Annotated in this window: 385 protein-coding genes, 12 tRNA genes and 5 pseudogenes (2 of these 402 running past the window's edge); 197 read left to right on the plus strand and 205 right to left on the minus strand. The window is 48.5% G+C overall.

The window, feature by feature from the left end; all coding sequences use genetic code 11:
• From dusC to D0Y50_RS06285, 3 genes are all read left to right on the plus strand, one after another.
• On the plus strand, positions 1 to 326 hold the 3' portion of the coding sequence (gene dusC / locus D0Y50_RS06275; protein WP_108568535.1) for a tRNA dihydrouridine(16) synthase DusC. 625 nt of this gene lie to the left of the window's left edge; the window shows 326 of its 951 coding nt (coding positions 626-951); the start codon falls outside the window, past its left edge; it ends in the stop codon at positions 324 to 326.
• Between the two features lie 128 nt (positions 327 to 454).
• A complete protein-coding gene (locus D0Y50_RS06280; protein WP_108568534.1) occupies positions 455 to 1,879 on the plus strand; it encodes an amidohydrolase in 1,425 nt (474 codons plus the stop codon).
• Positions 1,876 to 3,156 (plus strand): amidohydrolase family protein, encoded by a 1,281-nt coding sequence (locus D0Y50_RS06285; protein ID WP_117316002.1) that lies wholly within the window; start codon positions 1,876 to 1,878, stop codon positions 3,154 to 3,156. The genes D0Y50_RS06280 and D0Y50_RS06285 overlap by 4 nt, the downstream gene beginning before the upstream one ends.
• 76 nt (positions 3,157 to 3,232) lie before the next feature.
• Here D0Y50_RS06285 and D0Y50_RS06290 read toward each other — a convergent pair whose 3' ends face one another.
• Positions 3,233 to 3,907, minus strand: a complete 675-nt coding sequence (locus D0Y50_RS06290) for an arylesterase (protein WP_108568532.1) — start codon at positions 3,905 to 3,907, stop codon at positions 3,233 to 3,235.
• A gap of 17 nt (positions 3,908 to 3,924) precedes the next feature.
• On the opposite strand from D0Y50_RS06290, the gene D0Y50_RS06295 reads away from it, so the two are divergent.
• Both D0Y50_RS06295 and D0Y50_RS06300 read left to right on the plus strand, forming a co-directional pair.
• Positions 3,925 to 4,647: an ABC transporter ATP-binding protein gene (locus D0Y50_RS06295; protein WP_108568531.1), complete on the plus strand. Its 723-nt coding sequence runs from the start codon at positions 3,925 to 3,927 to the stop codon at positions 4,645 to 4,647.
• Positions 4,640 to 7,159: an ABC transporter permease gene (locus D0Y50_RS06300; RefSeq protein ID WP_117316004.1), complete on the plus strand. Its 2,520-nt coding sequence runs from the start codon at positions 4,640 to 4,642 to the stop codon at positions 7,157 to 7,159. Before D0Y50_RS06295 ends, D0Y50_RS06300 begins: the two co-directional genes overlap by 8 nt.
• A gap of 240 nt (positions 7,160 to 7,399) precedes the next feature.
• Here the strand turns inward: D0Y50_RS06300 and D0Y50_RS06305 are convergent, their stop codons facing one another.
• On the minus strand, positions 7,400 to 9,955 hold the full coding sequence (locus D0Y50_RS06305; RefSeq protein WP_117316006.1) for a right-handed parallel beta-helix repeat-containing protein: 2,556 nt from the start codon (positions 9,953 to 9,955) through the stop codon (positions 7,400 to 7,402).
• Positions 9,956 to 11,279: 1,324 nt separating this feature from the next.
• Between D0Y50_RS06305 and D0Y50_RS06310 the strand changes: the two genes are divergently transcribed.
• The 5 genes from D0Y50_RS06310 to D0Y50_RS06335 all read left to right on the plus strand — a co-directional run bounded on the left by D0Y50_RS06310 (position 11,280) and on the right by D0Y50_RS06335 (position 14,670).
• A complete protein-coding gene (locus D0Y50_RS06310) occupies positions 11,280 to 11,642 on the plus strand; it encodes a hypothetical protein (RefSeq protein WP_117316008.1) in 363 nt (120 codons plus the stop codon).
• A 237-nt stretch (positions 11,643 to 11,879) separates the two neighbouring features.
• Positions 11,880 to 12,482, plus strand: coding sequence for a class I SAM-dependent methyltransferase (locus tag D0Y50_RS06315; protein ID WP_117316010.1), 603 nt, complete (start codon positions 11,880 to 11,882; stop codon positions 12,480 to 12,482).
• Between the two features lie 53 nt (positions 12,483 to 12,535).
• Positions 12,536 to 13,051, plus strand: coding sequence for a flavodoxin family protein (locus tag D0Y50_RS06320; protein WP_170145455.1), 516 nt, complete (start codon positions 12,536 to 12,538; stop codon positions 13,049 to 13,051).
• Between the two features lie 589 nt (positions 13,052 to 13,640).
• Entirely contained in the window at positions 13,641 to 13,979 is a 339-nt protein-coding gene (locus D0Y50_RS19715; protein WP_232366468.1) for a GNAT family N-acetyltransferase, read from the plus strand.
• 271 nt (positions 13,980 to 14,250) lie between these two features.
• Entirely contained in the window at positions 14,251 to 14,670 is a 420-nt protein-coding gene (locus D0Y50_RS06335; protein ID WP_117318646.1) for a GNAT family N-acetyltransferase, read from the plus strand.
• Between the two features lie 382 nt (positions 14,671 to 15,052).
• Here D0Y50_RS06335 and map read toward each other — a convergent pair whose 3' ends face one another.
• Both map and D0Y50_RS06345 read right to left on the minus strand, forming a co-directional pair.
• Positions 15,053 to 15,784: a type I methionyl aminopeptidase gene (map, locus tag D0Y50_RS06340; protein ID WP_408640693.1), complete on the minus strand. Its 732-nt coding sequence runs from the start codon at positions 15,782 to 15,784 to the stop codon at positions 15,053 to 15,055.
• Positions 15,785 to 15,815: 31 nt separating this feature from the next.
• Positions 15,816 to 16,022: a ParD-like family protein gene (locus tag D0Y50_RS06345; protein WP_108568522.1), complete on the minus strand. Its 207-nt coding sequence runs from the start codon at positions 16,020 to 16,022 to the stop codon at positions 15,816 to 15,818.
• Positions 16,023 to 16,494: 472 nt separating this feature from the next.
• Here D0Y50_RS06345 and D0Y50_RS06350 point away from each other — a divergent pair, with 472 nt between their 5' ends.
• On the plus strand, positions 16,495 to 17,043 hold the full coding sequence (locus D0Y50_RS06350; protein WP_117316016.1) for a YaeQ family protein: 549 nt from the start codon (positions 16,495 to 16,497) through the stop codon (positions 17,041 to 17,043).
• 440 nt (positions 17,044 to 17,483) lie between these two features.
• Here D0Y50_RS06350 and D0Y50_RS06355 read toward each other — a convergent pair whose 3' ends face one another.
• The 3 genes from D0Y50_RS06355 to folX all read right to left on the minus strand — a co-directional run bounded on the left by D0Y50_RS06355 (position 17,484) and on the right by folX (position 19,711).
• Entirely contained in the window at positions 17,484 to 17,894 is a 411-nt protein-coding gene (locus D0Y50_RS06355) for a hypothetical protein (protein WP_117316018.1), read from the minus strand.
• A 540-nt stretch (positions 17,895 to 18,434) separates the two neighbouring features.
• The gene (locus D0Y50_RS06365; RefSeq protein WP_117316023.1) at positions 18,435 to 19,328 is read right to left on the minus strand and encodes a TIGR01777 family oxidoreductase; all 894 of its coding nucleotides are present in this window, start codon (positions 19,326 to 19,328) and stop codon (positions 18,435 to 18,437) included.
• Between the two features lie 17 nt (positions 19,329 to 19,345).
• Positions 19,346 to 19,711: a dihydroneopterin triphosphate 2'-epimerase gene (gene folX, locus D0Y50_RS06370; protein WP_117316026.1), complete on the minus strand. Its 366-nt coding sequence runs from the start codon at positions 19,709 to 19,711 to the stop codon at positions 19,346 to 19,348.
• Positions 19,712 to 19,817: 106 nt separating this feature from the next.
• Here folX and D0Y50_RS06375 point away from each other — a divergent pair, with 106 nt between their 5' ends.
• Entirely contained in the window at positions 19,818 to 20,855 is a 1,038-nt protein-coding gene (locus tag D0Y50_RS06375; RefSeq protein ID WP_108568549.1) for an AI-2E family transporter, read from the plus strand.
• On the opposite strand, the gene D0Y50_RS06380 is transcribed toward D0Y50_RS06375, so the two are convergent.
• The 3 genes from D0Y50_RS06380 to D0Y50_RS06390 are packed head-to-tail and all read right to left on the minus strand — an operon-like array spanning position 20,852 to position 23,144.
• On the minus strand, positions 20,852 to 22,189 hold the full coding sequence (locus D0Y50_RS06380; protein WP_117316028.1) for an ATP-binding protein: 1,338 nt from the start codon (positions 22,187 to 22,189) through the stop codon (positions 20,852 to 20,854). The two genes, D0Y50_RS06375 and D0Y50_RS06380, sit on opposite strands and share 4 nt — an antisense overlap.
• Positions 22,186 to 22,860 (minus strand): response regulator transcription factor, encoded by a 675-nt coding sequence (locus tag D0Y50_RS06385; RefSeq protein WP_108568516.1) that lies wholly within the window; start codon positions 22,858 to 22,860, stop codon positions 22,186 to 22,188. Before D0Y50_RS06385 ends, D0Y50_RS06380 begins: the two co-directional genes overlap by 4 nt.
• The gene (locus D0Y50_RS06390) at positions 22,860 to 23,144 is read right to left on the minus strand and encodes a PepSY domain-containing protein (RefSeq protein WP_408640678.1); all 285 of its coding nucleotides are present in this window, start codon (positions 23,142 to 23,144) and stop codon (positions 22,860 to 22,862) included. The genes D0Y50_RS06385 and D0Y50_RS06390 overlap by 1 nt, the downstream gene beginning before the upstream one ends.
• Positions 23,145 to 23,506: 362 nt before the next feature.
• Here D0Y50_RS06390 and D0Y50_RS06395 point away from each other — a divergent pair, with 362 nt between their 5' ends.
• Positions 23,507 to 23,971 (plus strand): pyridoxamine 5'-phosphate oxidase family protein, encoded by a 465-nt coding sequence (locus D0Y50_RS06395; RefSeq protein WP_108568515.1) that lies wholly within the window; start codon positions 23,507 to 23,509, stop codon positions 23,969 to 23,971.
• A gap of 134 nt (positions 23,972 to 24,105) precedes the next feature.
• On the opposite strand, the gene D0Y50_RS06400 is transcribed toward D0Y50_RS06395, so the two are convergent.
• Genes D0Y50_RS06400 through D0Y50_RS06430 form a run of 7 tightly spaced genes read right to left on the minus strand, consistent with a single transcriptional unit; the run spans position 24,106 to position 31,118 of the window.
• Positions 24,106 to 24,405, minus strand: a complete 300-nt coding sequence (locus tag D0Y50_RS06400; protein WP_108568514.1) for a YciI family protein — start codon at positions 24,403 to 24,405, stop codon at positions 24,106 to 24,108.
• A gap of 3 nt (positions 24,406 to 24,408) precedes the next feature.
• Entirely contained in the window at positions 24,409 to 25,218 is an 810-nt protein-coding gene (gene trpA / locus D0Y50_RS06405) for a tryptophan synthase subunit alpha (protein ID WP_117316030.1), read from the minus strand.
• Positions 25,211 to 26,398 carry a tryptophan synthase subunit beta gene (trpB, locus tag D0Y50_RS06410; protein WP_117316032.1) on the minus strand — a complete coding sequence of 396 codons (1,188 nt, stop codon included), beginning with the start codon at positions 26,396 to 26,398 and terminating at the stop codon, positions 25,211 to 25,213. The genes trpA and trpB overlap by 8 nt, the downstream gene beginning before the upstream one ends.
• A gap of 20 nt (positions 26,399 to 26,418) precedes the next feature.
• The gene (trpCF, locus tag D0Y50_RS06415) at positions 26,419 to 27,891 is read right to left on the minus strand and encodes a bifunctional indole-3-glycerol-phosphate synthase TrpC/phosphoribosylanthranilate isomerase TrpF (RefSeq protein ID WP_108568511.1); all 1,473 of its coding nucleotides are present in this window, start codon (positions 27,889 to 27,891) and stop codon (positions 26,419 to 26,421) included.
• Entirely contained in the window at positions 27,884 to 28,912 is a 1,029-nt protein-coding gene (trpD, locus tag D0Y50_RS06420; RefSeq protein WP_108568510.1) for an anthranilate phosphoribosyltransferase, read from the minus strand. Before trpD ends, trpCF begins: the two co-directional genes overlap by 8 nt.
• Positions 28,905 to 29,519, minus strand: a complete 615-nt coding sequence (locus D0Y50_RS06425) for an aminodeoxychorismate/anthranilate synthase component II (RefSeq protein ID WP_108568509.1) — start codon at positions 29,517 to 29,519, stop codon at positions 28,905 to 28,907. The genes trpD and D0Y50_RS06425 overlap by 8 nt, the downstream gene beginning before the upstream one ends.
• Complete coding sequence (locus D0Y50_RS06430; RefSeq protein ID WP_117316035.1) at positions 29,520 to 31,118, minus strand: anthranilate synthase component 1; 1,599 nt, start codon at positions 31,116 to 31,118, stop codon at positions 29,520 to 29,522.
• Positions 31,119 to 31,413: 295 nt separating this feature from the next.
• Between D0Y50_RS06430 and D0Y50_RS06435 the strand changes: the two genes are divergently transcribed.
• The 7 genes from D0Y50_RS06435 (at position 31,414) to D0Y50_RS06465 (ending at position 37,724) form a co-directional block, all read left to right on the plus strand.
• The gene (locus D0Y50_RS06435) at positions 31,414 to 32,262 is read left to right on the plus strand and encodes a PHP domain-containing protein (protein WP_108568507.1); all 849 of its coding nucleotides are present in this window, start codon (positions 31,414 to 31,416) and stop codon (positions 32,260 to 32,262) included.
• A 9-nt stretch (positions 32,263 to 32,271) separates the two neighbouring features.
• Positions 32,272 to 32,892, plus strand: a complete 621-nt coding sequence (locus tag D0Y50_RS06440) for an L-threonylcarbamoyladenylate synthase (RefSeq protein WP_108568506.1) — start codon at positions 32,272 to 32,274, stop codon at positions 32,890 to 32,892.
• A gap of 18 nt (positions 32,893 to 32,910) precedes the next feature.
• Positions 32,911 to 33,735, plus strand: coding sequence for a segregation and condensation protein A (locus tag D0Y50_RS06445; RefSeq protein WP_117316037.1), 825 nt, complete (start codon positions 32,911 to 32,913; stop codon positions 33,733 to 33,735).
• Positions 33,722 to 34,363, plus strand: coding sequence for an SMC-Scp complex subunit ScpB (scpB, locus tag D0Y50_RS06450; RefSeq protein ID WP_117316039.1), 642 nt, complete (start codon positions 33,722 to 33,724; stop codon positions 34,361 to 34,363). The genes D0Y50_RS06445 and scpB overlap by 14 nt, the downstream gene beginning before the upstream one ends.
• Positions 34,356 to 35,219: a 23S rRNA pseudouridine(2605) synthase RluB gene (gene rluB, locus D0Y50_RS06455; RefSeq protein ID WP_117316042.1), complete on the plus strand. Its 864-nt coding sequence runs from the start codon at positions 34,356 to 34,358 to the stop codon at positions 35,217 to 35,219. The genes scpB and rluB overlap by 8 nt, the downstream gene beginning before the upstream one ends.
• Before the next feature lie 254 nt (positions 35,220 to 35,473).
• Positions 35,474 to 36,277: a 2,5-didehydrogluconate reductase DkgB gene (dkgB, locus tag D0Y50_RS06460; RefSeq protein WP_108568502.1), complete on the plus strand. Its 804-nt coding sequence runs from the start codon at positions 35,474 to 35,476 to the stop codon at positions 36,275 to 36,277.
• Positions 36,278 to 36,428: 151 nt separating this feature from the next.
• The gene (locus tag D0Y50_RS06465; RefSeq protein WP_117316044.1) at positions 36,429 to 37,724 is read left to right on the plus strand and encodes a DUF445 domain-containing protein; all 1,296 of its coding nucleotides are present in this window, start codon (positions 36,429 to 36,431) and stop codon (positions 37,722 to 37,724) included.
• Here the strand turns inward: D0Y50_RS06465 and D0Y50_RS06470 are convergent.
• The 3 genes from D0Y50_RS06470 to D0Y50_RS06480 form a co-directional block, all read right to left on the minus strand.
• Entirely contained in the window at positions 37,721 to 38,320 is a 600-nt protein-coding gene (locus tag D0Y50_RS06470; protein ID WP_117316045.1) for an acyl carrier protein phosphodiesterase, read from the minus strand. The two genes, D0Y50_RS06465 and D0Y50_RS06470, sit on opposite strands and share 4 nt — an antisense overlap.
• A gap of 6 nt (positions 38,321 to 38,326) precedes the next feature.
• Positions 38,327 to 39,139 carry a TM2 domain-containing protein gene (locus D0Y50_RS06475; RefSeq protein ID WP_117316046.1) on the minus strand — a complete coding sequence of 271 codons (813 nt, stop codon included), beginning with the start codon at positions 39,137 to 39,139 and terminating at the stop codon, positions 38,327 to 38,329.
• An 84-nt stretch (positions 39,140 to 39,223) separates the two neighbouring features.
• Positions 39,224 to 40,108: a LysR family transcriptional regulator gene (locus tag D0Y50_RS06480; protein ID WP_117316047.1), complete on the minus strand. Its 885-nt coding sequence runs from the start codon at positions 40,106 to 40,108 to the stop codon at positions 39,224 to 39,226.
• 114 nt (positions 40,109 to 40,222) lie between these two features.
• Here D0Y50_RS06480 and D0Y50_RS06485 point away from each other — a divergent pair, with 114 nt between their 5' ends.
• The 3 genes from D0Y50_RS06485 to D0Y50_RS19470 all read left to right on the plus strand — a co-directional run bounded on the left by D0Y50_RS06485 (position 40,223) and on the right by D0Y50_RS19470 (position 43,765).
• Positions 40,223 to 41,368 carry an S-(hydroxymethyl)glutathione dehydrogenase/class III alcohol dehydrogenase gene (locus tag D0Y50_RS06485; protein ID WP_117316048.1) on the plus strand — a complete coding sequence of 382 codons (1,146 nt, stop codon included), beginning with the start codon at positions 40,223 to 40,225 and terminating at the stop codon, positions 41,366 to 41,368.
• A gap of 205 nt (positions 41,369 to 41,573) precedes the next feature.
• Entirely contained in the window at positions 41,574 to 42,803 is a 1,230-nt protein-coding gene (locus D0Y50_RS06490; protein WP_170145456.1) for a porin, read from the plus strand.
• 788 nt (positions 42,804 to 43,591) lie between these two features.
• A complete protein-coding gene (locus D0Y50_RS19470) occupies positions 43,592 to 43,765 on the plus strand; it encodes a hypothetical protein (RefSeq protein ID WP_170145457.1) in 174 nt (57 codons plus the stop codon).
• Positions 43,766 to 44,524: 759 nt separating this feature from the next.
• Here the strand turns inward: D0Y50_RS19470 and D0Y50_RS19475 are convergent.
• From D0Y50_RS19475 to recN, 3 genes are all read right to left on the minus strand, one after another.
• Complete coding sequence (locus tag D0Y50_RS19475; RefSeq protein WP_170145458.1) at positions 44,525 to 44,680, minus strand: hypothetical protein; 156 nt, start codon at positions 44,678 to 44,680, stop codon at positions 44,525 to 44,527.
• A 360-nt stretch (positions 44,681 to 45,040) separates the two neighbouring features.
• A complete protein-coding gene (locus D0Y50_RS06495) occupies positions 45,041 to 45,397 on the minus strand; it encodes an outer membrane protein assembly factor BamE (RefSeq protein ID WP_108568495.1) in 357 nt (118 codons plus the stop codon).
• A 125-nt stretch (positions 45,398 to 45,522) separates the two neighbouring features.
• Positions 45,523 to 47,208, minus strand: coding sequence for a DNA repair protein RecN (gene recN / locus D0Y50_RS06500; protein ID WP_117316050.1), 1,686 nt, complete (start codon positions 47,206 to 47,208; stop codon positions 45,523 to 45,525).
• 599 nt (positions 47,209 to 47,807) lie between these two features.
• Between recN and D0Y50_RS06505 the strand changes: the two genes are divergently transcribed.
• Together D0Y50_RS06505 and D0Y50_RS06510 are read left to right on the plus strand one after the other, a co-directional pair.
• Complete coding sequence (locus D0Y50_RS06505; RefSeq protein WP_108568493.1) at positions 47,808 to 48,782, plus strand: DUF1852 domain-containing protein; 975 nt, start codon at positions 47,808 to 47,810, stop codon at positions 48,780 to 48,782.
• A 31-nt stretch (positions 48,783 to 48,813) separates the two neighbouring features.
• Positions 48,814 to 49,842: a methionine synthase gene (locus D0Y50_RS06510; protein ID WP_176582449.1), complete on the plus strand. Its 1,029-nt coding sequence runs from the start codon at positions 48,814 to 48,816 to the stop codon at positions 49,840 to 49,842.
• 302 nt (positions 49,843 to 50,144) lie between these two features.
• Here the strand turns inward: D0Y50_RS06510 and D0Y50_RS06515 are convergent, their stop codons facing one another.
• Complete coding sequence (locus D0Y50_RS06515) at positions 50,145 to 51,041, minus strand: LysR family transcriptional regulator (RefSeq protein WP_117316051.1); 897 nt, start codon at positions 51,039 to 51,041, stop codon at positions 50,145 to 50,147.
• A 114-nt stretch (positions 51,042 to 51,155) separates the two neighbouring features.
• Between D0Y50_RS06515 and D0Y50_RS06520 the strand changes: the two genes are divergently transcribed.
• Positions 51,156 to 52,088, plus strand: coding sequence for an aromatic alcohol reductase (locus tag D0Y50_RS06520; RefSeq protein WP_117316052.1), 933 nt, complete (start codon positions 51,156 to 51,158; stop codon positions 52,086 to 52,088).
• Between the two features lie 914 nt (positions 52,089 to 53,002).
• On the opposite strand, the gene D0Y50_RS06530 is transcribed toward D0Y50_RS06520, so the two are convergent.
• The 3 genes from D0Y50_RS06530 to D0Y50_RS06540 all read right to left on the minus strand — a co-directional run bounded on the left by D0Y50_RS06530 (position 53,003) and on the right by D0Y50_RS06540 (position 55,969).
• Positions 53,003 to 53,560: a DUF6470 family protein gene (locus tag D0Y50_RS06530; protein WP_117316054.1), complete on the minus strand. Its 558-nt coding sequence runs from the start codon at positions 53,558 to 53,560 to the stop codon at positions 53,003 to 53,005.
• Between the two features lie 52 nt (positions 53,561 to 53,612).
• A complete protein-coding gene (locus D0Y50_RS06535; RefSeq protein WP_117316055.1) occupies positions 53,613 to 54,386 on the minus strand; it encodes a PRC-barrel domain-containing protein in 774 nt (257 codons plus the stop codon).
• Between the two features lie 1,067 nt (positions 54,387 to 55,453).
• Entirely contained in the window at positions 55,454 to 55,969 is a 516-nt protein-coding gene (locus tag D0Y50_RS06540) for a nuclear transport factor 2 family protein (RefSeq protein WP_108568487.1), read from the minus strand.
• Positions 55,970 to 56,458: 489 nt separating this feature from the next.
• On the opposite strand from D0Y50_RS06540, the gene D0Y50_RS06545 reads away from it, so the two are divergent.
• Positions 56,459 to 57,553, plus strand: coding sequence for an acyltransferase family protein (locus D0Y50_RS06545; protein WP_117316056.1), 1,095 nt, complete (start codon positions 56,459 to 56,461; stop codon positions 57,551 to 57,553).
• A 110-nt stretch (positions 57,554 to 57,663) separates the two neighbouring features.
• Positions 57,664 to 58,572 (plus strand): glutaminase B, encoded by a 909-nt coding sequence (glsB, locus tag D0Y50_RS06550; protein ID WP_117318650.1) that lies wholly within the window; start codon positions 57,664 to 57,666, stop codon positions 58,570 to 58,572.
• On the opposite strand, the gene D0Y50_RS06555 is transcribed toward glsB, so the two are convergent.
• The 4 genes from D0Y50_RS06555 to D0Y50_RS19480 all read right to left on the minus strand — a co-directional run bounded on the left by D0Y50_RS06555 (position 58,566) and on the right by D0Y50_RS19480 (position 63,615).
• Positions 58,566 to 59,654: a lipocalin-like domain-containing protein gene (locus D0Y50_RS06555; protein WP_117316059.1), complete on the minus strand. Its 1,089-nt coding sequence runs from the start codon at positions 59,652 to 59,654 to the stop codon at positions 58,566 to 58,568. The two genes, glsB and D0Y50_RS06555, sit on opposite strands and share 7 nt — an antisense overlap.
• On the minus strand, positions 59,651 to 62,161 hold the full coding sequence (locus D0Y50_RS06560) for an FtsX-like permease family protein (protein ID WP_117316060.1): 2,511 nt from the start codon (positions 62,159 to 62,161) through the stop codon (positions 59,651 to 59,653). Before D0Y50_RS06560 ends, D0Y50_RS06555 begins: the two co-directional genes overlap by 4 nt.
• Entirely contained in the window at positions 62,161 to 62,832 is a 672-nt protein-coding gene (locus tag D0Y50_RS06565) for an ABC transporter ATP-binding protein (protein ID WP_117316062.1), read from the minus strand. Before D0Y50_RS06565 ends, D0Y50_RS06560 begins: the two co-directional genes overlap by 1 nt.
• A 621-nt stretch (positions 62,833 to 63,453) precedes the next feature.
• Positions 63,454 to 63,615, minus strand: coding sequence for a hypothetical protein (locus tag D0Y50_RS19480; RefSeq protein ID WP_170145459.1), 162 nt, complete (start codon positions 63,613 to 63,615; stop codon positions 63,454 to 63,456).
• A gap of 801 nt (positions 63,616 to 64,416) precedes the next feature.
• Between D0Y50_RS19480 and D0Y50_RS06575 the strand changes: the two genes are divergently transcribed.
• Complete coding sequence (locus D0Y50_RS06575; protein WP_108568545.1) at positions 64,417 to 64,860, plus strand: GNAT family N-acetyltransferase; 444 nt, start codon at positions 64,417 to 64,419, stop codon at positions 64,858 to 64,860.
• A 168-nt stretch (positions 64,861 to 65,028) separates the two neighbouring features.
• Here D0Y50_RS06575 and nadK read toward each other — a convergent pair whose 3' ends face one another.
• From nadK to D0Y50_RS06600, 5 genes are all read right to left on the minus strand, one after another.
• Entirely contained in the window at positions 65,029 to 65,904 is an 876-nt protein-coding gene (nadK, locus tag D0Y50_RS06580) for an NAD(+) kinase (RefSeq protein ID WP_108568481.1), read from the minus strand.
• Positions 65,905 to 65,972: 68 nt separating this feature from the next.
• On the minus strand, positions 65,973 to 66,740 hold the full coding sequence (locus tag D0Y50_RS06585; RefSeq protein ID WP_108568480.1) for a 3-hydroxybutyrate dehydrogenase: 768 nt from the start codon (positions 66,738 to 66,740) through the stop codon (positions 65,973 to 65,975).
• Positions 66,737 to 67,729: an extracellular catalytic domain type 2 short-chain-length polyhydroxyalkanoate depolymerase gene (locus tag D0Y50_RS06590; RefSeq protein ID WP_108568479.1), complete on the minus strand. Its 993-nt coding sequence runs from the start codon at positions 67,727 to 67,729 to the stop codon at positions 66,737 to 66,739. The genes D0Y50_RS06585 and D0Y50_RS06590 overlap by 4 nt, the downstream gene beginning before the upstream one ends.
• 12 nt (positions 67,730 to 67,741) lie before the next feature.
• The gene (locus D0Y50_RS06595; RefSeq protein ID WP_117316066.1) at positions 67,742 to 68,929 is read right to left on the minus strand and encodes an E22 family MetX-like putative esterase; all 1,188 of its coding nucleotides are present in this window, start codon (positions 68,927 to 68,929) and stop codon (positions 67,742 to 67,744) included.
• Positions 68,930 to 68,939: 10 nt separating this feature from the next.
• A complete protein-coding gene (locus D0Y50_RS06600) occupies positions 68,940 to 70,235 on the minus strand; it encodes a GntP family permease (RefSeq protein ID WP_117316068.1) in 1,296 nt (431 codons plus the stop codon).
• Positions 70,236 to 70,457: 222 nt separating this feature from the next.
• Here D0Y50_RS06600 and D0Y50_RS06605 point away from each other — a divergent pair, with 222 nt between their 5' ends.
• Together D0Y50_RS06605 and D0Y50_RS06610 are read left to right on the plus strand one after the other, a co-directional pair.
• The gene (locus tag D0Y50_RS06605; protein ID WP_117316070.1) at positions 70,458 to 72,788 is read left to right on the plus strand and encodes a TonB-dependent receptor; all 2,331 of its coding nucleotides are present in this window, start codon (positions 70,458 to 70,460) and stop codon (positions 72,786 to 72,788) included.
• 128 nt (positions 72,789 to 72,916) lie between these two features.
• Complete coding sequence (locus tag D0Y50_RS06610) at positions 72,917 to 73,576, plus strand: response regulator (protein WP_108568475.1); 660 nt, start codon at positions 72,917 to 72,919, stop codon at positions 73,574 to 73,576.
• Here the strand turns inward: D0Y50_RS06610 and D0Y50_RS06615 are convergent.
• The gene (locus D0Y50_RS06615; protein ID WP_117318652.1) at positions 73,527 to 76,907 is read right to left on the minus strand and encodes a PAS domain-containing hybrid sensor histidine kinase/response regulator; all 3,381 of its coding nucleotides are present in this window, start codon (positions 76,905 to 76,907) and stop codon (positions 73,527 to 73,529) included. The genes D0Y50_RS06610 and D0Y50_RS06615 overlap by 50 nt on opposite strands.
• A gap of 295 nt (positions 76,908 to 77,202) precedes the next feature.
• On the opposite strand from D0Y50_RS06615, the gene D0Y50_RS06620 reads away from it, so the two are divergent.
• From D0Y50_RS06620 to D0Y50_RS06645, 6 genes are all read left to right on the plus strand, one after another.
• Positions 77,203 to 79,539, plus strand: coding sequence for a TonB-dependent receptor (locus D0Y50_RS06620; RefSeq protein ID WP_117316072.1), 2,337 nt, complete (start codon positions 77,203 to 77,205; stop codon positions 79,537 to 79,539).
• 462 nt (positions 79,540 to 80,001) lie between these two features.
• Entirely contained in the window at positions 80,002 to 80,646 is a 645-nt protein-coding gene (grpE, locus tag D0Y50_RS06625; protein ID WP_108568473.1) for a nucleotide exchange factor GrpE, read from the plus strand.
• A gap of 100 nt (positions 80,647 to 80,746) precedes the next feature.
• On the plus strand, positions 80,747 to 82,675 hold the full coding sequence (gene dnaK / locus D0Y50_RS06630; RefSeq protein ID WP_108568472.1) for a molecular chaperone DnaK: 1,929 nt from the start codon (positions 80,747 to 80,749) through the stop codon (positions 82,673 to 82,675).
• Positions 82,676 to 82,855: 180 nt separating this feature from the next.
• Positions 82,856 to 83,986 (plus strand): molecular chaperone DnaJ, encoded by a 1,131-nt coding sequence (gene dnaJ / locus D0Y50_RS06635; protein ID WP_108568471.1) that lies wholly within the window; start codon positions 82,856 to 82,858, stop codon positions 83,984 to 83,986.
• Between the two features lie 203 nt (positions 83,987 to 84,189).
• On the plus strand, positions 84,190 to 84,669 hold the full coding sequence (locus D0Y50_RS06640) for a c-type cytochrome (RefSeq protein WP_117316074.1): 480 nt from the start codon (positions 84,190 to 84,192) through the stop codon (positions 84,667 to 84,669).
• Positions 84,670 to 85,055: 386 nt separating this feature from the next.
• A complete protein-coding gene (locus D0Y50_RS06645) occupies positions 85,056 to 87,596 on the plus strand; it encodes a sensor domain-containing protein (RefSeq protein ID WP_117316076.1) in 2,541 nt (846 codons plus the stop codon).
• Between the two features lie 417 nt (positions 87,597 to 88,013).
• Here the strand turns inward: D0Y50_RS06645 and D0Y50_RS06650 are convergent.
• The 3 genes and pseudogenes from D0Y50_RS06650 to D0Y50_RS06660 all read right to left on the minus strand — a co-directional run.
• Positions 88,014 to 88,779: pseudogene (locus D0Y50_RS06650) on the minus strand (integron integrase); the annotation flags it as partial.
• Positions 88,780 to 88,860: 81 nt separating this feature from the next.
• A pseudogene (locus D0Y50_RS06655) lies at positions 88,861 to 89,124 on the minus strand (transposase); the annotation flags it as partial.
• A 219-nt stretch (positions 89,125 to 89,343) separates the two neighbouring features.
• Positions 89,344 to 91,893 (minus strand): DUF4132 domain-containing protein, encoded by a 2,550-nt coding sequence (locus D0Y50_RS06660; RefSeq protein ID WP_117316078.1) that lies wholly within the window; start codon positions 91,891 to 91,893, stop codon positions 89,344 to 89,346.
• 60 nt (positions 91,894 to 91,953) lie between these two features.
• Here D0Y50_RS06660 and D0Y50_RS19720 point away from each other — a divergent pair, with 60 nt between their 5' ends.
• From D0Y50_RS19720 to D0Y50_RS06670, 3 genes and pseudogenes are all read left to right on the plus strand, one after another.
• Positions 91,954 to 92,178: a hypothetical protein gene (locus D0Y50_RS19720; protein ID WP_232366469.1), complete on the plus strand. Its 225-nt coding sequence runs from the start codon at positions 91,954 to 91,956 to the stop codon at positions 92,176 to 92,178.
• A 19-nt stretch (positions 92,179 to 92,197) separates the two neighbouring features.
• Positions 92,198 to 92,305 (plus strand): annotated as a pseudogene (locus tag D0Y50_RS19725) (transposase); the annotation flags it as partial.
• 723 nt (positions 92,306 to 93,028) lie between these two features.
• A complete protein-coding gene (locus D0Y50_RS06670) occupies positions 93,029 to 93,595 on the plus strand; it encodes a FaeA/PapI family transcriptional regulator (RefSeq protein ID WP_117316080.1) in 567 nt (188 codons plus the stop codon).
• 814 nt (positions 93,596 to 94,409) lie between these two features.
• On the opposite strand, the gene D0Y50_RS06680 is transcribed toward D0Y50_RS06670, so the two are convergent.
• The gene (locus tag D0Y50_RS06680; protein ID WP_117316082.1) at positions 94,410 to 95,090 is read right to left on the minus strand and encodes a cytochrome b/b6 domain-containing protein; all 681 of its coding nucleotides are present in this window, start codon (positions 95,088 to 95,090) and stop codon (positions 94,410 to 94,412) included.
• A 947-nt stretch (positions 95,091 to 96,037) separates the two neighbouring features.
• Between D0Y50_RS06680 and dapB the strand changes: the two genes are divergently transcribed.
• From dapB to D0Y50_RS06715, 7 genes are all read left to right on the plus strand, one after another.
• Positions 96,038 to 96,841, plus strand: coding sequence for a 4-hydroxy-tetrahydrodipicolinate reductase (gene dapB / locus D0Y50_RS06685; protein WP_117316084.1), 804 nt, complete (start codon positions 96,038 to 96,040; stop codon positions 96,839 to 96,841).
• Positions 96,842 to 97,125: 284 nt separating this feature from the next.
• Positions 97,126 to 98,259, plus strand: a complete 1,134-nt coding sequence (carA, locus tag D0Y50_RS06690) for a glutamine-hydrolyzing carbamoyl-phosphate synthase small subunit (protein ID WP_108566394.1) — start codon at positions 97,126 to 97,128, stop codon at positions 98,257 to 98,259.
• A gap of 13 nt (positions 98,260 to 98,272) precedes the next feature.
• Positions 98,273 to 101,494 carry a carbamoyl-phosphate synthase large subunit gene (gene carB / locus D0Y50_RS06695; protein ID WP_108566367.1) on the plus strand — a complete coding sequence of 1,074 codons (3,222 nt, stop codon included), beginning with the start codon at positions 98,273 to 98,275 and terminating at the stop codon, positions 101,492 to 101,494.
• Between the two features lie 121 nt (positions 101,495 to 101,615).
• Complete coding sequence (gene greA / locus D0Y50_RS06700) at positions 101,616 to 102,092, plus strand: transcription elongation factor GreA (RefSeq protein WP_108566366.1); 477 nt, start codon at positions 101,616 to 101,618, stop codon at positions 102,090 to 102,092.
• A 50-nt stretch (positions 102,093 to 102,142) separates the two neighbouring features.
• Positions 102,143 to 103,204, plus strand: coding sequence for an alpha/beta hydrolase (locus D0Y50_RS06705; RefSeq protein WP_117316087.1), 1,062 nt, complete (start codon positions 102,143 to 102,145; stop codon positions 103,202 to 103,204).
• Positions 103,205 to 103,229: 25 nt separating this feature from the next.
• Complete coding sequence (locus tag D0Y50_RS06710) at positions 103,230 to 103,787, plus strand: NUDIX domain-containing protein (protein WP_117316089.1); 558 nt, start codon at positions 103,230 to 103,232, stop codon at positions 103,785 to 103,787.
• 2 nt (positions 103,788 to 103,789) lie between these two features.
• The gene (locus D0Y50_RS06715; protein WP_108566363.1) at positions 103,790 to 104,233 is read left to right on the plus strand and encodes an RDD family protein; all 444 of its coding nucleotides are present in this window, start codon (positions 103,790 to 103,792) and stop codon (positions 104,231 to 104,233) included.
• Here the strand turns inward: D0Y50_RS06715 and D0Y50_RS06720 are convergent.
• Positions 104,230 to 104,682: an Hsp20 family protein gene (locus D0Y50_RS06720; RefSeq protein ID WP_108566362.1), complete on the minus strand. Its 453-nt coding sequence runs from the start codon at positions 104,680 to 104,682 to the stop codon at positions 104,230 to 104,232. The genes D0Y50_RS06715 and D0Y50_RS06720 overlap by 4 nt on opposite strands.
• Before the next feature lie 119 nt (positions 104,683 to 104,801).
• Complete coding sequence (locus D0Y50_RS06725) at positions 104,802 to 106,076, minus strand: Xaa-Pro dipeptidase (protein ID WP_117316092.1); 1,275 nt, start codon at positions 106,074 to 106,076, stop codon at positions 104,802 to 104,804.
• A gap of 2,055 nt (positions 106,077 to 108,131) precedes the next feature.
• On the opposite strand from D0Y50_RS06725, the gene D0Y50_RS06730 reads away from it, so the two are divergent.
• Complete coding sequence (locus tag D0Y50_RS06730) at positions 108,132 to 110,072, plus strand: aminotransferase class I/II-fold pyridoxal phosphate-dependent enzyme (protein ID WP_117316094.1); 1,941 nt, start codon at positions 108,132 to 108,134, stop codon at positions 110,070 to 110,072.
• Between the two features lie 57 nt (positions 110,073 to 110,129).
• On the opposite strand, the gene lnt is transcribed toward D0Y50_RS06730, so the two are convergent.
• The 5 genes from lnt to miaB are packed head-to-tail and all read right to left on the minus strand — an operon-like array spanning position 110,130 to position 115,527.
• Positions 110,130 to 111,644 (minus strand): apolipoprotein N-acyltransferase, encoded by a 1,515-nt coding sequence (gene lnt, locus D0Y50_RS06735; protein WP_408640694.1) that lies wholly within the window; start codon positions 111,642 to 111,644, stop codon positions 110,130 to 110,132.
• Positions 111,645 to 111,649: 5 nt separating this feature from the next.
• Positions 111,650 to 112,507 carry a CNNM family magnesium/cobalt transport protein CorC gene (corC, locus tag D0Y50_RS06740; RefSeq protein WP_108566358.1) on the minus strand — a complete coding sequence of 286 codons (858 nt, stop codon included), beginning with the start codon at positions 112,505 to 112,507 and terminating at the stop codon, positions 111,650 to 111,652.
• A gap of 33 nt (positions 112,508 to 112,540) precedes the next feature.
• Positions 112,541 to 113,014 (minus strand): rRNA maturation RNase YbeY, encoded by a 474-nt coding sequence (gene ybeY, locus D0Y50_RS06745; RefSeq protein WP_117316098.1) that lies wholly within the window; start codon positions 113,012 to 113,014, stop codon positions 112,541 to 112,543.
• Positions 113,011 to 114,072 (minus strand): PhoH family protein, encoded by a 1,062-nt coding sequence (locus D0Y50_RS06750; protein WP_108566356.1) that lies wholly within the window; start codon positions 114,070 to 114,072, stop codon positions 113,011 to 113,013. Before D0Y50_RS06750 ends, ybeY begins: the two co-directional genes overlap by 4 nt.
• Positions 114,073 to 114,090: 18 nt before the next feature.
• Positions 114,091 to 115,527, minus strand: a complete 1,437-nt coding sequence (miaB, locus tag D0Y50_RS06755) for a tRNA (N6-isopentenyl adenosine(37)-C2)-methylthiotransferase MiaB (RefSeq protein WP_117318656.1) — start codon at positions 115,525 to 115,527, stop codon at positions 114,091 to 114,093.
• A gap of 271 nt (positions 115,528 to 115,798) precedes the next feature.
• On the opposite strand from miaB, the gene D0Y50_RS06760 reads away from it, so the two are divergent.
• The gene (locus tag D0Y50_RS06760; protein WP_117318658.1) at positions 115,799 to 116,998 is read left to right on the plus strand and encodes an FAD-dependent monooxygenase; all 1,200 of its coding nucleotides are present in this window, start codon (positions 115,799 to 115,801) and stop codon (positions 116,996 to 116,998) included.
• A gap of 3 nt (positions 116,999 to 117,001) precedes the next feature.
• Positions 117,002 to 117,178 carry a hypothetical protein gene (locus tag D0Y50_RS19485; RefSeq protein ID WP_170145460.1) on the plus strand — a complete coding sequence of 59 codons (177 nt, stop codon included), beginning with the start codon at positions 117,002 to 117,004 and terminating at the stop codon, positions 117,176 to 117,178.
• Positions 117,179 to 117,193: 15 nt separating this feature from the next.
• Here the strand turns inward: D0Y50_RS19485 and D0Y50_RS06765 are convergent, their stop codons facing one another.
• Complete coding sequence (locus D0Y50_RS06765; protein ID WP_117316100.1) at positions 117,194 to 117,775, minus strand: TetR/AcrR family transcriptional regulator; 582 nt, start codon at positions 117,773 to 117,775, stop codon at positions 117,194 to 117,196.
• Between the two features lie 112 nt (positions 117,776 to 117,887).
• Here D0Y50_RS06765 and D0Y50_RS06770 point away from each other — a divergent pair, with 112 nt between their 5' ends.
• Positions 117,888 to 118,439: a carboxymuconolactone decarboxylase family protein gene (locus tag D0Y50_RS06770; protein WP_117316102.1), complete on the plus strand. Its 552-nt coding sequence runs from the start codon at positions 117,888 to 117,890 to the stop codon at positions 118,437 to 118,439.
• Positions 118,440 to 118,509: 70 nt separating this feature from the next.
• Here D0Y50_RS06770 and D0Y50_RS06775 read toward each other — a convergent pair whose 3' ends face one another.
• The 13 genes from D0Y50_RS06775 to D0Y50_RS06835 all read right to left on the minus strand — a co-directional run bounded on the left by D0Y50_RS06775 (position 118,510) and on the right by D0Y50_RS06835 (position 129,814).
• Positions 118,510 to 119,778, minus strand: coding sequence for a sensor histidine kinase (locus D0Y50_RS06775; protein WP_117316104.1), 1,269 nt, complete (start codon positions 119,776 to 119,778; stop codon positions 118,510 to 118,512).
• Entirely contained in the window at positions 119,771 to 120,451 is a 681-nt protein-coding gene (locus D0Y50_RS06780; protein WP_108566352.1) for a response regulator transcription factor, read from the minus strand. The genes D0Y50_RS06775 and D0Y50_RS06780 overlap by 8 nt, the downstream gene beginning before the upstream one ends.
• Positions 120,429 to 123,590, minus strand: coding sequence for an efflux RND transporter permease subunit (locus tag D0Y50_RS06785; protein WP_117316106.1), 3,162 nt, complete (start codon positions 123,588 to 123,590; stop codon positions 120,429 to 120,431). Before D0Y50_RS06785 ends, D0Y50_RS06780 begins: the two co-directional genes overlap by 23 nt.
• On the minus strand, positions 123,580 to 124,935 hold the full coding sequence (locus D0Y50_RS06790; RefSeq protein WP_117316108.1) for an efflux RND transporter periplasmic adaptor subunit: 1,356 nt from the start codon (positions 124,933 to 124,935) through the stop codon (positions 123,580 to 123,582). The genes D0Y50_RS06785 and D0Y50_RS06790 overlap by 11 nt, the downstream gene beginning before the upstream one ends.
• Positions 124,932 to 126,293 (minus strand): TolC family protein, encoded by a 1,362-nt coding sequence (locus tag D0Y50_RS06795; RefSeq protein WP_117316110.1) that lies wholly within the window; start codon positions 126,291 to 126,293, stop codon positions 124,932 to 124,934. Before D0Y50_RS06795 ends, D0Y50_RS06790 begins: the two co-directional genes overlap by 4 nt.
• 166 nt (positions 126,294 to 126,459) lie before the next feature.
• The gene (locus tag D0Y50_RS06800; RefSeq protein WP_108566348.1) at positions 126,460 to 127,920 is read right to left on the minus strand and encodes an alanine/glycine:cation symporter family protein; all 1,461 of its coding nucleotides are present in this window, start codon (positions 127,918 to 127,920) and stop codon (positions 126,460 to 126,462) included.
• Positions 127,921 to 128,095: 175 nt separating this feature from the next.
• Positions 128,096 to 128,171, minus strand: a tRNA-Gln gene (locus tag D0Y50_RS06805).
• A 49-nt stretch (positions 128,172 to 128,220) separates the two neighbouring features.
• Positions 128,221 to 128,297 (minus strand) — tRNA-Met (locus D0Y50_RS06810).
• 50 nt (positions 128,298 to 128,347) lie between these two features.
• A tRNA-Gln gene (locus tag D0Y50_RS06815) sits at positions 128,348 to 128,423 on the minus strand.
• 40 nt (positions 128,424 to 128,463) lie between these two features.
• Positions 128,464 to 128,539 (minus strand) — tRNA-Gln (locus D0Y50_RS06820).
• 3 nt (positions 128,540 to 128,542) lie between these two features.
• Positions 128,543 to 128,627 (minus strand) — tRNA-Leu (locus D0Y50_RS06825).
• Positions 128,628 to 128,661: 34 nt separating this feature from the next.
• Positions 128,662 to 128,738 (minus strand) — tRNA-Met (locus D0Y50_RS06830).
• 206 nt (positions 128,739 to 128,944) lie between these two features.
• Positions 128,945 to 129,814, minus strand: a complete 870-nt coding sequence (locus D0Y50_RS06835) for a peptidylprolyl isomerase (protein WP_117316112.1) — start codon at positions 129,812 to 129,814, stop codon at positions 128,945 to 128,947.
• Between the two features lie 989 nt (positions 129,815 to 130,803).
• Between D0Y50_RS06835 and D0Y50_RS06840 the strand changes: the two genes are divergently transcribed.
• The 4 genes from D0Y50_RS06840 to D0Y50_RS19490 all read left to right on the plus strand — a co-directional run bounded on the left by D0Y50_RS06840 (position 130,804) and on the right by D0Y50_RS19490 (position 135,987).
• Complete coding sequence (locus tag D0Y50_RS06840; RefSeq protein ID WP_147318228.1) at positions 130,804 to 131,484, plus strand: hypothetical protein; 681 nt, start codon at positions 130,804 to 130,806, stop codon at positions 131,482 to 131,484.
• The gene (locus D0Y50_RS06845; RefSeq protein WP_117316117.1) at positions 131,481 to 134,633 is read left to right on the plus strand and encodes an endo-1,4-beta-xylanase; all 3,153 of its coding nucleotides are present in this window, start codon (positions 131,481 to 131,483) and stop codon (positions 134,631 to 134,633) included. The genes D0Y50_RS06840 and D0Y50_RS06845 overlap by 4 nt, the downstream gene beginning before the upstream one ends.
• Before the next feature lie 143 nt (positions 134,634 to 134,776).
• Complete coding sequence (locus D0Y50_RS19410) at positions 134,777 to 135,703, plus strand: transposase (protein WP_147318229.1); 927 nt, start codon at positions 134,777 to 134,779, stop codon at positions 135,701 to 135,703.
• Positions 135,704 to 135,819: 116 nt separating this feature from the next.
• A complete protein-coding gene (locus D0Y50_RS19490) occupies positions 135,820 to 135,987 on the plus strand; it encodes a hypothetical protein (RefSeq protein WP_170145461.1) in 168 nt (55 codons plus the stop codon).
• Positions 135,988 to 136,243: 256 nt separating this feature from the next.
• Here the strand turns inward: D0Y50_RS19490 and D0Y50_RS06860 are convergent, their stop codons facing one another.
• The 4 genes from D0Y50_RS06860 to D0Y50_RS06875 all read right to left on the minus strand — a co-directional run bounded on the left by D0Y50_RS06860 (position 136,244) and on the right by D0Y50_RS06875 (position 140,766).
• The gene (locus D0Y50_RS06860; RefSeq protein ID WP_117316124.1) at positions 136,244 to 136,924 is read right to left on the minus strand and encodes a Fe2+-dependent dioxygenase; all 681 of its coding nucleotides are present in this window, start codon (positions 136,922 to 136,924) and stop codon (positions 136,244 to 136,246) included.
• Between the two features lie 33 nt (positions 136,925 to 136,957).
• Positions 136,958 to 139,261 carry a TonB-dependent receptor gene (locus D0Y50_RS06865; RefSeq protein WP_117316126.1) on the minus strand — a complete coding sequence of 768 codons (2,304 nt, stop codon included), beginning with the start codon at positions 139,259 to 139,261 and terminating at the stop codon, positions 136,958 to 136,960.
• Positions 139,262 to 139,868: 607 nt separating this feature from the next.
• Positions 139,869 to 140,321, minus strand: coding sequence for a DMT family transporter (locus D0Y50_RS06870; protein ID WP_108566340.1), 453 nt, complete (start codon positions 140,319 to 140,321; stop codon positions 139,869 to 139,871).
• A 10-nt stretch (positions 140,322 to 140,331) separates the two neighbouring features.
• Positions 140,332 to 140,766, minus strand: coding sequence for a DMT family transporter (locus D0Y50_RS06875; protein ID WP_108566339.1), 435 nt, complete (start codon positions 140,764 to 140,766; stop codon positions 140,332 to 140,334).
• Positions 140,767 to 140,833: 67 nt separating this feature from the next.
• Between D0Y50_RS06875 and D0Y50_RS06880 the strand changes: the two genes are divergently transcribed.
• Positions 140,834 to 141,799 carry a LysR family transcriptional regulator gene (locus D0Y50_RS06880; RefSeq protein WP_232366471.1) on the plus strand — a complete coding sequence of 322 codons (966 nt, stop codon included), beginning with the start codon at positions 140,834 to 140,836 and terminating at the stop codon, positions 141,797 to 141,799.
• 42 nt (positions 141,800 to 141,841) lie between these two features.
• Here the strand turns inward: D0Y50_RS06880 and ychF are convergent, their stop codons facing one another.
• The 8 genes from ychF to lolB all read right to left on the minus strand — a co-directional run bounded on the left by ychF (position 141,842) and on the right by lolB (position 148,004).
• Complete coding sequence (ychF, locus tag D0Y50_RS06885; RefSeq protein WP_117316128.1) at positions 141,842 to 142,933, minus strand: redox-regulated ATPase YchF; 1,092 nt, start codon at positions 142,931 to 142,933, stop codon at positions 141,842 to 141,844.
• A 23-nt stretch (positions 142,934 to 142,956) separates the two neighbouring features.
• Positions 142,957 to 143,547: an aminoacyl-tRNA hydrolase gene (gene pth, locus D0Y50_RS06890; RefSeq protein ID WP_108566337.1), complete on the minus strand. Its 591-nt coding sequence runs from the start codon at positions 143,545 to 143,547 to the stop codon at positions 142,957 to 142,959.
• A 5-nt stretch (positions 143,548 to 143,552) separates the two neighbouring features.
• Positions 143,553 to 144,197, minus strand: a complete 645-nt coding sequence (locus tag D0Y50_RS06895; RefSeq protein ID WP_108566336.1) for a 50S ribosomal protein L25/general stress protein Ctc — start codon at positions 144,195 to 144,197, stop codon at positions 143,553 to 143,555.
• A 150-nt stretch (positions 144,198 to 144,347) separates the two neighbouring features.
• The gene (locus tag D0Y50_RS06900; protein WP_108566335.1) at positions 144,348 to 144,776 is read right to left on the minus strand and encodes a hypothetical protein; all 429 of its coding nucleotides are present in this window, start codon (positions 144,774 to 144,776) and stop codon (positions 144,348 to 144,350) included.
• Between the two features lie 682 nt (positions 144,777 to 145,458).
• Entirely contained in the window at positions 145,459 to 146,397 is a 939-nt protein-coding gene (locus D0Y50_RS06905) for a ribose-phosphate pyrophosphokinase (protein WP_232366507.1), read from the minus strand.
• Between the two features lie 40 nt (positions 146,398 to 146,437).
• Positions 146,438 to 146,513, minus strand: a tRNA-Gln gene (locus D0Y50_RS06910).
• A gap of 7 nt (positions 146,514 to 146,520) precedes the next feature.
• A complete protein-coding gene (gene ispE / locus D0Y50_RS06915; protein WP_232366472.1) occupies positions 146,521 to 147,396 on the minus strand; it encodes a 4-(cytidine 5'-diphospho)-2-C-methyl-D-erythritol kinase in 876 nt (291 codons plus the stop codon).
• Positions 147,396 to 148,004: a lipoprotein insertase outer membrane protein LolB gene (gene lolB, locus D0Y50_RS06920; protein WP_170145462.1), complete on the minus strand. Its 609-nt coding sequence runs from the start codon at positions 148,002 to 148,004 to the stop codon at positions 147,396 to 147,398. Before lolB ends, ispE begins: the two co-directional genes overlap by 1 nt.
• A gap of 118 nt (positions 148,005 to 148,122) precedes the next feature.
• On the opposite strand from lolB, the gene hemA reads away from it, so the two are divergent.
• From hemA to kdsA, 5 genes are all read left to right on the plus strand, one after another.
• Positions 148,123 to 149,397: a glutamyl-tRNA reductase gene (gene hemA / locus D0Y50_RS06925; protein WP_108566331.1), complete on the plus strand. Its 1,275-nt coding sequence runs from the start codon at positions 148,123 to 148,125 to the stop codon at positions 149,395 to 149,397.
• A gap of 15 nt (positions 149,398 to 149,412) precedes the next feature.
• Positions 149,413 to 150,498, plus strand: a complete 1,086-nt coding sequence (gene prfA, locus D0Y50_RS06930; RefSeq protein ID WP_108566330.1) for a peptide chain release factor 1 — start codon at positions 149,413 to 149,415, stop codon at positions 150,496 to 150,498.
• Between the two features lie 3 nt (positions 150,499 to 150,501).
• Positions 150,502 to 151,392, plus strand: a complete 891-nt coding sequence (gene prmC, locus D0Y50_RS06935; RefSeq protein WP_232366473.1) for a peptide chain release factor N(5)-glutamine methyltransferase — start codon at positions 150,502 to 150,504, stop codon at positions 151,390 to 151,392.
• 134 nt (positions 151,393 to 151,526) lie between these two features.
• A complete protein-coding gene (locus D0Y50_RS06940; RefSeq protein WP_108566329.1) occupies positions 151,527 to 151,901 on the plus strand; it encodes a SirB2 family protein in 375 nt (124 codons plus the stop codon).
• A gap of 15 nt (positions 151,902 to 151,916) precedes the next feature.
• On the plus strand, positions 151,917 to 152,771 hold the full coding sequence (gene kdsA / locus D0Y50_RS06945) for a 3-deoxy-8-phosphooctulonate synthase (protein WP_108566389.1): 855 nt from the start codon (positions 151,917 to 151,919) through the stop codon (positions 152,769 to 152,771).
• A 104-nt stretch (positions 152,772 to 152,875) separates the two neighbouring features.
• Here the strand turns inward: kdsA and D0Y50_RS06950 are convergent, their stop codons facing one another.
• Positions 152,876 to 153,148: a hypothetical protein gene (locus D0Y50_RS06950; protein WP_108566328.1), complete on the minus strand. Its 273-nt coding sequence runs from the start codon at positions 153,146 to 153,148 to the stop codon at positions 152,876 to 152,878.
• Positions 153,149 to 153,362: 214 nt separating this feature from the next.
• Between D0Y50_RS06950 and D0Y50_RS06955 the strand changes: the two genes are divergently transcribed.
• The 6 genes from D0Y50_RS06955 (at position 153,363) to D0Y50_RS06980 (ending at position 159,163) form a co-directional block, all read left to right on the plus strand.
• Complete coding sequence (locus tag D0Y50_RS06955; RefSeq protein WP_108566327.1) at positions 153,363 to 154,262, plus strand: transcriptional regulator GcvA; 900 nt, start codon at positions 153,363 to 153,365, stop codon at positions 154,260 to 154,262.
• Entirely contained in the window at positions 154,252 to 154,899 is a 648-nt protein-coding gene (locus tag D0Y50_RS06960; RefSeq protein WP_108566326.1) for an alpha/beta family hydrolase, read from the plus strand. The genes D0Y50_RS06955 and D0Y50_RS06960 overlap by 11 nt, the downstream gene beginning before the upstream one ends.
• Entirely contained in the window at positions 154,896 to 155,267 is a 372-nt protein-coding gene (locus D0Y50_RS06965; RefSeq protein ID WP_108566325.1) for a DUF423 domain-containing protein, read from the plus strand. Before D0Y50_RS06960 ends, D0Y50_RS06965 begins: the two co-directional genes overlap by 4 nt.
• The gene (rlmM, locus tag D0Y50_RS06970; RefSeq protein ID WP_108566324.1) at positions 155,260 to 156,336 is read left to right on the plus strand and encodes a 23S rRNA (cytidine(2498)-2'-O)-methyltransferase RlmM; all 1,077 of its coding nucleotides are present in this window, start codon (positions 155,260 to 155,262) and stop codon (positions 156,334 to 156,336) included. Before D0Y50_RS06965 ends, rlmM begins: the two co-directional genes overlap by 8 nt.
• 171 nt (positions 156,337 to 156,507) lie before the next feature.
• Positions 156,508 to 158,592: an elongation factor G gene (gene fusA, locus D0Y50_RS06975; protein WP_108566323.1), complete on the plus strand. Its 2,085-nt coding sequence runs from the start codon at positions 156,508 to 156,510 to the stop codon at positions 158,590 to 158,592.
• Positions 158,593 to 158,764: 172 nt separating this feature from the next.
• The gene (locus D0Y50_RS06980; RefSeq protein WP_108566322.1) at positions 158,765 to 159,163 is read left to right on the plus strand and encodes a hypothetical protein; all 399 of its coding nucleotides are present in this window, start codon (positions 158,765 to 158,767) and stop codon (positions 159,161 to 159,163) included.
• Here the strand turns inward: D0Y50_RS06980 and D0Y50_RS06985 are convergent.
• Genes D0Y50_RS06985 through D0Y50_RS06995 form a run of 3 tightly spaced genes read right to left on the minus strand, consistent with a single transcriptional unit; the run spans position 159,125 to position 163,070 of the window.
• Positions 159,125 to 161,182 (minus strand): transglutaminase family protein, encoded by a 2,058-nt coding sequence (locus D0Y50_RS06985; protein ID WP_117316132.1) that lies wholly within the window; start codon positions 161,180 to 161,182, stop codon positions 159,125 to 159,127. The two genes, D0Y50_RS06980 and D0Y50_RS06985, sit on opposite strands and share 39 nt — an antisense overlap.
• Entirely contained in the window at positions 161,172 to 162,143 is a 972-nt protein-coding gene (locus tag D0Y50_RS06990; protein ID WP_108566320.1) for a DUF58 domain-containing protein, read from the minus strand. Before D0Y50_RS06990 ends, D0Y50_RS06985 begins: the two co-directional genes overlap by 11 nt.
• 3 nt (positions 162,144 to 162,146) lie before the next feature.
• Positions 162,147 to 163,070, minus strand: coding sequence for an AAA family ATPase (locus D0Y50_RS06995; protein WP_117316134.1), 924 nt, complete (start codon positions 163,068 to 163,070; stop codon positions 162,147 to 162,149).
• Between the two features lie 204 nt (positions 163,071 to 163,274).
• Between D0Y50_RS06995 and seqA the strand changes: the two genes are divergently transcribed.
• The 6 genes from seqA to D0Y50_RS07025 all read left to right on the plus strand — a co-directional run bounded on the left by seqA (position 163,275) and on the right by D0Y50_RS07025 (position 172,419).
• Positions 163,275 to 163,925: a replication initiation negative regulator SeqA gene (seqA, locus tag D0Y50_RS07000; protein ID WP_117316137.1), complete on the plus strand. Its 651-nt coding sequence runs from the start codon at positions 163,275 to 163,277 to the stop codon at positions 163,923 to 163,925.
• A gap of 50 nt (positions 163,926 to 163,975) precedes the next feature.
• Positions 163,976 to 165,628: a phosphoglucomutase (alpha-D-glucose-1,6-bisphosphate-dependent) gene (gene pgm, locus D0Y50_RS07005; RefSeq protein WP_117316138.1), complete on the plus strand. Its 1,653-nt coding sequence runs from the start codon at positions 163,976 to 163,978 to the stop codon at positions 165,626 to 165,628.
• A gap of 243 nt (positions 165,629 to 165,871) precedes the next feature.
• A complete protein-coding gene (locus D0Y50_RS07010) occupies positions 165,872 to 168,364 on the plus strand; it encodes a glycogen/starch/alpha-glucan phosphorylase (protein ID WP_117316140.1) in 2,493 nt (830 codons plus the stop codon).
• Positions 168,365 to 168,552: 188 nt separating this feature from the next.
• Positions 168,553 to 169,038: a hypothetical protein gene (locus D0Y50_RS07015; RefSeq protein WP_108566315.1), complete on the plus strand. Its 486-nt coding sequence runs from the start codon at positions 168,553 to 168,555 to the stop codon at positions 169,036 to 169,038.
• 278 nt (positions 169,039 to 169,316) lie between these two features.
• Positions 169,317 to 171,776: a vitamin K epoxide reductase family protein gene (locus D0Y50_RS07020; protein ID WP_117316142.1), complete on the plus strand. Its 2,460-nt coding sequence runs from the start codon at positions 169,317 to 169,319 to the stop codon at positions 171,774 to 171,776.
• Positions 171,777 to 171,990: 214 nt separating this feature from the next.
• Complete coding sequence (locus D0Y50_RS07025; protein ID WP_108566313.1) at positions 171,991 to 172,419, plus strand: DUF2383 domain-containing protein; 429 nt, start codon at positions 171,991 to 171,993, stop codon at positions 172,417 to 172,419.
• Between the two features lie 223 nt (positions 172,420 to 172,642).
• Here D0Y50_RS07025 and D0Y50_RS07030 read toward each other — a convergent pair whose 3' ends face one another.
• The gene (locus D0Y50_RS07030; protein ID WP_108566312.1) at positions 172,643 to 173,587 is read right to left on the minus strand and encodes an SDR family oxidoreductase; all 945 of its coding nucleotides are present in this window, start codon (positions 173,585 to 173,587) and stop codon (positions 172,643 to 172,645) included.
• 182 nt (positions 173,588 to 173,769) lie between these two features.
• On the opposite strand from D0Y50_RS07030, the gene D0Y50_RS07035 reads away from it, so the two are divergent.
• The 3 genes from D0Y50_RS07035 (at position 173,770) to D0Y50_RS07045 (ending at position 176,650) form a co-directional block, all read left to right on the plus strand.
• Complete coding sequence (locus tag D0Y50_RS07035) at positions 173,770 to 174,663, plus strand: AraC family transcriptional regulator (RefSeq protein ID WP_108566311.1); 894 nt, start codon at positions 173,770 to 173,772, stop codon at positions 174,661 to 174,663.
• A gap of 358 nt (positions 174,664 to 175,021) precedes the next feature.
• Positions 175,022 to 176,215 carry an MFS transporter gene (locus D0Y50_RS07040; RefSeq protein ID WP_232366475.1) on the plus strand — a complete coding sequence of 398 codons (1,194 nt, stop codon included), beginning with the start codon at positions 175,022 to 175,024 and terminating at the stop codon, positions 176,213 to 176,215.
• A 168-nt stretch (positions 176,216 to 176,383) separates the two neighbouring features.
• On the plus strand, positions 176,384 to 176,650 hold the full coding sequence (locus D0Y50_RS07045; protein ID WP_108566310.1) for a DksA/TraR family C4-type zinc finger protein: 267 nt from the start codon (positions 176,384 to 176,386) through the stop codon (positions 176,648 to 176,650).
• 445 nt (positions 176,651 to 177,095) lie between these two features.
• On the opposite strand, the gene gloA is transcribed toward D0Y50_RS07045, so the two are convergent.
• The 8 genes from gloA to betB all read right to left on the minus strand — a co-directional run bounded on the left by gloA (position 177,096) and on the right by betB (position 185,159).
• Complete coding sequence (gene gloA, locus D0Y50_RS07050; protein ID WP_108566309.1) at positions 177,096 to 177,644, minus strand: lactoylglutathione lyase; 549 nt, start codon at positions 177,642 to 177,644, stop codon at positions 177,096 to 177,098.
• Between the two features lie 195 nt (positions 177,645 to 177,839).
• Positions 177,840 to 178,007: a hypothetical protein gene (locus D0Y50_RS19495; protein ID WP_170145463.1), complete on the minus strand. Its 168-nt coding sequence runs from the start codon at positions 178,005 to 178,007 to the stop codon at positions 177,840 to 177,842.
• Between the two features lie 194 nt (positions 178,008 to 178,201).
• Positions 178,202 to 179,077 (minus strand): DMT family transporter, encoded by an 876-nt coding sequence (locus D0Y50_RS07055; RefSeq protein WP_117316144.1) that lies wholly within the window; start codon positions 179,075 to 179,077, stop codon positions 178,202 to 178,204.
• Positions 179,078 to 179,140: 63 nt separating this feature from the next.
• Positions 179,141 to 179,887 carry an AraC family transcriptional regulator gene (locus D0Y50_RS07060; RefSeq protein ID WP_108566307.1) on the minus strand — a complete coding sequence of 249 codons (747 nt, stop codon included), beginning with the start codon at positions 179,885 to 179,887 and terminating at the stop codon, positions 179,141 to 179,143.
• 108 nt (positions 179,888 to 179,995) lie between these two features.
• The gene (locus D0Y50_RS07065) at positions 179,996 to 180,694 is read right to left on the minus strand and encodes a TorF family putative porin (protein WP_117316146.1); all 699 of its coding nucleotides are present in this window, start codon (positions 180,692 to 180,694) and stop codon (positions 179,996 to 179,998) included.
• Positions 180,695 to 180,706: 12 nt separating this feature from the next.
• Positions 180,707 to 181,924, minus strand: a complete 1,218-nt coding sequence (locus D0Y50_RS07070) for a BCCT family transporter (RefSeq protein WP_117316147.1) — start codon at positions 181,922 to 181,924, stop codon at positions 180,707 to 180,709.
• Between the two features lie 85 nt (positions 181,925 to 182,009).
• A complete protein-coding gene (gene betA, locus D0Y50_RS07075) occupies positions 182,010 to 183,686 on the minus strand; it encodes a choline dehydrogenase (protein ID WP_117316150.1) in 1,677 nt (558 codons plus the stop codon).
• 9 nt (positions 183,687 to 183,695) lie between these two features.
• Positions 183,696 to 185,159 carry a betaine-aldehyde dehydrogenase gene (gene betB, locus D0Y50_RS07080; RefSeq protein ID WP_117316152.1) on the minus strand — a complete coding sequence of 488 codons (1,464 nt, stop codon included), beginning with the start codon at positions 185,157 to 185,159 and terminating at the stop codon, positions 183,696 to 183,698.
• A 508-nt stretch (positions 185,160 to 185,667) separates the two neighbouring features.
• Here betB and D0Y50_RS07085 point away from each other — a divergent pair.
• From D0Y50_RS07085 to D0Y50_RS07100, 4 genes are all read left to right on the plus strand, one after another.
• Positions 185,668 to 186,978, plus strand: coding sequence for a putative bifunctional diguanylate cyclase/phosphodiesterase (locus D0Y50_RS07085; RefSeq protein WP_117316154.1), 1,311 nt, complete (start codon positions 185,668 to 185,670; stop codon positions 186,976 to 186,978).
• A gap of 61 nt (positions 186,979 to 187,039) precedes the next feature.
• On the plus strand, positions 187,040 to 188,062 hold the full coding sequence (gene astE / locus D0Y50_RS07090; RefSeq protein WP_117316156.1) for a succinylglutamate desuccinylase: 1,023 nt from the start codon (positions 187,040 to 187,042) through the stop codon (positions 188,060 to 188,062).
• A gap of 2 nt (positions 188,063 to 188,064) precedes the next feature.
• On the plus strand, positions 188,065 to 188,484 hold the full coding sequence (locus D0Y50_RS07095) for an HIT domain-containing protein (protein ID WP_117316158.1): 420 nt from the start codon (positions 188,065 to 188,067) through the stop codon (positions 188,482 to 188,484).
• Positions 188,481 to 188,807 (plus strand): heavy metal-binding domain-containing protein, encoded by a 327-nt coding sequence (locus D0Y50_RS07100; protein WP_108566299.1) that lies wholly within the window; start codon positions 188,481 to 188,483, stop codon positions 188,805 to 188,807. Before D0Y50_RS07095 ends, D0Y50_RS07100 begins: the two co-directional genes overlap by 4 nt.
• Positions 188,808 to 188,960: 153 nt before the next feature.
• Here D0Y50_RS07100 and D0Y50_RS07105 read toward each other — a convergent pair whose 3' ends face one another.
• From D0Y50_RS07105 to D0Y50_RS07120, 4 genes are read right to left on the minus strand one after another with little or no spacing between them, the layout of a single operon-like run.
• On the minus strand, positions 188,961 to 189,110 hold the full coding sequence (locus D0Y50_RS07105) for a DUF2897 family protein (protein ID WP_108566298.1): 150 nt from the start codon (positions 189,108 to 189,110) through the stop codon (positions 188,961 to 188,963).
• 3 nt (positions 189,111 to 189,113) lie between these two features.
• Positions 189,114 to 189,782, minus strand: a complete 669-nt coding sequence (locus D0Y50_RS07110; RefSeq protein ID WP_117316160.1) for a M15 family metallopeptidase — start codon at positions 189,780 to 189,782, stop codon at positions 189,114 to 189,116.
• Positions 189,779 to 190,906, minus strand: a complete 1,128-nt coding sequence (gene dapE / locus D0Y50_RS07115) for a succinyl-diaminopimelate desuccinylase (RefSeq protein WP_108566296.1) — start codon at positions 190,904 to 190,906, stop codon at positions 189,779 to 189,781. The genes D0Y50_RS07110 and dapE overlap by 4 nt, the downstream gene beginning before the upstream one ends.
• Positions 190,899 to 191,252, minus strand: coding sequence for an ArsC family reductase (locus D0Y50_RS07120; protein WP_108566295.1), 354 nt, complete (start codon positions 191,250 to 191,252; stop codon positions 190,899 to 190,901). The genes dapE and D0Y50_RS07120 overlap by 8 nt, the downstream gene beginning before the upstream one ends.
• A 260-nt stretch (positions 191,253 to 191,512) precedes the next feature.
• On the opposite strand from D0Y50_RS07120, the gene D0Y50_RS07125 reads away from it, so the two are divergent.
• Complete coding sequence (locus D0Y50_RS07125) at positions 191,513 to 191,944, plus strand: OsmC family protein (protein ID WP_108566294.1); 432 nt, start codon at positions 191,513 to 191,515, stop codon at positions 191,942 to 191,944.
• A 4-nt stretch (positions 191,945 to 191,948) separates the two neighbouring features.
• Here the strand turns inward: D0Y50_RS07125 and D0Y50_RS07130 are convergent, their stop codons facing one another.
• Together D0Y50_RS07130 and D0Y50_RS07135 are read right to left on the minus strand one after the other, a co-directional pair.
• Positions 191,949 to 192,437, minus strand: coding sequence for a PTS sugar transporter subunit IIA (locus tag D0Y50_RS07130; protein WP_117316162.1), 489 nt, complete (start codon positions 192,435 to 192,437; stop codon positions 191,949 to 191,951).
• A complete protein-coding gene (locus D0Y50_RS07135; protein WP_117316165.1) occupies positions 192,437 to 192,823 on the minus strand; it encodes an ACT domain-containing protein in 387 nt (128 codons plus the stop codon). The genes D0Y50_RS07130 and D0Y50_RS07135 overlap by 1 nt, the downstream gene beginning before the upstream one ends.
• Before the next feature lie 481 nt (positions 192,824 to 193,304).
• Here D0Y50_RS07135 and D0Y50_RS07140 point away from each other — a divergent pair, with 481 nt between their 5' ends.
• The 5 genes from D0Y50_RS07140 to D0Y50_RS07170 all read left to right on the plus strand — a co-directional run bounded on the left by D0Y50_RS07140 (position 193,305) and on the right by D0Y50_RS07170 (position 201,758).
• Complete coding sequence (locus D0Y50_RS07140) at positions 193,305 to 194,381, plus strand: patatin-like phospholipase family protein (protein WP_117316167.1); 1,077 nt, start codon at positions 193,305 to 193,307, stop codon at positions 194,379 to 194,381.
• A gap of 269 nt (positions 194,382 to 194,650) precedes the next feature.
• Positions 194,651 to 195,268 (plus strand): FMN-binding negative transcriptional regulator, encoded by a 618-nt coding sequence (locus D0Y50_RS07145; RefSeq protein WP_117316169.1) that lies wholly within the window; start codon positions 194,651 to 194,653, stop codon positions 195,266 to 195,268.
• Between the two features lie 1,305 nt (positions 195,269 to 196,573).
• A tRNA-Val gene (locus D0Y50_RS07160) sits at positions 196,574 to 196,650 on the plus strand.
• 1,517 nt (positions 196,651 to 198,167) lie between these two features.
• Positions 198,168 to 199,811 carry a glycoside hydrolase family 68 protein gene (locus D0Y50_RS07165; RefSeq protein WP_232366476.1) on the plus strand — a complete coding sequence of 548 codons (1,644 nt, stop codon included), beginning with the start codon at positions 198,168 to 198,170 and terminating at the stop codon, positions 199,809 to 199,811.
• Positions 199,812 to 200,105: 294 nt separating this feature from the next.
• Positions 200,106 to 201,758, plus strand: coding sequence for a glycoside hydrolase family 32 protein (locus D0Y50_RS07170; protein WP_218023563.1), 1,653 nt, complete (start codon positions 200,106 to 200,108; stop codon positions 201,756 to 201,758).
• Positions 201,759 to 202,648: 890 nt separating this feature from the next.
• Here the strand turns inward: D0Y50_RS07170 and D0Y50_RS07175 are convergent.
• The 7 genes from D0Y50_RS07175 to xdhA are packed head-to-tail and all read right to left on the minus strand — an operon-like array spanning position 202,649 to position 210,626.
• Entirely contained in the window at positions 202,649 to 203,869 is a 1,221-nt protein-coding gene (locus D0Y50_RS07175; protein WP_117316176.1) for a urate hydroxylase PuuD, read from the minus strand.
• Positions 203,869 to 205,176, minus strand: a complete 1,308-nt coding sequence (gene guaD / locus D0Y50_RS07180; RefSeq protein WP_117316178.1) for a guanine deaminase — start codon at positions 205,174 to 205,176, stop codon at positions 203,869 to 203,871. Before guaD ends, D0Y50_RS07175 begins: the two co-directional genes overlap by 1 nt.
• Positions 205,176 to 205,499, minus strand: a complete 324-nt coding sequence (gene uraH / locus D0Y50_RS07185; protein ID WP_108566282.1) for a hydroxyisourate hydrolase — start codon at positions 205,497 to 205,499, stop codon at positions 205,176 to 205,178. Before uraH ends, guaD begins: the two co-directional genes overlap by 1 nt.
• A complete protein-coding gene (gene uraD / locus D0Y50_RS07190) occupies positions 205,496 to 206,026 on the minus strand; it encodes a 2-oxo-4-hydroxy-4-carboxy-5-ureidoimidazoline decarboxylase (RefSeq protein WP_108566281.1) in 531 nt (176 codons plus the stop codon). The genes uraH and uraD overlap by 4 nt, the downstream gene beginning before the upstream one ends.
• Positions 206,016 to 206,855, minus strand: a complete 840-nt coding sequence (gene xdhC / locus D0Y50_RS07195) for a xanthine dehydrogenase accessory protein XdhC (RefSeq protein WP_117316180.1) — start codon at positions 206,853 to 206,855, stop codon at positions 206,016 to 206,018. Before xdhC ends, uraD begins: the two co-directional genes overlap by 11 nt.
• The gene (gene xdhB / locus D0Y50_RS07200) at positions 206,852 to 209,182 is read right to left on the minus strand and encodes a xanthine dehydrogenase molybdopterin binding subunit (protein ID WP_117316182.1); all 2,331 of its coding nucleotides are present in this window, start codon (positions 209,180 to 209,182) and stop codon (positions 206,852 to 206,854) included. Before xdhB ends, xdhC begins: the two co-directional genes overlap by 4 nt.
• Complete coding sequence (gene xdhA, locus D0Y50_RS07205) at positions 209,175 to 210,626, minus strand: xanthine dehydrogenase small subunit (protein ID WP_108566278.1); 1,452 nt, start codon at positions 210,624 to 210,626, stop codon at positions 209,175 to 209,177. The genes xdhB and xdhA overlap by 8 nt, the downstream gene beginning before the upstream one ends.
• A gap of 380 nt (positions 210,627 to 211,006) precedes the next feature.
• Between xdhA and D0Y50_RS07210 the strand changes: the two genes are divergently transcribed.
• Genes D0Y50_RS07210 through D0Y50_RS07220 form a run of 3 tightly spaced genes read left to right on the plus strand, consistent with a single transcriptional unit; the run spans position 211,007 to position 212,872 of the window.
• Positions 211,007 to 211,672 (plus strand): TetR family transcriptional regulator C-terminal domain-containing protein, encoded by a 666-nt coding sequence (locus D0Y50_RS07210; RefSeq protein ID WP_108566277.1) that lies wholly within the window; start codon positions 211,007 to 211,009, stop codon positions 211,670 to 211,672.
• Positions 211,656 to 212,570 carry an allantoinase PuuE gene (puuE, locus tag D0Y50_RS07215; RefSeq protein WP_117316184.1) on the plus strand — a complete coding sequence of 305 codons (915 nt, stop codon included), beginning with the start codon at positions 211,656 to 211,658 and terminating at the stop codon, positions 212,568 to 212,570. Before D0Y50_RS07210 ends, puuE begins: the two co-directional genes overlap by 17 nt.
• Before the next feature lie 47 nt (positions 212,571 to 212,617).
• The gene (locus tag D0Y50_RS07220) at positions 212,618 to 212,872 is read left to right on the plus strand and encodes a DUF3862 domain-containing protein (RefSeq protein WP_170145464.1); all 255 of its coding nucleotides are present in this window, start codon (positions 212,618 to 212,620) and stop codon (positions 212,870 to 212,872) included.
• A gap of 56 nt (positions 212,873 to 212,928) precedes the next feature.
• On the opposite strand, the gene tpx is transcribed toward D0Y50_RS07220, so the two are convergent.
• Complete coding sequence (tpx, locus tag D0Y50_RS07225) at positions 212,929 to 213,423, minus strand: thiol peroxidase (protein WP_108566275.1); 495 nt, start codon at positions 213,421 to 213,423, stop codon at positions 212,929 to 212,931.
• Between the two features lie 152 nt (positions 213,424 to 213,575).
• Positions 213,576 to 214,907, minus strand: coding sequence for an NCS2 family permease (locus D0Y50_RS07230; protein WP_108566274.1), 1,332 nt, complete (start codon positions 214,905 to 214,907; stop codon positions 213,576 to 213,578).
• A gap of 344 nt (positions 214,908 to 215,251) precedes the next feature.
• Here D0Y50_RS07230 and D0Y50_RS07240 point away from each other — a divergent pair, with 344 nt between their 5' ends.
• A complete protein-coding gene (locus D0Y50_RS07240; protein ID WP_108566272.1) occupies positions 215,252 to 216,250 on the plus strand; it encodes an adenosine deaminase in 999 nt (332 codons plus the stop codon).
• 754 nt (positions 216,251 to 217,004) lie between these two features.
• Here the strand turns inward: D0Y50_RS07240 and D0Y50_RS07245 are convergent.
• From D0Y50_RS07245 to D0Y50_RS19500, 8 genes are all read right to left on the minus strand, one after another.
• Entirely contained in the window at positions 217,005 to 217,580 is a 576-nt protein-coding gene (locus D0Y50_RS07245) for a DUF1989 domain-containing protein (protein WP_108566271.1), read from the minus strand.
• Positions 217,573 to 218,253, minus strand: a complete 681-nt coding sequence (gntA, locus tag D0Y50_RS07250; RefSeq protein WP_117316186.1) for a guanitoxin biosynthesis heme-dependent pre-guanitoxin N-hydroxylase GntA — start codon at positions 218,251 to 218,253, stop codon at positions 217,573 to 217,575. The genes D0Y50_RS07245 and gntA overlap by 8 nt, the downstream gene beginning before the upstream one ends.
• Before the next feature lie 1,016 nt (positions 218,254 to 219,269).
• Entirely contained in the window at positions 219,270 to 220,106 is an 837-nt protein-coding gene (locus D0Y50_RS07255; RefSeq protein WP_117316188.1) for a glycosyltransferase family 2 protein, read from the minus strand.
• Positions 220,088 to 221,125, minus strand: coding sequence for a glycosyltransferase (locus D0Y50_RS07260; protein ID WP_117316190.1), 1,038 nt, complete (start codon positions 221,123 to 221,125; stop codon positions 220,088 to 220,090). The genes D0Y50_RS07255 and D0Y50_RS07260 overlap by 19 nt, the downstream gene beginning before the upstream one ends.
• Entirely contained in the window at positions 221,109 to 222,146 is a 1,038-nt protein-coding gene (locus tag D0Y50_RS07265; RefSeq protein WP_117316192.1) for a glycosyltransferase, read from the minus strand. The genes D0Y50_RS07260 and D0Y50_RS07265 overlap by 17 nt, the downstream gene beginning before the upstream one ends.
• Positions 222,143 to 223,162 (minus strand): glycosyltransferase, encoded by a 1,020-nt coding sequence (locus tag D0Y50_RS07270; RefSeq protein WP_108566266.1) that lies wholly within the window; start codon positions 223,160 to 223,162, stop codon positions 222,143 to 222,145. Before D0Y50_RS07270 ends, D0Y50_RS07265 begins: the two co-directional genes overlap by 4 nt.
• Positions 223,163 to 223,729, minus strand: a complete 567-nt coding sequence (locus D0Y50_RS07275) for a glycosyltransferase family 2 protein (RefSeq protein WP_108566265.1) — start codon at positions 223,727 to 223,729, stop codon at positions 223,163 to 223,165.
• 8 nt (positions 223,730 to 223,737) lie between these two features.
• Positions 223,738 to 223,881: a hypothetical protein gene (locus tag D0Y50_RS19500; RefSeq protein ID WP_170145465.1), complete on the minus strand. Its 144-nt coding sequence runs from the start codon at positions 223,879 to 223,881 to the stop codon at positions 223,738 to 223,740.
• A gap of 319 nt (positions 223,882 to 224,200) precedes the next feature.
• Here D0Y50_RS19500 and D0Y50_RS07280 point away from each other — a divergent pair, with 319 nt between their 5' ends.
• The gene (locus D0Y50_RS07280) at positions 224,201 to 224,758 is read left to right on the plus strand and encodes a DUF421 domain-containing protein (RefSeq protein ID WP_117316194.1); all 558 of its coding nucleotides are present in this window, start codon (positions 224,201 to 224,203) and stop codon (positions 224,756 to 224,758) included.
• Between the two features lie 569 nt (positions 224,759 to 225,327).
• On the opposite strand, the gene D0Y50_RS07285 is transcribed toward D0Y50_RS07280, so the two are convergent.
• The 12 genes from D0Y50_RS07285 to D0Y50_RS07340 form a co-directional block, all read right to left on the minus strand.
• Positions 225,328 to 226,416, minus strand: coding sequence for a purine nucleoside permease (locus D0Y50_RS07285; protein WP_232366477.1), 1,089 nt, complete (start codon positions 226,414 to 226,416; stop codon positions 225,328 to 225,330).
• A 122-nt stretch (positions 226,417 to 226,538) separates the two neighbouring features.
• Positions 226,539 to 228,983 (minus strand): TonB-dependent siderophore receptor, encoded by a 2,445-nt coding sequence (locus D0Y50_RS07290; RefSeq protein ID WP_108566262.1) that lies wholly within the window; start codon positions 228,981 to 228,983, stop codon positions 226,539 to 226,541.
• Between the two features lie 277 nt (positions 228,984 to 229,260).
• The gene (locus D0Y50_RS07295; RefSeq protein ID WP_117316198.1) at positions 229,261 to 230,643 is read right to left on the minus strand and encodes a uracil-xanthine permease family protein; all 1,383 of its coding nucleotides are present in this window, start codon (positions 230,641 to 230,643) and stop codon (positions 229,261 to 229,263) included.
• Positions 230,636 to 232,093 carry an adenosine deaminase family protein gene (locus D0Y50_RS07300; protein ID WP_232366478.1) on the minus strand — a complete coding sequence of 486 codons (1,458 nt, stop codon included), beginning with the start codon at positions 232,091 to 232,093 and terminating at the stop codon, positions 230,636 to 230,638. The genes D0Y50_RS07295 and D0Y50_RS07300 overlap by 8 nt, the downstream gene beginning before the upstream one ends.
• Positions 232,094 to 232,450: 357 nt before the next feature.
• Positions 232,451 to 232,831 carry a cupin domain-containing protein gene (locus D0Y50_RS07305; RefSeq protein WP_108566260.1) on the minus strand — a complete coding sequence of 127 codons (381 nt, stop codon included), beginning with the start codon at positions 232,829 to 232,831 and terminating at the stop codon, positions 232,451 to 232,453.
• Positions 232,828 to 234,084: an allantoate amidohydrolase gene (locus D0Y50_RS07310; RefSeq protein ID WP_108566259.1), complete on the minus strand. Its 1,257-nt coding sequence runs from the start codon at positions 234,082 to 234,084 to the stop codon at positions 232,828 to 232,830. The genes D0Y50_RS07305 and D0Y50_RS07310 overlap by 4 nt, the downstream gene beginning before the upstream one ends.
• Positions 234,081 to 235,310, minus strand: coding sequence for a pyridoxal-phosphate-dependent aminotransferase family protein (locus tag D0Y50_RS07315; RefSeq protein ID WP_108566258.1), 1,230 nt, complete (start codon positions 235,308 to 235,310; stop codon positions 234,081 to 234,083). Before D0Y50_RS07315 ends, D0Y50_RS07310 begins: the two co-directional genes overlap by 4 nt.
• Positions 235,311 to 235,319: 9 nt before the next feature.
• On the minus strand, positions 235,320 to 236,138 hold the full coding sequence (locus D0Y50_RS07320) for a sulfite exporter TauE/SafE family protein (RefSeq protein WP_108566257.1): 819 nt from the start codon (positions 236,136 to 236,138) through the stop codon (positions 235,320 to 235,322).
• A gap of 23 nt (positions 236,139 to 236,161) precedes the next feature.
• Complete coding sequence (locus tag D0Y50_RS07325) at positions 236,162 to 237,742, minus strand: gamma-glutamyltransferase family protein (RefSeq protein ID WP_117316200.1); 1,581 nt, start codon at positions 237,740 to 237,742, stop codon at positions 236,162 to 236,164.
• 4 nt (positions 237,743 to 237,746) lie between these two features.
• Complete coding sequence (locus D0Y50_RS07330) at positions 237,747 to 238,937, minus strand: amidase (RefSeq protein WP_108566255.1); 1,191 nt, start codon at positions 238,935 to 238,937, stop codon at positions 237,747 to 237,749.
• A gap of 251 nt (positions 238,938 to 239,188) precedes the next feature.
• A complete protein-coding gene (locus D0Y50_RS07335) occupies positions 239,189 to 239,755 on the minus strand; it encodes a DUF924 family protein (protein WP_108566254.1) in 567 nt (188 codons plus the stop codon).
• Between the two features lie 146 nt (positions 239,756 to 239,901).
• The gene (locus D0Y50_RS07340; protein WP_117316202.1) at positions 239,902 to 240,723 is read right to left on the minus strand and encodes a MurR/RpiR family transcriptional regulator; all 822 of its coding nucleotides are present in this window, start codon (positions 240,721 to 240,723) and stop codon (positions 239,902 to 239,904) included.
• A gap of 768 nt (positions 240,724 to 241,491) precedes the next feature.
• Between D0Y50_RS07340 and D0Y50_RS07345 the strand changes: the two genes are divergently transcribed.
• Positions 241,492 to 242,103, plus strand: a complete 612-nt coding sequence (locus tag D0Y50_RS07345) for a CPBP family intramembrane glutamic endopeptidase (protein ID WP_117318666.1) — start codon at positions 241,492 to 241,494, stop codon at positions 242,101 to 242,103.
• A gap of 188 nt (positions 242,104 to 242,291) precedes the next feature.
• On the plus strand, positions 242,292 to 243,458 hold the full coding sequence (locus D0Y50_RS07350) for a mechanosensitive ion channel domain-containing protein (protein ID WP_117316204.1): 1,167 nt from the start codon (positions 242,292 to 242,294) through the stop codon (positions 243,456 to 243,458).
• A 102-nt stretch (positions 243,459 to 243,560) separates the two neighbouring features.
• On the opposite strand, the gene D0Y50_RS07355 is transcribed toward D0Y50_RS07350, so the two are convergent.
• Genes D0Y50_RS07355 through D0Y50_RS07365 form a run of 3 tightly spaced genes read right to left on the minus strand, consistent with a single transcriptional unit; the run spans position 243,561 to position 246,309 of the window.
• Entirely contained in the window at positions 243,561 to 244,640 is a 1,080-nt protein-coding gene (locus tag D0Y50_RS07355) for a DUF3080 family protein (protein WP_218023565.1), read from the minus strand.
• Positions 244,618 to 245,364, minus strand: a complete 747-nt coding sequence (locus D0Y50_RS07360) for a pteridine reductase (RefSeq protein WP_117316208.1) — start codon at positions 245,362 to 245,364, stop codon at positions 244,618 to 244,620. Before D0Y50_RS07360 ends, D0Y50_RS07355 begins: the two co-directional genes overlap by 23 nt.
• 39 nt (positions 245,365 to 245,403) lie before the next feature.
• Positions 245,404 to 246,309 (minus strand): fructosamine kinase family protein, encoded by a 906-nt coding sequence (locus tag D0Y50_RS07365; RefSeq protein ID WP_232366479.1) that lies wholly within the window; start codon positions 246,307 to 246,309, stop codon positions 245,404 to 245,406.
• Positions 246,310 to 246,626: 317 nt separating this feature from the next.
• On the opposite strand from D0Y50_RS07365, the gene thrS reads away from it, so the two are divergent.
• The 8 genes from thrS to D0Y50_RS07405 all read left to right on the plus strand — a co-directional run bounded on the left by thrS (position 246,627) and on the right by D0Y50_RS07405 (position 254,655).
• A complete protein-coding gene (gene thrS, locus D0Y50_RS07370; protein ID WP_108566249.1) occupies positions 246,627 to 248,543 on the plus strand; it encodes a threonine--tRNA ligase in 1,917 nt (638 codons plus the stop codon).
• Positions 248,544 to 248,625: 82 nt separating this feature from the next.
• Complete coding sequence (gene infC, locus D0Y50_RS07375) at positions 248,626 to 249,168, plus strand: translation initiation factor IF-3 (RefSeq protein WP_108566248.1); 543 nt, start codon at positions 248,626 to 248,628, stop codon at positions 249,166 to 249,168.
• A 114-nt stretch (positions 249,169 to 249,282) separates the two neighbouring features.
• Entirely contained in the window at positions 249,283 to 249,480 is a 198-nt protein-coding gene (rpmI, locus tag D0Y50_RS07380; RefSeq protein WP_108566247.1) for a 50S ribosomal protein L35, read from the plus strand.
• Between the two features lie 18 nt (positions 249,481 to 249,498).
• A complete protein-coding gene (gene rplT / locus D0Y50_RS07385) occupies positions 249,499 to 249,855 on the plus strand; it encodes a 50S ribosomal protein L20 (RefSeq protein ID WP_108566246.1) in 357 nt (118 codons plus the stop codon).
• Positions 249,856 to 250,222: 367 nt separating this feature from the next.
• Entirely contained in the window at positions 250,223 to 251,203 is a 981-nt protein-coding gene (gene pheS / locus D0Y50_RS07390) for a phenylalanine--tRNA ligase subunit alpha (RefSeq protein WP_108566245.1), read from the plus strand.
• 17 nt (positions 251,204 to 251,220) lie between these two features.
• Positions 251,221 to 253,608 (plus strand): phenylalanine--tRNA ligase subunit beta, encoded by a 2,388-nt coding sequence (gene pheT / locus D0Y50_RS07395; protein WP_108566244.1) that lies wholly within the window; start codon positions 251,221 to 251,223, stop codon positions 253,606 to 253,608.
• A gap of 3 nt (positions 253,609 to 253,611) precedes the next feature.
• Complete coding sequence (ihfA, locus tag D0Y50_RS07400; RefSeq protein ID WP_108566243.1) at positions 253,612 to 253,911, plus strand: integration host factor subunit alpha; 300 nt, start codon at positions 253,612 to 253,614, stop codon at positions 253,909 to 253,911.
• Positions 253,912 to 254,085: 174 nt separating this feature from the next.
• The gene (locus D0Y50_RS07405) at positions 254,086 to 254,655 is read left to right on the plus strand and encodes a hypothetical protein (protein ID WP_117316210.1); all 570 of its coding nucleotides are present in this window, start codon (positions 254,086 to 254,088) and stop codon (positions 254,653 to 254,655) included.
• Positions 254,656 to 254,771: 116 nt separating this feature from the next.
• Here the strand turns inward: D0Y50_RS07405 and arsC are convergent, their stop codons facing one another.
• Complete coding sequence (gene arsC, locus D0Y50_RS07410) at positions 254,772 to 255,224, minus strand: arsenate reductase (glutaredoxin) (protein WP_117316212.1); 453 nt, start codon at positions 255,222 to 255,224, stop codon at positions 254,772 to 254,774.
• Between the two features lie 334 nt (positions 255,225 to 255,558).
• Here arsC and arsH point away from each other — a divergent pair, with 334 nt between their 5' ends.
• On the plus strand, positions 255,559 to 256,218 hold the full coding sequence (arsH, locus tag D0Y50_RS07415; protein WP_232366508.1) for an arsenical resistance protein ArsH: 660 nt from the start codon (positions 255,559 to 255,561) through the stop codon (positions 256,216 to 256,218).
• Positions 256,219 to 256,391: 173 nt separating this feature from the next.
• On the opposite strand, the gene D0Y50_RS07420 is transcribed toward arsH, so the two are convergent.
• From D0Y50_RS07420 to D0Y50_RS07435, 4 genes are read right to left on the minus strand one after another with little or no spacing between them, the layout of a single operon-like run.
• Positions 256,392 to 256,706 carry an ArsR/SmtB family transcription factor gene (locus D0Y50_RS07420; protein WP_117316216.1) on the minus strand — a complete coding sequence of 105 codons (315 nt, stop codon included), beginning with the start codon at positions 256,704 to 256,706 and terminating at the stop codon, positions 256,392 to 256,394.
• A 14-nt stretch (positions 256,707 to 256,720) separates the two neighbouring features.
• Positions 256,721 to 257,137: a YeeE/YedE family protein gene (locus D0Y50_RS07425; protein WP_108566238.1), complete on the minus strand. Its 417-nt coding sequence runs from the start codon at positions 257,135 to 257,137 to the stop codon at positions 256,721 to 256,723.
• A gap of 9 nt (positions 257,138 to 257,146) precedes the next feature.
• Positions 257,147 to 257,560 (minus strand): YeeE/YedE family protein, encoded by a 414-nt coding sequence (locus D0Y50_RS07430; RefSeq protein WP_456300104.1) that lies wholly within the window; start codon positions 257,558 to 257,560, stop codon positions 257,147 to 257,149.
• Positions 257,547 to 258,425: an MBL fold metallo-hydrolase gene (locus tag D0Y50_RS07435; protein ID WP_108566237.1), complete on the minus strand. Its 879-nt coding sequence runs from the start codon at positions 258,423 to 258,425 to the stop codon at positions 257,547 to 257,549. The genes D0Y50_RS07430 and D0Y50_RS07435 overlap by 14 nt, the downstream gene beginning before the upstream one ends.
• Before the next feature lie 84 nt (positions 258,426 to 258,509).
• Here D0Y50_RS07435 and D0Y50_RS07440 point away from each other — a divergent pair, with 84 nt between their 5' ends.
• Positions 258,510 to 259,265 (plus strand): sulfite exporter TauE/SafE family protein, encoded by a 756-nt coding sequence (locus D0Y50_RS07440; RefSeq protein WP_117316218.1) that lies wholly within the window; start codon positions 258,510 to 258,512, stop codon positions 259,263 to 259,265.
• A gap of 10 nt (positions 259,266 to 259,275) precedes the next feature.
• Positions 259,276 to 259,719 (plus strand): rhodanese-like domain-containing protein, encoded by a 444-nt coding sequence (locus D0Y50_RS07445; protein ID WP_117316221.1) that lies wholly within the window; start codon positions 259,276 to 259,278, stop codon positions 259,717 to 259,719.
• Positions 259,720 to 259,738: 19 nt separating this feature from the next.
• Here D0Y50_RS07445 and ybaK read toward each other — a convergent pair whose 3' ends face one another.
• Entirely contained in the window at positions 259,739 to 260,209 is a 471-nt protein-coding gene (gene ybaK, locus D0Y50_RS07450) for a Cys-tRNA(Pro) deacylase (protein WP_117316222.1), read from the minus strand.
• Positions 260,206 to 262,512: a penicillin acylase family protein gene (locus D0Y50_RS07455; RefSeq protein ID WP_176582450.1), complete on the minus strand. Its 2,307-nt coding sequence runs from the start codon at positions 262,510 to 262,512 to the stop codon at positions 260,206 to 260,208. Before D0Y50_RS07455 ends, ybaK begins: the two co-directional genes overlap by 4 nt.
• 75 nt (positions 262,513 to 262,587) lie before the next feature.
• On the opposite strand from D0Y50_RS07455, the gene nagZ reads away from it, so the two are divergent.
• Both nagZ and D0Y50_RS07465 read left to right on the plus strand, forming a co-directional pair.
• Entirely contained in the window at positions 262,588 to 263,643 is a 1,056-nt protein-coding gene (gene nagZ / locus D0Y50_RS07460; RefSeq protein WP_117316226.1) for a beta-N-acetylhexosaminidase, read from the plus strand.
• Positions 263,627 to 264,997: an SLC13 family permease gene (locus D0Y50_RS07465; protein ID WP_117316228.1), complete on the plus strand. Its 1,371-nt coding sequence runs from the start codon at positions 263,627 to 263,629 to the stop codon at positions 264,995 to 264,997. Before nagZ ends, D0Y50_RS07465 begins: the two co-directional genes overlap by 17 nt.
• Positions 264,998 to 265,019: 22 nt before the next feature.
• Here the strand turns inward: D0Y50_RS07465 and D0Y50_RS07470 are convergent, their stop codons facing one another.
• The 4 genes from D0Y50_RS07470 to D0Y50_RS07485 are packed head-to-tail and all read right to left on the minus strand — an operon-like array spanning position 265,020 to position 271,024.
• The gene (locus D0Y50_RS07470) at positions 265,020 to 265,544 is read right to left on the minus strand and encodes a cob(I)yrinic acid a,c-diamide adenosyltransferase (protein WP_108566231.1); all 525 of its coding nucleotides are present in this window, start codon (positions 265,542 to 265,544) and stop codon (positions 265,020 to 265,022) included.
• A 1-nt stretch (position 265,545) separates the two neighbouring features.
• Positions 265,546 to 266,880 carry a CsiV family protein gene (locus tag D0Y50_RS07475; RefSeq protein WP_117316230.1) on the minus strand — a complete coding sequence of 445 codons (1,335 nt, stop codon included), beginning with the start codon at positions 266,878 to 266,880 and terminating at the stop codon, positions 265,546 to 265,548.
• Complete coding sequence (gene mfd, locus D0Y50_RS07480) at positions 266,881 to 270,372, minus strand: transcription-repair coupling factor (RefSeq protein ID WP_117316232.1); 3,492 nt, start codon at positions 270,370 to 270,372, stop codon at positions 266,881 to 266,883.
• Between the two features lie 52 nt (positions 270,373 to 270,424).
• Complete coding sequence (locus D0Y50_RS07485) at positions 270,425 to 271,024, minus strand: PilZ domain-containing protein (RefSeq protein ID WP_108566380.1); 600 nt, start codon at positions 271,022 to 271,024, stop codon at positions 270,425 to 270,427.
• Positions 271,025 to 271,209: 185 nt separating this feature from the next.
• Here D0Y50_RS07485 and D0Y50_RS07490 point away from each other — a divergent pair, with 185 nt between their 5' ends.
• Complete coding sequence (locus D0Y50_RS07490; RefSeq protein ID WP_117316234.1) at positions 271,210 to 272,418, plus strand: lipoprotein-releasing ABC transporter permease subunit; 1,209 nt, start codon at positions 271,210 to 271,212, stop codon at positions 272,416 to 272,418.
• A 157-nt stretch (positions 272,419 to 272,575) separates the two neighbouring features.
• Complete coding sequence (locus D0Y50_RS07495) at positions 272,576 to 273,136, plus strand: phosphoribosyltransferase (protein ID WP_108566227.1); 561 nt, start codon at positions 272,576 to 272,578, stop codon at positions 273,134 to 273,136.
• 246 nt (positions 273,137 to 273,382) lie between these two features.
• On the opposite strand, the gene D0Y50_RS07500 is transcribed toward D0Y50_RS07495, so the two are convergent.
• Genes D0Y50_RS07500 through D0Y50_RS07510 form a run of 3 tightly spaced genes read right to left on the minus strand, consistent with a single transcriptional unit; the run spans position 273,383 to position 275,499 of the window.
• Positions 273,383 to 274,039 carry an energy-coupling factor ABC transporter permease gene (locus D0Y50_RS07500; protein WP_108566225.1) on the minus strand — a complete coding sequence of 219 codons (657 nt, stop codon included), beginning with the start codon at positions 274,037 to 274,039 and terminating at the stop codon, positions 273,383 to 273,385.
• 18 nt (positions 274,040 to 274,057) lie between these two features.
• Complete coding sequence (gene xthA, locus D0Y50_RS07505; RefSeq protein ID WP_108566224.1) at positions 274,058 to 274,867, minus strand: exodeoxyribonuclease III; 810 nt, start codon at positions 274,865 to 274,867, stop codon at positions 274,058 to 274,060.
• Between the two features lie 35 nt (positions 274,868 to 274,902).
• The gene (locus tag D0Y50_RS07510) at positions 274,903 to 275,499 is read right to left on the minus strand and encodes a biliverdin-producing heme oxygenase (RefSeq protein ID WP_117316236.1); all 597 of its coding nucleotides are present in this window, start codon (positions 275,497 to 275,499) and stop codon (positions 274,903 to 274,905) included.
• 78 nt (positions 275,500 to 275,577) lie between these two features.
• Between D0Y50_RS07510 and D0Y50_RS07515 the strand changes: the two genes are divergently transcribed.
• Together D0Y50_RS07515 and D0Y50_RS07520 are read left to right on the plus strand one after the other, a co-directional pair.
• Positions 275,578 to 278,166: an HWE histidine kinase domain-containing protein gene (locus D0Y50_RS07515; protein ID WP_117316238.1), complete on the plus strand. Its 2,589-nt coding sequence runs from the start codon at positions 275,578 to 275,580 to the stop codon at positions 278,164 to 278,166.
• 3 nt (positions 278,167 to 278,169) lie between these two features.
• Positions 278,170 to 280,539: a GGDEF domain-containing response regulator gene (locus tag D0Y50_RS07520; protein WP_117316240.1), complete on the plus strand. Its 2,370-nt coding sequence runs from the start codon at positions 278,170 to 278,172 to the stop codon at positions 280,537 to 280,539.
• An 8-nt stretch (positions 280,540 to 280,547) separates the two neighbouring features.
• Here the strand turns inward: D0Y50_RS07520 and D0Y50_RS07525 are convergent, their stop codons facing one another.
• Both D0Y50_RS07525 and D0Y50_RS07530 read right to left on the minus strand, forming a co-directional pair.
• A complete protein-coding gene (locus tag D0Y50_RS07525; RefSeq protein ID WP_108566220.1) occupies positions 280,548 to 281,000 on the minus strand; it encodes a hypothetical protein in 453 nt (150 codons plus the stop codon).
• Positions 281,000 to 281,860 carry a hypothetical protein gene (locus D0Y50_RS07530; protein ID WP_117316242.1) on the minus strand — a complete coding sequence of 287 codons (861 nt, stop codon included), beginning with the start codon at positions 281,858 to 281,860 and terminating at the stop codon, positions 281,000 to 281,002. The genes D0Y50_RS07525 and D0Y50_RS07530 overlap by 1 nt, the downstream gene beginning before the upstream one ends.
• A 196-nt stretch (positions 281,861 to 282,056) precedes the next feature.
• Between D0Y50_RS07530 and D0Y50_RS07535 the strand changes: the two genes are divergently transcribed.
• Positions 282,057 to 282,479, plus strand: a complete 423-nt coding sequence (locus D0Y50_RS07535; protein WP_108566218.1) for a DUF2750 domain-containing protein — start codon at positions 282,057 to 282,059, stop codon at positions 282,477 to 282,479.
• A 1-nt stretch (position 282,480) separates the two neighbouring features.
• Positions 282,481 to 282,888 (plus strand): SufE family protein, encoded by a 408-nt coding sequence (locus D0Y50_RS07540; RefSeq protein ID WP_232366480.1) that lies wholly within the window; start codon positions 282,481 to 282,483, stop codon positions 282,886 to 282,888.
• Between the two features lie 115 nt (positions 282,889 to 283,003).
• On the opposite strand, the gene D0Y50_RS07545 is transcribed toward D0Y50_RS07540, so the two are convergent.
• Complete coding sequence (locus D0Y50_RS07545; protein ID WP_117316244.1) at positions 283,004 to 283,447, minus strand: hypothetical protein; 444 nt, start codon at positions 283,445 to 283,447, stop codon at positions 283,004 to 283,006.
• 57 nt (positions 283,448 to 283,504) lie between these two features.
• A complete protein-coding gene (locus D0Y50_RS07550; RefSeq protein WP_117318670.1) occupies positions 283,505 to 284,743 on the minus strand; it encodes a glycosyltransferase in 1,239 nt (412 codons plus the stop codon).
• Positions 284,744 to 284,999: 256 nt separating this feature from the next.
• Between D0Y50_RS07550 and D0Y50_RS07555 the strand changes: the two genes are divergently transcribed.
• The gene (locus tag D0Y50_RS07555; RefSeq protein ID WP_108566216.1) at positions 285,000 to 285,839 is read left to right on the plus strand and encodes an HDOD domain-containing protein; all 840 of its coding nucleotides are present in this window, start codon (positions 285,000 to 285,002) and stop codon (positions 285,837 to 285,839) included.
• Here the strand turns inward: D0Y50_RS07555 and D0Y50_RS07560 are convergent.
• The gene (locus D0Y50_RS07560; protein WP_117316247.1) at positions 285,836 to 286,651 is read right to left on the minus strand and encodes an acyl-CoA thioesterase; all 816 of its coding nucleotides are present in this window, start codon (positions 286,649 to 286,651) and stop codon (positions 285,836 to 285,838) included. The two genes, D0Y50_RS07555 and D0Y50_RS07560, sit on opposite strands and share 4 nt — an antisense overlap.
• Before the next feature lie 86 nt (positions 286,652 to 286,737).
• Here D0Y50_RS07560 and D0Y50_RS07565 point away from each other — a divergent pair, with 86 nt between their 5' ends.
• Complete coding sequence (locus D0Y50_RS07565) at positions 286,738 to 287,544, plus strand: alpha/beta fold hydrolase (protein ID WP_117316249.1); 807 nt, start codon at positions 286,738 to 286,740, stop codon at positions 287,542 to 287,544.
• Here D0Y50_RS07565 and glgC read toward each other — a convergent pair.
• On the minus strand, positions 287,541 to 288,818 hold the full coding sequence (gene glgC, locus D0Y50_RS07570; RefSeq protein ID WP_108566213.1) for a glucose-1-phosphate adenylyltransferase: 1,278 nt from the start codon (positions 288,816 to 288,818) through the stop codon (positions 287,541 to 287,543). The genes D0Y50_RS07565 and glgC overlap by 4 nt on opposite strands.
• A 140-nt stretch (positions 288,819 to 288,958) precedes the next feature.
• Between glgC and D0Y50_RS07575 the strand changes: the two genes are divergently transcribed.
• The 3 genes from D0Y50_RS07575 (at position 288,959) to D0Y50_RS07585 (ending at position 291,923) form a co-directional block, all read left to right on the plus strand.
• Positions 288,959 to 289,948: a nucleoside hydrolase gene (locus D0Y50_RS07575; protein WP_108566212.1), complete on the plus strand. Its 990-nt coding sequence runs from the start codon at positions 288,959 to 288,961 to the stop codon at positions 289,946 to 289,948.
• Positions 289,949 to 289,981: 33 nt separating this feature from the next.
• Positions 289,982 to 290,515, plus strand: a complete 534-nt coding sequence (locus D0Y50_RS07580) for an SRPBCC family protein (protein WP_108566211.1) — start codon at positions 289,982 to 289,984, stop codon at positions 290,513 to 290,515.
• Positions 290,516 to 290,744: 229 nt separating this feature from the next.
• Positions 290,745 to 291,923, plus strand: a complete 1,179-nt coding sequence (locus D0Y50_RS07585; protein WP_232366481.1) for an MFS transporter — start codon at positions 290,745 to 290,747, stop codon at positions 291,921 to 291,923.
• A gap of 13 nt (positions 291,924 to 291,936) precedes the next feature.
• Here D0Y50_RS07585 and D0Y50_RS07590 read toward each other — a convergent pair whose 3' ends face one another.
• The 13 genes from D0Y50_RS07590 to D0Y50_RS07650 form a co-directional block, all read right to left on the minus strand.
• Complete coding sequence (locus tag D0Y50_RS07590) at positions 291,937 to 292,434, minus strand: GNAT family N-acetyltransferase (protein ID WP_218023566.1); 498 nt, start codon at positions 292,432 to 292,434, stop codon at positions 291,937 to 291,939.
• Positions 292,435 to 292,556: 122 nt separating this feature from the next.
• Complete coding sequence (locus D0Y50_RS07595; protein WP_117316255.1) at positions 292,557 to 292,949, minus strand: VOC family protein; 393 nt, start codon at positions 292,947 to 292,949, stop codon at positions 292,557 to 292,559.
• Between the two features lie 1,054 nt (positions 292,950 to 294,003).
• Complete coding sequence (locus D0Y50_RS07600) at positions 294,004 to 294,399, minus strand: carboxymuconolactone decarboxylase family protein (RefSeq protein WP_108566377.1); 396 nt, start codon at positions 294,397 to 294,399, stop codon at positions 294,004 to 294,006.
• Positions 294,400 to 294,592: 193 nt separating this feature from the next.
• Positions 294,593 to 294,964: a MerR family transcriptional regulator gene (locus D0Y50_RS07605; protein WP_117316258.1), complete on the minus strand. Its 372-nt coding sequence runs from the start codon at positions 294,962 to 294,964 to the stop codon at positions 294,593 to 294,595.
• A gap of 85 nt (positions 294,965 to 295,049) precedes the next feature.
• The gene (locus D0Y50_RS07610) at positions 295,050 to 295,523 is read right to left on the minus strand and encodes a GNAT family N-acetyltransferase (protein WP_117316261.1); all 474 of its coding nucleotides are present in this window, start codon (positions 295,521 to 295,523) and stop codon (positions 295,050 to 295,052) included.
• A gap of 230 nt (positions 295,524 to 295,753) precedes the next feature.
• Positions 295,754 to 297,637, minus strand: coding sequence for a DUF885 domain-containing protein (locus tag D0Y50_RS07615; protein WP_232366482.1), 1,884 nt, complete (start codon positions 297,635 to 297,637; stop codon positions 295,754 to 295,756).
• A 160-nt stretch (positions 297,638 to 297,797) separates the two neighbouring features.
• On the minus strand, positions 297,798 to 300,038 hold the full coding sequence (locus tag D0Y50_RS07620) for a bifunctional diguanylate cyclase/phosphodiesterase (protein WP_232366483.1): 2,241 nt from the start codon (positions 300,036 to 300,038) through the stop codon (positions 297,798 to 297,800).
• A gap of 1,034 nt (positions 300,039 to 301,072) precedes the next feature.
• The gene (locus tag D0Y50_RS07625) at positions 301,073 to 301,972 is read right to left on the minus strand and encodes a hydroxymethylglutaryl-CoA lyase (protein ID WP_117316263.1); all 900 of its coding nucleotides are present in this window, start codon (positions 301,970 to 301,972) and stop codon (positions 301,073 to 301,075) included.
• Positions 301,965 to 303,962 carry an acetyl-CoA carboxylase biotin carboxylase subunit gene (locus D0Y50_RS07630; RefSeq protein WP_108566203.1) on the minus strand — a complete coding sequence of 666 codons (1,998 nt, stop codon included), beginning with the start codon at positions 303,960 to 303,962 and terminating at the stop codon, positions 301,965 to 301,967. Before D0Y50_RS07630 ends, D0Y50_RS07625 begins: the two co-directional genes overlap by 8 nt.
• On the minus strand, positions 303,962 to 304,816 hold the full coding sequence (locus D0Y50_RS07635; protein WP_117316266.1) for an enoyl-CoA hydratase/isomerase family protein: 855 nt from the start codon (positions 304,814 to 304,816) through the stop codon (positions 303,962 to 303,964). The genes D0Y50_RS07630 and D0Y50_RS07635 overlap by 1 nt, the downstream gene beginning before the upstream one ends.
• Before the next feature lie 14 nt (positions 304,817 to 304,830).
• Positions 304,831 to 306,438 carry a carboxyl transferase domain-containing protein gene (locus D0Y50_RS07640; RefSeq protein WP_108566201.1) on the minus strand — a complete coding sequence of 536 codons (1,608 nt, stop codon included), beginning with the start codon at positions 306,436 to 306,438 and terminating at the stop codon, positions 304,831 to 304,833.
• 64 nt (positions 306,439 to 306,502) lie between these two features.
• Positions 306,503 to 307,672 carry an isovaleryl-CoA dehydrogenase gene (locus tag D0Y50_RS07645; RefSeq protein ID WP_108566200.1) on the minus strand — a complete coding sequence of 390 codons (1,170 nt, stop codon included), beginning with the start codon at positions 307,670 to 307,672 and terminating at the stop codon, positions 306,503 to 306,505.
• Positions 307,669 to 308,076, minus strand: coding sequence for a MerR family transcriptional regulator (locus tag D0Y50_RS07650; RefSeq protein ID WP_108566199.1), 408 nt, complete (start codon positions 308,074 to 308,076; stop codon positions 307,669 to 307,671). The genes D0Y50_RS07645 and D0Y50_RS07650 overlap by 4 nt, the downstream gene beginning before the upstream one ends.
• Positions 308,077 to 308,341: 265 nt before the next feature.
• Between D0Y50_RS07650 and D0Y50_RS07655 the strand changes: the two genes are divergently transcribed.
• From D0Y50_RS07655 to D0Y50_RS07670, 4 genes are all read left to right on the plus strand, one after another.
• Positions 308,342 to 309,517: a thiolase family protein gene (locus tag D0Y50_RS07655; RefSeq protein ID WP_108566198.1), complete on the plus strand. Its 1,176-nt coding sequence runs from the start codon at positions 308,342 to 308,344 to the stop codon at positions 309,515 to 309,517.
• 399 nt (positions 309,518 to 309,916) lie between these two features.
• Complete coding sequence (locus D0Y50_RS19880; RefSeq protein ID WP_117316268.1) at positions 309,917 to 313,066, plus strand: S8 family serine peptidase; 3,150 nt, start codon at positions 309,917 to 309,919, stop codon at positions 313,064 to 313,066.
• Positions 313,067 to 313,127: 61 nt separating this feature from the next.
• Positions 313,128 to 313,670 (plus strand): PEP-CTERM sorting domain-containing protein, encoded by a 543-nt coding sequence (locus D0Y50_RS07665; protein ID WP_108566196.1) that lies wholly within the window; start codon positions 313,128 to 313,130, stop codon positions 313,668 to 313,670.
• A gap of 239 nt (positions 313,671 to 313,909) precedes the next feature.
• Positions 313,910 to 315,265, plus strand: coding sequence for a transporter substrate-binding domain-containing diguanylate cyclase (locus D0Y50_RS07670; protein ID WP_108566195.1), 1,356 nt, complete (start codon positions 313,910 to 313,912; stop codon positions 315,263 to 315,265).
• Positions 315,266 to 315,312: 47 nt separating this feature from the next.
• Here the strand turns inward: D0Y50_RS07670 and D0Y50_RS07675 are convergent, their stop codons facing one another.
• Positions 315,313 to 317,214: a M1 family metallopeptidase gene (locus D0Y50_RS07675; RefSeq protein WP_108566194.1), complete on the minus strand. Its 1,902-nt coding sequence runs from the start codon at positions 317,212 to 317,214 to the stop codon at positions 315,313 to 315,315.
• A gap of 302 nt (positions 317,215 to 317,516) precedes the next feature.
• Entirely contained in the window at positions 317,517 to 317,933 is a 417-nt protein-coding gene (locus D0Y50_RS07680; protein WP_108566193.1) for a hypothetical protein, read from the minus strand.
• 155 nt (positions 317,934 to 318,088) lie between these two features.
• On the opposite strand from D0Y50_RS07680, the gene D0Y50_RS07685 reads away from it, so the two are divergent.
• The 8 genes from D0Y50_RS07685 to D0Y50_RS07720 all read left to right on the plus strand — a co-directional run bounded on the left by D0Y50_RS07685 (position 318,089) and on the right by D0Y50_RS07720 (position 328,476).
• Positions 318,089 to 320,437, plus strand: a complete 2,349-nt coding sequence (locus tag D0Y50_RS07685) for a TonB-dependent receptor (RefSeq protein WP_117316270.1) — start codon at positions 318,089 to 318,091, stop codon at positions 320,435 to 320,437.
• A gap of 20 nt (positions 320,438 to 320,457) precedes the next feature.
• Positions 320,458 to 322,611 (plus strand): FAD-dependent oxidoreductase, encoded by a 2,154-nt coding sequence (locus tag D0Y50_RS07690; RefSeq protein ID WP_117316272.1) that lies wholly within the window; start codon positions 320,458 to 320,460, stop codon positions 322,609 to 322,611.
• A complete protein-coding gene (locus D0Y50_RS07695) occupies positions 322,596 to 323,510 on the plus strand; it encodes a DUF547 domain-containing protein (protein ID WP_117316274.1) in 915 nt (304 codons plus the stop codon). The genes D0Y50_RS07690 and D0Y50_RS07695 overlap by 16 nt, the downstream gene beginning before the upstream one ends.
• 88 nt (positions 323,511 to 323,598) lie before the next feature.
• Entirely contained in the window at positions 323,599 to 324,693 is a 1,095-nt protein-coding gene (locus D0Y50_RS07700) for an ABC transporter substrate-binding protein (protein ID WP_232366484.1), read from the plus strand.
• Positions 324,694 to 326,412 (plus strand): ABC transporter permease, encoded by a 1,719-nt coding sequence (locus D0Y50_RS07705; protein ID WP_117316278.1) that lies wholly within the window; start codon positions 324,694 to 324,696, stop codon positions 326,410 to 326,412.
• Complete coding sequence (locus D0Y50_RS07710) at positions 326,409 to 327,047, plus strand: ATP-binding cassette domain-containing protein (protein WP_117316280.1); 639 nt, start codon at positions 326,409 to 326,411, stop codon at positions 327,045 to 327,047. The genes D0Y50_RS07705 and D0Y50_RS07710 overlap by 4 nt, the downstream gene beginning before the upstream one ends.
• The gene (locus D0Y50_RS07715) at positions 327,041 to 327,679 is read left to right on the plus strand and encodes a CDP-alcohol phosphatidyltransferase family protein (protein ID WP_117316282.1); all 639 of its coding nucleotides are present in this window, start codon (positions 327,041 to 327,043) and stop codon (positions 327,677 to 327,679) included. Before D0Y50_RS07710 ends, D0Y50_RS07715 begins: the two co-directional genes overlap by 7 nt.
• Positions 327,679 to 328,476, plus strand: coding sequence for a sterol desaturase family protein (locus D0Y50_RS07720; RefSeq protein WP_108566185.1), 798 nt, complete (start codon positions 327,679 to 327,681; stop codon positions 328,474 to 328,476). The genes D0Y50_RS07715 and D0Y50_RS07720 overlap by 1 nt, the downstream gene beginning before the upstream one ends.
• A gap of 7 nt (positions 328,477 to 328,483) precedes the next feature.
• Here D0Y50_RS07720 and D0Y50_RS07725 read toward each other — a convergent pair whose 3' ends face one another.
• Both D0Y50_RS07725 and sbcB read right to left on the minus strand, forming a co-directional pair.
• Positions 328,484 to 330,139, minus strand: a complete 1,656-nt coding sequence (locus D0Y50_RS07725) for a DUF342 domain-containing protein (protein WP_108566184.1) — start codon at positions 330,137 to 330,139, stop codon at positions 328,484 to 328,486.
• 91 nt (positions 330,140 to 330,230) lie between these two features.
• Complete coding sequence (gene sbcB, locus D0Y50_RS07730) at positions 330,231 to 331,661, minus strand: exodeoxyribonuclease I (protein WP_117316285.1); 1,431 nt, start codon at positions 331,659 to 331,661, stop codon at positions 330,231 to 330,233.
• Positions 331,662 to 331,820: 159 nt separating this feature from the next.
• Between sbcB and D0Y50_RS07735 the strand changes: the two genes are divergently transcribed.
• A complete protein-coding gene (locus D0Y50_RS07735; RefSeq protein WP_117316287.1) occupies positions 331,821 to 332,846 on the plus strand; it encodes an isoaspartyl peptidase/L-asparaginase family protein in 1,026 nt (341 codons plus the stop codon).
• Between the two features lie 161 nt (positions 332,847 to 333,007).
• On the plus strand, positions 333,008 to 333,427 hold the full coding sequence (locus D0Y50_RS07740) for a CBS domain-containing protein (RefSeq protein ID WP_108566181.1): 420 nt from the start codon (positions 333,008 to 333,010) through the stop codon (positions 333,425 to 333,427).
• A gap of 49 nt (positions 333,428 to 333,476) precedes the next feature.
• Here the strand turns inward: D0Y50_RS07740 and D0Y50_RS07745 are convergent, their stop codons facing one another.
• Complete coding sequence (locus D0Y50_RS07745) at positions 333,477 to 335,414, minus strand: phytase (protein WP_117316289.1); 1,938 nt, start codon at positions 335,412 to 335,414, stop codon at positions 333,477 to 333,479.
• Between the two features lie 123 nt (positions 335,415 to 335,537).
• On the minus strand, positions 335,538 to 338,267 hold the full coding sequence (locus D0Y50_RS07750) for a TonB-dependent receptor (RefSeq protein ID WP_117316291.1): 2,730 nt from the start codon (positions 338,265 to 338,267) through the stop codon (positions 335,538 to 335,540).
• Between the two features lie 419 nt (positions 338,268 to 338,686).
• Between D0Y50_RS07750 and D0Y50_RS07755 the strand changes: the two genes are divergently transcribed.
• The 4 genes and pseudogenes from D0Y50_RS07755 to D0Y50_RS07770 all read left to right on the plus strand — a co-directional run bounded on the left by D0Y50_RS07755 (position 338,687) and on the right by D0Y50_RS07770 (position 345,124).
• A complete protein-coding gene (locus tag D0Y50_RS07755; RefSeq protein ID WP_117316293.1) occupies positions 338,687 to 339,586 on the plus strand; it encodes a GGDEF domain-containing protein in 900 nt (299 codons plus the stop codon).
• 6 nt (positions 339,587 to 339,592) lie between these two features.
• Positions 339,593 to 340,651 carry a helix-turn-helix domain-containing protein gene (locus D0Y50_RS07760; RefSeq protein WP_117316295.1) on the plus strand — a complete coding sequence of 353 codons (1,059 nt, stop codon included), beginning with the start codon at positions 339,593 to 339,595 and terminating at the stop codon, positions 340,649 to 340,651.
• Positions 340,652 to 340,823: 172 nt separating this feature from the next.
• Positions 340,824 to 344,650: pseudogene (gene hrpA, locus D0Y50_RS07765) on the plus strand (ATP-dependent RNA helicase HrpA).
• 171 nt (positions 344,651 to 344,821) lie between these two features.
• Positions 344,822 to 345,124 carry a PilZ domain-containing protein gene (locus tag D0Y50_RS07770; RefSeq protein ID WP_108566176.1) on the plus strand — a complete coding sequence of 101 codons (303 nt, stop codon included), beginning with the start codon at positions 344,822 to 344,824 and terminating at the stop codon, positions 345,122 to 345,124.
• Between the two features lie 59 nt (positions 345,125 to 345,183).
• On the opposite strand, the gene D0Y50_RS07775 is transcribed toward D0Y50_RS07770, so the two are convergent.
• Positions 345,184 to 346,374 carry a class I SAM-dependent rRNA methyltransferase gene (locus D0Y50_RS07775; protein WP_117318674.1) on the minus strand — a complete coding sequence of 397 codons (1,191 nt, stop codon included), beginning with the start codon at positions 346,372 to 346,374 and terminating at the stop codon, positions 345,184 to 345,186.
• A 111-nt stretch (positions 346,375 to 346,485) separates the two neighbouring features.
• Here D0Y50_RS07775 and D0Y50_RS07780 point away from each other — a divergent pair, with 111 nt between their 5' ends.
• Positions 346,486 to 347,463 (plus strand): NAD(P)H-quinone oxidoreductase, encoded by a 978-nt coding sequence (locus D0Y50_RS07780; protein ID WP_117316298.1) that lies wholly within the window; start codon positions 346,486 to 346,488, stop codon positions 347,461 to 347,463.
• Between the two features lie 335 nt (positions 347,464 to 347,798).
• Positions 347,799 to 348,770, plus strand: a complete 972-nt coding sequence (locus D0Y50_RS07785; protein ID WP_170145467.1) for an AraC family transcriptional regulator — start codon at positions 347,799 to 347,801, stop codon at positions 348,768 to 348,770.
• On the opposite strand, the gene rnhA is transcribed toward D0Y50_RS07785, so the two are convergent.
• The gene (gene rnhA, locus D0Y50_RS07790; protein ID WP_117316302.1) at positions 348,671 to 349,141 is read right to left on the minus strand and encodes a ribonuclease HI; all 471 of its coding nucleotides are present in this window, start codon (positions 349,139 to 349,141) and stop codon (positions 348,671 to 348,673) included. The two genes, D0Y50_RS07785 and rnhA, sit on opposite strands and share 100 nt — an antisense overlap.
• An 87-nt stretch (positions 349,142 to 349,228) precedes the next feature.
• On the opposite strand from rnhA, the gene dnaQ reads away from it, so the two are divergent.
• The 8 genes from dnaQ to D0Y50_RS07830 all read left to right on the plus strand — a co-directional run bounded on the left by dnaQ (position 349,229) and on the right by D0Y50_RS07830 (position 354,136).
• On the plus strand, positions 349,229 to 349,948 hold the full coding sequence (dnaQ, locus tag D0Y50_RS07795; RefSeq protein ID WP_117316303.1) for a DNA polymerase III subunit epsilon: 720 nt from the start codon (positions 349,229 to 349,231) through the stop codon (positions 349,946 to 349,948).
• 56 nt (positions 349,949 to 350,004) lie between these two features.
• Positions 350,005 to 351,372: a TIGR03503 family protein gene (locus D0Y50_RS07800; protein ID WP_232366485.1), complete on the plus strand. Its 1,368-nt coding sequence runs from the start codon at positions 350,005 to 350,007 to the stop codon at positions 351,370 to 351,372.
• A gap of 334 nt (positions 351,373 to 351,706) precedes the next feature.
• Positions 351,707 to 351,783 (plus strand) — tRNA-Asp (locus D0Y50_RS07805).
• A 27-nt stretch (positions 351,784 to 351,810) separates the two neighbouring features.
• Positions 351,811 to 351,887 (plus strand) — tRNA-Asp (locus D0Y50_RS07810).
• A 30-nt stretch (positions 351,888 to 351,917) separates the two neighbouring features.
• A tRNA-Asp gene (locus tag D0Y50_RS07815) sits at positions 351,918 to 351,994 on the plus strand.
• A gap of 32 nt (positions 351,995 to 352,026) precedes the next feature.
• Positions 352,027 to 352,103: transfer RNA gene (locus tag D0Y50_RS07820), tRNA-Asp, on the plus strand.
• Positions 352,104 to 352,208: 105 nt separating this feature from the next.
• A complete protein-coding gene (gene lolD / locus D0Y50_RS07825) occupies positions 352,209 to 352,904 on the plus strand; it encodes a lipoprotein-releasing ABC transporter ATP-binding protein LolD (protein ID WP_117318676.1) in 696 nt (231 codons plus the stop codon).
• Positions 352,901 to 354,136, plus strand: a complete 1,236-nt coding sequence (locus D0Y50_RS07830) for a lipoprotein-releasing ABC transporter permease subunit (RefSeq protein WP_117316308.1) — start codon at positions 352,901 to 352,903, stop codon at positions 354,134 to 354,136. The genes lolD and D0Y50_RS07830 overlap by 4 nt, the downstream gene beginning before the upstream one ends.
• A gap of 14 nt (positions 354,137 to 354,150) precedes the next feature.
• Here the strand turns inward: D0Y50_RS07830 and D0Y50_RS07835 are convergent, their stop codons facing one another.
• The gene (locus D0Y50_RS07835) at positions 354,151 to 355,497 is read right to left on the minus strand and encodes a dicarboxylate/amino acid:cation symporter (protein WP_117316310.1); all 1,347 of its coding nucleotides are present in this window, start codon (positions 355,495 to 355,497) and stop codon (positions 354,151 to 354,153) included.
• A gap of 120 nt (positions 355,498 to 355,617) precedes the next feature.
• Here D0Y50_RS07835 and D0Y50_RS07840 point away from each other — a divergent pair, with 120 nt between their 5' ends.
• A complete protein-coding gene (locus tag D0Y50_RS07840; RefSeq protein ID WP_108566168.1) occupies positions 355,618 to 357,861 on the plus strand; it encodes an Ig-like domain-containing protein in 2,244 nt (747 codons plus the stop codon).
• A gap of 156 nt (positions 357,862 to 358,017) precedes the next feature.
• On the opposite strand, the gene astB is transcribed toward D0Y50_RS07840, so the two are convergent.
• Positions 358,018 to 359,358, minus strand: a complete 1,341-nt coding sequence (gene astB / locus D0Y50_RS07845; RefSeq protein ID WP_108566167.1) for an N-succinylarginine dihydrolase — start codon at positions 359,356 to 359,358, stop codon at positions 358,018 to 358,020.
• Between the two features lie 358 nt (positions 359,359 to 359,716).
• Between astB and topA the strand changes: the two genes are divergently transcribed.
• Positions 359,717 to 362,356: a type I DNA topoisomerase gene (topA, locus tag D0Y50_RS07850; protein WP_117316312.1), complete on the plus strand. Its 2,640-nt coding sequence runs from the start codon at positions 359,717 to 359,719 to the stop codon at positions 362,354 to 362,356.
• 10 nt (positions 362,357 to 362,366) lie between these two features.
• Complete coding sequence (locus tag D0Y50_RS07855) at positions 362,367 to 362,912, plus strand: DUF2058 domain-containing protein (RefSeq protein ID WP_117316315.1); 546 nt, start codon at positions 362,367 to 362,369, stop codon at positions 362,910 to 362,912.
• Between the two features lie 39 nt (positions 362,913 to 362,951).
• Here D0Y50_RS07855 and D0Y50_RS07860 read toward each other — a convergent pair whose 3' ends face one another.
• On the minus strand, positions 362,952 to 363,230 hold the full coding sequence (locus D0Y50_RS07860) for a hypothetical protein (RefSeq protein WP_108566164.1): 279 nt from the start codon (positions 363,228 to 363,230) through the stop codon (positions 362,952 to 362,954).
• A gap of 497 nt (positions 363,231 to 363,727) precedes the next feature.
• Between D0Y50_RS07860 and D0Y50_RS07865 the strand changes: the two genes are divergently transcribed.
• Both D0Y50_RS07865 and D0Y50_RS07870 read left to right on the plus strand, forming a co-directional pair.
• Positions 363,728 to 364,861, plus strand: coding sequence for a porin family protein (locus D0Y50_RS07865; protein WP_108566163.1), 1,134 nt, complete (start codon positions 363,728 to 363,730; stop codon positions 364,859 to 364,861).
• A gap of 12 nt (positions 364,862 to 364,873) precedes the next feature.
• Entirely contained in the window at positions 364,874 to 365,671 is a 798-nt protein-coding gene (locus tag D0Y50_RS07870; protein ID WP_108566162.1) for a substrate-binding periplasmic protein, read from the plus strand.
• 134 nt (positions 365,672 to 365,805) lie between these two features.
• On the opposite strand, the gene D0Y50_RS07875 is transcribed toward D0Y50_RS07870, so the two are convergent.
• From D0Y50_RS07875 to D0Y50_RS07885, 3 genes are all read right to left on the minus strand, one after another.
• Positions 365,806 to 366,252, minus strand: coding sequence for a YaiI/YqxD family protein (locus D0Y50_RS07875; protein WP_108566161.1), 447 nt, complete (start codon positions 366,250 to 366,252; stop codon positions 365,806 to 365,808).
• A gap of 100 nt (positions 366,253 to 366,352) precedes the next feature.
• Entirely contained in the window at positions 366,353 to 367,237 is an 885-nt protein-coding gene (locus tag D0Y50_RS07880) for a bile acid:sodium symporter family protein (protein ID WP_170145468.1), read from the minus strand.
• A gap of 15 nt (positions 367,238 to 367,252) precedes the next feature.
• Positions 367,253 to 368,068, minus strand: a complete 816-nt coding sequence (locus D0Y50_RS07885) for a class II aldolase/adducin family protein (RefSeq protein ID WP_117316319.1) — start codon at positions 368,066 to 368,068, stop codon at positions 367,253 to 367,255.
• Between the two features lie 88 nt (positions 368,069 to 368,156).
• Here D0Y50_RS07885 and D0Y50_RS07890 point away from each other — a divergent pair, with 88 nt between their 5' ends.
• Positions 368,157 to 369,059, plus strand: coding sequence for a LysR family transcriptional regulator (locus D0Y50_RS07890; RefSeq protein ID WP_117316321.1), 903 nt, complete (start codon positions 368,157 to 368,159; stop codon positions 369,057 to 369,059).
• A 28-nt stretch (positions 369,060 to 369,087) separates the two neighbouring features.
• Here D0Y50_RS07890 and D0Y50_RS07895 read toward each other — a convergent pair whose 3' ends face one another.
• Positions 369,088 to 370,056: a phosphotransferase gene (locus tag D0Y50_RS07895; protein WP_117316323.1), complete on the minus strand. Its 969-nt coding sequence runs from the start codon at positions 370,054 to 370,056 to the stop codon at positions 369,088 to 369,090.
• Positions 370,057 to 370,101: 45 nt separating this feature from the next.
• A complete protein-coding gene (gene rne, locus D0Y50_RS07900; protein ID WP_117316325.1) occupies positions 370,102 to 373,614 on the minus strand; it encodes a ribonuclease E in 3,513 nt (1,170 codons plus the stop codon).
• A 668-nt stretch (positions 373,615 to 374,282) separates the two neighbouring features.
• On the opposite strand from rne, the gene rluC reads away from it, so the two are divergent.
• The gene (gene rluC, locus D0Y50_RS07905) at positions 374,283 to 375,227 is read left to right on the plus strand and encodes a 23S rRNA pseudouridine(955/2504/2580) synthase RluC (RefSeq protein ID WP_108566155.1); all 945 of its coding nucleotides are present in this window, start codon (positions 374,283 to 374,285) and stop codon (positions 375,225 to 375,227) included.
• On the plus strand, positions 375,224 to 375,874 hold the full coding sequence (locus D0Y50_RS07910; RefSeq protein ID WP_117316327.1) for an HAD family hydrolase: 651 nt from the start codon (positions 375,224 to 375,226) through the stop codon (positions 375,872 to 375,874). Before rluC ends, D0Y50_RS07910 begins: the two co-directional genes overlap by 4 nt.
• Here the strand turns inward: D0Y50_RS07910 and D0Y50_RS07915 are convergent.
• The gene (locus D0Y50_RS07915; RefSeq protein ID WP_117316329.1) at positions 375,863 to 376,498 is read right to left on the minus strand and encodes a Maf family protein; all 636 of its coding nucleotides are present in this window, start codon (positions 376,496 to 376,498) and stop codon (positions 375,863 to 375,865) included. The genes D0Y50_RS07910 and D0Y50_RS07915 overlap by 12 nt on opposite strands.
• Positions 376,499 to 376,666: 168 nt before the next feature.
• Here D0Y50_RS07915 and yceD point away from each other — a divergent pair, with 168 nt between their 5' ends.
• From yceD to D0Y50_RS07985, 14 genes are all read left to right on the plus strand, one after another.
• Positions 376,667 to 377,194, plus strand: a complete 528-nt coding sequence (yceD, locus tag D0Y50_RS07920) for a 23S rRNA accumulation protein YceD (RefSeq protein ID WP_108566152.1) — start codon at positions 376,667 to 376,669, stop codon at positions 377,192 to 377,194.
• A gap of 3 nt (positions 377,195 to 377,197) precedes the next feature.
• A complete protein-coding gene (gene rpmF / locus D0Y50_RS07925; RefSeq protein WP_108566151.1) occupies positions 377,198 to 377,368 on the plus strand; it encodes a 50S ribosomal protein L32 in 171 nt (56 codons plus the stop codon).
• A gap of 20 nt (positions 377,369 to 377,388) precedes the next feature.
• Positions 377,389 to 378,414: a phosphate acyltransferase PlsX gene (plsX, locus tag D0Y50_RS07930; RefSeq protein WP_117316331.1), complete on the plus strand. Its 1,026-nt coding sequence runs from the start codon at positions 377,389 to 377,391 to the stop codon at positions 378,412 to 378,414.
• The gene (locus tag D0Y50_RS07935) at positions 378,411 to 379,376 is read left to right on the plus strand and encodes a beta-ketoacyl-ACP synthase III (protein WP_108566149.1); all 966 of its coding nucleotides are present in this window, start codon (positions 378,411 to 378,413) and stop codon (positions 379,374 to 379,376) included. The genes plsX and D0Y50_RS07935 overlap by 4 nt, the downstream gene beginning before the upstream one ends.
• 44 nt (positions 379,377 to 379,420) lie before the next feature.
• The gene (fabD, locus tag D0Y50_RS07940; RefSeq protein WP_108566148.1) at positions 379,421 to 380,344 is read left to right on the plus strand and encodes an ACP S-malonyltransferase; all 924 of its coding nucleotides are present in this window, start codon (positions 379,421 to 379,423) and stop codon (positions 380,342 to 380,344) included.
• Positions 380,345 to 380,364: 20 nt separating this feature from the next.
• Positions 380,365 to 381,105, plus strand: a complete 741-nt coding sequence (gene fabG / locus D0Y50_RS07945; RefSeq protein ID WP_108566147.1) for a 3-oxoacyl-ACP reductase FabG — start codon at positions 380,365 to 380,367, stop codon at positions 381,103 to 381,105.
• Between the two features lie 197 nt (positions 381,106 to 381,302).
• Positions 381,303 to 381,542, plus strand: coding sequence for an acyl carrier protein (gene acpP, locus D0Y50_RS07950; RefSeq protein WP_108566146.1), 240 nt, complete (start codon positions 381,303 to 381,305; stop codon positions 381,540 to 381,542).
• A 77-nt stretch (positions 381,543 to 381,619) separates the two neighbouring features.
• The gene (gene fabF, locus D0Y50_RS07955) at positions 381,620 to 382,858 is read left to right on the plus strand and encodes a beta-ketoacyl-ACP synthase II (protein WP_108566372.1); all 1,239 of its coding nucleotides are present in this window, start codon (positions 381,620 to 381,622) and stop codon (positions 382,856 to 382,858) included.
• Positions 382,859 to 382,998: 140 nt separating this feature from the next.
• Positions 382,999 to 383,808: an aminodeoxychorismate lyase gene (gene pabC, locus D0Y50_RS07960; RefSeq protein WP_170145469.1), complete on the plus strand. Its 810-nt coding sequence runs from the start codon at positions 382,999 to 383,001 to the stop codon at positions 383,806 to 383,808.
• Positions 383,795 to 384,805 (plus strand): endolytic transglycosylase MltG, encoded by a 1,011-nt coding sequence (mltG, locus tag D0Y50_RS07965; RefSeq protein ID WP_108566371.1) that lies wholly within the window; start codon positions 383,795 to 383,797, stop codon positions 384,803 to 384,805. The genes pabC and mltG overlap by 14 nt, the downstream gene beginning before the upstream one ends.
• Positions 384,806 to 384,820: 15 nt before the next feature.
• Complete coding sequence (gene tmk, locus D0Y50_RS07970) at positions 384,821 to 385,444, plus strand: dTMP kinase (RefSeq protein WP_108566144.1); 624 nt, start codon at positions 384,821 to 384,823, stop codon at positions 385,442 to 385,444.
• A complete protein-coding gene (gene holB / locus D0Y50_RS07975; protein WP_108566143.1) occupies positions 385,435 to 386,322 on the plus strand; it encodes a DNA polymerase III subunit delta' in 888 nt (295 codons plus the stop codon). Before tmk ends, holB begins: the two co-directional genes overlap by 10 nt.
• 37 nt (positions 386,323 to 386,359) lie before the next feature.
• Positions 386,360 to 387,142, plus strand: coding sequence for a TatD family hydrolase (locus D0Y50_RS07980; RefSeq protein WP_108566142.1), 783 nt, complete (start codon positions 386,360 to 386,362; stop codon positions 387,140 to 387,142).
• Between the two features lie 4 nt (positions 387,143 to 387,146).
• Entirely contained in the window at positions 387,147 to 387,707 is a 561-nt protein-coding gene (locus D0Y50_RS07985; RefSeq protein WP_108566141.1) for a pyridoxamine 5'-phosphate oxidase family protein, read from the plus strand.
• 821 nt (positions 387,708 to 388,528) lie between these two features.
• On the opposite strand, the gene D0Y50_RS19505 is transcribed toward D0Y50_RS07985, so the two are convergent.
• Positions 388,529 to 388,684 (minus strand): hypothetical protein, encoded by a 156-nt coding sequence (locus D0Y50_RS19505; RefSeq protein ID WP_170145470.1) that lies wholly within the window; start codon positions 388,682 to 388,684, stop codon positions 388,529 to 388,531.
• An 811-nt stretch (positions 388,685 to 389,495) separates the two neighbouring features.
• On the opposite strand from D0Y50_RS19505, the gene D0Y50_RS07995 reads away from it, so the two are divergent.
• Together D0Y50_RS07995 and D0Y50_RS08000 are read left to right on the plus strand one after the other, a co-directional pair.
• Positions 389,496 to 390,197 carry a hypothetical protein gene (locus tag D0Y50_RS07995; RefSeq protein ID WP_117316335.1) on the plus strand — a complete coding sequence of 234 codons (702 nt, stop codon included), beginning with the start codon at positions 389,496 to 389,498 and terminating at the stop codon, positions 390,195 to 390,197.
• A 640-nt stretch (positions 390,198 to 390,837) separates the two neighbouring features.
• Positions 390,838 to 391,320, plus strand: a complete 483-nt coding sequence (locus D0Y50_RS08000; protein ID WP_232366486.1) for a GNAT family N-acetyltransferase — start codon at positions 390,838 to 390,840, stop codon at positions 391,318 to 391,320.
• 1,686 nt (positions 391,321 to 393,006) lie between these two features.
• Here D0Y50_RS08000 and D0Y50_RS08005 read toward each other — a convergent pair.
• Positions 393,007 to 393,642, minus strand: a complete 636-nt coding sequence (locus tag D0Y50_RS08005; protein WP_117316339.1) for an SDR family oxidoreductase — start codon at positions 393,640 to 393,642, stop codon at positions 393,007 to 393,009.
• 516 nt (positions 393,643 to 394,158) lie between these two features.
• Here D0Y50_RS08005 and D0Y50_RS08010 point away from each other — a divergent pair.
• Both D0Y50_RS08010 and D0Y50_RS08015 read left to right on the plus strand, forming a co-directional pair.
• A complete protein-coding gene (locus tag D0Y50_RS08010) occupies positions 394,159 to 394,410 on the plus strand; it encodes a hypothetical protein (protein ID WP_108566860.1) in 252 nt (83 codons plus the stop codon).
• Positions 394,411 to 394,520: 110 nt separating this feature from the next.
• Positions 394,521 to 396,590, plus strand: coding sequence for a catalase (locus tag D0Y50_RS08015; protein ID WP_108566861.1), 2,070 nt, complete (start codon positions 394,521 to 394,523; stop codon positions 396,588 to 396,590).
• Between the two features lie 799 nt (positions 396,591 to 397,389).
• On the opposite strand, the gene D0Y50_RS08020 is transcribed toward D0Y50_RS08015, so the two are convergent.
• On the minus strand, positions 397,390 to 397,755 hold the full coding sequence (locus D0Y50_RS08020; RefSeq protein WP_232366487.1) for a YchJ family protein: 366 nt from the start codon (positions 397,753 to 397,755) through the stop codon (positions 397,390 to 397,392).
• Positions 397,756 to 397,899: 144 nt separating this feature from the next.
• Positions 397,900 to 398,250 carry a deoxyguanosinetriphosphate triphosphohydrolase gene (locus D0Y50_RS08025; RefSeq protein WP_117316343.1) on the minus strand — a complete coding sequence of 117 codons (351 nt, stop codon included), beginning with the start codon at positions 398,248 to 398,250 and terminating at the stop codon, positions 397,900 to 397,902.
• A gap of 543 nt (positions 398,251 to 398,793) precedes the next feature.
• On the opposite strand from D0Y50_RS08025, the gene D0Y50_RS08035 reads away from it, so the two are divergent.
• From D0Y50_RS08035 to D0Y50_RS08045, 3 genes are all read left to right on the plus strand, one after another.
• The gene (locus tag D0Y50_RS08035) at positions 398,794 to 400,575 is read left to right on the plus strand and encodes an ABCB family ABC transporter ATP-binding protein/permease (RefSeq protein ID WP_117316347.1); all 1,782 of its coding nucleotides are present in this window, start codon (positions 398,794 to 398,796) and stop codon (positions 400,573 to 400,575) included.
• 324 nt (positions 400,576 to 400,899) lie between these two features.
• Positions 400,900 to 401,589 (plus strand): response regulator transcription factor, encoded by a 690-nt coding sequence (locus D0Y50_RS08040; RefSeq protein WP_108566865.1) that lies wholly within the window; start codon positions 400,900 to 400,902, stop codon positions 401,587 to 401,589.
• Positions 401,586 to 403,022, plus strand: coding sequence for a sensor histidine kinase (locus D0Y50_RS08045; RefSeq protein WP_117316349.1), 1,437 nt, complete (start codon positions 401,586 to 401,588; stop codon positions 403,020 to 403,022). The genes D0Y50_RS08040 and D0Y50_RS08045 overlap by 4 nt, the downstream gene beginning before the upstream one ends.
• A gap of 29 nt (positions 403,023 to 403,051) precedes the next feature.
• On the opposite strand, the gene D0Y50_RS08050 is transcribed toward D0Y50_RS08045, so the two are convergent.
• The 6 genes from D0Y50_RS08050 to D0Y50_RS08075 form a co-directional block, all read right to left on the minus strand.
• Positions 403,052 to 404,188 carry a PepSY-associated TM helix domain-containing protein gene (locus D0Y50_RS08050; protein WP_117316351.1) on the minus strand — a complete coding sequence of 379 codons (1,137 nt, stop codon included), beginning with the start codon at positions 404,186 to 404,188 and terminating at the stop codon, positions 403,052 to 403,054.
• 20 nt (positions 404,189 to 404,208) lie between these two features.
• A complete protein-coding gene (locus D0Y50_RS08055; protein WP_108566868.1) occupies positions 404,209 to 406,248 on the minus strand; it encodes a TonB-dependent receptor plug domain-containing protein in 2,040 nt (679 codons plus the stop codon).
• Positions 406,249 to 406,555: 307 nt separating this feature from the next.
• Complete coding sequence (gene kynU / locus D0Y50_RS08060) at positions 406,556 to 407,788, minus strand: kynureninase (RefSeq protein ID WP_108566869.1); 1,233 nt, start codon at positions 407,786 to 407,788, stop codon at positions 406,556 to 406,558.
• A 7-nt stretch (positions 407,789 to 407,795) separates the two neighbouring features.
• Positions 407,796 to 408,683, minus strand: a complete 888-nt coding sequence (locus D0Y50_RS08065) for an alpha/beta hydrolase family protein (RefSeq protein ID WP_117316353.1) — start codon at positions 408,681 to 408,683, stop codon at positions 407,796 to 407,798.
• A 456-nt stretch (positions 408,684 to 409,139) separates the two neighbouring features.
• On the minus strand, positions 409,140 to 409,523 hold the full coding sequence (locus D0Y50_RS08070) for a hypothetical protein (RefSeq protein WP_117316355.1): 384 nt from the start codon (positions 409,521 to 409,523) through the stop codon (positions 409,140 to 409,142).
• Between the two features lie 136 nt (positions 409,524 to 409,659).
• Complete coding sequence (locus D0Y50_RS08075; RefSeq protein WP_117316357.1) at positions 409,660 to 410,163, minus strand: hypothetical protein; 504 nt, start codon at positions 410,161 to 410,163, stop codon at positions 409,660 to 409,662.
• Between the two features lie 929 nt (positions 410,164 to 411,092).
• On the opposite strand from D0Y50_RS08075, the gene nhaC reads away from it, so the two are divergent.
• The 5 genes from nhaC to D0Y50_RS08100 all read left to right on the plus strand — a co-directional run bounded on the left by nhaC (position 411,093) and on the right by D0Y50_RS08100 (position 416,953).
• On the plus strand, positions 411,093 to 412,601 hold the full coding sequence (nhaC, locus tag D0Y50_RS08080; protein WP_117316359.1) for a Na+/H+ antiporter NhaC: 1,509 nt from the start codon (positions 411,093 to 411,095) through the stop codon (positions 412,599 to 412,601).
• A 1,054-nt stretch (positions 412,602 to 413,655) separates the two neighbouring features.
• Positions 413,656 to 414,108, plus strand: coding sequence for a DUF3010 family protein (locus D0Y50_RS08085; protein ID WP_108566876.1), 453 nt, complete (start codon positions 413,656 to 413,658; stop codon positions 414,106 to 414,108).
• 511 nt (positions 414,109 to 414,619) lie between these two features.
• Entirely contained in the window at positions 414,620 to 415,201 is a 582-nt protein-coding gene (locus D0Y50_RS08090) for a hypothetical protein (RefSeq protein ID WP_147318230.1), read from the plus strand.
• Positions 415,202 to 415,237: 36 nt separating this feature from the next.
• Entirely contained in the window at positions 415,238 to 415,921 is a 684-nt protein-coding gene (locus tag D0Y50_RS08095) for a hypothetical protein (RefSeq protein ID WP_147318231.1), read from the plus strand.
• Positions 415,922 to 416,419: 498 nt separating this feature from the next.
• A complete protein-coding gene (locus tag D0Y50_RS08100) occupies positions 416,420 to 416,953 on the plus strand; it encodes a hypothetical protein (protein ID WP_117316365.1) in 534 nt (177 codons plus the stop codon).
• A gap of 383 nt (positions 416,954 to 417,336) precedes the next feature.
• Here D0Y50_RS08100 and D0Y50_RS08105 read toward each other — a convergent pair whose 3' ends face one another.
• The 6 genes from D0Y50_RS08105 to D0Y50_RS08125 all read right to left on the minus strand — a co-directional run bounded on the left by D0Y50_RS08105 (position 417,337) and on the right by D0Y50_RS08125 (position 421,110).
• Entirely contained in the window at positions 417,337 to 418,377 is a 1,041-nt protein-coding gene (locus tag D0Y50_RS08105) for an IS481 family transposase (RefSeq protein WP_117316367.1), read from the minus strand.
• A gap of 105 nt (positions 418,378 to 418,482) precedes the next feature.
• Positions 418,483 to 419,115: a hypothetical protein gene (locus D0Y50_RS08110; RefSeq protein ID WP_117316369.1), complete on the minus strand. Its 633-nt coding sequence runs from the start codon at positions 419,113 to 419,115 to the stop codon at positions 418,483 to 418,485.
• 526 nt (positions 419,116 to 419,641) lie between these two features.
• Positions 419,642 to 420,016: a hypothetical protein gene (locus D0Y50_RS08115; RefSeq protein ID WP_117316371.1), complete on the minus strand. Its 375-nt coding sequence runs from the start codon at positions 420,014 to 420,016 to the stop codon at positions 419,642 to 419,644.
• A 37-nt stretch (positions 420,017 to 420,053) separates the two neighbouring features.
• Positions 420,054 to 420,269 (minus strand): hypothetical protein, encoded by a 216-nt coding sequence (locus tag D0Y50_RS08120; RefSeq protein ID WP_108566881.1) that lies wholly within the window; start codon positions 420,267 to 420,269, stop codon positions 420,054 to 420,056.
• Positions 420,270 to 420,350: 81 nt separating this feature from the next.
• Positions 420,351 to 420,485: a hypothetical protein gene (locus tag D0Y50_RS19885; RefSeq protein WP_269748319.1), complete on the minus strand. Its 135-nt coding sequence runs from the start codon at positions 420,483 to 420,485 to the stop codon at positions 420,351 to 420,353.
• Positions 420,486 to 420,930: 445 nt separating this feature from the next.
• Positions 420,931 to 421,110 (minus strand): transposase, encoded by a 180-nt coding sequence (locus tag D0Y50_RS08125; RefSeq protein ID WP_117316374.1) that lies wholly within the window; start codon positions 421,108 to 421,110, stop codon positions 420,931 to 420,933.
• A 352-nt stretch (positions 421,111 to 421,462) separates the two neighbouring features.
• Between D0Y50_RS08125 and D0Y50_RS08130 the strand changes: the two genes are divergently transcribed.
• Positions 421,463 to 422,227, plus strand: a complete 765-nt coding sequence (locus tag D0Y50_RS08130; protein WP_117316376.1) for a 3-keto-disaccharide hydrolase — start codon at positions 421,463 to 421,465, stop codon at positions 422,225 to 422,227.
• A gap of 1,168 nt (positions 422,228 to 423,395) precedes the next feature.
• On the opposite strand, the gene D0Y50_RS08140 is transcribed toward D0Y50_RS08130, so the two are convergent.
• Complete coding sequence (locus tag D0Y50_RS08140; RefSeq protein ID WP_108566884.1) at positions 423,396 to 424,538, minus strand: N(5)-(carboxyethyl)ornithine synthase; 1,143 nt, start codon at positions 424,536 to 424,538, stop codon at positions 423,396 to 423,398.
• A gap of 650 nt (positions 424,539 to 425,188) precedes the next feature.
• The gene (locus D0Y50_RS19635; RefSeq protein ID WP_218023567.1) at positions 425,189 to 425,365 is read right to left on the minus strand and encodes a hypothetical protein; all 177 of its coding nucleotides are present in this window, start codon (positions 425,363 to 425,365) and stop codon (positions 425,189 to 425,191) included.
• Positions 425,366 to 425,439: 74 nt separating this feature from the next.
• Between D0Y50_RS19635 and D0Y50_RS08145 the strand changes: the two genes are divergently transcribed.
• A complete protein-coding gene (locus D0Y50_RS08145; RefSeq protein WP_117316379.1) occupies positions 425,440 to 425,625 on the plus strand; it encodes a hypothetical protein in 186 nt (61 codons plus the stop codon).
• 50 nt (positions 425,626 to 425,675) lie between these two features.
• Positions 425,676 to 426,182, plus strand: coding sequence for a hypothetical protein (locus D0Y50_RS08150; protein ID WP_117316381.1), 507 nt, complete (start codon positions 425,676 to 425,678; stop codon positions 426,180 to 426,182).
• Positions 426,183 to 426,825: 643 nt separating this feature from the next.
• Here the strand turns inward: D0Y50_RS08150 and D0Y50_RS08155 are convergent.
• Positions 426,826 to 428,631: a polysaccharide lyase family 7 protein gene (locus D0Y50_RS08155; RefSeq protein WP_117316384.1), complete on the minus strand. Its 1,806-nt coding sequence runs from the start codon at positions 428,629 to 428,631 to the stop codon at positions 426,826 to 426,828.
• A 1,245-nt stretch (positions 428,632 to 429,876) separates the two neighbouring features.
• Here D0Y50_RS08155 and D0Y50_RS08165 point away from each other — a divergent pair.
• The 5 genes from D0Y50_RS08165 (at position 429,877) to D0Y50_RS08185 (ending at position 439,302) form a co-directional block, all read left to right on the plus strand.
• The gene (locus D0Y50_RS08165; protein ID WP_117316389.1) at positions 429,877 to 432,840 is read left to right on the plus strand and encodes a SusC/RagA family TonB-linked outer membrane protein; all 2,964 of its coding nucleotides are present in this window, start codon (positions 429,877 to 429,879) and stop codon (positions 432,838 to 432,840) included.
• Positions 432,841 to 432,866: 26 nt separating this feature from the next.
• Entirely contained in the window at positions 432,867 to 434,582 is a 1,716-nt protein-coding gene (locus D0Y50_RS08170) for a RagB/SusD family nutrient uptake outer membrane protein (RefSeq protein WP_108566889.1), read from the plus strand.
• Between the two features lie 53 nt (positions 434,583 to 434,635).
• A complete protein-coding gene (locus D0Y50_RS08175; protein WP_117316391.1) occupies positions 434,636 to 435,955 on the plus strand; it encodes a sugar porter family MFS transporter in 1,320 nt (439 codons plus the stop codon).
• A 160-nt stretch (positions 435,956 to 436,115) separates the two neighbouring features.
• Positions 436,116 to 438,041 (plus strand): glycoside hydrolase family 32 protein, encoded by a 1,926-nt coding sequence (locus D0Y50_RS08180; protein ID WP_332308382.1) that lies wholly within the window; start codon positions 436,116 to 436,118, stop codon positions 438,039 to 438,041.
• Positions 438,034 to 439,302, plus strand: a complete 1,269-nt coding sequence (locus D0Y50_RS08185; RefSeq protein ID WP_117316396.1) for an oligosaccharide MFS transporter — start codon at positions 438,034 to 438,036, stop codon at positions 439,300 to 439,302. The genes D0Y50_RS08180 and D0Y50_RS08185 overlap by 8 nt, the downstream gene beginning before the upstream one ends.
• Here the strand turns inward: D0Y50_RS08185 and D0Y50_RS08190 are convergent.
• Both D0Y50_RS08190 and D0Y50_RS08195 read right to left on the minus strand, forming a co-directional pair.
• Complete coding sequence (locus D0Y50_RS08190) at positions 439,283 to 440,275, minus strand: LacI family DNA-binding transcriptional regulator (protein ID WP_108566893.1); 993 nt, start codon at positions 440,273 to 440,275, stop codon at positions 439,283 to 439,285. The two genes, D0Y50_RS08185 and D0Y50_RS08190, sit on opposite strands and share 20 nt — an antisense overlap.
• Positions 440,276 to 440,383: 108 nt before the next feature.
• Positions 440,384 to 442,564, minus strand: a complete 2,181-nt coding sequence (locus D0Y50_RS08195) for a putative bifunctional diguanylate cyclase/phosphodiesterase (protein WP_117316398.1) — start codon at positions 442,562 to 442,564, stop codon at positions 440,384 to 440,386.
• 204 nt (positions 442,565 to 442,768) lie between these two features.
• On the opposite strand from D0Y50_RS08195, the gene D0Y50_RS08200 reads away from it, so the two are divergent.
• Positions 442,769 to 443,371, plus strand: a complete 603-nt coding sequence (locus D0Y50_RS08200) for a phosphatase PAP2 family protein (protein ID WP_108566896.1) — start codon at positions 442,769 to 442,771, stop codon at positions 443,369 to 443,371.
• A gap of 95 nt (positions 443,372 to 443,466) precedes the next feature.
• Here the strand turns inward: D0Y50_RS08200 and D0Y50_RS08205 are convergent, their stop codons facing one another.
• A complete protein-coding gene (locus tag D0Y50_RS08205) occupies positions 443,467 to 445,383 on the minus strand; it encodes an extracellular catalytic domain type 1 short-chain-length polyhydroxyalkanoate depolymerase (protein WP_108566897.1) in 1,917 nt (638 codons plus the stop codon).
• 451 nt (positions 445,384 to 445,834) lie between these two features.
• Between D0Y50_RS08205 and D0Y50_RS08210 the strand changes: the two genes are divergently transcribed.
• Positions 445,835 to 446,140, plus strand: coding sequence for a hypothetical protein (locus tag D0Y50_RS08210; RefSeq protein ID WP_108566898.1), 306 nt, complete (start codon positions 445,835 to 445,837; stop codon positions 446,138 to 446,140).
• Positions 446,141 to 446,293: 153 nt separating this feature from the next.
• Positions 446,294 to 446,626, plus strand: a complete 333-nt coding sequence (locus D0Y50_RS08215) for a hypothetical protein (RefSeq protein ID WP_108566899.1) — start codon at positions 446,294 to 446,296, stop codon at positions 446,624 to 446,626.
• 45 nt (positions 446,627 to 446,671) lie between these two features.
• Here the strand turns inward: D0Y50_RS08215 and D0Y50_RS08220 are convergent, their stop codons facing one another.
• The gene (locus D0Y50_RS08220) at positions 446,672 to 448,276 is read right to left on the minus strand and encodes an NAD(P)/FAD-dependent oxidoreductase (protein ID WP_117316400.1); all 1,605 of its coding nucleotides are present in this window, start codon (positions 448,274 to 448,276) and stop codon (positions 446,672 to 446,674) included.
• A 186-nt stretch (positions 448,277 to 448,462) separates the two neighbouring features.
• Between D0Y50_RS08220 and fdxA the strand changes: the two genes are divergently transcribed.
• The 6 genes from fdxA (at position 448,463) to D0Y50_RS19750 (ending at position 452,393) form a co-directional block, all read left to right on the plus strand.
• The gene (fdxA, locus tag D0Y50_RS08225; protein WP_108566901.1) at positions 448,463 to 448,786 is read left to right on the plus strand and encodes a ferredoxin FdxA; all 324 of its coding nucleotides are present in this window, start codon (positions 448,463 to 448,465) and stop codon (positions 448,784 to 448,786) included.
• A 181-nt stretch (positions 448,787 to 448,967) separates the two neighbouring features.
• Positions 448,968 to 449,705, plus strand: coding sequence for a TrmH family RNA methyltransferase (locus D0Y50_RS08230; protein ID WP_108566902.1), 738 nt, complete (start codon positions 448,968 to 448,970; stop codon positions 449,703 to 449,705).
• 96 nt (positions 449,706 to 449,801) lie between these two features.
• On the plus strand, positions 449,802 to 450,800 hold the full coding sequence (gene ylqF / locus D0Y50_RS08235) for a ribosome biogenesis GTPase YlqF (RefSeq protein WP_108566903.1): 999 nt from the start codon (positions 449,802 to 449,804) through the stop codon (positions 450,798 to 450,800).
• A gap of 473 nt (positions 450,801 to 451,273) precedes the next feature.
• Positions 451,274 to 451,555, plus strand: coding sequence for a hypothetical protein (locus tag D0Y50_RS08240; protein WP_108566904.1), 282 nt, complete (start codon positions 451,274 to 451,276; stop codon positions 451,553 to 451,555).
• Positions 451,552 to 451,839, plus strand: coding sequence for a hypothetical protein (locus D0Y50_RS08245; RefSeq protein WP_117316403.1), 288 nt, complete (start codon positions 451,552 to 451,554; stop codon positions 451,837 to 451,839). The genes D0Y50_RS08240 and D0Y50_RS08245 overlap by 4 nt, the downstream gene beginning before the upstream one ends.
• Positions 451,840 to 452,141: 302 nt before the next feature.
• Positions 452,142 to 452,393, plus strand: coding sequence for a hypothetical protein (locus D0Y50_RS19750; RefSeq protein ID WP_108566906.1), 252 nt, complete (start codon positions 452,142 to 452,144; stop codon positions 452,391 to 452,393).
• A gap of 187 nt (positions 452,394 to 452,580) precedes the next feature.
• Here the strand turns inward: D0Y50_RS19750 and D0Y50_RS08255 are convergent, their stop codons facing one another.
• From D0Y50_RS08255 to D0Y50_RS08265, 3 genes and pseudogenes are all read right to left on the minus strand, one after another.
• Positions 452,581 to 452,994 carry an alpha/beta fold hydrolase gene (locus D0Y50_RS08255; protein WP_232366489.1) on the minus strand — a complete coding sequence of 138 codons (414 nt, stop codon included), beginning with the start codon at positions 452,992 to 452,994 and terminating at the stop codon, positions 452,581 to 452,583.
• A gap of 32 nt (positions 452,995 to 453,026) precedes the next feature.
• A complete protein-coding gene (locus D0Y50_RS08260) occupies positions 453,027 to 454,187 on the minus strand; it encodes an IS30 family transposase (protein ID WP_117315147.1) in 1,161 nt (386 codons plus the stop codon).
• 73 nt (positions 454,188 to 454,260) lie between these two features.
• Positions 454,261 to 454,776, minus strand: a pseudogene (locus D0Y50_RS08265) (alpha/beta fold hydrolase); the annotation flags it as partial.
• Positions 454,777 to 455,665: 889 nt separating this feature from the next.
• Between D0Y50_RS08265 and D0Y50_RS08270 the strand changes: the two are divergent.
• A complete protein-coding gene (locus D0Y50_RS08270) occupies positions 455,666 to 456,742 on the plus strand; it encodes a GGDEF domain-containing protein (RefSeq protein WP_117316406.1) in 1,077 nt (358 codons plus the stop codon).
• A 121-nt stretch (positions 456,743 to 456,863) separates the two neighbouring features.
• On the opposite strand, the gene D0Y50_RS08275 is transcribed toward D0Y50_RS08270, so the two are convergent.
• The 4 genes from D0Y50_RS08275 to D0Y50_RS08290 all read right to left on the minus strand — a co-directional run.
• Positions 456,864 to 458,090: an MFS transporter gene (locus D0Y50_RS08275; RefSeq protein ID WP_117316408.1), complete on the minus strand. Its 1,227-nt coding sequence runs from the start codon at positions 458,088 to 458,090 to the stop codon at positions 456,864 to 456,866.
• A gap of 242 nt (positions 458,091 to 458,332) precedes the next feature.
• Positions 458,333 to 458,962: a protein-methionine-sulfoxide reductase heme-binding subunit MsrQ gene (locus D0Y50_RS08280; protein WP_117318680.1), complete on the minus strand. Its 630-nt coding sequence runs from the start codon at positions 458,960 to 458,962 to the stop codon at positions 458,333 to 458,335.
• An 8-nt stretch (positions 458,963 to 458,970) separates the two neighbouring features.
• Positions 458,971 to 459,972: a protein-methionine-sulfoxide reductase catalytic subunit MsrP gene (gene msrP / locus D0Y50_RS08285; protein ID WP_108566909.1), complete on the minus strand. Its 1,002-nt coding sequence runs from the start codon at positions 459,970 to 459,972 to the stop codon at positions 458,971 to 458,973.
• A gap of 256 nt (positions 459,973 to 460,228) precedes the next feature.
• Positions 460,229 to 461,373, minus strand: partial view of an anti-phage deoxyguanosine triphosphatase gene (locus D0Y50_RS08290; protein ID WP_408640686.1) — the 3' portion only. It continues 184 nt past the right edge of the window; 1,145 of the gene's 1,329 nt are visible here — the last part of the coding sequence; its start codon lies beyond the right edge, outside the window; the stop codon is at positions 460,229 to 460,231.

A 461,373-nucleotide genomic window follows, 5' to 3' on the forward strand; every position in this document is an offset into this window, starting at 1 on the left:
AACGCTGTCGACAGGAATCTGCCTGTGAAGACCTGATGTTGGGGCGCGGGGCATTGGCATTGCCAAACCTGGCGTTGTGTATTAAACACCACCAAGCGCCTATGGCGTGGCCAGAATTAGCCCGTTTGCTGATCAAATATTCTGGCTATGAAATTTACGGCGATAAAGGCCGTTATTATCCCAATCGTATAAAACAATGGTGTGGCTATTTAAAGCGGCAGTACCCACAGGCCGAGTTGTTATTTAACGATATCAGACGATTAAACCACGCTGATGACATTGTGAAGGTACTGCGCCGCCAGTCCTCGCAGGAGTACGTAGCTTAGTCTCAAGTTAGCTTCATTTTGTGAAATGCTTAAAGTAGCGTTAATCTTGTGTAAACGTATGCGTTGTACACCGCACAATAACAATACGAATAAATCGTTATTCACAACATTAAGGCTACGGAAAACCTATGGCACTCACTCGTTCACGCGTCAGCCTGGCGCTGGCTTGTTTGCTTCCGCTAGTGGTATCTGGTTGTCAGACAACCCAGAATACCACCTCGAAAGACAGCAAGTCAGGCAAGGTCAGTATTAACCCCAACCCCTATCCCAGTACTTATCAGGCCATTGCAGGCACGCCCACCGTTATCACCAATGTGACTATTTTAGATGGAGCAGGTAAACGCATTGAAAACGGCATGGTGTATTTCGCAGAAGGTAAAATTCAGGCCGTCGGCCAGAACATTGATTACCCGACAAATGCCACTGTCATCGATGGCCAGGGCAAATGGGTAACCCCTGGTATTATTGATAATCATAGTCACCTTGGGGTGTATCCATCACCCTCCATAGGGTCACTGTCAGACGGCAACGAAATGGTCAAACCGGTGACTCCCGGCGTGTGGGCGGAACATTCAGTCTGGCCGCAGGATGCCGGTTTTGGCCGCGCGTTGGCGGGTGGCGTGACGACGTTGCAGATTCTGCCCGGCTCAGGCAACCTGGTTGGCGGGCGCTCCATTGTATTGAAAAACGTACCTAACCGCTCTATGCAGGATATGAAATTTCCCGACGCCCCGTATGGTATGAAGATGGCGTGTGGCGAAAACCCGAAACGGGTGTACGGCCAGAAAGGTGGCCCAATGACACGTATGGGGAACGTTCGTGGCTACCGTCAGGCTTTTTCCGATGCGCAGGAATATCAAGCCAAGTGGCAAAAATACAGCGACGATTTTGACGCTGGTAAAAACCCCACTGCGCCTAAACGTGACCTGGATTTAGAAACCCTGGCCGGTGTACTTGACGGTGACATTATGGTGCATATGCATTGCTACCGGGCTGATGAAATGGTCACCATGATGGATATGATGAAAGAGTTTGATTACCAAATTAGCTCATTTCACCATGCGGTAGAGTCTTATAAAATTGCCGATAAACTTAAGCAAAACAATGTTTGCTCTGCAATGTGGGCAGACTGGTGGGGCTTTAAAATGGAAGCCTACGATGGTATTCGTGAAAATATACCTATGGTAGATGCTGCGGGCGCATGCGCAATAGTACATTCTGATAGTGAATTGGGAATCCAACGGCTCAACCAGGAGGCCGCTAAAGCCTGGTCCGATGGTAAACGCGCTGGTATCGACTCTTCTATGGCCCACGCCTGGACCTGGTTGTCGGCTAACCCGGCGAAGTCGTTAGGTATCTACGATAAAACCGGTTCACTTGAAGAAGGTAAAAATGCCGACGTTGTACTATGGAGCGGTAACCCATTTTCAACCTATACCCAGGCTGAGAAAGTCTATATAGACGGGGGCCTGGCGTTTGATCTGAGTAATGCGCAGCACCAACCAGTGAGCGACTTTGAAGTAGGCCAGCAAGCCACAGGAGAGGCACAATGAAACAGGTACTTATTGCAGCGCTCGCTTCTGTCACATTAAGCACACCTGCCTTAGCGCAAAAACTAGCCATTGTCGGTGGTCAGGTCTACACCCAGACGGACCAGGGCGTAATCGACAATGCTACGGTATTAATTAACGACGGCAAAATTGAAAAAATAATCACTGGCACGCAGGTTCCTGGTGGTTACGAACAGTTTGATGCTAAAGGCAAGGTGGTCACGCCAGGGTTGTTTGGTGCCATGACCTCTTTAGGTCTGGTAGAGGTTGAGTCCTGGGCCGGTACGGTGGATGCCTCGGTCGACAATGCTCGTATTTCAAAAACCGGTGCGGCTTTTGATGTCAGTTATGCACTAAACCCTGATTCCACATTGATGGATGTATCACGTATTGAAGGGGTAACCGCTGCGGCCACGACAATCTCCTATACCGATTATTTATTTCACGGGCAAGGCAGTATCATTTCGGTTGGGGCGGACGAGCCCTTAGTAAAACGGCGGGCGTTCATTGTCCTGGATGTCAGTGCCAGTGCGGCTGAAGCGTCTGGCGGTTCGCGGGCAGCTTTATGGGTAACCCTGGAACAATTGTTTAACGAAGCCAGTGTGTTAAGCAGTGTGCCAACGGCAGATAAACCTTGGCACGGGCTTAACAGCCGCGCTGACTTACCCGTGCTGAAAAAGATTCTGGCAGGCGATATGCCCTTGGTTATGCATGCCAGTCGTAAGTCAGATATTCTTCAGGTCCTGGCATTTAAACAGCGCTATCCAGACATTAACGTGATTTTGATGGGGGCCGACCAGGCTTGGCGCGTTGCTGACAAACTCGCCCAAGCTAATGTACCAGTGATTGTAAATCCGCAAATGAACCTGCCCGAAAGCTTTGATGCCATCGGAGCAACCATGCAAAATGCGGCTATTTTAGACGCCGCGGGCGTAGTGGTGGCAATTGGTATGGAAACCCACAATATCCGCCTGGCTACCCAGCACGCTGGTAATGCCGTGGCCAATGGTTTACCCCACACCAGTGCCATCGCCAGCTTAACCAGCAATCCGGCGGCGATGTTTGGTGTTTCAGACCGGGTGGGCAGTCTCACCGTGGGGGCTCAGGCTGATGTGGTGGTCTGGAGCGGTGACCCGCTTGAAGTGACCGAATATGCTGAACAAGTCTTTATGGCGGGTGAAGCTATCGATATGACCAGCCGACAAACCCAGCTTCGAGACCGCTACATGAAGCTACACCAGTCAGATGGTGCTACACCGGTTCAATATATCAAACCGTAAGCTAACGTAGTTATCGTCAAAAAAAGCCTGTAGTGATACAGGCTTTTTTATTGATGAGCGTGTTCGTCCAGCCAGTTTAGTGCGGAGAATTCTTTATCAATGGGCTGAGCTTCGTATCCATGTATTCTGCAATCATAGTTTGCGCTTCTTTGTTGGGATGGATGCCGTCCTTTTGCATTAAATCTTTGTTAAGTGCGATGGATTCCAGGAAAAACGGAACGAGGGGGATATCGTTCTGTTTAGCGACTTCATCGAAGGTATTGGCAAACATTTTAGTGTAACGCTGGCCGTAATTAGGCGGAATTTCCATGTCTTGTAAGATTACAGTAGCGCCTGATTGCTGGGCCAGTTTTACCATTTCGTCCAGGTTGTTTTTAAGTTTATTTACCGGATGGCCCTGAAGGCCATCATTACCACCCAACTCAATAAATACGTGGGTTGGAGAATGTTGCTTAAGCAAGCGCGGCAAGCGGGCTAAACCACCATCTGAGGTCTCGCCACTTATCGCAGCATTTATCACGTCAATCCGATGTACCTCGTCGGCCCACAAGTTTTGTAACAAACTGACCCAACCTTCATGCTGTTGCAAACCATAACCAGCGCTTAAACTATCGCCTACTATTAGCAGCGTTTTTGCTTGGCCAGCTGAAGAGGATTCCTCGGCAATAGATTGATCTGCAAACAGTATCAAGGGTAAAAATACAACAACGGCGAATGTTTGCCGACAATAACGAGATAATTTAATGAACACGACTGCGGTGACTCCTTATGATTAAAACCAGCAATATAACCAAAAAGGTTACTACGAACGAAGGTCTGCTGGAGATTCTCAAACCCATCTCTTTTGAAGTCAAGTCAGGGGAGTCTGTTGCTATTGTCGGTGCGTCAGGTTCCGGTAAATCCACGTTATTAGGCTTATTAGCCGGCCTTGATGAGGTTTCTGAAGGTGAAATATTTCTAGATGATGAACCCCTGCATAAAATGGATGAAGAACAGCGGGCACAGCTGCGCGGCGCTAAAGTAGGCTTTATCTTCCAAAGTTTCATGTTGGTTCAAAGTTTAAGCGCATTGGAAAATGTAATGCTGCCTGCCCAAATTGCTGGTATGGACGATGCCCGGCGTCAGGCACTGACGATATTAGAGCAGGTTGGCCTTGGCCACCGCGCTTCACACTATCCGAATCAACTTTCCGGGGGGGAACAGCAACGGGTAGCAATCGCTCGCGCGTTTATTGGCCAACCAAAAATTCTTTTTGCCGATGAACCTACCGGAAATCTGGATGCGGCGAATAGCGAAAAAATTGAAAAACTACTCTTTACGTTGAACCGCGAGCTGGGTACCACACTTATTTTGGTTACCCATGATGAAGAACTGGCCAGCCGCTGCGACCGGCAGCTTATGATGCAGGCCGGGCAGTTGACCGAGGCCACCACAGTCCAGCCTGATTCAACACCTCACGCTTCCACCACGGCGGCGGTTCGTCATGGGTAAAGTGTTCAGCCTGGCATGGCGGCTGTTCCGACATGAAGCGCGCCGCGGCGAATTAACCATTATTCTTGCCGCTATTATCTTATCGGTGGCGGCGGTGCTCTCATTGTCGCTGTTCAGTGAACGGTTGCAGGGGGCATTAACCGAGCGTTCGGCTTCTTTTTTAGCCGCAGACCGCCAGCTTCAGGCTCGTCAGCCCCTGGATGATAACTGGATGGCGGCAGCGCGCTCGCAATCTTTGGCTACCGCAGCGCAGGTTCAAACTCGCTCCATGGTGTTTAGCAAAGGTAAGATGTCACTTACCGACCTGCGTGCCATCAATGGCGACTATCCGTTGAAAGGCGCTATCACGGTAGCCGACAAACCTTTTGGCACAGCAGCGCCAACCACGGAGGTTCCGGAGCCCGGCCAGGCATGGATCGATTCGCGGCTGTTTCAGTTACTGGATATTAAGCTAGGTGACAGCATCGAAATTGGCGATGCTTCATTTACTGTCAGCCGGGTGCTTGGACAAATACCTGATGCCGGATTTTCGTTATTTAGCACCGACCCGTTAGTTCTTATACGGCAAACTGACTTAGCCAAAGCAAACATCACCGGGCCTGGTAGCAGGGTAACTTACAAGGCTTATTTTGCCGGGGATAACACCAGCCTTGAACAATATTACGAATGGTTAAGGCCGCAGTTAGATGATGAAATTCATCGCTGGCAATCGGTTGAAGACGATACCTCGGCCATCGGCAAATCGGTTGCCCGGGCGGGGCAGTATTTCTTACTGGCTAGTTTGCTGGCTATTGTGCTGGCCGCCGTCTCGATTGCCGTGGCAGCGCAGCGTTACTCTCAACGGCATTTTGATCCTGTGGCCATTATGAAGACGTTAGGCGCCACCCAAAGCATGATACGCCAAGTCTATACGCTACAAATTTTCTTTATCTCCGCCTTGGGAATTATAATTGGTATTGCAGCTGGGGTGGCTATTCAACAAGCCGTAGTGAGTGCCTTGGCCGATAAAGTTGAGGTAAGCCTTGCGGTCTGGCATTGGCGGCCGGTAATTATAGCGGTGTTTACGGGGGTCATTTGCGCCGTACTGTTTTCCATGTACCCGCTACTCAGGTTATTTTCCATCCCTCCGCTGCGGGTATTACGCCGCGATATGGACGCAACATTAAGCTCAAAAACATTACAGTTTGCCGTCTCGGGCCTGGCAGTATTCCTGTTGATGTGGGCGTATAGTCAAAACCTGAAAATCAGCGCCATTTTGTTCGCCTCTGGGGTGGTACTGGTGGCGGGGCTAATCGCCGTCACCTACGGGCTGATTTTTATCGGACGTAAACTTGGTTCGTCAAAAATGGGCCCCTGGCAGCTGGCCTGGGCCAGAATTCACCGGCGGGCAATGGATAATAGTGTTCAGCTGATCAGTTTTTCCATCACCATTATGCTGTTACTGATTGTATTGGTGATGCGCAACGACATGGTTGCGCAATGGCAAGCTCAATTACCTACCGGCACGCCAAATTACTTCCTTATTAATATTACAGAAGAACAAAAGCCAGACCTTAACGCCCATTTCGCCGAAAATGACGTACGTATTGAGCAATTTTATCCTGTGGTACGCGGCCGCTTTGTGGCCGTAAATGAGCAAAGGGTTAGTACCGAGGTTACCAAAGAGGATGATCCGCAAGATGACAATGGCCGTGATGGTTTAGGCCGTGAAGCGAATCTTACCTGGAGCAATACCCTGCAGCATGAAAATAAAATTGTTGCCGGTAGCTGGCATGGTGATGCTACTGCCAGTCAGGACGGTTATGCGGTGTCCGTAGAAAGTGATGTTGCTGATCGGCTGGAAATAGCGTTAGGCGATACACTTACCTTTAATGTGGGATCAGAAGTGGTGAAAGCCAGGGTAACCAGCTTTCGTGAAGTTAACTGGCAAACCATGCAACCTAACTTTTTCTTTGTGCTGTCACCAGCAGCCATGCGTGATTACACCCCTACCTACATCACCAGCTTCTATTTACCTACAGAGCGTAAAGCCGGGTTGACTGAATTGCTCAAGCCGTTCCCATCGATAACTTTATTCGATGTGGATGCCCGTATTAATCAGCTCAGGGGAATTGTTGAACAGGTATCGTTGGCAGTAGAGTTTATTCTGGTGCTGGTGCTTATTGCTGGTTCACTGGTATTAATTGCGCAGGTGCAGGCCAGTATGGATGAGCGCCAACAAGAACTGGCTATATTACGTACCTTAGGGGCTAAAGGGCGACTCATTCGCGCCAGCGTCATTTATGAGTTTGTCATTATCGGCGTGGTTGCCGGGTTTATGGCGGCACTCGCGAATGAGCTGAGCTTGTATTTGCTGCAAACTCAGCTATTCAATATGACGCCTTCCGTACACCCTGAATATTGGCTTATTGCCCCGGTAACTGGTGCGCTTGTGGTAGGAACATTAGGTGCTATTGGCTGTTGGCGGTTGCTCACCCTGAACACCAGTGATTTACTGCGAAAAATAATGTAGCGATAAGTCGCTAAAGGGTAATACGCCTTAATGTACGATACGCCGATAAAGCGCGATAGGGCAGGGCAAGCCGGCGCGCGTGGTAGTAACATAAGACGGCGGTTAACCAGTCATCTAATACAATATCAAAAGGCCTGCTAACTTTAGCAGGCCTTTGGTTTATGGCTGGGGTCGCTAGGCCACACGCTTATCGACCGTGCGAGCACAGTCCAGACAAGGGGCCATTACTGCGCCCTTATCTTATGGTCGTTCTACCAATGCGACATTTTTAAATATTACCTTTCCCTGATCTGGCGCGGCATCGTTATCAGCTGCAAAAGTAAGGTATGGGTAATCGCCAGACTCAAATAACTGACCAACGGGTACGACAATGCGCTGCCATCCGTCCTGCGCTCCAAACTGGGCGTGCACCATACCGTACGTTTGCAGGCCACCGAATGATACAACTTCGGTACTGCTGACAAAATTGTCCTGGTCAAAGCCAATAGCGGCGACTTCCGGGTTCCCCTCAATTTTGACATGGGCCACCAGGTAGGTATTTTCGGTCAGGGTAAAGTTACCGGTAATACGCTTCCAGGCATTTCCTTCCAGGGTCAGGCTTCGGCCATCGGCGCTGGTATACGCTTGGCTAAATGCAATGTCGTCCTGTCCTTCATCATAGCTTTGCAGCGCGTATTGTGAGAAATCTAAAGCGTCGTACATCATTACATTACTGAATGTAAGCTGCGGTTGAATACCGGCTGTTGGCTTATCGTTATCCAGTATGAACAAAAATTGCGAGTAGCTGCCAGTACTAAAATAGTCCGCCAGATTCAGGCTAAACCTTGTTTGATGGTTGCCCGGGCGGTATTGGCCGATGGCGCTACCATAATTTTGCGAGCCATATAAAAACAATACATCCTGCTGTGCAGCGCGATTGTTATTATCCAGCCCTAGCCCGGCAATTTCTGCGCTGTGCTTACCGAAGACGGTAAAATCCAATACGGTATTGGGGGTAACTTCAAACGCGCCTTTTGCGTAAGCCCAGGTATTCCCTTCTAGCGTCAGGCTGTGGGGGGCGCGGGAGGAAAATAGGTGATCTTTATCCTGGGACGTATAACGCTGTACATTATTGCCGTCTAATGCCATCGCTAAAGGTTGGGCATCTTCCAGCCAATGGGCCACACCCACCTGCGTTGTGGTCATCCCCACCACCACATCTTGTTCCTGCATACGGGTGAAATTGGCAATACGGTAATGCGCATCAATGGCCAGAGTTTTGGGCGTCGGTTGATTCTGGATTGCTCGGGCTGTTTCAGTATTAAGCATATCCGGCTGGGCAAAAGGTTCACTGATATTGGCTTCGTTACGCGGCTGTGCGGATTTAAAATTAAATGAATAATTATTGATATATTCGCTTTGCGGCGCTTTCTGCAAATCGTAAATTCCATAACCTACTGACGAATTCGCTTGTTCGGTGATCATCACATTGTTGATAGCGTTAGCCCAAAACGCATTGTCGCCATCTACATTGGCCGCCGTGATGCCGTTGCGGTACACATCGATGTAGTTGTAAAAAATGTTTACCTGGCCGGCTGGGCGTGAATACAAACCACCAAGTTTTATAGATGCCCACATCTTGCCACGTTCATCGCCCATATCGTGAATAGTGTTATTAAATAGGTAGCTGGGGCCGCGCATGTTGGGTGCTACGCTGATACCGGCATAACCATGAGAAAAATCATTGTTGTAAACCAGTACATTTTGCTGCCCGCCGTCTAGTTCTATTAAGTCGTCATTGGCATAGGCAAATGTGTTGTTGTAAATAGCCGAATCACGGATAAACCCGCCGTAGGTTTCTCCGTTAAAACGGCTTTCCACTACATCGTTAAAACGGACCTGCGGCGAACCGGTGAAAGTATTGTTACGCAATATTATCTGGCCCTCGAAAGCAGGGTCCGGATGATTAGCATAAGCGAAGAAGGCGTTCGGGCCCTGGGGGTGCCCAGACCCCCAGTGGTTAGCCGACAGAACGGGGTCGTGCACCAAGCAGTTTTCAATGGTAACAACACCGGTTTGCTGCAGAAAAAACGCTGAATCATAGTTGATGGGGGTATCGTCAGTATCATAAGCAATACCCTCTTCGATGTAGGCAGGCGAGCGCCCCCAGTTCGCTACATCGCATCCATTAACCCAGATGTGATGGGCCTGACTGGAGTGGAAACCCTGCACACCGCCTTTTTCAATCACAATGTTTTCAAAATAAATATAGCTTTGCGCGCCAATCCATACCGCTGAACCTGCTCCCTCTTCGGCCACAATCGGGGTATCGGGGCTACCTACAATTTTTGCCCACGCACCGGGTTTTCCAGCAATGTTCAGGGCTTCCAGATCCAGTGTGCCGCCGGTATAAATCTCGGCCAATTGATACACCTTTTGCGGATCGATTGGTGGCGTATCTGGCCGGGTGGTGAAAGTGGCGGTATAGGTTTGGAGCCCAACTGAAACAGTATCCACACTCACGTTAACCTCATAGGTGGTAGCCGGTGTTAAATACACCAGCACCCCCGCCAGAGAATCAGTAGTAGGGTCAAAGTATAAGGGGTTACCAGCTTGCCATTGGCTGCTACCAGCTTCTCGAAAGCGAATTGTATTGGTTTGGTTGGCTTGTTGCTGGCTTATAACAATACCCACGGATTCAATCAGTGGAGTAATAATAAGATTATCGGGTTCTTCACTTTCAGCACTACAGGCGAGCAGCCCGGTAGCAATAAACAGAAAAACAGCGGTGGATAAACGATGTAAAAGTGACTTCATAACACTTCCTGTAGGTGGCTATACCTCAAACGGGAGGCATGTACTAAAGTCTAAGCCGGTGAGAATATTCAGCAAGGGTGGGGAGGGCATGTAATCTTTGAAAATAGAATATTAAAAACAATAAAAATCAATGGTTTCTACATTTAAAAGTATGCGTGCAGCGAAGTGTGTGTGGGAGTATATAAGGATACACACGCTACAAATTGCGCGCTAAACCGCACGTTTTGAAGAAGATCACCATGTCTGTGCCGGTTTGGTATGGCCTTATAGGGAGTCACTATAAGGAACGTTGGCGCAGGCGGGAACCGATAAATAGGCTATATGGAGCCCCTTATAATATGTGATGGCTACACTATTTAGCCACTAACCATGCTGTTTACTGCCGCCACGATGCGCTTCAGCCTAGTTAAGCCTGCTGGCCCCCTGTGAAATATCGACCTCCTACGATTACCCGGCAACGAGGCATAAACAAGGCATTGAAAATAATGAGAAGAGAGTCTTCAACAGGTTAATTGTATGGGCTGATTGACGTTGCCCGGAGAAAGCGCTGCAACCAGGGCTAAAAGGTTTTTTAAACACCGGTAACATTGCCAAAAGCAAGTCTGAGATCATCGCCCGAGAAGATTGGCCGCTATGGTAGGGCTGCCTAAAGTACATCTGCAGAGCTTACTCTGCGCAATGAGCTGTTACCGCTGATAAGTGCAGTTACAGTCATAAATGCAGGTATGGTCATAAAGTGCACAGATGAGTGTTTACTGGTGGTTCAGCATTATCAATCGTAACGTATTGCATAAGACGTTTTGCATAAGATGTTGCTGCACGGGCGGGTAGCAATAATCGGCTATGTTTCCCAGGAGTGTTCGATATCGAAATAGCTTTTAACCGGGCAAGGATTGTGGCAATAGAAAATGCTTGGAAGGCGCGTCGATGCGCTAGCACACCGGCCTTGTGTATCTCGATTGAGGAAACCATTCAGGCTAAGACTATTTTGCTATGGATCAGGAATTTACCCGCCCAGCGTAAAGTTGTGTTAATTTAAAAATGTACCCTGCAATAGATTAATGTCTGTTAGGGTTGGTGGCTTACGTAGCAATTATATTTTCTGCAGTCTATCTTATCAGCTCTGGCGTACCTTAAAAAGCACCGGCGGCAAAAACACCGGCGGCAAAAGCATAGTGCGGTAAAGCATATGCGTTTGAAGGGCATTCGGTTCGGGGCACTATAACGTTGTTAACTAAAGTTAGCGAAAAACACTTGTTACTATACTAGTACTACTGGCTATCAGCCCGCGTTAATTAACACCGTTTTACGTAAAAGGATTTACATGAAAAATTGGGAAAATCTATCGTTTGTGCAAAAGATATTCGTTGGCCTGACTCTACTTGCTATGGCCGGATTGGCTCCTGAAATTGCGTTATTGCTGCAGTTCGGCGGTATGGAAGTCGCTTTTGCTTTTCTCTTATTTACCTTAAAGCCTATATTCACTTGGTGGCAGCATTCCTTTGGCACGCTAAAGAAGGCTATTTCACTTGCTGTTATTTTGCTGCGGCACAGCGCATCTGCCAAGCCAGCCGTATTCACATTACAGGCCTCGTTCTGTTTGCTTGCGGTTGTGCTAACCGGTTCCACTGTCTTTGCGTTCAGTTTTTTTATGCCAGGTTTGATGATGAATAGTGTATTGGTGTAACCCCACATAGCAAAAAAAGGCGGGTACTCACGACCGGTTAGGTAGCCAATACGAAAAGTATTTCGCCGTATGACTTTCTATTACCTAACATTTTTTACCTGCTTTAAGTTAAAAAAATGCAGGCCTTAGCATAACCTGTGCGCAAGCAGGAGTGAGTCTTTACATGGTGCGTAAGTAAGCGCTGAGCGGTGTTTAATAACGAATGAGTAATTGTTCGAGCAGGGGGAAAGCATTCACATGAAGCCTACAGAACAAGCAGCGAATTACGACAAAATTGCAGCGCATTGGAACAGTAACCGGTTTAATCGGGAAAATGGTATTTCCCAGCATAAAAGAGCATTGAACTACGCCCCTGAAGGCGGCAAGGCTATTGATATAGGCTGTGGCAGTAGCGGCCGTATAATCGAATTATTACTTAAGCACGGGTACCAGGTTGAAGGCCTCGATTTATCTTCCGAAATGCTAAAACTGGCCCGGATAAGACATCCAAATGTGACTTTCCATCATGTTGACATTGACCAGTGGGTGTCGCCCGTAAAATATGCCTTTATATCAGCGTGGGATAGTATTTGGCACGTTCCCTTAGCGCGTCAGGCCGGCGTAATTAGTAATCTGCTTGCTCACTTAGAAAATAATGGTGTGATAATTTTTACAAGTGGCGCGGTGGACGAGAAAGGTGAAGGGAGTAACCTATTTCTGGGACAGCAGTTGTATCACGCGGCGCTTGGCATACCTGCGATACTATCGTTACTGGAAAAACACCACTGTGTATGTAGACACTTAGAAAATAATGACTGGCCCAATAAGCACCTCTATGTGATTGCGCAAAAACGTGGCTGATCATGCCTTATCGCCTTGCTTTTGATGCCAGGGGGCGTTTCTGCGGACAAAAGGTGAAGAATATAAATATGAACTTTATCGTGGTTTTAGCCAGCTCCCGAACAAACGGTAATACGGGTAATCTGGCTCAAGCGGTAGCAGGTAGGCTTCAAGCTGAAATTATCGATTTGAGTAGGTTTTCTATCGCGTATTTTGATTATGAACATCACAATGCAGGGGATGATTTTCTACCTTTAATCGACAGGCTAACATCATTTGACTGCATTATTTTCGCCACGCCCGTTTATTGGTATTCGATGTCAGCGCAACTTAAAACATTTTTTGACAGGCTTACCGATGTGCTAACCATCAATCAAACGCTCGGTCGCAAACTACAGGGCACCTCGGTATCGGTTATCGCTACTGGCTCGCAATCCGCGCTGCCCGCAAGTTTTACCCAGCAGTTTGAATTAATTTGCGCCTATCTTGGCTTACCGTTCACGCCACCCCTATATTGTAGCTGCCCCAGTGGTTTTAATCTTCAGCAACATCACCAGGCAATACAGGCCTATGTTAGCAATATCCTATAGCGCCGCGGTTATTGTCAGTGCTATGTTTTATACTGCCCTTTGAGCAGAGGTAGCCATGCAGGTCACCCTACCGCAACGCATCTCACGTTTGGTAAAATTTGAATATGGGTTGCCATAGCTGCGTGCAAATGAGGCTTGAAATAATAACGACTTACTGTGCTGATAGGTGTGGCGCGGCGATAAAAAAGGAAGTAGGGGACAATGAACCATATTATTGCAGAAATGGGGAAGTTTTTGCTCAGGGGCCTGGCTTATTGGTTAGCGGATATTTTATTCTGGACTATTTGTTACTGGCTGGGATGGTTTATCTGTAAAGTTATTACGTTTGGCCGGTATCCAGATAAACGCCACCAGGCTCATCAGAACCCACCAAAAAAGGCCGGTTTCTGGCTTGCGCTAATCGGGTTTTTTAGCCTCGTTTTTATCATAGTGATCCTTTGGAGTGGGTTAAATTGATGGCGTATCGGAATATATCGAAGGTGAGCTGAGCCGTTATTAACACTATACGCTTATCCTGCTACGGCAATACCGGGGGGAGCTTTTACCGCCGCCAAAAAGGCAGAAGAGCGCTAATGCTTTAGGAATATTTATGCTAATTACCCCAACGATACGCTATGAAGACAGTTACCACGAGTACATTAAGGAATTGGGCACGGAAACACGTTATCCATACCCGCTTGATCTGGACCATCGCGATTTTCCCCATTTGGTTGAAAAGCTAAACGGGTATGCTCATGGTGTGAATTTGCCCGATCACCTGGTACCAAACACCACCTTCTGGCTTGTTGAAGGTGACGACATCGTGGGGTGTTCCCACCTTAGGCATAGGCTTAATGACGCTTTAAGAACAGCCGGAGGACATATTGGCTTGGGCATTCGACCATCCAGGCGGGGCCTGGGCTATGGCACTCAACTCCTTAACTTATAACCTTGGAAAAAGCCACATTAATGGGCATTACCGAGGTTCACATACACTGTTATGAAAGTAACAAAGTTTGTGCGTCGTTGATATTATCGGTCGGGGCTAAACTGGCTTCAACGCTAAACGTTGAGGACCAAAATAACGAAAACCACCAAAGCGAAAAAATACTTCGGTTTATTTATTCGCCGCGCGTCCCCCACCACAATGTTTAGCTTCTTAGCTGTGGGCACACGGTAATATGCCTCGCTATTATTCGATAAACTCAGAGAACATCGCCATGCCCGTACCCCCGTTCATATTAAAAGAAGTGCCCCCTGATGTGGTGACTTTTGCCTCCATCAGAAATACGGTGGGTTGGTCCAATCCCGAATTAGACGTTTTGCAAAACAGTATTGATTCATCTTTATTCTGGGTTTCTGCCTATGACAAAAGCGAGCTGGTGGGATGCGGGCGGGTAATCGGGGATGGTGCTATGTACTTTTATATTCAGGATGTGCTGGTGCACCCGCTTTATCAAAATCGAGGTTTAGGTTCACAAATCATGCATTCCATAAACCAATACATCACCCTTAACGGCCCTATAGGTGCAACCGTAGGTCTGCTGGCTGCCCACGGTAAAGAAGCATTTTATCAACAATATGGGTTTGCCCCGCGCGATGGTCAGCAGCTTGGGCTGGGTATGTGTAAGTTTGTGTAGCACTGGTCTGAAAGCCGCGCTGAAAAATCATTGATACGGGCGGGGCCATACTGACAGTCTGCGCAGCGGGCATGTTGGTAACCTTGGGGGGCCAGCCGGCCCGCAAGGTTATATGTAAATAGCTTGACCGCGCCAGACCAGCTAAGCGAGGGCGTGGGTAGACGCTGCCCCGAAAGGCCTGTGCACTTTATCAGGCCAGCGGGTTGCCCCTCAGTGTGTGCAAACAGTTTCTACTGCGTCTAAACGAGTAACAGTGCTGTACGGTAGCGGACCTTATTTTCCCGTATCCCCGCCTGCTCAGCGCCCTCCCTTTAGCAAGACAAAGCAGGCTAGGTAGTAGCGTCACAACACAACACAGCACAACAAGGGCGGCCCCTCCGGTTTATCTGGTCTCTTCCGGCCTTAGCGTTAGCACATCCACACCTGAAGCGGTGACCAACACGGTGTGCTCCCATTGCGCGGATAGCTTTTTATCTCGGGTAACCACGGTCCAGCCGTCTTTTTTTAATTTTGTTTTATAGGTTCCCTGATTAATCATGGGTTCAATAGTGAAGGTCATTCCCTCTTGCAATACAAGCCCGCTCCCCGCATTGCCGAAGTGCAGGATTTGCGGATCTTCGTGCATTTCCTGGCCTATGCCATGCCCACAGTATTCGCGCACCACACTGTATCCATGCTTTTTCGCATGCTGTTCAATAGCGAAGCCGATATCGCCAAGGGTGGAGCCATGCTTTACCGAGTTAATTCCTTTCCACATGGCCTCATAAGTGACATCGACAAGTTTTTTCGCCAGAGGGGGAACAGTACCGATACCATACATCTTGCTGCTATCGGCGATATACCCGTTTTTTTCCAGGGTAATGTCGATATTAATGATATCGCCATTTTTAAGCCTTTTGGCACTGTTTGGTACGCCATGGCATACCACTTCATTTATCGAGCTATTCAAAACAAACTGATAGCCATATTGGCCTTTACTGGCGGGCCTGGCATTAAGAACATCAACGATGTAACCTTCTACAAAGTCATTTATCTCCAACGTCGTCACGCCTGCCTCAATATAGTCGTCCAGCTCGCCAAATACGCTTGCCAATAACCTACCGGATTCGCGCATCAAAGCAATTTCGTTCGGTGTTTTAATCAGGCTATTCACTGGCTAACCTTACTGTAAAGACATTCTGTGAGCGCATTTCCCGCTCTATAATTTGTTCATAGGTTAATGTGGGGTTTTGCTCTGCCAGGCGGCCAATCTTTAACCAAAACTCGGCTTGCGCGTTGATCGAGCGCTCCATTACCGTGCTTGTTTTGCGGACTTCTTCATGAAGTTGGTCAGATATTTTAACGATGCCCATCGTGTTTCCTCCTAATATACGTATTGCTATATAATGTAGCATTGTGGATGTTTTGTCTAATCGCTTGTCCGTAGCCAGCGCCGTTGTCCGCCAACGCACATTTCCAACATAGCTAACTGAATATGCGTTATGGTGGCGGGCATAAATGCCGCGAGCCCGAATATAAAAGGGTGGGCTAAAGGAATACCGCCAAGCCGGTTTGCTACTTAATCAGCCTTTACTTACTGGCTAACCAGATTGTTAACGGTTGCGTAACGGCGCTTTCATAAAGAGATTTGGCAAGAGGGGAGTCTGCCAAAGATGAATCGGGGCAAAATACCGCTGACCGCGCTACACAGGGGGAGGTTTGAAGGCGCAATGCACGTTTAACTGTTACCATACCGTGCAAAACAGCAATGTCTTTCATTGCTCCCGGTCAATGCCAGTACCCCTCGTATTATCGTTGATTCTGGCATACACATTCAGGAACCATATGGCACTTAAAGCAACCATATTTAAAGCGGATATATCGATAACCGATATGGATCGTAATTATTATAACGAGCACAATTTAACTATTGCCCGCCACCCTTCTGAAAATAACGAACGCATGATGCTTAGGGTTGTGGCTTTTATCGTGAATGCTCATGAACAGTTGCAGTTCACAAAAGGTTTGTCAGATGATGAAGTACCAGATCTGTGGCAAAAAAGCTTTAGTGACGAAATTGCGCTGTGGATTGAGTTAGGGCAGCCTTCCGAGCAGCGTATCAAAAAAGGCTGCAACCAAAGTCAGCATATGAAAATTTATGCCTATGCAGATAACAGCTTTGATAGTTGGTGGAAAAAAGAACAGGATAAATTAAAAACCAAGAAAAATTTATCGGTGTTCACCTTGCCCGAAGCGCTTGCTACCACGCTTGCTAACGCGGTAGAGCGCTCCATGCAGCTTCAGGTTACTATTCAAGATGGTCAGTTTTGGTTAACCATTGAAGGGGCTGAAGCCAGCGGTTACGTAGAAGTTGAAATTCAGCAGCATCTATAACAGGTTGCCCACGCCTGCTATGGGGCGGGCCCATAGGTGCTTCCTCACCCGTTTAGCTAAGCGACGCTGGGCTGGCGATGTTGGCGGTTAACTAAGCCATGGGGGGTGTGCGACATCAGGGGATAGGTTTATAGGGTGGGGACCGGATGACCCGGCCACCTTACGCGAGTGTTGGCAGGAATACAGCGTAGCGAAAACACAACTTACCCTTCGATTGTGTTGCTGGACCTCGCTAGAATGAAAGGGGCCCTGCTATCGAAAATACTGCTCAGCAGTAAGGGTAGCTTACTGCTAATTGCGAATATCCCGTCGTCCGCAGCAAAGGATTTAAGCGCTATGCTGGTCGCCTGCACCTGCACTTTCACCTGCCCCGGGCTGTAGTTACCAACCGGGGTGTATTATCCGTTTTGCTAATAACCCATTTTCTACTACTGCCCCCGTCAGGAGAAAATAGCGGTCGCTAGCATAATGGCAATGAGTACGACATGTGGAAAGGCGACTGTAGGGCGGACCGCCTGTTTAGCATATTCCTGAATTTTTGACAGGCCTTTGGTTTCTACTAATAGGTAGTCGGTATTAAATTGAAACGGGCAGGATTGCGCTTTTTCCTGAATACTTTTCTCAATACGTAATAGTCGGGGCTCTATTCGAGATTGAAACGTTTTTAAAATCGCATCCTGTATCCACAATACTCCTAAAATGAAACAAGTGGGTATAGCAGCCAAGCCAAAAGACAGCGCCAAGAATAACCCCAAAATGCTACTTAATTTTATATACAGTGAATGCTTTTCATAGCTCTCAAACTGATTTTGAAGCAAACACCATTCTGCTTCATACCGCTGTGTTTCCATGTTATTTCCGTCCAAGCTTGTATAAGCCTAATGAAGTGAGTACGAGATAAAGGTTAAGCTTCACAGCAAAGCGCGGAGCTTAAACTATACCGATTATAATGGCATCAATTGGCGGCTGAAACCGGCCGCTCAGGTTTTAACGTTACGTGAGCGTATAGACCTATAGCCTATTAAATAGGGGGACGGCCGCCATAGAGCCCGCCCGCAGCCAGTGTTTTAGTTGGTCCGCAAATACACTTGGGTTGCAGGCGAGGTACAGTTGGCTGTCTTATCAGCCATAGCGCTGAGTGGCGAGCAGCTAGCGGGCACTAAAGCCATTAAAGTAAAAATCCCACAGCTGTGTGCGATATTGTATTTATTGGGGGATTATTACTTGCAATTGTATTTCTTACGCCCGTGCTAAGACGGCAGTACGTAAAGCCAATAATGCTTTTTTCGGTATTCGACTTTATCACCCCCAGCGGTAACTGTAACCCCCTGGCAAAGCACCGGCTGTCCACGCGTTTGCTAAGTCGCCACGCCAGTTTATGCGTCGGAGCGCTATGCAAATTCATGCTCCAGGGCGCTACGCAGGGTAGCAAAGTTAAATGCAAAACCGTTCTCGCTAAGCTTAGCCGGTAATACTTGTTGGCCGGTAAGCAACATATCTGCGGCATCGCCCATCGCGGTTTTCAGGACGAAAGCAGGAACAGTAAACCAAGCAGGACGGTGTAGGCTTGCCGCCAGGGTGGCGGTGAAAACTTTATTCGTCACCGGTTCAGGCGCAGTCATATTAAAGGGGCCTTCGCAGCTGTCATTTTCAAGTAAAAAAATAATTCCGCGTACCATATCGTCAATATGAATCCATGAGAAATATTGTTCACCGTCGCCCATTTTGCCACCCAAGCCCAATTTGAAAGGCAATGCCATCTTGGCTAACGCACCTTCTCCCTTAGCCAGTACTACACCTGTTCGCAGCAAACAAACGCGACTATATTCACTTGCCTCCAAGGCTATTTGTTCCCATTTATGACACACCTGATGCGTAAACTCGTGGTGCACCTGATGATGTTGTTCAGTCACTGCCTGTTGTCCCTGACGACCATAATAGCCAATCGCTGAGCCAGAAATAAAAACCGCTGGTGGGGTAGCGCACTGACGTATCCGGGCTACCAGTTCGCGGGTAATATCCCAGCGGCTGTCGCAAATGCGTTTACGCTGTAAAGCGGTCCAGCGTTTGTCTGCAATGGGCTCGCCCGCCAAATTGATAATAGCATCCAATTTATCAAAGTGAGCGACTTCAGTTAACGATTTGACCAAAGATACTGCGCCCGGTAACAGCTTGGTCGCCCGTTCCGGATCGCGGGTCAGGACCACAAAGTCGTGCTTATTTGCCAGGGTTTCGATCAGATGACGGCCTACAAAGCCCGTACCACCGGTTATGAGTATCTTCAAAGCTATTCCTTACCAGATTAAGGTTTAATGCACGATAATGTTAACGATACCGAGTCGGAAAAACGTAAGGCATGTGGTTTATCCACCTCTACTTCAGCATAGGTTACCCAATGATGTTCTGCTGCAATTCCCAGTACATCGGCGGTGAGTTTCTCCAGTAATGAAAATCGGTTGTCTTCCACCAGTTTGATGATAGCCTTGGTGACAGTTTTGTAATTCAGGGCATCGCCCATGTCGTCGGTATCTGTAGCGCGGTGCGCATCGTAATGGATCTTCACATTGACCACGACATCCTGTTTGTTATTTACCTCAGCTTCATTAATGCCAATATAGGTACGCAACCGCAGGTTTTTAATTTTTATTGTTGCCTGATTTAACGTCATGAAAATTCTCTTATTTATTATCATTGTGTAGAATAACAGGCACCCACATTCGCTATCTTAACGGAGCGGTATCCTTTGTACTTGCTAATTCAACTATTTGTTTATTATGGAACTTAAATCTCCCACTGCCAAAGCGTTAATTGTGCTTGCCTGTTTGGTAGTGGTACTGGCCGGAATTAAAGCGGCCTCGGCGATTATGGTGCCCTTTTTTCTCTCAGGTTTTATCGCTATAGCCTGTAGCCCCCTTATAAACTGGGCCTCCAGAAGAAAAATACCTAAATGGTTATCGGTCTCCCTGGTGATCAGCCTTATTGTCATATTTGGTTTTTTACTGGCCGGCCTGGTGGGCCAATCGTTAACCGAATTTAAGGAAAATCTGCCGGATTATCGAAGCAAGCTAGATACCGAATTTGCGTGGGTTATTGACCAACTGGCTATTTTCAATATCCATGTTAACCGTGAACTTATCGCCTCACATCTTGATCCGGGTATGGCCATGTCGCTCGCCACTAACTTTATCAGTGGAATGGGCGGGGTGTTATCAAATCTGTTTTTAATTTTGCTCACCGTTATTTTTATGCTGTTTGAAGCAGACAGTATTCCGTCTCGCTTGCATGTGGCGCTTGCCGACCCCGATATGAAAATGCAGCACATTGATAAGTTTATTCGTTCGGTTAACAGTTATCTGGCAATAAAAACGGTAGTAAGCCTGGCTACTGGCCTCATTATCGGCGTGTGGCTATATGTAATGGAAATAGACCACTTTTTGTTATGGGCGGTCTTGGCTTTTATGCTTAATTACATACCCAATATAGGCTCTATTATCGCTGCGTTACCGGCCGTATTGATCGCCTTCGTTCAGTTTGGGTTTGCTTCTGCCGGACTGGTGGCATTGGCCTTTGTGCTGGTTAACACCATTATGGGTAACCTGATTGAACCACGCTTAATGGGGCGGGGCATGGGGTTGTCTACGCTGGTGGTGTTTTTATCCTTGATTTTCTGGGGTTGGCTACTAGGAACCGTCGGTATGTTGCTGTCAGTACCGCTAACGATGGTGGTTAAAATTGCTCTGGAATCTCGCCCCGAAAGCGAGTGGCTGGCTGTTTTGCTATCCAGTGGAGATGGTAAAAAAGCCCAGTCTTAAGAGCTTGCGGGCAGGGCAAAGCGAATCTGCACCCCTGCGCCGCCCAACTCACTATCATACACTTCCAATTGGCCCTGATAAATATCGACCAGGTCGCTTACCACCGCCATACCTATACCCTGACCTTCTGTGTAGGTGTCTAAACGGGCGCCTCGCTCTAGCAATGTCTGGCGTAAGTGGGCGGCGATGCCTGGACCATCGTCTTCAATTTTTATCACCAGATACCGAGCCTGATGTTCACAGGTGATACGAACCTGCTTAGCTGCAGCTTTACACGCGTTATCAAGCAGATTACCCAGCATTTCAAATAAATCGGTTTCGTCCCCAAGAAATTGCGCTGTGGGGCCTATATCGAGGCTAATGTTAAGCGCCTTATCGCGATAAACTTTCGCCATCGCCCCGCTAATACGTTCCACCAGCGGGCCAACCGGCACCGGCGCCTGCCAGCCCTTTTGCCCTGCCGTAGCACGTTTTAACTGGCGTTGAATTAGCTGGTCTATTTGCAATAGCGCATCGCTAGCCTCGGGGGGCAAGGCTGGGGTGCCCAGGGCTACCGCCAAGGGGGTTTTCAAACTGTGGGCTAAATCACCTAAACTGTTCTTATACCGTTTTCGCTGCTGCGCCTCGGTTTGCAGTAAACGGTTAATACTGCGTTTCAATCCGGCAAATTCTGCCGGATAACTATGGTTTAACGCAGCCTGACGGCCTTCACTGGTTTTTTTTATTTCAGCAATCAGGCTTCGAACCGGTGCCAGGATGATACTTATCCCGCCTAACAGCAGCAGAAGTAACACCACGCCCAGCGCCAGTAAATTACGCCATACAGTGGCTAAAAACGTTTCCCGTTCCCGGTCGAACTCACTGCGGTTATTTAAAATGTAAAATTGCACTGGCTCAAACTGGCGAGGGCCGGCAAATTCAGCTGTAAAGCCATAGGTGAAATAGTGAGCATCAGAATCGAAATGAGGCCGGGTATCCTGGATAAAGCGTTCTTCTCCCACACCGGGCGAGGCAGGGGGTTGCTGGATATCAAAATGCAATGCAGAGGCCGACTGCCAGACCACTTTATTGCGAAACACCACAATGCCAATATACCCTGAATCAGGTAAATTAAGTTGTTCTTCATAAAGCAGTTCTGGCATCACGGCGTTGCCATCATCCAGCTCAAATGCCGAAACCAGCGCCAGGTTCATAAGCTTTAGTTCATTTAATTTGGCCTGGCCCAAGCTGCGCGTATAGGCATTGTCCAGAATCAGCACCGTTACCGGGATAAACAGGCCTAACGCCAGTAATGCAGCAAGCACACTGCGCAGTTTAAGCGACAGTCGCTTCATAGGTCACGGTTTAGCCGATAACCACGTCCACGCAGTGTTTCAATGGGTTTTAGCTGAGCTTGTGGGTCCAATTTTTTACGTAATCGACCAATAAATACCTCTATGACATTACTATCTAAATCGAAGTCCTGATCGTAAATATGTTCGGTTAACTCGGTTTTGGATACCACTTTTTGCGGGTTCATCATCAGGTATTCCATTACCTTGTACTCATACGCCGTTAATTCGAGCCGGCGTTCGTTAATACGTAATTCCTGGGTTACTGTATCGAGTGACATAGGACCATGCGCAATAACCGGATTGGCTTGGCCTGAGGCGCGCCGTATTAGTGCTTTAACCCGGGCCAGCAATTCCTCATTATGAAAGGGTTTAGTCAGATAATCATCTGCGCCGGCATCCAGTCCTTCCACTTTTTCCTGCCATCGATCGCGGGCGGTGAGGATCAGGATAGGGCAACGAACTTCTTGCTGACGTGCTTTGCGGATGACTTCAAAACCATCCAGGCGGGGCAGACCAATGTCAATTAGCGCCAGGTCATAGGGGTGTTCATTAATCAAATACAGGGCGCTTTCACCATTGTCAGCTAAATCTACACTGTAACCGTGTTGCTGCAATAACCCGTCTAGCTGGGTAAGTAGCCGACTATCATCTTCGGCAATCAAAATGCGCATCAGCGTTCACTTTCCTTATTTTGCGTTTGCCTGACCTGTCCGGAACGCTTATCGACATCTACCGATACTACCCGTCCCGATTTCTTCAACACTTTAACCCGGTACTTGTTGCCGGCCTGATCTACCCGAAGTACCCGGCCTTTAACCTGCTGCTGCGCCCGGGCCGCCGCCTGTGTGCGGTCAAGGGTATCTTGCTGACGTTCATTTTGCTGCGCCATTAGCGGACCACTGCTGACCGCTAGCAGCGTCACTATTCCCATCATCTGCAATGTCCGCATATTCATTTTCGCTCAGACCCTGTAACAGCCAACCACATAAGCCTAATTTACTGTTTTTACCTACTAATTACCATACAACGGATAGCTGAACCCGGCCTGAATAATTTTCTTGCCGGCACAGCAGATGTTACCTGGTCGCCAGGGTTAGTGTTTTTGAGTTTTTCATAAGTTACTGATATATATGCTTTTATTGGGTCATCTGCGAGTGGCATAAGCCATGCAACGTGTTATGCAGGTAATCAATGTTAGTCACTGTATTTTTCCTGGGCTAACAAGGTAAATGCGTTTTTTACTTTATTTACCTGTTTGATAATAATCATTTATGACAGCGTCACGAGTTCCCGTTGTCGGAAAAGAAGGAGCAATTAATGTCTTCAGATATTCGTACAAAAATGTGGAAAGCCATGGCCGACAGCCCAAATGTTATGGTTTCTTTAGTAGGAAAAGACCAACACGCCGAACCAATGCGGGCGCAATTAGACAAAGAAGCGAATAGCGAATTCTGGTTTTATACTACCAAAACAAACCGTATTGCCGAAGGTGGCAAGGCGATGGTACATTTTTCCAGTAAAGGACATGATGTTTTTGCCTGTATCCGCGGTACCCTGGTTACAGAGACGCGCCAGGAAATCATTGATAAATACTGGTCTAACCCAGTAGAAGCCTGGTATGACAAGGGTAAAGACGACCCATCATTACTAATGCTACGTTTAGAATTGGACGATGCTGAGATTTGGCAAGCCGACCCAGGCTTCAAGGGTATGTTCAAAATGATGACGGGCAAAACAATTGAGCCTGATGAAATGGGCGATCACGACCGGGTTAATCTGTAATAATCGAGCCAATATTTTATTAGAAAAGCCCGCGCTATGCGGGCTTTTTTTATCGTGTGGGAACCAAACCTGAGTCCCGCCTGAATAAGGTGTTATGGCTTACCTAAATGAGGTGTCGGTGGTTTGACCTTGCCCTAGGGTAAAACCTTTTTGTAAGGCTTTACTACTACCTGAGCATACACGCCAGCGCCTACATAGGGATCTGCATCTGCCCACTCCTGGGCTTGCGCAAGGCTATCAAACTTCGCCACCACTAAGGAACCGGTAAACCCTGCCGGGCCTGGATCCGGTGAATCGATGGCCGGAAATGGTCCGGCCATAATTAAGCGCCCATCATCTTTTAAAGATTCAAGCCGCGCCAAGTGGTCAGGGCGTGCGGCTAATCTGGCTTCCAGTGAATTAGCATGGTCGGTGGCACAAATCATGTAAAGCATGGGTTATCCTCGCGCCGTAGCGGCTTTCATGCTACCTACAAATTTATCTAACGCGTTTAGCATGGCTTCAGTGTTACCCAGATTTTGCGCAATAATATTTACGGTAGCAGAACCACTTATTGCCCCGGCAGCACCTGCTTCAATTGCTGATTTAACCTGTTCCGGCTTAGAAATGCCAAAACCTAACAAAGGCGGCGCACATTGATAGTGGCTCAGTTTAGCCACCAACTCTGCGGCCGGAATTTCAGCTGCGGTTTCGGCGCCAGTCACCCCGGCTCGACCCAGCAGATAAGTATAGCCGGAAGAATGTTCGCCAATCAGCGCCATCGTTTCATCAGAAGCATTAGGCGGTGCGATCAGAATTTGCTTTATACCTGAAGCCGTGGCGGCAGCCAGAAAAGGTTTTGCTTCACGCAGCGGCACATCGGCTATTAGTATGGAGTCCACGCCAGCGTCACTGGCTTTTTGATAAAATTGGGTAACGCCACTGGCCATCACCAGGTTGCTGTACAACAGCAGACCAATAGGGATGTTCGGGTATTTTTCCCGTACCCGCGCTAACAGCGCAAAACAATCTGCGGTACTAACCTTACTCTGGCGGGCACGGATGCTGGCAGCCTGAATAGTTGGACCATCGGCAATCGGGTCAGAATACGGCAGGCCCAACTCTAACGCGTCGGCGCCGCTGTCAATTAGCTGACCAATGATGCGCTCTGAGGTCGCTAGGTCCGGGTCGCCCACGGTGACAAACGGCACGAATGCGCCGGCATTGTCATTTTGCAGCCGGCTAAACATGTCACTATATCTATCCATTAAATTCTTCTCCCAAAATTTTGGTTACTACACCAATGTCCTTGTCACCCCGTCCGGACAGGTTAACCACAATAATGGTGCCATCTTCTGCTTCATCGGCCATATTCAATGCATGCGCCAAGGCGTGCGCTGATTCAAGCGCGGGAATAATGCCTTCTTTGCGGGCCAGCAACTTAAATGCATTTAACGCTTCATCATCTGTCACCGACACATATTCCGCCCGGCCAATATCCGCCAAATAGGCGTGCTGCGGGCCTACGGCAGGATAATCAAGCCCAGCGGATACCGAGTAGCTTTCTTCAATCTGCCCTTCCTGATCCTGCATTATGTAGGTATAAGAGCCATGCAATATCCCTTTGGAACCGGTGCAAATAGTGGCACCGTGCTCTTTCGTATGCAGCCCTTTACCGGCTGGTTCGACCCCAATTAACCGCACATCGGGTTCGTCAATAAAATCAGCAAACATACCAATCGCATTTGAACCGCCGCCCACGCAGGCCACCACTGAGTCCGGTAAACGGCCTTCTTTTTCCATAATTTGAGCGCGGGTTTCTTCACCTATCATACGGTGAAACTCGCGAACAATATGGGGGAAAGGATGCGGCCCAGCGGCTGTACCTAATAAATAGTGGGCGTTATCGTAGTTAGCCGACCAGTCACGCATAGCTTCGTTAACAGCATCTTTCAGCGTACCTGAACCAGCGTTTACCGGAATAACTTCAGCCCCCATCAGCCGCATTCTAAATACATTAGGCGCCTGCCGTTCGACATCCTTAGCACCCATGTAAATGCGCGCCTTAAGGCCTAACAATGCACATGCCAGTGCCGTTGCCGTACCGTGCTGACCTGCACCGGTTTCGGCAATAACTTCGGTTTTGCCCATGCGTTTGGTGAGTAACGCCTGACCCAGTACCTGATTGGTTTTGTGCGCCCCGCCGTGCAGTAAATCTTCCCGCTTCAAATAGAGTTTTACATTAGGATTACTTACCAGGTTGCGGGTAAGGGTCATCGCGGTAGGACGCCCTGCGTAGTCTTTCAACAAGGATAAAAATTCTTCCTGAAACGCCGGGTCATCTTTAGCATCTATGAAGGCAGCTTCAAGCTGATCAAGTGCAGGAATAAGCAACTCGGGCACATACATGCCTCCGAAATCGCCAAATTTTGCTTCTAACTGATTCATGAGTGATCCTGTACGTTCAATTAATATTGTCTTGCGCGCGCAAATAACGCGCTAAGTAAAGCCGCTGACTTTTGGCCGGGGGCCTCTTCAACACCTGAGTTCACGTCAACCAGACTTGCTCCGGTACGCTGGGCCTGCAACAGGGTGTCTATTGTAATCCCTCCGGCAAGCGCAATCTGTGATTTATCTGTAATGTTATCGAGCAACGACCAGTCGAACTGCTGCCCGGTGCCGCCGGTTTGTTTGCCTACCTGGCAATCCAATAGCACCTTATCTATCTGGTTGTCTGTTAACAGCGCATCCAGGTTAGCGGGCAACGCTTCGCGCACGCCCACCGCTTGCCATAACTGGCAACCTGCGGGTAACTGGGCACGCAATGCTTGCCGGTAAGGGCTATCTTCGTTGCCATGTAGCTGTACCGCCGCCAAACTCAACTGGTGCGCCAGCGCAGCGACTTGCTCCACAGGGGCATCAACAAATACCCCTACATAACGTCCTGGTGTCTGGCTAACAATTCCCTGCGCTTCTTCGCTATTTACGACTCGCGCAGACTTAGGTGCAAATATCAGCCCGCAATAGGATGCGCCCGCGTCAAAGGCTTGTGCGGCCATCGCCGCGTCGGTCATCCCGCATACTTTAATATCACCCAGAACCAAGCCCTTGACCGCACTGGGTAAATCTTGCTGGGCCATAAGTGCACTGCCCACCAAAAAACCATTACACAGGGGGGAAAGTCTAAGTACATCCGCATGGGTATAAATACCTGACTCCGAGATAACCACGTACTCGTGAGTAGCTTGCGCTAACATCGGTACCAACCGCTCAGTCGTGGCCAAATCAGTGCTTAAATCGCGTAAGTCGCGGTTATTTATGCCAATAATATTCGCCTGTAAGGCTATCGCCCGACGCATTTCCTGTTCATTGCTGACTTCGGTTAAAATATCCAGTTTTAGCGACTGTGCAACCTGGGCTAATGCCTGATATTGTTCATCACTTAGCACACTCAACATCAATAGTACCGCATCGGCCTGATGGAATCTGGCCAGATATATCTGGTATTCATCAATGAAAAAATCTTTATTCAATACGGGTTGCGACACCCGGGCGGTGACATAACTTAAATATTCAAAGCGTCCCTGAAAATACTTTTCATCTGTAAGCACTGACAACGCCGCAGCGTAAGGCGTATAAGCAGCCAGAATCTCATCCAGATCGAATTTTTCGCGAATAAGCCCTTTGGAGGGCGAGGCTTTTTTACATTCCAGAATATAACCTGCTTCGGGCTTATTTAGCGCCTGAAATAAGCTCTTCTGGGAAGGTGTTACTGCCTGCTTGATTTTTTCCAGCGGCAGGGCCTGCTTTCTGGCAGCCAGTTCCTGCGCTTTATCGGTTACTATTTTTTGCAGCACATTGGGCTGACTAGCACTGGCTTCTACTGCGCTGGTTTCCAGTACCGCAGAGGCTTCCGAGTGGTTTTGACGCGTATCAGTCATGCGGTTTCTCCTGACTCAACTGAGCCACTTTGTTGAGTACATTAAGCGGTTCGCCGGCAGCCATACTTGCCATGGCCATTTCCGCCCCTTGTTTAAATGTGTCGACGGTGCCGGTCACTTTCAACAGGGCGCCGCAATTCATTGCAATTGCGGCGCGATGCGCTTCTTCGCCCTGGCCTCCCAGCGCCGCTTCAATCATTGCCCGGTTTGCATCGGGTGCGCCGCCTTCAATGGCGCTGAGCGGATACTCCGGTAAGCCAAAATCTTCGGGAGTTACGGTATAGCGGCGAATATCGCCATGTTCAAGGTCAAAAATATGGGACTCACCATGTAACGCCAGTTCATCTAAACCATTACCATGAACAATTAAGGCGCGGTGCTGACCCAGTAACATTAAGGTTTGCGCATAGGGCTCGAGCAACTCGGGGGAATATACCCCAAAAACACCATGGGTGGGGCTGGCTGGATTGGCCAGCGGCCCCAAAATATTGAATAACGTTCGGGTTTTCAATTCAGCGCGTACCGGCGCCGCGTGGCGCATTCCCGCGTGATACACCGGGGCGTATAAGAAGCAAAAATTAGCATCGTCCAGACAATGTCGAGCGGTTTCTGCGCTAATTTCCAGCTGAATACCAAATTGTTGAAACAAATCGGCTGAACCTGACCGTGAAGATACGCTACGGTTACCATGTTTGGCTACCTTAACTCCACATGCTGCTGCCACTACACCCGCCGAGCTACTGATATTAATAGTATTGTGGCCGTCGCCACCGGTGCCAACAATATCGGCAAACGGATAGGCAGGGGTGGGAAACGGCAAGGCATTAGATACCATGGCACTGGCGGCGCCGGCGATTTCCTGTGGCGATTCGTGTTTAATTTTCAGCGCGGTCAGCACTGCGGCTATGATTGCCGGCGACTGCTCGCCGTGCATAATACTGTTAAACAGCCCAAACGCCTGGGTTTGCGACAGCGAGTTGCCCGCATACAGTGTGTCTAAAACACTGTGAGTATCAAACATGTTCAGGTCCTTGTTCGGTTAAAAAGGCTATGCTTTGAGCCAGTAGCTGGCTACCCTGAGCGGTCAAAATAGACTCAGGATGAAACTGAAAACCCAACATCCGGTCAGTCTCATGGTATACCGCCATGGTGGTTTCGCCACACGCAGCAATGCCGGTTAAACATGCCGGTAACGAGGTCGCAATAAGCGAATGGTAACGAGCTACCTGAAGCGGTTGCGGCAAACCATCGAATAAGGCCGCGCCGTTGTGGTGAATAAGCGATGACTTTCCATGCATTACCTGCTCTGCGCGGCCGACGTCGCCACCATAGTGCGCCACGATGGCCTGATGGCCCAAACAAATACCCAATACCGGGTAGCGGCCGGCTACCGCCTCTAGCAATTCAGGCATACAACCGGCATCCTTGGGGGCACCGGGCCCTGGCGAGAGCATCAGCAGCACATTGGCCTGCTCAGCTTCCTGGGCCATCCGTTTCAGTAACGTGGAGGCCGCCACGGTATTACGGTAAACAATGATGGTTAAGTTCATTGTACGCAATTCATCTACCAGGTTGTAAGTGAATGAATCGATGTTATCAAGCAAAAAAACCGTTACAGGTTGCTTCATTTATACCCCCTCCTGATTAGGCAGCGCTGACTTTACCGCATTGATTACCGCCTGGGCTTTGGTACGGGTTTCGTTTGCCTCGCTAAGCGGATCTGAGTCATACACCACCCCGGCACCCGCCTGAATATACGCGGTATTATTCTTAACAAACGCTGAGCGAATGACGATACAGGTATCCATGTCGCCATTGCCATTAATATAGCCTACCGCACCGCCATAACTGCCCCGGCGCTTCTGTTCAACTTTGCGAATCAGGTTGGCAGCGCTGACTTTGGGGGCTCCTACTAAGGTGCCCATATTCATGCAGGCCTGATATGCATGTAAGGCGTCCAAATCGTCGCGTAGCTGGCCTACCACCCGGGAAACCAAATGCATAACATGGGAATAGCGGTCGACCTTTAGTAGATCTTTAACATAGCGGGTGCCCGGCCGACTGACCTTGGCTACATCGTTACGCGCCAGGTCTACCAGCATAATATGTTCAGATTTTTCTTTATTGTCTTCGCGTAAATTCAGCTCTATACGGCTGTCCAAGTCAGCATCGATAGTACCGTCCTGCCGCTTGCCCCGTGGACGGGTGCCGGCAATAGGATAAATTTCTACCTGATTGGTCTGGGTTTCGTATTTCAAGGCTGATTCAGGCGAGGCGCCAAAAATAGTAAAGTCGGCATCCTGCATGTAAAACATATACGGGCTGGGATTTTGTTTTTTGAGCTGCGCATAGGCATTTAGCGGTGACGGGCAGGGCAGTGAAAAGGTCCGCGAGGGCACCACCTGGAAAATATCCCCAGAAAGGATATGCGTTTTCAGGTAGTTTACATCCTCCATGAACTGCTCATCCGACTTATCCACCGCAATGTCCATGGCGTCGCTGGCTGGGCGCTGGCGGGGCGAGGAAGCCGCCGTGGGCACTTGCGTCAAGGTTTGCTGCAGCTGTTCAAGGCGCTGCGCCACGGCAAAATAGCTTTGGGCTACCTGGGGGCCAGAAAAGACACTGCCGATAAGTTCGGACGTTTTACTTTTATGGTCAATCGCTAACAGCGTTTCGGCCAGGTAAAATACATAATCTGCACAGTCATTTTGGCCCTCAACCACCGCCGGTAAATGTTCAAAGGTTGCCAGGAGATCATAGGCAAAAACACCGCCCAAAAATACCGCATTAGGGTGCGCCCTTAACGGCGTAATCTGCTGACGTAACAACCGCAACGCATCAAATACACTGGCGGCTTTTAACCGGGCATCTTCATCCAGCCCCTCATCCGGTGAGGCACAGGTTAGTATGACTGTTTTACCGTCTTGTTGATGGCTGATGCCTGACGGGCAGTGGCTGGCAAACAACGGCATAACCGACTCACCATTGGCCGTTAACGCCGTCACTGTTATCTGATTGCCCCGACATTCCAACCGCAGCGCCGCATCTACCATCAGCAGGCTTTGCAAATCATCTTTGCTGTCAATTTCAGCTGATTCCAGCAGCAGCGCGTTGGGTTTATCTTTACAGATGTGGGTAAACGCGGCGAGTGGATCGGCCAGGTACTCGCCTGTTTGCTGTATTGTTTCTACTTTTCCCGGGATATCTCCCAGTTCTGCTAAACTCATGTTCGCAAATCTCCAGCTGCGATTAAAAAAAAAGGCCCGTATAAACGGGCCTTTCTTAGTGTATTTGACACGCACCAACGCGCACACCGCCCATTAAGTCAGGGAGTGCCACCACCAGATAACGCTATTCAGCGATGTTTGAAAAATGGTCGTTTGCATTGATCTCTACTTGGTATCAGTAAATCTAACGTGATTTGTTTAAAACTTCGATAAGCATCAAAGCGTAAAAACTGTATAATATGCCCTATAGAAGAAAACAAATTCATGCGTGTGTCAACCGGAAATCCAAAAATCAGTGAAAATCGACCTTCATAGCCATACTTACTTTTCAGACGGCCAACTGTCTCCTACCGAGCTGGTGCAACGCGCCCATAATATGCAGGTAGATGTATTGGCCATCACCGACCACGATACCATCGCCGGCCTGCGTGAGGCGCATGATTACCAGCAAACTCAGAAGCGCGCGTTGACCATAATCAATGGCGTGGAAATTTCGACGGAATGGCACGGTTTTGATATTCATGTGGTAGGACTGAATGTAGATTGCGAAGCGCCGGCTTTTACTGCCTTTTTAGCGGCGCAGGCCGCGCGTCGCCGCCACCGGGCCGAAAAAATCGCCGAGAAGTTAACCAAATGCGGGTTTGCGGGCGTATTGGAAAGAGCTATTCGTTTAGCCGGTCCAGGCCAGTTAACCCGTGCCCACTTTGCCCGGGTATTAGTGAATAACTATGGGGTTAACTCAATGGACAGCGCGTTTAAAAAGTATTTAGGTAAAGGCAAGCGTGCTGCTGTAAAAGCAGTATGGCCAGCCATGAGTGAAGCCATTGACGTCATTACTCAGGCGGGCGGCCAGGCAGTGCTGGCACATCCGGCCCATTATGATATGACAGCAAAATGGTTACGCCGTTTGGTGGATGATTTTGCCCAGGCCGGAGGCCATGCTATAGAGGCGGCGTGCCCGGGGATGGCCGCACAAAAACGAGAGCTGGTGTACGAATTAGTCAAAGATCATCAATTAACCGCGTCAGCAGGGTCAGATTTTCATTTTCCCTCTCGCTGGACCGAGTTGGGCCGTAATCTTGGGTTGGCAGACGGGTTAACGCCGGTCTGGCACGACTGGACAATGCTCCATTCTCATCGTTAAGGAGTTTTTATGAGTCAATTTTTTTATATCCATCCTGACAACCCGCAACCCCGTTTGTTAAAACAAGCGGTGGAGCTTATTCGCCAAGGTGAAGTCGTGGTGTATCCAACCGACTCTGGCTACGCCATAGGCTGTCAAATGGACGATAAGCGAGCCCTGGACAAGCTTTGTCAGGTCCGCAATATCGACAAAGACCATAACTTTACGCTGATGTGCCGCGATATGTCAGAGTTGTCTATTTATGCCAAGGTGGATAACGTCGCATTTCGGCAAATAAAAAATAATACACCGGGGCCATACACGTTTATTTTGAAGGCCACCAGAGAAGTCCCCCGGCGTTTACAAAACCCGAAGCGTAAAACCATCGGTATTCGGGTGCCCAATAACATTATTGCATTGAAGCTGCTGGAAGAACTGAACGAACCCTTGATGTCGACCTCGCTTATTTTACCCGGCGCGCAAATGGCAGAGTCTGATCCGGATGATATCCGCGATAAACTGGAAAAGCGGGTAGGCCTGATTATCCATGGCGGTACACTGGGCGAGCACCCTACCACTATTGTTGATTTATCAGATGGTCCGGTAGATATTCTGCGCCATGGTAGCGGCGATCCTAGTCCGTTTGAATAATACCGCAGCAGGGCAGCGATGACTGACACCCGTGCAGATCAGCCCCCGGTTCAGCAGCCTTTACCGCTGGCATTTATTCATGGCGAAGCGCTGCTTGAAAAACCACAGGATTTGTATATACCGCCAGAAGCCTTAGAAGTGATTCTGGAAAGTTTTGAAGGGCCACTCGACTTACTACTGTATTTAATTAAGCGTCAGAAGTTTGATATTACCACGCTGCCGGTGGCCCAGATTACCGCGCAATATATGGAATACGTTGAAGTGATGAAGTCGCTCAGATTAGAGCTTGCCGCAGAATATCTGCTTATGGCTGCGCTGTTGGCTGAAATTAAATCGCGACTTTTGTTACCCAGGCCCGTGGCGACAGAAGAAGACGAAGAAGACCCGCGGGCTGAGCTTATCCGGCGATTAAAAGAGTATGAAGTGGTAAAACAGGCTGCAGCGGATTTAGATCTTCAGCCACGCCTTGAGCGCGATGTATTTACGGTTAATGTGAAAGTAAGCGATACGGTTGAACCTGTTCGGTTGGAGCCAGAGGTGTCAATGGAAGAGCTGGTGTCAGCATTTAGTCAGGCCATGCAGCGAGCCGCGGCTTTTGAACACCATACTATTGCCAGGGAAGCGCTGAGTACCCGCGAGCGCATGAGCCTGATTTTGTCGCTGGTTAATGAGCATGAATATACCCCGCTGGAAAACCTGTTTACTCAGGCGGAAGGACGGGCTGGCTGTGTGGTGAGTTTTCTGGCGGTACTGGAGCTGGTGAAAGAGCAGTTGTTAATCTGTGTGCAGGCTGGGCCGTTTGCCAGAATATATGTGAAATCGGGGCGGCATGAAAAAGATTAATCCAGAGCAGCTGAAACAACTGGTTGAAGCTACCTTGTTTGTAGCGGATAAACCCGTCAGCAAAGCGCATTTAAAAGCAACAGTATTGGCTGATTTTATCGTCTCGGACAAAGCGTTGGATGACATCCTGGCGACATTGGTACTGGATTATCAGCCCCGGGGCGTGCAACTGGTGAAAGTGGCTACCGGCTATCGGTTTCAGTCACTGGATAGTCTGGCCCCGTGGTTAGGCGTATTGTGGCAGGAATCGGCACCACGCTATTCCCGAGCTATGCTGGAAACACTGGCGCTCATTGCATATCGGCAACCCATTACCCGTGGAGAAATAGAACAGGTTCGGGGCGTGGCGGTAAGCAGTAACATTATAAAAACACTAACCGAACGCGAATGGATAAAAGTGGTCGGTTATAAAGAGGTGGCCGGTAAGCCGGCGTTATACGCCACCACCGGCGCATTTCTTGACTATTTTTCGTTAACCTCACTGTCGCAGTTACCTAGTGCAGACGCTTTTGTGGCGCTGGCCAACGAGGCAACTGACAAGTCAGGTGAGAAAAAAGAGGTACCGTCTGTTCAACCAGACCGTACGAACGATAATACTGAACCAAAGGGCATTAGCACCCATGAGTGAAAAATTACAAAAAGTACTGGCCAATCAGGGCCTGGGCTCTCGCCGCGAAATGGAGCGGTGGATTGAACAAGGCCGGGTCTCGGTAGATGGCACTATCGCCACCTTAGGCGATCGGGTTGAGCCGGAGGGACAAATTCGGGTCGATGGCCACTTACTGTCTCGCCAGACTGAAAAGCCAGTGTGCCGGGTATTGATGTACAACAAGCCCGAAGGCGAGTTATGCAGCAGATCAGACCCGGAAGGCCGGCCAACGGTATTTGAACGCCTGCCGGCGATACGGCTGGGGCGTTGGATAGCGGTGGGGCGACTGGATATCAATACCAGTGGCTTGCTGTTGTTTACCAACGACGGCGAGCTGGCCAACCGGCTGATGCATCCAAAATGTGAAGTAGAGCGCGAATATGCGGTGCGGGTGTTTGGTGAAGTCTCTCCTAAGACCCTGGCGGTATTACGTAAAGGCGTAGAACTAGACGATGGCGTGGCTAAGTTCACCAGTATTAAAGCCCGTTCCAACGATGATGAAAGCATGAACCAGTGGTACAACGTAACGCTACAGGAAGGCCGTAACCGCGAAGTACGGCGCCTGTGGGAGTCACAAGAGGTACAGGTGAGCCGTTTGTTGCGCGTACGTTATGGGCCGATTGAACTGCAAAAGCGTTTGCCTCTGGGCGCTTGGGTGGAACTGCCATTGGAAGATGTCAACCAGTTACGTAAACTGGTTCAGCTTGCTCCAGAAGAAACCAGTCTGATTGATAATCGCCAGACAAAGCTGGATCATGCCCGTTTGAGCCGCATGCGACGGTCCGTGAAAAAGCATCGTACCCGTAAAACCGGGGCTCCGGCCAAGCGCCGGTAAGCGCAATTACCATCTTGTTTAACTCAAAGCGAAGCCCTATAAGGCTTCGTTTTTTTTTGGCTAGGTTAACTAAAGGCCAAAAGTGGCATATAAGCTCACCTTGCAGGTGTTGGTCTACGCTGACCGGGCGCTGGTCCTTGAAATCGATCTGTTCGTTATTACCTTGCGTAGGGAAACTGGTACGACGCGCTGGGTAAGCTTTATGATTTTTTATTGCTGGCAGCGCGACAATTTATCAATATGCAGGAGTGAACATGGAAAACATGCCACAAACAGGTATCGGTACCTTTAGACTTGAAGATGACACCGCTCGCCAATCTGTGTTGGATGCCTTAGAAATTGGCTTTCGACACATCGACACTGCGCAGATTTATGGTAACGAAGAGCAAGTAGGCGATGCTATCCAAACTAATGGTATCGCCCGTGAGGATTTCTTTTTAACCACCAAAGTATGGTACGAACGTTTTGGTAATGACAGCTTCATTCCCAGTGTACATGAAAGCCTGGCGAAACTGAAAACTGACCACGTAGACTTGTTACTTATTCACTGGCCTTCACCGGACGACAAAGTACCGATGGAGCAGTATCTCAAAAGCCTGGCGCAAGCCAAAGCAGATGGGCTGACCCGCCATATCGGGGTATCTAACTTTACCATTGAACAAATGGAAAAAGCGGTAGAAATTCTGGGCGAGGGTGAAATTTACACCAACCAGATTGAATTGCACCCGTTTATGCAAAACCGCAAGGTAGCAGAACGCGCAGAAGAGCTTGGCATGAAAGTGACGGCTTATATGCCATTTGCCGTAGGCAAAGTGATGAAAAGTGAAACGCTCGATACCATTGCCCAACAACACGGTGCTTCAGCAGCACAGGTGACATTGGCGTGGATTAAGGAAAAAGGTTACTACACCATACCTTCTTCAACCAATGCAGAGCACCTTAAAGATAACTTTGAATTCGATAAGGTTAAGTTAACCGCAGAAGATTTGGAGCTTATTGATAATCTGGATAATGGCGATCGGATTGTCGACCCCGACTTCGGCCCGAAGTGGGACTAAAAACAGCATAATGTTGTTTTCCGATAGCAAGATGCCACCTCTAAGTGGACAAATTTGCTAACAAAAAGGCCTGCTAATGCAGGTCTTTTTTATTGGTGATAGTGTACTTTAGTAAAGCGTTTGCAATGTATTGCTATAGGTGGAGAGAGTATTGAAAGCACAACAACTGGCTCGGGCTAAACAACAGGCGCTATGGTGCCTCCTGATAGCGGCAGCATTGTTTATTGCCACCACGGTATTGGAGTATGTGTTTCCTTATGCCTCGTGGTCCAGCATGAATGCTTTTTTCAAAATGGTTAGCGAGGCGGCGCTGGTTGGCGGCCTGGCTGATTGGTTTGCCGTTACCGCGCTATTTAAGCCTATTCCGGCCCGTTACCCCATTGCGCATACTAATATTGTGGCCGCCAATAAACAGCGTATAGCGGCCAACCTGGCAGACTTTGTCAAAGAGAAGTTTTTCAACCCGCCCGCGATTAAAGCGCTGGTACAGCAGAGCCATCCGGCAGAGCATTTATCGCAGTGGCTTCAACAGCCTGCAAATGCAGCACGTAGCGCTAAATTTATCAGCGATGCCGGCGCCGGGGCGCTAAACATGGTGAGCGATGCTACGGTGCAGGACGTATTAACCGCAAGCGCAAAGAAACTATTGGCCAAGTTAGATATGCGACCCTTTGCGGGCGGAACGCTACGAGTGCTGACAAAAGAAGGCCGACACCAGCAGATACTTGACCAGTTGATAGCACAGGCTGCCACCCTATTAGAGCGTCCGGCGAGTCAGGCATTTATGGCGGAAAAACTGCATCAGTGGTTGCGCACAGAATATCGCCGGTTGGAAAAAATCCTGCCAACTCAATGGATAAGCGAACAAGGCGCCCAGGTAGCTACCAAGGCGATAGTCAGTACTATTGCTGATATTAACGCTGATCCGCAGCATCCTTTGCGCCAGTCTTTCGACCGTTACATTCAGCGCCTTATTCACCAAATAGAACACGATGAAGATACCGGGCGCAAGTTGTCTCAGTGGCAGCACGCCATGCTGGAAAATCAACCGTTACATGAGTATATGGGCCATATTCTTAAAGATGTGCGCGTGTTTTTACAGCAGGATCTAGCCAAGCCAGATAGTCATGCCCGTCACCATATCCAAACTATGTTAAAGGACTTTGGTCAGGCTATTGCCCAGCGGCCCGAACTTACCCGTACTATCAATACAGCAATTGAAAACAGTGCTGCCTATTTAGGTCCGCAGGTCAGTGACTTTTTAACCCGGCATATTAAAACCACTATTGAGAATTGGGATGACCAGGAAATGGCTGAGCAAATCGAGCTCAATATAGGCAAAGATCTACAGAAAGTGCGGATTAACGGCACGCTGGTTGGGGGGCTGATTGGCGGTATTTTGTTTGGGCTGGAGGGGGTCATTGACGTAGTGGTCAGTGCCAGCTAACCAGCGCTTACCGATATTTCGAGATTCTGATGGGCAACGGTACGGGCCAGGTCCGGGAAAAATGCCAGAAAAGCGCTTTCTAACGTAGTGTAATGCTGTAAAACTTCATCAATGCTACCGGCAAATTGATGGCGAAAGCGGATCCGCGCCGCGGTATTATCCAGCGCCCGGCTCACACCATCTAGCTGGCCGTAAACTTTTAGCCATTCATGTTCTACCATGCCGGTTACGGTGCGCTGCATAGACGCAGGCATAGCGGGTATTTGCTGTTGTAATAGTGTATAGCGCTGTTGGCAAAATGCGTCAAACGGCACAGCGCTAAATTGGCTCCAGTGCCGGATTAGAAAATGATCAAACACAATATCGACGATAATCCCGGCAAATCGCCGCCGGGTGGGGCTAAATAATGCTTTACAGGCCAGCACCTGGGTATGGGCGTCAGTCTCCCGGTCGACAAGCCGATGGTTAGCCAGCCCCTGGCGTACCGGCGGTGAAAAATCCTGGGGGCGCACGCCGCGCATGAAGTCTCCCAGCAAGTTACCAAAACAGGACTCCGCTGTAGGTTGGGCTAAAAACAAGTGTGCCAGATAATTCATTTGGGTTTATCGACACTGGCTGGGCAGCGCGTAGCCGACCAGTGTGGAACCTGAACAGTCCCACAGTACTTCACCGTTCATCAACACCGGCACCATGATAATTTGACCGCCATTAGGGCCCGGCAATGTTGCAGATAGTTCCGTTCGGCTGAGCTGAATAGACTGCCCGTAGTCATCCATCATTTGTTTATCTAAGCGTAGCTGACTAAGATTTTGCGGATGTCTGCCATGCGCTTGAACAAATTGTTGGGTCGCCGTAGCAACCTGTTCGGTAGCGGCCACAATGGCACGCTGCTGTTGGTGCGCCTCAAAGGCGTTTGACGCAGCCTGAAAGGGCAGCCAACTTAATAATGATAATGTGCCGGCGAATATTGCTAAGCCTAAAATCATAAATAAGCCCAATACTTTCCCACTTTCGCGGCCGGTACTAATACCCTGATTGTATTTGGCGTTCCAGGCGGTTTGCGAAGACGACAAAAATACAATGCATTCAACAATGCCAGCTAACCAGGGCAGTGGTGTCCAACAAAAAGCAAGATATAATAACGCGCGCCATTGTTTTAGGTAAAAACGGTGCAAACCAAATAGCCCGCCGAATAAGGCAAGGGCTGCCGCCGCTACCCGGCTACGATAAACAAAACTATCAGCTATGGCGCCACAAGCGCCGCATTGGGGGCCGGTAGTATTACATGGCTCTGCGCAGCGCGCGCATACTGGTTGGTCCTGACGACTTGCATCTGCCTCGCCACTGGCGGGCCGGTTAGCCGAGTTTTCGCGGTCAGAAGCACGGCTTTTTGGAGATATTATTGGGCTGGCCATACATACGCTTTTATAAATAAAATCAACTCTTAGTGTGCCATATTTCAGTGCGTGCTGCTGACTTTTGTGGTTCAGGCGAACCGCTTATACCGGGTGCGAGGCGTGCAAATGCTGATGCAAAAATGTAATCAACAACCGTACTTTGCGGCTCATCTTTTTATGTTCGGTAAATACTGCCCAGATCCCTTCAGGCGCATCGCGATAATTTATCAGTACCTCTTGTAACCGACCAGCCTGTAGGTCTGCCTTTACGTAATAATCCGGCAATTGCACGAGCCCAAGCCCTGTCTTAGCACTTTGTAATAGCGCCAGGCCAGAATTGCAGCGCAGGCGACCGCTAACGGGTAAGCGGTAACTTTTTTGCTTGTCACTAAACCGCCATTGATCGGTAGACCCCAACAGACACTGATGTTTAACCAGGTCGCCCGGCGTTTGGGGAATGCCATATTGGTTTAAATAGCTGGCGCTGGCGCATACATGCATTTGTCTGCTGGCCAATCGACGGGCGACCAGGCTGGAATCTTTCAATTGGCCCAGCCGTACAGCCACATCAATTCCCGCATCCAGCAAATCTAACTGCCGGTTAGTCAGGGTAAGAGTAATCTGCAGCTCGGGGTAGGTTTGCAAAAATTGGTTTATTAAGGGCGCAATATAGGCATCGCCATAGGTGGCGGGGGCGGTAATATGAAGCTTACCTTTTAATGTATGCTGAATGGCGGTGACCGCTTGTTCTGCCACCTCTAAGCCGTCTACCAATTGCTGGCAATGGTCGTAAAACAAGCTACCAGCCTCGGTAACCGATACCTTGCGGGTGGTGCGATTTAACAGTTTTACACCCAGCCGGTCTTCCAGTGCGGCAATCCGCCGACTGACATTTACCACACTAATGCCCAAGCGCCGGGCGGCGCCGGTAAAACTTTGGCTTTGTACAACCTGTACAAACTCTGTGATGCCTATCCACTGGGACATACTATTATTTCATATATGAAATGATGAATTGCATTTTACACATATTATTTCTTCTGGCAAAAGCCAGTACACTACGTGTATCAAAATTAGTCACTATCTTCTTAGGAGTAACCAATGCCATTATCTATTAGTGAAGGGCAAACCTCGATCAAAGCAAAAGCAGCCGTTGCGTGGGGGCCGGGAGAGCCACTTAAAATGGAAGAAGTGGATGTCCAGTTACCAAAAGCAGGTGAAGTATTAGTAAAAATTGTGGCCACGGGAGTTTGTCATACTGACGCGTTTACGCTATCGGGGGAAGATCCTGAAGGACTCTTTCCGGTTATCTTAGGTCATGAAGGTGGCGGTATTGTTGAGATAGTCGGTGAAGGGGTCACCAGTGTAGAGGTTGGCGATCATGTTATTCCTTTATACACCGCAGAATGTGGAGAATGTAAGTTTTGTCGCTCTGGCAAAACTAACCTTTGCCAAGCTGTACGTGAAACACAAGGGAAAGGCCTGATGCCTGATGGCACCAGCCGATTTTCTATAGATGGGCAACCCGTGCATCACTATATGGGCTGTTCCACTTTTTCTGAATACACCGTACTGCCGGAAATATCGTTAGCAAAAGTTAATAAGGCAGCCCCCCTAGACGAAGTTTGTTTGTTAGGGTGTGGTGTTACCACAGGGATGGGTGCAGTTCTCAATACGGCCAAGGTGGAGCAGGGCGATACGGTTGCTATTTTCGGGCTGGGGGGCATTGGTTTATCGGCCATTATTGGTGCACGTATGGCTGGCGCCAGTAAAATTATCGGTATTGATATAAACGAAAGTAAATTTGAGCTGGCACGCCAGCTGGGCGCTACCGATGTGGTGAACCCTACACATCACGATAAACCCATTCAGGATGTGATTGTTGAAATGACCGATGGCGGTGTGGACTATTCATTTGAATGCATTGGCAACGTTAACGTGATGCGCCAGGCGTTAGAATGCTGTCATAAAGGTTGGGGTGAATCGGTTATTATTGGGGTGGCTGGCGCAGGGCAGGAAATCTCTACGCGGCCGTTTCAGCTGGTCACCGGCCGGGTATGGCGCGGCTCGGCTTTTGGTGGCGTAAAAGGTCGCTCCGAGCTGCCCGGTATTGTAGAGCAATATTTAAATGGCGAATTTGGGTTACAAGAATTTATTACCCATCGGATGCCACTACAGCAAATCAACGATGCTTTCGATCTGATGCATGAAGGACGAAGCATCAGAACGGTTATTGAAATGAGCTAGTCGTTTATTGAGGCCCGTATATATGCGGGCCTAAGTCTTTTTACCGGTCAAACACCCCAACTTTATCATTAGTAATTCTGGTACAAATTTCGTCGAAAAGTTCATAAATGACACTTTTGTGTCATATTTATGACAAACCGCTTGACACCAAATACGTTCGCTTTAGACTGCGCGGCTCGATGCAATACCACTTCCGGAATCTGTTTTGATAAATCTTCGACAATGTCAGCGAGCCGCCGTTTTTATTGCGTGTATAACGGCGCCCATCGCCATCACAACTCGTTTTGCTCAAGCTGCTGAAGCGCATTCATTAACCCCAACCGGAACAGGGTTCAGTATTGGTGATGATAGTTCGATAGCGTCGGCAACCATCAATACACGTGCGCAAATTCGCTATACTTCCCAGTATGTTGATGATCCCCGTGAAACTGACGACTTTTTCGCCGACTCAGACAGCAAGCTTAATATCAATCGCGCCCGGTTGAAAATAGAAGGGCATATTTACCAGCCGTGGATACGATACTTTTCTCAGTTTGAGCTGGCTGATGGCTACTTTATAGATTATGGCCTGGCGATTGAAAAATATGCACAGCTGAACGTGAAGATTGGGCAGTGGAAGATGGAATATTCACGAGAGCGCAGTGTCAGTAGTGGCGAGCAGCAACTTATCGACCGTTCCATTATTAATCGTATGTTTACGATAGATAGACACAATGCAATATCTGTTTATGGCCGGCTCAATCCTGACACCCTTGCCGATGTCAATTACTGGGTAGGTATCGGTGCTGGTACGGGGCGCGGTAACAGTTTGTCGAGTCCCGGCAAGCCGTTGTACTTTGCGCGCGTGCAATGGAATCCGTTAGGCGGTGGCGTAGACTTTACCACAGCCGACTTAGCCACCCATACTACCCCTGCATTATCAATTGGCTATGCCCACGCGTGGAACGAAGGTCAATATAGCCGATTTTCCTCATCAGGTGGTGGCCAGTTAGGCCTATGGAAAGAAGTGCAAGAAGCAATCGATGCCACGCCCCTGCCACATCCATTGACCAAAATAAACCAATACAATGTAGATATGGCGTTGATGTATAAAGGCTTTAGTGCGCAAGCAGAATACCATGAGAAAGAGGTAAGTGCACAAAACCAGAATGATCTATCGCTAGATGGCTATTATATTCAAGCAGGTTACTTATTGAATAGCGTATGGCAGTGGTGGCCGAAGCCGTTGGAGGTCGTCGGCCGATATGCTACCTACACATCACAACAGGCGGAAGAAGATCGCAAAAATGAAGAGCACAGTGTTGGTCTTAATTGGTACTTTGCAGGGCATAACAATAAGCTGTCGGTAGATTTTACGCGATTTGATTTACACGCTTTGAATACCGAACAGTTTTCTGATAACCGCTTTAGAGTGCAATGGGATTTCACGTTTTAAAGGGCGGTAACACGAGGGTGCAGAGGGATAGTATGTGAAACGGCCAAGGCAGGTTCGTTACAAACTACCTGGTTTATAGATGCCAAAAATTAACCCCGTTGCCAGGCAACGGGGTTATTTACGTACACAAAAAATGCCTGAGTTAAAGCTTATAATAGCTTCAAATACTGCCGCTGGGGGCACTTAACCATGAGGTGTTTCGCTTTTATCGGGTAGGGCCTGACCAACAAGTTGGTAGAGGTCTTACTTACTTTCCGTTAAAAGTTAAAGCTGCGAGCAGTGTGCTCACGGTAAGTTAAATCAACAGGTAACCCTGTTTGATTCATGTTGTTGCCAGTTACTCGGCAGTAAACAATTCCGACTTCTTCTTGATTTTGCAATCGAAGATTTTCTGTGTGTTTTTTCTTCCAATATAAAACGCCACTGTGTATGGATGTTTACGCTGAAAGAACTTGGTAAATGATTTAATCATACATCCTCCTGTTCTTTTTTGACCTACATAGGTTACTAAGGTTTGAGTCTGAGATCAAGCTTATTTCATCATACTGTAATATTATTGTCATATTCGGGTGGTAGAGCGGGGGAAACTACTCATGACGCTCTTCGAAAACGGTGCGCTAACAACGAAATGAACTGTGCGCTCCCGGACAACGTATCTTTTCAGACTATATACAATACTGATAAGGCTGATCGAGGGTGATCGCAATCGATAACACTCACTCCTTGTTAATAAAGCAATATAGATGCCAAAAATTAATCATTAGTTAACGCAAGTAGAGGCAGTACTTATGACAACGTCTAAAAAACCAACCACCGAACGAAAAGAAAAGATGAAAGATGAAGACGCAGAAGCCAGTGCGCCAGAGCAAAGCAGCATTGCCGGAGAAGAAGATCCCGGTGCCGCATTAGAAGATTGGGTTACCCGTGATGAGCGCACTCGCCGAAAACCTGAAAACAAGTAATATTCCAAGCTAGGGTGCGCGGGCAAATCAATGTGCATTGATTCAGCTATACCAATGACTGTAAATGTTACTGAGCAAAATATACTTTCATTGTAAATCGGTAACAGCGTCGGATTTTTGGCAATCATAACGCTATGCTACCGCACCGCTGCCTTTCCTTTGCTCATCTACGCACACCGCATGTAAAAGCGCGAATATGCCGGCTAGCGGCAACCTCTGTTACCTGCAAGGCCATAAGTCTATACCAATGATAGCCAGGTTAGTCTGTATTGATAGCAAACCGCGATGGAAAACGGCCTATCTTTATAGGACAACAAAAAATAGGACAACAAAAAATAGGGCAACAAAAAACGGGGATCAAAAAGGTACACAACGCTATTTCGCTTTAAACAAATAGGATAACCCTAATAACTTAGCGCAAAGGAAAGACGTATCGGCGACACGGGGCACTTTTTTAGTGCAACTACCGTAATGTAATAGCGCAACAAAGATGTTCCGACCCTATCTTATCCCTTTCCCATCTCTTTACCATCCGAGTTCTATCCATGTCTGACCTATATAGTCGTATTATATTGGCGGCTGTATCTTGGATTACACAATGAATGCGACCCAATATCCGGGGAAAGCGAATTATCATACGGCGCTGCTATATCAGCTACCACACCTGCCTACACGCACCGGATCACCCATTATCAAGCATATATTTTAACTGTAGGGGGTTGATATTTAGACATAATTTAACCTTAGTGTTACTGATGATTAGTCTTTGCGGGAACGGGTAATATTACCGCGAATACTTACACCTATACCAGCACCTACCCCTTCACCAATATCCATACCTATACGCTTTCCGGTCTCGCTTATGCCTGAGTTGTTTTTATTCGTTAAATCTGGCGCGTAATATTTAGCTATCAAAACTTATCATCAAGTCGCTAGCTATCAGGGGCTAATATCATCAGTCATAAGGAGGACTAAGCTTGTATACAAGGGGGCTGGGTAAATAGCACCGCAGGCGGGTGCTTGAACATACTATGGTAAATAGCTTAGGCACTACTATACATAGTTTGCCCGCAAGCAAAACGATGATGCGGCTTCAGTAGCCCGGCTACCATTGTACTACGCCTATTAATAGGGTAGGGCGCGGTACAATTAACGAGAAGGCTACGCGTGTAGTTAAGCGCAATCGCCACGACGAACCGCGCTGTGGCGTATTGTTACCCCATAGCCCATCATTAAACAGCGGCCCTATGGTAGGGCCACTAGTTGATAGGCAGTTTACTGGTCTAGCGGGGTATCAAAATCTTCCGACAATTCAAAATCGCCTTCAGCTTTAGCAAGCTTGTTGTCATTAAACGACAATATTAATTGTTTCTGAAAGTCTTCCCCGCGCTTACGCATACCGCGTTTCATATCGTAAACATAATACCAGGTATCTTTATTAAAAGAGTCTTCAACTACAGGGTGGCCAAGCACGTAAATCACCTGCTCTTTACTCATTCCTACCCGCAACTCTTCAACATCTCTTTTTTCAAGAAAGTTACCTTGCGGTACGTCTATTCGATAAATCCAGTTCGAGCAGGCAGACGTCGTACACAGGACGGTAGCCAGTAATAAATATTGATACAACTTCATGTAAGCGTTTTATCCAATCACATTTTGGTTTTTTATCACCAGGGATGACGTTCAGTAAGCAGCCCCGATGCACTTATTCGCGCGAAGCATGCTACCCCAGTCAAGTATGACCAATCAACCGCTTATTAGTTCGATTCAACACTTTTCAGTAGCTCTCTGGCGTTAGCTAGGGCTGTATCTGTCACTTTGTCGCCTGCTAACAAGCGCGCCAGCTCGTCTACCCGGTCTTGTTCTGTTAAGGCAAGCATACGGGTTTCTGTACTTTCACCATCCGTTAATTTGGTAACAAATAATTGATTATGTGCCTGAGCCGCCACCTGAGGTAAATGGGTAACACACATAACCTGGCTTTGTTTACCCAATGTACGCAGTAAGCCGCCCACAATTGACGCTGTAGGACCACTGATACCCGCGTCGACTTCATCGAAAATCATAGTGGGTGTGGCGCTATTGTCACTGGCAATAACCTGAATCGCCAAGCCTATCCGAGACAATTCGCCGCCAGATACTACCTTATCTAATCGGTCCGGATCCTGGCCCGGGTTGGTAGATACTTTCATTACAATATCATCCAGCCCACTTACGCCGGGTGTTTTATCTGCGTTAAATATAACCTCTACCACAACTTTCGCATGGGTCATGTTCATTTTGTGAATTTGCTTTTCAATGGCCGTAGCAAATTCCACCGCTGCCTTATTGCGCGATTCCGACAACGCTTTTGCCGCCAGTAAATATTCCTCTTTCGACAGCGCTACTGCCTCGGCTAATCCATCAAGCCGGGTGGCTTGGTCGTTAAGTAAGGCAAATTCATTCACCAGGTCTTGGTGACACTGGTATAGCGCTTCAGGCGACACGCCATGTTTGCGGGCAAGTTCCAGCGCCTTACTATAGCGGCTTTCAACCTGTTGTAATCGCAGCGGGTCAATTTCAAGGGCATCGCAATAGGCACGTAACTCTTGTGATGCCTCTTCTACCTGAATCACTGCATCATTCAATAATGTAACAATGGGGCCTAATGTTGCATCGTGTTCTTCCAGTTCGCTCAGTCTGTCCATACTGGTTTGAATAATAGATAAGGCGTTTACTTCATCGTTTTCATACAAGTTATAAAAACTGGTTTGCGCTTGTTCTAATAGCGATTGTCCATTACTCAAACGCCGATGTTCAGTTTCAAGTTCTACAAACTCGCCATCACCCAAAGCAAAGTCGTTTAGTTCTTCTACCTGATAAGCCAGCAGTTGCTGGCGATCTGCCCGGTTACTTGCTTCATCTTGTAAGTGCTTAAGCTCGTTCTGTTTTTCCCGCCATATCCGATAGGCAGAAGCCACACTATTTAACAGGGCGCCATGACCAGCAAAGTTATCGGTAAGCTGGCGTTGCACATCTTCTTTTAATAGCTGAAGGTGGGTATTTTGCCCGTGTATTGCTAACAAAAACTGGCCTAGCGATTTTAATTGCTGCAATGATACGGGAGAGCCATTGATAAAGGCTTTAGAACGACCTTCCCGGGAAATAACCCGCCGAATAAAACATCCGTGGGGGTCGTCTTCACTATCGAGTTCTTGTTCTTTAAGCCAAGTGCTGGCGGGGGTATTTTCAGTAATCGCAAAATGCGCCACAATTTCCGCTTTAGCCGCTTCTTTCCTTACCGCTCCTGCATCTGCCCGCTCACCTAAACACAAACTTAATGCGTCTATAGCGATTGATTTACCCGCACCGGTTTCCCCGGTAATAGCGGTCATTCCAGATTCAAAGTTAACGGCTAATTGTTTAACTACCGCAAAATTTTTAATAGACAGATGCACTAACATGTAAACACTCGATGTTTATACAGTATGTGTAATTTTATACAGTAGTTGCAGCAAGGTTTCAACAGGTGTATTGGCTTTAACATCTACAGTCTTAAAGTAGTTCGAATGAAAATAATAATTTTCAATAACTTGTCTATTAATGAGAAGTAAATACCCCCTTACTATATTGCAGATAGTCGGGGCGGAGGTGGCGATTCGGACATTAGTAGAAGGAAAAGGAAGTAATGTATAGCGGCTAGCCCTGAAAAGCGCGAGTGAGAGTATGCATTGCCCGCATAGCAGGGGGAACGGTTATAGGTGTGGCGGGCACTGCTCCCGCGTGTTTCATTAGTTGGGGTATAAAGGTTACCGCGCGCTTTCTTTTTTGGTGAGGCCGCGGTTCATGTGAAGCTTCCTGGTTTCCCTGATAGGCGGTTTTAATAAATGATGGCCTATTGGTTCGCTACAGGACATGACAATAATTCATTTATTTATGAAAATAAGTCGCTTTTATTCATAGGTTGTGGGGCGTATAAAGTCACCATTGCTTTGGCGTTTAACGTTTTTCACGCCAAAAACTAATTCAGGATTGACTTTAACGAACAGGTTGGTACCTCACGATGAATACAGATTTTACCTTTAAAATTAACAGCATTAGTTTCGATCAAAACTACCAGCCTGCAAACCATACCCGAATTACAACTAATTTCGCGAATTTGGCTCGTGGCGCGCATCGGCAGAAGAACCTGCGCAATACATTGCAAATGATAAACAACCGGTTCAACGCCCTCGCGCATTGGGACAATGCGACCCAGGATCGGTATTCAGTAGAGCTGAAGATTATTTCTGTCGATATAGATGTTGAAGGCAATGGCAATACTTTCCCTACTATTGAAATCCTGAAAACCAATATTGTTGATCAAAAAACAGGACAGCTTATTGAAGGGATCGTCGGCAATAATTTTTCTTCGTATGTGAGAGACTATGATTTCAGTGTGATTTTATCTCGGCACAATGAAAACAAAACAGGGTTTAGCATACCAGACGACTTCGGCGAGCTACATGGAAAGCTATTCAAGCATTTTGTGAATTCAAACGACTATAAGACCTATTTTTCTAAACCACCGGTCATTTGTTTAAGTGTTTCTGATAGAAAAACCTATCATCGCACAGAAAATGAGCACCCTGTTTTAGGGGTTGAATATACGCCAAATGAAACCTCTTTAACCGAGCAATACTTTGGCAAAATGGGTTTGAAAGTGCGTTATTTTATGCCCCCTAATAGTGTGGCGCCCCTCGCTTTTTTCCATTTTGGTGACTTGCTTAATGATTACACCAACCTAGAGCTGATCAGTACAATTAGCACCATGGAAACGTTTCAAAAGATTTATCGGCCAGAAATTTATAATGCTAACGCGCCGGCGGGTAAGCTTTATCAGCCAAATCTGAAACATCAGGATCACTCTCTTACGCAGATTAACTATGACCGGACAGAGCGTAGCCAGTTAGCAGCAGAGCAAGGCAAGTTTGTTGAAGAAAACTTTATCAGGCCATATCAGCATCTTCTTCGCCAATGGTCTGCCGACTGCGCCTAGCCCATTACATTTAACCAAAAAAGACCTTATTATGAAAAAACTGTTACCTACCTCTACCGCCGGCAGCCTGCCCAAACCCGCCTGGCTTGCGCAGCCCGAAACCTTATGGTCTCCCTGGCGGCTTGCCGATGATGAGTTAATTGCCGGCAAACAGGATGCGTTACGACTGGCGTTACAGGCACAGCAACAGGCCGGAGTGGATATCATTAGTGACGGAGAACAAACCCGGCAGCATTTTGTTACCACTTTTATCGAACATCTTGATGGTGTAGATTTTCAGCAGCGTAAAACCGTGAAAATACGCAACCGTTACGATGCCAGTGTACCGGTAGTGACCGACGCGGTGGCGCGGCCTAAGTCGGTATTTGTGGAAGACGCAACGTTTTTGCGACAGCAAACAAATCAACCGATTAAGTGGGCGCTACCTGGGCCCATGACGATGATTGATACCCTGTATGATGATCATTATAAGAGTCGAGAAAAGCTGGCCTGGGAATTTGCTAAAATACTTAACCAGGAAGCCCGTGAGCTCGAGGCCGCCGGGGTCGATATTATCCAGTTTGATGAACCAGCATTTAATGTGTTTTTTGACGAAGTCAACGATTGGGGGATAGCTGCCTTGGAAAAGGCTGTGGAAGGCCTAAAGTGTGAAACCGCGGTACATATTTGCTATGGATATGGCATTAAAGCCAATACAGACTGGAAACAAACCCTGGGCGAAGAATGGCGGCAGTATGAAGATATCTTTCCTAAAATCCAGGCCTCCGCTATCGATATTGTTTCTGTGGAGTGCCACAACTCCCGGGTACCCATGGAATTGATCGAACTGATTAGAGGTAAGAAAGTGATGGTCGGTGCCATTGATGTCGCTACCAGTACCGTTGAGACACCACAGGAAGTGGCGCAAACGCTGCGCAACGCATTACAATTTGTAGATGCAGACAAGCTTTACCCAAGTACCAATTGTGGAATGACGCCCTTATCCAGAACAGTAGCGGCGGCTAAGATGAAAGCGCTATGTGACGGTGCCGACATCGTCAGGCGCGAGCTTTCAGCCTAGTTTCAGCAGCGTGGCGGTCTGGTCCCGGCATAGTTATAGTCAGGCTGGGGCTTTGCCGTTCGGTCAGCGTTCGCCAACGGGGCCGGGCTAATAAATGCCGCTTTCTTAACGCTGTATTGATTAGATAGTTTGTAAGGGCGCATCTGTCTGGCGGCCTGTTTAGTAGAGCCTGGTTTCACCACAGCAGGCAGGAAAATACTTGATGGAAACCCGCCCTGATAAAGGAATATCTGAGTGTTAAGCCCCGCTAAAATAGCGGCCTGCTTTTATAGCGTTTAGTGGAAATCAGCATAATTTAATTGTTATTCCTTAGCCAAAACAGTTTTTATCCAGTGTTCGAAAACGCGAAATGATGGCTTTACATGCTTGCTTTGAGGATAAACCAGGGATAACGGCATAACCGGCGACGGATACTGGTCAAGCACTTCAACCAAGCTGCCATTGGCAATATAGGGCTGAGCGATATAGCGGGCGATCCGAATCAATCCTAAACCCTGCAAACCACAGTTTACATAAGTATCTGTATCATTGACCCTAAGTACTTCGTGCATTTTAACCGAAACCGATGCTTGATTATCCAGAAAATGCCAATCTGCTACCCGCCCGGAGCTTTGGCTAAGATAGCCGATAGCGCGATGATTACTTAACTCGTCTAAATTTTGGGGTTTTCCAAACTGCTCAATATAAGTGGGCGCGGCGACCACCACCCAAGCTGATACGGTAAGCTTCTGGGCAATGAGGGAGGTAGAATCGTCAATCTCTCCAGCCCGGATAACACAATCATATCCATCCTGGAATAAATCGACATTTTTATCGCTGGTACAGAGTAACAGTTCAACGTCGGGGTATTGATGAATGAACTGGCTTATTTCCGGTAATACAGCGTGATGGGCTAAAGAGGTCGGCATACTCACTTTAAGCCTACCACGTGGTCTACCTGCTTTATGGGGAAAATGGGACTCTATGGCGGATATTTCCGCGAGTAAATAGCGGCACTGTGCAGCATAGTTCTCCCCATCCTGGGTTACCCTTAACTTGCGAGTGGTGCGTTGTATCAATTTTACACCTAAATAATCTTCCATTTCTTTTATCATTCTTGACACCCTTGATTTCGGCATGCCAAGCGCCTCAGCTGCCCGGCCGAAATGGTTCGCCTCTACCACCTGCACAAACACTTTCATACCTTCCAGACGCTCCATTACGCTCTCCATTGTTGCAAATTTGAGAATAGACGAACCCAAATTTGATTATTATCGTCAGTACACATCCCTATTAAACTCCAATTTAAGATAATAAGTGAGGAGTAAAGGGGTATGGGTCAAAATTTAAACGTAAATGTCAAAAAAATACTTATTATGGGGGCCGGCCAATTAGGTTTGGCTGTGCTTAACGCGTTACATGCCGATGTCGCATTGTTAAACGGTGATATCACGGTTTTAGTATCGCCAGCGTCCCTTAATACCGATAAGACGCCAACTAACCCTACATTAAGGATACTCGCCGAGCAGGGGGTGAAATTTACCGCTCTTGATTTAGCCGCTATCGATCACAATAGCTTGGTGGCCTTCTTTGCTAAGTTTAATACAGTGGTCAGCTGTACTGGCTTTGTGGCCGGCCCTGGTACTCAGATAAAAATCACGCGAGCGGTGCTTGAAGCCAACGTTGCTCGTTATTTTCCATGGCAGTTTGGCGTGGACTATGACGTAGTAGGTAAGGGGAGTGGCCAACCGGTATTTGATGAGCAATATGAAGTCAGAACAATGTTACGGCAGCAAGTAACTACCGAATGGGTGATTGTCTCGACCGGCATGTTTACCAGTTTTCTGTTTGAACCTGCATTTGATGTGGTGAACCTTGAACAGGGTTACATCAATGCTCTTGGCAGCTGGGGAAATAAGCTAACGGTTACGGCGCCCGAAGACATCGGCCAACTAACGGCAACAATTATGTTAGCCACCCCCAGAATTATCAATGAAGTCGTGTTTGTAGCAGGCGATACGATTAGCTATGCCGAATTAGCTAAGATAGTTGATAATGTAAGTAGCATGCGTATTAAGCGCAATTTATTGCCGGTAGACTGGCTACACAGACAGCTTGCTAAAAAACCTGAAGATCAGATGTTACGGTATCGCGCTGCCTTTGCACTGGGTGAAGGGATGTGGTGGGACATAGAGAAAACGTTTAATTATAAAAACGCCATTGAGACTCAAAATACGACACAGTGGTTAGCTACTCACCTCCGGTAATCTGGTAATAAACGGTATGGAAGTGAGACAATTTTCTGTGGTCCTTACAGCACTCAACGCGATACATTAAACTGCCGCGGCGCAGTGTAGTGAGCCTGCCTATGTAAAATTAGCAACTTCGCGGGCCTCGGGTTTATAACCAAGCTCTACCCGATAGCGTCTGCAGTTACTCAGGCAAAAAACGGTGTCGGGCGTAAAAGCGAGGGAGCAGGCATCACGGTTTGTGCTAAATACGTGGCATAGCGACCCGGTGGGGCTTCCTCTGCTTGCTAGCGGTCTTAGCTTTCCGCCCCTCGGGCGTCTACCTCGGGCCTTCCACGTGCCTTCTACGAGACTGGATAGGGGGCAGATAACGGATAAAGATCGGCGTGTGGGTTTTGGGGCGAAGTTATTTGTAAATGGCTGAGTTGAGATATATTGCCATGCAGCTGGCTGTCCAGCCAGCCTCTACAATATTCCATTGCTTTGCGCTGATATAATCACTTGGATAAGCAAGGTGTCACCCTCAACTGCTGTGGCAGAAATATCTAAATTGCCAACACATACTTTCTTACCTTCCGATATGTCAGCATTTGCTTGAGCAACGTTTCCAGGGCAATGCACTAAAGCCTGCTCAGGTTATTCGCTGGAAAATAGCGCTGAAAGGGAGATTTACCTGGTTATTCCATGCTTTGGTATGCCATTTCGTAAACGCCGTAAGTGTGTGGGAACAAACGAATACTAAATTAATACCCGCACGGTCAAACTTAGTTGGGAAGATAATCAGAGAAAGTCTAGCCGCTAACCGGTAAGAGGCTGTATCAGCGACCCAGGTTACAAGAATGATGAACAATAAAAAAGGAGCCATCAAGATAAGGCTCCTTTTTCAATACTTTTTACCAACTTAACATTTGAGTAAATGCAAAACTGCCCAATTAGCGCTCTTCATTTACTTTTATTTGGGGATCTTCGGATTCGATCGACACATCTGCTTCGGGTTGGTCTACTTTCACTTCTGGGTCTTCACGGTCAACATCTACTGCCGGTTTCCCTGCGCTCACACGAACCTTGGGGTCCGACTGGTCAACATTAACTTCCGGCTTACGCTGATCAATCGTAATATCTGGATCCTGAGAGGTTATCGTCACTTCAGGTTTTGGCTGTTTTACAGTGATATTCGCAGGTTTTTGATTTACCGTAATTTTCGCAGGTTTTTGAGTCACTGTAACCTTATCGCCGTTACGCGGTTGCTCACTACTACTCTGGCTAGAAAGCTCGTTTGCCTGAATATACTCTTTAAGCTCACTTTCGTTCAAACTACCGTCACTGTCTTTATCATACTGAGACAGTATTTTCTTCATATCTTGCGGTTGTTTACTATCCTGAATGCTTTGCTTAGATAGCGGAATAGGTTGCTCTTCTTGCACTTGAGCATAGCCGGAATACGAGGTGAATGCTGCAGTGATAACAAGACCTAATGTGGTAATTTTCATAATTCTCTCCAAAAGTTAAAATAATATTAATAAAAGGTAAGGGTTAGTGCTATTAACTCTTTACGATGTCTTTTATTTGTTTATTTTTTTCGGAAAGAACAGTGTATTCAGATTTGGAATATTCAGGCAGTTTCTCTGCATCCTGGTTATTATCCCAAACAAGATTGTTTCCGTCTAATTTCACTTCGCTTAAAGGTAAAACTACCTTAGAACTGCCGAAGCCATAAAAACCACCTGCTTCCAGCACCAAACTCAGCTCCTGATTACTTTTATTCATAACGATTTCGCTAATATCGCCGGCTTCTTCGCCATTCGCACGCCTGATTTTTTTGGACTCTAACTCACCCACTGTTAGTTGCCCAATAGCAGCAATATCACTGCCTTCGCGTAAATTGCCGTTTTCGTCCTTACGTACAATTTTAATTTCAGGGTCGCTTTTTTGAAACTTTATATTCGGCTCTGCTTTATTAACGGTGACTTCAGGTTCGGCTGAATTTACCACTATCTCTGGTTCGGCTTGCTGAATATCAACCTTCGGTTCTTTTTGCTCAATATTAACGTCAGGCTTTTCATAATCTACATCAACTTCTGCTTTGCCTACGTTAACGTCGACCTTAGCGTCTTTTTGATCCACATTTACCGATGGTGCAGGCTGTTTCACCCGGACATCTGTTTTGCCTTTTTCTACTTCTACTTTGGCGCTGTCAGCTTCCTGGGGAATCGCCATTACAGAAGCTGATACTGTACTTAGCGCAAACAAACTTGCCAGGGTGAGTGCGCGAGGTTTGAATGCCCGGCGACGATCTAGGTTATATTCTGTATCCATTATTACTCTCCTTATTTCTGCTAAAATGTTTGCTAAAAAACATTGGCTAAAAAGTGTCTGCTAAAAACATCGACTAAAAAAGGTCGACTAAAAAAGGTCGGCTTAAAAAGTGCCGGCCAAAAATATTGATATTAATAATCAATTGATAGTTGATAGGGGAAGAGCAAATCTTGCACCAATACAGAATGAATTCGCGGCCAAAACCTGGTAAAAGCTATAAATTGTATCACCCACGTTCTGCGGATATTAGCTATAGGGCACTGTCGTATAAGAACTTTTTAAATGCGAGATGATTTCCAGGCGCGAATAAATTGAGAGGCGGGTTTATCTATGCGTATTGGCTTATTAATATAATTATAATAATCACGTTCACCTGTATTAAAGCAGAATGGTTAGTATTCTTTACAGGCATGTTAGTAGATATTTCATTGGCTATAATGCGCCTAGTAAAAAATCATTAAATCTATATTTTTTAGGTAATTGGTTGTTTGTTATCCCTGTGAATTCGGCAATAACAATAAAGCCGATAATAATCAGGATATTCTCCTTATTGTCATCAGCTGAGGCTGGCCCATACCCGTTTTAGCCTCAGCAAAAGATAATATCGGCTGGGCGACTAACAGTGTGTTAGTCATATTTAAGGTTAGCCATTTTTTTAAACGGTTAAGCTAATGGATTCTGGCCTGACGTACGGGGTGGTATCTTTTGGGGCACAAGCCCGCCCGTACTGTTTTACTATTTACCCGCTACCCGCTACCCGCTACCCGCTACCCGCTACCCGCTACCCGCTACCCGCGCCCGCCACTCCCATCGCCCAGGGAGCATTGAACCACGGCCGAATGGAGGGAGCATTACAGTCAGTTCACTCATGCACCACACAACTACATAGCGTACTCCGCGCCGCTTTCCCAAAACCGCAGCCCTTCTCAAGGTGTGTGGTTACCCTTTATGGCGTCCGGTTGTTATGCCTTTTCACAACGTGGGAGCGAGGCGTGTAGCACTTGATTGTCCTGGTTTACACCCTCATTAGTCAGTATCAGTGCTTACTCACTATTGGTTTCTCACAATCAATGTTCGATAGTGTGGGAATCCCGCACGCTACTGAAAGTCAGCGCCAGCAACGCCCAGTTACCTGCTGATTTCACATAAACTTCTGTTGCAGTAAATTCGTTTGCTACATCGTTACCACGCACATGGGCTTCCAAAGTAATACGGCTCCATACCACGGCAGTATTGCCCGTTATCTCAACATCGGTATCATGTACCACGGTATTTTTGTACCAAATACTGCCACTTTCGATAATTTCTAACTCTCTGGCGGTATTCCATGTACCGCTCATGTGCACGAACTTCGCCTCAGTATGAAACAGCGCGCTTAAGCGGCTAACATTCTTATCCGCCATCCACTGCCACTTTTGCTTCGACAGCGCAATAAGCTGGTTGGTTTGTGACAGCGGTGAGTCTTCGGCTTTTTGAGGCGTTGCTGGGTGGTTAGTCTGCTTGTCCTGACCGGGCGCGCTGATGGCTGCTGGGGTAAATAGCAGGCATATGAGAGGTAAAATAAGTAACTGAGTTCTAAGCATTATTAATGGTTCCTATTGATTATTGCTCGGCGCTATTGCCTAATTCCATCCAATTAACGGTATGTCCATCAACCGGGGCCATATCGCGATTTGTGGCATGGCGGTGTCAGGGGCGGCGCCGTGCCAGTGTTTATATTTGCAGGAATGCACTACACGCATAATCAGCGCGTCAAAGTATCAAGTCAATCAGAGCGTATACCGGAGTAATGGCTGATTATGCCTGATGCTTTATACACTGTAGACGAATTAATATTGGCAGTATTTCGGCTTAGGCGATTTACCTGAGGCATCTGCCAAAGGTGACTTATTTTGTTTTTTTATGCGCATAAATAGTGAGCCAGTGCGTATTGGTATGCGCCGGTGTATAATCGCAGCGGTAACCGCCATTATTATTACCATTCTCTAAGTGGTACCACTATCCATACGATGCCCACGTTATTTTGCCTTATTGGGGTGTGGGTATGGTGTGATGCAATAAAGAGTCGTTGAATGAAAGAGAAATCCCGTGATCATATTGGCTGGATAGACCTTGCCAAAGGTATTTGTATATTACTGGTGGTGTTTCATCATAGTATACAATCGGTGTATCTGCTGCCGGACATGCCGTTATCCGGTATAACTGCGACGGCAGCCAAACTGTATGAACTGTTAAGCATCAAACTGGTGCCTATTCGCATGCCTTTGTTTTTTATGATTTCCGGGTTTTTAGTTTATCGGGGGGTGACCCGTTATCAGTGGGATCAGGTCGGCTTCAAACGTATTCAAACTATCTGGTATGTCTACCTGCTATGGAGCATTATTCAGTGGCTAGCAATCGGTCTTATTGTGTACAGCAGTGGGGCGGCGGTGCCGGGGCACAGTGCCATGCTATCAGCGTTTGCAACCAACATTACTGACTTTACCGTACTTACCCTGACCGGCAGCAGCAGTCTGTGGTACCTGTACGCGCTGCCCGCTTATTTCATCATTTGTAAGCTGTTATCGTCAAAGCCCTGGCTAGCCTTGTCTTTTTTCCTGATATGTTATGGCTTAAGCAGCTATTACCAACTGCAGTTTCCTACCAGCAGTATTGTAAAAAATGGGATTTACTACGCCATCGGCGTATTCTTTTGTCCGGTACTCTTCCCCCTTATCAACCACATAAGTCACAAAGCCTTTTTATTTATTGCTGGGTTACTTGGCATAAAAATAGGGTTAGGATTACTGGAAGTTGACATTCATCTTATCAATACACTGTTGTTTGTCAGTATTATGGTGTTCTTCATTAACTGGCTACAGGATGTTGTCGATATTCCCATCATGCGCTGGATTGGGAAAAATACGCTGGCTATTTATATCATTCATTACGTTTTGCTAAAAATGTTGGCGTTTATCATAGTGCCCTGGCTTATTGCGCAGGGTTTCTTTGCGCAGCAAGCCTTTGTTACCGTTTGGTATTTAACGGCGCCAGTACTGGCAGTTGCGTTCATGACCGGCGGTAGCCTGTTAATTTGGCACTGTACTAACGTTGGGGTGGGGCGGTATTTATACGCTTCTCCGCGCCATCTTATGGCGCCCTTGCGAGCGGCATGGCAAAGCCGTTAAAGCCCCGCTTGCTGGCAGGCATAATTTGTTATTTTTATTGAGTTGTACGCGGGTAGTTCAGCCTGTGACAAATTGGAGGGCCTTTTTGGTCTAATACAATGATTCAGGCAATGCAATCGCTGTTAAATAATATCTATCAGGAAGTCATACCCATGTTGGGGCAGGGGAAGGTAGCAGACTACATTCCAGCCCTGGCCTGTGTTGATCCACACCAGTTTGGTATCGCTATTTGTGATAACGAAGACAACCTATTTTCAGTAGGCGATGCTCATACAGCATTTTCTATTCAAAGCATTTCAAAGGTATTTAACCTGGTACTGGCTATTAATCATTATGGCGAGGGCTTATGGCAGCGAGTAGGATGTGAGCCATCAGGGTTGCCGTTCAATTCTCTGGTGCAACTTGAGTATGAAAATGGTATTCCGCGCAACCCTTTTATTAATGCCGGGGCGTTGGCTATCAGTGATATGAATCAGTCACGCTTTGCGTCTCCGCACTTAGCCATGCGCGACTTTGTAAGGCGTCTGGCGGCCAATCCGGAGATTAGTGCCAATCGCGCGGTGGCCGATTCCGAATTTGAATACCGGGCGCGTAACGCGGCCTCTGCTTATCTGATGAAAGCCTTTGGTAATTTTGAAAACGAAGTCGAAGATGTGTTGCACAGTTACTTCTATAATTGTGCGCTTGAAATGTCTTGCGTTGACCTTGCCCGCTCGGTGAGCTTTTTGGCAAATCGTGGCCACTCCTTGTGCGCTGATGAACAAATTCTTACGCCGTCGCAAACCAGTCAGGTTAATTCACTATTGGCTACCAGCGGCATGTATAACGAAGCCGGGAGCTTTGCCTTTCAGGTGGGTCTGCCGGGTAAAAGTGGCGTAGGGGGAGGGATCATTGCGGTGGTGCCGGGGCGTTTCTCAATATGTGTGTTTTCGCCTGCACTCAACCCCATGGGTAACTCACAGTTAGGGGTGGCGGCATTAACTTCGCTGACTAAACACATCAACTGGTCGGTTTACTGATAACCGGTTAACTCCATAAAACCGGTGCCCTGGTGACTACCTGATACCTGTATACGACCTTCATAATAGGCTACGCGGCCAGGGTTCCATTGCCCTGGTTTAAAAGGTTTTATGGTCAGATGCATGGCCGGCTCAGCCAGATCTATCTGCCATTCTACCGGCACCTGCCGCCCGTTGATTGCCTCATAGCCCGAGGCCGTTATGCTCAATGCGTCGCCCGCTAATGTCGTATTTTCGCCGTGGGCAGTGATAAAAGTGCCGGTAGTGTACGGCGCTTCACCTTTAACGTGCATGGTAAATACCATCAGCTTTGCGCCATCCTTAAGGTGCACAGAAAACCAGTCCCAGCCTAACGCATCATTATTGGCTAGTTGACTGGACCATTCGTGATCAAACCACCCCTGACCCTTCACCTTGACGGCAGTTGCGGCAGAGCCCTGTTTCGGGCCAATCGCTAACTGCCCGCTAGCCTGTATAAAGGGTTGGCTATAATAGTAAGAACGGTACTTACCACTGGCTGACTTTTCACTATAGCCGCCTTGGCCATGGGCTATTAACGGCCCGCTGGTGGTTAACGCCAGCTCAACCGATACGTCATTTTGAATACTGAATTGCAGCACGGAAGGAAATAAATCCGTATTAGCCGATACCCATTGCCAGTTATCTATAGCCAACATAAAGGGTGCTGCACTAACCCCGGCATTTCCCACCCCGCCGCCAGCCAGCCGTTCTTCATAAAAATGCGCGGTAGGTGTATGTAACGAGGCATGGCCCATCCACTGTTGGCCATTGGTCCAGTGACTGTCATAGGGTGGGTTGGTGGTAAACCGGAACAGCGTAAATTGTAAGCCATACTGACGCTGCTGTTCATCACTTAGTACGAAGGTCAAATACCACCATTCCAGCGCGAACGCTGGGTGGCTGGCATGATCCTGTGGCCAGACTACCGGACGCTCGGGGATAACCTGGGCGCCCACCGAGGCGCTGGCCGCTGGCTGGCTAAATACACTGCTACGCGGTGCCGGTTCGCTACAGGCGGTCAGCCAACACCACGCTGTTATCCCGATAAGAAAGGCTTTCATCCGGCACCCTCCTGGCGCAAATCAACTTTATTATTTAACCGGCCCAAGGGCAGTAACAACACCACCAGAATCACTGCCAGGCTAAATAGCACGCTGCTAATTAGTACCTGAGCAGAGAGCTGCAACGGGTACACCCAAGAAAAAGCAAACCGATTGACCTGGTAAATAAATATTCCTGCCAGGCCAATGCCAAAGGGTAAGGCCACCATAGCAGTCGCAGTACATAGCAACATATATTGGGCGCCCAGCGCGGCTTTTATCTGCCATTGTCTTACCCCTAATGTGCGTAACAGGGTAAGTTGTGGCTGCAAGTCAAGAGTAAGCACACTTACTGAGATTGCGAACGCCAGCGCGGCAACCAGCAGGGTAACTATATTTAACGCATCCGTTAACACAAATGTGCGATCAAAGGTGGCCATAGAGGTGGTGATTAAGGCAGATGTTTCGTATAACTCGCCAAACGCCTTTAGCGCTGACAAGTCGGCGCCATCAACATTGTACAGCGCCGTTACACCTGCAAAACCGGCGGCCGGCGCGAAGACGGACAGCGGCAATAGCAACTGCGCGTCAGGGTTACCGTAATCAAGGTATACCCCTGCCACTATTCGCTCTGCAGGGCCGATGTGGTGGGGAGATACCTGATCTTTCACCCGGACAGATCCCAGGGTAATCTTCGCCCCGGGGGCAAGATGCTGGCGCAAGGCCATTTGCTGGTTGATCAATACCGCCTGATTTTGCGAAAACAGCGTCCATGCATTGGGTAACTGCTGGCTCAACGCCAGACTATCCTGGCTAGTTTTGTCGTCAGATACGCTACGTACCGTCACCGGTGCGCCGTTTACCTGAGTATAGCCCCGATAGCTTATACGTGCTGTGATGTTGGAACCTACCTGACTGGGCGAAGGCGGCGTGGCAGAATACAGATAGGCCGGCGCGGCCAAACGTTGGGTAAGCCAACTTTTGGTGGCTTGCCTGAAACTGTCAGTCATCACATTCATACCAATATTCGCGCTTAACGCAATAAAAAAAGCACACACGGCCAGCCGACTTTTTGCGCTAAGCGCATAGGTGCTGGCTACTACGTAGCCGGCCAGCGGGTAGTCAGGTGGCACCCCCCTTACCAGCAGACGGGTAAATCCGGGAAGCCACAGGATAATCAGCAGGCTGCCGCCCAGTAACACCAGCGCCACACTTATCAATGCCCACAGGGTTGAGTCGGCGGTCAGGATAGCCACACTGTTCACGACAACAATGACCGCCGTAATACACAACCGCTGAGCAGTATTTAGCGGCGTAGTGCGGCGACTACGACGATTAAGCGCCCCACCCAGTTGGCGTGCTGGTACTACAAAAAACACGGCTAATGCGGCAAAACTAATGGCAAATGCGCTCAGCAAAAGCTCGGCTAGCAAGGGCGAGGGCCGTACAAATGGCGCATTAAACAGATTAGCAAATGTGCTGCTAAGGGTAGGGGTCAACTGCCGGGTAAGTGCCACGCCGGCCAATACGCCGGCCGGGGTGGCCAGCGCACAGTACAGCGCAAGCTCGCCCAGTAATGCGTTGATCAGACTGTATCTACCCACGCCCAACTGGCGCAGGCGTACCAATTGTGGCAACCGCGAGCGGTACATCAACGTCAGTGCATTGAGTACTATAAATAAGGCTACCACTGCCATCAACATGCCCATAGCCCAGAGATTTAACTGAAAACTGTCCGACAAGGTCCCGGGTTGTTGAATGGCGGGTGGCGGCTTAAATTTAAGATGCACAGGTAACTGCCGGGTTAACGCATTTTGCTGACGGGGCGATAGAGGGGTGGCGGCCACCAGTGCGCTTATCGGCCTGTTATGCAGCGTATAATTCCCGGTGTAAAACGCAGCCAGGGGCACCACGATAGTATTATCAGGTATTTGGGTAAGCGGTGTGGGCGGTCGTATTGCGATACCACTGTCGCGACTTATTCCCCCTGGGCAGTCTAGCCGAGACACTAACGCCGGACTGGCTGCACTGACACTGCTAACAGAACCCGGTATCGGTTGAGGTGCTGCAGTGCTGTTGGCTGCATCAGCTAATGCGCGGGCCAAGGGCAGGTGGGCATTAGCCATGGCCAGGGTATCTATCCCGATGATCTCTACCGCGCGACTTATGTCCCGCGCCCCACGGCCAGAGGCTGGCGCTGAACCACATCGAAGTGGCCCGCTATCGCGACTAATGGCAATTAATTGGGTAAATCCGGCTTTACGTAAAGCGACATAATCAGCCCGTGTAATACTATGCTCGGGGCTACGTGCCACGACCATCGCACCACTTAACAGCCCCGGCTTAGTGTTAGCTAACTCCCCCTGGCTGGCACCAGCATTTATCAGTGACACGGATGATAGCCCACCAGTGGCTACCATAATAGCAACAACTATTAGCAAGGGTTGCCACGGCTTTTGCCGGGCCATTGCGGCCAGCGTTCTCACCATTAGCCACCAGTGCTGTATTGCCCATAAACGCCGCGGCATTAGCGCCCGCCTGCCACGGGAGCTGCGTGTAGCGTACCGTGTCGAAGCCACATGGGGGTTTGCGCTTGTTGGGCCACTTCATTGCTATGGGTTACCACTATCAACGTAGTGGCAAGTTCAGCGCAGATACTATACAGCGCTTGGGCGACCTGGTCGCTGGTTGTTTCATCAAGGTTACCGGTTGGTTCGTCAGCCAATACCACGCTGGGGCGATGCACTAATGCCCGGGCAATGGCCACCCGCTGCTGTTCACCTCCGGACAACGCAGAGGGCATTTTTTGACGTAATGGTGCAATGCCCAGAGTGTCCATGATGTGTTCCTGGTACGGCGCATCCACCACGCCTTTCAAGCGGGCTGTAAAAGCAATGTTGTCCCATACGTTCAGGCAATCCAGCAAATTAAAACTTTGAAATACCACGCCCAGCTGATCGCGCCGAAAGGCATCGGCATCTTTTTCCCGGTCACACGACAACGCAATATTGCCTATCTGTATAGTGCCTGCGTCGGCCTCTTCGAACCCGGCCATGAGCGCCAGCAAAGTGGATTTACCACACCCTGAGGCCCCGCGAATACTTACTGATTCGCCTTTAACGACGTTAAGAGTTAACTGGTTAATTATGGGTGTAGTGGCATGGGGATATTGCTTTACCAGTTCTTTAATAACAATCATCGTGGCACCCTGATACTAAATGGCCTGTCATCTGATGAGCTTGATGATGCCCATCCGGGGAGGCGCTGTCCAGTGAAGGCTTATTCATAAAGTCAGCCCGGCTTATTCACCAAAAAAGCTGGCTCCTTCCCAGGTGACTGAGTATCTGCCATCCTCAGGCTCTACTACAAATAACACAAGCGCCCTCGATTGGAACTGCCACAGGTGTATGGCCAAACTGCCTCACTCAAAGGCAAAATGGGCCACAGATATGCTGGCAGTGCTTTTTATATACGGCGAAAAGAAGGCCGGATAACTCTTGCCTGACCCAGCGCGCAGGCCTTGCTGAAGTGCGGTAAGGGGATAGTGTGCTTGGTGACAGCGCATACTGTTTTATAGCCCGCGCGTGAGTGCATCCCGGCTTTGTAGGCCGCTGGGGCAGATGTCCCTTTCAATAATGCGCGGGCTAAGCCATCGCCAGGAAAAACCAGAAAATAATTGGCCTGTTTCAGGCGATGGCTTACACTAGTATCACGAGGCAAAATATAATCACGATTGCCCGCCCTCAAATAGTACCCGATAGGAAACGCCAGCGTAGTTAATGCCTCTGTGAGGAGTGCTTTATGGGGAGGAGATACCTATTCAAACTGCTGTCTTAAAGCCATAGTGTTCGCTTACATCTTCATTAAGCCACTGTCCATGTGCACTGTTATATTGGCTGGATTCTGCCAGCCCGAAATAAAATACCGCCTGCAATAACAGGCTGTTCCAACAGCCAAACCAAACAGCGTTTCTTCGGTTCATGTAAGCATCTAGGTTAGGGGGGCAGCTTCACCCGATAAAGGTACCCCCTGCTAGATATGCACGGTGAGTGCGCAATAGGGGGCCCTTCGGCGTCACGGGTAAACCACCTAAAAGATAGTAATAATGATTAAAAGCTACGGTAATGCGATGGGTAAACACATTTTTTATCAGCAGAGGCGGTGTCTGCAAAAGGTAGTTGAGCGTCAGTGGCTCAGATAGCGGCTTTGGCTAAGCGCCTGCGCGTGCAGGGGGACTAATAAAAAAACGTCACAATACCGATAAATAGTTGCATGGTTAAACATCCTGATTAATTATAAATTGTTTTTATGTGCCGGCTCGTTGGCGCGTTCGCAGGTGGGGCTTTAGCCCGGCGCTATTGCAAAGCAATATTGTCGACATACATTAACTATTTGATTTTTTTTGATATATTATGTAATCCCCCGCTGCGGTCGTGTTTACAACAGAAAAAAGAAACAGTAATGGTGATATTGACGATTAAACCCAACGCACCGCTGTGCCACGGATTTACACCACGAGCGTAAGCCAAAATGCTTCTGGTGGAGCATGAATGCTGTCCTACTCGTTTGGCAGTTTTTCGCTAAGGCCATGAAAAACTCCCGCGGCGCAGGGCGACGTCAAGGGGCCAGCACGAAAAGTGCTTTGTGGCTATATACTCAGGGCGCCAACCCAGGAAGAGGTGAGTGCTGCCACCAAGCGCAAATTATATCAAGGCGATGTGCACGTTGAACGGTATAGCATGATGAGTACTTCATCCACATTTAATACAACAACATGAGCAAAATGGATATTTCACTCAAACCAATAGATCAGTCTAACTATAGTGTGGTCTGCGATTTAGCTGTCACCGATTATCAAAGCGAATATGTAGCCTGCAATATGTGGTCGCTGGTGGAAGCGGCATACAACCCCGGTTATACGTGCCGGGCTATATACCTTCAAAGCATTGCGGTTGGCTTTATTATGTGGGTCCGGGAAACGCCCGTGAAGATATCTATCTGGCGGCTTATGGTGGATGTTCATTTTCAGTCCCAGGGTATTGGCAAAGCTGCTTTAGCCCTGGCAATTGAGCATATTCGGCAAATTGATGGGATCAGAGAAATAGAAATAAGCTACAGTCCGGCTAACCGAATCGCCCGCTCGTTTTACGGCAGCCTGGGCTTTAAGGAGGTGGGCCTGGATGAATCGGGTAAAGACCTTATGGCTGTAATTACTTTAAATAATTAGCCTGTTGATGGGCCCGCGCACGCTAAAATGCGGTCCCCTTGCGGGACTGCAAGCGCGGGTGGCAGCGCCAGATAGCTTGGCGCATACCGGGCACACAGCGATAGGCGTAAACGGCACCGACACACCCTTTTGATTGAAAAACGCAACTCATGGTCGCTATTCATTACTTTAGTACAGCTTACTTCCCCAACTGAGCTTATTACGCAATACATTAAAGTAACTATACCCCTTGGGATGAACCAGCGAGAGGGTATCCTGGCTTTTGTGTACTTTTATCTCATCCCCTGGCAGCACCGGCAATACAATATGGCTATCACAGCTTATTTGCAGGCTATCGCTATTCACTTTCGAAACGCGCATTGATACGGTGCAGTTGGCATCAACTACAATAGGCCGGCTACTTAATGTGTGCGGGAACATCGGTACCAGCGTCATGGCATCCAGTTTAGGCATGATTATCGGGCCACCGGCAGATAGTGAATAAGCCGTGGAGCCGGTGGGCGTCGCTACAATAAGACCATCTGAGCGCTGGGAAAAGACGAATTGATCATCTATGTAGATCTCAAACTCCATCATATGAGCCACTTTACCGTGGTGCAATACGATTTCGTTAACCGCTGCATTGCTGCTTTTTAGCTTTTCATGACGGTAAACGCCGACTTCAAGTAAAAAACGTTGTTCAACAATGGCTTCGCCATTGAAGATAAGGTCCAACTGTTCGGTGATCTCATCAGGGTGGATATCGGTTAAGAACCCAAGGTTTCCCCGGTTAACTCCTACTACGTGGATATCAAACCTGGATAATACCCGCGCTGCTCCCAGCATACTGCCATCGCCGCCTACCACTACCGCCAAATCAGCCTGTTTGCCGATTTGCACTAAATTATGTCCTGGAATAGTCGGATCTTTTAATTCGTGGCGAATAGTCTCTTCAATTAAGATTTTGCAGCCGCGCTGCTGTAAAAAATCAATTAAGTGGTTCAATGTCGCCTGGGTTTCAGCGTGACCGGGTTTGCCGATAAGGCCGACCGTTTTATAGTGCATGGTGTGCTAATGTCCATGGCCTGAGGAATGGATGGACATTAGCATAAAAAAGCGGACAAAATAAAGGGTTACCGAGCTGTCCAGCCACCATCAAGCACCAGGGTTTGGGCGGTCATATTGCGCGCCGCCGGGCTAATCAAAAATTGGGTAGAGGCGGCTAATTCGGCAATCGTAATAAAGGCTTTTTTAGGCATGGGTTTTAGCATGATATCGCTGATAACCTGTTCCTCGGAGATGCCATTTTCTTTAGCCTGGTTAGCAATTTGCTGCTCTACCAATGGGGTTTTGACATAGGCAGGGCACAGGGTATTAATGGTTATATCAGCCTGTTCAACTTCCAGCGCAATGGTTTTTGCAAGGCCCAACAAGCCATGCTTTGCCGCGACATAGGCTGACTTATACGGCGAGGCCACTAACGAGTGTATAGAGCCAATATTAATAATACGGCCAAAGTTACGGCTTTTCATGCCGGGTAGAAACGTTTGACACAGCAGTGCGGGCCCCACCAACATGATATTGATCAGCTGTTGCCATTTTTGCGCAGGAAAGTCTTCCAGCTTGGATACATGTTGGATACCGGCATTATTTATTAAAATATCGACCGGGGTGTCTACCAGCGCTGCGGGCAACTCCGCCACACTTTGTGCATTGGTCACATCCACCACAATAGCACTGGCTGATAAACCTTTGGCGGTTAAGCTAGCCGCAGCATCATGGGCGGCTTGTTCGTTTATGTCGGCCAGAATGACATGATGGCCGGATTGCGCCAGTTCTTCAGCAATACCAAAGCCTATACCACTGGCACCACCGGTTATAAAAACATTACAGGTCTTCATAGGGATTCCTTTTGTGAAATGTAGGCATCGACAATGGCCATTACCGCGTTGATTTGGGCGCCGTCACGGGTGGCGTAATGCTCGTCAGTATAGCCCCACCAGTCCCAACAGCCTTGTGGGTTTAAAGGCATAAATAACGACTTACGGGTTTGCGGATAAAACACCACCATATTGTTGGTGTCAGCCCAACGGTTAAATCCGGTTTGTTCAACATAGGCCTGCCCGATGGCATCGGCGTACTGATTACAGCCATGAAAACTGATGTGCACGTTACAGGCCTGGCCCTCGGCGCAGCTCTTGGGCACATAGGCATAACCGGTTTGCGCCAGCGTTTCAGCCTGCGGACCCGCCAGGGCATGTTGATCATACCGGATAATCTCACCGCTTAACGCATCAGCCGCAGGTGTCAGTTCGCCATACATAAACTGCAAGGCTGCACCGGCCGCATCATAATTACACTGGCCAATATACGGGCTGTTTGATGCGGCACAGCCTTCACCGTTATCCAGCGTAGGAAACACGTGACCAAAAGGTTTATTTTTAATGTAGCTAACATTTTGCGGGTTTACCCACTGTTGATACTGCTGGTATAACAGGGCGCTGACCTCTTCGGCTACCCGCTGGTCACGGTCGCCATGAAATAACCAGACCTTGTCATTCGCCAGCTCGCTCAACGGCGCAAGCTGGCCGCGGTTCGCCAGTTTTTCTGCATGAGCATTCAGTTTGCCCAAATCCGTTGTCTCTGCCATTTTATCCACGCAGCCACCTAATGCCACGGTAATGTCATTTTGCGCACAATAAAACGGCCCGGCGCTGATAATAGCAGCGCCACTTACCCGGTCGCCGTAGGCCAGATGAAACTGATTCGCCATATAGCCGCCCGAGGACAAACCCGAGACGGTGATATTATCTGCACTGAGCGTCAACGTCGTGGCGAAAACAGGCAACGTCAACAAACTACAGGTTATGGCTACGAGGGTGTTTTTCATAAAATTCCTTAGTTACTTTTCAAGGAAAGCTTTTAGCTTATGCCGCTGTTCTTGAATATCGAGTACCCCTTCCAGATGACCCAAATCACCGGTTAATTCGATATAATCGCTATCTTTTTGTGCATGGCGCAGCGCTTCGTGCGCATTTTTAGCAAGATAAGGCATCAATAATAGATCGTTACTGGCGGGTAAAAATAAGGTTTTTGCCTGAATAGACTCAATACCTTGTGCCAGTGATGCCTGATGGCCCGTCACAAACAGCTGACAGGCTCTCACCAGATACAACAAATGATTCGCATCCATTTCACTGGCCCGCGCCCGTGCCCGTTTTTCCAGCCAGGTGACAATAGAGTGGTTGGCGGTAATATCCTGAAGAGGGGCGTCTTCTAATGGGCGGTAGTTCAGGGTGTTACCTTGCTGGTTGAAAAATCCTGGATGAAGGGCTTGTTGGGTAATCAGCATTAGCGCGGCAACTAAGCCTTCGGTAGGTGGCTTGGCTTTGCTATAATTGCCGTGTTGCCATTGCGGGTCGAGTTTGATGGGTAAAGCCCAGTGCTCAAGGGCTGCGGTGGTCCAGGCATCACTTTGTCCCGCGCCAATTACCGATACCATTCTGGGCACCCACGAGGGGTACGCACTGGCCCAGTCAATAGCTTGCATAGAGCCCATTGAAGGCCCTACCACCGCATGTAAACCGGTTATCCCCAGGCTTTCCAGAACCTGCTTCTGAATATTTACAAAATCCCGTATGGTTACCACCGGAAAATCCAGCCCATAAGGTTTTTGGGTGGCCGGGTTAATACTGGTTGGCCCGGTAGTCACCACATCGGGTGAATAGGCCGACAGATTCACTAACGAGTCGACACTTATTACAAAAAATTTATTGGTATCGATGGCTTTGTCGGGGCCTATTATCGCGTCCCAGTAGCCGGGGGAAGGATCCTCGGTGCGGTATTTTCCGGCAGCATGGGAGGAGCCGGAAAAATAATGTGTAATAAGCACCACATTGCTCTTATCGGCATTCAACGTTCCGTAGCTTTCCCAGCCAACCTTTACTTCGGCCAGACGCTTGCCAGAAAACAGCGCAAAATCAGTAGTGGTATAAGTATGCTTTTCTACCAGGGGCAGTTCATTGGCGTGGCCGGCCACACTGAACAGACAGATGAGGGCAACTAAGCCGCGGATGACAGAGAAGTTCATAAAGCCGTCCTTAAAACACACTAAACAGAGCAATAGCAAGGGTTAACCCCAATACCGGCGTGACCAACGTAAGCGCAGCCATGGCGCGGTAGGCAGCCTGGTGCGTTTCATGGCATATGGCGCGAATAGTGGTTACCACATAGCCGTTGTGGGGCAGAGTATCCAGCGCACCGGATGAGATAGCAACAATCCGGTGCAGTTGGTCAGGGGGCACGCCCTGGTCGATATAATGCGGCGCAACCAAAGGTAATACTATCACCTGTCCGCCCGATGCTGAACCGGTCAAACCAGCAATAACACTCACCGCGATTGCCGCCCCGATAAGCTCGTTGCCTGGCAGTTGCGTCATTAAATCAACGGTAGCCGCAAACGCCTCAGTATTTTTTGCAATGCTGCCAAACCCCACCACCGCTGCCGTATTTCCAATCGCCACCAAGGCCCCTGTAGTACCGGTATTAACCGCGCCGGCCAGGTTTTGAAAATACCGAAAGTTAATTACCATCAGGGTTAATACGCCGCCGGTTAATGCAATTATGAGGGCGTATTGAGCAAGGCTGTCATGTAATAGAAAAGATAAAACCAGCACTACCAACAACGGCACCAGGCCAGATAAAGGATGAGGATAATCGCGTTCAGCAATTTTGGGATCTTGCTCTCGCGGTTCGAAGGTTTCCCCGTTGGCCAGCGCTTTGTTAATCATACGGCGTAACCACCAGTATCCGAAGCAGGCCATAAACAACGCCACCACTAAACTTACTTCCCAGGCTGCAAAGGGCGAAGTACCCAGGTATTTTATCGGGATCCAGTTTTGAATTTCAGGCGAGCCGGCTGAGGTCATGGTGAATGTTACTGAGCCAAAGGCAAGGGTAGCGGGAATGAAACGTCGCGGTAAATTAGCATCTTTAAACAGGCTAACGGCCATTGGGTATACCGAAAAGGCCACCACAAACAGACTTACGCCACCGTAGGTTAAGATGGCACAGGCCAACACCACGGCCAATACTGCATGTTTGAAGCCTAGCTTGCTGACTATCCAGCGCGCCACTGCATCGGCGCCGCCGGTGTCTTCCATAAATTTGCCAAAAATAGCGCCCAGTAAAAACATAAAAAACCAGGCGGCGATAAATCCGGAAAACCCGGACATATACAAGTCGATAAAACTACTGTCGCCGGTAAATACCGGAATCTGATTGGTTACCGCCACCAATAACGCACAAACCGGAGCGGCGATAAACAGGTTCATACCCCGGATAGTCAGTACTATCAGTAACACCAGGCCGGACACCAGGCCAAACATACTTAACATATTGCGTTTCCTTGTAATAATTTGCCGATGTAGCCTGCCAATAATCTGCAAACGCATTGTGACTGTATGCCCCTGTCAAGCCTATAGTACGTTAGTACGTAGGACTTTGGTGCTACGTACTAACGTACTAGATACCTTTGCGCCAAAGTGGATTAGATTACTTTTTCATCGATAGCCTAATAATAAAACGACTCCAGATAGTTACAATAATAGGGACTTGTTATGAAACACATCTACCGTACTACCCGTGAATACCAGCGTTCATTGTGCGCCATTGCTGTGGCTGCTGCCTGTACCTGGGCACCCTTAGCCAGCGCGCAGCAAGCTGAAGCCAGCGCCGAGCCTGAAAAAGGCAAGCTGGAAAGAATCGAAGTCACCGCACGTAAAACGGTTGAAACATTGCAAGAAGTACCGGTAGCCATCACCTCTATTGGCGCCGCAGAGCTAACCGAAAAGGGCATTAGCGTACTCACCGAAGTACAACAGTTTTCGCCAAACACCACTCTACAAACCAGCCGTGGGACGAATTCAACACTTACCGCGTTTATTCGCGGTCTGGGTCAACAGGACCCATTATGGGGGTATGAGCCAGGGGTCGGTATTTATGTGGACGATGTTTATATAGCGCGCCCCCAGGGGGCGGTTATGGATTTACTCGACGTTCAACGTATTGAAGTATTGCGGGGCCCGCAGGGCACTCTGTATGGAAAAAACACCATCGGTGGTGCGGTTAAGTATGTCACGAAAGAAATGACCGGCGAGCCACAGCTGAATATTCAGGGCACCGTAGGCAGTTACAGCCAGCGTGATGCCAAAATCACTGGCCAGTATCCGCTAATGGAAGATAAAGTTTATCTTGGCTTCGGCTATGCCAATTTAAACCGCGATGGTTTTGGTGAATTTCTTATCTCTGCTCAGCCGGGGCAGGATCGGGAAAACTACAATAAAGATTTATGGGCCGCCCGCTTAACGTTGGAAATTCATCCTACGGATAATTTATTTTTGCGCTTTGGCTGGGATAAGACCGAAGATGACTCCAATGCCAAGGGGGGCTATCGCTTATTACCTAGCTTGCGTACTGACGCTCCGCAACCAGACTCGGTTTTTGATTCCTATACCAGTTTACCGACCAATAATAAGGTCGAACTCGAAGGGTATAGCTGGATGCTGCGGTATGATGTTTCCGATGCATTACAGCTAAAATACATAGGCTCGCATCGCGATAGTTATTCGCCCACTAATATTGATTTTGACAATACCCAACTGGACATTTTTGATGTGCCGGCGATTTACGAAGACGATAACGACACCCATGAATTACAAGCGAATTACGCTGGCGACAACTTCAATATTGTTAGTGGTGTGTATTATTATGAAGGTGAATCGTGTGGGGTATTTGATGCGGTACTGGGTGTACTAGGGCGCGACTACGCTGACCTGGCCATATTCCCGGAAGGAACGCCGGGCTTCACCCGCGAGGTGTCAGGCTGTAACAACAGCGAAAGCTGGGCGGGCTATGCACAGCTCAACTATGATATTACCGAGCAGCTATCCGTATCGTTAGGGGCCCGCTTTACTGACGAAGAAAAGCAGGCCACCGTGTATAACGGCACGGTGTTATACAATTTATATCCCGAGAGCGGGTGGGTAGACGGCTTTGTACGCCCTGCCGATGTGGCCATTCCACAGGTATTAGGTAGCGACACCGATAGCGATGGAGTATTGGATGCCCCGGCTACTGAAAGCTGGTCGCGTTTTACCCCGCGCTTGGGAGTTGAGTACAAATTCAACAAAGATATTATGCTGTTTGCCAGCTATGCCCAAGGTTTTAAATCGGGTACGTTCAACCCCAGGGCTACCGTGAACGAGCCTGGCGTTAGCCCGGAAGTGGTTGACTCGTTCGAGCTGGGCATTAAGAGTGATATTAATGAATCATTACGGATGAATGCTACGGTATTTTCCTATGACCACAAAGATCGCCAGTATATTGGAATTGAAGGAAATACCGACGATCCCACCGCGCTACAACAGCGACTGCGCAATGCCGCAGAAACTGCGGCTAAAGGGCTTGAACTGGAAGCAACCTATGTTGCCAGCGATAATCTGACCTTCGATATAGCCTACGGTTATATTGATTTTGAAATCAAAAAGAATAATGCAGTACCGCCCCTTATTGGCCTGGCCAGCACCCCGGAAAGTACGCTTAATCTGGCGGCAAATTACGGAATGGACACCAGTTATGGTTTCTTCACTTTTAATGCTAATTACTATTATCGCGATGATTATCTGATATTTGAAACCAGCGACCTGATTGAGCAGGATGGCTACGGATTACTTAATCTTAGCCTTGGCTGGGAAAGCGTGGAAGGCCAGTGGTATGGCGGTCTGCACCTGAAAAACCTCACGGATGAAGAATATATTGTGGGTGGCTACGATTTTGTCACCCGCAATGAAGGTGGCAGCTTCGGCCCGGGCCTGGGTAACGATACCACCTTAATCGGTTACTACGGCGATCCGCGAACCGTCCATCTTACGGTTGGTTACCGCTTCTGAAGAAACGGTTTCAGGTAAATCTACAAAAGGGCCGTAAGGCCCTTTTTAAATCCGTGGCAAAAGCTTTGTATCGGCCAGACTATGTTGATAGACTGTTAACAGGTTGATAAAAAAGTTGTTCGAAGACTATGCAAACACAGGTACTGATTGCTGACGACCATCCCCTGTTCAGAGCCGCCATGAAGCAAGCGTTAAGTGGCGTAGTACAGGGCACGCTGCATGAAGCGGCAACGCTGAATGAAGCCTGCAGTGTCCTTCAACAACACGATGCCATTGAACTGGTATTTCTGGATTTAAACATGCCGGGTAATCAAGGCCTGTCCGGCCTGGCCGAATTGCTTGCTCGCCATGATCAACTGCTCGTTGTGGTGGTATCCGCAGAAGAAGATCCAGGCTTGATCAAACGTGTAATGGAAATGGGTGCCAGTGGCTACATACCAAAATCGACGCCGTTAGAAACCATTACCCGTGCGGTAAAGCAAATTATGGAGGGCGATGTTTGGGTGCCTGCCGGATCACTTTCGGTGGCCGATTTGAGCCAGGAAGAAAGCCAGTTTGCCAAAGGCTTGGCACTATTAACCCCTCATCAATACCGGGTATTAAAAATGCTCGCCGATGGTCTGCTGAATAAACAGATAGCCTATGAACTGGCAATCTCTGAGTCTACGGTCAAGCAGCATGTATCCGCTGTATTAAGAAAACTCAATGTTGTGAACCGTACCCAAGCTGGCGTGTTGTTTAATCAACTGGTGTCGGGCCACTCTGGGGTTGGCTCAGCAGCTTCTTAACTGCACGCCGTAACAGCAAGGGTTTTACCGGTTTAGCCAAATACAGCAAGTCGAATCGGGCGGCCATCTCTTTAATTCCTTCCTCCCGGTTTGCAGTATTTAATATTCCTGGTACAGGCTGACCCCAGAACACGCGCAACTCACGGGCTAGCGTAGTGCCTCGTTCTTTACCATTTAAATGATAATCCAACAACATAATAGCGGGTGGAGCAGGGCAACATCGCTTAGCTTGCTCGCCATCTGTGGCACAAATCACCTGTGCGCCCCAATCTTGAAAGCACAATGTCAGGGCGTGGGATATCTGCTCATCGTTTTCAACTAACAACACCTGCACATTGTGTAAAAATGGCACCGTGTTATCGGCAGCGGTGCGGCCTATGTTAGCCGGTGGCATAATGGTGGGGACTGTTCGCGGCAGGGTTACTGTAAAACGAGTGCCCTTATGCAGTTGGGAAAACAAACCTACGGGGTGCTCAAGCAGGGCGCTCATGCGCTCTACAATAGTCAGGCCCAACCCTAACCCCGGGTTATTGTGCTGACTATCAAGTTGATGGAACTCGGCAAATACCTCGTGTTGTTTATCTGCGGCAATGCCGGGGCCGGTATCACATACCCAGATTTCAACCTGCCCAGCTAAGCGGCGTCGCGTGCCAATAACCACGCTACCGCGGTCGGTATAGCGAATGGCGTTAGACAACAAGTTTTGCACAATGCGGCGTAATAAACGCCGGTCTGAATGTACCCATACTGAGCTAGTGACATAGCGTAAGTGCAACCCTTTTTGTTCACTGATAACGGTGAATTCCCGTACTAGCGGGCCCAGCACCTCGTCCAGCGCAAAGCGGGAGAACTGCGGCTTGAGTACGCCTGATTCCAGCCGTGTCATATCTAGTAGCATGGTAAGTAAGCTTTCAGCAGATGCCAGGGAGGAGGTGACCCCCTTACTTAATGTTTCCAGTTCGGTACCGGTAGTTTTCTGGGCTAGCATGGAAGCAAATAGCGTGGCGGCATTAAAAGGCTGCATCAGGTCGTGGCCGGCAGCGGCTAAAAAGCGTGTTTTACTTTCATTGGCCAGCTCCGCTTCAAGCCGGGCATGATGTAATTGCTCGGTACGCGCAGCGACGCGTGCTTCCAAAGCATCTTTGGCTTGTTCCAGGGCTTCCTGGATACGCGTATATTCAGTAATATCACTATAGGTCGTTACATAGCCACCCCCGGGCAGGGGGCTGCCGTTAAGTTCAATAGCGCGACCATCCGGTTGTTTACGCAAATACTTGTAAGGCGTGCCGGCTTTCATATAAGCCACGCGTTTGGCAATGTCAGCCTCTACATCACGACTATTTCCCAGCAGGCCGCGACGCGCGTTATAGCGCAATAATGAAGTAATAGGCATACCCGTATGCAGAAAATGTGCTGGGTAATGGAATAGATCAATATAGCGGTCGTTCCAGGCCAACAAGGCAAGATTACTGTCTAACACGCTAATGCCTTGCTGAATATGCTGCACTGATGACTGCAATACCTCATGGTTGAATTGAAAGGTTTGCGAGGCCTCTTCAACCCAGTCGACTAGTTCAGGAAGTTCAGTATGGCTGGTTTGGGCAATGGCACTTAATAACACACGGGCGCTGGGTGGGCCCACTTGGCCAGCCAATTTATGCTCGACATTTTGCAGCAAAGCAGCACTGGCAAAACCTTGGGTAGGTTGGCCGGATAATTGGGCCAATAGACGATTTTGCTCACTGGTTTCCAGTACCCTGGCCGTCAGTTGCATAAGGTCGGCCACCCGAATTGCCAGTTGCGGAATAAGGGGGGCGCAAGACCTAGCGTCTGTGCTGTCGCGGGTAACTCGGCTGCATAAGCTGACGATAATAAAGGTTATACAGTTTACCATCAGGCTTAGCACAAAACCGCGCCCCAACTGTGCATCGCTGGGAGCAGGGTTAAAGTAATAGCTGGCCAGTAAGCTGGGATACAGCAACCAGACTATCCAGCAACACAAGCCGGCCAGCATAGCCAGGCTCGCTGCCATGACCGAACTACGCGACCAATACAAGCCAAATAACATTGCCGGCAGCATTTGTGCTAACAGCGCTATAGCCACAATGCCACTTTTCACTAAAGGTGCCGACTGACTGATATTCAGGTGATACCAAAACGCCACCGATAACACGACCAATACGGTTAAGCGGCGAATAGTCAGAATACCGCTGGATTGCATTGAGCCGACAGAGCGTTTAGCCAGCCGGATTTTAAGCCATAACGGCGTAATAAGATTATTGGCAATCATGATCCCTAGCGCCAGGGTGGCGACAATAATCATGCTGGAGGTAGCAGACAATCCGCCAATAAAGGCGGCCAGTGCTACCGGCGCATTGTCAGTATGTAAAGGCAGGGCCAGCACAAAAGTATCAGAGCTTACTATATCCGTATCCAGTAACATGCTTCCGGCAAGGGCTATAGGTAATACAAAGGTGGTGATAGCCAGCAAATAAAGTGGAAATAACCAGCGTGCGGTGCGCAGCTCACCATCACCATTACTTTCTACAAAGTTCATGTGAAACTGGCGTGGCAAAATGAACATGGAACAAACCCCTAGCAACACATGGCTAAGGTACACCCACAGGGCGCTGTCAGCATAAATGACCGCTTGGGCTACCGGGTGCTGGCCTGCTTGGGCAAGCAGATCAAGGGGCCCATCGAACAGGCTGTAACAAACATAAATACCGACAATAGTCAGTCCGGCAAGCTTGATCACTGACTCAACGGCAATGGTTAGTAACAAACCGGGGTGCTTGTCTTTTAAACTCAGGGTGCGGGTTCCAAATAGAATGGCAAACAGCGCCATCAGCGCAGCCACGTATAAGCCTACCGCGTTGCTTTGCTGTTCCTGATGTGGCGCGAGTAAATTGATGCTTTTAGTGATGGCATCGAGTTGCAGGGCAAGGTAAGGGATCACGCCGATAAAACACAGTAGTGTAATCAGCGCCGCAATAAAATGTGCGCCTTGATAACGCAAGGCGATGAAATCGGCTAGCGAGCTTATGCTATGTTGCTGACATAACCGGTTAATTCTTAACAGTACCGGAAACATAAATGCCATGACTAATATAATGCCTGCGTAGGTGGGAACCACCGCCCAGCCAAATTGGGCCGCCTGGGTAGTGGTACCAAAAAACGCCCATGACGTGCAGTGCACACCCAGCCCCAGACTATACAGCACAGGATGCTGCTCATTCGCTCGTAGCCATTTATCCCCGGCAAACGCGATAACGAATAAAAGTGTCAGGTAACCAATAACAATGGCACCCACCGACCAAATACTGAGCATGTTAATAATAGTCAAATAATCAAAGCATTATCTTAACATACCTGATGTTTTACTGCGGTGACAGCAAACATTGTCAGAAGCCTAGGCGGGGCGAACACCCAGCCGAAACGGCAGCTCGGTTTAGCCAAATTCATAACTAAACAGCCAAAAGTATACTTTAGCAGTAGCTCGCAGGCCGGTGTTGTGAGCTATAGTTTTTTTACTCGCCGGCCGGGACATCGGTCAGACTGGATACTTGTATTGCGCGTGGATAAGAACAACGCAAAAGCGTAATCCCCGTGCCTGAAGGACTATTATGACTGACCCGTTCTCAATGCTCAGCCGATTAACTCGCCCGCGCCAGTTGGGCATTTTGCTGCTGGTAGGGCTATGCGCCCCTGATAGCTTTGCCGAACAACCAGCCAGCAGCCAGCAAAGCCAGCTGAAACAGGCTCAGCTAGGCCACATTGAGGTGACCGCGCGCAAAAAAGCAGAAACCCTTCAGCAGGTGCCCATATCGTTGAGTGTTGCGGGGGGCGCAGACCTGGCCGAAAAAGGTGTGACCACCTTAACCGAGGTTGCCCGTTATTCCCCCAACACCAGTTTACTCAGTAGCCGAGGCACTAATTCCACCCTGACTGCATTTATACGCGGGCTGGGCCAGCTAGACCCGCTGTGGGGCTATGAATCAGGCGTGGGGGTGTATGTAGATGATGTTTATCTGGCCCGCCCGCAAGGCGCTTTATTGAATTTGCTGGATACAGAACGTATCGAGATTTTGCGCGGCCCCCAGGGCACCTTGTATGGCAAGAATACAATTGGTGGGGCTATCCGATATGTTACCAAAGCCTTAACTGGCGATCCGGGGTTAACGGTTGAAGGTACCTTAGGTGCGTATGATCAGGCTGATTTTCGGCTGTCAGGCCAGTACCCATTGATTGACGATACGATGTTTATCGCAGTGGCGTTTGCCAATCTTCAGCGCGATGGCTATGGACAGTACCTGGCTACCTCGCTGGCTGACCAAAACCTGGAAAATTACAACAAAGATGTACAAATAGCCCGCCTGACTCTGGAACTACATCCTTTTGAGCAGTTATTTATCCGGTTAGCGTGGGACGAGACGCAAGATAATTCCAATGCCCGGGGCGGTTTTCGGTTACTTCCCAGTACCCGGTTTGACGTCATGGCGCCAGCCTCAGTATTTGATGCCAGCACCAGTCTGCCGACCCGTAACCAAGTCGAAACGGAAGGCAGTAGCTGGCGAGTACTCTATGCACCAGATGCAGATATTCAGATGAAATATATTGGTTCGCGACGCACGAGCTACTCACAAACCAATATCGATATCGACAGCACGGCGATGGATATTCTGGACGTGCCGGCTGTTTACGATGATAAAAACCATACCCATGAGATTCAGCTTAATGTCGATAAAACCGCCTTTCAGTGGGTCGGCGGCGTGTACTTTTATGACGGTGATGCTTGCGGCGTATTTGATGGTATTTTAGGCGTGCTGGGCCGCGATTTAGCCAGCCAGGGCGTGCTTGAGGCCACCACTTCGGGGGTCACATCACAAGTTGCTGGATGCAACAACAGCCGCAGCTGGGCAGGGTACGCTCACCTTGATTATACATTATCCGGCAACTGGACTTTGTCGATGGGCGCCCGCTACACCGATGAGCACCGAGAGGCCTCGGTATTTAACGACATCGTGCCGTTTATATTATATCCACAGTCGGGCTGGATACCGGGTTATCAACGCCCGGCTGATATGCCTCTCAACCAGGTGTTGGGCGCTGATACTGACAACGACGGCAAACCGGATGCCAGTACTCGCCAAAGCTGGCAGCGCTTCACCCCCAAATTAGGGCTGACCTATCATTACTCGCCCTACACCATGTATTACGTCAGTTATGCGCAAGGCTTTAAGTCAGGCACTTTTAATCAGCGCGCCACCACCAATGAGCCAGGCGTCGAGCCTGAAGTGGTCGACTCGGTAGAGCTAGGGGTGAAAAGTGATATTACCGACACACTGAGGATTAATGCTTCAGCATTTACATATATCCATTCAGACCGCCAGTATCTTGGTTTTGATGGTACCTCTGATAATCTCACCGCACTGCAACAACAATTACGTAATGCCGCAAAAACCCGGGGAAGCGGGCTGGAAACTGAAATTACTTATGCCGTAACCCCTGGTCTATCGCTTTACCTGACCTACGGTTTGCTCAACTTTACGATTAAGGAGAATCTGGCTACGCCACCGCTGGTGGGGCAGGCGCATTCACCAGAACAGACCGTCAATCTTGCGGCTCAGTATACCCTGGATACGCAACTCGGCTTTTTTACCTTTAATGCCAATTACTATTATCGAGATGACTATCTGATTTTTGAAACCAGCGATGTGTTGTCCCAACCTGGTTTCGGTGTTGCTGATATGAGTATCAGTTGGGAAAGCCCCGAACTGAACTGGTATGGTGGACTACATCTGAAAAATATCTCTGACGAAGTATATTTAACCGGCGGCTATGAATTTGTGCAACGTAATGAGGATGGCTCATTTGCTCCAGGCCTTGGTAATGACACTACTTTGGTAGGTTATTATGGCGAGCCGCGAACCCTGCAGTTAACGATTGGTTATCGGTTCTGATCCCGGGGCGACAAATGATATTCTTCCCTGCATACATGTACCGGCATAAAGGTACTCCATAGCAGCAAAAGAGCCGGGCCGCTAACAAGGTGCTGCTTTATCGCTGCCGTGACAGCTTCGGGCCGGCGTTGCCGTAAACCGCCGCGCTCAGCCTAAGTCCGGCTGTGTTCAATCCTCATTTTGCCCCACAAAGCAGCCCTCGCCGGGGCAAGGCCTTGTGCTGACAAGGTGCTTAGCAGTAGCGACATACAATAAATAATAGGTCAACATCCACAAATTTTGTGCGGTTACCCTTGAACCCTTTCCAAGCAACCCCATTACTAGCTCCAGTCAAGGTTCCCGAGGCCGCTGGCGAATTCAGCCAGAGCAAACTTTTTTTTGGCGCGGGACTGGAAAAACGGTTGATAGACCTTATTGATGGGGTAGTGAAAAATTACCCTAAAATATTAGTTGGAGGTAGGCATGAGCGAAAAGCGCGATGATCAGGCGCAGCAGCAAGAAGCTGAAGTGGTTGAGCAACAAATGCAGGATGATGCGCAGCAGGTTCCTGTTCACGAAGGTGAAGTGTTGAGCGAAGAAGAAGCAACGCAAAGCGATGATGCGCAACAACGCATCTACGAGCTGGAAACTGCATTATCAGAAGCTCAGGCCAAAATTAATGAACAGCAGGAAAGTGTGCTGCGCGCACGTGCTGATATGGAAAATGCGCGGCGCCGTGCCGAGGCCGAAGTGGAGAAAGCGCGTAAGTTTGCGCTTGAACGTTTTGCCGGGGAACTACTGCCAGTAGTAGATAACCTGGAACGTGCTCTGGAAGCGGGTGACAGCAGCAATGAAGCGGTTAAACCGTTGCTGGAAGGGGTTGAAATGACCCAAAAATCTTTCCTTAGCACAATTGAAAAATTTGGGATGAGTCCCATAGATCCACAAGGCCAGCCATTTAACCCGGAAATGCATCAGGCAATGTCGATGCAGGAAAGTGCAGACCACGAGCCAAATACGGTAATGGCGGTGATGCAAAAAGGTTACGAGCTGAACGGTCGGTTGATTCGTCCAGCGATGGTTATGGTATCAAGAGCCCCAAGTGGTGGCGTAGATACTCAGGCATAAGATTTTTAGCAACATTGTTTTTTGCAAATAACTATTGAAAAGTGCGGGGAATAACCCCACTAAAAGTGCAGAAATTAACAAGATTTAGCGGAGACACGTAATGGGTAAAATCATTGGTATCGACTTAGGTACAACAAATTCATGTGTCGCGGTTTTAGACGGCGACAAAGCACGCGTAATTGAAAACGCCGAGGGCGATCGCACCACGCCTTCCATTATTGCTTATACAAACGACGGTGAAACACTGGTCGGTCAGTCAGCTAAGCGTCAGGCTGTTACCAACCCGGAAAATACCTTATTCGCCATCAAGCGTTTGATTGGTCGTCGTTTTGAAGACAAAGAAGTACAGCGTGATATCGATATCATGCCGTACAAAATTGCTAAAGCTGATAACGGCGATGCATGGGTAGAAGCGAAAGGCGAAAAAATGGCGCCGCCGCAAATCTCTGCTGAAGTGCTGAAAAAGATGAAAAAGACCGCAGAAGATTTTCTGGGTGAAGAAGTAACGGGCGCGGTTATTACGGTTCCTGCTTATTTCAACGATTCACAGCGTCAGGCTACAAAAGATGCTGGTCGGATTGCCGGTCTTGAAGTTAAACGTATTATCAACGAGCCAACTGCTGCGGCCCTGGCCTATGGCATGGACAAGAAAAAAGGCGACAATGTTGTTGCGGTCTATGACTTAGGTGGTGGTACTTTCGATATCTCTATTATCGAGATTGATGCCGTTGATGGCGAGCATACCTTCGAAGTACTGGCGACCAATGGTGATACTCACCTAGGTGGTGAAGATTTCGATAACCGTATGATCACGTACCTGGTAGATGAGTTCCATAAAGACCAAGGCATCAACCTGCGTAAAGATCCGCTGGCAATGCAGCGTTTGAAAGAAGCTGGTGAAAAAGCCAAGATTGAACTGTCTTCAGCGCAGCAAACAGAAGTTAACTTGCCGTACATCACAGCAGATGCGTCAGGTCCTAAGCACCTTGCTATCAAAGTTACCCGCGCCAAGCTGGAATCATTGGTAGAAGACATGGTGAAAGAAACCCTTGAGCCTGTTAAGAAAGCGTTAGCCGATGCTGACCTGTCAGTAAGCGATATTCAGGATATCATTTTGGTCGGCGGTCAAACCCGTATGCCGTTGGTACAAAAATACGTGACTGAGTTCTTTGGTAAAGAACCGCGTAAAGATGTTAACCCAGATGAAGCGGTTGCCGTAGGCGCTGCAATTCAAGGTGGTGTACTGGCCGGTGACGTAAAAGATGTACTGTTGCTGGACGTGTCGCCACTGTCACTGGGTATCGAAACTATGGGCGGCGTAACGACGCACCTGATTGAGAAAAACACGACGATTCCTACTAAGAAATCGCAAACATTCTCAACCGCTGAAGATAACCAGTCTGCAGTGACCGTGCATGTTATCCAGGGTGAGCGTAAGCAAGCGTCTGCGAACAAGTCGCTGGGTCAGTTTAACCTTGAAGGTATTCGTCCGGCAGCACGTGGTGTGCCGCAGATTGAAGTTACTTTCGACATCGATGCTGACGGTATTTTGCATGTATCTGCGAAAGATAAAGATACGGGTAAAGAGCAGAAGATTACCATTAAAGCCTCTTCTGGTTTGAGCGATGAAGAAGTCGAAAAAATGGTGGCAGACGCTGAAGCCAATAAAGACGCCGATAAGAAGTTTGAAGAACTGATTCAGGCGCGCAACCAAGCTGATGCGATGGTGCATACTACGCGTAAGCAATTGGATGAAGTTGGCGATGCACTTAGTGCTGAAGATAAAGCGCCTATCGAAGAAGCGCTGGCCGAGCTGGAAACCGCTCTGAAAGGCGAAGACAAAGACGAGATTGAAGCTAAAACACAACAGTTGATGGAAAAATCCAGCAAGTTGATGGAAGCGGCTCAGGCTCAACAGCAAGCTAGCCAGGGTGCTGCAGACGCCGGTGGTGAGCAAGCGCAAGGTCAGTCGCAAGACGATGTTGTGGATGCCGAGTTTGAAGAAGTAAAAGACGACGAGAAAAAGTAAGCTGTCGTCCGGTTGACCGGCCCTGATGGCCGGTTTAACGAAACAGTGCAGGCGCAGCAGGGTTAGTCTTGTTGCGCCTTTGTTGTGTTATAACTGTTACAACAACACACTGATTTACAAGACTATTTGAGTGTTGGTTCAAGCCGGCACTTGAGGTAACGAGTAGGAAAAGTAAGCGATATGTCGAAACGTGACTACTACGAAGTGCTAGGGGTTGGCCGCGACGCGGATGCACGCGATATTAAAAAAGCGTACAAAAAGCTGGCCATGAAATATCACCCCGATCGCACTCAGGGCGATAAAGCGCTAGAGGATAAGTTCAAGGAAATTCAGGAAGCCTATGAGATCCTGACCGACGAGCAAAAACGTGCTGCATATGACCAGTATGGCCATGCAGGCGTCGACCCTAACCGTGGTGGGGCAGGTTTCGGTGGAAACGCTGATTTCGGTGACATCTTTGGCGATGTGTTTGGTGATATTTTTGGTGGCGGCGGCCGCGGGCGGCAGTCACGTGCACGCCAGGGTGCAGATTTACGCTATAACCTTGAATTATCTTTGGAAGAAGCGGTTCGTGGCAAAGATGTTGAAATCCGTGTACCCACCCTGGTTGAGTGTGAAAAGTGTGATGGTTCGGGGGCGAAAAAGGGCACCTCGCCCAAGACCTGTCCTACCTGTCATGGCAACGGCCAGGTCCAGATGCGCCAAGGCTTTTTCGCCGTTCAACAAACCTGTCCTACCTGTTCAGGACGCGGCAAAATTATTACTGATCCCTGCACAGGATGCCGTGGTCAGGGCCGCGTAGAAAAAACCAAAACATTGTCAGTTAAAATACCGTCAGGCGTAGATACCGGCGATCGTATCCGATTGGCTGGTGAAGGTGAAGCTGGCGAAGCAGGCGCCCCAGCGGGCGATTTATACGTGCAGGTGCATGTTAAGCAGCACGACATCTTCTCGCGCGATGGCAATAACCTGTTTTGCGAGGTTCCGTTAAGCTTTACTACAGCGGCCTTGGGTGGCGAGTTACAGGTACCCACGCTAGACGGTAAGGTTAAATTAAAAGTTGCGCCGGAAACCCAAACGGGGCGGATGTTCCGCCTTCGTGGCAAGGGCGTGAAATCGGTTCGCACCGGCATGGTGGGAGACTTGATGTGTAAAGTGGTTGTAGAAACCCCGGTCAATCTGTCCTCCCGGCAAAAAGACTTGCTCAAAGAGTTAAACGACTCAATGGGTGAAGAAACAGGTAAGCATCGGCCAAAGGAACAAGGTTTCTTTGACGGTGTGAAAAAGTTCTTTGATGACCTGACCAACTAAATACAGTCAAAACCCTCCAGTCGGAGGGTTTTTTTTGGCCTGTTCAAACTATATTTCCGCCACGTTCGTTTTATATAAGCAAGTTCGTTGTGGCGTTTTATAACCGTAAAGGTGCTGGGCAGCGCTTAAAATTTATGCATAAATAGGACAGGTTGTTTTACTTATGTTCACCACGTTATCTTCACAGACCGGAGAAATACCCTATGAAAAAGCTTGCTACGCTTGCGATACTCGGAAGTACTATCTTACTTAGCGGCCCGATTAGCGCGGCCACCCCGCAGCCCGCCCAATCTGAAAAACATGCCGAAGCCTATGTAGAATACCGTGAAGCCATTTTCGAGCTATTGAAAAGCAACATGGCTCCGCTGGGCGGTATGGCCAAAGGGGCCATTCCGTATGATACCCAAACGATGCAAACCAATGGCATGCGAATGGAGCAGTTGGCAGATATGCTATCTGACTATCTGAAGGTAGATACTCGAAAGTTTGACGTGGATACCGAAGCCAAAGACACGCTGTGGGATAACTATAGTGATGTGGAAAGTAAAATTGGCGATTTGAAAGCTGCTGCGGCTAATCTGCAAAGTGTGGCCACAAGTGGTGACGAGGCAGCTTACCGCAAAGCAATAGGCCAACTTGGGGGCACCTGTAAGTCCTGTCATGACGACTATAAAGCAGATTAAGCCGGCTTTTTTGCCAGTTATTTTCTGCTTTACGCGCGTTGCTCCTATCATGCCAGAATGAGCGCATTGCACTCCTGCCAACTATAGACTAGGGTTTAGTATGAGGAGGTATGGTGCCCCTATAACGGCATCACCTCATACTATAATGGGACCAGATACAGGCTATATATAGGTTTTTTAAGATATTTACCCTGATCAAAGTAACAATTTATAAAGTATAAAGATAATAACCTTTATTTTTGGTTAGTTGGTCCCAGTTTTATTACGTCGATGAACAAACAGGCTATGCTGCTTTCCATCAGACACCGTGAACAAAGCGATGAGATAATGCTTACGGTAATTAAGCATAGTGTGCACCGGCACTTGGCATAAAAGGAGATAGCCTAGTGACACCTAGTCCGGGGCTGACGGTACGAAAAAATAAACAGGGTACTGCCCGCGCAGACCTTATTATCAGTTCGGTTAGTATGCATCCAGCGGTTAAAGGATGCTGGTTAGCGATGGCCAGTACTGACAATCCTGCTGAAATCATTTCTCGTTACCCTCCCGCGTTCCCTTCTTCCTTGCGCGAGCGATTAGCACAGTTTATCTATCAGGCGTTGCACCAAAAGGCGTCACTTTTAACGCTGACGGAAGCGCCCGCATCAGCATCCGCCAACGCTGCTGACCCCCTCGGGCAAGAAGAACCGCAGGTTACCTGGTTCTGCCGGCGATACGCCACCATGGACACCAATCAGTCGTTCTTACTGTTGCTAAAGCATGTAGGCGATACCATTGATCCTATATTGGAAAATCAGTTATCCCTGGCCGGGGAAATTATTAGCCTGGAAAGTTCAGTACTCACCGCCGAATGTGAAACCCATCTGATGGATAAAATTGCCATGCTGGAAGAGGTAAGCATGGTAGCGCGTACCGGCGGCTGGGAATTTGATATCGCTACTAATATTATTGAGTGGTCAGCCCAAACATATCGCCTGTTTGGCCTGCAGTATGGTCATTCATTAGGTGTCAGTCGCTCGTTGGCCAGCTTTCCATCATCATCCCGGCTACAAATTAAAACCATGGTGTCGCAGGTTAGTTTCGATAAACAACCTCGTAAACACGAATTGCCTTATTTTACTGCCCGCGGCAAGCAGCGGTGGGCTAGGCTGACTGCTCGCTACATGGAGGGCGGGGAAGCCGGGCGGGTAGTTGGCACTATTGTGGATGTCTCGGAACAGCGCAGATTGTCCGACACTGAGCATAATTTTACATTGTATTTGCGTACTATCCTCGACAAGCTGAATGACGCCGTACTCACGGTAGACAATCAGGGCACCATTATTACCGCCAATAACGCGGTACAAACTATTTTTGGCTACGACATTGACGCGCTTATCGGGTCAGATATTACCGACATTCTGCCTTCCGTGTTTTGCTGCAAAGATATTGCCACCGCCGTGTCCCGGCTGGATGGTTTGATTACCAAAGGTACCCAATTATATGCGGTCCATGCTGACATGCATGATTTTCCCATTGAACTGGCCGTTTCAGAGATGGTGCAGGATGGCTATCGGCAGTTTGTGGTTATTATCAAAGACATCACTGAGCGTAAACTGGCCTCGGATAGCATTTATCGCATGGCCTTTTTTGATGATGTAACCAATTTGCCAAACATCAAATCCTTTGAGCATGATGTGCGTAAACTTATTGAGCAGGCGCGTGAAGCACGCAAAGATATATTTTGTGTGATGCTTGATATCGATAAGTTTTCTCAATACAACCTGATGTACGGTAAAGAGATTGCCGACTACATACTGCGAATTTTAGCTCAGCGGGTGGCGCAGCGGGTTGGGCCTTTGTTTACCATATACCGCGGACAGGCCGACCGGTTTTTTGTTCTGTATCAGGCGTGTTTTGACGGCCACGACAAAGCGGTGGAAGAGCTGTTAAATGAAGCCGAGTGGGAGTTGCAGCACGGCGTGCTAACCAATATTCCATTAGATGGTCACTCTCAGGCCATCACCGCGTCTTTATCGTCAGCGCTGATAGAAGGCGAGAAAGCCACCTACGAGAAGGTGGTGGGAATTCTGGAATTTGGCCGCAATAGTGCGAAAAAGCAAGGCCTTTCAGGCAAAGTAGCATTTGATAGGCGGGCGTTTTCGGACTACGAAAGGCATAACTTTATTAGCCAAGCCTTTACCCAGGCGTTGGAGAATAACGAGTTCTTTTTAGTTTTACAGCCGCAGTATAACCGCGATCACCAGATTGTTTGCTCAGAAGCGTTACTGCGCTGGGTTCAGCCTAATCTGGGTATGATCACGCCGGGCGAATTTATTCCCATTGCAGAACAAAGTGATGCCATTGTCGACATCGGCTATTGGGTGATTGATGAAGCGTGCCGTATCTTAGCGCATTGTCAAAACAGTGGAGTAGATACCCGTATCGCGATTAATATCAGCGGTCGGCACATCGTGCGCCCTGATTTTGCAGAAAAGCTGGTGGCCATGGTGGAAAAGTGGCAAGTCAGACCTAACCAGTTACAACTTGAAATAACAGAAACCACGTTGGTATCCAGTATTTCAATTGTGCGCGAACGGATGGAAATGCTCGCCACGATTGGCTTTTCGTTTTCTATAGACGATTTCGGGACGGGTTATTCCAGCTTAAGTTATCTTAAAGAACTTCCCATCAGCGAGCTTAAAATTGACCGGTATTTTGTGGATGAAATAAACTTCGATCAGCAGGAAGTGCCCATTGTAAATACCATTTTGGATATGGCCGTTGCTATGAATGTCAGTACCGTTGCCGAAGGAATTGAAAACGATATTCAACTGCACTACCTGGTAAGCCGAGGCTGTAACATTTTACAAGGGTTTCATTTAGCGCGGCCGGTACCGGTGGATGAATGGTTACCGTTGGTGAGCGCCGGGCATAGTGTACCTTAGGTGCTCAGACACTGATTGCATCCAATCGGGCGCAAAAAATGTATGCGCTACGGTATTGCGAAGGCCAAAACGGAAACACACGGTGGGCCACGAATTTTGAGCATAGTAAGTGGGTTAGACACCATGCCATCTGACATTTTTCAATACCAAGTTTGATTGAGCCTGATAGTTCACTAAGTGCCAGTAGTGAACGCTTAGCAACTTCGCTTCTGACTTCCGCTGTGTACGTAAACCGGTCGTCGGCGCATTGAGTTTTTAATTCCATCATTTAACGTAAAACGGTAGTACGTTCGTTATAAATTTAGTAGCAGCTTTCGGTGCCAAAGCAGTCAATAGTGTTAAAACACCATCAAGATAAACGGCTCAAGGACTTACTACGCCATTTGCGCCTTGCTGAAGAACATGAGTATAAATTTAAGTTGTTTTTACATCTGAGTGCCCCAGTTGGGCTTGAACCGTCCGGATATCTGCGCCAGATTGTAGTAAATGGGTGGCAAAGGAGTGCCTTAAAGTATGAGGCGTGATTGGTTTTGTCAAACCCGACACCAACACCGCTTGTTTGACCGCTTTACGAACGCAAGTAGGATGAAAATGATGCCTTCTTATTTCACCAGTTTCTGGATCTGCGCTAAGTTTATGAGAGGGGAACAAGAACTGCCAAGCGAGCGACTTATTTGCTGAAGGATATTTTTTGGCTAGCGCATGAGGCATCCAAACGCCGGCGTATTGCTCATTTTTGAATATCAAGTCTCAGGTATTCATCAACCTGCGCTATTTGATTTCTAAGTAATGGAATTAGCTCCGTTGCCAAAGTTACGACTCGATGTTTTTTTCCTTTACCATTCCAGACCCTTAAACACTTATAATCGAAGTCGATATCTTGCACGCGAAGTTGCACAGCTTCCATGCTTCTTAGGCCACTGCCATACATCAAGCCAGCAATAAGATAGTAACGTTTGTTCAATCCTGACATAAGCAGCTTCACTTCATCCTGCGTCATAACAATGGGCAGTTTGGGTTGACGTTTACTTCTGGCAAAATTCAAATTAAGAGACAGTTCATTCTTGATAATGTGCTTATACAGAAACGATAGCGAGTTTAACGCAGTGGCTTGCGTGCGCGGTGACACATTTGCATTCAGCGCCAAATGTTCAAGGTATTGTTCCACTTCATTATCACCCATTGATGAAGGGTGACGTTTCCCGTGAAAGTGAATAAATGTTGAAATCCACTTCAAATAAGTCGGACATTAAGAGTGCTGTAGCCTTTTTAATATGGCCTTTTCTCGTTCCAGCCTATTCACGCGAGCTTCAAGCTCCTGAATACGTTGCTGATCTGGCGTCAGAGCTTTGGATTTCGGCGTGCTACCGCCGCGTTCAGCCTCAAGCTGCTGAACCCACTTTCTCAACGTATTTTCATGCACATCTACTGCGCGACCAGCTTCAGCCATGCTGTGGCCCTGATCGAGCACCAAGCTGGCTGCATCATGTTTAAATTCCGGACTGAATGACCGTCTTTGTCTTCTCATTGAACACCTCGATATTAAGTGTAATGCTACCACTTAAAATTGTGTTCGGGTTTAGTCTGCCACTACACATCGTTTTATAAAAAGTGCGTAACAATTCGTAACTAACTCAATTTTACCCCAGCGCGAGAATGCTCCATTGCTAGTTGCGTAGATACAAGAAAAATACACTCACTAAATCGTCAACTTATATGGTCAAACTGGGTCATGAAAGTATCTCTTCTAGAACTCAGAAAGTTGGTTTAGAAAACTAGGGAATTTTATTTTATCATCATCCACTAATGCATAAGCTTTCGATAAAATAGCTAAACTCATACTGTCCATGTCTAACAGAGAATCAGTATTTCTCTTAAATTTAAGAGCGATTTTTCTAGGCTCAAAATACAAAACTTGATCATTTGATTTATTTAAAATTTGTGCACTACCAATATGTATTTTATAACTGTGCATTTTTCCTTGAATGACTAAGAAATTACCCTCAATAGCAAAGTGGCTAGATAAAGTTAAGTGCGGCAATAAGTTTTCTAGCATAGCTTTTCTTGATTTAGCCATGTTTGTTAATTTGCCAAATGAATACAAGTGCCAATAGTCTTTGTAGCCCTGTAATTTTTCAGCCTTATCATCTGTCCATAATGGTTCAGAAGCAATACTGGCAACATCCACAAAAAAATTCATATCTCTAAATACTTCAGAAATTAAAATGGCAGGAACAGTCTTTAAATTGACACATTCAGCATTTTCATTAAAAAATTGAATATCATCAGTGACGACATATTGCCAAATCCAGGATTCGTTAATAGCGACTCCGCTAGTGGTGGGTTCGTTTACAAAAAACTTTACCGTTAAGTTATATTCAGCAAAGGTTTTTGTTACTTCTCCTCGACCAGTTCTATCCCCCATTGCCGTAAGCAACTTAAAACTCCAACCTTTTGCTATTGCCAGCGTCTGCAGTTGGTGCTGTTTGAGAATATGTGTTGCTAACCGATTAGAAGATAACTGACCAGATATATCAGGCTCAGTAACATGATAAACTTCTCGATACACCTGTTTAAAGGGCTGCTGTATTTGCATTTTTGCTAGTTGTTTTTGCCAAGCTGTAACAATACTATTGTCTGAGTATAGAGGATGCCAAAGCTGCACTTTAGCATCCTGACTAAATTCAACAGTTTGACCTTGAACATCCTGCCAAGTATTCGCTACAAACATAGCTGGATTATCATCGACTTTCCAAATGATTTTATTGGCAATCTGAGATAACAAACCATGCTCCAAATAGGTTTTGGTAAATGATGATAAAGTCCATTGCATATTTTCACTATACAATCTATCCAAACGATTTTTTTGTACGCTGAGGGTTTGCTTGATCTGTTTACAAAGGGCTCGAACGACCTTGAGTTTTTCAATAAATATATCGTTATTTTTAACTCTCTCGGGTACTGTTTTTTGTATTCTACCCTTGGCTGTCAGCCAGTGAGTTTCAAGCTTGCCAACATTAGATATAGCAATAGTTAATTGATACTGAGCAAAATCGATATTCAGTTTTCCATTCACCAGGCCAAATGTGGGTACAGATAACTCTTCTATTTGTGCTGTACTCATACCCACACTAGTGGCTTTCTTTTCGATATATTTTTGAATAAGTTTATGCGTATTATTTTGACGAATGTTTAACTTCAGTTTTGACAAATGCTTAATTCCGGTTACCCCATCTGCCTGAGCTAGTACATAGATACCTGCGTTGCCAACACTTGGCGCGGCGGCACCTTTGCCAATAATTTTCTTAAAACAAACCACTACTAATTCATCAACAGCTTGCAAGGTTTTTGGGTCTTGATAAAGACTTAATGTCCACAGCATGCCTTTTAATAAATCAACATACTGTTGCTCAATAAACGCTGAGCCAGCTTCAACTGGCACCTTTAACTTTGCAATAGCAGTAATCCATTCTAGCACCTGAGCTTGATACCTATCATTACCAATTTGTGCAATGATTAATTCAGCCGCTTGCATAAAAGATTTATTGGGTTTTGATGCACTAGCAGTAGATAGGTGATTGAATATCACATGCCATTTATTTTGCTCTTGAAAATTTAATTCTGCTAACGACTTGTTTAATATTGAAGCTAGCGCACCGCCATCGAGCACATAGGGTGGTGTTAATTGTTTATCATGTAAAAACAATAATGTTTCTAACTTATTCATTGCTTTGCCAATATCAGGGCCCCAATATTCTTTACCTATTCCTTGGACTGTATATTGGCTTAGCGTGGGGTGTGAAATTAACGCATTAATATCAGCACTAGTAGTAGGATCTAGACCATGCAGTTTCACATGACTTTCGATTTGCTTAACAAAATGACCAAAGGGGCGATCGGGTATCGTTAGTTCAAGAGCATAACATTTATTCGGTTTATAGAGTTGATTAAAAAGGCCTAAAAAAGAGTAACCAGAGGGAAACTGTAATCGGAACCTCAATAGCTTACTTAATAAATGAATATCTACTAGGTAAGATTTAAAACCTAAGTCATCAAAAAATTCAGTGGAACTAATCTTTTGCACTAAAACATGCAGCACTTCAAGCTTATCAGCTGAATTGAGTTTTTTTAATTGTTGATAGTCAGAACTATTTGCAAAAGATAACTCTTGTCCTGCACATATGTATTTTTCAGTGGAAAGTGCATACTGCTCAATCGATAACAACAAGTCATCAAATTGGCTTTCCTGCTTAGTAAAAGAGTTAAGTCCAAAACTCTTTAAAAAATTACCTATCATTATTCCTCCGATGAATAATTAACTACTCTATAAAATCAAATACACATCAGTTAAAATGATATGAAAGCGCTCGTTCATACCATTAGCCATCATATTGCGGCCTATTTGGAGAAGCGAGGATTAATTCAACGTGATATGGATAACACGTTTCTCGATTTACCCATGGATGATGAAGATTTTTTACTGCCCTTGCAAGCAGCTTCAGTCAGTTACCGCATTGCTGTAGGGCCAGATAAGGGCAAAAAGTATTTGCCTTGCAAACCTTGCCCCAAAAGACGAAGATAACTATGGTCATTTAGCTCAAATAGGCGGTTTTAGCTTACATGCTGGGGTGTCTGCTGACAGCCACGAATCTGAGAAACTGGAACGGCTATGTCGGTACATCGCACGACCTGCTATCAGTGAGCAGCGCTATGCATGACGCAACTTGGACAGGTTGAGTCTTATAAAGAACGATTGCTCTAAGCTATTCATGGTTTTTGGATTGATGTAACTGAAGTGCACTGCCAGCTTCGTCATGGTCAGCAAGATTCCGATGCAGTAACGCAGGTTTACAATTTTAATGGCGTTTGTCCTATTAGCCTGCGGCGTATAGCAATCAAATCAAGGCACTTGCTTCGCTCGCTGGGACGCTAACACGTGGGCTGCGTCACTTCGTTCCTATTTTAGCACACGTTTTAGCGCCCCTGATTTGTGTGTCATGTGTATTCAGATGATTAAGTATTTAATTGAAGATGAGAAACATGCTGAAGCCCAAGGGGGAATATGACTCCTTCGACGATGCATTGTTAGAGTTAGTTCGCCGGTCTAAAATCCCGTGGGACGTAGATCCGAATCAATGTCCCTGCGTGAACTGGAAACATGTGGAAGGGAATATCAAATTTTAAAGTATGACACATCAACCAAGCCATACTGGACTCAATTGAAAAGTACCTTGGTACTAACAATTTCCGCGAAGAGTGTCAGTTGGGCTCCTGGGTTTGAAGATAGTGTTAAATACACATAACAATAAAATTAAAACGCGCGCAGGGGCGCGCTGGCACAAAAACGCGGTGCCGCAAAGAGCTTGGCACAGTGTTTTTGCCCTTTATTTAAAATTTTATACAGATTAGGACCATCGAGAGAATTAATATTAATGAAAGTAAGTAACCCACTGACAATTATCGCAATATTCTCAGGTGTAGCAGAGACGCTTGCTACTGTTGCTTTGGTCCAGTTACCATTAGAAATCCAAGAAGTCTTTGTATATTTCGTAATGGCCTTTCCTGCGGGCATCGTTCTTCTTTTCTTTTTTGTTCTTTATTTCAAGAATAATGTTCTCTATGCACCAAGCGATTATGACGATCAGAGTCATTACCTGGAGGCTAACAACCTTAAGGAGAAGGTTACTGACCAACTTGAAGCTGTCTTTAACGAAATTAATCGGCAAGGTGCCCGTCTTACTGAAGAAGAGGTCAATAAGGCAAAGAGGACTATTTCAAAAACAATAGCCAAAGAGACCATTTCGGAGCGCCAGAAAGAGGTGCTTTCCTTTTTGAAAGATAATCCATCAAGATTGAGAGATGTTTCTGAGAACTTTGGTCTATCAATGAATACCGCCAAGCACTACTTAATGCAGTTAGAGCAAAGAGGCCTAGTCGAAAAGCAGCAAGTAAGAACATCAGAAAATACTGTGGCTTCGGTATGGCAATCATGCGCATAACAAGTCAATCAACTACGCGCCTATGACACCGGACGCAGCAAAGCTGCGCCGGTTATTGAGGCGTTATACATCCTAGGAAAAGTGTTTTGCAAATTCGAGCAATTAAGAGTCAAAGAAGATTGAAGCCTTACTTTTACTCGCAGTCTGCGAAAGTTGGCGGTGTTGGTTGCTTATTTGGGTTTGCAGTTGCATACCCTTTATTTTTCGTCATTGCTTCAAGCTTTGGTCTTGAGTCAGATATACCAATCCGCAGCTACGATGGTTATACAGTATTGGTAGTCTTCATATTTTGTTTCTTAATCCTATGTTTATCGCTATTCACGTTTTGTGCTTTATTTGCCTTCATTTACTATGGCATTAAATGCAAAAAAGGATATATCGACAGAGAAAAACTTATTAATATCGTATTCAAAGGTATCTACCCAAAGCGATGGCAACGTAGGCTTTAGTTCAGATGTATAACAATCTACTCAAGGCTCTCGCTTCGCTCGCTGGGGCGCTAACACATGGGCTGCGTCACTTCGTTCCTAATTTTCGCTCATGTGTTATCGCCCCTTAGTGGTGTAAACCTCCCCTAAAATAGCGACATACCTTTTTAGAGTTCTTCGGCGTAAACTGAGTCAAGAAGGAGAACTCCTGATGAAAAAGTCCCGATACACAGAAACACAGATCTGAACCTTTGCCACTATACGGTTATGACATTAACTACTACATATTGAGATTACGTTAGCGGGGTTCTGGCGATAACCGACCGTCTATTTTGCATAAATGCAGTTAAGGCAGACTTAACCGATAGCGACATACCCCGAAAAATTCAATAGTACGCTTCAACCGCAGCCTTTGGCGGCGCTAACTCCACTATGTAATAAGTTAATGCTGCGCTGCATAGGGCAAGTACAATGGCTAACATCAATTTAGATGAAGTAATTCCTTTCGCTTTGGTCACTTTTTTACCGTGGAACATGGCTGGCACCAGTTTTTGCCCTTTGTAGAAAGAATAAAAGGCAATGGCCGCCACGTGCAGCCCGATTAACCACAATAGCAAGTTGAAGAAACGGTGATGAATAAAATTCATGAAATCCTGGGTCGATTCCTCTACTGCATTGCGCCATGGGCCATCCAAAAACACGTCATCTGTTAAAAATAACCCACTTACTGCCTGGCAGGTCACCAGAAAAAGCATAAGTAACACTACCCAGCCACCTAAAGGATTGTGGCCGGCGTGATCCTCATGATGCCGGGAAAGCACCTGACGGCTGTATTGGTAAACTCTGGCCGGGCCGGTAACAAACGACGAAAACTTAGCGTAATCTGGCCCAATCAACCCCCACCATAGCCGGAATATCAGTAAGCCCAATAGGAAATAGCCGCTGTAAAAATGCCATTGCATAGCATCGTCCATCCATTCGGCTGTAATGTATTGCACGAGTAGTCCGCCTACCAGTAACCAGTGAAACAAACGGGTAGGGATATCCCAAATAAGATTTGATTGCATAATCAACACTCACCATGTTTTTTTATAGAGTGCGAAAACCCCAAGATAAACTCAAGTACGTTAACAGATTATTTTTGTTCCTCCGCTTAAAAAGCAGGCCGATACGGCCGCCATTGGCCGGTTTTTATTTACCATACGGCTAAGCCAGCGCTGCCACCCTATATGCGGATATATGCAGCTATCTTAACAGGAGCGTGGTTTATCGGCACAAAGGCGACGCCGCCAGTGGGAAATAATTAACGGTGGCATTGCCTGTGCCAGCATCTGCACGGGGGAGGGCGTATCACTGTTTCAGGCACACATTACCTACATAGTTGTCTGTGACGGCATGTTAGCCAATCTTGCCGGGTATAGAACAAACCTACCCACTGCCCCGATGCGTAGCCTGTAAGTAAAGGCAGAGTAATAACATCGCAGCCGAAGTTTTAGCCTGGCATACTGGGTGGACTACTGCGCAGGGCCAAACAATTTAAGCAGGCAGGCGTTCACCTTTCCGGGCTCATATCTTCGGCAAAGCGGGTTTAGTAAAACCTGCAAGTAGCGTAAAACGAATATTACGCACTGGCTAGGCGGCGCTGCTCAAAGGGGATAGTTTTATCCCAGGTATAATTTAATCAATAAGACGATACGCAAGCCTCGATTGATTACCGTTGGCCGTCGCTAAAATGAAGGCCATACCGTTTATTGATTGCTAACCGGTCAAGCCTATACGGATGACTAATCCACAGACCAGGTTACAAGAGCAAGCCACAAGAGTGAGACGCACGAGCAAGCCAGGCCGTTAGCTGGCAGCGCGCAGGCAGGTTAACTATGACCTGTCATTTGCCGCCTATAAGGGCGGTACGGTGGCCATGCTAAGCTGAAATTCATGTTCGTGCTTTCAACAACGGTTGCATACCGCTCTGCATCAGGCAAAATGCCTTTAAACAGGTTTTGAAGAAACAGTAATGAACGTAGGAATATTTGGTGCAAATGGCCGCATGGGCCGGGTTTTAATTGAAGCAGTCCAAGAGCACACAGCAGCCGAACTGAGTGCAGCCACTGTGCGTGACGATTCGCCTTGGATAGGGATGAATGTCGGCGAGTTGGCAGGTATTGGCAAACAGGCGGTAAATTGTATAGCGGTGAACGCGCTCAGCCCTGCGCAGGTAGATGTAATGATTGATTTCACCTTACCGGCAGCGCTGGACAATAACTTAGCCTGGTGCGTAAAACATAAGGTGCCACTGGTTATCGGCACTACCGGCTTGTCTGCTGAACAGCTGAACGCGCTTGAGCAGGCTAAAGCACACATTCCAATTGTGTTTGCGGCTAATTACAGTGTGGGGGTCAACCTGATGTTATCACTGGTTAAACAAGCCGCCAAAGCGCTGGGGGAAACCGCAGATATAGAAATCATGGAGGCGCACCATCGTTTTAAAAAAGACGCGCCATCAGGCACCGCCATGGCCATTGGGCATGCGATAGCCGACGAGTTGGGCCGAGACCTCAGTCAATGTGCGGTATACGGTCGGGAAGGGGTAGAACCTGAGCGTGACCAACAAACCATCGGCTTTGCCACCGTTAGAGCAGGGGATATTGTAGGAGAGCACACCGCTCTGTTTGCTGATATTGGTGAGCGGTTGGAGATCACCCATAAAGCGTCTAGCCGCCTGACGTTTGGCCGGGGCGCGGTTAAAGCGGCTGTATGGCTGCAGCAAAAGACGCCAGGCCTGTATGGTATGAATGATGTAATCGGCCTTGAAAGTTAACCGGCCGGTTTACAATAAAGTGAGGTTTTTGCAGCCTATTGGCAAAAAATTGTTTAAGCGCGGTGTTTTTACAGGTTTTCTAAAATCCGGATAGACCGCCTTAAAGAATTACTATATACTTCACGGAATTTGCCAAAATTTTGCGCTGGGAAGCTCTACAGCGCATGTTTATTAGCTGCAAAGACTGCAAACGGGACGCAGGATTATATTCTGTTCCCGTTTTTTGTGAGTTTTAGCAATCTGTTTTGTTGAAACACTCGGTTATCCTTAATTTGGAGGTTGACTTGGCTAATTCTGCCCTTTTGGTGTTAGAGGACGGTTCTGTTTTTAAAGGTACGGCAATAGGTGCTAAAGGCACAGCCGTTGGGGAAGTTGTTTTTAATACTTCCATGACAGGCTACCAGGAAATCCTCACAGACCCCTCATACGCTGAACAAATCATCACCCTGACCTATCCCCACATCGGTAATACCGGTATCAATTTAGAAGACGTCGAAGCAGATCAAATCTGGTCTAAAGGACTGGTTATCCGCGAGCTCCCGCTCATTGCCAGTAACTTTCGTCAACAACAATCACTATCTGAATATCTGGCTGCCAAAGGCGTAGTCGGTATTGCTGACATCGATACCCGCAGACTTACCCGTTTATTGCGCGATAAAGGCGCTCAGAACGGCTGTATTGTATGCACCGACGAGTTGGATGAGCAGGCAGCGCTGGAACAGGCAAAAGCCTATCCCGGGCTTAAGGGCATGGACCTCGCCAAAGAAGTGTGTATCAAAGAAACCCGTGAATGGGATGGTGGTGTATGGAAGCTGGGCGAAGGTTATGTAAAACCTGCCGAGCCGGCCAAATATCACGTGGTGGCTTACGACTACGGGGTTAAACACAACATATTACGTATGTTAGTGGACCGGGGTTGTAAAATTACCTTAGTTCCGGCCCAGACCCCGGCGCAGGAAGTGATGGATATGCAGCCAGACGGCGTATTTTTATCCAATGGCCCCGGCGACCCGGAGCCCTGTGATTATGCTATCAGTGCGATTAAAACAATCGTTGAAGCCAACATTCCCACTTTTGGGATCTGTTTGGGGCACCAGCTATTGGCTCTGGCCAGCGGGGCGACCACTGCGAAAATGAAGTTTGGCCATCATGGCGCGAACCATCCGGTGAAAGATCTCAAACGTGGTGTGGTGATGATTACCAGCCAGAACCATGGATTTGCGGTCGATGAGTCAACTATTCCGGATAATCTGGAAGTGACCCATATTTCGCTGTTCGATAAATCCTTACAGGGTATTCACCGCAAGGACAAACCGGCATTTAGCTTCCAGGGCCACCCTGAAGCCAGCCCGGGTCCTCAGGATGCCGCCCCCCTGTTTGACCATTTTATCGAACTTATCGAACAAGCAAAGCAGTAGGAACGAGCCCACTATGCCAAAACGTACCGACCTAAAAAGTATCCTGATTCTTGGCGCTGGACCTATTGTTATTGGCCAGGCCTGCGAATTTGATTATTCAGGTGCCCAGGCGTGTAAAGCGCTGCGCGAGGAAGGTTACCGGGTAATCCTGGTTAACTCGAATCCGGCAACTATTATGACTGACCCCGAAATGGCCGATGCTACTTATATCGAGCCTATTCATTGGGAAGTTGTACGTAAGATTATTGAAAAAGAACGCCCTGACGCTATTTTGCCTACTATGGGTGGCCAGACGGCGCTTAACTGTGCACTGGAACTAGACCGCCATGGCGTGCTAAGTGAATTCGATGTTGAGCTCATCGGCGCCACCGCTGACGCTATTGATAAGGCTGAAGATCGCGACCGCTTTGATAAAGCCATGCGTAATATTGGTCTGGAATGCCCCCATGCTGAAATTGCCCATAGCATGGATGAAGCGCACGATGTATTAAGCCGCATTGGGTTCCCGTGTATTATTCGACCGTCTTTTACCATGGGTGGCTCCGGTGGTGGTATTGCTTACAATATCGATGAATTTGATGAAATTTGTCACCGCGGCCTGGATCTTTCTCCCACCAACGAATTGCTTATTGATGAATCGTTGATTGGCTGGAAAGAATACGAAATGGAAGTGGTACGCGATAAAAACGATAACTGTATTATTGTTTGTACCATCGAAAACTTCGATCCGATGGGTGTGCACACGGGGGATTCTATTACCGTAGCCCCGGCGCAAACCCTTACCGATAAAGAATTTCAGATTATGCGTAATGCAGCGATGGCAGTATTGCGTGAAATTGGTGTCGAAACGGGCGGATCCAATGTTCAGTTTGGGGTAGATCCTGAAACTGGCCGGATGGTTATTATAGAGATGAACCCCCGTGTTTCTCGCTCTTCAGCGCTGGCGTCTAAAGCAACCGGCTTCCCTATTGCAAAGGTGGCCGCCAAGCTGGCAGTAGGCTATTCGCTTGATGAGTTAGATAATGACATTACCGGCGGCCTTACGCCTGCGTCCTTCGAGCCGTCTATCGATTATGTCGTAACTAAAATCCCCCGCTTTAACTTTGAAAAGTTTGCTGGTGCCAATGATCGGTTAACTACGCAAATGAAGTCTGTTGGCGAGGTGATGGCGATTGGGCGTAACCAGCAGGAGTCCTTACAAAAAGCACTACGTGGGTTAGAAGTTGGTGCTACCGGGCTTAATTCCATGGTAAACCTGGAAGACCCTGACGTTAGAAATAAACTGGTATATGAATTACGCGAACCGGGCGCCGAACGCATTTGGTATATTGCTGATGCCTTCCGCCTGGGGATGGATGTAGAAGAGATATTTAGCCTGACCAACATTGACCGCTGGTATCTGGTACAGATAGAAGAGTTGGTTAAACTTGAGCAGGAAGTAACGGATAAAGGTATCAGCAATATTGATGCTGACTTTATGCGTAAACTTAAACGCAAAGGCTTCGCTGATGCCCGCTTGGCTGAGTTAACCAGCGTAGCCGAAAGTGATGTGCGCAGTGTGCGTCATGGTTTTGCTATTCATCCGGTTTATAAGCGGGTAGATACCTGTGCGGCGGAATTTGCGACCAGTACTGCTTATTTGTATTCCACATACGATGAAGAGTGCGAAGCCGCGCCAACCGACAATGATAAAATCATGGTATTGGGCGGCGGTCCAAACCGTATCGGCCAGGGTATTGAATTTGACTATTGTTGTGTCCACGCTGCGCTGGCTATGCGCGAAGATGGATACGAAACCATTATGGTTAACTGCAACCCGGAAACCGTATCGACGGACTATGACACCTCTGATCGGCTGTATTTTGAGCCGGTGACATTGGAAGATGTGCTGGAGATTGTGGCCAAAGAAAAACCCAAAGGGGTTATCGTGCAGTACGGAGGGCAAACCCCCTTAAAACTGGCCCGTGACCTTGAAGCTAATGGTGTGCCTATTATTGGCACCTCGCCTGATGCAATAGACCGCGCCGAAGACCGTGAGCGTTTTCAGCATATGGTCAATAAGCTGAACCTGAAGCAGCCAGCGAATGCGACGGTTAGTAATATGGAACAGGCACTATCGCGGGCGGAGCAAATAGGCTTTCCACTGGTAGTACGCCCCTCCTATGTGCTGGGCGGCCGCGCCATGGAAATTGTTTATGATTTAAAAGATCTTAAACGTTACCTGAACGATGCGGTAAAAGTGTCAAATGATTCTCCGGTGTTGTTAGATCGTTTTCTAGACGATGCGATTGAGGTTGATATTGATGCCATCTGTGACGGTCAGCAGGTAGTTATCGGCGGCATCATGGAGCATATCGAACAAGCCGGCGTCCACTCTGGTGATTCAGCCTGTTCCTTGCCACCACATTCGTTGTCTAAAGAAATTCAGGACAAAATGCGTCAGCAAGTGAAAGATATGGCGCTGGAATTAGGCGTTGTCGGATTGATGAACACGCAGTTCGCGATAAAAGACAACGAAGTGTACCTGATAGAAGTTAACCCTCGTGCGGCGCGTACTGTACCGTTTGTTTCTAAAGCCACCGGTATACCACTAGCTAAGGTAGCGGCCCGGGCGATGGCCGGTGTGACACTTGCTGAACAAGGCGTCACCGAAGAGGTCATTCCACCGTTCTTTAGTGTTAAAGAAGTGGTTTTACCGTTTGCCAAATTCCAGGGCGTTGATCCGCTGTTAGGCCCGGAAATGCGGTCTACGGGCGAAGTGATGGGCGTGGGTGAAACCTTTGAAGAAGCGTATGCTAAAGCCAATCTTGGTGCAGGCGTACCACTTCCGCAAGGCGGTAAAGCCTTGTTGTCGGTGCGCAACAATGATAAGAACCGGGTTATTGAGCTGGCCAGATTACTGGTAAATAACGGCTTTGAGATTGAATCTACCCGGGGCACTGCCACTACATTGTATGATGCAGGTATTGTTAGCAGTGTTGTTAACAAAGTATCAGAAGGTCGTCCGAATATTGTCGATTCAATAAAAAATGGGGTGTACGATTATATTATCAACACCACAGAAGGTCGCCAGGCGATTACTGATTCAGTTTATATAAGGCGCGAAGCGCTGCTAAATAAAATCACCTATACCACTACAATGAATGCGGCATTTGCCACGGTGCAGGCAAAATCTGCCGATGACCGCAGCCGTGTAACTTCTGTGCAGGAATTGCATGCGCGTATGAAACATTGATGACAACTTGCAGGATACGCGGTATCCTGTTGTCATAGTTAGGAAATAAAATGTGCGCCCCAAGGGCGCACTTTTTTTGATCGCGTTTTAGCATAAACAGACATAAAAGTGAGACGAACCCATGGCTCAGTATCCTATGACTGCTCACGGTGCAGAGCTTCTGCGCAATGAGCTTAACGAACTAAAATCTGTTACACGCCCAAGAATTATCGAGTCCATTGCCGAGGCCCGTGAACATGGCGACTTGAAAGAAAATGCTGAATACCATGCCGCACGAGAGCAGCAAAGCTTTTGTGAAGGGCGTATTCAGGATATTGAAGGTAAGCTGTCAAATGCTCAGATTATCGATGTCACAAAAATTGAAAACAATGGCAAAGTTATTTTTGGGGCAACGGTAACTATTTTGAATGTGGAAACAGATAAAGAAATTTGCTACCGCATAGTAGGCGACGATGAAGCCGATATTAAAAATAATCTGATATCGGTTAACTCACCTATCGCCCGAGGCCTGATTGGCAAACAGGTGGATGATGTAGCCAATATCCAGACGCCTTCTGGCGCAGTGGAATTTGAGATTATCGAAGTCGAGTACTTATAATAAAAAAGGGAGCATCAGGCTCCCTTTTTTATCAGCCTGCGAGAATAGCCATGCGCCCGTTTACCTTCCCCGGCTTTGTTCCCCCGCTCAGGCAATGTGGCGATGTTTTGTTTAGTTTACTTACTCATAAAACCCCTTCGGTTGCTTTCTTCAGATCTGTGTGGGTGCTGCTTAGCCTGTTAGCGTTATGTGCGCTCAGCGGCTGTGCTCAGTTAGTGGCAAACCAGATAGAACAAGCGAATGCCTCGGTTTCTGTAACGTCAACAACCGATACCACCGCCACGCAGGCTATCTATTGCAGCGAAGCTATGAGCGACTGCATCAACTATTTGTACCGACCGCCTACCGTGACCCCGGCTAGTTTGCAATACACGGTGGCGTTGACTGCCGATGCGAACCAGCACAGGCAAAAAACATTGCATTTGTCTGCTGATTGGCAGGGCCTATATCGCGGCACTGTGGTATTAATTCACGGACAGGGCAATAATAAGCGCAGCTGGTTGCCCACCATGGCCTATTTTAATTACCTTGGTTTACATACGTTTGCACCGGATCTCATCGGGCACGGCGATTCCCAAGGGGTACGGGCCTACGGGGTGAAAGACGGTATATTGATAGCAGATTTTATTCGCCAACAGCTAGCCGGCTTGCCCCGACCAATTATTGTGGTGGGCCACTCTATAGGTGCGCTGGCTGCGGTGAAGGCCGCCACTCATACACCATCTATTGATGCGTTAGCCTTACTTGCGCCGATGCGCCGGTTTGATGAGGCAACGATTCCGGTGGCACGCACTTACTCCCCCTGGTTAAGCCGGTTTATTAGCAATGCTACATTAAAAGCAGGGGCAGAGTTGGCAGCCCTGCGCGCCGGGGTAAGTCTGAGGCAAACCGATATGTTGTTGGATATCCCTCAATTAACCATACCTATCCTTATTTATGGCGCGGCAAGTGATACTATCAGTAACTTATCGATGGAACAGAGTTGGCACCAGCCTAATATACTGCGGGTTTTAAATGAGAATGAAACCCACCTTTCAGTGGTGATGGTAGGCGAGGATGAGCATCATGCGTTGGCACGCCTGTTGAATCAGGTAGCCGGTACTAATAATTAATCAAAAGAAAAAGGCTCGGCTAAACATGACTACCGCGAAGCATAACCCACCCATTAAAACGCTATCATCCAAAGTGGTATATGAAAATAAGTGGATGCGGGTACGTGAAGATATCATCGCGCGAGAAAGTGGAGCGCAAGGCCTTTACAGCGTAGTAGAAAAACCCCATTTTGCCATTATTCTACCCGTGCAGGATGGTCAGGTGTACATGGTAGAACAATACCGCTATCCGGTTGCACAACATCAACTGGAATTTCCCCAAGGCACCTGGGATGAAAATCCCGATGTTGATCCAGCCGAGTTGGCGGCAGGGGAGTTAAAAGAAGAAACCGGTTTATTGGCGAAAAAGTGGACCTATGTGGGCTTTCAGTATTTAGCCTATGGAATGAGTAATCAAGGCTACCACATTTATCTGGCTAGTGATTTTGAACATGGCGAGCAACAATTGGATGCAGAAGAGGAAGGGCTACAGGTGCACTGTTTACCCGTTACTGAATTGGTTGAAAAAATTCTCAGCGGCGAAATAAAAGACGCCAGTACCTGTAATGCATTCGGCCTTGCCCGTTTAAAAGGACTGTTGTAGTCATGAGTATGTTCGGGGTAAAACCAGCGGGTTTCATGCTACGCCTGGCCGCAGTTATTGTGGACTGTATTGTATTCTTTTTATTTATTACGGTGCCAGTAGCACTGGTATTTGGTACTGTTTCTATGTCTGGCGGTAGCCAACCTATGTGGGCGAATGTCGTGTTCGGGTATATGCTACCGTTTATTGTAACCTTGTGGTTCTGGCAACGCTATTTAGGAACGCCCGGTAAAATGATGCTGGGTATTCAGGTGGTTGATGCCCGCACTGGTCGCAAGCCTACAATAGCAAAGTCAGTGGTACGTTATTTTGCATATATCGTTTCTATTTTGCCGTTATTTTTAGGTTTTATCTGGATCGCCTTTGACAAAAATAAACGGGGCTTTCACGATTATTTATCCGGCACGGCAGTGATAAAACGCGTGCCGGAATACATTAAGCGCTAACGGTTATTGTTGCCAATAAGGTTACCATTAATCTTAATTTGGCGAGGCTTTTGGGACTCAGGGATAATGCGTTCCATATCAATATGCAACAAGCCGTGTTCCATGTCGGCACCGAGTACTTTTACGTTATCGCCAAGTTGAAACTTGCGTTCGAAATTTCGTTCAGAAATCCCTTTATGTAAGAAGGTACGTTCTGGCGCATTGCTATCACGCGGCGCCTTCCGCCCGGTTATGGTCAGGGTATTATCCAGCATTTCAATGTTTACATCGTCTTGGGTAAACCCGGCTACCGCCATGGTGATCCGATACTGATTTTCTGCTAAAAGTTCTATGTTGTAGGGCGGGTAAGCGCTTTGCTTTTCAGCCCGGGTAGCAGCATCAATCAAGCTCGCTAAATGGTCAGATCCAATAAATGAACGGTAAAGGGGAGTCATATCTACAGAGCGCATAGTACCAATCCTTATCAAGCAACAGGTGAAATTGCAGCTGGCCTTGTTATCAAGCACCAGCTTCTTTTTTTATTACGATAAACAATAAGGCCTGGCGCTGCTTTTTCAAGCCTTGCGCGCTACATCTTCAGGCGGTTGAGTACCACATCGCCATCTTTCATAACCATACTGACCTGTTCCATTTTTGACATATCTTGTAAAGGATTACCTGGTATGGCGACGATGTCAGCATATTTACCTGGCGACAGGCTACCCAGGTTGTCTTGCTGTTTTAATAATGTGGCGGCATTAATCGTGGCTGCCTGTATAGCCTGCATAGGCGACATGCCGAATTTTACCATACGAGCGAATTGCTTAGGATTATCGCCATGAGGGTACACGCCTGCATCTGAGCCGAACACCATATTTACACCTGCTTCCACTGCCTTGCGAAAATTATCCCGTTGCTGCTTCCCTACTGTGCGCTCTTTAGCCAGACTTTCTTCTAATATGCCGGCCTTTGCGCCCTCATTTAAGATATATTCGGTGACATACACATCCATCGAAAAATACGTACCGTGTTCCTTCGCCAGGGCGATGGCTTCATCATCCAATAAGCTACCATGCTCTACAGAATCAACGCCGGCGCGGATAGCCGTTTTAATTCCGGAGGTACCATGGGCGTGAGTGGCCACGGTCAGGCCGCGCAAATGCGCTTCCTCTATCAGGGCTTTCATTTCCTGCTGGGTATATTGTTGAGCGCCCACCTTCGTTCCTTTAGACAGTACACCTCCAGTGGCACAAAATTTTATGACAGTGGCCCCATATTTAATATTGCGGCGTACCGCTTTTCGTACTTCCCATGGGCCATCAGCTACGCCTTCGCTTTTTTCATGGAACTCATAGGGCAGTAAATTACTGTCACAGTGTCCGCCAGTGACACCTAAAGAGGGGCCAGCAACAAACATTCTGGGGCCGGGTACATCGCCCTCATCAATAGCATCACGCAGGGCAACGTCGGCAAAACCAGGCGCGCCGACATTACGCACGGTGGTAAAACCTGCCTCCAAAGTTTGGCGCGCATGCTTCACGCCGGTAATCGTTGCCCGTGGTAGCGACACCGATAAGCGCTTGTAGCCATGCTTGGTAGCATCGCTGGTAAGATGGACGTGCATATCCATCAGCCCCGGCATCAACGTATGATCGCCTAATGCTATGACCCGAGCCCCCTGAGGCACATTCACAGAGCGGGCCTGACCTGCAGCGAGAATTTTATTACCGTCAACAACAATCACTGCTTGGTTAATGACTTTTCCTTCAACGACATCTACCATGCGATCGGCGGTGATTGCGACCGGGGCAGCAGTAGCCATCCAGGTCCAGGTAGCGCATAAAACTGCGACAAGTATCTTCATTTTTATCCTTATAACTTGCTGATATGTTAGCCGATATTGTAAACAAACCTCGGCTAATGATAAGACAAACCACGACCAGATACCCGCTTCTTCGGATAAAACCGATAAGTTATACAAACCAGTTTTACGCCAATCAAGTGTGACGCAGCGTATTGTGTTTATAAATACTTTTCAAACATTGATAGCCTTCTTCTCTCGGGCCTGGATGACAATGATAGCCACTTAGAATAACTATAACCCGCTGTGGTAATAGCCACTATATAGTTCTCGCGCAGAGGGTTGAGATATTCCAGGCTTCAAACCAAGGTGTAAATGTAAGTCCACCGTAATGTGCTTATCGACTTACATCAAAGCGCCTCACAATTGTTAGCCCGCTGCAAAAGACGCTGCAATAGAGACGCTGCAATAGACACCCACCTCGTTCAATCACGTTTACGGTGCCTCACGAGCCCGATAGACACCTAGCGCTAGACCGTAGACACCCATGCATAATCGGCTAGGGCGCTTCGTAACGCCCCCCAATAGACACCCACTCACAATCGTGAGGGAAATAATCACGGCGGGCAAACATAATGGGGCAAACATAATAGACACCCACCTCGTTGAATCACGTTTACGGTGCCTCACAAGCCCGATAGACACCTAGCGCTAGACCGTAGACACCCATACATAATCGGCTAGGGCGCTTCGTAACGCTCCCCAATAGACACCCACTCACAATCGTTTGGGAAATAATCACGGCGGGCAAACATAGTGGGGCAAACATAATAGACACCCACGTCGTTCAATCACGTCTACCGTGCCTCACGACCCCGATAGACACCTAGCGCTAGACCGTAGACACCCATGCATAATCGGCTAGGACGCTTCGTAACGCTCCCCAATAGATACCCACTCACAATCGTTAGGGAAATAATCACGGCGGGCAAACATAGTGGGGCAAACATAATAGACACCCATGTCGTTCAATCACGTCTACCGTGCCTCACCAGCCCGATAGACACCTAGCGCCAGACTGTAGACACCCATGCTTATCGGCTAGGGCGCTTCGTAACGCTCCCCAATAGACACCCACTCACAATCGTTTGGGAAATAATCACGGCGGGCAAACATAATGGGGCAAACATAATAGACACCCACCTCGTTCAATCACGTTTATGGTGCCTCACAAGCCCGATAGACACCTAGCGCTAGACCGTAGACACCCACGCATAATCGGCTAGGGCGCTTCGTAACGCTCCCCAATAGACACCCACTCACAATCGTTTGGGAAATAATCACGGCGGGCAAACATAATAGACACCCACGTCATTCAATCACGTCTACCGTGCCTCACTACCCCGATAGGCACCTAGCGCTAGACCGTAGACACCCATGCTTAATCGGCTAGGGCGCTTCGTTACGCTCCCCAATAGATACCCACTCACAATCGTTAGGGAAATAATCACGGCGGGCAAACATAGTGGACAGCCACCTCGTTCAGCCATGTTTTCGCTACGCGTCCGGGCCGCAGGTTGCTAAAATGAGAGCATGCCATGGTATAGCAGTATGCACGCTGTAGCATTTTGGTAGGCGTTGCCGTCGGCAGTTTTTGGCGACAGAGTACCCTGCCGCCGGCCATACTCCAGACAAGCCTCCAGATACATATAACATGGCTATCGGGTAAGGTAATCATTGCCGATTAATATAGTATTATCATTTCCGGTACTCATCTTTAGCACCTTTCCTGAACATCTATCGCGAACAGCCATTTCGCACGCCTATCGCGAACATAAACGTCTAACCTTTTGCAGATCGCTTTAAGAGCTTTACTCATCGCCCCCTATGAAGAAGCCCAACGTAAAGCGTTACCAGGTACGTTGAGATAGAGCGGCTATAAGCAGGGCGTTAGCTAAGCGGTATGGCAGTATTGCCTAAAAGGAGCTTCGGGCAATATCGGGTGTGCTCGCGTAACCTGGCGTGTTGCCAGGGTAAACCTTTGGGGTAAAACATCGCTGACAAGCCCCTGCCTGAGCGGTACACTGCGGGGAACGTCCAAACAACTTTATTTTCTGCATGCTTCCTAAATTAAAAATTCTTGTTGTTGAAGATTCAGCTGAGCTATTGCAACAACTTACGCAAAGTATTCGTTCTACTATTGAGCTATTTGATAGGCCTGATATTGATATTAGCGTGGTGGAAGCCAGCGCCGTGTCAACAGCGCTGCACCATGTACACAATGACGGGGAAATCCAGGCTGTGGTATTCAGTTGGGATACGGAAGTTTATCAAAAAGAAGTGGGCGGCGAAGGCGAGGGCAAGGTCGATAACAATGCGGTGGTCATTAGCGCTATCAAAGCCATACGCCGTGAATTGCCGGTATATGTACTAGGTGATGCTATTAAAGGGCTGGATATTGTTAATGTGACCAGCGGCATGGAGTCATTTTTTTACCGCACCGATATTATCTCTGATCCGGAATCTATCCTTGCCTATATCATCAACGATTTTGACGATAGAAATGAAACACCGTTTTGGACCGCCTACAAAAAGTATGTGATGGAGGCCAATGACTCGTGGCATACGCCAGGTCATAGTGGGGGAGCCAGTTTCCGCCACTCGCCGTACATTAGTGATTTCTACCGTTTCTTTGGGCGTAACGTGTTTGTTAGCGACCTGTCTGTAAGTGTTGATTCATTAGGCTCATTATCCGATGGTACTCACGCTATTGGACGCGCCCAGGCTAATGTGGCCAGTACGTTTGAGGTGCGTCAGTCTTTCTTTGTCACCAACGGCTCGTCCACATCGAATAAAATCATTTTGCAAACGCTGTTACGCGAAGGCGATAAGGTTATTGCCGATCGCAATTGCCATAAATCTGTCCACTATGGCATTGTCCAGGCGCGGGCTATGCCGGTATATCTGGACAGTGTGTTTAACCCTGATTACGGGATTTTTTCGCCGCCTCAGCTTGATCAACTTAAGCAGGTTATCGAAGCTAACACCGATGCCAAACTGATTGTGCTAACCGGCTGTACCTATGACGGCTTGCTAACGGATTTAAAGCAAGTGGTTGAATTAGGTCATCGACACGGCATTAAGGTATTTATTGATGAAGCATGGTTTGCATATTCCTTTTTTCATCCCAAATTCCGTCCCTATTCTGCGGTTCATGTGGGCGCCGATTATGTAACTCATTCAGCACACAAAGTGGTATCGGCTTTTTCTCAGGCATCGTTTATTCATGTTAACGATCCCGATTTCGATGCGGATTTTTTCAAAGAAATATACAGTATCCATACCAGTACTTCGCCAAAATATCAGCTGATCGCGTCGCTGGATGTGTGCCGGCAGCAACTCGAAATGGAAGGCTATAGGATACTAAATGAGTTACTCAGTAATGTGGAAGAACTCAAACAGCAGGTCTCTCGTTTTAAGCGTTTGCGTATACTGGAAGCCAAAGATTTTGCGAAGGTATTTGCCCATTTTGACAAAGACAATATGGGCCACGATCCGCTTAAAATTTTGATAGATATTTCCGCACTGGAATATTCAAACCAGGAAATTCATCGTTTTTTAATGGATGAAGTGGGCCTCGAAATTGAAAAATTCACCCACAGTACTATTTTGGTGTTATTAACCTTAGGGGGGATGCGCTCTAAAATCGTGCGCTTATATAACGCGCTGAAAAAACTGGATGAAGGCTCAGTCACGTTAAATCGCAGCAAAAACCGCCACCAGTTACCTCAGATGATTCCGCCGATTAATTTGGTCGAGCTACCTTCTAATGCATTTTTTGGTAAACGGGTATCACTACCCTGGCAACAAAGTGCGGGGCGTATCGCGGCTGGACTGGTTACCCCTTATCCGCCAGGCATACCACTGATTGTGCCAGGCCAACTGATTGAAGACGCACATATCAATTACCTGCGCTCGTTGTCTAATCAAAAACTGACTATCCAGGGTTTGTATGATGGTGAGCTGTACGTACTGGACGACGCGACTACAGAAGCGTAATAACAGGCAGGTGGCGGTTGGCAAAATCCCCCCGGCGGTAGCGCTGGGGGGAGTTTCTTATGCAGCGCGTGTCCCGCGCGCTTGGCGTTGTAACCAGGCTGCTAGCGAGATACTTATTAACAATAACCCTATCATGGGCCAATCAGCGGCATAACGATAGGGTGTTAAGCCCCGTGTACCAGTCACACTGGCGCTGATACTGCCTTGTTCAAACTGCAGTAAACGCGCGGTCACTTCACCTCGCGCATCAATAAATGCGGTGATGCCATTATTAGTAGCCCGAATTACCGGACGGCCCATCTCCGCAGCCCGCGCCCGGGCAATCTCTAAATGTTGCGCAGGGCCGTGAGAATGGCCAAACCACGCATCGTTGCTGACCGTCAGTATCATATCAGTGTTGCGGTGAACATTGGCTGCCACTTGGCGTGCAAAGGCGATCTCAAAACATATTGCCGGGGCCAGGCGAATACCGTTTGCAACCAGATTAGGTTGCATGAACTCGCCCCGGTTGAACGATGACATGGGCAAATCAAATAACGGGGCTAACGGGCGCAATATATCTTCAAAAGGCACAAACTCGCCTACCGGTAGCAAGTGATGTTTAGCATAACGGTTAGTCCCGCCATATCGATAATGGCCATCATCGCCATCTACCTTTTGACCTACCACTATCAGGTTGTTCCAGATATCCTGTGACTCGAAATTCATATTAACAATACCAGAGACAATTGCCGTACCCTGTTCGGCGGCGTCAGCGTCTAACTGATAAAGGTAATCCCGGGCCAGATATTCCAATTTGGGAATAGCCGCTTCCGGCCAAATGATCAAGTCATTCGACATTAATGGTGCACTTAGCCGGCGGTAGGTATTCATTATGGGCAAGTCCTGTTCAGGTTCCCAGCGAATAGACTGTTCAATATTGCCCTGAACCATTGCCACCTGATACGTTTTGTGGGCGGTAGTCCAGCGATAATTGTGCAATACCCAACCAGAGGCAAAAGTAATAGCCATAACCAGAAGTACAGGAAGATAACGGCGGCGCATGGTCCATATAGCCGCACAGGTGCACAACATTATGACCAGAGCGCTAACGCCAGTTTCGCCGATAACCGGAAACCATCCCGCCATAGGACTATCTAACTGACTATAGCCCACCGACAGCCAGGGAAACCCGCTTAGCATCCAGCTACGTAACCACTCTGAGGTAAACCAAAACGCTGGCAATGCCAGTGGCCATAGCGCAGGTGTGAATAAACGCTTAGTTAGATAAAACGCCAGGGCTGGGTACAGGGCAAGATAGCTGCATAGCAGCACCATTAGCCCTACTGAAGCCACTATCGGAAGGCCGCCAAAATCGGCAATACTCACATGTACCCAGCTAATGCCGGCGCCAAACCAGCCAAGGCCAAATAACCAGCCAGTCATAAAGCCTGAAGGAGGGCGTACGTGGAGTTGGCGAATCGCAATGGTCAGGGCAAAAAATGTCACCGGCCATATAGCAAAAGGGGCAAAAGCAAAGGTCAGGCTGGCCCCGCTAAGTAATAGCAGGACAGCAGAGAAAAACGGTTTCAGAACAATTACTCCAGGGAGGGGATAGTCACTTTAAGCTGCACTAACCGGCGCTTGTCTGAATGGGTAATTTTGAAGTTAATATCACCTATTGCAATTTCTTCGCTGGTGGCTGGCATATGACCAAACGCTTTAAGCACAATACCGCCGATGGTGTCTGCTTCTTCTTCGCTAAAACTGGTTTCAAAAAAGCTATTGAAGTCTTCTACTGGCGTAAGGGCTTTTACAGAATAGGTGTATTTATTTAGCGGGCGGATATCCTGAGTACCGTCTTCTTCGGTATCGTACTCGTCTTCAATTTCGCCAACAATAAGTTCCAGTATATCTTCGATCGTCACCAATCCCGACACCCCGCCATACTCATCTACCACAATAGCCATGTGATAACGCTGTTGGCGGAACTCTTTCAGCAGTACATCGACCCGTTTGCTTTCAGGCACAATCACTACCTGACGTATTACTTCGCGCAGATGAAATTCTTTTTCGGAGTTGAACATATATGCCAGCAAATCTTTGGCCAGCAGTATACCTTCAATGTGATCTTTGTCTTCGCTGATAACCGGAAAACGTGAGTGAGCAGACTCAAGCATGATAGGTAGAAATTCTTCTACCTTTTGGTTGATATCAATAGTCGTCATTTGGGTGCGGGGAATCATTATGTCACGCACCCGCATTTCGTTCACCCCGATAACACCTTCTATCATTTCACGGGTCTGCGGGTCTATCACTTCGCGCTGTTCAGCGTCAGTGATAACTTCTACCAGTTCTTCTTTACTTTGCGGCTCTCCGGAGAAAGTCAGTTTAATTCTATCTAACCAACTTTTAGACGCAGAGCCGTTGGTAGAGTGGGGGTTATCGTCGCTCATAATATCCTTTTTTATTGATTTACAATGGTCAAGTTAATGATCTTGATAAGGGTCGTCAATGCCTAATTCGGCCAATATACGTATTTCCAGTGCTTCCATTTCATCTGCCTGAGTATCTTCAATGTGATCATAACCCAGTAAATGCAAAATGCCATGCACCAACATGTGTGCATAATGAAAGGCCACAGGCTTGTTTTGTTCAGCAGCTTCCTGGCTAATAACCGGCGCACAAATCACTAAATCACCTAACAGAGGCATTTCAATACCCGGGGGAGATTCGAAAGGAAACGACAGCACATTGGTCGGCTTATCTTTACCCCTGAACTGAAGATTAAGGGCCTGAGACTCTTCAATGCCCACAAACCGAGCGGTGAATTCCTGATCATATAGATCCAGAATGCCAAACATCCTGTTCGCCCATTCCTGCAATGTGGATATTGCAGGAATGGCAGCTTCGACATCTGCATCACCTTGATAGGCAAGTTGCAAGTCAATAATGGCCGTCACGAGGCGTCTTTATCCGCAGCGTCTTTCGCTGCTGCCGCCTGTCGTGCTTCTTCGCGTCGGGCTTGTTGCAATGCTTCCTGCTCGGCGTCATGCCGTTCATAAGCCTGAACAATACGGGCCACTACCGGGTGACGCACTACATCAGTGGCGGTGAAAAAGTTAAACGATATATCGTTCACATTTTTCAATACCTCGATAGCATGCCGTAAACCCGAACGCGCGCCGCGGGGCAGGTCTATTTGGGTAATATCACCGGTTATCACCGTTTTTGAGTTAAACCCGATGCGGGTCAAAAACATTTTCATTTGTTCGGTGGTGGTATTTTGGCTTTCATCCAAAATAATGAAGGCATCGTTTAATGTACGGCCCCGCATATACGCCAGCGGTGCGACCTCGATAACGTTGCGCTCCATCAGTTTTTCGACTTTTTCAAAGCCCAACATCTCAAATAGCGCGTCATAAAGCGGGCGCAGGTAGGGGTCCACTTTCTGCGACAAATCCCCGGGTAAAAAACCCAGCTTTTCACCGGCTTCCACAGCAGGGCGGGTTAACAAAATACGCCGTACTTCCTGACGTTCCAGGGCATCCACTGCCGCAGCTACTGCCAAATACGTTTTACCAGTACCCGCCGGGCCTATGCCAAACGTAATATCGTGGTTAACGATATTCGCTACGTATTGCCCCTGATTAGGGTTGCGCGGTTTAATAACGCCGCGCTTTGTTTTGATGTTAACTTCTTTACCAGGACGGGCGGCATCGTTGTCCTGTTCCAGAACTTTTGACTCCTGGATGGCCAGGTGCACCTGTTCGGGCGTAAGTTCAACTGGTTGGCCTTTCAGGGGCTGAGTTTCAATATACAACTGTTTGAGCAACTCGGCCGCACCTTCTGCCTGCTGAGCATCGCCCAACACTTTAAACGCGTTACTTCGGTAGGTAATTTCTACGCCCAGACGTCGCTCAATTTGTTTGATGTTGTCATCAAACGGGCCACACAGTACTGACAACCGTTTGTTGTCTTCCGGTTCTAATATAATTTCGTTGCTTACCAAATTACTCAAGCTGGTTGTATCCTCGCTTTATGCTGTTGGAACAAATTGGCCTACACCAAGGGTGTCAGGTTGTTCGGGTTGATGTTTCGCGGTAATAGATTGGGGTGAAACCGCTACACGCAACCCCATTTCACTTTCCCGGCGAATCAGGTCACCACGCAATGAGTTGGTGAACACATCTGTTATCTTTACATCAACAAATTCGCCAATCATATCCGGTGTACCTTCAAAATTTACCACCCGGTTATTTTCAGTACGCCCAGATAACTCCATCGGGTTCTTTTTCGATGGCCCTTCTACCAAAATGCGTTGTTCAGTACCTACCATATGCCGTGCAATGCGTAAGGCTTGTTGAGTTATACGCTGTTGCAGTAACTGCAGACGCTGTTTTTTGGTCGCTTCGGTTACATCGTCTACTGCGTCTGCAGCCGGCGTGCCTGGCCGTGCGCTGTAAATAAAACTGAAGCTTAAATCAAAATCCACAGCCTGGATTAAATCCATGGTGGCCTCAAAGTCAGCATCGGTTTCACCCGGAAACCCAATAATGAAGTCAGATGACATACTAATATCAGGACGGACCTTGCGCAGCTTACGTACCTTAGACTTATACTCAATAGCGGTATGGCCCCGTTTCATCAGGGTTAAAATACGATCTGAACCGCTTTGTACAGGCAAATGCAGGTGGCTTACCAGCTCCGGAATAGTGTCATAAGCAGCGATAATATCGTCAGTAAACTCCACCGGGTGTGAGGTGGTGTAGCGTATACGATCAATACCATCAATGGCTGCCACTAATTCCAGCAACTCAGAAAAATAGCACTGGGTGCCATCATGATATTCGCCACGATAGGCATTCACATTCTGTCCCAACAGGTTCACTTCCCGGACCCCTTGTTCCGCCAGTTGCGCCACTTCCAGAATGACATCATCTACCGGCCGGCTTACTTCTTCGCCGCGGGTATAGGGCACCACACAAAATGTGCAGTATTTTGAACAGCCTTCCATTATCGACACAAAGGCCGTGGGGCCATCAGCGCGAGGTTCAGGTAACCGGTCAAATTTTTCAATTTCAGGAAAGCTGATGTCCACCACGGAACCGGCGCCGCCCTGTAATTGTTTAATCATTTCAGGCAAGCGGTGCAAGGTTTGGGGGCCGAACACCAGGTCAACAAACGGCGCTCGCTGGCGGATAGCATCACCTTCTTGTGATGCAACACACCCGCCCACACCAATAATCAGGTCCGGTTTGTCTTGCTTAAGATTTTTCCAGCGGCCTAATTGGTGAAACACTTTTTCCTGCGCTTTTTCGCGAATAGAGCAGGTATTTAACAAAATAACATCAGCGTCTTCTGCTTCTTCAGCGCGCGTGTAGCCATGCGTAGAGTCCAACAGGTCGGCCATTTTGTCCGAGTCATACTCGTTCATCTGGCAGCCCCAGGTTTTGATATACAGCTTCTTGGTCATAGAAAAACCATTATGTAGTTTAACCGGCACCGTTAAATGACCGCCTCGTCCGGGCGTATAAAACGCAAACATTGCGTCACATCAATGTGGTGATAAACCATGCCGGTATATGTTCAAAATAGCCGCGTATTTTACCTGTTATAAGGGCTTTTGCCCAGTGATTGTACGGATTCTTAATCGAAAATCCTGCTTCGTTACGTAACGTAAGGAGGACATCATGACGTTATAGCGGGTTTAGGTCATAATGGTGGCCTTACAGCTAGGAGAGCATATGTACGATTTTTGCGTGAATGGTGCCGGGATGGTCGGTGCAGCTACAGCTTTAGGGTTAGTCCGACAGGGTTATCGCGTGGCTTTGATAGAACCGGATAGGCCACAGCCTTATAATCCGCAGCAGCCGCCTGACATGCGGGTTAGCGCTATATCCCTGGGGTCGGTTGAGCTGCTACGCTCGTTGCAGGCGTGGCAGCATATCCCTGCAGCACGACTGCGTGCCTACGATACCTTATCAGTCTGGGAAGGCCCCACGCAGCGTACCGATTTTACTGCCAGCCTCCTGCAATTGGATGCGTTAGGATACTTTGTTGAAAACCGGCTGGTTCAACTGGCATGCTTGGCCGCTATCGATACCCAGGCAACAGCAGGACAACTTAGCCGCTTTGAGAGTGTACCTACAGCAATTAGCTGGCAGACAAACAGCGCCATTGTCACTTTAGCTAGTGGCGAAAAGCTCGAGGCCAGATGGGTTATTGGCGCGGATGGGGCGCGCTCTAAAGTGCGCCAGTTAGCGGGCATCGGCACTACTGGCTGGCAATACGCGCAGCAAGCGCTGGGAGTGGTAGTAGAAACCGCACAGCAGCAGCCTGACCAAACCTGGCAGGAGTTTCATCCTGAGGGGCCGCGCGCTTTTTTACCCATGTACAATAATTATGGCTCGTTCGTGTGGTATGACACGCCTTCGACGATAAAACAGTTAAAGGCCATGGATAATTCACGTCTGGAAAAAACCATTGCGCAGCGCTTCGCAAGCCAGGTAGGGCCGTTTACCGTACTAGGCAAAGCCGCGTTTCCACTGGCCAGGATGCACGCCCAACAATACGTTAAACAACGGGCTATACTGGTGGGCGATGCGGCCCATACTATTAACCCGCTGGCCGGGCAGGGGGTCAATATTGGCTTTAAAGATGTTGCCGCGCTGCTTAACGTTACAGCTTCATCTCACTTGCAAAGTGGCGATGCGTTAGCGGGTGCAGCCGAAGCAGACCAATCATTTGTGGGTCGCTTAGAAAAACAGTACGAAACACCGCGCAGAGTCGACAACCTGGCCATGATGTCGGCAATGGATGGCCTTTACCTCTTGTTTGGCAACGCGTTGCCCCCCATAAAATGGTTACGGGGGAACATCTTAAAAGTTGCCCAACACACTGATTTTGGAAAACGACAGATCCTGCGATATGCAGTAGGGATGTAGTGTATGGAAGTGTTAATTATTCTTGGGGTATTACTGGTAGCCTTGCTGATCATTGTGCCACTAATAGAACGCTCGAAGATGCGAATTAGCAGTGAAACCGCGGGTAAACTATCGCGTTGGATATGGCCACTGATAATGGTCTCACTGGTCATACAACTGATTATGATGATAGCCAGATAGGCCGGCGGTACGCATTTATGAGGCCGGCCACTCACTTTGTAAATCGATGATCAGTTTATCAATAAAGTACATCACCTGTTCGTCATCGTTGGCAAAATAGGCCGCATTGCGTAGGCCCACAAACTGAATCTGTAACCACTGGCCTACCTGGGCGGGCGCAACTTCGCCGCTTATCAGTGATTTTTCCTGTAACGCTGCTGCCAATCCAATAAAGCCCTGCAGCATTTTAGCCATGGCATGTTCTAGTGCCTGGGCGGCGCGATCTTCCAGTTTACTGCTTTGAGCTAAAGCATTTAACAGCAAGCATTGGCGCTGGTAGCGCAGTTCAGCCGGCTTGATTAGCTCTTGTCGGAACATATCACGGGTAGCCTCAAATCCATCCTCGCTTTGAGCGGTTTGTTCCAGGCGCGCCAGAATCTGTTCGGCATAATGCACAATAACTTTTTCAAACAATTCTGATTTGCCCTGAAAACGTGAATACAAGCTGCCCGGACGTAAATCCAGTGCCTGTTGGATATCACGCATACTGGTTGCCTGGTAACCTTTTTGCCAAAAAAGTTCGGTAGCTTTATCTAATAGCGTATTTGGTTCGTACATCGTTATTACTCAGTCTTTATTTAAACTATTTGAACAAATGTTCAAGTAAGGGGTTGAACAAGCGTTCAAGCAGCCCCATTATATTGTGGAACGCAACCTTTAGGAGATGCAAATGACAGATTTTACACTTTATGATGAAAGCAATGCCCCAGAGAAGTCAAAGCCGTTATTGAAAGAGTCGCAAAAAGCTTTTGGCATGATTCCAAACCTGCACGCTGTAATGGCCGAAGCCCCAACATTATTGGAAGGGTATCAGAAATTACACGAGCTGGCGCAGCAAACCTCGTTCAATAAAGAAGAATTAACAGTAGTTTGGCAAACAGTAAATGTTGAACATGATTGCCATTACTGTGTACCTGCCCATACGGGTATCGCGAAAAGCATGCAGGTAGATGACAATCTTATCCAGGAATTGCGCGGCGATAAAACATTGTCTGATGCTAAACTCAATACACTGAAAAATACGGTTCTGGCATTAACCCGCGGACGCGGTAATGTTGAGCAAAGTGTTATTAATGAGTTTTTTGATGCCGGCTATGCGCAGCAGCAATTACTGGAGATTATTGTTATTCTGGCCCAAAAGGTAATGAGTAACTACACCAATCACCTGGCAGATACGCCGGTGGATGAACCGTTTAAAAAGTTTGCCTGGTCACGTGACTAGTACTAACGCCCGGTAATCTTGGAAAAAGCGCCTTTTGTTGGCGCTTTTTTATTGGCTGAACCACGAGATTTTATGCCACGGGAGTAAGGTGCAGCGTAACCCGATAACCCTGGGTTAGCCGTGCTACCGTATAGACCCATCCCAGCCGGGCGGTTAAGCGGTCGACCAGTTCCAGGCCCAGTCCATAACCTGTTTCCTGGGGCGCGCCTTCATCATTTTGCGCGCTACTATTTTCCACTACTATGGATAACTGCTGCTGATGCACGGTGACCGTACCACTTTGGGTATGCTGAAAAGCATTGCGAATAATATTTCCTAACACAATACGCAGTGCGGTGACCGGTAGCTGGGCGTGATAGCTATCGGTTTCCAGTTGCACCTTTACCTGTTTGCTGTTTAACAAGTAATTCAGTTCATGACATAGCTGGGTAACCAGCTGGCCCGGTTGAGTAGCCTGGTAATGTAGCGCGTCGGTTTGGGGCCGGCCTAACCACAATAGGGTTTCAGTCAGGTCGGTCATGGTATGCGAGGCATGACTGATACGCTGGATAACCCGTTGCCCCTTATCCCCAGACACATCCGGCAAGCGATGCAGTAAATCCACACTGGAGCGAATCACGGCAATGGGCGTGCGTAGTTCGTGGCTGGCATGACTGACAAATTCTTTTTCCCGGTGTAGCACCTGACGGACATTTTGCAGACTGCCATGGGTGAGTCTGGCCAACTCATCCAGCTCTTTGTATCTGAACGGCGGTATAGGTAAGTCGAGTGTTTTTTCGTCCAGTTCGGCTGCCCAGTTTTTTAGTCGTTCCACCGGCCTGGCCACACTGCGCATCAGGATCAGTAACATGCATGAGAATAATACCAGCGCGCCAAGACCCACCAATAGCGATACACCTTCATGGGAAATAGCGAATAGCCGGTCTTGTTTTATCCGCGGTGGGCGAAATACCTGGGCAACAAATTTTTCTTCGCCTTGTTCTGTGCGAAGCTTTACCACAAACAGCGCGCCCCGGGGACGAAAGAAAATAAAATCCCGGTCAACTTTTTTATGCAGCCGAAAGGGTTGCATTTGGGCGGCATCGAAGGTGCTGGTGATACTGTGTGGCAAATCTTGCCAGTCAGCCGCAATAATATAGTTAAGCACCTGTTTGGGTTCGCCGGATTTCACCTGGGTCTGAAGCCCGGCCGAGACCATCGTACCGCGTTGCATGCCATCCATGCCTTCAAAAAAATTATTCGCCGCCAACCACGATAATGCAGAAATTAATACAGTGCCCATGATTAGCAGGGCAGCCAGCACATAGCGTCGCAAGCTTAATTTAATACCATTAACCATGCTCACCAACCTGTAACAGTAGGCGGAAACCGGCGCCTGGCTGGGATACTACTGACACGCTGTCTTGTACCGACAGCGCTTTACGAAGATGATGCATGTGGACTTTAAGGCTATTACTGTCAGGCCGTTCATCCCCCCAAATAGCCTGTTCCAGTGAATCGCGGCTAACCGGCTGAGGCGTGGCGCGCAACAATTGTTCAAGGATGATCAGTACCGTAGGGCTCAGCTTAACCGGTTTTTCATTAATAAAAGCCTGCCGTTGCGTAACGTTCAGTGTCACCGGGCCGCTGGATAACTGTTTTATCTGCCCGCTGCGGCGCAATGCCAGTACCTGCACCCGGGCCACCAGCTCAGCCATGGCAAAAGGTTTCACCAGATAATCATCTGCGCCACGGGCAAAACCGGTTAGTTTGTCGTCCAGTTGATCCCGGGCAGTAAGCATTATTACCGGCGTATCGTTACCCTGTTCACGCAGGCGCTGGCATACCGATAAACCGTCCAGTTGCGGCAGGTTGATATCCAGTATCACTACGCCGTAGCAGCCAGATTGCAATAACTGAAGGGCGGCCATGCCATTGCTGGCATGATCGCAATACAGCTCCTCCAGCTCCAGATAATCAATAATATTACCCGCCAGGTCGGGATCATCTTCAACCAGCAGTAGGTTGGTCATGGGGTTCTCCAGTGTTCGCCCGGTTACGTTGGCGTAACTTACCAAGTAGGTGACGGATATCTTCGTTTATCAGTAATAGCGCCGGAATAAGCAATAAGGTAATACCGGTGGCAAACAGAATACCATAACCGAGCGAGGCCGCAGCCGGGATCAAAAATTGGGCTTGTTTTGAGGTTTCGCCCAGGATGGGGTAAAGCCCGGCAAAGGTCGTTACTGAGGTGAGTAATACCGCCCGTAATCGGCTGGTACAGGCTTCCAGAATAGCCTCGTGGATCGCCACATTGGCCTGGCGCAGGCTGTTATACCGGGAAACCAGTAGTAACGAGTCGTTCACTACGACGCCGCTGAGGGCAAGAATTCCATTCAAAGACAACAGGCTTAGCATCAGCCCATTACTCCAGTGACCCAAAATAGCACCGACAATGCCAAAGGGGATGGCAGTCATTATGATCAGGGGCTGAATATACGATTTTAACGGAATCGCGAGCAGCGCATAGATTCCTATCAGCGCAAGAATAAACACGGTTTGCATTGAGCTCTGGGTTTCTTCCTGTTGTTCTGCTTCGCCAGCAAAATGCACGGATAAGTCGGAATACTGCCGGGTTAATATCGGCACCAGCTCGCTATTAAGTTTGCTAACCAGTTCGGTTGACGTGATGCTATCACTTTGCACCGAAGCGGCAATGGTAAGGGCGCGAAGGCCATCAATTCGTGTGATTTGCTTTTGCTGAGTATCGGGAATAATTTGCGCTATATCGCTTAATGACACCACGGTGTTATCGGGAAGCCGTACGCGGGCAGTTAGGATATCTGCCGGGTTGGTACGATCTTCTTCAGGGTAGCGCACCCGCACCTTCACTTCGTTTTTATCATGCAGGTAGCGTTGTACGATCTCGCCCCCGAAAGCACGTAAAAGTTGCTGGGACAATGTTTGGGTGTCCATGCCCAGCGCCCGGCCCTGAGGGGTCAGTTCGAAGCGCAACATTGCTTCTCCTGGGGTTAACGAGCTTTCGATGCTATGCACGCCATCAATGGCAGCTAGCGTGCTACGAAACTGACTTTCCGCAGCAATTAAGGTGTCATCACTAATGCTCTTTAGCTCTACCTGAAAAGCATTCACCATTTCCCTGCGGGATTGAATTTTAAGCTGCTTCACACCTTCGGGATTGCCCGCCAGTTGCCGCCACGTCGTGGCCAGTTCATCAAGCGTATAGGGCTTGTCACTAACCAGTTCGGCTACCAGGGAGCCAGCCTGATCGCCTGATGCTGCCACCTGTAGACTTTTGATCCCACTGCCAGTGGCAGCGTGTTCCTGCATAAGTTGTTTATCTGCCTGATTTACCGCATTTTCCAGGCGCAGCAAATTGGCCTGCGTTTGGCCAAAACTGGCATCAGAATGTAGCGTCATCGATGCTTCCACCGTGTCGCCCGGCATACTGGGAAAGAAGCCCACTCGTACAGCGCCAGACATAGGCATACTAAGCACTAGAATAAGTAAAGTGATAAAGCCAGCCACCGCGGCATAGCGGTATAGCATCACTTTTTGCAAAACGGGCCGGTACAACCGGTCCCGCACCCAGCTTAATCCACTGTCGGCTTTATTTTGAATATTCCCCCAGATACCGGCAATACCTTTACCTGGTTTACGATGTGTCGGTAAATGGGCCAGATGCGCTGGAAGAATCAGTTTGGACTCTACCACCGACAATAGCAGGCATAAGGTGACAATAGTGCCAAACTGGGAATACAGCTTGCCTAAGTTGCCTTCTACATTCGACAGGGCGAAAAAAGTCGCTACGGTAGTAAGCACACCAAACAGGGTAGGTATGGCCACGCGCATAGTGCCCCGCACGGTATTGCCCAGGGTATCGCCAAACCGTTGACGGGTATCATAAATACTCTCGCCGACGACCACCGCATCGTCTACTACAATCCCCAGCGCCATAATAAACCCAAAGGTGGTCATTTCGTTGATGGTCATGCCGGTGAAATCATCGGTCATAAAAAACAGGGTGCCGAAAAAGATGAAAGGTAAGCCGGCCGCGACCCAAAACGCCACGCGCAGATTTAAAAATAGCGCCAGCGTTACAAATACCAATACGATGCCGGTCATCGCATTACTGGTAAGCAGGGTTAACCGCTCTGTAATCAATGTGCTTTTGTCGTACCAGGTTTCCAGTTCGACGCCATCCGGTAATAGCCCTTCTTCGTGCCATTGCTGCACTACGGCGTTGGCCTGTTCGACCATTTTTACTACGTCACCGTTCTCGTCCATTACCAGTTGAATGCCATAACCGTTGCTGCCGTTGTAACGCGACAAACTAAAGGTATCGTCGGCGAAAATGTCGGTAACATTAGCCACATCGCCAATAGTTAAATAGGTCCCCGCCGTATTGGTGAGTAAAGGAATATTGGCGAAATCTTTGGCGTAGTAAGCTTGCTCTGAGGCTTTCAGGCGAATGACCTTTTGCTCGTTTCGCAGGGAAGTGGTTAAGGCAGTAGCAGACTCCTGGTTTATGGCCTGCGACACGTCAGACAGAGTCAGGTTATACGCTTGCAGACGCGCTTCATCGATTTCCACCGATATCATAGGATCGGTGAAGTGAGGCGTACTGACTTCGCGTATCCCGGTTTGCGCTAACAAGTCCCGCTCCAGGCTTTCGCCCAGCTTTTGCAAGGTCGCATGATTGGTATCACCATACAGCTGAACCCAGATCACATGTTCTTGTCGGCGGCCTTTACTGATAACCGGATTTTCCGCATCCGAAGGAAAGTTGTAAATGCTGTCTACCTGAGTTTTAACGTCCGTCAGTAAGGTGTCTAAGTCATAGTCGCTTTCTTTTTCTACCTGCACTGTGGCGCCGTTAGCGGATGAGGTTGAGGTAATGCGTTTAATCCCAGGTACCGCCTCAAGCGCGTTTTCAATATTAATCGCGATGCCTTCTTCAGCCTGCTTAGCGTCACCGCTGTCATAGGTCATCGAGATGGTTACAAAACGTGGCTCCATGGCAGGAAAAGCTTCTTTGCGAATATCAGTAAGCGAGGCGATGCCCAGAATAATCATACCGAGCATAAGTAAATTAGCCGCCACTGGGTTACGCGCAAACCATGCAATAATGCCAGTTTGGTTAGTTTCCATTTACGCTCTCCTCAACGGGGGTTACCCGCATGTTGGGTAAATAGTTGTTCAGCGGCCTGGCTACAATGCGCAGGCCGGTAGGGGCAGAGTGAGCCGCGGAAGATTGCCCCTCGGACAGGTTTTCCAACGGCTGAATATAGGCGGCGTCACCGCGTTGAAAAAGTACCGTGGGGGAAAACTTCGCCAACGTGTTGTCAGGCTTTACATACCAGACTTCCTGTTGCTGCGAGATAGCGGTGGCGGGAATACGCCATACTTGCGGCCAGGTTTTTCCCGCGATCGTAGCTTCTACATAGGTACCAAAATACAGCGGTGATGCTTGGCTCAGGGGCTGCGCTAGGGTAATGATTACGCTGCGCTGGCGTGTATCACTGGCAAGTGTTTGTTCTACCCGATGAATGCTTCCCTGCCAGGTAGCCGAATGCTGCATATCGTTAAGGGTGGCAGTCCATGGGCTGTCTGCCAGGGTGTCTACGCCGGGTAAGCTTTGCCATTGTTGGGCCGACAACGCCACCGCTACCTGAGCGGTATGGGTGGAATATAAAGTAGCAATGGGGGAACCGGTTTGCACAAAACTACCTGGCTGAATATCCCGGCTAACTACTACCGCATCAAAAGGAGCGGTGATTTGGGTATATTGCAAGTCGCGGCGGGCGCTTGCTAAGGTCGCCTGGGCTTGCTCTAAATTGGCGGTAGCCGCTGCCAACTGCGGAGCACGTAAAACCAAAGCCGAAGCCGGTTCGCCTGTAAGCCCGGAGCGACGCCATTCATCGGCAGCTTGGTCGCCCTGCAGGCGCTCCTCTTCCAGCGCTACAATAGCTTCTTCTACCCCAGCTTTTGCAATCGCTACTGCCTGCACATAATCGGTATCATCAAGCTGGGCAATCACTTCGCCTTTTTGTACAAAGCGACCCGTTAAAAAGTTATCAGACAATGCTTGTATTTGCCCGCTTACCTGGGCGGTAAGAGACAAATTAAACAGCGGCTGCACCTCCCCATAACCGGTAACAGAGGCCTGGTGCGGCTGGGCACTTGCCATGATGACACCCACCTCGGGTGCAGTGCTTTGACGCTTCGCGTTGCCTGCCTGGGTACCCCCGGGGCGGCGTTGCTGCGCCTCATTATCGGCCAGTAACGTTGGCTCGCCAGCGCGGGCAACCTTGGGCTGGGCTCGAACAGCCGATTTATCTGCGTCAACCGGCTTTTGGGGCACCGCATCGGCACTGGTTGCAGCCTGTCGGGGTGGGCCGGGGGGCGAAAACTGGTTGGTTAAAAACAGCACAGCCGCCACCATTGCTGCGCACGCAGTCAGGGTGACAAGAAACGTTTTTTGTCGTGGTGTCATGACGATACTCCCAGGCCCAGAGCCTGACCTAAATCAATTCTATTGGATAACTGGTTGCGTTGTAGCTGAACTAGCTGCGCCTGAAGATCGAAGCGGGTTTGATAGACCGACAATAAGTCAAGAATATCTACCAATCCCTGCCGGTACTGATTGGCGTAACTTTGGGCGCTACGGGTGGCATTCGCCAGGGCCTGGCGTAAATGGTTTTGGCGTACACTAAGGCTTTGCTCAAGGCTGAGGGTGTCTTCTACCTCTTGTACGGCGTTTAGCAATGTTTCCTGATAAACCCACCAACTATTCACCGTATCCAGTTCGGCTATCTGCGCATTGGCTTTAAGTTTTCCGCCTTGGAAGAGGGGCGCAGTAAGAGACCCTAACAGTGTCCATACCGGATCCTTTAGCAAAGCAGCACTGGGACTTAAACCTTCATCAGATAACGCGCCGCTGATATTAAGTGAAGGAAGCAGTGCTTTATAAGCTGCTTGCTGGGTGGATTCCGAGCTGAGCAGGCTTTGGTAGGCACTTATTAAGTCAGGCCGTTGAGCCAGGTTTTGTTGCGACATTCCAGGTAAGGGGGCAACCACTTCGGGAAAGGTCTGGGCGGTAACTAAAGCGTCCAGATCTGGCTGGGGGCGGCCTATCAGAACGGCTAAATTACGTTGTGCAGTTTGCAGGTTGTTTTGATATTCAGCAAGGTTAGCTTGAGAGGTTGCACTGCTGGTACGGGCTGTGTCCAAGTCGTTAAGGCTACCCAGGCCATTGCGATAGCGGGTTAAAATAATCGACTCGCTATTTTGCAACACCTCTAAACGTTGCCGCTCAATGGCGATTAACGGCTGTTGGGCAATCACTTCTAAATAGCCCTGGATAACACTGGCTGCCAGCGTATTCTGCGCTGCCAGATAATCTGCTGCACTGGCTTGGGCAGCAAAACTGGCGGCATCTGTGCTATCTGCCAGCTTTTGCCATAAATCTAACTCCCAGCTGACAGTGATATCTGTGGCATACCGAGTTTGCGAGGCTTCAGCATTGACGCCCTGCAAAGTCGCCGAGACCTGCGGGAGCTGATCTGCACCTACGCTAGTTTGCCTTAAGCGAGCTTGCTGTAGGGTGATCAGGGTTTGCTGTACCCCGGGGTTATTGGCCAGGGCTTCTGCAATCAAATCGGATACGACGGGTAAGTCAATCAGCTCGACCAGGGTTTGTGCCGCGACCCCTTGTTCTGGTGTCTGCGACCATGGCTTTAGTTCCGTGAGCGTTTGCTCGCTACGCTTACTGTAGGTTGTGTCAGGCAGGCTGCTGCAGCCCACTAATACGGCGGCAACACTCAGCGCAAATAGAGAAGAGAAAACCTTCATATACTGCTCTTATCAAACATAATGATGACAGCATAATAAAGGTGCGGTTAAAGCAGGGTTAAAGCGCTAAACCGGGAGCATAAAAAAACACAAAAAAGCCACCCGCCGCAAGGCGTAGTGGCTTTTTACTGACTAAAGGTAGACAGGGTAGAGGTTAACCTTCGGTTTACCAGATGCCCTTTTCAGATTTGCCCTGAATCTGGCAATCACCATTAGCATATTCGGGCCGCTCGCCCCGATCCATTTTGGTGAAATAATCTCGGCATACAGAAACAATTGTGGGAGTTAACCACACAATAGCAATGATATTAATAACCGACATTAATCCAAGGGCCATATCGGCCATCGCCCAAACGGTAGGTAATGCGGCCATAGAACCCCATAAAATCATAGCCAGATACCCCACGGTATAGACCAACCGGCCCGGTTTGTTATCAAGCTTAAAGATGTGCAGGTTACTTTCGCCATACGCATAATTTGCCACCACGGAGGTAAATGCAAAAAGACATATTGCCGCAGAGATAAAGTCTGTTCCTGAGGCCCCCAGATGTATACTCAGTGCTTCCTGAGTCAGGCCAATTCCGCCCATGCCTTCGGCGGCGTTTTCTTTACCCGCCAGCAAGATGATAAATGCCGTACAGGTACATAAAATCATAGTGTCGAAAAACACCCCGAGCATTTGTACGTAGCCTTGCGATACCGGATGGTTTGGGTTAGGCGCTGCTCCAGCGGCGGCGTGAGGCACACTACCTGAGCCCGCTTCATTGGAATACAGCCCGCGCTGAATACCATTTTTGATAGCCGCCCCCAGTGCTCCCGCGCCAGCTTCCTCTAACCCAAAGGCAGAATTAATGATATGCATAATCATGCCAGGCAACTCGGATGCATTGGTAAACGTTACGAATAAGGCCACCAGAATATAGCCTACGCCCATGAAGGGAACCGCCAGCTCGGCAAAACGGGCGATACCCCGTAAGCCTCCCACCACTATCATTGCCGCTAAGCCGATAATCGCCAACCCACTATAAAGAGTAGGAATTGCGTAGGCATTTTCCAAAGCATCGGTAATGGTATTGGCCTGCACAGCGCTGAATATAAAGCCGTAACCCAGGAACAGGCACAACGAAAAGGCAATGGCTAACCAGGTTTTATTCAGCCCCTGCTTTATATAGTAGGCAGGGCCGCCGCGAAACTCGCCATTGTCGTCTTTTACTTTATACAACTGGCCTAACACACTTTCGGCAAAACCTGTGGCCATACCGATAAGGGCGATCATCCACATCCAGAAAACGGCACCGGCCCCACCCAGGGAAATGGCTACCGCCACCCCGGCAAGATTGCCGGTTCCTACGCGGGCAGACAAGCTGGTACACAGCGCTTGAAAGGAACTGATGCCTTCGGTGGTGGCGGTGGTGCTGCCTTTCATAATAGAAAACATATGTCCGAAATGACGGATTTGGACACCGCGTAGTTTCCAGGTAAACCAGATACCACAGAAAACCAGCATATAGATAAGCAGGGGGCCGGTGGCGAAATCAACATTCCCAAGTACCGGGAGTTGCTGGTTGAAGGCCAGACCATCTCCCCACAGCACGTTGTTCACGGCTGCGACAATTTTATCAATCACTTATGTTCCCTTGGATAAATTTTTTAATGGCTGGCTATCTTACCATGTGAGGTTTAAACCGTAAGTAGCCCGATAATGTTTAGTGCGTAGTTATGCAGTTAAATGTCATAACTTGTCTGGGGTAGTTACGGGAGTAGAGCAAAATGGGAGCAGCGCAGAAGGAGAAAAAAAGGAATGGCTGGGGTAGCTGGACTCGAACCAACGAATAACGGGATCAAAACCCGCTGCCTTACCAACTTGGCTATACCCCAACAACAAAGGGCGTATTAGCAGGGCGCTAATACCTATCTTAAATAAAAATGGTGGCTACGGCGAGATTCGAACTTGCGACCCCATCATTATGAGTGATGTGCTCTAACCAACTGAGCTACGTAGCCAAATTTTTATAAAGACAAAAAAACCGGTCAAGCGGACCGGTTTTCGGATATGGCTGGGGTAGCTGGACTCGAACCAACGAATAACGGGATCAAAACCCGCTGCCTTACCAACTTGGCTATACCCCAGTTGATAACCACGCAGCGACTGCGCAATTACTTAGAAAAATGGCTGGGGTAGCTGGACTCGAACCAACGAATAACGGGATCAAAACCCGCTGCCTTACCAACTTGGCTATACCCCAACATGGTGCGGAAGGAGAGACTTGAACTCTCACGCCGTGAAGCACTGGAACCTAAATCCAGCGTGTCTACCAATTCCACCACTTCCGCACTGTTGAAACTTCTTAAATGAAAAGATAAAAAGTGGTGGCTACGGCGAGATTCGAACTTGCGACCCCATCATTATGAGTGATGTGCTCTAACCAACTGAGCTACGTAGCCTTACGTTTTTTCTCTTCCCCTTCAGGAAGTGGCGCGTATTATGCGAATATGAGTGGTGTCCGTCAACCCCTTTTTTACTAACTTTTTCTAAATGCTCACAATGTGTACTGAAATGCGGATATTCCCCGCACTATGGTGGAAAAGTCGCCAGATTTCAGTGCAATTCGCCGCAGTTATTCTCTGTTCTGGCCAAGGAGGCTGAAGCTTCAATACTCACGAACTTCTGTCATATAATAGCAAATATCAATTGGCCGTGGAGCCAGTGCATCATCAACAAAGAATGCATTGTTCAGTAAGCGGCCCTGCGCTACCTTTTTTTGATAAGCAGAATGGCCGGGTAACTGAACTTTGAACTGACGCCGTTTTGCTACGGGTAACTCGCTACCGAGATTAGCAAAAATTAACTCGCTGTTCTCCTCAAAGTCGTTGATCATTCCGTTATTCTCGAGGTTGCCACGGGGCAGTTTTTGTAGCGTATCCATGCCGGCTACCACCCGACCAAAAACACTCATGTTGCGGTCTAAATGGCGGGGCGCCTGACCCATCACCACGAAAAAGTCGGTGGTAGCGGTATCTTTTTTGTTGTCTCTGGCCATAGCTACCATACCAGGACAATGCGTTAGCCAATAACGTTGTCGGTCGGGGGTAGTGCCAGCTGGAAAGCCATTGATGAACCCGGCTACCGGAGCGAAAGGAGCCGGACGTTCTACCTCGTAGAATCCTTCAACATCGTTTGCTGTAAACTCGGCGGGTAGGGGGGAGGTGGAGGCGTTTTTTCGGTGCGTATTGTTAGCTCCGGCCTGGGCGACGAAACCTTCAACCACACGATAGAAATAACGATTATTGTAAAAGCCGGTTTGTACCAGGTTTTTAAACCGGGCCACGTGCTGGGGCGCAATGGAATCGGTCAGTGCAATCACCACCTGTCCATGGGCAGTTTGCAAATAAACCAAATCTTTTTGGGGTATATCGTACCAAAAACTCGCATCCGCAGGGTTCTCTGCTACCGTATCAAACGAAAGGCTGCCGATAAAAACTAAAATAATCAACGCAAAGGAAGCGCGATGGTGTTGCATGTGGTGATTCCTGTTTGAAAAAAGCAGATAAGTAAAACGTTGCTATACATACCGCGGCCGTGCACAGTGAAAAATGCCATGCGGCCCAGCTTAATGCAGCAGGTATTATCTATGGTATTTACTCCCCACACAAACACCTTGCCAGTTTGCGCGCAAGAAACCACGTAGAAGACACCGCCCGCCAATGTTGAACACAGTTTGTATCATCGCTGCCGGGGTAGTAAGCCCTTCGATAGGTAGCCATCTTAATAGACACCCACTCACCTCAATAGACACCTAAGGCATGTTTTGTCTCAGAGTCGTAGCGGTAGACACCCACCAGTTCTGTTTGTCTTGGCTCGGTATTCGCGACTCGTTTAAAACCCTTAGAATAGCGCTGGGTTAAAACGGCTAGCCGCCGATCAGTTGACTCTAGTACATCTCAATAGACACCCACCGCATGTTTTGCCTCAGAGTCGTAGCGGTAGAGACCCACCAGCTCTGTTTGTCTTGGCTTGGTATTCGCCACTCGTTTAGAACCCTTAGAATAGCGCTGGGTTAAACGGCTAGCCGCCGATCAGTTGACTCTAGTACATCTCAATAGACACCCACCGTTCGATAAGAGATGAACCGAGATCGCGCTCGTATTTATGTGAGGAGTGTATTGGAATAGCCTATAGCGGATAAGCATCTAGCAACCGCTATCTGTATACAGTGCAAAGGAACCATTCCTTTTTCAGTATTATATAAATACGTTGTTTTGATTCGTTGTCTATATGTTGTAGTGCCGTAGATATCACTGCGGGGCAACGGGCACTAATGAAGGATTAGCCACTGTCTATAAGTGTTTTTCAAAAAAACAAAACATAAAATCATTAATGATAAGTTAATAAAATGTATAAAAATTATTCGCTGTTTTTGTAATCCTACTTTCAGTGGCGGCCTGAATGACCGGGGGACGGGTAGGTGAGCTACTGTCTAGCAAACCTATTAATCAGGAAATAACAAAAATGAAAGCGAATATATGTGCCAGCTTGTTGCTTACCGCAGTAATTACTTTACCAGCATTTGGAGCGCCTATTACAAACGGCGATTTTGACTCATGTACCTTTGATGGATGGCAAAAAGACACGGATGGATGGGGTGATATCTCTGTTGGGCAGGACTTTGTGGTAACCAATGCAGCGGGAAATTGTGCAGGCACTTTGCAAATAGACGGTACAGGAACCGAAGCTTTCTTTGCAAACACGCTGTTTCAATCTATCGACATCGGCTCAGCGCCCTCTTTATCATTTGATATTACTATTGATTCCTTATTAAACAGCAGTGCAAGCGGTTTTATCGCCGATTATTTCGTGGTTGCTTTTGGCGATGGAAGCGGAGCGTTTTATAACGCCGATGGGCAATTGGGAACGATTATCGAGCAGCAGATAAATGGCCTCGCCAGCTTTTCATTGAATATTATGCTAAGTGAAGCGCTTAGAAGTATGGCCAATCTTACATTAGAGTTTCAATTACTGCCGGGCGTAGGTATTGATGGTTTTACCGATGGCGGATTATCGTCATTGACTGTAGACAACGTAGCGTTGAATACCTTCGATGTTACCGCTCCCACCACGCTATTTCTGATTAGCAGTGGCTTATTAGCATTGTCGCTTCGGCGCAGAAAAAACAGCAGAGGTGATGTATGAAACTTTTAACAGGTTTAACAGCAGCCGTAGTTTATGCGTCTACAACCAGCGTGGGCTGGGCTGGGTGGATGTCTATAGAAGATAGTGTCGCGACCTCCCAGTCTCGCGCTGTATTTGATAGGGTTAACCGAGCATATATCTCTACCGTTTCAATCACCAATGCAACAGAGCAGCCGCTTAACGGGCCATTTCGCGTCCTTGTAACGCAAAATAATATCCCTGCTTCATCTCCCGATGGCTATACCTATACAGATGCGCCTTATTGGTTAGTAGCCGCTGCAACGTTAGCGCCTGGGGAAACCATTTCTAAGGCAATACCGTTTGAATTACAGCGCCAACAATTATCGTATCAAACAACGGTTCAGCAAGATAACCCTGGTGTAGGGATATATGCAGAAGCCGAGGGCGGCGCTGATGCGCAATTACGTCACCTCGGGGAGGCGTTTTTACTTACCCAGGGCGCTACAGGATATGTATCGATAGCGTCTACACAGGCCGAGCCGCCACAAGACGACAGTAGAGTAGGGGAACTAGCCGTTTATTTCCCACGCCCCGGCCAATACAACTTATACGCAAGGGTGCGGGTAGGGCCGGAAGGTGCCAACGACGATAGCTTATTTATCAATACAAGGCTGAATACGGAACAAGAATGGACCCTGGTAAATAGTATTGGGGGCTATGCCGCGCCTGGCGAACCAGGCTATCAAAAAGATGAAATCGTCGCTGGGTTGGGTTCGGCACTGACAGAGTCATTTATGTGGACGCGCATGGTAGACACCCAATATACGGTAGAGGTAGCTGGCGAACACATTTTTCGTTATGCAGGACGTGAAGATGGTTTAGATATAGACAAATTTGTATTTGCGCCAGCGGAGCTAACCTATACTGTTGATGAACTTGAACAAGGCCGACCTGGTACTTTGGTGCCGCCGCCCGCCCCTTATGTCCCCGAGGGTCCCCCTCTTGCACAAGGCCTATCGAAATTTTTAGGTGGAGTGTGTTGTGGCCGTCAACGGCCCAATTTTGAAGCGTACTGGAACCAGGTGACGCCTGAAAATGCCGGTAAATGGGGAAGTGTCGAAGCCGTTCGCGATGAATACAATTGGACTGAGTTGGATGAAGCTTACAATCTCGCCAAAAATAACAACTACATCTATAAGCATCATGTGCTGGTTTGGGGAAATCAGCAGCCTTCGTGGATTTCAACACTACCGGCAGAGGAACAGCTTGAAGAAATAACCGAATGGTTTAACGAGGTAAATAACCGCTATCCTAGTATTGATTATATAGAGGTAGTGAATGAATTTGACAATGATCCACCCGATAGTGCCAATAATGGCCCAGGTTATATTGACGCCTTACGGTTGGCCAATCCTCAAATGACGCAAGAGTTAACGCAGCAGTTCCTAAACGCAGGGATGACACCCACAGAGGCGCAAAATAAAGCAGCGCAATACGATTGGATTATAAATAGCTTTCAGTTAGCCAGAGATATATTTCCTGCTCATACCAAACTAATGTTTAACGAATATAACGTTGTTAATTCTACTACCCGAACCGCAAAAATGGTGGAGCTGGCCAATCTTTTGAATGCCAGAGGGTTAATTGATGCTGTAGGATTTCAAGGCCACGCATTTTCCACTACCGGGCCCCTCGAGACAATAAAAACTAATATTGATACGTTGGCCGAGCAAACCGGATTGGATCTATACCTTACAGAGCTAGATATAGACGGGACAGACGAACTTACTCAGCTGTTGGAATACCAACGTCTATTTCCGGTGTTTTGGGAGCATCCTGCAATACAGGGAGTAACTATGTGGGGCTACCTGCCTGGCCACTGGCGAGAAGCGCAGGGCGCTATACTGGCCTACGAAAATGGCGCTGAGAAAGCAGCCCTGACCTGGTTACGCAGCTATGTGCGTAATGAAGCACCTTCTATCGACAATCCAGGGGCTCAGCAAATAGCGCCCGAGGCCACTATTGGCACACCCGTTGTCGATTTAGTATCCAGAAATGCACAAGGTAATTTACATGAGGAGCTAACATCGGTCACCTGGACAATATTAGGTGGCAACGAAGCGGGTTTATTTGAGCTAAATAGCCATACCGGCGAGATTGTTGTAAACGACGCCTTGCGCGCTGGAATTTACAATCTTTATATACAGATAGAAGAGTCAGGCTATACCAGCAAGGTGTTAACTTTGCCTATTGTTGTGCCAGGCGATGATATCGCGCCAACGGTTATTGAATATACCTTTGAGAATGACGCCGAAGGCTGGCGCGGCGATTATGGTACCGCCGCTTCAGTAGAATATAATGCTGACGCTAAGGCCGCAGTATTGCTTCCAGACTGGACTGATAACCCGACTGAACAGGTTTATATAAAAGAGATAAGTCTTAGTGACCTGACAGACGCCGATCTTGAGTACAGCGTAAGTGTCAGTATGGCTCAAGTGCAGGGTGGACTGACCGTGCAACCCTTTGTACAAACCGGTGCGCCGAGTTATGCCAGATTATACGGCGAGGCCATAGCGGTAAATGAGGGCCTTAATACTCTCAGTTTTGCGCCAGTAGATGATGGTTCCGGCAATCTGGAAATTATTGAACGTTTGGGTCTTCAGTTAAACGGTCCGCTTGCCAGTGGCCAATCGGATGCCGTTTTGCTAACGCACGTATCACTGACTTTGCCGGTGGTGATACCACCGACAAATCTGGTTTACGATTTTGCATCTGATGTGCAGGGGTTAAGGGCCGATTATGGAACAAATGCGGCGGTGGACTATGATGCGGGCCTGCAGGCGGCAATATTGCTACCTTCGCCGGACGCCAGCTCACACAACTATATTATGCAAATTAGTGCGACGGACTTTAACGATGCTCAGGTTGAAATTACGTTGAACAGTGGCGCCGATATAGCAAGTACAGCACTGACCGCCCAAGCTTACGTGCAGACGGGAGCGCCCGATTATACAAGGGTTTACGGAACAATAGAGCCCGTCATTGCAGGCAGCCAAACCCTGGTCTTCGTACCTGAAAATGAAGCGAGCCTGGGGATGATTGAACGTATCGCAATACAACTTAACGGTACGTTTTCAGGCAGTTCAGGCCAAACGGTAAAGGTTGAACGCATAGCGGTAACATTCTAAATAGCTAAGTTTAATATGCGAAAAACCCTGCAGTCGCAGGGTTTTTTTGTTATTAATAAAAGCAATCTGAACGTTAGCACAGCTGTAAAAAAAGTAAGCATCGGTAATGATATACCCACAAACTATCGTTACGCAGGCTTGCCATGCCCCGTGCCCGAAAAACTCAAATCGATCTTGAAGCTACCCCTTATTACCACTGCGTATCGCGCTGTGTAAGGCGAGCGTATTTATGTGGTGTAGATAGATTTACCAAACAAAGCTATGAACATCGACGCCAATGGGTAGAGCAACGCTTGTATTTTTTAGCCAGTATTTTCGCTATCGACTTGTGTGCATATGCGGTAATGAATAATCATACCCATATTGTATTGCGAATAGATAGCAGGTGCGCTGACAAGTGGACAGAACAGGAAGTACTTAGACGATGGCATTCGCTACATCGTGGAACTTGTTTAACGCGACGCTACCATACATCTTCGCCCACATTTACATCGAGTGAGTTAACCACTTTAAAAGATACTATTGCAGTATACCGACAACGTCTTCAAGACATAAGTTGGTTCATGCGCGAACTGAACGAATACATAGCGCGTAAGGCAAACAAAGAAGATGAGTGTACAGGGCGCTTTTGGGAAGGCCGTTTTAAATCTCAGGCATTATTAGATGATGCAGCGTTACTAGCCTGTATGGTTTATGTTGACCTGAATCCCGTAAGGGCCGGCATGGCGCATTCACCTGAAGAGGCGCAATACACCAGTGTACGCAGAAGAAAGCGGGCTGCCGTTAATCGCTCAGTGCAACCTTCGGGATTAATGCCATTTGCCTCAGCGGGGAATCATCATTTTGGCGAATCACTACCCTTTGATGTATCTGATTATTTAAGCCTGGTCGAGTGTAGTGCAAAACGAATAAGTGGTAATTTATTAAGTCAGCCGAAGGCAAACATTGTACCTATGCTTAGAAAAGTAAGGGTGTCCTTTGACAGTATAATCAACCTTAGCCAGCATTTTGAACGCGCCTGTAAGGGGGCCGCCCATAGAGGCAAACTTAAGGTTGTCGAAAATAAATAAACTCACAGTACAGACTGCTTTTCTAGCGGTGAATTCTGCAAAAATTAAGTTAAACCACGCTCTATAAATTCCCTAGCTAGCCTCAATTCCAGCCTTCTTCCCTGGAGGAGAATAAAATGTCTAGGTGGGTAGTTAGCCCCATGCCTTATATTACAAAAAATAAGCAACGAGTATCCTTACGCGATTTATCAATCGCTGTTTCAGCATTTTTAGCAGGCAATAGGATAGATGCCATCATGATCATGCAGCGTCGGCACAAGCTGGAAGCCTGCGAGCGGAGCTAAAAGCTAACAAGACACGCACAGAGTGGTGGGTGTCTGCTATAGAATGCAATAGTGTAAGGAGGGGCCGTTAAGAGAGGGCCAAGCGAGGAAAATAGGACACGCATAGTCAGATGGGTGTCTATGATAGGGATTGAAACATCTGAGAGCTTAAGTAGATGGATGTCTAAAAAATGGTAAATACAATGTAGCTACGGCTTACTTCTTAAATAAGGCGTTTTCCAGCTTTATTATTTATTAAACGCTAGGCCTTCGATCTTTACAAAGTGGTAAACTGACGAATTAAGTTGTGATAGACATGATGTAACCTATCAAGTTCGTCACGTGATGCCGTGCCGCTGACTATAAGTGACTGAATAACCTCGTCCAATTCATGCAAGCTAGCCCGCATAGCAGCATCACTTACCATACTTTGCATCCAGGTTATGGCCGCTAATCGTTGACCTTTTGTTACAGGATTGACCTTATGTAGACTGGATGAAGGATAAAGCACGGCGCTTCCCGCTGGTAGCTTAACGGTTTGCTCTCCAAAGCCTGTTTGAATTACCAGCTCCCCGCCGGTGTAAGATTCCGGGTCGGACAAAAAAACGGTCATCGACATATCACTGCGCATTACATCTGGCGTGCCGGGGATACGCATAATAGCAGCGTCGACATGGTAACCATATTTTTGATTTTCGCTATAACGATTAAAGCAGGGCGGGAAAATACGCTGCGGCAATGCCCCCGAAACAACCTTAGCGTGACTCCCCAATGTACTGAGTAATTGATTAGCCAACTGGCGTATTTCGGGCTGAGTAGCATCGGCCTGACCATTATTTTTAACCTGCGCCGCCATTCCTTTAGCAGTGGATGTCCCATCACTAAATGGTGCGTTAGCAAGAGTTTTGCGATAGTGCTCAACCTCTTCCGGGCGGAGCAAATTATCAATAATGATCATGGCGCAGCGTAGTCCTTCTATTATAAAGCTGATTTAAAATGCGTAGCTTACTGTTCCAGTCAGGCTTCTGCCATCGCCGATGTACATGAATGCGCCGGAACGGTAAGCCGCAGTCCAGTATTCTTCATCCAATACATTGCCAATATTAACCCGGAAAGTTAGCTTCTCGGATGCATAGTAGTTAGCAAACAAATTGACTACCTGATAACTGGGAACCACAATACTGTATTCCCCTGTCTCAGCGCTATAGCCCGCGGCGGTATCCGGCTGGCCACCATACATCTTTGACTGGTAGCTATAATCGCCGCCAAATGCGAATCGCTCATTAGGCTGGTATCGAAGTTGAAGGTAGAAGCTTTGGTCAGCAAAGTTGCTTAGTTCAAGGCCCACATTCGCCGTATCATAAGATTCGCGGATTTCAGAGTCCATTACTGCTGCTGATGCTTGGACGCTTAGTTTTTCAGTTATATCACCACTGATACCAAACTCAATCCCTTGCACGCGGTTTTCACCAGTATTCAGGGTACCCAGTGTAGAATAAGCGTCACCCACACTTTCGTGTACATCGCTCTTAGTAATACGAAATACTGCCGCATTTGCCATCAGCTTTTCATCGAACAGCATCCATTTAGTACCCAGTTCAATGTTTTCAACATGCTCTGGATCTGCCTGCGCTGCTTGCTCGGGTGTACCACATAACCCGCCATAGCCACAGTTAGCCCCTAAATCTGACTCGCCGCCATTAATGTTAGTGGCAGTACTGTAAGATGCGTAAATATTGCCTGTTTCAGAAAGAGCATAAACCAAACCTAGGTGTCCATTGAAGAGGTCGTCAGAGAACGCATAAACCTCATCACCACTGCGCCCGGAAGTGGCATTGGTGTAATCGTAACTATCTGAACGAAGCCCGAAAAAAGCATCTAGGCTATCCGTTAATGCAACCGTATCCATCACATAAAAAGAATAAGTTTCAATGTCATACAGTGCATCAGCGTCAGCGCGCTGGTAACTGCGATTAATCAGCCCGCCAATATTATCTATCAGGCTATTAGAGCCATCTGTAATACAATAGCCTTCAGAAACACCTCGACGGCCGCTCACTAAACAGTTGCCAGGGTTACCATTTTCAATTGCAAATGTACCGTTATCGACAGATTCATCAGTATATTCAAAACCAAAGACCAGCCGGTGGTCTAAACCCAGGAAAGGTGTATCCCAAAATAAATTAAATTGAGTGGTAACATAATCAACGTCCTGCCAGCCTTGATGAGTGCTTAAATTCAGTGTATCGACACCGGGGGCAGTGGGATCTGTATCCGCGCGCGTTGTGCCGCTCATGCCTGTAGTAATATATTCATTCTCAGTTTTACCAGCACGGGTTGCATTGTAAAACCGCAATGTGTCGCTTAATTCATATTCGGTGCGCAAGGTAAAAGTGGTTACTTCAGAATTCAAAAAGTCTTCGTCTTGCGCATAAACGGGGATATCTTCCAGCGGATGCCCGGTATCGCGGTTATAATAGCTTCCTAAATCTGGACGGTCTTGGGCGTCAAGGTAATAAACATCGCCAATAAAGGATAGTTTATCGGTGGGGTGTATCACGTAGGAAAGCTGAGCACCGGTACGCTCTCTTTCAATATCCTCACGACCAGGTTTATCTTCGTCTGCGTACAAGCCATTGATTCGAACGGCGCTATCGGGCGTAAGGGTTTTATTGTAATCCAAGGTAAAGCGGGTATGTTCATCTGTACCCGCGCTCGCATCTACCCGACCAAAATTATAGCTGGTCGATGCTTTTTTGGTGATGCTATTGACCGCTCCGCCGGATGAGCCTCGGCCAGCAAACGTAGCGCTTGGCCCTTTGGTTATCTCAACTCGCTCTGTAGCAAAGCTTTCCCGTGTAGTCATACCGGGATCACGCAGGCCGTCCACAAATACGTCGCTACGGGCTTCATGGCCGCGGATAATGTATCTGTCTCCGAATGCATTTCCGTTTTCACCCGTACCCAGGGTTACCCCGGCTTGAGCGGCAAGGATGTCTTTAAGATCTGTTTTACCACTTTCCTGAATTTGATCCTGTGTCAGGACACTTATTGTTTGCGGTGTGTCTACTAAATCGGCTAAACGACGAGGATCGCCGGATTTATCATAGCGGTAGATGGATTGTTGAATGCCGTGAATACGAATAAGCTCAATGGCATCATCATCCGGCATAGCACATTGCTCAGAATTACTCTCTTTACATTCGGCAGGCTCCTGAGCCCAGGCTGCGCCTTGACCAAATGCGAGGGCGGCGGCAATGGTATGCGCACCCATAGTTATTTTTTTGTTATTCATGTGTGTTCTCTGTATTGAAGCGACGCCAAAGTGTAGCTAAAAAATGACACGCTGTAAATACAAATGAGAATGGTTAACAACCGTATTCGTAGGAAGTGCATCCCATACGCTCAAGGAAGTGCGGTGAAGTGAGATAAGCATGTGTGTGGACACCCACCGCACCCATTCACTGTCGCTGTTGTATGGGTGTCTATGAAGAACGGTACTAGACACCCACCGGACGCATTCATTGTCGCTGCGTACGAGGGTTACGAAAAATAGTATGGATGTCTACGAAGAATGCTAGACACCCACCGGACGCATTCATTGTCGCTGCATACGAGGGCTACGAAAAATAGTCTGGATGTCTACGAAGAATGCTAGACACCCACCGGGCTCATTCATTGTTGCTGCGTACGGGGGTCTATGAAAAATAGTATGGATGTCTACGAAGAATAGTATGGATGTCTACGAAGAATACTAAACCCCTCGGTTATCCCCGCTGGCGTGTTTGAAGAAGGGCAGTCATGCATCCCTGGCTAACGTTGATTACAGGTAAGGGGGAGCCTTCAGACATATAAGAGGTTACAAAGGGCCTGCCTCTTCAAACTTATTTGTTATGGCTAGCTTACTCGGTAGTATTTTGATTTCCTTTATAAACAAAATACAAGGCTACTGCTAAGCAGAAAACAGCGGCCAACCGGTTGGGGGAAAACGGTAGCACTTCGTTGCCGAGCCAGCCATAGCTGTCAATTATCATACTCATGGTTAACTGGCCGAAAATAACGGCAACGGTCGCTACTGCCACGCCGATACGTTGAACAGCCAGCACCATTATTACAATGTAAGGTACTCCGCACATCGCACCTAATAATTGCCATTTGGGTACTTCCATAAGACTAACTGGCTGAACTGGTTCAAAGTAAAAAATGAGTAGCGCAGTAATTAACGCCCCTACAGAAAAGGTCAAAAACGCGCTTTTGAACACCCCAACTTTGTTACCGAGCTGGCCATTAACTGCCGCTTGTACGCTGAGTAAAGCCCCGCCAATAATGGCAAGTGATATCATTAATAATGTCATTTAACGTCCTCTAACCCAAACCAATAAGAACTAATGCTGCGACAATAAACAACAGCGCAATTACCCGATTCTTATCAATACGTCTTGATGTTGAGCCCAGCCATCCGAAATGATCAATAGCCAGACTATTTACTATCTGGCCAGCCAGAATACCTATCATAGTTAGTGCGATGCCAATTACCGGCGCAGTAACTGTAAGAATGATCACATAGACGGGCCCCAACACCCCGCCAGTAAGCTGCCAGCCAGGCTGCTTGAAAAATGAGGGGCTTTGGCGAGGGCTAAAAAACAACATTAGTAAAAAGGTCAGGGCAGCGCCTACACCAAAAATACTAAGCGTAGCCCATAGCTCACCAACTACATTTCCCAATGGCCCCAGAATTCCAGCTTCAACAGACAATCCCATGCCCGCTATGATAGTCAGCACAATAAGCACGATATGCATTAATACTCCTGATTAGTTTTGAAGGGCGCAGACTACCGGTTTCTATTAATATGAAAAACAGGATAATATGCATAAGTCTTTTGCAAAAGGTGCATTAATGAAGCTGCCATCGTCTATCGACATTCGTTCTTTATATTTCTTTGTCAATGTGTATGAAGCACGCAATTATACGGTCGTAGCGAGAAAGGAAGACGTATCGGCCTCAATGATTTCCCGAACAATCAGTCATCTCGAAGATGCGCTGGGTCATCAGTTATTTTACAGAAGCACCCGCGCTATAGCCCCTACGGAAGCTGGCCATGTATTTTATGAGTACGCTAATAACATTTTGGGCCAGTACACCCAGGCGCACGAGGTATTGCGCGATAAACAAAATGAGCCGCACGGGCTCGTAAGAATTAATGCACCAGTATTTTTTGGCCAGCGCCACATAGCACCATGGATAGGTGCCTTACTACGTAAATATCCAAAACTTCGAATTGAACTGTCCCAGACAGACAATTTCATTGACCCTCTACAAGATGGGGCAGATTTGTTATTTCGTATTGGTAGTATGTCTGACTCGACCATGCATGCTCGGGTATTTGGACATCAGTATTACCATCTAGCAGCCTCTGCCGCATACCTTGACAGGTACGGAACGCCACAAACACCCGCAGAGCTCGCTGGCCACCAGTGTTTAATATACAAAGGAGAGCAGGGCGCCAACCGTTGGTTTTTTAAACAGGAAAGTGAAGGCTGGCAGCAGTATCAGGTACCGGCCTTAATCACTTCCAACAATGCCGAAAGCTTATTAACCGCAGCCCTTGATGATGTGGGTATAGTTTTATTTCCCGATTGGTTAATAGGAGAACACCTTTACCACGGGCGTTTAATCAAATTACTTACAAACTATGCGCCGGCAATATCGACAAAACGCCAACAAATAGCGGCTATTTATCCCCATACCCGCTACCCCCCGCTAAATGTCAGAGTAGTGATAGATTATTTTGTACAGGTTTACGGCGCCCCGTTGTACTGGCAGTACAAATAAAAAAACCGCCCAATGGGGCGGTTTTCATTATTTAACAGTGTCTTACACGTTAAAGCGAAAGTGAATTACATCGCCATCTTTAACGATATATTCTTTACCTTCCAAACGCCATTTTCCGGCATCTTTAGCCCCTTGCTCACCGTTGTATTCAACAAAATGATCGTAGGCAACAACTTCTGCGCGAATAAAGCCTTTTTCAAAGTCAGTGTGTATTTTCCCTGCTGCCTGTGGCGCAGTTGAACCCTCTGGGAAAGTCCAGGCACGTACTTCTTTAACTCCGGCAGTGAAATAAGTCTGTAAGGTCAACAGGTTGTAGCCGGCTCGTATAACACGGTTAAGGCCTGGCTCTTCTAACCCCATATCCTGCATAAATTCTTCGCGCTCTTCGTCATCAAGCTCGGCAATTTCTGATTCAATGGCTGCACATACCGCTACAACGACCGCATTTTCGCTTTCCGCAATTTTCCGTACCTGGTCCAGGTAGGGATTATTATCAAAACCTTCTTCGTTCACATTGGCTATGTACATTGTCGGCTTTAAAGTCAGCATGTTCATGTAGCTGATAGCCGCATGCTCTTCTTTGTTCAACTCTAGCGACCGAAGTAACAGGCCTTCATCAAGATGGGGTTTTATTTTTTCCAGTACTTTAAGTTCGTACTTGGCTTCAGAATCACCGCCCTTGGCGCGTTTGGCCACACGCAGTAGCGCTTTTTCTGTTGTTTCCAGGTCCGACAGTGCTAATTCAGTATTGATAACATCAATATCATCCTGAGGGCTGACTTTGCCAGCTACATGCACTATGTTTTCATCTTTAAAACAACGTACTACATGACCAATAGCATCAGTCTCACGAATATTGGCCAGGAATTTATTGCCCAGACCTTCACCTTTAGAGGCACCTTCTACCAGCCCGGCGATATCTACGAATTCCATAGTCGTAGGAATAACGCGCTGAGGATTTACAATGCTGGCCAGTTTGTCCAAACGTAAGTCCGGCACAGGCACCACGCCAGTATTTGGCTCTATGGTACAAAAGGGAAAGTTTGCCGCTTCAATACCCGCTTTTGTTAGCGCGTTGAATAGCGTCGATTTACCTACGTTCGGCAGGCCGACGATGCCACATTTAAAACCCATGCTAGCCTCTTATCTCGGTTAGGTTATTTTGCGTCGGCTTTAAATGAATGAAGCCGGTTTTGAGCAGTTTTTAAATCTTTTTGCAGCAAGATATCGATACAGCGCACTGCTTCATCTATGGCACTGTCGATGGCTTCTTTTTCTGCTGCTGCTGGCTTGCCTAAAACATGGCCGGTCACCTTGGACTTGTGCCCAGGATGATCTATACCAATTCGCAAACGCAGGAAATTTTTATTGTTAGCCAATCTGGCTACTATATCTCGCACGCCATTTTGGCTGGAACTACCACCTATCTTAAACTTGGCCACGCCCGAAGGCAGATCGAGTTCATCAAATGCCACCAGAATTTGTTCAGGTTCAATACGATAGAAGTTCGCTAAGGTACCCACGGCCTGACCACTTTTATTCATAAACGTAGTAGGGTAGAGCAACCGAACATCCTGACCTGCAATAGTGATGCGGGCAGTTTTTCCGAAGAATTTGGACTCTGGGGTAAGTGAGGTGTTGTGACGTGCCGCCAGTTCTTCAAGGAACCAGGCTCCCGCATTATGGCGGGTATTTTCATATTCGGGGCCTGGATTACCCAGGCCCACGATAAGGCGAATATCAGCCAAGAGGATTATTCCTCTGTGCCAGCTTCTTCGCCTTCTGCATCTTCATCAGCCGCTGGAGCTTTAGGAGCAGGTTTAATAGTAACTACAGCCAGGTCATGATTTTCATCATCTTTGGCCAGCTCTACAGAGCTAACACCAGCTGGTAGTTTGATGTCTGAAAGGTGAAGGGTAGAACCCATTTCCAGACCTTTCATGTCAACTTCGATGTATTCAGGCAGGTCTTTAGGCAGACAGGTGATTTCGATCTCGTTTACATGGTGCTCAGCAATACCACCTTCGGTTTTCACTGCAGTATTTGCTTCTTCGTTTACGAAGTGCAAAGGTACATTTGTGTGAAGTTTTTCACCTGCAATTACACGCTGAAAATCGATGTGTGTAATTTTAGGCTTGTACGGGTGACGCTGCATGTCTTTAACCAGCGCTTCTACTTTCTTTCCATCAATGTTCAAGGTCAGAACGTGAGAATAGAATGCTTCGTAATCAGCAGAGTTGTTAACTTTGTTATGATCCAGAGTCAAAGAAACTGGCTCTTCTTCGCCACCGTACAGGATAGCTGGTACCAAATCTGCACGACGAAGGCGGCGGCTCGCACCTTTCCCTTTATCAGTACGGACATTGGCATCCAGAGTAAAAATAGTGTTGTCAGACATTGACTGTCTCCAAAAATTTTAATTAATCGATGATGGCTTCCGCGACCAAAAGCACATCCTGAAATGCAAAAACAAACCCGTTTCGGCATTACCCAAATTTTAAGGGCGGCGAATTCTACCACCGTTCCCAAGCTGTTTCAAACAACAGCATTACATTTCATCTTGGGCCGGTTTCACACCGCTACGGTCTAAAACTTTCACTTGGGTTACCTCAAAAACTTCACCAAATTGCGTATAGGTCATGATATCGGTACGAACGTGCCCTGTAACAGCGATTTTCAGACCATCTTTCTTATACTCAGCAGCAAGATTGCGTAGCGTATAGTGCCCGCCATCAGCACTGATAAAGGCAAAAAATCCTCCTTCAAGATTTTTGTAAACAATAGTACCCGTCAATTCCATTGGCGCTTTTGTCGCCGGGCTCTGTTGCAAACTGTCTTTAGGTATCGGGCCTTTTTTCATTGTCTGTTTCTCTACCGATTGTGAAGTTTCGTCATTGTGCATTTGAGCGTTAGGTTGGCCGGTACAGGCAGTGATAAAGAGTAGACCGAGCATGCCAGCAAATAACCATTTTTGCATATTACTAATCCTGCTATTTAACTATAACGGTGATTGTGCAAGCTGTTAGCTGAATAAACAATGAATATAGTCAATCTTACGCTTAGCTAGAATGTCATTTAGCCCCCCAAGCAAGTTAAACGGTTATCAGTGCGCGCTAAATATATGAATAGCCACTGATAGAAAGCCGCGTGTGCGGTGTGCGTAGCCTTTAGGCGATAACCTAAAATAAGTTGCTTCTAGGTAAAGGTGGGTGTCTATGGGATAAGTGGGTGTCTAGGAGAAAGGTGGATGTCTAAGGGATAAGTGGGTGTCTAGGGGATAAGTGGGTGTCTAAGAAATAAGTGGGTGTCTAAGGGATAAGTGGATGTCTAAGAAATAAGTGGGTGTCTAAGGGATAAGTGGGTGTCTAGGGGATAAGTGGGTGTCTAAGGGATAAGTGGATGTCTAGGAGAAAGGTGGATGTCTAGGAGAAAGGTGGGTGTCTAGGGGATAAGTGGGTGTCTAAGAAATAAGTGGGTGTCTAAGGGATAAGTGGGTGTCTAAGAAATAAGTGGGTCTCTAAGGGATAAGTGGGTGTCTAGGAGAAAGGTGGATGTCTATGGGATAAGTGGATGTCTAAGGGATAAGTGGATGTCTAGTAAAAAAATACAGTCACAAAAAAGGCGGCTTTTATAGCCGCCTTGGTAAAACCTCAACGGGTTTAATATTCAAACATTGCAGAGATAGATTCTTCATTGCTAATGCGGCGGATGGTTTCAGCCAGCATTTCTGACAACGTCAGTTGCTTCACTTTTTCAATTGCGCGCATATCATCACTCAGCGGGATACTGTCAGTAACAATAATCTCATCAATAACCGATTCGCGAATATTCTTTGCCGCATTACCAGAGAAAATCGCATGAGTGGCGTAGGCATATACTTTACGCGCCCCATGGCTTTTCAGCGCTTCTGCTGCTTTGGCTAACGTACCACCGGTATCAATCATGTCATCCACAATAATACAATCTCGGTCTTTCACATCACCAATAATATTCATCACCTGAGCAACATTTGCTTTGGGGCGGCGCTTATCGATAATAGCCAAATCGGTATCGTTCATCAGTTTTGCTGTGGCCCGCGCCCGCACTACACCGCCAATATCCGGCGATACCACGACTGGCGACACAAAGTCGCGCCGCATCATGTCGGCTAACAGAATAGGCGTACCGAATGCGTTATCTACAGGTACATCAAAGAAGCCCTGAATTTGCTCGGCGTGAAGGTCGATAGTCAATACGCGGTCAACCCCAACATTAGACAGGAAATCAGCAACCACTTTTGCAGTAATCGGCACCCGGGCAGACCGCACACGGCGATCCTGTCGAGCATAACCAAAGTAGGGCATAACTGCTGTGATACGTCCTGCCGATGCACGGCGAAGGGCGTCAATCATAACAATGAGCTCCATCAGGTTATCGTTAGTAGGCGCGCAAGTAGACTGGATAATAAAAACGTCCGAACCACGGACGTTTTCATGTATTTCGACGCTGATTTCACCGTCACTGAAGCGGCCAACGCTGGCGTTTCCAAGCTTGGTATAGAGACGATCGGCAACTTTCTGGGCAAGTTCTGGTACGGCATTACCTGCAAAGAGCTTCATATCTGGCACAAGTGTTTCCTCAGTGCGTTGATAGTAGAGGTGGCTGGGGTAGCTGGACTCGAACCAACGAATAACGGGATCAAAACCCGCTGCCTTACCAACTTGGCTATACCCCAATAATAATTAATGTCTGTCCGGAGCTGCGTACACATCATGTAGTTGTCGTTTTAATGGCGATTGGGCAACACCCTTGGCCACAAAGCTGCTCCAGTTAGCGGGCAATTTTGCCTGTACTTTCCGGGCGGCATCTTCGTTACTGAAAGTGGCAAACACGCACGCCCCTGTGCCCGTCATCCGCGACGGTGCGTAGTGTACCAACCACTGTAATAATTTTGCAACTTCGGGATGGCGATTACAGACAATTTGCTGACAATCGTTGTGAGTTTTTTCAAACACGTAGTCTGATAAGCCGATTTTTGGCGTATTCCGCGGCAACTCAGGCTCACTAAAAACTGCTGGTGTGCTCACATGAACGCCTGGGTTAACGACTAAATAGCATGCCGGAGCAACGGTTATCGGCGTTAATTGTTCACCTACGCCTTCAGCAAAAGCTGTATTTCCATAAATAAAAACAGGCACATCTGCGCCAAGCTGCAAACCTAATAGGGCCAATGCGTCATCATTGAGCCCACAACCCCATAAATAATTTAGTACCACCAAAGTGGTCGCTGCATTAGATGACCCCCCGCCAATTCCTCCGCCCATCGGTAACTGTTTATCCAGCGTAATAACGCAACCTTGCGGGCACTGCGTGAAGCGTTGTAATAGCCGGGCGGCTTTAATAACCAAATTATCCTGGGCCGGCACACCCGGCAACGGGGTGGCCAGGGTTATAGAGGAATCATCGGTAACCTCAAACGCCAACCGATCGCCTTGGTCCAGCATTTGAAAAACACTTTGTAAATGATGGTAGCCATTATCATAGCGCCCGGTCACATGCAGAAATAAATTAAGCTTGGCCGGGCTGGGCCACCAGGTTGGGGTAGAATCTGCAGGCATTACAGCAATGTCCATCTGTCGATACGAAATTTAATAAAAGTATTGGGCTGCTTAATATCGGTTAACAGCAGAGAATGCGGTAACCAGGTTTCTCCCACCAACCCATAGTTAGCATAACTCACTTCCCAGTTGCCGCACCCGGTACAGTCGCCTGGTACCAGTGTAGCCAGCAAGTCTTTGTTATTAAGCGTATAGTTATCAGTAGCACCCGGCAATCCCTTTACCCAGTTAAGCAATTGGTTTACCGGTAAATCCCAGCCGGTAGTTTGTTTGATCAGGGCTTGCGGGTCGGCATGTGTATAGGTTTCGCCATCGGCTTCCAGGCTGGCTACGTCATCAGCATAGCGCATGTTAATTAAAGTAATGCCCAATAAATTGGTCAGTCTGAAATGAAACGCCTCGGGGCTATTGCGCCATACTAACGTTGCGCTTATAGCTTGTTCGTTGGCTCTTAACGCCATTTTTCCCTGTATTTTCCACTTATTTACCTGCTGTAAAGCCTGCAGTTGTTCGGGTAAATCAACCCGCCGCTCAGGGCCATCAGGTAGGCTGGAACAACCGTATAATAAGGAAAGCAGCGCGCTGCAGAATAATAAGCGTAATCGCATAAAATAAAAAATCGATTGATCTGATTGGAGCATTATATAGGAACACAGTTACCTGAACACTTTCAATAATTTTGGGTTTTTCGTACAATGCCGCTCCGAAGTCGCCACATGAATGTTAATGACCTTACTAGCCCTCGGGATTAACCACAAAACTGCCCCTGTTGCCTTGCGTGAAAAAGTCGCTTTTACACCAGATTCTCTGGTGGCTGCGCTATCGTCACTCAAGCAGCATGCTGGCGTGGACGAGTCGGTCATTGTCTCTACCTGCAACCGCACGGAGATTTATGTCAACGGGAATGAGCCGCAGGCACGGCTAATAAACTGGTTGGCAGATTTTCACCGCATAGATGTCAATACCATCTCCAGCCACAGCTATCAGTTTGAACAGGAAGACGCTATTCGCCATATTATGCGTGTGGCCAGTGGCCTGGACTCTCTGATTCTCGGTGAGCCGCAAATCTTTGGGCAGGTTAAACAAGCGTTTAACGATGCCCGCCACTCTGGCACTATCAACGCCGAGTTCGAACGTTTATTTCAGCACACCTTTGCTGTAGCTAAGCGAGTACGGACCGAAACCGAAATAGGGGCTAATGCTGTATCGGTAGCTTTTGCTGCCGTGCAGCTAGCCAAACACATCTTCTCTGCATTACCCAAACGTTCGGTATTATTAGTCGGTGCCGGTGAAACTATTGAACTGGTAGCCCGTCATTTGAAAGAACAAGGCGTGGAGCGAATCTGCGTGGCAAACCGCACCGTTGCGCGGGCCCAGGCGTTAGCCGAGACCCTCAATGCGGATGTGTTGACATTATCCCAGGTGCCTGAGCAGCTACACAGTTTCGATATTGTGATAAGCTCCACCGCAAGTCAGTTGCCATTGATTGGCAAAGGTATGGTAGAGCGAGCCTTGCGTAAAAGACGCAATATGCCGATGTTTTTGGTGGACTTGGCGGTTCCCCGGGATATCGAATCTGAGGTTAATGAACTCGGCGACGCCTACTTATATACCGTGGATGATCTACAACATATTGTGGAGCAAAATTTAGCCTCCCGGGAAGAAGCCGCCCGCGAAGCTGAAGCCATCATTGACTCACAAATAGATGTTTATGTGAATTGGAAACAGGCCCAGCAATCGATAGATTTGGTCCGCCAATACCGTGCGCACGGGGCTAACCAGCGCGATGAACTGGTGGAAAAAGCACTGAACCAACTGGCTGATGGCAAGCAGGCAGAAGAAATAATAAAAGAACTGGCTTACAAATTAACGAATTCATTAATGCACGGGCCCACCAGAATGCTGCGGGATGCCGCCACGCAAAATGATACTACGCTGACTCAGTGGCTGAGCCATTCTCTGGAGCTTGACGGCCCGCAAAATCAGCGCCAAGAAGACTAAGGTAGAATAAAACATATGAAAGAATCGGTAGTCGCTAAACTGGAAAATCTGGTCGAGCGCTTTGATGAAGTGCAGGCGTTGCTAAGCTCTCCAGAGGTTATCGGTAATCAGGATAAATTTCGGGCGTTGTCTAAAGAATACAGCCAGTTGGAAGACGTCGTAAAAGGCTTTAATGCTTATCGTCAAGCCGAGCAAAACCTGGCTTCGGCGAACGAAATGCTTGAAGAAGATGACGCAGAAATGCGTGAAATGGCGCAGGATGAAATAAAACAGGCAAAAACGGAGTTAGCCCACTTAGAAGATGAGCTACAAATATTACTGTTACCCAAAGATCCTAACGACGACAATAGCTGTTTCTTAGAAATTCGTGCCGGCGCCGGTGGTGATGAAGCGGCTATTTTTGCCGGCGATCTATTTCGGATGTACAGCCGATACGCGGAAACCCGCGGGTGGAAAGTAGAGCTGGTCAGCGCTAATGAAGGCGAACATGGCGGGTTCAAAGAGGTTATCGCCAATGTGTCGGGCGAAGGGGCCTATGGCATATTAAAATTTGAATCAGGTGGCCACCGGGTTCAGCGCGTACCCGAGACGGAATCTCAGGGCCGCATACATACGTCGGCGTGTACTGTGGCGGTATTACCTGAAGTTCCGGAGTCAGAAGCCATTGAGATAAACTCGGCAGATCTTAAAGTCGATACATTTCGCGCGTCAGGGGCGGGTGGTCAGCACGTTAACAAAACCGATTCAGCTATCCGGATAACGCACATGCCTACCGGGCTAGTGGTAGAATGTCAGGATGAGCGTTCACAACATAAAAATCGGGCCAAAGCTATGTCTGTTTTGCAGGCACGGTTAAACCGGATTGAAGAGGAAAAACGCGCCTCGGAAGAAGCCACCACTCGCCGGAATCTGGTGGGAAGTGGTGACCGGTCAGAGCGTATCCGTACCTATAATTTTCCGCAGGGCCGGGTCACCGACCATCGCATTAACCTTACGTTATACCGCTTAGATGAAGTAGTCGAAGGCGATCTTAGCCAGTTACTGGAACCTATTCGACAAGAACATCAGGCCGACTTGCTGGCATCTCTGGCTGGCGAATAAGGTGTGGCCAGAGCATCCGATACAACTATCCAACAGGCACTGAGCTGGGGTACCGCCACGCTGACCTCAGCTTTACCCGAGAATGACGCCAGTGCACTGGACGCTCGGGTGCTGTTGGCTAGTGCTTTACAGCGCTCAGTCACTTATCTGTATACCTGGCCCGATAAAGCTATAGGCAGTACTGAACTGCACCGATATCAGCGTTATATAGCGCAACGCGGCCAAGGTACACCGGTAGCCTATATCACTGGTCAGCGCGACTTTTGGTCCTTATCATTACAGGTATCTCCTGCCACCTTGATTCCCCGTCCGGATACAGAAACCCTGGTTGAACAAGCGTTATTACGTTTACCCACCGGGCCTGCGACAATATGTGACTTGGGCACCGGCACTGGCGCGGTGGCCCTGGCCATCGCCAGTGAACGTCCCGACTGTCAGATTCTCGCCATAGACGTGGTTGCCGAAGCGGTGGAGTTGGCCAATAGCAATGCTCAGGCTAATAATCTGACAAATGTAACAGTACTGCAAAGTAGCTGGTTTGCTAATATCCAGGGACAGCAGTTTGACATGCTTGTTAGTAATCCGCCCTATGTAGAAAATCTCAGTCCCTATCTTAAGCAGGGCGATGTGCGTTTTGAACCGGCTTCAGCACTTACCGCCGGAAGCGATGGGCTGGACGATATACGATACATTGTGCAGCATGCCGGTAATTATCTTACCGCCCAAGGATGGCTGCTACTGGAGCACGGCTATACACAGGGGCCTGCGGTAAGAACACTGCTGCAAGAGGCTGGGTTCATCCAGGTTTCCACCGTAAATGATTTAAGCGGGCAGCCGCGGATTAGCGGCGGGCAATGGTGCGCTAAGGGCCAGGTTGTCTGCCGCTCCCAATGATCAGCATCACGTTTAAGCGGGTATAGCTTTCATTGTAAAACACATTGCACCAGGCATTGCAGGTCGCCAGTTACCTTCAGTATAGTGTCTGAATAACCTGATTATCTATAACAACACATAAAAGGCACCGCTCCATGTACATGATGGCAAAGCATATCCATTTAACCGCCGTGGCGCTCAGCGCACTGCTGTTTATCTTTCGGTTTATTCTGTTGCAGGCTGACGCAGGCATGCGCCACCAAAAGTGGCTTAAAGTTGTGCCCCATGTCATCGACACCGTATTGCTCGCCAGTGCGTTGTGGTTGTGCACATTGCTCTCGCAATGGCCGTTTATCAATGACTGGCTGACATTTAAATTCACCGGCTTGATTTTGTATATTTTAATGGGGCTATTTGCCCTTAAGTGGGGGCGTTCAGCACCCATGCGTTGGATTGGCTTTGTTGGCGCGCTCACCTGGTTGGTATTGATTGCACGGGTAGCGATTACCAAAGAAGCTGTAATTTTTTAAATGTTGGGTAAAACTATGACTGTATCAAACCGTGTTATCAACGTGGGGAAGACCCAGGTTGCGAACAATCTGCCTTTTGTTTTATTTGGAGGTATGAATGTATTGGAGTCGCGCGATCTTGCTATGAAAATAGCTGAACACTATGTTGAAGTTACTCAGAAACTAAACATACCTTATGTGTTTAAAGCCTCTTTTGATAAGGCAAACCGCTCTTCGGTACACTCTTACCGTGGCCCTGGCATGGAAGAAGGTTTAAAGATTTTTGAAGAGATTAAGCGCACATTTGATATACCGGTGATCACCGATGTGCACGAACCTTATCAATGCCAACCGGTGGCTGATGTGGTCGATGTTATTCAGTTACCCGCCTTCTTAGCCCGCCAAACTGACCTGGTGGTTGCGATGGCGCAAACCGGTGCGGTAATCAATGTCAAAAAACCCCAATTTTTAGCGCCTCATGAAATGCGCCATATTATCGGTAAGCTGGGCGAAGCGGGTAATGACAAGGTTATTCTTTGTGAGCGTGGCAGCTGCTTTGGCTACAATAATCTGGTTGTCGATATGCTGGGAATGGACGCAATGAAAGAATATGCGCCGGTGATTTTCGATGCCACACATGCGTTGCAAATGCCCGGGGGACGGGAAAGTTCAGCAGACGGTCGCCGTGCGAAAGCGGCGCAACTTGCCAGAAGCGGGATGGCGTTAGGCCTGGCTGGCTTGTTCATCGAAGCTCACCCCAATCCGGATGAGGCAAAATGTGACGGCCCCTGTGCGTTACCCTTGGCGAAATTGGAACCCTATTTAGCGCAGATGAAAGCGGTAGACGAATTGGTCAAAGGTTTTGCGCCACTAGATACCTCAGCTGGCTAACTCCGCTGAACGTAAAATCTGGCTCGGCAATCTAAAAGTGGGGCTATCGGGGAGAACAGGCAAGCATGGCTTGCCTGTTTTGTATCAGGTGAAAATGAGTCAGGTTATTCGCTTTGCTGAGCCGTAGCCGCCGGCCTTTCACTCTGCTCATTTTGATACGCCAGTAATGGCGCAGATTGGGCGCGCTGGCTTTGGGCTGTAAGCGTAGATTGCACGGCCTGTTGTATATCGTTAACGATATCTGTGGTTACCGTGATAGGGGCGAAGTCGATGTTTAGCTCCAATTCAACAGCGGGCTCGCTGGCACAAACTGTAGTGGTGGTAGTCAGCAGCGCAAACGCTGAAACAATAATGCTAGATAACGATAGTTTTTTCATTTTACACCTAATATAATTAATATAAATCTTGTTCGAAAATTGTTAAGGCATTTAACAATGCAGGTTATTAACTATTTGTTAATACGGCCTAATGTTGAAATGCGAGTGAATTTTAAACAGTATTTGATTAAAAATAAAACGAGTAAATATAGGGTTGGTTGATTAGAAAAACTAATCGTTTATTAATCAAATGGTCATAATAACAGGACGCCCTATGCAACGTCGTTTACCCCCCCTAAATGCGCTCAAAGCATTTGAAGCCGCCGCGCGTCATTTAAGCTTTACCCGTGCTGCCGACGAACTGTTTGTTACCCAGGCGGCGGTTAGTCATCAAATTAAAGCGCTTGAAGAATACTTATCGATGAAGCTGTTTATTCGGCGCAATCGTACTTTGCTGCTGACCGAAGAAGGGCAGGCATACTTTTTAGAACTTAAAGATATTTTTAAAAGTTTGCAGGAAGCCACTGAACGGTTGTTGGCCAAGGGCAGCAAAGGCGCAATTACCGTGGCAATGCCCCCCAGCTTCGCCTCCCAGTGGCTGGTGCCGCGGATCAGTAAATTTAGCGTTGCCCACCCTGATATTGATGTTCGCATCAAAGCCGTCGATTTTGACGAGGGTTTTTTAAATGACGATGTTGATGTGGCGATTTATTACGGTAAGGGGCGGTGGTCTGGTCTACAGGCAGACAAACTGCACAAAGAATTCCTTACTCCGTTATGCGCCCCAAGTTTATTTAGCGGCCCAAAACCGTTAAATAGTCTGGCTGACTTAAAGCATCATGTACTATTGCATGACCTCAGCCGTGAAGCGTGGAAAACCTGGTTGAAGCAGGTAGGTGTGGCTGGCGTAAACGTCAACCACGGGCCGGTATTCAGTCATTCTATGCTGGTATTGCAAGCCGCTGCACTGGGCCAGGGCATCGCGTTGGCTAACACCATACTGGCCCGCCCAGAAATTGACGCTGGCCGGCTGATTATGCCCTTTTCCGAACGGGTAGAAAGTCGCGATGCCTTTTACGTGGTATGTGATGATTCTCAGGCAGAGTTAGGTAAAATAGCGGCTTTTCGGGAATGGATATTGGCGCAGGTGAACGAAGAACAAGATGATATTTGACTATACTATAGACAGCCCTGCCACCGCGCACAGCAGACTAGTTTTGGCCCACGGTGCCGGCGCCTCCATGCAGTCTGACTTTATGCAGCACATGAGCAGCCTGTTGTGTGAACGCGGGATTGAGGTAGTGCGCTTCAATTTTGAATACATGCAAACAATACAGCAAACCGGTAAACGCCGGCCGCCGGAGAAAGCCGACAAGCTGCTTAGCCATTTTAGTGCGCTACTGGCGCACCTTGAAAGTACCTATTGTGCCCTACCACTGTTTATAGGCGGGAAGTCCATGGGCGGCCGAATGGCCACGTTATTATTACCCGATAGCCTGGCTCGCGGCGCCGTAGTGTTTGGCTATCCGTTTCATCCCCCGGGGAAACCTGAAAAGCTTCGTACCGCGCATTTGTTGCAGCCTGACAAGCCCGTTTGTATTTTACAAGGTGAGCGGGATACGTTTGGCACCCGCGCAGAATTACCCGGCTTTAAACTTGCCGCTACTGTGGAGGTAAACTGGCTACCCGATGGCGATCACAGCTTGAAACCGCGAAAATCCAGTGGTTATACCTATCAGACTAATATGCAAAGCGCTGCAGAGTATGCAGCCTCGTTTATACACACCCATACGACGCAGGTAAATTTATGAAGGGCTTTATCGCGGCAGGCGCCAGTGGCGCGCTGCTATCTGTTATGTTGGGGGCGCTGGCTACCCATAGCCTAAAACAGCAGTTAACCGCGGAGGCATTAGCGGCATTTACCACCGCTGTGCAATATCAGATGTACCATAGCCTGGCGTTGTTGTTAGCTTGTGTTTTACCGTTGCGTAACCGTTGGGTGGGGGTGGCAAAAATCTGTTTTGTAATTGGTACGCTATTGTTTAGCGGCAGTATTTACGGGTTGACCCTGGCGCAGTGGACATGGCTGGGGCCGGTTACTCCACTCGGGGGCCTTACCTTAATGATAGGGTGGCTGGCGCTGATTGTGGCATCGTTAGGAGACGCATCCAATGGCTAGTTTATTGGGCTATTGTCGGGCCGGTTATGAAGCCGACCTGGCGAATGAGCTAAGCGCTCGTGCTGCGCAACTACAGTGTTACGGTTATCCTAAATTTGTGCGCGGGCAGGGCTATGTGGAATTCGACTGTTATAATCCTGCCGATGCTGACAAACTGGGACAGCGTCTTGCAGTAGCCGATACTGTGTTTGCCCGGCAATTAGTGGTGGTCACCTCAACGCTTGACGACCTGCCTCGTGAGGATCGGTTATCGCCGGTGTTACAGGAGATTATCGACCACGACGATTCAGCAATGGTCAACGGTCTGCTGTTGGTAGAGCACGCGGATACAGATGAGGGCAAAGAACTGGCAAAGTTTTGTCGCAAATTTGCCGTGGTATTGCGTCAGGGTCTGCGTAAAGGAAATTGCCTAACCTATAAAGAAAAACCACAGGGGCGAGGGGTGCATGTGTTTTTCACCCAGTTTGACCGCTGTTTGGTGGGCTACTCCTACCCGGACTGTCGCAGCGCCTACGCTAATGGAATTTACCGTTTAAAGTTTCCCTCTGCGGCGCCTAGCCGGTCGACCCTGAAGCTGGAAGAAGCGATTTTAACCATGTTAACGCCTGCACAACAGCAACAGGTTTTCAGAGAAGGCGGCCGGGCGGTGGATTTAGGTGCCTGCCCGGGCGGGTGGACCTATCAGCTGGTACATCGACAGATGTATGTAGAGGCCATTGACAACGGTCTTATTGATGAAAAACTGATGGCCAGCGGGCTGGTTGAGCACTTTGCGGCGGACGGCTTTACTTATCGTCCGCAATTTGGCCGTGTAGATCTGCTGGTCTGTGATATGATAGAGCAGCCTGACAGGGTTGCAAGACTCATGGGCGACTGGTTAGTCAATCGCTGGGCCGAGCATGCTATATTTAATTTGAAGTTACCGATGAAAAAACGCTACGAAACGGTGACACAAGCTATGGCAGATTTAACGGCTCGATTACAAAAGCTGGATGACAGTTTTGTAATTCGTCTGCGGCATCTATATCATGACCGCGACGAGATAACAGTTTCGATTTTAAGAGAATAACCCTTCGGGGTTATTTTTTTAATAAGTTGTTGATTAATTAAATTAAAATAAAGTGGTGGCGTGGATCCGCTGGATAAGTTTTATACTTTTTGCGGAAAGGGCTGTCAATCTGGTATTGAAATCCTTTATAATCCCGCCGTTTTTTTACTCTGAACCAATGAAAGTGAACTAATGGCAGACTTATCTCATTACAGAAATATTGGTATTTTCGCTCACGTAGACGCGGGCAAAACTACCACGACTGAACGTATTTTGAAGCTAACCGGTAAAATCCACAAAACCGGTGAGGTTCACGACGGTGAGTCAACAACTGACTTCATGGAGCAGGAAGCTGAGCGTGGTATTACCATCCAGTCAGCAGCAACTACCTGTTTCTGGAAAGATCATCGTATGAACATCATCGATACTCCAGGACACGTTGACTTCACTGTTGAAGTTTACCGTTCACTGAAAGTATTAGACGGTGGTATCGGTGTATTCTGTGGTTCTGGTGGTGTTGAGCCACAATCAGAAACCAACTGGCGTTATGCGAACGAATCTGGCGTAGCCCGGGTTATTTTCGTAAACAAACTGGACCGTATGGGTGCAGACTTCTACCGTGTTATCGGTCAGATCAAAAAAGTACTGGGCGCGAAGCCAGTAGTAATGACTCTGCCAATCGGTATTGAAGACGACTTCAACGGTATCATCGACGTACTTGAAGAAAAAGCGTATATCTGGGACGAAACAGGTCTGCCAGAGAACTTTGAAGTATGTGACGTGCCAGAAGACATGAAAGAACTGGTTGCCAAATACCGCGAAGACATGATTGAAACTGCGGTAGAAATGGATGACGACCTGATGATGTCTTATATGGATGGTGAAGAGCCGTCTATTGCTGATATCAAACGTTGTTTACGTAAAGGTACACGTGATCTGGAATTCTTCCCGACATTCTGTGGTTCTGCCTTTAAAAACAAAGGTGTTCAACTGGTACTAGATGGTGTTATTGACTATCTGCCTAACCCAACTGAAGTAGATCCACAAGAACTTACTGATGCTGATACTGGTGAACCTACTGGTGAAGTCGCTAAAGTATCTACTGACGAGCCGTTCCGCGCGCTGGCGTTTAAAATCATGGACGACCGTTTCGGCGCCCTGACCTTTATCCGTGTTTACTCTGGTGTACTGAAGAAAGGTGATACCATTCTTAACAGTGCTACTGGTAAAACTGAGCGTATCGGCCGGATGGTTGAAATGCACGCGAACGATCGTACAGAATTGTCTATGGCTCACGCTGGCGACATTCTGGCTGTTGTAGGTATGAAGAATGTTCAGACTGGTCACACGCTGTGTTCAACTGCGCATCCTTGTACACTAGAGCCAATGATTTTCCCTGAGCCGGTAATCTCAATCGCTGTTAAGCCTAAAGATAAAGGCGCTACAGAGAAAATGAGTATCGCTATCGGTAAACTGGTTTCTGAAGATCCTTCGTTCCAGGTAGAAACGGATGAAGATTCTGGCGAAACTATCCTTAAAGGGATGGGTGAACTTCACTTAGATATCAAAGTTGATATCCTGAAGCGTACTTACGGTGTTGAACTGGAAGTGGGTCAGCCTCAGGTTGCTTACCGTGAAACTATCACTACACCAATTGAAGATAGCTACACGCATAAGAAACAATCAGGTGGTTCTGGTCAGTTTGGTAAGATCGACTACCGTATCAAGCCTGGTGAAGTGAACTCTGGCTTTACGTTCAAATCAACTGTTGTTGGTGGTAACGTACCAAAAGAATTCTTCCCAGCTATCGAGAAAGGTTTCAAAGGCATGATGGATCAGGGCCCACTAGCTGGCTATCCTGTTCTGGACGTTGAAGTTGAACTGTATGACGGTGGTTTCCACGCCGTTGACTCCTCAGCGATTGCGTTTGAAATTGCGGCTAAAGGCGCGTTCCGTCAGTCTATGCCAAAAGCGGGTCCACAGATTCTTGAACCTATCATGAAAGTTGATGTGTTCACGCCTGAAGATCACGTTGGTGATGTTATTGGTGACCTTAACCGTCGCCGTGGCATGATTAAAGACCAGGAAGCAGGTGTAACAGGTGTACGTATTAAGGCAGATGTACCTCTGTCTGAAATGTTCGGTTACATCGGTCAGCTGCGTACCATGACATCAGGTCGTGGTCAGTTCTCGATGGAATTCAGTCATTATGCGCCATGTCCAAATAATGTTGCTGATAAAGTTATCGAAGAAGCGAAAGCACGTAACGCCAGATAATCTCTGGTAATACGGTAAAAAAACCCGCCCGCTGAGGCGGGTTTTTTTGTGCCTGTAATCGTCCCTTTTCCAGCAAAAACTGGCCTTAACCTGTACCTCGTTCACACTTGCCATTTTGTACACTTAACCACCTGGGCGCAGGTAATACAACACAGACTATGGATAAACAGCCATGACGACTTTGTGGGTTGTAGTTGCAGGGGTGGTAATAGCGGCGATAGCCGTACTGGCAATTATCGTTGGCGCTAAACTTGTGGCCCGCCGGGTATTGGTGCTACAAGTTATGAACTGCCAATCTTATATCGGCTTACGTCGGTTTACCGTACCTTACAAGATGGAAATTGAACGGGTAATTTTGCCGATGGCGATGGTCACGCGTATTAACCTATATCGCGGTGAAATGGTGCTATATGCCGGGCCCTATGAAGTGGGTAGGGTGTGTGTGCCACGGTTTGCTGTCCCCTGGCTTGAGCAGCGCGCTAAAAGGTTATTTCCCATGGCTTGTATTTGCCACTATAGCCAGCGGCGAGGCTTAGTTTCGCGGGGGCTTAAATGGGCCGCGCGTTTTTAAGCTTCGCATCAACACTTTATAGCTGGCCCGTAATGGCAGGAGGTTTTGCTTAGCGGCGTGTTCTGGCTGATATTCTACAGCCTCAAAACATGCTATGAACTGGGCAAGAGCCTGCTGATCTGCTTTATCTAGCAGCGGGTTTAGTCGCTGTTGATAAACCCGGGCAGGGAGATTATCCCGGGGTAGACCGGTTACCCGGTGAAGTTTTGCGGCAGCATGTTGATAGAGGCGCAGTGGCTCTGTAACATTACGCTGAGTGGGGCGTGGCATAAAATAAAACGCCAGTAAGCCTGCAATAAACAATACAACGGCCAGTGAAAATAAGGTCATACGCTCTATACTGGCGTGTCCCAAAATACGGGTGAAAAAATCCTGCTGAGTTTGACCGTCAAAACCCAAAACCCAACGGTTCCATTGATAGTTAATGTTGTCCATGAATTGGTAGACACCCGCCACCATAGCAGAGTTGTGACTGCGGGCCCGGGAGAATAGCGGCAAATCTTCCTGTTGATCGGCCATAGCATTTTGAAAACCATACAATAACCGTGAAGCGGCAACCACCGAGGTAGGGTCAAAACGTTGCCAATGTTTGCCGTCTATACTGGCCTCAACCCAAGCGTGGGCATCGTATTGAAACACATTTAGCACCTTCTCATCTAACAGTTGCCCGCCCTGATAACCTGATACCACCCGAGCAGGAATGCCTGCTATGCGTAGCGCTAATGTCATGGCACTGGCGTAATGAGCGCAGAAGCCCGCCTGGTAATCAAACAGAAAAGCATCCACCGGCGCATGACGCATTACCGCCGGTTGTAGGGTATAGCGAAAACCGCTGTCAGCAAAGTAAGCAAGCAGCCGTTTTATGTAATCCGCATTGCTGGAACTTTGTAGGCGCAAAGCAAGTGCCCACTCACGCGTGCGCGGGTTTGTTTGCTCAGGGTATTGCAGGTTTACTTGTCGCTCCTGCGCCAATGGGCTGAGTAATAGCGGGGTACGCGGATAACTTACTAACGAAAAAGCCTGTTTGCTTAATATTGGTTGCCGACTCATCAGAGTATAATCGTCACCTCGCCACGTCTTTTGGGCGGTACTTGAGTTCTGGGGACGCGTATAGCCTAGTGCATAAAGCCAGCTGTTGCCTGATGGTTCGCTTAATAACTGATAGCGCCAGGCAGGGCTGTCTATCGTTGACTGCACTGCTTCACTTGAACTTTGACTGGGCATGAGCGGCAGTAACTGCTGGCGGGCTTTACGATAATCAGCTACCTGCCAGCTATAGCCATCGAAATGTTCTAATACCATTGCCCGCCAATAGCGCTGCTGCGGCGCCGGCAATGCATTATCAAACGTGGCGGTGAATACACGTTCGGTAGACTGGGTTAAGTTAGCAATATCGCCCGGGGTCATTTTTTCGCTTAATCCGGTTTCACTACTTTTGCCTTCGGGCATGCCCCAGAAGGGAGGTAAGTGCGGCAATACCAGAAATAAAATTACGGCGATGGGCAAGGCCTGCAAAGCCATTTTCAGCAGCGTTTTAACATGTCCTTTAAAGGGTTGCTGGGGAGCATACAGCAATTGTAAAGATAACAGCGCGGCCATTAAGATAACTGCATAGAGGATAGTCGCGAACAGATCCTGGGAAAAAATAAAAGTACAACCTATCAGGAACAGACAACACCCCGATACCTGTAAAAAATCACGATGTTTTTGCAGTAATAATAATTTTAAGGCACATGCACAAACCAGCAGGTTTACCATGGTCAGTAACAAGCCCTGGTCCCGACTAAACCAGCCCAGGGCCACACACGTCAGTAGTGCCAACATGTTAATCGTTCGGGTTCCCGGGGCGCGCTGGTAAGCGCCTTTGAACAAAAATACTCGCGAGCCTACGGCGCAACACATCAATAAGAGCACCCAGGCCATCAGTTGCTGGTACAGGCATAAGGTAATGACGCCTAGGGTCAAAGCGATACATAAGCTGGCCCGATGGCCGGCAATAGGTAAATGGCTACTGATCATTGGCCGCCTCGGTTGCCGGAATGCTGGCCATAGCCGCTAAACAACGGTTACGGTGTTCAAGCCCGCTACCTTGCGAAATAACCGTCGAGCCAATTTTTAAACCGTAAGACAAATTCTGGCGGCATAAGGCGACGGCCTGAAAGGCTGCCCGGCTAATCTGGTGCTCAAGCTCTCCCGAGTTTGGGTCAATCAGCAGATATCCAGCCTGACCGCTTTGTTCGCTAAAAACCTTCACTGCAGGCGGTAAGCCCCGCGCTACCGTTTTCCAGGCGATCCGGTTGAGTGGCTCGCCTTCAGAATACGCTCTGAGGCCCTGGAAATCGTCATGTCCCGGTGCATGCGAGGTGACTTCACCGGAGGCATCGTTGACACTGTGCAAGCGAACCTGACAGGTTTGCTGCTTGGGATACACTGTCAATGGTTGGGTAAAGTCTAAATGGGTCCAGCACTTAAACAACCCCAGTGGATACATGCTGGAAAAGGTTACCCGCGGCAGGCTAAATACGCCGCGGCGGTAAGTGAAACGTGGCAGGCTGATAACGCCAGCGGTATCATCCAGATCTACCACAATGCCGGTGGCGTGGCCCCACCAGTGGACTTTTAATTCACCGTGGGGATGAGCATCAGTAGTGTGCACCAACTGCATTTGAAAGGTGGCATTATCACCGGCAAACACGGGATGTATGCCTTTCGCCTGTAACCGGATGCGAGCGAAATTTCGATAGCTGGCAAATAAATTAATCAGGCCCAGAGCGACAAAAAAATATGTTAGCAATAGCAGCAGGTTATTTTGATAATTGGTACCTAAGATAAACAGGCACACGCAAAGTATCATAAAGCTGAAGCCAAACAGGGTAGGCAGAATAAATACCGATTGTATTGAAAGTTGATGACGGCGCTGGCCCGGAATCCGGTTGGCCAGCCATTGTAATAAGAGACGATTTTTAAACCGGGCAAACATCGTTCAGGCCGCCAGCGGGTCGACACTCTCCAGCAAGCGCTGGCTCAATACAGCATCCTGGGCACTTTCCATATTCACCGACCGTAAGCGGTGCTCTGTTACTGCTTCAAACACCGCCTGTACATCTTCTGGCACGATATAGTCCCGTTCGTGCATAAAGGCCCAGGCTTTTGCCGCCTGCAAAATCGCTTTGCTGGCGCGGGGTGACAAGGCGTGAGGGTACCCTGGCGTGGTTCGACTCATTGTTACCAGACGCAAGATATAGTCAATAACTGCACCGGCAGCATGAACATTACTGACCTGTTGCTGCCATAGGGCAAGCTGGGTAGGGCTTATTACTTCGGCCAACCCAGTGGCACTACGCTGTCCCCCGGACTGGTTAAGCATAGTCTTCTCAGCCTCCCAGTCAGGATAGCCTAAAGATATACGCATGAGAAAACGGTCAAGCTGGGATTCGGGCAGCGGATAGGTGCCTGCTTGATAAGACGGATTCTGTGTGCCAATAACAAAAAACGGTTGGGGCAAAGCAAAGGTCTGACCGTCGATGCTCACCTGTTGTTCTTCCATCGCCTCTAACAGCGCGCTTTGGGTTTTCGGGCTTGCACGGTTTATTTCATCTGCCAGAACTAACTGGCTAAAGACCGGGCCTTTGCGAAATTCAAATTCATGAGTACGGCTATTAAAGATATTGCTGCCCAGCATATCCGCGGGCAGTAAGTCAGAGGTAAACTGGATACGCGAAAACTGTAACCCGAATAAACCGGCTAGCGCATGAGACAGCGTGGTTTTGCCCATACCGGGTAAGTCTTCAATTAACAGATGGCCATTTGCCAGCATACAGGCCAACGCCAGTTTGATCTGCTGCGGTTTGCCCAGAATATGTTGAGACAATGTGTTCATTAACGCTTGATATTGCGTACTGTTCATCCGTGGCTGCCACCCCTGTTAGCGGTTATTCCTCAGTTTACCAATTTAAGCCGGTAAAAACGTCGCGTTACTAATACGTGAGTATAGCCACAAAAGCGCAACCGTTTGTTTTATGCACGAATTAACCCCAAATTAGCAGTGATAAAGTGCTGCGGCGAGCTAGCGGGTTGTCTATAATGGGCCAGCTATTTAAGGAAGTGGTTTATGAAAAGTATTGAAATTGATGATGATTTGTACGCGTTTATTGCCGGTGAAACCAAACACATCGGCGAAAGCGCATCTGATATCTTGCGTCGATTACTGATGCCGCAATTTAACCCAGAACAAACCGCCGAAACTCAGCCTGGTCAGCGTCCGGCTGAACCGGCCGCGGGTAAACCTGCTACTGCGCAAAAAGCCACTGTAACTGCCGCCGCAAATAAAGCGGCAGCACAGAAAACGGCAACCTCATCACGTGCCACCGGCGGACAAAAGTCAGCGCCGGCAGCGAGTCGTGGCCGTAAAACAGTTAACCGCGGCGAAATTCTAAAGCGAGCTACTCCTGAAGCACTAAAAGAATACACCAAGCGGGTCGATTTATTCCTGTTTATGTTGGCGCAATTACACGAACTGCACCCAGAAAGCTTCAAACAGGTCGAGCAAATAAAAGGCAAAAATCGAGTGTATTTTGCCACCAGTAAAGAAGCATTGCTTAATACCGGTAGTAGCACTAACCCTAAACAGATACCAGGTAGTGAGTATTGGGTCGTCACCAATAACAATACCGCCAAGAAAGTGGCCATGTTGGAGCAGGTCTTGCAATTATTAGGGTACGACCAGGCAACCTGTGAAAGCTTAATGAACCGTTTTGCCTGATTCACGTACGCTTTGGCATTAATTTTTTATTCACCTAACAAGGAATCTGCATGGCTTTACATCCTCAGGCGGGGCAACCTGCCGCCAGTGAACAGTTAATCAATGTGGCAGAACTGGTAAGCCAGTACTACGCATACAAACCTGATCCTATGGCACCTGCCGAAGCAGTAAGTTTTGGTACATCAGGGCACCGTGGTAGTGCAGCCAATAGCACATTTACGGATACGCATATCGCTGCAATCTGTCAGGCTTTGGCAGAATACCGTGAACATCAGCAAATTACCGGTCCGATATTTATTGGTAAAGACACTCACGCGCTATCTGAGCCGGCGATGCTTACCGCAATTGAAGTATTAAGCGCCAACGATATCGAAGTGGTTATTCAGACAAAACAGAATGCCAGCCGCGGCTATACGCCTACCCCCGTCATTTCTCGAACAATTATTCGCTACAATCTTGACCGTACGGCCGAGTTTGCCGACGGTATTGTTATTACCCCGTCGCACAACCCGCCAGGCGATGGTGGCTTTAAGTATAACCCGCCGCATGGTGGTCCGGCAGACAGTGATGTCACTGGCATGATTCAAGAACGCGCCAACGCCCTGATCGCGGATAACAATCGGGATGTGAAGCGATTAGATTATCGTAAAGCGATGGCCAGCGGTTCGGTTAAAGAAGATGATTTCATGGAGCCGTATATCGACGAGCTAGCGCAGGTGGTGGATATGCAAGCCATCAAAGCAGCAAACCTGACGTTGGGTACCGACCCATTAGGGGGCGCAGGTATCGGCTATTGGGATCGTATTGCCGAAAAGTACGGATTGAATATTACGGTAGTGAACGACCAAGTGGATCCGCAGTTTGGTTTTATGCGTCGGGATAAAGACGGCAAGCTGCGAATGGATTGTTCATCGGCATATGCGATGGCCGGCCTGATAGAGCTAAAAGACAAATTTGACCTGGCTTGGGGTAACGATCCTGACTTTGACCGCCATGGTATTGTGTGTCAAAGCAGTGGGCTGATGAATCCCAACCATTATCTGGCCGTAGCGATCAACTACTTATTTGAATACCGCAAAGCGTGGCCCGATACGCTGAAAGTTGGGAAAACGCTGGTTTCAAGTTCAATGATTGACCGAGTAGCATCGTCGGTAAACCGGGAACTGGCCGAAATGCCGGTAGGGTTTAAATGGTTTGTAGAGGGTATGAGTCAATCCACGATAGGTTTTGCTGGTGAAGAAAGTGCCGGCGGTATTTTCTTACAACGTGATGGAAAAACCTGGGCCACTGACAAAGACGGTATTATATTGTGTTTGCTGGCAGCGGAAATTTTGGCTGTAACCGGTAAAGATCCGGGTGAACACTATCAGGCGTTGACCGACAAGTTTGGTGCGCCTGCGTATATGCGGGTAGATGTGGCAGCAACGTTAGAAGAAAAGCAAAAGCTGTCTGCTATGGATGCTTCGGTAGTTACCAGCGATACGCTGGCCGGTGAGCCCATCACTGCCGTGCAAACCAATGCGCCCGGTAATAATGCGCCTATTGGTGGGCTGAAAGTATCTACCGAAAACGGCTGGTTCGCAGCCAGACCTTCGGGCACCGAACAAATATATAAAATTTATGGAGAGAGCTTTAAAGGTGATACTCACTTACAAGCACTCATTAGTGAAGCCGAACAATTAGTAGGCAAAATTATTCGTTAAATTCTCTAATGTAAATATTTGCAGTTAATGATGTAATATATTTGTTAATAAAAGGGGCGATTTTTATAATTCGCCTCTTTTTTTTGTATATTTAACAAAAAAATTACAAAAAGTTGGTTTTAACGCTGCTATATTGCTGTCATATCGTACTTCAGTTTTGTAATTAAATTACATTTTTGAGCCTGCACCAATCGCCTTCTTTGTATTCAGGCGCGGTGTATCATTAACCAATGAGAGAGTGATATGAACGCAAAAGCTTCAAAGACCGATGCTGTTCCTGATGTAAAAATGGACAAGGGTGAATTTAAGTCTGCCGTTATACGCCATCTGCATACCACATTAGGTACAGATGAAAACAAAGCCAATAGCCATGCCTGGTGGAAAGCAACGTGCGCAGCCATGCAGGAAAATGTGCTGGAAGGGCTTCGCAGAACTCAAAAAACCCACTATATGAACGACACCCGCGCGGTACATTATTTTTCAGCGGAATTTCTAATGGGTCGTTTGTTGTCTAATAACCTGCAAAACTTTGGATTATACGAAGTTGCCGAAGCTGGCTTAAAAGAGTTGGGCGTAGAGATTGCTGATATTCTGGAAGAAGAGCCGGATATGGCGCTGGGTAACGGCGGCTTAGGACGTTTGGCAGCCTGCTTTATTGACTCGCTGGCGACCATGGAGTTACCTGCTATAGGTTATGGCATCCATTATGAACATGGTTTGTTCAGACAGGAAATTAAGAGCGGCGCACAGATAGAACGGCCGGACAGCTGGCGCGATTATGGCAATCCATGGGAGATCTGCCGCCCGGAGTCGATTCAGGAAGTATCATTGTTCGGTTATGTTGAAACCAAATATGGTGATAACGGCCGCATTCAAAAAGAATGGCACCCAGCGTCTATCGTAAAAGGTGTGCCGTGGGATATTCCAGTAGTCGGTTACGGTGGTAAAACCGTTAACGTATTACGCTTATGGCAATCAGAAGCGTCGGATTACTTTAACTGGGATGTTTTTAATGCTGGCGGTTATTTGGACGCTCAGCGCGAAAACGTACAGGCCGAAACAATTTCCAAAGTGCTTTACCCTAATGATGAAACCGAAGCGGGTAAAGAGCTGCGTTTAATTCAGCAATATTTTTTCTGTTCATGTTCATTGAAAGACATCATTCGCCGTTATAAACGAGCGCACGGTGATGACTGGAGCCGTTTCCAGGACCAGGTGGTGATACAGCTAAACGACACTCATCCGGCTATTGCCATTCCAGAGCTTATGCGTATTTTAGTTGACCGCGCGGAACTGGACTGGGATACCGCCTGGGGTATCTCCACTAAGGTTTTTGCCTACACCAACCATACATTATTGCCAGAAGCGCTGGAAAAATGGCCAGCCCGTATGTTGGAAAAAATTCTGCCGCGTCACTTAGAAATCATTTATGAAATTAACCATCGCTTTATGGATGAGGTGGATAAGAAATGGCCTGGCAATAACAGCATGAAATCTAAGCTGTCGATAATTGAAGAAGGCAGTGAAAAAATGGTGCGCATGGGCCATTTATCAGTAGTGGGGTCGTTTCGGGTTAACGGTGTGGCAGAGCTGCACTCGCGTTTAGTTAAAGAGAACCTGTTCCCCGAGTTTGATCAACTCTGGCCGGATAAATTAACCAATGTGACCAACGGTATTACCCCTCGTCGCTGGTTAAAAGCCTGTAATCCAGCCCTATCTAAACTGATTGACAAGAAAATTGGTGAAGATTGGCCGTTAAACCTGAAGAAGCTTGAAGGGTTGGCAAAACATGCCACCAATAAAACCTTTCAAAAGCAGTTTATGCAGGTCAAACAAGCCAATAAACAAATGCTGGCAGATGAAATTAAGCAGTCAATGGGGATTGAGGTTAGTGTTGATGCTATCTTTGACGTACAAATTAAACGCTTACACGAGTATAAACGCCAGCATTTGAATCTGTTGCACATTATGGCCCTGTATCGTCGTATTCTGGAAAACCCGGATTACGATATGCATCCTCGTGTGTTTATCTTTGGCGCGAAAGCGGCGCCAGGCTACAAGTTGGCCAAAGATATTATCTTTGCTATCAATAAAGTGGCCGATAAAATCAATAACGACCCGCGGGTGGGCGACAAACTTAAGGTGGTTTTCCTGCCTAACTATCGGGTATCCCTGGCAGAGAAAATGATTCCTGCCTCTGATGTCTCAGAGCAAATCAGTACAGCAGGTAAAGAAGCCTCAGGTACCGGTAATATGAAGTTGGCGCTAAACGGTGCAATTACTATTGGTACGCTGGATGGAGCGAACGTTGAAATTGCCGAAGAAGTGGGCGATGACAATATCTTTATCTTTGGTCTGACCGTAGAAGAGGTTAATGAAGTTGTGGCCGCAGGCTATAACCCTAAAGACTATTATTACAAAGATGCGGAAATTAAAGCCGTACTGGATTGGTTAGAGACTGACTACTTCACACCAGGCAAGCCGGGTGCGTTGGTGTCAATTAAACAAAGCTTGCTGGATATGGGCGACCCCTATCTGGTACTAGCAGACTACCGTGCTTATTCAGATGCGCAGATTGAAGTCGACAAAGCCTATCGCGATAAAGACCGCTGGGCGCAAATGGCGATTATCAACACGGCGATGATGGGCAAGTTTACTTCTGACCGCTCCATTCAAGATTATGTTGACCGTGTATGGAACCTGAATGCGTGCCCGGTGACCCGGCCTAAAATTTAGTATTCAGTCATTCATTAATACTGTTAAAAAACCGCTGCTTGTCAGCGGTTTTTTTATGGTAATTAGCCAATAAGGTCTGCCAGGTTATTCGCATTAACAGTTTATTTACTTAATCCGGTTAATGGTTTCCCCTGTATATAGATGGAACAATATTAAATAACTTTGAAAATAATAGCCGGAGACCTGGAATGAACAAAGCTAATCAGCTAGCCGCCCTTACTGCAGCAACACTGTTACCGTTGTCGCTGTGCATGAATAGTGCTTTTGCCGTGCAGGATACTTTGCAAACTGAAGGCGAATCGCCTACACAGACAGCGCAGCAGGAAGCGCAAGTGGAAATGAGCGAAGCTAAGCGTGAGGCCATGCAAGAAAAGCGCGAAGGTAAGCACGAAGCGCGTGAACAATGGAAATCCATGAGTGAAGAAGAAAAGCGTGAGGCAAAGGAGGCCAAGCGTGAAGCGATGAAAGAAAAACGCGAAGCTAAAAAGGAATGGTCTGAAGAAAAACGTGAAGCTAAGCAAGCTACCCGTGAAGCAAAACGGGAGGCCAAACAGGCCAAACGTGAAATGAAAGAAAAGCAACGTCATGCTGAGCAGGAAATGGATGAGGATAAACCCATAACACAGCGCGAACTGGAACAGACTGAACGCGAGGCGCTGGGTAGCGATTATTAATTAAGGTGCTTAGCCGCACGCGATAGCCATGAATTAGCTAATCCACTCAGCACTTGATCAATTGCCCGCTCTATGCGGGCTTTTTATTGGGGAACGGCCCAAGCGATCTCTCCTGTTTGCGTCTATCAAGCTAAGCACCGCCGTTATTTGTGCTCAGCTAAAGGAGGGATAACCAGAAAACTACCATATACCAGGGAAGGGTGATCTACTAAGCCGGTTATCTGCTACTTAAATGGGTAACAGGATGGTTTAACCACGACTTATTTTCAGGGATACATATGGCACAACCAATTGTTCTGGTAAGTGGGGCGTCCGGCAATTTAGGGCAGTCTTTATGCAAAGCATTACGTGGGCGTTTCTACACCATTGGGTTAGATATTAATGATGCCCCATGCGCCGATGAGAGCTTCCACTGCGACTTTACTACGCCCAGCTCCATTGAACTGGCACTTCATAGAATTAAGGAACAGCATGGGGACCGGATAGCGGCGGTGATTCATCTGGCTGCCTACTTTGATTTTACCGGTGAACCCAACTCCCTTTATCAAACCCTTAACGTCGACGGCACGCGGCATTTTTTGTCACAACTGCAACGTTTTGCGGTAGAGCGTTTTATTTACGCTTCTACCATGTTGGTGCACGAAGCAACCGTCCCTGGACACAAAATTAACGAAAGTAGCCCCGTGCAACCCGGCTGGGCGTATCCAGAGTCCAAAGCGCAGGCAGAAGAGGCGGTGCATCAGGCCCATGGCACCATTCCCTTTAGTATATTGCGGCTGGCGGGACTATATGATGATCATAGCGCTGTGCCTACATTGAGTTATCAGATAGCGCGGATATATGAACGCGATATAAAAAGTACCATGTATTCGGGCGACCTTATGGCTGGACAGTCGTTTATTCATGAAGACGATATGCTGGCGTTATTTGATGCTGTGTTGGAACGACGGGACGCCTTACCGTTTAAACATATTGTGTTGGCCGGTGAACCGGAGGTGATGGGGTACCAGGCATTACAAAATAGGTTAGGTCAACTTATTCATGGTGAGCAGGAGTGGCAAACCTATGATATTCCAGAGTTTATTGCTAAACCTGGCGCCTGGTTTCAGGATAAGGCTGAACCTGTGGTGCCTGACGCCTTTGACCAGGGAGAAAAACCTTTTATTAAGCCCTTTATGATTGATCTGGCCAGCGATCATTACGATTTAGATATTAGCCATGCCCGAGATGCGCTTGGCTGGCAACCGCAACATACTATTTTTGATAAATTAGCGGTAATGGTCAGCAACCTTAAGGCCGATCCGCCCGCTTGGTATCGTCAAAATGGCATTGTATTATCTGACTGGATGCAAACCGCCGAAGAAAAAAACGTCAATGCCGACACCTTGCGGGAAAATCACGAAACCCAATACCAACAACAGCATTACGGTTCATTGTGGGCGCACTTCACCAATATGTTGCTGGCATTTTGGCTGTTGACGTCCCCGTTTATCCTGGGTTATGAAAGCCAGCAGATGCTGATCAGCGATATGGCAAGCGGGGCGGCCTTGCTGGTTTTCGCTTCGCTCTCGTTATCATGGCGAATGGGGCTGGCCCGATGGGGCGCCGGAGCAGTAGGGTTATGGTTATTGGGCGCACCACTGCTGTTTTGGGCTCCCAGCGCCGCAGCATATCTTAATAACACTTTGGTAGGAATGCTGGTGTTAGGGCTGGCGATAGGTATTCGCCCAGTGCCGGGTGTAAGCGAAGCCGCTGCCCAAACCGGCCCCAATATCCCCCCGGGGTGGGACTTCAATCCGTCCGGCTGGGTGCAGCGCATGCCGATCATTGTGCTGGCCCTGGTAGGGTTTTTTATCTCTCGCTATTTATGCGCTTACCAGTTAGGCCATATCGATGCTGTGTGGGACCCGTTTTTTGGCGGGGCAACAGCGAACCCGAAGAATGGCACGGAAGAAGTGATAACTTCATCGGTATCTGAAGCATGGCCGGTTCCTGATGCCGGACTGGGAGCCTTAACCTACGCGTTGGAAATTATCACCGGCTTGATGGGCTCGGTTCGACGTTGGCGTACCATGCCCTGGCTGGTCATGTTGTTTGGCATTATGATCGTGCCTCTGGGAGTGGTGTCGATTATTTTCATCATTATTCAGCCGATTGTTATTGGTACCTGGTGCACCCTTTGCCTGATTGGGGCTGCAGCGATGCTTATACAAATTCCTTATTCGCTGGATGAACTGGTCGCGACAAGCGAATTTCTGTATCGGCGTAAGAAACAGGGTCGGCCTTTACTTCGCATATTCTTTTTAGGTGATACAGACGATGGAGAATGGCAGGGTGACGCATCTGAGTTTCGTCGGGGGCCGTTTACTATCATTAAAGACATGGTCGCTGGTGGTGTAACCATACCCTGGAACCTGGGCCTGGCAATGTTAGTGGGGCTATGGCTGATGTTTACCCGCCTTACTCTGGATAGTACAGGTACAATGGCAAATGCTGATCACATTATAGGCTCACTGGTACTTACGGTAGTGGTAACAGCGTTCGCCGAGTCCGCCAGAGCAGTGCGTTACTTACTTATTCCTTTGGGAATCGGGTTATTGGTTACCCCGTTTGTATATAGCGCAGCGCCCATTGCCATGGTGGCTAGCATACTGTGTGGTGGGTTGTTGATAGGATTAAGCCTGCCCAAAGGCAAAATAGGAAATCGTTATGGATTATGGACAAAAGCCATTGTTTAACAGTTTTTTACAGCTTGCATCAGGTGCAATCCATCACCCGCGCAGCGAACAGGTTATATACTTTAAAACGCACATAAGTGGATAATCAACATGAAGTTTTTAGCTGCTATTGATCTAATTTAGCGGGGTTGAATTATCAATAACCAGAAGCGCTGATGTTAATGGCCAGACGCTTCTCTTTTTACTATCTTTCACCACATTTAAGGATATTAATATGGACAAGGGCGCTAAACTTTTAAAAGAACTGTGTGAAGCTGATTTCGACGCCATTGAAGCCTACGAAGAAGCAATTAAACGACTGGACGATAAAAGTATTGCTGATAAGTTAGCGCAATACCGTACCGACCATGTATCGCACACCGAAGTACTTAATCGCTTTTTGAAAACGCGTAACGAAGAAATGGTGGATGGTCCTGACGCTAAACGTCTGCTCACTGAAGGTAAAGTGGTCATCGCTGACCTGTTTGGCGATAAAGCTATTCTCAAGGCTATGGTAGCCAATGAAAAAATTATGGTAAAAGCCTACGAAGAAGCGCGCGACTCTGATGCGTTAAATGTAGATGAAAAAGCCCAGCTCGCTAAACACTATGATGATGAAAAGCGTCACCATGCGTGGATTAAATCTACCAGTGAACAGCTATAGATCTTACCAGCTCCGGATTTTTAACCCTTCGTGTAGGGTTGCATGGTACCCGTTCAGCCAGATAATGCTTTGAGCAGTGTTGGTATGAATAGCAACGGGGCATACCCTGCCAGGGCACTACAGCCCACAGTCATCGTGTTAAAAGCAGCGCTACGCTGCTTTTTTATTGACGGCTGAGTAAATGATGCGCGGCCCGGTCAGGGTCTGGCCCATTGTGCCGTTTTCAAATAGGCCAGGTAAACCCTGTTTTATGTTCCGATACCGTCCATAATTTAGCTGCCATGGCCGTATCAAGTGCCACTTCATGCAGCACGCATTCGCCTACAGGCCCTACCATATCAGCGCGTTTAGTAGGGCCATATAACGTGAAGGGCTTTACAGTGTGATGCGTGGCACACATTACTTCGGGCCAGGCCCCTTTTTGCGCTGATTGTGCAATAAGCGGCGCCAGTAGCGACCATATTATTTTGTTTAACCGGCTCGCGGTATCTTTCAGCAGATTAGTCCGGGAGGCGCCGGGATGGCAGACCCGCACCTGAACGTGCTTAGCGGCAGCCTCAACACGTCGTTGCAGTTCAAAAGCAAATTGCATTTGCGCCAGTTTACTCTGGGCGTAGGCATTCCAGGCAGAATAGTTATTAGTAAAGTCTATATCATCAAATTGAATCTTCTTCAGGCCCATTTTATACGCATTACTGCCCACTACCACAATACGCCCGCGTGAGGCATCAATACACTCAAATAACAGACCACAAAGCAGGAAATGACCTAAATGATTAACCCCAAACTGGCTTTCAAAGCCTTCAGCGGTAGTGGTGTGCTTCGCTACCTGCGCGATAGCAGCATTACAGATAAGCGCAGTTATCTTCGGAGCAGGAACTAATAATTCTTGCGCGGCACGTCTGACCGAGTCCAGCGAGGCGAAATCCATACGAATAAAAGATACCTTAGCATCATCCCCAAATTCTTGTTTAAGCGCGGCGATAGCGGCAGTCGATTTGGCCGAACTGCGGTTCAGCATTATTACCTGTGCGAGTTTGGCCAGTAACAGGCGTGAGGCCTGAAAACCTGCTCCGGTATTGGCGCCGGTAATAACGAAGGTCTGTCCGGTCAATGTGTCTAATTGGTGTGGGGACCAGTCGTATGGGCTATCGGTAGTCGCATTCATATTTACTTTCGCCTGACGCTTTTTAATCAACAATAAAAGGGAGCAATAGTGATGGGTGTAATATAAGTCTCATCCTTTATGAAAAATAGACGTAATAGTTGCTAATACATGCCTGATTGTATCAAAATGAATAATTTAGCCAGTACTTGAATAGTGTTCGGCAATGATGCGGGAGGACCACAATGTATAGAGAAGCCTTAAAGCAGCTAATTAACGCCAGAGTAAGTCATGAAGGTATGCACGAAACAGGGGTGAAAGGAGTACAGCTGTTTAAAGTAACCCAGTCTATACGTTGCGCCCCGGCGGTATACGAGCCCGCCATTATTGCGATTGTAAGCGGCGCGAAAGAAGCCATTCTTGATGGTAATCGTTACCGTTATGACCATCGTCAATACATGTGCTGTACTATGTCGTTGCCCGTAGAAGCAGGCACACCTGAAGCCTCTGTGGATAACCCGTTACTGGGCGTTTACATAAAGCTGGATACCAGGGTAATGACCGAACTGGCCATTGAGATGCAAAATACTGTTGGCGCCATCAGACAACCTACAGCCAGTTTACAGCCGCAGGGACTGACATTATCGGATTGGGACAATACCTTTAGCGACGCCCTTTCTCGGCTGATCCAATTAGGCGATAACCCGCAGGATATCGCGATTCTGGGTAATAGCCGGCTTCGTGAAGTATATTATGCGGTGTTAAAGGGGGCTGCGGGCAATGCAGCAAAACGCGCGTTTGGGGTAGGTAACGAAATAGCCCGTTCAATTGAATATATATCAACCCGTCTGGGGGAGGCTATCACCATTGAAGATATGGCGGCCAGGGTAGGTATGAGCAGGGCGGTATTTCATCGAAAGTTCAAGCAGGCTACCACGATGTCACCTATTCAGTTTGTTAAGGCTATGCGGCTGAATAACGCCGCTATGAGTATTGCCGCTGGGGCCAATGTTAGTGCTGCAGCGATGGAGATGGGGTACGTAAGCTCTTCGCAATTCAGTCGTGAATTCAAGCGTATGTATGGCCTGTCGCCGCGCCAGTGGAGCCCGGTAAAGCAACGTGCGGCAGGTATGATTTAGCGCCAGCCGGGAACAATCGACAAGGCTGCCATGACCAGTTCTGGCACGCTCTGTGGCTTACTGTTCACCACTATCTAAAGGGGCACCACTCCAGTGAGGTGACAAGCCCCCCGGGGGTGTGACGTATATCACCCGTTCCCGCCAATACACGTGTTGTTCGCCATATGTAGCGTGGGTGTGGTTGCTCTTTGTGGTATGCATAAGCTCGCTGTGCGAGCTGACCGAGGTTCTGCTTAAGCCGTGTCAATCAATACAATTAATGCTGAAATGACATAAATAGGGGCTGAATTAAGCATTTCTATAATAATGTGCGCTTGATTACACTGCCCGGCATCATCATTTTATCGAGAGTGTGGTTATGCACAAAGACATGCCATCAGAGATATTGCGCCCCTCTATCATTTTTTTACTGTCCTGCGCGGTGGCTGCTACGGCTGCTAATCTTTATTACACCCAACCTTTGTTGCCATTAATGGGCAAAGAACTTGGCGTAGAAGCGGGCCAACTGGGTATGATCCCTGCATTAAGCCAACTGGGATACGCCGCAGCAATTCTGTTGATCTCGCCATTAGGCGATGTGTTACCCCGGCGCCGGCTAATTAATATCCTGTCCGTCACTCTGGTAGGTGGCGCATTGCTGGCGTACGTTGCTCCCAATAGCGTTTTTCTTGGATTAGCTTGTCTTATAATAGGTATTAGCGCAAACATCACCCAGCAAATACTTCCCCTTGCGGCCACACTAAGCTCGCCGCAAAGCCGAGGCAGGGTGATCGCTTCTATTATGACGGGCCTGACCACCGGCATATTGCTCTCGCGTACCATTAGTGGTGCAGTAGCCGAACACTTTGGCTGGCGCATGGTGTTTTTAATGTCGGCGACGATTGCCACTGTTTTTGGCCTGATGTTACACCGGATACTGCCAGATCGGCCGTCGCCTTTACAACGTTCCGCTGAGGCCGTCAGCTATAAAGCGTTGTTACTAAGCCTATGGACATTGCTGCGCTCGCACCCGGCGCTGCGACAATCCATGCTAACCGGAATGTGCTGGTTTGCGGCTTTCAATGCCTTGTGGGCAGCATTAGCATTACATGTTACCTCGGCCCCATTTTATTTTTCGGTGCAGCAAGCGGGGTTATTTGGGGTCGTAGCACTTGCAGGGATCGCGGGGGCAAAATTATCAGGTAGATGGGTCACCAAACTGGGGGTGGGTAATACAATCAATCTGGGTATTGGGTTGATCCTGATTGGCTTTGGAATTAGCGCGGCGGCGGGTGAGTCACTAAGCCTATTGATTATAAGTATTGTGCTGATTGATTTTGGCGTATTCATGGCTCAGGTGGCCAATCAGGTGAGGGTTTTTTCAATCGATTCAAATGCGCAAAGCCGGGTAAACAGCGTATATATGCTGGGGTATTACCTGGGCGGAGCCATAGGCTCGCTTAGCAGTGTCGCAGTGTATGACATCGCTGGCTGGCAAGGCGTTTGTATTCTGGCGGCGGCCTTTTTATGTAGTAGTTTGATAGCTAATCATAGTAGTCAAAGCAGACTTTAGCTGAATACGTCTTAACCGCCAGACCGCATACCGCGATGTACTTATAATCTGGCGTTTTGTATAGGTCAAGGACGGGGCCATTGTGGGTTTTCTTTGCGGCGCATAGCGGCGGTAAATGATCTAATTGGTTAGCGCGGCGATATTAATTATTTTCAGCGGGAGATAATCATGGCCGGCGGATGGGCTAAAGATGGTGCGGTGCAGGATCAGATAGACGCCAGCGTTGAAGATGCGGTGGCCCGGGCGAAAAGCCATTTACCCCATGGCGAAAGCGCAGAGTTCTGCGAAAATTGCGACGAGCCTATTGCCCCGGCCCGGCGTAAAGCGATACCTGGGGTGCAGCTGTGTATCGCCTGCCAGTCGATTGCTGAAAAGAAAGCCACATCTCATTCGTCGTTTAACCGACGTGGCAGTAAAGATAGCCAGTTGCGATAACTATCCTGAGAAGGTAAAGGGGGTTGCACTAAAGATTTAACAGTGGGATAAGTGCAGGTCGCAAATGGTGTCTGGCTTTGAATGCATGCGTCTTTACCCAGGAATATCTTTTCAGTACTCAGATTTATCAGAAGACTGTTTTTTCATCACAAAGGCCTTACAGCCCACCGATTTTGCAGCTGTGAGTCCTTGCGCTCGCCAACCGAAGGGTGTGGCGGGAGGGGGACCCGATTATGTCCCCCAGTGCAATATAGCTTCAACCCAGGGTTAGGCCATCAACAATGGCGCAACCCAGGGTTAGGCCATCAACAATGGCGCAGAGAGGCAACCGCTATTGCTTCGCTCTTTACCTATCTAACTTATTCATACGCTCTCGCCGCAAGGCCAGCGCACAGTCACGGCCAATACAAACAGCCGTGCTGTCATCTGGTCCGGCAGCGCGGCTTTATCCTTGCAGGTGAGGCTGGCAAATAGTGTTAACCTGTGCGGCATTAAAAATCTCTATCCAATACCCGTCTGGATCCTGAATAAACGCAATTCCTTTCATTGATCCATCCTGAGGTCGTTTTTGAAACGGTACACCCAGCTTATCAAAGCGTTCGCAGGCCGCTTCAGTATCTGGCACATGAAAACCGATATGGCCAAATCCTTTAGGATTGCTATTCCCATTATGATAACTCACCGTTTGCGGCGTATCGTCCCAATTGTGGGTAAGCTCCAGCATTGCCGGACGCCCAAAGGTTTGCTCAGTTCGCTCCGCGTCATCGTGACTGATATCTGATAAAGCTTCAGAGCTGGTCAAAAAATACAGACTAAACTTCATCTGGGCAAAATCGAGCCGTTTCAACAGTGTCATACCCATTATACGGGTATAAAAATCCAACGACCGTTCAGGGTCGGCGATGCGTAACATGGTTTGGTTGAAGACAAAGCCGGAGGTGGCAGCGTCCTTGGTTTCACATAATCCTTCGGCCTGGTCAAAATGGCGGCTCATACGAAGCTCCTTACAAAACGGTTATGAATGAATACAGCACACAATAGGGATCGTTGGGGCAATACACAACCTTCTGTAGGATTAGCCACCTGATAGCAACGCCAAATGGGCCAAGGCCTATAACGTCAGGCCACACCCTCATCAAAGACAGCGGGTGGGGTTAAGGTTGCAGCTGTAAATTTACCAGCCCACTGCCTACCCCATACGGTTGCTACCGCATTGTTGCTGCAACATTTTTACCGTAACCCCCGTGAATGGCGTTAGCCAGGCTTTGGGCCATCGGTCGTCGGTCATCGGCCTTTTCGGGTAAAGCAATACCACGTCTTTGCCGTAATCCAATCCGGTCACCAACCCTAGCGACATAAAGGGACCTATTGTGTTTATAGGAAGAGTTACCTCCCCGGATATTTAGCGCCCTTAGCAACTCACTAGCAATTTATTAGCAGCGTATGCCGGGGAGTTTGTACACTTGCGCATAATCTTTTGCCGATTTCTGCACCAAAATCCATAGTGTATTGATTCGCAGGTTTAGCAACGTCGTTACCTGGGGAACGTGTTCATGGTAAGTTCCTAAACGCGGTAACCCGGGCATGAATAACAGGGGCCCGATGAATGATCATAGCGCCTGCTAAAATAAGACAAACAGCTGTGATAACGGCGCTTGATAACGCGCTCAGACCAAATAGGTACAGCGCTAAAGCAGAGATAACCGGCGTCGCAAAGCTAATCGAAGCCAGTAAACTTTGATTACCTTTTTTCATGGCGGTATCCCATAAATAAAAGGCTCCACCGATAGGCCCTAAGCCGAGTAATACTGCGTTGGCCCATTGTAGCGGGGTGAATGTATAAACGGACGTTTCAGCAATAACATGGGCAGCCAGCGCCAGTAGCGCCACCACTAAAGATACCCAGCCAATATCCTCTACCTCGCTGTGCGATCGAGATAAAAACCATGAATAGCCTGACCAGATTAATGCACACAACAGGGCTAGCAAATAGCCAAAGATGAATTCAGCTTCTATTTGCAGGGTTGCGCCTGCCATTACCAGATATACCGAGCCCAAAAAGCCCAGCAGGCCGCCACACAAGGCATATAACCGTAGCCCCTGGGGCGCTACATAGATACCCAGTAAAAGGGGCCACAGGTAGCCGATTAAGCTGACTTCAATTGCCGGTGCAAAGCGTATTGCCATAAAATAACAAAAGTGAAAGCCAAATAAGCAGCCCGTATGTACCAGCCATTGAATAACAGTGAGGGAGGGCGGGGTGAGCAGCTTTTGTCCACGACATAGCCGCAATACCATCATGATTAGAAAAGAAATACTGAAACAGATAAAAAGTAGTTGAAAAGGCGGTATAGCTTTTGTCTGCAAGCTGAATACCGCCAACATTCCCCACATAAGTATTGCGGCAACGCCAGCTGTGTTAGGCACGGTACATCTCCCTTATCGTTTCTTTGACGGTAAGGTTACCGTTTATATTGAATATAGTTTGTGCTAAAAAGTCACTTTTTTGGGCTCGTCAGGCGTTTTTATACGGCGCGAAAAATGTTTAGGAGAACGGCCAAAGACCGTGGTAAAGCGCCGGCTGAACGCTGATACGTCATTGTAGCCTACCTCCAGCGCCACGCGGGTAACTGGCATATCGGTAAATTGTAACAGCGACCGCGCTTTTTGCATGCGGACTTGCGTGATGTACTGGCCAGGGCTGGTACCTGTTTTCTCGCGGAAACGCTTCTTAAACTGCGTCACACCCAAGCAAGCGTGGCGGCATAATACCTCTAACGATAATACTGATTCCGGATATTGGTGGATTTGGCTGATAGCTAATTCAATTTTGTCACCAGCGCTACGATGTATATGGTGGGGGGTAAGGAGCTGTTTAAACAGGGTAATCAGGGTGGTTTCCACTGTCATCAGCGTACTTTGCTGGAGCTGTAGTTCGACAAACTGTAAATAGGCAGACAAGGCAGCGCTGAGCAAAAATTTGGGGCTGGTATGGCGGGCGAAGGCTGCCGGTAATGCAGCCAGATCGGCCACTACAAATCGGGCTTGCTCATTCGCGCTAAATGCGTGATTGGTGCCAGCCGGGATAACGATCCCTTCGCCTACGCCAATCGCTCCCTCAAAAGTATGCATAGCCAGTTTGATAACGCCGTTAAGGGGCAGCACCAGTTGACAAAAGTTATGCTGATGAGAAGCAACGTTGCGGGTATAGGCACGGATAGTTAACGATTCATGCATTAATTTGCACGCCCCAAAGCCATTAATGTAGCGTTTTATCCGTAAAAAATACAAGTATTGAATGGGGGAGGGCCGCTTAGATAAACGGCCCCGCGCTGATTGTACTGGTTAAAAATCAAACGTGCGGCTAACGCTGGCCACGATACGCTCATCAGCGGTATCATAATCCAGTGTGGTATCTTCAGCGGCCAGTTCCAAAACAAAGCCCTGCCAGCTGGTTTGATACGCTACACGATAGTGCACATAGGATTTATCGTTGGTATCCCACAGATAACGATCGCCGTCCAGTGAGTTTGAGGTGTCAATGCTCACCCGCAAAGCGTGGTTTTGCGCCAGAGTAAAGGTATGCGCCACCATGCCAATCACATGGCTACCGCCTAACCCAAAATAGTCCCATGAATACCAGCCATTGAATTCTGTCATCCCGTAATCTGAGGTATAGCCGAACTTGGCCCATACTTCAGGATAATTTAACCCGTTGGCGGCAGAGGAGCCCATATAGGTGTAATACGCAATGCCATAATCCATCGACCAGTCTTGGTTAAGCTGCTGCCAGTGTCCGGCATAAAAATCCAGTTCCTGCTCAGCCGCCTCACCATAGTCTACATTCGACGTCCACGCGCCGGTATACCAGCCTGCGTCTGCGGCATAATCGACACTTGCTTGTAAAGCGGGATCGTTTTGGGTCTGGCTCACACCGTTGAACATATAGTCAGAGGCCAGCGTAACTGTGGCTGACCAGTTCGCCCAGCCGGGGGCGCTTAATAGCAGCGCGCCCGTACCGATAATCATTTGTCTTAGTTGCATCTTGTTCACCCGCTAATTCGACGATTCAATTTTGGTGTAATCCAGCTTATTTTCTTTAGGTGAGCTTTCAATATTGCGTACGTGGCTCATTTTCTTGTAAAAAATATAGCCCAGACAGCAGTAAAATAAGCCGATAACCAAGGCGCCTACCCACTGTATTTTCAAAAAGTCTATTTTGAACAGCATGGTTAATGCACATAATGAAACAAAGTTGAAAACGAAATACTTTGTTTTACCTAGTCGTTTGGATGAAATATTCAGGTTGTCGGTGTATAGCCTGATTAGCGAATCGAGTGAATTGATCACAAAGACCACGCCCACAAATACCATCGCGATATTGCGGATGCCGCTCGTATCCAGTCCCGCTTCATGATAGTGGTAAAGTACGCCAAACCACAACGCAATGGGAATAGAAGGAAATATCATCATTGCACCCAGTACCTGATAGGTTTTCAGCCCCCCCACAAAGCGTGAAGTAAACTGCCCAATCATAATGCTCCAGGCAAACCACCAGAATAAATAAAAGGCATGGTAATCATTAATCGGGAACAAAAAGTGCTGAATATTGGCAAAGTAACCCCCTAACATAGTGGTGGCTTCAAAATACTCAGCCATTGGGCTGTTACCCCATAGAAAAGCGCTCCCCCACATAAAGAAGATCAAGCCGATAAACATCCAGGTGGTCGAAATACTTAATATCCGAACATATTTTAAGTCGGTACTGCTATAAACCGAAAATGCGATAGCGGCAAATACGATGAGATAAAACACCGGCATAATAGTTTCGCCATCACCTAACCTTGGCAGGTACCAGGGGAGGTTGGAAAGCAGCAAAAACGCGGTGAATGCGCAGGTACCAATAATGACCACATTATTGATAAATTTAACCCAGCTTATTTCAAAGAATTTTACTTTAGGTTCAATGACACAAAAGTAAAAACAGGTTAGAAAATAAAATGACCAGATAAAGAAGCCCCAGAAACCAAATTCAATAGCCAAGGGGTTTGTGAAGTCATATTCGGGGTTCGCCCCGGTATTGGCATAGCCACCGAACTCGGTCAATGGAAACATGATCAGGCCTACGTCCAAACCGGACGTAAACAGAATTGCGACAAATGTCAGCGTTCTTACGGGTGTCACACCCACCATGCGCATATTGCCCCATTTCGCTACTATAAATACTATGGCAGCGAGGGTGAGCAAGATGCCGGCACTTAACCACATCTGCATGTGTTGTCTCCTGTTTTATCGTTATAATAATTATTGTGCGCCTTAGGAAAGTATAAGACGCACGCGGGCGGTGGGCCCGCCTCCTTTATTTGCTGGCGGTAAGCGCTGCACTACGTTGCTTGGTTTGCCAATTTTGTTCTTCAATTACCGCGGCGTTTTCTACCGGCAACAAGTGATTGCCCAGAATATGGTCCGCGGCCTTTTCTGCGACCATAATAGTCGGACCATTCAGATTACCGTTGGGTATGGTGGGGAATATAGATGAGTCCACAACATGTAGGTTATCAATGCCATGCACGCGCGTGGTGGAGTCTACGACGGCCATATCATCTTCCCCCATCTTGCATGAGCAAGAAGGATGATAAGCGCTCTCTACTGCACTGCGTACGAAGGCGTCGATTTGCTCGTCGGTCTGAATAGCTTCGCCGGGCTGAATTTCACTTCCCCGATAGGCATCAAATGCCTGCTGATTGATAATTTCCCGGGTAAGCCTGACACAGGCCCTGAAACCTTCAATGTCGTCAGCGTGTTGCAGATAGTTAAATTGGATCGCTGGCGCGTCGTCCGGGCTATTGGTTTTTACCCGGACAAATCCGCGGCTGCGGGGCTTATTATGGCCAATATGCACCTGAAAGCCGTCACCATCGAATGCACTTTTACCGTCGTAGCGAATAGCCGCAGGTAAAAAGTGGTATTGCAGATCGGGCCATTCCACACCGGCTTTTGAGCGAATAAACCCGCATGATTCGAAATGGTTGGTCGCGCCCAGGCCGGTTTTGAATAACATCCAGCGTGCGCCAATCATGCCTTTGGATACCAGATCCAGTTCGCGATTAAGCGTGATCGGCTGTTTGCAACGAAACTGGAAGTAAAACTCAAGATGATCCTGCAGGTTTTCGCCCACACCTGGTAAGTGGTGCAAACATTCAATGCCGGCTTTTTCCAGATGTGTCGCATTGCCTATACCAGATAACTGCAGTAGATGGGGTGAGCCAATAGACCCTGCACTTAAAATAACCGAGGTTGCCGCGCGAGCCTCAATCATTTTGTCGTCATGTTTATAGCGTACGCCTACCGCCTTTTTACCCTCTAGCAACACTTTGTGTACCGTAGCATGCGTAACAATAGTTAGATTGTCCCGGGATTTAACCGGGTCCAGGTAAGCCCGCGAAGCGGAGCAACGCTGGCCGTCTTTTACGGTCATATGCATAGGGCCAAAGCCTTCCTGCTGGGCCCCGTTATAATCAAAGGTTTCAGCGTAGCCGGCCTGCTTACCCGCTTCAATAAAGGCGCCATACAATGGGTTCTTCATTTCGTTGCCATTATTGGTGCCCAGGGGCCCTTCGCCACCGCGGTACTCGTCTTCGCCTAAATACCATTGCTCAGCCCGTTTGAAATAGGGCAAACAGTGTTGATAGTTCCACTGCTGCGCGCCGTACTGCTCCCATTCATCAAAATCTTTAGCGTGGCCACGTACATACACCATGCCATTGATTGAAGAGGAGCCCCCTAGCACTTTGCCGCGGGGGCAATGCATGACCCGGTTATCCAGATAGGGCTCGGGTTCTGTGTGAAATTGCCATGCATATTTTTCCGTGTTCATCGGGATAGATAATGCGGTGGGCATTTGAATAAAAATACTTTTGTCGCTGCCGCCGGTTTCTATCAGTAATACTTTGTGATCTGCATTATGCGACAGCCGATTGGCCAGCACACAACCTGCTGACCCCGCTCCCACAATGATATAATCAAACGTTTCCATCGGGCCTCCTTAAAATGGACTGTCTAAATCAACCATGCCCATATATACCGACTTTGTCTGGGTATACTGGTTTAACGCCTCGATACCATTTTCACGGCCGATACCTGATAATTTGTAACCGCCCACCGGCATTTCAGCTGGTGAAGCTCCCCAGCTGTTAACCCAGCAGATACCAGCTTCCAATTGATGGATAACCCGGTGCGCCCGACGCACATTTTGCGTCATGATACCTGCGGCCAGACCAAGTGGGGTATTATTGGCCCGGGCTATAACTTCCTCTTCGTCCTTAAAGGTCAGGACACTCATCACCGGGCCGAATATTTCTTCGCGCACAATTGTCATATCGTCGTGGCAATCGGTAAACACGGTCGGTTCGACAAAATAGCCGCCGTCGGCTCCTGGTACTGACATTTTATTGCCGCCGGTGAGCACGGTGGCACCTTCTGCTTTGCCTTTAGCGATGTAATCCAATACCAACTGTTGGTGCTGTTTTGAAATCAGAGCACCAAAGTTAACCTCCAAGTCCTGAGGATCGCCGGCTTTTATATTATTTTCGGTACGCTGTTTTAGCTCGCTGATAAAGGCGTCGTAAACACTTTCATGCACAAATACCCGGGTGCAGTTGGTACACACTTCACCTTGAGTATAGAAATTACCTAACATCGCCGCCGCAACTGCTTGAGATATATCAGCATCTTCAAACACAATCAGGGGTGATTTCCCGCCCAGTTCCATGGTGACATCTTTCAGATTACTGGCAGCTGATGCCATGACTTTTTTACCGGTACCCACTTCGCCGGTAAAAGAGACTTTTTCGATAGCGGGGTGGCCGGTTAGCCACTGACCTACGTCGCCTTCGCCCAATACCACATTGAAGACGCCTGCAGGTACACCGGCTTCAATAAATACTTTCGCCAGCTCAACCGCGCCCCTGGGAGTTTCTTCTGAGGGTTTAAATATCATGGCATTACCGGCAGCTAAAGCTGGGGCAGATTTCCAGCACGCTATTTGAATCGGGTAGTTCCAGGCGCCAATGCCGGCGCAAATACCCAATGGCTCTTTACGGGTGTAGTAAAAATCGCCGCCCAGGTCTTGTTGCTGTCCTACCTGGGTAGGGGCTAAATTTGCAAAAAACTCGATAGCATCCGCGCCCGTTACCACGTCTACACAGTTTGCTTCCTGCATAGGTTTGCCGGTATCCAACACTTCATACATGGCCAGCTCATCATTTTTTTCCCGTAACAGGGCTACGGCCCGTAATAAAATACGAGACCGGTCCATCGCGGTCATGGCGGACCATTGCTTAAAGCCGGCTGTAGCGCTCTCTATAGCCGCTTGTTTTACACTATCATCAGCAATTTCAATTTCGTAGATCACCTTACCTGTGGCAGGATTTGTTACTGCAATGGTTTCGCCAGTGGTATTGGCCATGGGTTCACCATTAATAAAATTCTGCAAGCGCGGTATGCTCATAGTTTAGCTCCAGGTAAATTAATCAGATAAATATTGATTCAGCTCTACTCTTTTTTGGTCGCATCTTGAATTTTAGACACAAAAAAGCGCCAGACTAAGGGCCCCTCCGCTGGTAAATATATGCTGCAATCCTTTGTAATGGCTGAATCTACGGTATATATACTAAAGCATATGAACATTCGGCTCAAAGATTGTGGCACTTTTGTTCTATGTTATAGAAAGATATAGCATTATTATTATGCCGCTGAACGTGCTTTTTCAGCGGTTGGTCGGCGCTTGGCTGGGAGCCAGAAGAACATTGGGTTAGCCAATAACATCAAATCAAACGATTAAGCTGTAGGGCCAACCCGTTTCGCGCATTTGTTTTACTGCTAACATTCCGTTTGTGAAAATAATAAGGTATGGTCAGCTATACCTTTTATGGCTTGAATGCACGCTGACCTCATGCTCTTATGGTCGCCTTCATTTGTTTTATGTCTGTCTATATTAATTCGGGAAACATGAAGTAATGCCTAAATTGCATCAGACCCTGGCAACCATTCCCAACCGCTATGCGTTTATCAATCAGGTTGATAAATTTGCCCAATGCCATGACAATTTCACTCTGATGCTAATTGATGTGGTGCGCTTTTCTGATGTAACCACCAGCTTAGGCATCACCGTGGGTGACCGCTTTTTACTGCAAATCGCGAATCGTATTATCTCCTTTTTTGATGACAAGATTTGTTTTGGCAGGGTGAGCGGCGATATTTTCGGCATTATGTTTCCAGGTAAAGCCGAACAGGGTTTAATGTTGCGGCGTTACGAGCGCATGACAGAACATTTTAAAACGCCAATGCATCATGAACAGCACGCCTTTATTGCTGACTTTAATGTAGGCGCAGTAGCCGGGCGCCAGCACGGTTTTCAAATCAGTAATTTTATCTCCCGGGCAGAAGCGGCGCTAAAGCAGGCCAAAGAGAATAAATATGAAAACTTTTATATGCTTGATGGCACCAGCTACGCGCCAAGCGGGCGGCGTCTTGCGTTAAAAGCTGACTTACGCCGGGCAATGGCCCGAGACGAACTCGAATTATATTTCCAGCCCAAAGTGAATCTATCGACCCTGCAGATTGTGGGCGCTGAATGTTTGCTACGCTGGAATCATCCGTTAGATGGCGTAGTATTTCCCGGCCCGCTTATTGAAGCGGCGGAGTCATATCATATGATGAATGAACTGGCTTACTGGACTTTGAACCAGGCATTTCACAGCTTAGCCAGCATGAGTCTATCGGGGTTGACGCCGCGTTTGTCTATCAATATTTCGCCTACCCAGCTGTACGACAGTCAGCTTATCCCCCATATTAAAATGCTTTGCGAAAGATACGGATTCGCGCCTGCTAAATTCGAACTCGAACTTACCGAAGATGTAGCACTATCCAACTCGTTAATGGTGAAAGAGCAATTAGCCCGGCTGCGCGCGCTGGGGATAGCCATTGCGGTGGATGACTTTGGCAAGGGGTACTCAAACCTGGCATATATCCGCGATTTAGACATCACCGCGCTAAAAATCGACAAAAATTTTGTGATGGGGTTATCAGATAATCAGGTTAACCGGGCCATTGTTCAGGCGGCGAAGATTATTGGCGATGCCAAGCAATGCGAAGTGGTTGCCGAAGGTATTGAAACCATGGAACATTTGCATATTTTACGGGAATTAGGCATTACCACCGGGCAAGGTTTTTTATTTTCCCGCGCCATCCCACTAAACGAATTTGTTACGTTGGCCCAGCAGGATATTATTGTTGGCAGCTCTCCTTTACGTAAGCGCCTGGGCTAGTTTGGCTTTTAGCAGCTAACTGGGTAGACTAAACAGCATTGACCATTACCTACCGGGTTTTATGAAAGCTGAACTTTGTCACAAAGGCGACTTTTTATCTACGTCACGTCACTCCCCGCATTTATTTGAAAGCGCAACTGAATTTACTTTGCAAAATGGCATTCGGGTGGCTATCACCGGCCCTGGTATTATTAGTTTTACGCCGGCGCGCTGGGAGGATGACACTAAACACATAGTGTTATCTTGTGGGATTCATGGCAATGAAACTGCACCAATAGAATTATGTGACGAGTGGGTAAAAAACATACTTACTGAACAGGTCGAGCCGGTCCACCGCGTATTGTTTCTATTTGGCAATTTACCGTCAATGGATATTGCCAAACGGTTTGTTGAAGAAAATATGAACCGGCTATTTTGCGGCGCCCATAGCGAGGGGCCGGGCTTGGTTAACGCCGAAAGACGGCGGGCCAAACAATTGGAAGAGGCGGTAAGCGAATTTTTTAAACCGGCAGGAGCGCTGCGCTACCACTACGATTTACACACCGCCATACGCGAATCAAAAAACGAAAAGTTTGCGGTGTATCCTTATTTGCATGGTAAAGCTCATGATAAAGAGCAAATTGCTTTTTTAAGTGCCTGCGGGGTGAAAACCATTTTACTTTCGCAAAGTCCTACCACTACGTTTAGCTATTACTCCAGTGTGACGCATCAGGCGCACGCCTTTACCGTCGAGTTGGGCAAAGTTCAGCCCTTTGGCCACAATGATATGAGCCGGTTTGCGGCGGCCAGAGCCACTATTAGCGCGTTACTTACGCAACCGCAATTAGCCTTACCCTGTGCCCAGGATGCCGAGATATTTACGGTTAACCAGGTAATTAACAAGCAAGCGGACGACTTTAGTCTGCACTTTGCTGACGATACCCCTAATTTTACTGGTTTTACCAAAGGTACGTTATTGGCAGAAGAAACCGGAGCCCGTTATGTTGCTGAGTATGACGGTGAAGCGATTGTATTTCCTAATGCGAATGTCGCTGTGGGCCAGCGCGCTCTGTTAACTGTGATTCCAACTGAACTGGATGACTAAGCATGTTTGAACTTGATACCAGGCTGGCGAACGATACATACTTTGTCTGCGATTTACCTTTATGTTCTGTTTTGCTAGCCAATGATAGCCAGTTTCCTTGGTTGATTCTGGTACCGCGCCGTCCGTCAGCTACCGAACTTTATTTACTTGACCCAGCCGATCAGCAGCAATATCTGAAGGAGTCGGCCCAGGTGTGTAATGTGTTGGAACAGTTGTTTTCCCCGGCCAAGCTCAATGTCGCTGCGCTAGGCAATGTGGTATCACAGCTGCACATTCATCATGTGGCCAGGTTTACTGAAGATTGTGCCTGGCCTGCGCCCATCTGGGGGCGACAGGCCAGTATTCCCTATCCCCCGAAGCAAGCTCACGATCTTATTGATAGAGTGACATCTTTACTTATACAACAGGAGCTTAACCCATGATCCTTACCACTACACCAAATGTTGAAGGGCATCAAATTGAGCAGTATTTTGGTATTGTTATTGGCGAAGCCGTTATGGGCGCTAATGTATTCAAAGACTTTTTTGCTTCAGTGCGCGATATAGTTGGGGGCCGCTCCGGGGCTTATGAGGGCGAATTAACTAAGGCCCGAAAGGTAGCATTTGCCGAGTTGGAACAAGAAGCCCGTAATATGGGAGCGAATGCCGTAGTGGGGATTGATATAGATTACGAGGTAATGGGCGAAAAGGGCAGTATGCTGATGGTAAGTATTAGCGGCACGGCAGTGAAAGTAAACCGACCGTAAAGTGACTGGCAAACGGCTGGCGCTGGCGTGTGGTGTAAGTGTAAGCAGCAGGGATAAAGCGCCATTGGCAAGCGCTTTACCCCATGTAACCGGCTATATTCTTAGCCAAAAAACGGGCTGATGGTTTAAATAACGGTATCACCGTTGATAACGTTACTTCCACTCATCGTCATCATCGTCATACTTACGGGGAGTAAAGTCAGGCGGGGTGCGCATCTTTTTGGTGTTGCGCAGGAGCAATAAATTTCCGGCGATAAGCCCAACCACCAGCGCCACAATGAGTAAAATCCAGCCGATGCCCATTTCCTAGACTCCCTTATTCAACGCGTAACGATAAAAAATGCTATCAATGTGTTCTAACACGGTCGCTTTACCCGCTAAAGGGCAGTGCGCCAGAGTGTCAGCCAGCTGATGACAATTGCGTAATTGTTCATAGTGTTTAGCAGTTGTACGGTGACTAAGATGCCATAGTTCACAAGCAACCCCGCCCGTGTAATGCAAAAAAGGTCGGTAAAAGCCATAATCTTCAGCGTGATCTTCAAGCCAACCGGCTAACGCTGCGCATGGCCCGGGTGGGCGATACTCGCTATCAACCAGGTTAAATTCCAGCCCCTGGCGTGTTACTTCGCGCCGGTCATATACATCAATATCGGTACCCCAGTGATGACGACTGGTGCCGGGCAAAGCTGACCAGGTCAAAATACTATGCATTTTTTCTTCATCAGTTACCGTGTTGATATCCACTAACTGACCGTGTATATCAAGTATCGGAAGCTCGCCTTGCCATTTACGGTTCCAGATAGCTAACTGGCGATCGAAGTTGCGGTAGCTGCTTACTAACTGGCAGTCGATACCTTGTTCAGCAGCGGCCTGTTGCATAGCATAAAAGGCCGGCAGAGCATCTGCATGTAGCCGGTGCCCGTGCCCGGCATCAGCCAGGTTATCGTGGCTTAAGCCAAGCCAACTGGCGCTCATGCCAACAGCCTTACCATGATCTCGTAATAGATATTTTCCAGTGCTTCCAGGTCGGCCATTTTGACATTTTCGTCAATTTTATGGATTGTGGCATTAACCGGACCCAGTTCTATCACCTGAGCCCCTGTAGGCGCAATAAACCTGCCATCTGAGGTTCCGCCTGCCGTGGAAAGCATGGTATGTCGTCCGGTAACATGATGAATAGCTTGTTGCGTAGCGGCTACCAAATCGCCGGAGTCTGTTAAAAAAGGTTGGCCATTGAAGGTCCAGTCAATGGTATAGGTAAGCTTGTGCTTATCCAGAATAGCCAGGGTGCGCTCAATAAGTTGCTGGTCAGTCACTTCGGTGGAAAAACGAAAGTTAAAACACACTTTGAGCTCACCAGGAATCACATTTCCAGCCCCGGTGCCAGCGTGTAAATTGGAAATTTGAAAGCTGGTGGGAGGAAATGAGGCATTGCCATTGTCCCAATGGGTACGTGCCAATTCATCGAGTGCCGCGGCGGCTTCATGGACTGGATTGCGGGCCAGATGCGGGTAGGCCACATGACCTTGTATGCCTGCCACGTTAAGATTGCCGGTTAATGATCCACGCCGACCATTTTTGACCACATCGCCAATGAGTTCCGTGCTACTGGGCTCGCCCACGATACACCAGTCTATTTTTTCATTTCGGGCTTCCAGGGTATCTATTACGCGGGTAGTACCATTAATAAAAGGCCCTTCTTCATCACTGGTAATCAGATACGCAATGCTGCCATGGTGATTCGGATAATCAGTAACAAAACGCCGCGTGGCAACCAGCATGGCAGCCAGGCTACCTTTCATATCTGCAGCCCCACGCCCATGTAAGTATCCGTCTTTCTCAGTTGCCACAAAAGGCGGTGTTTGCCAAGCCTCTGCCGGGCCGCTTGGCACCACATCAGTATGGCCGGCGAAGCATAGCAAGGGGCCGTTGTTGCCGCGGCGCGCCCATAAGTTGGTGGTATCTTCAAACACCATTGTTTCGTTATCGAAGCCAATAGCCGCCAGCAGCGCTTTCATCATTGGCTGACAGCCGGCATCTTCCGGTGTTACCGACTTTCTATTAATAAGATCCTTCGCCAGTTCAATAACTTCACTCATTGGCAAAAATCTCCTCATACGTACTGTCTTTAAATCCTATATACATCTTGCTGCCGCGAACAAGAATAGGGCGCTTAATCATAGCCGGTTGCTCGCTCATCAATGCCATAGCACTATCACGGTCAAGATTCTCTTTAACCTCGGCATCTAATTGTCGAAATGTAGTGCCGCGTTTGTTGAGCATCGTTTCCCATCCCAGTTGTTGTTCAGCGCACTCTAGCCACTGGCTATCCAGCCCCTGCTTTCGATAGTCATGAAACGTGTAAGAGTGAGCGTTAGCCTCCAGCCATTTTTTTGCTTTTTTAATAGTATCGCAATTGCTTATACCAAACAGGGTTGTACTCATAATTAATCAGTCGATGATGTCAGATAGCGTGAGTCTATCTTTTCGCAATGTGTGATGCAAAAGGTACACAGCGACCGTGCAAACCTTACATAGAATTAATGAAAGCTGTGCAGACGCATCATTAGTAGCGATGTACGGACGTGAACCACCGCGGGGTATAGAGGGTTTTTAAGGTAAATAGGTTATCTCGGCACGCCAAATGCAATACTTCTGTTATCACGTTTTATTCGTATTGAAAACGATTAGGCAAAGGAGAGAACATGGCAATTGTAAAAACAGCATCTGCACATTATCAACCGCTAGGTAAAAGCGGCCAGGGGCATGTAAGTCTGGCCAGTGGCGCACTATCAGAACAGCCTTATGGTTTTAATACCCGTTTTGAAGATAAAACCGGTACCAACCCGGAAGAGCTTATTGCCGGCGCACATGCAAGTTGCTATGCCATGGCCTTATCGTTTGCTCTGGCTGATGCAGGCTATGACAGCGGCGAATTAAAAGTAGATGCCGCTGTGACATTGGAAAAAGACGGAGACGGCTTTGCCGTGACGCAATCTGCATTGACCCTGGATGCTAAAGTAAGTGGCATTGATGAAGACGAATTTTCTAACATTGCTAAAGATGCCAAGGAAAATTGTCCTATTTCCAAACTATTGAAAGCTGAAATTTCATTGGATTATACGTTTCACAACTAAGTAATCAGATGTAAAGCGTAAACAGCGTATCTTCTAAAGCCAGGCACTGCCTGGCTTTAGTGGTTTCATAACGGCTAATATTTTGGCCATTGGGGATCACGATGCGGGCATAAGGGACGGCGCCCACCTGTTTTAAGGTGGTTGAATTAAACTGAAATAACGATTGCCCCTTTGATACCTGCTGACCTCGTTTCACATGTGGCAGGCAGACGCTGCCCACACCACTTTTCCCTACCTCTGCCACCTTTACCCATAGCTGCAAACCTGACGTTGCTTTTAGCTTGATACTTAGCTCGCGGCTGTCAAAGTCAGTCACCATTCCCTGAAATGGGCTATACAACTGATTCCCTGTGACTCTCATGACACAACCAATATTGAATAAAGGCAATAGCTCGCCCAGGCTACTCTCTGTCGCCTCACACACTCTTCCCGATAGTGGCGCAGGGAGGGTAAGTGTGCGACTAGCCGGGACTTTTTGGGTAGTTTCAAGCATTACTGGTTGACCACCGTGTAGCCTGCGCGCTGTAGCGCGTTTACCGCTGTATCGAGTTTATTGTTTTTTACCAGGAAAAAATCCGTATCAAAGGTGGAAAGCACAAAAATACTGACTTTCGTTGCGGCCAATACCTCGCCGATTTTTGCCATTATCCCTACCATCGAAAGTTCCAGAGAGCCAAGCAATTCAAGGGCTCGCCAGTCGTTATCCTGCTCCTGCGCAGCCAATGGGATAGTGTCGGGCAAAATGATAGAAAGCTGATCCGGGGTGCGCCCAATAAAAAAAAGATCGCTGGCCAGTACCTGGGCCGGAATGACCGCATCAGGATCCATCGCATAGATAGTAAAAGGGCGGGGGAGCACCGCTAATGTCTGGATTGCCATTACATCTCGATAATTTAGTATTTATTACTTGACTCATTAAAGCATTATATGGGGGTAACTACCATGTGTTATCCACTCATTCTGTGGATAAGTTTGTTGAGTAGTTTGGGGCTGAATTGTAAGCTCATGAATTTAAAGGGTTAAAAATATTGGTCATTTTTCACTCAGTGGATAAAGTTAGACTACCCACAAGCATTTTCCACAACCTATGTCTAGCAACAAAACTAAAAATAAACGAAAAAAAGTGGCTGAAATTGATCGCTGAAGTGTTGACAACCCTGTTGTTTTGACCGTCATATCTGCACCTATAGACAGTTGTTTATACCCTCAAAATACGCTTTTATAGCTTTTGATCGCAGGCTTTTTATACGCTGCTGGTATATTAAAAAAAGTTATAAACAGCTATTTTTAGCATGAAGTGCACATTTTTAAATGAACTGGTACATTATTGCCATAAAACATATTTAAATGAGGGTGAGGTTTGAGCGCACCGCTAGAGATATATGCCGGGCCTGGGGCAACCAAAACATTGCAGCAGTACGGCTTTTATCCGCTGTTATTCAATTATTTTATTGGTGCCTCGGGCGGCCCAAAATGGTTTGTATTAGCTGGACTGGACCGGGTTTTGTTCCCGGATTACTTTCAGCGTAGAGGTGGACAAATTCAGATTATCGGCTCTTCTGCTGGTGCATTTCGGGCTGCGTGTATGGTCCAGCGCGACCCGCTGGCGGCCATCAACCGCTTAGCAGAAAGCTATGCGCATACTACCTACTCACCACGGCCTACCTCCTATGAAATCACGGCCAAAGCGAAAGAGTTACTGGCCTATATGTTAGGCGATAACGGCCTGGAAGAGATATTAACCAATGAACGTTTTAAAGCGCATATTATCACTGCGCGGTGCCAGGGCCTGGTTAGCCGCGCAGGGAAACTAGCGCAATTAGCCGGCTTGGCTATGAGTGCCGCGCACAATCGCCTGGGCCGACAACATTTACAAAAGGCATTTACCCGGGTGGTATTTTCGGCGCCCCAAAGCAAACTGGATATTATCGATCCCTATGATCTTAAAACCGAACGCGCCGAGCTGGGTTACAATAATATTCAAGATGTTTTGTTAGCGTCGGGCTCGATACCCATGGTGTTAGATGGTGTGGAAAACATTGGTGCAGCGCCGCCAGGGGTATATCGAGATGGCGGAATTATTGATTACCATTTCGATTTATCGTTTGGGCCCCACCAAGGTTTAACGCTTTATCCTCATTTTTACCCACGTCCTGTTACCGGCTGGTTTGATAAACGCTTACCAAAACGGCTGGTCCATCAAAAAAGTTACGATAATGTGGTTATGCTGGTGCCGTCACCGTCATTTGTAGCTTCGCTACCTTACAGTAAAATACCCGACCGTAATGACTTCAAAAATATGGATGCGCCCACCCGGATAAAATACTGGAACAGGGTATTGAGCGAAACCGATAGGTTAGGGGAGTACTTTATGTCAATCACCGAAGATGGCTCTATAATGGATAAGCTGAAACCCTTGCCGTTCGCCTGTAACTAAATACTAACGTTACCTGTAATTACACAACGTAGTAATACCACGTTCTCCTGTACCGGGAAAACTGAACTCGCCAACCTACCTCCCGCGCTTTGAGTTAACAGGCGATACGCAGCGATGTAAATGTAATGGACTTAAAGAGAAAACATCTACGCTATTCGTACGGGGAGGGTAAGGATAGATTAGCGCCAGGATTGGGCACCACACACCTGACTTCGTTATGCTCACGGTTGGTGCTTTTGGGTTATCTGCTTACAACAATAAGGATCTGCATGTACGTTCCTAAAAACATGGAAATGACCGATGCCGAGGCGATAGCGATTTTTATATCGAAGTTTGGCTTCGGTACGCTTATAAGCCCCGACCTGGAAGCTACCCGTCTGCCGCTGCTTTATGAAAACGCTGCTGGTGGGAAAGGTTATATTTTAGGGCATATGGCTCGTGCTAATCCACAGTGGAAAGCGTTGTCGGGAAAGCGGGTGTCGGTTTTATTTAACGGACCGCATTCCTACATTTCGCCTACATGGTATGTTAGCGAACCCGCGGTACCTACGTGGAATTACGCTCAGGTTCAGTGTTTTGGTCAATTTATTGAACTGGACGCAGCAGATACGGCTACCGCCATTCGTACTCTTATTGAAACATATGAGCCAGAAATAGTTAACGATCTCGATTTAATGCCCACAGATTATGTCAATAGACTTCTCAAAGCTGTCGTGGGGTTCAAAATCCACGTAGACAGAATTGATGCTAAAGAAAAGCTAGGACAGCACAGACACGTTGACGATCAGATTAGCGTATTTGAAACCTTAGCTAACAGCCAGAACCTTGAGTCCATTCAATTGGCCAGATATATGAAGCGCCGGGGGCGGGGTAATGGCAATGTATAAAGCACTATTGGTGCTCCCCTTGGCCATTGAACCTGATAAGTGTGCAGCTTTTGCGCAATGATAGCCTATACCTTCGTGCGGGCATCACCCTATGTTAGTTGCTAGCATAGTTTGGGTTAAAACCCAGTAACAGTCTATCTCGGGCCAAATTGTGTAAATGCTCGTTTTCCTATGGCCTGCGCTTGCTACACAGTAGATGCTAGGTTTATCTTTATTGCCCAGAGTATTAAAGCGCTACATAATAGGCCCTGTAACCCTTTCAGGCGAACGCGGAACCGCTGACGAGTTAGCTGGATTAGGCGTAAATAGACAGGTTTTTTCGTTGTGGTTAGTTTCACTCCCCGCTGTTTTTTAACGGGCGTTGTGTACTTGTATTTCAAGTCATTGAAAAGGATTTTATAGATGAATATTAACGCTACATTTTGGGGGCAAGTACTATGTTTTGCGGCCGTAATAGCAATCTTTTTTACCGTTAAATTTGCCCGAGGCAAGGCCAGTAATCTTCTGCTTATTGGTTTTTATGCTTTTTTGCTCAATGTTTTTCTACCATCTGTAGGTTGGATTTATTGCGGCTATTGGCACGTTAAGCAAAGATAGATGTTATTCACAACACGCTTTTTCAGCGTGAACACACCAAACCTGTTAGCGTAATTTTACCAACGTTAGACTTCAGCGCTTTGCATGCTTTACAGCATGTTTTTGTATAACGGTAGTTGAATTCAAGGCAATCCTATACAGAAAATGGGAAGGCAGCGTTTAAGGGGAGGTGGGCTATTGAAGAAGGGTGTTGCCTCGTTGAAATTGGGCTAAGTAGGGCACCTAGGCGAAGTAATTTAGCCTAATAAAGGCGGTCGGTTAGCGCTGATAGGCTGTTATGAATTAACCGGGCCCAACCGAACGAATGTTTGGGATAAGCCTTAGCGCCTGCCCGAGGGCCAGTCAGGTAGGTGTAGCAGCGCGAGTAACTACGCCGAACCTGTGTTATGCACACAGAGTTACTGTGTATTTGCCTGCATAGCTAGTATCGCGATAGTCGTACCGGCATTGTTGTACCGGCATAGTTGCAACGACATAGCTGTAATGAGATAGCCGCGTTAAATAAAATAGGTAAAACCAGGGGCGGCGGCACATAGTGGTCTACCATACTGGCAGGTATATGTTTGGCGGGCAGGGCACCAGGCTGTAGGCTCAGTTTGTTTACAAAGCAGGCAAACAGTTCATAAACACCAAAAATTTTCTTGATTGATATCCCGGGCATCGTTATTATACGCGCCGAATCAACGCAAGCTTGTTGGTTTTCAAAATGCGTCTATAGCTCAGTTGGTTAGAGCGCTACCTTGACATGGTAGAGGTCCCCTGTTCGAATCAGGGTAGACGCACCACTTTCCTCATTGTCAAAATATTCCAATACGACAAACCCTTTATTTGATCTTTCTTCATTAAACATTCCTTCTATATTCATAGTAGCTATCAAGTTTTTTGGTATGGTCCGTGTATAGTATATCTTTAGTGGACTATATTTATTAGCAGCGAAGCTGGGTAGTCGCCTGCGATTTTCCATCAAATGTCAAAGTTAAAAAATTCATAACCTTTTTTCAGTGCTCAACTTTCACCATCTGGACTACGATCCTGAAATATCGGCTGCTGTACTAAGAACCGCGATTTTCCCGCAGTTAGGCTGTATCTGATAATTGTCGATGTCAGTGGGAGAGGGGAAGTGCCTTCAGATATTAGCGCTTCTGATATTCTACTATCCTTCGGCCCACCCACCATATTTCCCGGTGATGAAGCCCATCATAATAGCTAAAAGTAAGGTTCCGTTAAGAATATGCGTGGCGCAGACTCAATTCTGGTTCGGGACTGTAGCGGTGAAATTGCGCCTCAACGTATTAGTAGCGACAAACTTAGACCGTCTGCCCTAGCGCCATTCAGGAGCGTTGTATTTACGCTGATCTTCATCATGGCCGGTTACACCTCTGCTTGAGCACGATCTAACGTCGAAAATTTGCCCTCGATAAATTCAGGTGAGGTTGCGATAGGTCATATTATTGTCCCATTACAGTCAAGCTTTCTTAATGGCGCTGGGTAAGTGTGTGTCTTTTTTATCGCGCTTGCACGCAAGGATTTTACGGCCACGGGTTATTGTCATTATGCTAAAGATTAAAAGCCTGGCAGCCCCCTCAAGAGTGTCAGAGCGCCAAAATTTAATGAATGAACATTGTTTTTTCTCAACGAAAAATAATAGAAGTGGATTCTTTAACCTATCTTTATTTAGCTGGTGCGCTGAAATTGAAATAAAAGCAATAGAAAGCTTCTCTAATAAAATCAACTTAATCGTTTAAGTCGTTTTTATATAAATTGTGAATAAGAATACATATTCTTATTCACAATTATGGTTTTGCTGTGTAATAAGAGTTAGTAAAACAGAAACGGCGTTTATTTACTTTTCGTCATAAGTCTTAATATTATTTACTCTACCAAACTATTATTTTTAGCTTTTACACTCATAGGGTTCATCTTATATACTGATTTAAAAAGGATTTATTTCTATACCCTGCAATTTTTCTGCCTTTTACGATGACTGAACTCGTGGCATCACTTGTAAAAACTATGTTTTTATTTACTATTTTTTATTTCATTTTTTTAATATTTAGGTGGGTAGTATGCAGTATGTAATTTATATGCATTGATCCTTGTTTCTATCTTAATCGTTTAAGTCTCTTGTGCGCTGGTATATACTCATACTGCCTGCATCTTGTAAGGCGGCATAATTACGCCTTAAATTTATGGATAACTGCATAATTCAACCTTTAGCCTTTGCGCGAACCGCTTCGCTTTAAAAATCAAAAACTGCAACTGGTTTTTTGCTGATAATAATTGATTTAGACCAGGGTTCGAGGTGGCTGATAAGGCATCGGAGATCCTTTTTCCGGTAACACATTTTAATTTAGTGAGAACGATATTGATGAATAGTAAAATGAGTAAATCGACTGTCCCAATTTTGGGTGCATTTATGGGTGTAGCAACGGTAGCTGTTGCAGAACCCTATCTACAACCCGGTCCGGAGCCGACATTCCACACCCAAGAGGCATTTTCTCCTGAGAGTAATTTCACTGCGAAGTGGACGCGGGCTGATGCACGCCAGATCAAGCGAATGTCCGATCCGACAGCCGGTTCACGTCAGAATTCGATGCCAGCGGAATACACCATGCCCAGCATCCCGCAGAACTTCCCTGACATGTCGAACGAACAGGTCTGGGTATGGGACTCTTGGCCTCTGACTGACGAGGACGCCAATCAGTACAGTGTCAATGGGCAGGAAATCATCTTTTCTCTAGTAGCCGACCGTAACCTTGGCTTCGATGACCGCCACGTGTACGCAAAGATAGGCTACTTCTACCGGCCGGCAGGGATTCCCGCTGACCAGCGCCCCGAAAATGGTGGTTGGACCTATGGTGGCCTGGTGTTCGATGAAGGTGTTACTGGTGAAATTTTCGAAGACCAGTCTTACAGCCACCAGACCCAATGGTCAGGGTCGGCGCGTATCTTTCCAGGCGGCGAAATCAAGCTGTTTTTCACCGATGTTGCCTTCTACCGTGACGAGGATGGGGGACCAGATATCAAGCCGTACGACTCTCGGCTCGCGCTAAGCGTAGGCCATGTGCATGCTAATAAACACGGTGTAAGATTCACCGGTTTCAACAAGGTTACGTCGCTTCTTGAGGCCGACGGCACCTACTACCAGACTGCTGAGCAAAACCCTTATTATAACTTTCGCGACCCGTTCACTTTCGAAGATCCGGCGCACCCGGGTGAGACCTATATGGTATTTGAGGGCAATTCGGCCATGGACCGGACGACTGCACAGTGTGATGCGGATGACCTTGGCTACCGGGACGGCGACCCCTATGCCGAAACCGTAACCCAAGTGAATGCATCGGGAGCACCCTTTCAGATCGGTAACGTCGGTCTGGCCAGGGCAACGAACGACGAGCTGACCGAGTGGGAATTTCTACCGCCGATTCTATCTGCAAACTGTGTGACTGATCAGACTGAACGGCCGCAGATCTACCAGCAAGATGGCAAGTACTACCTTTTCACTATCAGCCATAGTACTACCTACGCAGCGGGCATTACTGGCCCCGAGGGCGTCTATGGTTTCGTAGGCAACGGTATTCGCAGCGATTACCAACCGATGAACCAGGGATCCGGGCTGGTGCTCGGTAATCCGACGAACCTCAACTACTGGCCGGGTAGTCCATTTGCGCCAGACTATAACCAGCATCCTGGGCAATTCCAGTCGTACTCGCACTACGTGATGCCTGATGGTTTAATCCAGTCGTTTATCGACACTATCGGTACCAAAGAAGATTTTCGTCGTGGTGGCACGCTCGCACCCACGATCAGGATTGAAATCAACGGCGCCTCGTCTACGGTTGATTATTCCTATGGCGTAAATGGCTATGGACTGGGTGGCTGGGCCGATATCCCAGCGAATCTTAATGTGAATTCGGGCGGGCAGGTCAAGCCGCTTAAGAAATAGCGTTAATCAGTTAAGCCACACAGTCTTTCCAGGGGGGGAGCGGCGGTAATATGCCGGCGTAGCCTCTCCTGCCTTGTTTGAGCATGACGATTAAAAGCATGCCGGTCATGACTTATTCGACAGCCTCTCAAACAGTGGCTCTGGGTTTCCTGTTATGCAGCAGGGGATTCATGGGGCGCTGCATTTCCTTCTTTTGCAAATTGTTATCGTGCTGCCCAATGTTATCTAAGGTGTTCATTAAATACTATTGCGCGGCTGCTTTGCTTTATGGTCCACACTCCGATAAGGAGAATTATGAATCACAATCTTGTCTCAATGTTTGTAACTCCCAACCGTATGACAGTTGGCGCGTTGGTCGCGTTGTTCTACTCCGGGATGGCGCCAGCCGTTGTATTTGGTTCCGAAACGCCACCGGGCTCCACACTGTTGTCTATATTGCCAACAGCATCGTCTAACTACCAGCGCCCGGGCGACTGGGCGCCATATCGACCCGCGGTGCACCTCACCCCCGCCAAACACTGGATGAACGATCCCCAGCGTCCGATTCTGATTGACGGCATCTGGCACTACTATTACCTCTACAATGCCGATTATCCCGAAGGAAACGGTACCGAGTGGTACCACGCAACCTCGGTCGACCTCGTACACTGGCAGGATCATGGTGTTGCAATTGACAAGTACAAGAACGGCCTCGGCGACATCGAGACCGGCAGCGCAGTAATTGACATCAATAATACCGCTGGCTTCGGCCCCGGCGCGATAATCGCCATCATGACTCAACAGCATGAAGGTGTGCAGCGCCAGTCTCTCTTTGTCTCAACTGACGGCGGCTATCGGTTTAAGGCTTATCACGGCAATCCTGTTATGGATAACCCCGGCGCCGACCACTGGCGTGATCCTAAGATCATCTGGGACGACGCGCACAATGAATGGCTGATGGTGCTGGCCGAGGGCCATAAGATCGGCTTCTATACGTCACCCGATTTGAAGCATTGGACGTATCAGTCAGGGTTCGACCGTGACGATCTTGGGATTCTGGAGTGTCCTGACCTGTTCCGAATGTCGGTCGACGGTGACCCTGCAACAACACGATGGGTGCTGGCAACGGGCGCGAACGGCTTCAACACAGGGATGACCACGGGAACTTTGTACTGGATAGGAGACTGGGACGGCGAGCGCTTCACCGCGGATCGTGACGAACCTCAATGGCTCGACGCCGGCGCTGATTTTTATGCCGCGGTGACATGGGACGACCCGCGCCACAATGCCGCCGAACGCCTCGCTTCCCGCTACGCGATAGGCTGGCTCAATAACTGGGCCTACGCCACCAAGTTGCCTACCGATGACTGGCATGGGGGGGCCAACTCGATCGTACGGCGCATCGGGTTGCGGTCAATCGACGGCAAGCCGCAGCTTGTCTCGCAGCCCGTCAACGCGTTCGATAAGCTTGAGGGTGATGCAGTGGTCCGTGCCAACGTTCAGCTGACGGAAGCATCGAAGATGACACTCCCGCAGCCGACATCCGATGCCTACCGACTCCGGATTGAGCTTGACGCTGCCTCAGATGCCAGGGAGGTCCACTTCCGGCTCAAGGAAAGCAATGAACACTTTGCTATTGTGGGATACAACTTTGCGAATGATACTGTTTTCGTCAGGCGGGATAGGGATGCTATAGCCGACGCGATGCCCGAGGTTTACCGCGAGGTTCGAAAGTCACCGGCACTGGCGCGCGAAGGTGTTGTTACACTGGACATCATTGTTGATACAGCCTCCATCGAGGTTTTTGTGAATAACGGCGAAGTTGTACTTTCAAATCTCGTATTCGGCGTCCCCGGTATAAATGACCTATCGGTTGAGTCAATTGGTGGAAACACGGAACTGCGCTTATTTGAGCTATCCCCTCTCAAGGTCACTCCGATCACACGCAATAATGGCGATGGTCGCTAGATTTATGCTCACGTGACATGATCGGCTGAACTGTATTTTGAGACACTATGGTTCGTTACGGCCTATCTGAGAAGCAAATCATTTTGAGAAAGGTTTTTCATCGCGCTAAAGAATGAGCGCAGAAAAGACACGTAGTTTCCCTAAGGTAGGCCAAATGTCCAACATGCTGGGGGCCGTGCCCGCCCACGTCATAAGATTCGTCGCCGTATCGACTTCTTTCAAACACCAAGGCGTTCTGAGATGCTGAAAACATGATTTTTCAACCTACGCCCTAGTCTTATCGTTACATAAACTCAATTTAAGTTTGTGTTAGTTCAGAGGAAGCGAGCAGCGCTCTATCCGTCAGACGAATAAGAGTGACTCTTTTCTTCATTTACTGCAAACCAGGTTTAAGAATGCTCCTCAAAATTCCGTAACAGTTTCTGTTTAAAAGTGGCTTTAGCGTGAGTAAGATCGTGAGAATAAAAGTATCCATCAGCGCGCCGTAACTTTTTGCGTTCATGCTCTTTAGTCAATATTATTTTTTGAGTCATGCGGATAGTGTCCGGTGGCTGAAAGGCAATACACGTCTTTGTTGTTATTGGCCCCAAGATGAACAGTGTATCTGCAACACCACCCTTAACAGACTCCGCCTACTTTTTATTGCTACACAGGGGTTATTCTTAAAATCCGGGAATGGCCTGAAACGACCCTTGGTCGTCATAGGAGCTGATGAAGGAAAGGATGAATAAAAGGTGTGGTGGCGGCACTGATGAACAGCAGGCAGGGCCACCCATCCTGATTTATTCAATACCTGCGCTGTATAATGAGCAGCAATACGAAAAAAAGCACCGGCGGTGCTTTTTTCTTCAGGTAACATTAGCTGGTTACGTGTGGTCTCGCGTTTGGCATTACCGGGCGTTAAACCATTTTGCTATCTGTTGTCTTTCTGTTTCGGTCATCTCTGTTTTATTCATAAAAGGCATATCTTTGGTGACTGCAACCCGCCGGTGAATTTGCGGCGCGTAGCGTTCGATATCCTGCCAGGTATCAAACACGACGCCTAACGGAGCGACCTTAAATACGTCGTCCGTTGCAGAGGCGGAATGACAGCTTACGCAATGTTTATTAATTAACGAGGTTACCGTGGCCTGAGTGACCGGTGACATTTGCCTTGATTCGGGGTGGGTATTGCTGCTATCACCGGCTGGAAGGTGGCTTTGTGAAGGCAAAGCGGGCCACGAGACCCACACCATAATAGCTAACATCGCGGCACTAGCACTGACTAAAATAGAGGGGCGAACAATACCTAAATGTTTTAAGTTAAAGAAATGCCTTAGCCACGCCGCGGTTGCCATCATTAGAATAAGCACAAGATAATTCTGTGGATGCTGGTACGTCATGGGGTAATGATTGCTTATCATAATAAATACCACCGGCAAGGTAAGGTAGTTATTATGCACCGAACGAAGTTTGGCGCCGGCGCCCCATGCGGGGTCAATGGCCGCCTTAGCCGCCACGGCTTTGACCATTTTACGCTGGTTGGGCATGATGTTCAAAAAGACATTGGCCACCATAATGGTCCCAATCAGCGCGCCTACATGGATGTATGCGCCGCGCCCGCTAAACCACTGACTAGTCAGATAGCTGGCCACACAAATTAAGCTAACCAGAAAGAGCGCAAACGCTTTGGGCGATTTTGCCAATGGGCTGCGACACGCCGCTTCATAGAGGGCCAGCCCCCCAAAAATTAAGGCCAGGCCAAGGCCTATCGCTGTAGCCGGTGACCAATGTTGTACGGCGGGGTCAATCAAATAAGCTGAAGCGCCGAAATAGTAAACAATAATCAACAGCGCAAAGCCGCTTAACCAGGTGGTATACGCTTCCCACTTAAACCAATGTAAGGTAGTAGGCATGGCGGCTGGCCCGTAAGCGTATTTGGCGACTTCATAAAAGCCGCCACCGTGGATGGCCCATAAATCGCCCTTAATTCCCTGTTTTTTCTTTGCTTCCGGGGGTTCACGTAAACTGTTATCTAGCCAGATAAAGTAAAAAGAGGCGCCAATCCAGGCAATCCCCGCCACTACGTGAAACCAGCGAACCAATAGCGACGCCCAGTCTAACCATAGCATTATTCAACTTCCTTATGTTGCCTGTACTGACATACCCCGGCTATCCAGGTTTGATAGATGGCCCGATCATCGCCTAGCATGCTTAGTGCAAACAGCATATCTTGCGCGCTATGCGGGTGCGTTAATCGTAATGAGGTGAGCTCATCGAATTCCGGTTGCAGCACCACAAAGTCAGCATGGCTGCCGGGGTTCAAATTGCCAATTTCATGATCCAAACCATAAGCTACCGCCGGGCCCTGGGTCATCATGTATAAACCCGCCAACGCCGACAAAGGGTCATGCCTGAGTTGCGATATTTTGTAGCCTTCACCATAGGTTTTAAGCATATTAAATGTGGTACCGGCACCTACGTCAGTGGCCAGTGCTACATGCACGTGGTTATCCCTAGCCTTGGCAAAATTAAACAGCCCACTGCCTAAAAACAGATTCGATGTAGGGCAGAATGCCGCCGTTGCGCCACTGTCACCCATTCTCTGCCACTCGTTGTCGGTAAGGTGGATACAGTGGCCAAATACAGAACGCTGGCGCACCATATGGTATTTATCATACACATCCAGATAGCCGTCACACTGCGGGTACAATGACTTCACCCATTCAATTTCATCTGTATTTTCAGATAAATGTGTTTGAATAAAAACATCCTGATACTGTACCGCCAATTCGCCCAGTGCGGCCATCTGCTGTTCTGTGCTGGTAGGGGCAAAACGGGGCGTTAAGGCATACCGGTTACGTCCATTGTTATGCCATTTATCAATCAAATCGGCCGACTCGCGCTGCGCCCGACTGGCGCTATCTTGCAAGTAAGGCGGGCAATTGCGATCCATACATACCTTGCCTGCGATTAGGGCCATATTAAGCTCGCTGGCGGCCGTAAACAGGGTATCGGTAGCACTTGGGTGAACCGTGCCAAACACCAGCCCGGTAGTGGTCCCATTTTTTAACAGTTGCTGTAAAAACAGTGCACTGATTTTTGCCGAATAGGCGGGATCTTTAAATTTGTCTTCGGTTGGAAAGGTGTAGCTTTCAAGCCAGTGCAATAGCTGTTTACCATAACAGGCAATCATCTCTGTTTGCGGGTAATGTAAATGGCTATCAATAAAACCAGGCACAATCCAGCGCCCGCGATGGTCCTTGATCTGCGCCTGCGGATAGCGCGGGGCGATAGTCGAATAGTCGCCCAGTGCAACTATGGTATTGCCCTGCACCACCATGGCGCCATCGTCAAAACATTCCACGCTTTCGCTTGGAATAGCACAGGCCTGGGGAAAATGTACAATACGGGCTCGAAATAAATATTGGGTGGTCACTAACTGCCTCGGTAACTACTAAAACCAAAAGGGGAGATCAGCAGCGGTACATGAAAATGGCTGTCCTGATCACCCAAAATAAATGAGATATCAATAAAAGGGTAAAATGTCTCACCGTGCGTACTACGCAAATAGGCCTCGCACGCAAACCGCAAACGATATTCGCCGGCGGTGAACACGGTATCCTGCCAGTCGCGGCAGCGGCCATCGGCATCGGTCACCGATGTCACGGTAGTGCCGGCCGGAGTGTAAAGGGTCAGCGGCAATCCTGCTACTGGTTTTCCTAACGTGGTATCAAGCACGTGGCTGGATAGTGTATTCATGGTAGATCCTGTAAGTCAGAAGGGGTGCTTAGCCCTTTGTCCAGTCGCAGCTGGGTAATCTGTAGCTGATGGTCTGCCGCATTAGCTTGTTCGGTCGCGGTGTCGTTATGAAGCCGCAACCGCAACTCATCTAACATGGCCTGCGCCGACAACCCGGTGGCACAAATAATAAAAATAAAACCATGTTTTTTCAGATATTGCTGATTAAGCTGCTTAAGCTCAATCAAGGTTTCGTCGCTAGCCTGACGGGCGCCGTCCTGCTCGTTAGCAGCTAATGTTTTAGTATTGGCAAACCTCGCCCGCAGGCTATCAATATCGCCAATCATGGGATGCGCGGCAAAGGCTTCGAGCAGATCACTGGTTTGCATTTTGTGCCAGTGTAGCTGCGCATACTCGTGTAACTGCTCGCGGCTGGTAAAGGGCCGGCTTTCCACCATCATGTTGATCCAACTGGCAGCCGCGCAACAACGGCTGAACCATTGTCTGGCACCGGGTACTGATAATTGATTTAGCTGTTCAAGTGTCATGCTGTTCCTCCTTGCTGGCGGATACCGTCGCACTGTGCTTGGTAACGGCGTCCGGCGTACTATGCAAACGCGAGATAATTTGCGCACTGATAGAGATAGCGACCTCAATGGGACGTTTTCCGGGGATTCGGGTATCGCCCACCGGCGAGACTAACGCGCGCTGTTGTGCCCTGCTAATGCCGCGGTTGGCCAATCGGGTGGTAAATCTGCGGGCTTTAGTGTCAGACCCAATCATACCGACAAAGTCAAACTGATGATGGCGCAGGGCGGTTTCCACAATATCGTAGTCCAGCTGGTGGTTATGGGTCAAAATTAACAGCCAGCTCGCCGCCGGTAGGGTGCGGATAAGGCCAGGCGGATCGTCATCGACTATTATTTTAACGTTCGGCGGATAAGGCTGGCTGGTAAACATCGACGCTCGGCTGTCTATCCAGCTAATTTGCAATGGCAGCTGTGCTAACACGGGGATCAGCGCCTGTGCCACATGGCCGGCGCCAAATACGGTTATATGCTGGGTGTGATTCACCCTAACCTCAAACAGCAGTTTGGCCGCCCCTCCACAACATTGGCCTAAGCGCGCACTCAGCGGGAATGACTCGATTTGCTGGCACTGCTGATTGCTCGCCAGTAATGCTCTGGCCTGTGCTGTAGCAGTATGCTCAAGATGCCCCCCGCCAATAGTATCGTAGGTGCTATCTCCGGTTATCACCATTTTAGCTCCAGCCTCACGCGGGGTAGAGCCAGCGATACTGATAACGGTAAGCAGTACATAGCTTTCCCCGCGTTGTTCACACTGGCTTAATGCTTCAACCCAGCTAGCGGCTCTCATAAGCCTGCATCCTGGGCCGCTAATACCGCTTTTAACACACGCTCTGGAGTGGCGGGGGTGTCAAGCTGTGGATCTTGGGTATAACCGGACAGGCTCGACAGCGCATCTTTTAACGCGCACCACACCGATATGCCTAGCATAAAAGGCGGTTCGCCAACGGCTTTAGAATGATAAATACTGTCTTGTGCATTAGGCCGGTGTAAAAGATCGACATTGAAGATGGCTGGCGTGTCTCCAATGGCCGGTATTTTATAAGTGGCCATGTTGTTACTGGTTAACCGGCCATCGTCTCCCCACCGAAGCTCTTCGGTGGTTAACCAGCCCATACCCTGGATAAAGGCACCTTCAATCTGGCCAGTATCTATCGCTGGATTAATGCTGGTGCCCACATCATGAAGTATATCTACCCGGGTAGTTTTATGTTCGCCGGTGAGGATATCCAGCGTAACCTCACTTACGGCCGCGCCATAAGCAAAATAGAAAAACGGACGCCCCGATGCGCTGGCCCGATCATAGTAAATTTTCGGGGTTTTGTAGAAACCCGTGGAGGACAGCGACACCCGCGCCAAATAGGCCTGCTGTACCAGTTCGGTAAAGCCGATGCTATGTTCGGCCAGGCTCACCTGGCCCTGGCTGAACTGCGCATCGGTGGCCTGGAGTTGTAGCGAGGTGGCATAAAAGTCGATTAGTCGCTGGCGAATAATCTGACATGCATTTTGAACTGCCTTACCGTTTAAATCTGTTCCGCTGGACGCGGCAGTAGGGGAGGTATTCGGTACTTTATCAGTGCGCGTAGCGGTAACCTCAATCTGATCTAAACCTATGCCAAACTCATGCGCTGCAATTTGGGCTATTTTGGTATGCAGACCCTGGCCCATTTCTGTGCCGCCGTGATTAACCTGAACCGTACCATCGGTATAAATATGCACCAGTGCGCCGGCCTGGTTTAAGTATTTAGCGGTAAACGAGATGCCAAATTTTACCGGCGTCAGCGCCAGCCCCTTTTTAATGATTGGGCTGGTTTGGTTAAAGGCAGTAATGGTCTTACGTCGCGCCCAGTAATCTGCACTGTCCTCCAGGCGGGCTATAATCTCGGGTAATAAGTTGTCTTCTACCTGCATTCCATAAGGGGTGGTATCGCCGGTATCGGGGCCGTATAAGTTGCGTTTTCTTACCGTCAGTGGATCCTGGCCGGTGGCCCGGGCAATGTTATCCATCATCGCTTCAGCCATTATCATGCCTTGCGGGCCACCGAAGCCCCGGTAGGCCGTATGTGAGACGTAGTGCGTTTGAAAACGATGTCCAGTGACCCGGCTGGCGCCAAGGTAATAACCATTGTCGACATGAAACATTGCTCTATCGACAATTGCATCAGACAAATCCGCCGAATGCCCGCAGTCGCCACTTACCGTAACGTGAGTGGCCAATATTTTGCCGCTGTCGGCTATTCCTACGGCATAACTGTTTTCAAACGGATGACGTTTGCCGGTAACCTGCATATCCTGGCTTCGGGCTAAGCGGAATTTAACCGCACAGCCGTTACGCTGGGCCAGCAGGGCGGCCAGACACGCCCACTGGGCAGCCTGGGTTTCTTTACCGCCAAACCCGCCGCCCATGCGACGCATATCCACCGTCACCTTGTGCAAGCCCACGCCAAGTACTTCAGCGACTAACTTTTGGACTTCACTGGGATGCTGGCTAGAGGTATAAATCATCATCCGGCCGTCTTCTTCGGGCAACGCCAGCGAGATCTGTCCTTCCAGGTACATATGTTCCTGGCCGCCCACCTTTAGCTGTCCTTCCAACTTGATGGGAGCCTCGGCATACACCGCCGCGTAATCGCCTTGTTGCATCTGGTGGCTGGGCCGGACCTTGGCAGCTAGGTCGCGGGCCGCTGCAATGCTTAGCAGAGCAGGCGTGGGCTCTACTTCAATGTTGCCTAAGGTAGCAGCATAGCGGGCCTGCTCAACTGTGTGAGCTAATACCGCAAATACCGGTTGGCCAAAAAATTTTATATTATGCTGCGCTAATACCGGATCGCCATCAAAAACAGGGGCGATATCTACGTGGCCGGGTACGTCCTCAGCGGTTATCACATCTATCACGCCGGGGGCCGCTCGCACTGCCGCTAAATCGATATTTCTTATTCGCCCGGCTGCGCAACGGCTTTGCCCTACCGCGCCATAGCACGTATCAGCCGGTACCGGCATATCGTCGACATAGCGGGCGCTGCCAGCTACCTGTCGGCTGGCACTTTCGTGTGCGGCAGGTTTAGCTAAAGGACTGGCGCTGGTGGCGGCCTGCTGTTGTTCACTAAGTTTACGCATGATACTGCACCCGGGTCGAAATACGATTAGTACTGGGTTGTTGTTCTACAAAAAAGCGATGCCACAAGTTAACCACTAGCTGGTTACGGTAATCGGCGCTGGCGCGAACATCATCTATTGGCGCAAAACTGGTAGCTAATATTTGTTTGCCCCGCACCAGTGTAGCCGGAGCGTTTAACGCCATGCCTACCAGGTTTTGCTCCAGCGCTATGGCACTTGCCGGCGTGGCGGCGACCCCGCCAAACCCGGTGGTTGCCCGGGTTATCTTGCCCTGGCTATCAAGGCGAAGCTTGAAAACTGCACACACTGCCGAAATGTCATCTTCAAAGCGTTTAGACACCTTATAGGCAGCCAGGCGGTCGGCGGTCGTTAACCGCGGAATACGTATCTTGCTAAGCCAGGCCCCGGCAGGCAGGCTGGTTTGCCGATAGCCGGTGAAAAATGTGCGAGCGGGCAGGGTATACGTCTGTTGACCATCGTCTGCAATAAAGTCGGCTTCAAGGGCGAGCATGACCGGTGCCATATCACCAATAGGCGAGGCATTGGCCAAATTACCCCCCAGCGTCGCCTGATTACGTACCGGTAGCGAGGCGAAGCGCTCGAATAACTCGGTAAGCGGCGCAAAAGCATCCAGCAATACCTCCTTGATATCGCTAAGGGTGCAGGCGGCACCGAGTGTCAGGTAATCATCGTCACACTCTACGCTGTGTAACTCGGCTAACTGGCTAATGCTTATCAGGGTTTTAAACTGCCGCAACTGTTGGGTAATTTCCAGGCTCAGGTCGGTACTGCCGGCTACCAGCAAAGCCTCTGGGTGCTGGGCAATGCATGCTGCCAGCGCTTCACGGCTGGTAGGCATAAGCAACCCGGTGGACTGGTTATCGTCACTGGTATTGGCCTGCATGGCAGTAAGCGTGGCGATAGTGGTGGCCGCCATACGGTTAAATTTATCTTCTACGGGCTGCTGACATACGGCCATTGTCGCGTCAATGATAGGCCTGTACCCGGTACACCGACACAGGTTTCCCGATAGGGCATGTTCAACTTCGCTTCGGTTAACCGGTTGGTGGCGCTGATATAGCGCAAATATCGACATGACAAAGCCCGGCGTACAAAATCCACACTGGCTGGCGTGGTGGTCAACTAATGCCTGCTGGACGGGATGTAATTGCTGGGCTTCAGCCAGGTGCTCTACGGTAATCAGTTGTTTGCCGTGCAATGACGACATCAGCGCAATACAACTGTTGATGGTACGGTAATGTAGCCCGGTATGGGATGGGTTTAATTCGGCCACCACTACCGTGCACGCACCGCAATCGCCAGAGGCACAGCCTTCTTTTGTACCGGTAAGCCGGCGTTGTTCACGCAAAAAATGCAGCACGGTCTGGTTCGCATTTTCCGTTGAAACGGTAAGCGGTGTTGTATTCAATAAAAAGCGCACCATCAACCTTTCCTCTGGTTTTTCAAAATCTCTGAATGCATCACTATAGCGGTCTTTTTAAATTAAAAGTAGACCAAATGGTCAAATAAAAAAGAATAAAAAAACATGCGCCAAAATGGGTAGCATGCTCTATGTTGGTGCAATAAAATGGCTGATTCACTAAATGGGTTTTTATCATACCCGCCTACAACCCGTACATAGCGCCTTCTGGTGATATTAACACCGGCCCGGGTTGGCACCATCACGATAGGCACAGCAAGTTCTATGCACACTCGGCGAATAGCCAAGATCCGCTGGCGGGATAAAAAATGTTGAGAGAATAGTCGACTATGGCACTATGACTGCTTGGTCAGGAATGCGTTTGATAAAAGGCATAAGGATTTATGGCAGGAAACAGAAGCACTGACATCTCTGTTGGTGAGAAAAATAAAACAAATATTTTGCAGGCGGCAGAAAAGGCTTTTGCCCAGCACGGTTTCAAAGGCACCTCGGTTCAGCGCATAGCCGATGCCGCCGGGTTGCCCAAAACGAATGTACTTTACTATTTCAAAACCAAACAGGACTTATATCAGGCCGTACTAAAACAAACTTTGAGTTTGTGGAATTCCCGTTTTGATCTAGCTTGCGAAACTGATGACCCAGCGGAAACATTGGCTGAATATATCAGTGAAAAAATGGAAATGTCCCGTACCCATCCCATGCTATCGAAGATATTTGCGCTGGAAATTTTAAACGGCGCACCTAATCTGAACCCCTATTTCAATGATGAGCATTTGCACTGGATGCAGGGCAGGGTGGCGATAATTGAAGCCTGGATAACACAAGGCAAAATGAATCAAGTTGATCCCCATTATCTGCTCTATACCATCTGGGCCAGTACGCAGCATTACGCGGATTTTGCCACCCAGATAACCCGCCTGCGGGGGCAGAAAATGAAAAAAGCGGATTTCGCCCAGGCCACCACCACCGTTATTCAACTTATTTTAAATGGCTGCGGCTTGACCGTGCCCCCTCACTATGAAAGATCCCAACATGACCAACTCAGTTAATTACCCGCGCGACCTTATAGGTTATGGTGCCACCCCCCCGCACGCTCAATGGCCTGGGAACGCCCGTATCGCGTTGCAGTTTGTGGTGAATTATGAAGAGGGCGGAGAAAATTGTGTGCTACATGGTGATAGCCACTCGGAAGTATTTTTAAGTGAAATCATCGGTGCCCAGCCTTACCCCGACCGGCACATGAGTATGGAGTCGATTTATGAATACGGCAGTCGGGCGGGCTTTTGGCGTTTACACCGTCTGTTAACCCAATATCAGATACCCGCCACCGTATTTGGCGTAACTATGGCGTTGCAGCGTAATCCTGAGGCGGTTCAGGCAATGCTCGACGCAGACTGGGAAATTGCCAGCCACGCACTGCGCTGGATTCATTTTCAGGACATGGACGTGGCCACCGAGCGTCAACAGATAGCGCAGGCCATTACCCTGCATACCCAGCTTACCGGGAGTAAACCGGCAGGCTGGTATACCGGCCGTACCAGCCCCAACACCCTGGCTTTACTGGCTGAGCGCGATGATATCTTATACTGCGCGGATTCCTATGCAGATGACTTGCCCTATTATGATAACCATTACACCAAACCCTTACTGATGGTGCCCTACACATTGGATACTAACGATATGCGTTTTGCTACACCCCAGGGTTTTAACAGTGGGGAACAGTTCTATCAATATCTTAAAGACGCTTTTGATGTGTTGTATGAAGAGGGTCAGCAAAGCCCCAAAATGCTTTCAATTGGCTTACACTGTCGAATCATCGGACGCCCGGCCCGGTTAGCTGCGTTAAAACGATTTATTGAGTACGCGCAAGGTCATGCTAAAGTATGGTTCGCTACCCGCGAGCAAATTGCCATGCACTGGCAAAAGCACCACCCTGTATCGCGGTAGCACTATACCCTTTAAGAATAACAATTGTGGTATCCGTGGAGTAATACATGTTGAAAAAAACGTTAGCTGTAACCTTTTTGCTGTTGGCGGTTACAGGCTGTTCTAAGCTCAATAAAGAAAACTATGACAAACTGGAAATGGGCATGAGTCAACAGGACGTTGAAGATACTATAGGCAGTGCTGACAGCTGTAATAAATCGCTAGGCACGCTCAGTTGTATCTGGGGTGAGGAAGAGGGTAAACATGTGAAAGTGATGTTTATGTCAGATAAAGCAGTCACCTTTTCCTACAACAAACTGTAGTAAAAAAGCCGGAGGCTTTCGCGTCCGGCTTTAATCAGTTTTGCCAATCACATCATTTACAGGGCGTTAAGCGCTGCATCGTAATCGGGTTCATCAGCGGTTTCAGCCACTTGCTGGGTATACACCACCTCACCTGCGTCATTGATAACCACAACACTGCGTGACAACAGGCCAGCTAGTGGGCCATCTTCAAAAGTCACGCCATAGTCGCTGCCAAAGCTGCTGCGAAAGGTCGAGCCGGTTAAGACATTCTCTACCCCTTCAGCGCCACAAAAGCGGCCAGCGGCAAAGGGTAAATCGGCAGAAACACAGATAACCACGGTATTGTCCAGTCCGGCCGCTTTTTCGTTGAAGGTACGTACAGACATTGCACACGTGCCGGTGTCGACAGACGGGAAAATATTTAAAACAACCTGTTTGCCGCGAAGCTCACTTAAGCTCACAGTCGACAGATCAGATTTTACTAACGTGAAATCCGGGGCTTGGCTGCCTTTGGCAGGAAGCTCACCGACGGTGTTCATGGAATTACCTTGTAACGTTACTGTTGCCACGTTGGCTCCTTATGGATGGTGATAAATATTTTTATTATCTTGCCTGAGATAACCTGTATTGCAATGCTTGTACGCCGGCCAGGATTGCACTACAACCGCTCATCGGCTGGCCGGGCCTTGTTTCGGCATGATCTTTGGGCATTGTAGCCGGGTTATTTCAAATCAAATGCATAGCGCAGTAAAAACAACAGGCCAAGCGCATATGTAAGTTTGCTTACCTGTTTACCTTTACCGGTCCCTAACATAATGGCGACATACGTAATAAACCCAAGAGCAATGCCTTCACTTATGCTAAAGGTCAGTGGCATAGCCAGTAGCGCCACAACGGCTGTGGCCAATGCTCCAAGATCGTCAAAATCCAGTTGGCGGATAGAATCCATCATTAATATACCAACCATTATCAGGGCAGGGGTAGTGGCCATAAGCGGTATCACTTTCATCAGCGGTGTTAAAAACAGCGATAATAAAAAGCAAATCGCAACCACCATGGCGGTGAGGCCGGTGCGGCCCCCCGCAGACACCCCCGCCGCAGATTCTACATAGCTGGTAACCGGTGATGTCCCTAGCGCTGCGCCTGCCACGCTGGCGGTAGCATCGGCGGTCATTGCGCTGCCAATCTTGGGTAAGCGACCTGATTCATCCAGCAAATTAGCGCGCCGTGACACACCTATCAAGGTGCCAATGGTGTCAAACATATTCACAAACATCAGGGCGAAGATAAGATCCCAGGTCTGGGCGAAGTTTTCGATAGGGTACCAGATATCCATTGCAAAAAAGGTTTGCGACATGCTGTCGGGCAGGCCAACCACACCGTCAGGCTGAGCCGTTAAATACCCGGTTTCAGTGGGTACAAACAGGCCAATCAGGCTAAGCACTACGATGGAAAGTAAGATACCGCCGGTAACTTGCTTCATGACCATGATAATGGTGAACAAAATACCAGCAAGGGCCAGCATCACTGCCGGATCAGACAGGTCGCCCAACGTGACGAAGGTGGCAGGATGGTCTACCACCAGGCCAGCATTCTTTAGACCGATAAAGGCGATAAACAAACCGATACCGCACTGTACACCAATTTTCAGCGCGTTGGGGATAGCTTCGGCCACTTTGGTTCTGATGCCCGTTAAGGTTAGCAGTAAAAATAGTATGCCGTTCCAAAATACAATGCCTAGTGCGGCATCCCAAGGCACATCTCGGGTCATACAGATAGTAAAGGCGAAAAAGGCATTCAGTCCCATCCCCGGTGCCATGGCAATGGGATAGTTAGTCATCAGGGCCATTAACATGGTACCAATACACGCTGACAGCGCCGTTACCGTAATCAGCCCCTCAACAGGCATACCGCTAAGGCCTAGAATACCTGGGTTGACCACCAAAATATAAGACATTGCAGCGAAGGTCGTTAACCCGGCAATCACCTCAGTTTTGATGGTAGTGCCATTGGCGTCGAGTTTAAAAAATCGTTGGAGTAAGTCTGTTATCATGCGTTCTCTCAATGGCGCGTTTTTTGTAATACTTTAAGCCGATAAGCAATAAGTTGACCATGTAGTCAACTTCGTGGTGTGCTTTGTGCTTAGTCTGGCCAACACCGCGATAGGTTATCGCTTGGTAATCAGTGACCGTGCCACAATGGCATTGCCTGGCACAAAGGCTGAAAGTTTTAATAAAAACGGCTATCGTGGCATGTTAAGCGTTATCAGTATGATAATGCAGCGAGAACGAAGCGCGGTGGGTTGCGCCGCAATTGTGCGTGAAGCATCATTAAGGTGCAACCGTTGGTCTGAGTTTTTTGCTATCCAGCGTAATAAGAATGATAAAAGGGAGGCATATGGCCATTTCCACACGAATTTCCACGTTACCTAAGGCCGAACTGCATTTACATATTGAAGGTAGCCTTGAGCCAGCCTTAATGTGGCAGCTCGCGCAAAAACATCAGGTGATTCTGCCCTATAGCAGTGTGGCCGAGATTGAAGCAGCCTATCAATTTGATTCGTTACAAAGCTTTCTTGACCTGTATTATGCCGGCGCCGATGTCTTGCGCGATGAAGATGATTTTTATCAGCTTATGTGGTCTTACTTATGTCGCTGTCGTGAACAGAATATTGTACACGCCGAGATTATGTTTGACCCCCAAACACATACCCTGCGTGGCGTCGATTACGCTGTGTTTATGGCTGGTTTTGATAAGGCAATTACGCAGGCCAGGCAAGACTGGGGCATGAGTGTGCTACTGATTTTATCGTTTTTACGGCATCTCAGTGAAGCCGAAGCGTTTGACACTTTAGCTCAGGCAGCTCCCTATTATTCGATGATAAGCGCTGTAGGGTTGGATAGCTCAGAGCTAGGCCACCCGCCGGAAAAATTCGCCAGAGTGTTTGCCAAAGTCCGAGAGCTGGGTTTTAAAGTGGTGGCCCATGCCGGCGAAGAAGGACCGGCTGAGTACATTTGGCAAGCTATTGAGCTGCTTGAAGTAGACCGTATCGACCACGGCGTTCGCTGTCAGGAAGATGAGACTTTATTAGCCTTAATTAAACAACGTCAGATTCCGTTAACGGTATGCCCGTTAAGCAACCTGAAGCTAAAAGTGATTAACGATATGGCTCAGCATAATATTTTGCAGCTATTGGATGAGGGCTTATTAGTTACCGTAAACTCCGATGATCCCACGTATTTTGGCGGGTATCTGAACGATAACTATGTGCAACTTGAACAGGCACTGGCTATGAACGATGCTCAGCTAAAACAGCTGCTTATCAATAGCTTCAAGGCCAGCTTTTTACCCCCCGCGCAACAGCAGCAGTGGATAGACCAAATTAACGCGGCATAATAGGTGTCACTGCTGGTAGCACCTAAATGCCTGGTGTACCCGTATGGGCCGGGCTCCGGCATCACCAAGGCCAAAGGGTCAACTGCCAGGCCGGTTGGGGGGTTATTGCGTAGCAAAGAAAGCCACCCGCGTCGATATCCTATCCTGCACAAGCAAGCGGGATCGTGGCTGGTGTTCTCCTGCCGCTGACTGGTCTGTATAGCCTGCGCAGCGATTTAGTAAATTTACGCCGGTGTTTCGTTATTATCATACTCTGCGTGAGTAACCTTCGCGGCTCGTTGCAAACCAAATCACCCAAGCCACATCCATCAGTTACAGGTAAAGCCAAGGAAAACAGGCATTGAACTGGCCGGTAGCAGGTGGCTTATCCGGGAAGGGGGAGGGGCATAATAGCATTAGCGGTTTGGTAGCGTCGCCACCCTCACTGCGCCCACCCGGTTAAAACCCAATGTGTACCTGGCACCCGACAAGGCCCACGCGCGAAATGCGTTGGGCGAAGGTTATGTACATTCGTGCAGAGCAGCAGAACAGGCAAAGGCAAAATAAACGATTTATAGCCTGGTGGCAGGTACCATATTGGCATGAGTGTTCAAGCGCTTTTGATAATGCTTCGGGGAATAAAGCGCGGTGGGCCGCGTGAATTTCAGACACAAAAAAAGGGCCTTTGCCCTTTTTTAGCCGTGTCTACGAAAGGTATCTGCATGTTACCAGCACAGGACCATCTAATATCACACGGCCAATAACTAACGCCCGACTACAGAATTTCGTAGCAAATCGGTTTGTAACTAAAGTTATTCGACTCTCCGGCGGAGCACGCGGTAAGCCCTACTACCATATCCATCTTTGCTTCAAATACGGTGTAGTCACCGGCTTTACTTTTGGGGGGTAACACGGATATTTTGCCACTGGCGTCGACGGCTACATTCATAAATGTATTGAAGGTGGTGCCTATCAGGTGCTCAGGAATACCATAAGCGGCAAATGCACTGACTAAATTGCCATGGCAACCGGGTACTGGCTCTTCATTAGGGTAAAAATGGCGAAAGGTATCTTTACTGCAAGGCGTTAATAAAAAGTCGTGATCTTCAACCGTATCTTCAATAATATCAAACATCACATTACTTTGGTTTGAATACAACTTCGAGCCTTTACCAAATGCCAAACTTTCATTGTAATCAAGCGATCTGCCAGACGACAGATATTCGTTATGGTTAGCACTGTTAAATGCATACAAATCAGCTACCTGTTCGCCTTCCGGGTCAATAACCTTCAGTTTTTGGCCTGCACGTAATTCAAAGGCGGTGCCGCTGCGAGGGGCAATCTTATCCATTTTCTGTTTGCTCCTTAGAGGGATGGAACGGACATTTCCAATTGTCTTCAAGTAAACGCCCGCTATATTGTTTGGCTTCTGAATCACTACCGTGATTTCCCAACATTGGATTATCCGAGCCACTAAAAATAGTGTCGCGTTTGCGAATATGATCGCGAAAAGTCTCGAATTTTCCTTCGTCTCTTAATTTATCGAACTGCTCATGTAAATTAAACACAATCGCCGGCGACTCAAAACGCCGGCTTTTACGTCTGCTGGCCGGGTTCAGGCAGACGATAAAAAATGCGCGGCCACCTAAACTGAAGCTAAAATTATCATGATCGGGATCACGGCTAACCGCTTTGTCCCAGCCATACAGGCGGCTGTCTATTTCGTGCAACTGCTGAAGCTTTTCCCATAACAGTCGTTCATACTGGCGCTCAGTATGTTGCCATGGGCCTTCAAAGGTGCAGACAAACGAAGAGAACATATGCTTCTTAATATCAAAGTTATCAATAAATGCATAAAGGTCAGACAGGATATCGGTATTGTCGCAGGCATCAGAAAGTCCACCGTATTGATTCAGGTGAATCTGCTCTTTCGCCAACGCAGTTTTTGCGCCTACACAGGGGAAGCCTTGCTGGGCGATAAACTGTTGAAGATTTTCATCAAGTTGTGGTAAATAGGCTTGCATGCGCAGGCTCCTTCAGGCTTTAGCACGAAACAGATTCATATACAGGGAAGAATAACTACCAGGGGCTAAGCACTGATTCCATATTCACTGCTAACTGCAGATGGGTTTTAGGTAGCCCGAACAGCGTAGGTTCAACATTGGCTTGGGCAAGGAGGGCTGGAGGGCGATATACCACCTCGCGAAGCTCCAGGCTCCTATACGGAAGCGCGTAACCCTGCAACTGCGAAAGGTGCCTTACGAATAAGTAAAAAGCACTGGTAAGCGAAAGCTAAGGCACATAAGGTTTCCATTGGTCTCTCCGTCTTCTCTAACCTTACTTTGACCTGGCGGTGAACCGCGAACAACAGTGATAGTAAGGGATGTTTATCTTGTTAGTTATTATCTATTAAGCAAGAACCCTGCCCATTAAATTTACCCGCTAAGTAAATGAAATTTAAAGGGTATTTTCATATTTTATATTGGCTCTGTCCCCGCGTATGAAAAACTATCTGAAAGCTGGGAATTCTTTACCGGGTAAATATCACCGGATCACTGGTAAATCCTTACATTATTGCGGTATGGGCCGCGCCAGATGTGCAAAACGGCTAGGCACCACGGTTCTTCATCAATTAAATCCACTGCGCGAAAAGGTATAAAATACCTCTATTTTTACCTTAAAGAATGACTGAGGGCAGATAAAGCAGGTATACGGCCGGCTAGCGCTATAAGTCGATGACTCTGTAACGCTGCCAGTCGACGGATTTAGCGCCTTCAGGAATGCAAGGAAACATGTGATTCGCGGCTGGGGCCGGAGCTGGGAGAAGGCCGGTCACCCTGGTCAGCGGCAATACAGGTAGAGAACGGCAATTCAGATAGGCAATGGGTTAACTGATGGATAAGCCGATAGGCCTTAAGGGGAAGAGAAATAAAGACGCGGGGACCAGGTATTCCCCTCTGCAGGAAGTACAATACGCTGGCCACAGCGCTACACAGTGCCGATGGCCAAGCGTGACGACTCCGTTACCAGTAGCAACGGGTTAATAGGGTTGTTCGCTGAATGCCTGCGTTAGTTCCTGCTCAGACGGTTCGCGCAATAACGCGACCTGATGCGCCTCTTCATCCAGGCTAATCAACTGTTTTTCTTCAAATGCTTTTAACCAGCTATACATTGGTAGATATCCATGTTGCTGGGCAAAGTAATTCGCATTTTCGCAAATACTGGCCACATAATTCATCGGCGGCGTATATTTGGTATGGTATTGATGTAACACCTCCGCATCACACATTACCAGTTTGCATCCTTTGTTAGTAAAACGCTCGGCAAAGTCGGTATCTTCCCCACCATAACCGGTGAAATTGTCGTCAAAGCCGCCGGCTTCGTTAAATGTATTACGATGAATACAAAATACTAGCGACCAGAAATGTTTATGGTCGATGGGCGTTCCAACCGGCAGATTAGCCCGTTTGGGGTGGGCAATAGCATCACTGCTTAACCGGTCATAATTGCCATGCTCGGGAACGTCACGTAGATAGCGAACCCCGGCAGAAGAGATGGTATGTGGGCTTGCCTGCTGTAATAGAGCATCAAACAGATTAGGACTGCAGATACAATCTACATCTAAAAACAATAAAATAGGCTGCGTAGCGGTATCTACGCCCAGATTTCTGGCCTTCGCCAAAGGTAGCCCATCACCTTCACACGTTACCTGATGAATCGGTACATCCTGTATCTCGTCCTTATCAAGCCGATCCTCTTCCATCCACACAACCACGACTTCCTGCGGCTTTACTGTGCTTCGACCAATGCTCTCAAGCAGATTTTCCAACTGTTTTTTGCGCCCTTTTACCAGGGTTATCACTGAGAATGGAGGCATAGTACGTCCTTAATTAAAGCGGCAAATTGTGCAGCCGCATGAGGGTTGACCAGCGCACTGGTGCGGCTGATATCAATTTTTGCAGCATGTTGTATAGCTAGCTGCCACAGGCTTGGGTGGAGCATATCCTGTGACTCCATCATTACTGCGTAGCCACCTTGGGCGAGCCGGTTGGCTTTCACCACCTGTTCGTCATAGGGACGTGGTTCAGGAGTAATAATTAATTTTTTGCCCATGATGATGAGCTCAGAAAGGAGGTTATTACCGCCGCTACAAACTACGATGTCTGTGGGTACATGTTTGGTAATGTTCTGGCAAAAACCCGCGTAATGAATGTGTGACGTGGACGGGCCATCGCAGCCAACCACCCAAATAGGCAGGTTTACTTGACTGAGCCCTGCAAGGACCGAGGCAACCCAGGCCGGGTCAGTGGATATCAGGGTCAAACCCCGTCGGCTGGCTGGCTCGTGGGCTTGGAACTGCGGGCTGAAAAAACCCAGATAATGTGTTTTAAACTGATACGCAAAGTCTTCATTCTCTACCACCTGCGGATAGGGAGCAAAGAGAGCCTCAGCACATTCGTACGCATAGTTCTGGGTGGGATCAATGGCAGTATTCCCGCTATGGCGCTGCATAATGCATGGCACCCCGGCTGCGCGCGCTAAAATAGTTAGCTCGGCTGATACATCGCTAATAAACACATCCACTTTATGAGCTAACAACAGGGTACAAAATACCTGGGCGCGATTGCCCGCTTCGGGGGTATAGGCAACACCTTCAAAGGCGCGGTTAAATGTTCGTGCTGTAGGCACTGCGTCTGCCGGCCACTTGGACGGTAAACACTCACAGTACAATGTAGGAAACGTACCCTGCACCTTATCCTGCATGCTCTCGCTGGCTACCAGCAATACTACCTGATAGTGCTCCGGCAGGGCCGCAAGCAAGCTTTTTGCGCGCTGCAGATGCCCTGAGCCATGATGATGTATGTAATACAAAATGGTACTAGTGCAGTTGTTCATACAGACTCTCGTATTGCGTCAGGGTATGGGCAAAATCGAACTGCCTGGCGTAGCCAGCGCAGGTGCCCTGGGGAAGTGTTTTAATAGCGTTAACCGCCTGCATGAGTTCACTACGGTCGTCCGGGGATACAATTTGAGTTGCTGGAAAATGGCGCAGTTCCGGCACAATGGCAGAGGCAAAGCCAATTACCGGGGTGTCACACGCTAATGCTTCGAGCGTAGCTAACCCAAACGGCTCGTTCCAGCGAGAGGTGGCAAGCGCGGCAAATGCTCCTGCTACGTATGTGCGAAGCTGGGCCTGATCAAGATGACCAAGATAACGCACGTTAGTGTTTAGGCGGGGCTCAATTTCCTGACTAAAGTAGTGCTGATCGCTGATGGGCCCGGCAATATACAAAGGCTTACCGATGCCAGCGGCCAGCGTTATTGCAGCTGTGATGTCTTTGTCCGGACATATTCGGCCACTAACAATGACATAATCGTGTTTAACCTGCGGTGGTAGCGTAAACGCGCCGGGGTTAATACCATTATTGATAACCTCAATACCCGTGCCAATTACCGCTTCCCACTCTTGTTTAAGGCGCTTCGATACCGCGATATAGCGGTCATCGCTGCGGGCCCGGTGCAACTGATGCGCTAAAGCTAAACGTTCCGATACCGGACTGTGCAGCGTTACAATACTAGGACGTTGGTGCATAAACCCATAATCATAAATAGCATGATAATAGCTGTGATAATGGACCGCGTCGTAGCCGCTGGTATCGATAAGTCCGTATTGGGCGGCCTGATACTGTTTTTGACCATCTGCTTCACTGGTAATAGCATCACACATGCGCATCGCCGACTCTTCGATGGCCAGGGTGTTAAAGCGGTTGGTTTCATCGGCATGCTTGCATAAAACATCCACATGATGGCCCTTGGCGGCTAAGCCATTGGACAGCTGTACTACAAACGCTTCGGTCCCCCCTGCAAACGGTTCGGCCAAAGACACGATAGGGCTGGTTACCATTAATATTTTCACAACAGGGCACTCACTTTATCGCTATATGCCCGGCACATGGTGGCAAGTGGGAACTGGTCGGCGCGCTGTCGAACATCGTCACGATGACATTGCACTGCCTGTGCCAATGCTTCAGCCAGACTATACACATTATTTCCTGCCGCCAACCGGCCCCCAGAGTCGGCGACAATTTCCGGGAACGCACCCCGGTTAAAAGCCGCGACCGGTGTTCCGGTGGCCATAGACTCTACTGTAGATAAGCCAAAAGGTTCATCCCAGCGGGCCCCAAATACCACCGCCTGAGCTTGCTGCAAACATGTATTGATTTGCTGGTGGGTAAGGTGCCCCAGATATTCGACATTATTGCTTAGCAGGGGGGCTATTTGCTGGTCAAAATAGCTTTGATTAAAAATGGGGCCAGCAAACTTGAAAGGCAAATCAAGCTCGTTCGCGGCGCGAATAGCCAGATCGAATCCTTTTGACGGTAAAATCCGGCCAAACGAAAAGGCAAACCGGGGATTGTTCTTTTCCACCTGCCACTGGCTTAGATCAACGCCATTATAAATAACGTCTATATGATCGTTAATGAATGGCCGCCATAACTCTGCCACTGAATAAGATACCGCATTGTAATGCACATAAGGGGAGTAGGAAGCCAGATCAGCGGCCGCTTTCAGCTTGCTATAGGGCGGTGTATGCAGGGTGGTTAAAATAGGCATATCGTACTTACATGCCCACAGTGGAGGCACAGAGCTGATCGCATTGTTATGAATAGCATCAAAACCACGCCTGCTGATGTCAGCCATAACCTTGAGCAAAAAGTCATTCTCTACAATATCCGGATAGCGCTGGTACGCTTGCTCATCGATAGGGAAAGACACCAGCTTGGTGTTGACCTGACTATCGGGATGCGCATAAAGCGTTACATCAATATGTTGGCTATACGTATCAACTAACGACGCAATAAACGCCTCAAGCCCGCCTGCAAAAGGCGGTTTAATAGGAAATCTGGGATGGGCTATAACCGCCAGTTTCATCTACACAGTTCTCCCATGGGCAGCTTTATACAACACTGGCTGGTTAAAATAAGCCGGTGAAGCAAGCGTAAAGGCGCGCTCAAGCAGGGCCCAGTCGGCTCCAGCTTCCTCCTCAAACGGTAATAGAAGCTGTAAAAAAGCAGTGTCAAAAATCACCCCCTCAATCGGGCGCTGCCAGGACAGGGGTATTTGATAGTCCTGCTTAAAATAATGCGGGGTCACGGCAAAATGCTGCCATTGGGTCGTTACCAGTTGAGCCCTAAGCGTTGCTTCATCAAAGGTGTCGTCATCCGTTCGAAATACCACATAGGGGTGGCTGATTTTTGCACATGCAAGGTTATAGGCGGTAAAACGGCTATTCGTTGGATTGTCGATATAATCCAGTTGCGTTATACCAGACAACGCCTCGCCCAACTTTGCATATCTTTTATAGGTGGCAGGGGAGTTATCTACCACAATAATCTGACTGTCGGGAAAATGCTGTTTAAATTGCATAATCCGCTCTGTTACTCCATCTTTCATCTTGTAGGTAACAAAAATTGCGCTAATCGACAGTGCCGGTTCCATGTGCGTTCCTAGTGAGTGAGTAGGTTTCTCATCTGTTTTACCCGTAGTTCAAGGCGCAGCCGTTCACTGGCTTTCCAGTAAGGTAAATTGCCCAGCAGTTGCTCGGCATGTTTGATTTCTTTAAGTAGTGCGTTGTAGCTAATCAGGGTCATAAGTGCCTCCAGTGAAAAGCTATTCAGCAACTCTTGTACCGCATTATAAAAATGCTTTTTTTTTAACGAATATATTTAATTAACAGTGAGTTAAAATAAGGCAGGATGCGTTTGCGGGGGTGGTGGAATTATCTTCTTTGCATATTTATTACATCCACTCTGTGTGTAATTTACACCTCTGGTACCCCGTGATAAGGGGGAACGTTGCCGCAATTCTTACACAGGCAACCAGATTACTCCTCAAAAGATAAATCCCTATGGCTGATCTAATAATCGTTAACAATCGAAAAGATTAAACAAAGTTAATATAGGCAATAACATGATATTTTTTCAAAACTGGCACGAGTTGTTTCGCGTCTTGGTTACTGCACTGGCTACCTACACCATATGTGTCACGTTTATCAGTCTGTTTGGCAAGCGTTCGACCGCCAAAATGAACAACTTCGACTGGATAGTTACGGTCGCTATGGGCTCTATTTTGGGCTCCTCCGTGCTATTAAAAAAAGTGGTAGTGATAGAAGTTGCGTTGGGTTTGCTAACGCTTTTGATATTACAGTATGGCTTTACCAAGTTATCGGTACACTCCTCTTTATTCAGACGAACGATGAAAAAGTCCCCTACGCTACTTTATTACGCGGGTGACTTCCTGTCGGTAAATATGCAAAAAGAAAGGATTACTAAAGAAGAAATCTTATCGAACATGCGCATCCAGGGATTTGCCTCCCAGCAACAGGTTATGGCGGTCATTGTTGAGCCTAGCGGAGAATTAAGTGTCATCCCGTTTGTGGATGGGGAACATAGTGATGGCAGTAAGCCCGCTGACCTGGCCGCGCAATATCCTTTGGTAGATAGAGTCAGGCCCACCGGCGTGGATTAACCCCGTCCCAGCTGCCCCAGCAAAGCAGATAATAGCGCATGGATGTGCTACACAATTTGCCCGACCAGGCACCCTTGCCGGGCTATCACGCTGCAAACAACACTAATACGTCGGGTATGCCTGGCGGGTTCCACCATACCGATGCCTGATGTAGGGCCTCCGCTCGCTTCCCCTTTACTTGGAAAAATGCTTAGTGGCGAAGGGTTACCCAAACACGTCGCCGCTACGCATTCCAATAGCGTTATTACCGGCTAGCGAATGGGTATAGATTGGCTGTTACGAACACTGACAGAGGCCGCGTAAATTCTGGGTTTATCGGGCCGTAGTCTGGCTTAACAATAGCATTGCAAAGTTTGGCCGCTATCCCTATCACACAGGTAGCCTCAATTGACCGTGCCAGTAAGCTAAGGTGTTAAAAACTGAACAGTGTGGGGTAGCTATCTGCAAATGGTTTGTTTAGGGTAAGGAAAAGATAAAAAGCAAAATGAACGCTGCTTAACGCCCTGCCCAGACGCTTAAACGGGGCAGGGCGCAAAAGTTAGAGCAAACTTATGCAGCAACCTGGGGGGTTACTTCTCACCGGGTAACTGGGTTTTATAAGTATCCCAGTGCTCGATTATATTATGTACGACTTTACTGCCCACCAGATAGGCTGCTTCCAGGGCCGGCTGCATAGCGGCATAGCCGGTAGATGAGCTTTCCATTGCTAAATTTTGCGCCGCGCTAAGCCCCGGCGGTTGCATAGTGAAATTACTGGCTGTGCGTAAAACCATAAAGCGGTCTTTATCGGCTTTTCCCGCCTTATCCAGGTATAGCATCGCTTGATAGCTGCCGGTATCTTCCATTCCCGAGGTCACAAAATTACCTTTGTTATTGGTCCAATAGGCGGTCCATTCATTCGCCCAGTCATTCAGTAGTTTACCGTGCCAGAAAGTGGCCGCGGCCATTTGCGCACCGCGCATAACCTGGGGTTTGCCCAAGGCGTTCGGGTAGCCTTTGTACCGTGCGCGTAATTCATCCATTGCCTTATTGTTATGTAAGGCGGTGTCTTTAGTCAGGCTGACTGCCCAGTTGACCAATGACGCGTTTAAGACATACATCTCACCGTTTTTGGCGTTAGCTGGCTGCCCACTTGCAGACTGGTCGGCGGGCTCGGTAAAGAACAAGGGGAAATAACCGGTAGACCAGTCTGCTGGAATCTCGCGCGCATCAATTTGATGGGCCAGATCGCCATCAATCAGATAGTCTGCCCATACCGCAGAACCAATGGTGCCATCCTGGGGATCAACCCCCGCTATACCCGCTACCAACCAGTAGGCGTGGGATAGGTCAAAACGCGGATCTAAACCCAATGCCATAATCGCGGCACTGGCTCGCGCGGTGCCCATGCCCGTCACCATTGCCAATATGCCCGTCTCTTTATTCACATAAATATCGTGGAATCCTTGGGGAAACGCATAGCGGGTATTTAAGGCTTCTCGCGCTTTCCACATCTGAAATTCACCAGGCTCATCGCCCGCATCTTCGCCTATCTCAAACATAGTAACCACCACTGCTTTAATTTCCAACGGGGCTTCGGCGGCGGCAGCAAAAGTTATCGTCATACAATAAAGTGCGAGTGCACAGATAAAGCGCCGGGTAAGTAACGTTGCGCGCATAAAATTTCCTTTAAAAAAATACGGCATACAAAATTGTATGCCGTAGGGTTACGTGTTTTTGAAATTAACACCGCTAGCGCAAGCGCAAGCCAAAATCTCTAGCCTGATTAGCGGTAGCCGAATTAAAACTTGTAAGCAAACTTCACATTAAAATGACGGGGAAGTTCAGGTAGAACCACCTGGCTACCGAATAAATCCGGGAAATTAGCCCGGAAGTAACGCTCGTCGGTAAGGTTTTTCACGGTCAGGTTTACATTCCAGTCTTCGCTTTGATATGACAACCCGGCATTGACCAGGGTGTAGCCTGGTAAGGTGACTGCACCGGAGAAGCCAGAAGATACTTCTTCGGCATCTACCACACTTATATTACCCGCAATACCGTTTTGAAAATCGTAGGTAGCGGTAAAGGTATAAATGTTTTCCGGAATTCCAGCTTTACGGGCATCCGGGTTAGACGTTCCTTCACCTACCAGATTCAAACCAATTACATTGCCGCCCAGAACCAGCGATTTGTCTTCAAGGTTGACCAAATCCTCTAGCCCCAGAAAGCCAAATTGGCTTTCATCTTCCAATGCCGTGAGGTTGATTACCTCAACATTAGAATAGCCGGCGGATAACACCAGGTTTTCATTCACTACCCAGCGTAATTCAAACTCGGTACCTTCATTGTGCGTTGTTGCATTGGTTACAATAGCCTGGCTGTTATAGTCGGTTCGCTCCTGCTCATAAATAGATAAAGCAAAATACAGTGTGTCATCTAAAAAGGAGCCCTTAACCCCATATTCAAACAAATCTGAGGTATCAAACGCGCCGCTGCCATCATCATTATTCAACTGGCCGATAGTAATTTCTGCTCCTTGGCCGGCTACCAGAGTAGCTTGCTCTGCCAGGGTAATGTACGGCACTAAGCCAATTGGCGAGCTATAAGAGATACTGGTGTTCCAGGATACGCCATCCACGGTTTCCTTTTCAGTAATTGGGGTCGTACTATCTTCTACAACCCGTTCTGCTGGTAGCAGCAAATCCTGGCGCGAAGTACTTTCAATATCAATGGTGTCGTAGCGCACCCCTAATACAATATTGAGACCATTTTCCCAGGTCAGGTCGGTCATTGCAGCGATACCTAGGTCCAGATAATTACCGTCATCATAGTTATCGAAATTTTTCCCACTGCGGGTAGACAGCAAGCGCCGGTCGAGCGCCGATGACGGCATCGTCAAGTCGCGGCGATTGAAATATTCATAGGTAAAATCATCACCGTGCAAAAAGTCGGTATAGCGGATAGACGGTGACAGATGAAATTGAGCCAGCAGGCTATTGCTTTCATAAGACGTGGCAAATATCAGTTTGTCTTCAATAACCCAGCTATCGTGAAACTGTGAAAAGCCGTAGGCGTTTTCGTTAATATTGTCGTACCCGTCATAAAATAACTGGTTTTTGATCTCCCAGTTATCGGCATAGTACATCATATCGAAATACAGGGTATTGGCTTCGTTTTCTAACCTGTCATCTGGCGCTACTAGCGTTTGCGAGGCATTCAGTGTTGTAGTGCCCACATTTTCCAGAGCCATTAAGGCAGTGGCGTCGGCATCGGTAAACGCAGCCGCAGGCACATAAAAGCCATTTTCACCGGCGATATTCACATCACCGTATTCTTCATGAGATATCGACCCGTCGCCGTCGGTGTCCAGTGGCTGAGCGGTTCCGGTAATATAGGTTCCGTTATCAATAAGTTCCTGGGTCAAACGGTTCCAGCCTGCCACCTGGTTACCGTCATATTTATGGTACATACCACCAAATTCGACTCGGAAATTATCGCTTATATCCATATTAAAGGAAGCTTGCAGGACGGACTGATCAGTGGCTGAGTTTTCGTAGTAGCTTCCCGAGTTTTCTACCTCGCCATAAATAAAATAGCCCATTTCTTTACCGGCGATAGTGGCCGGGCCACCGACTTCGGCAGTAAGAATGCTTTTATCCCAGGTCCCATGGGTGTACGACATGCCACCGGTAGGCGCTTCCAGGTACTGGCCCGAAGATGCGCGGGCAGATTTGGGATTGAAATTAAGGTAGCCCCCTATTTTTGACGGCCCATAAATCGGCGATGCCGGTCCACGAACAATATCGATACGGCTTGAAGCGCCTATTGGGGTTGGGTAGTTACCGGGATTGTCTAACCGCTTAACCCCTCGGAAATACGTTTCGCCAGGGTTGCCTCGCACATCTAATGACCCCGCTACGCCGAAAAATGACTGGGTAAAAGTACCCGGCGCAAAAGCTACCAGCTCATCAATATCAGAAACATTGAAACGCTCCATTTGCTCGTCACTGATTGTCGAAGCGGAACGGGGCGTTTCCAGAATAGACTTGCCGAAACCAAACACAGCTTCAACATCCTGCCCAGGTAATGAGCCTAACGAACCCTTAACCTCGATTTTTTCAATTTCGCTATCCGTAGGCGTCGTGGCACTTTCCTGTTGAGCAAAAGCGATAGCTGGCGTGCTAAGCAACAGCCCAAGCGTAACGGCTTTTGTCAGTGCAGACATAGTAAAGCGTGAGTGTGTCATGTTATCCCTCTGATATTTTTATTTTCTAACCACTGGTTGCCTTGCATTGCTAACCAACACCGGCCCTAGGCATGTAGCACAAGAGGTGCCAAAAATCTGTCCAATTGGTCAATTTTTGATATATTCCTAACCTATTGAAATATAGATATAAAAATATTATTTTCCGGCGATAGGATTGTTGTTAAATTGTTATCAGAAGAAAACTGGTCAGCGCAGTGCACTTTACTGGTGCGAAAAACTCCGTCTTTGCACTGCGACGAAACGCGTAATTACCAGGTTAATGTGCCAATGGAGGTTGATCCTTTGCCTCTGTTACGCTTTCTGGCTCGACCTCGGCTGGGCGGGGAAGTACCAGCTCTAGTACCACTGCGCAAACGCCCGCCACGGTAATGGGAGAAGAGGCAAGGGTGCTTAACCAGCCGGGGAGTGACGCAATCGCGGCCGGTTGTAGCAGCACACCGCCACCTAAGCCCAGGGAACTGGCCACAATGAGGCTGGCGCGCCGATCCAAGGTCGTAGAAGTCAGTATTTTTATGCCGCCTACCGCGACCATCGAAAACATCGTTAATGTTGCGCCGCCCAATACGGGTTTGGGAATCAGTTGCAACATTACCCCAATGAAGGGAAAGCAACCGAGCACGACAAACATACCTGCAACGATGTAGCCTACTTTACGACTGGCTATTCCGGTTAATTGTATAACCCCGTTATTTTGCCCAAAGGTGGTATTTGGAAAGCTGTTAAAACAGGCTGCAAACATAGAGTTCAGGCCGTCCGCCAGTATGCCGCCTTTCAACCGCTTCAGATAAACCGGCCCGGTAATGGGCTGTTTGCAAAACAAGCTATTAGCCGTCAGGTCGCCAGCCGTTTCAATCGCACTAAAAAAATAGATAAAAGCCACGGGGATAAATAGCGCCAGATCAAAGTCCAGCCCATACATTAATGGCACGGGCAGGGTAAACAGCGGCGCCGATACCATTGTCGTGGAATCAATCATATCGGCTATGTAAGCAATCACAGTGCCGATGGCCATCGCGATAAATATGGCGCTCAAACGCAGCCAGCGGGAATGACATGCATTTAAAAAAATAATAATAAACAGCACGGTAAGGCCCAGCGATATATTGGCACTGTTGCCTAAGTTAGTGGCGTTGACACCGCCGGCCAGGTCGGTCATACCTACTTTAATTAATGATAAGCCGATGGCGGTAATTACAATACCGCTGGTAAGCGGGGTTAAAATACGTTTAAAGAAACGCAGGCCCTGGCTTAATACCACCTCTACTAACGCGCCGAATAAACTGATACCAAACAACATTGCCAACACGTCTTCATCGCTTCCGCCCTGCTTACGCACGCTAAGGCCGGCCACCAGCAGTGCAGAGATAAAGGCAAAACTGGTTCCCTGAATGGCTACCAGTCCGCAGCCTACCGGGCCGATAGATTTTGTTTGCACGTAGGTGCCTACGCCACTGGTAAATAACGCCATGCTGACCAGGTAAGGGGTATAATCGCCCAGCTCAAGTACGCCGGCAATAATCAGGGTAGGGGTAACTACCGCGATAAAACTGGCCAGCAGATGCTGAAAAGCTGCGATAGTGGCTGGCACCGCAGGGGGCGAGTCGTGTAATGCATATAATAATTCGTGGGGTTTACTCATACTTATCTCCGGTGGCCAACGAGCAGACTTTAGGTGCGTAGCGACAAATAAACTGGCCAGTTTGGCTGGGGTGATACACTGTATTATGGGTAATCTGCTTTTGTTCGAAGACGGCCGTTTGCTGTTGCCAGTGCTCAATCAGCGCGCGCTTTGCGGGTTCCGCTATAAATGCGTATTGCAGTGAATTGCGATGCAGAGCGAGTAATTCCTGCCAGCTAAGGTTAAACCGGGTCACCGCCAGGTAAAATTCGTCTGTGAGCGTACTGTCCCACATGCCGCGGTCATCGGTAGACAGCGCCACCGGAATGCCGGTACGCAAATATTCGGCAAACGGATGCTCGGTGAAATCTTTGACGTATTCCAACAATAAATTAGATATCAGGTTTATCTCAATTAAGTATGGACCGTGGCGCATCAACAACAGGGTCTGGGGATCGCTGATGGTATTGAGGCCATGGCCTATACGTTTGGCGCCCAGCAACAGGGTGTCGCGAACATGATGATTAGGCTCATCAACTTCCCCGGCGTGGATAGATAAGGCAATTGCCGGATAAGCCTGGCGTAGTTCACGCAGCACAGGCAAAAAACGTAAGGGATAGCCTTTATCGTTGTCTTCACGTCCCACGAAGTTGATACCCACATAGCGGTCACGATGCGCATCCACAAACGCATAAATCCAGCGTAATTGTTGTTCTGCATCAGGCAAAAAACGCAATAATGCATATTGAAACCGCACCGTTACACCGGTATCCGTGGCAGCCTGGCTGGCCAGCATGGTTTCTATGGTTTGCAACGCCTGCTCGGCCTGCATTATGCTCCCATCAGGGTAAAGCATGCCTTTTACATTGACCTGGGTCTCCAGATAAGTGACTTGTTCGAGCTGATAGGCCTGCATATTTTTAAGCAATAAATAGGCTTGTACATGCGGGTTACGGGTAAGGTCGCCTAACCGCTGCCAATGGGTTTCAAAAAACTCATTGCGGCCCTCATACGGTTTATCCAGCCGAATACTGTCAAGAAACGCGCTTTGCTGATCCGCGGTTAAATCAGATAGCGCCGTGTATTCACTCTTTTTACAATCACTTAAAGCATTGTAAGTAGACTGTTGTACGGTGTGAAACAGCAGATGCTCAGGCATGGGACCATAGGCATTGGTACCGTAGCCATTACACAGTTTGGCAAGGGTACGGGTGTAATAACGATAGCCCCCATTGTGAGCTTCATCAGTGGCGATATCCCACCACCAGTGGCTAAAGCCTGAGCCGGTTAAATGGTGGTGTAAATCGCCGCCTTTGGGCATGTGTTGTAAAAAGCCGTAGAGCTGGGCCGGGGTCGCCTGCGCTTTAAAGGCGCTAAACCATTCATCCATGGTAGAGGCAGCAAGCACGGGGGCACTAAAAATTAACGTACAAAACCATATAGCACAATACGAGACAACACAGCGAACCACAGGCACTCCTAAGCGGCAAAACCACCAACCTTGCAACTATTTGACCATTTGGTCAGTCAAAATGATTTGTTCTAAGGCGTTGTTATATAATTAAAACATGGGAATATGCGCGGCCCGAGATAACCGGCTGTGCAGGGGGTTGCACATAAAAGGTGAAGCGTGCCCGAAAATGATGCGTCAGCGCGTATCACCCGGCAGGGGATAGATTGATAAGAGGGCGGAGCGCGACATCTACCCTCTGTAAGTAGTATGGCGGGTCAATACTCAGGTAAAATGGTCCCAGCGGGCGTTGTAGAATTTTAGCTGGCTGGCTAACCGCTACGCGGTGTACACAGATGCTATTCAGCCCCAGGAGGCTCAGGGTAGATCGGGCTCAAAAACCACATCATCGCCCAGAGTTACAAAAATAGAGTCGCGAACTTCATTATACAATGCACGGCTGCAATGCCCCTCACCTTCGGTATCCTCAAGCAACACTACGTCGCCTGCGCCAAAGACTTTACGCGCGCCGCCTGACACCGTAAATTCCGCCCGCCCTTTTAATATAAACAATAACTGCCGCGCGGGGGCGGGGTGCCATTTAAAATCATAATCGGCCGGGGTTTGGCGAAAAATAATGTTGCCCGCGCTATAGCGCTCTGACAACATTCCGATGGGCCCGCCGTCACTCACCGGTATAGTTACTTCACCAAAGTGGCTTTTGCCATGCTCGTCATTGTATATACGGGTAATTTTCACATCACTTCCTTCTGCTTAGTGGGCTCGGCCACCGCCATAATAGTGTCAAACAAAACCTGTAAGCTCACCTCGATGTCCGCGGTGGTGATAGCTTCGGCCGGGTGATGGCTAATGCCTTTATCGCAGCGTGTAAATAACATGGCCACCGGACACAGGTGGGCCATCGCCATAGCATCGTGGCCCGCCCCGGAAGGCAGCGTAAAGGGACGTATACCATTTTGCTCAACCGCATCGCGCAGATAGGATTGCAAGCTCGGATCGCACGATACGGCGTCTGCTTCGTGGGTTTGCTGGTGGTGTAACTGCACCCCCCGACGCTGCGCTATATCCTCCATAGCTAGCATAATGTGTTCCAGGGCCTCGTCACGCTGGGCGTCACTGGCGCTACGAATATCCAATGAAAATTGGCTCTGACCGGCAATAACGTTAACCCCGTTGGGTTTGTTATTAATCCGCCCTACGGTAGCCACTACCTGGTTTTTCACCGCCAGCGCTTCCACCGCCAGAATCATCTCACTGGCAGCCGCCAGCGCATCCTGGCGCAGCGGCATTGGCACCGTGCCAGCATGCCCCGCCATGCCTGTTACCGTAAACTCAAAGCGTCGCGCGCCGGCAATAGCACTGACTATTCCTACAGGCAGATTCTCGTGTTCAAGTACCGGGCCCTGTTCAATGTGAAGTTCAATATAGCCCAGCAGGTTTTCGTTACTGATGGCTGCCTGGTGGACCTGGGTAAAATCCAAACCAGCATTTTGCATGGCCTGGGCCAGCGTAATATTGTTCTCATCGGTCAGCTCGGCCCAATCGGCAGGCCAGTTACCTACGAGCGCCCGGCTGCCTAATAAGGTGGAGCCAAAACGACTTCCTTCTTCATCGCCAAAGCCCACAATGTCTAAATGAAAAGGTAAACTGATGGCTTGTTGCGCCAGTAATTGGGCCACGGCGATGGGGGCTAGTACACCGAGCATGCCATCGTATTTTCCGCCATTTGGTACCGTATCCAGATGGCTGCCTAAAATAAGTCGGGGGGCGTCAGGGACGGCGCTACTGGCCAAGCGTCCCCACAAATTAGCGGCAGCATCCTGCCAGGTTTGCATGCCGGCCTGGTGCATCCAGTTAGCCACCAGTTGATTAGCGCTGGCATGTTCAGCCGTTAAATAACGCCGATCCAGATATTGCGGGGACTGGCTAATAGTGCCAAGCTCCTGCAGTTGTTGCATAACCTGTTCTGCCTGGGTTTTAAAAGCACTCATTGTCTATTCTCATCATACACGGCCAGGGCCGCATCGACCCCGGCGCCGGGAGTGCCGGTAATCGGCCCGCGCTGCTGACGCAGTACGGTTTCTAACGACTGCAAGGTATGTAAAACCGCATCTTGGCGTGCGTTATAGCCCATCGTACCGATACGCCATATTTTGCCTTTCAATGGGCCAAAGCTGGTGCCAATTTCAATGTTAAACCGGTGCAGAAGGGTATGGCGGATAGCTTCACCATCTACGTCGTGTGGAATCGTTACGCCTACCACATTGTTCATCTTATGTTGCAGGTTACCAAAAGGCTGCAGGCCGAGTGCCTGTATACCTGCCAGCATTGCATCTCCAGCCAGTTTATGCCGCGCGATCACGGCGTCTTTACCTTCATCCAGTAACGTAATGGCGCACTCTCTGGCGCAAAACAACATGGAAGCTGCCTCGGTATGGTGGTTTAAGCGCTCCTCGCCCCAATAATCCAAAATCATTGGTATATCAAAATAATTAGACTGTATACGGCTTCCACTGGCCCCATGGTGATGGGAATCTTTAATACCGGCTTCCACATGATGACGCTTGCGCACCAGTTCAACATAACGTGGGCTTAAGGTAATCGGAGCACTGCCAGACGGTCCCCCCAGGCATTTTTGCAGGCCGATAGATACCGCGTCTAATTGCCAGGTGTCGGTGTCAAATGCGTTGCCGCCAATCGATGCGGTAGCGTCACTATAAAAAATCACATCGTAACGTCGGCAAATTTCGCCCAGTTGAGCTAACGGCTGCAACATCGTAGTAGAGGTATCCCCTTGCACTATAGCGAGTAATTTTGGCCGTACACGTTGCACCGCCTCTTCAATTTGCTGGGGGTCAAACACTTCACCCCAAGGCACCTCAATGGTATGTACCTTGGCGCCGGCACGCTCACAAATCTCAGCCAGCAAGTGACCAAAGCGGCCAAATACCGGAACTAAAACACAATCGCCCGGTTCCAGCGCCGAAACCAATACAGCCTCTATACCGGCGCGACTGGTGCCATCAATTAATACCGTATGTTGATTGCTGGTATTAAATACCCGCCGGTAAAGAGCCATAACTTCATTCATATAACCGGTCATCACCGGATCGTACTGACCTACCAGCTGGGTAGCCATCGCACTGAGTACCCGTGGGTAGCAGTTTATCGGGCCTGGCCCCATCAGCAGACGGGGCGGAAGCGAAAGGGTAGACATAACAAACTCCTAAAGCAGGACCTGCGCCAGCATGCGCAGACCAGTGATGATCAGAATAACCGCGAAGATTTTTTTCAGTACCGCTGCATCTAGCTTAGCCGCAAGCGCGGCGCCCAGCGGGGCAAACAACACCGTCAGTGGTACGATGCAGGCAAACCCTATCCAGTTAACCAACCCGTAGGTGCCGGGGGGCGCATCGGTTGGTGCGGTGCCCGCCAACGACAGCATTAATGCTGCAGGCAAAGATATAATTAAACCGACTGCCGCGGCGGTTCCCACCGCCCGGTGTGCCGGGTAATTGCAAAAGGTTAAGGTAGGCACAGTGAGGGTACCGCCGCCAATCCCGACCATCGAGCTGAATAAGCCGATTAAACCCGCCATAATGCTTTGCCCGGCGCGGCCGGGTAAGCTCTCGGTAAGCGCTGCTTTTTTACCCACCAGCATATTGATAGCCGATAAACAGGCTATGATGCCAAACAGCAAAGTAAGCCATTGGCCGTTCACCTGAGTGACTAAATAGCTACCAGCCAGCACGCCCAGTAGCATAAAAAGTGCCCAGTTCTTTAATAGCGTGGTATCTACATTACCTTTTGCCAGATGCGCACGAATTGAACTTAGTGAGGTAGGAACAATGGTGGCCAGCGAGGTCGCGGTGGCGACCACCATACTGGTCTGCGCGGAAACACCCAGCGCCTGAAATAAAAAAAACAACACCGGAACGATAACAATTCCGCCGCCTACGCCTAATAGTCCGGCTAGCAGGCCGGCGAAGACGCCGGTGCCCATCATGGCTAACAGGGTCGGAAGATTTTCGGTAATAAACTGCATATATCTCGACTTTTTGAATAAGGTTAGGAAACACGTACCGGAAAGGCTTTACCATCGCTACGCGGATCAGTGGCGGCTTCGACCCGACCTTGAGGATGGCATACCACTGCGCCGGCGTGGCCCATCAGCTCATTGCAGGCTGGCACGGTGACCATATCGTGGCCGCGAGACACCAGCGACTCGCCGACGTAGTCTGCTAAATCCTGCTCGACCTTAAGGTTATGACTTTCATCTCCCCAAGTTCGACCAAGCAACCAGCGTCCCAGGGCGATTGCCTTCGGCAACGGTTGATTGTGATAGACATAACGACTAAATAGCGCAGCCTGGGTTTGCGGCTGTCCCTCTCCGCCCATCGTGCCATAGCTCATACGGCGCCCATCGTTCAGCTCGGCAAATGCCGGATTGAGAGTATGCATGGGGGTCAGTCCGGGTTGTAAAAAGTTAATATCTGTTGGGTCTAATGAGAACGAGGTCCCCCGGTTATTCCACACTATGCCGGTGGACGGGCTAACGATACCCGAGCCAAACTCCCAATACAGGCTTTGAATATAACTTACCATGCGTCCCGCGCTATCGCAGGCCCCCATCCAGATGGTATCGCCAGGTTTGGCGGAGTGGGGCCAGGGGCTGGCCTGGGCTAATTCGATGTTATTGCGCATAGCGGCCAGCGAATCAGCACTTAACAGGGTGCGCAGGTCAATATCCAGCCGGCTGGGGTCGCTAACATAGCGGTTACGCTGAATAAATGCTTGTTTGGTACATTCGATAAGCAGGTGCACCATATCGGCATCGGTAGTACCCTGGCTGGCCACCTTATCGTAAAGCGCCATGATCAGCAGCGAGGCTATGCCCTGGGTCGGCGCAGGCAGATTATACAAGGTGCCTTTAGAGGTGGTCACGGCTAAAGGTTCAGTAACCTGGGCCTGATACTGATGAAAATCCTCCAGCGTAATAGGCGAGCCGGCAGCCTGTAGATCCGCTGCTAATTGTTGTGCTATCGCGCCTTGGTAGAAGTCATCCAGTCCCGCTTCAGCAAGCCGGGCCAATGTCGCGCCCAACGCCGGTAGTTTAAGTATTTTACCTTTTTTAAGCGGCTTTCCTTTAATCAAAAAAGGTGAGAATGCAGGTTGCTGACCAAGTTCGGCAAATGTTTTATGGCTGGCCTCTGAGAGGCTCTGCGTAACTTCAATACCCCAGTTTGCTTGGCTAATGGCGGTATCCAATAGGGTACTTAACGGCAAAGGACGCTGCCACCTGGCACTGATTTCAAGCGCCTTTTGCCAGCCTGCCACGGCCCCCGCCATGGTCAGCGCCGCGCCGCCGCCCCGCGCCTCAATGGCGCCGCTGCCAGCGTAGCGCTGTGGTTGAGCCTGCTGGGCTGCTACACCGGCAGCATTGATGGCCACCGGGGTCTTGCCCGGCTCACTGATAAGCCAGAATCCATCGCCCCCCAGCCCGTTCATGTGAGGGTATTCCACCGCGATAGACGCAGCCGCCGCCACCATTGCTTCAATGGCGGTGCCACCGCGTTCTAATATAGTATTGCCCACCTGCGCCGCAGCATAATGCGGGGCAGTAAAGCCAAAATTCGAAGCCGTTTCCATAATGTTATTCCATTAATACATCGGCTGTATCAAGTAAGCCGAATTCGTTATTTTTAGTGCCAATTAGCGACAACCCATGGGGCACGCCAGCTTGGTTACAGCAAGGCAAATGTAGCTGCGGTAGTCCGGCGAGTCCAGCTATTGCGGTGTGTTGCAACAAAGCCTCTCGGTACTCACCCAATGACGAGGCCGGCGTCGCCAACAGCGGCGCCAGGCCGGGGGTGGTAGGTAGCACTAAGGCATCATATTGCTTAAATATCGCAGCCAGATGCTTGCACCATTTGGCCTGAGCATCTTGCGCCTGATTAATCTGCGATTCCGGGATACCTCTACACCAGTCCAGTCTGGCCTGAATATCGTCAGCCAGCAATGGCTTTTGCGACTCCAGCCAGTCTTGATGTTGCAGCGCTATCTGCGCGCCTTGTAGTACTTTAAATGTGTTACCTGGGTTGGTGGGTAATAGATTAAGTGAGACCGGTTCAAATCCCAGCGCTGGATGGGCGTGTTGCCAGGCTTCCAGTTGCAAATTTAACTGCAGGGCAAGCGGCGAAGCTTGGAATAGCTCCTGTACCACGCCAATACGATAGATCTTTTTTGCCGCCTGTTGATAGGGCAATAACACCTTTGCCACCGACCGCATCAGGGGACGCTGTTTACACATCCAGCCCACGGTATCAAAAGACGGTGCCAGGGCAACCATATTGTCGCAAGGAATTACCCCGTGGGTGGGGCGCAGCCCGTATAGGCCATTATAGCTGGCTGGCACGCGGATAGAGCCGCCGGTATCAGTACCCAACCCGATATCGGCCAAACCGGCGGCTACCGCTACCGCAGAACCTGATGAGGAGCCACCCGGCAGTCGGGTCGGCGTGCAGGGATTCTGCGGCGTACCATAGTGAATATTCTGGCCGTTAAGGCTGTACGCCAGCTCGTCGGTAATCGTTTTGCCGATAAACCGCGCGCCGGCGTTTAGCAGCCGGCTAACCGATGTATTGGTATCTTGCGGCGCAGGATGCGATAGCAACCAGTCTGGGTTGCCAGCAGAGGTGGGCAAGCCAGCCATATCAAACACATCCTTCACGGCCAACCGCTGTGCGGCCAACGCCTGCGTAGGTGGCTCGGCTGTGCCCGCCGCCGGTCTGAAAGGTACGGTGGTACCGGAAATAAATGGAGAGACAGCGGCGTGATGTTTCATGATAACCCTCATTATTGACCTATCCATGAAACAATCGTTTCATATCTAAGTCAAGTGAAACGGTGAAGCGGGGATGTATTTTTTTACTTTTCTGTCGTAAATGGACGGTAATGGTCCGTCATGGACGATAAAAGACGTTAACGGGAGGGCAAGAGGCGGTTAGGAAAATCACGCGCCACCGCTGGCGCAGTAAAAGGTGACAAACGCCTAAACAAGGTGATGGCTGCGCAGATAAACAGAAAACAAGCTGTTCAGAAGTGCGAATCAGGTTCCAGCAGAAAGGCATTTTCGGCGGGCGTAGACGCTCGTCCTAAAATAGCATTGCGATGAGGATAACGACCGAACTCCAGTAATATTGCCCGATGCTTACGTTCAAAATGAAACTGCTGTTCCAGCCCCTGCATATCGAAAAGCTCCATCGCAGTGTCGTGTACTTCCAACGATTCACTGTGCATGAACGGCATGTATAAAAAAGCACACTCTTGTGGAGTCATACTGCGATCAGCGCCCACGCTTATCGCTTCCTGGGCCAGCGCCAGCGCCAGTCGATCGCACTCAAAGGCGGCTGGCGTATCGCGAAAGATATTACGGGAAAACTGATCCAACACAATAATTTCCGCTAACCTGCCATAAGGGTTTGCCCGCCAGGGCCACAGTTCACAATTTGCCGCGGCCTGGTGCACGGATGAAAACCGCGCCCGTATGAGCGTATCCAGGCTATCATCTTTGGCAAACCACTGTGCAGGCTCGAGCTCTTCAAACCAGAATGCCAGTACGCTGGCGGCTTCTTCCACAGTGACTAATGTTTTGGCATCCATATGCACCCACCTAATGGCAATGTATAAAATTTATACATGGCAATGCTTTGTTTTAGTTTTACTTATTGTGAATGAGTATAAAAAATAATCAACTTAAACTGGTAGCATTGACGTTTTTTGTTTAATGGTCTATCGCTATAGATAACTTATTTGCGTTCAAGTTCCTGCAATTCATCGTACATTTCACTGATTATAGAAGTGCGTTGACGGGCGGTGTCACCCAGCTGTCGATAAACCCGATTACACAGCATTGCAATAAGGCTCATTGGCGCAGCATAACTGTCAAAGGGCGCATCCTGGTCAAGATGACACACCAATAATTCTGCCACCTGTGAGCGGTAATGCTGGCCTGTAGGGTCTGTAATAAGCACAGTATTGCGATGTTCAAGCGCTTTAACTATACGGCCGAATAGGCGACTGCGGCGACGAAAACCTAATAACACGATAACTTCATCGTCGGCGATATCACATAAATCCTCTGCCAGCGTTTGGCCGGGCTGAGGCAATAACCTTACGGTGCTACGTATTTGCTTAAGCTGCTGACGAAAGTGCAAGGCGGCAGGGTAGGCGTTACGAAAACCAATTAACGTAATTCGGCTGGCGGTGGCCAATTGTTGCGTGATGCGTACAAGGGCATCTTCGTCCAGAGCGGCAAAGGTCTGACTCAGATTCTTATTATCTTGCTGAAGGTGATCGCTATCAGGTTGGCGAGTATCCATTGGCACACCCGCCTGGCGCAGCGCCAATAGCGTCTCTTTCGCCTGGGCGTGAGAGGTAAACCCCAACTGGCGAAAGAAACGGCTGACCGTTGCCTTCGAGGTATGCGTGGCGCTGGCCAACTCCGCCAGCGACAAGCTGATTATCGCGATGGGATGTTGCTGAATATAATTCGCAATCGCGCGCGCTGAGGGCGACAGGTCGCCATAGCGTTTTTCGATAAGGGCAAGAATGTCTTGCGGTGCTGACAAAATAAGGTACCTGGCCACTGACAGTAAGCAAAGGCTCTAAAGTAAAGCAAACTGGCGTGAATGCCAATAAACAGTCTTACAGGTGAGACATGCAATAAGGCTCGGACTGGCTTTGTTACTGCGTCGCTCGCACCGCCGTCAAAGCCGGCCTAGCTGATGAGCCAGACCCGGGCCAACGCCACACGCCAGCATGACCTCATGCGCCCACGGCCCGGTGACTGCGGGCCGTGCTATCCCCCTGCATCGTTTGTTCACGCTGGTGCGGGGCTACAAAAGGTCTGCAAATTTTGCACGGCAGAATATGAAGCAGTGACCTCAGAAGCGCTAACTAAGCCCATTGTTACAGGCCAGGTAGCCTGCAAGCACCACTCACCAACGAATTAAATAAACCCGTACGTTTATTTTTAACTGTTTGCTGTTGTTTGTTTTTTCACCTTCAGGCCTGACCTATTTGGCCCTTGATATGGCGGTTTATTGAGCTAAAGCGACATATCGGTACGGGGAATGTGCCAATAGGTATGCTGTGTGCTTATTGTTAATAGTGGCAACGCCTGGTGTTGAATATTTCGACTGGCTAAACCCAGGTGCCCACGGCATAGCAGGTTTGCTGTCGTGGGTGAAACGCCCCTAAAGAACAAAAGGTAGCGGTAACGATACCTTAGCCTGATAGCAGGCAACGTGTTTTTCCTATCTGGTATTACACTTTAATAAAAGTGTCATGGTTTTTTCATAAAAGAGGTTAAAGTGGCAGCAAGACTGTGGGTTGAAATGATTGCCCTGTTTCTCGGTATCCCAATAGTAGTGGCCTTATGGGTTCAGCAGTTAGGTGGATGGCTTATGCCACTGCTTGGGGTTATCGGCATTGCCTGTCTGGCCGTGTTGTTAGCAGACAAACAATTTAAGCGTTTCAGACTCTGGCATTTCGCAGATTTTAAAACGCATCTGGGGGCCACGTTAAAAGTGTTTATTCCCTGGGCGTGCCTGACAATGGCACTGGTCTATCTGATTAAACCCGATATTTTTATGCAGTGGCCTATCGAGCAGCCCGCCTTATGGGTGACTACATTGTTAATCTACCCGATTGTATCGGTCATTCCTCAGGAAATTATTTTTCGTACCTTCTTCTTTCACCGCTATAAACGTATTATGCCGTCCAAACACGTGCGATGGGCGGTAAGTACGTTCGCCTTTGGTTTGGCGCACCTGGTTTACGGTAACTGGATTGCGGTAGTTGTATCCTGGTTCGGTGGCGCGCTGTTCGGGTATCGCTACATGCAGACCCGTTCTACCCCGATGGTGGTGATTGAACATGCTATCTGGGGCAGTTTTATATTTACCGTAGGACTGGGAACCTATTTGGTGGTGGCGCCCGGTCAATAGCGGCGCCAGCTATCCCGTGGCCACTCTTGCTATAAGGGGCCTTCTACACCTCCCGATGCCGTTTTTACGCAACTGGGCGCAATTATTTAGCGCTCAGCAGGGCCCACAACTAACCCAAAAGCTGATACTCAGGCGTATGCATAGTTATCAAAATAGCATTTGTGTATAACTGATAACGAGCAAAATATATGTGGGCAGAGGCAGGGCAAACAACCGCGGCGGTAGGCGGCACTGAAGGATCGGGGCAGGCATTAGTACAGCTTTATGGCGATATTATCGCCCGCTTACCCAGTATCGGCATAGGCCTGGCAATACTGCTGATATTGTTTTTTATCTCCGGGCCATTGGCCTCGTTTATTTTAAAGCCTTTTAATTATATTACCCAAAGCCCATTAATTCGCTCCGTATCTCGCCGGGTACTGTCAGCTCTGATTATCCTGCTGGGGGCTTATTTATTCCTTAAATTAGCAGGTTTAACCGAATTTGCGGTGGCGATTATCAGCGGTACCGGGCTGTTAGGTCTGATTCTCGGTTTCGCATTTCGTGATATCGCTGAAAACTTTATCTCTAGCCTGCTGCTTACTGTACAGAGACCCTTTAGAATCGGCGATGTTGTAGAGGTAGACAACTACCTTGGGGTGGTGCAGAAAGTCACTGCGCGGGCAACTACCCTGGTCGATTTCGACGGTAACCATATACAAATTCCCAACGCGACTATTTATAAAGGGGTCATCAAAAATTTGACGGCTAACCCTAATATGCGGGGGCATTTTGTAATTGGCGTGGGCTACGATTGCGATGTTAAACAAGCCCAGCAACTTGCTACCTCGGTGATCCGGGCTCACCAGGATATTCTGGATAACCCCGAACCACAGGTACTGGTAGATAATCTGGGATCAGCCACGCTAAACCTTAAGGTTTATTTTTGGATAGATGTGGAAAAGACCAGTGTGCTGAAGATGGCCTCTGTGCTGATGCGTGAGCTAGTTAGCGCGTTTGATGAGGCGGGTATCAGTATGCCAGATGATGCCCGTGAGGTGATATTCCCCCAAGGGATCCCCGGAATACGTAAGGAAGACGCTAACGCTGAGGCAGACCACACGCAGCCACAGGAGAGCCAGCACGCAGTAAAAAACACTGCTCGGCCGGATAACGCCGATGCGCCGCCAACACCCCACCAATCTGTGCCGGCACCCGCCACGTCTGCTGCGCTGCCCGATTCTAATACCGCGCCAGGTTCGCGCCAGGGCTCTGCTGCGAAACGAAAAACCGATGATGTTAGCAGTGAAACGGGCGAAATAAGACGCCAGGCTGCGCAGGCCCGGGATCCGGAAGATGGTAATAATATTTTGTAAGGGGCTGCATCTGCGGCGCCAGCAACGGATAGCGGATACCGTGCCGCGATACCGGATAAAAATAGCGCTGTGTCAGTAAACTGGAGTATGCCAGTGAGGACTCTACGGCGGGGGCGCCGGCGATAAATTACAGCGCGCGAACAAGGTTTGCCACAGCGTGACATGATCTTTAATTGCACGTTGGTAGTTAGCGAAACCGATCTGCGCGTGCTGTTGCAAAAAAGCTTTAAATGCCGGATGTAAATCCGGGTCATGCTGCCATTGCTGCCACACTGGCAGCATGTGGTAATGGTACTGGTTCAGCTTGCTGCCTACCGGTTGGATTTTATTAATAAAAAACAACGAAAATACATTGTGCAAAATAGTGACCTGTTCAGAGGCCTTTTCATTTGGGCAGGCAAGGGCGGGCAAGTGCTTAGCTAACGTACTGTTCAACGCGTTAAGCTGGCGCGCAATTTCGTACTGGGTACGCCATACCCGGGCTGGCAGACGGTTACTATCGATTGCTTTAAGCTGTTGTTCCAGCGAAGTGAGGGCGCGTTGCGGCGTTTGTTTAATGCCTTGTAAAAATCCCAGTGCGGCAAGGGTTGCACTGGCGCTATCGTTGGTGGTCGGCTCAATATAGCTGGCGCCACGGGATAACCCGGCACGCAGTTCAGGACTGGTTTGTATCAGGTTTGCCCATAATACGGGGCGTTGTCGCTGCTTGGCGGCTAGCCATTGCTCAAGCTGGTGAGAAAGCGTTGGATTGCTTTTATCGATGACTTTGCTACACGCTGCCAACTGGCGTAATAACCGGGTTTCATAAATAAACCGTTGGGAAGGGTGGGCGGTTTTGCCTAACGCCGTATTGCGCTGCGCGACCAGGGTACCCAGTTCGCACTGCTGCAACTGATAAAAGTCGCGAAGATTCACATTCATACGCTCAACTGGGCGGGTTAACAAGGCATTAGCGGGCAGCGTTAACGACACAGCAGAGGCCGGCGCCGGAAACGCCACGTCCAGCACCCTGGCTAACCGCGCGCGATATTCCTGCATATCGTCTTTTACACCTGACGGCCACTGGCAGCCACTTACTATAGCGCCCAGCAGGCCGATCAGCAGCGCGGCGGTCACGTGCCGACGCCGGCTGAACACCTCTTGCAGGCCGGAGCCGCGGTTATACCAAAGCTTGTGAGGCAACACTTCGTCCTCCATCAACGGCGATTATCTGGCCGGTCAGGTAGTTGGCTTCAACTAAAAACAACATAGCATGGGCAATATCCGCTACCGTGCCTAAGCGCTGTAAAGGAATACTGGATAAAGTATCGGCTTTTTGCTCCGCCGATAACGCCTGTTCAGGCCATAGAATAGCACCTGGCGCTATGCCATTAACGGTTACCTCGGGGGCCATTTCTACCGCCAGTGAACGGGTAATAGACGCCAAAGCCGCTTTAGCGGCGCAATACACACTGTAATGTGGCAGCGGGCGGGCGATATGAATATCCACCATATTTATAATACAGCCGCGCTGTTGACGTAACAAAGGCATTAATGCTTGCGCCAGAAATAACGCCCCTTGGACGTTGCTGCCCATTATGGTCTGCCAGTCTTGGGCGGTAACCTTACCCAATACCGTTGGGTAGAATGCTGATGCATTGTTTATCAGTAGGTCTAACCGGCCGAAAAACGATTCAATCTGCGCTGCCAGGCTAGTAAGTTGTGTTAGGTGGCTTAAGTCAGCCTGCAGCAGCCTGGCCGAGTTAGCGCGGGACGCGTTTAGCCGGTGAGCTAAAGCCCGGGCCTCCTCATCAGAGTGATTGTAATGAATAATGACGTGGTAACCACGCTCGTGCAAAGCGCTAACGAGCCCGGCGCCAATACGCCGGGCCGCACCGGTTACCAGTGCCACAGGGGAGTGGGGCATAGTAGAGCACCTCTTAATAAACGGTAAACCGTCAGTAAGTTAGCATCGTTTCTGGCAGGCAATGATTGCAGATTTTGCTTGTTCCAGATAGTGCCCTTTGAACAGTAATGCATGATTGAGTAGATGATATAACTGATACAGCGGTTTGCGAGCTTCATAGTCGTGCGGTAGTGGCGCATGTTGAGCATAGGCTTGATAGAATGCAGGTGGCAAGCGGCCAAACAGTTCACTCATGGCAAGGTCGGTTTCCCGATCGGCAATATGTACCGCGGGATCATATAACACCGGCCCTTTGGGTGTAACGCCGATATTCCCGGACCACAAATCGCCGTGCACCAGACTGTAGGCGGGTTGGTGAGAATGTAAGAAGTGCTCTACCTGGGTAACGAATACATCTGGGTTAACCCACCGGATGCCCTGGCGAGCCAATTTTTCCAACATTGCACCAAGCCGGCATTCGGAAAAAAACACCGACCAGGTAGCGTAGCGGTCATTACATTGTGGGGTTAGGCCAATATAGTTGTCTTCGGGCCAGCCAAAATGTGGTTCTTGCGGCAGTTGGTGCAGGGCGGCAAGCTGCTTACCCAGTAGGGCCCAGTGGGCAGACTCAGGTGCGATGAAGCGCAGGTAGGATAACACCAGGTATTCGCGGCTGCTATTCCCCTCCTGCGTTACTCCGTGGCAAATTACCCGTGGCGTGGCCACCGTGTGGCCCTCACTTAGTGCCTCAAGTCCCAGGGCTTCATGATGGAGCTGAAGGGGGCCGCGATGGCGGCGTAGTTTAACAAAATAACGGGCATGGTTATCCCGCACCACATAAGTCAGATGCGAATCGCCGCCAGTAACCTGTTGAGTATGCTGGCACAAAAAACAGGTGGCGGTAGCCTGGCTGATATGTTCGCTGATAAAATGCCACATAGTCTGATTCTGCGAATCGGTTTGCATTGCTTACCTTATCGGATTATTAAGTATAGTTAGCTGCGCCCGGTTATGCTTCTTTTTACGGGTAAACACGTCAAACTGATTCATTTTTACTAGATAGCCGTGCTGGCCGCTTAATGGCCATTGATGGGATTTTCCCCGGGTGGGCTTAGGTTCATTTCACGACAGGCATTGCATGCGCCCGGCAAGCCGTTATAATTCCAACCGTTTTACGGGGCGGCAGGTGATGACAATGCACCGCGCTATCGATTGAATACTTACCTTAAACTCATATTAAGCAAGTGGCACAGAGTAGGTGTCACCACTGTGAAGGAATTAACATGCCTGTAATTACTCTTCCTGACGGAAGCCAACGCGCGTTTGATAACGCTGTCTCAGTAATGGATGTTGCCGCGGATATCGGCCCTGGGCTGGCCAAAGCCACCATTGCTGGAAAAATAAACGGCGAATTGGTAGACGCTGTCGACCTGATTGAACAGGATGCCGCGCTACAAATTATTACAGCGAAAGATGAAGACGGGCTGGAGATTATTCGTCACAGCTGCGCCCACCTTATTGGACATGCTATCAAGCAACTGTGGCCCGATGCGAAAATGGCCATCGGACCGGTTATCGACAATGGCTTTTATTACGATGTTGATATGGCGCATTCGTTGACCCAGGAAGATCTGCAAAAGCTTGAAAAGCGGATGCTGGAACTGGCAAAAACCAACTATGAGGTGGTTAAGCATAAGGTGAGCTGGCAAGAAGCCCGCGATACCTTTGACAACCGCGGTGAAGCCTACAAAGTGCAAATTCTGGATGAGAACATTCCACAGGATTCTCGGCCGGGTTTGTATCATCACGAAGAATATATCGACATGTGTCGCGGCCCGCACGTGCCGAATATGAAATTCTGTCAGCATTTCAAATTAATGAAAGTCGCGGGCGCTTACTGGCGTGGCAATAGCGATAATAAAATGCTGCAACGGATATATGGCACCGCCTGGGCAGATAAAAAACAGCTTAAATCGTACCTGACGCGTTTAGAAGAAGCGGAAAAGCGAGACCATCGCAAAATTGGTAAAACCCTAGACCTGTTCCATTGGCAGGAAGAAGCGCCTGGTATGGTATTTTGGCATAACGATGGTTGGTCAATCTATACTGAACTGGAAAGCTTCATTCGCCGTAAGTTACGTGACTATCATTACGATGAAGTCAAAGGTCCATTAATGATGGATCGGGTGCTGTGGGAAAAATCAGGGCACTGGGACAAATACGCTGAAAACATGTTCACTACTGAATCAGAAAAGCGTGAATATGCTATTAAGCCAATGAATTGCCCAGGCCACGTGCAGATTTTCAACCAAGGTTTGAAGTCATATCGTGATCTACCCTTACGCATGGCCGAATTTGGTTGTTGTCATCGCAATGAACCTTCGGGTGCATTGCATGGTCTGATGCGAGTACGTGGATTTACTCAGGATGATGCTCATATCTTTTGTACAGAAGAGCAAATCCTGTCTGAGGTAAGCGGCTGCATTAAGATGGTATATGAAACTTATGCGGCGTTTGGATTTGATAAAGTAGCAGTTAAACTGTCCACGAGACCTGAAAAGCGAGTGGGTTCAGATGCTATCTGGGACAAGTCTGAAGCGGCGCTGGCTGAAGCACTCAAAGCCAATGATATTGAATTTGAATATCAGCCAGGAGAAGGGGCATTTTATGGTCCTAAAATTGAATTTACCCTGCATGACTGTTTAGACCGCGCATGGCAATGTGGTACGGTACAGCTGGATTTTTCGATGCCAGGTAGGTTAGGCTCTACTTATGTTGCCGAAGATGGCGAACGTAAGGTACCAGTAATGATTCACCGAGCGATTTTAGGGTCGCTGGAACGCTTTATTGGTATACTGACAGAAGAATTCGCGGGTTACTTCCCGTTATGGTTGGCTCCACAGCAGATTTCAGTAATGAATATTACTGACAATCAGGCCGAATATGTGGGTCAAACAGTAGAAAAATTGCAACAATTTGGATTTAGAGCAAAGTCAGACTTGAGAAATGAGAAGATTGGCTTTAAAATCCGCGAGCACACCCTAAAGCGTGTTCCTTATATGCTGGTGGTCGGCGACAAAGAAGTTGAGTCCGGTCAGGTGGCTGTGCGTTCAAGACGTGGTGAAGATCTGGGGACGATGAGTCTGGATGCTTTCATTGAATTAGCACAGAAGGAAGTCGCAGAAAAAACAATCAAATAGATTGTTACGGGTCTTGAAGGTGCCTGCTTTATCCCCATATAAGGGGGCAGGCATAAGATTTTAATTTTTGGAGGAATAGCACATTAAAGGCGCTAACAAACAGGCTCAGGGCGCAAAAGCCCGCATTAACGATGAAATCAAAGCCAGAGAAGTAAGACTTATCGGCAAAGATGGTGAACAGATAGGCGTTGTGACATTAGCTGAAGCAACCCAAACCGCTGAAGAAGCGAGTCTGGATCTAGTTGAGATTAGTCCAAATGCCGAGCCGCCAGTCTGTAAAGTTATGGACTATGGCAAGTTCCTCTTTGAAAAAAGTAAAGCTCAAAAAGAGCAGAAGAAAAAACAGAAGCAAATTCAGGTCAAGGAGGTTAAATTCCGCCCTGGCACTGATGAAGGCGATTACCAGGTAAAACTGCGCAACCTGCGTCGCTTTCTGGAAAGTGGGGACAAAGCCAAAGTCACAATTCGCTTTCGCGGACGTGAAATGGCTCACCAAGAGATCGGCATTGAACTTCTAAACCGCATTAAAACGGATTTGGAAGAGATTGCAATCTGCGAATCTTTCCCCCGTCGGGTGGAAGGGCGTCAGATGATCATGGTGCTTGCCCCAAACAAGAAGCAGTAATGGTCTAAAGTTTTCGAAGACTCTGCCCCTTCGAAACACCTTGCTGTATAACGTAACCGGTTTGTGATGACTGCACATCATACGGACCGATATTAACAATGCGGAGTTTTAGCAATGCCTAAAATCAAATCTAACAGTGGTGCAGCCAAACGGTTTAAGAAAACCGGTTCTGGTCGCTTTAAAAGCAAGCAGTCTCACTTGCGTCATATTTTGACCAAGAAGAGTTCTAAGCGTAAACGCCATTTGCGTGGCAAAAAACTGGTTCATGATGCGGATACCAAATTGGTTCAGCGCATGTTGCCTTACGTTTAAAACCCAGGAGACTAAATAATGGCTAGAGTAAAACGCGGCACTGTCGCACGTGCACGTCACAAAAAAGTTCTAAAACAGGCTAAAGGTTATTACGGTGCTCGTTCACGCGTTTATCGCGTAGCAGTACAGGCAGTAACTAAAGCTGGTCAATATGCCTACCGTGACCGTCGTCAGCGTAAGCGTCAATTCCGTCAATTGTGGATTGCACGTATTAACGCGGCGTCACGTCAAAATGGCCTGTCATACAGCCGTTTCATTAACGGTTTGAAAAAAGCGTCTGTTGAAATTGATCGTAAGATCCTTGCCGACATCGCAGTACATGACAAGGTAGCATTCAGCGCATTAGTCGAAGCGGCTAAAGGCGCGTTAGCTTAATTTTTTAACTAAATTAAGTTTAAGTTCTTTCGGAAAACGGCGAGCAGGATGCTCGCCGTTTTTCGTTTCTGCGTAACTATATTTTCTCTTTATTAGCCGTTTTCTGTTAACCCTGCAGTTTTACCCTTAATGAAGTCGTGAATAAAAAATCCACTAAATTACCTGGAAACTTTTGACCTGCTGGCAGAATAGGTTCAAAGTGAGGAAATTAGCGGATTAAATCAATTTATTCGCATAATTGTCGGAATTATCAGCCCGTTAGGGTAGCGGCGGCTTTTAACTGTCGTGTAGACTATAGCCTTTTATATTCAGGCAAACTCTTTTAGTAAAAAAGAGCTATCCAGTCATATGCCAAATTGAGGAAATCATGGAGCTTGAAGCGATTATCAGTCAGGCACAAGGCCAGATTGACGCTGCCCAAGATGCAGCAACACTCGACCACGTTAGAGTCGAGTACATGGGTAAAAAAGGTAAACTGACAGACCTGTTAAAGGGGCTGGGTAAATTATCTAATGAGGAACGCCCGGCGGCCGGACAAAAAATTAACCAGGCTAAACAGGTTATTCAGCAAGCCATTACCGCCAAAGGTGATGCATTACGTAGTGCGGAAATGAACCGTAAGCTTGCTGAGGAAGCGATTGATGTGTCGCTACCTGGGCGGGTGGAACACCCTGGCAATCTGCATCCGGTAAGCCGCACTATTGCGCGCATTGAGCAATTTTTTGGTGAATTAGGTTTTGCGGTAAAAACCGGCCCGGAAGTAGAAGATGGTTTTCATAATTTTGATGCCCTGAATATTCCGGCTAACCATCCTGCACGCGCTGACCATGATACTTTCTATTTTAATCCTGATGTGATGCTACGCACGCAAACCTCGGGTGTACAAATTCGCACTATGGAGACGGCAAAGCCGCCGTTACGGATTATTTCGCCGGGACGCGTTTACCGTAATGATTACGATCAGACCCATACACCCATGTTTCATCAGGTTGAAGGGTTAATGGTAGATAAGAATGTCAGCTTTACTGAACTAAAAGGTATTCTGCACGACTTTCTTCATCACTTTTTTGAAGAGTCATTAGAGATCCGTTTCCGCCCCTCTTATTTCCCGTTTACCGAACCCTCCGCCGAAGTGGATGTAATGGGTAAAAATGGTCAATGGTTGGAAGTACTCGGCTGTGGCATGGTTCATCCGAACGTGCTTAAAGCAGTTAATATAGACCCTGAAGAATACACTGGCTTTGCCTTTGGCATGGGGGTGGAACGCCTGACCATGTTACGTTACGGCGTCACCGACCTTCGTTCGTTTTTTGAAAATGATCTACGTTTTCTAAAGCAGTTCAATTAAGGCAAGGCAGAGTAAGTATGAAATTCAGTGAAAAATGGTTAAGAGAGTGGGTTAATCCGGCTCTGTCTGCACAGGCACTATCTGAACAGCTAAGCATGGCGGGTTTGGAAGTAGATGAATTAGCACCGGTTGCCGGCGCGTTTTCGGGCGTAGTGGTAGGCGAAGTGGTGGAATGTGGCCAGCACCCCAATGCAGACAAGCTACGTGTGACAAAAATCAATGTTGGCGACGATGAACTGGTTGATATCGTGTGTGGTGCACCTAACTGTCGTCAGGGCATCAAGGTGGCCGTAGCGAAAGTGGGTGCAGTACTGCCTGGCGATTTTAAAATCAAAAAGGCCAAGCTACGTGGTGAACCCTCATTTGGTATGTTATGCAGCTTTTCTGAGTTGGGTATCAGCGATGATCATGACGGTATTATGGAACTGCCCGCGGATGCGCCGGTAGGACAGGATATACGTCAGTACCTGAACCTTGATGATTACAGTATCGATGTGGATTTAACCCCCAATCGTGCTGATTGTCTGGGCATTCGCGGTATAGCCCGGGAAGTGGGTGTACTGAATAATCAGGATGTATGCGAACCTGCTATTGAACCGGTGACGCCGACTATTGACGATAAACTTTCGATAAACCTGGAAGCGCCCCATGCGTGCCCTCGTTATTTGGGACGGGTTATCTGTAATGTAGATGTTTCAGCAAGCTCGCCACTGTGGCTTAAAGAAAAACTACGCCGTAGCGGTATTCGCAGCATAGACCCTATTGTGGATGTGACCAATTTTGTATTGCTTGAGCTGGGTCAGCCTATGCATGCATTTAATCTGGATAGCATTGAAGGCAACATTCATGTGCGGATGGCAGGCAACCAGGAGTCGTTAACCTTACTGGATGAGACCACGGTAGAATTGGCTGAAAATACATTAGTTATTGCAGACGATCACAAAGCGCTGGCTATTGCGGGTATTTTTGGCGGACAGCATTCAGGAGTGAATACCGACACCCAGCACATATTGCTGGAGAGCGCGTTTTTTGCCCGTGATGCAATTATGGGCCGGGCCCGCCAGTATGGTTTACATACTGATGCCTCACATCGTTACGAGCGAGGGGTAGATCCAAATTTACAACGCAACGCTATGGAGCGTGCCAGCGCGTTAATTATTGAAATTTGCGGTGGTGAGCCGGGGCCGGTGATCGAAGCCGTCGCCAAGGAACATTTACCTGAACGAGCCACGGTAGTCTTACGCAAAGCACGCCTGGAGCGGGTGTTAGGAATTCATATTGCACCTGACAGTGTAACCGAAATGCTTACACGGTTAGGCATGCAGGTGACTCAGCTTGAAGACAGCTGGCAGGCCGAAGTTCCGGGTTATCGATTTGATATCGCTATTGAAGAAGATTTAATCGAAGAAGTTGCGCGGGTATATGGATATAACAACATTCCAAATGTAGCGCCTGCTGCCAGTTTGGCGATGTTGCCTGCTCAGGAAGCCCGGATTGATGAAAGTGTCTTTAAAGCACAATTAATCGCTCGTGGTTACAATGAGGCCATCACCTATTCATTTGTTGACCCGAAGATTCAGGAAGCTTTGTTCCCTGAGGTAAAAGGGCTGGTATTGCCGCATCCGATTTCAATGGATATGTCGGTAATGCGCGTCAGTGTATGGCCTGGGCTACTTAGCGCTGTGGCTTATAATCAAAAACGCCAGCAAAGCCGGGTGCGTTTGTTTGAAACCGGCCTGCGTTTTGTACCGGATGCGTCGGCGCCTAATGGGGTATCTCAAGAACCTGTTATCGGCGGAGTAATCGCTGGACGTCGCTTGGCAGAAAGTTGGCATGGTAACGATGAACCAGTTGATTTTTTTGATATAAAAGGTGATGTTGAAGCCTTATTAGCGCTGATGGGGAATAGTTCTGCGGTGAGTTTCGAAACAACTGAACATACCGCGTTACATCCAGGCATGTCGGCAAAGATATTGCTTAACGGTGAAGTGATTGGCTATATAGGCGCGCTTCATCCGCAATTTACCAAATTAATTGGGGTAAATGGCCGTCCGTTTGTGTTTGAGTTGGACTTAACTGCTTTATCTAAAAGAACTTTACCTCAGGCAAAAACGATCTCTAAGTACCCTGCGAACCGTAGAGATATAGCAATTACAGTAAAAGACGCAGTTTCTGTTGGAACCATTCTTTCTTATGTAGAAAAAATTGGCGTAAATCAACTAGTTGGCCTAAACTTGTTCGACGTATATAAAGGAAAAGGCATAGAGCCCGGGTTTAAAAGCCTGGCTTTATCCCTGATTTTACAGAATCCGGATAAAACATTGGAAGAAGCTGAGATACAACAAGCAGTGGATACCGTGGTTAGAGGGTTAGAATCCGAGTTCGGGGCAGCGTTAAGAGAGTAGACTATGGCATTGACCAAAGCCGAAATGGCTGAACACTTATTCGAAAAACTGGGTATAAACAAAAAAGACGCTAAGGATTTAGTGGAAGGCTTTTTTGAGGAAGTCAAAACAGCCTTGGAATCTGGTGAACAAGTGAAATTGTCAGGTTTTGGTAACTTTGACCTGCGGGATAAAAATGAACGTCCGGGCCGGAATCCGAAAACCGGAGAGGACATTCCAATTAAAGCCCGTCGTGTGGTTACCTTTCGACCTGGCCAAAAATTGAAAAGCCGGGTGGAAAATACTAAGCCGACTGTAGAATAGTTCTACACGACGTAAACTACTGCTCAGGCGGATAGCAACCTTGTTATCCGCTGTTTATCCTATGGGGCTGATTTCGTTCAGTCTCTTTCATAAAATCTCCCCATACCGGTAGGCTGTGCCTGTTGGTAGCGTGTTTTGGCGACACGCTAAAGCTTAGTTAATTAAAGGCGTATTATGAAGCAACTGCTTATTCTTGGCGTGGTATGTATTATTGCGATTGGCGGCTATTTTATGTGGCTGTCGGAACAATCAGCAGAACCCGTCGGTGAGCCTGTGCCGGTTATTAATGTTATGGATATTTTAACGGCGACCGATTTAAGTGCAGGTATAAAGCAGGCGGTTAAAAAGAACGATCAGCAGGCGATTGACGAGTGGTTGGCAAAAGGCCAGGCGGTCGGTAAAGAAGCAGGTTTCAGTGAGCGTGATTTAGCGTATTTAGTTTCTGATAAAGCCAGAAATTATGTGGTATTTAACGCAAAACGTTGCTTGTTTAACGACGCATTTGAAGCCCGTTATGCCAATTTACAGGATATAACAGACTTAAAAGAAAAGTACCCGGAAGCGGATGATTTGTACAAACAAGCGCAAGCGCTTATTCGCAAACGTGACAGCATCATTGAACAAATTGCCGGTACCCTGGCCGAGGGGCAGACAGTCACTAAAGCGCACCGTCAGGCTGCCCAAAAATTATGGCAAGAACGCTTTATCGCTGCCAGCCAACCAGTATCAAACGCCGCAAAGTAGTAAGCTCACGTCGCCTTGTTTAAACATCGCGTATAAATAGTATTCAGGTAATGCTCGCCGTTACATAACCGCCCAACTCATCTGGTTGTGGATGCAGCCAGGCGTGATGGCATGCCTTAAGCAATTACCCGTTGTCCCTGTTCATCTAATATTTGCTCACCATCTTCTTTAAAATACGGACCCGCTGGCCATTGGGGTAACAGATCAAGTATCTTTTCACTGGGACGGCATAGCTCAACGCCTTTGGCGGTTGCCACGATAGGGCGGTTAACCAGTATCGGGTGTTCGAGCATAGCAGCTAAAATAGCCTCATTGCTGACGCCCTCTTCCAATAACCCTAACGCTGCTGCTGGCGACTTGCTTTTACGCAACGCCTCAGCCGGTGTCAGTCCGGCGGCCGCAAACAAAGCTTGCAGCTGAGGTCGCGACCAACCTGTTTTAAGATACTCGATAATGACAGGCGTATAGCCAGCGTCCTTAATTAGTTGGAGAACATTACGCGACGTTCCGCATTCCGGATTATGATGGATAACTACCTGGAATGTTTCCTGGGAAGTGGGTTGTGGCATGGGCATATCCTATAAGTCGTGGTGGTCACTGAACGGTTTTATATATTATATATGAAAATTCATATGTCAAATGACTTCTATGGCTATCCAGGCTTGGTTGATTGCATAACAATACAGGCTTGAAACGCCGTTCGCAGCGTCGCCATTTAGGTCTTCTTCCCCCGGCGGCTTATTGACATACGTCAAAGCATATGTGATAGTCTCACATACGAAAAATCATATGTAATGTATTCATTGAAGCCGCGCTCTTCATAGCTAACTTGGAGTCACGATGTCCAGCGACCAAACTACCCCCTTGCCCAATATCGAAAGCGAACAATTTTCATATCCGGAAATGAGCCATTTTTCACTTGATGAGGGGGAGCACAAGCCCCGTATCTTGTTGCTTTACGGCTCATTACGTGCGCGTTCTTTCAGTCGCTTAGTGGTGGAAGAAAGTGCCCGAATCCTCGAAGCGATGGGAGCAGAAGCAAAAATTTTTGACCCGACAGGCTTACCGCAAACCGACACAACCGATGAAAGCCACCCGAAAGTAAAAGAGCTCAGAGAACTGATGATGTGGTCAGAAGGGCAGGTATGGTGCTCTCCTGAGCGTCATGGATCGATGACCTCAATCTTTAAAAGTCAACTTGACTGGGTACCGCTTAATCTTGGCGGGGTGCGCCCTACCCAAGGTAAAACATTAGCGGTGATGCAGGTAAGCGGCGGTTCGCAGTCATTTAATACTGTCAATCAACTACGTATTTTGGGACGTTGGATGCGTATGTTTACTATTCCAAATCAATCGTCAGTACCCAAAGCCTATCTGGAGTTTGATGATGAAGGCCGCATGAAGCCATCGCCGTTTTACAATCGCATTGTTGATGTGGTGGAAGAACTCATGAAATTCACTTTGTTACTGAGAAATAATAAAGCGTATTTAGTGGACCGGTATTCAGAGCGTGTAGAAACCGCAGAAGAAGTCAGTAAACGGGTAAATCAACACGCTATTTAAGCGCACTATCTACCGCTTCAGGCTTGCGGCTATCCTGTGCGCGAGCCTGAAGTCCGCCGGCCAGGCCTATCTCACGCGTAATTCACACGTAGCTCACGGGTAACTCAGGCATAGCTAATAATGTTAGGCTTATTTTATTAACACCTATGGGGGCGGAACGGTGCGCCCGAGGATTATTGCGCAGGCTCGGTCTTTGGCATACAGTAAAGTTGATAAAGGGTCGCAATTATTGTTTTTACCTCGGTACTGGCCAACGAGTAATATATGGTCTGAGCATCACGCCGGGTGGTAACCAGAGCTTCTTTACGCAGTACACTTAAATGCTGTGACAGCGTCGACTGGGGCAGCGCTAGTACTTCATTGAGCTGCGTTACCGAGCGCTCCCCATTATTCAGTAAACACAGCAACATTAGCCGATGACGGTTTGCCATTGCACGGAGCAAGTGTGCAGCGGTTTGTGCATTTTCCGCCATGTCTTGCGGGCTCATTCAGTTTCCTTAGTTTATGTTTTACGTAGCGTCCGAGTGGTTATCATACCAAGTAACATGCACCCGATGAACATGAATATAGCCGGATCTCCGCCAGTTAAATTCGTGATACCGGGCCCGGGGCAGATCCCGCTTAAACCCCATCCGATACCAAATAGCCCAGCACCGCTTACTAAGGGGGTGTCCAGCGCAGTAGCGGCAGGGAGCTGACAGGGTTCACCGAAAACGGTGCGCGCGCGGGGTTTTACGTAAAAATGGTATATCGGCATGTATATCGCCAACGCGCCCGCCATTACGAAAGCCAGGGTAGGGTCCCATGCTCCTGTCACATCTAAAAAATCAAGTACCCTGACCGGGTCCGTCATCATCGACACGGTCAAGCCCGCCCCAAACAATACGCCAGCGATAAGCGCACTAATAAACTGTTGCATGGTAAATTCCTAAAGTAAATGGCGAGCCAGGGTGACAGTGACAATGCCGCTGCCCATAAACACCAGGGTGGCCAGTAACGAGCGCGGTGAGAACCGCGCTAAGCCACAGATCCCATGCCCACTGGTGCAGCCGGAACCCAATTGGGTTCCTATACCTACCAGCAAACCTGCCGCTGCCATAAGCCATAAGGTTCCTGGTATTTGTGCTGGTAAACTAAACCCGAATTGGCGGGTAAGTAATGGCGCTATGACTAAGCCCACTAAGAATGCCCAGCGCCAGCTGCTTTGGCCTGGCGCCGTGAAGGCGTTAGCAGCAATCCCTGATATACCGGCAATGCGGCCGTTAAATAACATCAGCATAATGGCCCCCAAGCCTATTAACATGCCACCGGCAAACGCTTGACCCCACTCAGATACCTGCACAATCAGCTCCTTTACAATCCACTGGTATTTTTATAAACCGACGGCCGTTATCTTCCTTTGCAGGAAGTAATGCGCCCCACAAATTTACTTGTAAAGCCGGGTACAGCAAGGCGGGAACGCCTAATGTGCGATCTTTTGCCTGGCGCCGGTGGATAAATTCGTGTTTGCTAATTTGGTGATTGATATGAATATTGTGTTCCCGGCTTTGGGCTACCGTGGTCTGCAGGGACACTTCCCGTCCCGGCGGCGGGTAGTCGTGGCACAGCCAGATTTTAGTGGTACCCGGAAGAGCATGAATTCGAGCAATACTATGATACAGCGTAGCCGCGTCAGCACCGGGAAAATCACACCGCGCGGTGCCAATATCCGGCATAAACAGGGTGTCGCCGACAAATATATTGTCTTCAATATAATAGCTCACGCTATCAGATGTATGCCCGGGTGTGGCCAGTACGTGTATTTCTATCTCCCCAAGTGTCAGGATGTCGCCATCTGCTACCAGCACATCATAAAGTTGGGTTAGATCTTCTACCACCGGTTTATTAAACCGAGCGCTAAAACGTTGCTGTACTTCGCCAATTCCCTGACTGATCACCGTTAGCGCATCAGTGTGGTTTTTTAGATAAGCCGCAGCGCTAAGGTGGTCAGCGTGGGCGTGAGTATCGCAAATATACTTAAGCTGTAAATGGTTGGCTTGCAAAAATGCCAGTTGCTGGTTGGCTAGCTCGAATGACAACTGCCCGGAATTCAAATCAAAGTGCAGTACGGGGTCGATAATGAGGGCCTGGTTACTGGCCCTATTAATGACAATATAGCTTCCGGTCCCGGTCGCGGAGTCATAGAAGGCTTCTATTTGTACAGCCATGGTTAATCTCCAAAAAAGAGTAGCAAGATAAATTATTAGATCGTATATTCGTAATATACGAAATAAAGTGAGATTAGCAAGCAAATGTTGTGGATGATTGTACTAAGCGCCATGGTTATTGGCCTAAGTTTAGGGGTACTGGGCGCGGGGGGCGCCATACTCACGGTGCCAGCGTTAATATTTTTTACCCCCATGGACGAGAAGACCGCTATTGCTCATTCGCTGGTGATTGTGGGGATCATTGCGTTAGCGGGTACGTTAATCAACAGTGTAAAAGGCCAGGGCCGTTTTTGCTGGCCGGTATTTAACCGCTTTGCCCTTACCAGTGTACCGGGAGCAGCGTTGGGCGCAATGGTCGGGATGTTTATTGCCGCGCAGCTGCAGCTACTACTGCTGGTCGCCATTATGTTAGTCAGTGCCTGGCGTATGCTAGCGAAAAAGCCAGCGTTACCTGCTCATACACCCTCGTTAGGCTGGTTGTTACCCATTGGCTTTATTACTGGTGGCATAACCGGTCTGGTTGGTGTGGGCGGGGGCTTTTTAATTGTGCCTGCGCTTACCTTGGTGGCGGGTTTAACAATAAGTCAGGCGAGTGCTACCAGCCTGGCTTTGATCGCTATTAATTGTGCCATTGCTGTGTTCAGCCTGGTTATCAGCGACGCCTCGGTGAATTGGCTACCCTCTGTGTTATTGATTATGGGCGGATGCGGAATTGCCGGTACCTGGGCAGGTATTTATATGGCGGGAAAGCTTTCCGCTACCTTTTTACAACGGCTATTTGCAGGATGTTTAGTTGCAATTGCCAGTATTATGATTATTGACCGGCTCTGGTTAGTCTAAGGGGGCACCAATGGAAACTTTTGAGCACTATGTGGCGCAAGTGACTGCAACAATAGCGCAACTCACCGTAACCGAGGCGGCCGCCGTCTCCCCGGCTAATGTATTGTTTATCGATACAAGGGAACCGGCGGAATGGCAAGACGGTATTATCGCGGGGGCGATATGCTGCCCGCGGGGGCTGCTGGAAAGCCGCATTATCCAACTTATCAGCGTCCACTGTGGGGGAACCAGTAAGATTACTCAACCCGCCGATACCCCCGCACAGGAAGCATCCAGTGCCACGGCATACCCAGTGAAGCGTCCGATAATTATTTTATATTGCCGTTCGGGCGCGCGTTCAGCCTTAGCGGCCCAATCATTACAACAAATGAAGATACCCCTGGTGTATTCGCTGGCCGGCGGCTATAAAAAATGGTGTGAAACAGGTTTGCCGGTGGCGCAGTATACCCCGTAAACGCAGGGGTATAGGTTGCTCACGCTTTGCAAAGGCGATGAAACGCCGCGTCGGTCAAGGTTGCTAAATCTTGCGGGGCCAGTGAGATATCCACCCCGCGTTTGCCAGCGGAAATGTAAATGATGGGCAGCTGGCTGGCGCTGTTATCAATAACGGTAGGTAAATGTTTTTTCTGTGCCAGCGGACTCACCCCGCCGGGTAAATAGCCGGTGTGCCGGATAACTGCCGCCGCCTCGGCAAGGCTTGCTTTACGGGCAGCGTAAAGTTTGGCGAGCTGTTTCATATCAAGTTTTTTATCCACCGGTAGCAAGGCCACTGCGCCCAGGCTACCATCCAGACTGACAACTAATGTCTTAAATACCAGAGCTGGCTCTACACCTAGCTTTGTGGCCGCTTCAATCCCATAAGGTTGTGCTGATTTACTGTGACCAAACTCATGAACCTGATGCGCAATACCGTGTTTTTCGAGCAGCAATATAGCTGGGGTCATTCGGCTACCTCTAAGCGTAACGTATGTTTTGCCGGGCCTGGTAGTAGCGGGGTGGCGTCTCCCTCAGCATACGCTTTGAAACCCGTTCGATAAAAACTGGATAAAGGGTGCCCTGACTGACCGCCAGGTAGCGTGAGTACGGCAGTATCCAGTTTCCCGGGTTGCACAAACAGGCGCTGCGAAGCGCCAAAAGCAGGCTGTTGTACAGCAGGCATAAAGCGGTCGCCAAACCCCGCGACCGCCGGCATATTGAGATAGTCCTGCAAAAGTGGAAGGGTCGTGGCGAAGGGATGAGCCACCCTAAGCTGATTAACCTTACCCCAGGTCAGCTGGCTAAGCTGGTCGGTATTGTGATGTTCAAACAACCGGGCCTTAGTGGCTCGCCAGGTGCCTAAATAAAAATTATCCCAATGCTGATAACCTGGTGGCAACCAATCGTCAGGCTCGGTGTTAATAAGCTGCCAAACAGCGGGTTCTGCCTGGCGCAGTAGCCCGTTAGGCTGGTAGCCATGGACCGATAGGGTATGCATTACCGGGCTAAGTAAGCGGTTCATAACGTCTTGCCTGAATACACTTACCAGCGTATAGCCGACCGACGCTGCACACGCGCAGTGCTGCCAGTTAGCCAATGCGTTCAATTCTTCGGCAAACTCGTTAGGCCTTTGCTGAAGTTGGCGGGTTAATAGTTCGTGCCATGGGGTTAAAAACCGCGCTTCGTTGTCAAGCTGAATCTGGTAGAAGTCACTGATAGTAAAGGTGTCACGGGCAAACAAGCGGTCTCTTATTTGCTGGGCTCTGGCGCCTAAAGCATATCCGCCATCGCCATAGCGGTTCAACTGACCGGTTGAGACTACCCGCGAATTCGCCGTCCAGATCCGCCCTGACTCAGGTTGCATAATGACCGGTGGGTTGGTTTCGTTGGCGGCCCATTGGGCCGATAGCTGATCGGGTGTGATAGCCGTAGCCGTAGGTTTACTGCGCCCCGTTAGGGCACCCGCCGGGGTCCAGGCAATGGCCCCGGCGGCATCGGCTATCACCATATTTTGTAATGGTATTCGAATGCCGTGTGCCACCTCGACCGCTGCGGCGACATTTTGCGCCAGATCCATATCTGCAATGTTCAGGTTAATCGCGTACGGCTGATGGGCGACCCATTTTAACGCATAACGCTGATTGTCGATAACCCTGACCGGCCCATACTGACTTAGGGTTAGCTGGTGCTCCACGGTAGCGTCTTTACTGGTGAAATGGTCGTCTTGCTGCCAGGTAGAAAGGGCATAAGGCTGGGAACGGCTAGTGTCCTCGGGTAATGCCACCCAGTCGACATTATCCAGGTTGGCGTTGGTAAACCCCCAGGCCACATGGCCATTGGTGCCAACGACAATACCGGGTAACCCCGGCAAGCTTACTCCGGTGACTTGAACAGGCGTTGCATTACGGGTGTAATTTAACTGGGCTCGGTACCATGTGGTGGGGACCCGTAAGCCAAGGTGCATATCATTGGCCAGCATGGCACTACCTGAATGTGTACGCGTGCCGCTAACCGCCCAATTATTGCTGCCCACCTCCGGCGGCGGTGAACCATGCCAGGGGGCTTTATTCGCCTCGTCCAATGGGGGAACCGGGCCACTGTAAGGCGCTATGCGCGAACCATCCAACGCCGCCTGGTAGGAAGAGCTTTGCTGCAAAAACGGTAACATCTGGGGGCCAAAATAACGGGCAACGCCGGTGTGGGCCAGGTCCAGTTCCAGCTGTCCGCCTTGTAAATCCAGATACATGGAAAACACCACCAGTAAGCTATCTTCAGGGGACCAGGGCGCGGGTTCAAAATCGGTTAGCCAGTATTCTGGTGGTTTGCTGCCAAAGGCCAACAGGGCATCATTCACCCCCTGACTATAGCGGGTAAGTAGGCGGCGCTGGGGGGCGGGCAGGTTGGACAGGATGTGCTGCGCCCGGGTACGAAACTGATGAAAGCGGGCTTTCTTATCGGTCTCGATGGCCCGCTTACCCACCCATATTGATAGTTCACCTGCAGCCACTCTGCGCTGTATATCCATTTGAAAAAAACGGTCCTGAGCGTGTGCATACCCTAGCGTATACGCTGCATCGTCACGCGTGGCAGCGTGAATAACCGCCTGACCCAGGTCATCGCGTATCAGTTTAGCCGGCTGGCTGAGTGGCTTGCTCTGTACAGTGCCATCAAGCTGTGGCAGGCTTTGGTTTAATACAACAAACACGCCGGCAAGTGCCAGCAGTCCGAAAACCAATACACTGAAAAACAATCCTTTTATCCACTTAAACACGTGCGATACTCCCTGTTTTTCTCTATCGTAACGGTTTGAACGTTCCAATTGAAGAATAAATAAGCAGGAGATGTAATGGGACCACTGATGCTGGACTGCGCGGGTACCGCGTTGACCGCCGAAGAGCGTGAACGACTGGCCCATCCTTTGGTTGGCGGGGTCATTTTGTTTAGCCGCAACTATATCGATAAGCCCCAACTGGCGGCGCTGATCCAAGATATCAGGCACGCTGCCAAACACGCTATACTCATTGGTGTAGACCACGAAGGCGGCAGGGTGCAACGGTTCCGTCACGGTTTTACATCATTACCGGCAATGGGCGCACTGCTACCGGCGTGCGCAAGTTTACCTAAGGCGTGCGAGCTGGCCGCAGCGTGTGGACATATCCTGGCTCACGAGTTGACAGCGCTGGATATTGATTTAAGTTTTGGCCCGGTACTGGATATTAATGGTAATTCCAAGGTAATAGGCGATCGCGCCTTCGCCAAAGACCCGGCGACCGTAGTAACTCTGGCAACCAGTTTAATTGGCGCCATGCAGGCGCAGGGCATGTCGGTAACTGGTAAGCATTTTCCCGGCCATGGCAGTGTAGAGCCAGACTCGCATGTCGCCTTACCAGTGGACGAGCGTGACTTCGCGGCGATTGAAGCGCTCGATATGCAGGTGTTTACCCGGCTTATCGCCCGCCTTGATGGCATTATGCCGGCACATGTTATTTATTCTGACGCAGCGCCCGAGCCTGCTGGCTTTTCGCCGTTTTGGCTGCAACAAATACTGCGCCAGCGATTAAGGTTTAAAGGGGCTATATTTTCCGATGATTTGTCGATGCATGGGGCCAGTGTGGCGGGCGATTATCCACAGCGCGCTGCCCGGGCGCTCTTAGCTGGTTGCGATATGGTGTTGGCATGTAATAACCCGGCAGGCGCCTGCGCTATTTTAGAGAGTCTGACTGATAATTGCTTTCTTCAGCAAAGCGGTCTGTCTGATAGCCCGGCGATAGGCTATTTAAATGGGACCGGAATGGATAACCCGCGGCTGACGCATTTCAACCGCCATCAGGCGGTGGGGAATGCTGCTCAGCAATACCAACACGCAGTTTCACTACTAAGTCATTATGAAAATACGTTATAAATGGATTGGTATTAGCCTTGTCAGCAGTATGGTTAGCTGGCAGACACTCGCGTTTGCAGGGCTGGCGTATCCGCAAGCGATCACGGCCGGGCTGACCGTGCTTATCGCCATGTTATGGGTGACCGAGGCGCTGCCCATTGCATTGACTGCGCTTATTCCTTTTGTGGCGTTTCCGGCTGCCGGGGTGATGACCTACCAGCAAGCTTCTGCGGCCTTAGGTAGCCACGTAATATTACTGCTCATGGGCGCATTTATGCTGTCCAAGTCGCTGGAAAAATCGGGTGTGCATAAACGTTTAGCTGTTTACATGCTTAACGTCACTGGTGCCAGTAGCGCGCGACGGCTGGTATTAGGCTTTATGCTAACCTCGGCAATTCTAAGTATGTGGATCTCTAACACCGCGACCACCCTAATGCTGCTACCTATCGCGATGGCAATCATTACTGTAATGCCCTCAGAACGTTTGGCTACCGCCCTGTTGCTCGGTATTGCCTACGCTGCCAGTTTAGGTGGGGTAGGTACGCCGATTGGAACCCCACCCAATATTATATTCATGAATGTGTATACCCAGGTAACCGGCAGTGAAATCAGTTTTTTAAACTGGATGAGCACCGGTGTACCCATTGTGGTGTTGGGCATTCCGGTGATGGCATTATGGCTAACCCGGTCGGTAGGCGCTATGCCTAAGATTGATTTGCCGCAGTCAGGAACATGGCAACGTGCTGAAAAACGAGTGTTAATCACATTCGGGCTGGTGGCGATGGCGTGGATTTTTCGTCCGTACTGGACCGCTTTTCTGAATATGCCGAACGTTAGCGACAGCACGATTGCCATAGCTGGGGTATTGTTAATGTGCTTAATTCCGGATGGTAACCGCGAAAAGCCCGGCCAAATTTTAGACTGGGATACCGCTACCCAAATCCCCTGGGGGTTGTTGCTGGTGTATGCTGGGGGGATTTGCCTGGCCAGTGCTTTCGTGGCGTCAGGACTAAGCCAACGGTTGGGCGATGCCTTTGGCGGGTTATCAGTATTTCCGTTACTAGGCATCATACTGGTGTTGTGTATTAGCGTGAGTTTTGTTACCGAAGTGACCTCTAATACCGCCACGGCGACGCTGCTTATGCCCATTCTGGCCAGCGCAGCAATGGCGATGCAAATAGACCCGTTGATATTGATGATGCCAGCAGCAATCAGTGCCAGCTGCGCCTTTATGATGCCGGTAGCCACACCCACTAATACCATTGTGTATAGCAGCGGGCGGCTGAGCGTACCGGTTATGGCGCGCGAGGGCGCTATTTTAAATGTTGTCCTGGCATTGATTGTTACCGGCGTAGTTGCGGTAACTCGTTTATAACGGGCCGTTTATAAGTGAGCCGTTAGCCACGTGCAGGTACGCTGATGTCTGGCTGCCCGGCACTTGCATTAAGGCTTCTGGCGAGCACAAAGAAATAGTCCGATAAGCGGTTAAGATAAGCCATGGTGGTGGCGGGAACCGGATGCTCCATACTGGCTGCTACTAGTGTACGCTCAGCCCGCCGGCAAACCGTTCTGCACACATGCGCCTGCGCTGCAGAAACATGCCCGCCGGGTAAAATGAAACTGCGTTGGGGGGGCAGCGGGGCGGCCAAACTGTCGATACGCTGTTCCAGTGCTAACACATCACTTTCGTTCAGACTGGAGGTGGCAGAGATCGCATAACCCAACTGAAACAAATTTTGCTGAACGCCGTGCAAAAAGTCGGTCTCGCTATCGGCATGGCAAGCCAGCAGGCCCACCTGGCTATTCAGCTCATCAATATCGCCGTAACATGCCAGAACGGTATCGGCTTTACTTACCTTCACCGGTTTATCAGCATAAATACGGGTTTGGCCCTGGTCGCCCCCTCGGGTGTATATTTTCATGTTATTGCTCTTTTGATGTGGGTGAGCGCCGTAGCGTGACCACCATGCCAAACAAGGGATGATCAAAGTAGTGCAACTGCTTGCTAATGACCCGGCGCATTTGATGAAAAGGCACTGAAACCAGCTTGTACTGCGGTTTTTCACCACTGGCAATCTGGCTAATATTCATCGGTACCGGCTGGCGGTAATACAGCATTGAATCAATATGCAGGTAAGGCACCTGATTAATATATTTCAGATAAACCTTTAAATAGCCATCCATTTGCCAGATGGGCGCATGTGGCGAAACACTGGTTTTCTCCACTTTTGCCTGCAGCGATGTATCGGCGTTATCGGCTGCGGCGAGCAGCGTAGCAAAGGGAACATCTTCATCACTGGCCAACTGCTGGCTAAGCTGTTCAAAAAAACGCTCCTGCTGGGGGCCGGCCCGCGTCCCGTCAACATCCAGCGTAACCAACTGTTCCTGTTTGGGCTGTCCTGACAGCAAAAACTGCTGGGCATAATTTTTCCCGGCAAACAGCCGTACTGCTGCAGCATTATCCTCACCAAATGCCACCGGTTGGCGCCACGTTGTGTGCAACAACCGGGTTAACCCGCGGGTGCTGCGTATTTGCAACGACAACTTCTCGAGTTCATTGGCCTTGGCACTAAGTATTCGCGGGCTGGCTGCGGCAGAATCATCGCCGGACGGCACAATTGGCACCTGTGCCGGAGCGGGTAAATGGTTATCCGGTGCATACACTAACCACTCATTATCTTGATAGCGAATCCATGGTTGCGCCGGTTCGCAATACGTCATGGTCGGCACCGACACCCGGGCTGGTTCGGGCCAGTTAAAAGCCAGCCAGTAACCCGCTATGGCCCAGGCATCAGGGCCTGGCGAATCGTTTAGCTGAGTAGTGCGGTCTACCGTGCTGGCATACGGCGAGGTACCAAGCGCACCTACCGGGCGTTCGCCGGAAGACGCTTCAGGGGCCGCGGGTAGCGCGCCCTGCGTATAACCCGGTTGCGCTTGTTGCCACTGTTCATAGCGCTGAGTAATCTCTTTAAGTGAAGGCTGCGCCTGCCACAGGGGGGAGGAGGATTGCCCGCATACCGGTAAGTTTTGTTTTAACCAGCTGATATCCGGATACAGTAAATTTCCCAGCAAGTCCCAGTCAGCTGAAACGGGGGCAAGATCAGGAGCGTAATCAAATTGTTCTTTGGTTTGGGATATTGCCTGACCGCGGTCAAACAAAATCACTTCCACATCGAACCACCAGTCTTCTTGCGCGTGTCCCATAGAGGCACTACTCATCAGCACAGTGGCCATTAACGCTTGTAGCGCAGACTTCATTTAGCGCGTCTCCTGGGCAAAACCGCTAAGAATATCCCGCGTCAACGCTATACGCTGCTCCGCAGTCTCAGTCGGTTTGACCACTTTTAATTTTTGACTGCCTTCAAATTTGAAGGTTTTCGGCTGACTTTGTACCAGCTGGATAATATAACCCGGATCAACCGGTGTATCTGCGTTAAATTCGATGCTACCGCCGCCGGCAGACAAATCTATTTTGCTGATACCCAGCGATTTGGCTATGATTTTAAGCTCCGCCACCCGTACCAGATTTTTTGCCGACTCAGGCAATAAGCCAAAGCGGTCAATACATTCTACCTGAAACTCATCAATCTCGTGTTGTGTGGCGCAGCTAGCCAATTGTTTATATAACGAGAGGCGAGTATTAACATCGGCAATATAGTCATCAGGTAATAATGCAGCAATACGTAAATCTACTTCGGTCTGGCCTGCCATAGAGGCATCCAGTGAGGGTTCCCGGCCTTCCTTTAATGCGGTGACAGCCTGGTCCAACATATCCATATACAAGGTAAAGCCTACCGTCGCTATCTGACCTGACTGTTCATCACCCAGCAATTCACCCGCACCACGAATTTCAAGATCATGGGTGGCCAGAGCAAAGCCAGCACCTAAATCTTCCAGATTAGCGATAGCGTCAAGTCGTTTACCGGCATCTTTGGTCATTCGTTTAGGATGAGGGGTAAGTAAGTAGGCGTAGGCCTGATGGTGCGAGCGCCCCACACGGCCGCGTAACTGGTGAAGCTGAGCCAGGCCCAGTCGGTCGGCGCGATCCATAATAATGGTATTGGCCGTCGGTACATCAATGCCGGTTTCGATAATAGTAGAGCATACCAGCACGTTGTAACGCTGGTGGTAAAAGTCGCTCATTACCTGTTCTAACTCGCGTTCGCGCATTTGGCCGTGACCAATGGCTACTCTGGCTTCAGGTACAATTTCGCCAAGCTCTTCTGCGGTGCGCTCTATCGTATCCACTTCATTGTGCAAGAAGTAAACCTGGCCACCACGCAGAATCTCGCGCATGATCGCCTCACGTATAACCGCCTTATTACGCTGTTGAACAAAGGTTTTGATAGACAAGCGTTTGGCCGGTGGGGTGGCGATAATTGACAGGTCGCGCATTCCCGACAACGACATGTTTAACGTGCGGGGGATGGGCGTGGCGGTCAGGGTTAAAATATCCACGTCAGCACGTAAGGCTTTGAACTTTTCTTTCTGGCGTACCCCGAAACGGTGTTCCTCATCAATAATTACCAGCCCCAGGTCATGAAACTTAATATCATTACTTAGTAATTTATGGGTTCCTACCACGATATCGACTTTGCCTTCACTGATGCCTTCACCAACGCGCTTTTGTTCTTTGGCACTGACAAACCGGCTCATTACCTGGATATTAAATGGCCACTGGGCGAAACGGTCCTGAAAATTTTCAAAATGCTGCTGCGCTAACAGCGTGGTAGGGACCAAAATGGCGACCTGTTTTCCCTGGCTGGCCGCTAAAAATGCAGCCCGCATGGCTACTTCAGTTTTACCAAAGCCGACATCACCACATACCAGCCGGTCCATCGCATTCGGGCTACCCATATCTTGAATAACGGCGTTGATGGCTTGCTGCTGGTCGGGGGTCTCTTCAAACGGAAAGCTATCGGCAAAGCTCTGATAATCCTGCCACTCAATGGGGTAGGCAAAACCAGGATTGGCGGCCCGTTTGGCATACACATCAAGTAATTCTGCGGCCACATCACGTACCCGCTCTGCAGCTTTTTGTTTGGCTTTGGTCCAGGCATCAGAGCCCAGCGCATGTAAAGGGGCGTGATCAACATCACCGCCGGTATAGCGGGAAATTAAATGCAGTGACGCCACAGGAACATACAACTTCGACTGTTTAGCGTATTCAATACACAAGTATTCGGTTGTCACCCCCCCGGCATCCAATGTTTGCATACCCGTATAGCGACCTACACCATGGTCAAGATGCACCACCGGTTGGCCTACTGACAGCTCGGCCAGGTTGCGGATAATGGCGTTTTCATCCGTCGTACTGGCCTTGGTACGTAACCGACGCTGGCTTATCTTGTAACCCAGTAGCTCGGTTTCCGTCACAATAAGCAAGGTAGTGTTATCACCGGTCCAGCTAAAGCTGTTTTCAACTAACCCTACGGTAATGCCGATGGGCTCATCCGCGGTACAAAATGCGTTAAAGTCGTCAAACTGACGCGGCCGGATATCTGCTTTTCGCAAAATCTCCAGCATGTTTTCACGGCGCCCCTGGGACTCGGCGATAAACAATAACCGCGCGTGACGCTCGCTAGCTTCCTGCAGGGTCTTTAGTAAAGCTTCAGCAGGTTGTTTTTTTTGCGGGTTTAACGCGATGTCGTTGAGTTTGACACTGGGCGCGTTGGTATAACCGGGCTTGTCTTCTACAGGCTCGTTTAATAATGTTACCCGAGGCCACTTCTTAATTTGCTCAAACAAGCTATTGATGGGCAAAAATAACTCGTCCGGGGTCAGCAGGGGACGCGCCAGATTATAGCGATGCTGTTCGTACCGCTCGCTAACATCTGCCCAGAAAAATTCAGCCGCCTGCATCAGGTCGCCATGCAGTACTAAACGGGTAGCAGGATGCAAATAATCAAACAGCGTGGCGGTCTTTTCAAAAAACAGTGGTAAGTAATATTCCACCCCACTGGGCATCGTCCCTTTACTAACCTGAGAAAACACAGATTCATGAGCCTGACTGGCGTCGAAGCGGTCAAGAAATTGCTGCCTGAATAACGTAATGGCGTCTTTATCTGTGGGGAACTCGCGAGCCGGTAATAAGCGAATTTCACTGACAGTATCGCTTGACCGCTGGGTTTCCGGGTCGAAATGCCGAATGGATTCTATTTCGTCATCGAATAAGTCTATCCTAAACGGACGATCGCTGCCCATTGGGTATAAGTCGATTATTGAACCGCGAACTGAAAATTCACTGTGGCTCATTACCTGGCTAACATGCAGGTAGCCTGCTTGCTCAAGGTTACGCCGAAACTGATCGCGATCTAAGGTCTGACCTTGCTCAAGCATCAATAAATACTTGTTCAGATAGTCTACCGGCGCTAACCGTTGCATCAATGTATTCACGGGTACAATAAAAATACCCTGGCGCTGGCTGGAAAAATGAAACAGGGTTTCCAGTCGCTGCGAGACAATATCCTGATGCGGCGAAAACATATCATACGGTAATGTTTCCCAGTCGGGGAACATCGGAACCTGTGCGGCATTGGTATTCAGGAAAAAGGCAATTTCACGCTGCATTTTAAGCGCCGAAGGCGTGTCGGCAGTGAGCAGCACAACCGGCCCTGAGCTTTGCTGATAAGCGCGGGCCACCGCTAAGGCAGCGCTACTGCCTTGTAAGTGGCCCCAATGCTGATGATCTTCACTGTGGCTATCGGACCGTGCTTTCGGAAGAGGCAAGACTGTGGTTGTAGCTGTCATGTCACCTGGTTTTGGTTAAGAAACGCGGTGAGACCGGGGCCTAAGCCGCCAGTCAGGCATCATCTTCTCTGGCTTCAGCCCGTTTGCGTAACTGCTGGGTTTGCAGATGCAGACTGGCTCTGACCAGAAGTTCCTGATCCTGTTCGCGAATACGGTTAAAAATAAAGGCTATATGGTAATCATCCTCGTCTTCGTGACAAGCAATAACTTCACCAAAACAAAAAATGGCAGCCGCTTCCTCGGTTAAAAAGAGCTTTATCTGCGCATAGGTGCCTACCTCTAACGGGGTAGATGAGTGAATTACCACCCCGCCGCCACCAATTTTCACGGTGGTTTGTCGGTACTCGGGTTCATCCTGCTGTTGCAGGATAAACGACATCATTAAATCAATCTTTTTCGATTGGTGGGTTAAGTACTCTGCCAGGGCCGAAGCATGATCACTTAAATTTCGTAATGGCCGGATCGCAGCAGCGTCAATAGCTGACATTTCTCCGGCAATTCGAAAGGCATACGGCATGGCGTCTTCTAATTGGTTCGGCGCCGGCAGTAAGGTAACATCACTAAACGGTTTAATATTCGCTTTAAGCTCGTGTTTAATGCTGAAAAATTCATCGAACTGCGCCTGCTTCTCAGCTAACGATAAGGTATCCATATTTATTACCACCAATTCTTGTGCGCACATACGCTTACACGTAGTATACCCCATGCCATACGCCGGTGTGTTGCTTAGCAATGTGCTGCTGTTATACCGGCACTTTAGCACGATGTTACCCATGCTGCGCATTACTTACTCAGGTAAGTGTGAGCTATCCATTTCGATCAAACAACGAAAATTGTATGTTTCACCCAATTTCAGCTTTTATTGCCTGGCGTTATTCTCTGGCTGGCAAACACAATAGTTTTGTCTCGTTTATCAATCGGTTTTCAGTTGCAGGTATTGCCCTGGGGTTAATGGCACTCATTGTTGTGGTGTCGGTGATGAACGGATTTGAGGCACAGTTAAAGTCACGTATCTTAGGCCTGGTGCCGCATATCGTGGTGCAGCAAAGTGCGGCGCAAGCTATTAAAGCTGAAGACATGCATAATTTGCCTAATGTACGGCAGGTAATGCCCTATCTCGAAACCGAGGGGGTAGTGCAATCGCGTAAGGCGCTCCGGGGCGTCCAAATTCAGGGTATTGTACCTGATGCAATGCAACACAGTGTGCTGGCAAAACATCTTGAGATTGGCCGGTTGGATGATCTAAGCCCGGGATCATTTAATGTGATTATCAGCCAGGCATTATCGCAACAGTTGCAAGTTGCTACCGGCGATACGTTACGCGTGCTGGTGGCTGGGGCCACCGTGTACACCCCCTTTGGGCGCTTGCCCAGTCAAAAGCTGGTAACGATCAGCGGGGTGCATGACGTGGGCTCGCGGATGGATGAAAAACTCATTTTTATGCAGCTTTCAGATACGCAGCGTCTGCTACGGCAAAGTGCTGACAGCCCTACCGATTTTCGGCTATTCTTGCACGACGCTTTTGCTTATCAGCAAACCCTGGCGCAGATTAACCAGCATCAATGGACATCGCAAAACTGGCGGGATCGCCAGGGACCGCTGTTCGATGCGGTTAAAATGGAGGGCAATATGATGTTTTTAATGCTAACGCTGATTATCGCCGTAGCAGCCTTTAATATTGTGTCGGCGTTGGTGATGGTGGTATCGGAAAAGCAGGGCGATATTGCGATCTTGCAAACTCAGGGGTTATCCCGTTCCCGAATCATGCATATTTTTATGCTCAATGGCGTGTTCAATGGTATTAAGGGGACGGCTATTGGTTTAGTTCTTGGGCTATTGCTAACCTTTCAGCTGAACAACATTTTGCATCTGTTAGGGGTTGAGTTGGGGCTTTCAGCTGATGGCAACGCAGTGCCGGTAGATTTACGCTGGATGCAGGTCGCCATTTATACTGTATTATCGTTGGCATTATGTTTTATCGCCAGCCTGTATCCGGCGTACCGGGCAATGCAAACACAGCCTGCCAGCGCCCTACAAAATGACTGAACAGAGTGTGCGGGTGCGACCGCCAAGCCCATGCCGGTACCGTGCTCAGGCCATTTAAACGGCTCAATCTGCGGTAAAACAATGCCCGATTAACCGTGCAAAGCGAGCCGGAATTTACTATAATCCCGGTCTTTTAAAAGTTGGGCCGATACGTCATATGAAAAAGAATTTTATTACCTCGCAGTCGTTATTAGAAGACTCGTTTCGTCTTGCAGCCAGGGTTTATGAAGACGGTTATCGTCCCGATTTTATTATCGGTATCTGGCGGGGCGGGGCACCAATAGGCATAGCGGTGCAGGAGTTTTTTGAATTTAAAAATACCTCCACTGATCATATCGCCGTACGGACGTCCTCGTATTACGGTATTAACAAGCAAAGCAAAGAGATTCGGGTGCACGGTTTGCACTATCTGGTAGAAAACGCCAATGCAGATGACAAGTTGCTGATTGTTGATGATGTATTTGATTCCGGCCGAAGCGTAGAAGCATTGATTGCTCAAATCAATAAGCTAATGCGTTTGAATATGCCTAAAGATATACGTATAGCCTGTCCGTGGTATAAACCGCAGAACAATAAAACTGATATCGTACCAGACTATTTCATTAATAAGAGTGATGAATGGTTAGTGTTCCCCCACGAAATCGCCGGGTTATCGGAAGAAGAGATTCGCGAAGGTAAAGCCGAGTTGGCAGGGGTGATGGATACACTGTTTAAGTAACGTCTTAGCGCTCTAGGTAATATGTCTGCATAAAAAAACCGGCCTTTAAGCGCCGGTTTTTTTATGCCGGTTTGTTATGTTTTTATTGGGTCTAACGGCAATTGGGTGTACTCGCCAGGCGGCCCTCCGTGCGCAGCATTCCAATGGCGTTGGCGCGGGCCGGCCGGCTGGGATAAACCCACTTGGTGACGGCCAGCAGACTGTAAGTGGCGCCGCGGCGGCAGGTTTTTATCAGCGCAGTAGAATTTAATCCTGGTCGTCTTTTACATCAAAATACAGTTTGTCGCTAAAGGTATAAACCCATTGCGGTTTGTACAGTACAAGCAAGGTCATTGCCATGCCATTTAACAGAGCTTCGGGGAATAATAACAGCGGGATAACGCCCAGGTAGTTGTCTTGCAGCAAGTCGAAATGGTAGATCCCGTCGAGCGCTAAATAGCCTGCATACAACCCCATATGTAGTGCAATTCCAAGTGCCGCAGGAATAAAGGCGCAGGCAAAAATGTAGACCAAAAAGTGCCGCGGTATCTTATGAAAAGTCAGGGCGTAAATACTGTAGGTAACACATATTGGCGCCGCAATACTGGTTAGCCCTAGCACCCCTGCCTGGGCCCAGAGTTGTTGGCCGGCCAGCAGCAGGGTAAACAATACTAAAGATGCGCACAACACCGCCCCGCGAAAACCGAGGGTGAGAGTAAGTGCACTGGTAAGTAAAAAATGAATATCCGGCCCAAGTTCAGTTTTTAACCGAAACAACCACATAATTAACAATAGTACAAAACTATTGAAAAAAGCAGCTGCCCGCGAGCGCTCTCGCACCAGCGTTATGGCATCAAACCGCTGATAGACTACCCATAACAGGATGCCATAAGCGGCTAATGCGACGAGCTGTAAATTACTCACCAGCGGGAGGGGCCAGGGTTACACCGAATAGTCTGCCCAGATAGGCGCATGATCTGAAGGTTTTTCAATACCGCGTAGCTCATAGTCAATACCGGTATCGGTAAGTTTAGCATGAACCCCTGGCGTGGCCAGAATATGGTCTATCCGCAGCCCGCGATTATCCAAAAACCCTTTTGAGCGATAATCAAACCAGCTGAACTGATCATCCGTGGTCGGGTTTTGCGCTCTGAAACTGTCGGTAAACCCCCAGTCATATAAACGGTTTATCCATTCGCGCTCTTCGGGTAAGAAACTGCATTTACCCGTACGTAACCAGCGTTTTGCATTTTGTTCGCCAATACCTATGTCGTGGTCGCTCGGGGAAATATTGAGATCACCCATGATGACAATGTCGTCTTCATTCGTGTGCGCATTATCTAAATACTCCATTAAATCAGCATAAAACTTTTGCTTAGCTGGAAATTTAGTTTCGTGATTGCGGTTTTCGCCTTGGGGAAAGTAGCCATTGAGCACCGTTAATGGGGTGTCCCGGCCCTCACTAAATGTCAGCATAATCATACGTCGCTGGGCATCGTCACCGTCAGTGGGAAAACCGTACTGTACCTTGTCTGCGGCAATACGGCTTAAGAAAGCCACCCCGTAGTGGCTCTTCTGGCCGTGGTAGTAAACTTCATAGCCCATCTCGCGTACCGCTTCTTCTGGAAACTGCTCGTTGTGAACTTTAATCTCCTGAAGGCCAATAATGTCAGGCTGATGTTTATCGATAATCGCTTGTAACTGGTGGAGCCGGGCGCGCAGGCCATTGATGTTGAAAGAGATAATTTTCATGATTCTACTTATTTCCCAACCTTAACTTAACGGTATTATAAAATATTTTGTGTACGGGCGCTGTACTGGCGGGCACATTCAATTAATGCCTCAAATAAACCATTCGCGGACGCTATGCAGCGCTGGTGGTCGATAGTATGACTGGCTGCCAAGGCTAATGCGCATTGCTGATAATCTCGCCACTGCCGGCCCAGACTGCTCATGTGGGCATAGTAGGCGCACGGTAGATGTGCGTAACCTTGTTGGTTTAGCCAGCGGTGTAACATTTTGGCCCCCATTGAAGACCCCATCCAGACATAGCTGGCGCCAATCAAGTCGGCCATATTATGGCTATCTATTGGCGCCGTAAATGGTGGGGCAAAGGAAGGTACAGCTAACTGCTGTAAATCCTGCTTAATAGTGCCTAGCGTTAGTTCAGGTTGCAGATAATCCGTTAACGCCCTGGCCTCACTGTTCGGCTCAATTTTAACCGCGACATACTCATGAAAACTGGCTAGAATTGAAAGATTAGCGGTATAGCTTTGCTGGCTGAATAAGCCGGGTTTTAGCATGGTGTTGAACGGTGCTGTGGTTTCCAGCAACTGATGTGAGTCGACAGTGTTTTGCTTCAGGCTGGTAAACAAATTTTCCATAGTGCTCAGTATCTTGATCTTGTTAATCCTTGCGGCGTACGGGACAGACATTATTAATTATGAAGACAGGGAAAGGATATGAACGACGCCGAGTATCTCAATAACGACCGCGCGGTCGATTTATCAAACTGTGATCGTGAACCTATTCATTTGTTAGGTCATATCCAGCCTTTTGGCTGTTTTATTGCCCTGCGTTATGATTGGATTGTAGCGTTTTGTTCGGCCAATACACAGGACTATTTTGGCGTCGGGCCGGACGCCGTTATCGGTACCCCGTTAAAGCAATGGATAGATCACCAACTACTGCATGATATTCGTTCAGGCTATCAGGCGGCCACCATCACCGGCCGTAATGAACGGATGTTTTCACGCCGGATTGAAAGCAGCGGCCGCGCCGTAGATATTTCGATTCATCATAATGGCAAATACATTATTGTAGAATTTGAACAGATACCGGCCGAGCGTAGTTCAGAAGACTCGTTCGTCAGGGCGTTGCTGAGCCAGTTTTACCGGGCCACGGATAGTCAGCATTTACTGGAAGATACCGCGCAGCAGTTACAGCTTATCAGTGGTTATGATCGGGTGATGATTTATCGTTTCCTTGCCGATGGCGCGGGGGAGGTGGTGGCCGAGTCGACCGTGGCCGGGGTAGAGCCATTCTTAGGCTTACGTTACCCGGCTTCAGATATTCCCCGCCAGGCCAGAGCCCTGTATTTGAAAAATCTGCTACGGGTTATCCACAATGTCGACGCCCCCACGGTAGAAATTGTGCCTGGGGTGGGCCCGCGTGAAGAACCGATGGATTTATCGTTTTCTACCCTACGGGCGGTTTCCCCTATCCATATTCAATATCTGCAGAATATGGGGGTGGCGGCCTCGTTGTCTATCAGCCTGATAGTTAACGGTAAACTTTGGGGCCTTATTGCATGTCATCATTACAGCCCGAAAATCCCATCGTATTTTATGCGTACCGAGCTGGAGCTATTTGCCGAGATCTTTGCCCTGGAGCTATCTTCACGCTTAGCCCGTGAACGCGAGGAAGAGTCGCATCGGCTGCGCGCAGTACACGATAAAGTACTGGCAACGATGGGGAGTGACGGCAAGCTTTTAGACGTGCTGTTTAATCAATTTACCACTATGCGTAAACTGTTTCGCTGCGATGGGGTGGCCGCCGTGGTAGATGGTCGGCAGCGAACAGAAGGGCGCTGTTTACCCGATGAATTGCTACCGCAGATATTACGCTTTTTGAACCGGCTGCCTGCTAGCGAAGTCAGTGTTATACATTGTCTTGAAGAAGAAATGCCAGGGTATAATACCCAGGCTTACAAGGTGGCTGGGCTATTGGCTATCCCTATCTCGAAAAGCCCGCGGGACTATCTTTTGTTTTATCGCGATGCGCATAGCCAAACCGTTAACTGGGCAGGCAACCCTGATAAACCAGTAGATACCAGTAAAGGCGGCAGCCGCTTGCTCCCACGGGCCAGTTTTGCCCTCTGGCAGCAAACCCATGATGACCGTTGTGAGCCGTGGAGTGAGCAGGATTATCGTAGCGGTGAATCACTACGCATTACCTTACTGGAAGTGGTTATCCGTAACTTTCAGGAACGGGATGACATTCAGCGTAAAGCCTCGCGCACCCATGAAGTGCTCATTAGCGAACTCAACCACCGGGTACGTAATATTCTTAACCTGGTGAATGCTATTGTGGCGCAAACTGAGCAAACAGGGCGCGATTTGCACGAGTTTGTGAATGTGCTCACTGGCCGAATTATGGCGTTGGCTTCCGCCCACGATCAGTTAACCGCCTCGCGCTGGACCGCTATCTCGTTTGGTCAGTTACTGAATACTGAAATACAAGCCTATGCCTCAGGTTGTGGGGATATTGACCACGGCGGGCCGGAAGTTCTGTTAAAGCCGGACGCCACCACGCCCCTTGTATTAGTGGTGCATGAGCTATTCACGAATGCGGCAAAGTATGGCGCGTTATCAACCTCGGGTAAAAATGGCAAGGTGGCGATTGTGTGGGAAGTGGATGAGGATCGGGGCCTTACCATTGACTGGACCGAAAGCGGAGGACCGCCGGTAAGCCCCCCCGGGCGCAATGGCTTTGGTATGACCCTGATAGACAGTATTATCCCCCATGAACTGGGCGGCGAAGTGACGGTGAACTTCGCGCCAGGCGGGTTACAGGCAAAACTGCGAGTACCAGTCCGTTTTATAGATATGCCAGATGTTGCCGATATACTGGATGCCGACACCGCTTCAGCCCCCGCCCAGATTAAATGGTCGTTGCCTGACAGCGCGTTGATTATTGAAGATAATCTGGTTATAGCGTTGGATTTACAGAAAAAGCTGCTCGCCAATGGCATTAAAGATGTGATGATCGCGGGCAGTGTAGCAAGAGCCAATGCATCACTGGCGTCACGTACCCCGCAGATCATTATATCTGACGTACATTTGGGCTCAGACACCACCTTTTCACTGATAGAAAAGGCGATTGATGATAGTATTTTATGCATTATTGTCAGCGGCTATGGCGAAGAACTGTCGGTTCCCGACTCGCTCAAAGATGTGCCGCTACTGACCAAGCCGGTTTCCGATAAACTTTTGCTGCAAACATTACACAGTCAGTGGATGTCAGCCGATGCGTTACAACAGAAGAAGTGATTCATGAGTTTACTGACCAATAAGCGTATTTTGATAGTGGAAGATACCACCATCGCTGCAACCTACCTGGCGCGGGAATTAGCTGGCCTGAATGTACAGGTTGTGGGGCTGGCACGTTCGGATAAAGATGCGGTTGATATGGCAGCTAAAACTAAACCGCACCTGATATTAATGGATATTCATCTGGCCGATGGCGCCAGTGGTATAGATGCGGCCAGAGCTATTAATGCCCGCTTTGATATTCCTATTGTTTACACTACTTCATACAGTGATGATGAAACTTTAGCGATGGCCTTAAAAACCTCGCCTTATGGCTATGTAGTTAAACCGTTTAATACGAAAACTATCAAAGTGACCTGTGAAACCGCCTTGCGCCGTTTTGCGTTGGAGAGCCAGGCAAAATCAAGCGAAAAGAGCTTTCTTACCACCGTTCAGGCTGCGCAACTGGGTGTAGATGATTTGTGTAATGAAGGCGAGACCTTTGAATTCGAGGACGCTAGCAGCTTTGTGTCGCGCTTCGGTGGCAGTACGGAAATTCCGAAAGAGGAGTTTGTACAGCTGTTTGACCAGGCAGAACATCCGCATATACAGGCGCAGTTAACCGCAAATCAGGATATTCGGCAAACCATTTGTGTCGACCCGGACAAAGACACCTGGATTGATGTCATGTTTAATGACATACACGAAACCGCTGATACTTATCAGATTGGTAGTGTAGTGGATGTCACTGCCAGAAAACGCCCCCGCCACAAACTGCGTTTGTCCAACCTGATGCTTAAGCAACTGGCGGAAGGAGTAGCGACATTATCCGATGACTTTACCATCACCCAGTGTAACGCGCCCTTGGCGAAGCTGCTTAAGCTGCCGGTCCGCTCCCTGATTGGCAAGTCGCTGTTTGACCTGGGAATCAGTGATGTGTTGCTAAATTCAAGTTCTGCCCAGTTGCAGCAGGGGGTATTGCGTGAAAAGCTAAGCCTGCTGAATGGCGATGGGGATGAGTTCCCCGCCATGATGACGATAAGCGCCCTGACGCCCGGGGTAGGAAGTGGCGGTTATATCGTAACTATTTCAGATATTACCGAACTAAATCAGGCGGAGAAAAAGCTCGAAGCCTTAGCATTTACTGACGCCCTGACCGGTACGGGTAACCGTAACTATATGAAGCTGTTGCTTAATGATCGTATTTACCAGGATGCTATCCATGCGCTGGTGTTTATCGATTTGGATGGGTTTAAATCAATCAATGACACGTACGGTCACGATATTGGCGATGAGGTGTTATGCGAGTGCGCTACCCGTTTAGGTGATGTAATACGCGAAGAAGATACGCTGATTAGACATGGCGGCGACGAGTTTGTCGTACTGGTGCAACACAGCGATGACCTGCAGGCTTTTAGCGAACGTTTACTGGCCGTATTTGAAGAGCCGATAAGTGTCCAGGAACTGGAACTCAATATCGGGGCCAGCATAGGCATCGCAGAAAGTGCGCTGAATAACGATACCGGCGGCTTACTTAAACGCGCGGATATCGCTATGTATGAAGCGAAGAAGCAGGGTAAAAACCAGGTGGTGTTTTATAGTGAGTCGCACAACGATGCGATTGAATACCGGCTGTTTGTGGAACAGGGGTTACTGAATGCTCTGACCAATCACGAACTGTATGCAACGTATCAGCCCATTGTAAATACAGGGGGCGATATTGTCGCATTAGAAGCGCTGTGCCGTTGGCGCAATCAGGATATGGGAGATATCCATCCTTCGTCGTTTATCCCTATTGCAGAAGAAACCGGACTGATTAACGAGCTTGGCCTTAAAATGCTACGCGAGGTCTGCATTGCTCGTACCTTACTCAAAGACGCCGGGCTGGGGCATATTAAGGTACACCTCAATGTGTCGATATTGCAGCTCAATTCCAATGCACTGGTCAGTAAATTTGTCGCCTTTTTACATGAGTTTGATATTAGCGCAGAAGATATTGTGCTGGAGGTAACCGAGTCAGCTATGCACGACGTGGGAACCCGTAGAATATTACGTCAGCTGGCTGCTCAGGGGTTTACCATTGCAGTGGACGACTTTGGCTCAGGCTTCGCCTCGGTTGCCGAGTTAACCGAATCTTATACGCATATCGTTAAGTTAGATAAATCATTAATGCCAGGCAAATATGGGCCGGAATCCAAGCGCGTAGTCGTTGATAGCCTGATTCAACTATGCAGCAAACTGGGTAAGTCAGTGCTGCTAGAGGGCATAGAAACGACCGAGCAAGCTGACTTTGCCCGCCATGCTGGCTGCGATTTGATGCAGGGCTTTTACTATCATCGTCCAGTAACAATTACCGAACTAATCAGTGCCTTCCATCAGCAAGCCAGCGCTTAAGGGTAGCCTTAATGCTCATAACGCTGGCGGTGATCGTTGATGTAATCGGTAGGTGACATATCGATATTTTCCATCTGCGGCAATTCAAAAATATCAGGGCAGGGCATACTTTGCAGCCCTTGATAGACTACCTGGGGCAAGGGCGCTACCAAAGCTAAAGAACAGCGAAATTTATCAGCTTCGCAGCAGATTATCCGGCAGTTTTTGGCTTGCAAAGTTGACTGTAATAGCGCCATGGCTTGTAGAGCGTACTCGGGCAGCTTATTTAAACGGGAAATAAAATTGTCTGAACTGATGTGGCTGCTCCAGGGAAATTGCACCTCTGTTACCACCCCTTCCAAACTGGCTACCAAATCGGCCCGTAACCACATTGAAAAATAGCGATAGTTGATACTAACTACGTCACAACTTTCGTAGTCATCGGGTACCGCGACAAAATCATCAGGGGCAGCAATACGCACTATTGTTCTCCGCACATAAGATCGTCAGATAAATTGTGATTATTCACATACATGGAGATGGGGAAGCGATCATAAACTTTATCTCCGAAGGCTCGGGTTTTATGCACCACGAATACATTGGCATATTGCGCCCCAAACTGGCCGATAAACACATTCACAAACTCAGAGATAGTATCGTGAGACTGGTCAAAGACCTCTTTGGTCATGTTGATAGCCATATCGTGTAAACGACTCAGGCTGGTGTTGAACTCTGTAAGTAGCGCGCGGATGTCTACCCGTTCCGGGGTTTCCGCCAAAATCGAAGCGCGAAAGTCAGCCGGGCCGCCAATAAAGTCTCGTTCAACATAAGCATGAAAGTCATATCGACGCACCTGCTCGCCATTTTCTTCAATTAACGTGGAGCGCGACTGAAAAGCATGGCAGCTCAAGCCATAGTAGGTCACATAGTCGTATAGCGCATCAACAAAGCGATAAGCAAAAGACCGCTGATATTCTTCGTCCATGGCATCAGACAATTCCCGGATAAGATCGCGCTCCAATGGCAAGCAACCCTGTACATGCCGCTTCAACTGACTGGTGAAAATACGGGCACTTAAAATATAATTATTGATGGCCGCATTGAGCTGCGGCTTCAATTCTTCAATACGTGCTACATCACGGTGGCTGGCGTAGAGTACTCCCAGTTGCGCCATCTGCTTTTCGATAAGCGCAAAGTTACATTTAACCAGCCGAAATTTATGCACAATTGCATAAATAAGAGAGAGGCGTTTGCGACTACGCTTCAACTCCCGAAACTGCTCGTCATTTAGCGGCAGAGACTTTTCCTGGTTGCGCGAGGTTAAATAAAACTCAGAATCCATTTAGCCAGTAATCTGGTACGGTAATACTGGCTAGCGTACCACGCTAAACCAATGAGGTTAAATCAAAAAGACGGTTCTTGATAACTTATATAAGACATCGCTGTAGGGCTATTTTTACGCCCCTTAACACAATGCTGGTAAATGCTCCTCAGGCCTTTATAATTCAACGCAATTCATCCTATGTACAGAAGTTACTATGTTTCCTGAAACCGTTACCCCGTCGCTGTCTGAAGCCGTATTATTACAGGCGGCAAAACTTACGCCCGAAGAACGTCTTGAGCTGTTTTTGCAATATGTTGGAAAAGCCAATGCGCTATGGACGCTGGCCGGGGAATCTGGCTTTATTATGTTAGAGCCTGAAGATGAGAGCAGCGAAGATAATATTGGCGCGCTGCTACCGATATGGCCGCATCAGGACCTGATTGGTTTATGGTCAAGGGCGCAAGAGACCGGCGCCAGCCCCACCTCAATTGACCTGGAGGACTTTATTAATACCTGGCTGCCGGGCCTGGCCACTAACGACGTTGCGCTGGTGGTATGTCCGGTAGGTGAAGATCAGACTGGTATGGTCTTAAGCGCCAATGAATTACTGCAAAGCCTGACTGAGGAAGCCCGGTAAGGTGGCGGATACTGCAAACTTGCCATTAGCAACTGCCGTAAAGGCGGCACAGGGGTGGGACGAAATGACCCGTCAGCTGATGTTGGCAGGAAAATACTTACAACCAATGCCAACCGCGCTGCAGATACCTGAAAATCATGTCTCGGGGTGTCAAAGCGAGGTATGGCTGGCAGCCTGCCCGCAAACGCCAGGGCACTTTGTGGCATATAGTTCAGCGAAGATTATCCGCGGGGTTTTAGCAGTTCTGCTGGAAAAGGCGCATAGTTTGGAAAGCCAGCAGCTCGCCCAATTCGATTTTGCCAACTACCTGGCCGAGCTGGGAATCAGCCGTCAGATTAGCCAGTCCAGGGCGGACGGAGTAGCCCAGGTGGTAAAAACATTACATGCCCTGGCCGGCACCGCGGCTTGACGAAATCATATAACGGCCTCGTCTTGTGCTTGCCCGGCCCTATGCCCGGCTTTACGCCGGCATAGCTATTCGGCTAGGTGCTCAAATAAGCCAGGCCCGCGAGCGGGGCAGCCTGTTAAATCGCCTGTTGCTCAGGTAAATCGTAAAATACCTGCTCCAGGCACCCGGGATCTGCTCTGCTCATATCACAGCGTGCAATTACCATACTTGAGATTAGCGCTATCTGACTAAGCTGTTGTGTATAGTTGTAAATACACGCATGGGTATACAGTGCAGCGGTCCAATATTCAGGTAACCGCCGTGTTTTGTCTAAAAACGGATCAACACTGCTCATCAGGTCTTCTTCAACTACAGAGCTAAGCTCATTAAGCATATTAATGGCCTGATTGGCGCTATCTTCTATGCCACTGCGGCGGCCCTGTTGCACCTGGCCCACGGTATTACCAAGACCATGGCACAGCATCACAACATCCTGCTGACGGGTTTGGCCGTGAATATTGGGCGGATAGAGCAGTGCTATCGCGCACACAATAGCAACAAATGGGGCATATGGTTTCATGCGGTCTTCATTTAAAGCGTGTGTTTCTATAGGTATAGCAAATAATTGCGGGTAAGGTCAGTTTGTTGCATTTTTAGCTTCAATCCATTGCGACATATACTGCGTACTGCGCAATGTTTCGTGCCATAGCAGCTGTTGCAAAAATAATCCCTGGCGATGTTGCGTAAGGTTTGTAATCAGACTCTCGGTAGTGTTAACCAACCGCTGCTGATTAGCCCTGGTAGCAAATTGCTCATCAATAATTAGTGCTGCGCGGGCGGCCGCGTTGTTCCAACTGGTTTGCTGATTATGTAATTCAACCGCCTGTCTGGCCATGTCATCCACCGTATCCACCACAGCGCCAGGCCAACCTGCCGGGTAGCGGATTCCTTCGGTGGCTACGGTAGTAGTGATACTGGGGGTGCCACATTGCATCGCCCCAATCAGCTTGCCTTTAATACCGGCGCCAAAACGCAGAGGGGCCAGCATAACACGGTGGGCGCTAATCGCGGCGCGAGCGTCTTTCACCCAGCCATGCACATGAAAGCCTTGCGCCGGATTGTGCAGGTTGGTGACTTTTTTGGCCGGATAGGCACCATACACCGCCAGTTGGGCTTGTCCGAAACGTTGCCTGATGGCAGGCCACCACTGCTCTTTTAACTGCAATACTGCGTCCCAGTTAGGTGCATGGCGAAAATTGCCAATAAACATAAATCCCTGGCGGGCGGAAAATGGCGGAATATGCGTGGGCGCCGCACTGATAAGCAACGGCAGTGATAACAACTGGGCGGGGGGCACCGCAAAGGTCTCTGTTAGTAGCCGGTATTCAGCCGCAGAGATAATCAGCGACAAGTCGCAACGTAAAATGGCGGCAATCTCACGCTGTACCATCGGCTCGCTAAATTCGACATGTGGCTCTTGCTGTTTTTTTACCGCTTGTTGGCGGGTATGCCGCAGACTGTGTAAGTCTTCTGTATTTAAAATTCGCACGGCCTGGGGACAGGCTTGTTTAACCCGCCATGAAAATTGCTCCTCAATCATAAACCGGTCGAAGACCACCGCATCCGGTGCCAGGGCACTCAGTTGTGTGTCAAACGAACTACAGTTTAACGCGATCGGCACCGACCGAATACCAGCAGCGGCCAGGTCAGCCTTATGGCTGCTATCGCTGGCGGCGGTCATAAACGTGACCTGCCAGCCATGCTCAACAAACGCCATCAGCAGGTTGAACATATTTTCGCCGGCCGCGGACGAGGCGGGCTCCGGCCAGACATAACCAATTACCACAATATTCGGGTGGGACAAAACAGCACTCATACAAAACATGTTACGTTGCCCCAATAATAACAAATTCTGCACCAAATTACGTTTTGGGCTATCACCGAGTGTTTATGGAGAAGCGCAAAATGTATCAATTCGTAACCTGGTGGTATCCCCCTATACTTAAGTTGCTAAGCCGATAGTATATTGGCGAAGCAACATAATCTGATCTATAAATCAGATTACCTGAAAGACAAACCATAGCGACAATGAGAAAGCCGTTACCACAGGCTATCTGAAGGAGCCACACACAATGAATGTGCAGGAATTAGCGGTTAGCGCCAGTGAAGTATTTGTGCTACCAGAAGCGGTAACCCGTTTAAAAGAATGCATGGACGATCACGCGGCCAGCATGGATGATGTGGCAGAAATTATTTCCTTTGACCCCGGCCTTACCAGTCAGATTTTAAAGGTGGCTAATAGTGCGTTGTATCGGTTCCCCAATGCTATTGAAACCATAACCAAAGCGCTGCAGGTTATTGGCACGCGTTCGGCTTATGACCTGGCGTTAGCATATGGGGTCACCCATGCTTTTGGCAGCATGGAAGCCAATATAATAGATTTAGATAAGTTCTGGGAACAAAGTGTCAGCTGTGGGCTATTGGCAAAGTATTTTGCGGAATATAAACGCCAGCGGGAGCCAGAACGGCTATTTGTCGCCGGGCTACTGCATAATATTGGTGAGCTGGTGGTGGTAAGCACCCACCCCAAAGAAGCAACCCGGTGTCTGGCTTTCAATAGCCGGGTAGGGCCAAACGATTTACAGCGTGCGGTGCTGGGTTTCACCTATGCTGAATTATCTGCGGAGTTGATCAAACAATGGGGCATACCAGCCACGATTCATCAGCCCATCCGCGCCTTGCATCAGCCGTTAAGCAGTGACTTGGATGCCAGCATAATGCAGCTAAGCTATACGCTGGCCCTGGACAATGTACACCCGGATATTTACCCCGAACTATGTAACCTGGAGCCACATCTTCACGAAACTCTCGACCTTGCCCGGGACGAGCTGGAAGATGCGCTGGATATCACAAATTTACAGTGCATCAGTGTCATTGCGTTGTTTAATCCTAACTCTTTTGTTTTGTTTTAATCGAAAACCGCTACCGTTTGGCGGCTGATTGCAACCACTTCGTTGTCTTTGTCCCAGATAGTTGCCTCGGTATGCCCGTACCCATCCGCTGCCTGGCGCGTATGTGCCTGGTACGCAAACCAGTCGGCGCCGGTTACTTCACGATGAGGATGGATAAATTCCAAATTCCAGGTAACCGTACTGGCCGGCGCCGGCCATTTCATCATCTGTAACAAGGTAGGCGGCCAAGCGTCAATCATGGTAATCAGATGCGCGTCAGTTAGCGTGGAGGGAGGCTGGGTAAAACGCATGAAACCATGATAATGATTGCTTTTACGCCCGGTGAAAGGAATCCCGCCATCAGCAATGGCTAAATCAAAATGACGTAAAAATTTAGGGGTAACTTTAGGAATTTGGGGAATAAACTGGGCCTTTTTCGGCGGGGCCATAGCATGGACCTGATGGTTTTCGACCTGTATTTTTGACGATCTACCCACCCCAAAGCAGGCCTGACAGGAAACACAAATCTTGCCATCCTGTACCACCTGGCCTAGAAAATGACTGACATTTTTACCTTCGCGTAAGGGGATCACCTCTATTGTAAAAGGTTTTTCCAAGGCAATAGGGCCAATGAAGTTGGTGTTAAATGCCCGTAATACCCGGCTACCGTCTACGAATTTACTAATCGCAGTGTAAACCATGCCTGCGCTCAGGCCACCAAAGGCAGTTCTGCCCTGCGCCCAGCTGGATGGAATATGCAGGTTGTTAAAATACCCTTTGTTATTATCTTTTAGTTCTGCGGCAGGCAGATTAAGTAGTTCATCAATATGCATGTGCTTCTGGTCAGATGAGTTGTTTGTGCTATCCTAACCCAACCGAAACAAAACGCCAATTGCGAAATTTACCATCAAGGAAAAACGTGTCTGAATCGCCTGTTACTTTGCACTTTGCGCATGCCAATGGTTTTCCGGCAGCGAGTTATAATGAAGTCTTTAAGCGATTGCCGAAGCATTGGCAAATTTTGGCCAAACCTATGTTTGGTCACGACCCGGCCTTACCGGTGGGGCGCAACTGGGAAAACCAGGTGGCGGAACTGCTTGAATATGTAAAGGTAAACCGTCAGGGCACAAAAGTTTATGCGGTAGGTCACTCGTTTGGGGCTATTATTTCGTTTATGGCGGCCTGTGAACAACCTGACTACTTCGCCGGCCTTATAGTTATTGATCCGCCGTTGGTGTTGGGCCCCGGTAGTTGGCTCCTACGGGGAGCCAAACTTACTTCTTATATAGATAAAATTACTCCGGCGAAGCTAGCTCAAAATCGCAATAGCCAGTGGCAGGCCGACAGCGATCTGGTGAGCTATTTTCAGCAAAAAGCGTTATTTAAAAATATGCAACCAGCCTGTGTGGCCGATTATGTTGCAGCCGCTACGCAACATGAAGAAGGTAGGATAAGCCTAACGTTCAGACCGGACGTGGAAGCAGATATTTTTCGCAATGTGCCGCATAATCTGGACCGTTATAAAGGCCGGTTACAGTGTCCTGGCTTACTTATTACCGGCGCAGAGTCGGTAGTATGTAAACCAAAACACTGGCAGCGGTTTGTGCAGCAAAACCGCATTGAGCAGACATCGTTACCGGGCGGCCACATGTTACCCCTGGAGTTTCCGCAGGATGTGGCTGACCGGCTAACCAAGACGATTAACCGGTGGGCCGCTACTTGTTAGCCGGTGGCCATTAAGCCACCCACGGGCTGGCCAAGCATTTCCCGGGTAACCAGAACCACGCCCTTTTCTGATACCCGGAAGCCACGAGCGCGATCTTCATCATGGTCGTAACCAATTACCATTCCCTCGGGTATTTCGCAGCCGCGATCGATAATCACTTTACGCAATTTACAATGGCGCATAATTTCCACATCCGGCAAAATGACCGCTTCTTCGATTAAGCCATATGAATGAACCCGTACATTCGAAAAAACCAGGCTCTGGCGAATAGTTGAACCGGAAATAATACACCCACCAGAGACCACCGAATTTATCGCCTCACCGCGACGATCGTGATCTTCCCACACGAATTTTGCCGGGGGCAGCTGTTCCTGATAGGTCCATATTGGCCATTTCTGATCGTACAGGTTCAATTGTGGTACCGGTGCAACCATTTCCATATTCGCTTCCCAGAAGGAATCAATGGTTCCTACATCCCGCCAATAAGCAGTGCCGTCTGTACCACCATCATAGGGAAACGCGAACACTTTCTGGTCGGCAATAATCGAAGGAATAATGTCTTTACCAAAATCGCGCTGGGACCCTGATGTTTCGGAATCACGCTTCAACTGTTCAAACAAAAATTCAGTGTCAAACACGTAGTTACCCATGGACGCCAGGCACCGGGTCGGATCATTAGGTAGCGGGGTAGGGTTTGCCGGCTTCTCTTCAAAGCCCACAATACGGTAGTTCTCTTCTACAGCAAGTACACCAAAGGCTCCGGCGGCCTCTTCTATGGGGACCGACATACACGATACCGTCATTTTAGCGCCGGTCTCTACATGGTGTGCCAGCATATGCCCATAATCCATTCGATAGATATGATCACCTGACAAAATCATCACATATTTGGGTAGCTCGTCACGGATAATATCGATGTTTTGAAATACGGCATCTGCGGTACCTTCATACCAGCTATCGGAAAATCGCTGTGAGGCCGGTAGAATTTCCACCGATTCGCCCAATTCTTTCTTAAAGTGGCCCCAGCCGCGCACCAGGTGGCGGATCAGAGAATGGGATTTGTATTGGGTAACCACACCGACCCGGCGAATCCCTGAGTTTATGCAGTTTGACAAGGGAAAATCGATGATGCGAAATTTTCCGCCAAAATAAAGTGCGGGTTTCGCCCGCCAATTGGTTAGCTCATGCAGGCGTGACCCTTTACCTCCGGCGAGGATTAGGGCATAAGTATCCCGGGTCAGATTACTGATATAACGCGAGCTATTATCTGCCATGTTTGGGTTCTCCGTTTAAAATGTGCATCGGTTTCGATGCTGCGCTCGGTTGGATGCCAGTAAGACGTTAACGTCTTGGTGCTGCAGGCAGTTATCTCCATCTTACACAAGAAGAAAACTTTAGCCACTAAAGGTTATTTATGAAATCTAAACAAGCAACTATTCCCGTTATTTTTGACCATGATGGTGGCATTGATGACATCCTTTCTCTGCTTCTTACGCTGACGATGGAGCAGGTGGATTTAAAAGGGGTATGTATTACGCCAGCCGATTGTTATGCCGATGATGCCCTGGTGTCATCACTGAAATTACTGACCCTGGCCGAGCGCACTGAGGTACCCGTGGCGGTAGGGGAGTTGGTCGGCCCCAACCCGTTTCCGCCAGAGTGGCGGGCCCAGCCCCGAATCTGTCATACCATGCCGGCAATGCTCAGAATCAACGAGTCGCGGGAGGCGGTTAGTGCCTTACCGGCTCATCTATGGCTGAAACAGTATTTACAAGACACCCCGGATAAGGTGACGATGGTTCTTACCGGCCCGGCGACCAATTTGGCGTGGGTACTTCAACACTATCCGGCGTTAGCAGAAAAATTGCAGACGGTTATCTGGATGGGCGGGGCAATAACCGTTAAAGGTAACGTTGCGATGCATGACCACAACGGCAGCGCTGAATGGAATGCTTATTGGGACCCTAAGGCCACCCAGGCGCTTATTACTAGCCGGGCTCCACTTTTAATGGTACCGCTGGATGCCACCAACGCTTTGCCGGTGAATAAAGCCTTTTTACAAACATTGGCGCACACCGATACCGCGTTGTCAGATCTGGCGGGGCAGCTATGGGCCAATACCGTTACGGCTATCCCAGCGTATGAGTTTACCTACTTTCTATGGGATATACTGGCAACCAGTCTATTGGGCCTTACCGAAGAGGCTTACAGCGTAAGCGAAGATTGCCTGCAGGTCAGTGTGACTACCCCCAATGCCGGTCAGACTTACCGCTGTTCAAGCGGTAACCCGGTACGCTGGGTTAGTCAGGTTAACCCTCAGATTGTCATCGACTATGTTATTAATCAGTTCACTGGCGACCATAAAAAATTGCTGTCCTCGCAAAATGTTAATGAAGTGTTATAATGTTGAAGTTTGTTATTGTCAGAGGGTAAGCCTATGGGAATTCTGAAAAAAAGCGCGATAGCGATAACCGCCTTATTGTTCGGTGTCATTATTGTTAGCTTCGTGCTGCCTGATGAATACGAGGTAGAACGTAGTATTATTATTGCTGCGGAGCCTGACGACATTTACCCCGAAGTGGTTAATTTAAAAGCCTGGCCAAGCTGGGGGGTATGGTTTCAGCGTGATCCCAACATGCAAATTAAATATGGTGGCCCCGACCGTGCTATAGGCATGTTTTCCAAGTGGGAAAGTGAGAGTCAGGGCGATGGTAAAATGGAAATCACGGAACTTAAGCATAATAAAAAAGTGATATACAGCCTGTACTTTCCCGAATATGAAATGGGCTCTACCGGTGTCATTACGTTAGAACCTACCGAGGAAGGTACCCGGGTTACCTGGAGTGATAGCGGCGAGGTAGGTAACAATCCGGTGAACCGTTATTTTGTGCTGATGATGGACGATATGATTGGGCCGGACTTTGAAACAGGTCTTGAAAACCTCAAAACTGTAGTAGAAAACCGCGGCTAAATACTCTGACGTAAATATAATCGATACTAACCCTGTCTCAATTCCCGGATTGTGACAGGTTTTTTTTGTCCTGAAACCGAATAACAAAGCAGTATGCTGATCTCGCGTCATACTTTTACCGTAGAATGTGCGATTGATTTCCCCTTATATGCTGATAGATATAGGAGCGCTTTTATAGGCATTAATCGCTTTTAGTCTGACACGATAAATGAACGCGGAGCAGCAATCGGTGAACAAGCAAAAAAAACGACTTATTGGCAGCTTATCCGCCAGCAAACTTGCTGACCTCTTGATATCGGCTAAAACGACGTTGCCCGCCTTGTTAATCACCCTGGGGGCGCCTGCCTGGATGGTAGGGTGGCTGGTACCTATACGCGAATCCGGCGCGTTACTCCCGCAAGCTGCCATCGGTGTGTTACTCCGTAAAATAGCGGCCCGGCATGGCGTATGGCGGGCGGGTATGGCAGTACAGATTATCGCATGTGCGGGCATGTTGTGCGCTGCACTGCTAATGGAAGGCGCTCACGCCGGCTGGGTGATTCTGGGCGCTCTGGTATTGTTGAGCCTGGGCCGTTCTGCCTGTTCGCTCACCGTAAAAGACATAGAAGCAGACATTGCCGCAAAGGGCGAACGGGGCAAATTGCTGGGCAGGGCTTCTACTTTGTCAGGCATTTTAACGCTGCTGATAGCAGTACCGCTAGTGATGTTCCAGTCGACCCTGGGCATGACCCTTATCACGGCATTAGTTACCTTAGCAGCAGCCGGGTTTTGCTGTGCATTGCTGTTTTTACTGCCGGTAAAAACCTATGTTCGTATGCAGCAGAAAACCAGCACGGACACCCCTTCCAATAAGGTGGCCTTTTGGCAGTTCGACGCGGTGGTTTACCGGTTCGTACTGGTACGCGGCTTGTTTGTACATTCAGCTTTGGTTGCGCCTTATTTTATGCTGGAAAACGAAGCTGGCCCCCAGCAATTGCTACCGTTTTATCTGGCCGCTCAGGCTGGCGCCACTATGTTATCGTCCATCGTGTGGGGGCGCTTATCAGATCGTAGTGCCCGACTTACCTTACAAATTGCTGGCGCTATCGCGCTGCTGGCCTGCGCCGGACTACTGAGCCTGACTGCACCTTCGGTATGGTTATCAGGCGTGTTGTTTTTTATTTTGTCGGTGGCCCATACCGGGGTGCGTACAGGGCGAAAAACCTACAGCTTGGATGTTAAAAAAGGGCAGGGGCGAACCGAACTTGTTGCGTTTAGTAACACGGCGATAGGTTTGATACTACTCGGCTTTGGCGCCTTTTATGCGCTTATTAAACCGTTTATAGGATTTTCGGTGGTGTATATCATGGCTGCCGTGCTGGTCCTGGCTATGTTGTTGACCTTTTGCCTGCCCCGGGAAAAAGCCTGAAGATGTACTGCAGTCAGCGATGGGTCAGGCTAAAGGCAAAGTGGTGGCTGGTAATAGCAAATTGTTCCTTTAAATAAAAGCGGTGCGCAGCAAAGCGCTGTACGCCTGAATCAAGATGTACTTGTATACATTTCTGGTCGCGGCCATATTCACATACCCATTGCAATAAGGCAGTCCCGGCACCGTGGCCCCGATACCCGGCGTCGGTTACCAAATCATCAATATAAATATGGCGACCCCATGCAAGGTTTTCGCGTATGACAAACCCGGCCACCGCGTGAATGGCGTGTTGATGTTCAATATACGCCAGTTGATAGCCCTGTTGTTGTTGCCGCGCAAGCTGATGTCGCAACGAGAGTTCGTCCAGATGGGGGCGCAACTGCTGCAAAATTGCCAATATAGCGCTAAACGGCGATGGGCTGGTCTCTGTACTGGCGTTCGCGAAAGGCGCACCAAAAGGAAGCAGGTGTACCTGCGCGTGTTCCATCGTGGCTGACGTCGTGGTATGCATAATGTTTTTACTAAATCCAGGTGATTGCCCGCCCGGCCAGTGTAGCCAACGACAGGTTTAATTAACCAGCAATAATATAACTATTTCGTCAAAACCTCCCCACTGCACCTTATATCATCATTTCAGGGTGAGTTATCGCGATGAATATTCACCTTCCATGGCGGGGCTAGCCTGTGCTGGCCTGCACGGTATAGTTTTATTCGGTTACCAGAAGGGTCTTTTAGTATTGCCTCTCGCCATAAATAGGGGTGTGCGGTAGGAAGCCGGACAAAATCTACGTCCCTGGCGATGAGGTCTGCCACCCGTTCATCTAAGCGTTCCGACTCAAAATACAAAGTTGCGCCATTAGCAAAATTTTCGGTTTCCAGATAAAGCGACAATGTGGAGTCGCCCTGTGGGCAGGCAAAACGCGCGTAGTCGGGCGTATCTACAATCAGGGTAAAACCAAGCTTAAGATAAAACGCCGTGGCCTCAGGCATATTACGTACCGGTATAGTTACCTGATTTAACTCCATTGACAGCTCCTTGTTTACTTCACACATGGACCCGGCGTGCCAGCCACGGCGTGCATAAGTAAGTGTACCCGCCGAGCATCACACGAAGGGTGCTTTGGTTTGCCGCGCTCTACCCTGTAGGCATGCGCTGCATAAAACGTGTTATCCGCATCCTGCGCTGGCGCTACGTCGCTTATTGGCGGGTATTTTTGCCGCCTCCTCACGTGATTATATCTAACGTCTGCATGATTTTTAACCATTTATGAGCTCGGCAACTGGCCGCCCGGAATATATAGCTCTGACAGATATTGGCCCGACAACATCTTGTTAACGGTTAATGAGGACCAGTAGCGGCTGTGCATCACTATAAACTTCGAAGCTCAGGCACCGATGTGTGCAGCCACACCTGCTTAAAGATAGGGATATCATTCCCAACATAAGGGCGTACCGTCCGAGGTGAGGGTTATGCTGGCGTGTTATTTACCGGCCCTTGACTATCGATATAGACATGTGAGGTGCTAACAGTATCGGGTGTAAAGAAACCGGACTTGAGCAGCTACTGGTGCGCCGGCCTGGCTCATCCACCGCCAGTAAGTTCACGCTCAGCGACAAGCGCCATGCGCCTATTTAGCGCCATGCGCCTATTTAGCTCCATGCGCCTATTTAGCTCCATGCGCCTATTTAGCTCCATGCGCCTATTTAGCGCCATGCGCCGATTTAGCGCCAGGGGCGGGGTCAACCTAAGCCCTCAATACCAGCATCAACAAACCTGAAATAACTTTATCTTTATCCTCATTTTCAATTCTGAGGCTCAGATATTATGCCTATAGCGTTGTATATAGGCCGGCCCTGGTGGGGTTAGCGCGGCCTTGTGGCCAGCCAGCCCTGCAATCTGTCTACCGGAGAGTCAGCTTAGCCACGCCATATCGCTTGCGGCGCCTAAGTTACGGCTTAATGCGTCATCACGCAGAACAACAAACGGTCATGAGGATTTTTATACCGGTAGACGGTGCGCGCTTACTGACAAACAGACGTATCCAGGGCAACAACCTGTTTTGGTTTTGCATAATGCGTTTTATACACTGCTGATGCCCCGTTCACTAAATACGCTTTTTGCCACACCTGCGGCATTCAATGCTGCCGGAAAGCCAGCATAGACGCTTATTTGGATAATGATTTCGATGATTTCCTGGGCCGTACATCCCACATTTAGCGCAGCATTTATGTGTACTTTTAACTGGGGCGCAGCATTGCCCATCGCAGATAGTGCTGCCACGGTGGCTATCTCTCGTGACCTAAGATCTAAGCCCGGCCGGCTATAAATATCTCCGAAGGGGTATTCAATTGTGTATCGAGCCAGGTCAGGTGCAATATCGTTTAACGCGGCGATAACACTTTCCCCGGCTTCGCCGTCTATCTCCTGAAGTTTTTTCCATCCTCTGGTATAGCGGTCATTTTCTGCATTTTTCATTATTTCGGCCTCGGTTAATCTTACTTGGCTTGCGTTGAATAAACCGCCGCTATACAAACCGCCATAAATAGCCGGTTGCAATTAAAGCTAAAGAAGGCGCAATGCGTTACCGCCTTCATTTGCCTACGGGTTTATGCATGGGAAGCAACATTCGCGGGTAGCGAAAATCCACCTTACGCCTTTGAGTAAGCTCTCAGTCAAGGTTTACTTCACCGCATAGTGCAGATTGGTACAGTCCAATTTTTTCTTTTAGCTGGTGTAAGTGACCTTGCTGTTCAACAAGCTTACGCTCTACCTGTGTGGCGTGGTCGCATAACAGTTGGTGCCTGGCAGCTAAGGTCGGTGCGCCAGCTTTACGTAATGTGGCGTAAGTAAGAATATCTTCCAGCGGCATACCCGTCGCTTTCAATCGTTGAATAAACGCCACCCAGGCAACATCCTTGGGCGTAAAATAACGGTGGCCGTTAGCTAAACGTTGGACTTTATCCAACAGACCTAGTTTATCGTAATAGCGCACCGTATGCGGATTCAGGCCGACCCGTTTTGAAAACTCAGCAACATTCATATTAATCCCCCTTCAAAAACCGTGGGTTTATTGTACAGCTATGCAATACAAAAATGTGCGCTTTATGCCGTGTGGTAGGGCTTGCTTATTGGTCATCCAGCGTCAGCTGGTAAAAGGCACTAAATTGATCTTCAACGTAATCGGCAAAGGGGGGGCAAGGTATAAATTTACCGCGCGTATATAGTCTGATGGCCGGTAAAAACGCAGCGTGTGTACCGGTTTCCAGATACACACAGCGATAGTGACGGCGTCCTGCTTCGACTATCGCCGTATGTAACAACTGTTGCGCCACACCTTGACGCAAGTAAGGCTCAGCCGTCTTCATGGACTTTATTTCACCGCTATCGGCGGACAAGGCTTTGAGTGCCACACAACCTGCTAACAGAGTATCAGCGCGAGCCGACCAAAATGTCAGTGACGGTGAGAAAAGGGCAGCCTCATCTAAGGCATGGATACTTTGTTCGGGTGAATACCGTTGCATCTGGCGGCGATGTGCTTGTAATAGCGCAACAATCGCACCATCGGTTAAGTCGTCCTGGCGAATGGTGAACCTGGTCATAAACTAAGTTGGTAGTGAGGTCCTAAAGCGCGATACTAGCAAATTTGCGCTCAGGTATGGCGGTTTTTTGACTGCCAGTAAGTACACGATAGAAGGGCGAATGGTAAACGTACCTGGCTTTAAAACTGTAGCCCAGTATACCAAAGAATGCCGAAAGGCGGGGGCGGTTAGGCGTTAAGGGTAGCGCACGGGTGAATAGGTTCTAACACCGTGCGCTACAGTACAAAGCATTACTGAGTGGCTATCCAATTCTCTACATCTTGTTTAACCAACGCCATCGGCCGGGCGCCGGGAAGTAGAACAACATCGTGAAAAGCGCGTATGTCGAATTTGCTCTTCAGGGTATCGCGGGCCTGTTGTTCTAAGGCAACAAACTGCAGCATACCCAGTTTATACCCCAACGCCTGCCCCGGCCACGCCATGTAGCGCTCTACCTCAGGCACCACATCCGACAACGATGTGCCGGTTGTAGTATGAAAATAGTCTATAGCCTGTTGCCGAGTCCAGTGCTTGGCGTGTAAACCCGTATCCACTACCAGGCGGACGGCGCGGTACAGTTCGGCTTGCAAACGGCCCAAATCGCCTAGCGGATCATCGGTGTACATGTCCATATACGTAGCTGCCACGTATTCACTATACAGTGCCCAGCCTTCAACATAGGCATTATATGGTGCGTTTTGACGCAGCAGGCCAATATCTTGCTGCGCCATATTCAGGGCAATTTGAAAATGATGTCCCGGCACAGCTTCGTGATACGTCAGTGTTTTAAGACCAAATTTGGGTACTGCCTGCATATCGCGAAGGTTTATCCAATAAATACCGGGCCGGCTACCATCAAGCGATGGCGGGGTATAGAAACCACCGGCTTCCCCCGCTTCAGAGACAGGCGGTATACGACGAACCTCAACAGCTTGCTCGGGCAACGTGCCGTAAAACGCTGGCGCTTTTGCCATAATAGTGTCGATTTCTTCGCTCAGATAATCCAGTAGATCCTGTCGGCCGGCGTCGGTAGCCGGATATATCTGCCCGGGCAATGAAGCCAACTGCATCATACGTTCACCTACGCTGCCGGTGGTATAACCGTTAGCGTTTAAAATCTGGTCCATTTGTTGTGATATGCGGGTAACTTCATCCAGTCCAATCTGATGTATCTGTTCTGCCGTAAACGTCGAGTCGCCTAAATACTGGATAGCGTGAGCATAAAAGGCATCACCGTCGGGTTGTGACCAGATTCCGTCATTCTGGCTGGCGCGCTGCTGGGTCTCGGCAACCGCTTGCCGGGCACGCTGATATGCCGGATAAACCACGTCACTGACTAACTCAATGGCCTGATCTATCCATTGAGTACGTTGTTGCTCGCTTATCGACTCCACGTTCTCTAATTTCTTGGCAAAGGATGTCACCAGGGCATGTTCTGCGGCCGGGCTGTCTAAAAAGCGGTCAAAAAACGCCAGGGTTTTCGGGTGCAGGTTGGCGGGCAGGAGGACGCCGCCCGCAGCGTCTTGCTTATATTTACTGATGACCGCATCTACCAGGCCCTGGATATTTTGTAGCCGTGTAAGGTAGGCCCGGGCCTGGGTTTCGCTGGTCACTGCCTGTTGCACCTGCATCAGCTTGGGGATGTCAATAAGCGGCCCGGATATCTGATTAATAATATACGGCAGGTGCCCGCCCCAGGTATCGATATAACCGGCTTTAAATGCTTTGTCGCCCGCGTAGTAGTTAAAGATATTGGTCAGAATTTGCTGGTGGGTTTGATCCGCAGGGCTTAAACCCTGGCGGTCTATTTGACGTAACGCCTGCGCCGCGCTGGCCATACTGTTTTGCATCTTTTGCATGCCAGCGGTGGAATAATCAGGGAACCGGCTGTTGTAGTCGGCGCCCCCTTCAAGCTCAGATAGGGCCAACATGGTGGCCAGGGTAGGTTGCTGGCGCAAAAAGGTAGTGGTGCCAGCATCTACAATCTCAGCGAGTTGCAGGGTGGCTGCTTCATTCGTCGGTTGCTCGCTGGCCTGGGGCGCGCCGTTATCCGGCGTAGGCGAGGACGCGGTGGTATTACAGCCGGTGGCAATGCCCGCAGCAAGTAAAGAGACTATCCATATATTATGTTTCACAGTGTATCCCCTGGTAATTAATCGTTATTATGGGTGGTGCTGGGTATTGCGCAAAAGCATCCCTTGCTACCTATTGTGCGCTAATGGTGTAGGCAATACAGTATGCCTACCTGACGTTTTACGCTGTTTAACCCGCCCAGTAAGCAACCAAACGCTTTGCTTAAGCGCCGCTTTCCTCTGCCACTAAGTGTGACCAGCTAGCAAGGGGGGCAGGTTTACCAAACAAATAACCCTGAAACAGGGTGAACCCCATTTGGGTAAGTCTGGCCAGCTGGGCCTCCGTTTCTACCCCCTCCGCGATGGCGTCCATACCGAGCGCGTGGGCTAATTCAAGTGTCATCTTAACGATTTTACGATGGCGCTCTGAGCTTTCAATGCGCTCTACAAACTCACGATCCACTTTGAGGACTGAGGCGGATAAATCAATAAGCTGGGAGAGCGAGGCATGGCCTGTTCCAAAGTCGTCGATAATGATCGTTACGCCCACATTGGCTAATGAAGTAAGCCGCTTTTTGGTTTCCTCGTGACTGGCCAATACCGAGGTCTCGGTCAGCTCAAGCTTCAGCCGGGAACGCAACTGAGGCTTTTCTGAATAGTGGCGCAGCAGCTTTTCATAAAATATGTCATTAAGCAGTTCTGGCCCGGAGAGGTTGACGGCCAGCGGCACTACAGGCATAGCCGCTGGCCAATGCTCTATCATCTCGATAGTGGCCGTCAGCACCTGTTGTGTGAGCAGCAAATGCCACTGGTTTTTTTCTACCTGGGGTAAAAACTGGTAAGGCTGCAGTATGACAGCAGCTTCAGCATCGTACAGTCGTGCCAGAACTTCAAAGCCGATAATCGTATGCTCGGTAGTAACCTGCGGCTGTAACCATAACTGCAGGCTGCCTGTATCCAACAACTGTTTTACCCGGTCCTTGTTGCGGCTATCCTGTCGAAGTAATTTAACGATATTTCGATCATACTGTCTGCTGGGTTGCCCCGCACTGGTTTGGCTTAAGCCCATCGCGCAGGCTTCAATAAGCCGGCCGGGTACATCAAACAGCGCGGCATTGCAGTAACCCGAGCGCCAGTGCACAGTCCGCTGGGGCAGATTCGGGTTACCTGTATCAATGGTGGTGGGCAAGTAACCCGTTAACCATTTGCTCATGTTTTCCACGGGGCATGTCTGGTTATCCACGGTGAGTAAAAACTTGGCGCCAGGAAAACGGAAAATACCTACCTTAGAAGGTAGGCTGGCCTGAAGTTGGCGCGCCACCGCCAGCAAAAATTTATCACCGGCGCTAAATCCATACTGCAGGTTAATATCCTGTAAGTTGGCGACTTTCAATAGTGCTACGGTACATCCTGGCGGGGCGGAATGGGGATATTGCTGGGCCCAGTAATGGTGGTTTTTTAGCGCGGTGAGCGCATCTGCATAGTGACGGGTAAAATGGTGGCGACGCATCTGGCCTAATTTTTTGTCTGCGGTGGCGGTTTCGGAAATATCAAAGCAATGAACAAGTTGTTTTGTATGGTGTATTAAGCTGGCCGGTTGAAGCCGAAACCGGGAGTCAGGTAAATGGCGTAGCGCGGTCACTTCACTTTTGTCTGGGGCCATGGGTTTATCCAAGGTGAACAGCTGCTGCAGATACTCACAGGATACCGGGGTGCCATGCAGTAGTTTGCGGCCGCTCTTATTGGCCTGCAAAATTTTTCCATGCTGATCACAAAAGAACGAGGGGGTGCCGCCATTATTAAAAATTTCCCGATAACGCTTTACCAGCTTGCTCATATTACGGCTATGCTGACGGTTCATCAGCGACTGTTTTTCCAAAGAGGCTAGCACGCGCATAACGGCGACCGGCAAACAGAAATTCAGGAACAAAAATATAAGAGAGCTTAAATAGGTGTGTGTGTGGGGTAAGGTTATATCAATATCAAATAATGGCGCTACCGGCTGGTTTCTAAGTAGTAATATGAATGGCAGTATATTCAGTAACATGCCTAGAATGGCCGCTTTAGTACCATAAAACAGCCGCAGAAAAATTGGCAGGGTAAAAAACAGCAGTAACCCGTAACGGGCGTAAACCAGATCAATGGTGAAAAATAAAATGCAAAACGCAGCCAGAATAATAGTGCCGGTTAACAAACCGGTAGCCAGCGATATCTGTTCCTTACTTAAGGTAAGTGAACCCCACAGTAATGCTGAAAAGCCGAAAGTGAGTATTAACACATGATACAGTTTTTGGGTATACGCGGCATAAGAAGAATGCACTACGATGCCCAACGTAAGTATTATGCCACTGGCTAGCACCAAGCGAATAACACTTAATTTCCAGACCGTATTATCGGTGGTTTTCAAATGGTGTTGGTCAAATAACAGGTATTGCTTCAAGGTGCGAGTAATAAGCTGTATCAAGATGTAACTGCCTGTTTTATTATTGTTTTTAATCCTCAGCAAGGAATAAAATATAACAGCTGAAACCGCTTGTCGAGCGAAGGATTCTGGCATCGGCCGACTCCCAGCGAAAAAGGGCGAAAGCTTATCCTAAAGTATAAAGGCGCCCGCCCATTATCAAGCACAAAACAGATTGGGGTATACCTTCTAGAGGGGATAACCTTAACTAGAAGATGGTCAATACAGCGAACCCAAAAGACCGATGCAAACCATCGCTAGCATTAGCTGCCGCAACCCTTGGTGGATTAGAAATAGCTGATTCTATGTGACTTAAATTTTTCACTGCCTACCGCGAATAACTTACCTCTACAGTGACTATAAAGGGCATACCATCTAAACGATGTTACCCGTGTGAAGTTTGCTTGTTGGGCAGCATAAGTCCTGAGCCAGAGACTCAATACAGCCAGGGCTCAATAAATAGGTAAAAATATCTTCAAGCCGGCGGGGTTAGCAAAATACTATAGGGGCCGTGTATCAGCCAACATATTGTGTCTTTTTTATAGGGGATACCTTGGGGCGTTACCGGGCCTGCATAGGGTGTTCTTCGCCACGCGCAATTCGGCTTACGTGGGGCGCGAATACAAACTCGCCAGGTTATTCTCTTCGGTCCCGTTTAGCTGGAAAATCCATCCTATTACAGGGTCTTACTATCGTCGCCACCTTTAGTAGCTTATTTGCCGTTGTTGCCGCACGTAAGCGCACTACACACCGCAAAGCGAGTTGGCAATACACACAGGGAACCAGCTTTCTTTTTATTCGTCAATTACGTAATGTCTTACCCGCAGCGATATGCCCCCGACGGGCATTGTAGTGTAACAGTGAGGGCGCGGCGAAGTGGGCCAAGCTGAAACCTGCGGCGACACGGAGGGGGGCGCCAGTGCATAAGCGGCCAAGACGTTAGTATCTAACGTGACCAATGGCACTTCCCACCGACTTTATCACCGCGCCGGGTAACAACATATTGGACTAACCGCGGTAGGAAAACCCATACAGGTTTACCCCATTAAGGCGTTGGCCGCTTTAGACAAAGGTTTGCGCTCAAGTGCCTTGCTGATAAACCGTGTGGCATCTAAAAGTTTATCCATCGATATACCCGTGTGTATGCCCATACCATTGAGCATATACAGCACGTCTTCAGTGGCTACATTTCCACTGGCACCTTTGGCATAAGGACAACCGCCCAACCCAGCTATAGCGCTGTCAATTACGCTGATACCCTGGCTAAGGGCCACATAAATATTCGTTAATGCCTGGCCATAGGTATCGTGAAAATGTACCGCCAGCTGCTTCGCCGGCACTACGGCTATTACCGCCTGTAACATCGCGGCTGTTTTAAGCGCCGTGCCGGTACCGATAGTATCGCCCAGCGATATTTCATAGCAGCCCATCTCTGCCATGCTTTTAGCCACCCGGGCGACCGACTCTGCGGCAACGTCACCTTCATACGGACAGCCTAGCACACACGACACATACCCACGTACTTTAATCCCCGCGGTCTGCGCCGCTTCGCAGATTGGCGCAAACCGGGCCAGGCTTTCTTCAATTGAACAATTGATATTCTTCTGGCTAAAGTGCTCTGAGGCCGCACCAAATATTGCTACCTCATCCGTACCGGCGGCAAGGGCTGCTTCAAACCCCTTCATGTTAGGTGTAAGCGCACTGTAGCTTACCCCTGGCCTACGCCGTATTTTAGTGAAAACCTGGGCGGAATCAGCCATTTGTGGCACCCATTTAGGGGATACAAAACTGCCGGTTTCAATCCGCGATAAACCGGCCTCTGCCAGTAATTCAACCAAGGTGACTTTAGTCTCGGTAGATAACCGGGCAGCCTCATTTTGCAAGCCATCGCGCGGGCCTACTTCCACCAGGGTAACGCGCTCAGGAAGATTACTCATCCGCGCTAAACTCCAATAAAGGGGCACCGCCATCGACTAAGTCGCCCGCGGTGTAGAAAAACGCGGTAACACTGCCTGCGCTGGGCGCTTTAATGGCATGCTCCATTTTCATTGCTTCCATCACCAGCAGGGTAGTGCCTTTGGTGACATGACTATTTACGGGCACCGTGGTCTCGACTATCGTGCCATTCATGGGCGCGGTAAAACTACTCTCGTGCGGGCTGTCGTCTGCTTCGCCCACGTCAGGTGTTTCATATATTACCTCGACCGTTCCGGCACGGCTAAAGACCGTAAAGTGATTGCCGTCCTGGCTGTAACCTATACGTTGTTGATAACCGTCGATATGCGCGTGCAGCGTTTGCTGCTCACACCGCCCGCTAACCTGATACGTTGCGGTGGCGGTGCTCACCTGCCACTGACAAGGCGCCGTTGGTGTTCCGCGATGAATAATATTCAGGGTATAGCGTTGTTGGTTAATCATTAGCGTTAGCGTTTCTGATAACTGATGATTAGCCCGCCATGCCAGTGGCAGCGCCCAGGGCGAAGACTCCCCGCGGGACAAGACAGCACAGGTTCTGTTTACCAGCACCAATAAGGCTGCCAAGGGTAACAATTCCTCGTCCAGCGCTGTTGGCGCATTAAACAAACTAGCGTAATGCTTTTCGATAAACGTGGTGACCAATTCAGCCTGGCGAAACGCCGGGTGCGCCGCGACATTGTACAAAAACGGTAAATTGGTGGTAACACCGGCTACATGATAATCCCGCAACGCCCCCAGCAGACGTTGTAGTGCGCGTTCACGGGTCGTGTCCCACACAATTAGTTTGGCAATCATCGGGTCATAATAGACACTGACTTCATCACCTTGCATCACCCCGGTATCCACTCGCACATGCTCAGAGGTGGCGGGTGGGCGAAGTAACGTAAGGGTGCCGGTTGCGGGGAGAAAATCGTGTTGTGGATCTTCTGCATATAAGCGCGCCTCAAAGGCATGGCCATGCAGCCGTAGCTCATCCTGAGATTTGGGTAACGGATGGCCGTCGGCTACCTGAATTTGCCATTCAACCAAGTCTTCGCCGGTGATTTTTTCGGTAACCGGATGCTCGACCTGCAGCCGCGTATTCATTTCCATAAAATAAAAGCGGCCATCCTCATCAAGCAGAAATTCAACCGTACCGGCTCCGATATAATCAATCGCATGGGCCGCCTTTAATGCCGCTTCACCCATTTGCTGTCGCAATGTCGCAGACATGCCCGGGGCAGGGGCTTCTTCAATGATCTTCTGATGCCGGCGTTGTACCGAGCAATCGCGTTCATAAAGATAAACACCATTGCCGTGGCTATCGCAAAATACCTGAATTTCAACATGACGGGGCTGGGTGAGATACTTTTCGACTAACATTATTTCATCGCCAAAGCTGGCCATAGCCTCGCGTTTGGCGGCGTTTAACGACTCGGTAAATTCGGCCTCGCGCCATACCTGGCGCATGCCTTTACCCCCGCCTCCGGCGGCCGCCTTTAATAATACCGGATAACCCATATCATTAGCATGTTGCAATAACACGTCGTGGTGCTGGTCGTTGCCATGATAACCAGGCACCAACGGCACACCGGCCTGCTGCATAATGGTTTTCGCCGCCGACTTAGAGCCCATCGCGGCAATTGCTTGCGCTGGAGGCCCCACAAATATAATTCCGGCTTGATCGCAGGCCCTGGCAAACGCGGCGTTTTCTGATAGAAAGCCATAGCCGGGATGAATCGCATCCACCCGTAGCCGCTTAGCTACCTGCAAAATCACGTCACTTTTCAGGTAACTGTCTTTTGCCGGTGCCGGGCCAATAAGCACCGCTTCGTCGGCCATACTGACGTGCAATGCCTGGCTATCGGCCTCAGAGTACACCGCTACTGTGCTGATACCCAGTTTGCGGGCGGTACGGATAATTCGGCAGGCTATTTCGCCGCGGTTGGCAATTAATATTTTACTGATCATCAGTTAGTCTCCTGCCAGGGGGCGGGCTGTTTAGCCAAAAAAGCTTGCAGGCCCTGCTGGCCTTCGTCGCTGACGCGTATGGCAGCAATCCACTGACTGGTTTTGCTCATCAATGCGGCGTCTATGGGGACGCCCGCTACATATTCCACCAGCGTTTTTGCCTGTCCCACCGCCTGTGGGCCGTTTTTGAGTATCTGCGTGATAATCTCGTCAATAGTGCTATCAAGCTCATCTTCGGTCACCGCCTCGCTCAATAAGCCAAGGCGGCGCGCCCGACGGGCAGAAAAAACCTCGGCAGTTTGAAAATAGCGGCGGCATACTCTGGCCCCCATCGCTTCAACTACATAAGGCGCGATAGTGGCAGGAATGAGACCAATGCGGACCTCGCTTAAACAAAACTTGCTTAAACGGCTACCTATAGCAATATCACAACAGGCTATCAGCCCTACGGCACCTCCAAAAGCTGCGCCCTGAACCCGGGCGATGGTCGGTTTGGGCAGGGTATACAGCGTTTGTAGCATTGTTGCCAGGGCCATTGCATCACGCTGGTTTTGTGCTTCGCTATAGCCAGCCATACGTTGCATCCACTGCAAATCTGCGCCGGCACTGAAGCTTTTACCCTGGGCGCGCAACAACACGGCCCGCACCGAGTCATCCTCGGCCGCCTGTTTGAACAACGTGGTCAGGGTGGCAATCATGCCATCATCAAAAGCATTGTGCTTATGGGGATTATTCAGTGTGACGATAGCCACTCCCCGCTTATCAACGCTATAGGTAACTGGGGTCGGCGCCTCGTCGCGGGCGCTGGCCGCTGAACTGGAAAATTCGCCGGATGTGGCTGAAAAAGTAGTCATTACAGGTGCGCTCCTTACATTCTGAAGATGCCGAACTGAGTCGGTTCAATAGGTTTATTTAACGCTGCGGATAATGCTAAACCCAATACCAGTCGGGTATCTGCTGGGTCAATAACGCCGTCATCCCATAGCCTGGCAGACGCATAATAGGGATGCCCCTGACGCTCGTAGGTATCTATTACCGGTTGTTTAAACGCTTGCTCTTCTGCTGGCGGCCACTGTTCACCAGCACGTTCTTTCTGGTCGCGTTTAACTTGAGCCAACACCCCGGCGGCCTGCTCACCACCCATTACCGAAATACGGGCATTTGGCCACATGAATAAAAACCGCGGATCATAGGCACGGCCGCACATACCGTAATTTCCAGCCCCGAAGCTACCGCCAATTAAAACGGTAAGTTTGGGCACATTGGCGCAGGCCACTGCCGTAACCATCTTTGCGCCGTGCTTAGCGATACCGCTGGCTTCGTACTGCTTACCAACCATAAACCCGGTGATATTTTGTAAGAACACCAGCGGAATGTTGCGCATTGCACACAATTCAATAAAGTGCGCCCCTTTTAAGGCACTTTCGCCAAACAAAATTCCGTTATTTGCCACGATACCTACTGGCATGCCATAAAGGCGGGCAAACCCACATACCAACGTGGTGCCATATAAAGGCTTAAATTCATCAAATTCGGAGCCATCGGTAAGCCGGGCAATAATGTCCCGAACATCAAATGTTTTTCGTGCGTCGGCCGGGATAATGCCATAGATTTGACTGGCCGGATAAAGCGGCTCACACGCTGGTTTGATGTCCATTACTGAGGGTTTAACCCGGTTCAACCGCGCTACCGCATCCCGCGCTAAACTTAACGCATGATGGTCATTGTTAGCGAGTTGGTCAGCCACCCCAGAGGTACGTGTGTGAACATCGCCGCCGCCCAGCTCTTCTGCGCTGACAATCTCTCCGGTAGCCGCTTTTACCAGCGGCGGGCCGCCTAAAAATATGGTGCCTTGCTGTTTTACAATGATGCTTATATCGGCCATGGCAGGCACATAAGCGCCACCGGCGGTACACGAGCCCATTACCACGGCTATTTGGGGAATATTTTGCGCCGACATTCTGGCCTGATTAAAAAAAATCCTGCCAAAATGGTCTTTGTCCGGAAAGACTTCATCCTGTCGGGGAAGATTAGCGCCACCTGAATCTACCAGATAGATACACGGCAAGTTATTCTGTTCGGCAATCGCTTGCGCCCGTAAATGCTTTTTCACGGTTAGGGGATAATACGTCCCCCCCTTAACCGTTGCATCATTGGCTACCACCATGCACTCAACCCCTGCCACCCGCCCTATGCCAGCGATAACACCGGCGCCGGGGACATAATCATCGTACACTTCCCACGCTGCCAACTGGCTAATTTCCAAAAAGGGTGTGCAGGGGTCTAGTAACGCTTCAATACGTTCGCGGGGGAGCAATTTACCGCGGTCTTTATGCCGCTGCGCGGCCTGTTCGCCGCCGCCTTGCATTATGTGGCTGACTTTTTCACGTAAATCCTCAACCTGCGCTTGCATATGGGCGTGGTTATGCGTGAATTCTTCGGCTTTTACATTAATAGTGGAATTAAGTACGGGCACGTGTCCCTCCAGTACAAAAAGGGCAGGCGGCCACCGTGTCTGTCGCCAGCCTGCAGCAAATAGATTATTCGGATTCTTTAAATAATTCGCGGCCAATTAGCATGCGTCTGATTTCAGAGGTGCCCGCACCAATTTCATATAACTTGGCATCGCGTAACAGCCGGCCGGTGGGATATTCATTAACGTATCCGTTACCGCCAAGTAGCTGTATAGCATCCAGCGCCATCTTGGTGGCCAGTTCCGCAGAATATAAAATGGCGCCCGCTGCATCTTTACGGGTAGTTTCGCCGCGGTCGCAGGAACGTGCGACCGCATAAACATAGGCCCGGGCTGCGTTCATCTGGGTATACATATCGGCCACCTTGCCCTGAACAAGTTGAAACTCACCAATGGACTGGCCAAACTGTTGTCGCTCATGGATATACGGCACCACCACATCCATACAAGCTTGCATAATGCCTAACGGGCCTCCCGACAGTACCAGTCGTTCATAGTCCAGGCCGCTCATCAGCACTTTAACGCCGTCACCTTCCTGGCCCAGTATATTGGCCGCTGGCACTGCGCAGTTGTCAAAAATCAGCTCGCAGGTATTGGAAGAACGCATACCCAGTTTGTCGAGCTTTTGCGCATGGGAAAATCCGGGGGTGTCTTTTTCAACAATAAAAGCCGTAATGCCTCTGGGTCCGGCACTGGTATCAGTTTTGGCGTATATCACAAATGTATGGGCATCGGGGCCATTCGTGATCCACATTTTATTGCCATTCAACACATACATATCGCCTTGTTTGTCAGCCCTTAATTTCATACTGACCACATCTGAGCCGGCATTTGGTTCACTCATGGCCAGGGCTCCGATATGCTCGCCACTGACCAGTTTAGGTAAATACTTTTCGCGTTGCGCGTCGGTGCCGTTACGGTTGATTTGATTCACGCACAAATTGGAGTGCGCACCATAACTCAGGCCAATACCCGCCGAGGCCCGGCTAATTTCTTCCATCGCAACTGTATGGGCCAGATAGCCCATCTCGCTACCACCGTATTGTTCACCTACGGTCACCCCAAGCAGACCCATCTCGCCCATTTTGGGCCATAGTTGGTTGGGAAATGCGTTGTCCTCATCAGCTTTCGCAGCTAACGGTGCTATTTCATTGTGAGCGAACTGATAAACCTGATCGCGCAGCATATCGATATCTTCGCCCAGGCCGAAATTAAGAGTAGGGTAGCCAGTGTTCATGCAATGTTTCCTCGTTTCAATTCTGACAGTTCTTCCTGACAGCGGGCTTCTACATCGTCCAACTCTTGCATTAGCATAGTGATATCTTCTAATTGCTGAGTCAGCACGGCCCGTTTTTGTTCAGTTAATTGCAGCATGGTTTCTAACTGCACTGCCGAATCCGGATTAGTGTCGTATAGTTCAAACAGGTTTTTCACTTCAGCCAGCGAAAAGCCTAACCTCTTACCACGTAAAATTAGCTTTAACCTGACGCGGTCTTTGTTACAGTAGATACGGTTTTGCCCGGTACGCGCGGGACTGATTAACCCTTGCTCTTCATAAAACCGGATAGAGCGAGGGGTAATAGCAAACTCGCGTGCCAGCTCGCCGATAGTATAGGTCGGTTCAGATTGGGGATTACTCATTCCACAACATCCTGTGATGTACGCCTTGTTGTAAACCGGTGGGTCGTGTAACCCCGCTTTCACTTGGAAAGCGGTGCATTGACACTCGACGTGTTCAGGTTTACGTTAACGTAAATTGCATATTACGTTAAGGTAAAGTAACAATTCTTTAACGTCAATACGGCAACATTACGTTACGCGGTAAACCACGTAACGAATGTCAATTATTAAGGCGCGCGAGCATCAGGCTCAGCGCACCAGTTAATCAACATAAGGCACATACATTATGAGCAATGAAGCGGTAGTAATCGTAGCGGCAAAACGCACGCCAATGGGTGGGTTCAATGGCGCACTTTCAGCAGTGTCGGCCACAGACCTGGGTGCCAGTGCTATCAAGGCCACCTGTGCTGATTTGGATGTTAGCCAGGTCGATGAAGTGATTATGGGATGTGTGCTACCAGCGGGCCTGGGTCAGGCGCCGGCGCGGCAAGCGTCACTTAAGGCAAACTTACCGTTATCAGCAGGTGTGACCACCATCAACAAAGTGTGTGGTTCTGGATTAAAAGCAGTCATGATGGCGCATGATATTATTAAAGCCGGTTCAGCTTCGGTGGTAGTAGCTGGCGGCATGGAAAGCATGAGCAACGCGCCGTATATGTTGCCTAACGCACGCTCAGGCTACCGCATGGGTCACGGTAAAGTATTGGACCATATGATGCTGGATGGGCTGGAAAATGCTTATGACGGTAAAGCTATGGGGTGTTTTGCGCAGGATACCGCTGATGCTGAAAATATCTCGCGCGGTCAAATGGATGAGTTTGCCCTTAGTTCATTGTCCAAAGCCAACGAAGCGATTTCCAACGGTACCTTCAATGACGAGATTACCCCGGTGACTTATAGTAGTCGCAAAGGGGAGGTTACCGTTGATACAGATGAAGGGCCAGGCAGCGCGCGGCCGGAAAAAATCCCCAGTCTTCGCCCCGCCTTTAAAAAAGAGGGTACCGTCACAGCTGCTAATTCCAGTTCTATCTCTGATGGGGCGGCCGCGTTACTGGTAATGAGTGAATCGAAGGCCACCGCCTTAGGACTGCAACCCTTGGCAAAAGTCGTTGCCCATGCCACCCATTCTATAGAACCTGAAAACTTTACGGTTGCCCCCGTTGGTGCAATGGAAAAAGTGTTGGAAAAAGCCGGTTGGAGTAAAGCCGACGTCGACTTGTTTGAAATTAATGAAGCTTTCGCCATGGTAACCATGTTGGCGGTACGTAAGCTGGGGCTGGACGAAAGTAAGGTCAACATCAAAGGCGGCGCCTGCGCGCTGGGCCATCCGATAGGCGCCTCAGGTGCCCGCATCCTGGTGACTTTAATTCATGCCTTAAAACAAACTAACGGTAAGAAGGGCGTGGCTTCGCTATGCATTGGCGGCGGCGAAGGGGTCGCATTAGCAATAGAAATGCTGTAAAGAAATATTTACAAACGAGTCAGAATGAATGTTCTGTGTAAGCACTTCATTTTGCAACAAATCTTAATTAAAAGCCCGGCCATAGTGTCGGGTTTTTTTACATAAACCATTTCAATGCGTTAATTTCATTAAAAAAAATTCTTTTACATCAATGTATTGCAATTAGAGGTTTACTCTTGCATATTTTCAAAGCGGGCTAGTCAATATGCGGTAAAGGAGACTAGCCCTCTAATAATAATAAATTCAGAGAACCAACTCGCCAGAACGCGACACCCCTTTAGTGGACACAGCCATAGCGGCTGCTGAAGCATGGAGTTTGAGGGGCAAAAGGCAGCAATATAGTGTAGAAGCACGACGTATTGACTGCAAAACTATAAAAAGTGTCGATGGGAGACGCAAATGACATTTAGGAAGCATCTATTGGGAACCATGGTCTCAATGGCAGTAACAGCCTCGCTGGTACCGACTGCCCTTGCTGGACAACAAATCTCGGTTCCTGAACCAGGGAAACTCAATCAATCCGGACCTGCAAAACCTGCCAGAACTCAATCCGGGGTATACATTGTTCAATTAAAAGACGCTGCCGCTATCACCTATGCAGGTGAAATCGGTGAGCTCATTCCAGCCAATCAGGCGGTAGCGGATAAAGGCAATCGGTACAATGCGAAAAGCAACAAAGTTAAGCAGTACACTGCCAAGCTGAAGTCGCGTCAGCAAAAAATTGCCAACACCTCAGGTAGTGTTAACGTGCTGCACAATTATGTGCATACGTTCAATGGTTTTGCCGCCAAAATGTCTGAGTCACAGGCCCAGGCGTTGCGCGCCAACCCGGATGTGGCCGGCGTTTGGGAAGATCAGATGTTTACTATCGATACTGCCAATACGCCCGAGTTTTTGGGCCTTACCGGCGCGGGTGGTCAACATAGCCTTGGTATTAAAGGTGATGACGTTATCGTAGGTATTATGGATACCGGTATTACCCCGGAGAATCCCAGCTTTGCCGACGATGGCAGCTATAGCGATCCGGCTGAACTAGGCTGGAGTGGGGTGTGCGATCCAGGTGAGGACGATACCTTCAGCTGTAATAATAAGTTAATAGGTGCGCGCCATTATGGCGACACTTTTGCTTCAGTTTACGACATTCAAACCAGCCTCGGCGAGTTTATCGGACCGCGCGATGCAGATGGTCATGGTAGTCATACTGCCAGCACTGCGGCGGGTAACGAAGGTGTGGTGGCAATGAAGAACGGCGCAGACCTTGGCGTGATGTCAGGTATTGCTCCGCGCGCCCGTATTGCCGCGTATAAAGTATGTTGGAATTCCGATTACACCACACCAGAAGGTACTGATGAAGCCGGTTGTTTTCCGTCTGACTCAATGGCTGCTATAGACCAAGCCGCCGCAGATGGTGTGGATGTCATTAACTTTTCTATTGGTGGTAGTTTAACGGACCTGACGTACCCCTCTACTGCTGCGATGTTACGTGCTGCGGATGCAGGTGTATTTGTCTCTGTCTCGGCGGGTAACTCGGGACCGGCGGCGCAAACCATTGGAACTCCAGCGCCGTGGGTGACCACCGTGGCGGCGTCTACCTATGATGGGGTAAGTAAAACCAATGCGCTTAATGCGGTGGTGGGCGATACAGAAACCCGTTATGGATTTGTTGAAGGCTCTATTACTAAGCCGTTATCAGAAACTGGCCCGGTAAGCGGCAAGCTGGTACTGGCTGAACCGTTGCGCGCCTGTTATGCCGATGAAGTAACCCCCACACCGTTAGATAATGCGGCGGATATTGAAGGCAATATTGCGCTTATTCAACGCGGTGATTGTGCGTTTACGCAAAAAGTCACTCGTGCAGTGGAATCCGGCGCGAAGGCAGTGGTGGTGTATACCGTGGCGGGTAATCCGGTAACTTCACTTGGTGGTGACTATGTTGGCCAAATTCCTGGTGGAATGATTGGCGATGAAGAAGGCGATGCATTGGCCGCCGCCCTGAATAGCGGCGAGATGGTTACTGTTGATTTAAGTGCAGCTATCTTTATCGACCAGCAGGAAACCGGCAATATCATGGCTGACTTTTCTTCACGGGGGCCTAACGCCTCTACGCTGGATATTATTAAACCAGATATCACCGCACCGGGTGTAAGAGTGCTGGCAGCAACGACTGACACACCAATGTTTGGTGAAAAAGGTCAGCAGGTCGCTTACCTGAGTGGCACCTCAATGTCATCGCCGCATATTGCGGGTATGGCTGCGCTACTGATGGGCCAACATCCTGACTGGACCCCAGCACAGGTCAAGTCAGCGTTGATGACTACCGCATATCAAGGCGTAACCAAAGAAGATGGCGTAACAGCAGCTGATCCGTTTGATTTTGGCGCGGGGCATGCTGCACCAGTGAGCGCCATGGCGCCAGGGTTAACATATAATGCGGAATACTATGATTACATGGCATTTATGTGTGGCCTGGAAGAGGATACTTTTGTTGAAAGTGAGTCGGGTTTCGGTTGTGCCGCTTATGAGGGCGCTGGCTTCCTGACTGACCCGTCGCAGTTGAACTATCCTTCTATCGCCATTGGTGAATTACAAGGTAGCCAAACGGTATTCCGGACTGTAACAGATGTTAGCGGTAACGGAGGTAACTACACTGTTAATCTTGAAGGTATGGACGGTCTGGATGTGACCGTAACCACTTACAATGGTGAAGGCGTTGAAACCGACAGTCCCAACCTGGTAGTCACACCAAATGGCCGTGCCGCTTACGGCGTGTCAATTGAAAAAGGGGACAGTGCCGTTATTGGGGAATGGGAGTTTGGCGCCTTGACCCTAACCGGCGAAGATGGCACCACAGTGCGCAGCCCGATTGCGGTTATGCCTGCTGCAGATGAAAAAATCGATGTACCGGAAAGCGTTTCAGTAGCATTGAAAAAAGGACGTGGTGCATTCCCGGTACAAATGCAATACAACGGACGTACCAGTATCGATTATGCAGGTTTGGCGCCGTTAAACCTTGCCGAAGATTCGGTGACGCAGGATCCGGCGGCCACGTTCGAGTTCCTGGGTACGGGTACGCAATACACGGCATGGTTAGTGCCAGATGGCTCAAGTTTGGTGCGCTTTTCTTTACGTGACCAACTGGTAGAAAAAGAAGGCGCTGATCTGGACCTGTATGTTTATCATTGTATCGGGTACTCGTGTACCGAAGTCGGCTCATCATTTAATGGTGGTTCGAACGAGGATGTTATTTTGACTAACCCCGCGCCAGCGGCGAACGCCGCAGCCGGTGATTTTTATATCGCAATGGTTCATGGCTGGTTTGTACCAGATGGTATGACAGAATACAGCCAGATGACGTGGGTAGTTGATGGGAAAGAACCAAATGTACGAATTAACGCCTCAGCCCGTGCGGTAGATGGACGCTTTAACAATGTGAACATCCTCACCCGTGGGTTAGACGATTCTTTGTATATGGGTACTGTTAGCTTCTATGACGATGAAAAGAACCTACAGGGTACTACCGCTATAGAAGTGTTTAACGAACAAAAATAATAAGAAATAACAAGAAGTCAGGGGTCTTCGGGCCCCTTCAATATCAAAAAGGAATACACAAATGAAGTCTTTAAAACAATTGTTTTGCGCAGCGGCGCTAATGGTAACCGCACTATCTGCCAATGCAGCCCTGATTACACAGGAAGTAAAAATAAACGGTGTGAGTGTGGCCTCAATGGGAGTGGATTTAGACGAGACTGCTTTGGCAAGTTATTCATCGGATCCGTTTTTTGATGCAACAGTAGTAGATAACCTGTTTTACCCCGACGTATTTACCCTGCTAAACTTTAATCTGTTTGGTGAAGCAGTGGATCTTGTCGACGATTTCTTGATTGTTCAGGATACGACTAACCTGAACAAAGGCTTTGACCTGCTTTCGTTTGATGTGACCTCGTTTGCTTTCGGCTTTGAGATGATTGCGTCATTTTATTATGACGTAACCAGCCCAATGGATGCGTTTTTCACCGTGTCATATCCTGGCGGTGTGTCAGATACCATCTTCGGCGATGAAGCTGAATTTTCCGTGGTACCTGAGCCTTCCGTATTATCTGTTTTCGCGCTGGGTATGATGTTGTTATTGACGGCCCGTCGTCAGCGTAAATAAGCACAATATGTTATTAAGAGAAAGGCCTTCTTTATGAAGGTCTTTTTTGTTTTTATCTGCAAATGAAATTATTTTCCTTGGATAAACAACCTACTACGTAGGCTTACAGTCCCAAAGTTGCAATAATCGATACTTACATAGATACTCTGTATTAACGCTTTACCATTTAAAATCAGGTGTTTGTATTGCAGCGGACGGCATTTTATATCGTTTTTCTGACTCTACTTGGTGTGTGTAGTATGCCGGCGCATGCCCAGCAACCCCAAGTACCCTATTGTGCTGAAACCAACTGGATGCCCTATGAAGGGGTCCGCAATGGCAAGCATATCGGCTTGGTGGCGGACTACTTACGGTTGGTTAGTGAGCTTACCGGGATTCAGTTTAGCGTCGTAAAAACCGAAGACTGGAAGCAGTCTCTGACCTATCTGGCGGCGGGTAAATGTCATGTGGCCGTAATGAGTAAAAGTGCCCAGGCCCGTAGTCGCTCGATTCGGTTTTCCCATGTTTTTATGGACATGCCGGACGTGCTGATAACGCGTGCCAATATGCCTATGCTGCAAGGTTATGCCGGTATTGGTGATCGGCGCCTGGCAGTGGTGCGCGATTACCGTCACGCTGATTATCTGGCCCGCTATTATCCTGCTGTGACAGTCGTGCCGGTAGCCTCAGAGTATGAAGGGTTTCGTGCATTAAGGGAACATGAGGTCGATGTCATGGTTGGCTCTTTGCTTAGCGTGAATGCCTATCTAAATAAACATGGCGATGACGATTTTGTTTTATCCGGCATTGCTGAGCCTTATGACGGGTTGCGCTTTGCCCTGGGAAGTACTGCGGATCCTGCAATGGTAGGGCTGCTTAATCGTGGTATCAGTGCCATACCCCAAAGCCGTACTGTAGATATTTATAAGCGTTGGAACCAGGTTTCGGTGCGCCAGGGGCAGACGTGGTGGCCTATCTTAGGTGGGCTAATAGCGGTGATGCTGGTAGCGGGGCTGATTGCCTGGCGCCAGCGCACACTGCGTCAGTTCAAACAATTGTTGCATAGCCGAAATGCCGACCTGGAAGCATTACAGGCAGTAGTGCTGGAAAAAAACCGTACCATTGAGTTTTTGAGCAACCATGATGCGGTAACGGGGTTGTTTAATCGTAATCACTTTATTTTAAAAGGTGAAGAAGAAATTTCCCGTTATACCCGCTTTCAATCGCCGGCTTCGTTGGTGGTAATGGATTTACTGGCTATTACCGCACAGAGTCCGGAGGCAAAAAACCGTACCCAGGAATACTTTTTACGGTGTATCGGCAAGGCGTGTTTATCCTCTGTCAGGGAAGTCGATGTGATTGCGCGCTGGAGTAATGATCAGTTAGTTTTTCTTTGCCCGCAAACCTCGCAAAGTGATGCCACCACCTTGGCTAACCGGTTGCTCCAATGTATTGAGCTGGCGGCGCGTAATCAGGGATTTACCGTCACAATAGCCGCAGGCGTAGCAGCATTAAATGACAACTGGTCATTTAATGACTGGTACGAACAAGCATGTAGCGTTTTGTACCAGGCTCGTCGGCAGGGCGGCGGCGTCGTGACCTTGACGTCGTACTAACAAGCATTATCGCCACCAGCGCAAATGCTGGCGGCGATAATATTTGGCTATTGGGTCACATAACCCTGATTGGCTTTGATGGTAAGTGGATGATAGCCAGCCTTGGCTTGATTAAACGCTTTGGTGGCGAATGCTTTACCTTCAGGCGTTTTGGATAACTCCCGGTATAAAGGTTTAACCAACTTATTGCGACCAATACTAACCAGGTAATCATACAGTCTGTCGTACGCAGGTTTGTATTCATTTTGTACCGCAATCATCAGCCAGCTATGAGCAATTTCATTGTTCTGACTTGCCGTTAACGCAAACGCACTGTCCAGTGCTGCTAATTGCTCATCGGTGAGGCTACCAGGCATATTATTCAAGAAGTACAGCCATTCGTGGGTAGTCCACTTAGTGGTGTCGATATTTTGCGCGGTGACTTCACCTGCCAACCAGGCCTGTCGGCTGGAATCTATTTTACTGAAGGCATCTGAGGTCGGTACGGGCGCGTTTTGGGGCAGCCCTGGTTCAAATATCCATTGTTCAATGCGTTGCTTACTGAGTTTGTCTTTGTACTGGGTAAGCAGCGTTTTGTCCAGATAGGTGATAAACGCATCGGTAGTAATGCTTTTAAACGCAAAATGGTCGAAATAGTCGAGCAAAAATTTATCAAAATTCTCGCGGCCAATTTTTTGTTCCAGCTCGCGTAAAAATAACGCCCCTTTTTCATAAGGAATATCAGAAAATACGTCATCCGGATTGCGCCCGCGTAAATCTACCGCCAGAATTTGGTCTTGCGGATCGAGGCTGTCCAAGTCAGCTTGCAGGCTTTGATAACCCAATACGGCTTCCATATTATAGCGATCTTCGCCGTACAGTTTTTCCATAATACGGTAAGTCAGATAGGTGGTAAAACCTTCGTTTAACCAAAGATCACGCCAGGTCGCATTGGTTACGGTATTACCTGACCAGCTGTGAGCCAGTTCGTGCGCTATCAAGGATACCAGGCTTTTGTCACCAGCAATCACGGTAGGCGTTATAAACGATAACCGCGGATTTTCCATACCACCAAAGGGGAAGGATGGCGGTAAAATAAGCAAGTCGTAACGGTCCCAGCGGTAAGGTCCGTAGGTTTGCTCCGTTATCTCCAGCATGGACTCGGTATCTTCAAATTCTTTGGCCGCGTCTGCCAGTAACTGAGGTTCAGCATATACCCCGGTGCGCTCTCCCATAGCTTTAAATTCAAGATTGCCGATAGCCAGGGCTATCAGGTAGGAAGGGATCGGCTGGGGCATATCAAACTGGTATTCCCCGTCACGCACGGTGTCAGGATCGTTTGCCGCACTCATTACCGCCAGTAGGTCAGTAGGCGTGTGAATAGTGGCGCTATAAGTAATTCGTACCTGCGGAGAGTCCTGCAAGGGAATGAAACTACGAGCATGTACCGCCTGTGCCTGGGTAAACAAAAAGGGATGCTGTTTACCTGCCGTTTGCGCGGGGGTTAACCATTGCACGCCTGAAGCGCTGGGCGAAGTAGAGTAGGTCACCATCACTTTATCAGCCTGCTCAGGCAGGGTTATCTCAAGCGCTGCGCCCAAATCAGGATCGGCTGCCTTGAGCTGGTAATCCACTGGCTCACCTTCAACCGTCACCTTATCAATCCGGAGTTCACGCGTATCCAACACTAATGTTTTTGCGTCAGGCTGTATACGGTCAACCGTTAATGTGGCCTGGCCCTGTAATACAGACTGTTCAAAATCCGCCGTCAGGTCTAAATCAAGGTGAGTAACTTTGATCTGGTCAGGGTTAGAAAATGAGTGGTAATCAGTCCCCGCGCGCATAGTGGTATCGTTAGCTACGGCGGTGGCAGAATCTGCCGTGCGATCGTTGGGGGCCGGGGTAGGGGCTGGTTCACTGCAGGCAAACAGCAGGGGTGTAGCCAGCCACAGCAAGCGTAGTTTGTTCATTGTTATCCTTATGAAAATGATCATAGCGCGCATTTATTGGCGGTGCGAAGCAATGCACCGAGCAGCGCCAGGGCTTTTACACTGGCCATGTTAACCTGAACAGGGTGGGTGTCCAGTAGCAATACGGTAAAGCCAAGCGGAAAAACGACAGGACAGGGCGATGTAAGGCGTAGGCCTTTGGACCGTTAGCCGCACAGCGTATACAGCAGTAAAAAACCGGTACCAGAGAAAGCATAATGAATGGTTGCCCGAGCGAGCGCTAAAACCAGCGCCGGCGCGCCATGCGCGCCGGCCTTGGGCTGTTATTTACCTAACGTAAAACGGGTATCGGCATCGCGTAAAACATATAACGCGAAACAAGCAGCCAACATTGGCCAGGCCGCGAAAAACAGAAGATTGTTGAAAGCATCAAAGTACTGGGCAAACGCAGATAATGTGGAAGCCCCGTGTAAGATGAAAATAATTCCATAAGTCCAGCGTTTGGCTATGCCCGCTACAAACGCCAGGACTAATACCAGCTGCAGCGACCCCATAATGTAAACCAGTATTTCGTTGACGCCTTTTATTGAATAAAACGCTTCAAAGATGCGCATACTGTGCCCGGGATTAACAAATTTATCCAGGGTCCACACAAACATAACAATGAATACACTGATGCGCAGGGCAAATAAAACCCAGCTTAACCGTGATTGTAAACCAGCAGAAGGCTGATCAGACATAAAGACTCCGTTTTTGCGCTATTATAAATGGTTATGTGAGAAGAACGTTCGGCTCTCTATTTAATTTCATCGTAGAGTAACTTTTTTACCGACGGTGAAAGTTTTCACAGGGCTGAACGGTCGATAGAGGTAAGCTGATGTAAATGGAAAATTAAATGAAAAGTATGTGCACCCAGCACGGTTATCTAAGCCTGATGATAAGCTTGGGAATGGTAAGCGCCACCAGCGCGCGTGCCGAAGAGGATGTCGAAATTATAGAGATAACCGGACAAAGGCAGCAGGGCGAGATACTGAACCCGGGTGCAGGAAGCGCAGGGGGCTTGTTTGGAGCGGATATGGACGTTAGCGATATCCCCCGGGCTATCACGTCGTTATCAGCCGAGGCGCTGGCCCAATATAATATTACCAGTTTACACGATATTGCCCGCGTCGCGCCTAATACGTATGCTTCGAGTGGGTTTGGCACCCCTAGTCTGCCATCTATGCGCGGCCAGTTAGGCGAATTATTTCAAGATGGTATACGCCGTCAGGCCGGCAATAATGGGTTTGGGTTGCCTTTTTCATTTAATAGCATAGCGCAAATGGATGTGGTAAAAGGCCCGCCTACTGTTTTATTAGGCAGTACCCAGCGTAATGGCGGGTTTGTTAATGTTACCAGCAAAACCGCCTCGGTAACCCAGAACCGCGGCATGGTACAGTTCACGGCCGGACGCTGGGATCGCTATTCGGCTACGCTCGATTATTCCCATGTACTCGAACAGGGCAAATCCGGCTTACGGGTGAGTGCTCAGTGGCAGGATGAAAATAGCTATTATCAGCATGCCAGCCAGCAAAGTGAAAATCTGTTTATAACCTTTGCCCAGCAGTTTTCTGCGCAGACCCGCTGGGATATCAGCCTGGAACACTATGATGCCGAATACCCCGATATCGCTGGCATTAATCGACCGACCCAGGATTTGATTGACTATAATCTGTACATAACCGGGCAGGGCCGACAGGCTAACGGTAGTGAGGTACCGGCGGCGGGTTCAGTAATCAGCCCCACGGGCGAACAGATTATTTCCCGAGCCAATGTGCTGACTCACCCCGAGGATGTGAACGGGGCGCAAACCACACTAGTGCGTAGCCGGTTTACCACCCAGATAAACCCCGCCTTGGCACTGCGCAATATTAGCTATTACCAGTACCTTGAACGAGAAGAGATTGCGACTAACAGTTTCGTTGAAATAATTGATGGAGCGCATACCGCGCAAAATCGTACCGAACTGGATATAGCGTTAACCGACCAGCAACTTACCACCGTAGCGCTAGATGTTCGTTATAACGATGTACTGGGCTTTAGTCAGTTTACTACCGAAGCGGACAACCCGATTGACCTGACCGCACCATTAAGCGCCCGGCTTATCCCCCTTTCCCAGGCGCAGCAGCAGCGTTTGGTAATGCTACGCGACGAGGTGTGGGTTTCACCCGGGGCACAGTACGATATAAATATGGATGGCACCGGCGATTTCAGTTTATCTGATACCACCGACTCCAGCACTTGGCAAACCGGCTTTGCGATACAGCAGCAATCTCGCTGGAGCGAACGCTTTTCCACCATTCTAGGTTATCGCGCGGATTATTATGCCGTGACGGCTCAGGATCCTTTGCCCCCGCCAGGGATGGTTGCAGCCCGTGATACCTATTCTGACTGGCTCCATAGTTATCAGCTTAATGCCACCTACGCGTTGTCGCCGGCGCTGAATCTTTATGCTACCTACAGCAACAATGACGCGACTTCCAATAGTATGGCCGGGGGGACGGTACTGGGTGTAGATAACGCTATCAGCGCAGCTAATTTCGCGACCCGGAACACTTTATACGAAGCCGGCCTGAAGTACGCACCCGACCCCGCGTTATACGCTGAAGTCGCCGTATTTGAACAAACCCGCAGTTTGCGCAACCGCGATGGCAGTAATACCGGCATACAAACCACCGGCATTGAACTGCAGGCGTTTTTTCAGACAGATGCATATTGGCTGAACGCCAGTTACAGCTACCTGGATGCGCGCTACGATGACTCTGCCGCGTTTCAGGGGACCCGGCAGGTAGCCGATGCTTTTGATAACAGTGCGCCACACATTATTGTTGGCTCTGCGCAAGGTTCCCCAGCGTTTGCGGCGTTTGCTGCATCCAGCCAGCGGGTGCAAGGGGTGGTCCCCCAGTTAGTTGCCTTAAATGCCGGCTGGTCGATAGCTGAGAATATCGAGCTTGGCAGTAGCCTGACTTATACCAAATCATTTCCACTGGATTACCTGCAAAGCGTGTATATACGGGACCAAATTCGCTGGGACCTCAATGCCAGTTGTGAATTGACGGCCGCGCTGCGGGTGCGGTTGGATGTTATCAATGTTACCGATGAAGACAATTGGCAACCGGTATTTGAAGGAGGCTACTTTGGCGCTGACCTGGTTATGCCCGAATTGCCGCGCCACGCTAAGCTTGCGCTGCAATACGCGTTTTAAAACATCTCAGGAGCTATTCTGTGCTTAAAAAATCTGCACTGTTAATTGTTATTGCCGGCCTTATTGCGTCGTTTTTTATTTTTGACTTAAACCAGTATCTAACGCTGGCCGGGCTCAAAGAGTCAGTAGACCAATTCAGCCGCTACATTGCGCAAAACCCGGTAGTAAGTGTCAGTGTGTTTTTTGTCGGGTATGTAGCAGTGACCGCACTGTCCCTGCCCGGCGCAGCCATTCTAACGCTGGCGGCGGGCGCATTATTTGGCTTATGGTTGGGTTTACTACTGGTTTCATTTGCGTCTACCGTAGGGGCCACTCTGGCATTTTTAAGCGCTCGGTTTGTATTCCGGGATACCGTAAAAAACCGGTTTAGTGAAAAGTTACGCCGGATTGATGAAGGCGTTGAAAAACAAGGGGCCTTTTATTTATTTACCCTGCGCCTGGTACCAGTATTTCCGTTTTTTCTGATTAACTTACTGATGGGGTTGACCGGCCTTAAAACCCGAACTTTTTATTGGGTTAGCCAACTGGGGATGCTACCCGGTACACTGGTATTCGTAAACGCCGGTACACAACTGGCCCAACTTAATAGCTTATCTGGCATTTTATCCGCTGATTTGATATTAAGTTTTGTTTTATTGGGCATATTTCCCTGGATTGCCAAAGGCATTGTCGCTCTGGTTAACCGTCGTCGGGTGTATAAGGGGTACCAAAAGCCTGCTACCTTCGACCGGAATCTGGTGGTTATCGGCGCCGGCGCGGGCGGCCTGGTAACCAGTTACATTGGCGCCGCGGTCAAAGCGAAAGTCACTTTAGTGGAAGCTTCGGCAATGGGGGGTGACTGCCTCAATTATGGTTGTGTACCGAGCAAAGCATTAATCAAAAGTGCCAAAGTTGCCCATCAGATAGCCAACGCTCAGGATTATGGATTGACGAATACCCGGCCTGACTTTTCGTTTAAGCAGGTTATTGCCAGAGTGCATGAGGTCATTGCAGCAATAGCGCCTAATGACAGTGTGGAGCGCTATACTGAGCTGGGTGTCGATGTGGTCAAAGGTTATGCGCATATTGTAGACCCCTGGCGGGTTAAAATTCGCTTAGATAACGGCAGTGAGTATACGCTGACTACCCGCAGTATTGTGGTGGCGACAGGGGCCAGACCATTTGTTCCGCCGCTGCCGGGTATAGCAGATAGCGGGTATGTTACCTCTGATACAATGTGGCAAAGTTTTGCCCAGCGCGACACCGCGCCCACGCGCTTAGTGGTATTGGGTGGTGGGCCTATTGGCTGCGAACTGGCCCAGGCGTTTGCGCGTCTAGGTAGCCAGGTAACGCTGATAGAGCAGGCCCCCCAAATTATGGGCCGCGAAGACGCAGAGGTGGCTGAGTTTGTGGCTAACACCCTTACTGCAAATGGCGTTCAGCTACTCACTGGACACCAGGCCAGGCGATTTTATCAGCAACACGGGAGCCGTCAGTTGGAAGTTTCCGACGGTGACAAATCCATTTGCGTGCCCTACGATGAAATCATTGTTGCAGTGGGACGTAAGGCGCGTTTGGAAGGGTTTGGTTTAAAAGAGCTGGGTATACAGTTTGATAAAACCATTGAGGCTGATGACTTTCTGCAAACACGGTTTCCTAATATTTATGCGGCAGGCGATGTGGTGGGGCCATATCAGTTTACCCATGTAGCGGCGCACCAGGCATGGTATGCAGCGGCCAATGCCTTATTTGGCACCTTTAAAAAATTCAAAGTCGATTATCGGGTCATTCCCTGGACAACGTTTGTTGACCCGGAAGTGGCACGGGTGGGGCTAAACGAGACAGAGGCAGCCGAGCGGGGCGTTGCCTATGAGGTGACCCGCTACGACTTTGCTGAGCTCGACCGGGCGATTACTGAAAGTGCGGGTAAAGGCTTTATTAAAGTTCTAACGCCGCCGGGCAAAGACACTATTTTAGGGGTAACTATTATCAGCGAGCATGCAGGTGATTTGTTGGCGGAATTTGTTTTGGCTATGAAGCATAAGCTGGGACTCAATAAGATTTTGGGGACCATTCATGCGTATCCCACCTGGGCAGAAGGCGCCAAGTATACGGCAGGCAACTGGAAGAAAGCTAACAGTCCGGAACAGCTGCTTAAGTATGTCGAGAAGTATCATGCATGGAAACGTCACTAATGCGCTATCTGATAAGCGGTTTTGTGCTATTGGTATTCAGCCTGGGGAACTTGGCAGCGGCGACCACGCTCTTCGATATGCCATCCGCAGATACTTCGCCGGCTACTGTTTTTGAAGTCACCCTGCATGGCCCCTGGGACAGTATGTTAAAACGTTATGTGGTGAGTGTGAGCAGCGAAGCTAACCAGCAACATCAGGCCACTCGCGTGGATTACCAACGCTGGCACGCTAACCCCAAGGCGTTAACCCGGTATCTTCAGGCGTTGGCGCAGGTTGAGCGAGTCCAATACCAGCAATGGTCAGCGCGCCAACAACTGGCATTTTTGATTAATGCCTACAATGCCCATACGGTGGCGGTTATCTTAAAGCATTATCCGAAGCTTGATTCAATTAAAGATATTGGCGGGCTTTTTTCCTCAGCCTGGGACCAGCCGGTGGGCCAGCTACTGGGGCAGGCACGCACGCTCGACGATATTGAGCACGGCATGATTCGGGGTAACAGCAGCACTTTCGATGGGTTTGCTGAACCACGGATTCATTTTGCCGTAAACTGTGCCAGCATCGGCTGTCCGGCGCTCCGTCGTGAAGCCTATATCAGCACAAAGCTCGACGCGCAGCTAAATAGTCAAACCCGGCAATTTTTAGCCGACAGGTCGCGCAATAGAGTTACCCCTGACGCCCTGTACTTATCCAAATTATTCGATTGGTACGAAGATGACTTTCTGGCCCCGGCAACAGGGTCTGATAGTGCCAGGCCCCGCCATACGCTGACGCCTTTTTTAACCACCTATGCAGATGCCTTACAATTCGATACTGCCGCACAGCAGGCGCTGGCTAATGGTGAGCTGGCTATTCGCTATACACGCTATAACTGGGCGCTGAATGACCTTCACGAGTAAACGGCATGGCCGGCTGTGGCCCCTCGGCTGGGCCCTAAGTTTATTCCTTAGCTGTCTGCTATCTACCGCCGCGACAGCGGGCCCCACCGTGCAGTTTTTCGGATGGGGGGGAAGTACTCAGGTAAACCAGTATATTCAGTGGGTATCGGCGCAAACTGAGACTGAGTTTGGGATTCGGGTTAACCATGTCAAACTGGCTGATACCAGCGATGCGGTCTCCCGCGTGCTGGCTGAAAAAGCCGCGGGTAACCATCATGCCGGCAGTGTGGATTTGCTGTGGGTTAACGGTGAAAATTTCGCAGCCATGCAGGCACACGGGTTGCTAAAGGACCCGTGGGTTAACCAGCTACCTAATTTTTCTTTGACGCGTCCTGGCGATAATCCATCAATGACAATGGACTTCGGCGTGCCGACCCAGGGCCAGGAAGCGCCGTGGGGCAAAGCGGCAATGGTATTTTATTATAATCAACAGCGCGTTAAGCAGCCTCCCCGTAATTTACCGCAGCTGCTGTTATTTGCTCAGCAATATCCTGGTCGGTTTGCCTATCCGTTACCCGACGATTATCTGGGGATCAGTTTTTTGAAATATGCCGCGCTGGTGTTAAACCCGCAGCATCAATCGCTGATGTATAAACCGGTTACGCCCGCTGCCTTAGCACAAATTAGCCAGCCGCTGTTTGGCTATCTGGACGCGCTGCATCCACTGCTTTGGCAGCAGGGAACCTATTTTGTGCGCCAGGCCAGCGGGCTACAGCAACTGTTTAGCGATCACGAAACTCTGCTGTCTTTTTCCTTTACCGCCGCTGAAATTCCCGCTGCGGTTAACCGGTTTGATTTACCTGAGTCTACCCGGACCTATGCTATGGAGGATGGCAGTTTAGCCAATGTCCATTTTTTAGCGATAACCTATAACAGTGCGCAAAGCGCTGCTGCGCAAACCGTGGTCAATTTTTTATTATCGCCCCGGGCACAAGCGTATAAACAGCGCCTGGAGGTATGGGGGGATGAAACCGTACTGGCTGTCGACGCACTTACACAGCGCCAGCAGCAGATGTTTACTACCGGCGAGCACCCCGCCGCCATGCGTAAAACCGGCTATTCACGCTTACTTGCCGAGCCTCATGCCAGTTGGGCGGATGCGCTTCGCGATGCCTGGTATGCCCGCTACGGAGCACGATGGTAAATGGTGTTTGAGCTGTGCATTCGAAGCGCGCGGGCGTTGTTTTATCTGGTGTTACTATTGCCGGTATGTGTGGGCGTTATGGGGATTGTTCTGCCCGCTGTCGGCTACTTTCCGGCGTTAGGCGAAACCGAATTTTCGCTCACCGCGGTACATCGCTTGTTGGCGGTAGAAGGATTACCCAAAATGGTGCTGTTGGCGTTGTTTACCAGCATCAGCGCCACCGTTATCGCGTTACTTTGTACGATAGCCTTACTGGCCCAGTTTTATCAGCGACCGGCATTACAGATCATTCAGCATGGCTTGAGCCCGGTGTTGGCTATACCTCACGCCGCCACGGCCATTGGGATTGGTTTTGTGCTGGCCCCCACAGGTTGGGTGGCCAGGCTGATAGCCAGCGTAACCGAGAGCTGGCAGCTGCCCCCGCAATCCTCGTTATTATACGACTCGCAGGGCGTGGCCATTATTCTAGCGCTGGCTATTAAAGAGCTGCCGTTTATATTACTGATGGCGCTGGGCGTATTGTCGCAACCGCATTTGAAGGCACGCCTGGCGGCTCAGTTTGCCGTGGCACAAAGTTTAGGCTACCAGCGGCAGACAGCCTTTATCTATGCTGTCTTTCCCGTGGTTTACAGCCAGCTAAAGTTGCCCATTATAGCGGTCTTAGCCTATGCCAGTGCCAGTGTGGAAATTCCTTTACTGTTAGGCCCGCAGAATCCACCCACGCTGGCGGTGGCTATTTTACAATGGTTTAATCATATTGATTTGTCTATGCGCCTACTGGCCAGCGCAGCAGCCTGCTTGCAGCTGTTGGTTACCGCCGGAGCGGTGGGCTTATGGTTGCTTGCCGAGCGGGTGGCAAAACTATTTTTTACCGGTTTAGTGGTAAATGGAGCCCGCGGCGATGGCGCACGTATGATCGCGTTTTGTGCATGGCTTACCGCCAGCGTGATGGCACTAATGATTAGCGTATTTTTAGTGAGTTTGCTGAGTTGGTCCGTGGCGGGTTACTGGCCTTACCCGCAACTACTACCGGACAGTGTTACCGTGCAGCATTGGCATACGGCAGTGCAAGCTTTAGCAGGCCCGCTGGCGAATACGGTGTGGCTGGCTGGTTTAGCTACACCTATCGCCGTGGTACTGGTACTGTTATTTTTGGAAGGTGAGTCAGTGGCGCAGCGGTGCCAACGCCGTTATTTTACGGTAGATCAGGTATTGTTTATTCCGTTAATTGTACCGGGCGTGGCTTTCCTATACGGTTTGGTATGGTGTACCCAATGGTTACTACCCGGCCATGTCTGGTTGCCTACGGTAGTGTCGCATCTTATTTATGTATTGCCTTACGTTTTTTTGTCGTTAGCCGTGGCCTATCGCAGGTTGGATATACGTTTCATCAATGTCGCCTCAAGCCTGGGCGCTTCGCCATGGCAGGTCTTCTTACAAGTTAAATTGCCGATGTTGTTCGCCCCCGTTATGGTGGCAGCAGCACTGGGTGCTGCTATCAGTTTTGGCCAGTATTTACCTACCCTGTTAGCCAGCGGGGGGCGTCTTGCGACCTTAACAACTGAAGCGGTAGCCACTGCCTCTGGGGGCAGTCGCCGGCTTACCGCGGTATATGCCATTATGCAAATGTTATTGCCGCTGGCTGGCTTCGTGCTGGCGTGGCTATTACCCCGGGTGTTATTCAATCCGGCGCAACGACATCACACAGGTGCAAAATGACTCAGGCAGCACTGGTTCTGGATAATCTTGTTGTACAGCAGCAGAAGCAGACCTTAATTCGTCTTTCTACATGTATAAACGCAGGTCAGATAGTGACTATTATGGGACCTTCTGGGGTCGGGAAGTCGTCGCTGCTAAGCGCGATAGCCGGGCTATTACCGGACGGCCTGACATGCGAAGGTACGATCTGGTTAAATGGCCAGAATATCACGCATATGCCTGCTTATCAGCGGCGTACCGGCTTACTTTACCAAGACGCGTTATTATTTGAACACCTGGATGTGGCTGGAAATATTGCCTTCGGTATGCCCCGGGGTAATCGCGGTCAACGGCGCGAACTGACCCAGGCTATGCTTGAGCAGGTGGGGTTAAGCGATATGGCTGCCCGGCCAGTGACTACCTTATCCGGCGGTCAACAGGCGCGGGTCGCGTTGCTTCGAACGCTGGCGGCTAAACCTGCTGCGTTGCTGCTGGATGAACCCTTTAGCAAACTTGACAGTCGCACCCGGCAAACCACGCGCGACTGGGTATTTACCCAAATTCAGGAAGCCGGCCTGCCGGCCTTGCTGGTTACCCACGATAAGCAGGATGCGCTTGCTACGGGCGATAAAATTATAGAGGTGACACCATGCTAGATGCGCTAATTACTCCTGTAATAAAGCCGTTATTACAGCCTCTGATTTACACCCTGGATAAAGTCGGTGCAACCGCCGACCGGCTCACGGTAATTGGCTTTGCTATCGGGCTGATAGCGGTTCCCCTGATTATTACAGAGCATTTTAGTGCCGCGTTAGTGTTTATAGTGTTGAATAGAGTGATAGATGGTCTGGATGGCGAGTTGGCGCGTTACCAAAAACGCAGCTCCAGCGCCGGCGGCTATCTGGATATTGCCCTGGACTTTTTATTTTATGCCAGTATCCCATTAGCCTTTGGCCTGGCGAACCCAGCGCTGTGGGCAGTTCCTGCGATGGTCCTGTTAGTCAGCTTTATTGGTACCGGAAGTAGCTTTTTGGCGTTTGCGATAGCCGCAGAAAAATTTCAGATCAACCGGCCACAATTTGAAAACAAAAGCTTTTACTACATGCAAGGGCTGACCGAGGGAGCCGAAACTATTGCCTTTTTTATAGCCTTTTGCCTATGGCCTCAGTGGTTCACTGAATTAGCGTATATATTCGCCGGGGCGTGTAGCATTACCATCATCACCCGCATTGCAGGAGGATATAAAACCCTGCAAAGAGCTGAAAAAATGAGCGTGCAGGAAGGCTGATGGAATCTCAGGCGTGGGTAAGGTTAGCCGTATTTGCCGGGGTATTTGCTATTATGGCGCTGGCTGAAATGGTATGGCCTGCACGGCAGTCTCCGCTAACCCGCTGGGTCAGATGGCGCGCTAATCTTGCCATGGTGGTGGGCGGGGCCATTTTAGGCCGTATTGTATTACCAGTGACCGTAGCGGGCACGGCAATATGGGCTGAGAGTCATGCAATAGGGTGGTTGCATCAGGTTAACTGGCCGGGCTGGGTGGGCGCTGTGATGGGGTTACTTGCCCTGGATCTGGCAATTTACTGGCAACACCGCTTGTTTCATCAAATTCCGGTCCTTTGGCGCCTGCATCAGGTACATCACGCGGACCCTCATATCGACTCGTCCACCGGTTTACGCTTTCACCCGGTAGAAATTGCCTTGAGCTTATTTATTAAGGTGGCTGTAGTGGTCGCGCTAGGGATACCTGCTGCGGTGGTAGTTTTATTTGAGGTGGCATTAAATGGCTTTGCCATTTTTAATCATGCCAATATCAGATTACCGCAAAAGCTGGACGATAAGCTGGGCTGGTTGATTATCACCCAACGCCTACACCGGATACACCATAGTCAGGCAGCACGTGAAACCAACAGCAACTTTGGGTTTAGTGTGTCATGGTGGGACCGGCTGTTTAAGAGTTTTCGTTCCCGTGCGGCGTTGTCAGACGAAAAGCTGCAAATCGGCCAAAAGGCCTATCCGGCCACTGTTGCTAATAGTGGCCTGATAAAATTACTGCTAATGCCGTTTTCCGGCAAGGGCGATTAGCGCCTGCTTAAACAATAGGATCAAAATGCCATTGATGATTATCATAATGAATTCGGCTGCGGTCGTATTCGCGCTCTGAGCGCCAGTTTCGGTTATTCAGCTTCACTGATACCCCGCTGTACAGCCGCTTATTGGCTACCAAACCAATGGCCTCCTGGTACTGCTGTTTTTGTACCCGCATTTCCATTGCCTTCAATTCGAGCCAGTTGAGCAGGGCACTTTCGCCTTTGTACATTTCCACCGCTTCATCAACTTTATTTCTTAGCTCAGCAGGAAGCAGTTTTGCTTTGATCAGCTCAAGTTTTTCTTTATGCCGCTCATTGTTATCACGCAATTGGCGTAACAGCTCATCAAGCATATCTTTTCGTTCCAGCAATTTACTAAAACCGGGACTAAAGTCCACTTTTAGGGTGCTACCAGATACCGCACCCAAAGTGCCCGCAGTTATCCGGCCCTGGCTAATAATTTCGCAGGCAAACAAATTGCCTTGTGGGTTGTCTATTCGCCCCACCGTAACTGAGCCAGCACATTGAATACGGCTATAGGCTAACTGCCGACCCACAGTAACATTGCCAGCGCAATGGACATCGATGCCCTGGCCATGTTGTACATGAATACTGCCTGCGGCGTTGAGCTTGCACGAATACTCGCCGGTGCGTTCGTCCATTTTACCCATGGCCCCTTCGGTAATAATAATATCACCACCGGCCTCAATAGCTGCCGACTCAACAAAACCATTGATGGTGACATCACCAGACGCTTTGATTTCCATTTTCTCAGTAACATCGCCGTTAACCAGCACCGCGCCGTCGTAATTTACGTGGCCGCTGCCCACATTCACGCCGGTACAGATGAAGGTATCGTCAATGTTCATTATCTGGTCGCGGTATTTAGGCATACCCGATAATGCAGCCACTAAAAGATTAGCATCATCGTGGCTGACGGCGGTGCCTTTGCCCATAGAAAACTCCAGCCATTGGCCAGGCTTGGCGTTTAAAATATTCCCCCGCACATCATAGCCATGACGGCCATTTGATGGTTCGACACGTTGCAAAACGGGGGTATGGGTTTTCACACATATGACTTCGCCCAGGTTACGCATATCAACGCGGTCGTTGTCATCGATCTGGGGCTTTAACACGCGCTCAAGCGCATTTGGCACCAATGGTATAAAGCGGCTATTACGGCCGTCTTTGGGCGGCATGCCTCGGGCAATTTCACCTTCAATAATGGTGCCTGGGGCAGCACTGGATAGCGACACTAACAAAGCATCCAGGCGTTTATGGCTCAAACCTCGGCAAATCCCCGCGTTGGCGGCCATATTGTAGAGTATTTGCGCTGTAGGCAGACGTCCACCGTAGGGGGCAGTGAGGATCGCAGTAGCAGATAATCCATCGCTGCTGATTTTAAATTCCACTTCGGTATTACGGCGTTCGCCGATGCGCTCTTGAACTAACGTGCGGTCGTTGGTTTTAAAATAGTGGTTAGCTTTATCACAGGCGCTTTTAAGCGAATTTTGAGAGATATAAAGACTTTTGTACTGGCCCTCGTTTAGCTCCTTCCATAAGCTTTTTGAATCCAGCTCGCGCTCGAAGGCGCTGGGATCCAGCACCATATCAAGATAGTTTTTGGTATCATCAAGATTGACAGAAACGCCTATCATTACTACTTCCAGTCAGACAAATCCATAGCAGCGGCAACATGCCGCCGTACTCCATATTAGCACTTACTCTATAGTGTTTTTATTTTATCCGTCAAAGGTTTTCGGCGTACTGATACAGGGCGCGCAAAATGGCTTGTTTATTAGCATCGATATCCGGTTGCTGTGCCAGCTGCTCGATCTGCTCCAGATACGGCGCCAGAGTTATGCTGGCCGCTGAATCGGGTTCAGTCAGGCGGGCCTGTCGATGGGCGTGCCAGCGCTGCATTTCAGATTCAGACAAGGTATGCGGATAATTACGCGCGCGATAACGAAATAACATACTGCGTAACTTTTGATTCTGCGTTTGTTCAGTCAGCAGTGACAGCTGTTCGGGATCCGTAATTTGCACCTGTTCGCACCAGCGCCGTTCTTCATCAGTTAAAAAACCCCCACTGTATAGTGCGTGGTCAATGTCGTCCTGATGTTCAGGTTGTGGCTGCAAATAGACTTGAGTCAGTTTTTGCGCTAAATCACTGGCGCCCGCCAGCAGTTTGAAATTATCCAGACAGGCTTCACGGGGTAACCCCAGGCGCTCAGCATTTTCTTCGGTCATGGCTTTGGCGGTTGTCACAAACGGTGAGCGGTTAATGTGAATTAACTTAATGGCCGGGCGTGACAGCTCACCTAATTCGGCGCGCCGCATGTATAGCCGTTGGTGGATTTCCTCGGCTGATAGCTCCAACAGCGCCGCCACAGGCTGCGCCAAATCTACTGCTATAATCGCGTTGGCATTTGTTGGATGTTGGGCCACGGGCATTACCCAAGTGGCACAGCCCTGGCTGGCGGGTAATTTGGAGGATATATGCAACACCACCGACGGGCGGGAAAAATCAAACTGCTTAAGCACCTGTTGTTTGGCGCGCAGCGAAAACGCATACTCAAATAACCTGGGCTGTTTATCTTTAATTAAGCGGGCCAGGGCTATCGTGGCATGCACATCAGACAGCGCGTCGTGGGCTTTGCCATGGTCCAGGTTGTTGGCCGCTGTCAGGTGTTCCAGTTTAAAGCTGGGCGAGCCGTCGTCACGCAGCGGCCACTCAATGCCTTCTGGCCGCAAGGCATAACAGGCTCGCGCAAGGTCTATAATATCCCACCGGCTGTTACCATTTCGCCACTCGCGGGCATAAGGGTCGATAAAATTCCGGTAAAATAAGTGGCGGCTTACTTCATCGTCAAAACGAATACTGTTATAACCGGCCACGCATGTATTCGGCTGGCTCATGTGTTCAGCAATTTTGCGCGCGAAGTCAGCTTCCGTCATACCATCACGCAGGGTTTGCTGCGGGGTTATGCCCGTTACCAGGCATGCACCAGGCTGGGGTAAGTAGTCATTGGCAATCTGGCTGGTAATATTGACGGGTTTACCGATAATGTTTAAATCCATATCGGTGCGAATAGCGGCAAACTGGCAAGGCAAATCTTTTTGCGGACTGGTGCCAAAGGTTTCATAATCGTGCCACAAAATGCTTGGCGCTGTCGTCATAAGATGTCTTGTTACCCGTTAAGTGAATATCGCCTTGCAGTGTACACCGACTCTATAAAAAGGTAAAAACCTGCGCATGGCATACAACGTGCTAACCTGACATGGTTTTACTGCTGTGCCAGTGTTGGCCTTGGCACCTCATATTGATAAGGACAAATAATGAAAAAAACGCTGATGGGTTTAATGCTGGCTACGCTAATCGTATGTCAACCAGTGGTGGCCGCCGAGGTGGCAATTGTTATCCACGGGGGCGCCGGCACTATTTTGAAAAAGGAGATGAGCGCCGAGCAGGAGCAGGCTTATACCGCGAAACTCAAAGAAGCAGCTAATACCGGCTATGCGTTATTGAAAGCAGGCAAGCCGGGTGAATACGCAGTGGTGGCCGCCATCCAGGTATTGGAAGCTTCGCCGTTATTTAATGCTGGGGTAGGGGCGGTGTATACCTATGACGAGACCCATGAATTAGACGCATCTATCATGCATGGCGGTGCGTTAGCGGCAGGGGCGGTAGCCGGGGTTAAAACCATCAAAAGTCCGATTGCAGCGGCCCTGACGGTAATGCAAAAATCTGCCCATGTGATGTTAGCCGGATCTGGCGCCGAAGCCTTCGCGCAAGAGCAGGGCCTGGCAATGGTGCACAATAGTTATTTTGATACCCACCGACGGCTGGAGGCGCTACAGGACGCCAAAGCTCGAATGGCCCGGGCGGGGCGCGCCGATGGCGGCCAGCAAGGCAATGAAAAAATGGGCACCGTAGGTGCCGTAGTACTGGATGCTCAAGGTAATATTGTAGCGGGTACGTCAACCGGCGGGATGACCGCAAAACGTTATGGCCGGATTGGTGATTCGCCGGTAATCGGCGCGGGTACCTATGCCGATAATCACAGTTGTGGGGTATCGGGTACCGGCCATGGTGAATTTTTTATTCGCTATAATGTGGCGGCCGATATCTGTGCTCGGGTCAAGTACCAGGGGGTTAGCATCAACCGCGCCGCTCAAACGGTCATCGACGAGCTAAAAGAGGCGGGAGGAACCGGTGGCGTGATTGCCATGGACAAACGAGGCAATATTACTATGCCGTTCAATACGCCGGGAATGTACCGGGCCAGTATCAATACTGATGGCGACCTGGCGATAGGCATTTATCGCGACATGCAAAAGGCTGACGAGCGCCCGGCTAACTAAAAAGAATTATAAAAAGTCCTCGCGGTTTCAGCCTTCTGGGGCTAGTCTTGAAGTAACACTGATAACAGGTTGTAGCAGTGTTAAACAAAAAGAACATTAGCCCAAAATAAGAGTGTTGTGGGCAGGCAGTAATGCGCCGACCCAACAACTCGGGAGGCACTATGGAATCGTTGCAGGTATGTGACTACATGAACCAGCATCCAGTGCGGCTACTGGCCGATATGCCCGTCGCCGAAGCGGTGGAATGCTTGCTAAACAGCGGGCAGTCTGGTGGTGCAGTTATAAACGAAAGAGGCCGTTTAGTCGGTTTTTTGTCTGAACAGGATTGCATCGCACAAATGATTGAGTCCTGTTATTACCGCGAACAGGTTTGTCGGGTGAAGGATATTATGCAAGCACCCGCTTTAAGCGTAAAACCCTATATGTCGGTTATCGAATTAGCCCAGCGTCTTATTCACGAAAAACCGCGGGTATATCCGGTAGTCGATGATGATGGTATTTTAGTTGGCAGTATTAACCGCGCCGCCGTACTGCGCGCAATAGACAAGCAATTACGATCGGGATATCAGGTGGCAAGTTAATGCACTTACCACCTGAATGGCCCTGACTTAGCTTATCTCCGGCCGGGGCTTAGTGTTCCGCCAGCAACTGTTCAATGACGGCATTGAGCCTGACGCCGCTAATCAACTTAAAATTCTGATTAGCGGACGGCAGCACGTTGTGACCATCCTGTACAACCAGCAGGCCAGCAGGGTAGTGTTTGCCCAGTGGCGCACTGGTCGCGGCCAATCCGTCCGTTTCTGAAACCCCATCAATTCCTTTAGTCAGATCTGCGGTAACCGCAAACGTGCCCAGCAAGGTGTACGGGGCGCGACTTTGGTATATCGCATAACGATGGTTCCCCTGGCTTGAAACAATCAGATAGCGCTGGCCGGACCCGGCATGGTCGAACAACGCCATACCTTCAATATCGGCTTGAACCTGCTGGTTAACCTGCGCAATTAATGATGGCTTGGCCGGCCCGTTTAAATTACGGCGCCACACACCGGCCTGTTCTTCACCGTAAAACAGAATTTCACGTTCATCATCTATGACACACCCTTCAGGTTGCGAAGGCAGCGAAAAACTTTCAAGATGAATTCCGTTTAAGCTACTACCCGACACATCCAGGGCAAAGCGCTCGAACCTGCCGTCAGTGCTATTTACTATGATTTGTGCCTGGGCACCCGGGCGGCCAGCACACAGCCCGTACACATCGCTAAGGGAAGTGGCTATGCGTCCTGCGGCGCTAACTCTGCCCTGTGGAGTGATTGTAAAAAGCTGGATACTGTTATCTGAACGGTTGCTGGCAGCGGCTATGTCGACCTGTTTACCGGCTACATTTACGTTATAAATAATATCGACATTGTTGACCCGACCTACCGGTAAATGCTGCAGACGCTGGCCCGAAAGCGAAAAAACATCTAAACCCTGTTTTTTATCAGTGCCTAAAATCCGGCTTTGCGCCGGGTTGAGCGGGTTTATCCAGATGGCGGGATCATCAGCCGCATCACCTACGCGGGCTACCGGCGCAGTTTCGGCATCCGCGGTAATGAGGATGTCTGGCAATGGTGGTACAACCGCTGGCGAGGCTGGCATAGATGTCTGCGATAGTTCTGAGGGCAGGGCGATTTGTTTGATGGTAGCCGAAGCGTCATCGTACAAATTGACATACAACCTATTGCCATGCTGATACGTTGACAGGCCTTCGACCTGGATACCCGGTGGCAATGTAAACTCCCTTGCTTGCTGGCTATTAACATACCATAACCGGTTGCTCGTGGTATCGGCAGTGATAAAAGCGCCTGGCTGGACCGCGACAGACTCAATACTGGCGCCGGGTTCATGCCAGACTAACGTACGCTTTTCCTCTGCTTCGGCCAGCGCGCTCAGTTGCCAGATACCGGCATTTTCATCTGCCAGGTATAAGGTATGTTGGGAATCGTCCACGGCACAGGCTTTGATGCCAGGTCCGGTACTAAACTGGCGAACCTGGACAGGTGTCTGCAATGCGGGGGCCATAAGCGCAATATGCTTCATTTGCCCGCCCGCCTCGGCGACGAACATATCCAGCTGTTCGCCATGTTGATACAAACATAAGGCTTCCTGATCAGCGGCACTGGCCGGCCAGCTAGTTAACTGTTGTAGTTGGTGGGTATCAGGGTTAAACAGAAAGGTGTCTATGCTACTGGTGTTCAGGGCGAGCGCGGCAATGACAATACCGTCTTTGGTAGCGCGCCAGTCGCCCATCTGGTAGCGTTGCGGATGCGTTGCCAAAAGCCCTCCCTCGTCGGTTTTGATGGTCATTCCCACGGTTTCACTTAATTCCAGTGCAAACCGATAAGTCGGTGTATTGATAAGACTAAGTTGATTAGCCTTTATGGCGAGCGTGTCGACTGCCAGCGGGGCCATTGCTGTCGACGTGGGCAATCCGGCAACCCCGGCGTTAACGACGCCAAAGCTTGCGAACAGACCAGCCACTAAAGCCAGCCAGAATTGACAGGTAATACGTTGTAATAGGTTCATCATGCTGCTTTTTATAGAGTTAATGAAAATAAGATGGGTTCCGCACCCGGGCCTCAGGGCCCGGGGTTGGGACGCGCGTCTAGTAGATACCCCCGGCTCCGGCCACTTAGTGACCTGGCGCGGTTGTTATAATTGCCAGGTCAGGCCCAACTGAAACGTGCGGCCGTACTCTTCATATTGTGCATTAACGTTAGGCTGGTCGAAATAATGGTAAAATGGCTCATCGGTAATATTGATGATATTGAAATAGACTAACGTTGCCGGTGTGACAAAGTACTTGCCCATAAAGTCCAACTGGGTATGGTCATCCTCTATGCGTAACATATCGCCATCAATTTCCTCCAGATTATCGCTTTTATATGAGGCGGTAAGGCGCACCGAGAGTGCCGTATTCTCGTAACCAAGGGTCAGGTTGCCGATACGGTCAGACTGATTGGGCAGGCGGGTATCATATTGTTCGCCATCGACAAAGGTGGTGGCATCAGAATCGGTAAAGGTGGTGTTAGCCGATATTAAAAAACCATTATCAAAGGCTTTAACCCAGGCCAGCTCAAGCCCTCTAAGCGAAGCTGTCTCGCCGTTGATAGCCTGTGTGACTTCCTCAAATCCTGCCCACTGCGCAGTCGCTGCGACGTCGGCATACACCACAAAATTATCGATTTTCTTATAGAATAGCCCGGCTGACATTACTCCGATATCACCTGGATAGTACTCTATGGATAGATCCAGGTTATCTGCTTCATAGGGCTGTAAGTCCGGATTACCTACCTCTGCTTCACGTTCGGTGACCACCACACCCTCGTCCTGTGCGGTTTTGCTTTCGATTATCTGAAAGGCCGCAACATCTTCAAAACGGGGGCGGGAGATAGTTTGGGTGTATGCCGCCCGAAGCAGTAATTGCTCGTTAACATCGTAGCGTGCATTAATACTGGGCAGCAGATGGTCGTAACGGCGTTCGGCTGTCCAGGGGGAGTTAATCACCTCTTGTACATCATTCTGCTCGTCATCCACCAGTTCAACCCGATTGCCTGCGGTACTAAAATCGGTGTCTTCATAGCGCAAACCGGCTACCAGATGCAGTTTCTCAATATCTGCGGTAAGCATGAAATAAGCCGCGCTGATATCTTCTTTGTTCACATAGGTAGCCCCGTTTGACTCCAGCGCCGAGTCAAGCGCCGCCAAGCTCAAATCAGCGCGGTTTTGGTTAAAAAAGTCACGCATCCGCTCGCGGTTCAAGCCCGGGCCAAAATTACCTAATCCGTAATCTGGCTCCGTGATGGCTAAGTCTGGTGGCGATAAGGCATCAAAGCCGCCATCGTAAATAAACATCTGGCTATCCCGGCGCTTTTCCCGACTCCGGTATTTTCCACCCAGTTTTATTTGGCCGGGATAGTTGCCTAACGTGATATCGCGGCTCAGATCGAATTTAAAGGACGTATCGGTATCTTTTGCATAGTTGTCTTCAAAGCTGATTTCATCGGTTTCGTACTGGCTTATGTCAGTCGCATCTGCATCAAAGGACACTATGGGTATTGGATGGTCCAGCTCGCCATCAACCGATGAATTCTCGCTGTTGAATACATAATAAAGGGCGTCGGGTTCATCTTCAGTGGCGGAGGCATAGCCAATTTGATAGCTCACCAGCCACTGCTGTAGCTGGTGCTCGGCGCCGGCGGCTATGGTTGCAATTGACTGGCTCTCATAACGATCTTTACTCTGCCGTTCTATCTGGGAGTCTTCACCTTCCAAAGTGTAAATGACGGCCTGACGGTATTCGTCATCAGAAAACTTGCTGTAAAGCGTACGCAAATAGTACTGGTTGTTGAAATCAGGACGCCAATCTATATTAATTGCAGCGCCAAGACGTTCACGCGTAATGGTGTAATGACGTTGTTCTACCTCATCGGCCCCATTACTTTCGATATTGTCAGAACCAAAATCACGGTCAAAATAGGATAACGCCGCGGCGATCCCCAGGGTCTGGCTAAATTGGTGGGTTAAGCTACCTGCTAACTTGGGGTTGTAGGCCTCACGCAGGGTATTGTAGCCACCCTGAACGGTAGCACTGGCGGTGGTTTTTTGTTGGCGATCAAATGCAGACACACTCTTTACAGTGACCGCACCGCCAATAGCATCCGCATCCATATCCGGCGTAATCGACTTTGCGACCTCCAGCGACTGAATCAGTTCTGAAGGGATCACATCCAGCGCTACCGAGCGCACTCCCGCTTCCGGCGAAGGAATATTTAAGCCATTAATAGTGACATTGTTTAAATTTGGATCGATACCCCGAATACCCACAAAGCGGCCTTCGCCCTGGTCGCGCTCGATAGATAAGCCTGGCAAACGCTGCAGTGATTCTGCGGCATTTTGATCGGGAAACTGGCCTATGGCATCGGCCGAAACTATTGAGGAGATCCTATCCGAAACCCGCTGCTGATTAATGGCCGAAGCCTGACCACTGCGCTGGCCGCGAACCACGATATCAGCCATAGCGGTAGCCACAGGGTTAAGCATCACTGTGGGTCTTACGATACCGGTACTATCGATAGCAATTTTTTGCGTAACCGGCGCGGCGCCCAGATAACTGACATGCAGCGTATAACTTCCGGCCGGCACGTTGGTAAACCTGAACGAGCCATCGCGTTGGCTTTCGGTAGACAAATTCAGCTCTACCAGGGTAATACGGGCTCCAGCATACACGCGGTTATGCTCGGCATTGGTAAGTTGTCCTATTATACCTGCCGCACCTGCCGCACCTGCCGCCGCTGCGGCCTCGGCATGGACCAATGGGCAAAGCGATAACCCCAGTGCCATTAGGCATGCCCGGGTCAGTGTATTGAATGACGTTTTCATAGTTGTCCTGTTAAGTGGCGATGGTGTGGTTTTTTATTGCAGACGGGGGGCTTTTCACGTTGCTTGCCAACCAAGCAAGCTGAACATAGTGCTCGCTGCCAGCTCCCTTTCCAACGCCCCCGGGCTGCAGTGTTCTACTTACGCCACCCTAAAAACAGTATGTGACATCGCGATGACGCGGAAATTACAGCTAGTATCTAAGCTGTTGATATTAAAGTGTTTAATAAATGGTGGCTAACCGGGTGAGCTTAATTGACCCCTTAGTATGTTATTGATATTTATGCGGTAATTGACCAACCGAATGCGTTAACCACGAGGGTTATCACGTGGTTGTCATATTGATGAGCCACAATGACCCTCCACGCGGGCGTCGGCCCGGTGTATAACCCTGTTTTAACCCTTTGTGTGGCAGTACTGTAATGAATTTGACCGGACTTAACCTGCATACCGGATGGCTTATTGGCACCAGCTCATTGATTGCTGTGGCAGTTAATATGGCGGCGTATGCCGGACAGGCTAAAACAGCCCGGGCTATATCCTGGCTGGATGTCTGTGGGGAAGGCAGCATTGTGATGCTTACATTACTGTGGCTGGTAGCGATTCTGGCGAGCCGTCCGGCGGGGCATGTCACGCATTTACTAAGTGCAGGCCTTAATTGTTTTTTATTCACCGCTTTGCTGGACCTGTTGGATGAGTTTTTTACTTATCCCCATGCGCCCTGGATTAGTATGATGGAGTCTCTGCCCGGCGCCGTGGGAATGGTTATTATGTCGGTGGCGCTACTAGGGTGGCATCGCGAGCAGTTAGCGCTCAACCGTCAGTTGCAGGGAGTAGAATGGTTTTACCGTAGTCATGAAAAAATTGACCCGATAACCCAGCTATACCGAGGCGACTACTGGCGAGCCCGGGTGCATGAATGTCAGCGGCAACAATGGGCTGCCGGCGTGCTATTACTAGACTTAAACAACTTCAGACAGATTAATCATCGTTACGGCCAGGCCGAGGGGGACCGTTTCCTAAAAGAAATCGGGCGGTTAATCCGCATGCATTTACGCCCTCACGACCTGGCCTGTCGCTACGCCGGGGATCGTTTTGCCGTATTGCTGCCGCAAATGAGTGAGATTGATTTGGTGAACCTGTGCAGCCAACTTGAAGCATCAGTTCAGCAAGTCGCATTCAAAACGGGCCAGCAAACTACCGCTATTTTTCATTCAGCCCGCACTGCAAGGGCATTACTTACCCCTGAGCAGTCGTTGGACGCCTTGTTATGTAGCCTTAATGCGCAGCTAGATGGTAATGCGCACCAAGCGGCGGGGTAAAGTGCTGTGACCACACGGACGTTGGTATTGGTTTCAGATAAGCAATTACGGCTAAAGCCCTTATTACAAGCGCTGTATCAAACGGCCCAGCATACCGGCTTGAATACCGCAGCACTGTTGCGGGGCACAGGTTTGTTTGAAGAGGTATTTAGCCAGCCACTGTGCATAAGCCCCAGCCAGTTAGTCCGTTTACTCAATAATTTTCAGCGTTTACAGCGTACCCCTGATAGCGCATTTTTAGTCGGCGATCGGTTGGCCACGCTGTTACAACAAGATGTGGCTACGCCGTTGCTATACAGTCCCACTCTTAAGCACTGGCTGCGGGCCGCCCCCCTGGTATTAGGCGATTTCTATACATTGTTTTATGTACGACGTTACATTCACCAGCATGACCAGTATTTAGTTGTCACCAGCGCCCTGGGCACGTTTGCCGGCTGGCCTTTATTACACCAAATCTTATTGAGTGCGTTCAGTCAACTACTTAAGCAGTGGGGCCACCAGCGTGTGTCACTGCGCTACGAGTTCTGTCGGCCCACGCCTACTAATATTGCGGATTACCAGGTTATGCTGGGTACCCGACTGTACTTCGCCAGACCTCTTGATGCGATAGTGGTAAAGCAAACTATTACTCATTTAAGACCTCACTCACCGCAATTGGACGGTAAGCATATTGATGCAACAATGCCCCCTGCGGCGGTAAGAACACCTTACCGGCCTCTTGTAAGCCTGTGTCGCTTAGTACACGGCCGCGCGGCCAGGCGTGTAACCTTGCCCGTGGTGCTACGCCAACTGGCCTTAAACCACAGTGACCTTAACCTGGCTGAAGCTGCCCGCTGCTTAGCGTTGAGCCCTGCTACACTGAAACGCAGGCTGGCCGATTTCAATACCAGTTTTTCGGCGATATGCGCTGACGCGAGCCGGGAACAAGCGGTCTTTTTACTTAGCTATGAAGGCTTAACCAATGAACAAAGCGCGTTAAAAATGGCCGTATCTGACCTGACTAATTTTCGCCGGGCTGTCAAACGCTGGACCGGTCTTACCCCAAGCCAGTTACGTCAACGGTAGCCATTGCACTGCTATGCTGGTCTGTCGCGGTACAGGCTTTAACGATTTTCACTGGAAATGTCGGGCTGTTTTCCCTAGGATCGTCGCACTTTGACCGTTTAAGGACCCCCCATTGAATTCTGGCGATATTGCAGCTCCATTGCGCGAACTCAAACAACAGCTTTCCTTTACTATGAGCGCCGATCGATTCCGGCTGGGCAGACGTTTGCAAAACGCCCAGCAAAAAGCGGTATCAGACGACGTATTGGAAAAGTTGAGCCAGGATATCGAGCGCTCAGTGAGCCGGCGCGCACTTCGCGCAGCGAACCTGCCCCAGGTCAGTTACCCACCATTGCCGGTACGCGATAAGAAAGATGATATAAAACAGGCTATTGCAAATAACCAGGTGGTGATTGTAGCAGGCGAAACCGGCTCTGGAAAAACCACCCAGCTACCCAAAATATGTCTGGAGTTAGGGCGCGGGGTCACCGGCATGATAGCGCACACCCAACCGCGGCGTTTAGCCGCGCGAAGTGTGGCAAACCGGATTGCCGAAGAGCTCAATACGCCGTTAGGCGATAAGGTCGGCTTCAAAATTCGGTTTTCGGACAACGTGAGCGACAGCAGCTATGTAAAGCTGATGACCGACGGCATGTTGCTGGCAGAAATGCAGCAAGACCGTTATTTGAATCAGTACGATACGATTATTATTGATGAAGCCCACGAACGTAGCCTGAACATCGACTTTTTACTGGGTTACTTACGGCAGTTACTGCAAAAGCGGCCCGATTTAAAACTGATAATTACCTCGGCAACTATCGACCCCAGCGTTTCTCTAACCATTTTAATAATGCGCCGGTTATCGAAGTCAGCGGGCGCACCTATCCTGTGGAAGTACGCTACCGCCCGCCTCAGGATATGGGGGACGATGTTGATCAGACCGAGGCGATTGTTGCCGCGGTAGATGAACTGAGCCAGGAAGCTCCTGGTGATATTCTGGTGTTCCTGAGTGGGGAACGGGAAATTCGCGATACGCAGGAAGCCCTGGACAAACAGCACTATCGGCATACTGAAGTGGTGCCCCTATACGCCCGGTTATCTGCCACCGAACAAAACCGAATTTTCCAGCCCCATAGCGGTCGACGAATTGTATTGGCGACCAATGTCGCTGAAACCTCGTTAACGGTGCCAGGCATAAAGTATGTGATAGACCCGGGCACTGCCCGTATTTCACGCTACAGCGTGCGCTCAAAGGTGCAACGCTTGCCCATTGAAGCCATATCGCAGGCGTCAGCGAATCAGCGGGCAGGGCGCTGCGGCCGGGTAAGTGAGGGGATCTGTATTCGCTTATACAGTGAAGAGGACTATCTGGGCCGCCCGGAGTTTACTGACCCGGAAATTCTGCGCACAAACCTGGCTTCAGTCATTTTACAGATGCTGGCGCTGGGGTTAGGCGAAATCAGCCGCTTTCCTTTTGTTCAGCCCCCCGACAACCGTAATATCAATGATGGCTTCAGACTACTTGAAGAGATTCAGGCGGTAACCCGCAACCAGGGTAAAATGCAGTTGACGCAAACCGGCCGTCAGATTGCGCGGCTTCCCATTGATCCCCGATACGCCAGAATGGTACTGGAAGCGAACCGAACCAATGCCTTGCGCGAGGTTATGATTATTGCCGCCGGGCTGTCCATTCAGGATCCTCGTGAGCGGCCCGCCGATAAGCGCCAGCAGGCAGATGAAGCACATCGTGAATATGCCGACAAAGATTCTGACTTTATTAGCCTGCTTAATACCTGGAACGGGTTTCGGGAGCAACAGAATGCCCTGACCCAAAATCAGTTGCGAAAGTGGTGCAAAAGCCATTTCTTAAATTATCTGCGGATGCGCGAATGGCAGGATATTGTGAGCCAGTTGAAAAAATCACTGGCCGAGCTGAAGCTGGGTTTAAGTAATCAGCAAGCTGACTATCAGGCGGTGCATCAAGCCATTTGTGCCGGTTTATTATCGCATTTAGGCACTAAAGACAAAGATCGCGAATACCTGGGTGCCCGAAATGCCCGCTTTATGATTTTTCCTGGCTCAGGCCTGGCTAAAAGCCAGCCTAAGTGGGTAATGTCGGCAGAGCTGGTAGAAACCTCCAAATTGTTCGCGCGGGTTAATGCTAAGCTTGATCCTACCTGGGTAGAGCCGCTGGCCAAGCATCTTACGCAAGCCAGTTATTCAGAACCACACTGGTCAAAAAAACGCGGGGCGGTTATTGCGTTTGAGAAAGTCACCTTGTTCGGCTTGCCAATAGTCGCTAAACGCGCGGTAGTATATAGCCTGATTGACCCAGCTATATGTCACGAGTTGTTCATTACAGAGACACTGGTAAACGGCGATACCCGGCTTAATTATCCTTTTTTGCAGGATAATCAGGCTTTGCTGGCGCAGGCGGACGAGTTGGAGCAAAAAACCCGGCGCCGCGACTTGGTGGTGGAAGAGCAAACGCTGGTGGAATTCTATGCTGCTCGTATACCACAGGAGGTCAACAATGAAGCCGCCTTCAAGAAATGGTATAGACACAAGCAGGCCGAGATATGCCTAACGTTTACCGAAGCTGATGTCTACCGACAGCAGCCTGATGCGGTGGAAAATGGTTATCCTGACGTCTGGAAACAAGGCAATCTGACGTTACCGCTAACCTATCATTTTGAGCCTAACGCGCCGGATGATGGCGTTACGGTAAATATCCCCCTACCGGTGTTAAACCAAATAGATGATGTGGGTTTTGACTGGCAGGTCCCTGGGCTGCGTCACGAGCTTATTGTGGCATTAATCAAAAGCCTGCCTAAGCGTTTACGGCGCAATTTTGTCCCTGCACCTAATTTTGCGCAAGCCTGTCTGGCTGATATTCAGCCCCAGGATAAAAAAGGTTACCCGGTGCGGTTAATTGATGCGCTTAGCGATAAGTTACGAAAAATGACCGGTGTGACGGTAACGGAAGAAGAGTGGAACCTTGCTCAGCTTGATACCCACCTGATAATGCACTTTGCGGTGGTCAACGATAAACGTGAGGTGATTGCCTCGGGTGACGATTTGCATCAGGTAAAACAACAGTGCCAGGGAAAGGTACAACAAACATTTGCCCAGGCGGCCACGCCAGAACTTGAACGCAAGGGGCTCACCGAGTGGGACTTTTCACAGTTGCCGGCTACCTTTGTGCAAAAAGTTGGCGGGTTTGAAGTACAGGCTTTTCCGGCCCTGGTGAAAACCGGCAACAAGGTCGATATCGTGTTGGTGGATGAAGCCGACAAAGCGGCAACTCTGCATCGTCAGGGGGTAAACCTGTTAATTAAAAATGCCATACCGTCACCATTGGGCCACCTGGAAACTCGCTTACCGAACAAAGCTAAGCTGGGCTTGTATTTCAATCCGTTTGGGCAGGTTAAAGCGTTAATCGATGATTGTATCTTTGCTGGCATTGATGCCCTGCGCGAGGAGTTCGAACAGCAAAGCGAGCAAGCCGTACGCAGCGAGCAAGCATTTAAAGAGTGTGTCGATTATGTGCGCGCCAATATTAATGAGCGGGTTTTACATATTGCCAGCCAGGTAGAAACCGGCTTAACCCTGGCCCATCAATGTCAAAAACAAATGAAAGGCAATGTACCGCTGACCATGGTAGGGGCGCTGGGGGATATAAAGAGCCACCTTGCCACCCTGGTGTACCCTGGGTTTGTAAGTGATTTGGGCGCTGCCCGGTTACCTGACTGGAACCGTTATATCAAAGCACTGGCCCGGCGATTAGACAAGTTGCCTATCGATCCGACCCGCGATCGACAAGCTCAGATGAGTATTGAAAAGGTCACTGACGAATATGCGAAAGTAGCCAGTCGTTATCCGCCAGAAAAGCAGCCGCCTGCTCTGGGAGAGGCAAGATGGATGATTGAAGAATTCAGAGTGTCTTTATTTGCCCAACAGCTGGGCACGGCATATCCGATATCAGCTAAGCGAATACAAAATTTTCTGGCAGACTTTTAAGCTTATCACAGGCTTACCTCGTACAAAGCTTCAAACGCTGGTATGGAGCGGGTTGGCAAATAGGTAAGCCAGGTGCGATCCCGGTTGACAAGCTCAGGTTCACCCCCTATAACGAACATAACAGCATGCGGTTTTTTAGTATTTACCGGCGAAGAAGTCAGGAGATGTAAAATGTTGGGATACGACGACAAACGTAACTTTTTCAGGATGATGGTGAACTCACCGTGTCAGGTGCAAATTAACGATGAAGAGTCCAGCCGGACTTTACAAGCCGTTTGCAAAGACATTAGTGCTACTGGCATGTCACTGGAGGTCGATGAACCTTCGGTTGAGCTGGGTACGCAGGTGAAAGTGTCGATTGACTCGACCAGTTCACAAATTCCCTCACTTTCTGCTATTGCAACGATAGTACGCTGCGTGCAGGAATCAGAAAATAGCTGCATCATTGGTGTGGAAATCTCTGAGATGAAATAAGCTGCAGTTTTTGCAGCTTATTTGTATAGGCCCGGCTATGTACCGGGTTTTTGCGGAGGTTAATCCGCTACCTGGCACACCAGCCCTTTAAGATAGTAACCTTCCGGGTAGGTTGTTTTCACCGGATGATCGGGCGCCTGCGATAACCTTTCGATGATTTTCACCGTACGGCCAGCATCCAGCGCTGCATCAGCAACTATTTTCTGAAACAAGTCGGCGGGCATTAATCCTGAACAACTGAAAGTCAGCAATAAGCCACCTGGTTTAACGGCATGAATACCATACATGTTGATGTCTTTATAGCCGCGGGCAGCGCGGGTCAGGGAGGCTTTGCTATCGACGAATTTGGGTGGGTCAAGTATAACCATGTCAAACTGGGTCTGTTGTTCATGATATCGGCGTAATACCTCAAACACATCTCCTTGAACCATGCTGGCTTTTGCCGGATCCAGGCCATTTAAGGTTAAATGTTGCTCGGCTAGCGTCAGGGCCGGGGCTGAAACATCCACATTCGTTACGTGGGTGGCTCCGCCGGCTAAGGCATAACAGGCGAAGGTGCCGGTATAACTGAAACAGTTAAGCACCGACTTGCCCTGCGCATAGTAGCCGGCCCTGGCCCGGCTATCACGTTGGTCAAGATAAAAGCCTGTTTTGTGGCCGTTTTCTATATCAACATTAATACGCAGGTTATTCTCCAGTATCTCCACCTGCGTAGGTGGCGCGCCTACAACCGGACCGGTAAGTGGCTCAAGCCCTTCTTTTTTTCGTACATCAACGTCTGAACGCTCGTATATAGCAATCTCGGGAAATAGTTTCCCTAAGGCCCACACCAGTTTGCTGCGCTGTCTATCCGCGCCCGCGGATAGCAATTGCAATACCGCCACCTGGGCATAAATATCAATGGTAATCCCTGGTAAGCCATCCGATTCGGCGGCAATAAGCCGATAACCGGTCGTGCTGGAAAAGTTGATAACACTTTTACGCAGGGCGTAGGCCTGCTCCAGTCGACGCATGAAAAAGCCATTGTCTACAGGCTCGTCTTTGACAAAGGTCCAGATGCGCACACGAATTTGTGATTCAGGGGAATACGCCCCTCGGCCCAGCCATTCTCCCTCGCTGCTCATCACCTCTACTGTATCACCGCTGCGGCAACGGCCGGTAATAGTGTCAATCGCGCTGGCAAATACCCAGGGATGATGACGTTTTAGCGATTTTTCTCGCTGTGGTTGTAGAACAATAGTGGCAGACATAATCACAACAACTGAAGCTTTATTTGGGGGCGAAGTATAGCCAGATTCATCTTAATTCACCACCGCAACGTACCCCATCAGAACGGTAAGTAACATGTCTGAGGCGTATCTATGCAATTTATTAATTTCAACGAAGGTGAAGGCCCGCAAGGCCTTTTTCTGGACAATACTGCTGCACCCCAGCTCAAACCCGGTAAGGTCATTATTCAGGTACATGCTTTTGGGATAAACCGCGCCGACACTTTGCAGCGCCAGGGAAAATATCCGCCACCGCCGGGCGAAAGTCCTATTTTGGGTTTAGAAGCGGCCGGCGAAGTGGTTGCGGTGGCTGATGATGTAACGCAGTGGCGTGTAGGCGACAAGGTATTTGGTCTGATGCCGGGTGGCGGTTACGCCCAACAAGCCAGCGTGGATGCCGGGCACCTGATGCCCTTACCATCCGGAGTGTCAATGGAACAAGCAGCCGGCCTGGCCGAAGTATTTTTAACTGCCTATCAGGCGCTGTTTGCTTTATGTCAGGTACACCGCGGCGAACGTGCCCTCATTCATGCGGGCGCTAGTGGGGTGGGGCTGGCCGCACTGCAATTATGCCGACTCACAGGGGTGTCTACCGCGGTAACGGCTTCTTCTGCAACCAAGCTTGCGCATTGCGAACAGTTGGGCGCCAGTGTACTTATTAACTATCAGGAACAGGATTTTGCGGAAGTCTTAAAACAAGCGTGGCCCGAGGGCGCCAATGCTATTGTCGACTTTGTCGGCGGTGACTATCTCAACCGCAACCTGAACGTGCTAGCCACTGATGGCACCATTATTTATCTGGCCATGCTGGCCGGACGTTATGCAGATAAGCTCGACATGGGACTGATGCTGGCAAAGCGGGCGCGGGTGCAGGGGTCAACCTTGCGTTCGCGAAGCGATACCTACAAAAGTGAATTGATAAACCGCTTCACCACCGACTTTTTAGGCGAATTTGCGAATAAAAATTTACACGTCAACATTGATACCGTGCTGGGCGTAGAGCAAATTAGCCAGGCCCATCAACGCCTTGAAGATAACGATACGCGGGGTAAAATTGTGGTCAAATGGTAGCAAAACAGTAAACCCAGCTACTACAGATAATCACCTGTAAGCGTTGCTGCACTGCGGTTTGCGCCACCGGCGGCAAGCCATGGTTATTCAGCTAAAGCTGCTTCAAGGCTACCGATAGCAGGGCGAGGGGCTAAACAAAACGGGTCCTTCGCCAACTAGCTTTATTCAGCTGCATAAAAACGAAAAAATAAAATTAATAGCGGCGATAGCCACCACATTGAGACAAACGGTCGGGTAATTCGTGGTTTGTAGCGTTACTCTTTAGCTATCAAATTCGTTAACAACTATTTTCCCTTAACTCTATGCCAGTCCATCCTACATCCGCGTATACCGCTATGACGATGGGGCCGATTACCGACCCGCGGTTATTGCAGGTGGTTAACTATCTTAACTGCCATCTTGATAAAAAACCCGATACCGCACGCATCGCCAAGCTATGTGGCCTGTCAAAAGCCAGCTTACACCGCCAGTTTAGCTACCAGTTCGGTATTGGTTTACAAACCTTAATGCGAATCATCCGACTGCGCCGCGCCGCCTGGCAACTGGCCTTTAGGCCTGGCCAGTCGATTACTGAGATTGCGTTACAAGCACAGTTTGACAGTACCGAAGGGTTTGCCAGAGCATTTAAACGGTATTGTCGGCAGACACCTTTGGATTTTCGTAAAACCCCGTCGTTTGAGGTATGGCAGCATATGCAGCCGCTTATTGAGCAGATGCGTACGGCCCCTAACGCCCAGCCCAGGGCAGGCCATAGGGCACCCCTCAAATCGAGCGAGCCCCATGGGGTAGAACACTTTTCTTCAATAGCAATCGCGTTATCGGTTCATCGGGGGGCGGGTCTCTCATTAATGCAGCATGTTGCGCAGTTTATCGCCTGGCGGCGCACGGCAGGACAGGTACCGCCGAAAAGCCGGACCTTTACCGTGTTTTACGAGGACCCGTATCGTGTTGCCAGCCCCCGTACAGGACTAGCAGCCTCTGTGGATAGTCCGGTAGCAGATAACAGGTATGGGGTGGAATACAGCACTTTACCCGCAATGTACGTGGCTAAACAGCCAGTAACAGGCGACGAACGAAAAGTGAGCCAAGCGATGCAGGCGTTGATGTTAACCTATCATAGCCAACTGGCGTTGGAGTTTCATCCGCCCTTTGTGGAACGTTTAGCATGGTACCCTGATGTGCCAGCTCAATCGGCTAAGCATATTATTTATTTACCACTGGTAAACCCTTCATCAGTCAGCGAAGGTGCTTCGGCCGCGTTGCGTGCCAGGGTGTCACATCGTTCATTTTCCGGATGGCCAGAATGACCTTTTACCCAATGCCATTTAACCTGATGTTTAGCGACGGCGGTATCCAGCTGACGCCATAAATCGGCATTTTTTACTGGCTGCTTGCTGGCAGTACGCCAACCATTTTTTCGCCAGTTATGAATCCATTGATTAATACCGTTTTTCACATACTGGCTATCGGTGGTGATATCGATTGTACAGGGTTCGCTAAGGCTATCCAACGCTGCCACGGCTGCGAGCAGTTCCATTCGGTTATTGGTGGTTTCAAAATAGCCCTGGCTAATTTCTTTCCGGTGGTTTTTATAAATTAATACCGCGCCGTAACCCCCTGGCCCGGGATTACCTAAACATGAACCATCGGTATAGATTTCAATTGATTTTGTGGCCACCTGGGCTCCTTTTTTTGTGGTTTTGAATGCTCACCCGTGAACGGCTTGATATACTATCAAAAAAGCGGCTTATAACGAGAATATTCTATGCGTCAGATTGTACTGGATACCGAAACCACGGGTATCGATCCCCGGGCTGGACACCGGATTATAGAAATAGGCTGTGTTGAAGTGGTAAACCGCAAGCTTACCGGGAATCACTTCCATGTTTATATCAACCCACAGCGTGAAATAGAAGCAGACGCAATAGAAGTACATGGTATCACCAATGAATTTTTGGTCGATAAACCGGTATTTGCCGATGTTGCTGCCGATTTTATTGCCTTCATCCAGGGTGCGCAGTTGGTTATCCATAACGCCCCATTTGATGTCGGCTTTATGGATCATGAATTCGCTCTACATTCCGCCACCCGCTCAACCAAAACGGCCGGTATTTGTGAGGTACTTGATACGCTGGCTTTGGCCAGACGAATGCATCCTGGCCAAAAGAATAATCTTGACGCCTTGTGTAAGCGATACGGTATAGACAATAGCCACCGTGAGCTGCACGGCGCCTTGTTGGATGCCGAAATTCTGGCTGATGTATATTTGCTGATGACCGGCGGCCAGACCAAACTTAATTTGCTGGGGCAGGGCGCAGAAGGGCAATCCGGGGAGAGTTCGGGCATACGCAAAGTTAACCGTTCAGCAAATAAATTAAAGGTTATCTATGCCAGCGCCGATGAATTAGCACAACATGAGGCACGATTAGATATTGTGCAAAACAGTGATGGACAATGTTTGTGGCGAGCAGGGCAAAGCGAATAAGGCAATTGATTAGTCTCCGATGTCTTGGGGGGCTAGGGGTATTGTGTCTAAGCGGTATGGTGAATGCTATTCAGGCAACCCCGCCTGAGGGCGCCGAGCCTCAAGCTGCGCCGGTTATTGAAGCATTAGGTGATGAATACCAAAACTCCATTACATTGCTGCAAAACCGCTTTAGAATAGATCACAATGTCAGTGAAATTACCATGGTGTTTTTTCGCCAATACGGTTCTGCGCCAGTTGTTCTGGTACGCCCTGATGGTTCAAAAATTTTTCAAAGCCGGGCTGAGCAGGAAAATGCAGTGTGGTTTGATGCTGACACCTACGACATGGTGACCGTGAAAGATCCGGTACCCGGCCCCTGGCAGGCGGTAGGCCAGATTAAGCCCCATAGTCGCATCATGGTTATATCTGATATAACTCTTGAGGCCCAGCCACTACCCGCTACCTTATTTTCCGGCGAAATCATCAAACAAACAGCCACCTTGTCGAATGGCGACAAACCCATATTGGAGCCAGGCTTTCGCGATGTAGTGACATTAACGGTTGAGCTGATCTCTACGAACAATCCTAACTATGCCAACTTCAAAGCCGATAATCAGCTTATTGCTACCTTTGAAGACAATGGGCGGGGAATGGATGAAAAGCCGCTTGACGGGGTATTTACCGGGCAGTTTAACCTTACTGTGCCTGCTGGTGAGTGGACGCCGGTGTTTAAAGTTACCACCCCGATGTTCAGCCGTGAACAGGTGGATCCGCCCTTTATGTTGCTGGAAAACCCGGTTTCACTGGATGTGACGCTGGCCAAGGCGGATGAGCAATACCATACTCTGTTAATTAATGTTGACCGCGAACAGATTAATATTGATACCTTGCTGGTAGATGGCAAAGTACGTTATCCCAATGGCGATATACAAAACTTTTCGCTTACTGAGCCTACCGACGCTGCCCGGGTACATCCTGTTTTGGCTATGGATGAAGGATTATTCAAAGTTAAACTCACCGCTTACGGGCAAACCCATTCTGGCCGGGATTTTATTCTGGATGTACCCGAATACAGTTTTGAGGTTAACACGCCGCAGCCTGCTCCCACGCCCGAGCAAGAGCCCCAGGATTTGGCCGCGGCGGCGTTACCCACCGACCCAACAACTGCTTTACAAGAGCCGCCGCCAGAGGCCGATGAGGCAATGTCTACCGGTACATTGATTACATTACTGGCGGTGGTTAACGGCACTATCTTGCTCATTGTGGGGGGCACTGTTGGGTATATTTTATGGCGGCGCCGGCAGCCGGTTGCCAGTGCATCAGCGCAGCCTGACCTGGTGATGCAAGATGCCCCAGATAACAGTACAGCTAAGTTCAACCCGGCAGCGAAGCTCACAAAGTGGTTTGCCCGTTTTAAAAAGAAACCACCGCCGGCTGATTAATCGGCCGCCGCTATATATTAACCGGGCCAGGATAGGGCTTAGGTCATTCCTGTGCTGAGTAGTCATGCAGGGCGGCATACGCCGACGGGCTGAGTACTTGGCGACCACGCTAGGATGTCGCCGGTTAAACCGGGCCGGGTACAGTGAATTTTTCAGTATGATTGTTGTATATTGCAGCATTATGTCGAATATTCATGCAAACAGCCGTTATTCTGTTTTTTTGTGGTAAAAAAGCATTGACTCTTAAAATCGATAACCGTATTATCTGCGCCGCAGTGAGGGGGGAACGTTCTGAAAAGCACGAATCCAACTTGCTGAAAGTGTTAAAGAAAGTGGAGCGGTAGTTCAGTTGGTTAGAATACCGGCCTGTCACGCCGGGGGTCGCGGGTTCGAGTCCCGTCCGCTCCGCCACTTTAATACAGTAAGCTAAAGGCCTACGGAGCGGTAGTTCAGTTGGTTAGAATACCGGCCTGTCACGCCGGGGGTCGCGGGTTCGAGTCCCGTCCGCTCCGCCATTAGTTTACGCTAGATCTTTTACGCTTCGTGGAGCGGTAGTTCAGTTGGTTAGAATACCGGCCTGTCACGCCGGGGGTCGCGGGTTCGAGTCCCGTCCGCTCCGCCATCTAGTGTATAAGATCGTATATCATCCTTTGCGGAGCGGTAGTTCAGTTGGTTAGAATACCGGCCTGTCACGCCGGGGGTCGCGGGTTCGAGTCCCGTCCGCTCCGCCATTTTATGACATCCCCTTGTAACATCCCTCGTTGAATTTCTTGGTTGCCGAAGGTAATCACGTTACCATCTAAGCAAGTACAGTCTGGCTTTGTTAAATGGTTAATATGCAGGAAATTCTTGTCTGTCGCGACATCAGTAAAACCTATCATGACGGTGCTGTAGACACCGCCGTATTAAGTGATATTTCTTTTCAGGTCAATGCTGCTGAGCATATTGCTATTTTAGGCAGTTCAGGCTCGGGTAAGAGTACCTTGTTGCATATTTTGGGCGGTCTCGACTCACCGACCCACGGTGATGTACTGTTCCATGGCCAATCCATGTTCTCCCTTTCTGCCTCAAGACTTGCCGCGTTGCGCAATCAGCATATGGGCTTTATATACCAGTTTCACCACTTACTTGCTGAATTCACCGCACTGGAAAATGTTGCTATGCCTTGTTTGATTGGTGGTCTTCGCCCTACGCAAGCTAAACAAAAGGCCAGTGCCCTATTAGAGCGTGTAGGTTTATCCCATCGGTTGAAGCACAAGCCTGCGGCATTGTCCGGCGGCGAACGCCAACGGGTGGCAATTGCTCGCGCTTTGGTTTGTGAACCCGCGTTAGTGCTGGCTGATGAACCTACCGGTAATCTTGATCATCAAACGGGGATTCAAGTCTACGCCCTGCTACGTGAACTTAGCCATGAATTCAATACCAGTTTTGTCGTCGTAACCCATGACCGGGAGCTGGCGGCGCAAATGGATCGCACACTGACTATTGTAGATGGGCAACTCACGGCTACATCAATAGGGCATGAGCAATGAAACTGGCGTGGCAGCTAGCCCGGCGTTTTCGTCAGGCCAAACAAAAAAATCGGTATATCTCGTTTATCTCCTTTTCATCGACCTTCGGTATTGGCCTAGGCTGCTTTGTACTGATAACCCTGTTGAGTGTTATGAACGGATTTGAGCGCGAACTTACCCAGCGTATTTTAGCGGTTATCCCCCATGGGGAGCTTTACTCTATCTCCAACGAAGGGATAGAAAAGTGGCCCCAGGTAGTTAAGACCTTGCAGTCCGATACCCGTATAGCCTCGGTTGAGCCGTACACAAAAATAACCGGCATGTTGCAGCACAAAGCCGCTCTCAAACCTGTGGAGCTGACGGGCCTGGATGTATCCGGCGCCAGTCATGATAACTGGCTTGAACAGGTCACCCCAGCTGCGTGGCAACGCTTTGTAAAGCAGCCGGATGGCGTATTGTTAGGGCAGGGGCTGGTGAATAAACTACAGCTTAAAACGGGCGATACCCTGAGCGTGCTGGTACCGGTAACCACCGACGATCTTGCCTTTAAAGCGCCTAAAATGGTGAAGCTTACCCTTGTAGGTGTACTGTCTATTGGCGGTGAACTAGATAACTACCTGGGCATGATGCACTTGGGCCTCGCCTCACAGGCCGCAAACATTACCTCCGGGGCGCAAGGGGTGCGGGTGATGTTAAATGACCCGTTTGCGGCCAAATCTGTCATGCGGGAAATTGGTTTTGATTTTCCTCAGGCGGTGTATATGTCTGACTGGACCCGAACGCAAGGGCACCTATACAATGATATACAACTGGTACGAACCGTAGTGTATATCGTCCTAACGCTGGTGATAGCGGTGGCGTGCTTCAATATCGTTTCGACGCTGGTTATGTCGGTACGCGAAAAACGCGCAGCCATTGCGATTCTCAAAACAATGGGCGCGCAAGATACTTTGATAAGGCAGGCGTTTATGCTGCAAGGGCTGACCAACGGTATTATTGGTATTGCTGCAGGCACATTGATGGCAGTTCTCATTGCGCCCAATTTATCCATCATTGTTAAAGCCATTGAAAACCTGTTCAACACAGAGATTCTGTCGGGCGATATCTATTTTATTGACTTTTTGCCTTCACAGCTGGAAACAATGGACGTAGTAGTGACAGTGGTAGTAGCCATTATTCTGGTGGTATTAGCCACCTTGTATCCTGCCAGCAGAGCGGTAAAAGTGGCACCGGCTAGCGCGTTAAACGGCTAGCCGGCAAGGGCGGGTTAGCTGTTTCTGTCGAAATGTTCCAGGTCAATATCCTCTTCTCTACGCCCTGCATTTATATCGTTAAAACAGGCTTCATCCAGCTCGTTTTCGCTTTTCGCAATAATACAGGCCACTGTGCAGTCGCCGGTAATATTCACCGCTGTTCGGGTCATATCCAGTAACCGATCGACACCAATAATCAAGCCAATACCCTCGACTGGCAAATTGACCTGCTGTAATACCATAGCCAGCATAATCAGCCCAACGCCCGGTACGCCCGCGGTACCAACTGAGGCCAGAGTGGCGGTAAGTACTACCATAAGATAATCGGATAAGGTTAAATCTACCGCATAGACCTGCGCGATAAACACAGTCGCCACCCCCTGCATTATAGCCGTACCATCCATATTGATGGTTGAGCCTAAGGGCAGAGTAAAAGAAGAGACCGACTTCCCAATCCCTAGCTTATTGCGTGCCGTTTCCATGGTGACGGGGAGCGTGGCACTGGAGCTTGAGGTAGTGAACGCAAATTGTGCAGCATCGCGCATCTTTTCAAATAAGATAAGAGGATTCAGGCCGGTAAACACTTTGAGCAACACGGAGTAAGTTACCAGAGCATGCAGAACCAATACGCCCAGAACTAACAGAAAGTATGTGGTCAGACTGCCCAGCATATCGGCGCCGATGGTGGCAAATAACTTGGCCATAAGCACAAATACACCGTAGGGCGCCAGGTTCATAATAATGGTTACCAGCCGCATGATAACGGTATTGATATCTTCGAAAAAGTTTGCCACCCGCTTGCCAGCTTCGCCACACATCGCCATGGCTATACCCAATAACACAGCAAATATAATAATCTGCAGCATTTTGCCCTCGGCCATCGCATTCACCGGGTTGGTAGGGAACATATCGATAATTACGTGGGATAGCGAGGGAGCTTCCTTAGCGGTGTAGGTAACGTCGGTGGCGGCTTCTACATTCGCACCTGGGGCCACCAGTAAACCTAACCCAATGGCCAGTGATATTGCGATGGCAGTTGTGAAAATATATAACCCTATCGATTTCGCCCCCAGACGACCCAGTTTACTGGGCTCTGTCAGGCTGGATGTACCACATATCAGCGATACAAAAACCAGCGGCACCACCAGCATTTTCAAGCTCGCAATAAATATTTGCCCAAGCGTTGAAAATATACCATCTACCAGAATGTTATACGTGGAAAAGCTATAACCAAATATCGAAAAGCGTAGATCTCCGCTATCATCAAAAACCAGTTGGAGCAATACACCGATAATGATTCCGGCAATCATGCCGATAAAGATTCTGACGGTAAGACTATACTTGTGCGCGTTTTGAGACATGAGTGTTCCCTGAAACATTTGTTTTTATATTTATAACGCCGAGTAGTGTGCCAGATTCCCAACAGATTGAAATAATAAAAACGTAACAAATACGATGAATAGAGGTTCAGGAAGACGAATATGCGTGCATTAGCAAAATCGCTGTTATTCATAGCTATCCTTTCCATGCTAACCGCTTGCGGCGGCGGTGGCGAGCTGGAAAGAGATACCGACACCAGTACCGGCACTGACGGTACTGACAATTCCAATGGAACAGACGGTACCACGAGTGAGTATGCGGTAAGTCTGGCGCTACAAAGCGCTGATGGCTCCAGTAATAAGAACCTTAGTCAGGATTCTCCGCTCACTCTATCTGTAACGGTGAATGATGCGGATGGTAATGTGCGGGCAGATACCCTGGTCACGTTCACCCTGTCAAACGAGGAGCTGGCTACCTTTAGTAATGACACCGGTACCGCGCGTACGGATGATAACGGAGTGGCAACGATTGGCCTGACCGTGGGCGCGGCGGCAGGTGATGGCCTGATCACCGCTACCACGACTCAGGGTGAGGTAGGCACTACGACCTTCAGTTCAACCGGTACCACCCAAGTTAGCGTGCAACCTGCCAGCCTTGATTTATTTACCGATAAAGTACAACTGGCCTCAAGTGGCTCAGACACTGCGCAGTTAACCGCATTGGTAAAAAACGCACAGAGTGTATTGATGGAAGATGTGTCGGTGTCGTTTTCAGCTGTCGGCGAATCGGGGGTAGAAATAGAAGTTACCCAGGCTCAGACCGATCCCAGCGGTCGCGCACTGGCCACCTTGTCGACCGAAAATAATGCTGAGAACCGTGTGGTAACTGTAACCGCACGGGTGGGTGAGCTAACCCAGGATATCGATATAGAAATTGTGGGAACCGAAGTGACTATTAACGGTCCGCAGTCGGTAATTTTGAATGATACCGTGGCGCTGACTTTACGGGTACAGAACTCGGACGGCGTAGCCATTGCCAATCAAACGATAGAAATTACAGCTGACAAAGGCGAACTGTCAGCCACTACTGTGCAGACCGGCAGCGATGGTCAGGTAAATGTTGATTACACCGGTTCTGAATCAGGTAAAGATGTCATTACCGCCACCTCACTTAATGCGGAAATCGAGTTTAACCTTACCGTGCAGGAAGACAACTTTGTTTTCAGTCAGGCTCCGTCGGAAGATGTACCGCTAAATACACCTACGACACTCACTGTAAGCTGGTCTAAAGAAGATGCGGCCTTTGCCGGCGGTGCGGTTACCTTTACCGCTTCACGGGGCGCTATCACTTTGCCTGATTCGCAGACCGATGCCGATGGCAGGGCCAGCTTTACAATCCAGTCTGATAATGCCGGTATAGCTGCTATTACCGCCACGGGTGTCGACAATAACAATGAAGAAGTCAGCGCCCGAATAGAGGTTGAATTTGTCGCCACTGTACCAGCCACGCTGCTTGCCGATGCCACCCCGGATATTCTGGGCCCGGACGGACAAAAAAGCACTATTACTGCCATTGTTCGGGATGTGAATGGCAACCTGGTAAAAGACTCAGTGGTCAGTTTTAATGTTCGGGATACGAGTAGAGGCTCTATTGCTCCTTCGCAAGCCACTACCGACAGCAATGGGGTAGCATCTACTGTGTTTACCTCAGGGGCGGTCACCAGTGAAGATTTTGTGGTTGTGACTGCTGAAGTTGCTGATGACACCGCCGTAACGGATAACGTAGTTCTGACGGTAGGCGACCGCCCGTTTGATATCTCGTTAGGCACAGGTAATTTGTTGCAGTCTCCCGATGAGTCTACTTATCTTAAAGAATTTGCGGTGTTCGTGACTGATTCAGTGGGACGTCCAGTTGAAGGCGAAGCACTTACTGTTTCAGCTACGCCGGTAAAACTTTCAGCTCTCGGCAATTACCGAAAGGGCAGTTGGGTATGGAATGACGAAAAGTCATTATATTTCTCTGTAGTAACAGCTACTTGTCCAAATGAAGACAGAAATGCTAACGGGATACTAGACGCTGATGAAGAATACAAGAATGCAGATGGGGACCAGGTGGTCGGAAACGGTGATGGTATGCTTACACCGGGTATTGTAGGCAGTGTCCGTTTGACAGGTGATGGGATTACTGATGAAAATGGTCAGGCCACTGTGCAATACCGTTATCCAAGAGAATACGCAGAATTCACTGATATCGAGCTTGCGGTGTTTACCCGCTCGACCGGCAGCGAAGCCTCTGCTTATACGCGCTATAAACTCGGTATCGCCGCGTCGGATATTACTACCGAAGCGAGCCCACCACCGAGTAGCCCATTTGGGATTTCGGCTAATTGCAACAACGCATTTTAGTTTACTGCGTATTTGTAAATAGTTCGTTACAACGTCAAAAGCCCCGTTAGACGGGGCTTTTTTATGCTAAGCAGTGTGCGGCGGACGAAAAACAATCCCATCAATTTAACGGAAAAAAATCCCCTGCCGTTGCAGGGTATTTTAATATGCAAACTATTAGTCTAGCTGGAAAGGGTAAACCGAGCCAAGTTTTAACAGTTGTGTCAGCTCATCCAATGCAGTGCGCGACTCAGTAAGTAGTTGTGGGTCGCGCAGGTCGTCTTCACTTAACTGATCACGATAATGCTTGTCTATCCAGCTGTTAAGGCGGTCAAACTGGGTGTCGGTTAACAAGGTATGCTGGTTTACCTGTTGCAGTTCATCATCATTTAACGCTACACGTAGACGTAAACAGGCTGGGCCGCCGCCATTACGCATACTTTGCTTAACATCGAAATACTTCACCTGTTTAATCGGGGTATTCATGGTGACCACGCTGTCTAGGTAACGACTGACTGCGGTATTTTCCTGGCATTCGCTAGGGGCAATAATGGCCATCTCACCATTGGGTAAAGTAATAATCTGGGTGTTAAATAGGTAGGTTTTTATGGCATCTTGCAACGACACATCGGCGCTGGAAACTTCAATGAAATGCAGGGGATTGTCGCCGAATTTACGCTTAATTTGGGTTAATGCCTGATCTTTTTGATAAAACGCAAGTTCGTGGAAGAACAATACATTTTGGTTGCCTACTGCAATAACATCATTGTGAAATACGCCCTGGTCAATGACTTCAGGGTTTTGCTGAATATAGACCACTGAATCGTCATCCAAGCCGTGTAGCCTCGCCACGGCTTTACTGGCTTCGATTGTTTGGCGTGCCGGGTAGCGGGTAGGGGCAGGTTGGCTACTATCAAACGCATGACGGCCATATACAAAAAGTTCTACACCGGCGTGGCCGTACTGGGAACAAAGTCGGGTATGATTCGCTGCACCTTCATCACCAAAGTGCTCGTTATCGGGCAAATGAGTATGATGAGCAAAATACTTGTTATTGGCAAAGGTGCCTTTTAGAATGCGCCCGGTTACGTTTGGCTCCAGTGAACGGTGAAACTTGTTGGTCAGGTTCGCCGGAGTGAAATGCACTCGTCCGTCGGCTGTATCGGCGCTGGGCGAGACGGTAGCGGCGTTGGCTGTCCACATGCTGGAGGCAGAACAACAGGCTAAAAATACCTGTTTGGCGTGTTTAGCGGCATTTTGAAGTACGGTGGCATCGCTACCGGTAAAGCCTAATCGGCGTAAAGTATATATGTCGGGCCGTTCCTGCGGGGCTAAGATACCCTGGGTCATACCCATGTCGGCCAGAGCTTTAGCTTTGGCTAACCCTTGTTTGGCGGCCTGTTTGGGGCTGCTTGTTGCATTGGCATTACTCTGCGAGGCAACATTACCAAACGAAAGGCCAGCGTAGTTATGGGTAGGGCCCACCAGGCCATCAAAGTTTACTTCAAAATGCTTCATGCGTTCCTCAGTCTGTTTAAATGACATAAATTGTCACTATATTAGGGCAGTCCGTATGGTCATTTATTGCGTATGCCCCACACAGGGGTATAGCATAAAACCGGCGTTTACCGCATTGTCTATGGCCCGCATTATACGGCTTTTACGCGCCTTGCCAATCAAGGTGCCTGAAAAGTAAACAGAATTTGCATGGTAAAAAAGCGGTTAGTGGAATAACTATGAAGAAGAACTTGTTTTCCATTCACTTTGTCGATATATGTTAAAAAAGCATAAGCGTCACCTGATCACATTGTCTGGCGCGAAATTCAAAATTTAGGCTATATAAGTCTAAGATTTAAAACAGGTTTAGTTCAATCATATGGCAAAATCACTGGTCATCGTCGAGTCCCCGGCCAAAGCAAAAACGATAAATAAATATCTTGGTAAAGATTTTATCGTTAAATCTTCAGTAGGCCACGTTCGTGATCTGCCGACTAAGGCATTAGGGCAAGTTGAGCCGAAAAAACCGGCAAAAGAACTTAAAGCATTGTCCGAAGAAGAACGGACGGAATATTTACGTAATTACGAATACCGTAAGCTGGTAGACCGTATGGGCGTAGACCCCCAGCAAGACTGGAAGGCTCATTATCAGGTACTGCAAGGTAAAGAAAAAGTCGTCAACGAACTGAAAAAGTTAGCCAAAGACGCTGATACTATTTATCTGGCAACGGATTTGGATAGAGAAGGAGAAGCCATCGCCTGGCACCTTCAGGAGCTACTGGGTAACAAAAACCAAACCTATCAGCGTGTGGTATTTAACGAAATCACTAAAAATGCCATCCAGGATGCGTTTTCCAGTCCTGGTGAAGTGAATGTTGATCGGGTTAATGCCCAACAGGCTCGGCGCTTTTTGGACCGGGTCGTGGGCTTTATGGTATCGCCCCTGCTTTGGAAAAAAGTTGCCCGGGGGTTATCTGCAGGTCGCGTGCAATCGGTTGCGGTACGGTTGGTGGTTGAGCGCGAGCGCGAAATTAAAGCGTTTGTGCCGGAAGAGTTTTGGGATATTCATGCTGATTTAGATGCCCAAAGCAAAGCAGCCTTACGCATGTTGGTTAGTCGCTATCAGGATAAAGCGTTTAAACCGGTTAACAAAGACCAGGCTGATAAGGCAGTGGAGGAGTTACGTCAGGCCGATTATGTAGTACGTAGCCGCGAGTCCAAACCGACCCAAAGCCGGCCCTCCGCCCCCTTTATCACTTCGACTTTGCAGCAGGCTGCCAGTACCCGTCTGGGCTTTGGCGTGAAAAAGACCATGATGATGGCGCAGCGTCTTTACGAAGCTGGGCATATCACCTACATGCGTACCGACTCCACCAACCTGAGCCAGGAAGCGGTTGAAAACTGCCGTGAATACGTAAATAAAAACTTCGGTGAGCAGTATTTACCCCAAGACCCTATTCGCTATGGTAGCAAAGAAGGCGCTCAGGAAGCCCACGAAGCGATTCGTCCTTCTAACGTGATAGTAAAGGCAGATAGCCTGAGCGACATGGAGCGAGACGCACAGCGCCTGTATGAGCTAATCTGGCGCCAATTTGTGGCCTGTCAGATGACCCCGGCAAAATACGATGCCACAACTATCAAGGTCGCCGCCGGTGAATACGAGCTAGTAGCCAAAGGTCGCGTGCTTAAATTTGATGGTTGGACCCGGGTTCAACCGCAACTGCGTAAAAAAGGTGAGGAAGACCTGTTATTGCCCGACGTCCAACAAGGCGATGCTTTAGCCTTGAAAGAGCTGGATCCGAAACAGCACTTTACCAAACCAGTAGCTCGTTTTAATGAAGCCTCATTAGTCAAAGAGTTGGAAAAGCGGGGAATCGGGCGGCCGTCTACCTATGCCAGTATTATTTCCACCATTCAGGACCGCGGATACGTGCGGCTTGAAAATAAGCGTTTTTACGCTGAAAAGATGGGCGAGATAGTCAACGATCGGTTAATGGATAACTTTGTCGATCTGATGAGCTACGACTTTACTGCCAATATGGAGCAGCAACTGGATGACATCGCCGGTGGCAATAAAAACTGGAAGCAGGTGCTGAGCAGTTTTTATGAAGACTTCTATAACAAGTTGCTGACCGCAGAAAAAGATCCTGAGGAAGGCGGCATGCGCGCTAATCAGGCTATTCCGGCTGGGATAACCTGTAGTAAATGTGACCGCGAGATGAATGTTCGTACCGCCAGCACCGGGGTGTTTTTAGGTTGTTCCGGCTACAACCTGCCACCCAAAGAACGTTGCACCAATACCTTGAACCTGACCCCAGGTGATGAGGTGATGAAGGTGGACGATGAAGAGGAAATGGAAACCGAAGCATTACGCTCGAAACGGCGTTGTGATAAATGTGGCACTGCGATGGACAGCTACCTGGTAGATGAAACCCGCAAACTGCATGTGTGTGGCAATGTACCCACATGTGACGGCACCTACGTTGAAACTGGCACGTTCAAAATTAAAGGCTATGATGGCCCTATTATCGAATGCGATAAGTGTGGCAGTGATATGGAGCTGAAAAACGGCCGCTTTGGCAAGTATTTTGGCTGTACAAACGAAGAATGCAAAAACACCCGTAAACTGTTACGAAATGGTGAAGCAGCGCCGCCGAAAGAAGATCCGGTAGATTTACCAGAATTGGAATGTGAAAAAACCGATGCGCACTTTGTCTTGCGCGATGGGGCTTCAGGAATCTTTTTGGCTGCTCACAACTTTCCTAAATCGCGGGAAACCCGAGCGCCCAAGGTGGCTGAACTCGCGCGGTTCAGAGACCGTATTTCACCTAAATTCTATTACCTGGCTGATGCACCACAAGAAGATCCAGATGGGCAGCCGACTATTGTCAGGTTCAGTCGTAAGACTAAGCAACAATATGTGATGTCGGAAAATGACAGCGGCAAGTCAACAGGCTGGTCAGCGTGGTATGAAAACGGTAAATGGGTAGCAAAAGATACCCGTAAAAAATCAAAATAAGGAGTTTCCTGTGGCCTCACTTCAGGACCAGCTACTTAAGGCAGGTCTGGCTGATAAATCGTCAGCCAGGCAAGCGCGCCAGGATAAGCGCAAAAAGCAGAAGATGAAAAACAAAAGCAGCCAGCCGCTATTGGATGAAAACCAGCTTGCTGCCCAGCAAGCCATCGAGCAGAAAAAAGCCCGGGACCGTGCGCTGAATGAACAACAGCAAAAAGAGCGCGAGCAGCGCTCTGTTATCGCTCAGGTACGCCAGCTAATCACGGTAAATATTCAACAACGTGGCGGATCAGAAGCCGTGTTGAACTTTACCGACGATAATGTAGTGAAACGCATGCATGTGGGTGAAGCAGTGCGCAAGCAAGTTACCCAGGGAAGGCTGGCGGTAGTAAAGCAGGATGAAGAATACTTCTTAGTACCAATGCCGGTTGCCGATAAAATTGCTCAGCGCGACGAAGCATCGGTGATCTACCGAGCCGATACACTTGAGGAAGCTGCGCCTGGTGAAGAAGATGACTGGTATGCTGACTATCAGATTCCGGATGATCTGACCTGGTAAGCGACTGGCGCTACTGTTAAAAGACAGCTACACCGTAAGTTATCTGGAGTGAGCGCGGAGTCTTTCTGCGCTTATTTTGTGGGCATAATAACGCACAGCTATCAAAGCGGTAATAATGGCTGGTACTACCGCAATGGCGATAACCCCAATCATATAAAATGGCGAGCTTAATATCTGGTAGCCAGTAATCAACCCCACCCCAAATCCAAATAGCAATGCTGCCACGGGCAGTAACACAAGCATCAATTTTAGCTCATGTAAGCTGGTATTCGAGTGGATAGATGACCGCATTGAACGGGCAGTGGATTTAGGGTTCATGTATTGCGTTCCTAGCTTAAAGAAGATACCGGACTTCCTAACCGGCATGGCCAATAATATACCAAATCAACAAGATTAATAAAGCAGCATTTGTGCAAATAGCTGGTTAACTTATCGGCAGTCAGCACAGGTCCGACTTTGCCGCGGGTTAATCATTTGTTATGGTGCGCGCCCCTTACCGGCAATGGTCTGCACGCAGGCTTACCGACGCGTATTAAGTTAAGCCAAAGCGCATATATGGGCATACTCCACCACATTGAAGTGATCCTTTTAACACCCTTGTGCGATATTGTTTGTGTTCAAAGTAATGCAAATGTTGATTTTATTTTGCGTTTTTAAACATGGGCATTGGAGGCTTCATCGTATTTTGTCAGCTTTTTCGAGCATTGGATAAAACACAGGATGTGACGCCTGTTTACGTTGTACGTGTACGAGACAACGCTATCCCGATTGACAGATAACAGCTAATTTTCACACTCAAACACCAGGGTTACTGAATGAGAAAGATACTTTTCAAATTGCCGGTTCTAATGACCAGCGCACTGGTTGCAATGCCATCTTACTCGGATGAACTTCCAGTCGAAATTGGCGGACATGTCAGGGTCAACTATGGGCATCTTGACTGGCAACCTGCCCAGCTTCGGGATGGCTTTGAATTTGAATCCATCCGCCTGAACCTTTCTGGCGAAACGGAACAATTTAGCTGGAAAGCGGAGTACCGATGGTACGAAAACGTCGATTTTGATACGGTTCGTTATGCAGATTTGACCTATAAATACAATGACGATCTGTCGTTTACGGGAGGCATTACCAAAGTGCCATTTGGGCTGCTGCCGTTTGCTTCCAACAACTTTTGGTTTGGTGTGAACTACTATATCGGCCTGGAAGATGATTACGATGCCGGATTTACCACCAATTATCAGACGGGTAACTGGGATTTTCATGCTGGCTACTTCCTTAACGATGAATACAACGATGCTACCGAAACGGGCCGCTATAGCTTTGACTTATATGCAGATCCTGCTGGCGAAGATGGTGGGTACCGTAACCAGGAAGATGGGCAATTTAATTTGCGCGCCAACTACACCGGAAAATGGATTGAAGGAGCGACCACCGATGTCGGTGCGTCCTTCCAGCACGGTAATATACTAAACCTTGATACGATGGATGAAGGCGATATGACGGCCTATGCGGTGCATTTACGTCATATTCAGGGCGACTTCAAAGTAGAGCTCCAATATACCGATTTCGACTATGACCTGGCTGCCCCGGAAGGAGAGTTAACCGATAGAGTGCAGTTGTCTTCATTTAATGCGCCGTTTTTCATGGCTTCTGAAGGACAGAGTTACGTAGCCAACCTGGTATATTCTATCCCTTACCAGTTTGAAGCAGTATCAGATATAAGCTGTTATAGTGAATACAGTAAAGTAACGTCAGACCTGGAAGCTGGCAAAGACTCGTCATTGTGGACCAATGGCTGTAGTTTTGGCTGGGACAAGCTATTTGTGTATGTCGATAGCATTCAGGGTGAAAACATGTGGTTTGCCGGCGGCCCGGGCGTGGGGCTTGATTTGGGCGGCCTGCAGGATACCACCCATCGGTTAAATATTAGTCTGGGTATTTACTTTTAAAGGGACAGAACTATGAAAAAAACAGCACTTATCCTTTTCGCTTTATTACTGCTACCAACACAAAGCTGGGCCCATGCCTGGTTAAAGCTTAAAATAGCCACCTCTGAATATCCTCCTTTTACCTCCAGTAAAATGGAACATGATGGCTATATTAACCATATTACTAAAGAAGCATTCCTGGAAAGCGGTGTGGTAGTTGAGTTCACCTCAATGCCGTGGGAAGACGCCCTTGAAGCAACCCAGAACGGGGAATACGATGCTGTATCGTATGGTAATTTTGTTCGCGCCAGAGAAGACGAATTTTTTCACAGTAAACCCATTACGGCAGAAAATCTGATATTTTTTACCCGTACTGACAGTGAAATCGATTCCTGGAAAAACCTCAGTGACCTGGCGCAGTATAAAATGGGTATCACCGAGGGCTATCTTTATACTGATGAGCTCAACCGGTTTATTAAAGACAACAGCAACACGGTTGAGGCCAAAACAGACAAAGAAAACTTTGAGGCTTTATTGGATGGAAAAATTGATATTTTTCCCACCGACGATTTGTCTGGCTGGTATTTACTGCAACGCGATTTTAACGACAGCCAGCGCAAGCAAATTACCCAGCTAAGACCGTTTATTTCATCGGTCACCACGCACCTGTTAGTTCCCAAAGGAAGTGAGAATGGTAAGCTAGTACTCGCGCTGTTTAACCGCGGCATTGAGCAGCTGACCCTGGATGGCAAAATGAAACGCTTTAAGCGTTTGCTCAAAGAAGGTTACTATCAAACACCTAACAAGCCGGTTAACTACGACAGACGATAGTTAGTCGGCAGGTAATAGCCAGTGATAGATGGGCCCTTCTTGGTCCGGCTTAAGCAATAAGCTGGGGTAGGCGGGGCCCGCTGCTGTTTAAGGGGGCCATGGCCAACTATCCTGGGCATTGACTATTGGTCACCTCAGGTGTTTTGTGCCAACCACTGGTCAAGCTTATTCCCAAACGCCTGCTTTTCGGTGGAGGAAAGGGCCGCAGGTCCGCCGGTTTGGATGCCACTACTGCGTAAGGTATCCATAAAGTCGCGAACATTCAGTCTGGACTTGATATTTTCTTTGGTAAATAGCTCGCCGCGTGGGCTCAAGGCTAAGCAACCCTTAGAAATAACTTCATCTGCCAGCGGAATATCTGACGTAATCACTAAATCACCCGCCGTGCACCGCTTTACAATTTCATCATCTGCCACGTCAAAGCCTTGGGTTACCTGGACAAAGGTGATGAGTTTTGAGGGTGGGGTTTTAATATAGTGGTTAGCAACCAGCGTTACCGGTAACTTGGTACGTTGAGCGGCGCGAAACAATATTTCTTTAATCGCACCCGGACAGGCATCTGCATCGACCCAAATTTGCACTTCAACTCTCTTTTCTTTAACAACAATCAATACTATTAGCTTACACCAACATACGCTTCGGCACAGCAGAATTACGGTAACTGAAAAGTCAGGCTTGTCCCTATGAAGGCGCGTTAACGCCAGACACCTTACGTGAGGGTGGGCACAGCAGGGAGATCAATAACCAAGGTGCGAGGTACATTACAATGCCGTAGAGGCCGGCAAATACGGAATAGGCAGGGGTATGTAAAAAGCTCAATGCGATCACCATAGCAAGGGCGGCATTTTGTACACCTATTTCAATACACAGGGTCCGGGTTACCGGACTATCTGCCCTACATGCAGCGCCACTTAACCAGCCAAGCGCGGAAGTGGCAAAGCTTAACAACAACGCACTGCAAAGCAGCAGTACGCCCGTTTGCATTAATAAGTCCCATTCCTTTACAACCATTCCCACTACTAACACACATAAAAATAATAGTGAAAAACGCTGAAAATTAGGCTCAAGTTTCTGCGCCGGTTTCGGCAAAAACGCATTGAACAGCATACCCAAACCTACGGGAACCAAGGCAATTATAAGTATACCCAGCGTGATATGGGCAACATTTACCACCGGCGCAGTGGTATGGCCAAAGCCCTCGATAGCAAGATGCAAAATAACCGGTGTTGTCAAAATACAGCCAATTGTAGACAGTGCCGTCAGGGAAACGGATAACGCTAAATCAGCCCGAAGTAACTGACTCATCACATTAGACATAGTGCCTCCCGGACAGGCAGCTAACAACAGCATTCCGATCGCGATAGGTTCAGGCAATTGTAATATCCAGGCAAGGAGAAAAGCTAAAGCGGGCATAAGCAACAATTGGCCCAGCAGCCCGATAAACACCATGGCGGGGCGTTTACCCAGGCGTTTAAAATCCGCCAGGGTTAGTGACAGGCCAATGCCAAACATAATGAAAGCAAGCGCTAAGGGAAGTAACCAGGCGGTGATAAAACTCTGTGCCATCATTACACCATATGGTTAGTTTAAAAAGCTGTCATCGGTCGCCAGCAACTTTTGGTACATTGGCTGAAAATTCCCCCAGGTGACTAAATCTGAACCGTTCATCGCGCGGGTTTTCTGCGCCGTGGGGTCATCTATCAGCTTAACTTGTCCGGCGGCCTGCGCCAGCAGCTGACTGTGACAGCAACTATCAAGCATCACAAAATTCGCCGCAGCAGCATCCACACTACTGCCTACAGTCAATAAACCGTGATTTTGTAATATCAGCGCACAATGGGTGTCCAGAGCTTCAGCAATCATGTCGCCCTCCCGGGTATCGGCTACCACGCCATCAAAATGTGAAAATAGCGCGTGGTTTTGATAGAACATACATGCATCTTGAGAAATCGGTAAAAGCCGTTGCCCCAATGCTGCAAATGCGCGGCCATAGGTAGTGTGGGCATGCGCCACCGCATTCACATCGGGGCGCGCCATATGAATGCGTGAATGAATGGCAAACGCGGCATTATTGATGGCAGCCTGACCCTCTACAATATCCCCCTGGTGCGACACCCTGACCAAATCAGACACCGTTATCAAGCCAAAATGAATACCCACTGGATTGACCCAAAACGTGTCGGGGTCAATACAATCGCGTAGCGTGATATGTCCCGCCAGGCCTTCATCAAAACCATATTGTGAAAATAGCCTGAAGGCTGCTGCTAATCTTTGCTTTTCGTAAGTTTGTCGGTCTTTGTCACAACCAAACTCAGGAACGTTAAACAGCGTAAAGCGTTGCGCGCCGATAGTGAGTTTTTCAGCCATCGCGTCACGGGATGAGGAGGTTGCGGTCATTAATAGTCTCCGTTAAATAGTGCTATACAGAGTACCGACATACATGATAAATAAAAGTGATAAATGTTAATGGATTGTGATAAGTGGTATGCATAGTAGAGTGGATTTGAATTTGTTTGTGGTGTTACAGGCCATCTATACTGAGGGTACGATTACCGCAGCAGCCCACCGTTTGTGTTTGACACAACCCGCCGTTAGCCACGCCTTGGGAAGGTTACGCGGTATCTTGCAAGACCCGTTATTTGAACGCCATGGTAGAAAGATGGTGCCCACCACACGTTGTCATTTAATAATCCCCCAGGTTAACAGTGCGCTAAAACAGCTGCACAGTAGTGTGGCTGAACCTATTCCAATAAACCTGGAGCAGGTTACCCGGACCATTAATGTTGGCCTGCGCGATATCACCGAGGTAGTTCTGCTGCCGGCATTACAGCAAAAAGTGTTGGCATACGCGCCGGGGTTAAGCATTCACAGTAGCCATTCACCGCTATCCAGCTTATCGCATAGCCTTGAACAGGGGGAAGTTGCTATCGCGGTAGATGCGATGGTGCCAGCAGGTAAAGACATTTTGCACAAGCGGGTGAGACGTGAGAATTTTGTCGTATTGTGCCGTCCCCAGCACCCGGCGCGCCGGGGGATGTCGCAAGACGCTTACACCAGTGCGCAGCACGTATTAGTATCAATGAAACATTCTGAAGTGAATCATGTTGATATGGCATTGGCGCAGACCGGGTTAAGGCGGCATATCAGTCTGACATGTGAACATTATATGGCAGCTGCCCAACTGGCTGCCAGCAACGATCTTATCCTGACACTACCGGCGGTGTATGCCAGGGAAATTGTCCGTAGTGTTAAAGTGGAGGTCGTGCCATTGCCGGTAAAGATCCCGCCGTTACCGGTACATATGTATTGGCACCGGGCTACTGACAATGATCCGGTGCTTACCCAGGTGCGCCAGTGGATTGCCGACATAGTTACCCAGCCATTTTAGCTAATCGGGCTGACCCACCAGAGGCAAACTATTTAACGGCGGCCAGGGCCCGGCAGGTATAACTATTAAGCACAGAGTTAAGTTTGTGATGGCCAGGGCTCCAGCCCTCCAGAAAACGCTGAAAATCGGCACAAGCAACGGCATAAAGACCTCGCCACTCTTGTTCAACAGCATGTACTTCGATACGACTTCGCCAGTACCGCCGCAGTGCGGCAAAGTAATAGTCCAGACAGTGTTCGGTGAAATATAGCTGATCATCAGTGTTTAATGCGCTACCAATAAAATACGCAACATCCTGTACCCCGATACCTTTTCCCACATACTGAAAGTCTACCGCCGCCGCTTTGCTGGCGGCCGGGTCGAAGCAGAAGTTGGCGACTTTAGCGTCGCCATGAACCAGCGTAGTAAAGCGAGCTTCGTCAAGTTGCCGGCTGATCGCTGGGGCGTGCTGTTTAAGCAGGCCGGTCGCCATGGTTTGCCATTCGCGTTGGCGAGTAGACAAATGCCAATAGGTGCCTGCCGCCCATAAACCGTGGCCGTTGGTTTGCATAAAGTCGGCATGAAAACAGGCCAGCCACTCAAGTACCGGTTTGGCTTGTTCGATTGTCAGTTTGCTATGGCGCTGGGAAAAGCCAGCCACATTGAGATCGCTCATGATTGTCAGCGCATGGTCGCCATGGCGCTCGCAAGCAATCAGTTGTGGGGTAAAGGCCCTACTGCAGGTAGCGTAGTGTTGATAAAAATACTGTTCAATTTGGTATGACTTACATTTACGTTGATGGCTATGGGCATCATTCCAGCCTTTAGGATGGGCAGAGGCTGGCTGTGCCTGCACAGCTTTTGCCACCAGGTATTGATTAGCGTTGGGCGAGAAAAACCTGCAGCACTGGCCATAGCCGCTCCACAGGGTCTGTAATAGGGTAAAGTCAGTAATCCTTGCATCATCAATTACGCGGCTGATCCACTGACTTACAGAAGGGTGTATAGGTTGGTTCATAGATAAAAAAACCGGGCCAAAGGCCCGGTCTGTTGTCAGCTGAGGTTATGCAGCATCACTGCTGTCAGGTTTGGTCATCGGCGCAGAGGCTTTAGACTTACTCGATGATATCGCCGCTGTACGGCCAGACACGTCCCACGATGGGCGAGCCTCGTCCTGACGGGCTGTTACCTGTACCGCACCAAATTGTGCATCAACCTGTTTCGGCGAAGCCATTGGATGTGAGGCAGTAAATTTACCGCGGCTACTGGCTCCTGGTGTCGACGCCGACGGCTTGCTTACCGATACGTTTTGCTGGGCAGCCTGTTTAGCTTCGGTGTCGCTACTTTGCTCACTTGGCGCTGGTTGCTGTTGGGGCGTGCTTGGCGTGGATACCGCACTGACAGATGCCACCGGTTCCTGTGGCTTAGCTGAAGCATGTTCAGACGCTTGCGCAACCGGGGCGGACTCGCTATTTTCACTAACCGACTGCGCTGATGGGGCCTGTTGCGGCTGCTCTACAGCGGCTTGTGGGGCCTCAACCTGCTCATCAGGTTGTACTGCGCGTGCTTCGGCCGATGCATTCTCACCACGTGCAGCCGGCGTCTCGTCTGCTGGAGTGGCCTGTGCCTTGTCCGCTGGAGTGGCGTTGGTCACATCGTTTGCAGTGGGGGCTGGCTGCTCGGTTGAATCAAGATTAATTTCAACTTGTTCAGGCCTTGCCTGACGAGCCGGTTGTTCCGTTACAACCTGCTGGTCATCGGCAGTATTTACCTTCGCGCTGGCGCTGGTATCGTCTGCCACATTGGCTTTTTGCTCAGCGTTAACCCGCATACCGTCAGCCCGGTATTTTTCCCGCGGCTTCTGGGCGAAGTTGGTGGTGGCTTGCTGTTTAGGCAAATCAAGTTCCAGCTCGTCCTGTTGCGAACCGCGGTTACTGCTTTCCAATTGTTGTGCAGCTACTTCATCAGGGGCTTCCACAGGTTGCGCTATGGTGGCGTCTTTCTGTAGCGTGTCACTGCTGCTTTGCGCTGCATGCGAGGTAACATCAGAATGCTCGCGGTTTGGTTGTTCAGCACGTTCAGTGGGAGTAGGGCGCGGCTGCTGTGCCACAATGTCAGCCTGGTTGTCATTGTTGGTACTATCAGCCTGGTTATGCTCTGCTACACCATCTTCGCTATGTTCTTCGTGTCCATGCTGCTCTTTCTTACGACGCTGGCCAGCGGCGCGAACATGGCGTGGAGAACGTCGGCTGCGGCCACGATTACCATTGGCATCACGCTTAGCGTCATCGCCATTAACCTCATTTGATTCTACAGCAGTATTATCTTCGGTAGGTTTGGGCTGATGACTATCCGCTTTGGCCATTACCTCACTGGTATTGCCTGAGGGGGCGTCTTGCGCCGGAGCAGAGGCTTCTGTAGTAGAATGGATTTGCTCGTTACCTATGCGTACGCTCTTGCGCATATCACGACGTTTACGACGTTCTGCCAGCTGCTTTTTCTTCGGCGGCTGAGTGTTATTGTCTTGTGAGTCGCGGTTATCTTTGGCGTCCCGGTTATCCCGGTTATCCTTGACGTCGCGATTGTCGTCCGCTGATTTGTTTACCTCCGGAGCCGGCGTGGCCTCGGTTTTATTGTCTGGCTTGTCATCACGTTGTGGTTTACGCGGCTTGCGGTTAGACGAGGTATTCTTATTACGACGCTCAGTCGGCCCTTTAGCCTGCTGCTGAGCATCATCACGCTCTGCATTTTCCGGGTTGCGCGGGCGACGCGTTTTATTGCGCGGCTTGCGATTACGGTTATCCTGACTACGTGAGCGTTGACGGTTTGACTGTTCCTGCACAGCAGGCTCAGGAGTCGCTTTAGGTTGTTCACTTTCGCTGCTACCCAACAGGCCTTTTAACCATTTGGACAGTTGGCCTAGCAAGGAGGTCGAGGGTTCAGCTGCTTTTGGCTGCGCAGCCGGTTTAGGCGGTACCACTGGGGCCGCATCTGGGGCCACCATACCTTTGATGGCTGGCTCTTCACGCTTAACCACTGTTGCGGCAGGTTTGTCGGCATCGGTAGTGGGGGTTTCTAACAACGATACATCGTAGCTGGCATCGCTAACAACCTCTTCAGGACGACGCCGGGTAACTTCATAATGTGGCGTTTCAAGATTCGGGTTAGGTATAATCAGCAACTTCACGTCATGTCGTTGCTCCAACACATTTACCGATTGACGTTTTTCATTGAGCAGATAAGTTGCCACCGGTACCGGTAACTGGGCTTCAATCTGGCCAGTGTTATCCTTAATGCTTTCTTCTTCCATAATACGCAAAATGGACAGCGCCAACGACTCTGTACCGCGAATTGTACCATGGCCTGAACAGCGCGGGCATACATGGTGGCTTGATTCGCCCAGTGACGGACGTAGACGCTGACGCGACATTTCCAGCAAACCAAACCGGGAAATGCGACCCAGTTGAACCCGGGCTCGGTCGGAGCGTACGGCCTCTTTCAAGCGGTTTTCAACTTCACGTTGATGGCGCACAGGGGTCATATCAATAAAATCGATAACCACCAGACCACCTAAATCACGTAAGCGTAATTGGCGGGCAATTTCATCGGCGGCTTCTAAATTAGTATTAAAGGCCGTCTCTTCAATATCGCCACCCTTGGTCGCCCGCGCCGAGTTGATATCAATCGAGGTCAGTGCTTCGGTAGGGTCAATCACTATCGAACCGCCAGAAGGCAAGCGTACTTCGCGCTGGAAGGCTGATTCAATCTGACTTTCTATCTGGTAATGACTAAACAGCGGAACATCGCCATCGTATTTCTTAACACGATTAGCAAAATCAGGACGAACTAATTGAATATGTTGTAATGCCTGTTCGTATATCGCGCTTTTATCTACCAGGATTTCGCCAATATCACGCCGTAAATAGTCCCGGATTGCCCGAACAATAACATTACTCTCCTGGTGAATCAGGAACGGAGCAGAGCGCTTATCAGCTTCTTCGCGCACGGCTTCCCAGTGTTTAAGTAATACCCGTAAGTCCCATTCCAGCTCTTCGTAGGACTTGCCCACACCAGCGGTACGCACAATTAAGCCCATGCCATCAGGCAGCTCAAGTTTACTCAACGCCTGTTTTAATTCGGTGCGCTCATCGCCTTCGATACGACGGCTTATACCGCCAGCGCGTGGATTATTTGGCATCAGCACCAGATAACTGCCGGCTAACGATAAAAATGTAGTCAGCGCCGCGCCTTTTTGTCCGCGTTCTTCTTTGTCTATCTGAACAATAACTTCCTGGCCTTCGCGAATAACATCTTTGATGTTAGGACGACCTTCGAATTTATAACCTTTGGGGAAATAAGTGCGAGCAATTTCTTTTAGGGGAAGGAAACCGTGACGATCAGCACCGTAGTCAACAAATGCCGCTTCAAGGCTTGGCTCGACGCGGGTTATTTTGCCTTTGTAGATGTTTGCTTTTTTCTGTTCGTGCCCGGGACTTTCTATATCTAAATCATATAAGCGCTGTCCATCGACTAGCGCTACGCGCAACTCTTCTTGCTGAGTTGCATTAATTAACATTCTTTTCATTGTATCTAACTCTGTTTTGTACAGCCGTTTAGACACAAAATTAAACTGACATGTGCAAACCCTCACCACCACGCCTCACGGCACTGTATGGAGTTTGTTGTACTGTCGTATTACCCAGTGGTGCTAATAGCCTGTGCTACGTATTGCAGGCGTTTGTTATCAATTAGCGGGTGTCGGGAACGACGGCCCTTTTCATATTTTCAATTTTAGCATCGCTTCACTGTGGTTGGTTAACCTGCCAGCTGAAGCAATTGTCATTTCAATTCTGTATAACTAAACGGCGAACTTTGTGTTTTTCGTGCTGCAATATTCAAATGAGAGAAGGTTTTAGTACTACCTTCTAAATTAGCTCATATCAGGCAATGGATAATTTTATGCCGAATCATTGCAACCGGTTCGTTGACTTTTCAGTTCTTGCCGTCTTAACGTCGCGATTATGTTGGCGCGTTAAAACCTCTTGATTATCGCACCAATTCTTGAAAATAGGCAAGCAAAGTTCAAAGCGCCGGCTCAGGTTTTTCTTATATTAGCGCGGGGCGCTCATTATTGCATCGCTAACGAGTGTTTTTTCAACGACTAACCTATTGTTAGTGCACAGTTAAAACCGCCAACAACAAACTTTCGTAGGTCTGCTGCGACATTTGTTTTATAATTGCAGGATGAATAAAGATTCCTCCCCAAAAGTACAGTTTGTCACGATTGATGCTGACCTTGCCGGTCAGCGCGTTGACAACTTTTTACGCACTCAGTTAAAGGGTGTGCCGAAAAGCATGATTTACCGTATTTTGCGTAAAGGCGAAGTGCGGGTGAATAAAGGCCGTGTGAAACCAGAATATAAACTCCAGGCAGACGATGTGGTAAGAGTGCCACCGGTGCGGGTTACCGAGGCCTCGGATACGCCAAACCCGAAGCTGGATAAAGTCGCTGATTTAACCAACCATATAGTGTATGAAGATGACCGGGTAATGGTGATCAACAAGCCGTCTGGTATCGCCGTGCATGGTGGCAGTGGGTTAAGTTTTGGCTTGATAGAAGGGTTACGGGCGTTGCGCCCTGATGCCAGTTTCATGGAGCTGGTACATCGCCTGGACCGCGATACTTCCGGATGCATTTTAATTGCTAAAAAACGCTCTGCTTTGCGTCATATGCATGAACAATTGCGCAATGGCCAAATGGATAAGCGCTATCAGGCGTTGGTTGGTGGGACGTGGCCGGAAAATCGATTCAAGGTTAAAGCGCCGCTGCGCAAAAATGTTTTGCAGTCTGGTGAGCGTCTGGTCAGTGTCAGTGAAGATGGCAAGCCGTCAGAAACTCGCTACCGGGTACTGGAAAATTTTGCGCAGGCAACGCTGGTAGAGGCGTCACCTATTACCGGGCGGACCCATCAAATTCGGGTTCACTGCCTGCATGCCGGGCATCCTATTGCCGGCGATACTAAATACGGTGATGAGCAATTCGATGCTAAGGTAAAGGCGTTAGGGTTAAACCGGTTGTTTTTGCATGCGGCCAGTATCCGCTTTATCCATCCGTTATCTGGTGAGCCCGTAACGTTTAGTGCGCCATTGGATAAACAGTTAATGCGTACCCTGGAACAACTTCGATGAAAGCCTATCAGTTGGTTATTTTCGACTGGGACGGCACGTTAATGGACTCGATAGCCAAAATTATCCGCTGTATGCAGCTTACTGCGTTACGGTGTGGGCAACCTGTGCCCAGCGACGCCCAGGTGGGCGATATTATAGGTATTAGTTTGCGTCCGGCTATCGCGCGCTTATTTAATTTACGCTGTGATGAAACGGTCACTGAACTGGTGGCGACCTATAAAACTATTTTTGTCGAGCAGGACGCGGAACCTTATCCTTTATTTGCTGGCGCCCCGGCGTTGCTAGATGCCCTCACCGCCAATGGTCGGCAGTTGGCGGTAGCCACCGGGAAGGCCCGCAGGGGGCTAGACAGGGCATGGCGAAACACTAACACCGGGGGCTATTTTATCGCCTCGCGCACTGCTTGTGAGGCGCAATCAAAACCCTCCAGCGATATGTTAGAGCAACTATTAGCTGAAACCGGCGTACAGGTTAACGATGCGGTGATGATTGGCGATACCACCTATGATATGCAGATGGCTGAACAGCTTGGGATGGATCGTATCGGGGTTACCTACGGCGTGCATGATGCTATCCGTCTTGAACAGCATCGCCCGGTAGCATTAGTTAATTCAATTGAACAGCTACAGCATTATTTACTGGCCTGAAGCCTGACGGTTAACAGGCTTGCTGGTCGCTAACGCCAGTAAGTCTATATTGACTTTGGCTAACAGGTCTCGCAGCAACATAACGGGCAAGCCAATCAGGCTATTGGGGTCGCGCCCCTCAATTCGCTCAAATAAAAGTGCCCCTACACCTTCGCACTTAAAACTCCCCGCGCAGTCCAGAGGTTGTTCATGCTCAACATAAGCTTGGATAGCCGCCTGGCTTAGCGGCTTAAAATGGACAACTGTGGTGTCGGTGGCATTAATCGGCCCATGCTGGGGACTATACACACATAGCGCCGTATAAAATGTGACCTGATTGCCGGCGCAAGCAGTAAGTTGTTCCACCGCCTTATCGAAGGTGCCGGGCTTGCCCAGCAGGCGGGGCTCTTCTGCTTTATTATATAATACGGCTACCTGATCAGAACCAATAGTAATAGCGTGGGGATGCAAGCTGCCTATTTTACTGGCTTTAGCACAAGCCAACCGCGCCGCGACGGCCCAGGGTTCTTCACCAGGTAACGGCGTTTCATCAATGTCCGGAGCAATCGCCTGCGCCTGGATGCCCAGCCCTGCTAACAAAGCCTGGCGGTAACGTGATGAAGAAGCGAGTATAATTGCTGTCATAGTAAGTTGTTAGCTGTTAGCCAATAAGGCCACTAGTGTAAACGGGCAGTATAGCTTGTAAAGTAAAATGGACTGGCGTTTTATCCAGGAGGATAGCGCAATATTTTGTGCGCGAAATGCTGATAAACCTTTGACACAGCGACAATGAGCCTATAATATGCGCGCCCTATGCAGAAAGTGAAATTACCCCACTCGGTTGACCCGGTTAAAAGCGCTGTCAAACGCTCTGATTATCAGGGTGTTATTGCCAGTAAAGATATGCCACGTTTACAGGGTGCAGTAGTTAGTTGCGCCGAATGGGTGGACGCCGAAGTACAGTTTCAAAAAGACGCGCAGGGTCTGACTGTATTCGATGGCCATCTGAAGACGCAAGTATCACTTATCTGTCAGCGGTGTAATGGCGAATTTGATTATTCGCTTGATGTTGATTTTTGTTTCAGCCCGGTGCAGGGGCAGGACGAGGTCGACACATTACCCGAAGCTTACGATCCGGTAGAGGTCGACGACCACGGAACTGTCGATTTGTTTCAAGTACTTGAAGACGAATTGATTATCGCGCTACCTATTGTGCCCCTTCATGCAGAGAAGGCGTGTCCAATTGGGCAGGATGATATGACATTTGGAAAAATCGAACCGGAACAAGAGCGCACAAACCCTTTCGCGGTTTTGAAAGAACTTAAGCGAGACCAGGAGTAAGTTATGGCCGTACAAAAAAATCGTAAAACGCGTTCAAAGCGCGGTATGCGTCGTTCACACGATGCGTTGACATGCGAAACTTTGTCTGTCGACTCAACATCAGGTGAAACGCACCGTCGTCACCACGTAACCGCTGATGGTTACTACAAAGGCAATAAGGTTATCGAACGTTAATCACGTTTGATGACAATACTTTGTCTCAACTAACCTTAGCGTTAGATATCATGGGGGGCGATCATGGTCCCCCAGTTATCCTCTCTGCCGCTCTCAAGGCTATTCGCCTTCATCCCGACTTTAATTTTATTCTCTGCGGCGACCGCAGGGTAATAGATCCTGAAATAAATCAGCTCAGCGAAGCACAACGCTCACGAGTTATCGTGCGCCACTGTGAAGAAATCGTGACTATGTCCGATGCCCCCGCGCATGCTTTACGGCATAAAAAAGATTCCTCTATGCGGCGAGCAATTGAAGCGGTGCAAACCAAAGAAGCTGATGCCTGTGTTAGTGCCGGTAATACCGGTGCATTGTTATCATTAGCGTATTATCTGTTAAAAACCTTGCAAGGCGTAGACCGCCCGGCACTGGTCTCCTTTATGCCTACCGCTGGCCATCATAAAGTATTGCTACTAGACCTGGGTGCAAATGTAAATTGTACCTGCGAAGCCTTATTTCAGTATGCGGTAATGGGCTCGGTATTAGCCGAGCTGATGATGGGCAAAACCAAGCCTCGGGTGGCCTTACTAAATGTGGGCGAAGAAGATATCAAGGGCAATACCCTGGTCAAGCTGGCCGACGAACACTTACGTTCAGTCCCTGCGCTTAATTATATTGGCTATGTAGAAGGTGATGATATATTTACCGACCATGCTGATGTAGTGGTTACCGATGGGTTTACCGGCAATATTGCGCTCAAATCCAGTGAGGGGCTGGCTAAACTTGTGGCCAGTGAGGTTAAAAAGCAGTCAGCGAGCAATGTTTGGTCACGTATTCGAGCCCGGATTGCCTTACCCCTATTGAAATCTATCTATAATAGGGTGAACCCCGACCAGTATAATGGTGCCAGTCTGATAGGATTGCGCGGCATTGTAGTAAAGAGTCACGGGAACGCTTCGGCCGACGCATTTTATTATGCAATTTTTCAGGCCATGCAGGAAGCGCGTTTACGTGTTCCAGAAAAAATAAAACATAAAATAGAAACGGTTTTGTTGGAGCAACTTTGAGTAACTATTCACGAATTATCGGGACCGGCAGTTATTATCCCAGCGAAGTGCGGTCCAACGCAGATTTGGAAAGCATGGTAGATACCACCGATGAGTGGATCACGGACCGTACCGGCATTAAAGAGCGGCGTTTAATCGGCGCGGATGAAACCGCGGCCACGATGGGGGCTGAAGCAAGTTTACAAGCCTTGGATGCCGCAGGTTTACATGCCAGCGATATTGATATGATTGTTTGTGCGACCACCAGTGGCCGTTACGCTTTACCCAGTACCGCCTGCGAAATTCAGCAAATTTTAGGGGTAGATAATATCCCCGCCTTTGATGTTGCGGCCGCCTGTGCTGGTTGGTGCTATGCACTCAGTGTAGCAGACCAGTATGTAAAATCAGGTATGGCTAAGCGCATTCTGGTGGTGGGCACCGACTGCCTGAGCCGGTTAATTGATCCGGCTGACCGAACCATGGTGATATTATTTGGTGATGCAGCAGGGGCTGCCATCATAGAAGCCAGTGAGGAGCCGGGGATATTATCTACCCATATCCAGGCCGCCGGGTCTTATAAAGATCTGCTTTACGTGGGCAACCCTACCCGGGGCGATGAAGCATCGGTGCATGCGAACTGGGGGGTGATGAAAGGCAACGAAGTATTTCGCGTCGCGGTCACTAAATTATCCGAGCTAGTGGAACAGACCCTGGCTGCCAATAACATGGATAAATCTGAGCTTGACTGGCTGGTACCTCATCAGGCTAATTTCCGCATTATCAAAGCGACCGCGAAAAAGCTGAATATGCCGTTGGACCGGGTAGTTTTAACATTAGAAAATTATGGTAATACGTCGGCGGCAACGGTTCCGACCGCGCTGGATACTGCAATACGCGATGGCCGCATTCAGCGGGGCCAGAACCTGTTGCTAGAGGCATTCGGTGGCGGCTTCGCATGGGCCTCTGCATTGGTACGCTACTAATCCTAGCGACCTGTCGACGATATAGATAACAATAAGGATCGACTATGACTCGTACAGCCTTTGTATTTCCCGGTCAGGGCTCGCAGACCACTGGTATGCTGAGCGAATTGGCTGAGGCATACCCGCAGGTAGAAGAAACCTTCGGCGAGGCCTCAAGGGTATTAGGTTATGACCTTTGGGCGCTGGTTCAGGACGACAGCGATGGCAAACTAAACGAAACGCATATAACACAACCGGCGTTACTTACCGCCAGTGTTGCGATATACCGGGTACTGGAAAGTAAGGGCATTGCCGCTGATTTTATGGCAGGGCATAGCCTGGGTGAATATTCTGCACTGGTGTGCGCAGGGGCGCTGGACTTTAGCCACGCTGTTAAGCTGGTTGAGTCACGTGGTCAGTTTATGCAACAAGCAGTGCCAGCCGGCGCTGGTGCTATGTTCGCTATCATTGGTTTAGACGATGATAAAATAGCCGAAATTTGTCAGCAAACGGCTATTGCTACCGGCGAAGTTGTGGCCCCGGTGAACTTTAATTCGCCCGGTCAGGTTGTTATTGCTGGTGAAAAAGAAGCGACGGGACAGGCCGCGCAAGCGTGTAAAGAAGCGGGCGCCAAACGGGCGCTACCTTTACCGGTAAGCGTACCGTCCCATTGTGAATTAATGCGACCGGCCGCAGATCAGCTTGAAGAAGCGTTGGATGCCCTTACATTGGTACCACCTACCACTGCGGTCGTGAACAATGTTGATGTGAAAATTGAGCAGGACACTGCGAAAATTTGTGATGCATTGGTACGCCAGTTGTACTGCCCGGTGCAATGGACGGCCAGTATTGAATATTTGGCCGGTCAAGGCGTAGAGCGAATTATCGAAGTTGGACCGGGTAAAGTATTAACCGGCCTGATTAAACGCATTGATAAAAATATTGAAGCATTTGCAGTGAACACGCCAGCGTCGCTGGATGCACTGTAAAGACAACATAAGGGTTATATATGTCTGAACTTAACGCTAAGGTTGCGTTAGTGACCGGCGCGAGCCGGGGCATTGGCAAAGCGATTGCCGAGCAATTGGCTAGCCAGGGCGCAACGGTTTATGGCACCGCCACCAGTCAGGCAGGTGCCGACGCTATAAGTGAATATCTCCAAGCCAGTGGCGGCAAAGGGTTATGTTTAAACGTGACCGACAAAGACGCTATTGATGCGGTGCTCAGTCAAATTAAAGAACAAAGCGGTGGTGTGGATATTTTGGTCAATAATGCCGGTATCACCCGCGATAATCTGCTAATGAGAATGAAAGATGACGAATGGCAGGATATAATAGATACTAACCTGACGGCGATTTTCAACTTGTCGAAAGCCGTTTTACGGGGCATGATGAAGAAAAAGCACGGACGCATTGTTAATGTGGGCTCTGTGGTTGGCTGCTCTGGTAATGCAGGACAGGCTAATTATGCAGCAGCTAAAGCAGGCGTAATCGGGTTTAGTAAGTCATTGGCACGGGAAGTAGCATCCCGGGGCATTACAGTAAATGTAGTGGCACCAGGCTTTATTGACACCGATATGACCAAATCGTTAACAGATGATCAGCGGGAAGCTATCTTCAAAGACATTCCCGCCAATCGTTTGGGCCGTCCGCAGGAAATTGCCAGTACAGTGGCCTTCCTGACCAGTGATGGCGCTGCTTACATCACCGGTGAAACCATTCATGTAAATGGTGGTATGTATATGAGCTAAAAGCGTTATAATACGCTTTTGGATCCTCACCAGGTGGTGTTAAACTACCTTGTATGTTAAAAAATTGTTTAATAGACTTTGGTTCGTTGCTGGTTAGACCAGGAAATTTGTTAGTACTGGTGCTTGCAAGCGTAGGTCTTGCAAAATAAACTAGCGGCACTTTTTATATCTAGTTACGTTAAGGGAAACCTAGAATTATGAGTAACATCGAAGAACGCGTTAAAAAGATCATCATCGAACAGCTTGGCGTGAAAGAAGAAGAAGTAAAACCGGAAGCCTCTTTCGTTGACGACCTGGGCGCGGATTCACTTGACACTGTAGAGCTGGTTATGGCTCTGGAAGAAGAATTCGACACTGAAATTCCAGATGAAGAAGCAGAGAAAATCACTACAGTTCAATCTGCTGTTGACTACATCAACGCGAACAAAGACGCGTAAGCATCTGACTTAATAAAACGGCTCCTCTTGAGCCGTTTTCTGTTTTTCCTACCTTAGTTCCAATGCGAGGGCTTTTTGTGACAAAACGTCGCGTAGTGGTTACTGGTCTTGGCATGTTATCTCCTTTGGCGCAATCGGTTGATGAAACCTGGCGTCGAGTGCTATCTGGCGAAAGCGGGATAGGCGAGATTACACTTTTTGACTGCAGTAACTATTCGACTCGTTTTGCCGGTCAGGTTGATAATTTTGACCCGCAAGAGTACATCGATAAAAAAGAAGCAAAGAAGATGGACCGGTTTATTCAGCTAGGTATTGCGGCTGGTAAACAGGCCTTGGCGGATTCTGGTTTGAATATTAGCGCAGCCAACGCCCACCGGGTTGGTGTTGCGATAGGTTCAGGTATTGGCGGTCTGGAACAGATCGAACAGAATCACACCAAATTGCTCAATAGCGGGCCTAAACGGGTATCGCCGTTTTTTGTGCCATCCACGATTACTAATATGATCTCTGGTTTTCTTTCTATAATGGAAGGATTAAAGGGGCCAAACCTGAACGTGGTGACCGCCTGTACCACCGGAGTACATAACTTAGGTATAGCTGCACGGACTATCGCTTATGGCGATGCCGACGCAATGTTAGCCGGGGGCGCGGAAGCGTCTATTACGCCGTTGGGTATAGCCGGGTTCGCTTCGGCCAGAGCATTGTCCGCTCGCAATGATAACCCACAGGCTGCTAGCCGACCGTGGGATGCAGATCGGGACGGGTTTGTTATGGGCGAAGGGGCTGGCGTGGTCATGCTTGAAGAGTATGAAGCGGCTAAAGCGCGTGGTGCAACAATTTATGGCGAGCTGATTGGCTTTGGCATGAGTGGTGACGCATACCATATGACCTCACCGCCAGAAGATGGAGAGGGCGCAGCAGCGGCAATGGAGAATGCCATTAACGATGCGAAAATTGATAAAACCGACATTGGTTATATCAATGCTCACGGTACATCTACACCGGCCGGTGACAAAGCAGAAGTAGCGGCGGTTAAACGCGTGTTCGGCGATCATGCCTACAATGTAATGGTGAGCTCGACGAAGTCGATGACGGGCCATTTATTGGGAGCAGCAGGTTCGGTAGAAGCGATTTTTACCATTTTGGCGTTACGCGACAAAATGGCTCCGCCGACTATCAACCTGGACAATCCGGGCGAGGGTTGCGATTTAGATTTTGTCGCGCATAAAGCTAAAGCGTTCGATTCGCCCTATGCCCTATGTAATTCATTTGGGTTTGGTGGTACTAACGGATCGCTTATCTTTAAACGCCTTTAGGGGCGTAACGATAGCATTATAAAAAAGCAGCTCTGATGTGAGCTGCTTTTTTTATGCCCATACAACCGGCGTGCGCCTATGCCATATGGCGACCTGTTGGTATACTTGACCGCCTAACGTGCATCATGGAGGGTAACCGGGTGAGCGAATTCGCCATAAACGACAGAGTGGCTAACTACGGGGACGGGCTATTCACCACAATGGCAGTACGACAGGGCCGTATTGCGCTGTTTAGCCGACATGTAAAGCGTTTGTGTGACAATGCTGAGCGTCTGGCGATCCCCATCGACCGCACCACGCTCATTACGCAATTGCGACAAGCAGCCCTTCGGTGTGACACGGGGACACTGAAGTTATTAATTAGCGCCGGGGTTGGCGGACGCGGTTATGCCCGGACTCAAGACAGTGGGGCAGGCTTTCATTTTTCTTTTCATCAGCCGCCGTCACAGTATGCAGACTGGCGCCAGAACGGCATAAGCATCGGTGTGAGTGAGATCAGGTTGGGGCACCAACCTGTATTGGCTGGGCTTAAACACACTAATCGGCTTGAGCAGGTTCTTATTAAAAATACCATGCCCAGTAACGTTGATGATGTAGTGGTGTGCGATACTGAGCAATGCATAGTTGAAGCCAGCGCTGCCAACCTGTTTTGGCGGGTCGGGAAGACCTGGTATACCGCCGATTTAGCGCTAAGTGGCGTAGCCGGCGTAATGCGAGAATTTGTGCTTGAACAATTAGCGGCGCAGGGGCTTCGTTGTGAAGTAGGCCGGTATCATATAGCGGGGCTGACCAATGCTAACGCCATGTGTGTAACAAACGCGCTGATGCAGGTTGTACCGGTGCATACCTGGTGGTATTCCTCCCAACGTTATCCATTTAATATTGCGCCAGTGCAGCAGCTGGCCGATGTTTGTCAATCAGCATATCAGAGTGAATATGACGATAATTAAAACCAGCCTGGCAGGCTTATTCTTATTAGTTGTGATAGCAGTGTCAGGGGCGGTCTATTTCAAGCACCAGATAAGCAACCCACTCAACGTTTCCGAGCCGACCCTGTTGGTAATACCGAAAGGCACCACCGGCCATGGCGCCCTTAGCCTGCTGCAAAATAGTGGCTTCACCGACATCGATACGCTTAGCGGTAAACTATGGTTGAAATTTTTTGCCCATGGCGGCCATGTCAAAGCCGGTACTTACCAGCTAACCGGGCAAATGACCTTAACCGATGCATTTTGGATGTTTTCCCAAGGTGCTGAGTATCAGTTTTCGGTGAGTTTGATTGATGGGTTAACGCTGCAACAATGGGAAACGATACTGGCAAATCATCCGCACATTAATAATGATTTGTCTGCGCAGGTCACTGCCGACTTACTGGCGCAATGGCCCTGGCAACCAGAAGATGGCCTGGCCTCTTTGGAAGGGTTATTTTTGGCCGATACCTATCACTTCACCGCAAATACCCGGGCGTCTACGATATTGCGGCGCGCCATGCATTCGATGCAGGAATTTTTAGCGGCGCAATGGGAGGGCCGCACGGTGGGCCTGCCATTGGCGTCGCCTTATGAAGCGCTCATTTTAGCCTCAATTATCGAAAAGGAAACGGCGGTTGGCGCAGAACGCGCGCGCATTGCCGGAGTCTTTGTTAATCGGCTCGAGCAAAATATGCGTCTGCAAACCGATCCCACGGTTATTTACGGTATCGGCGCTACCTTTGATGGCAATATTACGCGACGTCATTTACGCGAAAAAACCGCTTATAATACTTATGTCATTCGTGGGCTTCCGCCCACCCCCATCGCCATGGCGGGGCGGCCTGCTATCAAAGCGGCGTTGAATCCAGCGCTGACCGACGAGTTGTATTTTGTGGCTAAAGGTGATGGCTCTCACCAATTTTCGCAAACGCTTGAAGAACATAATCAGGCAGTGCGAAAATATCAGCTTAATTAATAGGGTAATGTGGTAATGCGCGGTAAATTTATTGTGGTCGAGGGGCTGGAAGGCGCCGGTAAAAGTTCTGTGATTGAGCTTATAGTCAGCCTATTGCAGGGGGCGGGGCATACTTGTCAAACCACCCGGGAGCCAGGTGGCACCCCAATGGCTGAAGCAATACGCGAGTGTGTGAAGCAACCTTGGGAGGAGACCGTAGCGCAGGAGACTGAGCTAATGCTGATGTATGCCGCGCGGCGGCAGCTTATGGTAAACCGTATACTGCCGGCGTTAGACGCTGGCCAGTGGGTAGTAGGCGACCGTCACGAGCTGTCTTCTTTGGCTTACCAGGGGGGCGGACGACAAATAGACGCCGATACCATGCAAACCTTAAGCGAAATTACCCTGCAAGGGTTTCGTCCAGACCTTACGCTGTATCTCGATGTTGACCCTGCAACGGGTTTAGCACGGGCCCGGGGGAGGGGTGAGCTGGACCGGATAGAGCTATCCGGCCTCGACTTTTTTACCCGTACCCGCGAGCGTTATCTAGCACTCGCTGCCGCTGATGACAGTATTGTCACGGTAGACGCCATGCAGCCTATGGCACACGTTCACGAGTGCATTACTCACCATCTAATGGCGTTTATTGCATGTCCGTAGTACCTTGGTTTGCTACCCGCTATAGCCGTTTGCTTGCTCGCCTGCAAAGCCGTCGCTTGCATCATGGATTATTGCTTACCGGGCCGCCCGGTATAGGCAAGTATCAATTCGCCCGGTTACTGGCAAAATCAGCGTTGTGTAAAGCACTTACGCCGCAAGGGTATTGCTCGGCCTGTCAGTCGTGTTTATTGTTTGATGCAGGTAACCATCCCGACATGGCTGAACTGGTAAGCGATAAACAATTGGGAGTGGATGCCATCCGTGGGGGCATTGCCAAGCTCCATGCTACCGCTCAGCTTAATGGCAATAAGGTATTGGTAATCCCGCAGGCACATAGAATGACTGAGCCGGCTGCCAATGCGCTATTGAAAACACTTGAAGAACCCACAGATAATACCTTTCTGGTGTTAATTACCGACCGCCCGCAACAATTGCTGGCCACGATAGTAAGCCGCTGCGAAAAGCACGTAATGCCACCCCCTGATACTGAGCAGGCGTTAGGCTGGTTACGGGAGCAGGGAGTGGATGATGCCACCCCCGCACTATTACATGCTTATGGCGCCGCGCCGTTTACTTTATTACAGGCTCTACGCGAAGAAACAGGTATTGCTTATCGCACGTTTCGCGAAGGACTGGATACATTGTTAGCCGGCGGCAATGATGCCGTAACACTGGCCACGCAGTGGCAAGATAGTGCGCCAAGTATCGTCGGCTGGCTGCAGCAATATGCCCATGAACAATGTGTACAGTATCCGAACGCTTCGTCATTTAGTTTATTTGAAGCATGTACGCAGGCGAATCGGATGTTACAGAACCCGGGCGTGAATAAAGTTATGATCCTCAGTTGTTTATTAGCCGAAATAAAGCAATCTGTGTAGGGTCGTCTTTACCCCAATAGTTTAAATAGAGGTTATTTTGTTTGTAGATTCCCATTGTCATCTCGATCGATTAAAAATGGATGACACACAATTAGCGCAAACGCTTGATTTTGCCCGTAATCGTGGTGTGGAGCATTTTTTGTGTGTCAGCGTTTCAGTAAAAGATTTTGACGCCATGTATGAAAAAGTTCGCCACTATGATGATGTGTCGGTAAGTTGTGGTGTACATCCGCTTCACCAGGAAGATGCCTGCTCGTATGAAGCATTATTGCAAAAAGCAGCTAAACCAGAAGTGGTAGCGATTGGTGAAACCGGGCTCGACTATTTTTATAGTGCAGAAACAAAAGATGTTCAATTACAGTCTTTTATTGATCATATAAAGGTTGCTAATGCGTTAAACAAGCCGCTTATTATTCATACTCGTGGTGCGCGTGAAGACACCCTTGCATTGTTACGGGAGCACAAAGCCCCCGCTACAAACGGTGTCTTGCACTGTTTCACCGAATCACTCGAAATGGCGCAAGCCGCTATTGAGATGGACTTTTATATCTCTATTTCTGGCATTGTGACGTTTAATTCTGCTCAGGAGCTGCGCGAGGTGGTGAAAGCCGTGCCGCTGGATCGTTTACTTATTGAGACCGACTCTCCCTGGCTGGCCCCGGTGCCTCATCGCGGTAAGCAAAACCAGCCTGGTTATGTGGTAGAGGTCGCCGAATTTATCGCGCAACTTAAAAACATCACCGTAGCCGAGTTAGCCCAGGCCACCACCGCAAACTTTTATCGGCTGTTTAGCCAAATCCCGGCTAAACATAAGGAGTAAAGTAATGCCCGGCTGGAACCAGCGCTTAACGAAAAGCCTCCATCAAAGCAAAAGCCAACCAGAAAGCCGTTACTTTCAATTGGCCACCCTCACTGATGATTTGGTGCCGGCAAATCGCACGGTAGTATTTCGGTACTTGGAAGAGGCGAGCTATTCCCTGGTGGTGGTATCTGACACCCGTTCAGCAAAATGGCAGGAACTTGCTTTACAGCCCAATGCCTCGGTGTGCTGGTATTTTTCTAAAACCAGGGAGCAGTACCGGTTTGTCGTGAAGGGTGAGGGGTTTACGGTTGATAGCGACCCCGCGTTAATCCACAAGCAATGGAGTAAGCTGTCTGATGCCGGGCGTAAACAGTATTTCTGGGGGCAGCCTGCCAATCCTCGGGCTAGTGATGCACCGCTTCGGGTAACTAGCGATATGAGTGAAGCCCCTGAGCATTTTTGTGTATTGAAGTTGAAAATCCAGTCGGTAGATTATTTATCTTTGCAAGGGAACCCCCAGTACCGCGAAAAACACTGGTTAGATGGTAACGGGGACTGGGTTTCTCAACCTATTATTCCCTGACCCCGAAGCGCAAACTCGTTTATTTAAGCCAGCAGGTGCAAAAAAGCGTATAGCATATCAGCCGTGCGGCTTGTGAATATTATACATCTCTAGCAGCTGCCGATATGCTATCCCGACGCCCCCATCCATTACCGGCAACCGCCCTGATGATGACATAGCAGACGCTAATCAGGCTGTGTTATCCCAATGTCTTAGCATGTGTTGCGCATATCCCAGACGTAGCTTACCTTGCTAGGCATCGCTAAATCAGCGGCAGAATTCATCTTGTCAGATTGGATACAAGGGTAAGGGCATACGGCTGTTAGCTTCCTAAGCCCTTTGTGTGGCCCTGAAATTGGGTATTACAAAGCTGTTAGCGCAGGGTACTGAGTGTCTGCGTGTTTCCACTTTCAGCCCAGGTCCGCAATGCTAAGGCCTGATTTTTACCCAACACTCAGCTAGCCTAAAACCTATTACAAAAATTGCACTGCTGGCTGGTAAGGTGAGAGGTAAAGCAAGCTTTAACCGCAACGTTTTATCTATGGTATGAAACGTTGCGGTAATTCAAAAGCGGCAACAACCAGCGGCATTGTTAATAGGCACTTGTGAAGCGTAATTTACTTACACTGAAGCACAGCCAAACGTGCTTTACACTGCCTGATCGCCATCTGGCACTGCGATGTTAAGCATAAAGCGCGTCATTCTAGAATAGACAACCGAAGGGTAGAGGAAGGGTGCTGTACCTGTTTTATATGATATCAAGGTAGCGTCAAGCTAGTGCTCATGCTCACAGCACAATAGATAGCACCTTACGGATATCTGTCAGCAGGATGCTGGTATCACTACTTGGTTTTTTTAACACTCCCTTTATCTGTTCTTTCCTCTCTCTTCTTTTTCTTCCGTTCATTTTTATCGGTGACGATTTTAATTGCTTCTTCTTTAGTTAAATGCGGATGTTTAGCGATGAGTTCGCTAACCTTGTCATCAAATTTTGTCATTGGTAATCCCGTGTATGTTGGTTTTTGGATTTAGGTAGTTTTTAGCATCTTATGGCAGTGAGTAGGTACCGCTGTTATTGACGTAATGGTGAAGCCGATAAGAGCATATACCCAAAAGGGCAAATATAGGCCAATAAAGGATAGCTACGAACGCGGATGTAGGCATTTCTATATGCTCGAAGATACAAGATTTAATTTCCTGAAGCGAGTTGAATTTTCCTTCAAGTATCTATTTAGTTATTATATGGTTAAAAACAACGCAATTAGCGCGATGTTCCTCCCGTTCTGTGGCTGGCAGGTAGGCAACATACTGCCCTGGCCGCTTTTATCAATGCGGGTGCTAAACCTGGCATGTAACGCCCAGCAAACGTATGGTTACACAATTAGTGCTTATGTTGTGCAAGCAAAAACATTACAGCTCATGATCCATTATATAAAACAGTTAATAAAGTAAGATTATATTAATGGATGGCCGGATAGGCGGAACAGTGACTTTTGACGCGTTGAAGAAGTAATGTTTTACGGTTGAATTTCACCGCCACTTGCCGCTGCAGCTTAACTCCAATATAGTGTGCTCTATAGTATTCGATACCAGGCTTCAAGCTATCGCGAGGTAATAGAGACGATGAGGCGAGTAATCCCACTATAACACCAAAATTAACCTCCTAGTTTATCTTCCTATCTTATCCTTCTGTTTTGTCCCGTGACCTTTCCCCCCGATATAAAATGTTACATTCTATTTTCTATTTAATAGCGCTAGATAGGCATGTAAAGTGATATGTTTACTGGTAATTTCACAAGGAGGATAAAAATGAAATTTAAGTCAACCCTAATCGCTTTATCTGTTGCATCTAGTGGAATGGCCTCTGCCAATGTAAATAACGCTAATTTTGACTTTTTTGAAGCCGGCTTTATTGATATGTCACTTAAGCAGAATGCATTCAATCTTGAGCCAAATGGCTACCGGATAGCCGCTTCTAAACGCTTTCAAAACCTATTTGCGTCAATACAAAAAACGCAAACCATGGATAGCCAGCTTAATAAGCAGTTCAGTGATGAGGAAACCTTTTCAAATTCAGTCAATACCCGAGCTGAAGTGGATATTGAACAGCTACAACTTACGGCGGGCTACATTTTCGATATTTCCGATACGCAAACCTTTGATATCAGTATTTCTTACTCTGATGTAACTGAAGAGCACAAGCATCGTACAGACCAGGTTATTGTTTACGCGGATGAAAAACCAGCCAACGTAATTACCGATATTGGCATTAGTGAATTTGATATCGACGTGTACGCAATCAATGCTCGTTACATGTATTACTATGAAAATATACAGCTGAAAGTAAATGTTGGAGGGCAACGGCTAGAAGCATCTGATGAAGATGAAAGTGCATTCGTGTATGGTGCTGAGCTTGGCTATTATTTTACTGAATCATTTTCAATATCCGTGAGCTATCAGGATTTTGATCGTTACGATACTACGGGCGCAAATGTACGCTATCATTTTTAAATACTAACTATTTTATCAAGCCGCCTTATTATGGCCGCCTTATTTTGAAAGCGCGGCTTTTTTATTTGCCAGCGCTAGCAAATTGATTAATTATTATTACTAATATCGATTAATTTGGTCCAAAGACAATGGCTTAATAGATCTGGTTTTATTTATAGTAATATTTATTTCCTTTTATTTCTTTTTTTCAAAATTTACCCGTTGGCTTTATTCTGGTAAAGGCTAACGCGATAGCGTGCAAAGTGCTAAAATTTCGCCCTTCACTGGCAGGCAAAAAATCGTGTTCGGCTCGAATTATACAGCCAGACGGATCTGTCGATTAGCTGTGTGTTGCGTTTTTTGGCGAGAGGGCTGGGCGAAACCAGTAGGGCTATGCTGACAACAGTCTTTTAGATGCCCAAAAGTATATCGATAAGTATGCGTTCCCAAAAAGGTTTACCATACTGAAGCCTGGGGATTTTAAGCGTAGGCGTGGAATTGTTACGATAAACGTTATTGCAGAACCTCCCAGCGCTCGGTTTATAACCGTTCCCAATTGGTGGGGCTGGCTATCCGCAGGCCACGCCGCACATGCTTTTTGACCAAGCGCTATCTATTGTTACCGGTTTACAGGAAAAAAAGTACGTTGAAAATAAGATGTTTGGAAGAGCACGATAGTAAAGACCTTCATGAAATCTATAGTTTTACCTCAATATGTGAAAATACCTCTCAGTTACCCTTTCTAAGCGCAACTGATATTTCCCGTATATTCACAGGCACAGAACAATACACATTAGTATCTGTCATTGAAGGAAGAGTAATAGGGCACGTGACGTTTTTCTTGACCAACAAAATTCGAAACAGACATAGCGCCTCTGTTGCTATAGCCGTTCACCCGGATAGTCATGGTAAAGGGGTGGGAAGAGCGTTGATGAACGAAGCCCTTAACCAAGCTGATAATTGGCTTAATTTGGTAAGGGTAGAGCTTGAAGTGCACGCAGATAACCTCTCGGCCGTTTCACTTTATGAAAAAGCAGGCTTTGAAGTAGAAGGCAGAAAGCGTTTGAGTACTTTTAAAAATGGTCGTTACATTGATATGCTCATAATGTCTCGCCTTCATCCGCATTTCTGTGGGCCCACATAATAAGCGCATTCATTGGTAGCCGTTCGCTGAAACATAACCCTATGCCAGAAACGGTGTTGCGGCGGTTCACTCACATTTCACGGCGCCCAGGCGACGCTGGGCACACAAAATAAAAGCAAAAGAGCAATGCAAGGCCAAAAAAGTAATGTGATAGAAAATGCTTTTATTGCTTATCTGGCCAAAGCCGCTTCTGTTCTGTTCACGTTTATAATCATAATGTGTTTTGGCATGCGCTAAAATGCCGAAGAAAATTACTTTTCTGTAAGTCCTTTTCTATGGATGTATTTAAGCCGCCTTTCATTTCTTTCTCTGCTGTTTGTCAGATCGCTATATTTTCACCTTACCTGGGTGAGGTGTAAAACCATAACACATCATAAACTCATGCTTTGTTCTGTCAGGGTTACGTCATAACCCGACGCACCGCTTAACCCTGTTTGTATATGATGTAGCCCTTTCTTAAAATAGAGAGGATAGAAAAGGCCTGATAGTTTTTTTCATAATATTTTACGCTAATTAGTACATAGCCCATGGCGGGTTAAAAAGCGCAGAAGGCTAACTATTTGTTGCGCAGGGGTTATGTTATAAAGCTCATTATCCTCTATGCATGCCTGTTTCAGATTGGATTCAATTAATTGCCACGCATCAGTCAATACAAAGCGTAAATAGGGCGGTAATTGGCAGCTGAACGCGCTGGCTATCGGTGCAGGGCATTATGTTTGCGAGGAGAGATCACCGGTAAAGCGATAAAAAGCCTATACTCTTGCAAGCCTAATAACAAACAATATACCCAGTTCTGTAGCTTCTTATTTCGTGTCGTCCTATGTTAATCGAATTTATGGCTGGCGTTTTTAACCGTTAACTTACCGGGTGATGTGAGGATTGACGATAAACGTGCTGAGTCTCACTTTGGAAGCAAAGGGAATACCAGGTAAATTTCTCGGCCCCGCCAATGTTGGTGAAGTTGTGCTATACCATAGCTGACTAAGCAGGAGATGCACCTTATTCACACCTATTCGTAACATTCGCACTTATTTGTAACGCACGACGGGGGGAGCAGTTCCCTGAGGTTTTGTATTAGCCTACTGGTGTCGCGAGGCTCTGGCTTTTTTAACCCGGCAACGCATCGATTTCAGTAACTATTTTCTATCTCTCCCGCTATCCCTATCCCCAATGTCATGCCGGCCCCATCCTGGGCGACTAAGTTAAGCGCAGGCCAGCCATTGTCACCTTGGTTGCTGAGCTGTTTACACTGAAAGTCTCAGGAAAATCAGTGTATCCCGGATGGAAGGTGGGCCGCTTTTAGGAAACTGCCTTAAATATGAAAAGGTAGCTCCCGGATATACCGGTCTCAGGCGCTAAGGAAAATAGCGAAAAGGGGATTGGGTCGTTTAATTCACATAACGCCCACTGTGGCTTTATCCATGCCTATTAACCCACAGCCGATTAGTTGATACTTAATGGTGCGGCATTGAGTAATGGGCGGTAAACACAATCGCTATTTAGTTATTGATGCAGGGTTATCTGGGAAGTACTTATTGAGGTTAATGGGTAAAGAAAAATAGTGCCAAGCGCTCCATATTGGTATTAGAAAATATACACAACCAAGATGGCGTATTAATTGATGGTGTTATGCACACGATGTGCGCATAGAAAGGCCCGCGCAGCCTGCGGGCCCGCTAAAACAGATTACTGAATGACTGCTTTTAATGGCTGATCACCGGTAAATAGACCATAAATGCGATTATATGCTTTTGGATTATCTACACTGTACATTATGGCCGTCGCCACATCTTCACGGGGGATGGTTCTGGCTTCGTCATTACTAGGTACGAGTTCTTGTACATATTCAGTACCTGGCTCATCTGTCAGGGAACCCGGACGCAAGATAGTATAATTCAGACCACTATTACGTAGGTGCTCATCTGCCATGTGTTTGGCTACCAGGTAAGGTTTTATCGGAGAATCTATAGCGTCTGGGTCGTCTGAGCCCACCGAGCTAACCATAACAAATTGCTGTATATTTGCTTCTCGGGCGTATTCCACAGCATTGCGCGCGGCCCACAAATCTATCAACAGGGTTTTTTCAGGGCCGGTATTACCCCCGGAACCGGCGCAAAATACCACGCTATCACAGCCTTCAAAAGCAGCCGAAAAATCATCTTCAAGATCTTGCTCATAAACTGACAGTGCAGAATGAGTGATATCTGAGATTTTATCTTTGTTACGTAAAAGTGCGGTGACATTGTGGCCTGCATTTAACAGCTTCTGAGTAGCTTGTTTGCCAATTTGTCCACTTGCACCGATCACTAAAACATTACTCATACTCTTCTCCACTTTAAAAATATGCTATTTGTTCGCTTTGGTAAGAAATACAGATCACCTGAATTCGGGGACAGCCATTATCCTTTTAATTTGCAACGTTGACGGACGCAGTAGATTAGCCGCAAGGTGTGACAGCTTTATACAAAATGTTTCACTATGTAATCCTGTTTTCCATTATGCCATGCTCTACAGTATAACAAGGTGCGCTATACCGGTGGTTGTTCCGGTTAGTTGCGTTTCCTGTCTTGGCGCTACGCGTACAGCGGGGCTTGCAGGCCTTTTGTAGCCCGTCACGTACCCGCTGTACCGTGCGTCCTTTTCGTATAATCCACGTTTCGATTACTCCGTAATTATTGTCACTACCATCCTGTCAGCATTCCTTTACCCTCAAAAGCAGCGCATATGAAAAGTCCTGATTTTGATCAATCGTTTTTTATAATTACATATTTTTAATAAACCGATGAACCATGCGATTTTGTCCCCGTACGCATTGCACAAGACAAAGGAATATTATCTATGTTTGGTGAGTTTTTTGAGGCGCAGTCCGTCCAGATTCTGGATCAATCCGGCCGGTCACTCGGCTTTTTTAAAGCCAATCGGCAGGCTGATAGAGCATTTGTGCAGGTTCCCGCTGACCTACTAGAACCTTGTTCACAGATAAAGCTGGTATTTAGCAACCTTGAAAAATACCGCTTTCCTCGGCAGAAACTCACTATTACACGCGGCATGATGATGGTTCCTGATTGTCTTGAGGTGCGACTTTGCTAGTCGTCGTGCACCAAATCTTTATTTGTTTTAACCCATTTTTCTGCAATTGATGTAAAAACCGTAGCAGTTAATTTTTGTTTCAAACTCATCTATGAAGGATAGCATTGAACATGGCTGAATCTTTTAAATATACCGGTAACAAAGGCAATGGTGGGGAGCTGCACCAACTGCCAGCGGATGAAAGTGAAATCATGACTACGGCACAAGGGTGCCCGATTAGCGATGATCAAAACTCTCTGAAAGCAGGTGCGCGTGGACCCACGTTGCTTGAAGACCATATCATGCGCGAAAAGATTTTTCATTTCGACCATGAGCGTATTCCTGAGCGGGTTGTCCATGCTCGCGGTTACGGCGCGCACGGTTACTTTGAAACCTATGATGACTTTTCTGATATAACCTGTGCTGACCTGTTTCAGCGTAAAGGAGAGCAGACCCCCGTTTTTGTTCGCTTCTCCACCGTAGCAGGGAATAAAGGATCACCTGATCTGGCACGTGATGTACGTGGCTTTGCAGTAAAATTTTATACCAATGAAGGTAACTGGGATTTAGTAGGTAATAATATCCCCGTATTTTTCATCCAAGATGCTATCAAGTTCCCGGACTTGGTTCACAGTGCTAAACAAGAACCTGATCGCGCTTTCCCGCAGGCGCAAACGGCACACGACAATTTCTGGGATTTTGCGAGCTTGTCGCCAGAATCTGTTCACATGCTGATGTGGATTATGTCGGATCGTGCAATTCCACGTTCATTCCGCTTTATGGAAGGTTTTGGTGTACATACATTCAAGCTGATCAATAGTAAGGGCGAAGAAAAGTATGTGAAGTTCCACTGGAAGCCTAAGTGTGGTTTACAGTCAGTAGTATGGAACGAAGCGCTAAAAATCAATGGTGCGGATCCAGATTTCCATCGTCGTGACCTATGGAATACTATCCAGGCTGGCGATTTTCCAGAATGGGAACTGGGTGTTCAGATATTTGACCAGGAATTTGCTGATAATTTTGAGTTTGATGTGTTTGATGCAACAAAGATTATTCCTGAGGAACAAGTGCCTGTTACCATCGTTGGTAAAATGGTACTAAACCGCATGGTCGACAACTTCTTTGCAGAGACCGAGCAGGTTGCTTTCTGTACCCAGAATATAGTGCCAGGTATTGATTTTACGCCTGATCCACTACTGCAAGGCCGTAATTTTTCTTACTTGGATACGCAGCTTAAACGCCTGGGTAGCCCTAACTTTACGCAAATCCCAATTAACGCCCCGCGTTGCCCTATGCGCCACTTCCAGCAAGATGGCCACATGGCTATGCAAAATCCTAAGGGTCGAGTTAACTACGAACCGAATTCCTGGTCGCAGGGCGAAGATAACCCTCGTGCATGTCCTGCACATGGTTATAAGAGCTCAAGCCAGCCAATTGAAGGCGATAAGCTACGCTATCGTTCTGAAACATTTGCTGATCACTACAGCCAGGCCATCCAGTTCTATAAGAGCCAGACGCCAGTAGAGCAAACCCACATTCGCGATGCATTTATTTTTGAATTGTCGAAGGTAGAAACGTTAGCTATTCGCGAGCGTGTTGTATCTCACCTTAGAAATGTAGATGAAGCTCTGGCTACCGCCGTAGCTGAAGGGCTTGGTTTTGAAGAAATGCCGGATAAAGCGGAAGCCGCTATGGCACCGCGTGATGATTTGATGGTATCCGACAAGCTGAGTATTCTTAAAAACGGTCCAAGTACCTTTAAGGGTCGCAAACTGGGTATTTTCTGCTGCTCAGGTGTAGAAGATGAATTGCTGGAAGGTTTATTACAATCGCTGAAAGCGGAAGGTGCAATGTACGAAATTGTGGCGCCTACCGTACACGGTATTAAAACTGCTGGTGGTAAACACATTAAAGGAAATCAGGTTATCGATGGTGGACCTTCGGTATTGTACGATGCCGTAGCAGTATTGTTAACTGAGGAAGGTGCAAAAGCGCAAGCAAAAGTGCCCGAAGCTAAAGACTTCGTCATGGATGCTTTCGCTCATAACAAGTTTATTGGTTACATCGGCGGTACTAAACCGCTCTTTGATGAACTTAATATGACATCGAAAATGGATGGCGGATTTGTTGATTTAGACAGCAAAACCGCTGATGATTTCATCGCGACCTTGCGCAATACCCGCTATTGGCAACGTGGCTAAGCCATAGAAGCTTTTGTTTTAAAGTAAAAAAGGCGAACCCAGGTTCGCCTTTTTTGTATGTGAAAAACATAAATTCACGGGTTATCGTTTAGTCCTGCACAGCCAAAGGTATCTGCTGGTTGTATCAGAGCTGAACTTTTGCACCGGTCCGCTAGTAGAATGTGGCAACAATTATGGCAAACGGCAAACGGCAAACGGCAAACGAGAAAGTGAGGAAACAAGAAAGTGGGCAAACGAGAAAGTAGGGAAAGTAGAAAGTAGTAAACGCGAAGCTATTTCGTTAGCGGCAAATAGCGAAGCATATCAGTTGGATGAACAATACTAATTAGTGGACGACAAGCGGTTAGGTTATTGGCTGCTGTTACTAAAAGGCGTGAATGCTATGGCATCAGTCCGCCACCCTTATAACCTGAAACATCATAACCCGCATCTACATAGCCAGCCAGCGTCATAATCTCGTACTATAACCACCGTTACCGACAAAGCTGCTAGCTTTATAACCGCGTGTCATTACCGCCTGTACCGACAAAGTTGTCAGCATCGTGCCCCCGTACCCTCGCACTGTGACCACCTGTAACGAAAGAACCCGGTAGCATCATAACCTCGTGTCATTACCGCCTGTACCGACAAAGTTGTCAGCATCGTACCCTCGTACCTTCGCACTGTGACCACCTGTAACGAAAGAACCCGTTAACATCATAACCTCGTGTCATCACAACCGGGGAGCATCACAATATTGCGGCATATAAACTGCCATGAGGAACAGATCGAATACGTTATCGGTCACGCCAGCACAATTCTATCGGGCGCAGCAATGCTTAAATTTTTTGCCACTTTGGCAGGGGCAGGGATCGTTACGGCCTATTTTTATACTACCGGAGTCGGTATGAATAACCCCATCGTGATAACGCCACTTGCTATCTTCAAATACAAATTGGGATGTTTCATGCAATATACCGGTGTTATTACCTTCAAAATAGTAAGCGGAAAATTCAACCGTATTGAGGGCGCTGTTTGCAGCATTTACGTTTAGCGCAAACCATTTTATGCCAACCGCACTACTTTGTATGTCCTGCTCACTAAGGGCTTGACGTTGCGCCTTACTGTATGTGGCGATAATGTATTGATAATCACTTATACAGTATGCGCTAAAGCGAGAGCGCATGAGTTGCGCAGGGCTATCGGCCTCTCGGGCGCCTGTTATAATTGGCTCACAACACTCAATAAACGATATTTGACTACAGCAATAACAACGCATGGCACATTCCACAGAAAAAGCAGAACGCTATTTTACTGGTTTTGCGAGGAATCACCAGGGACCCACAACCACCTTATTGGGGGCTTCAGCCGACACCGTAATATTTACCAGCGATACGTCGTACTGCTTGCACATTACTGCTACTTCCAGCGTTTCCTGATTATTTAATATCAGGTTTTCAACGTATACCGACTCACACTTTCCGCTCTCTATTAAGCGCTTTATCCAAATGCCGAGTTTTTCGCGGCCCGGCTTTTGAATTCGGATACCATTTTCTACCTCTTTAGAAAACCCTACCGTATTGGCTAACAGATAACGCCAGCCTTTTGGTTTTGGATGTGGCACTACGCCACTATCCAGAGGCAAAGGAAGTTGAAAAGCATTGGAAGTGTGTTCAATCATCGGGATACCTGTTTATCCATACAGTATGTCTATACAATAGTACTGTATAAAAAAACATGCAAGTAAATTTTTGGCGCAGGTTATTTCCAGTTGCTCTGGTGAGCGCGGTAATAGGCGGGCGTTACAATCACTTGCCATCTGCTCGATAGACAACCAATGCAATGTACCGCATGCAGCACAGGCAGAGTCCACCATAGCGCCTTCTGGTTTTAAGCCCTGACTAGCCGGTAAACCATTGCCTAATGCTAAACCTATCCTTTCTGCCAACGGTGTAACCCTGTTATTTGTTATAACAGGGCAAGCCGTGTATCACGGGTTAGTTCTGGCCGTTAAGCCGACGTGTGCAGCGCAATCGCCGGGCAGGTTGCGCTTGCCAATGATGTCTGTCGAATAGCAAAGTCAGCCTGTCTTGCTTTGGTAATGAAAGCCGCCCGCAGGCGGTTAGACTGCGTAGGGCATAATGTGGGTCTTGCTATTAGGCCATAGCGGTTGATCGTCTGATACGTTAGCATGCAGTCACTGTGTATCTATATTCGAGTAACCATGCCGCGCCACCGTTTTTCTGCCCCCGTCGATACGCCTATACGCTGGCATACGCTTTCTCAGCTAACCCCATATCTGTTTGAATTCAAGGGCCGGGTAGGGTTGGCGATGGCATGTCTTATTGCCGCTAAATTGGCCAGTATTGGCTTGCCATTTGTCCTTAAACATATCGTCGATACATTGGACACAGAGAATCTCACCGCGGTTGCACTAAGTGTGCCTTTAGCGCTGGTGGCAGCTTATGGGGCGCTACGGTTTCTAAATACAATTCTTAGTGAAGTGCGCGATACCTTGTTTGGCCGGGTGACTGAGCGCGCTATGCGTCGGCTTGGGTTAAAAGTGTTTACGCACTTACATAGCCTGGATGTGGATTATCATCTAAGCCGACAAACAGGAGGGTTATCTAGAGATATTGAGCGCGGCACCAGTGGCATCGGCTTTTTGTTGCGCTTTCTGGTGTTCAATATATTGCCTACCTGTTTGGAAATTATTATCGTAGTGGGTGTATTACTCAAGCAATATGGGATGTCGTTTGCCCTGATTATTTTGGGGGCGGTGGTGTCTTATGTCATATTTTCAATCAAAGCCACTAATTGGCGTACGCGCTTTGTTCATGCACTGAATCAGGCCGACTCCACCTCCAATACCCGGGCAATCGATAGTTTGCTTAACTTTGAAACCGTAAAATACTTTAATAATGCAGACTTCGAGGCGCAACGCTACGATACATCGCTGGCTAGCTGGGAGCTGGCGCGGCGGCAAAACCGCCTATCATTGTTTGCATTAAACGGCGGCCAGGCGCTGATTATCGCCATTGCCGCCACGGCGATGATGATTAATGCCACGCTTGGTGTTATGTCCGGTACCATGACGCTGGGCGATTTTGTGCTTATTAACGCCTTTACTATGCAGCTATTCATGCCCCTGAACTTTTTAGGCTTTGTATACCGCGAAATCCGTGGCGCAATGGCGAATATTCATAATTTATTTGAGGTATTAGAGCGTGCACCAAAGGTACAGGACAGTCCGCAAGCCAAAAAACTGAGCGCGACGCAAGGCCGCATACGTTTTGAAGGGGTGAGTTTTCATTATCAGCCGGAACGGCCTATTTTACGTGATGTATCTTTTACGGTTGAGCCTGGACAAAAAGTTGCTGTCGTAGGCGCCAGTGGGGCAGGCAAATCCACGCTGGTTAAGTTGCTGTTTCGTTTATATAATCCTACGCAGGGCGAGGTTTTTATAGACGACCAGAAAATCACCGCGTGTACGCAAAACAGCGTACGTGAAGTGTTAGGTATAGTGCCGCAGGATACCGTTTTGTTTAACGATAGTCTGTTGGAAAATATCCGTTACGGCGATCCTCAGGCCGATGATGACAAGGTGCGGGCGGTCGTTAAACTGGCTGCACTGGATACCTTTATTGCCAGCCTCCCCGACGGGATTCAAACACAGGTAGGCGAGCGGGGCTTGAAACTATCCGGCGGCGAAAAACAACGGGTGGCGATTGCCCGGGCATTATTAAAAAATCCCCAAATACTGGTTTTCGACGAAGCCACCTCTTCTCTTGATAGCCAAAGCGAACAGGCTATTTTACAGGCTTTGAAGCAAGCTGCTCGGGCCCATACCAGCCTGGTCATTGCGCACAGGCTATCTACCATCACCGATGCGGATTGTATCCTGGTTTTAGATGGGGGCGTGCTGGTAGAGCAGGGCACGCATACAGCACTGTTACAACGCAACGGGCATTATGCGCGCTTATGGCATGTACAACAAAATACCTAAAAAATCAGATTCCTGACGAGGCGCCTGGCTTAGTCGCCTCGGGTTAAGCGAACAGGAGCCTATCGCGCAGCGTCTATAGCGCCTTCTTTTTAAGGCCACCCGCCTTGCCGGAAAAGTGAGGGTGGTGCGTCCAGCTGCTAAAAACACGCTGAAAAACCCATTTGGCGCAGTGTGCGGGCTAGTGTCGCTTTATTGAAAAGATGTTTGAGGGAGGAATAAGTAGTCCGGTAAATAAACTCGGTATTGGCCAATGAATACAGTATACTGCTATGTAAACAAGAACGATTATCAATAGCATATAGGGCCGTGCTCCGGTTTACTGCCATGTCATTTGCACGTATTTTAATCATTGAAGACGATATTACCTTGAGCGGCCAGATCGCCAGGTTATTAGAGCAAAAGGGCTTTAGTACAACGCTTTGCCTGGATGGGCAGTCCGGCTTACTTACGGCATTAAACGAGCGTTTTGATCTGATTTTGCTAGATGTGTTATTACCTGCACTTAATGGGTTGGCCGTGTTGAATCAACTTCGAAAAGTTAAGTGTACACCGGTGATGATGATCACGGCCTGTGGCGCGGAGCAAGAGCGCATTGAGGGCTATCGAAAAGGCGCGGATGATTATTTACCAAAGCCGTTTAATTTTACAGAGATGATGCTTCGTATAGAGGCTATTTTACGGCGCAGCCAAGTGGGCTCATTAGCGCTGCTACAATCTACCCAACTCGACGTTCACGATTTACGCCTTAATCGAATACAGCAAACGGTTTTCTTTGCCAATCAAGCCATTGAGTTGACCCCGATTCAATTCAAGCTGCTGTGGATACTGGTAGAAAACAAGCACGATATTATGACTAAGGCGTTTCTTTACCACAGCGTGCTTGACCGTTCGTTCAGCCGCTACGATAGAAGCCTGGACATGCATGTTAGCCGTGTCCGCAAAAAGCTGGTAGAGGCAGGGATGCCGCCAGAGTGGCTTTCCACCCTCCACGGCAAAGGGTATCGGTTTTTATGAAGTATACCCTGTTGTGGCGTTTGTGTACGGTAATCGCTTTTGGCACTGTGCTGCTGTTTTGGGCTATAGACTGGTTAACCACGCATACCGAGTCAAGCATGAGTTTTATTGCCACTGAGCATCAGCAGCAACTGCTTGATTATGGCAAACAAGCCGACGAAATTATGCGCTCAGAAGGGGAAGCTGGGCTGGCTATATGGCTGAAAAACCTACAGCAAAAAGAGCAAACCTGGGCGGCCATTGTTAGCACCGATATTTCCCCGATGGCCGAGTCTACGCTTTACGCGCCGTTTTTTGAACGGTTTCAGATTGGCCGAAGTGTAGAGTGGAAAATTCATCTGTATTTTCAGGAAAACCCCGTCATGGAGGTGCCATTTGCTGACGATAATACCCATTTTTTGATTCAACTACCCCAGCGAATGCGCCCGGGGGCATTACTGATTTATGCCAATGTACTACTGCAAATTGCGTTGCCGCTGATTTTATTGTGCCTACTTAGCGTTGTATTGTACCGCCATGTTATGACCCCATTGCGTAAACTGGAAAATGTAACCAAAGCGTTTAGTGAGGGCCATCTGGATGTGCGCACCAATGCATCGTTGCAAAGCCGTCACGACGAACTAACCCGCCTGGCCATCACCTTTGATAAGATGGCTGACAAAACCAGCCAGCTAATTTATACCCAACGGCAATTGTTAGGCGATCTGTCGCACGAATTACGTACACCTCTTACCAGAATAGATATGGCAATCGATTTTATGGAACAGCGAATTAATCCCCGCCAAGCGCTGGAACGGTTGCGTTATGAGGCCTCCACTATGCGTAATCTGGTGGAAGATACGCTAACGCTGGCTTGGTTAAATACCGAGTCGCCCTTGTTAACCTACGATGATTTCGATTTAGTGGAGTTACTTCAGGTGATTTGTGAAGACGCTCGGTTTGAATACCCAGACAGAGTATTGACCACCGCGCTACCTGACGCGGCGCCGATAAAACATAGCAGTCAACTTGCTTTGGGCCAGGCAATTGAAAACATTGTTCGCAACGGTTTACGTCATACTCCTGTCAATACCGCAGTGGCCGTGTTACTCACCCGGGTTGTACAAGGTTATCAGTTAGTTATTAAAGACCACGGGCCGGGTGTACCGCCCGATATGCTTAACGATATTTTTAAACCCTTCTTTCGGGTAGACAAAGCAAGGGCCGCTGTGCAGGATTTAAAAGACCATAACCAGGGCAGGGGGTTTGGGTTGGGGCTGGCCCTGGCCTACCGCCAAATTGAGGCGGTAGGCGGAACTATCACAGCGCAAAATTATACCGATGATGGTAACCGGGCCAGCGGCCTTTGCATAACTGTTGCATTATATGACACTGGGGCGCCCGCCCAGCCTGCCCGGCCCGCCCAGCCTGCCCGGCCCGCCCAGCTTGCTTAGTACGGGGGCTTTGGCTTGCGCTATGGTCGTCAGCCCGGCTTATTCGATTTAGGCTTAGCAATTAAGCGCCGCCATGCCAATACAATCCCTGTGTAAACCAGGATACACGCCAATAGAGATAACCCTCCTGCGAGGGTTTGGCCGATAAAACCAAAATATTCGCCGGTATGAAGAAAGCGGGCGGTTCCCCAGGCTTGACCGCCGGGGGACCAATCTTCTTTACGCAGCACTTTTGATACGGCTTCCGTTTGCGTATCAAAATACAACGAATAAGCTAGCTCCTGCCGATGCCCAATGCTCTGGTCGATATAAAAACGTGCTTCATCCTTATACGCGCCTATTTCAAGCCACATTGAATACCAGTTGTTGTAGTGATACGCGCTGGCATGCTCCCGGGCTTTTGCATACAAGGATTCATAAGGTATTGCTGGCGGAGTCAGGTGTTGCACTGTGGGGCGCGGTGGTGGCGGTGGCACGGCTTCGCCGAACGCCCCGTACAAGGCGCGGTTAGCCCAGTCAAAATGAAAAATAGTGGCCGTTAACGCAATAATAAGTAAGCCGGGCAACGCCCAGATACCAAATACCAGATGCCACTGATGCCGTCGTTGATGCAGGTTTGCGTGTTTTGATAATAATAAATGGTGTTTTACAGCTCGCTTGGAGAGTCGCTTAGGTAGCCACAAATATAGGCCACTGATAAGTAAAAAAACCAACACCAGATTGGCATAGGCCGTAATATTTTTACCGACAACACGGTAATCGCCGGTGAAAGACACATATCGATGGAAGTCGGTTACTGCGTGAAAAAATTCACTTATCAAGCCTTCTCCTTCACGCAGGATGGCGCCGGTATAAGGATGGAGTAAATAACTAAATGGGCCGGCCCAGGCCGCAATAGCGGCGCCATCCCGGTTTACCCATCTGACATAAATATGGGGCTGGTCAGGATGCAGGGTTTGCATTATAGCGACAACGCTATCGGTATCGAGGCGCTGCGCCGTCCTGTGAACCGGGACGGTGTAGCGCATTTCGCTAAATTCAACAATCTGCCTTTCATAGGTAAGCAATACGCCACTAAGCGCCATGCAAAATATCACTGCTCCCGCGCTCACCCCGGTAAAAAGGTGAGCCCAAAAAAAACACCGTTTAATTGTTTTCGCCATCATTTATATTGGCCCCGGTACGCTTAAAACGTATAAGCTAGGGATAACCGGATGTCTCTGCCTGCTTCATTCGGCCCCACCACGGTGGCGAATACCTCGCTGTAATCACCGACACTGGAATGATCGATATAAAGTTCGTCAAATAAATTGGAAACCGCCACATTAACCCGCAGAGACGGCGTGGCCTGCCATTCGCCAAACAAATCCACTGTGGTATATCCTGGTTTATTCAGTGTGTACAAGCTATCGGTCCAACCCAGATCCACCGCCTGATGCAAGGTATCGATATCAATTGAATCAACCTTGCGTACGCTTACTCCCATATTAATGCTGGCATTGAGGGTGTAATCTACGCCCACTACCCATGTGTTACCGCGGCTGTTACCTAAGCCAATAAATTCGTAACCGTTAAGATCTATGGCCCCATAAGCAACGCTGTACAAGCCATCTTTGGGGGTCAGCTCACTGTCGGCACTGGAAAATCCACCGAAAAAGTCGAAACCTTGCCAGCGGTAGGCGATATCAAATTCCAAGCCATCGGTATCAACGGTGCCGATGTTATTAAACACCGCGTTACCTGCAAAACCCTCAAAAATCACATCATCCAGTGCAGAGTGATAAACACTCAATCTGGCATTTAGGTTATTAGCGCTGTATTCAACAGCGGCTTCCATATTCTGTACTGTTTCCGGCGCCAGGTCGTTAGCTACCACCGGCACATCTGCCCCGTCGTAAAGATAGCCATCAATAGTAAAGCCATCACCAATTTGTTTACCACGGGCGGCTTCGGCGTAGCCTGCGCTGATAGTCCAGGCTGGCGAAAGGTTATATGCTAAACCCACGTTTACACTGACCTTACTATCGTTTATAGATGACGGGCTATCGGTGACGGGGGTACCGTAATATTCTTCCAACAATATACGTTGTTGGAAGTCGTAATCGTCGTAGCGTATCCCGTAACTAAGCAATAACTCTGCGGTAAGGTCACTATAGCCCTGGGCATACAAACCTAATACGCTGCCTTCTTCGGCGTTTTCAGTGGCGCCCGCGGCGGCCCCACTGGTGACTTCATCGTATCGGTAGTCTGCACCATAAATAAACTTATGCCGGGCGGTTTCACTGGTATTGCGTACATCAAAGCCATAGGTGTCTATTTCTGCCAGCCAGGCAAAGCGGCCCCCATTAAATGAAGAACGGGTCTGATAGGCAGTAGCTTCGATATAGATCATTTCATTATGCGCAAACCGGTAGTTAGCGACCAAAGTATCGCGTTCTGCTTCGCTGGCGTAAAGTGCATCACCTTCTTGCACGGCCCAGTTGGGGCGCGCAGAGAACGCGCCGGTTTCGTCACGTTGTTCAACACTTAGCGACAGATAATGATTTTTCGCAATATCCCCACTAGCTTTAACAAATAACATGTCCTGATCAGCTGCCGTGCCGTATATTTCATCACCATCGCCGTCTTCCATGTTGTTACGGTCAATGGTGCTGTAGTACCCCAGTACGCCCCAGGTTTCTCCTAATTTGGTGTAGATACTACCGCTGTACCGCGTACCCTCATTTGAAAAGTAGCTTGCTTTAACCCGTCCCCCAAACTGTTCCTCCTGGTCGAGCAGATCATGGGCATCTTTAGTTTGAAAACGAATAGATCCGCCAATAGCGCCAGGCCCGCTAATCGCTTCACCAGCGCCAGCCTGTACATCTATTTGTCGCAGTAAATCCGGGTCTATGGTTACCCGGCCAATATGGTGAAAAAGGGTAGAGGTTTGCTGCGCCCCATCAACCGTCACATTCAGGTACGCGTCTTCCAAACCCCGAATATATATTTTCTGGGCCACGCCCACTGACCCGCCCACACTGATGGAAGGGGAATAGCGAAATATATCGGCCAGATCATTCGCTTGATACTGTTCAATATCTTCCGCATTAATACTGAGATTGGTAGCGGCGCCTACCACCGCTATCTTTTCCACTGCTGCAGTGGAAGAGGCAGGCTGAGTCTGAGCCATAGCGAAGGCGCTGGACACTGTGTATGCGGCGCCAATAAAGACTAAATTTTTCAAGTAAAAGCTCCCGTTGAATGTTTTGTTATTCTAAATAAGAAACATTCTCATTAACTTTTGCAGGAATGAGTAGTACTTTTACATTTGTTACAATTGGACAGCATAAAGGAATGATAAGTAAAGGTGGACGGTTGACGCAAAGCAATACCCGCCGCGCATGGGATTTACGGCAATGGTAATTGCATGCAGGGCCGGTGGTGACGAATACGCAGCCTGAGCGGGTGGGCCACATCATAACGGCCCCCCGGCGCTGTATTACTACGGCGATTTCAGGCTTTACGAGCGCAGTCAGCAGTGTGGGGTTCGCTCAGGTAACAGCGGCTTTAGTACGGTATTTGTTATGGGTGTAGAGCCTTTGCTGCATAATATTGTGCAATACGGCAATCGCCTTAGCGACATCCGCAAAACTAAGATAAAGCGGGGTAAATCCAAACCGCACAATATCTGGGGCGCGAAAATCAGGCACCACGTTATGATCTATCAATGCCTGGCATATTGCATAAGCCGCAGGATGGGAAAAAGACAACTGGCTGCCTCTTAGCTCACTGTCGGTGGGAGAGCACAATACCAGGTCATCCAGGGCCGGGTGCTGGCGCTTAAGGTGTAAAAACAGCTCGGTAAGAGCGCTCGATTTTTGCCGAATCTGAGCCATGCTAACACTGTCAAATACATCAAGGGCAGCATCCAGTGCCGCCATAGCAATAATGGACGGGGTACCGGTAAGAAATTGCTTAATCCCTGGCGCTGCATCGTAGCGTGGAGAAAACTCGAACGGCTTGGCGTGACCCATCCAGCCATTGAGCGGTTGGCTTATCTTATTATGATGGCGCTTAGCAGCGTACAGAAACGCCGGTGCGCCGGGGCCGCCATTTAAATATTTGTAACCGCAGCCTACGGCAAAATCCACGTTACATTCATCTAGCGCTAAGGGCACAGCACCAGCGCTGTGCGCCAAATCCCAGATAACAATAATGCCTTTTTGATGGGCCAGGCGGGTCAGCCGCTGCATATCGTGAATACGGCCGGTACGAAAGTTGATATGCGTTAACATCAGTACGGCGACATCGTCGGTCAACGCATTTTCTATGTCTTCACTTGCAACACTGATAAGCTGGCAGCGGGTTTCACCTAATAGAGTCTGTACGCCCTGCACCATATATAAATCAGTGGGAAAATTATCTTGCTCCGACACCACTTTTGCGCGTCCGGACTGCATAGTTAACGCGGTTATCAGCAGTTTATACAGGTTGACGGAAATAGAGTCACAGACCACGACTTGGTCTGGCCCCGCGCCCAGTAGCGGGGCAATTTTTTCGCCGGTTTGTAGCGGCAAATCTATCCAGTTATGCTTGTTCCACGAGCTGATTAAATCGTTACCCCATTGCTGATTAACCACCTGTTGAATACGCTCGACGCTGGCTTTGGGCAACGCCCCCAACGAATTACCATCCAGATATATAACCTCTTCAGGTAAGTTAAACAGTGCACGTTTAGGGGCCAGAACGTCCTGCTTATCAAGTTGCGCAATGTTATATGACATTATAAATTCACTTATTCTTTAGTATTTCAATGAACTGGCTGAAGGCGAGGGTGCCCGGATGTACCCAGTCAAAATGACCGGTGTGCTCAAAACGCAAAAACTGCGCACCGGGTAAAGGATTGTCGGGAATGGGCACAATGCTATCCTGTTCGCCCGCTAAAATTGTGATGTTATCAAGCTGTTTTGCAGCCGGTAGGGTATGCAGGGGATTAGCCTGCGCATATTGCTCAGGGCGTTGTTGGGGTGTGCCTTCCATAAAATCGATAGTGGCCCGCTGGCAGCTGTTGGTGCCCTGCGCATAGGCTTCAATGTCAACAATGGGGGCCAGGCCGATTATACGGCCAACTGACTTCGCCAGCCGCTCACTCGCCAGCAGAGCCAGATGACCACCGGCGGAATGGCCGGTCAGCGTGACATTCTGCAAGTTGAGGGCAATATTTTCGTTGTGGTCTTGCGACATAATAAAATCTATCGACTTTACCACATCTTCCAGACTGCCAGGCCAGCCGCCGCCTAAATCTCCTGTGCGTCGGTATTCTACTGTCCATACCGCAAAGCCCGCCTGAGTTAAAGCAGAGGCAAGAGGATAACTATGCTCAATATCATATGCTGATAGCCAGCACCCGCCGTGAATAAAGATAACCAGTGGCGGCGGGGTATCTGAGTGTGCTGGCAGCCAAAGTTTGCCAAATTGCAATGGCTGCTCACCGTACTGCAGGGTGGTATTGGCTGCGGTATACTCAAGCTGTTGTACCGCGGCAAAGCTGACCTCATGTAAAGGCACCTGCGCGCTATTATTGTTTACTTTCACTGCCGGGGTTTGGCTACCTGGTACCAATGCGTGCTGACACCCACTTAGCAGAAATACTAAAACAATACCGGCCAAACTGCGCATGCGATTACCTTTATCTGGGATTAAGCATGGTATAGGAGCAACAAATTTAATAAGTTGCAAGTTCAATACAGTGCATCGTTAAATAATTCTGGTGAAGTAGGCATTTGTGCGAAAGCAAAAAAGATAAGGAAGGTAAACCAGGGCAGGTTAACAGCATCGCGTGGTAATTAGCAATTACGACAGAATTGCTTGGTAATTAAAATACGACAAAGTTGCTTGGTGTTAACACAAGTAGGCAGATTAGCTCATATCTGACCCGACCCTTTTAACAGAGCGTTTATACATGTTTTAGCAGACCGCTATGCGCGAAAATCGGTTGAGGATATGTTGGCGAGAAAACGGCAGCGTCAGACAAGGAGCAGACATTTAACGCCTCATTCGGAGGCAAATAATTGTTGGCTAAAATAGCGACGCAGGAGCAAAGCCAACTGTTATTTGTCCTGCTGCAATGACTTGTTATGTATCGCCATCACCTTGTTTTGAATTGTATACTAGAGTCAGTAATTGTTTAACGGCCATTCCAACACAAAAAAGTAAAGTACCCCAGAAGAAGTAGGGATCATCTTCCATAGAAAGACCACCATGCTTGCCGGGAATATTTCCATAATAAAGACATGCTGCGGCAGCAATTAAAATAAAAGAAGATGTGATAATTTTTTCTTTATTAGTGCGTTTAGGCTTTTTAATGTCTTCCTTAATTTCAACTTTGGGTTTAGCTTCCTCTCTTAACTTTAACTCATGTAGTAAGTCTTTATGTCTTTCAGGGTACGCGTCCTTATCAATATTTACTTCTACATCATATAGCTCTTCAAGAGTGTAAGATTGATAGTCAGGTTTCACCAAATCCTTCCTTAGATACATAACTTTTAAATAAGGGGCGCAGACGTGTGGGGCACAATGGCGAAGCCGCCCCGCATGTTTGTGTCCCAGCCCGCGCAGCGGGCGAACTTGATTTTTTTGTTAGGTGCGTTCATTTTTAGAGCTCTAAGCCGCTTTTGTCATTTAAACAGCCGACTAAGATACTAAAGCCTTTGAGCTGTTCTGTAACGGATAGGAATCTATTCCCTTTAGAGTCGTAAAGATGGAGTATTTGAGCGCTTGCTACGTGGCGAACTTTTAAAATCGAGCTCCATTGCACACTTGTAAATTTGCTCCCATTATCAATACAGATTCCATTTTCCGATAGAGTGATAACAGCATTCATAAATGGAAGTGTCTTTAAACCATGTATAGTCATGTATAAGCACCCACCGCCTAAAAATGCTGCTGAAAGAAACAGAAGGAATTCATATCTCTGATACCAAACAGGTAAGAATAGGCACCAAATAGAAACTCCCAACATTACGGGTAAAAATACCCATCCTATAATACGTACCCAATAAGGGTGACTTAATTTTAATTCTTCCATGGAAGCACCTAACAATTTAATAGCACGCAAATCGCGCGTCTTTCTCCCGAGCGCGTGCTCGTTTTTATCCATAGTGCCATCATTCCGAATTTACTGAAAGTCAAAGAATACAAAGGGTGTGCTTAATTGGGGCCAATCATGTTCAGCACAAAAAACGCGCGATTGGGTCGTTTTCCTGAATATAGGGGAAAGGTCGCTGTAACTGTATATATAGAAGGGCACCTAACTCTCAACAATGAAATACTTTGGTTAGCTATGGCAATTAAAGCAGAAGGCCGGTATCAGTCGGGGGAAGGTCAGAAATTAGCGCAGTGACGCTATCAAGTATTCAATGCGCCAACTTCCGCTTTACCTACATTTAACCCACCAATCACCTAAGAGGTACCTGCGCCACTGGCACTTTACAGCCGTTAGTAGAAAGACACTAATAAGCGAATATAATAAACGAATAGGGGGCGGCGCCATACTGTCATTTGATTGGCAAAAAAAGAGATGAGCAGGCCATTAGCCCACATTAATATTTCAGCGCTTAAGCAAAATTAAATGCGCCGGGCGGTTTCGGCTTGTTTGGTACGTTGGTGTTAAAAACGTACCGATATGTGCAGCATTGCTGCTAAGCGCTCGGGCTTGTCAGTTTGGCTTTTGTGTAAAATCCTAGAATTAACGTAAAGGTCTGAAAATGGATAAAACATAAGTTACTTTACGTTTATACAGTATGCCATTGCGGGGATAAAACGTAAGCCGCGCCTTGTTTTACTCACTTTGTTTTGCCCGTAATCAAAAAAATATATCGACTTATTTCTTGGTTTTTTTACATGTTAAAGTCGATTTATGATAATCATCTCCTCCTTTTTTGTCGCATTCTCTCCAAAACTATTTTGCCTTCGGCCGCGTAGCTATCTCAACTCGTATCGAACAATTGTCGGTCTGATGATAATTGTTCATAGGCCTTTTTTACAGAATCCTGACATGATCGCCATCAATTAATACAAGGAAGAAATATGACAGATGAACAGCGCGCAACACCCAGCCTCTTACTTGCACTAACGCCTGTTTTTCTGACGCTTATTATACTAGGAACGCAGATATTCTACTTTGGCGTATTCGAGCCGCATATTCCTCTTGCCATTGGGGTGGCGCTGGCTAGTCTCGTGGGTATTTACCTTGGTCTTACGTGGGAAGATATTCGCGCAGGTATTTTCAAAGTCATACACGTGGCATTACCCGCAGTAAGCGTCCTTATTGTGGTAGGAATGATTATTGGTATCTGGATTGCGAGCGGAACAGTGCCAACCATAATCTATTATGGGTTAACACTGTTGTCCCCTGAGATTTTTCTGGCAGCGGCAATGGTTATATGTGCAGTGGTAGCCGTTTCGCTAGGAACAAGTTGGGGAAGCGTGGGTACAGTCGGCTTGGCCCTCATGGGCATTGGTGAAGGGTTTGATATTCCCATGTACTGGACTGCTGGCGCAGTGGTTTCTGGTGCGTTTTTCGGCGATAAGGTATCGCCGCTTTCTGATACAACTAATCTTGCCCCTGCAGTTACTGGCACAGACGTGTTTTCTCACATTAAAAATATGATGGCCACCACCATTCCCGCTATGTTAATTGCGTTTCTGATTTATCTTGGGGTCGGCTTTTTTGTTATCGATACACAAAGTGTGTCATTTGACAAAATAGAAGGCATCACCACCGCTTTAACAGACAATTTCTATATTTCTTTGTGGGCGTTGCTACCGGCTGTAGTGGTAATGGTGCTGGCGCTTCGCAAGCTCCCTCCATTGCCTTCGCTGTTCGTGGGAGTAGTGGTAGGGGGCGCGTTTGCTATGATTGCACAAGGACAGAGCCTGCAGGCTGTGTTTGATTATGCCAACAATGGTTACTCCATCGAAACGGGCATAAGCGAGATAGACAGCTTGCTAAATCGGGGTGGTATTCAATCTATGATGTGGACCATTTCATTGGTGCTCATTGCACTGGCTTTTGGTGGTGCACTAGAAACTACGGGATGTCTGAAAAGTATAATTAATTCGATAAAGAGCAAAGCGAAAACCTTTGTCAGTACGCAGATTGCAGCGGTGGGAACGGCGTTTGCAACCAACTTGGTGGCGGGCGACCCATACCTATCAGTCGCATTACCCGGGCGGATGTTTTCGCCTGTTTATCGCGGGATGGGCTATTCTACGCTGAATTTATCACGAGGCGTTGAGGAGGGCGGTACCTTAATGTCTCCGCTGATTCCCTGGAATGCTGGTGGGGCTTTTGTTATATCAGCCCTTGGACTGGGGATTTCTGGTGATAATTTAGAAAACCTGCTGTATATCCCCTTGGCATTCGCCTGCTGGACCGCGCCGCTGATAGGAATACTTTACGCTTACTTTGACTGGTTCTCACCCAAAGCCACAGAGGAAGAACGCCAGCAGTGGGAATCATCGAACGCCGAAATTGCAAAATTTAATGATAACGGTAAGCCTGTGGAAGAACAGGTTAAAAAAATGGATACCTAAAACTAAGATGCTAACGGTTACCGGCAGGTATTTTAGCCTGCCGGTGTGATTGGAAATTGGGTTAGGTAGTTTTTTTGTAAGCCTTTGATAGCCGCAGTTTGGCGTTTTGAGTTACCGGATAGCGCTCAGCGGCTGAACCTGGTCGGCGATGAAGTGCTTTGACGTAGCGAAAGTTGGTAAGTGGCAAAATGTTGGCCCTCACTTAGCGTTGAAAAGGGGGAGGGCTAAGCCATACCCGTACTAAGCTTTCACGGCTGATACGACAACTTAATGGTTACAATACCAGGCCTGCATAAATGATTTCACAGTCAGTTGGGTAACGAATCTTACTTTTCTTTACCATAATAATCTTCAAAAAAGTGCTGACCAGTCCTTTTTAGGCATTCATCGCTTGGTTAGAAACATAAAGGTACAGGCTGCAATGTGAATCGGCTCATGTGTTTATGTTCCACGCTGCGCCAGCCCCCATGTAACAACGTTTTATGGATGCCTTTTAGTTTAAACTTGGTAATAACACTAGACTAAAAAACATGAGCAAGGAAACGCACGTTGAGGTGCTAATGTGTTAAGTGGTCTTCCTATATACCGCGGCCCATTTGTTCAACATCAAGTGTGGAAAACTTGCACCCACAGCGATAACAGATTTTGGTTATTTTTTGTATGAACTCTGTATTTCCCCCCTTTGTAAAGGTTGGAAAGGCGGCTTCGTTAAGGTTTGAATATCCATTTACTTACCGGTTCATCCAGATGGCAGGTTAACCTCCCGCTGGCTGGCTTATCGTATAATAAGTTACGGCTGTTACCCTTTCGTGGCTGATAATGCTGCTTATCTACGCAGTAAGTTTGTTCAGGCTCATGGTACTTCATATCTGTTGTGTCGCTCGATAAATGCCACGCCACAACGTTTTCTTAACTATGGTAGCTACCACAGATCACGTGGGCCTGCGTATAGCGCTACGGAATAAGAAATTAACAGAACAGTGGGGGCTCAATAGGGCAGTCACTTTGTAGCGAAACACGTTATAATGGCAGGCAAATATAAATAGGAATTATTATGAAAGTTTGCGGTGTAGATTTAAAAGGCAACGAAGCAACAGTATGTTTGTTGTCATTGATAGATGGTTTATTTCATGTTCCCGACTGTCGTACACGCCGGTTAACGTTAGCTGATACCAGTGCCAAAGGGCTAAAAAGCTTTCAAAGTACTTTCGCAAAGCTTGTCGCTGACTACAAAATAGATGCTGTGATCATCCGCCAGCGCCAAAGCAAAGGCAAATTTGCCGGCAGTTCCATTGGCTTCAAACTAGAAGCCGCTATTGAGTTAATCGAAGGGTTAGAGGTTGTGGTATTTAACCCAACCGATATTAAAGAATCTTTACGCAGAAACCCCATCGCAGTGCCTTTTTCAGACACTGGTTTAAAGCAGTTTCAAGAGACTGCCTTTACTACCGCTTATGCCTGGCTAATGAAACGTGACAGCCCATCGCAAACACCAGCTAGCCTCTAGCTAATCTGGCCGGTGAATAATGAGGCAGTGCATGTTACCACTTCAAAAGTAAGCTGCCTCTACTTCATGAATAGGTAACGAATAGATAAGATGCGTATGACTTACCGGTGTCCGGTCTTCAAACCATCCAGCTACACAACAAGCCAGGTTCAAATTGGAGAGGGTCGAATTGGAACAACCAGTTACTATTGGCCAGCACGGTTGGGGTTTACGCTAACTTAAGCCTAACTTAAGCTCACCACCGACATGCTGCTAGCACCACGCTATATCAAGCCTGCTGAAGGTGATTCGTAGTCTGAGGCAAAAAATGAAACGGTGAAAAGCTTTGCTCACGTTTATCCCAACCGAGTTTTTGATATCAGTTGGCTGATGCGGTGGGTCAGTGCCACTAAAGCGGCCTTAGCGGACCTATAGCTTGGTGGCTATACCGCTGTTTTGAATGGACCGAATTGTTATGTGCAATCGAGGATGATAATGTGGTAATACTAAAAAAGGATTTTGGTAGGTCACAATGCGAGTGCTCGTCTGGTTTATCTGCGTCATGCTCGCCTTTACAGCAGGCTATTTTGTTAATTCTTGGCCGAAACAAACGCAGGTTTGCAATACCCACGCCCGTGAACGCCCTCCAGCCAAAATAGCCGCTGAGCAGGGTGAGAATGTCGCCGCAAATATAAATAAATCAAAGCCTAACCTTAGTAAAATACAAACACAGAACAAAAACCAAACATTACCCATCAGTGAGCTTGCCGGACATCTGAGTTCGCTCATAAGTAGTGACCCTACGGTGTTGTCATTTTCGCAGACAGCTAGCGTATATACCTTCGTTGCCAATTTGCCAGAATCCCAGCTCCTGGGGCTTCTTCAATACTTTTCCAGCACCAATTTTAATCATAACAGTACTGAATTTTCCGCCCTGTTTAGTCGTTACGCCGAGCTGAACCCGACTAAAGCAATAGACTTTGCATTGACTGAGATCGATGACGAAAGCACTAAAACTGGCTATCTTGCAACAGGGCTTGATGCTTTAGGCATGCAAGATCCCATTGCCGCCTACGATTATTTTTTGCAACTTAACCATGCGTTGCCAAGCTAAACATCGCACAATCAGCAAATGCCAACGGGGGGCTTGGTGACCACGTTTGCCGGCCTGGCAAAGCTGGATATGGCATTGGCTATAGATAAGTTAAACGAACTGAATCAACTCGGTTACCGGCTCTCAACGCTAGTATGGGGGCTTACCCAGGCCCTTGAGTCAAAGCACGATTTTGTCGACTTGCTTACTCTTACCAAAGCGATTGACGACCATGAAGTAGAGGAGAGCATTATTCAAGAGTGGGCCAGAAAAAGCCCTGAAGAGGTGGGCGCCTGGCTCGTTGAAGATTATTCTGGCAATCGCTACGATGAACTTAAATCTAAATTTATAAACAATTGGTCTTACCAAGATAGAGAGAAAAGCGGTGATTGGCTTACTGCCCACACAACACAAGACAAGCTTGATGACGACGTAGTTAACTTTATGCGCTCCTGGAGTTGGCATAGTCCTGAAGCTGCGATGGAATGGTTTAAGCAACAGCCAGAAAAAGTACATAACCAAAGAAATTTCGGTGAATTTATTAACAGTGTAGCGGTATCTCAGCCTCAATTTGCCGCCAAGTATTTAGGCTTTGTCGACAGCAAAACAAAACAGGCAGATATTTCCCGTAGTATCTATCGAGGGCTCAAACGCAGAAGCACCTCACTAGCAACTGCATTTTTGGAACAGTCCCCTTTGAAAAATGACATTCTCGAACTGGAAGCAGAGTCTAGCCGATAATATAAAAGCAGGATTCTTGCCTAAAGTATTCGCAATACGCGCTGCCACCCCAAACATTGATAGGGGGCCTTTACCAAGCAATGTTCAAATCTTTTACGACTTACTGGCAATCTGATGCAGGATAAAATCCCCAGTCACTTTTGAATATTTCGCTGTTAACAGGGCACACGGAACTGTCATTCAATCGTCCGACACCGATACCGCTTGTAATGAGCAATTACCTAACCACCACCATCGCGAAGGCGGTGATGTTCTGTAAGCGATGCCCGAACCATTCGTCTAACCCATTCAATTGGAGGCTTTGCTCAGCTGTGATCTGCGGTTCACCTAATTTTTAAGCACGTTTCCGGCAACACTTCTAAGCATATGAATTGTTACCGTAAGCTGTACTATGCAAATATGAAGTACATTTATATGGGGCTCTTAATGAGCCCATCGTTTTGATATGAGACCTTGAAAATCTTCCTAAATAACAACCTTAAAATGGATTTTAACAATATGAAATTGGTTAAATTTGTATCATTAACTTTGATTGTCGTGGTTATCATCATGGCGCTTGCTTATGAAAAAATCATAACTGGCATTCTGTTGCCGCAGTATATAGCTTGGGCGCATGAGACGGACCGCGCTGGTATGGAAATAGGTACTCCCTTAAATCAGAAGGAATTATCGCTGGCGACAGCAATAGGTATTGAACATCCTGAAAAGGTTAGGATTGTTTATGTTAATGAAGTTCCTTACCCTTACGACAACTTTGCATTGAAAATTTTTGGCGAAGCTGTTGGGCTTATTGGTGAGGGGATAATTAACAACGCACAAGTTTTCGGCTATTCAATATATACGCGTAAGGATTTTGAGCTGGATAGGCCAAAGCTAGCGCATGAGTTAGTGCATGTGTTACAGATTGAAAGGGCCAGTTTAGATAATATCGTAACCCAGCATTTTTCTGACATGGCAGAGTATGGGTACAATAAAGCACCGCTGGAAATAGAAGCTGCTGAAGCCAACAAGAAATATAGTGCCGCCTGGTAATTGAAAATTGCTGTTTGGCTGTCTTTAAACCCCACTACGGCATCTTTCTCGGCGCTAAGTGCGGTGAGCTAAGAGACAGATTGACGGTCCTAAGAGAGCGAGAAGCGGACGTTTCGTGTGAATGGGGGAGCGACAGGTCGCTATAGAAAAACAGCAGGCGTTCAACGATTAGGCTAATGGGCGTCCAGAAGGTTATGAAGGCGCAGTCGGGTGTACGTCCCAGACCATAATCTCTAACGGGTCCCATTGAATAAGCTATGTGGCGTGACATTTGAAATCGCCAAAAGGCGATGGAAAGTTATGCATGTCAATGATATTGACTCTATTCTGTACTAGCTCAGACCTGATCTGACAGTTACCCGTTTCACGGTGCCAGTGTCAGATTAGCTTTGAGCTAAGTTCTTCTCAGCCCAAATCTGCTTCCCATCGGTTAATGTTTCCATTGGCGTTCTGCCGCAGCACATTTTGCCCTGATGAGTCCTTCCATTGTTGTAGTATTCCAGCCACTCGTCCAGATCTTTCTGTAATGCTTCCAGCGAGTCATAGAGCTTTTTGCGGAAGGTGACCTGATAGAATTCATTCAGGATGGTTTTGTGGAATCGCTCACAGATCCCATTGGTTTGCGGATGTCGCGCCTTGGTTTTTGTGTGGTCGATATCGTTGATGGCTAAGTAGAGCTGATAATCATGCTGTTCCACTTTGCCACAATATTCTGTGCCCCTGTCTGTCAGAATCCGCAGCATGGGCAGCTCCTGAGCCTCAAAGAACGGCAACACTCTGTCGTTGAGGATGTCGGCCGAGGTGATTGGCGTTTTGGTCGTGTAGAGCTTGGCGAACGCAATTTTACTGTAGGTATCAACGAAGGTTTGCTGGTAAATGCGGCCGACACCTTTGAGGTTGCCGACGTAGAAGGTATCTTGCGAGCCTAGATAGCCGGGATGGTGTGTTTCAATCTCACCGCAGGCCTCATCATCCTGCTTTTTCTTCTCAAGCGCGGCAACCTGCTCATCGGTCAAAATGATGCCTTCGCTTTCAACTTTGGCTTCCAGTGCGGCAAGTCGCTTTTTGAAGTTTTCCAGATTATGTCTGAGCCATATCGAGCGAACACCGCTGCCTGAAACGAACACGCCTGCTTTACGCAGCTCATTACTTGTTCTGGCTTGACCGTGAGCGGGAAACTCAATGGCGTGAGCTATGACAGCTTGTTCGGTCTGCTCATCGACCCTGTTCTTGAGATTAGGTGTGCGTCTTGAACGGTTAATCAGCGAATCAACACCGCCTTCTTCAACCAACTCCTGATGCCGATAAAACGTGTCACGAGACACGCCCATCACTTTGCAGGCCTTCGATACATTGCCCAGCTCTTCAGCCAGATTTAACAGTCCTGCTTTGTGTTTGATGATTGGATTGCTAGTATGCAACATGAGAGTTACCTATTTTGTTTTGATTAAAGATTCGACACCTTTATCAAAACGGGTAACTCTCATCTTTTCAAGAAGAAGTGTCAGATTAAGTCGAGACTAATTCATCTATTCAGATTTAGATTGAAAGTAAACTGTAAACGCAACATCACTTTCTGAATCTGGGGCATTCTGCACTTCCATTTGAGCCATATTCATATCAATATCAGCTGAGCTTTTTCTTACAATATTATGCCAATCAGCCTCAGGGATATTCCGGTCACTGTATAGATCTGCAGTTGATTTATAAACTATTAACTTGCATATCGATGCTTTGCAAGTTAACTCTTTGATATCAAATGTATCAGCAAATTGTTGAGTCTTTAATGATTCGCTTATAAAAAACTCTTGGTCCTGTGACCAGATTTCTTCTCTTTCTTCTTTGTCAAATTCTCTGATGATTTTCCCGAAAGAAGATACTGACACGCTAGAATCAGGGTTTTCAGCCGGATTTACGTTCATGTCAGGTAGTTCTTCTTTTATCTCTCTCATAGATCGCGAGCCCTTCAAATTAGCAGCGTTGCTAATAATCTCCGCATCTTTTGACGTTATTCTAACTGTAGTGTCGGGTGGGGAAGTCACAGTCGTATCGTGAGATTTTTCCTGATTTTCTTCTTGAGACGAGTCATTAATAAAACCTCTGGTAAAGTACCCCAGTACGAACACGATAATTATGAAAGCTAAACTAAGAGTTCTACTCACCAGACTTCCTTATGCTTATTTTTGAACACTCCTGGTACACTAAATGCTGGTTACAGAATAATCAAATAAGAAGTGTAATATCGGCTTATGACCAATATCTGAAATTTTTCCAGATGTTTCAATGATGGCTAAAGACAAGGAGCCGACGTTTATCGCCTCGTTTTAAGGGGAAACACCTTGACCATAATACGAAGTATCCCAGGTGTTTGTGACCCAGTCGACGTTTGTTAAGTGGTGAAGGACACAACCAAACATTTAAACCCTCTCGATCAAATGATAGGCTTACGATCGTCCCTGTGGCAGCTACAATTGTTCTTCTAGAACAAGTTTCGGTCTTTTGCACTTAACCAATACCGCTATGAGTCATTGTACGGTGGGCCAGGTACTTGTGTTCAGCTGTTTACTATCCTGTTCTCAGAATTTGTTTTTTTACCCGGCGCCGGCCCCCCGGAGCTTTACCATCTTAAAGGCGGCGTGAGTAGGCTTAGCGGTTTCGATGTTGATAGCGGTGCCGTGGAAGCGTTGGTTATAGCCTTTTAATTTGATTAATGATTAATGAGATTACAGAGGAATGAATACCTCCAGACGGGCCAAACATAAAATGATGTTTACTCTGACGTCCATCTTTTCTATTAACCAATACATGCTTCTCGATAATGATAAGATTCTCCACTTCTTCTGCGCTAATTTTTGTAAAAGTTGGGAATGTTTGGATATAGATATACTTGCCGCGCTTAATTACTGAAAGCCTGCCCCATCTCCAGCAAGCCAATGTCACCACTAAAACAATCGTTGTATAAAAAACAAAACGCATGGATAGATTGTTGGGTGTGAGTACACCCGAGAGGATAAAAACAAGAAACAACGTCGTCGTATAATTTAATAAAAATAGTACCGTCATTTTACTTTCCAGAAAGAGAGGCTGATGCCTCTCTTTATTATGGGTAACAAAAGTATGCGCCACCAATTGTACCAATTGCAGAGCCTAACGAGCTACCACCTGTGATGCCAGCGCCCGCTCCGAAACCAAAACCTCCCACAAAGCCTGCGACCCCACCAATAACTCCACCAGTGATACCACCACCAACAGCCCAGTTAGACATACAATCTCCGCCAGAAATTTGTAAGATCTCGTCAAGGTTTAATTCATTCATATCGCTATCCTTAAGGTATGCAAACTGCTGCGCCAACCTGCGTTCCAAATCCAAATCCCCAAAGTGCGCCAGCCCCCATACCTATGCCTGCTGTAGCAATACCCCACCGATAAAGCCGCCTAGTGCGCCCAATGCACCAAAACCAGCTACGCAAACGCTTTGGTCCAAACCGGCGCCATTTACGCTATTAAGCTCTTCTAAAGTTAACTCATTCAAGATAATAATCTCCATATAATTTATATTTAGTCCCTTTAACAAAGGGCCAATACAGGCTATTCATATCCTCTAAGACTGAATACTGACCTGATGAGTAGTTTTAGAGATTGAATTGATATTTAGGGTTAAGGGTGGACCTTGCTTGCTGCAATTGGCGTTGATGATCACCGCCGATAGAGCTACTTAACACCATGCAAAAACATATGCCGGTTAGAGCCAGGTTGAAGTAATTCAATGAGGTTGAGGTAACCTATATCGTGTTATTTAACCCAGCGCTTGGTTTTTGGGTAAAGTTTCTCATGTACCTACAAGTGCCTAACCGTATATGAACGGAAGGTTTACCCGAAGCGGCGACGCGATATCGCCAGATACCGTAAAGTAACTTTTTGACCAGGAACGTTGCCGCTTTGTGTAAAAGAGCCTGTGCTTTTTCTTGGTAACGAGGTTAGCCGCTGCTTTTAAATGTTTTATCTTGTGATTGCTCAAGTTCACGCTTCCAGCAGCGCAGAAGGTTGGTATTGAAACCGCTATCCAATGCAGTCTGACGACAACTGGCGTTAGGCTTCGGCGTAAGTAACACCGCTTCGCGATTGAGCTGTGGGGAATACTCTCTTCCTTTGGTCATAAACATTCCATTTAGGCTTAGTCTGTCTCTTTATGGATGTGTCCGTAAATTCTGGGAAGAACCCTTACCAATGGGGCCGGTGGAGTCAATCAGGCTTCGGCGTTTTCGCCATCGGTTATTAATATTGCTGAAAGGAGACGCTGAATAGTTGTTCGCTGACATCCAGAGAAATTTCACTGTCGTTCTCACTGGACTAAAAAGTTGGGTGAACGCCCGTTCATTACCGCCTTCTTCGCAAAAATACGTATCCTGACCCCGGTAAAAAGAATTAAGTTTGCTTGGGTTGTAAATTTTTGGTAAACAAAGCGCTGATAATACGCAATCTGCCCCTTCATCCAGACAAGGTATCGCCATGGTAGTCAATGTTCGTCAATGTGTTTCAGTTACGCTTTCTGTACTGCTTTTTACCAGCTTCACTGTGAGTGGCAATGACAAGCAATCAGCTACGTCAGCTTCCGTTGCAGCCGAGAAGCCGAACACACTGAACGAGGCGGAAAAAAATGCTGGATGGACGCTGCTTTTCGATGGCAAGAGCACACTCGGCTGGCACACGTTTCAACAGCCAGAAGGCACACCATCATGGAAAGTTGTTGACGGTACGCTCACTGTTGACCCTGGCGCAAGCGGTGTTCAGCACGGCGACCTGGCTACGGATAAAGCGTATGAAAACTATGAACTCAAATTTGAGTGGAAATCACCGGAAAACGGCAACAGTGGTGTGTTCATCAACGTGCAGGAGGATGCCGAGCATCCGATTGCGTGGCAAACCGGTCTTGAATATCAGTTACTGGGCGTTGCCCATGCAGACAACGACGATAGCGCAAAAAAAACCGGCGAGATTTTCGGCTACACATCGCAGATAGCGACGAGCCCCGCTCACGGAGACGGCCAATGGAATCAGTCTTCGATCAGACAAACTGACGGCAAAGTCGAGTTTTATCTTAACGGAAACCTGACCACACGAGTTGATATCTACAGCGAACAATGGAAAAACTGGGTTGCCACATCACGTTTTAAAGATTTCCCGGCGTTCGGTGCATCAGCTAAAGGCCACATTGTGTTGCAGGAGTGGACCTCAACAATTTATTTCCGCAATATGAAACTTCGCACACTGTAGCCTGTGTGCGTGAACGAGTCTGACGTTGTCAGTGATAGCAGTAGCCTCTCGCCACAACGTATTGCTGACAGTAATGCGATAGTAGACGGTCGGTACCCGGCTCTCTGTATGGCCCTGGATAACCCAACGCCATACTCATCCTTCGATAGACTCTGATATCTCAAGGGCATCCTCCACTTCGAGGTCAAAATAACGAACAGTGCTCGGCAAGTTCTTGAAGCCCAGCAATAGCTGGATGCCCCTTGAGTCCCTGATCTTTTTGTAAATGAGATAAGGCTTGGTCTTCACATTTATTGAGCGCTGTATAGCGAGGTATCAAGCCCTAATTCGCTATTTAACTAAGGAGTATTCGGCTGAATTGTTGGGTTGAAATATGCTTTGAATCAGTAGCGCTAGAGTTAAATAGGTAGTCTGATTCTTATCGTTTCGCGTAGTTTATTCATGCAGATATCGGCTCCCCGGTCTCTGGAATTAGTTCACTGGAGTTAGTTCAATCGTACTGGGCACCTTGTGTTCTGCTAGCCAACATAAGAGCGAGTCAGCATTGAACGCCCACATGATACGTCCGCCACTTTAAGTTTTACCAGATCGCATCCTCTTAGCTTGCTATCCAAACCAAGAGTGAATAGCGCTAAATCTCTAGTCTTACCTTTCTGCCCAAGTCTGCAGGCCCCCCCCAAAAAATATGAGATATTCGCTGTGGCTTTTTCTGACCGATGATGCGATCTTTGTTTCAAGGTATAACTTGTTGAACTGTCATGATTAATCCCATCAAGTTGGGGGATTTTAGTATGGCATTTAGATGAGCGATTACATTCAAAATAATTGTTTAGCCGCTTGGTTAGCTACCTATCCATTCTTAAGTATGGTTATTCGTGCCTAGTGAACCAGTGGCGGTGCAAACACGCCCTGGTAAGCAGAGAAAAATGTTATAAAATTATGGATAATATTGTGGTGTAGCGTGAACTATATTGGGCAAGTTCACGAAAGCGAACTCTAAAGTTGCTCGACGATATCGCAGAACCGCCTTGGTGTGGCGGGTAATCGTATTAATTTCGTAGGCATACCTCAGGAACTTACCCTTTCTATTTTTGAAGTTTGCCGTGAAGTTTTAGTCACGGCACGTCAGGTGATATAGGGAAGGCCCGGTTAAATGGGTCTGTAGCCCCTAAATTGGCAGGTGTGGGTAAGCAAGTTGACGGTTTTGATAAGCCAGAATATCAGGTTTTTGAATGATGCCTTTATCAACATTGATGGCTCGACGAATGGTTTCATTTTTCTGCCAGCCTTCCGGTCCTGCGGCTATGGCCGGTAAATGGAAAACTAATGCGGCAGAAATTGACCGTGAAGCACTTTCCCAAAAATAGCTGGGCGTATGATCAACGGCGTAGTAATCCACTTTTTCGACTTGAAACATAGGGTTTTTAAAGGTGGTTGGCTTGGCAAAGTAAAAACCCATACCTTCGTCACAACTGACATCAATAATTAAACAGCCCGGCTTGAGACACGCTTTTTCTTGTTCGATGACAAAGTCGATAGGGTGATTGGTGTCTTGATAGATGCCATTGATAATGAGCCCCGATTCGCTGATTAAATCACACAATGGTCTTTCTGTACCGTCATGTTCAACCACCATCATCCTTGCCTGGCCGGCAGCGCCAGCTTTTAGCCACACATAATGACAATCAAGGATCTCTTCGCGGACCTCGTGGTCGGGACGCTGAATGCAGATAGTAATATCGCGAAAACCATGGGCTTTGAGTGCATATATAGCACCACGACTCACGGCACCAAAGCTGAAAATTATCGCTTTACGCTGGTTACCATAATGCCCGTCTATACCCTTAAGCTGCAGCGCATGAATGACCCCGCAATATCCCGCCATTTCGTTATTTTTGTAGAACGTATGCCGCCCAACCTGTCCCTGGGGACCCCAGACATACATATCTTCAAAAGCGATTAATGTCTGTTTTCGCTCGATGGCAATCTGAGTTATCCGTCGTTGTTGAGTGCAATGAGGATACCCCCAGAGTACACCGCCCACCCGTAACTGCTCAAAATCGGCAAGTACCGGTTTGGCGATAATGACAGTGTTCATGGTTTCCAACAGCTCGTCTCTTGATGCCAATCCTCCCACCTGAGCGCTGAGTGCAGTATCATCGATACCAAAGCGTTCGCCATAGCCAGTTTCAAAAATGAGTTGCTTGCGTATTGTTTCGGGGATCCTGGATAAATGTTCAGGATGTATCGGCACCCGCCGTTCATCTTCTTTTTTAGAGCTACCAATAACGCCTAGAGAAGTCATATTCATGGTATTGCCTTGTGCTTGAGCGTTTGAACCAACAGGGGTTGGCACTCCTTACTGCAAGCGAGAGTGAGGTGTGTAGGTAATTTGGTGTGGAGAATAGGTTTTGGTTGTAAAAGCGAGAAGATTCGAGCTTGTGAACCTAAAGCCCGAAAACTAATTCACTTAAAGCTAGGCGTTGAGTGTAACAGAGTTGAGATTTTATATCGGAATATTAAGTGCCGTGTCTTTAACTCAATCTCTAGGACCACTGAATAGGACAGGTTACATTGGTATGGGGCGTTTTTTAAGGTGAGCGCGGCCGGATTGTCTGGACGCTAAACCAAAAACCAGATGGTCGCTGAGTGAAGATAAATCCGATGATACCAGGTCTACACACATCCACGCCTACCTATAATGATATGGCCACTCTGATACACACCATCAGCTGGCACGGGGGGCTGGTCTTGCATAGTGCACAATGCCGGCTTCTTGCACAAAGCAGGCTATTAGGTTCAATAACGCCCCCAAAGCAACACACCGAAAAGAATTTTGGTCAATTCAAGTGCGTTAGCCCTTGATTAATGGAACCTTTCCCGTCTAGCCTTAAAATTGCCCTAAACGGTATCGCCGGAGCGCGTATAGCACATCACGATATTACCGGTTTGCTATAGTATTTACCCGTTACCGGCTAACGTATGGTACACCCGAATGTAGTTTGCAATCTGAGTACGTTTCTCAGCGTCTATAGAATGCCCGGCCAGGTGTTCTTGATACACACCCATTACATTGCTTAACACGGGCGGGTTAGCCATCTGGGATGGGAAATCTGGCCATGAGCATAGTATTTTCACGCTCGCCACCCAGGCATTATAGGACGTGTGCTTAGTCGTTAACTAAGCAAACTTAGCATTTTAAGGAGAAAAATATGACTGAGTTAACGCCCTGTGGTATCCCGTTAGTGAGTGGTGGAATTTTTAGCCGGATGCTACGATTTGGCTTTAGCTCTGCCGGAGGCGGTATGGCGTGGGATGGAATGAAATATGCTGGTTCGCAGATGATAGGGTTAAGTCACAACGCTTCCCACTTTGGGGCAGCAACGAATCGACTATAGCATACAGGCAGAGGGCAATCAGACCTCTGCCTTATTTATTGGAGAACAGTATGCATAATCATATGGTCGTAAGTCACCCATCAACAGTGACAACCCGCCCGGGTTTTTATATGGCATTGCTCTGTTATAGCATCGCAACGGTTGCAGGGGCGATGCTTATTGTTGCAGTGTTATTCACTATCAATGAACTGTTCGATTTGGGCTTCATTCCCCAAGACCACTACGACAATTTTTCATTAAATAGGTGGGATACATTAGGTTATATTGTTATTGCGCCGATAATAGAAACCTATCTACTAGCGTTAATAATTAAACTTGGCTTAAAAGCGGGTTTAACCCCTTTAAAGGTCGGTATTGCGAATACTTTACTATGGGCAATTTTACATTCACTTATTAACCCTACAAGCTTTTTAGGATCATTGTGGAACTTTAGCGTATTTAGTTACGGATATTTACACTGGCTTTCCGATTCTTTTAAACAAGCCTATTTAGCGGCACTCGTTCCTCATGTTGTACTTAATTCTACAATAATCATTTTATATTTTTCTTTTGGATAAGGCGTCAGGCCTATCTTCCACTAAGCCATGTGCCAAAAGATAGCTTATCGTTATTTTGTTGTTTTTAAGGGTAATCCTGATTTTGGGGTGAGCTGGTAGAATGTTAAGCGCTTTTATTATGATCTAATGCAACTGTGTTAATGCTAGATTTTTAATTGCTTTTTTGTTGTTTGTAAAAAATGATTTGAAGTGAATTGATTTTGTCAGACCTGGAGAAATAGGATCCGCTGGCTGTTATTGGGCTAGGGGCCATAATTATCGCGTCAGGGGGCTGCTATTACCTTATAAAAAAGAGCTACCGCAATAAGTCTTTGTAGTATTCATTGACGTTATCGGTGTCAGAAAAACCTTTTATATGGCGGTGAGAATATCTCAATACAGCGCCCTTGCAACGGGCTAATTAAGAACAGAGTAAGCAAGAACAGGGCAGTAAAAGCAGATTAAGCAACAGTAATTTAGATCAGAGCAGCTTAGGCCACAGAAGTGTAGTTGAGGAAAGCGGGGCAAGGCATGGGATAAGCCTTGCACCCATCGCCTTCGTTGCTTGCATAATGAACAGCGCTACCTGTTCGAGCGGATTCATAACCTATATTATAAAACAATTAGGTAGCGCTGTTGTCTAGCACATTATTCTATGTCTCGCTTAGTCGTGAGAGACCACAAGCGAGTAGAAGGTAGCTTGCACGTAATCGCTATCATTACCGGTGTTGTTTTGATTGTAAACACCGGCTTTGAAGTACATATATTCATCTGCAATATCGTACCCGCTGTTACTCATATCTACTTCCTGAGTGATCGTATCTTTGCCATCACGTAAAATTTTGACTGTAAGATCATTACCCTTTACGTCAATTTCATAGCTAAATACTTCATTCAGAGCGATACCATCGGCCGGTTCAGAGGCTGAACTTGAACGCGATCCAATAAGTTCATACCATTGTTCACTATTACCGTTTCCTGGTTCGTGGGCAAGATAGATAGAACCTTTGTCATGGCCAGGTAGCTTACGATAGTACAAGCGTACAGGCTCGTCGCTCGAGGCATGTATTTGACCTACTATCACGCGGCCCACCTGCCCGCTATCACCAGAAGAGGTGACGTGGTTAACAGACAAAGTAGCTTTCATATTACCATCAACACCACCCGCCAACTGCTGCGCAGCGGATGGCGCGGAGCTGAACACCCAGTTATTGCCGTTCACACCCTGAGTATCAATTGAAGTATCTCCGGCGCGTATCATCTCTCTTAATTCCGAACGGGTATAGCTGGTACCTGAAGAGGTTTTGAAGCCGGCTATGGTACTTTTGAACACCATACCGCCATCTGAACCAGTATAGAAATACTGGTTGTTTTCATATCCTGCATTAAGTTCAGATTCTTTAATAGAGTCAGCTTTGCCGTCATTATCTTCATCAGACGGTACGCTTAAATACCAACGCGATAGGTCAAAGTTTTCCGACGGTGCCTTGTTACTATCCAGATTAGTGTCAACAGGGGTGCCACCGCCTGAACCGCCGCTGCTTTCACCACTGCCATATACTTCAACCTCGGCAATATTAGTCCAGCTACTACCGGCAGAGTTGCTAAAGGTTTTAATACGAATTTGCTGCGCTGCGATGTCAGTAACATCGTAGACTTCGATACCAGCAGTCGTACCGCTACTGACATCATCGTACACTTTTGTCCAGGTGCCACTGGTGCCTGGCCGCGCGTAAATTTCAAAGGTATAACTTTGGGTGTCGCCGCGGCCCCATGCAATACCTACCTGGGTAACATCGCTGGTGTTATCAAGCTGGGTTGTAAGGTTTACGGGTGTGCCTGAGCCTGCCCAGCGTGAAGAGAACGCGGTATTGCCATCTATCACATTAGTCGCGGGGTAGCTACCATGACCACTACCATCATCAAAAGCCGTGTTTATAGAGAGCTGGCTACCGTTGGCAACCGGCGTAGGGGCAGCAGAGTCTGTGCGTGTCAGTAGCCATTGCTGGTTAACATTACCGCTATTGGAAGACCATAAATAGAGCTCTTGCTGGCGAGCTGCGCCGCCATTTCCGTCAATTGAATAGCCCGAGGCATTACGCTTTTGGAAGCGATAGACTTCAGCGCCCGAGGTGATTTTTATTTTTTCCCAGTGCTGATTGTAATTGGTGGAATCGCACTTTTGCAGTGTTATCGGTTGCCGATTAGACCCACCATTTCCCCCATCCCAGCACAGGTTAGTATCTTGCTTTTTAAACGAGTAATAACCATCACCGTGGCTAATCTGTACCCACTGTTGGTTAACGTTATTGGTGTCCGAGTTCCATAAATAAAGCGGCTGACTTTCAATCGCCCCACCATTTCCATCAATAGAAAAACTGGTGTTCTGTTTGGCAATATTAAAAGTTGCTGCATGGGCCAGCGAAATGCTGCTGGCAAGTAGGGCGATAGAGAATTGTACTTTCTTCATTGAAAAAATTCCGTAGTTGCAGACGGTAGCTACCCGTAAAACAGTACATCATGCGTGCGCCTGACCAATTGGTAATATGGCTTATTATTATGTTCTATGCCGAGAAATATTTAATGTTTGTTACCAAATATCCTTATTGGTAATAAAAAATTAACATAGTTTTTCCTCTTTCTCACCCTAAATGTGGGTAAATTTTAAACGTTAAGCTAACCAACGTCGTTCAGTAAGCCTGGCTCCTTCGTGCCAGGCCTTATGAATCAAGAGCTATAAGCAAATACGGTAAGATAAAATAAGGAGAATAAATAAGTGAAAATATCGTCGTAATAAAAGCGGTAAATAGTTTCAACCCCCACGGGCCCGGCGGGTCAGTTAACGTGTACTAAGCCGCGCATTATAAAGTCGGACAAAAGATTATGTGTAATACAAAGCCGACATAAAAAATAAGTCTGTATCTTATGTATATGAAATATAGTGATATTTTTAATATTGTAATTGGTGGAGACGAGAGCATGGGAAAATTTTATAGACTTAGAAAAAACAAGATGACATGAGTTTCAGCCTATCCACAAGGTAGGTCGGGCCCGGGGTGGGGCAACGCCTAATACACTACTTCAGGAAGAATGAGTTCGCTATTATGGTAGCGCAGCAGGCATACGTTATACAGTACTACCCATAATGCAGAGCTTTATAAATATAGCGCAGACCGTTCCTCTTTTTCCCAAGCCTTAAAATAGTGAATTCTGGTGAACCAATAATTTAACTTTGGTTAGCCATTTGTAGCATCCCATTACGAAAAGCGGTGGACAATTTCGGGGAAGTATCGTTGCTGCTATGGCAATACCATTTATCCACTGTTACAGGCCTTGAAACCCAGGGGACCGACCTGATTAAATCGGCAGGTACCCACATAGTAACTCCCCCTGAGTACACTTCACCCCAATCGCTGGGCATTCGGCCTCCATTAATCCTCTGGGCTATTTTTTGCTTATGCAATCGCCTGATTGCCCGCTTGGGGTCAGCGCTCTTTTTACCCATCCAAAGTGTGCCTAACAACCCGCCTCCCCGTGAAGAAATATAAAATGTCTCTAATCAGCTGAGCGTATTGCTATGAGCATCGTAAAGAGCCCCGATATGGCGAATGAAAAAAAAGTGTTAAACCAATGTTGATTATTTAATAAGTCCCGCGTATAACAAAAAGACAACGTTGTTTTTACTGTTTTTACTTTTTCAACATTGGAATGTGAGATGACAAATACCAAACTTCATCCATTGGCTCGTCAGGTTCGCCAAGCATTTACAGCCAGCTCGTTGGCATGCTTGTTTACCGCTTTGCCTGCCATGGCGCAACAAACGTCAGACACTGATAGCAGTGATGCTACGCAAGAAGTAGAAGTTATCGAAATATCTTACGGTTACAGCGCTGTGGAGAAAACTGATTTAACCGGCGCCATTGCTACAGTTGACCTAGAGGACATAGCAGATTTACCGGCAGGTAACATAATGCAAAATTTGCAAGGGAGAGTGCCGGGTTTGCAAATTACTACTAACGGTAATCCTAGTTCTAGCGCCACGGTCAGAATCCGAGGGCAGGGTTTAGGGCCACTGGGTAACAACGATCCGTTATATATCATAGACGGCATCCCGACCAAGTCTGGACTGCAAGAGATTAACGGCAATGATATAGCTGACGTCCAAGTTTTACGGGACGCCGCCGCAGCCAGTATTTATGGGGCTCGTTCTGGTAACGGGGTGATTGTTGTTACCACCAAACGCGGATATGACGGATTAGATTTCAATTTTCGTTTCAACCAAACGGTTGAAGATTACAACTACGATCTTAACCCGTTGAGCACACAAGAGCGCGGCAACGTTGTGTGGCAGGCCGCAGTAAATGATAGAGCGGACCCGAACTCCGCTAGTCCTTTGTATTCTTATGACTGGAATCAGGACTTTAATAATCCGGAATTATATTCAATAACCATCCCTGAATATACCGATCCCCAGGGTGTTCAACGCGCTGCGCAAACCAATTGGTTTGATGAAGTCACCCGAACATCGCTGGTAAGCGACATGAATTTTTCGGTATCTGGCGGCAGTGAGCGCGCTCAATTTTATGCCTCATTGGGATATTATGACGCAGAAGGTATTGTGGATGGGTCTAAGTTTGAACGCCTTTCATTTCGTGTAAATTCAGAGTTCGACATCATTGAGAATAAACTGAAAGTAGGGCAGACCTTTCTTGTCACCGATCAGAAAGCAAACCTTATAAATGATATGGCTGGGCAAATTTTAGGCTTGTCTATTGAGCAGCAATCTATCGTTCCAGTCTATAACGATGTTGGAGGATGGGGCGGCCCGGTGCCCGGCATAACTGACCGCGATAATCCGGTAAGGCTTATAGAACAAAACCGGGATAATGATCATACTTATAATAAAGTAATGGCCAGTTTTTATACTGAATATGAGCCTATTGAAGACTTAATTCTACGCGGTACTGTGGCTTTGGATTATGGCCAATTTTACTTTAGAAATTTTCGTCGAGCATTTAATGCCGGCTCGTTAAGTGCTAACGACCGCCTCTCCGTTGAAGACAACTTCAATCAAAGCATTATAACCAGTGCTACTGCTGCGTATAAATGGCAACCTGATGAAAACCACAAATTTAACTTTTTAGCAGGTATTGAGCAGATTGACTATAAGCGAGAACTATCAAGAGGGATAGGTTCTGGCTTTGCTTCAGATGATCGTGCCTTTGCATATCTTTCGCAGGCTACATCAGATGTCAGAGTTGAAGGGGAAGGGGAAACCTGGGCGCTGGACTCGCAATTCGCCCGGATTGATTACAACTATAACAATCGCTATTTAGCATCCTTTACCATTCGCCGCGATGGTTCTTCGCGTTTTGGTGAAAATAATGAGTACGGTAATTTTCCGGCGGCTTCTTTAGGATGGGTAGTGAGCAATGAAGACTTTTTTGATATCAGCGCCATAAATACCCTTAAATTGAGAGCGAGTATCGGTGAAACGGGTAACCAAGAGATTGCGACAAATGCTACCTTTACTACCTATGTTCCACGTTATGCCACCCAATCACTATTCACAGATCAACAGGACGAGGGGACTGCTTATGATATCAGCGGTAATAATAGCGGAACATTACCTTCGGGATTTGTAAAAGCGCAAACGGGCAATCCGGATTTAAAATGGGAAACCTCTACCCAAACCAATATCGGGGTTGATGTTGAGCTATTAGATGGCGAAATCTACGCAAGCCTTGATTGGTTCAAAAAAGAGACCCGGGATATCCTGACATTAACTCAGCCAATCGCGACCCTGGGAGAAGGTGCACAGAAATGGGTGAATGGGGGCACCATCGAAAATGAAGGCTATGAACTGGTAGTTGGCTTTGATAAATGGGTCAAGCCAGATTTTCTGGCCGACGAGCTTCAGATTGATATCAACTTCAATCTTTCTACCGCACAAAACACCGTGACCTCATTACCTGAGGATGTCGTCAATTCGTTTGGGGGAAATGGTCAGGATAAAACTATCTTGGGTAAGTCTATCAATTCAGTGTTTGGCTATGTGGCTGATGGCTTGTTTCAAAGTTCTGCTGAAGTAAGTGAGCATGCTATACAAACCGGCGCGGCGCCTGGGCGCATTCGTTTTAAAGACTTGGATGGTAATGGCGTTATCAACGAAAACGACCAAGACTTTTTTGCGGATACTGATCCCAGTTATATTTATGGGATGAACTTTACTTTTCGTTACCAGGCATGGGACTTCAACATGTTCTGGCAAGGCGTAAAAGGGGGCCAGATTCGAAATAACTGGCGTCTGTTTACCGACTTTACATCACTAAACATCGGTTCAAATTATGGTTCGCGCACGCTGGATGCGTGGTCACCCACTAATACTGATAGCGATGTTCCTGCCTTAACGCTCATCGACAACAACGGGGAAGGGCGACAATCAAGTTTCTTTTGGGAAGAAGGCACTTACTTAAAACTACGTAACATTAGCGTGGGATACACGCCGTCCTTAGATTTTATTGAGCGCTTTGGTCTTAGCGATGCGCGAATTTATTTACAGGGTCAAAACCTTCTTACTGTTACCCCATCCGGTACCTTAAGCCAAGATCCAGAGACGCCAAACGAGGTGTTTCCCGTTCCGCGCCGCATCACCCTCGGTCTGGAATTGTCGTTCTAAGCGCATTTAAGCACAGGTTTAAAATTATGAAACAACTTACAAAGCTATTGGTTATTGGTCTTACTGCGATATCTGTTACTTCCTGTGGGGGGAGTGATGAACTGAACACCGAACCCCAGGCAGTGCTGACCGAAGATCAGGTGTCCACTGCACAGAATATTGACTCTCTCGTCATTGCCACGTATTCCTATTTAGGGAACGATCATTACACCGCTCCTAACTATTTATGGCCTACCGGGGACCTTAGAGGAGGGGATGCGCATAAGGGAGGCAATGGTCCTTCAGATATTTTTGCCTACCACGCCCTATCTATGTTTGATCCTATCGTTCCGGATATGGAATCGTTCCCACCTGATCTTATAGATTTAAATAACAAAAAATGGGTACGTAACTATACTGGAATTTCCCGTGCAAATTCTGCCTTACAGGTTATTGCTGAAACGCCCGCTGACGCCTTGCCAGAAGGAAACGAAAAAGCTGCTGAACTCCGATTTATCCGGGCAATTTTTTATTTCGACTTAAAAATTCACCATAAACATATTCCGTGGATTGACGAAACAATGACGCAGGTTGAAGTGGAATCTGCGTCTAATCACGATTTGTCCGATCAGGCGTTATGGGACAAGATTGCAGCAGATTTTCGTTTTGCTTCGGACAACCTTCCAGTAGAGCAAAGTGAGATCGGCAGAGCTTCGGCATTATCCGCAAAAGCTTATCTTGCAAAAACACTGCTTTATCAAGCATATGAACAAGATGAACTGCACAACGTTATCAATATAAATCAGGACAAACTGGAAGAAGTGGTTAGTCTGGTAAGCGAAATTGAACAAAGTGGTGTTTACGCTTTAAATGATGATTTTGCAAAAAACTTTCTCGCAGAGTTTGAAAATAGTCCAGAGTCGGTATTCGCCATTCAACGCTCACTTAATGATGGTTCGCCTGATGGCCGAGGCAGTTGGCCCAGTGCCTTAAATGCGCCGATGGCGGGGGGCTTTGGCTGTTGTGGATTCCATGTTCCTACCGAAAATTTAGTTAATGCCTTTAAAACCGGGGCTGATGGGTTACCGGACTTCGATGGTTATAATGATACCCTCTATAACGCGCAAAGCGATTACGTTGACCCTCGGTTGGACCACACTGTAGCGATGGAGGGAAAGCCCTTCAAATATGATCCTGATTTACTGCATGGTGGGGATAGCTGGGCCCGTGCACCGGCTATTTATGGCAATTTCACTGGGATGAAAGATTTAGAACATCCCGATTGTGATTGTCGGGGTGAAAACGGACCTTTCCCGATATTTTCCCTCAATACTACCCTGATTCGCTATGCCGATGTTTTGTTATGGAAAGCTGAGGCATTAATTGAGCTTAACCGGCTGGATGAAGCGCGACTTATTATAAACCGTATTCGAGACCGTGCTGCGGCAAGTACCGGACGTTTAAATGAAGCTAGCCTCTATCGTATTGAACCCTATCAAGCATTTGCAAACCAGCAACAGGCTCGTCAAGCATTACGTTTTGAACGCCGTATAGAGCTTGGGCTGGAAGGTCATCGGTTTTTCGATTTGGTTCGGTGGGGGATAGCCAAAGAAACGTTAGACGATTATTTTAACGTAGAACGTACGCGTAAGCCTTATCTGGAAGATGCCCATTTTACGAAAAATAAGCATGAATACCTGCCTATCCCTAATCAACAAATTAATCTAAGCGGCGGTATTTACTTACAGAATCCCGGCTATTAATAATTTTCGCGGGGAGCGAATCCCCGCGCAACGATCGAAGGATATATATTTTTATGAATAAGATTATTAGCTGGTCGGTCACGGTGGCTGTAGCCGGTTTCCTATTTGGTTTTGACACCGCTGTAATCTCTGGGGCCGACCAAGCTATTGAAGCATTATGGCAAACATCACCGTTGGTTCATGGACTGTTTGTAATGTCGTCTGCGTTATGGGGAACGGTGCTAGGCGCGCTTTTTGGTAACAAACCTTGCGATAAACTAGGAAGAAAAAAGACGCTTATTCTGATTGGTATACTTTATCTGGTATCAGCTTTAGGGTCAGCGATGGCGAACGATCCATATATTTTCGCCGCATTACGGTTTATCGGTGGCGTTGGTGTGGGTATATCCTCAATTGCTGTACCGGCTTATATTTCTGAAATCGCACCACCGCGCATGCGTGGAAGACTGGTAGCGATGTATCAGTTTCAAATTGTATTCGGCATTTTAATTGCGTTCCTATCAAACTACCTCTTAGCCGGTGTGATTGTCCAAGACTGGCGTTTAATGCTGGGGATTGAAGCTGTGCCAGCTCTTATCTACCTATTAATGGTATTAAAAGCGCCGGAAAGCCCCAGGTGGCTGCTGCTACAAAACAATAATGAAGCCGAAGCGCGCCGTACCATGGAATCTTTAGGCAGTCTCGACGTAGAGCAAACTATTTCATCAATACGCAGAGACAGCGAACAAAAGCACGAAGGGCGTTTGTTTAAGCCTCAATATAAGTTGCCAATCGCACTGGCTTTTCTCATTGCGGCCTTCAACCAATTATCCGGCATCAACTTCATTATCTATTACGCACCCAGAGTATTTGATATGGCGGGTCTGGATGCTAGTACAGCCTTGCTATCTACCGCCGGTGTAGGTTTGGTGAATCTTATCTTCACCATGATCGGCGTTAGTCTTATCGATAAGTATGGTCGCCGGGCATTAATGTATGTGGGCTCGTTTGGTTATTTGCTTTCCCTTTGTACAGTAACCTGGGCTTTTTCTACGCAGGCAGCAGGCGCTGTGGTAGTCGGTGCTATATTCGTTTTCATCGCTTCCCATGCAATAGGTCAGGGGGCGGTAATTTGGGTATTTATAGCCGAAATATTTCCCAACGCGGTGCGTTCCAAAGGCCAGTCTCTGGGAAGCGGCACACACTGGGTATTTGCCGCATTGATCGCGTTATTCATGCCTTATGTTTTAGAGGCCTTCAGCGCGACTCAAGTATTTGGATTTTTCGCTTTTGCAATGTTTTTGCAGTTATTGTTTGTGCGTTTTTTGATGCCGGAAACAAAAGGCCGTTCGCTAGAAGAAGTATCCGCAGCATTGTCGAATAAAGGACTCTAAAAGAATGAAATTAATAACAAGTGTTTTCCTATCTTCAGCTTTAATCGGATGTTCAATGAGTAATATTAGTTCAGCTCCCGCCTCTTCGGCATCAGAGTCCGTCGCTTCCAGGAATGAATCTTTTCGACCGCAGGTCCATTTTTCTCCTAAAGAGAAATGGATGAATGACCCCAACGGGATGTTTTTCCTTAATGGAGAATATCATCTTTTTTTCCAGCATAATCCAAATGACTCTGTATGGGGGCCAATGCATTGGGGCCATGCAGTGAGCAAGGATTTGTTACACTGGGAGGAACTTCCGATAGCCCTTTACCCTGACGAGCAGGGCACGATATTTTCCGGTAGCGCTGTTGTTGATTGGAACAATACCAGTGGTTTAGGGACCGTTGATAATCCACCTATCGTTGCATTGTATACCTATCACAATGCTGAAAAAGAAGCGCAGGGACGCGACGATTATCAAACCCAGGCTATGGCCTACAGCCTGGATCAAGGTCGAACGTGGAAAAAACACAGTAACAATCCGGTTATCGAAAACCCTGGTATCGCCGACTTTAGAGATCCTAAAGTAATGTGGCATGCTGATTCAAACAAGTGGATTATGGCTTTGGCGCAAAAAGACCATATCGGCTTTTACAGTTCGCCTAATCTTATTGATTGGACAGCCGAAAGTACATTTGGGAAGGACGTAGGAGACCATGGCGGTGTATGGGAATGTCCGGAACTCCTGCTGCTACCAGTGGAAGGAAGTGACGAAGAACGGTACGTTTTACTGGTGAGTATTTCGCCCGGAGGGCCTAATGGTGGCTCTGCTACACAGTATTTTGTGGGCGATTTTGATGGCAAAAATTTCACCTTGGATAAAACCATGAAAGCCACACTAGCCCCTACAGAAGCGACGTTTCCCAGTGGTCAGGTGTTTGAAAATTTCGAATCGACGTTATCCGGTTGGAACGTAACAGGCGAGGCCTTCACGTCTTCACCTGTTAATGGCGGATATCCTGGCCAGCCCGCGCCTGAGGGGTACCAAGGGGCAGGATTAATCAATAGTTTTGCTGACAAAGATCTGGCCACCGGTACATTGGTTTCGCCCGAATTTACTATTAATCAACCCTATATTAATTTTCGCATCGGAGGGGGTAATCTGCCTGGCGAGGTGGGTATACAGCTACTGGTAGACAATAAAGTAGTAAAAACCGAGACCGGAAAAAATACTGAACAACTCACCTTTGCCAGCTGGAACGTACAGCAGTGGGCGGGAAAAACGGCAACATTGCAGATTATCGATGAAGCTTCCGGGAGCTGGGGGCATACCTATATTGACGATATAGTATTCGCTGACCAGCCGGCTACCAATCGGGCCGAGCCGGCTATCTGGCTTGATTATGGGACCGATAATTACGCCGGTGTGACGTTTTTCACATCTCCTTCCAGTAATGAGCAGCGCCGAATTTTTATGGGGTGGATGAGCAACTGGCTGTATGCAAATGAGGTTCCTACGCAGCAGTGGCGAAGTGCTATGACTTTACCGCGTACATTGCATTTAACTAAAACTGGCCAGGGCCTCAGACTACAAAATCGACTTATCGCTGAAGTAGACCAATTGGCTGAAGAATCTGTCACAAAGACAAAAATGAAGGCGGGCGAATCTATAAGCCTGGGTTCGGAAGATACCACTGGCAGGGAAGCGGCGTTACGTTACCGGTTTAAGATCGCATCTCAAGCGTCGGAAAAAACCTTATTGTCCCTTGAAAATGACTCTGGTGAAGCCGTGTTTTTAACCATTGATACCAACAATGCCGAGGTGTTTTTTGATAGACGACAATCCGGCAGGATTGATTTTAGTGACGAGTTTGCCACCATCCAACATGCCCCCCTCGTCACCACCCAAACCGATGAGGACATTGAAGTAGTGCTGGTGGTCGACCGATCTTCAGTTGAACTGTTTATCGATAATGGCACGACAGTGATGACAATGTTGGTGTTTCCCACGGCTGTTTACAATACGCTGCAGCTGGACGCCAAAAGTAGCAGCGTAAGCCAGTTATCCATAGAACGCCTTGCTTCTATATGGGCTGATGAATAAAGCCATCGTGGGTAAACCCGATAGCATTCAAAAAATAGCGACAACGGCCTATTGGTCGTCGTCGCTAACCCTTTTTGCCTTTTTCAACACCTGGTCATTTTGTTTTTCGCTATTCCCATTATGGCTAAGCCAAACACTTCAATTAAATGGTAAAGATATTGGTACCATCTTCGGTGCTAACGCTTTAGCAGCGTTAATCATTATGCCCTTTTACGGCGTAATCCAGGATCGCCTTGGCACCCAGAAACAACTGCTGGTGCTAGTAGGAGGGCTATTGGTTATTACCGGCCCATTCTTTGAGTTGGTTTACCGTCCGCTACTGGATAGGTATTTTATAGTCGGGGTGGTGGTCGGGGCTGTTTATTTCGCCCTCACCTTTGGGGCGGCGGTGGGCACGCTTGAAGCGCTAATCGAAAGGGTAGTAAGACAGCATGCAGTAGAATTCGGTAAAGCCCGGCTGTGGGGCTCGCTTGGTTGGGCGTGCGCCAGCTTCGTGGCAGGAAATCTGTTCAACGTCAATCCAGAGCTAAACTTTTGGCTTGCCAGTTTAACCGGTATAGGCTTTTTAATATGTTTAATCTGGCTACCTTCCCCGCTTATCCAGGTTGGGCCCACTATTTCTACGAAAGTGACATTTACCGAGCTTATAGGCGTGTTTAGTTTACCTGCCTTCTGGCGTCTGAGCCTGTACGTGATGGGGGTATCGTGTATCTATCAAATTTATGAACAGCAGTTCCCGATTTATTTTGCCTCCTTTTTTGCAGATATCGCTCAAGGAAACCGGTTTTACGGTTACCTGAATTCCTTTCAGGTGTTTTTGGAAGCAGGACTGATGTTTCTTGCTCCAGCAATTGTAAACCGTATAGGAGCTAAAAATGGTCTGTTATTAAGTGGCCTGGTCATGGTGGTCAGAATGGCCATGTCGGGCTTAGCCGACGGACCGATACTCATTTCACTATTAAAACTACTTCATGCGCTAGAACTGCCTATCCTCTTGGTAGCCATATTTAAATATATCGTTTTGCACTTTGACGCGCGGCTTTCTGCCACTATCTACCTGGTTGGTTTTAATGTATTTATGCAAGTCGTTACCACCGCTCTGTCTTCACAGGTAGGGGAACTTTACGACACATTCGGCTTTGCCGAAGCGTATTTATTATTGGCTGGGGTTGTAGCCACCAATTTGTTGATTTCTATGTGGCTATTGGACGAAAAGCCTTGTCTGGAAAGGCTTAAGTCTGTTAGTAGGAGTGCCGACTAATCAACGTAAAGGGTGCCATTTGGGTGGTTTTCTCAGTCTGGCCGCTTAGCAAATAATTAAATGCCCATTGACCCATCTCGTAGTGGGGAAGCGCCATGGTAGAGAGCGCCGGTTGCAGCAAACCGGGGATAGTATCCCAATCATCAAAACTGCCTATGCCGATATCTTTGCCAACCGTTAAGCCTAGTGCCTGAACCACAAAGTAAACTTCCACCGCCATAGGATCCTGCCCACACAATATGGCGTCAGGCTTAAAACCGCGAATTAACTCTGCCGCCCGTTTGCGGGCAACGGAATACTCATTGTGTTCACTACCGATAATGACTGATTCAATAATGAGGTTAGTTTTATCAGCGCCAAATTCGGCAAACGCGTCTTCAACACCTAATTTACGTAGCTTAGCAGCAATAATATTTTCGTTTAGATTCAAGAAAACCAAACGCTTATAACCTTGACGCAACATGCTGAGGGTTATCTCTTTGGCTGCATTTCTTTCATCCGGAACGATGGAAGGATACGAGTTAGATAAATCGTAGCAATTTGCTAATACGGTGGGAAGCTCTTCGAAAGCGGATGGGAGTTTTACCGCTCTGTGATACATCGAAGCATAAATTACCCCTTCAGCACGATGCTGGAATAAATGGTTCAGCGCTCCATCCACACTGTATTTATTGATATTAACGTTTAATACCATGAGCTCTTTGTTGTTTTCCCACGCCAGGTCTTGGGCGCCGCGGATAAGGTCAAAGGTGTATGGAACCTTTAATAGCTCATCGGCAATAAATCCAATAACACCTGATTTTTTGCGGCGGGTTAATTGCGCCGCACGATTTGGCCTATACCCCAGCACTTGTATGGAATTAAGCACCTTTTCGCGGTTTTTTTGTTTAACGGTAGGATCATTGTTCACTACCCGGGATACCGTTTTGAAGGCAACTCCTGCATGCGCAGCGACATCTTTAATAGTCACCATTGAGGATCTTTTCCATGTATTATCGTCAAAATTAAAGCGTAAAGTTACACAAGTTTCGCAATGTTTACTATTAGTTCATCAATAGCGAATAAGGTTCAAAGTAGGCTCTCAATTGGTTTCATTAACTTGTGCTTTAACAAACCGATGCAGAAACTCATCCGCACTTACCGGCTCTCCGTAATAGTAACCTTGTGCTTCATCGCACCCATAATGTTGTAAAAACGCCTGTTGGTCGGGATTTTCCACTCCTTCAGCAATAATCGACAAACCAAAGCTTTTGCCTAAGTAAATGATAGCCTTCACTAACGCCGCGTTACCTTTATCGGCGGTGACATCGTGCATGAAGGTTTTATCAATTTTGAGGCGGCTTACCGGGTACGTTTTTAATAAATTCAGCGCCGCAAAGCCCGTGCCGTAATCATCAAATGCTAACAGCACACCGAGCTCGCGCAGGGTATTAAGGCGGGCCACCGTATCCAACTCTTTTTGTAAAAAGGTGGTTTCGACAATCTCCAGCTCAAGCGATGTTGGCGATAGCTGGTGCTTATTCAGCGCTTTTGCTACAACGCCGGGAAACGCTTTGGAAGATAACTGCACATCGAACAGATTGATACCTATTCTAAATTCGGGGATATACGCTTGCCATTGTTTGGCGCGCTGGCAGGCTTCATCTAATATCCAGTCGCCTACCGACATGACAGCCTGTTTTTTGTTTAGCAATTCAATAAACTGGATTGGCTGAACAATACCCAGGGTAGGGTGCTGCCAACGCAAGAGCGCTTCTGCGCCTACCAGTTGGCCGGTAGCCAGTGAAATTTGTGGCTGAAAATACAAAACAAACTCTTGTTGCATAATAGCCTGGCGCAGTTCTTTGCGTAACGCGCGCTGCTGATTAGCTACCTCCTTGAACGCCGGCTTGAATATTTCACAACGGTTTTTACCTTCGCTTTTGGCTTGGTATAACGCCAGGTCTGAGGCATTTAATAGCTCTTCAAGCTGGGCTCCGTGAGCGGGCGACTGGGCGATACCAATACTCATTCCTACGGCTACCGGATGGTCATTAATGATATGTGGTTGAGCCACATCGGCTATCAAAGAAGCGGCAATCGCAGTTGCCTGGTCTATCTCTATATCACAGAACAACAACGCAAATTCATCGCCGCCTAAGCGAGCGATAGTAATTGGCTTTCCTGCGGCTCTTTTTATTCGTTTCGCCACCACTTTTAATAATTCATCGCCCGCGGCGTGACCCAAGGTGTCGTTTATTTCTTTAAAGCCGTCCAAATCTGCCAGTAATATCGTCACCGGTACAGCATCGTTTAACTGCGCCTCCGCTATCCGCTTCCAGGCACTTCGGTTAGCCAGGCCGGTGAGCGCATCGGTAAGTGCAAGGCGTTTAAGTTTGGCATAGTTTTTACGCCGCTCAGTGGTATCTCTGACGATTAAACCGATGCTTCTGCCGCCTTCTTCGAGCCAGGTAGAGAACGATAGTTCTGCGGGGAAGGTAGAGCCGTCTTTGCGTTTTGCAGTAACGTGTAAATTACGTTCAAAGAGGCTATCTGAAGCCAAAAACTGTTCTTTTAGCTGGCGAAAAAGAGCTAAACCAGACTCATCGGTTAAACGCTTAATACTGGTATTAAGGATCTCTTCCTGGCTATAACCAAATAACTGCGCCGCCGCATCGTTCCAAAAATTAATCAGGTCCGATAAATTGGTACATATAATGGCGTCCGGTGAGGTCGTTGCAATATTCTGCCACTGGGTTTGGCCCACGTGGTGCAAATGGTTCAGACGCCATAGCTCAAGTTTATCCGTCACCACATTAGCTAAATTTTGTAGTAGGGCTACCTCTTTTTCGCCAAAGTCGTGGCGAGCTTTCGTATCGATAATGCACAACGTACCCAGTTTGAAGCCATTCGCGGAAACCAGCGGATAACCAAAATAGCTGCGGATATGAGGGGGCCCGGTGACCAGGGGATTATCTACAAACCGAGCGTCACTTAAGGCATCAGGCACCAATAACGGCCCAGTAGTTTCTGGCGCGATAGCATGCGCGCAAAATGAGATATCCCGAGGCGTTTCGCTCACCGCCAGACCGACTCTGGATTTAAAAAACTGACGCTTGTCGTCAACCAGCGAAATCAATGCTATAGGTACATCGAAAATTCGTGACGCAAGATCAGTCAGCTGGTCAAATTCGGGGGTGGCAGAGGTATCCAGCTGATAGCTTTGTAGTTCGCTAACGCGCCTACGCTCTAAGTCCTGGGGCTGGTTTACATTGCTACTCATTCATATTCCCATATTATGTTGCACTGCAATATAACAACTACAGCGGATATGCCTAATTAAAACGTGGGGGCTATAAGAACATTGGCAAGCGAGTCCGTTCAATAAGCTATAGCACACTATTTAAATTTTGTGGGTAAACGATCTCAATTCCCGCCCCCGCTCTATAAATTTGACACCTAACGTCAAAAACCATTTGAGGTAACTATGCAAGGTCTTACGCTGGGGAAGGGCTACATAGCCTACAAGCTAACCAATTTATTACGTTCTAAGGGCAGTACTAAAGGTAATGGTATAGTCACTTCGCAAACACTTAGCGCAGTTACCAAGCCACCTTCGGTAGTTGCGGCCACAGCCACGGCTTATGTCGCGTCGCGCTATTCGGGGCACAAACAGCTAGAAGATACATTATTAAAAGCCACCTGTAGCGCAGCCCTCGCCGGGCTAGCCAATGCCGGGCTTAAACGTCTTATTGGCAGAAAGCGCCCGCGAACCAATACCGGTCCGGCGTTTAAGGGCGCCACTTTAGATGATAGCCATAATTCAATGCCTTCAGGCCACGCGGCAGCGGTGGCGGCGGTAGCAGCAAGTATTCCAAAATCTTCCGGGCCGTTATTAGCGGCGGCCGCCGCTACGGCAGTTATTGGCCGTTCCCGGACAGGGCGCGATGCGCATCATTTTTCTGATGTACTGGTGGGAAGCTGTGTTGGGTTTGCGGCAGCGCAGGTGGTCAAACGCTTAGCCAAGCCAGTAACCGAAACAGTGACCGAACAGGTTCACAAAGTTGAGGAAAAAATACATAACCGGTAAGGCCCGGACGTTACCGAAAGGTAATCTGCCAATAGGAAAAAAGTAGCAACGCCTCATCGGCTTGCTACTTTTTTTACGCCTGAAAGGTTATCTAATTAAGGGCAATTGCCGGGTTGCCACTGGTTATTATCTGTGGAATTCAACATTGTTATCCCATATGTTGAACCTGCTAGTGGGGCATCCGATCCCTGGGCAAAATAATCTGGCGCATAAGGGTTTCCTGTGCTGTAAGCTCTGCCGGCCATTTTATGATAGTAATTGTAAGTACTGTACTGTACACAAGTATTCTCGTCTACCGGCGGCGGCTGGCCTCCTGTCGAACCATCTGCGCTACAGGCTTGTACCGGCCCGGTGCAACTGGCATCGCTGTCCTGCCACTGACATTGACTGGAATTGGCGGACACTTCACGTAACGTAAAAGCGGATGTACTGTATTCCAGATAGCAATTTGCGTAATTCGTATATGCCAGCCTTCCAGCACTTATATGCTGATCAAGGGTGGCAGTTTTACCCGCATCAATAGTAAATTCCACCGTTTCGCTGGCGCTCAGGCCGGTGTCATCTACTGCTGTTATGGTGGCGCTATTACTGCCTCCTGGTAGCGCACATCCGGTGGCAACGTAGCGGTTTTCCTGGAGCGCAGCGGGAATACTGGTAGCGCCAAATACCACCGTCACTGTGGCTATATCATTATTAATATCCGCCACATCAGCGCTGAGGGTGGCGCACTGCTCGCTGACACTAACCAGTATGTTCGACAATGTCGGCGCAGCAGGGGCGGGGGGCGGTCCTATACGGACATAGCGAATAACCGGGGCAGAATCCTTTCCGGCATTATCAGTAGCGATAATGGTAACTTTATATAAGTCGTTCGTCAGTGCGCTGCTACTAATGGTAAAGTCACCCGCGCTGTTAACCGAACTGGTATCGCTTTGCAGGTTGTCATTACTGCCGGCATAACTGATCAGCACCTGGCTCACACTGCCCTGCGCATCTATTGCGGTACCACTGACTTCGATAGTATTGCCTACTACCTGAACATTAATATTACTCAACGCTGGGCCAGTATTGCGATCAACCCGCAGATTATAGGTAGCGAAATATTCGCCAAGGTAGTCTGCATAGTTGATGCTGTTGCCGCTGATGTATGCACCACTGGCACCCGCGCCCCCAGACCACGCGTGGTCCACATTATTAAACCACAATTTGGATACCCGACCATCTTGCCACAAGGTTTCATCTGCCGTGCGTGAAGGCCCATCGCTGATTACCTGGCTAGCTGGTAGCTCACTTACGCCATACAACTCAGCCATGCCGCTGGCGTTTTGCTCGTTATAGCAAAGATTCACCGTTGAATCCTGGTCGCCCTGGGCGATAGAGGCAAGCTGCGTATCAAAATAACTGCTGTAACCTGCGCCATACTGAGCGCAGCGTGCTGCTACGTTGGCCGTTTCACACGGGCCCAATGCTCCGTTAGAACTGGTACCAATGCTGGGACCTGCACTGATGCCCATGCCGGCAAATACATCGGGCGCTAAGCAAGCTGTGGTATTGGCAAACGCCGCACCAGAGGATAGGCCGGCAATATATACCTGTTGTTCGTCGATATTCCGGGTCGCGTCGTTGGCCATGGTTTGGGCCAGTGCAATCAGATTTTTATAGTCGCCATTGCTACGCGATTTGGCGCCTTGCCAATAAGACCAGCAACTAAAACCCGCTTTGTTCATCGCATCAGGTACCGCTATTACCATACCATGGCGTTCAGCAGCGGCTTCCAGATTAGCGCTAAGATAAGCACTTACTGGCTGCACGCAGCCATGTAACACAATCAGCAGTGCCTTACCTTCGCCAATTGATGAGTTGCTATCTGGTGTATAGATATTCACGGTATTAAAGCCGCCAAGCGACTGATTATTTTGCCAAGTGCCGGCCCCGGCATGAGCGGGCAATAGTATGCTTATGAGTAACCCCAGACGGAGTAAAGCAAAAGGGATAAAACGGGTGTTTATCATGGTGTGTCCACTGTCGTTAACGTTTAAATGTAAATGACCAGGGCACCACGGCTGCGTAGGCAATTTCTCACAATGTGCGATAGGTCACAGGTTGCTGTTGTACTTCATCCCTATCGACTATAGGGGCTAACTAACGTGGCGGCTGTAGACCTTTAGTACTGTGCTAACCCCAAAAACAACTACAAGTGGTGACGGCCTGAGGTAACCGTATCCCGTCACTTTGCATCTTGCGCCCTGGGTAATAAAGGTGCGGATAATCATTAAATTGGCGTTCAAGTATTGTTATCAATACGTTAACTTTATACTTTCGCCTACATTTGGCCTGACCAGCTTTTAATATACTTGTCTGGGTATAAGCTAATGCTATAGCCGGACAGGTGTGTGAGTAACCTGGGCTGGTTAAACACATAGGTTTACGGCCGGGGATAGGTAGAAAAGGGCAAAACACGTAATGAATATTATCAGTGAAGGCAAAACCCATCCAAACTACTGCGAAGCAAGCTTGTTTTTGCTGGCATCCATGCTGAGCGAGTTTTTTAGTGAAACAATGAGCTCGGTTGAACTTAGCGCAAGTAAAGTAAAAGCTACATTACGAGGTAATCGAACGCTCACTGTTTACGCCAGTGGAATAGATAGCTTTTTGAGTATTTTCACACATGGCCTGGCTACGGATGTGTACAACATCCAAAAAGACGTAGATGGCTGGGTAATAAGCAGCGATAAGCTACAACAGGGTATGTTGATGCGAATTGAGTAACCCGATAATGGCAATAAGGGAAAAAGGCGCCGGATGGAGGGTCGTTTTCCTTAAACTCGTGGGCTGGCCCTGAGTTTTTTATACTTTTGTTGAATGTTTATCTGTGGGCGTTTAGCGCAAAATTTAAAAAAAACTTAGCATCCGGATGCATTTATGCAACCTTCATCTTTTGACGTAGATTCAGCCGAAAATACACCCAACATGTTAACCAAACAGTGTATTGAAGAATTTGCTTCAGGGCATGGGTTGATGATTAAAAATATCACACCCGCCAATACCAACGCTATGGTGGCGCAACTGCACGACAACGGCGTGATATTCGCTCAAGCTGTTACCCATAAAAACTGTATTCTTGAACATAAAATTAATAACAAAGCGATGCAGCATTATGAAGCTATGCTATCAGAAGGTGTTTTTCTATTTACTCGTTTGTCAGCAAACTTGCCCACCAGTTTTAGCACCAGAGACTGGCTAATCAGCTTTTAAGACTACACGCTACCCCACCAGCGCAAGGCGGCAGTGGGCCGCCCTTTAGTGCTCTAACATTGCCAACGCGACGGCTTCAGCGACCCGAATTCCATCTATTCCCGCAGACCAGATTCCCCCGGCGTATCCGGCTCCCTCGCCGGCCGGATAAAGTCCCTGTATATTCACACTTTGATAATCAGCACCGCGCTTAATACACACTGGCGAAGAAGTACGGGTTTCAACCCCCGTCAGTAATCCATCACGCTTCGCGAACCCCTTGATTTGTTTATCAAACGCAGGGATTGCTTCGCGTATAGACTGGCTAACATATTCAGGAACCACTTTACTCAAGTCGGTTAAGGTAACACCTGGGGTGTAAGAGGGTGCTACATCTCCCAAACCCGTACTGGCTTGGCCCGCTAAAAAGTCGCCAATTAGCTGGGCCGGGGCATGATAGTTCTCACCGCCTGCGGTATAGGCTAGCTCTTCCAGGCGCCGCTGTAATTCAATGCCTGCCAGGGGGTGACCGGGAAAGTCCTGTTCTGGTGTAATTCCCACCACAATTGCACTGTTAGCATTGCGTTCGTGACGCGAATACTGGCTCATACCATTGGTAACTACACGCCCTGGTTCAGATGCTGCAGCCACCACGGTGCCGCCCGGGCACATACAAAAACTGTATACCGTGCGGCCATTTTTGCAGTGGTGAACCAGCTTATAGTCGGCCGCTCCTAAAAGAGGATTGCCAGCATTATCACCAAACCGGCACTGGTCAATCATACTTTGTTCGTGCTCAATTCTAAAACCAATAGAAAATGGCTTTGCTTCGATATAAACGCCCTGTTCATAAAGCGCTTTAAAAGTGTCTCGTGCACTGTGGCCTACCGCCAGCACGACATGACGGGTGGCCAGATATTGGTCGTCCGACAAATATAAGCCATGAATTTTGTCGTTCTGTATATCCAGTTTTTCCACGCGGGTACTAAACCGAATTTCTCCACCCAGCGCAATAATTTGCGCGCGCATTTTTTCCACCATATTAACCAGCTTGAATGTCCCGATATGGGGCTTGCTGACATACATGATTTCTTCCGGGGCTCCCGCTGCTACAAATTCGTGCAACACTTTACGCCCGTAATGTTTGCGATCCTTTACCTGACTATACAGCTTGCCATCTGAAAAGGTGCCTGCTCCGCCTTCACCAAACTGTACGTTAGACTCAGGATTAAGCGGTTGCTTACGCCAAAACCCAAACGTGTCTTTGGTACGTTCACGTACCGCTTTACCACGCTCCAGGACAATAGGCTTATAGCCCATCTGGGCAAGTATTAATGCGGCGAACAGCCCGCAAGGTCCCAGGCCTACCACTACCGGGCGGTGGGCTAAGTTGGCCGGAGCCTGAGCCACAAATTTATACTGCATATCTGGGGTGATCCTGACCCGCGGATCCTGGCTGAATTGCTGTAACAGTTCAGCTTCGTTTGTCACCTCAATATCCAGCGTATAAATAAGCTGAATATCTTTATTATTGCGTGCGTCATACCCCCGTTTAAAAACGGTTACCGCGGTCAGGTTGGCTTTATCCAGCTTTAGTCTTGCCAGCACGGCCTGTTCAAGCGCTTGCTCGTTATGGTCAAGGGGTAATTTAATATCGGTTAAACGCAGCATAATACAGTTACTCTTTAAAACACCGGACAGCCTTTTCTGCCAGGGCCGGGCATTTTAAATGACTTATCTCGCTTAAGATAGGCCGAATGCAGCAATCATTGCGGCAAAATGGCAAGAAAACTTGTGTTTTAACGACGCTACTTTAGACTTGTCAGCCATGCAAAATAATGAACAACTTGGCCTGCTATGACCTTTGTAGTGACCGACAACTGCATCAACTGTAAATATACAGATTGTGTTGCAGTATGCCCTGTAGATGCCTTTTTCGAGGGCCCTAATTTTCTGGCAATTGATCCGGCTATTTGTATAGATTGCGCACTCTGTGTGCCTGAATGCCCGGCTGACGCTATTATCCAGGACACCCATATAAGCCCCGATCAGGCTGCTTTTTTAGCGCTGAACGAGGAGTTAGCTCAGCAGTGGCCCAATATCACCGAACTCAAGCCAGCGCCGGCGGATGCCGATGAGTGGAACGGTGTGGCAGATAAAATCGGCTTACTTAAATATTAGTCTAAAGATCGTCGCGTTTGGGTAGCGGTCCAGGTCGAACGGCTGTTGCCGCAGCAGGATTAGGTGCCCCCGGCGATAGCACCTTAGCCGTCTCGGGCAGGCAGATTTTCATCATGCTATCAGAACAAGGCGGGTTCGAGCCGGACAGGCTTAGATATTATGAGTACGAAAACAGGTTATTATGAAACTGGACGACGTTAAAAAACTCCATCAGAAAAAATACCGCTCACAGTTTGGCTATTATCTGGTGGAAGGGGAGCATTTAATACTGGAGCTGGATAAAGCGAGGGCCGGGGGTTATGCCGGTAGCGACGTTACCTTGTATGTCACCGAGGAATACACGCAGTGGACTGCGCAGTTATCGGGTCGCTATACCCTAGTCACCGTAACTTCGCGCCAAATGAGCCAGTTGAGTGATACCAAAACCCCACAGGGTATTATCGCCCGGGTACCATTACCCGTTGCCACTGCCCGGTCAGATACATCGTCCCAGCGATGTATTTATCTACACGAGGTTCAGGACCCCGGCAATCTGGGCACGATATTGCGCAGTATGGCCTGGTTTGGTGGCTTTCGGCTATTGCTTAGCCCCGCGAGCGTCGACCCGTATAATTCTAAAGTGGTACGGGCCAGTATGGGCGCCATCTTCCATGTGCCGATGGAGCAGGACGTTAGCCTTAACAGTTTGCGATCGCGCTTTTCTTCTTTTGCCTGTTTAGATATGCAGGGCATAAGCATAAACAACAAAGCATTTGGCGCGTACGACTGTTATTTATTTGGCAATGAAGCGCGGGGTGTTCCCGCACAAGCACTTGCCGACTTTAACGCGCAGGCGTTTACGATCAAAGGCAGCGGCAAAATAGACTCGCTTAATCTGGCCAGTGCGGTCACATTATCGGTTTACCAGTTGTCACAATGATTTTTTAGCGAACACAGTGGCCCGTCGTTACTCTTCTTATAGGGCGGCCTATGCCAACGATTGTGTCGTACGTAAATATAAGTAGAGGAAAAAAACGTGGCCTTACACTGGTTTCCCGGGCATATGCATAAAGCCCTTAAAGAAATAAAAGAGTCATTAAGCCAGGTTGATATTTTGATTGAGGTGCTTGATGCCCGTATACCTTTTTCAAGTGAAAACCCCGAGATCGCCAAAATAAGAGGCGACAAACCTTGCATTAAAATTCTGAACAAATTTGACCTTGCTGATCCTGATTTAACCGCCCAATGGCAGACCCATTTAGAAGCTCAGCGCGGTGTGAAAACCATCACGACTTCAAGCGACAATCCGGCAGGCAGTAAGCAAATTATCAGTCTTATTCGCAGTGTGTGTGCGCAAAAAGACGCTCAGGTGAAGTCAATTAATGCCATGATTACGGGCATCCCGAATGTGGGTAAATCGACCCTGATAAATATTCTGGCAGAACGTACGATTGCCAAAACGGGGAACGAGCCAGCGGTCACTAAAGGCCAACAACGAATTAATTTAGGCAGTGGCATTGTATTGTACGATACCCCCGGCGTGCTATGGCCTAAGGTTGAAAACCCGCACTCCATTTATCGACTGGCTGCCTCCGGGGCAGTTAAAAATACCGCAATGGAATACGATGATGTAGGTTTTTTTGCGGCAGACTATCTAATTAAAGCCTATCCGCAGGTTATGCAGGAACGCTACAAACTGGACATGTTACCTGACACGGAACTGGCATTTTTGGAAGCGGCAGCCAAAAAACGTGGCGCATTAATGGCGGGCGGTAGGGTAAATCTGCATAAAATTTGTGAGATTCTGTTAAAAGAGCTGCAATCTGGAAAGCTGGGTAGAATTACCCTTGAAACACCGCAAATGATAGCGCAGGAAAATATAGAGATAGCCGAAGCGGCGGCAAAAAAACAAGCAGATAAAGAAAAGCGCAAGCAAAAATTCAAAGATGGCTCGCTAACGCCTGAGAAACGCGACCGCAAAGAAAAACGCAACGAGAAACGCGAAGCACAAAGCCAGCGAATGAAAAAGCGTTAAGGTGCCTTAAAAGCCGACAGTGCAAAAGCTAGCGGTGTGAAAACCGGCAGGGCGACGCTTCAAAGTGTCGGCCGCGTACCGTTTTTAAAGGACTTTTTGTATTAAATGCCCTGACGTATCGCATAAGCGCCAAATAGCTGTGCCGGTTTACCTACCGGCCAGCCTTAAATGCGCCTGATGCGCCTCGACCATCTGGCGGCGGATAACCCATGCAGGCAAGGGCCGCCGCCTTCCTGCCTTAGCCATAGAAATAGCTGGAACTGTTGGCCAACTCATGTCTATCATTGACGAAAAATAATACAACATCACCCTATATGACGCTGGTAGGGCATCGTCCAGCGCTATCTAAGGCATTGGGTCGATGGACGATTTATCAACAATTTACACTAAAAACCTGTTTTTTACCGGTTGTGCCTTTTCGACCGGGCTGCTGCTTCCTTACACCCGGGACAACGGCTGGGCAGTATTACTGCTTGTTGCTGTTACTTTTTTTATTATTGTTTTACATGATAAAGCTGCTGGTGGATGTAATACGTCTGGTCAGCCGCAAAGAAACCTCTATTCACGAGCTGAAATTTTTCTTCATTACGTTGGCGGTGGTAAGCGCCGGTGCATACTTTTTTATCGCAATAATTGACTCTAAAGAGCAAATGATTGCCGGTTTACGTGAGGTAGAAGCGGAACAGGTATACAACTTTCAAAGCCTGAACGGGTTAATGGGAGGTATGCCCGCGATCTTGTCTCGACCTATTTGAACAGTTTGTATTACTCTATTGTGGTGATGGCCACGCTGGGAGATTCAACCATTACAGCTCATGGAGGGCTCACCAGAGTCATAGTTGCCTTTGAAGTAGCGACCGCGCTTAGTTTAACAGTATTTAAAATAGGCGGGTATTATGGTGAACGCGCGACCCTTGAAGCGCAACAAAGCGAAAGCCGTATTATACGCGAGCTACAAAATGTTGGTCTGGGCCGGCCATGCCAGCCACTCCAGACTGTTGACCCGGCCGCAGGGTGGTGGAAACGTCTGTTTACCTAGTTGTCACTGAGGCTAAGGGCGCGGCGAAGAGCCCGCGGGTCATTGATTGTGCTTTCCCCCCAGCACAATTAATGCGCTAGGGGGCGTAGTCCTTGTGCAGCTTTGTGCGAACACGGTTACCGCCTGTCCCTCCACAGCTTAAGATTTATCTTAAACATAACGGCAGCGGTTAGGCGGGATGCCATCGAAAGGGCGTGGCGGCACCAATCTATTGCCGCCCAGCTTAGGCCACATCCGGCTTTATAATGGCGCATTATTCACGATAGAATCCTATCACCAACGACAAACTACACCGTGAGGCTATGGCTAAACCCAGTAAAAAAGGACCGGTTCGCACGGTACTAATATCGTGTTTACAATGTAAAGCGCCTATTTTTAAGTACCGCAAGGGCGGTAAGGGTGCGTTGGTTAAATGCTTTATCGAACGCATAGTGGAAGATTACACAACTACTGCTTGCCACTGTCCAGGCTGTGGCCAGGAGTTTGCCCGCGATACCATGATTCGGGGTACACCAGCGTATAAAATTATTGGTGGTAAAGTTCACATGAAATAGTGGGCGCTGCCTAGTCGCAGCTTACTAGAAAACAGCCAATAGACGTTAGGAATACGCTTTGGGAAAAAATGAAGCTTATGCATTATCTTTGCAACAAAAAGGCATTAAACACCAGCTCGTGGCTGGCGTTTTCATAACAGCGTTGGCGCACACCCATAGCCGGGACTTGGCAACGGTGTGTCAAAGGTTACTTATTTAGTGCGGCTTTTTGCTGGCGCTTCAGCCGCTTTTTTTGTTTACGTTTTTTCTCTGCTTTGGCTACATGCTTGGCAATCCAGCGGGTCATTTTAGCCATCAGTACCGGTGGGAAATCATGCCCCATGCCTTCTACCACCTTTAAAGTAGACTTTTTAATATGTTTGGCGGTTTCCTGGCCACCGGCCAACGGGATGACCGGATCGTTACTGCCATGAATTACCAGGGTAGGGGCTTTTACTTTTTTCATCAAAGGCCGGCGGTCGGCGCTGGCAGTGATGGCTACCAATTGGCGCTTAAAACCGGCCGGGTTATAGGCGCGATCAATAGAACGGCTGGCTTGCTCATACAATGTTCGTTCATCGCTGGGGTAAGAAGGACTCCCGATTAAACGATTCAATTTCATATTGTAACGAATGGCCGCTTCTCGGCTTGAGTTCAATCGATGGGCGCAACACATCGGTTAAATTTCTGTGCTGGTGTTTCATAGTCTAACGTTTTTCTTGGTCTTTCGTTAAGTTGTCTCGCTACGCTGCTAAGTTTTTGTTGGCTGTGTACTGATAAGTCGGTACTTTTTGGAAAATACTGCCGTAGTAATCGATTGGTGTTTTCATTGGAACCACGTTGCCACGGTGAGTAAGGATCACAAAGATAGACTTTTATATCAGTGGCTAGAGTGAACTGTTTGTGGTCTTTAATTTCTCTCCCCCTGTCCCAAGTTAGAGATTTATATAGTTCCTTAGGTAGCTTTTGAGCGTGCTTAATAAGTGCAGCAATCACGGTCGACGTTTTACTATCATCCACTTTTGCCAGCATTACGAATCGAGAGTGCCTCTCTACTAGTGTCGCTATGTAACTGTTGTTAGAACCACATATAAGGTCGCCTTCCCAGTGACCAGGTATCGCTCTATCTTCAACTGATGCAGGTCGCTCACTAATAGAAACGGCGTCAGGAATTTTTCCTAGACCTAACCTTTTCAGTGAAGATTGACGCGACTTGCGAACCACTCTTTTTGACCGCAAACACTTTTGCAGTTCTTTCTTTAGAGCGCTTCGCGTCTGAATGAAGAGTGTTTTATAGATGGTTTCGTGAGACACGTACATTTCCTGATTATTGGGGTATTGTCGCTTTAACCAACCTGCAATTTGTTGTGGTGACCATGCCCTTTTAAGCTTAACGGCTATCAGCTTACATAAATCTGGAGAGTCAATTAACTTACATGGCTTAGGTCTCAATGCTTCGTCCCATGCTCGTTGTTCAGCTCTTACGGCACGGTAGTGCTTCAGCCCACCATTTCTTTTTACTTCACGGCTAATTGTAGATGGCGCTCTAGACAAACGTCTGGCAATTTCTCGAATGGATTGTTTACCGACTAAGCATCGTGATATTTCTTCTCTTTCATCAAGCGAAAGAGACTGTAGATGTCTTTTTCGTTCTGGTGGCCGATACCCACCAGTTTGATAAATGGTTGGCATAATAGAAGAGTGAAAGCGGTCAAACATTCTAGCGATATCATGCAGCGAATCACCTCGCTTATACCTGTCCCAAATAAGTGCTTTCTGTTCTGGTGAGTAATAGATACGTTTTCTTTGTTTCATGGCAACATTCCTCCTTTAATAAGGATAGCGTTGCACTCACCAATTGAACTCAAGGGTTATAGCGGCCTGGGCGGCGCGCCAGGCTAAGTAGTAACTTTATATTGGAGCTGGTTTGCGGGGTAACCGCAACGGTGGACATAATAGATGTTAGGCTTAGTACCTTCTTTTTATGCCTGGCAGCGAGTATCTGGGCAATCATCCCGCCCATAGACGCGCCCACCATATGCGCTCGTTTAAGCCCCAGGGCATCCATTAAATGCAACACATCCTCGGCCATATCCTCTAGTTTATAGGGTACTGACGAGGCCATAGGTAGGCGTTTGCTCAGCCAGGCTTTTAACAGACTAGGGTTGCCCAGGTCATCCAACTGGCTTGATAGGCCCGTATCCCGATTATCAAAACGAATTACCCGAAATCCCTTTTTAACCAACCCCTGGTACAAGGTATCTGGCCAAATCGTCATCTGGGCCCCAAGACCCATTATCAACACAATAGCGGGCGCGTTTTTATCTCCTGCGTCCTGATAGTGCAGGGTAATGCCGCTGGCAGTGGTAATGGTATTAGCTAAACCAGGTAAAGGTTGTTCCAACGCTGATTTTTTCGGCAAAGATTATCCCGTCCTAACAAGCACTTACTATTTCAGTAATAGCCAGCCTATGACCCCATAATGACGATTTGATGAAAAACGTTCCTCTATGGGCTTATTACGCTGTTTTAATTGTCTTTTGTGGCTAACAATAGCGGTAAAGCTGAGCAGAAAACATCATCTGATTTTTAGCGCGATGGGGCGGCGTTCCGGGGCTGTTTCGCCCGATAAATATCTTTGCCCCGCCTTGTGCAAAAATCAGCCGCGCGAGTATGGGGCTTACTGTGGTATGGCTCAATTAGGTCGAGGGGAAATGTACGATATGGTTACACAGCGTAATGTTTTTATGCTGTGTTAGGCCCAGCGCAACCGTACCGGGGAATAAACTACCCGGGGTAATTATTCTATACTGAGGCAAGGGCTGGTACATTGGGAATAGCCAGGGTTAGCAGTTATTAACTGTGCACTGCGGGCTAAATCGAACCAGCACGTTATCCTCATTTCGCGTGGCGGAAGAAAGGCGGCTGTCGTTTCTCGGTGACTAACCAGACTGGCACAGGCTCATGAATGGCGATAAAAGCAGTATGGCAACTAACCTCTACGCTTTACTGCCAGCGAAATAGTACGCTATTGGTACAGCTATTAGCTCGGGCAGGCCAGTTTACAGGGAACTATCAAGCCACTATGGCGATTACCGGGCACTGCGTAATTTAGAGCATAAGGCGCTTCGGTTACGCTAGCGCAGTATCATCGTATATGCAGTATAGGCTAATGACATTGTCCCCGCCGCGCGCAGTCGCCAAACTGTTTAGAAATAATCAGGTTTTTTACACTGCCGGCAAAAATACTGCTAATTTAGGCTTAAAATAGAATAATGTAGCCTGAATTGCTTATGTCATTTACGTGGTACAAAACGTTTCCTGACTATCCGGACCACCATCCTGATTACTGGCGTATACGTCTTATTTTCCATATCTTTTTGCTCGCTACGGTAAGCTTTGCCCTGTTAAGCGTAATCAACCTTTTTGTGTTTAAAGCCTACACGCTGGCAGTGATGGATGGGGTAGGTTGTCTTATCGTACTCGCGCTATACGGGTTGTTCAGACGGCTAGCAAACGTCGCGGTAGTGGCCGTTTTACTCGCGTGTGGCATAGCCGGCGTAATGCTTGCGTTTATCCTATTGGTGGAGGGGCGAAACTACTCAGTAATCTGGGCTACCGTGATACCTCCGGTAACCTTCTTCCTGGCCGGTCGACGGGTCGGTACTACCCTATCAACTATCGTTTTTTTAGCATGTGTGTATACCGTCTATTTGCAATTACAGCACAATCCGGCCTTTACCATAAATACCGGGGCGTTACTGAATGTCATTGAAGCCTCAATTGTGCATATTCTGCTATTTCGCTTTTATGAAGGAACCCGCTATTTTGCGTTCCAGCAAGCTATTGAGCGTGAACAGCAACTTATAAAAATATCCCAAACAGACACGCTTACCGGTATTTATAACCGCAATAAGTTTGCAAAAGAATATGCCAGCCGCTTAGCAAGTGGCGCTGAACCTTATTGTCTGGCGGTTATTGATATTGATCATTTTAAACTGGTTAATGATACCTATGGCCACGCTAAAGGTGACGCTATCCTGGTAGCGTTTGCTCAGCGCTTAATGCAAAACCTGCGTGGCGGAGATGTACTTGCAAGGTGGGGCGGCGAGGAATTCGTTATTCTGATTAGCAACACCACCAGGCACGATGCAAAAACAATAGTAGAGCGATGGAAACAGGCCGTTAGCGATGCCCCGTTTGATGAAATACCCGTTACCTTTAGTGCCGGTATTACGGTCTGCGACAGGCTACAGTCGCTCGATAGCGCATTTAAACAGGCCGACAATGCGCTATACACAGCAAAGCAAAATGGCCGTAACCGGGTCAGTCTGTACAGAGATTCGCCCATCATAGTCGTGCGCAAATAAAGTCACTCCTAGCCGATGATAAGCGCTAGCCATAACTCGCCAGAGGCCCCGGACAACATATATATCAAGGCTATGGGTTAAACGCTTATTCCACCGCGAGGGACCAACCCAGGCGCGCGTTTTAACGCGCGCTTTCGCTTACAGGTTGCGGCGACCGGGCCGACTGGCTCATTACAATCAGTAACCATACCAGTACCCCACCGCCGGCCAGTGCTACACCCACCCATCCGGTAGCCGCATAACCATAGCCGGCGGATAATGCCATCCCAGCCAGCCAAGGCCCCAACGCGTTCGCGGTGTTGAACGAGGCATGGTTCATTGCCCCAGCCAGGGTTTGCGCATTTCCGGCTACATCCATTAAGCGGGTTTGCAGCGGCACCACCATTCCACCGCCAATACCGATGAAAAATAAAGATATGGCCATTAGCACAGGATTTCCCATCGAGGCCGCATACGCAGCAGCAGATAACCCGAGTAATACCTGAAATGCAATAGCACTGGATAAAAGACGGCCTTCTGAATAACGGCCGGCAATAATATTGCCCAAGGTAACGCCGATACCGTAAATTAACAGCGTGGCCGAAATACCCCATTCCGGCGCGCCGGTGGTATTCAAATAAGATGCACTAAAATAAGAATAGACAGAAAACATGCCGCCAAAGCCGATGGCACCCATCAACAATACCAGCAAAACATCTTTATTTTTCAGTGCCTGTAATTCGGTCATAGGCTTGGCATCGGGGTTAGCACCCTGATAGGGGGCCGTTTTCCAGACCATAAGCGATGTGACCAAAGCGCCTGCAGCGATCATGAAAAACCCGGTGCGCCAACCAAATATCTGACCAATACCACTAATAGCAGGGACACCGATAATGTTGGCGATAGCCAGGCCCATAATGACATTACTGACCGCTTGGGCGCGCTTCTTTTTGCCCGCTATATCAGCTGCGAAAAGCATGGCAATACCGAAATAAGCGCCGTGGGGTAAGCCCGCGATAAACCGCGCCGCATTCATGGTCCATTCAGACCATGCCAGCGCGGTCAATAAATTACCGCCAGCATAAAAAATCATCATGGCAATCAACATCGTACGACGGGCAAGCCGTGAGAAAAACAACGTAATTAAAGGGGCACCTACCACCACACCCAAGGCATATGCGCTGATGGCATGACCGGCTACTTTTTCGCTGATACCAAAATCTTCAGCAAAATAGGGTAACAATCCCATTGCAGCAAACTCACTGCAACCAATCATAAAGGTCCCAAAAGCCAGCCAGAACGTAATTACGGCAAGGGAATATTGCTGCTGCTCATTAGCAGCACCCGAGGTTGGGGAAGAGTGGGACATGCCTGCCTCATAATAGTTAAAGCGGTTAGCTCATTGCCGAGCCAGTTAGGGGCAGGATCCTATCACCAGCAGCGCGCAGAGTAACGAATTGCTTTGTTTTTTATTAGTTAAAACAATGTATTAAGAGTATTTTATTGTTAACCACATGTAACTTACCAAGCTTCACCACAATGCCATAGAACAAGCAAGCTATCGGGCGGGTTTTATCTACTGTCCGGCGTATTCGATGGCCGGCGCCGTGGCTATTTATTAAACGGAATTAAGCGCAGTAGCTTATCTTTACGAAGCCATAAAATAGCCGCGGCAACAACCCAGTAAACCAGCGGATCAGCAAACAAGGTTTTCTGCGACCAACTGAAGTGCAACAACACCAAGGGGACACAAAGATAAATTGTGTTATGTAGCCGATGCCAATGTTTGCCCATTTTTTGTTGAATTCGTTTGAACGATGTGGCGGTCATTGCCAGCAATAACAACAGCGCAAGCATCCCGACCACAATATAAGGGCGCTCGGTTATCTCGCTAAAAATGAGCGCCCAGTTAAGTTGTAGTTCAAATAAAACGTACACCAGAAAATGTGCCAGCGCGTAAACAAATACATAAACCCCCAACATTCGCCGAAACCGCATTATATCGCCACAGGGAATGTGCTTAGCTGCCGGTGACACCAGCAAACTAATGAGTAATAAGTGAATCGCATTGCGGCCGGTAAAATTGATGAGGGTATCCACTGGATCCGCGCCAAGTTGATCGGTAAAGCCGAAAAAGAATGTCAGCCCTAGCAGTCCTGCAATAATACAATGACACCCAAGTTTGCCGACAAAAACCTGCGCCCGGCTCAGCCGTAACGGTCGTTTTAATAATCTACGCATAGCCACAACTAATAATAACGGGTTAAATCCATACCTTGATACAACGGCGCCACTTCGGCATATCCGTTAAATAACTGTGTTTCAATACGATTTCGCGAGAGTAACCCGCCGCTGGTAATGCGCCGCTCACTGGCCTGGCTCCAGCGCGGGTGGTCTACCGCGGGGTTTACATTGGCATAAAAACCATATTCGTTGGCCGCCAACCGATTCCACGTAGTGGGTGGCTCCTGGTCGGTAAGGCGAATTTTGACAATAGATTTGATACTTTTAAACCCATATTTCCAGGGCACTACCAAACGAATCGGCGCACCATTTTGTGGCGGCAGCGTTTTACCGTACAACCCTACAGCCATAAGGGTTAGGGGATGCATTGCTTCATCTAAACGCAGGCCTTCCACGTACGGATAGTCCACCCCGCCACCGGTAAACCGGCTGCGCTGGCCACGCATCTGCGAAGGCCGTTCAAGCGTTTCAAATGCCACGTATTTAGCCCCGGATAGCGGCTTGGCCAGTTTCAATAGGTTGGCAAGCTCGAACCCTGTCCAGGGCAATACCATTGACCAGGCTTCAACACAGCGCAGGCGATAAATACGTTCCTCCAGAGCGAAGCGCCCACTTAGCGCGTCGTAATCCAGTTTTATCGGGTTTTCCACCATTCCCTCTACCGATAATGTCCACGGGTCTACGGTGAGTTTGCTGGCGTATTCACTGGGGTCGTCTTTACCGGTACCAAATTCATAAAAATTATTATAACTGGTGGCTTTCTCGTAAGGGGTTTGGGTTTCATCTGAGCGATAGGCTGCGGGCTTACGGTAATCCAGAGGTTTGCCTGCAAAAGCTGGTTTGTCATCGTCACTAAACCAGCCCAACGCGTGTGCATTGCCACTGATCAATGCCCCCGCGCCTATAAACCCCATGGACTTTAAGATCTGCCGGCGTTCCCGGTAGACCGTTTCGCTGGTCACATCATGGTCGGTCAAACGGACAGACGGTTTATAAATCCTTGGCATAGCTCACCTCGTGTTATAACAACTAAGTACCGGTAACATAAAATCAGAAGAAACATGCATGGACCGCCAACCGTGAGATACGTAAACAGCCGGGAAGCTGCAACCGTTCCTATCCGAGGACGCCCGGCAGAGAGAAATTGCCCTGCGCTAACCTGCACACCATCTCATTTGCTACGAATAAGACCTTACAAAGCACAGTTTTCTTTCAGTTATTACACAAATTTCATGCACGCAGGCGGGGGGGACGATGTATGTGTCAGCCGTGTTTGGGAATAAACAGTGTGGAATACAACCGTGAAGCGAACTCGTCTGTCATACCCGAAATGTAATCTGCAATGATACGTGCACCGTTGTCTTCTTGTTGGGCAGCCTCCCAGCGCAGACGTGTATTCTCCGGCAGTAATCGAAGCGGATCGCTACTGTAAGCCTCAAACAGTGCCATCACTATTTGCTGCCCTTTGTATTCTAAAACCTGTACCTGCGACTGTTGAATCACTTGTTTATACACAAAGCGTTTAAATAAACTCAAAGCGTGCTCAAACACCTCGGGTAGCCGTGCCTGAAAACGTAATAAAGGGTGATCAAACAGGGGTAATTCGCAAATGTCGATGGCCGTGATAAAGGCGTTTACCAGCGCCCCGATAGCATTTTTTCGTTCATGCTGTTGTGGGCTGAACAACCGTTCCGCCAAAGGCATAATCTGCGTCGATAGTCCTGTTGCGCCCAAGCGCTGCAACGGTAACACAACCTGCTCGATAAACGCCGATTTATCCACCATTTCCATCACAATGGCATCTTCTAAATCATGGATCCCGTAGGCGATGTCGTCGGCCAGCTCCATAATGGTACAATCAAACGATTTGTGACAGGTTTTCCCATGCTGATTTTCACCCGTCTCAAACTGCATGAAGTTATCTCTGTCAGACTGGCTAAAGGGGGCTAATACCCACTCGAACATTGCAGCATCGCATTGGTATAGCCCTTTGGGCGGGTGCCAGTCACTGGCTTTTACCGTGCGCAGTGAATGACTGGTACGCCCATGACAGTATGGGTTAGTTAAGGTGTCTATAAAATTAGGGTATTTGACTAACCCCAGCATACTGCGCCGAGACAAATTCATACCGTGATCAGCGGTATAAGGCTCAAGCTGCGTAACAATTCTGAAAGTCTGGCCGTTCCCTTCAAACCCGCCGTGCTCATGCATCATATAATGCAGGGCAATTTCTCCCCCGTGACCAAAAGGCGGGTGGCCAATATCATGCGCCAGGCACAAGGTTTCGATAAGTGTTGAGTCCAGCTCCAGCAGCGTGGCGGCAGCCGGGTATTTTCCCTGTAGCTGGGCCGCTATCCCTGTGCCGATTTGCGCAGCTTCAAGCGAATGAGTTAAGCGGGTGCGGTAAA

The organism is Salinimonas sediminis (assembly GCF_003429285.1).
Classification (GTDB): Bacteria; Pseudomonadota; Gammaproteobacteria; order Enterobacterales; family Alteromonadaceae; genus Alteromonas; species Alteromonas indica.

Excerpts from the sequence above, each read along its gene's own strand:
- D0Y50_RS06280 (WP_108568534.1), top strand. The coding sequence starts at position 455 with ATGGCACTCACTCGTTCACGCGTCAGCCTGGCGCTGGCTTGTTTGCTT.
- D0Y50_RS06285 (WP_117316002.1), top strand. The coding sequence starts at position 1,876 with ATGAAACAGGTACTTATTGCAGCGCTCGCTTCTGTCACATTAAGCACA.
- D0Y50_RS06295 (WP_108568531.1), top strand. The coding sequence starts at position 3,925 with ATGATTAAAACCAGCAATATAACCAAAAAGGTTACTACGAACGAAGGT.
- D0Y50_RS06300 (WP_117316004.1), top strand. The coding sequence starts at position 4,640 with ATGGGTAAAGTGTTCAGCCTGGCATGGCGGCTGTTCCGACATGAAGCG.
- D0Y50_RS06305 (WP_117316006.1), bottom strand. The coding sequence starts at position 9,955 with ATGAAGTCACTTTTACATCGTTTATCCACCGCTGTTTTTCTGTTTATT.
- D0Y50_RS06310 (WP_117316008.1), top strand. The coding sequence starts at position 11,280 with ATGAAAAATTGGGAAAATCTATCGTTTGTGCAAAAGATATTCGTTGGC.
- D0Y50_RS06315 (WP_117316010.1), top strand. The coding sequence starts at position 11,880 with ATGAAGCCTACAGAACAAGCAGCGAATTACGACAAAATTGCAGCGCAT.
- D0Y50_RS19715 (WP_232366468.1), top strand. The coding sequence starts at position 13,641 with ATGCTAATTACCCCAACGATACGCTATGAAGACAGTTACCACGAGTAC.
- D0Y50_RS06335 (WP_117318646.1), top strand. The coding sequence starts at position 14,251 with ATGCCCGTACCCCCGTTCATATTAAAAGAAGTGCCCCCTGATGTGGTG.
- map (WP_408640693.1), bottom strand. The coding sequence starts at position 15,784 with ATGCGCGAATCCGGTAGGTTATTGGCAAGCGTATTTGGCGAGCTGGAC.
- D0Y50_RS06345 (WP_108568522.1), bottom strand. The coding sequence starts at position 16,022 with ATGGGCATCGTTAAAATATCTGACCAACTTCATGAAGAAGTCCGCAAA.
- D0Y50_RS06350 (WP_117316016.1), top strand. The coding sequence starts at position 16,495 with ATGGCACTTAAAGCAACCATATTTAAAGCGGATATATCGATAACCGAT.
- D0Y50_RS06355 (WP_117316018.1), bottom strand. The coding sequence starts at position 17,894 with ATGGAAACACAGCGGTATGAAGCAGAATGGTGTTTGCTTCAAAATCAG.
- folX (WP_117316026.1), bottom strand. The coding sequence starts at position 19,711 with ATGACGTTAAATCAGGCAACAATAAAAATTAAAAACCTGCGGTTGCGT.
- D0Y50_RS06375 (WP_108568549.1), top strand. The coding sequence starts at position 19,818 with ATGGAACTTAAATCTCCCACTGCCAAAGCGTTAATTGTGCTTGCCTGT.
- D0Y50_RS06380 (WP_117316028.1), bottom strand. The coding sequence starts at position 22,189 with ATGAAGCGACTGTCGCTTAAACTGCGCAGTGTGCTTGCTGCATTACTG.
- D0Y50_RS06385 (WP_108568516.1), bottom strand. The coding sequence starts at position 22,860 with ATGCGCATTTTGATTGCCGAAGATGATAGTCGGCTACTTACCCAGCTA.
- D0Y50_RS06390 (WP_408640678.1), bottom strand. The coding sequence starts at position 23,144 with ATGAATATGCGGACATTGCAGATGATGGGAATAGTGACGCTGCTAGCG.
- D0Y50_RS06395 (WP_108568515.1), top strand. The coding sequence starts at position 23,507 with ATGTCTTCAGATATTCGTACAAAAATGTGGAAAGCCATGGCCGACAGC.
- D0Y50_RS06400 (WP_108568514.1), bottom strand. The coding sequence starts at position 24,405 with ATGCTTTACATGATTTGTGCCACCGACCATGCTAATTCACTGGAAGCC.
- trpA (WP_117316030.1), bottom strand. The coding sequence starts at position 25,218 with ATGGATAGATATAGTGACATGTTTAGCCGGCTGCAAAATGACAATGCC.
- trpB (WP_117316032.1), bottom strand. The coding sequence starts at position 26,398 with ATGAATCAGTTAGAAGCAAAATTTGGCGATTTCGGAGGCATGTATGTG.
- trpCF (WP_108568511.1), bottom strand. The coding sequence starts at position 27,891 with ATGACTGATACGCGTCAAAACCACTCGGAAGCCTCTGCGGTACTGGAA.
- trpD (WP_108568510.1), bottom strand. The coding sequence starts at position 28,912 with ATGTTTGATACTCACAGTGTTTTAGACACACTGTATGCGGGCAACTCG.
- D0Y50_RS06425 (WP_108568509.1), bottom strand. The coding sequence starts at position 29,519 with ATGAAGCAACCTGTAACGGTTTTTTTGCTTGATAACATCGATTCATTC.
- D0Y50_RS06430 (WP_117316035.1), bottom strand. The coding sequence starts at position 31,118 with ATGAGTTTAGCAGAACTGGGAGATATCCCGGGAAAAGTAGAAACAATA.
- D0Y50_RS06440 (WP_108568506.1), top strand. The coding sequence starts at position 32,272 with ATGAGTCAATTTTTTTATATCCATCCTGACAACCCGCAACCCCGTTTG.
- D0Y50_RS06445 (WP_117316037.1), top strand. The coding sequence starts at position 32,911 with ATGACTGACACCCGTGCAGATCAGCCCCCGGTTCAGCAGCCTTTACCG.
- scpB (WP_117316039.1), top strand. The coding sequence starts at position 33,722 with ATGAAAAAGATTAATCCAGAGCAGCTGAAACAACTGGTTGAAGCTACC.
- rluB (WP_117316042.1), top strand. The coding sequence starts at position 34,356 with ATGAGTGAAAAATTACAAAAAGTACTGGCCAATCAGGGCCTGGGCTCT.
- dkgB (WP_108568502.1), top strand. The coding sequence starts at position 35,474 with ATGGAAAACATGCCACAAACAGGTATCGGTACCTTTAGACTTGAAGAT.
- D0Y50_RS06470 (WP_117316045.1), bottom strand. The coding sequence starts at position 38,320 with ATGAATTATCTGGCACACTTGTTTTTAGCCCAACCTACAGCGGAGTCC.
- D0Y50_RS06475 (WP_117316046.1), bottom strand. The coding sequence starts at position 39,139 with ATGGCCAGCCCAATAATATCTCCAAAAAGCCGTGCTTCTGACCGCGAA.
- D0Y50_RS06480 (WP_117316047.1), bottom strand. The coding sequence starts at position 40,108 with ATGTCCCAGTGGATAGGCATCACAGAGTTTGTACAGGTTGTACAAAGC.
- D0Y50_RS06485 (WP_117316048.1), top strand. The coding sequence starts at position 40,223 with ATGCCATTATCTATTAGTGAAGGGCAAACCTCGATCAAAGCAAAAGCA.
- D0Y50_RS19470 (WP_170145457.1), top strand. The coding sequence starts at position 43,592 with ATGACAACGTCTAAAAAACCAACCACCGAACGAAAAGAAAAGATGAAA.
- D0Y50_RS06495 (WP_108568495.1), bottom strand. The coding sequence starts at position 45,397 with ATGAAGTTGTATCAATATTTATTACTGGCTACCGTCCTGTGTACGACG.
- recN (WP_117316050.1), bottom strand. The coding sequence starts at position 47,208 with ATGTTAGTGCATCTGTCTATTAAAAATTTTGCGGTAGTTAAACAATTA.
- D0Y50_RS06505 (WP_108568493.1), top strand. The coding sequence starts at position 47,808 with ATGAATACAGATTTTACCTTTAAAATTAACAGCATTAGTTTCGATCAA.
- D0Y50_RS06510 (WP_176582449.1), top strand. The coding sequence starts at position 48,814 with ATGAAAAAACTGTTACCTACCTCTACCGCCGGCAGCCTGCCCAAACCC.
- D0Y50_RS06515 (WP_117316051.1), bottom strand. The coding sequence starts at position 51,041 with ATGGAGCGTCTGGAAGGTATGAAAGTGTTTGTGCAGGTGGTAGAGGCG.
- D0Y50_RS06520 (WP_117316052.1), top strand. The coding sequence starts at position 51,156 with ATGGGTCAAAATTTAAACGTAAATGTCAAAAAAATACTTATTATGGGG.
- D0Y50_RS06530 (WP_117316054.1), bottom strand. The coding sequence starts at position 53,560 with ATGAAAATTACCACATTAGGTCTTGTTATCACTGCAGCATTCACCTCG.
- D0Y50_RS06535 (WP_117316055.1), bottom strand. The coding sequence starts at position 54,386 with ATGGATACAGAATATAACCTAGATCGTCGCCGGGCATTCAAACCTCGC.
- D0Y50_RS06540 (WP_108568487.1), bottom strand. The coding sequence starts at position 55,969 with ATGCTTAGAACTCAGTTACTTATTTTACCTCTCATATGCCTGCTATTT.
- D0Y50_RS06545 (WP_117316056.1), top strand. The coding sequence starts at position 56,459 with ATGAAAGAGAAATCCCGTGATCATATTGGCTGGATAGACCTTGCCAAA.
- glsB (WP_117318650.1), top strand. The coding sequence starts at position 57,664 with ATGCAATCGCTGTTAAATAATATCTATCAGGAAGTCATACCCATGTTG.
- D0Y50_RS06555 (WP_117316059.1), bottom strand. The coding sequence starts at position 59,654 with ATGAAAGCCTTTCTTATCGGGATAACAGCGTGGTGTTGGCTGACCGCC.
- D0Y50_RS06560 (WP_117316060.1), bottom strand. The coding sequence starts at position 62,161 with ATGCCGCGGCGTTTATGGGCAATACAGCACTGGTGGCTAATGGTGAGA.
- D0Y50_RS06565 (WP_117316062.1), bottom strand. The coding sequence starts at position 62,832 with ATGATTGTTATTAAAGAACTGGTAAAGCAATATCCCCATGCCACTACA.
- D0Y50_RS19480 (WP_170145459.1), bottom strand. The coding sequence starts at position 63,615 with ATGAACCGAAGAAACGCTGTTTGGTTTGGCTGTTGGAACAGCCTGTTA.
- D0Y50_RS06575 (WP_108568545.1), top strand. The coding sequence starts at position 64,417 with ATGGATATTTCACTCAAACCAATAGATCAGTCTAACTATAGTGTGGTC.
- nadK (WP_108568481.1), bottom strand. The coding sequence starts at position 65,904 with ATGCACTATAAAACGGTCGGCCTTATCGGCAAACCCGGTCACGCTGAA.
- D0Y50_RS06585 (WP_108568480.1), bottom strand. The coding sequence starts at position 66,740 with ATGAAGACCTGTAATGTTTTTATAACCGGTGGTGCCAGTGGTATAGGC.
- D0Y50_RS06590 (WP_108568479.1), bottom strand. The coding sequence starts at position 67,729 with ATGAAAAACACCCTCGTAGCCATAACCTGTAGTTTGTTGACGTTGCCT.
- D0Y50_RS06595 (WP_117316066.1), bottom strand. The coding sequence starts at position 68,929 with ATGAACTTCTCTGTCATCCGCGGCTTAGTTGCCCTCATCTGTCTGTTC.
- D0Y50_RS06600 (WP_117316068.1), bottom strand. The coding sequence starts at position 70,235 with ATGTTAAGTATGTTTGGCCTGGTGTCCGGCCTGGTGTTACTGATAGTA.
- D0Y50_RS06605 (WP_117316070.1), top strand. The coding sequence starts at position 70,458 with ATGAAACACATCTACCGTACTACCCGTGAATACCAGCGTTCATTGTGC.
- D0Y50_RS06610 (WP_108568475.1), top strand. The coding sequence starts at position 72,917 with ATGCAAACACAGGTACTGATTGCTGACGACCATCCCCTGTTCAGAGCC.
- D0Y50_RS06615 (WP_117318652.1), bottom strand. The coding sequence starts at position 76,907 with ATGCTCAGTATTTGGTCGGTGGGTGCCATTGTTATTGGTTACCTGACA.
- D0Y50_RS06620 (WP_117316072.1), top strand. The coding sequence starts at position 77,203 with ATGACTGACCCGTTCTCAATGCTCAGCCGATTAACTCGCCCGCGCCAG.
- grpE (WP_108568473.1), top strand. The coding sequence starts at position 80,002 with ATGAGCGAAAAGCGCGATGATCAGGCGCAGCAGCAAGAAGCTGAAGTG.
- dnaK (WP_108568472.1), top strand. The coding sequence starts at position 80,747 with ATGGGTAAAATCATTGGTATCGACTTAGGTACAACAAATTCATGTGTC.
- dnaJ (WP_108568471.1), top strand. The coding sequence starts at position 82,856 with ATGTCGAAACGTGACTACTACGAAGTGCTAGGGGTTGGCCGCGACGCG.
- D0Y50_RS06640 (WP_117316074.1), top strand. The coding sequence starts at position 84,190 with ATGAAAAAGCTTGCTACGCTTGCGATACTCGGAAGTACTATCTTACTT.
- D0Y50_RS06660 (WP_117316078.1), bottom strand. The coding sequence starts at position 91,893 with ATGATAGGTAATTTTTTAAAGAGTTTTGGACTTAACTCTTTTACTAAG.
- D0Y50_RS19720 (WP_232366469.1), top strand. The coding sequence starts at position 91,954 with ATGAAAGCGCTCGTTCATACCATTAGCCATCATATTGCGGCCTATTTG.
- D0Y50_RS06670 (WP_117316080.1), top strand. The coding sequence starts at position 93,029 with ATGAAAGTAAGTAACCCACTGACAATTATCGCAATATTCTCAGGTGTA.
- D0Y50_RS06680 (WP_117316082.1), bottom strand. The coding sequence starts at position 95,090 with ATGCAATCAAATCTTATTTGGGATATCCCTACCCGTTTGTTTCACTGG.
- dapB (WP_117316084.1), top strand. The coding sequence starts at position 96,038 with ATGAACGTAGGAATATTTGGTGCAAATGGCCGCATGGGCCGGGTTTTA.
- carB (WP_108566367.1), top strand. The coding sequence starts at position 98,273 with ATGCCAAAACGTACCGACCTAAAAAGTATCCTGATTCTTGGCGCTGGA.
- greA (WP_108566366.1), top strand. The coding sequence starts at position 101,616 with ATGGCTCAGTATCCTATGACTGCTCACGGTGCAGAGCTTCTGCGCAAT.
- D0Y50_RS06705 (WP_117316087.1), top strand. The coding sequence starts at position 102,143 with ATGCGCCCGTTTACCTTCCCCGGCTTTGTTCCCCCGCTCAGGCAATGT.
- D0Y50_RS06710 (WP_117316089.1), top strand. The coding sequence starts at position 103,230 with ATGACTACCGCGAAGCATAACCCACCCATTAAAACGCTATCATCCAAA.
- D0Y50_RS06715 (WP_108566363.1), top strand. The coding sequence starts at position 103,790 with ATGAGTATGTTCGGGGTAAAACCAGCGGGTTTCATGCTACGCCTGGCC.
- D0Y50_RS06720 (WP_108566362.1), bottom strand. The coding sequence starts at position 104,682 with ATGCGCTCTGTAGATATGACTCCCCTTTACCGTTCATTTATTGGATCT.
- D0Y50_RS06725 (WP_117316092.1), bottom strand. The coding sequence starts at position 106,076 with ATGAAGATACTTGTCGCAGTTTTATGCGCTACCTGGACCTGGATGGCT.
- D0Y50_RS06730 (WP_117316094.1), top strand. The coding sequence starts at position 108,132 with ATGCTTCCTAAATTAAAAATTCTTGTTGTTGAAGATTCAGCTGAGCTA.
- corC (WP_108566358.1), bottom strand. The coding sequence starts at position 112,507 with ATGAGCGACGATAACCCCCACTCTACCAACGGCTCTGCGTCTAAAAGT.
- miaB (WP_117318656.1), bottom strand. The coding sequence starts at position 115,527 with ATGACCAAGAAGCTGTATATCAAAACCTGGGGCTGCCAGATGAACGAG.
- D0Y50_RS06760 (WP_117318658.1), top strand. The coding sequence starts at position 115,799 with ATGTACGATTTTTGCGTGAATGGTGCCGGGATGGTCGGTGCAGCTACA.
- D0Y50_RS19485 (WP_170145460.1), top strand. The coding sequence starts at position 117,002 with ATGGAAGTGTTAATTATTCTTGGGGTATTACTGGTAGCCTTGCTGATC.
- D0Y50_RS06765 (WP_117316100.1), bottom strand. The coding sequence starts at position 117,775 with ATGTACGAACCAAATACGCTATTAGATAAAGCTACCGAACTTTTTTGG.
- D0Y50_RS06770 (WP_117316102.1), top strand. The coding sequence starts at position 117,888 with ATGACAGATTTTACACTTTATGATGAAAGCAATGCCCCAGAGAAGTCA.
- D0Y50_RS06775 (WP_117316104.1), bottom strand. The coding sequence starts at position 119,778 with ATGGTTAATGGTATTAAATTAAGCTTGCGACGCTATGTGCTGGCTGCC.
- D0Y50_RS06780 (WP_108566352.1), bottom strand. The coding sequence starts at position 120,451 with ATGACCAACCTACTGCTGGTTGAAGATGATCCCGACCTGGCGGGTAAT.
- D0Y50_RS06785 (WP_117316106.1), bottom strand. The coding sequence starts at position 123,590 with ATGGAAACTAACCAAACTGGCATTATTGCATGGTTTGCGCGTAACCCA.
- D0Y50_RS06790 (WP_117316108.1), bottom strand. The coding sequence starts at position 124,935 with ATGACACCACGACAAAAAACGTTTCTTGTCACCCTGACTGCGTGCGCA.
- D0Y50_RS06795 (WP_117316110.1), bottom strand. The coding sequence starts at position 126,293 with ATGAAGGTTTTCTCTTCTCTATTTGCGCTGAGTGTTGCCGCCGTATTA.
- D0Y50_RS06835 (WP_117316112.1), bottom strand. The coding sequence starts at position 129,814 with ATGCAACACCATCGCGCTTCCTTTGCGTTGATTATTTTAGTTTTTATC.
- D0Y50_RS06840 (WP_147318228.1), top strand. The coding sequence starts at position 130,804 with ATGAAAGCGAATATATGTGCCAGCTTGTTGCTTACCGCAGTAATTACT.
- D0Y50_RS06845 (WP_117316117.1), top strand. The coding sequence starts at position 131,481 with ATGAAACTTTTAACAGGTTTAACAGCAGCCGTAGTTTATGCGTCTACA.
- D0Y50_RS19410 (WP_147318229.1), top strand. The coding sequence starts at position 134,777 with ATGCCCCGTGCCCGAAAAACTCAAATCGATCTTGAAGCTACCCCTTAT.
- D0Y50_RS19490 (WP_170145461.1), top strand. The coding sequence starts at position 135,820 with ATGTCTAGGTGGGTAGTTAGCCCCATGCCTTATATTACAAAAAATAAG.
- D0Y50_RS06860 (WP_117316124.1), bottom strand. The coding sequence starts at position 136,924 with ATGATCATTATTGATAATTTGCTCCGCCCGGAAGAGGTTGAGCACTAT.
- D0Y50_RS06865 (WP_117316126.1), bottom strand. The coding sequence starts at position 139,261 with ATGAATAACAAAAAAATAACTATGGGTGCGCATACCATTGCCGCCGCC.
- D0Y50_RS06870 (WP_108566340.1), bottom strand. The coding sequence starts at position 140,321 with ATGACATTATTAATGATATCACTTGCCATTATTGGCGGGGCTTTACTC.
- D0Y50_RS06875 (WP_108566339.1), bottom strand. The coding sequence starts at position 140,766 with ATGCATATCGTGCTTATTGTGCTGACTATCATAGCGGGCATGGGATTG.
- D0Y50_RS06880 (WP_232366471.1), top strand. The coding sequence starts at position 140,834 with ATGCATAAGTCTTTTGCAAAAGGTGCATTAATGAAGCTGCCATCGTCT.
- ychF (WP_117316128.1), bottom strand. The coding sequence starts at position 142,933 with ATGGGTTTTAAATGTGGCATCGTCGGCCTGCCGAACGTAGGTAAATCG.
- D0Y50_RS06895 (WP_108566336.1), bottom strand. The coding sequence starts at position 144,197 with ATGTCTGACAACACTATTTTTACTCTGGATGCCAATGTCCGTACTGAT.
- D0Y50_RS06900 (WP_108566335.1), bottom strand. The coding sequence starts at position 144,776 with ATGCAAAAATGGTTATTTGCTGGCATGCTCGGTCTACTCTTTATCACT.
- D0Y50_RS06905 (WP_232366507.1), bottom strand. The coding sequence starts at position 146,397 with ATGAAGCTCTTTGCAGGTAATGCCGTACCAGAACTTGCCCAGAAAGTT.
- ispE (WP_232366472.1), bottom strand. The coding sequence starts at position 147,396 with ATGCCTGCAGATTCTACCCCAACCTGGTGGCCCAGCCCGGCCAAGCTT.
- lolB (WP_170145462.1), bottom strand. The coding sequence starts at position 148,004 with ATGCGATTACGCTTATTATTCTGCAGCGCGCTGCTTTCCTTATTATAC.
- hemA (WP_108566331.1), top strand. The coding sequence starts at position 148,123 with ATGACCTTACTAGCCCTCGGGATTAACCACAAAACTGCCCCTGTTGCC.
- prfA (WP_108566330.1), top strand. The coding sequence starts at position 149,413 with ATGAAAGAATCGGTAGTCGCTAAACTGGAAAATCTGGTCGAGCGCTTT.
- D0Y50_RS06940 (WP_108566329.1), top strand. The coding sequence starts at position 151,527 with ATGTACATGATGGCAAAGCATATCCATTTAACCGCCGTGGCGCTCAGC.
- kdsA (WP_108566389.1), top strand. The coding sequence starts at position 151,917 with ATGACTGTATCAAACCGTGTTATCAACGTGGGGAAGACCCAGGTTGCG.
- D0Y50_RS06950 (WP_108566328.1), bottom strand. The coding sequence starts at position 153,148 with ATGAAAAAACTATCGTTATCTAGCATTATTGTTTCAGCGTTTGCGCTG.
- D0Y50_RS06955 (WP_108566327.1), top strand. The coding sequence starts at position 153,363 with ATGCAACGTCGTTTACCCCCCCTAAATGCGCTCAAAGCATTTGAAGCC.
- D0Y50_RS06960 (WP_108566326.1), top strand. The coding sequence starts at position 154,252 with ATGATATTTGACTATACTATAGACAGCCCTGCCACCGCGCACAGCAGA.
- D0Y50_RS06965 (WP_108566325.1), top strand. The coding sequence starts at position 154,896 with ATGAAGGGCTTTATCGCGGCAGGCGCCAGTGGCGCGCTGCTATCTGTT.
- rlmM (WP_108566324.1), top strand. The coding sequence starts at position 155,260 with ATGGCTAGTTTATTGGGCTATTGTCGGGCCGGTTATGAAGCCGACCTG.
- fusA (WP_108566323.1), top strand. The coding sequence starts at position 156,508 with ATGGCAGACTTATCTCATTACAGAAATATTGGTATTTTCGCTCACGTA.
- D0Y50_RS06980 (WP_108566322.1), top strand. The coding sequence starts at position 158,765 with ATGACGACTTTGTGGGTTGTAGTTGCAGGGGTGGTAATAGCGGCGATA.
- D0Y50_RS06985 (WP_117316132.1), bottom strand. The coding sequence starts at position 161,182 with ATGATCAGTAGCCATTTACCTATTGCCGGCCATCGGGCCAGCTTATGT.
- D0Y50_RS06990 (WP_108566320.1), bottom strand. The coding sequence starts at position 162,143 with ATGTTTGCCCGGTTTAAAAATCGTCTCTTATTACAATGGCTGGCCAAC.
- D0Y50_RS06995 (WP_117316134.1), bottom strand. The coding sequence starts at position 163,070 with ATGAACAGTACGCAATATCAAGCGTTAATGAACACATTGTCTCAACAT.
- seqA (WP_117316137.1), top strand. The coding sequence starts at position 163,275 with ATGAAAAGTATTGAAATTGATGATGATTTGTACGCGTTTATTGCCGGT.
- pgm (WP_117316138.1), top strand. The coding sequence starts at position 163,976 with ATGGCTTTACATCCTCAGGCGGGGCAACCTGCCGCCAGTGAACAGTTA.
- D0Y50_RS07010 (WP_117316140.1), top strand. The coding sequence starts at position 165,872 with ATGAACGCAAAAGCTTCAAAGACCGATGCTGTTCCTGATGTAAAAATG.
- D0Y50_RS07015 (WP_108566315.1), top strand. The coding sequence starts at position 168,553 with ATGAACAAAGCTAATCAGCTAGCCGCCCTTACTGCAGCAACACTGTTA.
- D0Y50_RS07020 (WP_117316142.1), top strand. The coding sequence starts at position 169,317 with ATGGCACAACCAATTGTTCTGGTAAGTGGGGCGTCCGGCAATTTAGGG.
- D0Y50_RS07025 (WP_108566313.1), top strand. The coding sequence starts at position 171,991 with ATGGACAAGGGCGCTAAACTTTTAAAAGAACTGTGTGAAGCTGATTTC.
- D0Y50_RS07030 (WP_108566312.1), bottom strand. The coding sequence starts at position 173,587 with ATGAATGCGACTACCGATAGCCCATACGACTGGTCCCCACACCAATTA.
- D0Y50_RS07035 (WP_108566311.1), top strand. The coding sequence starts at position 173,770 with ATGTATAGAGAAGCCTTAAAGCAGCTAATTAACGCCAGAGTAAGTCAT.
- D0Y50_RS07040 (WP_232366475.1), top strand. The coding sequence starts at position 175,022 with ATGCACAAAGACATGCCATCAGAGATATTGCGCCCCTCTATCATTTTT.
- D0Y50_RS07045 (WP_108566310.1), top strand. The coding sequence starts at position 176,384 with ATGGCCGGCGGATGGGCTAAAGATGGTGCGGTGCAGGATCAGATAGAC.
- gloA (WP_108566309.1), bottom strand. The coding sequence starts at position 177,644 with ATGAGCCGCCATTTTGACCAGGCCGAAGGATTATGTGAAACCAAGGAC.
- D0Y50_RS19495 (WP_170145463.1), bottom strand. The coding sequence starts at position 178,007 with ATGTCGCTAGGGTTGGTGACCGGATTGGATTACGGCAAAGACGTGGTA.
- D0Y50_RS07060 (WP_108566307.1), bottom strand. The coding sequence starts at position 179,887 with ATGCATGAATCGTTAACTATCCGTGCCTATACCCGCAACGTTGCTTCT.
- D0Y50_RS07065 (WP_117316146.1), bottom strand. The coding sequence starts at position 180,694 with ATGCAACTAAGACAAATGATTATCGGTACGGGCGCGCTGCTATTAAGC.
- D0Y50_RS07070 (WP_117316147.1), bottom strand. The coding sequence starts at position 181,924 with ATGCAGATGTGGTTAAGTGCCGGCATCTTGCTCACCCTCGCTGCCATA.
- betA (WP_117316150.1), bottom strand. The coding sequence starts at position 183,686 with ATGGAAACGTTTGATTATATCATTGTGGGAGCGGGGTCAGCAGGTTGT.
- betB (WP_117316152.1), bottom strand. The coding sequence starts at position 185,159 with ATGAGCATACCGCGCTTGCAGAATTTTATTAATGGTGAACCCATGGCC.
- D0Y50_RS07085 (WP_117316154.1), top strand. The coding sequence starts at position 185,668 with ATGCCTAAATTGCATCAGACCCTGGCAACCATTCCCAACCGCTATGCG.
- astE (WP_117316156.1), top strand. The coding sequence starts at position 187,040 with ATGAAAGCTGAACTTTGTCACAAAGGCGACTTTTTATCTACGTCACGT.
- D0Y50_RS07095 (WP_117316158.1), top strand. The coding sequence starts at position 188,065 with ATGTTTGAACTTGATACCAGGCTGGCGAACGATACATACTTTGTCTGC.
- D0Y50_RS07100 (WP_108566299.1), top strand. The coding sequence starts at position 188,481 with ATGATCCTTACCACTACACCAAATGTTGAAGGGCATCAAATTGAGCAG.
- D0Y50_RS07105 (WP_108566298.1), bottom strand. The coding sequence starts at position 189,110 with ATGGGCATCGGCTGGATTTTACTCATTGTGGCGCTGGTGGTTGGGCTT.
- D0Y50_RS07110 (WP_117316160.1), bottom strand. The coding sequence starts at position 189,782 with ATGAGCGCCAGTTGGCTTGGCTTAAGCCACGATAACCTGGCTGATGCC.
- dapE (WP_108566296.1), bottom strand. The coding sequence starts at position 190,906 with ATGAGTGAAGTTATTGAACTGGCGAAGGATCTTATTAATAGAAAGTCG.
- D0Y50_RS07120 (WP_108566295.1), bottom strand. The coding sequence starts at position 191,252 with ATGAGTACAACCCTGTTTGGTATAAGCAATTGCGATACTATTAAAAAA.
- D0Y50_RS07125 (WP_108566294.1), top strand. The coding sequence starts at position 191,513 with ATGGCAATTGTAAAAACAGCATCTGCACATTATCAACCGCTAGGTAAA.
- D0Y50_RS07130 (WP_117316162.1), bottom strand. The coding sequence starts at position 192,437 with ATGCTTGAAACTACCCAAAAAGTCCCGGCTAGTCGCACACTTACCCTC.
- D0Y50_RS07135 (WP_117316165.1), bottom strand. The coding sequence starts at position 192,823 with ATGGCAATCCAGACATTAGCGGTGCTCCCCCGCCCTTTTACTATCTAT.
- D0Y50_RS07145 (WP_117316169.1), top strand. The coding sequence starts at position 194,651 with ATGTACGTTCCTAAAAACATGGAAATGACCGATGCCGAGGCGATAGCG.
- D0Y50_RS07170 (WP_218023563.1), top strand. The coding sequence starts at position 200,106 with ATGAATCACAATCTTGTCTCAATGTTTGTAACTCCCAACCGTATGACA.
- D0Y50_RS07175 (WP_117316176.1), bottom strand. The coding sequence starts at position 203,869 with ATGCTATGGTTAGACTGGGCGTCGCTATTGGTTCGCTGGTTTCACGTA.
- uraH (WP_108566282.1), bottom strand. The coding sequence starts at position 205,499 with ATGAATACACTATCCAGCCACGTGCTTGATACCACGTTAGGAAAACCA.
- uraD (WP_108566281.1), bottom strand. The coding sequence starts at position 206,026 with ATGACACTTGAACAGCTAAATCAATTATCAGTACCCGGTGCCAGACAA.
- xdhC (WP_117316180.1), bottom strand. The coding sequence starts at position 206,855 with ATGAGAGCCGCTAGCTGGGTTGAAGCATTAAGCCAGTGTGAACAACGC.
- xdhB (WP_117316182.1), bottom strand. The coding sequence starts at position 209,182 with ATGCGTAAACTTAGTGAACAACAGCAGGCCGCCACCAGCGCCAGTCCT.
- xdhA (WP_108566278.1), bottom strand. The coding sequence starts at position 210,626 with ATGGTGCGCTTTTTATTGAATACAACACCGCTTACCGTTTCAACGGAA.
- D0Y50_RS07210 (WP_108566277.1), top strand. The coding sequence starts at position 211,007 with ATGGCAGGAAACAGAAGCACTGACATCTCTGTTGGTGAGAAAAATAAA.
- puuE (WP_117316184.1), top strand. The coding sequence starts at position 211,656 with ATGACCAACTCAGTTAATTACCCGCGCGACCTTATAGGTTATGGTGCC.
- D0Y50_RS07220 (WP_170145464.1), top strand. The coding sequence starts at position 212,618 with ATGTTGAAAAAAACGTTAGCTGTAACCTTTTTGCTGTTGGCGGTTACA.
- D0Y50_RS07230 (WP_108566274.1), bottom strand. The coding sequence starts at position 214,907 with ATGATAACAGACTTACTCCAACGATTTTTTAAACTCGACGCCAATGGC.
- D0Y50_RS07240 (WP_108566272.1), top strand. The coding sequence starts at position 215,252 with ATGGCCATTTCCACACGAATTTCCACGTTACCTAAGGCCGAACTGCAT.
- D0Y50_RS07245 (WP_108566271.1), bottom strand. The coding sequence starts at position 217,580 with ATGGATAAGATTGCCCCTCGCAGCGGCACCGCCTTTGAATTACGTGCA.
- gntA (WP_117316186.1), bottom strand. The coding sequence starts at position 218,253 with ATGCAAGCCTATTTACCACAACTTGATGAAAATCTTCAACAGTTTATC.
- D0Y50_RS07255 (WP_117316188.1), bottom strand. The coding sequence starts at position 220,106 with ATGCCTCCATTCTCAGTGATAACCCTGGTAAAAGGGCGCAAAAAACAG.
- D0Y50_RS07260 (WP_117316190.1), bottom strand. The coding sequence starts at position 221,125 with ATGAACAACTGCACTAGTACCATTTTGTATTACATACATCATCATGGC.
- D0Y50_RS07270 (WP_108566266.1), bottom strand. The coding sequence starts at position 223,162 with ATGAAACTGGCGGTTATAGCCCATCCCAGATTTCCTATTAAACCGCCT.
- D0Y50_RS07275 (WP_108566265.1), bottom strand. The coding sequence starts at position 223,729 with ATGGAACCGGCACTGTCGATTAGCGCAATTTTTGTTACCTACAAGATG.
- D0Y50_RS19500 (WP_170145465.1), bottom strand. The coding sequence starts at position 223,881 with ATGACCCTGATTAGCTACAACGCACTACTTAAAGAAATCAAACATGCC.
- D0Y50_RS07280 (WP_117316194.1), top strand. The coding sequence starts at position 224,201 with ATGATATTTTTTCAAAACTGGCACGAGTTGTTTCGCGTCTTGGTTACT.
- D0Y50_RS07285 (WP_232366477.1), bottom strand. The coding sequence starts at position 226,416 with ATGCGCGCAACGTTACTTACCCGGCGCTTTATCTGTGCACTCGCACTT.
- D0Y50_RS07290 (WP_108566262.1), bottom strand. The coding sequence starts at position 228,983 with ATGACACACTCACGCTTTACTATGTCTGCACTGACAAAAGCCGTTACG.
- D0Y50_RS07295 (WP_117316198.1), bottom strand. The coding sequence starts at position 230,643 with ATGAGTAAACCCCACGAATTATTATATGCATTACACGACTCGCCCCCT.
- D0Y50_RS07310 (WP_108566259.1), bottom strand. The coding sequence starts at position 234,084 with ATGAGTGCTTTTAAAACCCAGGCAGAACAGGTTATGCAACAACTGCAG.
- D0Y50_RS07315 (WP_108566258.1), bottom strand. The coding sequence starts at position 235,310 with ATGTCTACCCTTTCGCTTCCGCCCCGTCTGCTGATGGGGCCAGGCCCG.
- D0Y50_RS07320 (WP_108566257.1), bottom strand. The coding sequence starts at position 236,138 with ATGCAGTTTATTACCGAAAATCTTCCGACCCTGTTAGCCATGATGGGC.
- D0Y50_RS07325 (WP_117316200.1), bottom strand. The coding sequence starts at position 237,742 with ATGGAAACGGCTTCGAATTTTGGCTTTACTGCCCCGCATTATGCTGCG.
- D0Y50_RS07330 (WP_108566255.1), bottom strand. The coding sequence starts at position 238,937 with ATGAAACATCACGCCGCTGTCTCTCCATTTATTTCCGGTACCACCGTA.
- D0Y50_RS07335 (WP_108566254.1), bottom strand. The coding sequence starts at position 239,755 with ATGGATGCCAAAACATTAGTCACTGTGGAAGAAGCCGCCAGCGTACTG.
- D0Y50_RS07345 (WP_117318666.1), top strand. The coding sequence starts at position 241,492 with ATGATTGCCCTGTTTCTCGGTATCCCAATAGTAGTGGCCTTATGGGTT.
- D0Y50_RS07350 (WP_117316204.1), top strand. The coding sequence starts at position 242,292 with ATGTGGGCAGAGGCAGGGCAAACAACCGCGGCGGTAGGCGGCACTGAA.
- D0Y50_RS07360 (WP_117316208.1), bottom strand. The coding sequence starts at position 245,364 with ATGCCCCACTCCCCTGTGGCACTGGTAACCGGTGCGGCCCGGCGTATT.
- D0Y50_RS07365 (WP_232366479.1), bottom strand. The coding sequence starts at position 246,309 with ATGCAAACCGATTCGCAGAATCAGACTATGTGGCATTTTATCAGCGAA.
- thrS (WP_108566249.1), top strand. The coding sequence starts at position 246,627 with ATGCCTGTAATTACTCTTCCTGACGGAAGCCAACGCGCGTTTGATAAC.
- rpmI (WP_108566247.1), top strand. The coding sequence starts at position 249,283 with ATGCCTAAAATCAAATCTAACAGTGGTGCAGCCAAACGGTTTAAGAAA.
- rplT (WP_108566246.1), top strand. The coding sequence starts at position 249,499 with ATGGCTAGAGTAAAACGCGGCACTGTCGCACGTGCACGTCACAAAAAA.
- pheS (WP_108566245.1), top strand. The coding sequence starts at position 250,223 with ATGGAGCTTGAAGCGATTATCAGTCAGGCACAAGGCCAGATTGACGCT.
- pheT (WP_108566244.1), top strand. The coding sequence starts at position 251,221 with ATGAAATTCAGTGAAAAATGGTTAAGAGAGTGGGTTAATCCGGCTCTG.
- ihfA (WP_108566243.1), top strand. The coding sequence starts at position 253,612 with ATGGCATTGACCAAAGCCGAAATGGCTGAACACTTATTCGAAAAACTG.
- D0Y50_RS07405 (WP_117316210.1), top strand. The coding sequence starts at position 254,086 with ATGAAGCAACTGCTTATTCTTGGCGTGGTATGTATTATTGCGATTGGC.
- arsC (WP_117316212.1), bottom strand. The coding sequence starts at position 255,224 with ATGCCACAACCCACTTCCCAGGAAACATTCCAGGTAGTTATCCATCAT.
- arsH (WP_232366508.1), top strand. The coding sequence starts at position 255,559 with ATGAGCCATTTTTCACTTGATGAGGGGGAGCACAAGCCCCGTATCTTG.
- D0Y50_RS07420 (WP_117316216.1), bottom strand. The coding sequence starts at position 256,706 with ATGAGCCCGCAAGACATGGCGGAAAATGCACAAACCGCTGCACACTTG.
- D0Y50_RS07425 (WP_108566238.1), bottom strand. The coding sequence starts at position 257,137 with ATGCAACAGTTTATTAGTGCGCTTATCGCTGGCGTATTGTTTGGGGCG.
- D0Y50_RS07435 (WP_108566237.1), bottom strand. The coding sequence starts at position 258,425 with ATGGCTGTACAAATAGAAGCCTTCTATGACTCCGCGACCGGGACCGGA.
- D0Y50_RS07440 (WP_117316218.1), top strand. The coding sequence starts at position 258,510 with ATGTTGTGGATGATTGTACTAAGCGCCATGGTTATTGGCCTAAGTTTA.
- D0Y50_RS07445 (WP_117316221.1), top strand. The coding sequence starts at position 259,276 with ATGGAAACTTTTGAGCACTATGTGGCGCAAGTGACTGCAACAATAGCG.
- ybaK (WP_117316222.1), bottom strand. The coding sequence starts at position 260,209 with ATGACCCCAGCTATATTGCTGCTCGAAAAACACGGTATTGCGCATCAG.
- nagZ (WP_117316226.1), top strand. The coding sequence starts at position 262,588 with ATGGGACCACTGATGCTGGACTGCGCGGGTACCGCGTTGACCGCCGAA.
- D0Y50_RS07465 (WP_117316228.1), top strand. The coding sequence starts at position 263,627 with ATGAAAATACGTTATAAATGGATTGGTATTAGCCTTGTCAGCAGTATG.
- D0Y50_RS07470 (WP_108566231.1), bottom strand. The coding sequence starts at position 265,544 with ATGAAAATATACACCCGAGGGGGCGACCAGGGCCAAACCCGTATTTAT.
- D0Y50_RS07475 (WP_117316230.1), bottom strand. The coding sequence starts at position 266,880 with ATGAAGTCTGCGCTACAAGCGTTAATGGCCACTGTGCTGATGAGTAGT.
- mfd (WP_117316232.1), bottom strand. The coding sequence starts at position 270,372 with ATGACAGCTACAACCACAGTCTTGCCTCTTCCGAAAGCACGGTCCGAT.
- D0Y50_RS07485 (WP_108566380.1), bottom strand. The coding sequence starts at position 271,024 with ATGGATACCTTATCGTTAGCTGAGAAGCAGGCGCAGTTCGATGAATTT.
- D0Y50_RS07490 (WP_117316234.1), top strand. The coding sequence starts at position 271,210 with ATGTTTCACCCAATTTCAGCTTTTATTGCCTGGCGTTATTCTCTGGCT.
- D0Y50_RS07495 (WP_108566227.1), top strand. The coding sequence starts at position 272,576 with ATGAAAAAGAATTTTATTACCTCGCAGTCGTTATTAGAAGACTCGTTT.
- xthA (WP_108566224.1), bottom strand. The coding sequence starts at position 274,867 with ATGAAAATTATCTCTTTCAACATCAATGGCCTGCGCGCCCGGCTCCAC.
- D0Y50_RS07510 (WP_117316236.1), bottom strand. The coding sequence starts at position 275,499 with ATGGAAAATTTGTTTACCAGCCTGAAGCAAAACACTGTCGACTCACAT.
- D0Y50_RS07515 (WP_117316238.1), top strand. The coding sequence starts at position 275,578 with ATGAACGACGCCGAGTATCTCAATAACGACCGCGCGGTCGATTTATCA.
- D0Y50_RS07520 (WP_117316240.1), top strand. The coding sequence starts at position 278,170 with ATGAGTTTACTGACCAATAAGCGTATTTTGATAGTGGAAGATACCACC.
- D0Y50_RS07530 (WP_117316242.1), bottom strand. The coding sequence starts at position 281,860 with ATGGATTCTGAGTTTTATTTAACCTCGCGCAACCAGGAAAAGTCTCTG.
- D0Y50_RS07535 (WP_108566218.1), top strand. The coding sequence starts at position 282,057 with ATGTTTCCTGAAACCGTTACCCCGTCGCTGTCTGAAGCCGTATTATTA.
- D0Y50_RS07545 (WP_117316244.1), bottom strand. The coding sequence starts at position 283,447 with ATGAAACCATATGCCCCATTTGTTGCTATTGTGTGCGCGATAGCACTG.
- D0Y50_RS07550 (WP_117318670.1), bottom strand. The coding sequence starts at position 284,743 with ATGAGTGCTGTTTTGTCCCACCCGAATATTGTGGTAATTGGTTATGTC.
- D0Y50_RS07555 (WP_108566216.1), top strand. The coding sequence starts at position 285,000 with ATGAATGTGCAGGAATTAGCGGTTAGCGCCAGTGAAGTATTTGTGCTA.
- D0Y50_RS07560 (WP_117316247.1), bottom strand. The coding sequence starts at position 286,651 with ATGCATATTGATGAACTACTTAATCTGCCTGCCGCAGAACTAAAAGAT.
- glgC (WP_108566213.1), bottom strand. The coding sequence starts at position 288,818 with ATGGCAGATAATAGCTCGCGTTATATCAGTAATCTGACCCGGGATACT.
- D0Y50_RS07575 (WP_108566212.1), top strand. The coding sequence starts at position 288,959 with ATGAAATCTAAACAAGCAACTATTCCCGTTATTTTTGACCATGATGGT.
- D0Y50_RS07580 (WP_108566211.1), top strand. The coding sequence starts at position 289,982 with ATGGGAATTCTGAAAAAAAGCGCGATAGCGATAACCGCCTTATTGTTC.
- D0Y50_RS07590 (WP_218023566.1), bottom strand. The coding sequence starts at position 292,434 with ATGCATACCACGACGTCAGCCACGATGGAACACGCGCAGGTACACCTG.
- D0Y50_RS07595 (WP_117316255.1), bottom strand. The coding sequence starts at position 292,949 with ATGGAGTTAAATCAGGTAACTATACCGGTACGTAATATGCCTGAGGCC.
- D0Y50_RS07600 (WP_108566377.1), bottom strand. The coding sequence starts at position 294,399 with ATGAAAAATGCAGAAAATGACCGCTATACCAGAGGATGGAAAAAACTT.
- D0Y50_RS07605 (WP_117316258.1), bottom strand. The coding sequence starts at position 294,964 with ATGAATGTTGCTGAGTTTTCAAAACGGGTCGGCCTGAATCCGCATACG.
- D0Y50_RS07610 (WP_117316261.1), bottom strand. The coding sequence starts at position 295,523 with ATGACCAGGTTCACCATTCGCCAGGACGACTTAACCGATGGTGCGATT.
- D0Y50_RS07625 (WP_117316263.1), bottom strand. The coding sequence starts at position 301,972 with ATGAGTAATCTTCCTGAGCGCGTTACCCTGGTGGAAGTAGGCCCGCGC.
- D0Y50_RS07630 (WP_108566203.1), bottom strand. The coding sequence starts at position 303,962 with ATGATCAGTAAAATATTAATTGCCAACCGCGGCGAAATAGCCTGCCGA.
- D0Y50_RS07635 (WP_117316266.1), bottom strand. The coding sequence starts at position 304,816 with ATGACTACTTTTTCAGCCACATCCGGCGAATTTTCCAGTTCAGCGGCC.
- D0Y50_RS07645 (WP_108566200.1), bottom strand. The coding sequence starts at position 307,672 with ATGAACACTGGCTACCCTACTCTTAATTTCGGCCTGGGCGAAGATATC.
- D0Y50_RS07650 (WP_108566199.1), bottom strand. The coding sequence starts at position 308,076 with ATGAGTAATCCCCAATCTGAACCGACCTATACTATCGGCGAGCTGGCA.
- D0Y50_RS07655 (WP_108566198.1), top strand. The coding sequence starts at position 308,342 with ATGAGCAATGAAGCGGTAGTAATCGTAGCGGCAAAACGCACGCCAATG.
- D0Y50_RS19880 (WP_117316268.1), top strand. The coding sequence starts at position 309,917 with ATGACATTTAGGAAGCATCTATTGGGAACCATGGTCTCAATGGCAGTA.
- D0Y50_RS07665 (WP_108566196.1), top strand. The coding sequence starts at position 313,128 with ATGAAGTCTTTAAAACAATTGTTTTGCGCAGCGGCGCTAATGGTAACC.
- D0Y50_RS07670 (WP_108566195.1), top strand. The coding sequence starts at position 313,910 with ATGCCGGCGCATGCCCAGCAACCCCAAGTACCCTATTGTGCTGAAACC.
- D0Y50_RS07675 (WP_108566194.1), bottom strand. The coding sequence starts at position 317,214 with ATGAACAAACTACGCTTGCTGTGGCTGGCTACACCCCTGCTGTTTGCC.
- D0Y50_RS07680 (WP_108566193.1), bottom strand. The coding sequence starts at position 317,933 with ATGTCTGATCAGCCTTCTGCTGGTTTACAATCACGGTTAAGCTGGGTT.
- D0Y50_RS07685 (WP_117316270.1), top strand. The coding sequence starts at position 318,089 with ATGAAAAGTATGTGCACCCAGCACGGTTATCTAAGCCTGATGATAAGC.
- D0Y50_RS07695 (WP_117316274.1), top strand. The coding sequence starts at position 322,596 with ATGGAAACGTCACTAATGCGCTATCTGATAAGCGGTTTTGTGCTATTG.
- D0Y50_RS07705 (WP_117316278.1), top strand. The coding sequence starts at position 324,694 with ATGGTGTTTGAGCTGTGCATTCGAAGCGCGCGGGCGTTGTTTTATCTG.
- D0Y50_RS07710 (WP_117316280.1), top strand. The coding sequence starts at position 326,409 with ATGACTCAGGCAGCACTGGTTCTGGATAATCTTGTTGTACAGCAGCAG.
- D0Y50_RS07715 (WP_117316282.1), top strand. The coding sequence starts at position 327,041 with ATGCTAGATGCGCTAATTACTCCTGTAATAAAGCCGTTATTACAGCCT.
- D0Y50_RS07720 (WP_108566185.1), top strand. The coding sequence starts at position 327,679 with ATGGAATCTCAGGCGTGGGTAAGGTTAGCCGTATTTGCCGGGGTATTT.
- D0Y50_RS07725 (WP_108566184.1), bottom strand. The coding sequence starts at position 330,139 with ATGATAGGCGTTTCTGTCAATCTTGATGATACCAAAAACTATCTTGAT.
- sbcB (WP_117316285.1), bottom strand. The coding sequence starts at position 331,661 with ATGACGACAGCGCCAAGCATTTTGTGGCACGATTATGAAACCTTTGGC.
- D0Y50_RS07735 (WP_117316287.1), top strand. The coding sequence starts at position 331,821 with ATGAAAAAAACGCTGATGGGTTTAATGCTGGCTACGCTAATCGTATGT.
- D0Y50_RS07740 (WP_108566181.1), top strand. The coding sequence starts at position 333,008 with ATGGAATCGTTGCAGGTATGTGACTACATGAACCAGCATCCAGTGCGG.
- D0Y50_RS07745 (WP_117316289.1), bottom strand. The coding sequence starts at position 335,414 with ATGATGAACCTATTACAACGTATTACCTGTCAATTCTGGCTGGCTTTA.
- D0Y50_RS07750 (WP_117316291.1), bottom strand. The coding sequence starts at position 338,267 with ATGAAAACGTCATTCAATACACTGACCCGGGCATGCCTAATGGCACTG.
- D0Y50_RS07755 (WP_117316293.1), top strand. The coding sequence starts at position 338,687 with ATGAATTTGACCGGACTTAACCTGCATACCGGATGGCTTATTGGCACC.
- D0Y50_RS07770 (WP_108566176.1), top strand. The coding sequence starts at position 344,822 with ATGTTGGGATACGACGACAAACGTAACTTTTTCAGGATGATGGTGAAC.
- D0Y50_RS07775 (WP_117318674.1), bottom strand. The coding sequence starts at position 346,374 with ATGTCTGCCACTATTGTTCTACAACCACAGCGAGAAAAATCGCTAAAA.
- D0Y50_RS07780 (WP_117316298.1), top strand. The coding sequence starts at position 346,486 with ATGCAATTTATTAATTTCAACGAAGGTGAAGGCCCGCAAGGCCTTTTT.
- D0Y50_RS07785 (WP_170145467.1), top strand. The coding sequence starts at position 347,799 with ATGACGATGGGGCCGATTACCGACCCGCGGTTATTGCAGGTGGTTAAC.
- dnaQ (WP_117316303.1), top strand. The coding sequence starts at position 349,229 with ATGCGTCAGATTGTACTGGATACCGAAACCACGGGTATCGATCCCCGG.
- D0Y50_RS07800 (WP_232366485.1), top strand. The coding sequence starts at position 350,005 with ATGGTGAATGCTATTCAGGCAACCCCGCCTGAGGGCGCCGAGCCTCAA.
- lolD (WP_117318676.1), top strand. The coding sequence starts at position 352,209 with ATGCAGGAAATTCTTGTCTGTCGCGACATCAGTAAAACCTATCATGAC.
- D0Y50_RS07830 (WP_117316308.1), top strand. The coding sequence starts at position 352,901 with ATGAAACTGGCGTGGCAGCTAGCCCGGCGTTTTCGTCAGGCCAAACAA.
- D0Y50_RS07835 (WP_117316310.1), bottom strand. The coding sequence starts at position 355,497 with ATGTCTCAAAACGCGCACAAGTATAGTCTTACCGTCAGAATCTTTATC.
- D0Y50_RS07840 (WP_108566168.1), top strand. The coding sequence starts at position 355,618 with ATGCGTGCATTAGCAAAATCGCTGTTATTCATAGCTATCCTTTCCATG.
- astB (WP_108566167.1), bottom strand. The coding sequence starts at position 359,358 with ATGAAGCATTTTGAAGTAAACTTTGATGGCCTGGTGGGCCCTACCCAT.
- topA (WP_117316312.1), top strand. The coding sequence starts at position 359,717 with ATGGCAAAATCACTGGTCATCGTCGAGTCCCCGGCCAAAGCAAAAACG.
- D0Y50_RS07860 (WP_108566164.1), bottom strand. The coding sequence starts at position 363,230 with ATGAACCCTAAATCCACTGCCCGTTCAATGCGGTCATCTATCCACTCG.
- D0Y50_RS07865 (WP_108566163.1), top strand. The coding sequence starts at position 363,728 with ATGAGAAAGATACTTTTCAAATTGCCGGTTCTAATGACCAGCGCACTG.
- D0Y50_RS07870 (WP_108566162.1), top strand. The coding sequence starts at position 364,874 with ATGAAAAAAACAGCACTTATCCTTTTCGCTTTATTACTGCTACCAACA.
- D0Y50_RS07880 (WP_170145468.1), bottom strand. The coding sequence starts at position 367,237 with ATGGCACAGAGTTTTATCACCGCCTGGTTACTTCCCTTAGCGCTTGCT.
- D0Y50_RS07885 (WP_117316319.1), bottom strand. The coding sequence starts at position 368,068 with ATGACCGCAACCTCCTCATCCCGTGACGCGATGGCTGAAAAACTCACT.
- D0Y50_RS07890 (WP_117316321.1), top strand. The coding sequence starts at position 368,157 with ATGCATAGTAGAGTGGATTTGAATTTGTTTGTGGTGTTACAGGCCATC.
- D0Y50_RS07895 (WP_117316323.1), bottom strand. The coding sequence starts at position 370,056 with ATGAACCAACCTATACACCCTTCTGTAAGTCAGTGGATCAGCCGCGTA.
- rne (WP_117316325.1), bottom strand. The coding sequence starts at position 373,614 with ATGTTAATTAATGCAACTCAGCAAGAAGAGTTGCGCGTAGCGCTAGTC.
- rluC (WP_108566155.1), top strand. The coding sequence starts at position 374,283 with ATGAATAAAGATTCCTCCCCAAAAGTACAGTTTGTCACGATTGATGCT.
- D0Y50_RS07910 (WP_117316327.1), top strand. The coding sequence starts at position 375,224 with ATGAAAGCCTATCAGTTGGTTATTTTCGACTGGGACGGCACGTTAATG.
- D0Y50_RS07915 (WP_117316329.1), bottom strand. The coding sequence starts at position 376,498 with ATGACAGCAATTATACTCGCTTCTTCATCACGTTACCGCCAGGCTTTG.
- yceD (WP_108566152.1), top strand. The coding sequence starts at position 376,667 with ATGCAGAAAGTGAAATTACCCCACTCGGTTGACCCGGTTAAAAGCGCT.
- rpmF (WP_108566151.1), top strand. The coding sequence starts at position 377,198 with ATGGCCGTACAAAAAAATCGTAAAACGCGTTCAAAGCGCGGTATGCGT.
- fabD (WP_108566148.1), top strand. The coding sequence starts at position 379,421 with ATGACTCGTACAGCCTTTGTATTTCCCGGTCAGGGCTCGCAGACCACT.
- fabG (WP_108566147.1), top strand. The coding sequence starts at position 380,365 with ATGTCTGAACTTAACGCTAAGGTTGCGTTAGTGACCGGCGCGAGCCGG.
- acpP (WP_108566146.1), top strand. The coding sequence starts at position 381,303 with ATGAGTAACATCGAAGAACGCGTTAAAAAGATCATCATCGAACAGCTT.
- mltG (WP_108566371.1), top strand. The coding sequence starts at position 383,795 with ATGACGATAATTAAAACCAGCCTGGCAGGCTTATTCTTATTAGTTGTG.
- tmk (WP_108566144.1), top strand. The coding sequence starts at position 384,821 with ATGCGCGGTAAATTTATTGTGGTCGAGGGGCTGGAAGGCGCCGGTAAA.
- holB (WP_108566143.1), top strand. The coding sequence starts at position 385,435 with ATGTCCGTAGTACCTTGGTTTGCTACCCGCTATAGCCGTTTGCTTGCT.
- D0Y50_RS07985 (WP_108566141.1), top strand. The coding sequence starts at position 387,147 with ATGCCCGGCTGGAACCAGCGCTTAACGAAAAGCCTCCATCAAAGCAAA.
- D0Y50_RS19505 (WP_170145470.1), bottom strand. The coding sequence starts at position 388,684 with ATGACAAAATTTGATGACAAGGTTAGCGAACTCATCGCTAAACATCCG.
- D0Y50_RS07995 (WP_117316335.1), top strand. The coding sequence starts at position 389,496 with ATGAAATTTAAGTCAACCCTAATCGCTTTATCTGTTGCATCTAGTGGA.
- D0Y50_RS08005 (WP_117316339.1), bottom strand. The coding sequence starts at position 393,642 with ATGAGTAATGTTTTAGTGATCGGTGCAAGTGGACAAATTGGCAAACAA.
- D0Y50_RS08010 (WP_108566860.1), top strand. The coding sequence starts at position 394,159 with ATGTTTGGTGAGTTTTTTGAGGCGCAGTCCGTCCAGATTCTGGATCAA.
- D0Y50_RS08015 (WP_108566861.1), top strand. The coding sequence starts at position 394,521 with ATGGCTGAATCTTTTAAATATACCGGTAACAAAGGCAATGGTGGGGAG.
- D0Y50_RS08020 (WP_232366487.1), bottom strand. The coding sequence starts at position 397,755 with ATGCGCTCTCGCTTTAGCGCATACTGTATAAGTGATTATCAATACATT.
- D0Y50_RS08025 (WP_117316343.1), bottom strand. The coding sequence starts at position 398,250 with ATGATTGAACACACTTCCAATGCTTTTCAACTTCCTTTGCCTCTGGAT.
- D0Y50_RS08035 (WP_117316347.1), top strand. The coding sequence starts at position 398,794 with ATGCCGCGCCACCGTTTTTCTGCCCCCGTCGATACGCCTATACGCTGG.
- D0Y50_RS08040 (WP_108566865.1), top strand. The coding sequence starts at position 400,900 with ATGTCATTTGCACGTATTTTAATCATTGAAGACGATATTACCTTGAGC.
- D0Y50_RS08045 (WP_117316349.1), top strand. The coding sequence starts at position 401,586 with ATGAAGTATACCCTGTTGTGGCGTTTGTGTACGGTAATCGCTTTTGGC.
- D0Y50_RS08050 (WP_117316351.1), bottom strand. The coding sequence starts at position 404,188 with ATGATGGCGAAAACAATTAAACGGTGTTTTTTTTGGGCTCACCTTTTT.
- kynU (WP_108566869.1), bottom strand. The coding sequence starts at position 407,788 with ATGTCATATAACATTGCGCAACTTGATAAGCAGGACGTTCTGGCCCCT.
- D0Y50_RS08065 (WP_117316353.1), bottom strand. The coding sequence starts at position 408,683 with ATGCGCAGTTTGGCCGGTATTGTTTTAGTATTTCTGCTAAGTGGGTGT.
- D0Y50_RS08075 (WP_117316357.1), bottom strand. The coding sequence starts at position 410,163 with ATGGATAAAAACGAGCACGCGCTCGGGAGAAAGACGCGCGATTTGCGT.
- nhaC (WP_117316359.1), top strand. The coding sequence starts at position 411,093 with ATGACAGATGAACAGCGCGCAACACCCAGCCTCTTACTTGCACTAACG.
- D0Y50_RS08085 (WP_108566876.1), top strand. The coding sequence starts at position 413,656 with ATGAAAGTTTGCGGTGTAGATTTAAAAGGCAACGAAGCAACAGTATGT.
- D0Y50_RS08090 (WP_147318230.1), top strand. The coding sequence starts at position 414,620 with ATGCGAGTGCTCGTCTGGTTTATCTGCGTCATGCTCGCCTTTACAGCA.
- D0Y50_RS08100 (WP_117316365.1), top strand. The coding sequence starts at position 416,420 with ATGAAATTGGTTAAATTTGTATCATTAACTTTGATTGTCGTGGTTATC.
- D0Y50_RS08105 (WP_117316367.1), bottom strand. The coding sequence starts at position 418,377 with ATGTTGCATACTAGCAATCCAATCATCAAACACAAAGCAGGACTGTTA.
- D0Y50_RS08115 (WP_117316371.1), bottom strand. The coding sequence starts at position 420,016 with ATGACGGTACTATTTTTATTAAATTATACGACGACGTTGTTTCTTGTT.
- D0Y50_RS08120 (WP_108566881.1), bottom strand. The coding sequence starts at position 420,269 with ATGAATGAATTAAACCTTGACGAGATCTTACAAATTTCTGGCGGAGAT.
- D0Y50_RS08125 (WP_117316374.1), bottom strand. The coding sequence starts at position 421,110 with ATGACCAAAGGAAGAGAGTATTCCCCACAGCTCAATCGCGAAGCGGTG.
- D0Y50_RS08130 (WP_117316376.1), top strand. The coding sequence starts at position 421,463 with ATGGTAGTCAATGTTCGTCAATGTGTTTCAGTTACGCTTTCTGTACTG.
- D0Y50_RS08140 (WP_108566884.1), bottom strand. The coding sequence starts at position 424,538 with ATGAATATGACTTCTCTAGGCGTTATTGGTAGCTCTAAAAAAGAAGAT.
- D0Y50_RS08145 (WP_117316379.1), top strand. The coding sequence starts at position 425,440 with ATGACTGAGTTAACGCCCTGTGGTATCCCGTTAGTGAGTGGTGGAATT.
- D0Y50_RS08150 (WP_117316381.1), top strand. The coding sequence starts at position 425,676 with ATGCATAATCATATGGTCGTAAGTCACCCATCAACAGTGACAACCCGC.
- D0Y50_RS08155 (WP_117316384.1), bottom strand. The coding sequence starts at position 428,631 with ATGAAGAAAGTACAATTCTCTATCGCCCTACTTGCCAGCAGCATTTCG.
- D0Y50_RS08165 (WP_117316389.1), top strand. The coding sequence starts at position 429,877 with ATGACAAATACCAAACTTCATCCATTGGCTCGTCAGGTTCGCCAAGCA.
- D0Y50_RS08170 (WP_108566889.1), top strand. The coding sequence starts at position 432,867 with ATGAAACAACTTACAAAGCTATTGGTTATTGGTCTTACTGCGATATCT.
- D0Y50_RS08175 (WP_117316391.1), top strand. The coding sequence starts at position 434,636 with ATGAATAAGATTATTAGCTGGTCGGTCACGGTGGCTGTAGCCGGTTTC.
- D0Y50_RS08180 (WP_332308382.1), top strand. The coding sequence starts at position 436,116 with ATGAATGACCCCAACGGGATGTTTTTCCTTAATGGAGAATATCATCTT.
- D0Y50_RS08185 (WP_117316396.1), top strand. The coding sequence starts at position 438,034 with ATGAATAAAGCCATCGTGGGTAAACCCGATAGCATTCAAAAAATAGCG.
- D0Y50_RS08190 (WP_108566893.1), bottom strand. The coding sequence starts at position 440,275 with ATGGTGACTATTAAAGATGTCGCTGCGCATGCAGGAGTTGCCTTCAAA.
- D0Y50_RS08195 (WP_117316398.1), bottom strand. The coding sequence starts at position 442,564 with ATGAGTAGCAATGTAAACCAGCCCCAGGACTTAGAGCGTAGGCGCGTT.
- D0Y50_RS08200 (WP_108566896.1), top strand. The coding sequence starts at position 442,769 with ATGCAAGGTCTTACGCTGGGGAAGGGCTACATAGCCTACAAGCTAACC.
- D0Y50_RS08205 (WP_108566897.1), bottom strand. The coding sequence starts at position 445,383 with ATGATAAACACCCGTTTTATCCCTTTTGCTTTACTCCGTCTGGGGTTA.
- D0Y50_RS08210 (WP_108566898.1), top strand. The coding sequence starts at position 445,835 with ATGAATATTATCAGTGAAGGCAAAACCCATCCAAACTACTGCGAAGCA.
- D0Y50_RS08215 (WP_108566899.1), top strand. The coding sequence starts at position 446,294 with ATGCAACCTTCATCTTTTGACGTAGATTCAGCCGAAAATACACCCAAC.
- D0Y50_RS08220 (WP_117316400.1), bottom strand. The coding sequence starts at position 448,276 with ATGCTGCGTTTAACCGATATTAAATTACCCCTTGACCATAACGAGCAA.
- fdxA (WP_108566901.1), top strand. The coding sequence starts at position 448,463 with ATGACCTTTGTAGTGACCGACAACTGCATCAACTGTAAATATACAGAT.
- D0Y50_RS08230 (WP_108566902.1), top strand. The coding sequence starts at position 448,968 with ATGAAACTGGACGACGTTAAAAAACTCCATCAGAAAAAATACCGCTCA.
- D0Y50_RS19750 (WP_108566906.1), top strand. The coding sequence starts at position 452,142 with ATGGCTAAACCCAGTAAAAAAGGACCGGTTCGCACGGTACTAATATCG.
- D0Y50_RS08255 (WP_232366489.1), bottom strand. The coding sequence starts at position 452,994 with ATGAAATTGAATCGTTTAATCGGGAGTCCTTCTTACCCCAGCGATGAA.
- D0Y50_RS08260 (WP_117315147.1), bottom strand. The coding sequence starts at position 454,187 with ATGAAACAAAGAAAACGTATCTATTACTCACCAGAACAGAAAGCACTT.
- D0Y50_RS08270 (WP_117316406.1), top strand. The coding sequence starts at position 455,666 with ATGTCATTTACGTGGTACAAAACGTTTCCTGACTATCCGGACCACCAT.
- D0Y50_RS08275 (WP_117316408.1), bottom strand. The coding sequence starts at position 458,090 with ATGTCCCACTCTTCCCCAACCTCGGGTGCTGCTAATGAGCAGCAGCAA.
- D0Y50_RS08280 (WP_117318680.1), bottom strand. The coding sequence starts at position 458,962 with ATGCGTAGATTATTAAAACGACCGTTACGGCTGAGCCGGGCGCAGGTT.
- msrP (WP_108566909.1), bottom strand. The coding sequence starts at position 459,972 with ATGCCAAGGATTTATAAACCGTCTGTCCGTTTGACCGACCATGATGTG.